At 53.6% G+C, this 461373-nt stretch carries 389 protein-coding genes, 6 tRNA genes, 1 other RNA gene, 5 pseudogenes and 5 riboswitches (2 of these 406 running past the window's edge); of the genes and pseudogenes, 204 read left to right on the top strand and 197 right to left on the bottom strand.

Translation table 11 applies throughout. The features are described 5' to 3' along the window. Both groL and ACWAU4_RS18845 read left to right on the top strand, forming a co-directional pair. On the top strand, positions 1-503 hold the final stretch of the coding sequence (groL, locus tag ACWAU4_RS18850) for a chaperonin GroEL (RefSeq protein ID WP_028780602.1). The gene continues 1138 nt to the left of window position 1, outside the view; the window shows 503 of its 1641 coding nt (coding positions 1139-1641); its start codon lies beyond the left edge, outside the window; its stop codon occupies positions 501-503. 691 nt (positions 504-1194) lie between these two features. Then, a complete protein-coding gene (locus ACWAU4_RS18845) occupies positions 1195-3528 on the top strand; it encodes a glycoside hydrolase family 3 protein (RefSeq protein ID WP_208125127.1) in 2334 nt (777 codons plus the stop codon). A gap of 442 nt (positions 3529-3970) precedes the next feature. Here the strand turns inward: ACWAU4_RS18845 and ACWAU4_RS18840 are convergent. Then, positions 3971-4264 (bottom strand): annotated as a pseudogene (locus ACWAU4_RS18840) (transposase); the annotation flags it as partial. A gap of 202 nt (positions 4265-4466) precedes the next feature. Between ACWAU4_RS18840 and ACWAU4_RS18835 the strand changes: the two are divergent. Continuing rightward, positions 4467-5630, top strand: coding sequence for a RelA/SpoT domain-containing protein (locus ACWAU4_RS18835; RefSeq protein ID WP_208125126.1), 1164 nt, complete (start codon positions 4467-4469; stop codon positions 5628-5630). 404 nt (positions 5631-6034) lie between these two features. On the opposite strand, the gene ACWAU4_RS18830 is transcribed toward ACWAU4_RS18835, so the two are convergent. Continuing rightward, positions 6035-6934, bottom strand: coding sequence for a hypothetical protein (locus tag ACWAU4_RS18830; RefSeq protein ID WP_208125125.1), 900 nt, complete (start codon positions 6932-6934; stop codon positions 6035-6037). A 553-nt stretch (positions 6935-7487) separates the two neighbouring features. Next, entirely contained in the window at positions 7488-7853 is a 366-nt protein-coding gene (locus ACWAU4_RS18825) for a hypothetical protein (protein WP_208125124.1), read from the bottom strand. Here ACWAU4_RS18825 and ACWAU4_RS18820 point away from each other — a divergent pair. Beyond that, on the top strand, positions 7823-8509 hold the full coding sequence (locus ACWAU4_RS18820) for a cold-shock protein (protein ID WP_208125123.1): 687 nt from the start codon (positions 7823-7825) through the stop codon (positions 8507-8509). The two genes, ACWAU4_RS18825 and ACWAU4_RS18820, sit on opposite strands and share 31 nt — an antisense overlap. A 110-nt stretch (positions 8510-8619) precedes the next feature. On the opposite strand, the gene ACWAU4_RS18815 is transcribed toward ACWAU4_RS18820, so the two are convergent. Further along, positions 8620-9645, bottom strand: coding sequence for a nuclease-related domain-containing protein (locus ACWAU4_RS18815; protein ID WP_208125122.1), 1026 nt, complete (start codon positions 9643-9645; stop codon positions 8620-8622). Positions 9646-10042: 397 nt separating this feature from the next. Between ACWAU4_RS18815 and ACWAU4_RS18810 the strand changes: the two genes are divergently transcribed. Both ACWAU4_RS18810 and ACWAU4_RS18805 read left to right on the top strand, forming a co-directional pair. Beyond that, complete coding sequence (locus ACWAU4_RS18810) at positions 10043-11074, top strand: IS630-like element ISSen5 family transposase (RefSeq protein ID WP_208124907.1); 1032 nt, start codon at positions 10043-10045, stop codon at positions 11072-11074. Continuing rightward, on the top strand, positions 11055-11993 hold the full coding sequence (locus ACWAU4_RS18805) for a tetratricopeptide repeat protein (protein WP_208125121.1): 939 nt from the start codon (positions 11055-11057) through the stop codon (positions 11991-11993). Before ACWAU4_RS18810 ends, ACWAU4_RS18805 begins: the two co-directional genes overlap by 20 nt. A gap of 144 nt (positions 11994-12137) precedes the next feature. On the opposite strand, the gene prfH is transcribed toward ACWAU4_RS18805, so the two are convergent. The 6 genes from prfH to ACWAU4_RS18775 all read right to left on the bottom strand — a co-directional run bounded on the left by prfH (position 12138) and on the right by ACWAU4_RS18775 (position 16606). Then, a complete protein-coding gene (prfH, locus tag ACWAU4_RS18800; protein WP_025888020.1) occupies positions 12138-12773 on the bottom strand; it encodes a peptide chain release factor H in 636 nt (211 codons plus the stop codon). Continuing rightward, positions 12773-13936 carry an RNA ligase RtcB family protein gene (locus ACWAU4_RS18795; protein WP_208125120.1) on the bottom strand — a complete coding sequence of 388 codons (1164 nt, stop codon included), beginning with the start codon at positions 13934-13936 and terminating at the stop codon, positions 12773-12775. Before ACWAU4_RS18795 ends, prfH begins: the two co-directional genes overlap by 1 nt. Before the next feature lie 415 nt (positions 13937-14351). Continuing rightward, complete coding sequence (locus tag ACWAU4_RS18790; protein WP_025011793.1) at positions 14352-14699, bottom strand: hypothetical protein; 348 nt, start codon at positions 14697-14699, stop codon at positions 14352-14354. Positions 14700-15037: 338 nt separating this feature from the next. Beyond that, entirely contained in the window at positions 15038-15472 is a 435-nt protein-coding gene (locus tag ACWAU4_RS18785) for an HNH endonuclease (protein WP_020442396.1), read from the bottom strand. A 50-nt stretch (positions 15473-15522) separates the two neighbouring features. Then, positions 15523-15798, bottom strand: coding sequence for a hypothetical protein (locus tag ACWAU4_RS18780; protein ID WP_045283442.1), 276 nt, complete (start codon positions 15796-15798; stop codon positions 15523-15525). 151 nt (positions 15799-15949) lie between these two features. Beyond that, the gene (locus ACWAU4_RS18775) at positions 15950-16606 is read right to left on the bottom strand and encodes a quinolone resistance pentapeptide repeat protein QnrA3 (protein ID WP_024266192.1); all 657 of its coding nucleotides are present in this window, start codon (positions 16604-16606) and stop codon (positions 15950-15952) included. A gap of 422 nt (positions 16607-17028) precedes the next feature. On the opposite strand from ACWAU4_RS18775, the gene ACWAU4_RS18770 reads away from it, so the two are divergent. The 11 genes from ACWAU4_RS18770 (at position 17029) to ACWAU4_RS18720 (ending at position 35272) form a co-directional block, all read left to right on the top strand. Continuing rightward, positions 17029-17787: a substrate-binding periplasmic protein gene (locus ACWAU4_RS18770; RefSeq protein ID WP_208125119.1), complete on the top strand. Its 759-nt coding sequence runs from the start codon at positions 17029-17031 to the stop codon at positions 17785-17787. A 181-nt stretch (positions 17788-17968) separates the two neighbouring features. Continuing rightward, positions 17969-18448: a tRNA (N6-threonylcarbamoyladenosine(37)-N6)-methyltransferase TrmO gene (tsaA, locus tag ACWAU4_RS18765; RefSeq protein ID WP_020442393.1), complete on the top strand. Its 480-nt coding sequence runs from the start codon at positions 17969-17971 to the stop codon at positions 18446-18448. A 189-nt stretch (positions 18449-18637) separates the two neighbouring features. Next, positions 18638-21565 (top strand): putative periplasmic lipoprotein, encoded by a 2928-nt coding sequence (locus ACWAU4_RS18760; RefSeq protein ID WP_208125118.1) that lies wholly within the window; start codon positions 18638-18640, stop codon positions 21563-21565. 652 nt (positions 21566-22217) lie between these two features. After that, entirely contained in the window at positions 22218-23963 is a 1746-nt protein-coding gene (locus ACWAU4_RS18755; protein ID WP_208125117.1) for a hypothetical protein, read from the top strand. A gap of 23 nt (positions 23964-23986) precedes the next feature. Continuing rightward, positions 23987-25891: an NHL repeat-containing protein gene (locus ACWAU4_RS18750; RefSeq protein WP_208125116.1), complete on the top strand. Its 1905-nt coding sequence runs from the start codon at positions 23987-23989 to the stop codon at positions 25889-25891. Positions 25892-25921: 30 nt separating this feature from the next. After that, positions 25922-27769 carry a hypothetical protein gene (locus ACWAU4_RS18745; RefSeq protein ID WP_208125115.1) on the top strand — a complete coding sequence of 616 codons (1848 nt, stop codon included), beginning with the start codon at positions 25922-25924 and terminating at the stop codon, positions 27767-27769. 92 nt (positions 27770-27861) lie between these two features. Next, on the top strand, positions 27862-29736 hold the full coding sequence (locus tag ACWAU4_RS18740; protein ID WP_208125114.1) for a hypothetical protein: 1875 nt from the start codon (positions 27862-27864) through the stop codon (positions 29734-29736). 49 nt (positions 29737-29785) lie between these two features. After that, complete coding sequence (locus ACWAU4_RS18735) at positions 29786-31450, top strand: hypothetical protein (RefSeq protein WP_208125113.1); 1665 nt, start codon at positions 29786-29788, stop codon at positions 31448-31450. Next, positions 31441-32472: a hypothetical protein gene (locus ACWAU4_RS18730; RefSeq protein WP_025888040.1), complete on the top strand. Its 1032-nt coding sequence runs from the start codon at positions 31441-31443 to the stop codon at positions 32470-32472. Before ACWAU4_RS18735 ends, ACWAU4_RS18730 begins: the two co-directional genes overlap by 10 nt. 361 nt (positions 32473-32833) lie before the next feature. After that, positions 32834-34789, top strand: a complete 1956-nt coding sequence (locus ACWAU4_RS18725; protein WP_117199975.1) for a BCCT family transporter — start codon at positions 32834-32836, stop codon at positions 34787-34789. Between the two features lie 81 nt (positions 34790-34870). Then, complete coding sequence (locus tag ACWAU4_RS18720) at positions 34871-35272, top strand: hypothetical protein (RefSeq protein ID WP_208125112.1); 402 nt, start codon at positions 34871-34873, stop codon at positions 35270-35272. A gap of 50 nt (positions 35273-35322) precedes the next feature. On the opposite strand, the gene ACWAU4_RS18715 is transcribed toward ACWAU4_RS18720, so the two are convergent. Further along, a complete protein-coding gene (locus ACWAU4_RS18715) occupies positions 35323-38034 on the bottom strand; it encodes a hypothetical protein (protein ID WP_208125111.1) in 2712 nt (903 codons plus the stop codon). A gap of 160 nt (positions 38035-38194) precedes the next feature. After that, positions 38195-40915 carry a hypothetical protein gene (locus tag ACWAU4_RS18710; RefSeq protein WP_208125110.1) on the bottom strand — a complete coding sequence of 907 codons (2721 nt, stop codon included), beginning with the start codon at positions 40913-40915 and terminating at the stop codon, positions 38195-38197. Positions 40916-41193: 278 nt separating this feature from the next. On the opposite strand from ACWAU4_RS18710, the gene ACWAU4_RS18705 reads away from it, so the two are divergent. From ACWAU4_RS18705 to ACWAU4_RS18675, 7 genes are all read left to right on the top strand, one after another. Then, positions 41194-42480: an acetyl-CoA hydrolase/transferase family protein gene (locus ACWAU4_RS18705; RefSeq protein ID WP_208125109.1), complete on the top strand. Its 1287-nt coding sequence runs from the start codon at positions 41194-41196 to the stop codon at positions 42478-42480. Positions 42481-42575: 95 nt separating this feature from the next. Next, positions 42576-45830, top strand: a complete 3255-nt coding sequence (locus ACWAU4_RS18700) for an nSTAND1 domain-containing NTPase (protein ID WP_432497872.1) — start codon at positions 42576-42578, stop codon at positions 45828-45830. Between the two features lie 20 nt (positions 45831-45850). After that, complete coding sequence (locus ACWAU4_RS18695) at positions 45851-46204, top strand: DP-EP family protein (protein ID WP_071476765.1); 354 nt, start codon at positions 45851-45853, stop codon at positions 46202-46204. A gap of 134 nt (positions 46205-46338) precedes the next feature. After that, positions 46339-47079, top strand: coding sequence for a DP-EP family protein (locus ACWAU4_RS18690; protein WP_208194533.1), 741 nt, complete (start codon positions 46339-46341; stop codon positions 47077-47079). A 134-nt stretch (positions 47080-47213) separates the two neighbouring features. Further along, positions 47214-47954: a DP-EP family protein gene (locus ACWAU4_RS18685; protein WP_208193494.1), complete on the top strand. Its 741-nt coding sequence runs from the start codon at positions 47214-47216 to the stop codon at positions 47952-47954. Positions 47955-48320: 366 nt separating this feature from the next. Further along, positions 48321-49253, top strand: a complete 933-nt coding sequence (locus tag ACWAU4_RS18680; protein ID WP_025011740.1) for a sensor domain-containing diguanylate cyclase — start codon at positions 48321-48323, stop codon at positions 49251-49253. A gap of 10 nt (positions 49254-49263) precedes the next feature. Beyond that, positions 49264-49548, top strand: a complete 285-nt coding sequence (locus tag ACWAU4_RS18675) for a hypothetical protein (protein WP_101095660.1) — start codon at positions 49264-49266, stop codon at positions 49546-49548. Here ACWAU4_RS18675 and ACWAU4_RS18670 read toward each other — a convergent pair. Further along, entirely contained in the window at positions 49518-50126 is a 609-nt protein-coding gene (locus tag ACWAU4_RS18670; protein ID WP_208194532.1) for a histidine phosphatase family protein, read from the bottom strand. The two genes, ACWAU4_RS18675 and ACWAU4_RS18670, sit on opposite strands and share 31 nt — an antisense overlap. Before the next feature lie 2176 nt (positions 50127-52302). Further along, positions 52303-53862, bottom strand: coding sequence for a POT-type proton-dependent oligopeptide transporter (locus tag ACWAU4_RS18665; protein ID WP_144131588.1), 1560 nt, complete (start codon positions 53860-53862; stop codon positions 52303-52305). A 225-nt stretch (positions 53863-54087) separates the two neighbouring features. Between ACWAU4_RS18665 and ACWAU4_RS18660 the strand changes: the two are divergent. After that, a pseudogene (locus ACWAU4_RS18660) lies at positions 54088-55272 on the top strand (winged helix-turn-helix domain-containing protein). Positions 55273-55279: 7 nt separating this feature from the next. Here the strand turns inward: ACWAU4_RS18660 and ACWAU4_RS18655 are convergent. After that, a complete protein-coding gene (locus ACWAU4_RS18655) occupies positions 55280-56386 on the bottom strand; it encodes a GGDEF domain-containing protein (RefSeq protein WP_208193491.1) in 1107 nt (368 codons plus the stop codon). 333 nt (positions 56387-56719) lie between these two features. Between ACWAU4_RS18655 and deoD the strand changes: the two genes are divergently transcribed. Beyond that, positions 56720-57418 carry a purine-nucleoside phosphorylase gene (gene deoD, locus ACWAU4_RS18650; RefSeq protein WP_025011745.1) on the top strand — a complete coding sequence of 233 codons (699 nt, stop codon included), beginning with the start codon at positions 56720-56722 and terminating at the stop codon, positions 57416-57418. 303 nt (positions 57419-57721) lie between these two features. Beyond that, positions 57722-58894: an MFS transporter TsgA gene (gene tsgA, locus ACWAU4_RS18645; protein WP_144438127.1), complete on the top strand. Its 1173-nt coding sequence runs from the start codon at positions 57722-57724 to the stop codon at positions 58892-58894. Between the two features lie 28 nt (positions 58895-58922). Here the strand turns inward: tsgA and ACWAU4_RS18640 are convergent, their stop codons facing one another. Beyond that, positions 58923-59606 (bottom strand): Crp/Fnr family transcriptional regulator, encoded by a 684-nt coding sequence (locus ACWAU4_RS18640; RefSeq protein WP_144221504.1) that lies wholly within the window; start codon positions 59604-59606, stop codon positions 58923-58925. A gap of 157 nt (positions 59607-59763) precedes the next feature. On the opposite strand from ACWAU4_RS18640, the gene ACWAU4_RS18635 reads away from it, so the two are divergent. The 5 genes from ACWAU4_RS18635 (at position 59764) to mnmD (ending at position 64394) form a co-directional block, all read left to right on the top strand. Further along, positions 59764-60168: a hypothetical protein gene (locus ACWAU4_RS18635; protein ID WP_107005128.1), complete on the top strand. Its 405-nt coding sequence runs from the start codon at positions 59764-59766 to the stop codon at positions 60166-60168. Positions 60169-60230: 62 nt separating this feature from the next. Beyond that, a complete protein-coding gene (locus tag ACWAU4_RS18630) occupies positions 60231-62318 on the top strand; it encodes a protein-disulfide reductase DsbD family protein (protein WP_208125101.1) in 2088 nt (695 codons plus the stop codon). Then, the gene (locus tag ACWAU4_RS18625; RefSeq protein WP_208125100.1) at positions 62315-62842 is read left to right on the top strand and encodes a protein disulfide oxidoreductase; all 528 of its coding nucleotides are present in this window, start codon (positions 62315-62317) and stop codon (positions 62840-62842) included. The genes ACWAU4_RS18630 and ACWAU4_RS18625 overlap by 4 nt, the downstream gene beginning before the upstream one ends. An 11-nt stretch (positions 62843-62853) precedes the next feature. Further along, entirely contained in the window at positions 62854-63591 is a 738-nt protein-coding gene (locus tag ACWAU4_RS18620; RefSeq protein ID WP_051547180.1) for a DsbA family protein, read from the top strand. A 92-nt stretch (positions 63592-63683) separates the two neighbouring features. Further along, positions 63684-64394, top strand: a complete 711-nt coding sequence (mnmD, locus tag ACWAU4_RS18615) for a tRNA (5-methylaminomethyl-2-thiouridine)(34)-methyltransferase MnmD (protein ID WP_208125099.1) — start codon at positions 63684-63686, stop codon at positions 64392-64394. On the opposite strand, the gene rarD is transcribed toward mnmD, so the two are convergent. The 4 genes from rarD to fumC all read right to left on the bottom strand — a co-directional run bounded on the left by rarD (position 64380) and on the right by fumC (position 69259). Continuing rightward, positions 64380-65273 carry an EamA family transporter RarD gene (gene rarD, locus ACWAU4_RS18610; protein WP_101058516.1) on the bottom strand — a complete coding sequence of 298 codons (894 nt, stop codon included), beginning with the start codon at positions 65271-65273 and terminating at the stop codon, positions 64380-64382. The two genes, mnmD and rarD, sit on opposite strands and share 15 nt — an antisense overlap. 85 nt (positions 65274-65358) lie before the next feature. Further along, a complete protein-coding gene (locus ACWAU4_RS18605) occupies positions 65359-65919 on the bottom strand; it encodes a GNAT family N-acetyltransferase (RefSeq protein WP_208125098.1) in 561 nt (186 codons plus the stop codon). A gap of 1299 nt (positions 65920-67218) precedes the next feature. Further along, positions 67219-67767: a DUF2799 domain-containing protein gene (locus tag ACWAU4_RS18600; protein WP_025011753.1), complete on the bottom strand. Its 549-nt coding sequence runs from the start codon at positions 67765-67767 to the stop codon at positions 67219-67221. 100 nt (positions 67768-67867) lie between these two features. Beyond that, the gene (gene fumC / locus ACWAU4_RS18595; protein WP_208125097.1) at positions 67868-69259 is read right to left on the bottom strand and encodes a class II fumarate hydratase; all 1392 of its coding nucleotides are present in this window, start codon (positions 69257-69259) and stop codon (positions 67868-67870) included. 139 nt (positions 69260-69398) lie between these two features. Here fumC and ACWAU4_RS18590 point away from each other — a divergent pair, with 139 nt between their 5' ends. Then, positions 69399-70379 carry a catalase family peroxidase gene (locus ACWAU4_RS18590; RefSeq protein WP_208125096.1) on the top strand — a complete coding sequence of 327 codons (981 nt, stop codon included), beginning with the start codon at positions 69399-69401 and terminating at the stop codon, positions 70377-70379. A gap of 115 nt (positions 70380-70494) precedes the next feature. On the opposite strand, the gene ACWAU4_RS18585 is transcribed toward ACWAU4_RS18590, so the two are convergent. Beyond that, positions 70495-70728, bottom strand: coding sequence for a transposase (locus ACWAU4_RS18585; RefSeq protein WP_144131566.1), 234 nt, complete (start codon positions 70726-70728; stop codon positions 70495-70497). 508 nt (positions 70729-71236) lie between these two features. Between ACWAU4_RS18585 and ACWAU4_RS18580 the strand changes: the two genes are divergently transcribed. The 3 genes from ACWAU4_RS18580 (at position 71237) to ACWAU4_RS18570 (ending at position 73432) form a co-directional block, all read left to right on the top strand. After that, complete coding sequence (locus ACWAU4_RS18580) at positions 71237-71899, top strand: OmpA family protein (protein WP_025011756.1); 663 nt, start codon at positions 71237-71239, stop codon at positions 71897-71899. Between the two features lie 189 nt (positions 71900-72088). Next, entirely contained in the window at positions 72089-72880 is a 792-nt protein-coding gene (locus tag ACWAU4_RS18575) for a molybdate ABC transporter substrate-binding protein (protein WP_107353094.1), read from the top strand. Positions 72881-73048: 168 nt separating this feature from the next. Continuing rightward, the gene (locus ACWAU4_RS18570) at positions 73049-73432 is read left to right on the top strand and encodes a hypothetical protein (protein ID WP_054743631.1); all 384 of its coding nucleotides are present in this window, start codon (positions 73049-73051) and stop codon (positions 73430-73432) included. A 141-nt stretch (positions 73433-73573) separates the two neighbouring features. On the opposite strand, the gene mgtE is transcribed toward ACWAU4_RS18570, so the two are convergent. The 12 genes from mgtE to ACWAU4_RS18510 form a co-directional block, all read right to left on the bottom strand. After that, positions 73574-74938 (bottom strand): magnesium transporter, encoded by a 1365-nt coding sequence (gene mgtE, locus ACWAU4_RS18565; protein ID WP_109248345.1) that lies wholly within the window; start codon positions 74936-74938, stop codon positions 73574-73576. Positions 74939-75021: 83 nt separating this feature from the next. Continuing rightward, entirely contained in the window at positions 75022-75297 is a 276-nt protein-coding gene (locus ACWAU4_RS18560; RefSeq protein ID WP_025011760.1) for an HPr family phosphocarrier protein, read from the bottom strand. Beyond that, positions 75284-76138, bottom strand: a complete 855-nt coding sequence (gene rapZ, locus ACWAU4_RS18555; protein WP_208165914.1) for an RNase adapter RapZ — start codon at positions 76136-76138, stop codon at positions 75284-75286. The genes ACWAU4_RS18560 and rapZ overlap by 14 nt, the downstream gene beginning before the upstream one ends. Beyond that, positions 76135-76578 carry a PTS IIA-like nitrogen regulatory protein PtsN gene (gene ptsN, locus ACWAU4_RS18550; RefSeq protein WP_025011762.1) on the bottom strand — a complete coding sequence of 148 codons (444 nt, stop codon included), beginning with the start codon at positions 76576-76578 and terminating at the stop codon, positions 76135-76137. The genes rapZ and ptsN overlap by 4 nt, the downstream gene beginning before the upstream one ends. 2 nt (positions 76579-76580) lie before the next feature. Next, entirely contained in the window at positions 76581-76868 is a 288-nt protein-coding gene (hpf, locus tag ACWAU4_RS18545; protein ID WP_025011763.1) for a ribosome hibernation promoting factor, read from the bottom strand. A gap of 31 nt (positions 76869-76899) precedes the next feature. Further along, a complete protein-coding gene (locus tag ACWAU4_RS18540; RefSeq protein ID WP_062793919.1) occupies positions 76900-78363 on the bottom strand; it encodes an RNA polymerase factor sigma-54 in 1464 nt (487 codons plus the stop codon). 95 nt (positions 78364-78458) lie between these two features. Continuing rightward, a complete protein-coding gene (lptB, locus tag ACWAU4_RS18535; protein ID WP_025011764.1) occupies positions 78459-79187 on the bottom strand; it encodes an LPS export ABC transporter ATP-binding protein in 729 nt (242 codons plus the stop codon). Then, positions 79184-79717 carry a lipopolysaccharide transport periplasmic protein LptA gene (gene lptA / locus ACWAU4_RS18530; protein WP_028779518.1) on the bottom strand — a complete coding sequence of 178 codons (534 nt, stop codon included), beginning with the start codon at positions 79715-79717 and terminating at the stop codon, positions 79184-79186. Before lptA ends, lptB begins: the two co-directional genes overlap by 4 nt. Further along, the gene (lptC, locus tag ACWAU4_RS18525) at positions 79704-80264 is read right to left on the bottom strand and encodes an LPS export ABC transporter periplasmic protein LptC (protein ID WP_025011766.1); all 561 of its coding nucleotides are present in this window, start codon (positions 80262-80264) and stop codon (positions 79704-79706) included. Before lptC ends, lptA begins: the two co-directional genes overlap by 14 nt. Then, a complete protein-coding gene (kdsC, locus tag ACWAU4_RS18520; protein WP_025011767.1) occupies positions 80261-80812 on the bottom strand; it encodes a 3-deoxy-manno-octulosonate-8-phosphatase KdsC in 552 nt (183 codons plus the stop codon). The genes lptC and kdsC overlap by 4 nt, the downstream gene beginning before the upstream one ends. Further along, entirely contained in the window at positions 80812-81789 is a 978-nt protein-coding gene (locus tag ACWAU4_RS18515) for a KpsF/GutQ family sugar-phosphate isomerase (RefSeq protein WP_345872289.1), read from the bottom strand. Before ACWAU4_RS18515 ends, kdsC begins: the two co-directional genes overlap by 1 nt. Positions 81790-81819: 30 nt before the next feature. Next, positions 81820-82782 (bottom strand): calcium/sodium antiporter, encoded by a 963-nt coding sequence (locus ACWAU4_RS18510; RefSeq protein WP_025011769.1) that lies wholly within the window; start codon positions 82780-82782, stop codon positions 81820-81822. 285 nt (positions 82783-83067) lie between these two features. On the opposite strand from ACWAU4_RS18510, the gene mlaF reads away from it, so the two are divergent. Genes mlaF through murA form a run of 7 tightly spaced genes read left to right on the top strand, consistent with a single transcriptional unit; the run spans position 83068 to position 87669 of the window. Beyond that, a complete protein-coding gene (mlaF, locus tag ACWAU4_RS18505; RefSeq protein ID WP_413734417.1) occupies positions 83068-83895 on the top strand; it encodes a phospholipid ABC transporter ATP-binding protein MlaF in 828 nt (275 codons plus the stop codon). Next, positions 83882-84667 (top strand): lipid asymmetry maintenance ABC transporter permease subunit MlaE, encoded by a 786-nt coding sequence (mlaE, locus tag ACWAU4_RS18500; RefSeq protein WP_345855924.1) that lies wholly within the window; start codon positions 83882-83884, stop codon positions 84665-84667. The genes mlaF and mlaE overlap by 14 nt, the downstream gene beginning before the upstream one ends. A gap of 43 nt (positions 84668-84710) precedes the next feature. After that, positions 84711-85184 carry an outer membrane lipid asymmetry maintenance protein MlaD gene (gene mlaD / locus ACWAU4_RS18495; RefSeq protein ID WP_025888614.1) on the top strand — a complete coding sequence of 158 codons (474 nt, stop codon included), beginning with the start codon at positions 84711-84713 and terminating at the stop codon, positions 85182-85184. A gap of 10 nt (positions 85185-85194) precedes the next feature. Continuing rightward, positions 85195-85851: an MlaC/ttg2D family ABC transporter substrate-binding protein gene (locus tag ACWAU4_RS18490; RefSeq protein WP_025011771.1), complete on the top strand. Its 657-nt coding sequence runs from the start codon at positions 85195-85197 to the stop codon at positions 85849-85851. After that, a complete protein-coding gene (locus ACWAU4_RS18485) occupies positions 85848-86135 on the top strand; it encodes an STAS domain-containing protein (RefSeq protein WP_028779512.1) in 288 nt (95 codons plus the stop codon). Before ACWAU4_RS18490 ends, ACWAU4_RS18485 begins: the two co-directional genes overlap by 4 nt. A gap of 7 nt (positions 86136-86142) precedes the next feature. After that, positions 86143-86400 (top strand): BolA family protein, encoded by a 258-nt coding sequence (locus tag ACWAU4_RS18480; RefSeq protein WP_025012084.1) that lies wholly within the window; start codon positions 86143-86145, stop codon positions 86398-86400. Between the two features lie 9 nt (positions 86401-86409). Continuing rightward, complete coding sequence (gene murA, locus ACWAU4_RS18475) at positions 86410-87669, top strand: UDP-N-acetylglucosamine 1-carboxyvinyltransferase (protein WP_028779511.1); 1260 nt, start codon at positions 86410-86412, stop codon at positions 87667-87669. A 365-nt stretch (positions 87670-88034) separates the two neighbouring features. Here the strand turns inward: murA and ACWAU4_RS18470 are convergent, their stop codons facing one another. From ACWAU4_RS18470 to ACWAU4_RS18455, 4 genes are all read right to left on the bottom strand, one after another. Continuing rightward, the gene (locus ACWAU4_RS18470; RefSeq protein ID WP_144215950.1) at positions 88035-88598 is read right to left on the bottom strand and encodes an imm11 family protein; all 564 of its coding nucleotides are present in this window, start codon (positions 88596-88598) and stop codon (positions 88035-88037) included. A gap of 69 nt (positions 88599-88667) precedes the next feature. Further along, positions 88668-90341 carry a hypothetical protein gene (locus ACWAU4_RS18465; protein WP_144191512.1) on the bottom strand — a complete coding sequence of 558 codons (1674 nt, stop codon included), beginning with the start codon at positions 90339-90341 and terminating at the stop codon, positions 88668-88670. Between the two features lie 12 nt (positions 90342-90353). Further along, entirely contained in the window at positions 90354-92705 is a 2352-nt protein-coding gene (locus ACWAU4_RS18460) for a PEGA domain-containing protein (RefSeq protein WP_208125092.1), read from the bottom strand. A 10-nt stretch (positions 92706-92715) separates the two neighbouring features. Then, positions 92716-94122, bottom strand: a complete 1407-nt coding sequence (locus tag ACWAU4_RS18455; protein ID WP_232785977.1) for a glycerophosphodiester phosphodiesterase — start codon at positions 94120-94122, stop codon at positions 92716-92718. 357 nt (positions 94123-94479) lie between these two features. On the opposite strand from ACWAU4_RS18455, the gene ACWAU4_RS18450 reads away from it, so the two are divergent. From ACWAU4_RS18450 to ACWAU4_RS18400, 11 genes are all read left to right on the top strand, one after another. Beyond that, a complete protein-coding gene (locus ACWAU4_RS18450) occupies positions 94480-95244 on the top strand; it encodes a cobalamin-binding protein (RefSeq protein ID WP_101096216.1) in 765 nt (254 codons plus the stop codon). A gap of 262 nt (positions 95245-95506) precedes the next feature. Next, a complete protein-coding gene (locus ACWAU4_RS18445) occupies positions 95507-96769 on the top strand; it encodes an efflux RND transporter periplasmic adaptor subunit (protein WP_025008866.1) in 1263 nt (420 codons plus the stop codon). Between the two features lie 10 nt (positions 96770-96779). After that, complete coding sequence (locus ACWAU4_RS18440) at positions 96780-97028, top strand: hypothetical protein (protein WP_045283054.1); 249 nt, start codon at positions 96780-96782, stop codon at positions 97026-97028. A 35-nt stretch (positions 97029-97063) separates the two neighbouring features. After that, positions 97064-97786, top strand: coding sequence for an ABC transporter ATP-binding protein (locus ACWAU4_RS18435; protein ID WP_028779504.1), 723 nt, complete (start codon positions 97064-97066; stop codon positions 97784-97786). 11 nt (positions 97787-97797) lie between these two features. After that, positions 97798-99108 carry an ABC transporter permease gene (locus tag ACWAU4_RS18430; RefSeq protein ID WP_045283053.1) on the top strand — a complete coding sequence of 437 codons (1311 nt, stop codon included), beginning with the start codon at positions 97798-97800 and terminating at the stop codon, positions 99106-99108. A 10-nt stretch (positions 99109-99118) separates the two neighbouring features. Beyond that, on the top strand, positions 99119-100318 hold the full coding sequence (locus tag ACWAU4_RS18425; protein ID WP_208125091.1) for an ABC transporter permease: 1200 nt from the start codon (positions 99119-99121) through the stop codon (positions 100316-100318). A gap of 126 nt (positions 100319-100444) precedes the next feature. Beyond that, positions 100445-101875 (top strand): sigma-54-dependent transcriptional regulator, encoded by a 1431-nt coding sequence (locus ACWAU4_RS18420; protein ID WP_096141015.1) that lies wholly within the window; start codon positions 100445-100447, stop codon positions 101873-101875. Beyond that, positions 101872-103206, top strand: coding sequence for a sensor histidine kinase (locus ACWAU4_RS18415; protein ID WP_096141014.1), 1335 nt, complete (start codon positions 101872-101874; stop codon positions 103204-103206). Before ACWAU4_RS18420 ends, ACWAU4_RS18415 begins: the two co-directional genes overlap by 4 nt. A gap of 164 nt (positions 103207-103370) precedes the next feature. Next, on the top strand, positions 103371-103793 hold the full coding sequence (locus ACWAU4_RS18410) for a curli production assembly/transport protein CsgE (protein ID WP_037436138.1): 423 nt from the start codon (positions 103371-103373) through the stop codon (positions 103791-103793). Between the two features lie 12 nt (positions 103794-103805). After that, entirely contained in the window at positions 103806-104198 is a 393-nt protein-coding gene (locus ACWAU4_RS18405) for a curli assembly protein CsgF (protein WP_045283050.1), read from the top strand. Next, positions 104195-104980, top strand: coding sequence for a CsgG/HfaB family protein (locus ACWAU4_RS18400; RefSeq protein ID WP_025008874.1), 786 nt, complete (start codon positions 104195-104197; stop codon positions 104978-104980). The genes ACWAU4_RS18405 and ACWAU4_RS18400 overlap by 4 nt, the downstream gene beginning before the upstream one ends. Positions 104981-105151: 171 nt before the next feature. Here ACWAU4_RS18400 and ACWAU4_RS18395 read toward each other — a convergent pair whose 3' ends face one another. Next, complete coding sequence (locus tag ACWAU4_RS18395) at positions 105152-105766, bottom strand: TetR/AcrR family transcriptional regulator (protein WP_159352829.1); 615 nt, start codon at positions 105764-105766, stop codon at positions 105152-105154. Then, on the bottom strand, positions 105763-107211 hold the full coding sequence (locus tag ACWAU4_RS18390; protein ID WP_054743794.1) for a coniferyl aldehyde dehydrogenase: 1449 nt from the start codon (positions 107209-107211) through the stop codon (positions 105763-105765). Before ACWAU4_RS18390 ends, ACWAU4_RS18395 begins: the two co-directional genes overlap by 4 nt. 199 nt (positions 107212-107410) lie before the next feature. On the opposite strand from ACWAU4_RS18390, the gene ACWAU4_RS18385 reads away from it, so the two are divergent. Further along, entirely contained in the window at positions 107411-107794 is a 384-nt protein-coding gene (locus ACWAU4_RS18385; RefSeq protein WP_028779496.1) for a SpoIIAA family protein, read from the top strand. A gap of 51 nt (positions 107795-107845) precedes the next feature. On the opposite strand, the gene ACWAU4_RS18380 is transcribed toward ACWAU4_RS18385, so the two are convergent. Continuing rightward, positions 107846-109090, bottom strand: coding sequence for a lysozyme inhibitor LprI family protein (locus ACWAU4_RS18380; protein ID WP_167716454.1), 1245 nt, complete (start codon positions 109088-109090; stop codon positions 107846-107848). Between the two features lie 89 nt (positions 109091-109179). On the opposite strand from ACWAU4_RS18380, the gene ACWAU4_RS18375 reads away from it, so the two are divergent. After that, on the top strand, positions 109180-109611 hold the full coding sequence (locus tag ACWAU4_RS18375; protein ID WP_025008878.1) for a universal stress protein: 432 nt from the start codon (positions 109180-109182) through the stop codon (positions 109609-109611). A 25-nt stretch (positions 109612-109636) separates the two neighbouring features. Here ACWAU4_RS18375 and ACWAU4_RS18370 read toward each other — a convergent pair whose 3' ends face one another. From ACWAU4_RS18370 to ACWAU4_RS18360, 3 genes are read right to left on the bottom strand one after another with little or no spacing between them, the layout of a single operon-like run. After that, positions 109637-110200, bottom strand: coding sequence for a DUF924 family protein (locus ACWAU4_RS18370; protein ID WP_208125090.1), 564 nt, complete (start codon positions 110198-110200; stop codon positions 109637-109639). Between the two features lie 25 nt (positions 110201-110225). After that, positions 110226-111704 (bottom strand): PH domain-containing protein, encoded by a 1479-nt coding sequence (locus tag ACWAU4_RS18365; RefSeq protein WP_243756889.1) that lies wholly within the window; start codon positions 111702-111704, stop codon positions 110226-110228. Between the two features lie 5 nt (positions 111705-111709). Beyond that, positions 111710-112258 (bottom strand): PH domain-containing protein, encoded by a 549-nt coding sequence (locus ACWAU4_RS18360; protein WP_454290342.1) that lies wholly within the window; start codon positions 112256-112258, stop codon positions 111710-111712. 225 nt (positions 112259-112483) lie between these two features. On the opposite strand from ACWAU4_RS18360, the gene ACWAU4_RS18355 reads away from it, so the two are divergent. Continuing rightward, entirely contained in the window at positions 112484-112789 is a 306-nt protein-coding gene (locus ACWAU4_RS18355; protein ID WP_025008880.1) for a winged helix-turn-helix domain-containing protein, read from the top strand. Here the strand turns inward: ACWAU4_RS18355 and ACWAU4_RS18350 are convergent. The 8 genes from ACWAU4_RS18350 to ACWAU4_RS18315 form a co-directional block, all read right to left on the bottom strand. Then, the gene (locus tag ACWAU4_RS18350) at positions 112691-113749 is read right to left on the bottom strand and encodes a phospholipase C/P1 nuclease family protein (protein ID WP_208125087.1); all 1059 of its coding nucleotides are present in this window, start codon (positions 113747-113749) and stop codon (positions 112691-112693) included. The two genes, ACWAU4_RS18355 and ACWAU4_RS18350, sit on opposite strands and share 99 nt — an antisense overlap. 206 nt (positions 113750-113955) lie before the next feature. After that, positions 113956-114297 carry a DUF2956 domain-containing protein gene (locus ACWAU4_RS18345; protein WP_025888641.1) on the bottom strand — a complete coding sequence of 114 codons (342 nt, stop codon included), beginning with the start codon at positions 114295-114297 and terminating at the stop codon, positions 113956-113958. Between the two features lie 169 nt (positions 114298-114466). Next, complete coding sequence (locus ACWAU4_RS18340; protein ID WP_144227899.1) at positions 114467-115312, bottom strand: heme ABC transporter ATP-binding protein; 846 nt, start codon at positions 115310-115312, stop codon at positions 114467-114469. A gap of 8 nt (positions 115313-115320) precedes the next feature. Continuing rightward, a complete protein-coding gene (locus tag ACWAU4_RS18335) occupies positions 115321-116340 on the bottom strand; it encodes a FecCD family ABC transporter permease (protein ID WP_071238416.1) in 1020 nt (339 codons plus the stop codon). Between the two features lie 2 nt (positions 116341-116342). Continuing rightward, entirely contained in the window at positions 116343-117182 is an 840-nt protein-coding gene (locus ACWAU4_RS18330; protein ID WP_208125086.1) for a heme/hemin ABC transporter substrate-binding protein, read from the bottom strand. 64 nt (positions 117183-117246) lie between these two features. After that, positions 117247-117654, bottom strand: coding sequence for an ExbD/TolR family protein (locus tag ACWAU4_RS18325; RefSeq protein WP_025008886.1), 408 nt, complete (start codon positions 117652-117654; stop codon positions 117247-117249). Continuing rightward, positions 117651-118367: a MotA/TolQ/ExbB proton channel family protein gene (locus ACWAU4_RS18320; protein WP_028779489.1), complete on the bottom strand. Its 717-nt coding sequence runs from the start codon at positions 118365-118367 to the stop codon at positions 117651-117653. Before ACWAU4_RS18320 ends, ACWAU4_RS18325 begins: the two co-directional genes overlap by 4 nt. A gap of 14 nt (positions 118368-118381) precedes the next feature. Then, positions 118382-119188 (bottom strand): energy transducer TonB, encoded by an 807-nt coding sequence (locus ACWAU4_RS18315; protein ID WP_208125085.1) that lies wholly within the window; start codon positions 119186-119188, stop codon positions 118382-118384. 427 nt (positions 119189-119615) lie between these two features. Here ACWAU4_RS18315 and ACWAU4_RS18310 point away from each other — a divergent pair, with 427 nt between their 5' ends. From ACWAU4_RS18310 to ACWAU4_RS18295, 4 genes are all read left to right on the top strand, one after another. Further along, positions 119616-121667, top strand: coding sequence for a TonB-dependent hemoglobin/transferrin/lactoferrin family receptor (locus ACWAU4_RS18310; RefSeq protein WP_208126223.1), 2052 nt, complete (start codon positions 119616-119618; stop codon positions 121665-121667). 11 nt (positions 121668-121678) lie between these two features. Next, a complete protein-coding gene (hutX, locus tag ACWAU4_RS18305) occupies positions 121679-122227 on the top strand; it encodes a heme utilization cystosolic carrier protein HutX (protein WP_394805936.1) in 549 nt (182 codons plus the stop codon). Beyond that, entirely contained in the window at positions 122224-122757 is a 534-nt protein-coding gene (gene hutZ / locus ACWAU4_RS18300; RefSeq protein WP_025008892.1) for a heme utilization protein HutZ, read from the top strand. Before hutX ends, hutZ begins: the two co-directional genes overlap by 4 nt. A gap of 62 nt (positions 122758-122819) precedes the next feature. Next, entirely contained in the window at positions 122820-124622 is a 1803-nt protein-coding gene (locus ACWAU4_RS18295; protein WP_391564057.1) for an ABC transporter transmembrane domain-containing protein, read from the top strand. Between the two features lie 2 nt (positions 124623-124624). Here the strand turns inward: ACWAU4_RS18295 and ACWAU4_RS18290 are convergent, their stop codons facing one another. From ACWAU4_RS18290 to ACWAU4_RS18280, 3 genes are read right to left on the bottom strand one after another with little or no spacing between them, the layout of a single operon-like run. Next, positions 124625-125374, bottom strand: coding sequence for a PepSY-associated TM helix domain-containing protein (locus tag ACWAU4_RS18290; protein WP_208125083.1), 750 nt, complete (start codon positions 125372-125374; stop codon positions 124625-124627). Further along, entirely contained in the window at positions 125371-125928 is a 558-nt protein-coding gene (locus tag ACWAU4_RS18285) for an FMN-binding protein (RefSeq protein WP_099049530.1), read from the bottom strand. The genes ACWAU4_RS18290 and ACWAU4_RS18285 overlap by 4 nt, the downstream gene beginning before the upstream one ends. A 42-nt stretch (positions 125929-125970) precedes the next feature. Further along, positions 125971-127191: a porin gene (locus ACWAU4_RS18280; RefSeq protein WP_025008896.1), complete on the bottom strand. Its 1221-nt coding sequence runs from the start codon at positions 127189-127191 to the stop codon at positions 125971-125973. Positions 127192-127592: 401 nt separating this feature from the next. Here ACWAU4_RS18280 and ACWAU4_RS18275 point away from each other — a divergent pair, with 401 nt between their 5' ends. Beyond that, positions 127593-128321 carry a DUF3581 domain-containing protein gene (locus tag ACWAU4_RS18275; RefSeq protein ID WP_123116914.1) on the top strand — a complete coding sequence of 243 codons (729 nt, stop codon included), beginning with the start codon at positions 127593-127595 and terminating at the stop codon, positions 128319-128321. A gap of 2 nt (positions 128322-128323) precedes the next feature. Here ACWAU4_RS18275 and ACWAU4_RS18270 read toward each other — a convergent pair whose 3' ends face one another. Further along, positions 128324-130303, bottom strand: coding sequence for a GGDEF domain-containing protein (locus ACWAU4_RS18270; protein ID WP_208125081.1), 1980 nt, complete (start codon positions 130301-130303; stop codon positions 128324-128326). 370 nt (positions 130304-130673) lie between these two features. Further along, a complete protein-coding gene (locus ACWAU4_RS18265; protein WP_107005093.1) occupies positions 130674-132272 on the bottom strand; it encodes a TerC family protein in 1599 nt (532 codons plus the stop codon). 247 nt (positions 132273-132519) lie between these two features. Between ACWAU4_RS18265 and ACWAU4_RS18260 the strand changes: the two genes are divergently transcribed. The 10 genes from ACWAU4_RS18260 (at position 132520) to ACWAU4_RS18215 (ending at position 148048) form a co-directional block, all read left to right on the top strand. Then, positions 132520-135531: an ImpA family metalloprotease gene (locus ACWAU4_RS18260; protein WP_243756886.1), complete on the top strand. Its 3012-nt coding sequence runs from the start codon at positions 132520-132522 to the stop codon at positions 135529-135531. 195 nt (positions 135532-135726) lie between these two features. Further along, positions 135727-136341, top strand: coding sequence for a CDP-alcohol phosphatidyltransferase family protein (locus ACWAU4_RS18255; RefSeq protein ID WP_187575012.1), 615 nt, complete (start codon positions 135727-135729; stop codon positions 136339-136341). Between the two features lie 25 nt (positions 136342-136366). Continuing rightward, entirely contained in the window at positions 136367-138136 is a 1770-nt protein-coding gene (locus ACWAU4_RS18250; RefSeq protein ID WP_145839215.1) for a bifunctional alpha/beta hydrolase/class I SAM-dependent methyltransferase, read from the top strand. Then, entirely contained in the window at positions 138136-139521 is a 1386-nt protein-coding gene (locus ACWAU4_RS18245; protein ID WP_167716479.1) for a phosphatase PAP2/dual specificity phosphatase family protein, read from the top strand. Before ACWAU4_RS18250 ends, ACWAU4_RS18245 begins: the two co-directional genes overlap by 1 nt. Beyond that, complete coding sequence (locus ACWAU4_RS18240; RefSeq protein ID WP_025008902.1) at positions 139514-139942, top strand: hypothetical protein; 429 nt, start codon at positions 139514-139516, stop codon at positions 139940-139942. Before ACWAU4_RS18245 ends, ACWAU4_RS18240 begins: the two co-directional genes overlap by 8 nt. Before the next feature lie 19 nt (positions 139943-139961). Then, entirely contained in the window at positions 139962-140600 is a 639-nt protein-coding gene (locus ACWAU4_RS18235) for a lysophospholipid acyltransferase family protein (RefSeq protein ID WP_025889733.1), read from the top strand. Continuing rightward, entirely contained in the window at positions 140597-141520 is a 924-nt protein-coding gene (locus ACWAU4_RS18230; protein ID WP_025008904.1) for a phosphatidate cytidylyltransferase, read from the top strand. The genes ACWAU4_RS18235 and ACWAU4_RS18230 overlap by 4 nt, the downstream gene beginning before the upstream one ends. 99 nt (positions 141521-141619) lie before the next feature. Next, positions 141620-142477 carry a pirin family protein gene (locus tag ACWAU4_RS18225; protein ID WP_045283031.1) on the top strand — a complete coding sequence of 286 codons (858 nt, stop codon included), beginning with the start codon at positions 141620-141622 and terminating at the stop codon, positions 142475-142477. A gap of 352 nt (positions 142478-142829) precedes the next feature. After that, positions 142830-145190 carry a TonB-dependent receptor plug domain-containing protein gene (locus tag ACWAU4_RS18220; protein ID WP_208125079.1) on the top strand — a complete coding sequence of 787 codons (2361 nt, stop codon included), beginning with the start codon at positions 142830-142832 and terminating at the stop codon, positions 145188-145190. 68 nt (positions 145191-145258) lie between these two features. After that, positions 145259-148048, top strand: coding sequence for a M16 family metallopeptidase (locus ACWAU4_RS18215; RefSeq protein ID WP_208125078.1), 2790 nt, complete (start codon positions 145259-145261; stop codon positions 148046-148048). A 91-nt stretch (positions 148049-148139) separates the two neighbouring features. On the opposite strand, the gene ACWAU4_RS18210 is transcribed toward ACWAU4_RS18215, so the two are convergent. The 12 genes from ACWAU4_RS18210 to ACWAU4_RS18155 all read right to left on the bottom strand — a co-directional run bounded on the left by ACWAU4_RS18210 (position 148140) and on the right by ACWAU4_RS18155 (position 163025). Continuing rightward, positions 148140-151214 carry an efflux RND transporter permease subunit gene (locus ACWAU4_RS18210; RefSeq protein ID WP_208125077.1) on the bottom strand — a complete coding sequence of 1025 codons (3075 nt, stop codon included), beginning with the start codon at positions 151212-151214 and terminating at the stop codon, positions 148140-148142. After that, entirely contained in the window at positions 151214-152275 is a 1062-nt protein-coding gene (locus ACWAU4_RS18205; RefSeq protein ID WP_208125076.1) for an efflux RND transporter periplasmic adaptor subunit, read from the bottom strand. Before ACWAU4_RS18205 ends, ACWAU4_RS18210 begins: the two co-directional genes overlap by 1 nt. Positions 152276-152471: 196 nt before the next feature. After that, positions 152472-153599, bottom strand: a complete 1128-nt coding sequence (locus ACWAU4_RS18200) for a site-2 protease family protein (protein ID WP_186295213.1) — start codon at positions 153597-153599, stop codon at positions 152472-152474. Positions 153600-153718: 119 nt separating this feature from the next. Further along, a complete protein-coding gene (locus ACWAU4_RS18195; RefSeq protein WP_025008910.1) occupies positions 153719-154081 on the bottom strand; it encodes a DUF4144 family protein in 363 nt (120 codons plus the stop codon). Positions 154082-154175: 94 nt separating this feature from the next. Next, positions 154176-155846, bottom strand: coding sequence for a DUF342 domain-containing protein (locus ACWAU4_RS18190; protein ID WP_208125075.1), 1671 nt, complete (start codon positions 155844-155846; stop codon positions 154176-154178). Positions 155847-156147: 301 nt separating this feature from the next. Beyond that, positions 156148-157182, bottom strand: coding sequence for a class I SAM-dependent methyltransferase (locus ACWAU4_RS18185; protein WP_208126221.1), 1035 nt, complete (start codon positions 157180-157182; stop codon positions 156148-156150). Between the two features lie 124 nt (positions 157183-157306). Continuing rightward, positions 157307-158623, bottom strand: a complete 1317-nt coding sequence (locus tag ACWAU4_RS18180) for an alkaline phosphatase (RefSeq protein ID WP_208125074.1) — start codon at positions 158621-158623, stop codon at positions 157307-157309. A gap of 7 nt (positions 158624-158630) precedes the next feature. Continuing rightward, a complete protein-coding gene (gene gshB / locus ACWAU4_RS18175; protein ID WP_096140986.1) occupies positions 158631-159590 on the bottom strand; it encodes a glutathione synthase in 960 nt (319 codons plus the stop codon). A gap of 43 nt (positions 159591-159633) precedes the next feature. Then, positions 159634-160365, bottom strand: a complete 732-nt coding sequence (gene rsmE, locus ACWAU4_RS18170; RefSeq protein ID WP_044735161.1) for a 16S rRNA (uracil(1498)-N(3))-methyltransferase — start codon at positions 160363-160365, stop codon at positions 159634-159636. A gap of 18 nt (positions 160366-160383) precedes the next feature. Beyond that, a complete protein-coding gene (locus tag ACWAU4_RS18165) occupies positions 160384-161139 on the bottom strand; it encodes an endonuclease (protein WP_370629046.1) in 756 nt (251 codons plus the stop codon). Positions 161140-161234: 95 nt separating this feature from the next. Further along, entirely contained in the window at positions 161235-161804 is a 570-nt protein-coding gene (locus ACWAU4_RS18160; protein ID WP_208125073.1) for a SprT family zinc-dependent metalloprotease, read from the bottom strand. A gap of 72 nt (positions 161805-161876) precedes the next feature. Further along, entirely contained in the window at positions 161877-163025 is a 1149-nt protein-coding gene (locus ACWAU4_RS18155) for a pyroglutamyl-peptidase I (RefSeq protein WP_208125072.1), read from the bottom strand. 447 nt (positions 163026-163472) lie between these two features. Here ACWAU4_RS18155 and blaOXA point away from each other — a divergent pair, with 447 nt between their 5' ends. Beyond that, the gene (blaOXA, locus tag ACWAU4_RS18150; protein WP_144128642.1) at positions 163473-164342 is read left to right on the top strand and encodes an OXA-55 family carbapenem-hydrolyzing class D beta-lactamase; all 870 of its coding nucleotides are present in this window, start codon (positions 163473-163475) and stop codon (positions 164340-164342) included. 131 nt (positions 164343-164473) lie between these two features. On the opposite strand, the gene ACWAU4_RS18145 is transcribed toward blaOXA, so the two are convergent. Further along, positions 164474-165385 carry a LysR family transcriptional regulator gene (locus ACWAU4_RS18145; RefSeq protein ID WP_025008920.1) on the bottom strand — a complete coding sequence of 304 codons (912 nt, stop codon included), beginning with the start codon at positions 165383-165385 and terminating at the stop codon, positions 164474-164476. A 121-nt stretch (positions 165386-165506) separates the two neighbouring features. Between ACWAU4_RS18145 and ACWAU4_RS18140 the strand changes: the two genes are divergently transcribed. Continuing rightward, the gene (locus tag ACWAU4_RS18140; protein WP_144379650.1) at positions 165507-170060 is read left to right on the top strand and encodes an ATP-binding protein; all 4554 of its coding nucleotides are present in this window, start codon (positions 165507-165509) and stop codon (positions 170058-170060) included. A 51-nt stretch (positions 170061-170111) separates the two neighbouring features. On the opposite strand, the pseudogene ACWAU4_RS18135 reads toward ACWAU4_RS18140, so the two are convergent. Then, positions 170112-170393 (bottom strand): annotated as a pseudogene (locus ACWAU4_RS18135) (IS4 family transposase); the annotation flags it as partial. Positions 170394-170629: 236 nt separating this feature from the next. On the opposite strand from ACWAU4_RS18135, the gene ACWAU4_RS18130 reads away from it, so the two are divergent. Both ACWAU4_RS18130 and fusA read left to right on the top strand, forming a co-directional pair. After that, the gene (locus ACWAU4_RS18130) at positions 170630-172063 is read left to right on the top strand and encodes a diguanylate cyclase (RefSeq protein WP_096140982.1); all 1434 of its coding nucleotides are present in this window, start codon (positions 170630-170632) and stop codon (positions 172061-172063) included. A gap of 261 nt (positions 172064-172324) precedes the next feature. Then, positions 172325-174415, top strand: coding sequence for an elongation factor G (fusA, locus tag ACWAU4_RS18125; RefSeq protein ID WP_096140981.1), 2091 nt, complete (start codon positions 172325-172327; stop codon positions 174413-174415). A gap of 324 nt (positions 174416-174739) precedes the next feature. Here the strand turns inward: fusA and arcA are convergent, their stop codons facing one another. After that, positions 174740-175456 carry a two-component system response regulator ArcA gene (gene arcA / locus ACWAU4_RS18120; protein ID WP_025008928.1) on the bottom strand — a complete coding sequence of 239 codons (717 nt, stop codon included), beginning with the start codon at positions 175454-175456 and terminating at the stop codon, positions 174740-174742. A 560-nt stretch (positions 175457-176016) separates the two neighbouring features. Between arcA and ACWAU4_RS18115 the strand changes: the two genes are divergently transcribed. The 4 genes from ACWAU4_RS18115 (at position 176017) to ACWAU4_RS18100 (ending at position 183372) form a co-directional block, all read left to right on the top strand. Further along, a complete protein-coding gene (locus tag ACWAU4_RS18115) occupies positions 176017-176451 on the top strand; it encodes a DUF3293 domain-containing protein (RefSeq protein WP_025008929.1) in 435 nt (144 codons plus the stop codon). A gap of 82 nt (positions 176452-176533) precedes the next feature. After that, positions 176534-176710, top strand: a riboswitch (Lysine riboswitch). 136 nt (positions 176711-176846) lie between these two features. Next, a complete protein-coding gene (gene lysC, locus ACWAU4_RS18110) occupies positions 176847-178214 on the top strand; it encodes a lysine-sensitive aspartokinase 3 (protein WP_071238445.1) in 1368 nt (455 codons plus the stop codon). Next, positions 178204-179310: a succinylglutamate desuccinylase/aspartoacylase family protein gene (locus ACWAU4_RS18105; RefSeq protein WP_071238446.1), complete on the top strand. Its 1107-nt coding sequence runs from the start codon at positions 178204-178206 to the stop codon at positions 179308-179310. The genes lysC and ACWAU4_RS18105 overlap by 11 nt, the downstream gene beginning before the upstream one ends. A gap of 192 nt (positions 179311-179502) precedes the next feature. Then, a complete protein-coding gene (locus ACWAU4_RS18100) occupies positions 179503-183372 on the top strand; it encodes a S8 family serine peptidase (protein WP_144221426.1) in 3870 nt (1289 codons plus the stop codon). A 152-nt stretch (positions 183373-183524) separates the two neighbouring features. Here the strand turns inward: ACWAU4_RS18100 and asnC are convergent, their stop codons facing one another. Next, on the bottom strand, positions 183525-183986 hold the full coding sequence (asnC, locus tag ACWAU4_RS18095; RefSeq protein WP_025888669.1) for a transcriptional regulator AsnC: 462 nt from the start codon (positions 183984-183986) through the stop codon (positions 183525-183527). A 108-nt stretch (positions 183987-184094) separates the two neighbouring features. Further along, complete coding sequence (rluA, locus tag ACWAU4_RS18090; RefSeq protein WP_071238448.1) at positions 184095-184772, bottom strand: bifunctional tRNA pseudouridine(32) synthase/23S rRNA pseudouridine(746) synthase RluA; 678 nt, start codon at positions 184770-184772, stop codon at positions 184095-184097. A 197-nt stretch (positions 184773-184969) separates the two neighbouring features. Here rluA and ACWAU4_RS18085 point away from each other — a divergent pair, with 197 nt between their 5' ends. Both ACWAU4_RS18085 and ACWAU4_RS18080 read left to right on the top strand, forming a co-directional pair. After that, positions 184970-187078, top strand: a complete 2109-nt coding sequence (locus ACWAU4_RS18085; RefSeq protein ID WP_454290341.1) for a winged helix-turn-helix domain-containing protein — start codon at positions 184970-184972, stop codon at positions 187076-187078. Positions 187079-187266: 188 nt separating this feature from the next. Next, positions 187267-187455 carry a hypothetical protein gene (locus ACWAU4_RS18080; RefSeq protein ID WP_025008933.1) on the top strand — a complete coding sequence of 63 codons (189 nt, stop codon included), beginning with the start codon at positions 187267-187269 and terminating at the stop codon, positions 187453-187455. 204 nt (positions 187456-187659) lie between these two features. Here the strand turns inward: ACWAU4_RS18080 and ACWAU4_RS18075 are convergent, their stop codons facing one another. The 3 genes from ACWAU4_RS18075 to ACWAU4_RS18065 are packed head-to-tail and all read right to left on the bottom strand — an operon-like array spanning position 187660 to position 188909. Continuing rightward, positions 187660-187950, bottom strand: a complete 291-nt coding sequence (locus ACWAU4_RS18075; protein ID WP_028779462.1) for a hypothetical protein — start codon at positions 187948-187950, stop codon at positions 187660-187662. 33 nt (positions 187951-187983) lie between these two features. Beyond that, positions 187984-188502, bottom strand: coding sequence for a class I SAM-dependent methyltransferase (locus ACWAU4_RS18070; protein ID WP_144377592.1), 519 nt, complete (start codon positions 188500-188502; stop codon positions 187984-187986). Then, positions 188499-188909 (bottom strand): hypothetical protein, encoded by a 411-nt coding sequence (locus ACWAU4_RS18065; protein ID WP_100142643.1) that lies wholly within the window; start codon positions 188907-188909, stop codon positions 188499-188501. The genes ACWAU4_RS18070 and ACWAU4_RS18065 overlap by 4 nt, the downstream gene beginning before the upstream one ends. Positions 188910-189299: 390 nt before the next feature. Here ACWAU4_RS18065 and fccA point away from each other — a divergent pair, with 390 nt between their 5' ends. The 3 genes from fccA to ACWAU4_RS18050 all read left to right on the top strand — a co-directional run bounded on the left by fccA (position 189300) and on the right by ACWAU4_RS18050 (position 193192). Further along, positions 189300-191084: a fumarate reductase flavoprotein subunit FccA gene (gene fccA, locus ACWAU4_RS18060; RefSeq protein WP_025888678.1), complete on the top strand. Its 1785-nt coding sequence runs from the start codon at positions 189300-189302 to the stop codon at positions 191082-191084. A 198-nt stretch (positions 191085-191282) separates the two neighbouring features. Next, complete coding sequence (locus tag ACWAU4_RS18055) at positions 191283-192272, top strand: 2-hydroxyacid dehydrogenase (protein WP_208125071.1); 990 nt, start codon at positions 191283-191285, stop codon at positions 192270-192272. Positions 192273-192454: 182 nt separating this feature from the next. Beyond that, positions 192455-193192, top strand: a complete 738-nt coding sequence (locus tag ACWAU4_RS18050; RefSeq protein WP_045283019.1) for a dienelactone hydrolase family protein — start codon at positions 192455-192457, stop codon at positions 193190-193192. On the opposite strand, the gene ACWAU4_RS18045 is transcribed toward ACWAU4_RS18050, so the two are convergent. After that, positions 193189-193734 (bottom strand): mechanosensitive ion channel family protein, encoded by a 546-nt coding sequence (locus ACWAU4_RS18045; RefSeq protein ID WP_025008938.1) that lies wholly within the window; start codon positions 193732-193734, stop codon positions 193189-193191. The genes ACWAU4_RS18050 and ACWAU4_RS18045 overlap by 4 nt on opposite strands. 93 nt (positions 193735-193827) lie before the next feature. Between ACWAU4_RS18045 and ACWAU4_RS18040 the strand changes: the two genes are divergently transcribed. From ACWAU4_RS18040 to ACWAU4_RS18020, 5 genes are all read left to right on the top strand, one after another. Continuing rightward, complete coding sequence (locus ACWAU4_RS18040; protein ID WP_028779458.1) at positions 193828-194571, top strand: spermidine synthase; 744 nt, start codon at positions 193828-193830, stop codon at positions 194569-194571. A gap of 89 nt (positions 194572-194660) precedes the next feature. Next, entirely contained in the window at positions 194661-196199 is a 1539-nt protein-coding gene (locus ACWAU4_RS18035; protein WP_025888684.1) for a leucyl aminopeptidase, read from the top strand. A 189-nt stretch (positions 196200-196388) separates the two neighbouring features. Next, positions 196389-196958, top strand: coding sequence for an alkyl hydroperoxide reductase subunit C (ahpC, locus tag ACWAU4_RS18030; RefSeq protein WP_028779456.1), 570 nt, complete (start codon positions 196389-196391; stop codon positions 196956-196958). Between the two features lie 104 nt (positions 196959-197062). Next, a complete protein-coding gene (ahpF, locus tag ACWAU4_RS18025; RefSeq protein ID WP_028779455.1) occupies positions 197063-198622 on the top strand; it encodes an alkyl hydroperoxide reductase subunit F in 1560 nt (519 codons plus the stop codon). Positions 198623-198819: 197 nt separating this feature from the next. Then, on the top strand, positions 198820-199068 hold the full coding sequence (locus ACWAU4_RS18020) for a hypothetical protein (protein ID WP_101058618.1): 249 nt from the start codon (positions 198820-198822) through the stop codon (positions 199066-199068). 78 nt (positions 199069-199146) lie between these two features. On the opposite strand, the gene ACWAU4_RS18015 is transcribed toward ACWAU4_RS18020, so the two are convergent. Then, positions 199147-199347, bottom strand: a complete 201-nt coding sequence (locus ACWAU4_RS18015) for a hypothetical protein (protein WP_025008941.1) — start codon at positions 199345-199347, stop codon at positions 199147-199149. Between the two features lie 165 nt (positions 199348-199512). Next, positions 199513-200913: a cytochrome c biosynthesis protein gene (locus ACWAU4_RS18010; RefSeq protein ID WP_025008942.1), complete on the bottom strand. Its 1401-nt coding sequence runs from the start codon at positions 200911-200913 to the stop codon at positions 199513-199515. A gap of 288 nt (positions 200914-201201) precedes the next feature. Here ACWAU4_RS18010 and ACWAU4_RS18005 point away from each other — a divergent pair, with 288 nt between their 5' ends. Beyond that, positions 201202-203094, top strand: a complete 1893-nt coding sequence (locus ACWAU4_RS18005; protein WP_071238455.1) for a methyl-accepting chemotaxis protein — start codon at positions 201202-201204, stop codon at positions 203092-203094. 119 nt (positions 203095-203213) lie between these two features. Here ACWAU4_RS18005 and ACWAU4_RS18000 read toward each other — a convergent pair whose 3' ends face one another. Next, positions 203214-203633 (bottom strand): OmpA family protein, encoded by a 420-nt coding sequence (locus tag ACWAU4_RS18000; RefSeq protein ID WP_044735148.1) that lies wholly within the window; start codon positions 203631-203633, stop codon positions 203214-203216. A 509-nt stretch (positions 203634-204142) separates the two neighbouring features. After that, a complete protein-coding gene (locus tag ACWAU4_RS17995) occupies positions 204143-204559 on the bottom strand; it encodes an organic hydroperoxide resistance protein (protein ID WP_025008945.1) in 417 nt (138 codons plus the stop codon). A gap of 113 nt (positions 204560-204672) precedes the next feature. On the opposite strand from ACWAU4_RS17995, the gene ohrR reads away from it, so the two are divergent. From ohrR to rlmC, 3 genes are all read left to right on the top strand, one after another. Further along, on the top strand, positions 204673-205104 hold the full coding sequence (ohrR, locus tag ACWAU4_RS17990; protein ID WP_025888690.1) for a transcriptional regulator OhrR: 432 nt from the start codon (positions 204673-204675) through the stop codon (positions 205102-205104). Positions 205105-205117: 13 nt separating this feature from the next. After that, a complete protein-coding gene (locus tag ACWAU4_RS17985; protein WP_129979301.1) occupies positions 205118-206305 on the top strand; it encodes an FAD-dependent oxidoreductase in 1188 nt (395 codons plus the stop codon). A gap of 73 nt (positions 206306-206378) precedes the next feature. Beyond that, positions 206379-207512, top strand: a complete 1134-nt coding sequence (gene rlmC, locus ACWAU4_RS17980; RefSeq protein WP_301560854.1) for a 23S rRNA (uracil(747)-C(5))-methyltransferase RlmC — start codon at positions 206379-206381, stop codon at positions 207510-207512. 11 nt (positions 207513-207523) lie between these two features. Here the strand turns inward: rlmC and ACWAU4_RS17975 are convergent, their stop codons facing one another. Genes ACWAU4_RS17975 through ACWAU4_RS17960 form a run of 4 tightly spaced genes read right to left on the bottom strand, consistent with a single transcriptional unit; the run spans position 207524 to position 210654 of the window. Then, on the bottom strand, positions 207524-208717 hold the full coding sequence (locus ACWAU4_RS17975; RefSeq protein WP_208125066.1) for an ATP-binding protein: 1194 nt from the start codon (positions 208715-208717) through the stop codon (positions 207524-207526). Continuing rightward, a complete protein-coding gene (locus ACWAU4_RS17970; RefSeq protein WP_096140971.1) occupies positions 208714-209424 on the bottom strand; it encodes a winged helix-turn-helix domain-containing protein in 711 nt (236 codons plus the stop codon). The genes ACWAU4_RS17975 and ACWAU4_RS17970 overlap by 4 nt, the downstream gene beginning before the upstream one ends. Then, complete coding sequence (locus ACWAU4_RS17965) at positions 209421-209795, bottom strand: DUF3019 domain-containing protein (RefSeq protein WP_037436155.1); 375 nt, start codon at positions 209793-209795, stop codon at positions 209421-209423. The genes ACWAU4_RS17970 and ACWAU4_RS17965 overlap by 4 nt, the downstream gene beginning before the upstream one ends. A gap of 7 nt (positions 209796-209802) precedes the next feature. Then, positions 209803-210654 (bottom strand): MipA/OmpV family protein, encoded by an 852-nt coding sequence (locus ACWAU4_RS17960; RefSeq protein WP_025008951.1) that lies wholly within the window; start codon positions 210652-210654, stop codon positions 209803-209805. 675 nt (positions 210655-211329) lie between these two features. Here ACWAU4_RS17960 and chrA point away from each other — a divergent pair. The 3 genes from chrA to ACWAU4_RS17945 all read left to right on the top strand — a co-directional run bounded on the left by chrA (position 211330) and on the right by ACWAU4_RS17945 (position 216185). Further along, the gene (gene chrA, locus ACWAU4_RS17955) at positions 211330-212478 is read left to right on the top strand and encodes a chromate efflux transporter (RefSeq protein WP_115389802.1); all 1149 of its coding nucleotides are present in this window, start codon (positions 211330-211332) and stop codon (positions 212476-212478) included. Between the two features lie 100 nt (positions 212479-212578). Beyond that, the gene (locus ACWAU4_RS17950) at positions 212579-214237 is read left to right on the top strand and encodes a methyl-accepting chemotaxis protein (protein WP_028779443.1); all 1659 of its coding nucleotides are present in this window, start codon (positions 212579-212581) and stop codon (positions 214235-214237) included. 283 nt (positions 214238-214520) lie between these two features. After that, positions 214521-216185 carry a methyl-accepting chemotaxis protein gene (locus tag ACWAU4_RS17945; protein ID WP_044735949.1) on the top strand — a complete coding sequence of 555 codons (1665 nt, stop codon included), beginning with the start codon at positions 214521-214523 and terminating at the stop codon, positions 216183-216185. Between the two features lie 87 nt (positions 216186-216272). Here ACWAU4_RS17945 and fdhF read toward each other — a convergent pair whose 3' ends face one another. Together fdhF and ACWAU4_RS17935 are read right to left on the bottom strand one after the other, a co-directional pair. Then, on the bottom strand, positions 216273-220526 hold the full coding sequence (fdhF, locus tag ACWAU4_RS17940; protein WP_208125065.1) for a formate dehydrogenase subunit alpha: 4254 nt from the start codon (positions 220524-220526) through the stop codon (positions 216273-216275). Between the two features lie 187 nt (positions 220527-220713). Further along, positions 220714-221691: an ion channel gene (locus tag ACWAU4_RS17935; RefSeq protein ID WP_025888700.1), complete on the bottom strand. Its 978-nt coding sequence runs from the start codon at positions 221689-221691 to the stop codon at positions 220714-220716. A gap of 272 nt (positions 221692-221963) precedes the next feature. Here ACWAU4_RS17935 and prfB point away from each other — a divergent pair. Further along, positions 221964-223062, top strand: a protein-coding gene (gene prfB, locus ACWAU4_RS17930) for a peptide chain release factor 2 (RefSeq protein WP_162173410.1) whose coding sequence is annotated in 2 segments (ribosomal slippage) — positions 221964-222038 and positions 222040-223062 — 1098 coding nt in all. Because the reading frame shifts where the segments join, the coding sequence is not laid out codon by codon here. 17 nt (positions 223063-223079) lie between these two features. After that, entirely contained in the window at positions 223080-224582 is a 1503-nt protein-coding gene (gene lysS / locus ACWAU4_RS17925; RefSeq protein ID WP_025008954.1) for a lysine--tRNA ligase, read from the top strand. A 77-nt stretch (positions 224583-224659) separates the two neighbouring features. Here the strand turns inward: lysS and ACWAU4_RS17920 are convergent, their stop codons facing one another. After that, positions 224660-225589, bottom strand: coding sequence for a GGDEF domain-containing protein (locus ACWAU4_RS17920; protein ID WP_025888702.1), 930 nt, complete (start codon positions 225587-225589; stop codon positions 224660-224662). Between the two features lie 136 nt (positions 225590-225725). Here ACWAU4_RS17920 and ACWAU4_RS17915 point away from each other — a divergent pair, with 136 nt between their 5' ends. Together ACWAU4_RS17915 and ACWAU4_RS17910 are read left to right on the top strand one after the other, a co-directional pair. Then, the gene (locus tag ACWAU4_RS17915) at positions 225726-225998 is read left to right on the top strand and encodes a hypothetical protein (protein ID WP_243756796.1); all 273 of its coding nucleotides are present in this window, start codon (positions 225726-225728) and stop codon (positions 225996-225998) included. Further along, positions 225999-226265, top strand: a complete 267-nt coding sequence (locus ACWAU4_RS17910; protein ID WP_243756795.1) for a hypothetical protein — start codon at positions 225999-226001, stop codon at positions 226263-226265. Positions 226266-226301: 36 nt separating this feature from the next. Here the strand turns inward: ACWAU4_RS17910 and ACWAU4_RS17905 are convergent, their stop codons facing one another. Then, positions 226302-227468: an AAA family ATPase gene (locus ACWAU4_RS17905; protein ID WP_096140965.1), complete on the bottom strand. Its 1167-nt coding sequence runs from the start codon at positions 227466-227468 to the stop codon at positions 226302-226304. A 31-nt stretch (positions 227469-227499) separates the two neighbouring features. Next, complete coding sequence (locus ACWAU4_RS17900; RefSeq protein WP_096141191.1) at positions 227500-228357, bottom strand: DUF72 domain-containing protein; 858 nt, start codon at positions 228355-228357, stop codon at positions 227500-227502. 333 nt (positions 228358-228690) lie between these two features. Between ACWAU4_RS17900 and ACWAU4_RS17895 the strand changes: the two genes are divergently transcribed. Beyond that, the gene (locus ACWAU4_RS17895; protein WP_025008957.1) at positions 228691-229128 is read left to right on the top strand and encodes a hypothetical protein; all 438 of its coding nucleotides are present in this window, start codon (positions 228691-228693) and stop codon (positions 229126-229128) included. 90 nt (positions 229129-229218) lie between these two features. Here ACWAU4_RS17895 and ACWAU4_RS17890 read toward each other — a convergent pair whose 3' ends face one another. Next, positions 229219-230424 (bottom strand): aromatic amino acid transport family protein, encoded by a 1206-nt coding sequence (locus ACWAU4_RS17890; RefSeq protein WP_028779434.1) that lies wholly within the window; start codon positions 230422-230424, stop codon positions 229219-229221. A 369-nt stretch (positions 230425-230793) separates the two neighbouring features. Further along, positions 230794-231684: a LysR family transcriptional regulator gene (locus ACWAU4_RS17885; RefSeq protein ID WP_044735137.1), complete on the bottom strand. Its 891-nt coding sequence runs from the start codon at positions 231682-231684 to the stop codon at positions 230794-230796. Between the two features lie 99 nt (positions 231685-231783). Here ACWAU4_RS17885 and ACWAU4_RS17880 point away from each other — a divergent pair, with 99 nt between their 5' ends. Both ACWAU4_RS17880 and ACWAU4_RS17875 read left to right on the top strand, forming a co-directional pair. Beyond that, positions 231784-232251, top strand: a complete 468-nt coding sequence (locus tag ACWAU4_RS17880; RefSeq protein WP_025008958.1) for a CidA/LrgA family protein — start codon at positions 231784-231786, stop codon at positions 232249-232251. Between the two features lie 4 nt (positions 232252-232255). Next, positions 232256-232945: an LrgB family protein gene (locus tag ACWAU4_RS17875; protein ID WP_025008959.1), complete on the top strand. Its 690-nt coding sequence runs from the start codon at positions 232256-232258 to the stop codon at positions 232943-232945. Between the two features lie 264 nt (positions 232946-233209). Here the strand turns inward: ACWAU4_RS17875 and ACWAU4_RS17870 are convergent, their stop codons facing one another. Then, positions 233210-233407 (bottom strand): hypothetical protein, encoded by a 198-nt coding sequence (locus tag ACWAU4_RS17870; RefSeq protein WP_141250868.1) that lies wholly within the window; start codon positions 233405-233407, stop codon positions 233210-233212. A gap of 271 nt (positions 233408-233678) precedes the next feature. Between ACWAU4_RS17870 and ACWAU4_RS17865 the strand changes: the two genes are divergently transcribed. Further along, entirely contained in the window at positions 233679-234923 is a 1245-nt protein-coding gene (locus ACWAU4_RS17865) for a dicarboxylate/amino acid:cation symporter (RefSeq protein ID WP_167716556.1), read from the top strand. 30 nt (positions 234924-234953) lie between these two features. Here ACWAU4_RS17865 and ACWAU4_RS17860 read toward each other — a convergent pair whose 3' ends face one another. The 3 genes from ACWAU4_RS17860 to ACWAU4_RS17850 form a co-directional block, all read right to left on the bottom strand. Continuing rightward, on the bottom strand, positions 234954-235400 hold the full coding sequence (locus ACWAU4_RS17860; protein WP_045283010.1) for a hypothetical protein: 447 nt from the start codon (positions 235398-235400) through the stop codon (positions 234954-234956). A gap of 435 nt (positions 235401-235835) precedes the next feature. Further along, positions 235836-236363 carry an inorganic diphosphatase gene (gene ppa, locus ACWAU4_RS17855; protein ID WP_044735135.1) on the bottom strand — a complete coding sequence of 176 codons (528 nt, stop codon included), beginning with the start codon at positions 236361-236363 and terminating at the stop codon, positions 235836-235838. Positions 236364-236570: 207 nt separating this feature from the next. Continuing rightward, entirely contained in the window at positions 236571-237560 is a 990-nt protein-coding gene (locus ACWAU4_RS17850) for a class 1 fructose-bisphosphatase (RefSeq protein ID WP_096140963.1), read from the bottom strand. Positions 237561-237744: 184 nt separating this feature from the next. Between ACWAU4_RS17850 and ACWAU4_RS17845 the strand changes: the two genes are divergently transcribed. Next, positions 237745-239982 (top strand): S9 family peptidase, encoded by a 2238-nt coding sequence (locus tag ACWAU4_RS17845; protein WP_096140962.1) that lies wholly within the window; start codon positions 237745-237747, stop codon positions 239980-239982. A 63-nt stretch (positions 239983-240045) separates the two neighbouring features. On the opposite strand, the gene ACWAU4_RS17840 is transcribed toward ACWAU4_RS17845, so the two are convergent. After that, positions 240046-241242: a cation:proton antiporter gene (locus tag ACWAU4_RS17840; RefSeq protein ID WP_044735132.1), complete on the bottom strand. Its 1197-nt coding sequence runs from the start codon at positions 241240-241242 to the stop codon at positions 240046-240048. Positions 241243-241350: 108 nt separating this feature from the next. Between ACWAU4_RS17840 and ACWAU4_RS17835 the strand changes: the two genes are divergently transcribed. After that, positions 241351-242220, top strand: a complete 870-nt coding sequence (locus tag ACWAU4_RS17835; protein ID WP_025008964.1) for a universal stress protein — start codon at positions 241351-241353, stop codon at positions 242218-242220. Between the two features lie 12 nt (positions 242221-242232). On the opposite strand, the gene ACWAU4_RS17830 is transcribed toward ACWAU4_RS17835, so the two are convergent. Beyond that, entirely contained in the window at positions 242233-243114 is an 882-nt protein-coding gene (locus ACWAU4_RS17830) for a LysR family transcriptional regulator (protein ID WP_025890103.1), read from the bottom strand. A 95-nt stretch (positions 243115-243209) separates the two neighbouring features. On the opposite strand from ACWAU4_RS17830, the gene ACWAU4_RS17825 reads away from it, so the two are divergent. Together ACWAU4_RS17825 and ACWAU4_RS17820 are read left to right on the top strand one after the other, a co-directional pair. Further along, the gene (locus ACWAU4_RS17825; protein ID WP_156018842.1) at positions 243210-243350 is read left to right on the top strand and encodes a hypothetical protein; all 141 of its coding nucleotides are present in this window, start codon (positions 243210-243212) and stop codon (positions 243348-243350) included. 110 nt (positions 243351-243460) lie between these two features. Continuing rightward, positions 243461-244489, top strand: a complete 1029-nt coding sequence (locus ACWAU4_RS17820; RefSeq protein WP_093982325.1) for a GGDEF domain-containing protein — start codon at positions 243461-243463, stop codon at positions 244487-244489. 9 nt (positions 244490-244498) lie between these two features. Here ACWAU4_RS17820 and ACWAU4_RS17815 read toward each other — a convergent pair whose 3' ends face one another. Continuing rightward, entirely contained in the window at positions 244499-244759 is a 261-nt protein-coding gene (locus tag ACWAU4_RS17815) for a DUF5062 family protein (RefSeq protein ID WP_025008966.1), read from the bottom strand. A gap of 339 nt (positions 244760-245098) precedes the next feature. Between ACWAU4_RS17815 and acnA the strand changes: the two genes are divergently transcribed. Continuing rightward, the gene (gene acnA / locus ACWAU4_RS17810) at positions 245099-247771 is read left to right on the top strand and encodes an aconitate hydratase AcnA (protein WP_071238472.1); all 2673 of its coding nucleotides are present in this window, start codon (positions 245099-245101) and stop codon (positions 247769-247771) included. Between the two features lie 120 nt (positions 247772-247891). Then, positions 247892-248365: an SPFH domain-containing protein gene (locus tag ACWAU4_RS17805; RefSeq protein ID WP_025889971.1), complete on the top strand. Its 474-nt coding sequence runs from the start codon at positions 247892-247894 to the stop codon at positions 248363-248365. Between the two features lie 63 nt (positions 248366-248428). Here ACWAU4_RS17805 and ACWAU4_RS17800 read toward each other — a convergent pair whose 3' ends face one another. Further along, positions 248429-249361 (bottom strand): LysR family transcriptional regulator, encoded by a 933-nt coding sequence (locus ACWAU4_RS17800; protein ID WP_028779422.1) that lies wholly within the window; start codon positions 249359-249361, stop codon positions 248429-248431. A 96-nt stretch (positions 249362-249457) separates the two neighbouring features. On the opposite strand from ACWAU4_RS17800, the gene ACWAU4_RS17795 reads away from it, so the two are divergent. Together ACWAU4_RS17795 and ACWAU4_RS17790 are read left to right on the top strand one after the other, a co-directional pair. After that, positions 249458-250450, top strand: a complete 993-nt coding sequence (locus tag ACWAU4_RS17795) for an aldo/keto reductase (RefSeq protein WP_025889972.1) — start codon at positions 249458-249460, stop codon at positions 250448-250450. 968 nt (positions 250451-251418) lie between these two features. Beyond that, positions 251419-252054, top strand: coding sequence for a class I SAM-dependent methyltransferase (locus tag ACWAU4_RS17790; RefSeq protein ID WP_454290340.1), 636 nt, complete (start codon positions 251419-251421; stop codon positions 252052-252054). A 107-nt stretch (positions 252055-252161) separates the two neighbouring features. Here the strand turns inward: ACWAU4_RS17790 and ACWAU4_RS17785 are convergent, their stop codons facing one another. From ACWAU4_RS17785 to ACWAU4_RS17750, 8 genes are all read right to left on the bottom strand, one after another. Beyond that, positions 252162-252602 carry a nitrate reductase cytochrome c-type subunit gene (locus ACWAU4_RS17785; protein WP_025889974.1) on the bottom strand — a complete coding sequence of 147 codons (441 nt, stop codon included), beginning with the start codon at positions 252600-252602 and terminating at the stop codon, positions 252162-252164. Then, complete coding sequence (gene napH / locus ACWAU4_RS17780; RefSeq protein ID WP_208156645.1) at positions 252599-253531, bottom strand: quinol dehydrogenase ferredoxin subunit NapH; 933 nt, start codon at positions 253529-253531, stop codon at positions 252599-252601. Before napH ends, ACWAU4_RS17785 begins: the two co-directional genes overlap by 4 nt. Further along, positions 253528-254271 carry a ferredoxin-type protein NapG gene (gene napG, locus ACWAU4_RS17775; protein WP_044735124.1) on the bottom strand — a complete coding sequence of 248 codons (744 nt, stop codon included), beginning with the start codon at positions 254269-254271 and terminating at the stop codon, positions 253528-253530. Before napG ends, napH begins: the two co-directional genes overlap by 4 nt. 10 nt (positions 254272-254281) lie before the next feature. Continuing rightward, positions 254282-256765, bottom strand: a complete 2484-nt coding sequence (gene napA / locus ACWAU4_RS17770) for a nitrate reductase catalytic subunit NapA (protein WP_454290339.1) — start codon at positions 256763-256765, stop codon at positions 254282-254284. Next, entirely contained in the window at positions 256762-257061 is a 300-nt protein-coding gene (locus tag ACWAU4_RS17765) for a chaperone NapD (RefSeq protein WP_025889977.1), read from the bottom strand. Before ACWAU4_RS17765 ends, napA begins: the two co-directional genes overlap by 4 nt. 257 nt (positions 257062-257318) lie before the next feature. After that, positions 257319-258509, bottom strand: a complete 1191-nt coding sequence (locus ACWAU4_RS17760; protein ID WP_208125062.1) for a lipocalin-like domain-containing protein — start codon at positions 258507-258509, stop codon at positions 257319-257321. Further along, complete coding sequence (locus tag ACWAU4_RS17755) at positions 258509-261130, bottom strand: FtsX-like permease family protein (RefSeq protein ID WP_167716530.1); 2622 nt, start codon at positions 261128-261130, stop codon at positions 258509-258511. Before ACWAU4_RS17755 ends, ACWAU4_RS17760 begins: the two co-directional genes overlap by 1 nt. Continuing rightward, positions 261123-261788, bottom strand: coding sequence for an ABC transporter ATP-binding protein (locus ACWAU4_RS17750; RefSeq protein WP_144134184.1), 666 nt, complete (start codon positions 261786-261788; stop codon positions 261123-261125). Before ACWAU4_RS17750 ends, ACWAU4_RS17755 begins: the two co-directional genes overlap by 8 nt. A 355-nt stretch (positions 261789-262143) precedes the next feature. Beyond that, positions 262144-262244, top strand: a riboswitch (glycine riboswitch). A gap of 117 nt (positions 262245-262361) precedes the next feature. Here ACWAU4_RS17750 and ACWAU4_RS17745 point away from each other — a divergent pair. After that, the gene (locus ACWAU4_RS17745) at positions 262362-263729 is read left to right on the top strand and encodes an alanine/glycine:cation symporter family protein (RefSeq protein WP_167716532.1); all 1368 of its coding nucleotides are present in this window, start codon (positions 262362-262364) and stop codon (positions 263727-263729) included. Here ACWAU4_RS17745 and ACWAU4_RS17740 read toward each other — a convergent pair. After that, positions 263714-264622: a LysR substrate-binding domain-containing protein gene (locus tag ACWAU4_RS17740; protein WP_167716534.1), complete on the bottom strand. Its 909-nt coding sequence runs from the start codon at positions 264620-264622 to the stop codon at positions 263714-263716. The two genes, ACWAU4_RS17745 and ACWAU4_RS17740, sit on opposite strands and share 16 nt — an antisense overlap. Positions 264623-264712: 90 nt before the next feature. Between ACWAU4_RS17740 and ACWAU4_RS17735 the strand changes: the two genes are divergently transcribed. The 3 genes from ACWAU4_RS17735 (at position 264713) to ACWAU4_RS17725 (ending at position 271535) form a co-directional block, all read left to right on the top strand. After that, complete coding sequence (locus ACWAU4_RS17735) at positions 264713-264862, top strand: hypothetical protein (protein ID WP_157823005.1); 150 nt, start codon at positions 264713-264715, stop codon at positions 264860-264862. A gap of 249 nt (positions 264863-265111) precedes the next feature. Beyond that, on the top strand, positions 265112-270415 hold the full coding sequence (locus ACWAU4_RS17730) for a PAS domain S-box protein (protein ID WP_208125061.1): 5304 nt from the start codon (positions 265112-265114) through the stop codon (positions 270413-270415). Positions 270416-270503: 88 nt separating this feature from the next. After that, on the top strand, positions 270504-271535 hold the full coding sequence (locus ACWAU4_RS17725; protein WP_208125060.1) for a response regulator: 1032 nt from the start codon (positions 270504-270506) through the stop codon (positions 271533-271535). A gap of 58 nt (positions 271536-271593) precedes the next feature. On the opposite strand, the gene ygfZ is transcribed toward ACWAU4_RS17725, so the two are convergent. Both ygfZ and serA read right to left on the bottom strand, forming a co-directional pair. Further along, positions 271594-272556, bottom strand: a complete 963-nt coding sequence (gene ygfZ, locus ACWAU4_RS17720) for a tRNA-modifying protein YgfZ (RefSeq protein WP_107353119.1) — start codon at positions 272554-272556, stop codon at positions 271594-271596. Positions 272557-272664: 108 nt separating this feature from the next. After that, the gene (gene serA / locus ACWAU4_RS17715; RefSeq protein ID WP_028779409.1) at positions 272665-273894 is read right to left on the bottom strand and encodes a phosphoglycerate dehydrogenase; all 1230 of its coding nucleotides are present in this window, start codon (positions 273892-273894) and stop codon (positions 272665-272667) included. 158 nt (positions 273895-274052) lie between these two features. On the opposite strand from serA, the gene ACWAU4_RS17710 reads away from it, so the two are divergent. Together ACWAU4_RS17710 and ACWAU4_RS17705 are read left to right on the top strand one after the other, a co-directional pair. After that, entirely contained in the window at positions 274053-274658 is a 606-nt protein-coding gene (locus tag ACWAU4_RS17710; protein WP_025890161.1) for a DUF2238 domain-containing protein, read from the top strand. A gap of 211 nt (positions 274659-274869) precedes the next feature. Next, positions 274870-275535: a helix-turn-helix transcriptional regulator gene (locus ACWAU4_RS17705; RefSeq protein WP_025008979.1), complete on the top strand. Its 666-nt coding sequence runs from the start codon at positions 274870-274872 to the stop codon at positions 275533-275535. 2174 nt (positions 275536-277709) lie between these two features. Here ACWAU4_RS17705 and ACWAU4_RS17700 read toward each other — a convergent pair. Together ACWAU4_RS17700 and ACWAU4_RS17695 are read right to left on the bottom strand one after the other, a co-directional pair. Continuing rightward, positions 277710-279146: a curlin gene (locus tag ACWAU4_RS17700; RefSeq protein WP_028779407.1), complete on the bottom strand. Its 1437-nt coding sequence runs from the start codon at positions 279144-279146 to the stop codon at positions 277710-277712. Positions 279147-279164: 18 nt separating this feature from the next. Continuing rightward, complete coding sequence (locus ACWAU4_RS17695; RefSeq protein ID WP_144167788.1) at positions 279165-279593, bottom strand: curlin; 429 nt, start codon at positions 279591-279593, stop codon at positions 279165-279167. Between the two features lie 411 nt (positions 279594-280004). Here ACWAU4_RS17695 and ACWAU4_RS17690 point away from each other — a divergent pair, with 411 nt between their 5' ends. The 6 genes from ACWAU4_RS17690 to katB all read left to right on the top strand — a co-directional run bounded on the left by ACWAU4_RS17690 (position 280005) and on the right by katB (position 288676). Further along, positions 280005-282506 carry a S8 family serine peptidase gene (locus ACWAU4_RS17690; RefSeq protein ID WP_208125059.1) on the top strand — a complete coding sequence of 834 codons (2502 nt, stop codon included), beginning with the start codon at positions 280005-280007 and terminating at the stop codon, positions 282504-282506. Between the two features lie 420 nt (positions 282507-282926). Then, complete coding sequence (gene exeM, locus ACWAU4_RS17685) at positions 282927-285518, top strand: extracellular exonuclease ExeM (RefSeq protein ID WP_208125058.1); 2592 nt, start codon at positions 282927-282929, stop codon at positions 285516-285518. A gap of 118 nt (positions 285519-285636) precedes the next feature. Then, on the top strand, positions 285637-286074 hold the full coding sequence (locus ACWAU4_RS17680) for a PaaI family thioesterase (protein ID WP_025008982.1): 438 nt from the start codon (positions 285637-285639) through the stop codon (positions 286072-286074). A gap of 38 nt (positions 286075-286112) precedes the next feature. Beyond that, positions 286113-286583, top strand: a complete 471-nt coding sequence (locus ACWAU4_RS17675) for a cupin domain-containing protein (protein WP_025889350.1) — start codon at positions 286113-286115, stop codon at positions 286581-286583. Between the two features lie 10 nt (positions 286584-286593). Further along, positions 286594-286881: a YgjV family protein gene (locus ACWAU4_RS17670; protein ID WP_025008984.1), complete on the top strand. Its 288-nt coding sequence runs from the start codon at positions 286594-286596 to the stop codon at positions 286879-286881. Between the two features lie 331 nt (positions 286882-287212). Further along, complete coding sequence (gene katB, locus ACWAU4_RS17665; protein WP_208125057.1) at positions 287213-288676, top strand: catalase KatB; 1464 nt, start codon at positions 287213-287215, stop codon at positions 288674-288676. A gap of 64 nt (positions 288677-288740) precedes the next feature. Here katB and ACWAU4_RS17660 read toward each other — a convergent pair whose 3' ends face one another. Continuing rightward, on the bottom strand, positions 288741-289298 hold the full coding sequence (locus tag ACWAU4_RS17660) for a TMEM165/GDT1 family protein (protein WP_044735108.1): 558 nt from the start codon (positions 289296-289298) through the stop codon (positions 288741-288743). 92 nt (positions 289299-289390) lie between these two features. Beyond that, positions 289391-289493, bottom strand: a riboswitch (yybP-ykoY riboswitch). 232 nt (positions 289494-289725) lie between these two features. After that, a riboswitch (cyclic di-GMP riboswitch) is annotated at positions 289726-289810 on the top strand. A gap of 83 nt (positions 289811-289893) precedes the next feature. Here ACWAU4_RS17660 and gbpA point away from each other — a divergent pair. From gbpA to ACWAU4_RS17640, 4 genes are all read left to right on the top strand, one after another. Next, the gene (gene gbpA / locus ACWAU4_RS17655; protein WP_208125056.1) at positions 289894-291336 is read left to right on the top strand and encodes an N-acetylglucosamine-binding protein GbpA; all 1443 of its coding nucleotides are present in this window, start codon (positions 289894-289896) and stop codon (positions 291334-291336) included. Positions 291337-291909: 573 nt separating this feature from the next. Continuing rightward, positions 291910-293178, top strand: a complete 1269-nt coding sequence (locus ACWAU4_RS17650) for a dicarboxylate/amino acid:cation symporter (RefSeq protein ID WP_198556982.1) — start codon at positions 291910-291912, stop codon at positions 293176-293178. A 570-nt stretch (positions 293179-293748) separates the two neighbouring features. Beyond that, positions 293749-294942 (top strand): aromatic amino acid transport family protein, encoded by a 1194-nt coding sequence (locus ACWAU4_RS17645; RefSeq protein ID WP_208125055.1) that lies wholly within the window; start codon positions 293749-293751, stop codon positions 294940-294942. Between the two features lie 136 nt (positions 294943-295078). After that, the gene (locus ACWAU4_RS17640) at positions 295079-297235 is read left to right on the top strand and encodes a S46 family peptidase (RefSeq protein ID WP_219014025.1); all 2157 of its coding nucleotides are present in this window, start codon (positions 295079-295081) and stop codon (positions 297233-297235) included. Positions 297236-297283: 48 nt separating this feature from the next. On the opposite strand, the gene ACWAU4_RS17635 is transcribed toward ACWAU4_RS17640, so the two are convergent. From ACWAU4_RS17635 to ACWAU4_RS17605, 7 genes are all read right to left on the bottom strand, one after another. Then, a complete protein-coding gene (locus ACWAU4_RS17635; RefSeq protein ID WP_144225254.1) occupies positions 297284-297601 on the bottom strand; it encodes a hypothetical protein in 318 nt (105 codons plus the stop codon). A 141-nt stretch (positions 297602-297742) separates the two neighbouring features. Next, entirely contained in the window at positions 297743-299962 is a 2220-nt protein-coding gene (locus ACWAU4_RS17630; protein WP_025008993.1) for a PAS domain-containing protein, read from the bottom strand. A 179-nt stretch (positions 299963-300141) separates the two neighbouring features. After that, complete coding sequence (locus ACWAU4_RS17625) at positions 300142-300759, bottom strand: TatD family nuclease-associated radical SAM protein (RefSeq protein ID WP_045282991.1); 618 nt, start codon at positions 300757-300759, stop codon at positions 300142-300144. A 170-nt stretch (positions 300760-300929) separates the two neighbouring features. Further along, the gene (locus ACWAU4_RS17620) at positions 300930-304079 is read right to left on the bottom strand and encodes an efflux RND transporter permease subunit (protein ID WP_208194484.1); all 3150 of its coding nucleotides are present in this window, start codon (positions 304077-304079) and stop codon (positions 300930-300932) included. After that, positions 304079-305290: an efflux RND transporter periplasmic adaptor subunit gene (locus ACWAU4_RS17615; protein WP_025008995.1), complete on the bottom strand. Its 1212-nt coding sequence runs from the start codon at positions 305288-305290 to the stop codon at positions 304079-304081. Before ACWAU4_RS17615 ends, ACWAU4_RS17620 begins: the two co-directional genes overlap by 1 nt. Before the next feature lie 181 nt (positions 305291-305471). Next, a complete protein-coding gene (gene srmB / locus ACWAU4_RS17610) occupies positions 305472-306698 on the bottom strand; it encodes an ATP-dependent RNA helicase SrmB (RefSeq protein ID WP_144227191.1) in 1227 nt (408 codons plus the stop codon). Positions 306699-306805: 107 nt separating this feature from the next. Beyond that, on the bottom strand, positions 306806-307537 hold the full coding sequence (locus tag ACWAU4_RS17605) for a tRNA1(Val) (adenine(37)-N6)-methyltransferase (protein ID WP_144225256.1): 732 nt from the start codon (positions 307535-307537) through the stop codon (positions 306806-306808). 576 nt (positions 307538-308113) lie between these two features. Here ACWAU4_RS17605 and brnQ point away from each other — a divergent pair. The 5 genes from brnQ (at position 308114) to ACWAU4_RS17580 (ending at position 313558) form a co-directional block, all read left to right on the top strand. Then, on the top strand, positions 308114-309523 hold the full coding sequence (gene brnQ, locus ACWAU4_RS17600; protein WP_044735101.1) for a branched-chain amino acid transport system II carrier protein: 1410 nt from the start codon (positions 308114-308116) through the stop codon (positions 309521-309523). Between the two features lie 36 nt (positions 309524-309559). After that, positions 309560-310504: a site-specific tyrosine recombinase XerD gene (xerD, locus tag ACWAU4_RS17595; RefSeq protein ID WP_107111169.1), complete on the top strand. Its 945-nt coding sequence runs from the start codon at positions 309560-309562 to the stop codon at positions 310502-310504. 124 nt (positions 310505-310628) lie between these two features. Next, positions 310629-311357 (top strand): bifunctional protein-disulfide isomerase/oxidoreductase DsbC, encoded by a 729-nt coding sequence (dsbC, locus tag ACWAU4_RS17590; protein WP_028779388.1) that lies wholly within the window; start codon positions 310629-310631, stop codon positions 311355-311357. A 108-nt stretch (positions 311358-311465) separates the two neighbouring features. Next, positions 311466-313190 carry a single-stranded-DNA-specific exonuclease RecJ gene (gene recJ, locus ACWAU4_RS17585; RefSeq protein WP_096140943.1) on the top strand — a complete coding sequence of 575 codons (1725 nt, stop codon included), beginning with the start codon at positions 311466-311468 and terminating at the stop codon, positions 313188-313190. A gap of 53 nt (positions 313191-313243) precedes the next feature. Continuing rightward, a complete protein-coding gene (locus ACWAU4_RS17580; RefSeq protein ID WP_025008998.1) occupies positions 313244-313558 on the top strand; it encodes a cupin domain-containing protein in 315 nt (104 codons plus the stop codon). Positions 313559-313641: 83 nt separating this feature from the next. Here the strand turns inward: ACWAU4_RS17580 and rpiA are convergent, their stop codons facing one another. Then, positions 313642-314298 carry a ribose-5-phosphate isomerase RpiA gene (gene rpiA, locus ACWAU4_RS17575; protein WP_025008999.1) on the bottom strand — a complete coding sequence of 219 codons (657 nt, stop codon included), beginning with the start codon at positions 314296-314298 and terminating at the stop codon, positions 313642-313644. A 290-nt stretch (positions 314299-314588) separates the two neighbouring features. Here rpiA and ACWAU4_RS17570 point away from each other — a divergent pair, with 290 nt between their 5' ends. Beyond that, positions 314589-315542, top strand: a complete 954-nt coding sequence (locus ACWAU4_RS17570; RefSeq protein WP_109248931.1) for a DUF808 domain-containing protein — start codon at positions 314589-314591, stop codon at positions 315540-315542. A 99-nt stretch (positions 315543-315641) separates the two neighbouring features. Here ACWAU4_RS17570 and sodC read toward each other — a convergent pair whose 3' ends face one another. From sodC to zapA, 5 genes are all read right to left on the bottom strand, one after another. Beyond that, positions 315642-316163, bottom strand: coding sequence for a superoxide dismutase family protein (sodC, locus tag ACWAU4_RS17565; protein ID WP_025009001.1), 522 nt, complete (start codon positions 316161-316163; stop codon positions 315642-315644). A 226-nt stretch (positions 316164-316389) separates the two neighbouring features. Next, positions 316390-316848: a hypothetical protein gene (locus ACWAU4_RS17560; RefSeq protein ID WP_117199907.1), complete on the bottom strand. Its 459-nt coding sequence runs from the start codon at positions 316846-316848 to the stop codon at positions 316390-316392. Between the two features lie 50 nt (positions 316849-316898). After that, positions 316899-317555, bottom strand: coding sequence for a 5-formyltetrahydrofolate cyclo-ligase (locus ACWAU4_RS17555; RefSeq protein WP_208125050.1), 657 nt, complete (start codon positions 317553-317555; stop codon positions 316899-316901). Between the two features lie 8 nt (positions 317556-317563). Continuing rightward, positions 317564-317744, bottom strand: a non-coding RNA gene (gene ssrS, locus ACWAU4_RS17550) — 6S RNA. Positions 317745-317784: 40 nt separating this feature from the next. Continuing rightward, the gene (zapA, locus tag ACWAU4_RS17545; protein WP_025009004.1) at positions 317785-318093 is read right to left on the bottom strand and encodes a cell division protein ZapA; all 309 of its coding nucleotides are present in this window, start codon (positions 318091-318093) and stop codon (positions 317785-317787) included. A gap of 263 nt (positions 318094-318356) precedes the next feature. On the opposite strand from zapA, the gene ACWAU4_RS17540 reads away from it, so the two are divergent. The 9 genes from ACWAU4_RS17540 to ACWAU4_RS17500 all read left to right on the top strand — a co-directional run bounded on the left by ACWAU4_RS17540 (position 318357) and on the right by ACWAU4_RS17500 (position 328685). Next, the gene (locus ACWAU4_RS17540) at positions 318357-318938 is read left to right on the top strand and encodes a UPF0149 family protein (protein ID WP_208125049.1); all 582 of its coding nucleotides are present in this window, start codon (positions 318357-318359) and stop codon (positions 318936-318938) included. Between the two features lie 67 nt (positions 318939-319005). Further along, positions 319006-320277, top strand: a complete 1272-nt coding sequence (ubiH, locus tag ACWAU4_RS17535) for a 2-octaprenyl-6-methoxyphenyl hydroxylase (protein ID WP_208125048.1) — start codon at positions 319006-319008, stop codon at positions 320275-320277. Between the two features lie 2 nt (positions 320278-320279). Continuing rightward, positions 320280-321491 (top strand): FAD-dependent monooxygenase, encoded by a 1212-nt coding sequence (locus ACWAU4_RS17530; protein WP_037474072.1) that lies wholly within the window; start codon positions 320280-320282, stop codon positions 321489-321491. A 250-nt stretch (positions 321492-321741) separates the two neighbouring features. Next, entirely contained in the window at positions 321742-322836 is a 1095-nt protein-coding gene (gene gcvT, locus ACWAU4_RS17525; protein ID WP_025009007.1) for a glycine cleavage system aminomethyltransferase GcvT, read from the top strand. Positions 322837-322859: 23 nt separating this feature from the next. After that, positions 322860-323249 (top strand): glycine cleavage system protein GcvH, encoded by a 390-nt coding sequence (gene gcvH / locus ACWAU4_RS17520; protein ID WP_025009008.1) that lies wholly within the window; start codon positions 322860-322862, stop codon positions 323247-323249. Positions 323250-323363: 114 nt separating this feature from the next. Next, a complete protein-coding gene (gene gcvP / locus ACWAU4_RS17515; protein WP_144379899.1) occupies positions 323364-326252 on the top strand; it encodes an aminomethyl-transferring glycine dehydrogenase in 2889 nt (962 codons plus the stop codon). 416 nt (positions 326253-326668) lie between these two features. After that, complete coding sequence (locus tag ACWAU4_RS17510; RefSeq protein WP_208125047.1) at positions 326669-327010, top strand: SH3 domain-containing protein; 342 nt, start codon at positions 326669-326671, stop codon at positions 327008-327010. 92 nt (positions 327011-327102) lie between these two features. Beyond that, positions 327103-327486, top strand: coding sequence for a VOC family protein (locus ACWAU4_RS17505; protein WP_144132862.1), 384 nt, complete (start codon positions 327103-327105; stop codon positions 327484-327486). 123 nt (positions 327487-327609) lie between these two features. Then, a protein-coding gene (locus ACWAU4_RS17500) for an IS3 family transposase (protein WP_208124939.1) occupies positions 327610-328685 on the top strand; the annotation gives its coding sequence in 2 pieces (ribosomal slippage) (positions 327610-327859 and positions 327859-328685; 1077 coding nt in all). A 520-nt stretch (positions 328686-329205) separates the two neighbouring features. Here the strand turns inward: ACWAU4_RS17500 and ACWAU4_RS17495 are convergent. Both ACWAU4_RS17495 and ACWAU4_RS17490 read right to left on the bottom strand, forming a co-directional pair. After that, the gene (locus ACWAU4_RS17495; protein ID WP_144134207.1) at positions 329206-329814 is read right to left on the bottom strand and encodes an imm11 family protein; all 609 of its coding nucleotides are present in this window, start codon (positions 329812-329814) and stop codon (positions 329206-329208) included. Between the two features lie 75 nt (positions 329815-329889). Further along, complete coding sequence (locus ACWAU4_RS17490; RefSeq protein ID WP_071237632.1) at positions 329890-330495, bottom strand: imm11 family protein; 606 nt, start codon at positions 330493-330495, stop codon at positions 329890-329892. Between the two features lie 751 nt (positions 330496-331246). On the opposite strand from ACWAU4_RS17490, the gene ACWAU4_RS17485 reads away from it, so the two are divergent. Beyond that, a complete protein-coding gene (locus ACWAU4_RS17485) occupies positions 331247-332938 on the top strand; it encodes a hypothetical protein (RefSeq protein WP_208125046.1) in 1692 nt (563 codons plus the stop codon). A gap of 399 nt (positions 332939-333337) precedes the next feature. Here the strand turns inward: ACWAU4_RS17485 and ACWAU4_RS17480 are convergent, their stop codons facing one another. The 3 genes from ACWAU4_RS17480 to rtcR form a co-directional block, all read right to left on the bottom strand. Further along, positions 333338-333751, bottom strand: a complete 414-nt coding sequence (locus ACWAU4_RS17480; RefSeq protein ID WP_167717102.1) for a hypothetical protein — start codon at positions 333749-333751, stop codon at positions 333338-333340. 12 nt (positions 333752-333763) lie between these two features. Continuing rightward, positions 333764-334315 carry a hypothetical protein gene (locus ACWAU4_RS17475; protein ID WP_167717100.1) on the bottom strand — a complete coding sequence of 184 codons (552 nt, stop codon included), beginning with the start codon at positions 334313-334315 and terminating at the stop codon, positions 333764-333766. A gap of 683 nt (positions 334316-334998) precedes the next feature. After that, positions 334999-336612, bottom strand: a complete 1614-nt coding sequence (gene rtcR / locus ACWAU4_RS17470; RefSeq protein WP_208125045.1) for an RNA repair transcriptional activator RtcR — start codon at positions 336610-336612, stop codon at positions 334999-335001. A 260-nt stretch (positions 336613-336872) separates the two neighbouring features. Between rtcR and ACWAU4_RS17465 the strand changes: the two genes are divergently transcribed. From ACWAU4_RS17465 to ACWAU4_RS17430, 8 genes are all read left to right on the top strand, one after another. Continuing rightward, a tRNA-Pro gene (locus ACWAU4_RS17465) sits at positions 336873-336943 on the top strand. Position 336944: 1 nt separating this feature from the next. After that, positions 336945-337014 (top strand) — tRNA-Leu (locus ACWAU4_RS17460). A gap of 258 nt (positions 337015-337272) precedes the next feature. Further along, positions 337273-338442: a slipin family protein gene (locus ACWAU4_RS17455; RefSeq protein WP_025009018.1), complete on the top strand. Its 1170-nt coding sequence runs from the start codon at positions 337273-337275 to the stop codon at positions 338440-338442. Positions 338443-338511: 69 nt separating this feature from the next. After that, positions 338512-339738 (top strand): RtcB family protein, encoded by a 1227-nt coding sequence (locus tag ACWAU4_RS17450; RefSeq protein WP_144379904.1) that lies wholly within the window; start codon positions 338512-338514, stop codon positions 339736-339738. 3 nt (positions 339739-339741) lie between these two features. Next, a complete protein-coding gene (gene rtcA, locus ACWAU4_RS17445) occupies positions 339742-340779 on the top strand; it encodes an RNA 3'-terminal phosphate cyclase (protein ID WP_107110579.1) in 1038 nt (345 codons plus the stop codon). Positions 340780-340833: 54 nt separating this feature from the next. Further along, a complete protein-coding gene (locus tag ACWAU4_RS17440) occupies positions 340834-341046 on the top strand; it encodes a hypothetical protein (RefSeq protein WP_096140933.1) in 213 nt (70 codons plus the stop codon). Positions 341047-341228: 182 nt separating this feature from the next. Continuing rightward, entirely contained in the window at positions 341229-342503 is a 1275-nt protein-coding gene (locus ACWAU4_RS17435; protein WP_208125044.1) for a serine hydrolase domain-containing protein, read from the top strand. Between the two features lie 225 nt (positions 342504-342728). Next, positions 342729-343004 carry a hypothetical protein gene (locus ACWAU4_RS17430; protein ID WP_208125043.1) on the top strand — a complete coding sequence of 92 codons (276 nt, stop codon included), beginning with the start codon at positions 342729-342731 and terminating at the stop codon, positions 343002-343004. A 309-nt stretch (positions 343005-343313) separates the two neighbouring features. Here ACWAU4_RS17430 and ACWAU4_RS17425 read toward each other — a convergent pair whose 3' ends face one another. Next, positions 343314-343712 carry a (R)-mandelonitrile lyase gene (locus tag ACWAU4_RS17425; protein ID WP_025009023.1) on the bottom strand — a complete coding sequence of 133 codons (399 nt, stop codon included), beginning with the start codon at positions 343710-343712 and terminating at the stop codon, positions 343314-343316. A 102-nt stretch (positions 343713-343814) separates the two neighbouring features. On the opposite strand from ACWAU4_RS17425, the gene ACWAU4_RS17420 reads away from it, so the two are divergent. Next, entirely contained in the window at positions 343815-344711 is an 897-nt protein-coding gene (locus ACWAU4_RS17420; protein WP_208125042.1) for a LysR family transcriptional regulator, read from the top strand. A 66-nt stretch (positions 344712-344777) separates the two neighbouring features. Here ACWAU4_RS17420 and ACWAU4_RS17415 read toward each other — a convergent pair whose 3' ends face one another. Then, positions 344778-345713 (bottom strand): LysR family transcriptional regulator, encoded by a 936-nt coding sequence (locus tag ACWAU4_RS17415; protein ID WP_071237072.1) that lies wholly within the window; start codon positions 345711-345713, stop codon positions 344778-344780. A gap of 172 nt (positions 345714-345885) precedes the next feature. Between ACWAU4_RS17415 and ACWAU4_RS17410 the strand changes: the two genes are divergently transcribed. Together ACWAU4_RS17410 and ACWAU4_RS17405 are read left to right on the top strand one after the other, a co-directional pair. Continuing rightward, a complete protein-coding gene (locus tag ACWAU4_RS17410; RefSeq protein ID WP_045282973.1) occupies positions 345886-347175 on the top strand; it encodes a DUF2254 domain-containing protein in 1290 nt (429 codons plus the stop codon). A 61-nt stretch (positions 347176-347236) separates the two neighbouring features. Beyond that, positions 347237-347812: a hypothetical protein gene (locus ACWAU4_RS17405; RefSeq protein WP_025888839.1), complete on the top strand. Its 576-nt coding sequence runs from the start codon at positions 347237-347239 to the stop codon at positions 347810-347812. Positions 347813-347895: 83 nt separating this feature from the next. Here the strand turns inward: ACWAU4_RS17405 and ACWAU4_RS17400 are convergent, their stop codons facing one another. Beyond that, positions 347896-348132, bottom strand: a complete 237-nt coding sequence (locus tag ACWAU4_RS17400; RefSeq protein WP_025009029.1) for a YdcH family protein — start codon at positions 348130-348132, stop codon at positions 347896-347898. A 1060-nt stretch (positions 348133-349192) separates the two neighbouring features. After that, the gene (azu, locus tag ACWAU4_RS17395; RefSeq protein WP_101059385.1) at positions 349193-349660 is read right to left on the bottom strand and encodes an azurin; all 468 of its coding nucleotides are present in this window, start codon (positions 349658-349660) and stop codon (positions 349193-349195) included. A 208-nt stretch (positions 349661-349868) separates the two neighbouring features. On the opposite strand from azu, the gene ACWAU4_RS17390 reads away from it, so the two are divergent. Beyond that, positions 349869-350390: a DUF2059 domain-containing protein gene (locus ACWAU4_RS17390; RefSeq protein ID WP_208125040.1), complete on the top strand. Its 522-nt coding sequence runs from the start codon at positions 349869-349871 to the stop codon at positions 350388-350390. Positions 350391-350457: 67 nt separating this feature from the next. On the opposite strand, the gene rbsK is transcribed toward ACWAU4_RS17390, so the two are convergent. Further along, positions 350458-351363: a ribokinase gene (gene rbsK, locus ACWAU4_RS17385; RefSeq protein WP_044735077.1), complete on the bottom strand. Its 906-nt coding sequence runs from the start codon at positions 351361-351363 to the stop codon at positions 350458-350460. Positions 351364-351366: 3 nt separating this feature from the next. Beyond that, on the bottom strand, positions 351367-352305 hold the full coding sequence (gene rihA / locus ACWAU4_RS17380) for a pyrimidine-specific ribonucleoside hydrolase RihA (protein WP_025009032.1): 939 nt from the start codon (positions 352303-352305) through the stop codon (positions 351367-351369). A 147-nt stretch (positions 352306-352452) separates the two neighbouring features. On the opposite strand from rihA, the gene ACWAU4_RS17375 reads away from it, so the two are divergent. From ACWAU4_RS17375 to ACWAU4_RS17355, 5 genes are all read left to right on the top strand, one after another. Continuing rightward, entirely contained in the window at positions 352453-353709 is a 1257-nt protein-coding gene (locus ACWAU4_RS17375; RefSeq protein WP_208125039.1) for a DUF3592 domain-containing protein, read from the top strand. Between the two features lie 273 nt (positions 353710-353982). Beyond that, entirely contained in the window at positions 353983-354330 is a 348-nt protein-coding gene (locus tag ACWAU4_RS17370; protein ID WP_025009034.1) for a DUF805 domain-containing protein, read from the top strand. A 140-nt stretch (positions 354331-354470) separates the two neighbouring features. Next, a riboswitch (cobalamin riboswitch) is annotated at positions 354471-354663 on the top strand. A 92-nt stretch (positions 354664-354755) separates the two neighbouring features. Beyond that, positions 354756-356705, top strand: coding sequence for a TonB-dependent receptor (locus tag ACWAU4_RS17365; RefSeq protein ID WP_028780897.1), 1950 nt, complete (start codon positions 354756-354758; stop codon positions 356703-356705). A 97-nt stretch (positions 356706-356802) separates the two neighbouring features. Beyond that, positions 356803-357423 carry a GDSL-type esterase/lipase family protein gene (locus ACWAU4_RS17360; RefSeq protein ID WP_037475231.1) on the top strand — a complete coding sequence of 207 codons (621 nt, stop codon included), beginning with the start codon at positions 356803-356805 and terminating at the stop codon, positions 357421-357423. Positions 357424-357567: 144 nt separating this feature from the next. Then, positions 357568-358290, top strand: coding sequence for an HDOD domain-containing protein (locus tag ACWAU4_RS17355; protein ID WP_025009036.1), 723 nt, complete (start codon positions 357568-357570; stop codon positions 358288-358290). Between the two features lie 48 nt (positions 358291-358338). Here the strand turns inward: ACWAU4_RS17355 and ACWAU4_RS17350 are convergent, their stop codons facing one another. Next, positions 358339-359241 carry a LysR family transcriptional regulator gene (locus ACWAU4_RS17350; protein ID WP_025009037.1) on the bottom strand — a complete coding sequence of 301 codons (903 nt, stop codon included), beginning with the start codon at positions 359239-359241 and terminating at the stop codon, positions 358339-358341. Positions 359242-359406: 165 nt separating this feature from the next. Between ACWAU4_RS17350 and metE the strand changes: the two genes are divergently transcribed. Next, positions 359407-361677: a 5-methyltetrahydropteroyltriglutamate--homocysteine S-methyltransferase gene (metE, locus tag ACWAU4_RS17345; RefSeq protein WP_208125038.1), complete on the top strand. Its 2271-nt coding sequence runs from the start codon at positions 359407-359409 to the stop codon at positions 361675-361677. A 74-nt stretch (positions 361678-361751) separates the two neighbouring features. Here metE and ACWAU4_RS17340 read toward each other — a convergent pair whose 3' ends face one another. Continuing rightward, on the bottom strand, positions 361752-362078 hold the full coding sequence (locus ACWAU4_RS17340) for a hypothetical protein (RefSeq protein WP_115389855.1): 327 nt from the start codon (positions 362076-362078) through the stop codon (positions 361752-361754). Positions 362079-362216: 138 nt separating this feature from the next. On the opposite strand from ACWAU4_RS17340, the gene ACWAU4_RS17335 reads away from it, so the two are divergent. Then, entirely contained in the window at positions 362217-362420 is a 204-nt protein-coding gene (locus tag ACWAU4_RS17335) for a dodecin (protein ID WP_025009040.1), read from the top strand. Between the two features lie 8 nt (positions 362421-362428). Here ACWAU4_RS17335 and queG read toward each other — a convergent pair whose 3' ends face one another. After that, positions 362429-363610 (bottom strand): tRNA epoxyqueuosine(34) reductase QueG, encoded by a 1182-nt coding sequence (gene queG, locus ACWAU4_RS17330; protein WP_208125037.1) that lies wholly within the window; start codon positions 363608-363610, stop codon positions 362429-362431. 125 nt (positions 363611-363735) lie between these two features. Between queG and ACWAU4_RS17325 the strand changes: the two genes are divergently transcribed. After that, positions 363736-364557, top strand: coding sequence for a substrate-binding periplasmic protein (locus tag ACWAU4_RS17325; RefSeq protein ID WP_208125036.1), 822 nt, complete (start codon positions 363736-363738; stop codon positions 364555-364557). Positions 364558-364580: 23 nt separating this feature from the next. Here the strand turns inward: ACWAU4_RS17325 and ACWAU4_RS17320 are convergent, their stop codons facing one another. After that, the gene (locus tag ACWAU4_RS17320; RefSeq protein ID WP_167717079.1) at positions 364581-366452 is read right to left on the bottom strand and encodes a tetratricopeptide repeat-containing diguanylate cyclase; all 1872 of its coding nucleotides are present in this window, start codon (positions 366450-366452) and stop codon (positions 364581-364583) included. Positions 366453-366702: 250 nt separating this feature from the next. On the opposite strand from ACWAU4_RS17320, the gene ACWAU4_RS17315 reads away from it, so the two are divergent. Continuing rightward, positions 366703-367140, top strand: coding sequence for a DUF3069 domain-containing protein (locus ACWAU4_RS17315; RefSeq protein ID WP_025009044.1), 438 nt, complete (start codon positions 366703-366705; stop codon positions 367138-367140). Positions 367141-367185: 45 nt separating this feature from the next. On the opposite strand, the gene ACWAU4_RS17310 is transcribed toward ACWAU4_RS17315, so the two are convergent. From ACWAU4_RS17310 to ACWAU4_RS17290, 5 genes are all read right to left on the bottom strand, one after another. After that, the gene (locus ACWAU4_RS17310) at positions 367186-368874 is read right to left on the bottom strand and encodes an NAD-dependent malic enzyme (protein ID WP_044735067.1); all 1689 of its coding nucleotides are present in this window, start codon (positions 368872-368874) and stop codon (positions 367186-367188) included. Between the two features lie 225 nt (positions 368875-369099). Next, positions 369100-369564, bottom strand: a complete 465-nt coding sequence (locus ACWAU4_RS17305) for a YehS family protein (protein ID WP_025009045.1) — start codon at positions 369562-369564, stop codon at positions 369100-369102. 104 nt (positions 369565-369668) lie between these two features. Beyond that, complete coding sequence (locus ACWAU4_RS17300) at positions 369669-370832, bottom strand: serine hydrolase domain-containing protein (RefSeq protein WP_109248879.1); 1164 nt, start codon at positions 370830-370832, stop codon at positions 369669-369671. 9 nt (positions 370833-370841) lie between these two features. After that, complete coding sequence (locus ACWAU4_RS17295; protein WP_167717077.1) at positions 370842-372122, bottom strand: Nramp family divalent metal transporter; 1281 nt, start codon at positions 372120-372122, stop codon at positions 370842-370844. Next, a complete protein-coding gene (locus tag ACWAU4_RS17290; protein WP_054744554.1) occupies positions 372119-372664 on the bottom strand; it encodes a PH domain-containing protein in 546 nt (181 codons plus the stop codon). The genes ACWAU4_RS17295 and ACWAU4_RS17290 overlap by 4 nt, the downstream gene beginning before the upstream one ends. Before the next feature lie 166 nt (positions 372665-372830). Here ACWAU4_RS17290 and ACWAU4_RS17285 point away from each other — a divergent pair, with 166 nt between their 5' ends. Together ACWAU4_RS17285 and ACWAU4_RS17280 are read left to right on the top strand one after the other, a co-directional pair. Next, positions 372831-375413: a TonB-dependent receptor gene (locus ACWAU4_RS17285; RefSeq protein WP_145839674.1), complete on the top strand. Its 2583-nt coding sequence runs from the start codon at positions 372831-372833 to the stop codon at positions 375411-375413. A gap of 228 nt (positions 375414-375641) precedes the next feature. Next, a complete protein-coding gene (locus ACWAU4_RS17280) occupies positions 375642-376268 on the top strand; it encodes a glutathione S-transferase family protein (protein ID WP_208125035.1) in 627 nt (208 codons plus the stop codon). Between the two features lie 46 nt (positions 376269-376314). On the opposite strand, the gene ACWAU4_RS17275 is transcribed toward ACWAU4_RS17280, so the two are convergent. The 5 genes from ACWAU4_RS17275 to ACWAU4_RS17255 form a co-directional block, all read right to left on the bottom strand. Next, on the bottom strand, positions 376315-376818 hold the full coding sequence (locus tag ACWAU4_RS17275) for a DUF4447 family protein (RefSeq protein ID WP_025888809.1): 504 nt from the start codon (positions 376816-376818) through the stop codon (positions 376315-376317). 60 nt (positions 376819-376878) lie between these two features. Further along, positions 376879-377283 carry an SMI1/KNR4 family protein gene (locus tag ACWAU4_RS17270; RefSeq protein WP_025888807.1) on the bottom strand — a complete coding sequence of 135 codons (405 nt, stop codon included), beginning with the start codon at positions 377281-377283 and terminating at the stop codon, positions 376879-376881. Positions 377284-377351: 68 nt separating this feature from the next. Continuing rightward, positions 377352-378134, bottom strand: a complete 783-nt coding sequence (locus tag ACWAU4_RS17265; protein ID WP_144221131.1) for a RelA/SpoT domain-containing protein — start codon at positions 378132-378134, stop codon at positions 377352-377354. A gap of 142 nt (positions 378135-378276) precedes the next feature. After that, complete coding sequence (locus tag ACWAU4_RS17260) at positions 378277-380376, bottom strand: M13 family metallopeptidase (protein ID WP_071237054.1); 2100 nt, start codon at positions 380374-380376, stop codon at positions 378277-378279. A gap of 190 nt (positions 380377-380566) precedes the next feature. Beyond that, positions 380567-381085 (bottom strand): sugar O-acetyltransferase, encoded by a 519-nt coding sequence (locus tag ACWAU4_RS17255; protein ID WP_454290577.1) that lies wholly within the window; start codon positions 381083-381085, stop codon positions 380567-380569. A gap of 236 nt (positions 381086-381321) precedes the next feature. Between ACWAU4_RS17255 and rsuA the strand changes: the two genes are divergently transcribed. Continuing rightward, positions 381322-382014, top strand: coding sequence for a 16S rRNA pseudouridine(516) synthase RsuA (rsuA, locus tag ACWAU4_RS17250; protein WP_208125033.1), 693 nt, complete (start codon positions 381322-381324; stop codon positions 382012-382014). A 47-nt stretch (positions 382015-382061) separates the two neighbouring features. Here rsuA and ACWAU4_RS17245 read toward each other — a convergent pair whose 3' ends face one another. The 4 genes from ACWAU4_RS17245 to lhpI form a co-directional block, all read right to left on the bottom strand. Then, complete coding sequence (locus ACWAU4_RS17245) at positions 382062-383000, bottom strand: DUF4097 family beta strand repeat-containing protein (RefSeq protein ID WP_028780881.1); 939 nt, start codon at positions 382998-383000, stop codon at positions 382062-382064. Beyond that, positions 382997-383518 carry a hypothetical protein gene (locus ACWAU4_RS17240; protein ID WP_025009055.1) on the bottom strand — a complete coding sequence of 174 codons (522 nt, stop codon included), beginning with the start codon at positions 383516-383518 and terminating at the stop codon, positions 382997-382999. The genes ACWAU4_RS17245 and ACWAU4_RS17240 overlap by 4 nt, the downstream gene beginning before the upstream one ends. Next, positions 383515-384072, bottom strand: coding sequence for an RNA polymerase sigma factor (locus tag ACWAU4_RS17235; protein ID WP_371873330.1), 558 nt, complete (start codon positions 384070-384072; stop codon positions 383515-383517). The genes ACWAU4_RS17240 and ACWAU4_RS17235 overlap by 4 nt, the downstream gene beginning before the upstream one ends. A 237-nt stretch (positions 384073-384309) precedes the next feature. Further along, complete coding sequence (gene lhpI / locus ACWAU4_RS17230; protein ID WP_454290338.1) at positions 384310-385266, bottom strand: bifunctional Delta(1)-pyrroline-2-carboxylate/Delta(1)-piperideine-2-carboxylate reductase; 957 nt, start codon at positions 385264-385266, stop codon at positions 384310-384312. Positions 385267-385559: 293 nt separating this feature from the next. Here lhpI and ACWAU4_RS17225 point away from each other — a divergent pair, with 293 nt between their 5' ends. Beyond that, complete coding sequence (locus ACWAU4_RS17225; RefSeq protein WP_045282963.1) at positions 385560-387422, top strand: methyl-accepting chemotaxis protein; 1863 nt, start codon at positions 385560-385562, stop codon at positions 387420-387422. 210 nt (positions 387423-387632) lie between these two features. Here the strand turns inward: ACWAU4_RS17225 and ACWAU4_RS17220 are convergent, their stop codons facing one another. The 6 genes from ACWAU4_RS17220 to ACWAU4_RS17195 all read right to left on the bottom strand — a co-directional run bounded on the left by ACWAU4_RS17220 (position 387633) and on the right by ACWAU4_RS17195 (position 390909). Continuing rightward, complete coding sequence (locus tag ACWAU4_RS17220) at positions 387633-389255, bottom strand: methyl-accepting chemotaxis protein (RefSeq protein ID WP_208125031.1); 1623 nt, start codon at positions 389253-389255, stop codon at positions 387633-387635. 165 nt (positions 389256-389420) lie between these two features. Beyond that, a tRNA-Leu gene (locus ACWAU4_RS17215) sits at positions 389421-389507 on the bottom strand. A gap of 32 nt (positions 389508-389539) precedes the next feature. Then, a tRNA-Leu gene (locus ACWAU4_RS17210) sits at positions 389540-389626 on the bottom strand. Positions 389627-389666: 40 nt separating this feature from the next. Continuing rightward, positions 389667-389753: transfer RNA gene (locus ACWAU4_RS17205), tRNA-Leu, on the bottom strand. A 52-nt stretch (positions 389754-389805) separates the two neighbouring features. Then, positions 389806-389881, bottom strand: a tRNA-Phe gene (locus tag ACWAU4_RS17200). 266 nt (positions 389882-390147) lie between these two features. Beyond that, positions 390148-390909: an outer membrane protein assembly factor BamD gene (locus tag ACWAU4_RS17195; protein ID WP_025012059.1), complete on the bottom strand. Its 762-nt coding sequence runs from the start codon at positions 390907-390909 to the stop codon at positions 390148-390150. Positions 390910-391031: 122 nt separating this feature from the next. Between ACWAU4_RS17195 and rluD the strand changes: the two genes are divergently transcribed. The 3 genes from rluD to clpB all read left to right on the top strand — a co-directional run bounded on the left by rluD (position 391032) and on the right by clpB (position 395391). Then, positions 391032-392006: a 23S rRNA pseudouridine(1911/1915/1917) synthase RluD gene (gene rluD, locus ACWAU4_RS17190; protein WP_025012060.1), complete on the top strand. Its 975-nt coding sequence runs from the start codon at positions 391032-391034 to the stop codon at positions 392004-392006. A 1-nt stretch (position 392007) separates the two neighbouring features. Beyond that, positions 392008-392721, top strand: coding sequence for a peptidoglycan editing factor PgeF (gene pgeF, locus ACWAU4_RS17185; RefSeq protein ID WP_208125030.1), 714 nt, complete (start codon positions 392008-392010; stop codon positions 392719-392721). A 96-nt stretch (positions 392722-392817) separates the two neighbouring features. Further along, a complete protein-coding gene (gene clpB, locus ACWAU4_RS17180) occupies positions 392818-395391 on the top strand; it encodes an ATP-dependent chaperone ClpB (protein WP_025012062.1) in 2574 nt (857 codons plus the stop codon). Between the two features lie 115 nt (positions 395392-395506). Here the strand turns inward: clpB and ispB are convergent, their stop codons facing one another. Then, positions 395507-396478, bottom strand: coding sequence for an octaprenyl diphosphate synthase (gene ispB, locus ACWAU4_RS17175; RefSeq protein WP_025890099.1), 972 nt, complete (start codon positions 396476-396478; stop codon positions 395507-395509). Between the two features lie 273 nt (positions 396479-396751). On the opposite strand from ispB, the gene rplU reads away from it, so the two are divergent. From rplU to ACWAU4_RS17125, 10 genes are all read left to right on the top strand, one after another. After that, positions 396752-397063 carry a 50S ribosomal protein L21 gene (rplU, locus tag ACWAU4_RS17170; RefSeq protein WP_025012063.1) on the top strand — a complete coding sequence of 104 codons (312 nt, stop codon included), beginning with the start codon at positions 396752-396754 and terminating at the stop codon, positions 397061-397063. Positions 397064-397077: 14 nt separating this feature from the next. Next, entirely contained in the window at positions 397078-397332 is a 255-nt protein-coding gene (rpmA, locus tag ACWAU4_RS17165) for a 50S ribosomal protein L27 (protein WP_011760936.1), read from the top strand. A gap of 134 nt (positions 397333-397466) precedes the next feature. After that, the gene (cgtA, locus tag ACWAU4_RS17160) at positions 397467-398633 is read left to right on the top strand and encodes an Obg family GTPase CgtA (RefSeq protein WP_025012064.1); all 1167 of its coding nucleotides are present in this window, start codon (positions 397467-397469) and stop codon (positions 398631-398633) included. A gap of 23 nt (positions 398634-398656) precedes the next feature. After that, positions 398657-399418, top strand: a complete 762-nt coding sequence (locus ACWAU4_RS17155; protein ID WP_025012065.1) for a threonine/serine exporter family protein — start codon at positions 398657-398659, stop codon at positions 399416-399418. Continuing rightward, positions 399418-399885, top strand: a complete 468-nt coding sequence (locus ACWAU4_RS17150) for a threonine/serine exporter family protein (RefSeq protein ID WP_174840187.1) — start codon at positions 399418-399420, stop codon at positions 399883-399885. The genes ACWAU4_RS17155 and ACWAU4_RS17150 overlap by 1 nt, the downstream gene beginning before the upstream one ends. Positions 399886-399908: 23 nt before the next feature. Further along, on the top strand, positions 399909-400391 hold the full coding sequence (gene folA, locus ACWAU4_RS17145; protein ID WP_025890098.1) for a type 3 dihydrofolate reductase: 483 nt from the start codon (positions 399909-399911) through the stop codon (positions 400389-400391). 132 nt (positions 400392-400523) lie between these two features. Next, positions 400524-400913 carry a DUF3718 domain-containing protein gene (locus tag ACWAU4_RS17140; RefSeq protein ID WP_025012068.1) on the top strand — a complete coding sequence of 130 codons (390 nt, stop codon included), beginning with the start codon at positions 400524-400526 and terminating at the stop codon, positions 400911-400913. A gap of 1899 nt (positions 400914-402812) precedes the next feature. Next, on the top strand, positions 402813-403568 hold the full coding sequence (locus ACWAU4_RS17135; RefSeq protein ID WP_208139136.1) for a restriction endonuclease: 756 nt from the start codon (positions 402813-402815) through the stop codon (positions 403566-403568). Between the two features lie 94 nt (positions 403569-403662). Then, positions 403663-404016 (top strand): hypothetical protein, encoded by a 354-nt coding sequence (locus ACWAU4_RS17130; protein WP_025011367.1) that lies wholly within the window; start codon positions 403663-403665, stop codon positions 404014-404016. Positions 404017-404101: 85 nt separating this feature from the next. After that, positions 404102-404536, top strand: coding sequence for an energy transducer TonB (locus ACWAU4_RS17125; RefSeq protein ID WP_301560807.1), 435 nt, complete (start codon positions 404102-404104; stop codon positions 404534-404536). Positions 404537-404784: 248 nt separating this feature from the next. Here the strand turns inward: ACWAU4_RS17125 and ACWAU4_RS17120 are convergent, their stop codons facing one another. From ACWAU4_RS17120 to lptD, 7 genes are all read right to left on the bottom strand, one after another. Continuing rightward, on the bottom strand, positions 404785-406806 hold the full coding sequence (locus ACWAU4_RS17120; RefSeq protein ID WP_071237046.1) for a methyl-accepting chemotaxis protein: 2022 nt from the start codon (positions 406804-406806) through the stop codon (positions 404785-404787). Between the two features lie 98 nt (positions 406807-406904). Then, a complete protein-coding gene (locus tag ACWAU4_RS17115) occupies positions 406905-407726 on the bottom strand; it encodes a symmetrical bis(5'-nucleosyl)-tetraphosphatase (protein ID WP_054745679.1) in 822 nt (273 codons plus the stop codon). A 13-nt stretch (positions 407727-407739) separates the two neighbouring features. Then, positions 407740-408120, bottom strand: coding sequence for a Co2+/Mg2+ efflux protein ApaG (gene apaG, locus ACWAU4_RS17110; RefSeq protein WP_025011370.1), 381 nt, complete (start codon positions 408118-408120; stop codon positions 407740-407742). 59 nt (positions 408121-408179) lie between these two features. Then, entirely contained in the window at positions 408180-408986 is an 807-nt protein-coding gene (gene rsmA, locus ACWAU4_RS17105; RefSeq protein ID WP_025889249.1) for a 16S rRNA (adenine(1518)-N(6)/adenine(1519)-N(6))-dimethyltransferase RsmA, read from the bottom strand. 15 nt (positions 408987-409001) lie between these two features. Then, positions 409002-409988 carry a 4-hydroxythreonine-4-phosphate dehydrogenase PdxA gene (gene pdxA / locus ACWAU4_RS17100; protein WP_025889251.1) on the bottom strand — a complete coding sequence of 329 codons (987 nt, stop codon included), beginning with the start codon at positions 409986-409988 and terminating at the stop codon, positions 409002-409004. Positions 409989-409993: 5 nt separating this feature from the next. Beyond that, positions 409994-411298, bottom strand: a complete 1305-nt coding sequence (surA, locus tag ACWAU4_RS17095) for a peptidylprolyl isomerase SurA (RefSeq protein WP_028781628.1) — start codon at positions 411296-411298, stop codon at positions 409994-409996. A 114-nt stretch (positions 411299-411412) separates the two neighbouring features. After that, the gene (gene lptD, locus ACWAU4_RS17090; protein ID WP_145840086.1) at positions 411413-413725 is read right to left on the bottom strand and encodes an LPS assembly protein LptD; all 2313 of its coding nucleotides are present in this window, start codon (positions 413723-413725) and stop codon (positions 411413-411415) included. Positions 413726-413884: 159 nt separating this feature from the next. Here lptD and ACWAU4_RS17085 point away from each other — a divergent pair, with 159 nt between their 5' ends. From ACWAU4_RS17085 to ACWAU4_RS17065, 5 genes are all read left to right on the top strand, one after another. Beyond that, positions 413885-414943: an aminoglycoside phosphotransferase family protein gene (locus ACWAU4_RS17085; RefSeq protein ID WP_454290337.1), complete on the top strand. Its 1059-nt coding sequence runs from the start codon at positions 413885-413887 to the stop codon at positions 414941-414943. After that, the gene (gene murU / locus ACWAU4_RS17080) at positions 414940-415623 is read left to right on the top strand and encodes an N-acetylmuramate alpha-1-phosphate uridylyltransferase MurU (protein WP_454290336.1); all 684 of its coding nucleotides are present in this window, start codon (positions 414940-414942) and stop codon (positions 415621-415623) included. Before ACWAU4_RS17085 ends, murU begins: the two co-directional genes overlap by 4 nt. A gap of 84 nt (positions 415624-415707) precedes the next feature. Then, positions 415708-416481, top strand: coding sequence for a co-chaperone DjlA (djlA, locus tag ACWAU4_RS17075; RefSeq protein ID WP_028781624.1), 774 nt, complete (start codon positions 415708-415710; stop codon positions 416479-416481). Between the two features lie 58 nt (positions 416482-416539). Continuing rightward, complete coding sequence (locus tag ACWAU4_RS17070; protein ID WP_208166227.1) at positions 416540-417154, top strand: outer membrane beta-barrel protein; 615 nt, start codon at positions 416540-416542, stop codon at positions 417152-417154. Positions 417155-417176: 22 nt separating this feature from the next. Next, positions 417177-418130 (top strand): D-2-hydroxyacid dehydrogenase, encoded by a 954-nt coding sequence (locus ACWAU4_RS17065; protein ID WP_071237040.1) that lies wholly within the window; start codon positions 417177-417179, stop codon positions 418128-418130. 16 nt (positions 418131-418146) lie between these two features. On the opposite strand, the gene cyaB is transcribed toward ACWAU4_RS17065, so the two are convergent. Both cyaB and purT read right to left on the bottom strand, forming a co-directional pair. After that, positions 418147-418695, bottom strand: coding sequence for a class IV adenylate cyclase (cyaB, locus tag ACWAU4_RS17060; RefSeq protein WP_025011377.1), 549 nt, complete (start codon positions 418693-418695; stop codon positions 418147-418149). An 11-nt stretch (positions 418696-418706) separates the two neighbouring features. Continuing rightward, positions 418707-419882 carry a formate-dependent phosphoribosylglycinamide formyltransferase gene (gene purT, locus ACWAU4_RS17055; protein WP_025011378.1) on the bottom strand — a complete coding sequence of 392 codons (1176 nt, stop codon included), beginning with the start codon at positions 419880-419882 and terminating at the stop codon, positions 418707-418709. Positions 419883-420066: 184 nt separating this feature from the next. On the opposite strand from purT, the gene ACWAU4_RS17050 reads away from it, so the two are divergent. Continuing rightward, entirely contained in the window at positions 420067-421533 is a 1467-nt protein-coding gene (locus ACWAU4_RS17050) for an AAA family ATPase (protein WP_062793815.1), read from the top strand. On the opposite strand, the gene ACWAU4_RS17045 is transcribed toward ACWAU4_RS17050, so the two are convergent. Further along, complete coding sequence (locus tag ACWAU4_RS17045; RefSeq protein ID WP_025011379.1) at positions 421524-422051, bottom strand: DUF4136 domain-containing protein; 528 nt, start codon at positions 422049-422051, stop codon at positions 421524-421526. The genes ACWAU4_RS17050 and ACWAU4_RS17045 overlap by 10 nt on opposite strands. A gap of 148 nt (positions 422052-422199) precedes the next feature. Between ACWAU4_RS17045 and ACWAU4_RS17040 the strand changes: the two genes are divergently transcribed. Next, positions 422200-422511, top strand: a complete 312-nt coding sequence (locus ACWAU4_RS17040; protein WP_025011380.1) for a DUF1289 domain-containing protein — start codon at positions 422200-422202, stop codon at positions 422509-422511. Here the strand turns inward: ACWAU4_RS17040 and ACWAU4_RS17035 are convergent. The 4 genes from ACWAU4_RS17035 to ACWAU4_RS17020 are packed head-to-tail and all read right to left on the bottom strand — an operon-like array spanning position 422498 to position 425809. Further along, entirely contained in the window at positions 422498-423775 is a 1278-nt protein-coding gene (locus tag ACWAU4_RS17035; RefSeq protein WP_025889262.1) for an ATP-binding protein, read from the bottom strand. The genes ACWAU4_RS17040 and ACWAU4_RS17035 overlap by 14 nt on opposite strands. 19 nt (positions 423776-423794) lie before the next feature. Continuing rightward, positions 423795-424508: a response regulator gene (locus ACWAU4_RS17030; RefSeq protein ID WP_025889263.1), complete on the bottom strand. Its 714-nt coding sequence runs from the start codon at positions 424506-424508 to the stop codon at positions 423795-423797. After that, the gene (locus tag ACWAU4_RS17025) at positions 424508-424930 is read right to left on the bottom strand and encodes a DUF3019 domain-containing protein (RefSeq protein WP_234504309.1); all 423 of its coding nucleotides are present in this window, start codon (positions 424928-424930) and stop codon (positions 424508-424510) included. The genes ACWAU4_RS17030 and ACWAU4_RS17025 overlap by 1 nt, the downstream gene beginning before the upstream one ends. Positions 424931-424936: 6 nt before the next feature. After that, positions 424937-425809 carry a MipA/OmpV family protein gene (locus tag ACWAU4_RS17020; RefSeq protein ID WP_208194463.1) on the bottom strand — a complete coding sequence of 291 codons (873 nt, stop codon included), beginning with the start codon at positions 425807-425809 and terminating at the stop codon, positions 424937-424939. A 201-nt stretch (positions 425810-426010) separates the two neighbouring features. Here ACWAU4_RS17020 and ACWAU4_RS17015 point away from each other — a divergent pair, with 201 nt between their 5' ends. Continuing rightward, complete coding sequence (locus ACWAU4_RS17015) at positions 426011-427186, top strand: acyl-CoA dehydrogenase (RefSeq protein ID WP_144161653.1); 1176 nt, start codon at positions 426011-426013, stop codon at positions 427184-427186. A gap of 13 nt (positions 427187-427199) precedes the next feature. Continuing rightward, positions 427200-427733, top strand: a complete 534-nt coding sequence (locus ACWAU4_RS17010) for a GNAT family N-acetyltransferase (protein WP_223828856.1) — start codon at positions 427200-427202, stop codon at positions 427731-427733. Here the strand turns inward: ACWAU4_RS17010 and ACWAU4_RS17005 are convergent, their stop codons facing one another. The 7 genes from ACWAU4_RS17005 to ACWAU4_RS16975 all read right to left on the bottom strand — a co-directional run bounded on the left by ACWAU4_RS17005 (position 427734) and on the right by ACWAU4_RS16975 (position 435361). Continuing rightward, positions 427734-428828, bottom strand: coding sequence for a calcium:cation antiporter (locus tag ACWAU4_RS17005; RefSeq protein WP_144161656.1), 1095 nt, complete (start codon positions 428826-428828; stop codon positions 427734-427736). It abuts the gene before it with no gap. Between the two features lie 169 nt (positions 428829-428997). Continuing rightward, the gene (locus tag ACWAU4_RS17000; protein WP_025889269.1) at positions 428998-429258 is read right to left on the bottom strand and encodes a hypothetical protein; all 261 of its coding nucleotides are present in this window, start codon (positions 429256-429258) and stop codon (positions 428998-429000) included. Then, positions 429255-430067, bottom strand: coding sequence for an SAM-dependent methyltransferase (locus ACWAU4_RS16995; protein ID WP_025889271.1), 813 nt, complete (start codon positions 430065-430067; stop codon positions 429255-429257). Before ACWAU4_RS16995 ends, ACWAU4_RS17000 begins: the two co-directional genes overlap by 4 nt. 34 nt (positions 430068-430101) lie before the next feature. Next, positions 430102-430692, bottom strand: coding sequence for a GNAT family N-acetyltransferase (locus ACWAU4_RS16990; RefSeq protein WP_208162466.1), 591 nt, complete (start codon positions 430690-430692; stop codon positions 430102-430104). A gap of 10 nt (positions 430693-430702) precedes the next feature. Next, a complete protein-coding gene (locus ACWAU4_RS16985) occupies positions 430703-431662 on the bottom strand; it encodes a TerC family protein (protein ID WP_208142042.1) in 960 nt (319 codons plus the stop codon). A gap of 339 nt (positions 431663-432001) precedes the next feature. Further along, positions 432002-434881 carry a valine--tRNA ligase gene (locus ACWAU4_RS16980; RefSeq protein ID WP_117199862.1) on the bottom strand — a complete coding sequence of 960 codons (2880 nt, stop codon included), beginning with the start codon at positions 434879-434881 and terminating at the stop codon, positions 432002-432004. A 15-nt stretch (positions 434882-434896) separates the two neighbouring features. Beyond that, the gene (locus ACWAU4_RS16975) at positions 434897-435361 is read right to left on the bottom strand and encodes a DNA polymerase III subunit chi (protein ID WP_208125022.1); all 465 of its coding nucleotides are present in this window, start codon (positions 435359-435361) and stop codon (positions 434897-434899) included. Between the two features lie 199 nt (positions 435362-435560). Between ACWAU4_RS16975 and ACWAU4_RS16970 the strand changes: the two genes are divergently transcribed. Then, entirely contained in the window at positions 435561-436466 is a 906-nt protein-coding gene (locus tag ACWAU4_RS16970; RefSeq protein ID WP_037437371.1) for a PhzF family isomerase, read from the top strand. Positions 436467-436617: 151 nt separating this feature from the next. Here ACWAU4_RS16970 and ACWAU4_RS16965 read toward each other — a convergent pair whose 3' ends face one another. The 3 genes from ACWAU4_RS16965 to pepA all read right to left on the bottom strand — a co-directional run bounded on the left by ACWAU4_RS16965 (position 436618) and on the right by pepA (position 440308). Further along, complete coding sequence (locus ACWAU4_RS16965) at positions 436618-437655, bottom strand: NADP-dependent oxidoreductase (RefSeq protein WP_071237081.1); 1038 nt, start codon at positions 437653-437655, stop codon at positions 436618-436620. A 92-nt stretch (positions 437656-437747) separates the two neighbouring features. Continuing rightward, on the bottom strand, positions 437748-438353 hold the full coding sequence (locus ACWAU4_RS16960; RefSeq protein WP_071237080.1) for a TetR/AcrR family transcriptional regulator: 606 nt from the start codon (positions 438351-438353) through the stop codon (positions 437748-437750). Between the two features lie 446 nt (positions 438354-438799). Beyond that, the gene (gene pepA, locus ACWAU4_RS16955) at positions 438800-440308 is read right to left on the bottom strand and encodes a leucyl aminopeptidase (RefSeq protein WP_028781604.1); all 1509 of its coding nucleotides are present in this window, start codon (positions 440306-440308) and stop codon (positions 438800-438802) included. Positions 440309-440546: 238 nt separating this feature from the next. Between pepA and lptF the strand changes: the two genes are divergently transcribed. Continuing rightward, the gene (gene lptF, locus ACWAU4_RS16950) at positions 440547-441659 is read left to right on the top strand and encodes an LPS export ABC transporter permease LptF (RefSeq protein WP_025011394.1); all 1113 of its coding nucleotides are present in this window, start codon (positions 440547-440549) and stop codon (positions 441657-441659) included. After that, on the top strand, positions 441656-442714 hold the full coding sequence (lptG, locus tag ACWAU4_RS16945) for an LPS export ABC transporter permease LptG (protein WP_025889279.1): 1059 nt from the start codon (positions 441656-441658) through the stop codon (positions 442712-442714). Before lptF ends, lptG begins: the two co-directional genes overlap by 4 nt. 211 nt (positions 442715-442925) lie before the next feature. On the opposite strand, the gene ACWAU4_RS16940 is transcribed toward lptG, so the two are convergent. The 5 genes from ACWAU4_RS16940 to ACWAU4_RS16920 all read right to left on the bottom strand — a co-directional run bounded on the left by ACWAU4_RS16940 (position 442926) and on the right by ACWAU4_RS16920 (position 446135). Next, complete coding sequence (locus tag ACWAU4_RS16940) at positions 442926-443435, bottom strand: RDD family protein (protein WP_028781602.1); 510 nt, start codon at positions 443433-443435, stop codon at positions 442926-442928. Positions 443436-443460: 25 nt separating this feature from the next. Continuing rightward, positions 443461-443712: a DUF2960 domain-containing protein gene (locus ACWAU4_RS16935; RefSeq protein ID WP_025011397.1), complete on the bottom strand. Its 252-nt coding sequence runs from the start codon at positions 443710-443712 to the stop codon at positions 443461-443463. Positions 443713-443738: 26 nt separating this feature from the next. Further along, complete coding sequence (locus ACWAU4_RS16930) at positions 443739-444089, bottom strand: DMT family protein (protein WP_107006303.1); 351 nt, start codon at positions 444087-444089, stop codon at positions 443739-443741. A gap of 3 nt (positions 444090-444092) precedes the next feature. Then, positions 444093-444578, bottom strand: coding sequence for a GNAT family N-acetyltransferase (locus ACWAU4_RS16925; protein WP_025011398.1), 486 nt, complete (start codon positions 444576-444578; stop codon positions 444093-444095). Positions 444579-444644: 66 nt separating this feature from the next. Continuing rightward, entirely contained in the window at positions 444645-446135 is a 1491-nt protein-coding gene (locus ACWAU4_RS16920; protein ID WP_145840097.1) for a carboxypeptidase M32, read from the bottom strand. Positions 446136-446572: 437 nt separating this feature from the next. Between ACWAU4_RS16920 and ACWAU4_RS16915 the strand changes: the two genes are divergently transcribed. Together ACWAU4_RS16915 and ACWAU4_RS16910 are read left to right on the top strand one after the other, a co-directional pair. Then, positions 446573-447205 carry a YqiJ family protein gene (locus ACWAU4_RS16915; protein ID WP_039033177.1) on the top strand — a complete coding sequence of 211 codons (633 nt, stop codon included), beginning with the start codon at positions 446573-446575 and terminating at the stop codon, positions 447203-447205. A 26-nt stretch (positions 447206-447231) separates the two neighbouring features. Further along, positions 447232-449064 carry a flotillin family protein gene (locus ACWAU4_RS16910; RefSeq protein WP_083390188.1) on the top strand — a complete coding sequence of 611 codons (1833 nt, stop codon included), beginning with the start codon at positions 447232-447234 and terminating at the stop codon, positions 449062-449064. A 574-nt stretch (positions 449065-449638) separates the two neighbouring features. On the opposite strand, the gene ACWAU4_RS16905 is transcribed toward ACWAU4_RS16910, so the two are convergent. After that, positions 449639-450670 carry an IS630-like element ISSen5 family transposase gene (locus ACWAU4_RS16905; protein WP_208124907.1) on the bottom strand — a complete coding sequence of 344 codons (1032 nt, stop codon included), beginning with the start codon at positions 450668-450670 and terminating at the stop codon, positions 449639-449641. 1717 nt (positions 450671-452387) lie between these two features. On the opposite strand from ACWAU4_RS16905, the gene ACWAU4_RS16900 reads away from it, so the two are divergent. Continuing rightward, entirely contained in the window at positions 452388-453269 is an 882-nt protein-coding gene (locus tag ACWAU4_RS16900; protein ID WP_208125020.1) for a hypothetical protein, read from the top strand. A 35-nt stretch (positions 453270-453304) separates the two neighbouring features. Here the strand turns inward: ACWAU4_RS16900 and ACWAU4_RS16895 are convergent, their stop codons facing one another. Further along, entirely contained in the window at positions 453305-454276 is a 972-nt protein-coding gene (locus ACWAU4_RS16895) for an IS110 family RNA-guided transposase (RefSeq protein ID WP_208125019.1), read from the bottom strand. Between the two features lie 343 nt (positions 454277-454619). Here ACWAU4_RS16895 and ACWAU4_RS16890 point away from each other — a divergent pair, with 343 nt between their 5' ends. Then, positions 454620-455543, top strand: coding sequence for a hypothetical protein (locus tag ACWAU4_RS16890; protein WP_140324657.1), 924 nt, complete (start codon positions 454620-454622; stop codon positions 455541-455543). A gap of 15 nt (positions 455544-455558) precedes the next feature. Here the strand turns inward: ACWAU4_RS16890 and ACWAU4_RS16885 are convergent, their stop codons facing one another. Further along, the gene (locus ACWAU4_RS16885; protein ID WP_454290335.1) at positions 455559-456530 is read right to left on the bottom strand and encodes an IS110 family RNA-guided transposase; all 972 of its coding nucleotides are present in this window, start codon (positions 456528-456530) and stop codon (positions 455559-455561) included. 344 nt (positions 456531-456874) lie between these two features. Here ACWAU4_RS16885 and ACWAU4_RS16880 point away from each other — a divergent pair, with 344 nt between their 5' ends. Further along, entirely contained in the window at positions 456875-457447 is a 573-nt protein-coding gene (locus ACWAU4_RS16880) for a hypothetical protein (RefSeq protein ID WP_208125018.1), read from the top strand. Between the two features lie 47 nt (positions 457448-457494). On the opposite strand, the pseudogene ACWAU4_RS16875 reads toward ACWAU4_RS16880, so the two are convergent. Continuing rightward, positions 457495-457617: pseudogene (locus ACWAU4_RS16875) on the bottom strand (IS110 family transposase); the annotation flags it as partial. A gap of 84 nt (positions 457618-457701) precedes the next feature. On the opposite strand from ACWAU4_RS16875, the pseudogene ACWAU4_RS16870 reads away from it, so the two are divergent. The 3 genes and pseudogenes from ACWAU4_RS16870 to ACWAU4_RS16860 form a co-directional block, all read left to right on the top strand. After that, positions 457702-457842 (top strand): annotated as a pseudogene (locus ACWAU4_RS16870) (transposase); the annotation flags it as partial. A gap of 630 nt (positions 457843-458472) precedes the next feature. Further along, positions 458473-459548 (top strand): IS3 family transposase gene (locus tag ACWAU4_RS16865; RefSeq protein ID WP_208124939.1). Its coding sequence is split into 2 segments (ribosomal slippage): positions 458473-458722 and positions 458722-459548, totalling 1077 coding nucleotides; the frame shifts between segments, so codons are not numbered across the junction. A 143-nt stretch (positions 459549-459691) separates the two neighbouring features. Continuing rightward, positions 459692-460096, top strand: coding sequence for an energy transducer TonB (locus ACWAU4_RS16860; protein WP_052678940.1), 405 nt, complete (start codon positions 459692-459694; stop codon positions 460094-460096). 260 nt (positions 460097-460356) lie between these two features. Here the strand turns inward: ACWAU4_RS16860 and ACWAU4_RS16855 are convergent, their stop codons facing one another. Continuing rightward, positions 460357-460989, bottom strand: a complete 633-nt coding sequence (locus ACWAU4_RS16855) for a DUF2913 family protein (protein ID WP_454290334.1) — start codon at positions 460987-460989, stop codon at positions 460357-460359. A 295-nt stretch (positions 460990-461284) separates the two neighbouring features. Here ACWAU4_RS16855 and ACWAU4_RS16850 point away from each other — a divergent pair, with 295 nt between their 5' ends. Next, positions 461285-461373, top strand: the 5' end (the start) of a protein-coding gene (locus tag ACWAU4_RS16850; RefSeq protein WP_028781593.1) for a DJ-1/PfpI family protein. It continues 469 nt past the right edge of the window; 89 of the gene's 558 nt are visible here — the first part of the coding sequence; its start codon is at positions 461285-461287; its stop codon lies off the right edge, out of view.

Below are 461373 nucleotides of genomic sequence, written 5' to 3'. Positions count from 1 at the left end.
AAGTCGGTGCCGCTACCGAAGTAGAAATGAAAGAGAAGAAAGCCCGCGTTGAAGATGCGCTGCACGCTACCCGCGCCGCTGTTGAAGAAGGTGTGGTTCCTGGGGGCGGTGTTGCCCTGGTTCGCGTTGCCTCCAAGATTGGTGAGCTGGACGTGAGCAACGAAGATCAGAAGCACGGTGTGGTTATCGCCCTGCGCGCCATGGAAGCCCCACTGCGCCAGATCGCCACCAACGCAGGTGAAGAAGCCTCTGTTGTTGCCAACAACGTTAAGAACGGCAGCGGTAACTATGGTTACAACGCCGGCAACGACACTTACGGCGACATGCTGGAAATGGGTATCCTGGACCCAACCAAGGTTACTCGTTCTGCGCTGCAGTTCGCGGCCTCTGTAGCCGGTCTAATGATCACCACCGAAGCCATGGTAGCCGAGCTGCCAAAGGAAGAGGCTGCGCCTGATATGGGCGGTATGGGTGGTATGGGCGGAATGGGCGGCATGATGTAAATTTTACGGGCCTAAATCTGTGATAGCTGTGTTGCTTCACCACTCGTTTAGTTCACTAAACGTCGCGGTAAAGCGCCTTGCTCTAACAAGATTTATCCCACGTAAAATACTCTGCTGGTCTTAAGCCTAACAGCCTGAACCAAAAGAATAAAAGCCCCGATACTTAACCGTATCGGGGCTTTTGTTTAAGGTGAGTGAGCAGAGTTATTTCGCCGCATGCTTGTAAGGTGTCAGTAGACAGCTAAACGTCGTGGCAAGATGCCTTGCTCTAAAATGCTTTTTCCTGCGTAAGATACATCGCTGGTCTAAAAGCTCAAAAGCTTAGAACTAAAAAGAAAGCCCCGATGCCAAAAGGTATCGGGCTTTAATTGTGGATATCACTATTTAGTTGATGATTATTGCCATTGCAAACTTTTGTATATGGATCACGGTGACGAGTACAAGTAGTCCCTGTTAGTTTGATGGTTGTCATCATTCTGTCAGGGGCGATACACATATATCTTGTATTTGGCCTATAAGAATTAGTTTAATTCAAAATAATGGAGAGTCGATTTGTAGTTAATTGTTTATTTAAGTACTAATAAATAATTTTATGGAATAACCTGTTTTTTTTGTTGCGGGTAGTTTAAGTCTTCGTGGAATATTGGTAGTATTTGAATTACATTGTAAATTTATCTACGTGATGCCTAAGATGCTAGTTCGACTTTTTTTCTGCTTTCTTCTTATTGTTAGTTCTTTCAGCGCATCGTCTGAGGATATAGTCACTAATGATTTAGTTCAAGAGTATATTAATAAGGTTGGGTTAGAAAAAGCCATTGCTCAACTATTTGTTGTTGGGATCCCAACTGATTATAAAAATTCAGCTGCTGCTAATGATTTTGATGAGTTAATCTCTGATATCAATGTTGGAGGGATAATGTTGAATGGCTATAATTTACCCTACACAGAATTGAAAAAGGAAGAAAGAAATACAGCATTTGAATTAGCTTCATCACTAATTAGATTGATTAAGCAATATGACGTTGGGGATGAAAATTATCCACTTTTAATGTATGCAGACTTTGAGAGTTATGCATTCTCTTCTATTAAATACCCCATTATTCCTCCTCCCAGTCCACTGGTATTGGCTAGCACAGGAGATACAAAGTACTCATACTATGCAGGAAAGGTTGCTGGAGACCAGTTGAGGCAATTGGGGGTAAACGTTATTTTAGGTCCTGTACTTGATTTAGATAAAAGCAATCAAGGAAATCCCAATTTTGCTATTGCGACTAGAGCTTTTTCTGATAATAACAAGTTGATAGTTTCTTATGCTGCTGCATTTTTAGAAGGAGTGAATGACACCGGGATTTCTCCATTTGCTAAGCATTTTCCTACTTATGGTGCAGTATTTACGAATGCACATAAGGAATCGTCTGTTTATACTGGTGCAATAGGGCAGTTGGAGCAAGATTTATATAACTTTAGAGCTTTATCTAGTTATTTTGATGGTGTTATGACATCTCACCTTGTGGTGAAGGCTATAAATGAATCAAAACCATCAACGTTTAACAGGGAACTTATAGATAAGTATTTGTCAGGTAATGAAGATTTTAATGAGAAGATAATTATTACTGATGATTTGTCCAATATGGAGTCATCAAAAGAGTATATAAAAAAGAGATATAGGAAATTTAGTTACAGTAAGTCGGCATTAAATGCATTTAAATCAGGCCATGATATCCTTCTGTTCTCACATATTACCAGCGGTAAAGGTCGAAAACATAGTGACTTTGATTTGTCCCAACTTAAATTGAGTATATCTGATATTAAGCGTTTGATCGAAGATGATGCTATTTATATGAACCAATTTAAAAATAGTCTTAGGAAAATTTTTAAGTTGAAATCTAAACATGTAAACTCTCGCGTTTCTAATAAATTAGACTTTGATTCTGTTCAATTGTTTGAAAATGAAAGTGATTTTAAAAGTTTGAATGAATTTTATATGAAGACTTTTGACTCGGCTATTATAAGGCTAAGTAAAGGTGATGTGGTAAATTTAACGAATATTAATCAAGACTCAAGGGTAGTATTTGTGGGTAGTGAGGATGCAATAAGTCATTACAAGAAGTACTTAGATGGTGAGTATCAGGGGCATTATATAGAAGTTCAGAGCAATTACAAAAGCTCTAAGTCGTTTGCATCTGCAAAAAAAGAAATTTTAAAGATTACTAATAGTGCTGACGTGGTTGTATTTATTGCTGAGACTACTGATCATATTAACTTGATAGATAATGTAAGGTTGAATATCGCAAATGGTTTAGATAAATTTATAGTATTTTTACATGCATCTCCCCATTTGATTAATTATGATCTGCTGAATTCGGTTATGATATATGGTAACTTTTCAAAAAATCCAGTTTCATACCTTTCTGATGTTAAGACTCTTCGAGGTGATATAGTTCCAAAGGAAATAAATTATTTACCTCTTAGTATTGCAAGTGGTTCTATACATGATTCCAATAACACTAAAGAACCAATTGTAGGTGGTTATATTTCTGAAGAGGTTATTGTATTCAATACTCGATATGAACGGGAGTTGTATGATAAAATTGGAAAGATTTTGAATGAAAATTCTCAATTGAAAATCCAGAACGAGTCGCTGCAGAAAGGTAATGAGATATATACAAAAATAAATAAAAGTTCAATGACGTTTTCTGTTGTTTGGTTAATCTTGGCTAGTTTTATTGTTACTATTGTGATTGTTTGTAAAATAGGTCAAGATGATTGTTGGAAATCAATAAAGAAGTTTTTTTCCTTGTTAAAGGATGACCGGTGTATCAAAGGAGTTTTTATTCATAAGATTTTAGTTGTTTTTGTTTTATTTGCTTTGATATATCCATCAGTTGGTTTTTTTAAGGTTGTTATTGCTTCAGTTAGTGAGCTTTTCCCTCCAATAAAACCATTTTTGCAGTATGTGTTGCCACCTTCAGAGGGTAATCCCAATAGCAAACTTACTCACGATAACTCTGTATCTAACAAGTGATTAATAAAGTATGAGGGTGGTATATGATTTATTATCAGACCTGTTTTAATAAGCAAAAAACTTAAATTGAAATTAGAGAGAATGATGAATAAATTTTGCGACAGTATGTGCTTTTTGTCGAAATCTGATGTAGTAAGAATATCCATGTTAATATTTATCCATAAAGCTGTCCATGTATCTGAGTATTTGTATAACTGCCAGTTGCCCAGTAGTCCCAGTTTTAAATTCTATTTATATGAGCGTTTCAGTTAAGTCTCTGGCTAACAGGAAAATCGAGCCACAATGTAGAACAATCACTTAATCCTCTTTCTTTCTTCGTTCAAACACTCTTGGCTGATTTGAGAACACTGAAGTTAAAAGATATCTTTGAGTTGTAGATGTTTGATGAATTTCACAAAATGAGATATTAAAGCCGTACTAGCCCTACTCAGGGTTCAAATTATTTCAACAACTTATGCCATATTACCCAAGCACTTCTCTGTTTGTCCATCGATTTGCAGTCTCTATATCAATATGCAACATCACATGCAGATGATTACTCACTTTGGAAAGCGCAGTCACATCAATTACAAAAGCCTCTATTTCAAGCAATAATGATTCAACCCAACGACGGCGACGGTCATAATTTTTTGCCCGATCAAGCATTATCACAAAAAGGTTCGTCGTACTAATCGGTAACAACAATGATAGTAAGACGTGTCTTCAAAGCTGGTTTTGTCAGGCGAGGGCGCGGCATAATCACCTCCTTGTTAAATGCTTAAAAAAAGAGTAGAAGGGCGCTAACTACTTAATAGTTAAAGTTGGCTGGTTCATTTTTTTATTATATTTGTTGCGCTATTTGTTGTTGATTTGTTATTATTTGTTTTGCTATCAATTCTTGATATGTGACTTTGATATAGCATCATTGCTTTAATGATAATGTGTTTGGAGCTTCAAAATTGGATAAAGTACCTTCTGGAAAAAAAGTACTTAGGGCTGGAGAGCACCTAATTGATGATAGTACATATCTTCCTGGCGGAGAGAGTAAACTGGATGAGGCTTTTAAAGTTTTATCTTACTGGCGATTTAGCTATGAAAAACCGTTAGAGAATGCTCTCGTAAAGATAAAGTCAGAGGTCAATAAGATAGATCCTAGTGCAATATTTGCCAAAAGATTAAAAAGATTCCCGTCTATAGTTTTAAAGCTAAGACGTTTTCCTAAGATGAACTTAAAAAACATGCAAGATATAGGAGGATGTAGAGTTATTCTTGCAAATGAAAAAAGAGTAAATCAAGTGTCAAGAAGCCTGAGGAAAATGCCAGAGTTTAGATGGGATGATGGATTTAAAATTAAAAATTATATTGAGTACCCTAAACCAGATGGTTATAGAAGCTTTCATATTGTAGGTAAGTTTAAAGATCAAGATGGTAATGACAAAAGAATAGAAGTTCAATTAAGGACAAGGATTCAACATTATTGGGCAACAGCTCTTGAGATAATTGATCTATTTACAAAACAGTCACTTAAAACAAATCAAGGCGAAGAACTTTGGAAAGAGTTTTTTTTCAATGTAAGCCAACAGTTTCAAATAATGGATAATATTCCTATATTTGATAAGTTATCAGAGAAGGATAAAAAAATACAATATTTGTCTAGGTTGTTGAAAGATAATGATTCAGCTAGTTCTGTTTTGACTGTATGCGATACTGCGAGGGAACTAGGTGTTATTAGCAAGCTCAAAGCTTTTGCTAGGTCATTAAAAGTAATAGGTGATGAACTTGAAACAATTGGAAATGATCGGTATGTCTTACTTGAGATAGATGTTGTAAAAAGCTCCGTAGCTTATACTTTGTTTGATAATAGTGAGTCAGAGGATGCTCAGAATAAATATACAGAGTTAGAAAAAAAGTTTTCAGATAGAAGAACAAATATAGTTGTTGCACTTGTTTATGCAAATGCTGTTGGTGGTATTAAGGAGGCATATCCAAACTTTTTTGCTGATTCGACAAGATTTAGTGAACATTTGTCTTTAATAACAGAAGCTGAGAGTCTGTTTAGGCGAAATTTCTTGAGAAAAGTTTTAGATAAAGCTAACTTGGCCGGTCTATACTCGACAGAATAGCAAGGTCAAACAGAGTTTGGACGGTCATTAATTTGTACTAATTAGCTATTCCAAATAGATAACTACCCAACGATATGGGTTATAATCGATAAGTTGATTCCGTTAGAGGGCTAATTATGTGTACGCTGGGCATCTAGAGCACATGTGCGAGAAAACATACGGCCACAAGATTTTGGCAAGGTATAGTATAATTAATGGCAGTTATTTAAATTATTTTACCCGTCTGTGATCTACATTTAATAACAGCTATTTTTAGTCTGACGCTTAGATTTTAAAATATTAAAAAGGTTTCAGGGATTTTTATGGCTTGGATTTGTGGCGTTGTTGAATACAGGTAAGCGAAACAGAGTGAGGACATCCACAACTTTTGTGAGGTTTGGCTGTCCTCGAAATCTATTTTTTACTTACTTCAATAGGTGTTCATATTTTTCAGGAAGCAGGGCGAACTCTCCCCATCCAGCCTTCTCGATGGATAGTCCAATCCCACTTTCTTTAATAGTTCCATAAACTAGAAGCACTCTACCTTTCGAATTATCGTCGATTCCTTTCTCTTGCTGCTTCTCATCAGTAAGTTTGAAGTAAAGGTCTTTGTATTCTTGGTTGCTGTACTTTAGCTGTGTCATTCTAATATTTTGAGGTGTGGGTCCTGCATTGAATGATCTAACAATTTCTCCATAATAAAACCTAGGTTTGTCAGTTGGTCCTTCTACAGTTTTGATATCTCTAATTATATCCTGCAATTGAACAGCGTGCTTAGCCCCATTGAAGTAAAAGTAGCGGTGCAGATTTTCGTCAAAATTCTTTGTGATACTTCTAACTGTGGTAAATTTGCTTGGTAGTTTAAAGTTCTCACCTTTATGGCGGCCAATCGGTACATTTACCATAGGGCCATCAATATCCTCGTTTTTATCATGATCGAAAATCTTCCTTTTTAACTCTGGAGCTTCTGGCCTATCCTTTATGAAGCTTTCAACAATCACAAGCTCTTCGTCTTGAATAGCCTTTTTGGCTTCTTCTTCATTTAGATACTTCTTGCCTTCTGCTCTTTTCGTTCGTAATCCGCAATCAGTTTGATGTTTTCTAGAATGGGCAAAGTAAGCTGATCTTCCATCATCAGCGCGATCTCTATCTTTGGGTGACTTGAAGAGAGGGGCATAGCATTCAGGACAGAAGATATGGCCGTGCATACGCAATTCGTATTCAGTAATGAGTATTTTTAGGGCATTAACTTTAAGGACTGCTTTGTCACCATCTACAAAGCTCCATCCATTCATGTAAAGGGCGTATTTTATCCTGTTATCCATTGCGCTAGGCTCTCTTTGTTTTAAGTTTTAGTGTTTATTATGTTTTTTGCTTTGGTCAACTTATACCGTCGCTACTAGAAAAGTGCGGGCACCCACAACTCTCCAGTAACTGCAATCTGGGTGTTAATCCTTACATACATAGCTACCGCTGGGCGAACTTATGATTTAAACGCTCACCTTCATCAAAAAACATTTTAAAACAACATTAAAGCTAACAGTTTGGTGGCAGCTAAACCTTGGGGAAGGTCAAAAAATACATCCATATTCTGCAATAGCGTCAAATTGGAGGGGTAAATGAGAAGGGGTTACTTAAGTGAAAGCCTGCCTTACTGCATACTGTGCTGCGCATCTTTCCTGATTTACATTGTTATCTTGATTACTGTTTGTTAATTACATTGTTCTTGTTATAGCGCCTTTTACCTGCTCCGGGTGAGAGCGGTTGCCATCCCTGATTGTTATTCGCACTTTAGCTTGCGCTTAAGTATTGCTTTTAGTTGATTTTTTGTTAAAAGCCTAGCCAATCCTACAGTATTGCTGCGGTGAAAAACAAGCTTTACCGCATGGGGTTTTGTTGTGCGGTTTGGCTTAAGTAACTTGTTTGAGTTGCTTGCTTGAGTTGCCCGTTTAGGTTGGTCGCTTGAGCTAGCGGCCTCAATGAATGGTTTTGCTGACCTGTTAACTGGCAAAAAAGTGGCTGGCGGGGAGCGGCAATGATTTTTAGTGAAAAGTGAACGGTTTTAACCGGATTCTGAGGATGTTGCAGCAGTTGCTGCTGGATTGAGATGTTAGTATCGGTTGCTTGAATCTGTTCTGTTGCTGCGGCGGTTTTTTGTGGCTGTTGCTGTATAGGGCTTTGGAAGTCGTAGAGAAAGTTATCGGGATTGTGTAGTGAAAGGAAAAGTCGTTTCGTATGTCTCATCTAAAAAATTTGGCTTTATCAATGGGGATGATGGTGAAAGCTATTTTCTGCATATTTCGGCCCTGGTGAACAGGAGTGATGAGGCTAAGCTGGTTAAGAATGTGCTGGTCGAGTTTGACCCTACGCCAACCCCCAAGGGATTGTCTGCCAAGCAGATCCGTATTCCTGAGGTCTATATAAGCGAGCGACTGCTGAATTTCTTCACCTCCAAGGGCAGCAATCCCAAGCATGGTGACGCCGCGTTGCGCTTGCCTATTTCGACCCGTTTTTTCAAGGACCCGGCCAAGGGGCGCCAATATATAGAGCAACTGGCTAAGCAGTGTGGCTGTAATGCCGTGCTCGGGCTCGAGTTTGAAAAGAAGACCTTCTCCGAAGGCAACTATCGCTTTACCGGCCATGCTTTCAAGGGGGAGTTGGCCTTGGTCACTGAAAAGCAGCCCTGTGACACCAAAGAGATGGCCCTTGCTGCCGAGCGGCAGTTGCAGCAAAGAATACAGGCGGCTGAGCAGGCCTTTGGGCCGATACAAGAGGCTGAGCTTAAGGCCAGACAGAGCCAGCTTTCCGGTTGCCTCGGCAGCGCCGTTGCCGTGCTTGCTGTGGTGGCAATCCTGCCCGCGGCGATTATCGCCGGTATCGCCGGTCTGTTCCCGCAGTAACAGACAAGGTGATTTCAGCGCCTTGAAAGTGTAACAAACTACACTTTTAAGGCATTTTCGGCTGGAATGGATGAAAAAGTGTATTTAACTACACTTTTTCATTGGACTCGCTAAATCAGCCTTTCAGTGAACTGGCACTCTTGGCAATTGAGAGTGTAAGTCTCGGCCCGCTTTTGTACTCGGGTGTTTTTACTTTGGCACTGAGGGCAGCTTTGTTTCATCGGGGTATTCTTGCTGCACTGGTGGCATTTGATGTAGTAGCCAAACTTGCCGTACATAGGAATGTAGTTGCTCGGTTCACCACAATGTTTGCAACTTAACCTTGTTGTTAATGCTGCAGCATGGGGCTGGGCTTGGTAGTCTGCAGCGCGGCTTTCCTGTATCTGTGTATGCCTTTCTTCTACTTCTGCTTGGACTTGCGTCGTAATTGTACTGGTTGATGTTTCAACGTTGGCTAGGGGAGTGCCGGTTTCTTGCTGAGAGGGGCTACTGATATCCTGCGCTATCAAGAAGTCGCAAATTGATTTGAGTTCATCTTGGCTGAAATCGGGCCGGGTATCGCTGAAGTTTACCAAGCGCATAAAACTGCTTTTGAGGTTCATCACCTCATTGAGTTTGTCGACCAAAAACTCCGTTTTGACCAGCTTTTGTGAGATCTCGCTGGGCATAGTGTCACGGTTGATAATGGCGTCGCTCGAGACGGCGCAGAGATGATCCCAGACGCGTAGCTTAAAGCCCTGCTGTTTGATACCCAGTAATTTCCCGAGAATTTCTCGTTTGTGATGGGTCAGGAGTTGCAGCAACAGCGCCTGTTGCAGTTCCACCTGCTTCAGTGGCGAGGCTATGCCAAACCACTGGTTTTGGTGGCTACGGGTCCATTCGCCCTGTTGGTTGACGTTGACGCGGCCCTTAATACTCTTGGATTCAATTAACACGAAGCCGTAGGTATAGATGATCAGGTGATCTATCTGGGCGGTTTCGCCGTTAAAGTTGAACTTAAAGTCGTTGATGACCATGACCTGTGGATGGTCTTTGAAGGCACGACGCAAAAAGAAGGCGACGTCCTGTTCCTGCTTTTGCCCGGCATAGGCTTGGGGAGACTGCGTAACTTGGAGTGATTTACTTTTTAGAATCATTTATCAACTGCATCCATTCACTGCTCAATAATGAGCAACTTGATAATGGCCCAGTGTATCTTATTTGGCCTGAGTGCCAAAGTGTCTGTAATTGAAGTTGAGTGCAGCACTGGTGATTGAGCGTGCTTGGTTTTTCATCGACTTCAATCAATAATGCGGCCTTTCGTTTTCCCGCAGGGGTGCGGTTATTTGGCCGGCGTTTGAGTTGCCGGGATAAAACTATTTGTAGGGATACAAAATATGAATCAAGAGCTTGGCCCGATTTTGTTTATTGTGGTGCTGCTGACGCTGACTCTAAATAGCTGTTCCAAATAGTAGATCACAGGAAGGGAACTCAGTCCTGTTTGAGCGATCAGATCTATCGCCAAACAAACCCACCACTCGCCGAGGACTGAGAATGGCTATCTTAGCACCACTATGCCGCGCTGAGCGCAAGCGCATGCAAAAATTGATTCAAAAAACCAACGATAAGCACTTTGCCAGGCGTCTTATTGCGATGTTGATGTTGCATCAAGGGCTGCCGGTTACCCAAGTTCAGCACATCACCGGCGCAGCCCGCTCCAGCATAGGCCGATGGTTGGGCTGGTACACCCAATGTGGCATCGATGGACTGAAATCAGAGAAGCCGGGGCGGCCAACCATCTTGCCTATTAACCCGATATTGCTCTGTCTGTCACTGCTTATCCAGCTTTGTCCGGAAGACTTTGGTTACCAGCGTAGCCGCTGGAGCAGTGAGCTGCTTGCCAAGGTGATTAATGCACAGCTTAAGCTATGCGTAGCTGCATCAACCATTCGCCGCCTGTTACCCGAAGCAGGCATAGTCTGGCGCCGCTCAGCCCCGACGTTGCGCATTAAAGACCCATACAAAGCTGAGAAAATTGCCGCTATAAATCAGGCACTTGAACAGTGCAGTGCTGAGCACCCGGTATTCTATGAAGATGAAGTAGACATCGACCTCAACCCCAAAATCGGGGCGGACTGGATGCCCAAAGGGCAGCAAAAACGTGTTGTCACCCCGGGTAACAACCGCAAGCACTACTTGGCAGGAGCGCTACATACCAAGACAGGAAAAGTGCTTTATGTGAGCAGCGCCAGCAAGGCATCGGAGCTGTTTATTGCGGTGCTGGAAAAGCTCAAACGACATTACCGCAAAGCCAAAACTATCACGCTAATTCTGGATAATTACATCATTCACAAGAGCCGTAAAACACTGGCTTGGCTCAAGAGCAACCCCAAGTTCAGGTTGTTGTTTCAACCGGTATACTCACCTTGGGTCAACAAGATAGAGCGCTTATGGTTGGCACTACATGAAACGGTAACCCGTAATCACAGTTGCCGAAACATGCGGGAACTTCTTGGTAAGGTATGGCATTTTATGGAAACCGTTTCGCCTTTTCCCGGCAACGGACATGGCATCGCGAAAATGTAGCAGTATTCGGATCAGCTATTTAGGGGTTATGTGGCTGGTTGAGACGCGGCGTAAGCCGACCATGATGCAGGGCTGGTTGGATAAGCAGGGCAGCGAGCGCTTGTTTACCTACTGGGATGCGCCCAGCGCGGCAATTTATGCAGAAGGCGAACCACGGCACTATCGGCGTTTGCTTGAGGCTTGGCAAGGGTTGACACCGCTTGAGGCCTGGTTTCAACATAACCTCAGCCGTATCGGGGTAACGCCTGTGGGATCCACTGTGGGCAGTGCCAAGCGTTGGTGTCTTAGGGCCTGGCAGAAACAGCAGGACCCGGCGGCGGCCTATTATCTGGGGATGATGCAACTGATGGGGCTGGGAGGCAAACCCGAATACCGCTCGGCGCTTGAGCTGTTGACCGCGGCGGAGCAGGGCGGCATTGCCAACGCCATTACCGCCCGCGGGCTGATGTTGCTGCGAGAACCCGCCAATGGCGAAGATTGGCCGATTGAGCCTCCCGAGCAGCAGCGCTTTGCCGAGGCAGTCGCCTGTTTCCGGCAGGGGCTTGAACATGGAGATAAGCTGGCGGCCTTGAATCTGGGCTACTGTTTGGAGCATGGCATAGGCATAGCGGCCGATACCGAGGCTGCCATCGACAGTTATCTGATAGCGGCAAGACAAGGTGAGCCCGGTGCCCAGTATCGTTTGTCCATGCTGTTTGCAGCCAGAGGTGATTTGGCCGAGGCCTATGTTGGGGCCCGTGTTGCCAGCCAGTGCTCCGAATCTGATATTGCCGTGGCGCGCAGCCGCAATATTGAGGCCATGCTGGAGCAGAGCCAGCGCCATCCGGCCCGTCAGAAGGCGGCGTTGTTTACCCTTGAAATCGTGGCGCCGCGAATGCAGGCATTGGCCAAGAATATGGATTTGCTCAAGGTGGCGTAACTGATAGCCAACTAAGCGGACTCAACTGACTGGTCTAAATGAGAGGGGCTAGGTGAGAGGGGCTAGATGAGTGAGTCGCAGTGACAGATAGGAAGCAGGCCCGAGCGCCAATCCCGGCTCCCGGCCTGTTCCTTTACCTAAGCTTTAGTCGAGCGGAATAAACTTTTCGCCTTTAAAGCTTCTTCGCGGATTGCCCCGCTGCAGTTCCCAGTGTTGTTGCCAACGCTGTTGCTCTTCCCGGTTCATCTGCTCTTGCTTCAGCGCCTCCAGCTTTTGAAACAGCAAGGCCGTTGCCAGGCGTTTGTTGGCATGTTGGCTGCGCTCGGTTTCAACCCGCACCGACAGGCCGCTGGCGATATGGGTCGCGCGGATGGCCGAGTCTGTGGTGTTCACGTGCTGCCCTCCGGCGCCCGAGGCTCGGCAGGCCTGAAAGTGGATTTGCTTATCCAGAGCCTTGTCATTGACCTCAAACATCTGGCCGCTGAAGAACCAGTTTTTGCGTTTGTGCCCGGGCCTGAAGCGGCTTTGGCAGCTCCAGAGCATGGCTCCCTGCCAAGCCAGCGCCAAGTGCTTGGCCCGGGCTTCATCATTGGCACTGAGTTGCAGCAAGACCGACTTGAAGCAGGCGACGCCGGTTTTAGCGTTTGCCTGAGTCACCTCCAACAACTCGCAGCCTATGCCTTGCGCCTGACACTCCCGCTCTATGGTTTGCACCGCCAGGGCCACAGCGCGGCAGCATTCAATCGGGCCGGTTCCGGCCGACAGTTGCAGCAGTATCATCAGCAGCACTCCCCGTTGGTTTTGAAGGTCAGCACAGGGCGCAGCCTGGCAACAACCTCAATCAAACCGGCATCGACCATATCGCCAACCACAGTCGCACATTTTTTGTAGGCCTGGGGCGCTTCGTCATACAGCAGTGTCTTGTTACCGCAGATCACCCGGCTTCCCAGGGCGGTGAGGTAGAGATCTTCACGGCTGAACTTGTGCGCCAGGCGGCCCTGACACTCGCCGCGCTGCCATTTCCTCCCGGCACCATGAGCCAGGGAAAACAGGCTGATGTCGGCGGCATCGCCCGCAGCGGCGCAGGGTTTCACCAGATAGCTGTAGTCGCCGCGGGATCCCGGGATCACCACATAACCCTTATCGCTCGGGGTGGCGCCTTTTCGGTGCAGCCAGCCTTGGGTTCCGTTTATGCACTTGGGGGATACCAGATTGTGGTTCACATCCAACACCAAGCTGCCAGAGCTGTTGATCGCTTCCAGGAAGCGACAGGCTATCAGCTCGCGGTTCAACTCGGCCCAGCGTAGCGCCTCATCGTGTTTGGCCAGATAGTCGCTGAACTCGCTATCTTCCGGACTCAGGCCTTGGTGGCTGTGGCGGCGGATATGTTCCTGCAAAATTGCCTGCCCCAGGCCTCTGGAACCTGAATGCACCAGCAGTTGCAGATAGCGGCTGTCCAGCCCCAGCTCTTGCAGCGCCGCCTGGTCATAGACAGTTTCTATCGCCTGAAACTCGGCAAAATGGTTACCGGCACCTATGGTGCCCAGCGCCTGGTCAAAGCCTGTGATGGCTATGCCTTTTTCCCGCTTGCGCTCGGCAATTGTTTGCGCCCAGGTTTCATCCAGAGGCTGTTCTATCTGTTTGAACTTGTTCGCCATCTTATCCAGCTTCACCTTGGATAGCTTCAGCGAGCTCTGCCACAGTGACATGCCGCAGCCAATGTCGTTGCCGACCAAGGCAGGATAGATTCTGTTGACGGCAAAAAACGCCGCACCAATGGGATAGCCTCTGCCGGGATGCAGATCCGGCATTCCTGCCACGTGCTGCATACAGGTCAATTCAGAGGTTTTTATCAGTTGTTGTATTGCCAGCCCTTCTACCCAGGTTTCTTTGGATGCAATCAGGCTGACGCTTTCAGTAAGTTTTTGGACGGATCTGCCCATAGACCAATTCCTTTAAACAGGATTTAAACGATAAACGTATTGGCAGGCCAGTTGACCGAAGCGATAGCTTTACTTGAAAGCTATGAAATCAGTGGATAGCTTTCTGCTATTTAGCGGACAAGACCTGCAAAGGAGGTTGATGTGTTTTGCATGATGTTTTCTCCTCTACAGTGAATGAATGGTGAGCGATGCGGGCGCATGGTAATCAGTTTGCCACCATAAGGCAAATATAAATTCAATCACTTAACTTTATTTGCCGCCGAGCACCCATGGCAAGTGCGCCAGGTTGGGATTGCGGCCGGGGCAGCCGACCGCAGAAAGAGGCTACTGTTTCAGGCCATGATTTAAAGTCATGATTTAACGCCATGATTTGAAACCACACCAAGAAGCCGAGATAGAACTTTCACTTGCCGGGTTAAGGCAGCGGTTGGCGGGGCTTGGCTTTATCGCTTTTGCTGTGTGCCAGTTCAAGCACTTGTTCAAAGTCCAGACCATTAATCTTTTGCCCTATCAGGCCGAAGTCCATCTGGCCGTTGCGATCCGAGTGGTTCAGCGCTGCCAATGGGGTGTCGAACTCGGCCAGTTGGATTGCCAACAAGGCCATGACAAATTCCTGCTTGTCATGGGAGTTCAGCTGCGCCATGAGTCTGATGACATCCTGTTGGGTCGACTCTGCACTGCTGCCGTCGAAGACTATGGTGTTGGGGGTAGTGCTGCAGGCCATCAGGCCGGTCAAAACGATAGCAATTATTATATTCTTCATGAGCTAACTTCCGTTTTTTCGGTGTTCTACTTCCGTGCTGGCTTGTGATCGCCCTGTGGCATTCTCTCGAAGCGCCGCTGGTCTGGGGTACAGTTCCGGCCAACAACAGTGTCAAGGGCACAGGCTCGGCAGAAGCGAATAATAAATTAAACCGCGACTCTAACAGTTTGAGATCAAAATTTTTTGAGTCGAGTCAAACAATTGACATATAAGGAAAAGGTTTGATTTTTGTGAGGTGTCCCTGTTGCAACAGCCCTGGCCGCCCCTCTTCCTTGAGTCAATCTTTACAAACAGGTTACAGAATACCTCACCCTAAATAGGGCGACAAGTCATAGTGATCATTTATCCAACTTACCCAGATTGCAATCTTCACAAAGTATTTGCATGTTATTAATGTCCAGCGCTTTGTGCGGGTACTTGCTGCGGGGCAAAATATGGTCAACATGCAGCACTATATTGTGTTCGGCTTTAGTGCGATTGCACTCTACACATTTGTGCTCGTGAGTTTGCAGCACTTGATATCTGAGTGCCAGCCAGGCTCTGGATTGATAAAAGTTATCTATGGTTTTGGGCTCGAACTCGCTGAGCTGCTCCGGATGCTCAAAGGCGCGGTGGCCGAGTTCGGGGGAAAAGAAGCTGGCCTGAATATCGGCCTTGTCCTGATGCTTGCTGAGCCATTTCCAAATGCCGCGCAGGGCACCTTGCTCACTCTTGTAACGCCGGGTTCTTATGCTGTCTCCAGTGCGAAAAGTGACTTGGATTTCCAGTTCCATGGGCTTTTCTCTCCTGAGGGCAGGCTCTTGGTGCCTGCCGGTATTGAGGCTTAGTTGAGTTCGTCCAACTGTTTGAGGATCTGCGTTTGTTTTTTGGAGAGCTTGATGACCTTCAACGCCTCCCAGAGGGCGATGGCCGAGCCTATGGCGATCAGCAGATAGCAGTTGATGGGGTTATTGAGCGCCGGGGCGAAGGCATCACCTTCGGCGACAACCAGGCCATAGAGTGCCAGGCCTATAAGCAACATACCGGGGGCCCCAAGCAGTTGAGTGATTACCAAAGAGCGCTTGACCTGGGCCAGTTCAGCTTGCAGTTGAGTCTTCATAATGCCTCCTTTGAAGGGAAGGTATAACGCCGGCTGCGACAGCAGAGAAACGGCATTTCGGCGGTTATGCTCTGCTATAGCTGAATCTGCCCTGTTGCAAGCGGGAACTCAAGTGATATTTACCCGCTTGTCGTTTGAGTCTGCCTTTGAACTAATCCGGCAGCACTATGACTCCCAAGGGTTCCAGCAGTTGCTCCTGCTGCCAGGCACAGATCTTGACCCCTTCGAGGTTGACCCGTCTGGGATCGAGCCCATCCAGATCGGCAAAAGTCAGGTCACAGCCCCGCAGGTTTACCTGTTGCCAGCAGTCGCGGGAGAAGGTGCCGCGGCTGAGGTCGGAGCCCATCAAGGAAGCGCCGCTGAGGTTGGCATTGCTCCAGTTGTTTTCAAACAGCTCGCACTTTTCCAGGCATTGGCCGCTCAAATTGGCATAGGCCAGGTTACAGCCTGAGATATAAGCCGAGCAGAAGTACATCTTATGGCTGATTTGATTGTAAAAACGGGCCCGGGAAAAATTGGCGCCTTTGAGATCGCACTCCCTGAACTCTATGCCAAAGCAGTTGGCACCGCTGAAATTGGCCAAAGACAGGCGGCAGGCCTTGAAACTGGCATCGCGCAGATCGGCATAGCTGAAGTGGCACCCTTCGACGGCGCCGCTTTCAATGAAACTGCAATCCTCGAAACTGGCATCCCTTAGCTGGCAATGGCTGAAGTCACACTGATAAAAGCGGCAGCGGCGAAAACGGCTGTCACTCAAATCCTGGCGTGAGAAATCCTCTTGCTGAAAAACTTTATCAATAATATCCATACGGCTTCCTTTAACCAGGGAGGGCGCTAACTCTCTTTGCTAGCTCTGCCTATGCAGACAAGCAGGGGTTTTGTTGGCGCCTTCCCAAAAACCTTTGCAGGCTAACATCGGCACTCTGGAATATCACTAAAAATAAAACCTTTAAAATCATGGTTTTGAGAAGTGCTTAAATCGCGATTTTAAGGGGGTAAATCGACATTTTGAGAGCCTTTAAGTGTGTTCCATGCCCAAGGCGTCGTGAAAAATAATTTAAGCCCTTTACGGGCTGCTGACATGGCTTGCTGAATGCCAGGACTCTCGTTTCGAACAGTTTTGTTAAAAAGCATATTAATACAATAGCTTACCAAGCATTGAAACCCGGGTTTGTATATTGAGCCGCCTTTGACAACACTTAATAGATACTGTTGTCTCGGGGGATAGTTATGCGCTTGCTGCTTCCGCTATTGCTCTATTGTTGCAGCGTTCAGGCTGCCGTGGGGCTTGGTCAACTCAGATATCTCACGGAAGAGTATCCACCCTATAACTTCAGCCTGGATAATGGGGAAGTATCCGGATTTGCCACCGATGTGCTGCGGGCCGTTTGGCGGCGGACAGGTACAGAGCCCCAGACCATAGAACTTCTGCCCTGGGCCCGTGGTTACTATATGTTGGGGAGTCGCGATAACGTGGTGCTGTTTTCCACAACCCGTACTCAGGTGAGGGAACCGCTGTTTCAATGGGCCTGCAGCCTTGGCACCCTGGAGCTGAATCTCTATGCGCTCAAGCGCTCAGCGCCTGCGCTGACCGAGTTGGAGGATGCCAAGCATTTGCTGGTGGCAACCGTCAGGGAAGATGTCGGCGAGCAGTTGCTGCTGAGCCAGGGTTTCGATCCGGCTTTTTTGGTACGTACCAGTAGCCTGGAGCAGGCAGTCAAGGTGCTCAACAGCGGCCGGGCCAGCTTGCTGTCCAGCAATAGGTTAACTTTACTCAGCACTCTGAGACGCGGGGGCTACGACCCCGAGATAATGCAACCCTTGGTCAAGGTGAGTCACAGGCCCTTGTGCTTTGCCTTCAGTGCCAAGGTGCCGCCTGAACTGGTAATGCGCTTTCAAGCTAATTTGGAGCAGGTGTTGAACTCTGAAGAGGGCAAAAGTCTCAGAAAACAGTACTTTCACGGCGAGACCTTACTGAGCCTGCCCTAAGGAAGGTGCAAACAAATACCATGTGTGCTCTGCATCGGCTTATAAGTCTGGATGCAAGGCTGTAAGCCGCAAATGGCCTTAGTCCTTTGCAAGAAGCACTTCCCTAAGAATGTGAGTTGCTTTGAAGACCCCTTTGCCAAGCTGAGGTAGACTGCAATTCTGTATTTGCAACGGAGTTGTTATGCAAGTTGTCAGCTTTACCGCCATAGGCCACGCCGAAACCCAGTACACAGAACTGGCCAACATGCCGATTCAGGGCAGCAAGGTCGCCGATAATCAAGGGGTTTTGGTGATCCATCCCGACTATGCCGAAGGGCTGGCGGACCTTGATGGTTTTTCCCATGTTTATGTGCTGTTTCATCTGCATCAATGCAAGCAGGGAGCGCTCAAGGTTAAACCTTTTCTCGATAACCAACTGCGCGGTGTATTTGCTACCCGTTCGCCCAAGCGCCCCAACCCCATAGGCCTGTCGATACTGGAAATCGACCGGCTGGAGGGCAATCGCATTCATGTTAAGGGAATCGATATGCTCAACGGCACCCCCATCATAGATATCAAGCCTTATATTCAGGCATTTGACTGTGTGCAGAATACCCGTGATGGTTGGTACGAGCAGGGCAAAGATCCGCTGCAAACCCTCTCTGACGACAGATTTGCCTGAAGTTATTAGAGCGCACGCTTTTATCGTTCGGCATACTTAATAATGGCTGTGGTTAACATAAAAAATACTTAATTGTCTCGATTTCATTCCATTTGTAACCAAATGATTTCAATTGTGGCAAAAATTGTTGTTTTTATTGAAGTGGTAGTTTGTTGACTATATATTGCCCCCGCTTTTTATGGGGGTTATATGAAACAAACAATGGTAATTTTGCTGCTTACGGCAGCTTTGTCCGCCTGTGGTGGCGGTGGCGGCGATGATTCGCCTGCTCAGAAGACCAACGACAAGACAATTCACCAAGGGCTCAAGGTGCAGGATCTGCAGCTGAGCTACAGTGCCAATCAAAGGTTGCAAGTCAGTGTGCAGGGTAAGGTGGGGCAGCTCAGCTATCAGTTGAACGAGCCGAATACTGATATCCTGCTGTTGCAGGACAACCAACTCTATATACAAAACGCCGGTGAAACCGGTGTCACAGTCAAAGACAGTGGCAACGCCACCACGCTGGGAACCGAAAGCCAATTTATGGTGAAAGTACTGCCGGCTGCCCGCGGCCCTTTGCTGGTCAACGATCTGCTGCTGAAACCCGGAGAGGCAGGCAAGCTGAGCATCAGTGGCGTCAAAGGAACCTTGAACTACCAACTGCCTGAATCCCAGTCCAATGTTTCCTTGAATGCCGGTAACGGTGAAGTGAAAGCCTTTGTGCCGGGTGAAGTGACTCTGCAGGTCAGTGATGATGGTGGTCGTAATTATCAGGCCGCCGAGGCGCAACTGAAGATTATTGTTTCCCAGCCCGATGGCGAATTTGCCAAGGTATTACCGCTGGCGCCCAAGCCCTTCGTTGAGGGAGCGCAGCTACAACCTATGCTGCAAGGCGAGCCCTTACCCGAAAGCTGGTTCCGCGTTGCCGATGGTGCGGCGCAGGATGTGGTGCAGTTGAACCCCCGCACCGGGGCCATGGCTATTATGCATGCCGGCAAGACACGTATCGAACTGATACAGCCGGGTCGTTATAGCGGAGAGGCCGCCAATGTGCAGGGCTTTGATGTGACCATCAACCAGGCACAAAATACGGAATTGGCGCTGGAGCAGCAAGAGTGGGCTTATGCGCCTTATGCCGAAGTGTCTTTGCTGGCGCGCGGTAACAAGGGCCAGGTCAGTTACCAGCTGTTGGCCGGTGATGATGTTGTCACACTGGAGTCGGCCAATGGTGATTTGAAACTCTTGGGTGCCGGTAGCGCCAGTATCCGCGTGCAAGACAGTGGCGATCGTGACTACGGTGCAGCAGAGATCACTTTGCCTTTGACCATACTCAAGGGGACTAGTCAGCAGTTGTCTGTGGCCGATATCTATCACAGCTTTTCCAACGACAGACTGTGCCTACAAGTTCAGCAGGCCAGAGGCAAGCTCGAATATGCCCTGTCTCCTGGGGCTGCCACCGATGTCATCAGTCTGCAGCAAGATGGTTGCTTCGATATGCTCAAGGCCGGTGAGGTGAGTGTAACCGTGACTGACTCGGGCGATGATAATTATCATCCTGCCAAAGCGCAGGCTAATATTCAGATAAGCAAGGCATTGAATACCGAGTTGAAGGCGCAGGCGCTGAATTTTGCCAAGGCTGAGGATCAGTTGTTGGCTCCATTGGTTACAGGTGCCAAAGGCCCGTTGAGCTACAGTTTTGACGCTGGGGTTACTGCATTGAAGCAGGAGGCCGATGGCAGTATCCGCGTGGTGGGTTCCGGTTATGCCGTGGTTAAGGTACATGATGCCGGGAATGACCAATACCAGGCTGCAGAAACCAGTTTCACCGTCAATGTCGGTGCTATGGATGGCACTCTCAGAGTTGAGCCGGTCACGACTGTGTTTGCGCCAGGTAAGTTGGTACCAGTCAATTTCAGTGGCGTGCTGGGGCAGCTTAGCGGTGGTTTGAGCGCTGGTTCCGCCAATGATGTGGCCGAGTTGAATCTCGCCACCGGGCAGATAAAGGTGCTCAATGCGGGGATTACCTATTTCACTGTGACCGACAGCGGCGATGCAACACATAGAGATCGCAGTGTCAGTCTGCGGGTCACTGTCACTAAGGCTCCGGCGAAAATGCTCAGCTTCAGCCAGTCGCAGTTGCTGACCGAATATGGTCAGGCACAGCTCTTGCCTCCGACTCTTGATGGTGTCGTGTCTGGCAGTAGCATCAAGTATTTGCCGGAGCCCTACGGCCAGGATGTGGTTGATCTGAATTCGGTATCGGGCAGTATGCAGGTGAAAAACGCCGGTTCACTCAAGGTCACGGCCACCGCTTCACATCGCAACTATGAAGATGCCATCGCCAGTTTTGATGTGAAGGTGAGTCCTGCCCCCTATCCCGGTGATTATCCCCAAGTGGAGAAGGATGAACAGCCGGCCTTCTTCCCGGGTATTAGTGTTGAAAGTGGTCGGGTTAAAGCGCCCTATGGCAAGGTGACCCATGAGATCACTCAGGTCTACAATCCCAAAGAGATGGCTATAACGGCAGATGATAAGTTGCTCTTGGTGGCCCTGCCTGAGTCACATCCTATCTCTATGTCGGTGACAGATGATGGTGGCCGTAACTATCTGCCGGGAACCCTGACTTACAGTGTATTTTTGCAAAATCCACAACCGGGTTCAGGTGAGGAGCAGCAACTGAGTTTCAATGGCGCCGAATTGAGTGTCAGCTCTCCGGCAACAGTTGCCAATGGTGATGAAGACAAGAGTTATTTCCTGCTGCAGGAATTCAATAAACGCGCCAAAGCCGTGGAAGGCAAAGACTATAGCCTGTTGTCAGTTCGGGTGAAAAACGACAAAGGTCAGGTAGGTTTGGCTACTCTGAGAGCCAGTCGCAGTGGCAAGTGTGCCGATGGTTCGTTGGCTGGCGGCGCTATCGAAAAACCTTTGCTGAAGTTTGCCAGTTGTCCGGCTCAGGTGACTTTGAGTCTGCACCCGGAAGATGGCTATAACGGCAGTCTGCCGGCGGGCCATTATAGCGCGGCTGAACCTTTGATTTTGGTTCACTATGCACCGGCCTATGAGCCAGGTGCCGTGGTAGCCGCAAACAACAACAGTCCTCGCGCATGGTGGTTAATCCAAGTGGATCTGACGCTCTGATAGTGTCTCATCTGAAGTAAAGAGCAGCGCCCCGGCGCTGCTCTTTGTTTTTATTGAGATAAGTTCCGAAGGGAAAACCTCAAAGCCGTAGGTTACAAGTTTGTATCAGTGCTGAGAACCAAGGTCGCCCTACCCAGAGAAACCTGTCATTGTCGGCTTCGCTTTGCCTGTTGGTTTTTTGGCGAATCATCCATCTTTTGTGTTGATTGATAATTGTATAAATTTTGTTTCTTCCCTATTGACTCGCATCACTTTATTGGCATTCAAGCTTGTCATGGGGCGGCATAATCGTCAGAATTCACCTCTCCACCAAGGAAGCCATATGTGCGGCGCCGGTTGTATCCTGTGTGCCAATAGTCACTATGCTTCCTGCCGAATTTATATCAGCGAGCCCTGGATGGGCCCAGGCCTTAAGGCCATCGAAAAGGATTGTTTTGAAAACTGCTATTGTCGTTCAGTTTCCCATTAGGCTTCTGGTTAATCTAGGCCAAGCGTTACCTTCCCCTTTATTTGCTTTGCATACGCACCTGGCAAGCCCCATTAGCCATGCCAAGTTGGTTTTATGTTTGATGGGTGCCTTTGGGCTATCTCATTATGCCGTTTCGATTTACGGGCTCGGCTATCTCTTTACTGTTAACAACAGGAGTCTCAAATGACAGCTGCCAAATTGATTTTACATTCCCCGAAGCAGGTCGGTGCCCCGCAGTTGCAGCTGTTGACGCCGCTGGCTGACGGCCGTCAGCAATTGCTTTGGCAGTATGAGTTGCCCCAGGCCGAGAATAAAGTGGTGCTGAGCGCCTTCTACAGCGACAGTGAATTTGTGGTCGCCACCCGCTCCGGGCAGATCTATGCCGGTGATATCGAAACCGGGCCTCGGCTGATGGTCAATCTGCCAAATGTCGGCATCTATGGTCATGGTTGGCTGGATAAAGACAGAGGCGAGTTCTGGTATGTGGCCGAGCAGCCAAGAGGGGATGATGAATATCCCTGTCTTCTGGGCTGGTCGCTGGCCGACTGGCGACCGATTAAGGATATCTGGTTGCCTGAATATCTGGATGATCGCCGCCTTGGCAGCACCATGGTGCGGCGCCGAGACGGTTGTTTTTTATTCTATGAGCGTGAATGCGACTCTCTGGCGCAGCGGGAGCATGGCTTCTGGTGCACCAATGTGGTCGATGGCCAGAGCCGATTTCACCGGATTGAGGGCAAACCGCAGCTTGAAGCTAGCCGTTATTCGAGCATACACCTTTGCCCTGAGCGGCAGTTGGCCTTATTGCCGGTTTCTGAGTGTCTGTTGGATGAGAGCGGTGACAGTCCACGCATTGGGTTGCAGTTGCAACTGGTGGCACTCGAATCCCTTGACGTGCTTTGGCAACAGCCGGTGTTTTGGTTTGACAGCCATGATGGCTTGTTGGATCCGGATGAGTTTTCCACTTTGCTTGAGTCGCTCAGGAGCGGTGAAGATGCCTGTGATGAAGAAGAGCTGACTGACGCGCTCGAAAGCCTGTCTGACGGGCTGAGCGGTATCCGCCTTTGCCGGGATGAAGCCGCTTTTTGGCTGAGGTTGCGTAGTGGCGAGCTGATTAAGGGCTATCTGGCGCCAGAGGAACACTTCCGCCTCAAGGCGTTGTCGCCTCGCTATCGCGCCAACGAATGCCCACTCCCCGGCGACGAAGCCAATCCCTTTGCCCTGGTTGCCTTTGACCACTATGACTATCAATTGACCTCACCCACGGCTAATCGTTTGTTGCTGGTGGGGTTCGAGATATATGCACTGGATACCAGTACTGTCACGCCCATGCTGCCAGGGGACGCCGATTGCCAGAGTTTGCCCTGTTACTTCTGGCCTAAACCTGAATTAGTGATGAGTGAGCAGCAGAGCCTGGCCCATGGTGAGGCGGGGCTCAATATTATTGAGGCCGATTATCTGGAACTGGGGGAGTGTTTGCTGGCCAGCGCCAAAGAGATGGTCGGCCGTCTGGCCGACTTACCAAACAGCGCCAAGGGTGAGCGCCTGGAGTGGCGCTTTAATGACAGAAATGGCAGTGAATGGACCGAGGCGCAGTTTGTGGCCGCGCTGATAGTTGTGCCGGGCGGCGCCGAGCTGTTGGCCGAAGCCGTTGAGAAGCTGCTGGCCTATCCTGATGCGGCAAGTCTGCGCAGCGGCGCCGATAAGCCGGCCTTGTCGGATACAGTGCTGGCGCTGGCCGGTGATGACATAGCTTATCTGCCTTTGTTGGCCCGTTACTTCAATATGCTGGCTGATGGTCCAGGCGCCGCCTTCCATCAACAGCACTCAGTGCCGCTTATTCAACGGCGCCACGGCCAGGGGCTGCTCAAGAGCCGCCAATATCGCCGTTTTGTCCAGGATTTGCCCTGGCCGATTTCCCCCGCCTGATTGCAAATCACAGGAATAACTCAATGAATGCCAATGTAAGAACCAATATCCGCCTGCAACAGGCCAAGCTGTTTTTTATCGGCCCAGAGCTTATTCAGGTTATCCAGAGCGCTGATGAGGCCGACACCCTGTTGTGGCAATGTGAGTTGCCGGGAACCGAGGATGGCGAGCTGGCCTTGTTGCAATGGCTGGATGACACTCGCTTCCTGGCCTTGGGCCAAAATGGACTGCTTTTTGTCTGCGATTATCAGGCGCGCAGTCGTGAGCTGGTGCTGGATTTGCAAATCACCGGAACCCCCGGGGCCTGGCTAGATAGCCACAAACAGACCCTGTGGGTGGTCGGGCGGGTGGGCGTCGCTGCGCGCCGCGGCCACAGCTTGCTCAAGGTCGATCTCGCGGCCATGGAGCCGGTGCAGCATTGGCCTGTGAGTGCCGAAATCGAGCCTGAGTCACTGATTCTGACCCGGGATGGACGCGTGGCTTTTTATGGTCGCAATGAGCATGGCGGTTATCGCTTCCGCTTTCAGCAACTGGTGTATTTTGACCCGTCAAACGAAACCTGGTCCGAACAGCCTCTTCCGGGGAAACCGGCTCCAGTGCAGGTTTCAACGCAGGATTATTGGTTCCAGAACCGTGCCAACGGCCTTATCTCTACCCTGGCCGCCGATGGCGTGAGCCGTCATCAGGCCGAGGGCGAGCCTGTGCGTTACGAAGCCAGGTTGCAGCTGATAGATATGAATCTCGGCCGTCAAATCGATGCCGGGGTGCGCTTGCCGGCCATGGCCGATATTTGTGATGAATATGATGCCGAAGCGGTTCAGGAAGCGCTGGAGCGGATTGCCGCCGGTGAGATATCCCATCAGGATAACGACGAATGGCAGCAACTGCTCAACAGCCTGACTTCCAGCTATTTTTGTGAGCAGGATCAAGTCTTCTGGCTGGGCTGGAAAGGGGGGGGGATGCAAAAGGTGTCGCCGAAGGGCGAGAGGCTTTCCCCTCTGTACCAACTGGGTAGCCAAGATGCGGCGGGGCAGTGGCGGCCCTTGAGCCACTATGGTGGTGATCTGGTCATGATTAAGGGGGTTAACCAAGGGCGGCTCTGGTTGGCATTCGGTGATCTCGATGAGCCCAGTCACTACTCGGTCGACATCGATTCCCAAGCTGCTGTGCCCCAGAGCCTGCTGGCTGCCGAACAGCAAAAGTGCCCGCTCAATTGCTGCAGCTATCAACCCAAGCCGCTGCAAATTCCCAGCCAACTACAGGCCGAGCCTTGCCCCAGTGGCAGGGTGACTCTCTATTGTGACGATCTGACATCAAATCAAGGCAGGTTGCAACTCTTGCAGCAGCTACTGGCGGTGCTCCCCAAATTGGAGCAGAGCCTGGGGGAGGTGTGCGGAGCGCCCTTAGCCTCAGTAACAACCAGAGCCGGCTGGCTTGACCGCTTGAAGCAGAAAATAACCCATAGTGCAGTTACTGAGCCTGGCAGGCTCTGGTTTGCCTTTGTCGATGGTTTGGGGAACCGGCACAGTGAATACGACTTCTTCCACTATGCCGTGCGTCTGGAGCAGGGGCCTGAGTTGATTGCGGCCATCCTGGCGGCATACTGCCGTCTGCCCCAGGCCAGGTGTTTGCTGGGAGCCGAGGGGCAGCCAGTGCTGGCCGAGGCTGCCTTGGCGCTCAGCCAGCACAGGCAGGCTTTGCCGCAACTCGCGGACTATTTCAATGTTCTCAGCGCCTTGCCTGTGCATCCATTTCATATCAATCGCACCTTGAAAGTGATCTTTGCCGAACATCAGGGCTCGCAAGAGCTGGCGGCTTTCCTGGCGGCGGTCCCAAGCCCCTATAACGACCCGGAGTTTAAGCAGGGCGAGAAAGGCGACTATGACGACGATGACGAATTTGACGACGAAGATGATGACTATAAGTAACTGTCATTTATGAGAAAAGGATAAGGAAGTATGTCATTCACAAGTTCGCCGGTTGGCGACGGTAAACTCATCTATATTGACCCGGACAATGGCTGCCCTTGCCTGTATCTCTATGAAGCGGCAGACAGTGGCTCTGGCTATCGACTCATTTGGAGCACAGACTTTCCCAAGGCCGAGGGCATTATGCAGGTCAGTGGCTGTTTTCATGGAGTACCCGGGCGTGAGCAGAGTTGCGTTATCTGGGATCAGCAAGGCTGCCTCTACTTGGTGGATCTGGCGCAACGGCAGCAGCAACTACTCGCCGAAACTGGGATAGCAAACCTCAAAGTCGTAGTATTGAGTGATGGCCGAACACTGGCATTATTGGGTGAAAATAAGTCTAGCTATTGCTACGAAGTCTGTCTCTGGCACTGGCGGGATGGCAATGCTCCCGTGCCCTCAGCCGTTCAGTGTATCAACCATGAGGTGGATAATCAGGGCGGCCCTTGGGCCGAGGTCGACGAGACCGGACTGCCGGACAGAGTGGGGCTGAGTTTTACCGATCGCCTCTTTGCCGGGCCGGATAACAGTTTGATCTTGCACTGTCACCGCAGTGAGCGCGATGAGGTGGAGGCTTGGCAATTCCTGCTGCGGTTGGACCCCATGGCTGTTGTGGGCAGTGATCTTAGCCAAGTTCAATGGCAGGGAAGTTATCCCGAACTCTTGCAATTATCGGCCATGCCTCTGCCCACTCCGCCAGGAAACGAGGCACTCTGGGAGTGTGCCCTGGCGCTGGATAGTGAGCGCGGCGAGCTTATCCTGCCGGCAATGACTTTAAGCCGGGCGCAGGATACTGAAACCGAGGCGCTGGCGTATCAGTTGCAGCGTATCGACTTGCGCCTTGGCCGCGAGATAGGGCGTTTTTGTGTGCGTCATTATACCGACGAGCAACTGGCCGGCGATGCCAACATGCTGTTGGGCCCGGCAGATTTAGACAATTTGGCCTGGCAAAAGGCGCAGGGGCGTTTCTGGCTACAGCTGGATGATATCGCCTACTGCAATGACGAAGCAGCGCTTTGGCTTTGCTGGCATGGTGGCGCGACCCGCAAGGTTTCTCTGGACGGGCAATGGCGCTCACCCCTGTATCTCCCGGATGGCAAGCGTGATTTATACCATGCCGATGAAATGAATCTGCTCGGCAGTGGCGCTTTGCTGACCGACTGGGAGTATCTGTGGAGTTTCAACCCCAATCCAGCCTTGGATGCGGCCAGCCGGCTAGATACTGAACCGGCTGCCATGGAAGCGAGCTGCGACATTGCTACAAGCAGCGAATACTGGCGCAGCTTAAATAGTGCAACTGCAGAACCGCAGGAGATCCCCCCTCTACTTGGATATAAACGGATTGAGGTCAACAATCTGCAATCCGAGAGTGCCAGACTCGAGGCTCTGACGACCTTGATGAGCGAGGCCTTGCGTGGTTATGAATCTCTCAAATCAGGCCAAGACCTGCGCTTTGGATTTTATGATGCCGATGAGAGCTGGGATGAAGCGCAATTTTTTAAAGCCGTCATGACTCAGGAGCCGGCCTGGAATCTGATGTTGCAGTTGCTGCTCTCATTCATACGCGACAAATCATGCCACAACTGCTTTAGTGACCCGGCACTGGGTAAGCCGGCGCTGGCAGATTGTGCGTTGCAACTGGGTTTGAGTCACAGTCGATTTTTGCCTATGGTGGCGCGCTACCTTAAGTGTATCGATCTGGATCATGAGTTGTTTTTCCAGCAGGACGGCCATTTGCAGGACTTGCTGGAGAAGTATGCCGATACCCTGGAGGGTAAGCAGTTTTACGACCTCTTACCTGCCGAGCTTCGCCCCGAGGATGGGGCTTATCTGGACTGAGTTCAATGCAACAACACGCTTTGTGTGGCTCTGTCTCAAGTGTGTCGCCCCAGCTTAAAGCCAGAGCCCTATGATCTGAAGAACGAGGAAATATGTCATTCACATGCTCGCCGGTTGGCGACGGGAAACTCATCTACATCGATGCGGACAATGGCTGCCCTTGCCTGTATCTCTATGAAGCGGCAGATACGGGCTCGGGTTATCGGCTCGTCTGGAGCACAGACTTTCCCATGGCCGAGGGCACTATGCAGGTCAGTGGCTGTTTCCATGGGGTGCCGGGGCGTGAGCAGAGCTGTGTTATCTGGGATCAGCAGGGCTGTATCTACTTGGTGGATCTGGCGCGTCGGCAGCAGGAGTTTTTGGCTCATACCGGGATGGAATATCTCAAAGTCGCGGTATTGAGTGATGGCCTAACCCTGGCATCACTGGGCGAAAATGACCGGCGCTGCTGTTACGATTTAACGCTCTGGTACTGGTTGGAGGACAGGGACCTCTCGCCCTCGGCTGCCATGCAGCTGAATGATGAGGTGGATAATCAGGGCAGCCCTTGGGCCGAGGTCGATGAGACCGGACTGCCGGATAGCATGGGGCTGAGTTTTACCGATCGCCTCTATGCCGGGCCGGATAACTGCTTGATCCTGCATTGTCACCGCAGTAAGCGTCGTCGGCCCCAGGCCTGGCAGTTTTTGCTGCGGCTGGACCCTATGGCTGTCGTGGGCAGTGACCCCGTAGGTAGTAGCATTAACCAAGTTCAATGGCAGGGCCGTTATTCCGAGCCCTTGCAGGTGGCGGCCATGCCTCTGCCCAATCCGCCGGGGAATGAAGCGCTCTGGGAGTGTGCCCTGGCGCTGGACAGTGAGCGTGGTGAGCTTACCCTGCCGGCCATGGAGTTGAGCCGGGTAGCTGATGCTGAAACCGAGGCGCTGGCGTATCAGTTGCAGCGCATCGACTTGCGCCTTGGCCGCGAGATAGGCCGTTTTTGCGTGCGTCAATTTACCCGTGAGCAACTGGCCGATGACGCCGACATGCTGTTGGCTCCGGCCGATGTCGACAATCTCGAATGGCAAGAGGCCCAGGGGCGTTTCTGGCTACAGCTGGATGATATTGCCTACTGCAATGACGAAGCGGCGCTTTGGCTTGGCTGGCATGGCGGCGCGACCCGCAAGGTTTCTCTGGACGGGCAGTGGCGCTCACCCCTGTATCTCCCGGATGGCGAAGATGACTTATACGACGAGGAGGGCATGAAGCTCCTCAGCAAGGGAGCTTTGCTGACCGACTGGCATTATCTGTGGCGTGTCAATTCCAACGTCAATCCCAACCCCACTTTGGATCTGACCAGCCAGATGAACCAAGCGCCCGCCGCCATGGACGCGAGCTTTGCTGTGCAATTACAGCAGACAGAATGGAGCAGCTTCCATGCCCAGGCCCAGGTGCAGGATACAGTTCCCCCTTTGCTCGGTTTTTCGCGAATCGAAGTCAGGGATCTGCAGTCAGCGAGTGCGAGGCTTGAGGCCTTGGACAAGCTGGTGCTGCGGGCATTGACAGATTTTGAATCGCTCAGGTCGGGTAAAGACTTGCGCCTCGGTTTTCATGATGCCGACGAAAGCTGGGATGAGGCGCGCTTCTTTGAGGCTGTGGCCCTCCAATTGGAAGGCCGGAACTATATGGCGCGTCTGCTGGGGCTATTCATTGCCAATGAGCGGCTCCATTACTGTTACAGCGATCCACACATCAGCAAGCCGGCGCTGGCCGACTGTGCGTTGCAATTGGGATTGGCCGGCAGCCAATATCTGCCGCTGGTGGCCCAATACCTCAACTGTATCGATGTCGATCATGAGCTGTTTTTCCAACAGGATGGCAATCTGGATACCTTGCTCGGCAAGTATGCCGATACCCCTGGCGGCGAGGACTTTAACCGCCGCTTGCCATATGAAATGAGCCGTCAGGATGAAGACGATTATCAATGAAATGATGATTAACCAAAGGTAATTATCATAAATAACAAAGGGTTGTTTTGTGATTGAGATTTTGGATTTTGCCCCGTATCCAGAGAGATACGCCCGGGCCAGCGAATTGGGCCCCAGGTTGCTGAAAGTAAAGTCTGATATAGGTGGCCCGGTTCTCCATCTATTGCAGATGCGTCCGTTCGATGAAGGTGGCACCGAACTGCTTTGGGCTGCCGAGTTGAGTTCATCCAAGGGATTGGTGACCCTGAAAGGGCAAACCCGGGATGGCGCCTGTGTTTTTGGCAACCAATTTGGCGCTTTCTATCTGTACGATCCCGCGCAGCAGCAATGCCGTTTACTGCATGATTATCAAAGCAAATTTGGTAGTGTCCAGGGTGTTGTCAACAGTGATGGTGATGCCTTGCTGGTGTTGTTTTATGAGATGGACAAGGATACGGACTTAACCTTGCAACGCCTGCCTCTTATTCCTGAAGTTGGCACTGTCAGCGAGATTTCAGCCCAGCTGTATGATGAAGATTGTTTTGGCGGTGGTTATGACTATCTGGATGAGGATGGGCCTTACTTTTGTTTGAATAACACCAATCTCAATCAACGTCTTTATGCCGGGCCGGACAACAGCCTGCTTATGCATGTCATAGATGAAGACGAAGAACTGCACTACATGGTTCGCATTGATATCCAGGGAGAAGGGGTGAAGTTCAAGGTATTTCTCCTGGACGATTCGGTGCTTGAATGGGACCCTGAACCTGGGGCGATTGCTGTTTGTCCGCAACGAGCCCTGGCGGCCATCCCAGTGATTCGAGAGACAGATGCGGGTGTTGTCATTGGAGTTGAATGGCTCAATCTCGACAATGGTGAGCGCTCGGAGGCCGGAGTTGTGCGGCTTTGTGAAGACGAAGAGGATGCGCTTTTCCATCTCGAACAGTTGGATACTTCTATCTGGCAGGCCGATGGGCTGTGGCTGAGTTGGTCTGATGGTTTGGTGGTCAGATTGGCATTGGATCCGCAAACGCCGCCTTTGACCCTCTTGGCAAAGGGGCAACTGCTGCATGTAGGTACAGAGTTGATCTTCTCGGATCGCGAAGAACTGCTGCGCTGCCCTTTCCCTGAGCCTGCACAGTGGCAAGGCAGCCCTATCCCGTTATCCCTGGAGTCCTGTCACTGGCAGCACAACTGGAGGCTGAGTGAGGCGCAGCGCCAGGCGCTGCAATGCTTTGGACATACGCTGATAAAGGTTGCCGATCTCGAAAGTACCGAAGGCCAACTCGACGCGCTGCGCCAACTGCAGTCACTGACTCAGGATTGCAGCAAGCTGTTGCACGGCAAGACCTTGGCCTTTAGGTTTACCGATGGTAAACAGCAATGGGATGAGGCCCGTTTTTTCCAACGTTCAGCCTGTCATGCCGAAGCCTTGCCGCTGATGGCGCAAATTCTGCAGCAGTTTTGCCGCGGTTTTGACGGCAGTGATCAATGTGATGGCGCCAACTGGGGGACGCCGCTGGCCAGTTGTGCCTTGCAGTTGGGATTACAGGATGTGCAGTACCTGCCTCTTATTACCGAATACGGCAATGCACTGGATGTTGACCATGAAAACTTCTTTGGTGGTGAAGGCGATGCCTTGTATCAATTGAGTCTGCGCCATGGCAACAGCCCTGAATGGCAAGCATTTTTGAGCTTGCACTCTGATACCGAGGAGGATGAGGAATGGGATTGAGACAATCGGCCAACAGCATGGCGAGGGTGATTAGCGATCTCTTTGTTCAGCCAGAGTTTGGCGGGGCGGAAAAAGCCCGCGACCGGAGTCGCTATTTTATTGCGCTGCTGCCCATACTGGCTATCCATTATCAGTGGCAACTGGTGTACATGTTCTCACCTTCACTGCTGCTGGCAATCCAAGAGGTCGACTTCTTTATTTCACTGTTGGCTATCTTGGCAACTGGGCTACAACTCAGCATAGGTGCTGGGTTGCTGGCAGCGCATATTGCTATTGGTCGACGGGCGTTCGGGTATTTGGGCGGTGTGCCTCTGGCATTGGTGAACATCCTGTTCGGCTTCTCTTATCCAACGCTACTGAGCATGATCCAGTTTGACAAGACTATGCCTTGGCTTGGCTTGATGTTTGCCTTGGGCTGCGCTGTTGTTTGGCTGGTGGCGCAGTTATTGATTTACCTGTTTCGTCCTCCCTTGGTAAAAGTTGAACCGGAACACCCTTTACTGGCTCATCGTAAGGGGTGCGATCCCGATCGTCAGACGCCGGCGTTGGCTTTCTTTCGCAGCAGCATGATACTGGGGATCTGCAACGGATTGTTTCTCGGATGTCTAATCTTTATGGTGCAAACTTCCGGTTCCCCTTCTTTTGCGTTGCGCTCTCTGCTGCGGCTTGAAGGGCAGGGGACAGGGACGCTCATCATGTTTTGGTTACTGCCCAGCCTCTATTTCGGCTACAGGATTATCAGTCGCAGGGCTCGTAATCTGGGGTGGTCAGTCGCCAAGACGGTATGTTTGATGCTGTTTATTACTCTGCTGTTATTACCCGGGAGTGGTGTGGTGATCAGTCTGGCCCTGTCCTTTATGGACTCCTACGCCAGTTACATCCTTATCACACTCTCTCTCATGCTGCTTTGGGGAGCTATGCTCTCGACTTCACTGCTGAATATGATGCTGCTTTGGCTGGTGCCAAAGGACCCAAGAAGCAGTCGTGAAACCCAGGCCGCCTGGATGAAGCTGAAGCAGTAGCGAAGCGGCAGACTGACAGCCAGATTCTGCCGGTTGTTGGTACTTTGTCTGTATGGGGCCCCTGTGACTGTGGGCCCCTTGGCTTTTATGAATGACACCTCCCAGACTGGGCAAACTTGCAATCAAGAGCATAAATCCTTATGGTCTTAGGCGCTTTAATCAGCAACGACTGAGCGATTCAGCAATTCATACAAGCTGGACACAAACATCTCATCATGTAACATCCTATTGATTTACGTCACTTTTCGTACGTTTTCCGGATAAAGATAATCGACTGAATGGCCACTTGCGCCTATTTTATCCGGCATGGGTCCAGCAGCGGCCCCAGCTCCCGAACGGGGACGAACAGAAGAGCAAAAATATGAAAAAACACTTCGAACTCATAGATAAAACCACTTTCTTTGGCGCCCTGGGCTTGCTGCTTGCGGTGGTGATCCCGCTGGCTCTATTTCCTGCAGAAGGCGCCGAATGGATAGCCGTGGCCAAGGCGTTTATGACGGATAAGTTGGGTTTTGCTTACCTGTCGCTCGGCTTGGCGGCATTCTTCTTCATGATTTATATCATCTTCTCGGATATCGGTCAGATTAAGCTCGGCGATGCCGATGAAAAACCCGAGTTTGCCACAGGTTCCTGGGCGGCAATGCTGTTTTGCGGTGGTATAGGCGCCAGCATCCTCTATTGGGGGACTATTGAGTGGGCCTATTACTATCAACACCCGCCGTTCCAGCTTCAAGCCGGCAGTGAAGAAGCCGTGCGCTGGGCCGCCACTTACGGCATATTCCACTGGGGGCCCATCGCCTGGAGCATCTATTTGATCCCGGCCATCCCCATCGCTTACTTCTTTTATGTTCGCAGGCAACCAGTGCTCAAGGTGTCGGCGGCCTTGATGCCTGTCATAGGTGAAGGCCGCAGTCACGGTAAGCTCGGCAAGTTTATCGATGTATTGTTTATCTTCGGTCTGCTCGGTGGGGCGGCTACCACTCTGGGGTTGGCGGCGCCACTGATCAACGAAGGCCTGAGTTACCTGTTTGATCTGCCATCGACCACAGGCAGTCAGATAGCCGTATTACTTTTGTGTACAGCGCTGTTTGCCTATTCCTCCTACAAGGGGATGGATGAAGGCATTAAGGTGCTGAGTAATATCAACTTCTGGGGTGCGCTGGCGCTGCTGGCATTTATTCTGTTTGCCGGTCCAACCATCTTTATGCTGGAAACCGGCCTGGACTCTCTGGGGCGGATGCTGAGCAACTTCTTTATCATGGCGACCTGGGCCGAGCCTTTCGGTGGTTTGGGCACCTTTGAGAACACCCACTTCCCTCAGGACTGGACCATCTTCTATTGGGCCTGGTGGTTGGTGTTTGCCCCCAGCATGGGACTGTTTGTGGCGCGGATCTCCCGTGGCCGAACCATCAAACAGATGGTGGCCGGCTCGATTTTCTTCGGCTCTCTGGGCTGTGCCATGTACTTTATGATCTTGGGTAACTTCGGCTTGTCGTTGCAATTATCCGGTGAGCTGGATGTGGTGGCGATCCTCAATGATCAAGGGGCGACCAGGGCGATATTCGCCGTATTGGAGCAGTTGCCGTTCAGCTATCTGGTGATCGCTGTTTTCACCCTCCTGTGTATCATCTTTACCGCTACTACCTTTGATTCCATCTCTTATATTCTGGCGTCTGTGGTGCAAAACAATGTCACCGAGGAACCACTGCGCTGGAACCGCTTGTTCTGGGCCTTTACTCTGTCTTTTATGCCTTCGGTACTGATGTTTATGGGTGGGCTCGCTACCTTGCAGACAGCGGCTATCGTTGGTGGTTTGCCACTCTTGGTGATAGCCGTGATGCTGATGATGTCCGGGGTCAAGGCGGCCATGTTGGACCTGAGTCATCAGGATGGTTACGAGGATCCCGTGATTAATATTTCGGATCTGCCTGAGGTCGATCCCTGGAGCCGTGAAGGCCAGGCGCTGGCCAAGTTTGAGCAATTGCGGGACAGCGCCATTGAAGCCGCCGACGCCGAGCGTGAAGCCCTGGATGCCATCTGGGAGCTGAAAAAGCAGCTGCGCCGTGAAGCCTTGAGCCGCAGTGAGTCGCACCTGGAGTTGGGGGATGCGCCCGATGAGTCACTTGCCGAGTTGCAGCGCCTCACAGATGAAGCCATGGCGGCGAAGGAACGTAAGCTGCAAGCCTCGGAGCAAGCTCAGGCTGCCCGTATTACCTTCAACGAACTGATGCGGCAGAAACAGGAAGAGGAAGCGCAGCAGGCGCAGGAAGAAGCCAAGGCGCAGATTATTGAACGCCTCAACGGCCGCGACTCGTAACCTTATGGCCCGGTTTGCCGCCCGGGCCTAAAACGGCTAGAATTTTCGCCGCATAAATCAATTGAATATAGGATGTTTTACATGAATGGAGCGGGAGGGAGTTCCGGCGGTGTCGGTCAATTTTTTATTGGCCTTACCATGATGTGTGGTGGTGGTTACATGCTGCTCAACGCCATTAGGGTATCCAGCAGTTTTGGTCTGGGCACCCGCTTGTATGGTGTCCCCGCGTTTGGCAGCCAGTGGGGGATCACAGGTGGTATGATCCTGGTGCCCTTTATTCTGGGGGTTGGGATGATTTTCTATAACGGCAAGAATATTCTTGGCTGGTTATTGGCGATTGGCTCTATCACAGCGATGATCTTTGGGGTGATCTCTACCATTCACTTTAGCCTGCGTAGCATGAGCAGTTTTGATCTCTTGGTGATCCTGGTATTGCTGACAGGTGGCATAGGTTTGTTCCTGCGCTCACTCAAAGGCAGCTGAAACTATCTTAAAGAGGCGTTGCCGCGCTAATCGGCAACGCCTCTTTAGCCTTAAAACAACTTGCCCAGCATACGCTTGACGACGCTCGACTCGTCTTGCTTGAATGGCTCTGTATTTTCTTCGGTCAGACAATCAAACTTGGCGATGATTTCCAGCAGGCGTTTGCGCTCATCAGCGGTCAACAGCCTGGACATATCCGGCAGCCGCTGTTGGCTGGCCAAGTGAATAATGAAAGACTCAGGTTGCCGCCCTTCGTGCATGGCAAAATACACAGTGGCCTGTGGCGTCACACCTATCCTATCCAACCAGAGTAGCGCCCAGAACTCCTTGTCGGCTTCAAGCTGCAGGCTCACATCGACATCGCCGATGCTTGAGTGCCCAAGCGCTTCATCCTGCCAACGCTCGGCCATATTCAGATGGCCTTCGGCAACCAAATGGTTGACATAGGCTTCCCTGACACTGGGACAGCCCAACCAGTGCAGCCCTCGTTTCCCAAGACCGCTGAGAAACAGTGCCAGTCGCTCTCCCATCTCGGTAGGCAACAGCCAGACAAAGTCTGCCACGCCAACCTTGCCGCGATAATCGCTGTAGGGATCCCAACCTTGTAGAACCGGCAGTTTCAAGGCTTGTGGTGTCAGGTTTTCCAAGCCTTCGCCGCTTTGCAAATAGGCCTGTAACTTGTCATAGACAGACTTCGCCGCTGCCGGTTTGAGTCTTTGCTCCAGACCGCGTTGCAGGCTGAGGTTAAATAGCTCAAAGGCTTGCTGCGGTAATGGGCGCTCCGGGAAACAGGCCTTGAGATCGGCAATAAACCCCAGCATGGCCGTTTCATCGCAATAGCCGAGGGCATCCAACAGCTTTTGTTGAGCCAGCCAATGGCTGCGGCCTATCATGCTGTTATCTTCGGGATCGCCTTCGGCAAAGCTTGCCAATCGCTCGAGGTAACGTTGCCAGAAGCGCTCGTTGGCCGGCGCATAGCGCGCGATACGCCTGTCTTGCAGCAAAGTATGGGCATCCAGCTGCGCCTCGCTGACTCCCAGTGCCAGCAGCTTTTGATGCAGGCTCTGTTCTGTCTGCGGATCATCTATGGCGGCATATCCTTCATAGTTTGCGTAAAACTGACTGATGCGGCTGATGAGCACCATAGGCGCCAGTTTCAAAAGCAGTTGCCAGTGGCGCTTAGCCAGGATCTGCAGTTCGGTGTGAGCCTGTGGCATTTGGCTATTTAATAGGAAAAACAGGCTGAGCAGGCCGCACTGGAAACCATCGTCCGGGAAAAACAACCAGTAGGCCGCTTGATGCTGGCTTATCTGGCTTCCGCGGGTTCCGCCATCCTTGTCGAGTAGCGAATCGGCAACGGCGGCCATAGTGCCTGCATCCTGCTGCTCCTTGGCCTCAGTGAGCCAGGCCTTGAGTGTCAAATGCTGCGGATTATCGTTATTGAAGCGGCCACCATGCCGATTGAAGACACGCATATAGGCAGTGAGGAAATGCTGCTCCAGCCAACCAAGCAGAGCCTGGGTTTCTGCCGCTGTGCACTCGGGGCGGACGAGCCGATAGGCGGCATAGGCGACGCCTCCCAAGTGGGTCGGCAACTTGTCCAGTGCCGCCTGTAGACGATCGGCAATGGCTGCATCCAACTGTGCGAAGTCACTTTGCTTGCAGGTATGGCTAAGCAGGAAAAAAGGCAGCTCATCCAAGCTGGGTAGTTGGCAGTCGCCTTGAGTTTGTCCGGAGCTCTTGCCACTTTCCGGCTCTGCCTGGGCGCTGCCAGTATCGGTTTTATCCTGCTGCCAGGGGGCGAACCTGTCGTCCATCAACCAGGCTTCGGCAACCTGTGCCTTGGGCTCAACGCCGAGCGCATCCTGCAGCGCCAGCGCCTCATCTTCCACCCTGAGCCCCAAGATCAATTGCTTTTTGACCTGATCCCGCCACAGCTCAGTGTCTTCAAGTTCCGCTTCTACCGGCCAGTCGTCCAGGCTGTAGAAGAATTCCAGTATTGGTTGGGTTTCTTCCAGCGTTTGTTCATCGGCATAGGCCAGCAGTGGGGTTTGCTTTAGACGTTTGAGCAGCTGCGCCTTAAACCAGGCGTAATCGTCAGCATGCTCGCTAAAGTGTTCCAGCAGGCTGGGGTTGACTGGATCACCCTCGGCGGTTTGGAAAAAGCAGCGGCGGCTCTGTTCGCCATCACAGTGCAGATAGGCGTGGATCAGTTCGCGGCGCCAGCCGAACTCCTCTACCAGTTTGCCCAGCAGTTCCACGGGTGTGTAGCCGCTGTCCAAATCCCAGTAAGGCACCAGAAAGGCGGCCAGATAATGACTCAGTTCGGGATTTTGCCTGGCCAGCATGTAGAGGGCTTCCACCCCGAAGACGTTGTAGTCATCGATAAAGAGATCGCTAAAGTCGTTACGACAGCGGGAGAAGGCCACCATGGCCTCGGCTGTCGCCTTGATCTCGTCCAATAGCTCGGGGAAGTTCAGCGCTGCGGCAAACAGCACGGCTTCAGTGCAATATTTAAAGGTGTGGTGCACTCGAGCGGCGCTGAGTGCATGCACCAGCAAGTTGCGGTTGCCGCCGGCATCGTCATTGCTGAGTGGCTGCTGTTGCTCGTTGACAAACTCGATATTGAACAGCAGGGAGCCTTCAAGACGAAAGGCGCTGCCATCGTGCAGGTGTTGCCGGTATTGCTGCAGCGCCTGGGCGATGCTGGCGGGATCTTGTGGCTTGAGGCTAATGCTGAGGGTTTTGTCGAACTGGGACATATTGCTTCCTTGATATTAAATTAATGCTTTTGCCGGTCGTTGCCTGTAAGGCACTTCCTGTTAAACAACCGGCGACCGCGCCATGAGTCAGGGCGCGGCAGTTATCCTGTTATTACTCGTTTATTGGGGTGTTCCCAACTGCTTTTTATCAATGCCTTCCTTAAGAGCCTTGCGCCAAATCTTTGGCCAGTTGCCGGACCGCGGCTGACTCGTCCAGCAGGAAGGAGCTGAAAAGCTCGGCGTCAACCCTGGCTTGTGCCAGCAACTTCAGCAGGCGTACACGTTCGTCTATGGTCAAGAGCTGCGAGGTCTCCGGCAGTCGCCCCTCATCGGCCAAATGTTTGAGGAAGGGGGCCGGGGCGCGGCCTTGGCTTACGGCGAAATAGACAGTGCTTTGCGGTGCTACGCCTATGCTGTCCAGCCAGGAGAGGGCCCAGTTTTCCTTGGCACTCTGAAAGGCTAACCCTGTGTCATAGTCGCTGTGACGCTTGTGTCCCACGCTTTGATCTTCCCAGCGCTGCGCCATCGAGAGACCACCCTCGGCAATGAGGTGGTTGACATAGGCCATCTCCACACTCGGCCGGTGAAGCCAATACAGGCTTTGGGTTCCAAGGCCTGCGAGAAATAGGGCCAAACCTCGCCCCTGCGCTTCAGGCAGCAGCCAGACAAAGTCGCTGAGCTCCGCCGCATCGGTGGGGTCGTCCGAGCGGCAAGGCGCCCAGTCCTGCAACTCGGCCGTGGCTTGGGGCGTCAAGGGCTCAAGCCCTTCGCCCGACGCCAGATAAGCCTTGAGTTGGCGGCAGAGGTTTTGCGCCTGCTGTTCGGTAAATGATTTGCTGAAGCTTTGCCGCAGGCAAAGATCAAACAGTTCGAAAAACGCCTGCGGCAAGGGAGTCTCGGGGAAGTTGGCCTTGAGATGACCAAAAAAGCTCAGCCTCGGCAGCTCGCGGCCAGAGTCAAGCGCTTGCAATAACTGCTGTTGTTGCTGCCAGAGGCGGCGGCCTATCATGCCGTCATCCTCTGGGTCGGCTTCGGCAAACCGGCTAAGCCTGGTGATATAACCTTGCCAGAAGCGTTTATCGGCCGGGCGATAGGCAGCCACTTGTTGTCCTGTCAGCAGGCAATGAGCATCGAGCTGCGCCTCGCTGACACCCAGCTTGAGCAGGTTTTGCCGCAATTCGGCCTCGATATGCTCATCGTCAATGGCCGGATAGAAGGCGTAGTCAGCCCAGCAATAATAAATTTTTTCAATCAGTTGTAGCGGATCCAACGTCAGCCATAGCTGCCAGTGCCTTTGTGCCAGGGTTTTTAAGGCCTGCCACTGCGGCGCTTCGAGCTCCGGGGCGCAGAGCAGGAAATACAGCGCCAACAAGCCGTTTTGGAATCCTTTATTACCATTGGACCACAAGAGTGCAATACGCTTTCCGTCCTTACTGGTATAGAGTATCTCAGAGGCAATTTGAGCCATCTTGGTAACATCGCCCTCGGTGTCTATATCCGTGAGCCAGCTCTTGAGAAGGCGATGTTCACGCCTTTTCTTTTGGTACTCCCCGCCCTCATAGAAGATATGGTGCTGAAACTGTAATGGCAGCTGCTGCGCCAGCCAGCGAAGCAGCGCCGCGGCCTCGTTGGCCTTGTCGGCTTCCGGGCTTAAGCTTTGGGGCGAGTTCAGGCGGCTCAGGCGATAGGCGGCATAGGCGCAGGCGCCAAGGCTCTTGGGCAGTTCGGCCAGCGCGCTTAGCATAGCCTCTCCTACTTCGGCATCCAGCTCTTCCAGCTCACCAATCCTGAGATAGTCTTCCGGCTCTTCCAGGTCATAAAATAGCTCGGCATAGTCAGAGTCCGGCTCGTTATCATACTGATCCCAGTCATAGTCCTCTGCCAGAGCCTGCTCTTCCCCGGTTTGCCATAGAGTATGGCGGTCGTCTTCCCGCCAGGCCTCTGCCACTATTACCAGAGGTTGGCTCTGCTCGCTCAGCTGCGCCAGCAAGGAAAGTGCTTCATCCTCTACCCGGCGACCCATGATCAATTGCTGCTTGACCCGATCCCGCCACAGTTCAGTGTCGTCAATGTCAGCCTCTACCGGCCAGTCGCCCAGACTGTAGAAGAACTCCAGTACCGGCTGGGTTTGTTCAAGCGGTTGTTCATTGGCATAGGCCAGCAGTGGCGTTTGTTCGAGACGTTTGAGCAGCTGCGCCTTAAACCAGGGGTAATCGTCCGGATGCCCGGCAAAATGTTCCAGTAGGCTGAGGTTGACTGAATCACCCTCAGTGGTCTGGAAAAAGCAGCGGCGATTCTGTTCGCCGTCGCAGTGCAGATAGGCGTGGATCAGTTCGCGGCGCCAGCCGAACTCCTCCACCAGTTTGCCCAGCAGTAACACAGGTTGGTAGAAGCTTTCCAAGTTCCAGTACGGCACCAGAAAGGCGGCCAGATAATGGCTCAGCTCGGGATATTGTCTGGCCAGCATGTAGAGGGCTTCCACCCCGAAGACGTTGTAGTCATCGATAAAGAGATCGCTGGAGTCATTGCGGTGGCGGGAGAAGGCCACCATGGCCTCGGCTGTGGCCTTGAGCTCGTCCAATAACTCAGGAAAGTTCAGCGCTGCGGCAAAGAGTACCGGCTCGGTGTAAAAGCTGAGTCTGTGATCCCGGCGGGCAGCATCTAGGGCGTGTTCCAACAAGGGGCGGTTGGCACCGGCATCGTCACGGTTAAGCGGCCTTTGCTGCTGATTGACGAACTCGATATTGAACAGCAAGGAGCCATTGAGCCGAAAGGCGCTGCCGTCGTTCAGGTGTTGCCGGTATTGCTGCAATGCCAGGGCGATGCTGGCGGGATCCTCTGGATTGAGGCTGACGCTGAGGGTCTTGTCGAACTGAGACATACTACTTCCTTGAAACTTGAGTCCTGCCCGGGCACAGCTACTCAGTGGAACTTGCAGCTGCAGCCTGGGGCCCGGCTAGTCTAACGACTGAGACCTTGAGGGTAAACGCCTTATCCGCCGCAGCGGCATTTTTGTGAAATTGGACGTGGCTTGAGGCCCAGTGTGGCGTAGCGCCCACTTTCCACCGGCAAGGGGCCTTGGCTGGCCGCAAGGGATTGCCCTTCCCAGAGCAACTGGCTAGGGTTAGGAGCAAATCACCGAGCTAATAAGGAAGCAGCATGGCGCCAAGAGTTTGTTCCAGTGCATTGGAAGCGGTATCCCTGATAGGGAATGATGAATATATCTGGACCCACTCTATGGGAGCCACCCCCAGAGTCTTGCTGGAGGTGCTGGCACAGCATGCCATGACGCGGCAGAACCTGACCTTGCTGCAACTGCATACCGAGGAAGCCGAGGCGTTGAGTGTGCCCGAGCTCAAGGGCCATCTGCGCCATCGCTGTTTCTTTGGCGGCGCCCCGACCCGCGCCCTGTTGGCCAGTGGTGAGGCGGATTATGTGCCTGTCTTTTTATCCGAGGTGCCCAAGCTGTTTCGCTCCGGCGAGCAACCCATAGATACGGCGCTGGTACAGGTGTCGCCGCCGGACAGCCATGGCAACTGTTCGCTGGGGATCAGTGTCGAAGCCAGCCGCGCCGCTTGCGATGTGGCCGGCCGCATCATAGCCCATATCAACCCGCAAATGCCGCGCACCCATGGCGACAGCTTTGTACCCTATGACCGCTTTGCCGCCGTGTATGAACAGAGTTCGCCTCTGCCTGAACACCCCATGGCCGGAGCCGATGCCATCAGCCAGGCTATCGGCAAGCATGTGGCCTCTCTGGTTGAAGACGGCGATTGCCTGCAGATGGGCATAGGTGCCATTCCGGATGCCGTATTGGGGCAGTTGGCAGACAGACGAAACTTAGGGATCCACACCGAGCTGTTTTCCGACGGCATTCTGGCGCTTTATCGCTCCGGGGCGATTAACAACAGCCGCAAGAAGGTGCATCCGGGGAAGTTGGTCACCGGCTTTGCGCTTGGCAGCCGCGCCCTCTATGACTTTGTCGATGACAACCCCGAAGTACTGTTTCTGGATATAGAGCAGGTTAATGACACCTCGGTTATCCGCCGCAACCCGCAGGTAATGGCCATCAACTCGGCGCTGCAAGTGGATATTTCCGGCCAGGTGTGCGCCGACTCCATAGGTACCCGAATCTATTCCGGGGTAGGCGGGCAGATGGACTTTATTCGCGGCGCCGGTCTCTCTCCCGGCGGGCGCTCGGTTATCGCCCTGCCGAGCACGGCCGCCAATGGCGCGGTTTCCCGTATCGCGCCTGTGCTGAGCCCAGGTGCCGGGGTGGTGACTACCCGGGCCCATGTGCACTATATTGCCACCGAATATGGTTGTGCCAACCTCAGGGGCCGCAGTATCCGCGAGCGGGCCAGAGCCTTAATCGACATAGCGCATCCGGATTTTCGCGAATCCCTGTGCCGGGAGACATTCGAGCTCTGGGGTTTGAGTATTTGAGTTAACGCTCATTACGTAAAATTTAACGCTGTTATCATGGTGTTAACTTTGTATACCGGGTAAGATGCGGTCAATCTCTTATCGCGGTAGGTTCCATGAGCGACAGCAGCTTCTTTTTGGGTGATTGGCAGGTCGATCCCGGCAGCAATAGTTTGCGGCTGGGAAAGCGCTTGCGACAGTTGGAACCCAAAGCCATGGATGTGCTGCTGTACCTGTGTCGTCGCAGCGGTGAGGTAGTTAGCAGCGATGAGCTGCTGGATGCCTGTTGGCCCGGCAGCGACACGGGCGATAACCCGCTGCACAAGACCATCAATCAGCTGCGCCGGGCGCTGGACGACAAGGCCGGCGATCCTTCTTTCATCGAAACTATCCGCAAACGCGGCTATCGAATTGTAGCCGATGTCCGTTTCCCCATCGGCCACGAAGCCAGTTTGCCGTCGCTGGCCTGGAGCCTGGGCTCACCATTTCCCGGGTTAAAACCCTTTAGCGCCGATTATGCCGGGGTGTTTTTCGGCCGCAGCGAACAGATCAACGCCTTACTGGAACGCATAGCCCGGCAGATTAAACATGGCCGCGGGTTTTGCTTGCTGCTTGGCCCCAGCGGCAGCGGTAAGTCGTCGCTGATCAACGCAGGTATTTTGCCAAATCTGGCTTCGCCTCAGGGCTTTCACGGCATAGGCCTGGCCTGCTATTCGATACTGGATCTGGCCGATGTCGCCGAAGATCAACTGCTGCTGGAATTGGCCGCCGCCATGCTTGACTGGGAGCTGGACGATGCGCCGGTATTGGCCGGCTATAGCGCCGAAACGCTGGCTCATGCACTGGAACAGGATATCGACAGCCTCTGCGCCCAACTCTGCCAGGCGCTGCCGTCCCAAAGTTGGGAGAAGCCCAGGTTCGGCCTGTTTGTCGACCGTCTGGAAGTGCTGCTGTCTTCGCCGCGCTTCTCGGCCGCCGCCCGTGAGCAGGGGCTGGCGCTGCTCGACACCCTGGCGCGTTCCGGAGCCGTATTGCTGCTCAGCGCCTGTCGCAATGAGTTCTACCCTCAGGTGGTTGCCAGCCCCAGCTTGATGGCGGGCAAGGGCAATGGCGCCCATTTCGACCTCTTGCCGCCCAGCCGTCAGGAACTGTTGCAGATGATACGCTTGCCGGCCGCAGCCGCAGGCTTGAGTTGGGAATTTGACCCTGAATCGGCACTGGGCTTGGATGAGCTGCTGTGCCGTGAGGCCGCCAGTAACCCGGATGCCCTGCCCATGTTGCAGTATATGCTGCAGGCCCTGTATCTGCAGCGTAGTGACGACAACCAGTTGCAACTGGCGGTTTATCACCGCCTGGGTGGGCTGGCCGGAGCCATAGGCCAGGCCGCCGAAGATGCCATCGCTTCCTTGGCGAGCTCGCAAAGGGCGGCCCTGCCGCGGGTGCTGTCGCTGCTGGTGACCCTCAGGGAAGATGAGCAGTCGGTCACCAGTCGCAGTGCCAGATATTCCGAATTGGCCACGGATGCCGAGCGCGCCTTGGTTCAGGCCTTGGTCGACAGTCGGCTGTTTGTCTCCCATCTGGAGGACAGCGAACCCGGTTTCAGCATAGCCCATGAAGCCTTGCTCAGACGCTGGTCCAGGGCCAGAGACTGGATAGATAGCCACAGGGAAGGGCTGGCGGCCAAGGCCAGGTTGTTCCATCAGGCCAGGCGCTGGCAGCAACAGCAGTGCAGCCGCGATTTTCTGCTGCCCCAGGGAAAGCCGCTGACCGAAGCGCTGGCGCTGAAAAACGATCCCCTGCTTGAGCTGGATCCTGTCAGCGAAAGCTATGTTGCCGCCTCCAGCGCCAGAGGGCAGCGCCAGCGGCGCCTCAAGGGCGCGACCTTCATGCTTTTATGCCTCTTGACCCTCATCTCGGTATTCATGAGTTATCGCAGCGTTGAAGCCGAGCAGCAGGCGCAGGCCAAGCGCCTGGCGGCAGAAGACTTGCTGGGCTTTATGGTGGGCGACTTTGCCGACAAGCTGCGCAGCATAGGCCGGATGGATCTGCTTGATGGTGTCAGCAACAAGGCGCTGGATTATTTTCGCGAGGCCGACAGCAGCCTGAGTGAGGCGGCGCTGTTTCGCCATGGCCAGACACTGGAAGCCATGGGTGAGGTGGCCTATTCCCGTGGCCGGGTGGATGAAGCGGAAAAGGCGCTGCTGGCCGCCAGAGACAAACTCTTGCCACTGCTGTCCGGCAGTACAGATCAGCTGGAGCTGTTAAAGACCCTTGGCGCCAATGCCTTTTGGCTTGGGCAACTCAAGTATGACCAGAGCGATTGGCAGGGCACCCGCCCCTGGTTCGAGGCTTATCTGCAACACAGTCTGGCCATGTACCGACTGGCGCCGGACAACAGCGAAGCGCTGATGGAGCTCTCCTACGCCCATAACTCTCTGGGGTCCTTATCGATGAAGCTGCAGGATTTCAGCAAGGCGCGCCAGGGCTTTGAAGAATCGCTGCGGCTCAAGCTGATCGCACTGGCCGAGTCGCCGGATGACCCTCAGCGTCTGGCAGATGTCGCCAATGCTCGCTCCTGGCTAGCCAGGTCTTCGAGTGCAGAAGGGGATATTCAAGCAGCCATCGCCATTCATAGGCAGATAGCCGAAGAGTTAAAGCGGCAGGCTCAGGGAGAACCCTATCAACTATATAGATTATCCGGAAATCTGGAGATCTTGGCTCAGTTGTACAGAGCGGTGCAGCAAACCGAATTGGCCAAAGAGAGCGCAATGGAAGCCAGTCGGGCTATTGCTGCCGCGCTTGAGGCCGATCCGGAAAATGAGCGCTGGCGAATGCAGCAATCTTTTGTTGAGGTGTTACTGGTTAGCTTGCTACCGGCATCAACAGAAAAAACAGCCATGCTTAATGCCCTCAGAGGGCATCTGGCCAGTAAGCCGTCAAGCGAAACCTCGACTAAGCAGCTTAAATTGGAGGCTCGTTTTTGGTTGGTCGCTGCCAATGAGCGGCTCGAACAAGGTGATTATCAGCAAGCTCATAAGCTTGCTCTGTTGGCAGAAGCGTTTTTTACAGCATTAGGACAGAAAACGGTTTTGGGCACTGTCGATATGGGAGCCCTGGCCGAGGCTGGGCTTGTAACCGCCTATAGTGTGTCCATGTTAAATAACGATATAAGCTTTGCCTATACTCACTGCCAGAAAGTCGGCCGAATGCTGCAACCATGGGTCACTGTGAATCGTGATGCCCGTATACTCGCGCCTTATGCTATGGCTTTGGATTGCATGGATGACCAACAGGAACTGTTGAAAATGAAGGCTAAATATGAGCCTCTTGGTTATCGTTTTAGTCAATTTAAATACCCCCTCAAAAACTAACCAGAAACAAGGATGAAGCTATGTCTGTACCCGTAAAAAATATCATTGTAACCATTACTCTGGATGATAACCGCGTGCCTCAGTTTGCCTATGAGCCGGACGGCCCAGTAGTGGTAGATAAGCCCAATACTCATATTATCTATAAGCTGCAGGACAAGACTGATATGGATCTGGCCTTTGTCGGCGCCTCCTTCGATACCCCCTTCGACGGCATTATCGATGCGGTCAAGACCGAGGCCCCGGATATGTTGATACTAATGGATACCAACTCTGTGGTGGGCAAGACAGGCTTTAGACTGATCCTCAGTAACAGCAGCAACACTCTGCTGGTTTCAAGCCAAGATCCCGAAGTCGTGAATACCGGAAACGACTGAGTAAGCTTATGTTGCTGAAAGGGTGTTTAATCCAAGCTTAATTACATTAACCTGGGTGGCTTCAGTCCTGAAACCACCCAATCAGTTTTTCATCTCCACATAAGGCATGTGGAGCGAATTGACATGGAGTCGTTATGCGTATTGCTTTGATGGTCAGCGTGCTGCTGGCAAGCTTTCCCCTGGCACTGAGTGCCGCTACTCAGGCCGAGATCGATCTGGCGATGGCACCGGTAAAGAGTGACGCCGAGTTGCAACTCTTGCTGGCCGAGCCTTCGCCGTTGGAGCCCTTGGGGCAGTCTTTACCCGCCTTTATCAATAGTTTGGTGTTTGATAAGCAGGGCCTGGTAAAGCTGGATCGCCGGCTGTTGCAACAACCACTGAGTGCTTCGGAAGTCTATCGGATCCTGGCGCTGTTTGGCTGGCAGTCACGGATGGCCGAGTTTGACCAGGCGGCGCAGCTGAGCCAAACCGACAACCTATTGTTGAGGCCGCGTTTACCTTACTGTGATGTCAGTGAGCCCGTGGTGCTGAGTGTCACTCTGGATAGCGCCCGGCAGGCGAGCTTTCACTATTCACAGCAGGGCGTGGAGTGCAGTGGTGATGTGGTGGTCAGTGAACCAGCGGTGATCACCTACCAACTGTTGAACCTGGATAATTCTCCGGCCGGGCTGAAATTTGTCGGTGCCGCCTTCACCAATCCCTTCGATGGTCATATCGATCGGGTCGAGGTCAGCGCCGATGGCCTGACGCTGCAGCTGCATGATCCTATGCGCAATACAGGCACAGGCAAGTATCAATTCCTGTTCAGCAGTGAGGAATCGCCGCTCCTGTTGGCCAGCCCGGATCCTCAAGTCGTGAATACCGGAAACGACTGAGTAATTTTATGTTGCTGAAAGGGTGTTTAATCCAAGCTTGATTACATTAACCTGGGTGGCTTCTGTCCTGAAACCACCCAATCAGTTTTTCATCTCCACATAAGGCATGTGGAGCGAATTGACATGGAGTCGTTATGCGTATTGCTTTGATGGTCAGCGTGCTGCTGGCAAGCTTTCCCCTGGCACTGAGTGCCGCTACTCAGGCCGAGATCGATCTGGCGATGGCACCGGTAAAGAGTGATGCCGAGTTGCAACTCTTGCTGGCCGAGCCTTCACCGTTGGAGCCCTTGGGGCAGTCTTTACCCGCCTTTATCAATAGCTTGGTGTTTGACGAGCAGGGCCTGGTAAAGCTGGATCGCCGGCTGTTGCAACAACCACTGAGTGCTTCGGAAGTCTATCGGATCCTGGCGCTGTTTGGCTGGCAGTCACGGATGACCGAGTTTGACCAGGCGGCGCAGCTGAGCCAAACCGACAACCTATTGTTGAGGCCGCGTTTACCTTACTGTGATGTCAGTGAGCCCGTGGTGCTGAGTGTTACTCTGGATAGCGCCCGGCAGGCGAGCTTTCACTATTCACAGCGGGGCGTGGAGTGCAGTGGTGATGTGGTGGTCAGTGAACCAGCGGTGATCACCTACCAACTGTTGAACCTGGAAGATTCTCCGGCCGGGCTGAAATTTGTCGGTGCCGCCTTCACCAATCCCTTCGATGGTCATATCGATCGGGTCGAGGTCAGCGCCGATGGCCTGATGCTGCAGCTGCATGATCCTATGCGCAATACAGGCACAGGCAAGTATCAATTCCTGTTCAGCAGTGAGGAATCGCCACTCTTGCTGGCCAGCCCGGATCCGGAGGTTATTAATCGACCAGAACTTTAAATCCGGCTTGATTGCATTAGTCGGAGTGGTGTCTGTCTCAGATACCACTCATTAGAGATATTCTGCTTGTTCTCGTTTCAGTGTGGGGGCTCTAATCTTAAAGCTGTCACTAAGGATATAAAGTAATTATTCCCTCCGATCCGTGCCGATCGGGGGATTCTTTCCCGCCTGAAAAGCTCCTATGGTTGCCAATCATTGCCGCATTTCTGTGATTGAACGCCTTTCCTGCCTACAGAAGGTTTGAATTATTAACGATATTTTTCAATAAATTACATCGTAAGCTTATCAGAAGGTTTGCCTTGTACGTACGCGCTAGAGTTATCCCTGTCGAAATTGAACAACCCGCAGGTCGGGAGGGAGAACAGCATGGCAAGCCCCTACAGCAATGAAGCTGGTTTTAGTCAGTGTGAGTGTGACAGCGAGGCTCTGGCGACCCTGATTGAGTGCATGCAGCAACCTATGGTGCTGGCCGATGGTGAGGGCAAAGTGCTGGCGGTGAACTCTCCGGCGGCCGAGCTGCTGGGTGACCAGAGCGAAACCTTTGCCGGTGAATTTTGGCATACCTGGTTGGCGGCGCCTTATCGTAGCCGCTACGCCAGCATGTTCAGCAGCCAATACGGTCGCCAGGTACCGCTGCAACATGGCCCCTGGGAGGTATTGCTCAGACGTGTCGATGGGGTGGAGCTGCCGGTGAATCTGTCGCTTTCCTTTATTCAGGGCTTGCTGCCGCTGTTTGTGATTGGTTTGCATGATCTCAGCGGCCACAGGGATGAGATTAAACGCCTGTCCACCCTGGCTGCGACCGACTATTTGACCGGACTGGCCAATCGCCGCACCTTTACCGAGACACTGGAACGCCAGTGGCAGCAGTGCGTCGATAAGCACAAGCCCATCAGCACCTTGATCATAGACGCCGACCATTTCAAACAGTTCAACGATCAGCATGGTCACCTGATGGGGGACGAATGCCTAAAATTGATGGCTAAGACCATAGCCGCGGCGTTGCCATCGCCCCAGTGTCTGGCGGCGCGTTTTGGCGGTGAGGAGTTCGCCCTGGTGTTGCCCGGATTCAACAGCGCCATGGCCTGGGTGGTGGCCGAGCAGATAGCCGAGGCCATTCGTAGCCTGGACTTTGTCAAATTGGGGCTGAGCCGTGAGGTATGTGTCAGTGTCAGCCAGGGGATTGCCACTGAGATCAATGGCCAGTACCGCACGGCCGAGGCCATGCTCAGCGCGGCGGACACAGCCCTGTACCGGGCCAAGAGCGATGGCCGCGACAGGATCAAGTTATCCGCCTGAGGAGGAGAGGATGAACTGGTATGTGATGACGCTGATGCCCAGCGCCCGGGAGCGGGCCGACTGGTTTGTCAATATTCAGCTGCGGCGCTACTGCCATTCGCCGAAAAAAGCCGCCCTGAGACTGTGGAAGGGCTACTGCACCGAGCCTTTGGTAAGGCAACTGCTGAGCGACTTACAACAGATAGCCGCGGCTGAGGGGCAACTCCCGGCGGAAGAGCAACGCTATTTGCAGGCCTTGTTGGCCCACTTCGACTGGTTGGCGAGTCAGCAACAGATGCGTTTGAGCCTCTCCTGAGCCTCACTGTGAAAGTGATAGAGGGCATCCTGAGGTTTGTCCTGACGCCAAAGTGCCTTGTCATCCAGGCCCAGCAACAGGGCGCGCAGGACAATCCCTGTCAGGCCGTGCGACACAAGGATCACCCGCTCCGGGGTTGCCGGATCGGTCAGCCAATGTGCCAGCCGCTGTTGCACCTGGAGTAGTGTTTCTGCGCCCGGGCCCTGCAGATACCAGTCATTGCGCCCGGCAAGCTCGGGTCTGGCGGCGTGGATATCGGCGACCCGGGTCTGCTCCCATTCACCTAAACCGCATTCAATCACCCTGGGCTCGGCAATAATGGCGCCGGGCTCCCGGCAAAGCACCTCTGCCACCAGAGTCGCCGTTTCCATGGCCCTTCCCAGCGGGCTGGAAACCAACTGAAATTCGTGTTCAGGATTTCCTGCCGATTGCCGCAGCTGTTGTTGCAGGACAACACCATAAGCTCTTGCCTGCGCCCTGCCGAGTTCGGTCAGCGGCGAGTTACAGTGTCCCTGCAGCTTACCGGCGGCATTAAACTCAGTCTGGCCGTGGCGTAGTATAAATATTTCCTTTGGCATGGCGGTCAATTCCCGATACTGCTTAAACGGTTGGCTGCGAAAGAGGGTACTCCCCAGCTGCGGAAGGAGCAAGCTGGGGCTGAATACTAGTGGCCCACTTGCCATGGGCTTCCTGTCCATCTGCACCACAGGTGATGGGCAGCAGCTTAGCCAGCAGCTAAACCAGCAGATAAACCCAAGGTCATTGGTTAGTTTTTGCCTGAAGCTATGATAGCCGCTGTACCAGCGGCCTAAGGTCGTGGAGCAAGTGCATCCATGCACAAGGGCCAGTTCGCCATCCCTGGCTCTCGCTCATAGCCACGTTATTTGCACCAACGACTTTCGGCGACACCGAGGGGGAGAGGAGGTGTAATTCTTTCCACACAGAGTCGTTTTAAGCTGCAGACAGACGCCTATTTTCCAAGCACAGGCGGGACTGTGACCTTCCGAGCCAGGGATGGCGAGGCAGAGCTTACACGGACGTACTCGCAGCGAGTCACAGGATCGCCTGTGCATAAGCCTGCGGCAGGCAATGAGCAACATCCGTCGCCGGAAGCTCGGGCAATATTAGCTTAGATACTTTTAGCTGGAAGCCATGATCGCCGCTGTGCCAGCGGCCTAAGGCCGTGGAGCTTCGCCCCACACCCGAGGAAAGGGGGCTGTATCGACTCGCCCCCTTTCCAAACCCCCAGCGACCCGCGACGCAGCGGAAAACCCCTTGTGCTTATGATGCCAATTCGCTATCGCACCAGACGCTCATCCCTGATTCGACTGGCGCTGCTTCGGCATCCATGCCTCGCTACGCGATTGTCATCAACGCCCTGCGGCCGCTTCGAGCGGGAGCCGGTGCAATTCTGTAATAATAGCGTTGCTTGAAATTGCTTATATACCCACAGACATACGCCTAATTCTAGGCACAGGTGGAACTGTGACAGTCGAAAACAGGGACGTTTTCGTCGAGGCTACAGGGACGTATTCACGCCGTGTCACAGGATTGCCTGTGCGAGAGCGCACCGCAGGTGATGGGCTGCAACTTAGTTGGCAGCTAAGACCAAGTTCATTGGTGAGTTTTGGCTTAAAGCCATGATAGCCGCTGTGCCAGCGGCCTAAAGTCGTGGTGTTCCACACCGGGCAAGGGGCTTTGCTTGTCCAAAGCCCCTTGCATCCCCAAGGACACCCCGACGTAGCCGAAATCCCCGCTGGCTTATGAAGCAAATTGGCTACACTCAGGACTCGCCAAATGCATCCATGCATAAGGGCCAGCTCGCCATCCCAGGCTCTCGCTCATAAGCTTGTTGCTTCGCAACATTCGCCTTGCTCGACCTTCGAGCCTCGACATCCCTGTCTCGGCTACGCCAATTTGCAACAACCCCAGCAGCGGCTCCGAAGGGGAATTGGTGCAATTCTATTAGCACTGAGTAGCTGGAAGCATTTCAGAGTTCTGCAGATATACACCTAATTCCAGGCACAGGTGGAACTGTGACCGTCGAAAACAAGGATGTTTTCGTCGAGGCTACAGGGACGTATTCACGCCGTGTCACAGGATCGCCTGTGCGAGAGGCGCACCGCAGGTGATGGGCTGCAGTTTTGTGAGCAACTAAGACCAAGTTTATTGGTGAGTTTTGGCTTAAAGCCATGATAGCCGCTGTACCAGCGGCCTAAAGTCGTGGTGTTCCACACCACACCGGGCAAGGGGCTTTGCTTGTCCAAAGCCCCTTGCATCCCCAAGGACACCCCGACGTAGCCGAAATCCCTGCTGGCTTATGAAGCAAATTGGCTACACTCAGGACTCGCCAAATGCATCCATGCATAACGGCCAGCTCGCCTTCCTTGGCTCGCGCTCATAAGCTTGTTGCTTCGCAACATTCGCCCTGCTCGACCTTCGAGCCTCAACATCCCTGTCTCGGCTACGCCAATTTGCAACAACACCCGCAGCGGCTCCGAAGGGGGAATTGGTGCAATTCTGCAATTATAGCGTTGCTTGAAATTGCTTATATACCTACAGACATACGCCTATTTCCCAGGCACAGGATTGTCTGTGTAAAAAGTTGTTCTTGGCAGCGCCGCTATCGGAGGAGGGAATAACTTGGTTTCCGGCGGTTTTTTTCATCAGCAATGAAAAAGACCCAACTCACGTTGGGTCTTTGGGGACTTTAAAATTAACGAGATTTTGTCGCTCAGGTTGGCGGCAAACGCCTTAAGCCTGTTGCGGTTCCACTTCCCGATAATGATCTTGCATGGTGTAAGAGCGGGCGTAGAGCGCAAACACCAAGGCGGCCAGCAGGGCGAAGCCGGCGAAGAAGAACATCTGGAAGGCGGTGACACTCAGGCCGGTTTCGGCAATCTGATTGGTCACGGCATCGCTCTTGACGCTAGCGTTGGCCAATAGCACCCAGAGGTTGCCCACAGTGACCGACAGTGTCCAGAAGCTCATGATGCTGCCTTTCATCGACTTGGGTGCCTGGCTGTAGGCAAATTCCAATCCTGTGGCAGAAACCAGTACTTCACCGAAAGTCAGCAGTGCATAAGGCAGTACTTGCCAGGTGATGGACATGGGGGTGCCGCCATCCATCATCAGCTGAATGCTGCCTATCACTATCCAGGAAAGGCCGGAGAAGGCGATACCGGCGCCCATTTTACGCAGGGCATTGAGGCGCACGCCGCTGCGCTCCAGCATGGGGTAGAGCACAAAGTTATTGAAGGGGATCAGCAGCATAACCAGCAGTGGGTTAAGCGCCTGCATCATGGCCGGCTCAAACCAGTCCGGCTTGACCATGTCGTTGGCCTGTAAAATCCAGGTAGAAGCCTTTTGATCGAACAGCGACCAGAAGGGGGTGACCAAGGCAAACAGGATTAAGATGCGGAATACGGCGCGCACACCGTCCACTGCCTCGAGCGGGTGTTGATTGCGGGCCCGCTCAAGCTGCATGGAGGCGCCTATGCCGACAAAACCCATCAAGAGCACCATTGCCAGACACAAGGCGGTCACCACTCCCAGGCTGTTGTATTGGGTGAGGGAAAACAGCGCCAGCAGTATGCCTATGGCACTCAGCAGTAAACCTGTATTGGCCTTGCCGGGTACCGGAGTGAAGATGGCGCTCTTGAGCACTGGCAGGAAGCCGTGTGGATCTTTAGGTTCGGGTTGCTGGTGGACATAACGTTTACGGCCGCCCCAGAAGAATACCGTGGCGATAAACATCAATACCCCAGGGATACCGAAGGCCACTGAAGGGCCGAAGAATTTCAGCAGCAGCGGCATCGACAGCGAGGCGAAGAAGGAGCCGAAGTTGATGGTGAAATAGAACATGTCGAAGGCTTTTTGCGCCAACGACTTATTGCTCTGATCGAACTGATCGCCCATGAAAGAGGATACCAGCGGTTTGATGCCGCCCGACCCCAGGGCTATCAGAAACAGGCCCGAGTAGAAGCCGGTTTTGCTGGTTTCGAAAATCGCCAGGAAGGCATGGCCAATCACATAGACTATGCTGAGCCACAAAATGGTGTGGTATTTACCGAAGAAACGGTCGGCCAGCCAGCCCCCCAGGAGAGGGAAGAAATACACCCCGATCACAAAGGAGTGGAACACATCTTTGGCTTCGCCCTGACGCAGTTCTTCCGGCACAGACAGCAGCAGAGCCGTCATCAGGAAGGGAGTCAGAATATTGCGCATGCCGTAAAAACTGAAGCGCTCGCAGGCTTCACTGGCAATGATAAAGGGGATCTGCCGCGGCCAGCGTGCAGAGGAAGGTGAGCTCATAATGTACCTTGGTTATTGTCGATTCTAATAAAGGTTGCAGCTATATGCGCATAATCCGGCTTTCCATTCAACTCCGGCCATGAACAAAACCGTTTTTTTTGTGAACTGAAGTGCAAATTTGCGTCGAAAGCCATGAAAAGGGCAAACTGATTACTCGCATTGGCAGTGGCATTGAGCTGTCATCATAGCGCCACGCTAAACCAAGGCTATCGGGAGCCAGGCACCATGGATACACCCTTGTATGGACCATTGACCATCGATGAATGGCTCAGGCTCAACCTGCAGCGCCAGGGCTTGTTGCAATCGGCGGCATCGGCGGCGGCCGTGATCCGTCAGCTGGGCTATGTGCAGATAGATTCCATCAATGTGGTCGAGCGGGCCCATCACCATGTGCTGCACAGCCGGTTGCCAGGTTATCACCCCGAGCATCTGCAACAGGCTATTGCCGCTAAAGAGGTGTTCGAGTACTGGGCTCACGCCGCGGCCTATCTGCCTATGAGTGACTACCGGTACAGCCTGCAACGCAAACGGCAACTGAGCTAAGGGGATAAACACTGGTTTGAACCGGACGAGCCCTTGATGCGGGAAGTGCTTGCCAGAGTGCGCGCCGAGGGGCCGCTCAAGGCGAGTGATTTTGAACACCCAAGTGATCAACGTGGCAGTTGGTGGGACTGGAAACCGGCCAAGAAGGCGCTGGAACAGCTGTTTATGCGCGGCGAGTTAATGGTGGTGCGGCGCGAGCGGTTTCAAAAGGTTTATGATTTGGCCGAGCGGGTGCTGCCGCCGGGCATAGATACCCGGGTGCCCGACGATAATGAGTTTGGCCGGTATCTGGTGAACCGCTTTCTCAATGCCAACGGTTTTGGCTCAGAGGCCCAGTTTGCCTATCTGCGTAAAGGCATGCGGCCGGTTATCAAGCGGGTGTTGGCCCAAGGGCTGGAGGCCGGCGAGCTGCAGCGGTTCAAGGTCGATGGTCAGCAGTATTTCTGCCCGGCAGAGCTGAGTGCGGCGCCCATGATCCAGGAGCGGGTCTGGCTGCTCAATCCCTTCGATAACCTGGTTATTCAACGTAGCCGCTTAAAGCAATGGTTTGGCTTTGACTATCAACTGGAAGTGTACCTGCCGCAGGAAAAGCGAATCTACGGCTACTACAGCCTGGCCATCCTCTGGTGCCAGCAGTTTATCGGCCGGGTCGATGTCAAGGCCGACCGGCCGCGCCAATGCCTGCTGTTGCAAAACCTGGTGTTGGAGCCTGAGTATGCCAATCGGCCTTTGGATGATGTGTTACTGGCCGAACTCGTCAGGGCCATTGCCGACTATACCCGTTTCAATGCCTGTGAACGTTGGAAGTTGGTGCGCAGCAATCACAAGGGGCTGAAGCAGCTCTGGCGTCGCCAGCAATGGCTGTGAATTGGGCTTAAGCCGGCTCGAAAATCTTTTCGGCCAGCACCACCCGGTTCCGGCCGGCACGTTTTGCGTGGTAAAGCTGCATATCGGCCTGTTTATAAAGGCTTTCGATACTCCTGCCGTGGCGCCTTGGCATATGGACTATGCCTATGCTGACCGTAATGGGTAGATGGGGCACCTGTTCGTTACCGAAGTTGTGCTCGGCAACTTTGGCACGTATCTCCTCGGCCTTACGCTCGGCATCGGCGGCCGAAACTCCCCGCAGCAGCAAACCAAACTCCTCGCCGCCCAAGCGGCCAAGCAGATCATAGGGCCTGAGCCTGTCTTCCAGCAACTGCACCAGTTGTTGCAGTACGGCATCACCACAGTCGTGGCCGTAGCTGTCATTGGTGGCCTTGAAGTAGTCAATATCGAGCAGCAAAAAGGCAAATTCGCTCAATCCTCTATTGGCTTCGGCCTTGGCGCGGCGCCAGTTTTCGAAGAAGCGGCGACGGTTCATGGCTCCGGTGAGCGGGTCGGTATTGGCCAGTTTTTCCAGCCGCTTGAAGCTGCGGTGACGGATCCGCTCGCCGGTATAACCTATACCAACGGCCATGGTATAGGCAGCAAAGAAGTTCACTACACCAAGACCCGCCAAGCTATCGGCCCCTTGCCACAGATTTTGGTTCAGCGTCAGCATCAGCCAGATACAAGAGGCCAATCCCAGGCTTAACAGCAATCCTCGGCTGCGACCCAATAGTAGAAATGCCAATATGGGCGATAGCAGCAGATAGAGGGTGATTTGATGTTGAGTGCCGAGCAGTAGGCTCATCGCCAGGGCAATGCAGGTGGGCACCAGCACTGTCAGCCACTGGCTGCGGCGCAAATTACCGTAAAACCAGAGATCGGCCACAATCGCGACATGGGCCGCCAGCCCCAACAGATTGATGACGACAGCGGCATCACTCTTGAACAGCCACAGGTAAAGCAACATGAAAAACAGCGAAGTAGCCGCTGTGGCCAGTAAGCAGGAGAGCAACTGGCCAGCCTGGCATTCCTGGGAGATCTGCCACATGGGATCGGTATCTTGCAGTCGGGTGGCAAACAGTCGGCTAACAGCCGGAGCGTGGATAATCATGATGCGGGTCCAAATGAAGAGGCCCTGAATGGGCCCTGAGATACACAGAACCCAAAAATATGTGGCGCTGTGCCTGTTACATCTGTTGTTAATGGTGCGATTTTCAAAGGTTTTCAGCAAATGACATCGTTGTCTTTTTGAGCCGGAGCAGGTTAAGCAAACAACTGGAACCGAGATCACGCGTCTCGCTTTGAAACAAATTGGCGCTAATGTGTTGTGAGTGAGAGGAATGTGGCATTTTGGTAAACAAATCCCCGCAAGCGGACTTTTGTCCTCAAGGCTTTTTTGGCGCCGCCGGTAGACTCGGGTCAGTTTTTATCCGAGGAACAGCTTATGACAGCACATATCAACGCCGCCAAAGGCGATTTTGCCAAGACAGTTATCATGCCCGGCGATCCTTTGCGGGCCAAATACATTGCCGAGCACTTTCTCGAGGATGCCCGCGAGGTGACTTCGGTGCGCAATATGCTGGGTTATACCGGCAGCTGGCAGGGTAAGCCGGTTTCCGTAATGGGCCACGGCATGGGGATCCCCTCCATGGTGCTCTATGGTCATGAGCTGATCAACGACTTCGGGGTTGAGCGCATCATTCGGGTGGGCAGCTTGGGGGCGACCCAGCGTCAGGTGCAGATGCGTGATGTGATCCTGGCTCAGGCGGCAGGGACAGATTCAGTCACCAACGCCAAGCGCAGCGCAGGTTATCATATGCCGACTTCGGCCAGCTTCCCGCTGCTGCTCAAGGCCTGGGAACAGGCCAAGGCCCAGGGGCTGAGTGTCAGAGTGGGCAATGTGTTCAGCGGCGATCTCTACTACGACCCGGATGAAGATCTGATCCCGGCGCTGGAGCGCTTCGGCATTCTGGGGATAGATATGGAAGTGGCCGGCCTCTACGGCCTGGCGCAGCAGTTCGGCATCGAGGCCTTGGCGATTCTGACCGTATCGGATCACTGCCTCACAGGTGAAGAAACCAGTGCCGAAGAGCGCCAGCTGTCATTTAACCAGATGATCTCGCTGGCGCTGGCCGTGGCCTAAGGAAGGTGCAAACAAGTCCCATGTGTGCTCTGCGTCGGCTTACGGGCCTGGATGTAAGGCGTGGTTCGCAGCAAATGGCCCTAGTCCTTTGCAAGAAACACAACACAGCAGGCAGGCTTGTAAGCCACGCCCTTCGGGGCTTTCACAGCAACCGGCTCTCTGCGTTATCTGACTTCGACATGCCCCGGCATGCCTTCAGTCAGATGCCTTGAACGCCAATTGCTGTGCAAGCCACTCTCTACAAAAGAGAAGGCCACGAGGACTTATTCGCACCTTCCCTAATACGTTGATGGATGATAAAAAATGAATAATAAAATCACACTGACGGCCATCAGTTTTCTGGCCAACTTTATCATGGCGGGTTTCGCCTCTCAGTTCGGTATGTTGATAGAGCCGATTGCCACCCGCTTCGGGGCCGATGTCAACGATGTGGCTTCTATCTTCTCACTGCTGAACGGCGGCGCCCTGGCGGGGACTGTTGTGGCCTTTTTGTTGATTGAAAAGGTCGGTATCAAGCCGATGACACTGCTGAGCTATGCCGTCATCTTCCTGTCGGCGCTGGCACTGCATTTTGGCTCTTCGCTGACAGTGGTCATGGTGGCCATGACGCTGGTGGGCCTGTGCGGCGGCATCGGCCTGTGTATCGCCGGTACTCTGGTGGTGTCCCTGTGGCAAGAGCGAATCCAGTCCACCATGCTGGTGGTGCAGGATGCCACCTTTAACGTGGCCGGGGTGGTGTTTCCGCTGATCACCACTTATGCGCTGACACACTCACTGGCCTGGAGTTACAGCTATCTGGCGGTAGGCCTGGTGGCCTTGCTGACCCTGGCACTGGCGGCCTTCACCTCATTCAGCCGGGTGCAGGACCAGGGTGAACAGGCGCAGTCCGCTCAGCATTCCGAGTGGAACTTCGGCATTATCAGCGGCGGTCTGGGGCTGTTTCTGGGCATGCTGGCGCTCTATACCTTCCTCACCTGGGCGCCTATGTTTGTGAAACAGAAGTTTGAGATCCCGTTTGAAGAAGCGGGCAATATCATCACCCAGTACTGGTCGGCGGCGTTGGTGGGCGCCTTGATCTCAACCCTGATAGTGACCCGGATGCAGATCCGTCACTTCCTGTTGATGATCATCTCGTTGGCACTGCTGCTCACCAGCTGGATTGTCAGCTGTGGCGATCTGGAAACCCTGGGATACCTGACCTATGGCTACGGCTTTGTCTGCGCCGCGCTCTATAACGCCTTTATCGCATATGGGGTTTCCTTTGTGAAACAAGCCAGTAGCCGCAATGTGTCCTTCATTTTGATCAGCGGCAGTGCCGGTGCCATGTTCAGCCCGGCGATCAGCTCGATGGCGGAAAAGATAGTGGGCTTGCTGACCGTCATGTACGCCATTCCTGTGCTCTACGGGGTGATCTTGCTGATGCTGCTGGTGTCCAATTTTGGCTTTAAGCGTCAGGCCGAGGTGGCGGTGGCCTGAGCCACTTCTCAATCAATAGATAGGGGAGCTAAAGCTCCCCTTGCTCGACAAAAGCCTGCAGCGCCTTGAGATCCATTATCTCCAGCTTGCCCTTGCTGCGCCGAACCAACCCGGCTTCTTCCAGCGATTGTATCGCCCGGCGGTAGACTCTGGCGGTAGTGCCGAAACGCTCAGCCTCCAGATAGCCCTTGTTGAACCCAGATACCGGCAGATCGTCCAGCTGCTGGTGGTAGAGGTCGTAGGCAATGTTGTAGCTGATGGGGTAGAGCATACGCCGGGTGAAGATGTCCACTGTGTCCTGATAATCTATGGCGATGGCACTGGCGAAAAACAGCGCCAGCCTGGGGTGCTCACCCAAGGCCTGCTGCAGCTTGTCGGCGGGAATAATGCCGCAGGTCAGGGTGGTTTCTGCCAGAATATCCAACTGGCAGGGATACTGGGTGAAAAACTCCATTTCACCGAATAGCTGCGAGTCGCATTTCAGGGTGCCGAGTTGAAAGTTGCGGCCGTTGCGGGCGCTGTAGCTCATGGCTATTTTGCCACTGGGCACCAGTACCAGTTGATTCAGCTTCTGCCCCTGTTGCATCAAGGCCTCTCCCGGCGCAAAGCGGCGCTGCTCGCTGACGCAGCTGAGCAATACCCGCTCCACCAGAGGGTAGTCTGATTGCCACTCCTGGGAGTATCTGCCTTGGGTAAGAGGTTTGAGCTGCATCTTGGGGTCGCAAACTTTGGCTTGGTGGGTTTGATTATCCTGCCAATAGTGTAGATGGCAAGCAAGGATTGGTTGCAGCAGCGGTTTCAGGATTGACCTTTGTCACCAATCATGGAACCCTATCGGCATTCTTGGGCCATACAGAGCAAAGTGCAGCATGGGGTTTTCACTCGGTGTTAACCGCTTCTCCCTCAAAGACAGGGCGCTGGTGTCATTGATCATCAGTCTGCTGGTGATCCTGCTCTGTTTTGGTCAGCAGCTTTCGCTGTTTGGTTCCTGCCCACTCAAGGCCCAGCATCAGCTGACGCAGTTTGGCGTTGATACTGCGCCGACTCACGCCAATGATGCGGGTAAGGCGCAGCTCAATGAAGAGCCCTGTCATCTGTCTTCCCATATGCTAAATCTGCAACCTGTGGTACTGCAACTGGGACTCACGGCTCTGTTGCTGTTTCTGCTGTTGCTCAACTGGCTCGGCAGTACCCGACCTTTCAGTGTTTATCTCTCCCATCCCATAGTCTCCAAACGAAGGCGACACTCAGTGTTGTGCGTGTATCTGGAATGAAAACATCCTGAACTCTTGCCGGTTAACACCGGGTTCTGATGTTTTGTTTTGGAGCTAATTTCATGTATTTAAAAAGAATATGGCATGCCTTCGCGGTATGTCTGATGCTGCTCAGCCAAGTTGCATTGGCAGAGCCGCTGAGCAGTGGCTGGCTCAAGCACCCGGATCATCCTCCGGTGAAGGTGCAACTGACGCTGGCCGATGTTGATGCCGGCCAAGCAGGTGAGCTCAACGCCCTGTTGGATGTGGCCCTGAGCGGCGACTGGAAAACCTACTGGCGCGCGCCGGGGGAAGGTGGGATCCCGCCGACCCTGGACTGGTCTGCCTCGGAGAATATTGCCGCGGTTGACTGGCACTGGCCCTTGCCGCAGCGCTATGTGTTGCAGGGCATAGAAACTCTGGGTTACAAGGGCGATACCTTGTTTCCACTGACTATTCGCCTCAAGGACCCCGGGCAGCCGTTTCGGCTCAAGGGCACCCTGACCCTGTCTTCCTGCACCAATGTCTGTGTGTTGACCGATTACCCTGTGGAGCTGAGCGGTCAGGCCGCCGGGCTTAAGGCCGATGATGGCTTTTTGCACCAGTGGGGCGAGGCGATGGCCAGGGTGCCACAGGGCGATGGCGGCACGGTATTGCAGTCGATTGTCTGGGATGAAAAACAGCAGTTGCTGCAACTGGCTATAGAAGCCGCAAGCCCCTGGCAACAGGCAGATCTGTTTCTGTTCGGCGAGGATGAGACAGTCAGTGAGCTGATCTTCTCCCGGCCGCAGATCCAGATAGATGGCAAACGGCTGACCGCCACTTTCGGGGTCAAACATTGGCTGGGAACGCCAGAGCTGGAGGGCAAGCCGCTGCTGATCCATCTGGCCGACACACACCTTTCGGCAGAACTGAGCGGTGCCATCGCCACAGGCCATGTTGCCAAGCCGCAGCCAAGCCTGCCGCTGTGGAGCCTGTTTTTGATGGCGCTGGCCGGTGGCCTTATTCTCAACATCATGCCTTGCGTATTGCCTGTGCTGGGCATGAAGGTGCACGGGGTCATGATGAGCAGCCAGGGCAGTCGCAGTCAGGTTCGCGGCCATTTTATGGCTTCGGCACTGGGTATTTTGCTGTCTTTCTGGTTGATTGCCGCCGGTCTTAGCTTGCTGAAGTTGTCCGGTCAGTCGCTGGGCTGGGGGATACAGTTCCAGCAGCCCTGGTTTATCGGCTTTATGGTGCTGCTGACCTGGGGCTTCGGCCTCAACCTGCTGGGGGTGTTTGAAATCAACCTGCCTTCCAAGTGGCAAACCCGTCTGGCCGGTGCCGGTGATGATTCGCGCCTCGGTCATATGCTGCAGGGGATGCTGGCCACACTGCTGGCCACGCCATGTACCGCGCCGTTTCTGGGTACTGCGGTGGCCTTCGCCCTCGGCGCCGACTACCCCATGCTGTTTGCCCTCTTCAGCGCCATGGGGCTGGGAATGGCCTTGCCCTGGTTGATGTTGGCGTTGTGGCCGGCGTTGGCGCAGCGTTTACCCAAGCCCGGGCGCTGGATGAATTGGGTCAAGCCTGTGTTCGCGCTGATGATGCTGGCAACCTGTCTCTGGCTGCTGAGCCTGCTGCAAAGCTTCTTCTCCGTTGCGGCTATCTTGGGGCTGGGCGCCTTGATGTTGCTGCTGACACTGGGACTGCTGGGCAAGCGTTACGGCACTCAGGTAATGGTGTATGCCATTGGCGGCAGTTTTCTGTTTGCCAGCCTGGCGCTCGGGGTAGGTTATCTGACCCGGGATGCCTGGGTCAGCCCGCTGCCTTCGGATCACCACTGGCAACCGCTGAATTTGGTGCAGCTCAAACAGGCTGTCGATGAGGGCAAGACAGTGTTTGTCGATGTCACGGCCGACTGGTGTATTACTTGTCAGGCCAACAAGGTGGGGGTGCTGCTGCAAAACCCTGTCTATGATGCCCTCGGCGATGACCGAGTGCTGCTGATGCGCGGTGACTGGACCAAGCCCAGCGAAGAAATTACCGCCTATCTTAAGGCCAATGGCCGCTTTGGGGTGCCTTTCAATCAGGTCTATGGCCCGGGAACCCCCGCCGGTAAGCCATTACCGGTAATCCTCAGCAGTGATGGAGTATTGGCGGCCTTGGCCGAAGCGGAGAGCAGACAATGACCCAGGAAAATAAACCAGCCCACAAGGGGCTTAAATGGCTCAAGACCCTGCTCGGCTATGGGCTATTCATTCTGGTGGTGAGTGTTGCCCTCGATGCCTTTCGCAGCCACGAGATGCCGGAAACCCTGCCGCTGCAAACGGTTCAGAGCCTGGCCGGCAGTCAGTTGGATATTGCCGCCATGAGCATGGAGCGCCCGGTCATCCTGTACTACTGGGCCAGTTGGTGTGGCGTCTGCCCCTTGGTGTCCGGCACTGTCGATGGTTTCAGTGACAGTGAGCAGGTGGTGACCGTGGCGCTGCAGTCGGGCAATAACACCCAGGTCAAGCAGTACCTGCAAAACAAGGGTTACGGCTTTGAGGTAGTCAATGATCCCAGCGGCGCCTTGGCGCGCTCCCTTGGAGTGTCGGCGACACCGACGCTCTTGTTTATCTATCAGGGCGAAATCCGCAGCAGCACCACAGGAGTCACAAGTTGGCCGGGGATCTGGCTGCGACTCTGGCTGACAAAAATGAATTTAATTTGAGGAATAACAAGATGAAGTATTGGATAGTATTGAGTGCCTGGCTGCTGGCGGCCAGCGGCAGTTTACAGGCGGCCGAGCAGAAGCTGAGCCAAGAAGAGGAACAGCAACTGGGGCAGATCCGCAGCATTTTGGTCAAGCATCCGGAGATCATTCCCGGCGTGCTTGGCAGCATAGAGTCTTATGTGGAGCAGCGACAGTTGCAGCAGCAAGCGCTGGCCAAGCACAAGGACTGGCTGTTCAACAACCCGCAGATGCCGACCATGGGCAGCAGCAAGCCTGAGTTGCAACTGGTGGTGTTTACCGACTACAACTGCCCCTACTGTAAGCGGATGGAACTGGAATTTGCCAAGCTTTTAAAGGAGTTCCCAAACTTACAGGTGGTCAATGTGTTTGTGCCATTGAGGCAGATAAAGGCCCAGGGCACTGAGCTTTCTTCCGGCGCCTTTGCCCTCGAGGTTTGGCGGCAGGATCGCAAGGATTTCCCCCGGGTACATGAACTCTTGATGGCCAAGAATGGCATGCACACAGGGAACTCACTGCAGCAGGTCGCCAAGGCCACGGGCACGGAACAATACCTCAAGCCCAGCTCGAGCGCCGACGAGTTGATGCATACCAATGTGAGAGTCTTCTCTGAACTGGGCTTTGGCGGCACGCCGACACTGCTCATAGGTGATGAAGTGATCCCCGGCTATATCGACTATGCCACCCTCAAGGCCGTGGTGCAGCAGGTGCTGGAGCGCCAAGGGTAATTGGCTTGCGGCAGTTATCGCCTTTCTGGGATAATTGGCCGTCGCCGGGGCGCTCGCCCCGGCTTTCCCCGCACAGATGATTAAGAGTCGAGATGAAACACGTAAGCCTGCAGTTGACCGAAGACGGGTCACACACTCTATTTAATGCCGAGCTCAATGAGACCTATCACTCCCACAAGGGGGCGTTGGCCGAATCCCGTTATGTGTTTATCCACGCCGGGCTCGAGCAGGTGTTGCAGGACTTTGACCATCTGGCGATTCTGGAAGTGGGCTTTGGTACCGGGCTCAATGCCCTCATGACCCTGGGTAAGGTGCTGGAACTGACAAAGGCGCGTCAGCAGAGTGGCTTGGCGCCGCTGCCGGTGCGCTATGTCACCATAGAGCCTTATCCCTTGTCCGCCGAGCTGATTGAAGGGCTGAACTACAAGGGCATGCTGCCCGACTGGTATGCGCCGCTGTTCGATGCCTTGCACGCCGCCCCCTGGGATCAGGATGTGGAAGTCATGCCGGATTTTGTGTTGCGTAAGGTCAAGGGCAAGTTGGAGCAGCTCGAGTGGCAGGGCGAACCCTTCAACTTGGTGTATTACGATGCCTTCGCCCCCAGCAAGCAGCCGGATGTATGGGCGCTGGATAACTTCAAAAAGTGTTATGGGTTGCTGGAGCTGGGCGGCTTATTGGTGTCTTACTGCGCCAATGGCCAGTTCAAGCGAGATCTCAAGGCCGCCGGTTTTCAGGTAAAAGCTTACCCCGGCGCCCTTGGCAAGCGCGAGATGACCCGCGCCTGGAAGTTAGACTCGCTTTAAGCTGCGACGCAGGCCGGGCAAGGCCTCCAGCGAGCACAGCAGCAGCCCGGCCCAGATGAGGGAGAAACTCACCAGTTTCACCTCATCAAACACCTCTCCAAAGATGACCACCGCCAGCAAAAATTGCAGGCTGGGCTCAATGTATTGCAGCAAACCCACCATGGACAGACTCGTGTATCTCAGCGCCAGGCTGAATAGGATCAGCGGTGCCAGCGTCACGGGCGCCGAACCGATATAGAGCATAATGCCTTCGCTGCCGCCAGGTAGCGCGGCGCTTTGCTCTGTGGCCAGCAGATAACAGAGGTAGCCCAAAGCAAAGGGAGTCAGCAGCAGTGCCTCCAGGGTGACCGAAGTGAAGGAGTCAAAGCGGATAAACTTTTTCAGCAGCCCGTAAAGGGCAAAAAAGCTGCCCATCACCAGAGACAACCAGGGCAGGCTGCCATATTGATATACCTGCCAGCCAATACCGGCAATGGCCAGCACCACGGCGGCCAGTTGCGCCTTGCTCAGCTTGTCGCCGAGGAACAGCACCCCTAGAGCGATGGCAAACAGAGGATTGATAAAGAATCCCAGGCTGGCCGCCAGTACCTGACCATGGGTCAGGGCCCAGGTGAAGCTGACCCAGGAGATACACATGATAAGCCCGGCGGCAAAGCACAGCAGCAATGAGCGTTTATCGCGCCACAGCGCGCCAAAGGCTGGTAATGGTCGTCTCAGCAGGACAAAGATCAGCAGCATAAAGGGCACAGACCAGATGACCCTGAAGGCCAGCAACTCGAAGATGGCCGCATCCGGCAGCAATTGATAGTAGAGGGGTAATATTCCCCAAAGCACGAAAGAGAAGGCCGCCAGAGCGTTTCCCTTGAGAGAGCTGGACATGATTGTCACCGAAACAACACAATACTCGGATATGGCGGCTATTCTGGCATGGCCCTTATAAAAGGGAAGTGAATTAACTCACTGTTTAAAAAATCTTTTCATTCTGTTTAAACCAGTGACGGCGCTGGAGCTGCATTTCCAGTAACTCAGCATCAGAAGCGGGAAAATCATTCGTTTCCGTTGTCGCCAGCTGGCCTCGGGCCACTATCTCAAACCCCAGAGCCTGATAGCAGCGGCGGGCCGCGAGATTGTCATGGAACACAGCTAGGCTTAGATGCGTAACCTTGGGATCGGCAAAGGCGCGCTCTATACCCTGACGCATTAACTCCCGCCCCAGCCCCTTGCCTCTATGCTTGGGGGAGCAGATCACCCGGCATAGCCGGATCTCATCGGGTTTTCTGGCCAGCAGTTCCAGATAGCCCAGCAGTGAGTCGCTATCCAGGCTAGCTTGGTCACTGTCTTCGACTCTTGTCAGCGCCAAAGGGGTGAGGTTTGCCTGAGCTTGATGCTGCCGCAGCTTTGATGGTGACAGTGGCCAACCCAGCCCTGGGCCTGCCCAGCGCAGACAAGCCTCTGCCGACTCTATCCAGGAGAGTAACAAACCGGCCCATTGCGGCTGAAAGGGTTGCAATATGCAGTCGGACATTGCGCGTTTCCTCCTTTGAGTTCAACTTGCCAAGTTAACCCAGGGATAGGGGAAGTGCCAGAGCTGTTGGCACCAGAAAGGGGTTGTGCAGCTGGCGCTGCGGTTATCAGGGCTTTGAGCTAAAAGTATCTAAGCCAGTATTGCCCGAGCTTCCGGCGACGGATGTTGCTCATTGCCTGCCGCAGGCTTATGCACAGGCGATCCTGTGACACGCTGCGAGTACGTCCGTGTAAGCTCTGCCTCGCCATCCCTGGCTCGGAAGGTCACAGTTTCGCCTGTGCCTGGAATTAGGTGTATATCTGCAGAACTCTGAAATGCTTCCAGCTACTCAGTGCTAATAGAATTGCACCAATTCCCCTTCGGAGCCGCTGCGGGTGTTGTTGCAAATCGGCGTAGCCGAGACAGGGATGTCGAGGCTCGAAGGTCGAGCAAGGATGCGAGTCCTGAGTGTAGCCAATTTGCTTCATAAGCCAGTGGGGATTTCGGCTACGTCGGGGTGTCCTTGGGGATGCAAGGGGCTTTGGACAAGCAAAGCCCCTTGCCCGGTGTGGTGTGGAACACCACGACTTTAGGCCGCTGGTACAGCGGCTAGCATTGCTTTGAACCATATCTCACCAATAAACCTGGTCTTAGCTGCCAACTAAGTTGCAGCCCATCACCTGCGGTGCGCTTTCGCACAGGCGATCCTGTGACTCGGCGTGAATACCTCCCTGTAGCCTCGACGAAAACATCCTTGTTTTCGACGGTCACAGTTCCACCTGTGCCTAGAATTAGGCGTATGTCTGTGGGTATATAAGCAATTTCAAGCAACGCTATTATTACAGAATTGCACCGGCTCCCGCTCGAAGCGGCCGCAGGGCGTTGATGACAATCGCGTAGCGAGGCATGGATGCCGAAGCAGCGCCAGTCGAATCAAGGATGAGCGTCTGGCGCGATAGCGAATTGGCATCATAAGCACAAGGGATTTTCCGCTGCGTCGCGGGTCGCTGGGGGTTTGGAAAGGGGGCGAGTCGATACAGCCCCCTTTCCTCGGGTGTGGGGCGAAGCTCCACGACTTTAGGCCGCTGGTACTGCGGCTATCATGGCTTTGAGCCCAAACCACCAATAAACTTGGTTTTAGCTGCTAGCTAAGCTGCAGCCTATCACCTGCGGTGCAGATAGGCAGGAAGCCCACCGCAGGTGCCGGAACGAAATTAGGACCTATTTCGACGGTCACAATTTTATCTGGGGCTGAAAACAGGCGCACAGATTAAACTCATGAGTTTTCGGCGCTGGATAGCTTGATATCGAAGGCAAGCCTCAGAATTGCCATCTGAACTGCACATCCGGTACATGAAGATACCTGAGCTCATTCACCAGGTTATCTTTTTCATTCAGCAGCTGTTTTTTCTTCTCCAGAGTGCTGGCCTTGTCTGTCATGGACACCAGCTTCTTATCCAGATCGCGGATCTCATAGTCGATCTGACGCAGGCGGTTGCGGATCTCATCGGCGCGTTTATTGAGCTGGTATTGGCGGTAGCCGGCATTGTACTGTTCGACAAAGGCGTTGCTGGAGCAGACCCCGGCATAGCCTTCACCCGCCAGACCGACACGGTAACCATTTTCCGGCTGACAGTAATTTTGCAGCCCCTTTAGATAGCCTTCGCGCCAATCGCTATGATTGACCCGGATACCGAACTCGGCACAATCCTCGGCATAATCATTGATTCTGCTGGCATGAGCTCCATTGTTGCCATCCTGAAGCCCCAGGGAAAACCAATCTGAGTTTTGGCATTGATTGAGGTCGAGTGAACTGCATTGGGTCAGCATGAGCGCGCTCAGTGCCAACAAGATATTTTGGTATTTCATTCTGTAAATTACTGCGTATCAGTTGAAAATGCCGACCATATGGCGGTGAATCGGCATAATACAGCGATTAGCTCTAATACTGATACGTTTTAATACAAATTTACAATTTAACCTCGAAAGGGCCCAACATGTTTGCCGGATTGACCCAAGTATCAAACTCGGCCTCTGTCACCAGTCCTGACTCCAACGCAGCTTGCCTCAGACTAATGCCTCTTTGGTGGGCTTCCTTGGCGATTTGGGCAGCCTTGGCATAGCCTATGTGAGGATTGAGGCTGGTGACCAGCATCAAGGAGCGCTGCAACTGCTTGGCGATCATCTGGCGGTTGGGTTCCAGCCCCGAAGCGCAGCGTTCATCGAAGCTCAGACAGGCATCACCCAGCAATTCGGCACTTTGCAGCAGATTGGCGGCGATGAGCGGCCGAAAGACATTGAGCTGAAATTGGCCGTTGCTGGCACCTATGCTGACGGCAAGATCGTTGCCCATCACCTGAGCCGCCACCATGGTCAGCGCCTCGCACTGAGTCGGGTTAACCTTGCCGGGCATTATGCTGGAGCCGGGTTCGTTGGCAGGCAACTGCAGTTCCCCTATACCGCAACGGGGGCCGCTGGCGAGCATGCGAACATCATTGCCTATCTTCATCAGGCTGACCGCCAGGCGCTTGAAGGCGCCGCTGAGTTCCACCATGGCATCGCTGGCACTCAGTGCCTCGAACTTGTTGGCCGCGCTGACAAACTGCTCACCACTGAATGACGATATCAGTTCGGCGGCGCGCTCGGCATAACCTGCGGGAGAATTGAGCCCAGTCCCCACGGCTGTGCCGCCAAGAGCCAATTCACGGCAGTTTGCCAAAGCCTGCTCTATGGCGCCTATGCCTTTATCCAACTGAGTCACCCAGGCACTGATCTCCTGTCCCAGTGTCAGTGGGGTGGCATCCATAAAGTGGGTGCGGCCGGTCTTGGTAATATCGGCGAACTGTTGTGACTTGCGTTTGAGGGTATCGCGCAGTGCACTTATGGCCGGCAGTGTTTGTCTGCAGGTCTTGAGCACTACAGCGATATGCATGGCGCTGGGGAAGGTATCATTGCTGCTCTGGCTGCGATTGACATCATCGTTCGGGCTCAGGCTGATGGCCTTATTTGCCAGAGCCATGCCTCGATTGGCTATCACCTCATTGAGGTTCATATTGGTTTGGGTGCCGCTGCCGGTCTGCCAAATGACCAGTGGAAAGTGCTGCTCCAGTTGGCCCGCCAAGATTTCATCGCAAACTCTGGCGATGAGCGCCGCCTTGTCCTTGGGCAGTTGCCCAAGCTCGGCATTGGTCTGGGCTGCGGCTTTCTTCAACAGGGCGAAGGCGTGGATGATGGCCTTTGGCATACTCGCTTGCGGGCCTATGGGGAAGTTTTCCAGACTGCGCTGGGTCTGGGCGCCCCAGTATTTGTCTGCCTCTACCTTGACCTCGCCCAGAGTGTCTTGCTCAATCCGATATTGCATTGCCGCCTCCTGTCGTCTGTTGCCGTCCTCAGCATAGCATGGCCTTTGGGTCTCTCCTGAAATAATCCGCCGGGTTTCCCGGTCTGGATTGAGCGGCCTGTTTCAGGCCTGGATTCTGATTTTTACAAAAGGAGTAAGCATGAGAGTATCGGTTTGGTCTGCGTTATTGCTCTTGGGGACTCAGTTGGGGGCTTTGGGCTCCAGTTCGGTAATGGCGGCTCAGGCAAATGATTTTATTCAAGTATTTGAAGCACTTTCCGGTAAACATCCGGGAGAACGTAAGGGGCATGCCAAGGGAATTTGTACCATTGGCAGTTTCCAGCCAAGTGCAGAGGAGCCCTGGCTTAAGGAGTTACCTCTGTTTGCCACAGAGCAAGCTCTGCCCGCTCAGGTACGTTTTTCCATGGCGGGCGGCGATCCTTTTGTGGCCGATACCAGTCGCAGCCCAAGGGGGATAGGTGTACGCATCGAACTGCCGGATGGGCAGGTGCATCAGTTGGCCGGGCTGACCACGCCAGTGTTTCCGGGTAAAAATCCCGACAGTTTTCTTGGTTTGCTGCGCGCGTCATTGGCTCAGCGTGAGGGGGAAACCGGCGCGGTTGCACGCTATCTGCAGCAGCATCCGGATGCCGCCCGCCAGGGGCAGTGGCTCAAGCAGCACAATCCGCCGGCGGCCTATACATCGGTCAACTACTTTGGCATTCACAGCTTTATCTTTGGTAATGAAGACCAGCAAAAGCGCTTTGGTCGCTGGGAGCTTTGGCCTGTGGACGGAGAGCAGCCTCTGACGGATGCCGAGCTGGCACAATTGCCGGATGATTTTCTGCAGGAGAGGTTGATGCAGAGGCTGAAAACCGGACCGGCTCAGTTTGAGCTTAAGCTGACCCTGGCCGAGGATGGGGATCCCTTGCTGGACCCTTCACAGCAGTGGCCGGATAACCGGCCCAGAGTCGCCCTCGGGCGCCTGACCATAGACTCGGTTGCGGCTTCGGCCTGTGACAAGCTGAATTTTGATCCCAATGTGCTCAGTAAAGGGATTGCCGCCAGTGATGACCCTGTGCTGCGGCTGAGATCCGCGGCTTATGCTATCTCTTTCGGCAAGCGTCTAAGCGGCCAGTAACGGCAATAAAATGACAGGAACGAACCTTAAAAATGTAGCGCTTTATAGTTGTTATATGTACATTTTTTATCGTTGGGGGCGATAACAGTGTGTCAGGTTCGCTCCTGTCGAAACTTTAACGGATTAGGGTGAACTCCTGGCTCAACTGACGAATGCGCTGCTGCAGTTGCAGCAGTTCTCCCATCAGCCGGGATTGCTTGGGCCTGCTTGTTGTTTCATTCTGTGCCAGCCATTGATAAACCTGTTTGGTGGAGATCCCATGCTGACGGGCAACGTCAAACATGAGCCTGCCGTTTTGGGTCACTTCCTTAATGGCTTGCTGTCGCAGCTTCTGCTCGTTAATTTCCATGCTGCCTCCTTGATGGTTCAAGAATGGTTTTCCAGAGCTGTGATTCCACATCCGCTATTCCACATCCCATTGGCTGTAGCCCAAGTGTTTGAGGCAATGCCAGAGTGAATGCCAACTGCTGCGCATTTTCATCAATGTTTTCATAATGACTCCTGAACAGTGGAATACTGCTTTATAGGTATGTAAGAAACATGCCAGTTTTTAATCTTCTTTTAACTTGTTGATATAAAAGAAAATTGATTCATTTCATTATTAGGTGTACCTGCCTGGCGCCACCCAATAGAGTGCAGTCTGCTCTATTTTGGGGTTTTACTTGATGTCAGCGCCGTGACACTTGGCTGACAATCCGGGTCAGGAAATGTCGGATTTGACTGAATCTATGCTGAACGCCGTGCGGATTTGCCGCCTCTATGGCCTCCGGGGGATTGTCTGCTTGAGGTGCTGCTATATACTTTGGCGCCAGGTAGGTTCCGCTTAGCTTGGAACAAGCAGACGAAGGAAAAATAACATGAAAAAGCGCGCTTTTCTGACAGCCCCTCTGTTGCTGGCAATGCTGGCAACTGGCTGTACCACTGTGAATCCTTATACCAATGAGCAACAGACTGCCAAGGCGACCAACGGAGCATTGATAGGTGCCGTAGCCGGCGCGGCCATAGGTGTGGCCTCCTCCAGCAAGAGCGACAGGGGCAAGGGTGCCCTGATCGGGGCAGCATCCGGCGCTGCCGTAGGCGGTGGTATCGGCTATTACATGGATGTGCAGGAAACCAAGCTGCGTCAGCAACTGGCTTCTACCGGTGTCAGTGTGACCCGGGTGGGCGATACCATAGTGCTCAACATGCCCAATGAAGTGACTTTCCAGGTCGATAAGACAGATCTCAGTAGCGGCGCCATGCGGGTATTGGACAGCGTAGTGCTGGTGGCCAAGGAATATGACAAGACTCAACTGAATGTAGTGGGTTATACCGACAGCAGTGGCTCTGAGTCCTACAACCTGAGATTGTCACAGGTTCGCGCCAGTGAGGTTGGTAATTACTTGATCCGTAAAGGTGTATCCGGACAGCGAGTATTGACCCAAGGCCGAGGTGAGGCCAGCCCAATCGCTTCCAATGCCACCCCTCAGGGACGGGCACAGAACCGTCGGGTAGAGATTATTCTTAGTCCTCTCGGCTAAGATTTTAAGTTTAAGGGTCGCTTAGGCGGCCCTTTTTATTGGGTCAAATTGTCCCTTTATCCGGTTCTCCTTGTCAGATGGCGTGATCTTGGGGGGAATTTATGACAAGTTTTGCCGTGGTGCGTTGATTTGTGATGCGGTTTGGTTGAGTTTAGCGGCATCTGTATCTTATACACCGGAGAAAAATAAATGAAAAAGAGCGTCTGCTTACTCGCCCTGTTACTGCCCGCCTTCTCTCAGGCGGCGGATCTGGAGTTCAGGGCCGCGGGAAGTTTGAAGACCGCCATGACGGATGTTATCGCCAGTTATCAGGCCGATGGCGGCGTTAAGGTCAATGCCCAGTTTGCCCCTTCAGGCTTGCTCAGAGGCCGAATTGAACAGGGCGAAAAGGTCGACCTGTTTGCTTCGGCCAATATGAAACACCCACAGAAATTGATGCAGGAAGGCAAGGGCGCGCCTGTGGTGATGTTTGCCCGTAACCGCCTGTGCGCCCTGGCGCAAGATAATGTTCCTCTGACGACAGAGAATATGCTGGATACTTTGCTGGACAGCAAGATCAAGCTGGGCACCTCCACTCCCAAGGCCGACCCTGCCGGTGACTATGCTTTCAAGGTGTTTGACCGCGCCGAAGCTATCAAGCCCGGTAGTCAGGCCAAACTGGCGGCCAAGGCGCTCAAGCTGACCGGTGGCGCCGACAGTGCCAAGGCGCCGAAAGGCAAAAATCCCTATGGCTGGGTGATGGCCAACAAACAGGCGGATGTATTTTTAACCTACTGCACCAATGCCGTATTGGCCAAGAAAGAAGTGCCTGATCTCAAGATAGTGGCGTTGCCCGAGTCGCTGGCAGTGGGTGCCAACTATGGCATGCTGGTGCTGGATAAGGCCGACTCTGCCGCCTGGCCACTGGCCATGTATATTCTGTCTCCCAAGGGACAATCCATTCTGGCCTCTTACGGCTTTGAAGCACCGCTTAAGCCCTAAATCTCTATCCGGCGGAAGCGGGTTTTACTCTGGAGATGTGCGAATCAGTTGCGTTGAACTGACTCGCACTCTCTTTATGGGTATTTCACGGTTTTTTGGCCAAATCAGCTTGCACAGGCAATTATTATCCTTCTAAAGTAGGGCATTATGTCCTTGCCAGGGGGGAGCATGCTCGAAACCAAAGGCTTACCGATAGCGACAGATTATCTCGGCGACGAGGTGAGATTTATCCGCCTTTGTTATGACAGTCAGGGCTTGGATATCGAACTGAGTGTTGAGGGCAGCCGGGCATTGGTGCACTTTGACTCTGTGGTTGGCTTTCGGATGCTGGATGAAGGCGATCTGATGGAGTTCTGGACCGAGTGCAGCCTCTCCAATGGCTGGTTGTTTCGTATCTCCAGCGGTGGTTGGTATCGCCAGGAGGCCGAACGCAGCGGCTTTATGGCCAGCGCCAATCTCAAGTTGCAGGAATATCTGCTGGTGAGCCGCAATGAGTGTGTATCTGTCTTCTGTGAACAGGATGAGCCCAAGGTGCACTGGCTTAAAGACTGACCCGCTATTTTCCACCGTCAGAGGACGAACCTGGTCGCCCCCTGCTATTTCTGCAATGCGTCAAGGCCAGAGCTTCAGGCTATCAACACCAAGCCTTCAGCCCATTAGAACCTGAGCCTTCAGCCCACTAGAACCAGAGCCTCAGCTCATTAAAACGAGAGTCGCCAACCCCAGGAAGGCGAACAGGCCTATTACATCCGTCACAGTCGTCAGCACCATGCCGCCGGCCAGCGCAGGGTCTACATTGAGCTTTTTCAGGATCAGCGGAATACTGGCCCCTGCGAGACCGGCTACCGTCATATTGATCAACATGGCGCCGCCAATAAGGGCGCCGAGTGCCAGATCGCCTTTCCAGATCCACACGGCAGTGAATACCAGTGCCGACCACAACAGGCCATTGAGAAAGCCGATGGCCAATTCCTTGCCGATAAGCCAGCGGGAGTTGCTCTGGCCTATGTGGCCGAGGGCGATACCGCGGATCACCAGCGCCAGCGTCTGGTTGCCGGCAACGCCGCCCATGCTGGGCACTATGGTCATCAGAATTGCTATAGTGGCAAATTTTTCCAGCGTGCCTTCAAACATATTGCTGACCGAGGCGGCCAGCAGGGCGGCAAACAGGTTGAAGGTCAGCCATAGGGAGCGGCGAAAGGCACTCTTGAATACGGGGCCGAAGGTGTCTTCATCATCGTCCATCCCCGCCATACCCATCATGGAGTGTTCGGCATCTTCACGGATAACGTCCACCACGTCATCAATGGTGATCCGCCCAAGCAGATGGCCTTCGCTGTCGACCACTGGCGCCGAGACCCAGTCGTGGCGTTCAAACAGTTGGGCCACTTCATTGTCCGGCATGGTGACGGGAATGCTCTCAAGTTCGGGATCCATTATGCTGCGGATCCCGGCGGTGGGATTACAGGTTAGCAGGCTGGAGAGCTTGACGCCGCCGAGTAATATATCGCGCCTGTCCACCACATAGAGGGTATCAGTGGCTTCAGGCAATTCGCCTCTTTGGCGCAGATAACGCAGCACCACATCGACATTGACGTCAGGCCTCAGGGTCACAGTATCTGTGTTCATCAGACTACCGGCGCTGTCTTCCGGATAAGAGAGCGCCTGTTCGACCCTGGCCCTGTCCTGGGCACTCATGGAGTGCAGTACCTGCTTGTAGAGGGTATCGGGAAGGCTCCGCAGCACATAGGCCAAGTCATCGGTATCCATACCCGCGGTCGCTCGCGCCAAACGCTCAGGACTCATCAGACTGATCAGCTGGTCTTTCATATCCTCACCCAGCTCTTCGAGGATCTCGCCGCTCTGCTCCTGATCCACCAGTTGCCAGAGTACCTGACGGGTACGCGGCGGTGAAGATTCGAGAATAAAGGCGATATCCGAAGCCGTCATTCGCTGCAGCATATCGCGCACATGCACGAACATACCACTGCCAAGAGCTTGGTTTAGTTGAGTAAGACGTTGTTCTGTCAGCTCTTGGTCGAGCGCTTCTATTGGCATGCAGTTCCCCCTGTGATGCAAAGCGAGGATATGTTACCTCAATACAGGGGGGTTATAGAAACAAAGAGTGCAGCGCTAAGGCTTTAGCTGGCTTCGTCGAAACGGGCGTTGATCAGGGCGCAGATAGCGTCCATCGCGGGTTCGGCATCCGGGCCTTCGGCGATGAGGCGAATACTCTTGCCTTGACCGGTTTCCAGCATCAAGAGCCCAAGCACACTGGCGGCCGAGGCTTTTTTCTCGCCTTGGATCAGGGTGATATCGGCTTCGAACTCGCTGGCCAGCACCGCCAGCTTAGTGGCGGCGCGGGCATGCAGGCCCAGCTTATTGACTATGGTGACTTCCCGCTCAACCTTTGCCATTATTCAGCTCCCGGTGACGGGCCTGTACCTTGTGTTTGCTGTTGCCAAAACGCTTGGCGAGCTGCTCAGCGACATAGACAGATCTATGCTGGCCGCCGGTGCAGCCTATGGCTATGGTGAGGTAACTGCGGTTGTTGCGTTCCAGGTGCGGCAGCCAGGTTTCCAACAGATTTTCTATCTGCCAGATAAACTTGTTCACCAGTGGCTGGCGGCTGAGAAACTCCTGCACAGCTTCATCCAGCCCGGTCAGTGGCCTGAGCGCCGGCTCCCAGTGAGGGTTGGGCAGAAAGCGCACATCAAACATGAAGTCGGCTTCCTGAGGCATACCATGCTTAAAGCCGAACGACTCGAAGTTGATCACCAGCTCTTTATCGACACTGCCAAGCAGAATTTCCCGCACTGTGTCACTGAGTTCATAGATGTTCAGCGCCGAGGTGTCTATGTAGTGATCCACCAGTTTCGACATGGGTTCCAGCAGCTTGCCTTCGAGCTTGATGGCATCCTGTAGTGAGACTTTGCTCTTGGACAGGGGGTGCAGTCTGCGGGTTTCGCTGTAGCGCTTCAGAAGCACTTTATCAGAGGCGTTGAGGAAGAAGCTGGTCAGTTGGGTGTTTTCCGGCAAGGCCGCCAACTGTTGTTCCAGCACCTTTTCCTGATCCGGCATATTGCGCACATCTATGCTGATGGCGACCAGATCATTGCTGCCACGGAGGTTTTCCAACAGGCTGCCAATCATGGGCAGGGGGAGATTATCCACACAGTAGTAACCCAGGTCTTCGAGTACCCTGAGGGCAACGGATTTTCCGGAACCGGAGCGGCCTGAGACTATGGCGAGTTTCATCCTGTGATCACCTGATAGAGTTCTGTTTCGTCGCTGGATTTTCGCAACTGCTTGAGTATCGCCTTATCGCTGAGCTTTTCAGCCATGGCGGATAGGGTACTCAGGTGTTGCTGACATTGATCTGCGGGCACCAGGAGGGCGAACAGTATGTCCACCGGCTGGTTGTCTATGGCATCGAAGGCGATAGGCTCTTCGCATTTGACCAGCACGGCAATCGGCTCTGTAATGTCCGGTAGTCTGCCATGCGGAATCGCAATACCATTACCTATACCTGTGCTCCCCATCTTTTCGCGGGCCAAAAGGCTTTCAAAAATCGCTTGAGAGGAAAGGGTGGGGTACTGGGCGCTAGCGAGATCGCTAATCAGCTCCAGTACCTTTTTCTTACTGCCCGGAGTGGCACAGGTAGTGCACTCCGGCCGCAGGATGGTACTCAGTTCCATCGTTAGTGTTTTGTCAGCTTTTCTTTGTGTTTAATGACCTGACGATCCAATTTATCAATCAGAACGTCGATGGCGGCATACATGTCGGCATGTTCAGAAGTTGCATAGACTTCGCCGCCTGTGAGGTGGATCTTGGCTTCGGCTATCTGTTGCAGTTTTTGTACATTGAGCACAACGTGCACATTATTGATCTGTTCGAAATGGCGTTCAAGTTTAGAAAACTTACTTTCCACGTAGTCACGCAGTGAGTCGGTGATCTCGATATGATGTCCTGTCAGGTTGATTTGCATAGAAAGATTCCTCCAATTTCCAACTGTGGATTTATAAACTCTTACGCTGGTTCGACGGTGGTATCATCATAGCCTCGCGATACTTGGCTATGGTGCGTCTTGCAACGTTGATTCCCTGTTCTGCCAGAAGTTGCGCCATCTTGCTGTCGCTCAAAGGCTTCTTCTGGTTTTCCGCTGCCACGAGCTTCTTGATAAAAGCCCTGATCGCCGTGGAAGAGCATTCTCCGCCATCTTCGGTGCCGACATGGCTGGAGAAGAAGTACTTCAATTCAAATATTCCCCTGGGGGTATGCATATACTTTTGAGTGGTGACCCTGGAGATGGTCGATTCATGCATCTCGACCGCTTCGGCAATATCGTTGAGCACCATGGGTTTCATGGCCTCTTCACCATATTCAAAAAATCCCTGCTGGAACTGCACTATACAGTTGGCCACCTTGAGCAGGGTGTCGTTGCGGCTCTCCAGGCTCTTGATAAACCATTTGGCTTCCTGAAGATGACCTCGAATAAACTGGCTGTCTGATTGACTGCGGGCGCTACGAGCCATAGCCGCATACTGCTGATTGATCCCGAGTTTGGGCATACAGTCCGGGTTGAGTTCTACTACCCAGCGGCCGTTTTTCTTCCAGACACTGACATCAGGGATCACATATTCCTCGTCCATCGGCTGCACCAGCAAGCCGGGGCGGGGATTGAGGCTCTGAATCAGGTTGATGGCGTCACGCAGCTGATCTTCCTTGAGCTTGGTCTTGCGCATCAGGGTGCGGAAATCACGGGCGGCAATGAGATCCAGATGTTCGTCAATCAACAAGCGGGCGTCGGCCAGATGCGGGGTGTCTGCGTTGAACTGTTGCAACTGGATCAGCAGGCATTCGCGCAGATCTCTGGAGGCGATGCCGACAGGATCGAAGTGCTGGATCCGCTTGAGTACTGCCTCGACTTCATCGAGCTCAATCTCAGGGTTGCCCATGGCTTCGAGGATCTCCTCTGTGCTCTGGGTCAGATAGCCCTGCTCGTCGATGGCATCAATAATGGCGGTGGCAATGGCGTCGTCGGTATCGGAAAACGGGGTCAGGTTCTTCTGCCATTCCAGATGTTCATAGAGACCTTCGCTGGTTTCACCCTGGAAGGGCATATCATCTTCACGGCCCATGGCCGGCCCGGAGGCGCTGGCGGCGGTAAAGACTTCGTCCCAGGTGGTATCCATAGGTAATTCATCCGGCATAGACTCATTGTTCAATGCCTCTGAGGTTTCTACCGTGGAACCATCTTCCTGCTTGGCGCTCAACTCGCCGGCGTCGTTTTCCTTGTGGTTGTCGTCGATAGCGTCATCCTGGTTGTCCTCGGCCATTTCCAACAGAGGGTTGGCTTCCAAGGCTTCCTGGATTTCCTGCTGCAGCTCAAGGGACGACAGTTGCAGCAGGCGAATAGCCTGTTGCAACTGAGGTGTCATGGTCAACTGTTGACCCAGTTTGAGCTGGAGTGACGCTTTCATTATACCGCTAATCCCTACTCGTTATTTTTCAAGGAAAAAATTCAATAATAACAAACTATAATACCCGGAATTGCCACCGGATGACATGATCCTAACTATAGCCTGAATTGTTCGCCTAAGTACACAGCGCGCACTTGCTGGTTGTCCAAGATTTCAGCGGGTGTGCCCTCGGCGATCAACTGCCCATGGCTGACTATGTAGGCTCGCTCACAAACGTCGAGTGTTTCGCGAACATTGTGGTCTGTGATCAGCACCCCCAAACCGCGGGACTTAAGCTGTTCGATGATTTTCTTGATATCGATAACTGAGATGGGATCCACACCGGCGAACGGCTCATCCAGCAGAATGAACTGTGGATTGGCGGCCAATGCCCGGGCGATTTCCACTCGGCGGCGTTCTCCGCCGGAGAGGGACATCCCCAGGCTGTCACGTATGTGGGTAATATGGAATTCTTCCAGCAACTGTTCGAGTTGTTCCTCGCGCTCGTCGCTGTTGAGTTCTTTGCGGGTTTGCAGCACGGCCATGATGTTGTCATGCACCGACAGCTTGCGGAAAATACTGGCTTCCTGTGGCAGGTAGCCTATGCCTTTACGGGCACGCAGGTGCATGGGATCCAGGGTCAGCTCGTCGTCGTCAATGAAGATACGGCCCTTGTCACTCTGTACCAACCCAACCACCATATAGAAGGTGGTGGTCTTGCCTGCCCCGTTGGGGCCCAGCAGCCCCACGATTTGGCCGGTATTGACCGACAGGCTGACGTCTTTGACGACGTTGCGTTTCTTGTAACTCTTTGCCAGATTCTGTGCCGTCAGGGTGCTGGTCATTGCGGCTCCTGCTGCTGTTCTTTCTTATTGAGATCCTGATAGTTTTCCGGCTGGATAACAGTGGTTACCCTGTCTTGGCCTTTGCCGCTGCTTTCCGCTTCCAGCTGCTGCTTGTTGATGTCGTAGACTATCTTCTCTGCGGTCACTTCGCTGCCGTCTTGTTCTACTTTGGCCTGGCCCAGCAGGGTCATGATACGACTGTCTATGTTGTAGTGGATCTCTTTGGCCTTGGCACTGGCCAGACGGCCGTCTTCCAGTTTCTGGGTATAGGTAGCGGGTGAGCCCTTGGCCACCAGGATCCGCTCGCCACTCTTGTCTTCTGTGTAAGCCGTGAGTTCATCGGCCAGCAGTTTTAAACTGCCCTGGGTGACTGTGACAGGCCCGCCGTATACCACACGCTTGTTTTTGATATCGGCAAACTGATTAGCGGCGCTGATCTCTACTTTTTGCAGCAGATCTTCTTCAATGGCCACTGCCGACAGGCTTGTGATGCACAAGAGGGCACCGATAAAAAGCTTACTTGGTTTCATAGGTTCCTTTCACCTGACTGGTCAGCTTCACTTGCTGAGCATTGAGATCGGCGTACAGGCCGGATCCCTTGATATTAAAGTCTTTGCCTTCGATCAGGATCTCGCGATCTGAGGTCATGATCATGGTGTCCAGATCCAGCTCCACATAACTGGTTTTCAGGCTCTGGATCGGTTCATTGGGGCTAATGGCGTCGATGATAACATTATTTTCAAGTACCACTCGGTTACTCTTGCGATTGAGCCTGCCCTCGTTGGCAGACAGGCGCCACTGTGCCTCGCCCTTGTCCGGATAGACCAGATAAACCGGTTGGTTGAAGAAGGTCTTTTCACTGGCTTCATAATGTTCCATGTGCGCCGCGGCGACCCTACTGGCGACATTGCCCTGCTCATCAAAGTTGACCGAGCGCAGGTCATCGGCGACAAAGTCAGGCCTAACCACATCCACAGGCGCCTCACTCTGTTGAGCGTTGCGCTTGTTCTGCACCTGCCAGTAAAGGATAAGTGCAGTGGAGAAAAACAAAATAATGGCCAGGGTGACCCTATTCATATACTCATTCCGTGGGCATTTTCAAATTTGTCCTGACTGAGCAGGATAAGATCCGCCAGCTCCCGGAGCGCCCCATGGCCGCCGGCAATCTGAGTGACCATGTGGCAGTGTTGCCTTACCCAAGGATGGCCATCGGCCACGCAAACCGCCAGCCCAACTTGCTTCATCACCGGCAAGTCGACAATGTCGTCACCTATATAGGCCACTTGTTCAGGCTCGAGGTCATAATGCTTAAGCAGCGCCTCATAGGGCTCCAGCTTGTTGTCTATGCCTTGATAAATCTTGTCTACCCCCAGGGCTGTCATGCGGTTTTCGACTATCTGGGACTTGCGGCCGGTGATCACCGCCACCTGAATGCCGCAGGACAGCAGCGAGCGCACCCCATAGCCATCGCGGGTATGGAAGGCCTTCAGCTCTTCGCCGCTGTTGCTCATATAGATGCGGCCATCGGAGAAGACACCGTCGACATCACAGATAAGCAGTTTGATTTTGGCGGCTCTTTGCCAGTTATCTTCGCTTATGGGCCCGTAGAAACCTTGATGACTCATCAGATAACCCCCGCCTTGACCATATCCAGCATATTGAGTGCTCCAATCGGCTCATTGGCGCCATTGATGACAATAAGACCATTGATGTCATTCTCGTCCATCACCTTCAGCGCCTGCGCCGCGAGGATATTGTCACCACTGGTGATGCAATCACGGGTCATGACGTCGCTGATTTTTGTGGTACGCAGGTTGACTCCGGCGTCTATGACACGTCTCAAATCACCATCGGTGAAGATACCCACGAGTTGTTTCTGTTGATTGACCACGGCGGTCATGCCCAGGCCCTTCTTGGAGATCTCATACAGGGCGTCGGTGATACAGATATCTTCTGTGACCAGCGGCAGCTCTTCGCCTTTGTGCATCACATCGCTGACCTTGAGCAGCAGCTTGCGCCCTAAAGCGCCGCCGGGATGCGACAGGGCAAAGTCATCTTTGGTAAAGCCCTTGGCCTGCAACAGGGCGACCGCCAGGGCGTCTCCCATCACCAGAGTGGCCGTGGTGCTGGAGGTGGGCGCCAGACCCAGCGGGCAGGCTTCTTCCGGCACCTTGATGCACAGATGCAGCTGCGCCAGCTTGGCCATGGTGGATTCGGGCTTACCTGTCATGGAGATCATAGGGATCCCCTGGCGCTTGATGACGGGCATCAGGGTCAGAATTTCGCTGGACTCGCCCGAGTTGGAGATAGCCAATACGATATCGTTTTCACTCAACACCCCCAGGTCGCCGTGGCTGGCTTCGCCCGGGTGAACGAAGAATGCCGGGGTGCCCGTGCTGGCGAGGGTGGCAGAAATCTTGTTGCCTATATGGCCCGATTTCCCCATCCCCATCACTATCACCTTGCCGCTGCAGTCGAGGATCAGTTCGCAGGCTTGGGCGAACTCGGGGGAATCAACAAACTGGTACAGGTTATCCAGTGCTTGTTTCTCGATATCTATTACTCTGCGGCCCCATTGGCGCAGTTGCTTAGCTTCTGCCATAGTTGTCTCTCGTCTTTTTGCCCTTCATCGCTAGTGGGATTGAAACAGGCTGTATTGATAGCCGATGAAGCTTATCAGTAGTAAGGCACCGTGCCAGCGTTTGAGTTCACGTTGTTTGCCTGTGCTCAGCACCAGGAGTGCCAGGGCACAACTGGTGCCCAGAACCATATAAAAGTCGCGTCCGGCCGCCGCGGCATCGATTACGCCCGGGGCGATAAGGCCGGGTATTGCCAGTACCGCCAGTATGTTGAACAGGTTGGAGCCGACAATATTGCCTATGGCCAGGTCGTCCTCTTTCTTGAGCACACCGGCCACACAGGCCGCCAGTTCCGGCAGGCTGGTGCCTACGGCAATGATGGTTAGACCGATAACCAGATCAGACAGTCCAAAAGACTTGGCGATGCCTACGGCACCGTCCACCATCCAATCCGCCGACAGCGGCAAGAGTACCAAGCCTATTATCAACCATAGTACCGCCTTGGCGGTGGGCACATCTTTGGGGATCTCGGCATCGGCTTCGTCGGCGAGTGGGTCCTTGTTCTTATTGGTCAGCGCATGCCAGATAAGATAGCCCATCAGGCCGAAGAACAGCGCCAATAAAATAACCCCTTCGCTGCGGCTAAGATACTCATCGTGCAGGAAGTAGCCCGCCAGCACTGTGGCACCCAGCATCATGGGGATCTCCCGCTTCAGGGTCTTGGAGCTGACGGCAATAGCCCCGAGCAGGGCGGTCAACCCCAGGATCAAGCTGACATTGGCGACATTGGAGCCCAGCACATTACCCACGGCCGTATCCGGCATGCCGGCCATGGAGGCGCTGGCGGCGACGAACATCTCTGGGGCCGAACTGCCCATGGCCACTATGGTCAGTCCTATCAACATGGGGGGTAACCCCAGGTTACGGGCAAAAGCCCCGGCGCCATAAACGAATTTATCGGCACTCCAGACCAGGACGGACAAGCCGGCGAGCAGCAAGAAAATATTGAATAACATGCAGTAAACAAAGCTACGGATTCTGGCGTGCATTTTCGCCGTATTTGCTACAAATTGAAAGTATCACGGCGCGATACTATTGATTCAGTTGTGCGCTTATCCTCAATTGCGTACAATTTATCGCTTATCTTTGGCTTGGCCATACGGGTTACCGGGCGCCATTCAGCGTCAATTCAGTAAGCCTGCGGCAGTATCAAGCCTTATAACGGCGGGCCTTATGTGCCATGGCAGCTACAGCTGCGCCGTAACTTGAATTCCACTAGACAAGGTCTCCATTTCATTTTGATGCCGGAATCCAGCAAGCAGCAAAATCCTTCTCCCCTGGTCGAGGTCAACAATCTCGGCTTCAGTCGTGGTTCGAGGGTGATTTATGAGCAGATAAGCCTCACGATTCCCAGGGGTAAAGTTACTGCCATCATGGGGCCCAGCGGCATAGGCAAGACCACGCTGCTGAAGCTCATTGGTGGGCAGTTGACTCCGGATCACGGCCAGGTGCTGTTCGATGGTCAGGACATTCATAAGCTGAGCCGCCACGAGCTGTTTGAAGCTCGTAAGCGGATGAGCATGTTGTTCCAGAGCGGCGCCCTGTTCACCGACATGAATGTGTTCGATAACGTGGCCTTTGCACTCAGGGAGCACTCAGGGCTGCCGGAAGCTATTATCCGCCGCATAGTGTTAATGAAGCTTGAAGCCGTAGGACTTCGCGGCGCGGCGCAGTTGATGCCAAGCGAACTTTCCGGCGGAATGCAGCGCCGGGCTGCCTTGGCCCGCGCCATAGCACTCGAGCCGGAAATGGTGCTGTATGACGAGCCCTTTGCCGGTCAGGATCCCATCTCCATGGGGGTGCTGGTGAAGCTGATTAAAGAGTTGTCCGATGCTTTGAACCTCACCTCTGTGGTGGTTTCCCACGATGTCAGTGAAGTGCTGAGTATTGCCGACTATGTGTATGTGATCGCCGATAAGCGCATCATAGCCCAAGGTTCACCGGCCGAGCTTAAGCAGGCCGACAATCCACAGCTAAGGCAGTTTATCGACGGTATGCCGGACGGCCCTGTGCCTTTCCACTATCCGGCGCAGGATTATCAGAAGGAGTTGCTCGGTGAGCTTGACTGATTCGATAGCCAATCTTGGCCGCAATGCGCTGAGTCTGGTGACAGGGCTCGGCAAGGCGGGGGTGATGCTTTGGGGCGCCCTGATACAGCTGCCACGGCCACGCAAAGGCTTGCCACTGCTGATAAAACAGGTTTACGTCGTCGGCGTGCAGTCCATGGTGATCATTTTGGTTTCCGGACTGTTTATCGGCATGGTGCTGGCGCTGCAGGGCTACAACATTCTGGTGGACTTTGGCACCGAAGAGAGCCTGGGCCCCATGGTAGCGTTGAGCTTGCTCAGGGAGCTTGGCCCCGTGGTCACAGCCCTGCTGTTTGCCGGCCGCGCCGGTTCGGCCCTGACCGCTGAACTGGGGTTGATGAAATCCACAGAGCAGCTCTCCAGTTTGGAGATGATGGCGATAGATCCGCTGCGGCAGGTGATTGCGCCGCGCTTCTGGGCCGGGGTGATCAGCATGCCGTTGTTGGCCTTGATGTTTACCACTGTGGGTATCTATGGCGGTTATCTGGTCGGGGTCGAATGGAAAGGCATAGACAATGGCGCCTTCTGGTCGATTCTGCAGGCCGCGGTGGAGTGGCGGCAGGACATAGTCAACTGCCTGATTAAAAGTTTTGTTTTTGCCATAGTGGTGACCTGGATAGCTCTCTATCGTGGTTATCAGGTGGTGCCTAATCCGGAAGGGATTAGCCGCGCGACCACCCAGACTGTGGTGCAGTCCAGCCTGGCAGTATTGGCGCTGGACTTCTTATTGACGGCGCTGATGTTTGCCCGCTGATTTTGGCGCCGGCGCATAATGGATGATTAACTCTGGTGACTCTATGTTGACACGAAAAATTGAATTTATGGTGGGACTCTTCCTATTGGCGGGTCTGGCAGCTTTTCTGCTGCTGGTATACAAGGTGGCCAATGTGGAGGTGCAGTCCTCTAACAATACTTATACTCTGACGGCCAAGTTCAGTAATATTGGCGGCCTTAAAGTACGCTCACCGGTAAAGGTTGGCGGCGTGGTTGTCGGCCGGGTCAGTAAGATCACCCTGGATCCCAAGCAGATGGTGCCAGTGGTGACTCTGACCATGGACAAGCGTTACGACCAGTTTCCCGAAACCAGCAGCCTGGCTATCTTGACCTCTGGCTTGCTGGGTGAGCAGTTCCTCGGCCTGACACCAGGGTTTATGGATGACGATATCGCGATTTTGCAAGATGGTGATCGCATCGATGATACCCGTTCGGCGCTGGTGCTGGAGGATCTGATCGGACAGTTTTTATATAGCATGGGTTCAAAGGACAACTAGGAGCACTGAGATGTTTAAAGGGATAATCCGTAATCTGTTGGCCGTCGCCTGTCTGGCGTCTGCAACTGTGGCACAGGCGGCCGATATCGATACCAGCAACCCTTATATCATGGTGGAGCAGGTTGCCGACAAGACATTCGATCGTTTCCATCAGGACAAGAGCATCATCGACAGCAATCCGGATCACCTCAAGGTGATTGTTCAAGAGGAGCTGATGCCTTATGTGGATTACAAGTACGCGGCTTACAAGGTGATGGGCCAATATCTGCAGCAAACCACCAAAGAGCAGCGTGATGCCTTTGTTGATGCTTTTGAGGGCTACCTGGTTTCCACCTATGCCCAGGCTTTTACCGAGTACACCAATCAGAAAGTGGAATTTGGCCGCGCCATCGACTTCAGCCAGGAAAAGATAGTCGAGGTGAATGTACAGATCATTGAAGCGGGTCGTCCGCCCATCAAGTTACAGTTCAAGGCGCGTCGTTTGAAGGACGATACCTGGAAGGCCTTCGACCTGGTTGCTGAAGGTGTCAGCCTGCTGGCCTCCAAGCAATCGGAAGTCACTACACTCATTCGTCAAAAGGGTATAGATGCCGTGATTGAGATGCTTAAAGAGCGCACTCAGGCTCACGTGGATCCCAATGGCCCTAAAGGCAAGGATGCGCTATGAAGCTGGAGCCACAGGGCGATAGCTGCAAATTGAGCGGGCGTTTGACTCAAGAAGAGGTCGCCCGCTTGTGGAAGACACGCAAGACACTGCTGCCGGACGATGTGCGCCGGTTAGAACTCAGCGAGCTGACATACTCGGACAGTGCCGGCATGGCGTTTCTAATGGAGCTTGTCAGTCTCAGAAAGGGGGAGCTGACCCTGGCTTCTCCCTCGCCACAGGTGCGTAAGTTGATCGCCCTGTATGATTTGGATGCCTTCTTTACCACAGAGGGCCAAACTAGGTAAGTTTCCAATGGATACCAAAGAGATAGAACAAATATTAAAGGATTCACTCTCGTTGACGGAAGTCTATGTCAGCGCCGAAGGCAGCCATTTCAAGATAGTGGCCGTGGGTGAATGTTTCGATGGCATGAGCCGTATCAAGCAGCAGCAGGCCATCTATGCGCCCCTGATGGACAAGATCACCAGTGGTGAGATGCATGCGCTCAGTATCAAGACTTTTACGCCTACCCAGTGGCAGCGTGAAAAAATCTTCAACATGCCAGCCTAGAGTATCAATGTGGATAAACTGAAAATTCAGGCAAGCGGTGCGCTTGCCGGTAACGTGGTGATCTCCGGCGCCAAGAATGCTGCCCTGCCTATCCTGATGGCCGGGGTGCTGGCCGAGTCGGAGTTTCTGGTTTCCAATGTGCCCAACCTGAGGGACGTCAGTACCAGCTGTAAGCTGCTGCGCTGTCTCGGCGCAGACGTCACCGAACTGGGGCAGGGCCAGATACGTATCGATGCCAGCGGTATCAATGAGTTTTGCGCCCCTTATGATCTGGTGAAAACCATGCGCGCCTCAATTCTGATCCTGGGGCCCTTGCTGGCACGTTTCGGTAAGGCGGATGTGTCTTTGCCGGGTGGCTGCGCCATAGGTGCCCGGCCGGTGAACCTGCACCTGCATGGCCTCGAACTGATGGGCGCCAAGATAGAAGTCGATGAAGGCTATATCAAGGCACGGGTCGATGGTCGCCTCAAGGGCGCGCATATCTTTATGGATATGGTCAGTGTTGGTGCCACAGAGAATCTGCTGATGGCCGCGGCCTTGGCCGACGGTGAAACCGTGATTGAAAACGCCGCCCGCGAACCCGAAGTGGTGGACCTGGCCAAGTGTCTTATCGCCATGGGGGCCAAGATTGAGGGCGCCGGAACGGCCACCATACGGATTCAGGGGGTGGAGAAGCTCAATGGTTGCCGTTATCGGGTGATGCCGGACAGAATTGAGACTGGCTCGTTTCTGGTGGCTGCAGCCGTGACCCGTGGCCGGATCCGTTGTCTGGATGCCGATCCCGGCTCGCTGGAGGCTGTGTTGGCCAAGCTGGAAGATGCCGGCGCCGAAATCCTTACCGGCAGCGACTGGATAGCCCTGGATATGAAGGGCAAGCGTCCCAAGTCAGTCAATATCAAGACTCTGCCTTACCCCGGTTTCCCGACTGATATGCAGGCGCAGTTCTGTGTGCTCAATGCACTGGCAGAAGGCACAGGCACTATCACGGAAACCATCTTTGAGAACCGCTTTATGCATGTGCCCGAGTTGAATCGTATGGGCGCCAATATGGAGCTGGAAGGCAATACCTGTATCATTCACGGTATTGAGCAGCTCAATGGTGCTCAGGTGATGGCGACCGATCTGCGGGCGTCGGCCAGTTTGGTGATTGCCGGACTGATGGCCGAAGGCACCACGGTGGTGGACCGTATCTATCATCTGGATCGGGGCTATGAGCATATCGAAGATAAGTTCAAGGGCCTAGGCGGTTCGGTAGAGCGTATCTCCTAACCCGATTGCTCGGTGAGTAAAAACCACCATGAGGGTAATGCCGATCAGTTAAGACAGATAGCTTGAGGATCTAACTGAAAGGATCAAAATCCGATGACTCCATGTCATCGGATTTTTTTATGCAACTTTCAGAAACTTTGGCGCGTACTCATATCAATCGTCTTACCTAGCGCTGTCACGCAAGCGGCTGGGCTCTGATGCTGTTCAATATGTTTGTAAGTGAAGTGGCAGGATCTGGCATGAGAGAGCAGAACACCTACATTGGCGTGGACTCAACTTCTATGGGGCGATGGTATCGTGTGACGATAGAGCTGATCGCTCAAACGGGACTGAGTTCCCTTCCCGTGATCTATTATTTGGAACAGTTATTTAGGTGCTTCTTCAGATGTATCAAATGAGAATGCCACAATGCTGGTGTTTATCCTCCCTTCCTCGTCCAGGCGTATGAGGGCTTCAAGTAATTCAATAGAGAAGAATGTTTTCGTCATTCCTATCGGTTTGAATACATGTCTTTTACTTTCGGGAAGTTTGTTGATTTTTTCAGCCGATAAGAAAAACCGGGTGGTAGCGTTGGTTATTTTGATGCTGTTTTCGGTATCGACGGCATCCACCAAGTTGTCTACTGCCAGTATATAACGATCGGTTAAAACACCTGTGCCGGCGCAGGTTAACTTGGAGGGATAGACTTCGATCCCGTAAGGGTCAAAGCTCATTATTAATTCGGCTATCTCCTTGGTAACATTAAAAGCGCCCCCTCTGATTAAGTCCAACGCTTCAATATCGAGGATGTCAGTGTCCTGCCATACAATCTCATTCAGACAACTTGTTGGGATAAAATCATTGTCATCATAAAGTGACGACCGAATATCGACCGCACTAAATAGTGATTCCCCTTCATTAATGTCTTCGTTTATATAGGCTACTTGCATTCTCAATTCTCTATATTTCTGGGGCAAAAAAGCCACCTCGTGAGGTGGCTTGGGGAGTATAAACCGGCGTTAGCCCATACGTTTAAGCTTTTCCTTCAACTCTGGGATGGCGCGAGTAAAACCGTCGATATGGTCGGTCAGGCGTGACAGCAGTTTACGCTTACGCTCTTGGTTACGCCGCCCGTAGAGCAGGGTCCAAACTAGCAGTACTGCACTGACCATGATAAACACCACCAGGGTCAGGTTGTGTCTAAAGAAGGAGGTGCTGTAGATGGGATCCAGCAGCGGGAAGTAGAGCATATCGAACAGCGGATACCAGATATGATCCGGGCCCCAGAAGTTGAAGACCAAGGCGGCAATCGCCAACAAGATCCAGGTGCCTGCGCCGTTGAGCTTGCCGTATTGCTGGAAAGATGTGTTGTTATAACGTTTGCTCTTGGTCAGGTTATAGGCGTACTCACGGTTATAGTCATCAACGCCCAATTTGGCCCTTGAACTGGCGTAAATCATCCAATCGCCCACATCCAGATCCCCCAACAGATCTTCGCCGAAGCGCATCTCCCGCACTTCACCATCGGCCAGTTGCAGCAAGACTTCGCCATCAACGTTGGAGCTGCGGCTGCGATGGCTGCTGGTTTCAGTGTCTGTGGTGCTGTGGGAGAATCTGTTACCCACATAATGGTCTGTGGTGGTGGTTTTAGTGGTGGTGACCGTGAAGTCATCGACACTGGCGCTGGCACTTCTGTCGAGCACTTTGCCCATGATACAGGAGACGCTGACTTCACCCTTTTCATCGCCGGCCAAGACATGCTTGTGCAGATAGGGCTCACGGTAACTCAGGCTGTATTGCCGCATCATGGCCTCTTCCTCATCGCGGACGCTGAGGCTGTTGGCGGCCGTTGCCGGTGCTTGCTGCTGCGAGCTGCCACACTGAACACAGTAGCCGTGCTCGCCGTCGATGCGACTCTGGCATTTGAAGCAGAAAATATCCGAATCTTTTCTCGGCCGCTGGGCGATATGGTAGCCCAGCGCTTCTTGGGTGACAGACAACAGGCGTTTCATCGCCAGTTGCAGCGCCTCGTAGCGGCGCAGTTCCCTGGTGTGTTTCTTCTGGTTGCGTTGACGCTCCAGAATGAAACACACCACAGACAGAACCACGGCCACCCCGATAGCGATTTCTGTGGGTTGTTTGGCACCAAAGTACAGCAACAAGGCACTGGCAATCCCCAGCAGCAGCCACCAGAAGGCGCTGGATTGGCTACCCGGCTCATAGTCGGGCACTATGGTGGAGCGTTGACCGTCGGCTTCATGACTGATAGCGGCCGGAGCCATATGGTTATGGCTGACCAGGCGTTTGGCGTCTTTACCTTCGATGCGGTAATTCAGGGTGTAGTCTGTCGGATAAAACAAGGTCAGCACATCGCCGCGGCGAAGCTGGTCGTAGAACTTGTTCTCGGCATTGACACTGACCCGCTCTATGTTGCCGTCCTTGTCTTCCAGCTCAAGCCACCAGTAGCTGTAGGTGAGGTTATTGCCACTGTCTACCCGGCGCCGCTTGTAGAGGAAACTGGAGTTGACCCGGCCGGTGAACGTCCTGGCGCCGGAATAGTGGGGTTTAAGATCTTTTAGGATCTCAGGGGCGACATCCTCAATATTCTTCAGTTTGGGCTGCTCAGGCAGGGACTCTCCGCAGTGACCGCAGAAGTTTTCCTTGGCATAAATGGGTTGATTGCAATGGTGCATTCAGTTTCCTTGTCAATTGGGTAAAAGACGGATTGTCAGTGTTTGTTCGCCGCCATTCAGGCTGTGCCATTTGCGGTAGGTCTGATAACCGGGGGCGCTTACCTGCACATCGTAGTTGCCCGGTTTAAGCCGGATCCCCGAGTGATACTTGGGGCCGATGTTCATGATCCTGATATTTGCATTGTTCACATTGGTTTCGACCTTGAGGCGTGTCTCGGTCGGTGCCAGCTCGCTGGCCTTGAGTGGCGCTGGAGTGCTCTTGTGCAGCAAGTCTATCTTGGCCAGTGAATGCGCCAGCGGCGAGAAGGCCTGATAGATACCCGTGTGTTGCTCAAAGCTCAGCCCCAAAGGATGCAGCAGCGGCTGGGCGTGCAGTGTCCAGCGCAGGGCGTAGGCAAAGCCGATATTGCCGGACTGTTCCACCTTGGTGAGGAAGTAGTTCACCGGGCTGGTATCATCCTGGGTGTAGCGGTTTTGCACCAAAAGCACCGGCAAGGTCAGCAGTAACAGGGGCGGCAACAGCTTGGCGGTCAATGCCAGCCAGCGGCGTTTGCCGGACTTGGCACTTTCAGTGGCATTCTCATTTATGCCGGTACTGTCTTCGCTGGCACTTGCTTGACTCGCGCCGGGGCGGAACAGCTGCAGCGTCTTCAGCGGCAGCTTGATAAAGGTCATACAGATCAAAAACAGGCTGAGTGACATGGAGATGGGCGGAATAATCACAGATCGCAGCGCCTGCTTGCCTTGCTCGGCATAGCGTCCGCCATCGGCAAATTCACGTTCGGATTCGGCCAACATCTGCAGGTAACTCTGGGTACGCTTCTGGATGTTGGGATCCAGCACATGGCGTTTGAAGTTGGCCTGGTTCCAGTCGGCGCGGACGTTCGGCACATAGAGATCGCCCATGCGAGCGGCTATCTTGCGTTGGATCTGCGGATGCAACTGGAAGGCGTTCCAACTTAAGTTGATGGGCAAGTCCAAACCGCGTTTACGCATCTCGCTCTGCCAGCGGGCATCGGCTTCGGCCTTAACCGTCTTGGCCACGCTTTGACTAAACAGCGGACGATTGCTGATATGCCAGCTGTCCGGCAGTTTCAGCCCCTTGGCCTTGAGGGCCCGGCGCAGTTTCACCTGAGTCACAGGATGCACCCTGAAGTCGGCCAGTGACGCTATGTTGAACGGATAGCCGGTTTCCTTTTCAAACATTGCCTGGAATTTGGGATGGGCCAAGAACAGACGCTGGTAATGATCCGGATCGTCTGTGTACTTATAGCGTTTGTCCTTAAGACCGCCATCGCCACCTGTAGCCAGGCTCAGCGCCTGCATGGCGGTGCCGACACCGGCGGTCATCACCCCGAAAAGGGCGCTGGACAGCAGGTTTTCACCTGTGCTGATGTCTTCGACTATCAACCAGTAGTTGGGATCTATGTAGCCGAGCCCCGCCTTGGAGATCATTGTCTTGTAGCGGGCGTTTTCCCGCTCTATACATTGATAGCGACGTTCTTTTTGGGACGACTTCTTGTAGCGTTCCTGGCAGCGGTTGGTGTCTTCATGGTAGGCGAAGATCTTGGGGCCGTATTCCTGGGCCCTGGCACCGGCCTTGGCCACATGGGCCTTTTGCGCCTGTTGATACTTGCCCCATCCCTGATTGACCTCCTGCTCTATGTTTTGCCAGTAACCCATCTCCCGCTCCGGGATCCCGGCCAGGGTCTGGTTGTAGCGGTTGGAGCCTTCGGCATAACTGCGATAGCTGGCCGACAGCTCATCATAGAGTTGACCAAAGTCGTGATAGTGCTGGTCAAAGTCGCGATAGGCCCGCTTTTGCACGAAGTTGTGAATGATCTTCTGCTTGTAATCATCCAGGTTGTCGGTGAGGTTGTGGTCGGCATAGGCCAGGCCGCCGAACAGGGCCAGAAAGGTCAGGTTTTCAGAGCTGTGCAGCTCTTTGGGGTCGTAGTTGAGACCTTCGACTTCGACCGCATTAACCGCCAGGGCATCACGCAGCGCCGCGCTGTAGGCCGCGTATTGACGCTGTTCCGGGGTAGAGGGTTCAATCAGCCATTGCTCTATCAGGTATTTTTGGCCGAAAAACACGCTGGGCCAGACACACAAGGTGAGCAGCAACAGGGTCAGGCTGCCTCTCAGGCCGGTTTTGAACAGCCGCGCTGGCAAGAGATCGGCCAGCAGCAGGGTCACACCTATCCCGGAAATGGTGCGGCCGTATATCTCCAGGTGTTCGAGTTGCTCAGGCTTGGGGGTGCCCAAGCCCACCAAAGAAACCAGTTGGGCGTTGAAGATGGCCTCTGGGATCAGATAGGCAGCGCTCAGCAGCAGGAAAAATACTCGCCAGGACAGTTTTTTCATCCTTGGTTCCTCACTGCTGCTCGCTGCGGCGCAGCTCTATTTTCACTGCATCATCGGCGGTGAGATCTACTTGGGTCTGGTTTTCTCTGGGGCCGGCCTGGGTTTTCATGATCACAGGGACAAAGCCGCCGCCAGACTCGGACGCCTTGCCTTTATTGGCCACAGCGCCTGTCTTGAAGGACTTCAGTTTGCCATCCACCGCCGGATACAGGCCGTTGGGCCAGTAGGTTTCCAGCAAAGAGAGCTTGGAGAGATCCAGGTCCTTGGGCAGCGTGGCCAGCTTGCGGGTCAGCTCAGTGCTGCCATGATAGGGCAGCATGGGCGGCAGGGCGAAGCGGCTGCAAAAGCCATAGAGACTGTCGTCGATAATCACAGAGTCGGGCAGTTGACTGCGCTTGAGTCCCAGCAGGCTCTGTTCGTGGTAATCATGACCATTGATGGTATAGCTGGCCACAGGAATGCCGCGGTTATGGGCCACTGATTTGAACCCAGAGGCGTTTTGCCGATAGTGGCGTATGTCCAGGGCGATACCGAAGTTGGACTTGAGCGCCTTTTTCAGCTTATTGAGTCCGGCCGAGGAGTCGTAGCGCTTTTCCCGGTAGCGGCGGTTGGCGTAACCCTGAATATCTTCCAGCATGGATTGATTACGCAAAAAGATGGGGTCTTGACCTGCGCCGCGTTTCATATCGGCCGCCAGTTTGTTCATCGAGGCCTTGGCCGGGCTCTGGATAAAGGACAGGAATACAGCGTCGTTTATCTGCCTAATTTTTTTGAGGTTTTCCAGCTCCAGACTGCTGTAGAAGTAGCGCCCCTGGCCTATGATACTGAAGGCCAGATAGTCGAGCATTTCCAGATCCTGGCTGCCGGCGCGACTCTTGATCTCAATATTCAGCTTCTGTCCGCTATGGGCATAGCGACTGAACACCTGCGCCAGTTGGCGAAAGTTGGGCGGTACCGTATCTGTGAGGGCGCCGGTTTGCATGTCCCGCTGGCGCAGATAGCCCCACTCTTTCTCATAGCGAATCGACTCTATCTTGCGGCGCTTATTGTCTATGGTGCCGGTTTCACGTCCGGTGCGGCCATCGTGATGAATGACCCAGACATCATCCCGGGTCAGTCGCACGTCGATTTCAATCACATCAAACTGGTTATCCAGGGCATCAATGACGGCTTCCAGCGAGTTTTCCGGAAAACGTATCGAGCCTCTGTGGGCCTGAAGCTCCAGGTTGCTGCACTGCCTGGCCCCCAGATAATTGATGTTATCCAGTGGTGACAAAGTAAAGCCTCTGGCGTTGAAGGCTTGTTCCAATGCCAGTTTCTGCGGATCTACGGGTTGAGGTTCTGGGGCGGATGGGGTGCTTTTACAGCCGCCAAGCAGGCCGAAACAGCAAAATATCAGGACGAAAAAGAGACGCACAGGGGTTCCTTGGTGCTCTATAAGTATTTATAAATTAAGGGTATTAAAATTAATTATTTACCGTCGGTCAACCTGTAATGCCAATGTTTAACAAGTTTTACTTGTGCTGTCTCAAAACTGAACATTGGCTGACTTTTAATTGGTCAAATCGTCCGCTTTTTTGCGGACGCAGAACCTGGGATGCGCGTTTTACTCACAACTTGCTTGAGGTATGCTTGAAGCACAATTGTGAATAACCAAGGAAACCAGGTGAACCGACTGATACTCTGCCTGCTTTGCAGTTTGGCTCTGAGCCCTGCTGCCCAGGCCAAGTCGCCCGACAAAGCGGTCAATAAAAGCGTTAGCGCCAGGCCGGCCATGCGTATAGTGGCGCTCTCTCCCCATGCGGTGGAGATGCTGTTTGCCATTGGCGCGGGTGAACAGATAGTGGCCACCACAGACTATGCCGATTTCCCCGAGGCCGCCAAGGCCATTCCCCGCATAGGCGGCTACTACGGCATACAGATAGAAAGAGTGATAGAGCTGAATCCGGATCTGGTGGTGGTCTGGGATACGGGCAACCGCAGCGAAGATATCGAACAGTTGACCAAGCTTGGGTATCGCATTTACGGCAGTGACCCCAAGACCCTGGAAGGCATTGCCGAAGAGCTGGAACAGCTAGGGCGCCTCACCGGCCACAGACAGCAGGCCGGGGAAGTGGCTGCCGACTACCGGCAACAATTGGCAACTTTGCGCCGGGACAATGCCGCCAAGCCGGAGATCAAGGTGTTCTATCAACTCTGGTCCGAGCCTTTGATGACAGTGGCCCAGGACAGTTGGATCCAGCAGTTGTTGGAAGTCTGCCATGGCAACAATGTCTTTAAGGACAGCAGTTCACCCTATCCTCAGGTAAGTATGGAAAATGTGCTTCTCAGTCAACCCGAGGTGATCATCAAGACGGATGAAAAGGGCGATGGCAAGCGGTTGGACTGGAGCCAATGGCAGGAGATCCCTGCAGTGAAAATGGAACAAATCTACACACTTAACGCCGATCTCCTGCACCGGGCGACCCCAAGGGCGCTGGAAGGTGTTGAGGCCATCTGCAAGGTGCTCGACAAGGCCCGCGAAGGGCAGCGGCTATGACAATCATCATCCCGGCTTCGGCGCCAGTCTGGTAATCCTGCTGCAAGCGTTTTAAGCCCCCCTCTATTTATTCTTCTGTTACTAAGTGTCCGCCAGGCGGACACTTTTGCAAAAAGCGGACAGTATCCGCTTGTCCGCGGACACAAATAAAATCTCCACTGCTTTCCAACCAATTGATAACTATGACTATCTAAACTTGGCACAAGCTTTGTAAACCTAGTAGCAACAAGATGGTCACAAGCTCAATTGAGGAACAAACTGGATGATTAAGGATACCAGCGGACAAGACAAACAAGTGGCGCCGAGTTTAGCGCGTCGCCTCAAGTGGCCGGCTACCCTGGGTGCGGCAGTATTGTTGCTGTCTGGCCTGGTGTGGGCCAGTGTCAGTGGCAGCGGTGTCAGTGAATCCATAGATCGCAGTGAGCTGCGCTTCGCCACTCTGGAGCGCGGCACTCTAACCCGGGATATCGCCACTACAGGCAAGATAGTCGCCGCCAACGCGCCAATCCTCTACAGCCCGGAAGGCGGCACTGTGACTCTGATAGCCAATCCGGGGGACAGGGTCGAGCAGGGTCAGGTGGTCGCGACCATAGAAAGCCACAGCCTGACCAACAGCCTCAAGCAGCAGCAGGCCCTGCTCGACGGGATGAAGAGTGCCCTGGAACGGGCCAAGTTGGACGCCAGACGTAATCAACTCAAGGCGAATCAGACACTGGATATGGCCAAGGTGGATCTGGAGGCCGCAGACAGAGAGAGCCGTCGCGGCGATCAACTGATCGAAACCAGCCTGATCTCCAAGATAGATTACGAGAAGAGCAAGGATGAGCTGCACAAGGCCAAGCTGCAGTATGCCCATGCCCAGCAGGAAGCCGCACTGATGAAAGACACCCTGACCTTTGAGCTGCAAAACAAGGCGGCCGAGGTCAATCGTCAGGCACTGGTGGTCGCCGAGTTGGAACGTCAGGTGGCAGCACTGAACATCACAGCCCCTGTTGGCGGCATCATAGGTAACTGGCTGACGGAACAAAAAGCCCGTATCGCCCAGAGCCAGCCGATCCTGACCGTAGTGGACTTGAGTGCCTTCGAGGCTGAGTTGGCAGTGCCGGAAACCTACGCCGATGAACTGGGGCTGGGGATGGATGTGGAACTCAACTTCGGCGGCGTGATGGTGATGGGCAAGTTGGCCTCCATCTCCCCCGAAGTACGTAACCGCGAAGTCTCTACCCGGGTCAGGTTCCAGCAGGATACCGCTTTGCACCTGAGGCAGAATCAGCGCCTGTCGGCCAGGGTCTTGTTGGAAAACCGTGCCGATGTGCTGATGGTCAAGCGCGGCGCCTTCGTGAACAGTGGCGGTGGCCGCCTGGTGTACCGTCTCCAGGGGGATATTGCCGAGCGCACCGAGATCAAACTCGGTGCCCGCAGCATGAGCCATATCGAGGTGCTGGAAGGCGGCGAGGTGGGCGACCAATGGGTGATTTCCAATATCGATCTGTTCAATGACGCCGAGCAAGTGCTGGTTCGCTGAGGAGAGAAGAATGAAAACCGAAAGCTTCAACACCGAACGTCTGGTGGCGGCCCTAGCTCTTATGCTGTTGCTGGTGGCGACTCTGATCTATACCCGAGATACCTCGGACTGGTTCCTGCTGGGACTCAATCTTATCGAAGCCACCACAGTCAACTCTGTGTCGGCCGAGCCAGGGCAAGTTACCGATGTCAGCCATACCGCGATGGCGCCGGGCCAGTGGCTTGGGCAATGCCTGTCTGCCCTGACGAAACTAAAATAACTCACCGAATAACGCAAAAATAAGGAACTAAAACCATGTTAACCATGAAAAATATCAACAAGGTGTTCAAAACGGATTTAGTGGAAACCCATGCGTTACGGGATTTCAATCTGTCGGTGCAAGAGGGGGAATTTGTTGCCGTGACCGGACCGTCGGGCTCGGGTAAAACCACCTTTCTCAATATCGCCGGTCTGCTCGAAGGTTTTACCCATGGCGAGTATTTTCTCGATGATGTCAATATCTCCAACCTGAGTGACAACAAGGCTGCGGCCATCCGCAATGAGAAAATTGGCTTTATCTTTCAAGGTTTTAACCTTATTCCTGACTTGAATCTGGCGGAGAATGTTGAAGTACCACTGCGTTATCGCGGCTTTGGCGCCAAGGAGCGCCAGAAGCGGGTGAAGCAGGCACTGGAGCAGGTAGGCTTGGGGGCGAGGATGAAGCATCTGCCCTCACAACTCTCGGGTGGTCAGCAGCAGCGGGTGGCCATCGCCCGCGCCTTGGCCGGGGAGCCGAGATTTCTGCTCGCCGACGAACCTACGGGTAACCTGGACAGCCTGATGGCCCGCCAGGTGATGGAACTGCTGGAGGAGATCAACAAGGCCGGCACTACCATCATCATGGTGACCCATGACCCGGAGCTGGCCCGCCGCGCCCAGCGCAATATCCAGATAGTGGATGGTCAGGTGTGTGACTTCAGCCGTTATCAAACCGAACAGGCGCCGCAGCTGGATGTGGCCGAACAAGTGGCCAGCTAAGGAGCGCGAACATGTTTATTTACTATGTTGACCTGGCCTGGCGCAGCATCAAAAAGACGCCGATATTGTCGCTGTTGATGGTGTTGGCCATCTCTGTGGGGATAGGGATCACCATCACCACGCTGAACGTGTACAGCATGATGTCCTTCAACCCGGCCGGGGATCGCGCCGAGCAACTCAACACAGTGCAGCTGTGGAGCCAGGGACCCGATTCCTGGGATGAGTTTAACTCGCTGATCACCTTTCAGGATGCCATGAATCTGCGTAAGGGGGATCTTCCCAAATCGCAGGCCGCCATGTTCCGCAGTGGTATGGCGGTGCAAACGGATGACCCTGAAGTTCTGCCCATGTTGCAGGGCGTCAGGGTGACAGACCGCGGCTTCTTCCCGCTGTTCGAAGTGCCTTTTCTCTATGGCAACGTTTGGGACAAATCAGTGGACGAGCAAGCGGCCTATCAAGTGGTTATCGGCAGAAAGCTGAACCAGAAGCTGTTTGGTGGCGAGAACAGCGTTGGCAAGACGGTCTATCTCAACCGCAAACCCTTTCAGGTGGTGGGCGTGATAGCCGACTGGAACCCTCAGCCCAAGTATTACGATCCTACCAGCGGCGCCTTTGCCAGTGCCGAGCAAGTGTATATTCCGTTTTCGCTGGCCGCCCATGAAGAGTTTCCGATTTGGGGGAATGTCTCAGGTTGGAAGTATGAGCGTCTGGACAACTATCAGGACAGACTGGTTTCAGAGAAAGTCTGGCTCGAGTACTGGGTCGATCTGCCAAGCGCAGAAGACAGAGCTGCCTATAAGAACTTCCTCGCTCAGTATGTCGAGCAGCAAAAAGAGCTGGGGCGCTTTACCGATGGCAAGTCTCCCTCTGAGTCGGCGCAGCTGTCCGATGTAGATGCCTGGCTGGAGAAAAATCACGTAGTGCCCGAGGACAATAAGATTCTGGTGGGGCTGAGCATACTGTTTCTCAGTGTTTGCCTGGTCAATATTCTGGGGTTGATGCTGACCAAGTTCCTTAAGCGAGCCCCCGAGGTTGGCGTGCGCCGCGCCATTGGGGCCAGCCGCGGGCAGATTTTCTCTCAATACATGGTAGAGGTGGGCGTGATCGGGCTGTTGGGTGGCTTTCTCGGCCTCGCCTGGGCTTGGGGAGCACTCTATAGCCTGTCGGCGCGCTTCGGGGTTGCCGAAGGGCTGACGCACCTGTCTTTGAGTATGTGGTTTATCACCCCCGGGATAGCGGTAGGTACCGCCATGTTGGCGGGTCTTTATCCGGCTTGGGTTGTGTGCCGCACTAAACCAAGCGTTTACCTCAAGAGCCAGTAAGGGATTGACTATGCTAAATATTAAACCGGTTTTCAGCAGCCTGATGCGCAGCAAGAGCGGCCCGATACTACTGCTGATGCAGATCATCTTATCGGTGGCCATAGTCGCCAATGCCAGCTTTATTATCCATGAACGTTTGACCATGATGCAGCGTGATTCCGGGATTGCCGAGCAGGAGATCCTGGTCTTTACCGTCTACAACTTCGACCCCAATATAGATACCAAGCTGCAGAACAAGGTCGACCAGCAGATCCTCCGCCGCCTGCCCAATGTCGTCACGGCGACGTCCACCAATATGTTGCCACTCAGCGGCAGTGGCTGGTCCACCACGCTGAATCTGGGGCCGGATCCGGAAACCTCCAAGACGACGCCTCAGCTTGCCATGTACCTGGGGACAGAGCACACCCTGGAAACCTTGGGGGTCAAGTTGGTGGATGGGCGTAACTTCTACGCCAACGAGATCAATGATGATGTTAACGGCAGCAATAAGCTGGTGATCATCAGCAAGGAGCTGGCCGATGAGGTTTGGCCCAGTGAGTCCGCCGTGGGCAAGACCCTCTGGGCCGACAGGGACGAGAATGTCACAGTGATAGGTGTGGTCGATAAACTGCAGGGTGCCTGGGTGGACAGCAAAGATCTCGAGTACAGCCTGATCCAGAACGTCGATTACACCGGGCATTTCTACATGGTGCGGGCGCCGAGCGAGCATCACAAGGCGTTGAAAGAGCAGATCCTCGAGGCCTTGATGAAGGAAAACCCCAATCGGGTGATCGATGATTTCCAATCTATCCAGGAAGTAAAGCAAAGCTCCTATCGTGACCACGAGCTCATGGTCAGCGTGCTGTCCATGATGGTGATTTTGCTGCTGCTGATCACCAGTTTGGGCCTGACAGGTATGGTGATGTTCAACATTCAGCGCCGCACCAAACAGATTGGCACCCGGCGGGCCTTGGGGGCCACCAAGGCCGATATCCTGAGTCTGTTTCTGACGGAAAACTACCTTATCTGTATCGCCGGAGGGCTGTTGGGGGCTTGTCTTGCCGTGGTGTTGGGGCAACAACTGATGCAGCACTATGACCTGCCACAGCTCGACCTCATCTATCCGCTGATGACAGTGGTGGGCATGTTGCTGGTGACGACAGTGGCTGTGGTCTTGCCAGCCCGCAGGGCGGCGAATATCTCACCGGCAATGGCGACCCGCAGCGTCTGAACCGCCTGCCGCCCATTCGAGTCGACGGCATGGCTCATGCAGTTTGGCTCGCGTTGGCGGCAGCTTTAGGGTAGTTTTACTCATAATTTTTACAATAGATATAACAGGATGTAACAAGCAGGCATGATGGATACTGTACTCGTTGTCGATGACAATCAGGCCGTATGTCAGGCGTTGTCGCTGATGTTGGAAATTGCCGGTTACCGGCCGCTCAGTTGTCAGAGCCCTCAAGAGGCGCTGTACTTTATCGAGCAAGAAGAGGTCAGCCTGGTGATCCAGGACATGAATTTCAGCCGCGACACCACCTCGGGGGAGGAAGGGCGGGAGCTGTTTCACGCCTTGCGCAGTCGTCAGCCGCAACTGCCAATCATCTTGCTCACCGCCTGGACCGAGCTGGAAATGGCAGTGGAATTGATGAAGGCCGGGGCCGCCGATTATCTGGCCAAGCCCTGGGATGACAACAAGTTGCTCAACAGTGTCGCCAACCTGATTTCCCTCTACAAGCTGCAACAGGATAACCAGCAGTTGCAGCAGCGTGAGCAGCAACGGCAGGCGGCATTCGACGGCGCCGATCTCTGTGGCTTGGTATTTGCCAGTGCTGCCATGGAGCGCTGTATTGATCTGGCGTTGCAACTGGCACGCTCGGATGTCTCTGTGCTGATCACAGGTCCCAACGGCGCTGGCAAGGATAAGCTGGCGGATATACTGCACGCCAATTCGCCACTGAAACACAAGCCGCTTATCAAGGTCAATGTCGGCGCTTTGCCGATGGAGCTGATGGAGGCCGAGCTGTTTGGCGCCGAGGCCGGTGCATTTACCGGTGCCACCAAGGCCCGTATCGGCCGTTTCGAGGCGGCCGATGGCGGTACCCTGTTTCTGGATGAGATAGGCAACCTGCCGCTGTCCGGGCAGATAAAACTGCTGCGGGTATTGCAGACCGGCGAGTTTGAACGCCTGGGCAGCCACCAGACCCGTAAGGTCAAGGTCAGGCTGCTGAGTGCCACCAACGCCGATCTGCGCCAGGACATTATCGAAGGCCGTTTTCGCGAGGATCTTTTCTATCGCCTCAATGTGGTGGAACTGGCATTGCCGCCATTGGCGCAGCGCAAAGACGACATCTTGCCGCTGGTGGAGCACTTTTGTGCCGGCGCGGCCGCGGCCTTGAATAAGAGCTCGGCACTGAGCAAGAGCCTTACGTTGGACAAGAGTGCCAAAGAGGCGCTGCTGGCCCACGACTGGCCCGGTAATGTACGCGAGTTGGAAAACGCCTGTAAACGCGCGGTTTTGCTGAGTCGCAGCGAGTCCTTGAGCTGCAGTGATTTCGGTTTGGCAGCGGGAACCGCCTCGAAAACTATCTTGGATTCAAGTGTCGGCCAAGCTCCACAGAGCCATGGCCAACAAGCCGGGGCAGAGGAGCCGGGCAAGGCGGAAATAGAAGCGGCGCTGGCCGAGCACGGCGGCGTTATCGCCAGGGTTGCCAAGTCATTTGGCATCAGCCGTCAGGCGCTCTATCGGCGGATGGAGAAGTTTGGTATCGACGGCAAGAGGCAGGCATGACAGGAGGACTCAGTCTAAGACACAGGCTGCTGCTGGGCACGCTGCTGAGCACCTTGCTGGGTTTGCTGCTCGGGTGGCTTTGTCTGTTGTGGTTGGGGCCTGAATGGTTATGGCTGGCGGCGGTGGCAGGATTGCTGGCAGCGCTGGGCATAGGGCTCAGGTTGACCCGAACCCTGGGTGACAGCCTGGCGGGGCTGGAAATCGGCATGCTTAACCTGATTGATCGAGATTTTAGTGTCTCGTTGCCGGACAGCGGCATCAGCGAGCTGGATAGACTGGCTCAACTGTTCAACGAGGCGTCGGCCCGGCTCAGGCAGGAGCGGCAGCATATCTATCAGCGGGAATTGCTGCTGGATAAGGTCATTCAAAACTCGCCCAATATCATGCTGTTGTGCGATAGCGTGGGTCATATCATTTATGCCAACGACGCCGCCAAACATCTGTTCAATGCCAGGAAAGGCCTGGAAGGAAGCAGCCTCTCTGAGCTCAAAGCCAAGGTGAGCGAAGAGATGCGCCAAATGCTGGAGAGTGAGCGCGATGGCCTGTTCAATCTCGGCTTGCCGGAAGGCGAAAACCAGAGCTGGCACCTGAGTCGCGGCCAGTTCAACCTCAATGGTCAGCAGCATCAGTTGCTGCTGCTCAAGCAGATGACCCGTGAGCTCAACCGCCAGGAGGTGGCGGTGTGGAAGAAGGTGATCCGGGTAATCAGTCATGAACTCAATAACTCGCTGGCGCCTATTGCCTCCATGGTCAACTCGGGTCGGCGCTTGACCACAGAGAACCGCGATCCCAAGCTGAGCCTGATCTTCGATACCATAGAAAATCGCACCAATCATCTGGGGCAATTTATCGAGGGTTATGCCCGTTTTGCCAAGCTGCCCAGTCCCAGAAAACACGTTATTCCATGGGCCCGCTTGCTGCCTGAGTTGGCTGAGCATTACGCCTTTGTCTGCCGGGAGACCCCTACGCTGACTTTGCTGGCCGATGAGGTGCAGCTGGAGCAGGTGTTGCTGAATCTGCTCAAAAACGCCCATGAGTCCGGCTCGGCACCTGAGGAGATTGAGCTGCAGATAGCCAGCCGCTCCGGTTGGCGCAGCGATGCTGCCGACCCGGTTGCCGGTGTCAGTATCTGCGTGATGGATCGCGGCAGTGGCATGTCAGCGGAGGTGTTGTCGCAGGCGCTGTTACCCTTCTATTCCACCAAGCCTCAGGGCAGTGGCCTGGGACTGGCGCTTTGCCGGGAGATTGCCGAGGCTCACGACGGTCGTCTCAGTCTGCAAAACCGTCAGGATGGTGGCTTGCTGGTTCAGCTGTGGTTACCGCAACAGTGAGTCATACTTTCGGGTGATTTTCAACGGATCTCGACTCAGCCGAAATAGCTATTTTTCAGGTAAATATGTCGCTGGCGGGTGACTCGGTTCCGGCGCTGCTGTTAATGTAATGCTCTTGTTAAAGGAATGGCCTTTTCAGGCAACAAAGGGAATTTTCGGGGACAATGCCGCACTCTGTCTTGTTATCCATGCGCTGTATCTTGTGCTTACTGATGCTGACACTTGCGTCTGCTCCGGCGTTGGCCGCAGCCGAGGCGGATGACATAGAGATCAGTGGCCTGGTCATAGACAGAACCCTGACCCGCTTTGGCAAGGATTTTGGTTTTTACTACTCGGGGTATTGGCGGGATCTGCCCTTTACCCAGGGATTCAATGTCACCCTTTACGAGACGGTTTTCCCTCAGGCCGGCACCTTGCTGACACTGGAGGTTAACGGTACCCGTATTTACCAAACCCATTTTGGCCGCAGAGCCAGTCCCATCAAGGAACGGGCCGAACAGGCGATTCTCTTGACCATAGATTATATCGCCTCGGTCAGAGCCCAATCCATGACAGGGGAATTGGGATCCAATTGGGATGGAATTTAGGAAGCAAGCACAATGACACTCAGGATGTTAATCGTAGCCGGCGCCTTGCTGGCTTTTTCGGGGCAGGCCACCGAACTGGTCTATACCCCAATCAACCCCAGTTTTGGCGGTAACCCTCTCAACGGTTCGTTTCTGCTGAGCAAGGCCCAGGCCCAAAATGACAATCAGGCCGCCGGCAATGAAAAGGACTTTGTTACCCGCTTCAAGGAGTCGCTGGAGCGTAACATTATTAACTCAATCACCCGCGGTGTGGCCGACGGTGAGATAACCGACGGTGTGTATGACACGGGTGACTACCGCGTCGAAGTCGCCTCCACAGGTAACGGCGTGATGTTGACCATTACCAACCTGCTTTCCGGCGAAGTCACTGTGATAGAGATGCCTATCTATGGAGGTAATCCATGAGGTGGCTGGCACTGGTTCCACTGTTACTGCTGGGGGGCTGCAGCCTGGTTCCCAAGCCTGATTTGAATATCAATGAGGCCCAGGTAAATCCCTTGAGTGAAACCATGAAGGCGCTGCAGTCGCGTCCGGGGCCGCGTTTCCCTATCCCGGTTGCGGTTTACTCTTTCCGGGATCAGACCGGGCAATATAAGCCCCAGGCCAATGTCAGTTCCTTCTCGACCGCAGTGACCCAGGGGGCCACTTCCATGCTGGTGCAGACTCTGCTGGATTCCAGGTGGTTTACCCCTGTGGAGCGGGAAGGGTTGCAGAACCTGCTGACCGAGCGCAAGATCTCAGGTAAGCAGCAGGGGCGCAATAATGAAGTGCCGACCCTGACCAATGCCAGGCTGCTTCTGGAAGGCGGGATCATCAGCTATGAAACCAACGTGGAAACCGGCGGCAGTGGCGTGGAATACTACGGCATAGGCGCCTCTGAGCTGTACCGGGAAGATCAGGTGACCATTTATCTCAGGGCGGTGGATGTACACACAGGTAAGGTGCTAATGTCGGTCAATACCACCAAGCGGGTGTTCTCTCAGGAGATGCGTGCCGGCCTGTTCCGTTACACCAGTTTGAACCGCCTGGCCGAGGCCGAAGTGGGCTTTACCACCAATGAGCCGGTACAGTTTTGTGTGTTGCAGGCGATAGAACTGGCGGTCTCCGAGCTTATCGATAAGGGGAGCCGCATGGGTTACTGGAGCGCCGAGGCTTCGGGCGACGACAACAGCCTGAGTCAGGGATAAACAGCTTGAGCGATAGGTAAACCGCAGTTTGTTGATTTTTAAAAAGAAGGGCCCGCAATTGCGGGCCCTTTGTTTGACTAACTCCAGGGCGTTCATTTCAGCTGGTTCATTTCAGAAGGCCGATTTCAAGCGGCAGGTTTCCGGCTGCCATTAGGTTTTGACTCCAAATGGCTAGGCTGCCACACCGCGCCAGAACAGGCGAAAGCTGGCGTCTCTGGCCTCCCGGGTGGCCTTCTGAGGCTGGTTGCAGAAGAAGCGCGCCGCCGCCAGGAACTGGCTGTGGCAAGTCTCCAGCAACAGCTCTCTGGGTAGGTCAGCCAATACCCCTTGGTTGATGCCCTGCTCCAACAGTTCAGCGATAAAGCCGAGAATGCCATGCATTGCCTGCTGCCTGACCGCTTCACTGACACTGGGTGACATGGCGTATTGCACGAAGAAGCTCAGCTTCAGAGGCTGTGCCAGCGCCCAATCTAGCCCGGCCTGCCACAGCATTTCTGCCTGCCGCGGCAATTCAGTGGTGGTAGCCGGCGCCTTTGGCAAGCTTGCTGAAATGGCGTCGGCAAACTCTGTCTTTATGGCCAGAAACAGCTGGTCCATCAGGATTTCTTTACTGCTAAAGTGATGGAACAAGGTGCCTGTGGCCACGCCGGCGTGGCGGGCTATGCTGGCGGTCGAGGTGGCATAGAAACCTTGCTCGACAAACAGTTGCAATGCGCTGCCCAGGATCTGCTGCTTCTTGTCCTGTTTGCCGCTCAATGCCCGGGTTGCTTCGTTGCTGCGCTTCATCTGAGAAACACCTTCAGCAGCAGCTTCTGGATCCCCTTGCCGTAGGGCGGATGCACCAGTTTGCCGGTATTGAGTCGCCCCCGGGACAGCACAGTGCGGGCGTGGCTGAAGGTGCGAAACCCTTCCTGGCCGTGGTAGTGCCCCATGCCGGACGGACCTATGCCACCGAAGGGGGCATCGTCGGCGGCCACATGAAACACGGTTTCATTGATACAGACACCGCCAGAGTGGGTTTGGGACAATACCTTTTGCTGCACCTCTTTATCGAAACTCATCAGATACAGGGCCAAAGGTCTGGGGCGCGCCTTGATATAGTCGAGCGCCTGCCCCAGCTCTTGATAACTGACCAAGGGCAGCAAAGGGCCGAAGATCTCTTCCTGCATTAGTTTCATATCGTCGCTGACCTTGGTCAGCAGCAAGGTGGGCCATTTGCGCTGTTCGGCGCTGGGCAATTTGCTGAGTGGTTGCTCGCGGTCGGCGGCAAATACCTGTGCCCCTTTGGCGGTGGCATCTTCCAGGAGGGCGACCAGTCTGGCGGCCTGACGCTCGTTGAGTATCTGGCCATAGTCCGGGGTGTTGGCAAAGTCGGGGTAGAACTGCTGGAAGCGGCGCCGATAGGCGCTAATAAACTCGGCCTCTTTACCACTGGGGCAGAGAATATAGTCGGGGGCGACACAAATTTGCCCGGCGTTGAGGCACTTGCCGTAGATGAGGCGCTCTACCGCTGTCTCCATGGGCATGTCCCGAGCGATTAACACAGGAGACTTGCCTCCCAGCTCCAGGGTGACAGGAGTGAGATTATCGGCCGCCGCGCGCATCACATGGCGTCCTACCTGAGTCGAGCCGGTAAACAGCAGATGATCGAAGGGCAGGGCGGAGAAACTGGCGGCAATCTCGGCTTCCCCTTCAATCACACAGACCTCGGAGCCATTGAAGACTTCGGCCAGCAGGGTACGCAGGGCGGCATTGGTGTGGGGAGTAAATTCAGACAGCTTCAACATGGCGCGGTTACCGGCGGCAATCACTGTGGCCAGCGGACTCAAGGACAACATGATAGGGAAGTTCCACGGCACTATGATGCCCACCACGCCTTTGGGCTGATACTCCACCCTGACACTGGCCGGGGCCAGCAATAATCCGGCATGGCGGCGACTGGGTTTCATCCAGCGTTTGAGATGCCTGAGGCTGTAGTTGATCTGGGTAACGACCGGCAGTATATCGGAGATCAGGCTATCGTCGGTCGACCTGTGGCCATAGTCGCGACTGAGTGCATCCGTGAGGGCCTGTTGGTGTTTCAGCAAGGCTTGTTTCAGCGCCTTGAGCTTGGCCTTGCGCTCGCCAAGGCTTGGCATGGGGGCGGCACTGAAAGCCTGGCGCTGCACGGTGAATTTTTGCAGCAGCTGCTGATTCTCCACTGTGAGCGGCTCTGGGTTAACAAGCGACATTTTGCCTCCTTCGGCAGTCATTAAGCTGCTTTTAAAGTAACCGACTGATTAGTCGGTCTGATGTTAGTTCAGTCTGCGCCGGTTGGCAATAGCAGAGCTATATTTGATATGGATCACAGAATGCATCACGGCCGCCAACTAGACTGAAATCGAATAGATGGGGCCTTGTTTTTGAAATCGTTGACATAAGGAATTGATGATGAGCTTGAACATGCATGGTATTTCAATCGGAATTGAGCGTTATGGTGATGACGATTTCTTTGTCACCATGAAAGCCGTGGGAAAACTGACCCACGAAGACTATGAATACATGGTGCCTATGCTGGAGTCGGCGATAGCCGGTGTGAAGGATCCGGATATTTACGCTCTGCTGGATGTCACCGAAATGGATGGTTGGGAAGCCAGAGCCATGTGGGACGATCTCAAGTTGGGGATCAAGCATGGGCGCCATTTCGAGAAGATTGCCATCATAGGCAATACCAGTTTGCAGGAATGGATGACCAAGATGGCCGACTGGTTTACGCCAGGGGACATGAAGTTCTTTGTTGATCGCCTCGATGCCATCGACTGGCTGAAAGACTAAATCGCCTTGCCATGAAACGCCCGCGACCTGTGAGGAGGTGCGGGCGTTTTTTTATTGCCATTCCAACAGGGTTTTGAGCTGCTCGCTACGCTCCTGAGTCAAGAGTGCCTGCCACTCCTGCTCAGTGGTGGACTCCTGGAGCGCGGCAAATAGGCGTGCATTGCTGTCGCGGTATTTAAGCCACAACCTCTGCACCGCGCGAAGGTCTTCTTTGGTGACTTCAAACATATAAAGCTCGGGGTCATCCGCAGGGCGCAGTTTCTTCATCAAGGCGCGGTACAGCTGGTTGAGCTCTTTGTCGGCGCCGGCAAAGTCAGGGAAAGTGCTCACCACTTGCTCTCCCTTACTGAGCATTTCCAAACGTGCCAGATAGTCTTGCCGCTGCTCGCTCTGGGAGCCGATAATAAAGGCGCTGCGCCCACTGCCGCCATGGCCTTCCTCCCTTGAGGTTTTCGCTTGCAGCCATAGCTCGAATGCGCTGTTGGCCGGCTCGAGTAATTTAAGCGGCGCTTGCCCCAGGCGTTGCTTGATGCTTTGGTTGATCCCTTCTTGTTTGGCGAGGCGCTGTTGCTCCAGTCGCTTTTCTTCCCGGGAGGCGCAAAAGCCCATTCCCATACCACTGGTAATAGCGTTGCAGAGATCAAATTCAGTGGTCTGTTTGGCACCAGGGTCGAGTTTGAGCCTGTCTTTGACGGCGATATCCAGCTCGGCCGGTACCTCGGCGCCATAACAGATGAGCTGCAGCACCTGGCGATCATAATTGTTGCCATCTTGCAGTTTGGAGAGATTCTCGGCCTGTTGCCACAAACGATAGCTGTAGCCTTCCTCTAAGGGCGCGCTCAGAGCATTGAGCCGGTTGAAATCGGGCTTGCCGGCATAGATGCAGGCATCCAGCGTGGTTTGATAGTCGAAGCTAAAGTCCGGATGGTGACTTTGATACTGTTTTAACACCTCGCCCAGCCTGAGCGGGTCGGCACTATTTGCTGAGCCGCCGCGGGTCAACAGGCGATCTGTCAGGTAATAGAATGCCTTGGGGTGACCGGCCCTTGCTGCCTGGCTTAAATGCGCTATGTCTTCAGCCAAAGGTAAGGAATAACTGTAGCTCAGCATGAAGTGGGCTTCGCTGCTGCCAAGGGCCGCAGCCTGCTCATAGAGCGGCTTGGCCTGCTGGCTCTGTCCGGCTTGTTGCAGCGCCTTGGCACGCTCTACCAGGCTGGCGGCATCCTCGGCGTAAACTGGAGTAAAAATAATCACCAATAGGCTTACTGCTGCGGGTAAATGGAGTAAAGTATTCATAGGGTGCTTCAAAATATTGCAATATAACTTGTTGATATTATTCGACAGGTATCTCATCAGTCGATGCCTGTCGTGTCAAGGAGGTCACTATGCGTAACAAAGATATCCTCTGGCCCACTGATTTCAGTGATACAGCTGCCAATGCATTGAGATATGCCATTGAAATGGCCAACCTTTATCATGTTGGGCTGCGTATTTTGCACGTAGTGGATCAGCCCATAGGTGATGAAAACTATCAGTTGTTGATCATCACTCCGGAAGAGTTGGCGCAAACCATGGAGAAGGCCGCCGCCGAGAAGATGCATGAGTTGCTGGCCAAGCTGAACAGTCCACTGAAAATTGAAACTGTCATTCGCCGCGGTGACGCAGTTGAGGAGATCCTGGCCGAAGCCGAGTCTGCCGATGTCGGTATGATAGTGATTGCCAGCCACGGTCGCAGTGGCCTGGCCCATTTTCTCAGTACCAATGTGGCCGAGGCCGTGGCCAACAAGGCTCGCTGCCCCGTGTTGGTGGTGAAGTAACAAGTCGATGCGGCTTGAATGAGTACTAGAACGAGGAGCCGGGCTGCTCGAGAAAGGCCAGCTCCTCGGCGGTCGACTGCCGTCCCAATATGGCATTGCGATGGGGATAACGGCCAAACCTGTCAATAATCGCCTTGTGCCTCAACTCAAAGTCATAGTTGTCCCTGGTTTGTTCCGAGGCGAACAGTTTCTGTGCCTGCTGATGAATAACTGCCGACTCGCTGTGCATAAAGGGCATATAAAGAAATGCCAGCATAGGGGCTTGCAGCTGTTTGTCGGCGCCTATGCTGATCGCCTCCTGCGCCAGAGCCAATGCCATGGGATCGGCACTGAAGGCATCGGGAGTGTCGCGGTGAATGTTGCGTGAGAACTGATCCAGCAGCAAAATTTCCGCCAGGCGCCCTTGTGGCGTTTGTCGCCAATGCCATAACTCGCCCTGACGGGCCGCATGTAGCAAGGCACCGAAACGACGCTCAATTGTGTTGTCAAACTCAGGATCTTTGACCCACCAGGCCTTGGGGCTTATCTCTTCAAACCAAAAATGGATTATCTGTTGTGGCTTGTACTCGGAAGCGGTTTGAACTGACATGGCAATTCCTTCTATTTGAATGGGATTAAATCCAGTTGCTGTGATCATGGGCAATAAGCCCAAGGGTTTGCGCCGCGATATCCTGCGCCTTGGTCAGCGGAATGGCAGGCAGTGTCAGTTCGCCGCTGGCCAGCCCAAGTTTGAGGCTCGCGAGGCCTCGGCGTTTTTGCCCCCGGCTTTGGATTAGCTGCAGATGTTGCACCTTGCTCAGCGACACCAACTGCCAACTGTGGCCTAGGAGCCCCTTGTGGATCCAGAGATCGTTTTCAACCCGCCAAAAACCCCATTGACGATAGCGCAGATAAAGCGCCAGGACAGCCAACACTCCGGCCAGCAACAGCAACCAGGTCTCTGCTGTAGGGCCGGTAAATGCCCATGTCAGCGGCGCCGGCGTTAAGCACCACAGCGCCCTATAGTAAAACCAGCTCGGGTGAATGGGGTGCCAACGATTCGGAATACGGTCGGCCTTGCTGCTTCTTTGGTTGAGCCTTTTTAGCAGGCGATGCACTTCGCCTCTACCGAGCGATGGCACCAACATGTGATTGTTGCTACCACCTTCCACCTCATTGCCTTTTACCTGCTTGAAGCTCAGAGTCCAGCGTTTCAGCCAGCGGGCCAGCAACGGCTGCTGCAAACTGATGAGTTGAATTCTGTGCTGCTTGAGTATGTCTTGCTGGTGGGACAGCAGGCCGCCGCTACGCTGTAATGTTTCCAGTTCCTGGGTCAGGCGGTAGGGGGCATATTTCAGCAGCGCCGCGACTATTGAGATCAAGGAAAACAGCAGATAGCCAAGGAGCAGAAGGCCAACAAGGAACCCCAGCTCCAGCAGCAGGTTGCCACTCACCTGCTGCTGATGCCAGTCGAAGACTTGTATCAGCCCCAGCTCCATCAGTTGACTGCCTTCGAGCTGGCTGAGTACCGGACCTGCAATGACGGCAAACCAAACAAAATTATTCTGATACAGGCCAAAGAGTGCCAGCTCTGCCAGGGACTTCTTCACCAGTAAGCGGGAGTTTGGCGGTGCTGAGGTGGGGGCGCTTTCGTCTGTGTCGGCCCGTTTCATCAATTGCCGCCTCAGTGACTCGGCCTGAGCTTGGGTGACTGCGCTTAAGCAGGCTTCATCCTTGGCCGAACCCGCAGTTTCCACTATCAAGTTACCCAGTCGCAACGGCTTGAAGTAAAAAGGCTGTTCCAGACGCACATTCTGAATTCTGTCTATCGGCAGCTCGACTTTGCGCTTGAACAGGGCGCCGCTGTGGACCTCGAGTTGTCCTCGAGTCAAGCGATAACGGAATTTGCGCCAGCTCAACAGTCCATGGGCAAAAATCACTACCAAGGTCAATGCCAGCGCCAGTGGCAGCCAGACGGAGTCAAATCCCTGCTGCCAGCCGGTATAGAGGATAGGCACCAGGGCATAGCCGTTGCTGAGGAAGTGTTTCAGGCTGGTGAGGCTGAAACTGATGATCGCCCAGGGTGAGAGCGAGTGCCAGTTGGCTTGCTGCACCTGGCTCAATTCGGCGTCTCCATCGAGGTTTCACCGCCATCCTTCCCCGCCAGAGACAACAGATGTTGGCGCAGCGCTTCGGCTACTTCAATATCCAGCCCGGGCAGGCTGACCTCGGCCGCCGAACTGCCGGCACTGTAGCAGCGCAAACTTGTCAGCCCGAAATGGCGCTGCAATGGCCCCTGAGACAGGCTCACATGTTGCAGCCTGCTGGCCGGCATGGCGGTATGGCTCTGCCACCAAAGCCCTTCACGCAGCAAAATGCCATATTCACAAACGCCATAAGCCATGGCTTCGGCTTGTTTTTGATTGAGCCAGGTCTTGAATCCCAAAAGCAGCAGTGCCAGCGTGACCGAGATGATGACTCCAAGACCACTCAGCTTGGCACTGAGTAGCAAAGCAGGCACTAGCAGCAGTATGACCAGCGCCATCAGCAGCAGGTTTTGCCACAGCAATTGTTGGCGGTAGCGGGAAGACAAACGGGTCAAGGGTTGGCTGTCAAAGCCCAACCACTGCTGCTGAGGCAGGGGCGAGTGGGGCGAGTGGGTATCCATGTGCTTTGAGTCCTTGAGGCATTGACCTGACTATAGCAATAGAGAGTTTGTCGCTTCAAGCAGCTAGCTTGGATGGCAGAGACTTGATGCAGTTCCGGATCCTGAGCGATTGCACTTGTGTTAACAACTGGATATCAAGTAGTTTGGTAGCAAGACTTTGTTGCCCGTGTGGCGCTTGCCTCCCAAACGCGCCGTTACTGGCTGTAAACCATCAGGACGATGAGTATGTTCCAAGCCGATAAGGTATCCAAACAGCAAACCGCCTTTCTGCGTAAGCTCTATCTGGCCCATCTGATAGACGATACCCAACATAACCTGTTGTCCTTACAGAAGGAAACCGGTATGCCGCGCCGCACCTTACAGGACGCCATTGCCGCCTTCGGCGATATAGGTATTCAGGTGGACTTTATTCAGGATGGCCGCCGGAATAACTCAGGGCACTACCATATCCGCACCTGGGGCCCGATTAACAGCGCCTGGGTCGGCACTCACCTGGAGCAGATCCGTGCCCTGCTGTTCGCCGACAGTTGAATCCGCCTGTTGTAACAGCAGCATACCGGCCAGAACCGCCTGGATATGGCGCTGCTGGATAAATTCATAGTAACGCTGATCCTGCAGTTGATTGCCTTTAGCCTTAAACTCGCACTGCGTCTGCATTCCCACTACTAGATCACCATTGCTGCCAAATGGCGGTAACTCCAGGTTATAGCCTTTGAAATAGTTGTGTGGTAGTTCTTTGTTCCAAAACAGTTGCCAATGATTGTTCCCGCAGTTGGGAATGGGCTCGGCCATGGCCGCTAGGGTTTGCCGTGCCAGTAGCTCACGAATGGCATCATAATTCAGCTTTGAGTCGGTTGTCGGGCATGGTAAATCCTCCAGCTCTATAGTAACCGGCGATGAATCTATCGGATCCTTGATGCCATAGAACTTGGCTCTGCGCTCCCCCTTGAGATAGTGGGTAAGCTTGGTTGTGAACAGCGGAAACAGGCCAACAAGGGATGGCCCGTGATAGACGGGGGTGACATGGGCGGGCACGCTGACATCCTGCAACAGATGCAGCAGGGCACCGACAAAGTAATCCCGCTGGGCCGAGTCATTGGCCATGGTTAACCCAAGTTGGGCCCTGGCCCACAGGCGTTGCTGTGACATATTGACAAGTCCGGGCTGCACTGTCTCTTTGTCGATTTTATCCGGATGATAAAAGTGCCAGTTGCCAACGCGGCGATAGGCCGGAAACAGTTGATCACTCCAGGGATTATCATACAGGGAAGAGGGCAGTTTGGCGGCGCCTTCATCCATGGCCAGGTTGCCGTCCTGCAGTCGCTGTAATCTGGCGGAGTTGACTACTTCACCGCGGCATTGCGCCAGTTTCTGATAGCTGAGTTCGGTGAGGCGCAGGTGTCCGGGTTTGGGATCATAGGCCATTGCTGAGTTGCAAAGCAGTAAGCTACACAACAAAGCCATGCCGGCCGAGAGAGTAGTGGTTTTCATCGAGTCTTCCTGACAGGCTTCCTAAAGGGTGAGTCGCAAAATCGCGGGTGCTGCGAAGGCTTATTTAATACCTTTCGCCACTCATTTTCGCTAAATAAATCCGCTTCTATGCGCGGCGACAGAGTAGCCCTGTCGCGAGTTGGCACTGTTTACATTTTTATGGCCAAGCCCGGCTTTTTCAAGTCTGGTTTCTAAGACCAGGTTTTTCAAGCCAGGTAGAGAGCAAACCCAAGCCAGCTAAGGCCAAGCAGTATCCAGGGAAACCACAGCAGCCACTTGGGGGCATGGGATGGCGTTATTTCTGCCGCATCTGCGCTGTCATCCGAGTCGTGCTGGAGCCTGTTTTTCTGTCTCAGCTCTTGCTTGCGCGCCTTGTCTCTTGCTCTGGCCTTGGCCTTTTGTTGCTTCTTGTATTCGGCAATGCCTTTCTCTATGCCCTGGGCAATGAGGCGGGTTTGCTCCTTGGTCTGCCCCGCCTTTTGAGTGGCTTTGGCCATGCGCATGGCTTCGGTTTGGGTTTCGTTGGAAATCGCTGGCTTCTTGTTCATCTCTGATGGGGTTGATGACTGACCCTAGGATTATACCTGCCTGCTTGGAGTTCTGACCACAGACGGCTTCACATCAAAGGCGCCTGTCGGTGCTGAACTTGTTCGGGGTCAAATGCTCTTATGGCAGGGCCATAATGCAAGGGCCTTTATTGGCAAGATTTTGATAGCTTTAAAAATAGAGTCTCTGCCCCTGCTCGTCGGCGAAGGTGCCCGGTTCATAGTGCCAGACCCTGGAAATCAGTTCAGGCGTCAAAGCCTGTTGGGGCTCGCCCTGAACCAGGAGTTTTCCTTTGTCCATAACCAGCAACTGATCGGCATAGTGACTGGCCTGGTTGAGGTCGTGCAGCACGGCCAATACAGTGTAGCCCTGCTCATGAGCCAGCTCTCTGGCGAGTCGCAGTACTCTGTGTTGCTGGGCCAAATCCAGCGCCGAAGTGGGTTCATCCAGCAAGAGTACAGACGAGTGCTCGGCCTGGGCCAATTGAGTCAAAACCCTGGCCAACTGAACCCGCTGGCGTTCACCGCCGGACAGTGCCGGATAGCTGCGCTCACTCAGGTGAGCCAGATCCAGACGCCACAGTTGCTGCTCAACCAGTTGGGCGGCATCTCTCGCACTGAGACTGAGAGGATACAGGCCCATGGCTACCACTTCACGAACGCTGAAGGGAAAGCTGAGACTCGAGTGTTGCGGCAACATGGCCAGATGCCTGGCCAAGGCTTGCTTCGGCCACTGCCCAAGAGGCGAGCCGTGAAGGCTTATCCGCCCGGCATCGGCCTTGAGCTCCTGAGTCAACAACCGCAGCAGACTGGACTTGCCGGCGCCATTGGGCCCCAGTAGAGCGTAAAATTGGCCGCTTTGCAGTCGGCAACTGACATCGGTCAGCAAGGGCTTGTTGTCGACTCTGGCATGTAGATGTTTGAGCTCCAGTACTTGCTCAGTAACTGCGGTGGACTCAAATGATATAGCCGGTGTTTGTGCGGCAGTTGTCGTGGTCACGGATTCGAGTGAAGGCATGGAGTACCTCAATAAAGCTTACGTCGCTGACTCAGCAGCAGATAGAGGAAGAAGGGAGCGCCGAGCAGAGCCGTCATCAGGCCGACAGGGATCTCGGCCGGTGACATCAAGGTGCGGGCCCCTGAGTCGGCCAAGGCCAGCAGCACGGCGCCGAGAATGGCACTCAGCGGCAGCAGTTGCCGATGATCCGGCCCCTTGAGCAGCCGCACCAGATGTGGTACCACCAGTCCGATAAAACCTATGATGCCGGTGGCCGCCACGGCAACACCGACACCCAAAGAGCAGAGTAAGATCAACTTCAGCTTGAGCCTGTCTACCTCTATGCCCAGATGACGCGCCTCGGATTCGCCCAGCAACAGGGCGTTGAGCGCCAATGCCTGTTTGTTGAACTGCCAACTCACCAAGGCCAGTACCGGCAGACAGATAAATACAGATTGCCAACTGGCACCGGCGATGGCCCCCAACTGCCACAGGCTGAGATCCCGCAGTGCCATGTCGTTGGCAAGGAAAGTCAGCATGCCAATTCCGGCACCGGCCAGGGCGGTAATAGCCACCCCGGCCAGCAGGAGTAACACCACTGAGGTGCTGCCACCTGAAGTGGCGAGCCGGTAAACCAGTAAACTGGTTGCCAGACCGCAGAGAAAAGCACCAAGGGGGACGGCATAGCTGCCAAGATGTGGCAGCAGCACTATGCAGATGGCGGCTCCCAGCGCCGCGCCCGAGGACACACCTATGATGCCGGGATCCGCCAGAGGGTTACGAAACAGGCCTTGCATTACGGCGCCGCACTGTGCCAACAGGGCGCCGACAATCAGTGCCAGCAAGGTTCTCGGCAGACGGACATTTTGCACTATCAGGGCATTGGCTTCCTGCCCGGCGGCGATTGAGCCAAGCAGGGAGTCGATTATATCGCTCAAGCCTATGGTCACAGGTCCGGTTGCTATCGAGAGCAATGCGGAAAACAGCAGCAGGCTGGCGAGTCCTGGCCAGAGCCAGGGATGGCGGTGGGGGGGCAGCACGGCAGCCATGATTATTGCTCCAGCAGTTCCTGATTCAGGGATTCGGCCGCTTCAATGGCGGAGATACCCAATCCCCCGAGCAATGCCTGAGGTTGAAGATCCCGGATCAAACCGGCTTTTCCGGCCGGAGTATGGGCCAGTAGCGGCATGCTCTTAAGTAGCTTATCGGCTTGAGGTTCTGGTTGCTCGCTGGCGCTTGAGAGTAAAATCAGCTCTGGCTTGAGCGCCAGAATGCCTTCCTGAGACAGGCTGCGGTAGCCGCTGAAGTCGGCGGCGTTGGTGGCACCGGCCAGCTGGATAATGATATCGGCGGCCGTATCGGCGCCGCCGACCCTGGCGGGACGCTCTGACTGCAACAACATAAACATGATTCTGGGCGGATGTTCGAATTTGGCCGCTGATTGCGCCAATTGCTGTAACCTGTCACCCAGGGTATTGGCCAGTTCGGTGGCGGCTTTTTCCTTATTCAGAGCCTTTCCCAGAGTGAGAATATTTTGCTGTAGTTGCTCGGCGGTATCGGCCGCATTCAGGGTGATAACCGGCACACCGGCCTGTTTTACCAGCTCTATACTGCTGGCCGGTCCCATCACAGAGGTGCCAATCAGGAGATCCGGTTTTTGCGCCAATATGCCCTCGGCTGAAAGCATTCTGTGGTAGCCGAGTCTTGGCAGTTTCAGCGTTCCTGGCAGGGCGCTGCTGGCGTCAACAGCCACCAGTTGTGGGGCGGCATCCAATGCCAGTACCAATTCAGTGACGCCGGCACCGGCACTGATCACTCGCTTGGGAGGTTCTTCTGCGGCAAAAAGCGGCATGGCGAGCAGGCCACAGAGGAAGATAAGAGAGTTTTTCATTCTAGCTCCAAAATAATTCAGGGACTCATCGCCACAGACTTGTGTCTGAGGTTTCATCAGTTGTTTAGGGTTCCATCAGGACCCGGGTCTGGCTTATTTCCAGCCGCTGCAGCAGACTCAGCAGCTGCATCAGCGGCTGGACTCTTGCCTCCTTGTCGGCGGCTACCACCAAAGTCAGTTCGGGATTGTCGGCCAGCGCCTGAGTCAGTGCCTGCTCGAACGCGTCGAACCGGGCAAATTTTTGTTCGTTGAGCGCCCAGAACGGCGCCTGGGGTAACACGCTTACCGTCAATTGAGTCTGTGCTTGTGGGCTCAAAGTTGTGGCACTGTTATCCGGCACTTCAATCGGCAGGCTCAATAACTTGGGATTGGCTGTGAGCAGCAAAAACACCAGCACAATGAAGATGATGTCTATCAATGGGGTTAGATCCAGGCCGCTATCCAGGCCATGCTCTTCCTTAATTTCAATCATGACAGCGGCTCCGGATGGCGACGCTTGCCATTGATTTGACTGAGTTTGGTCAGGTTAAAAGCAGCGTAATCATTGTCTTCGCCCTGCAGTGGAACTCCTTCCAGCCAAAGGTTGAGTTGATTCAGTACATGGGCGCAGGAGGCCACTGAGCGCTCGGCCCAGAGTCCGAACAGCTGTGCTCCCAACAGCGCGGGTACGGCGATCAACAAGCCGGCGGCTGTGGTGTACATGGCCAATCCCAAGCCCGAGGCCAACAAGGCCGGAGTGATACTGTCACTCTGATTGGCGCCAATATCGTTGAACATCTCCAGTAGCCCCAGCACAGTGCCGAGCAAACCCAGAAGCGGGCTGATGGCACCTATGTATTGCAGCAACTTGAGCCCGGCGTGGAGTTTGCGTTTCTCCTTTGCCAGCCAAAGTGACAACAACTCTTCCCGCAGCGCCTTGGGTTGTGCGGCCTGTCTCAGCAAATGGCGGGCACCGCAGGAAATCAGTCCCCGGTTATCTTTCAGGCGTTCAAGCAGGCTGTCACAGCTTTCATCCAGTGTGCCGCTGCGCAATTCGCCGAGCCAGGATTGGCGCCTGAACAGGCTCGGCAACAAGATGGCAAAGCGCTCCAGCAATATCATCAGGGTCAGAAAGGCGCAGATGAGCAAAGGCCAGGTGAGATCGCCAAGTTGCTGGTGCAGGCTTTGGTACAAACTTAATTCCATCGTGTCTCCAACTGTTAATTAAGGGCGAAGCGAACCGGCACCCTGACTTTGAAACGGGCGGCTGAGGCTTGGGAAGGAATGCTGAACTGCCAGTGGCGTACAGCGGCCAATGCCGCTTCATCCAGAATGGAATAGCCTGAGCTGCTGACGAGCAGGGCGTTTTGGGTTTTGCCTTGATGATCAAAGAAGATGTCCACCAGAGCCGTGCCCTCAAAGCCCCGCTTGCGGGCGAGTCTGGGGTAGCTCGGCGGCGTCGGCGGGCTGGCAAATACAGGCTCAGCCAGCTCTATGGTGTGATTCAGCCCTGGGGTGCCGGCTGTTTGAACCGGCGACGAAGGAATGCCCGGCTTCTCCTCACGGTGCACAGGTTCTGCTCGCGGAGTCGTTGAGGCGTGTTTCGGTTCAGATTTCTCTGTTATCTCTCGCGGCTTTTCCTGAGTCGGTTGTGGCTTGCTCATCTTTGAAGTTTGTTTCTGACTCGCTTTGGCAGGCTTGGCTTTGAGCTGCTCTGACTTTGGCGGCTCAGGTTTCGCCACATTCTGTTTCAGCGGTTCTTGATGTTGAGGGGCTTTATGTTCAGCTTCTTTATGCTTAGCGGATGGGGCTTTTGTCGCAGGGTGGCTTTCGGCGGTAGCAGTCTGGTTTTGAGTCTGGGCAGAGGCAGTTTGGGACGCTGCAGCAGGGGCTGCGCTGAAACTCAATTGCAAACCGCCCTTGGTGGGCATTACCAAAGGATCTGGGGTGGCAGTCTGAGAGGCCAATACGGCACTCTGAAGTGACAATGCCATGAGCGCAAAACCACAATAACGCTTGGGGGTCACGCCGTTACTCCTGTTTACAACCGCTTGTTGCGGCGGGTGAATGTTTAAATTCAACTAAGCAATGACCCGTAAGGCTCAATGCTGTTCTGTCTTGGGTCGGCTCTGTCCCTGAGCCGCCACCATTCCATGGTTCCTGCCTTTACTGCCCGGTCAGCCTTTACCGTTTGGATAGCGCCGCTATTCTGCTGCTACAGACGGTACCACTCCCGGAACTTACCCTTCCTTTGGGTTAAGATATACGAGTAGAAATAAGATCGCAAATGATAATAATTATTATTTGATCCTTTTCTAAAGCTAAGCTAGAGTGCCAGCTTAAGTGGTGTTATCCCGGGCCTGCGGCCCTCTGTCTCAACTTGTTTTTCAGAAACACCACTCCCATGAGAAAGGCTGGAGATACAGCCTGATAATCTGTTTGAGGATCAAGATGATGAATAGAAAGCCGCTGGTTATGGCTATTACTCTGGCACTGGGAACCCCCTTCCTGAGTCTGGCCGCTGTTGCCGAGCAGGTGAAAACAGCAGAATTTGATGAGATGCTGGTAAGTGCTACCCGCATTCAGGAGAAAGTCTCTGAGTCCAGCCGCAGTGCTGCGGTTGTCGGCGAAGAGCAGTTGGCCGAGAAGCAGGGCGACTCGGTGGCCGAAGTGCTCAAGACTGAAGCCAACATCAATATCGCCAATGGCCCCAGGGCGTCTGCCCAGCAGGTGGAAATTCGTGGTCTCAGTGGTCAGAGGGTATTGCAGACCATAGATGGCGCCAGGCAAAACACCAGCGCCGGCCACAGAGGTACCTTCTTTATGGACCCTGAGCTGCTCAGTTCTGTTGAGGTGGTACGCGGCCCGGCTTCCAGCCTTTGGGGCAGTGGCGCCATAGGCGGTGTGGTATCACAAAACACCAAGTCGGCCAGGGAGATGCTCGACGAAGGCCAGAGCTTTGGTGGCTATCTAAAGCAGGGCTATGAAACCAATGGCCAGCGCAGCAAGAGCAGTGGTGCCATTTATGGTGCCAAGGGCAGTATCGACTGGTTGTTGAACGGCAGCTACAGCGATGGCGACAACATCAAGGCAGGTAATGACAATACCCTGGGAAACAGCGCCAGCCGCAGCCGCAGTGGCTTGGCCAAGTTTGGTTGGCAGTTGGATGAAGCGCAAAGGCTGCAACTTTCCGGCAGGATCAACGAGATCTCCGAAGCCGTGCCCAGCAACCCGGCCACAGATGTCAGCAACAGTGTGCCTCTGGTGCGCCGTGACAGCAAAGATTCCAACCTGACCCTGGACTACAGCCTGGCACCAAGTAGCAACGCCCTGCTGGATCTGGATGCCAAGTTCTACTGGAACAAGACAGATTATGATGAGAATCGCCTGACCAAGGGCCAGTTCGACACCACAGAATATGAAACCCTGGGGTTCAGTATTGCCAATCGCAGTCAATGGCAGGGGCTCAAATTAACCTATGGTCTGGACGGCTACCGCGACCAGATAGAAACCTTCCGTGATGACAGCGGCCAGAGCGGTCAGCGTCCCGGCAACATAGATGGTGAGTCTCGGGTGTGGGGCGCTTTCGTGGCCGCCAATATCGCTCTGGGGGAAAACTGGTCATTGGATCCGGCGCTGCGTTACGACAGCTTTGAAAACGAAAGCAATAACCTGGGCCATTCCAGTGATGACGATGCCTTGTCTCCCTCGTTGGCACTGGTGTGGAAGACAGCGCCATGGCTGACACTCAGCGCCCGTTACGATGAAGCCTTCCGCGCGCCATCAGTGGAGGAGATGTACTCCAGTGGCACTCACTACTGTATTCCTCCCATCCCCAATTTCTTGCCCAACGGCCTGTGCAATACCTTTGAGGTCAATGAAAACCTCAAGGCTGAAAAGGCCAAGAACAAGGAACTGAAGGCCGATATGCGCTTTGCCGAGCTGGCGGGCAACGATGAACTGGCGCTGAGCCTGAGTGTATTCAGAAACGATGTCGACGACTTTATCGAGCAGCGGGTGACCAATCCACTGCACGGCATCCCCGGGCTCGAGCAGAACACCCGCTGGGATAACGTCGACAAGGCCAGACTGACCGGCTTCGAGCTGACAGGAAAATATCGCATCAACCAGACCCGCTTATCGCTCAGCTACGGCCAGACTGAAGGCAAAGACAGACATGATGGGGGCTATCTGGCCAATATTCCGGCCAACAAGTTGGTGCTCGACTTGTCGCAGGGGATCATGGCGGGTGATATGAAGCTGGGAACCCGGGTTAGCTATAACGCCAGTCAAGACAGGGTGCCCGAAGATAACCCGGTTAACCGCTACCAGGACTACACCCTATGGGATGTGTATCTGGCTTGGGAGCCAGCCATGGGGACCTTCGAAGGGCTGCGGGTCGACTTTGCCATTGAAAACATTGGCGATGAAGAATACATCCAAGCCTGGCAAACCCTGATGGATCAAGGGCGCAACTTCAAGCTCTCGGCCCGTTACCGTTTCTGATGGAGCAACAGATGCAGATAAGCGATACAACAAGGGCGGCCGCTGGCCGCCTGCAGATAGCCGCCGCCATGCTGGAACACCCCGAGTGGTTGCCGGCCGATGCCGCCGCCAATCTTGGGATTTCTGAGCTTGAGGTGGTGCAGGCATTACCGGCCGAGCAGCAGCAATTCTTGCCGCTGGAATGGCTGGAAGCCCTGCTGCAGGCACTGCCTGAGTGGGGCAAGTTGACCACCATAGTCACAGTTGCCGGGCAGATATTTGAATTTAAAGGCGATTTCCCCAAGGGAAAGACGGCTCATGGCTACTTTAACCTCTACAGCAAGGGAGATGGCTTGCATGGCCATCTGAAATTGGAGAATTTCAGTGCCATCGCCTTGATAAGTCGTCCATTTCGGGGCACTGAAAGCCATTCGATTAACTTCTTTGGCCCTGATGGCGCCATCGTTTTTAAGGCCTATCTGGGCCGGGATCAACAACGCAAGCTGCTGCCGCCACAGTTGGCACTGTTTGCCGACTGGCGTCACCGTGGTGAAGTGGCTGCCAAAAAGGGGGAAATATGACCAGTGAGAACCAACGCCTGCAGGAAAAACTGCTGCCGGAAATCGAAGACTTCAAACAGGGGCGTACCACCTTGCAGTTGGCGACCCAGGATGCCAACGGGATCCCCAACGCCAGTTATGCGCCGTTCGCGCTGGCCGATGATGGCTTCTATATTCTGGTAAGCGATCTGGCGCGTCACGGTATTAACCTCAAACAGTCACCGCGGGTATCTGTGATGCTGGTGGAAGACGAAGCCGAGGCGCGCAGCGTGTTTGCCCGCCGCCGCCTGACCTTTGATGCCGCCGCCGAACTGATAGCAAGAGACAGCCAGGGCTTTGCCAAAGGGGTACAGGTGCTGTCCGGGCGCTTCGGTGAGATGATAGATAACCTGGCGGCATTGACCGATTTCAACCTGTTTAAGCTGGTGCCCGAGCGCGGTCTCTATGTCAAAGGCTTTGGCCAGGCGTTCAGTCTCAGCGGTGCCGAGTTGTTGGATGTCAACTGGATGCGTGATGGCCACCATGGAACGCCCAAGGCTGTGCCTGCCTGAGCTGGACTCACCGGCGCTTTGGCGCCACAATCCTGATTAACAGTCACTGTCTGGATTTTCGCTTGTCTGCTCCTCAAATCGCTTCGGCTCGGATCCTGCCCTGGATCCTGAGCTTTCTTAAGCCTTATCGTTTGCGGGTCGCCCTGGCGCTGCTGTTTCTGCTGCTGGGGTCTCTGGCCTGGCTGGCCCTGGGGCAAGGGGTTCGCTTGATAGTGGATGAGGGCTTTATGGCCGACAACTCGGGCCGCCTCAACGAAATTGTGTTGTTTATTCTGGGGATCACCCTGGTCAGTGCCGTGGCCGTGTTCTGCCGCTTTTATCTGATGACCTGGCTCGGTGAGAAAGTCAGCAACGATATTCGCCGCTTGGTGTATCACAGGTTACTGGAACAAAGCCCGGTGTTTTTCGCCCGCTTGCGCACCGGGGAAATCATCTCCCGTTTTACCGCCGACAGCACTCTGTTGCAGACAGTTATCGGTTCTAGCCTGTCGATGGCACTGAGATCTTCAGTGACCACTATAGGTGGCTTGGTGATGATGGCTTTTACCAGCATCAAGCTCACGGCCTTGGTGCTGCTGGCCGTACCGCTGGTGTTGGTGCCTGTAGGTTTGCTCGGGCGGCGGGTACGCAAGCTTGCGCGCACCAGTCAGGACAGTGTCGCCGATCTCGGTGCCTATGTGGATGAAACCTTGCATGAGATCCACACGGTACAATCCTATGGTCACGAGGCTCGCGATCGCGACAATTTTGACGGCTACCTGGCGGCGGTGATGCGTGCTGCCAGTGGCCGCATCCGCTATCGCTCGGCGTTGATCTCCTCTGTCATGTTGCTGACTATCGGTGCCATAGTGGCTGTGACCTGGGTGGGGGCCAGAGACGTAATGGCCGGTGTAGTCAGCGCCGGTGAGCTGTCGGCATTCATGTTTTACGCCATGATGGTGGCCGGCGCCGTGGCCACCATAAGCGAAGTGATAGGGGATATTCAGCGGGCTGCCGGTGCCAGTGAACGCTTGATGGAGCTGGCCGAGTCCAAGGCAAATATTGCCGAGCCGGCCAAGCCGCTGGCGCTGCCCAGTCCGCTCAAGGGAGAACTCAGGATAGAGCAGCTGAGTTTTGCCTATGATGAGGGCGCAGCAGTGCTTGAGGATCTCAATATCCATATTCAACCCGGTGAACGGGTGGCTCTGGTTGGGCCCAGCGGCGCCGGCAAGAGTACGTTGTTTCAGCTGCTGCAGCGTTTCTATCAGCCGAGTTTCGGCCGCATTCTGCTCGACGGCGTCGATATCGCTTCTGTATCATTGGCGAGCCTGAGGGCACAGTTTGCCCTGGTGCCCCAGGAGTCGGTGATCTTTGCCACCAGTGTGTTGGAAAATGTGCGTTATGGCCGCCCTGAGGCAAGCCTGGAAGAGGTGGTTGCCGCCTGCAAGGGCGCCAGAGCTCATGAATTTATCAGTGAGTTTGCCCAGGGGTATGATACCTATTTGGGTGAGCGTGGCGTGCGCCTTTCCGGCGGTCAAAAGCAGCGAATTGCCATTGCCCGCGCCATCTTGGCCCGCAGGCCTTTACTGCTGCTCGATGAAGCCACCAGTGCCCTGGATGCGGTCAGTGAAGTCAAGGTCAAGCAGGCTTTGGATGAGTTGATGGCGGGACGAACCACGCTCATCATAGCCCACAGGTTGGCGACAGTGCTCAATGCCGACCGTATTCTGGTGCTGGAGCGGGGGCGATTATTGGCCAGTGGCAGCCACAGCGAGTTGATGCAAACCAGCCCGCTGTACCGTGAGTTTGCCAGTCTGCAGTTGCTCGCGCCCGATAGTTTGGTCGGGAGCTCAAACGAGCCCGGGCAGGCATCATCGCTGGCTTGATCTTAGCGCTTCTGTTTTAAATATATAATCAGTCCAGTCACGGCCAGTAATAATAAGGCGATCGCCGCCAGATCCATCAGATAACTGCCGGCAGCGCTGAAGATTCGGCCGCTGTGCAGATCCTGAAGAACCCTGTGCCAGGACAGGCGACTGGCGCGAATATCTCCGAGCAACTGCTGCGTTTGTATCTTTGCCCCTTCGAGTGGTTTTATCCAGGGGAGGGCTACCAGACTGGTGGTCGCTTGCCAATCCAGCAGTTCGCTGTCGCTGCGATACTGGCCCCGGGACGTTTTCAGCCAGACACTGCCGGGCTCGACCGCCATGGCGTTTATCTGCGGCGGCAAACCTGTCAGCTCGGTTTGGGTTTCCAGCACAGCAAGATCCTGGCTCAAAATCGTCAAACTGTTTCGGGTCAGCAGTAGCCACTTGTCTTCAAAGGGAGCTATGGCCAGTATTTCATCTGTTTGCTCGGCTAGCGGCGTGCCGCCTATCCAGGCCTGACCCTCACTGCTGCCCGCCAGCGGCTGGGCTTGCCAGACTTTGACATCTTCCGGGGCGCCAATGCCGTAATAGTCTTGCAGCCATTGCCAGTGCACGCCTTGGGATAGGTTCAGCTCACGGCTGTGATTCAAGGCCAGGCCGGTCAGTGTCAGCAGCAACACAAGCACACTGCTGATGATGCCAATACGTCTGTGCCAAGGGCGCAGGGTACGCAGGAGACGGACTCGAAAGTCCGGATGTTTACGTGTCATCTGGGCTCGCTGTGTTGTTGCTGACCGTGTTGCAGGCTGAGTTGCCGGTCAAGATAGAGGGCGATGCGGGCCAGTTTGGTCAGGGCTCTGACGGAAAGCGTTGCTCCGGTAATACCATCTATATGTTTGTCCAGCTGTTTATCTTTTGTGAGTGTCGCCGATTTAAATTGGTCGGTAAAGAAGTCGTGCCTGACCTCATCGCCGCGGCTCTCGCGGTAGATAAGCACCTTGGTGCGATAAATCTGTCCATGGCGCACCTGAATGCCCACAGTGATTGGCGCTTCTTTGCCTATCTCCTCCAGGATCCAGACTGTGTCGTCTCCCTGCTGCCAATAGCGGGTACGCAGCGGCCGAAAATCGTGGGCCAGTATCTCTTCTATGACCTGGCGTTGCTCGGCGTTGAACCAAAAGACTTTGGCTTTTGCTTGACCTTTACTTTGGTCTCCCAAGGCCTGGGTGACAAAGTCCGCCGGGCTTTGATAAACGCTTTGCGCCGCCTGGGTTTGAGTGAATGGCAGCAAAAACAGTGAGAGTAGTGCAATAAGGGTCTTCATAAGTGCCTCAATGAGGGCGCCCCAGAGGGCACCCAAAGATCATCAGAACTGATAACCTACACCCAGATTGAAACCATCTGAGTCAGACTTGCCGCCACGTTTTTCGTAGTCGGCCTTGAACACCACATTCTCGTGCAACCAGTAGTTGATACCCACATTGGTTTGAGTTTCTTTGGTGTCTTGATTGTCACCGGCATTGTTGTCCCATTCGTTGTAGCGGGCGAAGATACCGAACTGCTCGTTAAAGCGGTAGGACGGCTCTATATACCAGCCATTTTGCTTGTCGCGGCCCAGGGCTTCGGCTTCAAATCCATCTATGTCCCACTCGGCATAGAGGGCTCTGATGCTGAAGTTTTCTATGTGGTAGATGGCGTGCGCCGACCACATCAGAGCCGAGGCTGTGTCTACAGTGGCTTCGCCTTGAGTCAGATCCGATTGGTACTGCACCGTGGCGGCCAGCTCCAGACCGGGAACGGCTGTGTATTTCACCCGGCCGGTATAGGCCAGATCGTCAGCCTTGGCCTCGGAAACCTTTTGGCGACCGCTTCTTGGCTTATAGGCATTTTTACCTGTGGTAGGGACATTCAGGCCCGAGGTCACGGCCGCATCGAAGGCCAGTCCGGGAGCCGCCTGGATATTCATTGCCAGACCCGCTTCCCACCAGGTAGCCGGGAGTATGTCTTTCTCAACCGGGTTGCGCTCGACACCATAAAATGCCGGTGGCTCGTGGGTTTCATTGATGATGCCAACCGGCATCAGGAACAGACCCGCCTTGGCAGTCAGTGCTTGGTTGAAGTCGTGCTCTATGTAGGCCTGCTCCAGCTCGACTTCGCCATTTTGACCATCGCCTGAGATGGAGTGCTCCACTTCCAGCTCGGAGAAGAAACGGGTGTTTTCGGTAAACTCATGGCCGAAGAAGAGCACGAAACGGTGGAAGTCGAACTCTTTCTTATCCTCGCCCAGCTTGTTGTCTATGTTGTTGTAGTGCAGTTCACCATAGCCGCCGATAGTGGTGGCGGTTTTTTGCGGGGTGGAATCTACCACCTCGGCGGTCTGTTCAACCCGCTCAGCAGTTTGCTCGACACGCTCGGCAGTTTGTTGCTGGCGCTTTTCGGTTTCTGCCAGACGGCGCTCCAGATCCTTGAGAACCTTTTGCTGCTGTTCGATGATTTTGCGCAGCTCCTGAGTCTCGTCCGAGGCGAATGCCTGCGGGCCGCACAGGGCTGTCAGTAGCGCACTGGCAATGAGAGTTTTCTTGATCATCTTGCTTCCCGTTGTGATGTTACTGTTGTTGAAATCGGGCGAATTCTAGCAATTGATTTAATAAATGCAAACGATTTGCATTTATTAATGTGATAAAAATTAACAAATGTCAGCATCTGTAAACTTGCTTGTTATTGTTATGGTTTTGTCTGAAAACGGATGCTTACAATGTAAGTTTTTGATCTTTTTATTAAAGTATTAAGACTATGTTTTAGTCGCAAGGGGAGAGCCTGACGTCATTCCCGGATAAATCCGCTGAAGTGCGATTGCTGAATTTTTGAACTTTCAACCTTGGTCGGAAGCCTGGGGCAACAGATCGGGTGAGTTATTTGTCAAAAGGCGGTTAAACTGATCGGCCTTTTTATTCCGGTTAGCCTTGGCTTTGTGAGTGTTCAAACAAGATGTTTCTAGTTGATTATTTTAAAAGAGAAAATAACCAAATAACCATAGGCCGCAAACAGGCCAGTGATTTTGCCAAGGGTGTAGCAGGGGATTTCAATCCCATCCATGATGAGGATGCCAAACGTTTTTGTGTTCCCGGCGATCTCCTTTTTGCCCTGGTGTTGAACGATTATGGCCTCAGCCGCCGGATGCAGTTCAAGTTTGAAGGCATGGTAGGAGACGGCGTATGTCTGCATTTTCCCAGTGACCAGGGGGCCGAGCTGGCGATAGAAGATGAGCGCGGCAAACGCTACCTGAATGTCCATCGCGATGGTGAAATGCGCCACTGCGAACGGCAGTTGGAGTCCTTTATCCGTAGTTATGTGGCTTTTTCCGGCCTCAACTTTATCCATGTTTTGGTGCCTTTGATGCGTGAGCATCAGGTAACCATCAATCCGGCGCGGCCATTGGTTATCTATGAAAGTATGGGCTTTGAGCTGGACACCCTGGAGTTTGAGCAGGTTAAACTGGAACTGGTTAACAGCAGTCTCAAAGTCGATGGCAAGCGCGGTGATGTGACGCTGGATTTTGCACTTATCAGCGATGACAAGCAGGTGGGGACCGGGCGCAAGACCTTGGTACTCAGCGGCTTGCGCCCCTTCGATGAGGCGGCTGTCGAGGCTATGGTCAGCGAGTATCAGGCGCGCCGCGATGGCAGCTGGAATAGCGGCTCACAGACAAACGCCTGAATTCAAACTGCGGCGGCTTCTGAGCCCGGCGCCAGTCTGCTTTCGACCCGGTTACGCCCCAGCTGCTTAGCCTGATACAGGAGTTTATCTGCAGTATCAGTGAGTTGGCTGAAGCTCTGGCTGCCGTCGGCGTCCAAAGCCACCCCCTGACTGACGGTGAGCCTAAGCGGCTCACCACTTTCCAGGGTGAATATGTGTTCGGCCACACTCTGCCTCAGGGTTTCGGCGACAGCCACAGCGTCATTCAAGCCGGTATTGGGCAGCAATAACATAAACTCTTCACCGCCAACCCGAGCCAGCAGATCATCTTCCCGTAGCGAGGTTTTCATGACCTTGGCCAGTTCGGTCAGCACTCTGTCGCCGTTATTGTGACCATGGGTGTCATTGACCTTTTTAAAATGGTCAATGTCGAGAGTAATCAGTGCCAACGGGCCATGGCTGCTCTGGGCCTTGGTCGGCAGTAACACTTCTTTCAGCCGGTCAAGCCACATGCGCCACTTGGGCTGCGCTTCCAGGTTTTGCTCCTCTGTGGCTTGATGGTACAGCAACCAGCCAGCCAGATAGCGACGGTTATAGAGGCCAGTGAGGCTGTCAGTCTTGGCCAGCAGGCCCCACTTCAAGCGTGAGCGATTGAGCCAGAGAATGACGGCGGTGGCCAGCAACAGCAGCAACAGGATTATGCTGCTGATGATATTGAGCTGATTCAGGGTAGTGCGGTTGGTTTCCAACTCCAGCTTTTGCAGTACGTTGTTCCAGTTGAGATCCTGGTTCTCAAACTCGAGGCGCTCTAAGTTAAACAGCAGCTGTTGGCGATCCAGGTTACTGACCAACTCTTTGGAGCTGTATGCGGCGAAGCGCTGCTGATACTGCTCCAGCACCTCGTAGGCGCGCTTGAAATTGCCTAACCCGGCAAAGCCTTCGGCGCTGACCTTTAACAGCTCTATCTGAGAGCGCAACAAGGTTTTTTCCTTGGCAAAGCCGATAAGCAGAGGGTCGACATAGACAGCCATCTCGGCATACTGATGCTTATTGAGCAAGTCCTGGGCCTTGAGCAGTTGAAAGCGACTGGTGTAGAGGGTTGAAGTCTCACGATATTGCAGCTTGTCGGCCAGTTGCAGGTGCCTGGACATGGATGACACATCTTCCAGCTCCCGGTACTTCAGCGCCAATTCCACATTGATGCGAAAGCGATACAGGCCGTAACCCAGCACTCTGGCCAGCTCCAGTGCCGCTTGATACCTGTCAATGGCGACTTCAGCCTTGCCTTGACGTTCAGCCAACTGCGCCAGATCCAATTGCACCAGCATCTGGTTGTAGGACATCCTTCTGTCCTTGAAGAAATTAAACGCCTTCTTGAGCAGTTTTTCAGAGCGCTCAAAGCCGTTGAGGCGCACCAGGAGGTGGCCCATACCAAAGGAGATCCGCTCAAGCAACTCCTTGTCCTGGCTCTGATCGGCAGCGTCCAGTGACAGCATCAGGCTGGCGTAGGATGCATCCAGCTTGCCTTGCTGTTCAAATGCTTTGCTCTTCAGTAGCAGGGCTTCGGCCTGAACCGCCTTATCGGCAGAGTTCTGGTTGCGATCTATTATTTTTTGCAGTTCGCTGATGGCCTGTTTGACCTTGCCGGTTTGCAGCATTACCTGTACCAGTCTCAGCTCCAGCAGGGTATGTTCGCTGGTTCCGGCATCCGCCAGTTTAAGGCCCTCTTTGGCGGCTTGCTCGGCGGCGGGGACCTCATGCAGCAGCAGAGACACTGTCGCCTTGGTCAGATAAAAACGGGTCACTAAGGGCTTGGGCAGGTCCTTGAGCTGATCGCCTTCCATCTCGTAGAGCTGCGCCTGTGCCCGTTGCGGCAGGGAATAGAGTTGGCTTTCGGCCCCTTTAAGCAAGCGGGAGAATTGCTCTGCATTGGCCGCCAACAAGGTCGGGCTCGCCAGAACCATAAAGATTGCGATCAAGGGGTGGCAGAAGCGTTTCTTCATACTCTTAGTGCTCTTTGAACCGAAAATGTCTGATAAAAGTCATATTTTGGAGAGATTATCGCGTTCGCTGCCGGGGTTTGTCTAATTATTCGCTACTAACTACCCGGATTTGGGAATTGTCTGATAGAGGTGGGGTGGTCAAAAAAGGTACATCATGGCCGAGTCTGAAGCTAACCCTGGTTGAAATCCAAGGTGAGGAGTTCACCGTGAGTTGCCTTGAAAGTGCTTCGAAAAAGAAGTGAGTAAAGAAAGATATTAATCAATAGAAAGAAGCTGAAACTTCAGTAGGATGATGGTTGAAATGAAATCCGGGTAAAGCAAAAGCTGCGCCGATAGCCAAGCAATACTGGCTGCTATCGGCGCTTGTTGATCAGTTTTCTGCCAGCGTTTGATAGGGGACGTCGCTGGCTGGGCTGTTGTCAGTTTGCTGATCAAGACGGCTTATTCTGACTTCGGCTATCTGATGCTGATTCATCGCCGTTACCTCAAAGCGCCAGGGCATCAGAGTCAGTACGCTACCTGCTTCCGGGATCCGGCCAAAGCGTGCCAGCAGCATGCCCGCCAGGGTGACGTACTCGTGATTATGGCTCTCGAGTTCATCGCAGCCCAGTAGCTTCTCCAACTGATGCAGATTTATGCTGCCGCGAGCGCGCCAACCATCCCCATCGATGCGGATCTCTTCGGCCTCGTCTTCCTGGGGCAGTTCGCCGACTATGGCTTCGAGAATGTCGTGGCCGGTGACCAGTCCCAATAGGGCACCGAATTCGTCTGTCACCAGTGCCATGTCGGCCTTGGCGCGTTTCAGCTCTTCCAACAAACGGAACACGCTAATGCTTTTCGGCACTATCACCGGCTTGTGGCCGGGGCGCAGACTCTGCAGCGGCTGTTGTTGTTCTATGGCTGCCAGCAACTCCTTGGCACTGACCAGTGCCACGACCTTGTCTATGTCGCCGTCACACAGGGGATACTGGCTGAAACTGTCGCCATGCAATTGCTGTTTTATCTGCTCGGGGCTGTGGCTGAGGTTAATCCAGCTTATTTCGGCCCGCGGCGTCATAATGCTCTTGATGCTGCGCTCGGCCAGAGTCAGCACCTCGCCGACCATGTTGCGTTCATCTTCGGCAAAGCACTTGCTCAAGGCGCGCTCAGTTTCGGGCACCTCTTCATCTTCTTCAATTTCCTCAAACTGTTTCTTGCCGCCCATCAGCTTGAAGATGGCGTTGGCCGTCCTGTCCCTCAAGGGTTTACGGGCCTCACGTTGTTCGAACCTGCGTTGCCCCAACTGGTTGAAGAACTCGATCATGATGGAGAAACCTATGGCGGCATATAGATAACCTTTGGGAATATGGAAACCAAAGCCTTCGGCTACCAGGCTGAAACCTATCATCAGCAGGAAACTGAGACAGAGCACCACCACGGTTGGATGGGCGTTGACAAAGCGGGTCAGCGGTTTGGAGGCCAGTAACATCACTGTCATGGCCACCACTACGGCTGTCATCATCACCCAGAGTTCATCCACCATGCCGACCGCGGTAATAATGGAGTCGATGGAGAATACCGCATCCAGCACCAGTATTTGGGTAACAACTATGCCAAAACTTGCGTAGGCGACTTTCTGGCCAATTTCCGGCTCTTTGGACTCCAGCCGTTCATGCAGTTCACTGGTGGCCTTGAACAGCAGGAACAGACCACCGGATATCAGGATCAGATCCCGTCCGGAAAAACTGAAGTCTGCAAGGCTGAACAGAGGTTGGTTGAGGGTGACCAGCCAGGACACCACGGCCAACAGGCCAAGGCGCATCAACAGGGCCAGCGACAGACCTATGACCCGGGCCTTGTCTCTTTGATGTTGAGGGAGTTTTTTAACCAGAATGGCAATAAATACCAGGTTGTCTATGCCGAGAACTATCTCGAGGATGATAAGAGTAAAGAGTCCGATCCATATGTGTGGGTCGAGCAAAAGTTCCATAGTGGTGAACCAAGGGCCTCAAAGTGGGTTTAACTTGGGCCTATTGCAGCACAAATTGGGCGGAATGCTGAATTAATTATGGTTAATCCTTTGCTGGCGCAGCAGTGCTTGAACGAGTGTCAAAAAACTGCCTTGGAGTCATAAAATTTACGTATTGTGTATTATTTAAAAACTTGATTATAAAGGTTTTATCTTTCCTGGCCAGACTTTAGAATTAACCCAAAATAACAAATGGGAAACATCTGTGATGGCAAGAAAAAAGCCCCTGTTGCTGCACTCGATATTACTGGGTAGTTTACTGCTTGGCGCTTGCGGCGGTGGTGATGATGAAAGTGGTGCCGGGTCAAGCGACGATAATCTGCAGCCGCCTGCCGGCGTCAACCAAGCGCCTAAGGGTGACGATATTCAGCTGGCTTATGACAGCTCGCTGCAGAGTATTGCGGTCAACTGGCAAGGTTATGTGTCAGATCCCGATGGCGATCCCTTGCAGGCCAGCATTGCCGAGCAGGGCAAGCTGGGGCAGTTCAGTCTCGATGGCGATATGCTGAGCTACAAAGCAGATAAAGATGCCAAGGGCAGCGATCAAGGGCTATTGCAGGTTAGTGATGGCCGTGGTGGCAGCGTCAGCCTCAAGTTGGCAGTTTTTGGTGTGGACGGTCAAAGCCCTCTGGAGCGGGCGCTGGCAAGTGGTGATGCAAGCGGGCTGGACCCGGATACTCTGCTTGAGGCGATTGCCGCACAGATAACGCAGCTGCGCTCGAATGAGCAAGCCCTGCGGCAAAGGGTATTTGCCGATACGGCGCTGGCCTATGCACCAGGCAACCGAACTCAATTGTTCAATATCATCGAGCCGGAAATGGCCACACCTCTGCTGCGTGCCAACACGGGTCAGGTCTTGGCCGTCGCCGGCGAGCAGCATACCGGGCGCTTTGCGGCCTTTGGTACCCATCTGTTTGCCCGTTTCCATGCCGGTGAACTCACCGCCATGGAGCCAGCCAATGACAATCTGCTGGCTTGGTTGCTGAACAGAGCGCAAGCGGCAGAACTGCAGCAACCATTGACCGTGTCCTTGAGCTTTCTTGGTGGTCAGGAGAGTGCCAGTCGCAGTTGGTTGCAAGGGCGGTTTCCCAATTGGACCATCAAAAGTTGTAATCAGGTCGCTACTTTGGAAGCCTGTATCGCCGATGCCCAGTTGTTAATCAGTGGCTGGCGCGCGGCCGATATCGATGCCGGGCAGATAGCCGGCGTCTATTCCCGGGCGCTGGCATCGGGCAAGGCACTCTATTATCAGCACAACTGGTATGAAGCGACCAATGCGGTGGCCGACGCCATTGCCGGAACCATGGGGGTCAGTTTGCCCTATGGCGGTAACTTCTGGGCCAGCGCCGCTGCCGATTGGTCTTCGGCCACGGCCATGGCGGCCGCTTTCCCACTGCTTGGCGGTGAGCAGCGCCTGACACAGCACTTTATTGATGATGACTTCAACTTTGACTGGTCCGGCTGTGAAACCTATGTGGGTAAAGTGAGCTGTGACAAGGTCAACGGCTTTGAATCTGAGTTCCTTGCCGGTGCCAGAGCGCTTAAAAACTCACTCAATCAACTGGATAGTCGTGGTCAGGTGTTGTTCGGCAACGAGGGGCGCAGGCTGCTGAAACTCTTTGTGTTGCTGGGCGATCTTTACCGTGCCGACATAGCTTATCCCATGGATAAGGAAACCACGCCGCAAGGGCGTTTTCTGGCGGCCTACCTGGCCGACCACTTGGCGCTGTATTTGAGGGGGAATAATCCAGCGCAGCCGGATTTGGGCAATTTCAGCGATCCTTTGCCGCAAACGCTGACTCTTGAAAACGTCAGCCTGGAAATGGCACTGGGCAAAGAGAGTGGTTATCGCGGCAGCGGTTTTTACTTGTTGCCCGGCCAGAGTGTGCGTCTCGAGCGTAAAGACACACTGCCGCTGACGGTCAAGGCCTTTATCAATACCCAGAGAACCGGCTCAACCCGGGAATTCAATAACCAGGGATACCAGCGCCCAAAATTTTTGCGCTCGGTCGAGCTGACCCTGAAACCCGGGCAACCTCTGACCCTGAGTAGCCCTTATGGCGGGACTTTGATGCTGCAACTGCCAGCCGGTGAGGGCGTGGTGAGTGTTGAAGCGCAAAATGTACTGGCCTATCCCTACCTCAAGGATTTCAACCAAGCGAGTGGCTATTTGACGGCGCTTGAAACCAGCCCGCTGAGCTGGGCCGGGCTGCGTACCGACTTTGTCGAAATTAACTCCCGCAAGCATATGATGAAACAGTTCATCTATGCCGAGCCTTACCGCGGCGATGTGGAGCAGGCCCTGAATGATGTTTGGCGCTACATGATCAAGGGGACCTATGATCTGGCCGGCTTCAGTGGCGAAGGGCTGACGTTGGCACCCAGCGTGGCCGCCCGCTGCGCCCTGCTGGGGTGGGATTGCCAAAATGAACAGATCCATGCCAAACCCAAGGTACAGCACATCAATGTCGATGAGGCGGCACACTGCGGTGGCGGTTGCTCGGGTAACCCCTATGATCAAGCCTGGGTGTTGAGCCCCTTCGGCTGGGGCGAGAGTCACGAGATAGGCCACAATCTGCAGCGTAACCGGCTGAAAATCTATGGTGGCCGCTCCGGTGAAGTCTCCAATAATATTTTCCCTCTGTACAAGGGCTGGCAACGCTTTAAAGATAGTGGTGAGCGGATCGCCAGCTGCGATCGCCAGTCGCCTCAAACCACTTTCGAGTGGCTGAAACAGGCGCAAAACAGCAGCGATCCTGTGACCTCTGTCTACGACAAGCTCTGGAGTCAGACCGGCACCTATGACAACGCCGGGCCCAGACTGGATTTCTATCTGCAGCTGGCGGCATTGGCCGAAGAGCATGCAGGTTTGGACAACGGCTGGCAGATTTTCACCTTGCTCTATCTGCATGAGCGTCTGTTCAGCCATGCGATTGCCGACGCTGCTCGCTGGGGCGAGATGAGGGATGCATTGGGCATGAGCAGTTATATCGATGCCCCGAACCTGGATGGCAACGACTTCATGCTGCTCAGCCTGTCGAAGTTGCTGCAACTGGATATGCGTCCCTGGTTCGATCTCTGGGGTGTGCGCTATCAGGCCCAGGCCGCCAACCAGGTAGCTGCCTATGGTTACCCGGCCGCCGAAGCAGTGTTCTATCGTCTTTCGAGCCAATGTGCTGAGCTGGCGGTGCCCAAGCTCACTCTGGATGCCAACTGGTAACTGAGAGGAAAGGGCGCTTCGGCGCTCTTTCCCCATTGCCGACAGCACTGTAATTGAGGCGTGATTCAGCCGCGGCTTTTTCCCTCAAGCACTTTGAAGCACACTAAAAATCAGGCATAGTGCACTCTGGTCATTTGCTCGATACTCAAGGATGACTGTGAGAACTTTCCTTTCTCGATTAGGATGTTGTAGCCAATGAGTTTGTCTGTTTATCAGTTGAAATCCCGCTTTCAGGGCCTACTGAGGCCACTGGTTACCCGTCTGTATCGGCGCGGCGTCAGCGCCAATCAAGTCACGGTATTGGCGGCGCTGGGTTCTATACTGCTGGGAACCCTGTTGCTTATCTGGCCTCATCCTTGGCTCTTTGCCCTCATCCCGGTGTGGATGCTGAAAAGAATGGCGCTCAATGCCATAGATGGCATGTTGGCCCGCGAGTTTGGGCAGCAATCCCGTCTCGGCGCCTATCTCAATGAGCTCGCCGATATTGTTTCGGATGCGATACTCTATCTGCCTTTTGCCTTGCTAGGTGGTGTGGAACCTGCACTGGTGATCGCCCTGACCTTGCTGGCCGTTGCCAGTGAATACGCCGGGGTGCTAGGCCTGATGGTGGGGGCAGAGCGCCGCTATGATGGCCCCATGGGCAAGAGCGATCGCGCGTTTGTCTTCGGTATTCTGGGGCTGGCCGTCGCCTTGGGTTGGTTGACGCCATTCTGGCTCAATTTGATCCTGTCATTGGTTCTCCTGTTACTCTGCCTGACCATATTCAACCGGGTAAAATCCGGTTTGAAGCAGGGCGAGAGCGCAAGTTAAGTTGTTTATCAAAGGAATGAAATATATGGATAATGCCGCAAGGGTACCCGAGGAACACTTTTTTACTACCCATGATGGATTCCAGCTGTTTTATCGTTTCTGGCCGGCGCTGGAAACCAATGAGCAAGAGGATCCCGGGGCCGTGTTGTTGTTTCACCGTGGCCATGAACACGGTGGCAGGATGGCGCACCTGGTGGATGAACTGGCGCTGCCTGAGCAGGCTTTTTTCGCCTGGGATGCCCGTGGTCATGGGCAATCACCGGGCGCCAGAGGCGACAGTCCCTCCTTCGGTACCAGTGTCCGCGACATTCAGACCTTTGTGGAACACATAGAGCGCAAACATGGTTTCAGCCAAGAGCAGCTGTGTGTGGTGGCCCAAAGTGTCGGCGCCGTGCTGGCCAGCACCTGGGTGCATGACTATGCGCCTTCTATTCGTGCGCTGGTGCTGGCGTCGCCGGCCTTCAGCGTCAAACTCTATGTGCCCTTTGCTATCCCTGGGCTCAAGTTGATGAGGAGCCTCAAGGGCAACTTTTTCGTCAACAGCTATGTTAAGGCCAAGCTGTTGACCCATGACCCAGCCAGACAATACAGCTTTGAGACAGACCCACTGATCGCCAGGCCGATCTCGGTCAATGTGTTGTTGGGACTCTATGATGCCGCCGAAAGGGTGGTGGCCAATGCCCAGGCGATTACTGTACCGACTCAGGTACTGATCTCGGGCGCCGATTATGTGGTTCGGCGCAAGCCGCAGCAGCAGTTTTTTGAGCGTTTGGGTTCCCAGCGTAAAGAATTGCACCTGCTGCCCGGGTTTTACCATGACACCCTGGGAGAGCTGGACCGGGCTGACCCGATAGCCAGGATTAGACGCTTCCTGCGGGCCAATATCGCCTCGCCGCAGGTGGCAGTGAATTTGTTGCAGCAAGATAAATTCGGCCCGAGCTGCGCCGAAAGTGAATCGCTCGCCGCCCCTCTGCCCGAGGCTTCCTGGCAGGCCAAATACTGGCAAGCCACCCGCGCAGTGATGAAGCTGGGGGAGAAATACTCAGAGGGCATCGCTCTGGGGTTCGAGCGCGGCTTCGATTCGGGCAGTACCCTGGACTATGTCTATCGCAACACACCCTCCGGCAAGGGGGAGTTTGGCCGCTTTGTCGACAAACAATATCTCAATGCCATTGGCTGGCGCGGCATACGCCAGCGTAAACGCCATATCGAAGAGTTGCTGGCGCAGGCGCTGTCGACGCTGAGAAAGGAAGAAAAGCCGCTGCATTTGATGGATGTGGCCGCCGGACATGGCCGCTATCTGCTGGAGAGCCTGGCAAATAGCGATATCAAGCCCGATTCTGTGCTGCTGCGTGATTACAGTGATATCAATATCCGCGACGGCCGCGCCCTCATCGATGAGCTTGGCCTCAGTGACATAGTGCGCTTTGAAAAGGGCGATGCCTTCGACTTTGATTCGCTGGCGGCGGTCGAGCCCAAGCCAACCCTGGCGGTAGTCTCCGGCCTTTACGAGCTGTTTGGTGACAATGAGATGGTGTCCCGCTCCCTGGCGGGTATCGCCGCGGCGCTGGCGCCCGGAGGCCTGCTTATCTACACGGGCCAGCCCTGGCATCCGCAGCTGGAATTCATCGGCCGGGCCCTGACCAGCCACAGAGATGGTCAGCCTTGGGTGATGCGTCGCCGCAGTCAGCAGGAGATGGATCAACTGACCAAAGCCAACGGCTTTCACAAGTTGACTCAAAGAGTGGATGAGTGGGGCATATTTACCGTGTCCATGGCGCGTAAGGCCGACTGATGCCTGAGTTGCCCGCCCGTCGACGCGAGGTCGGCACCATTCGCCGGGGCCTGCTTTGGCTGGCCTTGTTGGCACCGTTTTTCTTTGCCAGCTATGGTTTTGCCAATTGGTATGCCTCGCAGCAAAGTGAGGTTCCCAGTCTGGTGTTTTCCTGGGAGCACGCCATTCCGCTTTGGCCCTGGACCATAGTGCCTTACTGGTCGATAGATCTTCTCTACGGCCTGGCGTTTCTGCTCCCCCTCAGCCGCAAGGGGATAGACAGACTGGGGCTCAGGCTGCTGAGCGTACAGCTTCTGTGTATCGGCTGTTTTCTCATCTGGCCACTTAAATTCAGTTTTGAGCGCCCGCCGCTCGACGGCGTTTTTGGTGGTTTGTTTGATCTCCTGATGGGGTTTGATAAGCCTTTTAATCAGGCGCCCTCTTTGCACATCGCCCTCTTGGTGGTGCTCTGGAGTGAATACAGTCAGCGGGCCAAGGGCGCCTGGCGTTATCTGCTCCACGGCTGGTTTGCCTTGATTGGCCTGTCTGTGCTGACTACCTGGCAACATCATTTTATCGACCTACCCACAGGGCTGGCGGCCGGTCTGTTCTGCCTCTGGCTGTGGCCGCGACATTCGTTCAGCCGCTTGAGTTTGGCGAAGGAACCCCGCAGGCTCAAGCTGGCAGCGGCTTATGGCGTGGGCGCCGTCTTGCTGCTGCTCGCGGCCTTGCTCTGGCCCATGAGTCTCCTTGGCATGCTGCTGTTTTGGCTGGCCTTGGCGCTGGTCATGGTGGCGCTCAATTATCTCCTGTTTGCCGCCGCGGGTTTTCAAAAGAGTGAGCTGGGCCATCCCAGCTTCGCCAGTCGCTGGCTGTTGTTACCTTATCGTTTGTTTGCCTGGCTCAATATTCGTTTCTGGACCGGTGGCCAGGTGGCGGCGCAAGAGGTGCTGCCCGGGGTTTGGCTCGGGCGCATGCCCACCATGAGTGAAGCGCAGCAATATGATGCGATATTGGATCTCTGCGCCGAGTTGCCCTTTCCCTATTCGGGCAAGGCCTTGCTGACACCCGCTCGGGGGATGACCGAAGGCAAGCTCAAATGGTATCAGCCCATGCCCATGCTGGATTTATGCTTGCCGGATGAACAGGACTGCCTGGAAGCGGTCAGGCGGCTCGAGTGTTTGCGCACCTCAGGTACTCTACTGGTATGTTGCGCCTTGGGTTATGGCCGTAGCGCCTTGGTATTGGCAGCCTGGTTGCTGCTGAGCGGTCGGGCCGGCAGTGCCCTGGATGCCGCAAAGATGATTGCCGCCGTTAGGCCCAAGGTGGTTTTCAAGCCAGAAACTCTGGCTTACCTAGAGCGGCTCAAGTCCGGTTTTTGCCCACCCGAGGTGCAACATGCCTGAGTCGCAGCAGCGGGATCTGGCAAAATTGGTGGCCACTTTATTGGGCAATGCCGCGCCGCTGCGCTGGTTCAGTGCGGTTTTGATGTTGGCACCTTTGCTGCTTCTCTGGGGCGGCAAGCTTCAGGGATGGCCGGAACTGCTCAGCGCCCTGTTGATGGTGCTTTTCGGACTGGCCGGACAGTATTTTGGCCTCAGAGTGGCGCTGGATGCCAAGCTGTTTGCCGCCCTGGCAGGGGAGCATTCCTGCGAACGTCTGGATCACAGCATGCAGCAGCTCGGCTGGCTTAAAGAAGAACAGGCCGGTCGCAGTATGCTGCAGCGCGCCCAAGGGGCGCAGGCGCTGCTAAAGCGTCTGTTCCTCTGCTTTGCCGGGCAGGCCGCGGCGCTGGTGTTGTTACTCGTCTGGCGCTTTTTCCTGTAAGAGGAGTTTACCCTTATCTATGGATACCCTAATCGGCTGGCTCGCGGGATTGACTGCCTTTGGGATCACCTCGGCGGCCAGGTTGGTCACCGGTGCCCGCGCCCTGTGGCTTGGTTGCCGCGCCAATCACAATCAGCGGCTCTACTTTGCCAATCACAGCAGTCACGGTGACTTTGTGTTGCTGTGGGCATCACTGCCTGCCTTGCTGAGACGCAAGACACGTCCGGTTGCCGGCGCCGAGTATTGGCAGAAGACGGCGCTGAGGCGCTTTATTATTCAGCGGGTATTCAATGCCGTGCTTATTCCAAGAGAGAGCCATGGTGAGGGCAATCCCTTGGCGCCGGTGGAAAAGGCGCTGGCCGAGGGCGACTCGCTGATCTTCTTCCCGGAAGGAACCCGTAATCTGAGCGAGGCGCCATTGTTGCCGTTCAAGAGTGGAATCTATCATCTGGCACACTCGCGCCCGGATCTGGAGCTGATCCCCGTGTGGATTGCCAACCTCAATCGCGCCATGCCCAAGGGGCGTTATCTGCCGTTGCCGCTGCTCTGCACTTTGAGTTTTGGTACGCCTATCAAGCTGCAGCCGCAGGAAACCAAGGTGGCCTTTCTCGAGCGTTTGCGTTTGGCACTATTGGCAATGTCACGGGAGGAAGTATGAACCAGACACTGTGGTTGTTTGCCGGTATTGGCCTACTGCTGGTGGTAGCGACCCTGATAGGTCGTTTGCTGGCCTGGCGTAAGGGCAACAACGCCGTTATTGCCAATCTCAATGCCAGAATCGATGCCTGGTGGATGATGGTGTTGGCCATAGGTATCGCTTTCCTGTTCGGGCTCTATGGGGTGATATTGCTGTTTGCCCTGGTATCTTTCTATGCGCTCAGGGAGTTTTTAACCCTGACACCGACCCGGGCCAGCGATTATCCGGCCCTGGTCGCCGCCTTCTATTTTGCCTTGCCGGTGCAGTATCTGCTTATTGCCATCCATTGGTACGGCATGTTCAGTATCTTTATTCCCGTGTATCTGTTCCTGCTGATGCCGATTCTGGCAGCACTTGGCGGCGATACTACACGTTACCTTGAGCGTACCGCCAAGGTGCAGTGGGGGCTGATGATAGCCGTTTATTGTGTCTCGTCGGTGCCGGCGCTGATGACCTTGAAGATAGAGGGCTATGAAGGGCGTAACTTGCTGCTGATTGCCTGGCTCATTCTGGTAGTGCAACTCTCCGACGTGCTGCAGTATTGCTGTGGCAAGCTGTTTGGCAAACGCAAGGTGGCACCCAAGCTGTCGCCCTCCAAGACCCTGGAAGGCCTGGTCGGTGGGGTATTGCTGGCGACGCTGGTGGGTACCTCGCTGTTCTGGATCACCCCATTCACCCCCTGGCAGGCGGCAATCATAGCTTTACTGGTGAACCTGCTCGGCTTTGCCGGGGGACTGGTGATGTCGGCCATCAAGCGTGACCGCGGCGTCAAGGATTGGGGCCATATGATAGAGGGCCACGGCGGCATGCTGGATCGCATGGATTCTGTCTGTTTTGCCGCGCCGGTTTTCTTCCATGTGGTGCGCTATTGGTGGGTGTGACCTTTCTATAAAGTCGAAGACTCATAGCGGATAAATGCGCTTTTTGTTGTTATTTGTCGGCAGTAAGCTGGGGCTATTCCAAAGTGAAGGAGCCCAATGATGAAAATATTGCAAATACTGCCGGCGCAACCCACCTCTGACGGCGATGGGGTCAATATCAGCCGGGTCGCCGATTTTCAGGCTCTGGCGTTGGATCCCTATCTGATGCTGGATGAGATCCGCTCCGACGATGAACGCGATTATCTCGGCGGTTTTCCGCCGCATCCCCACCGCGGTATGGAAACTTTTACTTATATCCGCAAGGGCGGCTTTGAGCACAGGGATCAACTGGGCAATGTCCGCGCCATCCGCGAAGGCAAGGTGCAGTGGATGAGTACCGGCCGCGGTGTGGTCCACTCCGAAATGCCGCTGGCCGATGCCAAAGAGGGGCTGCATGGCTTTCAGATCTGGCTCAATATGCCGGCCAAGGACAAGATGCGGCCGCCCAGGTATCAGGACAGCGCAGCCGATGAACACCAACAGCTTGAAACTGACGGCGCCAGCCTGAGACTGCTGGCCGGTGACTGGCGTTTCGCCGGTACTGAAGCCAGTGCTCCCTTGACCGGGTTGGCCGGCGATGCGGCGATTGCCGATTTGACGCTGGCGCCTGATGCCCAAGCCGAGTTGGATCTCAGTCATCTGGGGCGACTGGCGCTCTATCTGCACAGTGGTGAATTGCAACTGCCGGATGGCAAACAACTGGCCGCCGGTAATATGTTGCTGCTCGACAGTCGTTATCCTCTCGAGCTGCAAGCCGGTTTCAAGGGCGCGGGGCTGCTCATTCTGGCCGGTAACCCCATTGGTGAGGCCGTGGTGCAGATGGGGCCTTTTGTGATGAATACCCAGGCGGAGATCCTGCAGGCCATTCGTGACTACCAAAACGGTGATTTCGGTGAGATCCCATCCGGTTCCGTTTAACTGACATAGGCAACAGACGGCTGCTTTGCTGTGGCCGCCTCTTGCTTTTTTCCGCCTAAACAGCACATCAGTGCTGACACAAATGTAAATTTTTAAGATTTTTTCGTTAAAAAGTCATTTGGAATACGGTGCGGTTAACCTGTGATAGGTTTTGCCCAACCCCACCTTTGATTGATTTTAAAGGTTAGCCTGGGCCTTATTGTTTGCTCCTTTCTCAAAAAGTTACCAAAAGTTAAACCTGTGACGCTTTTTACAAAACATTCTTATTACCTTGGCTGAATTTTGGCTATCTTGTCGGGAAATATTTTGCCTGTAACAATTATGAGAATCATTCTCATTAGTCAGGTTTTATATGCAATACCCCGCACCTTCTGCTGTGGCTTTGGCTGTGGCAGCCGTACTCTTTTGCGCCGCATCCGGCGCCGAAACGCTAAATAAGCAAGCGCCCTCTTCGAATGAGTCGCCCGAAACCAGCGCGGTTGTGACAGTCAAAGACAGAGCCGATAACGGTTTGGATGGCAAAAGCACTCTGGATGAGCAGATGATCCGCCGTACCCCTTCGGCCGATGGCAACTTGAGCGACTTGGTCAAATCCAACCCTGCGGTGCGCCTGGAGGGGCTGGATGAAGGGTTTAGTGGCGGTGAAATCAAACCGTCGAAGATCTCCATCTATGGCGCCGAGTCTGAACAGACGGCGTTTCTTATTGATGGCATCAATATCAACAACGATCTGGATCCCAGCTCAGGCCTGTTTGACGGCAGTGTCGGGGTCTTGCCGGGGATGAGCTCAGAGCAGGCCTATTTTTTCGATGCCGCCATGCTGGCCGGGATCACCGTTTATGACAACAATGTGCCGGCCAGCCTGGGGGGCTTTACCGGCGGGGCCGTAGTGGCCGATACCCTGAGCTATAACGGCGTCAACGGCGGCCAGCTGCTTTACCGTACCAGCCGCAGCAGTTGGACCAGCCAGAAGGTTGATCCCAACATTAATGAGTTTTTGCAGCAGGCCAGGCCCGAAGGGGGTAAGGCCATCTATCAGCCCGATTTTGTTAAACACAGTTATTCGGGGCAGTGGCAGCAGGGGATTAACGACGAGCTGGGCATGGTGCTGGCCTTTGGTCAACGCCGCTCCAGCATTCGCCAGAGCCGGATCATGGATGCAGAAGGTACGGTTGATTCTCAGGATCAGAGCCGCAGATCGGACAACCTGTTGTTGAATCTGGCCTGGACGCCGGATCCCCTGACCCGAATCGACTGGGACTGGCGTTATTCGGCCTACCGTGAAGGCCTGTTTATGGGCGAGAACATAGACAATGACTTTGAAGACAGCCACTCGGCACTGGGGTCGACCCTGAGTCTGGAGCGGGAGTTCAGCCTGGGAAGTCTGTCCCTCAAGGCGGCCTACGACAGCTTTGAGGATGAGCGTCACTCCCAGAGTGATACCGTGCTGGTGATCAGTGATGCCGATAGCGGGCTGGATTACCAGAAGGGGGGCTATGGCGACAGTCGTCTCAAGCAGCGAAATCTGCAACTGCTGGCCGATGTCAGCTTCAAACGCCTCTATTGGGGCGATGTCAATCACAGCCTGGAAACCGGCTTGAGTTTCCAGCAGACCGACTATGATTTTTACCGCCCAAGGGAGGTCAATCAGGAGATCCGCTTGATAATGTCGGGCATGGAGATGCCGCTCGATGAACAAACCGTATTGGCCGGCAGCATAGACACCCGCCACCGCAACTCGGCGGCTTATCTGCAGGACACCATCAAATTCGGCGCCTGGCAATTCCGCCCCGGGTTGAGGCTTGAGCATGATGACTACCTGAATAATCTCAACCTGGCGCCGCGGCTGGCACTCAACTGGGATGTCGTCGAGGGCACCCGGGTGGATATCGGGCTTAACCGTTACTATGGCCGCTCTTTCGCTTCGATGAAGCTGGCGGATGAAATACTTAAACTCAGCCAGGATCACACCCGCAGATACGAAAGCATCAAGGATCTGAAAACCCCCTTCTCCGATGAGTTGACCCTGGCGCTGCACCAGAATCTGGGCAATTTAAGCCTGAGTGGTCGCTATACCCTGAGGGACTATCGCGATCGGCTGGTGACCCATAGAAGCCAGGTAGGCAGCGTCAAGGTGGACGACTATCGCAATGGCGAAGACTACAAGGTTCATGTCTACACCCTGCAACTGAATAACATAGCGCCGCTGACCTTAGGTGCCAGTCAATGGGAGTGGTCGCTGGCGGCCGATTGGCTGGAGACAGATCGCAACGATCTGGATAAGGCGATGAACCCGGATGAGGCGGTGATGCTTGATGGCGCCATGATGAGCCGTCGCCAGATGGAGCAGAAGGTCAACTCATCCCAGGAAGAGTGGATGGTGCGTCTTGGGTTGGATATGGAGTTACCGGCCTGGAATATCACCTGGGGCAACAAGCTTTATGTCAAGGCGCCGGTACGGGGATATGAGTCGGTAAACAGCCAGGCGGCGCTGGAGATGTACCGCAGCTATGACTTCGGCAGTCACACCCAGTGGGATAGCCGTATTCGCTGGGAGCCGCAGGCGCTGGGCGGTGAGGTCTATCTGCAGCTGGATATCAACAATGTGCTCAACCAGGTACGCCAGTATAGCCTCAAGGCCAACCAGAACGGCGAATACGGCCTCTATACCCCAGGGCGTCAGTTCTGGCTGGAAGTGGGTTATCGCTTCTAAACCCTGAGTGGTGGTGACGGGCAGCTTCACCGGAAGCTGCTTTTTTGTTGAGTTCTGGAAATCCTGAGATGATTGTTAAAACACGATTCGGCCGCCTGATGATGGCGGCGATGGCTTGCCTGCTGGCGGCCTGTCAAACCAGCGATATGCTGCCTCTGAACAGTGATCCTGACTTGGTTCAGGGCCGGCTGGAAAATGGCTTTCGCTATTATCTGGCCCCCAACGATGCCCCGGCCAAACGCGTGTATCTGCGTTTGGTGGTCAACGCCGGTTCCATGCATGAAGATGACGACCAAAGGGGAGTGGCCCATATGGTCGAGCATATGGCCTTTAACGGCAGCAAGCACTTTAAGGGCAACAGCGTCATCAGCGCGCTGGAGGATGCCGGGCTGAAGTTTGGCATAGATGTCAATGCCTTCACTGACTTTGAAAATACCGTCTATCTGCTCAATCTGCCGGATAACCGGCCGCAGACTCTGGAGCTGGCGCTTAGAATTATTGCCGACTGGGCGGCAGAGGTGAGCATTGCCCGCGACGATCTCGATGCCGAGCGTGGCATAGTGCTGGAGGAGTGGCGGGCAAGGCTTGGGCCTATGCTGCGCTTGGGGGATAAAAAGTCTGCCATCGAAATGGCCGGTTCCCGTTATGCGGCGCGCGATCCAATCGGCGATCCCGAAACCATACGCCAGGTATCCGGTAAGCGGGTGGCCGACTTTTATCGCCGCTGGTATCGGCCGGATAATATGGCGCTGGTGGCGAGCGGTGATATAGATGTCGCCAAGTTCAAGGCCATGGTCGAGCAATATCTGGGAGCCATGCCTGCGGCCACTACACCGCTGGAAACCGTGGACTTTGGCATACCGCTGCAAGATGGCCTGAGGGCCGCCAAGGTGCATGAAGTCGGCGCCGAAGAGCCGGCGCTGGAGCTGAGCTTTTTCTCGCCGCTTGAGCCGGATTATTCGCGGGCCGGTTATCGCCGCGAGCTGGCCGAGCAGATAGCCGGGCGTATGCTGAATCTGCGTCTGCAGCAGTGGGAGAAGCAACATCAAGACTGGCTGCTGTCGGGCGCTTTCTTCTCCTCGGCCATCGGCCGTGAGACCAGGCAGAGCATTTTCACCTTGCAGCTCAAGAAGGGTGAGTACCATAGCGCCGCCAGTGCACTGTTTGATCTTCTGGCCACCCTCAAGCAGCATGGTTTCAGCGATAAGGCCGTGGCTTCCCAGCTGAAACGCCAACTGAAATTGGAACAGCGCCGCGCCGATAAGGCGGTTTACAGCATAGATATTGCCGGCGACCTGGTCACTACCGCTGCCAATCTCGACCCCTGGTTGAGCTATAAAGACAGAGCCCGGCTCAACCTGGAGCTGATTGGCTCGCTGACGACCGAGGATATCAATCAGGCGCTGGCGCGTTTAACGGCGCCAAGTTCCCGCTTATTGCTGCAGACTCTTGGGGCCGGGGAGATATCGGCACTGACGAGTGCTGAAGCCAATGCATTATGGCAGCAGAGTATGAGCAGGCAGCACAGCGACTTTGAAGCCGGGCAACAGACCGCTGAGATGCCCGAGTTCAAGGCCGAGGCCGGCAGCAGTCGCTTTATCGGTGAAGCCGCCGATGGACGCCTGAAGGAGTATCGACTCAGCAACGGGTTGCGTCTGGTATTCAGCCAATCTGATCTCAACCCGGGTGAAGTGCACTTCAAGGCCTTGACTGTCGGGGGGATGGGCAGTCTGGCGCCTTCGGAGGCGCAAAAGCTGCGTCTGGCGGTGAACCTGGCAGATGAGTTCGGCGCCGGTGAGGTGCCGCAGCAGGCGATCGACCACTATGACAGCGACTATCCTCTGGTGCTTTCCAGTTTGCTGGACGGCCAGACGCAAGGCTTTTCCGGCTGGGCCCACAGGGATGATCTGGCGGCGTTGTTGCAGCTGTTTCGCTTCAAGTTGCAACAGGTACAGTTTGCATCGAATGCCTTGAAGCACTGGCGCGAAGAGTATCAGGCGACCCGGGCACAATATGCCAATGACCCTGGGGAACAGTTTGCCCGCACCATAGATGCCAGGCGCTACCCCGGAGTGCCGACGGTTTACAACCCGGATCCCGAGTTGCTGACGACCCTGACCGAGGATGAGCTGCTGGCCGATTATCGCCGTCACATGCTGGGTAATACCGACTTTATTCTGTTCTTTGTCGGCGATATCGACGAGGCACGCCTCATTCACTTAGCCGAGCAGTATCTGGCGGGGATTGAGGTAAAAAGGGAGGCGCGCAAGCAATACCAAATTCGGCCGGCGACCCCAAAGGAACGTCTGCAGATGCCTGTCTCCGGTGAGCCCAGAGCCGAAACAGAAGTCTATCTAACTTCCTATCCGCAGCCTTGGTCAGCAAAGCAAGCTTATCAGTTGTCGTTCATGGGGGAGCTTATTCAGGAGCAGCTCAGGCTCAAACTCAGGGAGGAGGCCAGCGGCGTTTATGGGGTAACCGCTTGGTTCTGGCAGGAGCCGGGGGAAGATTTCAGCTCGGGCCGTATCAGCTTCAGCAGCGATCCGGAGCGGGTCGATGAACTGATCCAGCAACTGCATCTGGTGCTCAAGCGGATGACTGATGAGGGCGTATCGCCCCATTCGCTGGAAAATAAGCGCCGTCAACGTCAGGACAGGCTGCAGCGGGAGCTTAAATCCAATCTCGGTTGGCTGGAGGCGGTCGGCCAAAGCTATATGGCAGTGGGTGGGCCGCAGCAGATAGGGCAAAAAGCTCGCTTCAATGAGGAGGTCACAGCCGCTGAGCTGAATAGCCTGCTTAAGCAGTTTATCCGGCAAAGCCGGGTCTTTGAGGCCGTGATGCTGCCGGCAAGCGAGTAAAACTCAGGCAAAAAAGTGCCACCCCCGGGGTGGCGCTTTTTTGAGAGTTGGAAAGTGGGTGAGTAAGAAGTGATAGAGCGTTGGCGAAACTTTAGATCTTGCCTCTGAGCTTGGCCAGCACATCTTTTTGTTTTAACTGGCTCATGGCCAAGTAGGCCACAGGCACCACAAACAGCGAGAAGAAGGTGCCCATCAACAAGCCACCCACCAAGACCAGGCCTATGTTTATCCGTCCAAGAGAGCCGGGGCCAGAGGCTATGGCCAATGGGATGGCGCTGAGGATCATCGCCAGCGAGGTCATCAAAATAGGACGCAGCCTTGAGCGGGCGCTGGCCATGGCGGCATCGAGGGCGCTTTTGCCGGCCTGGCGCTGCTTATTGGCGAACTCGACCAGCAAGATCCCGTGTTTGGTCACCAGGCCTACCAGAGTCAACAAACCTATCTGGGAATAGATATTCATACTCTGGCCAAAGAGGTTGAGAGTCAGCAAGGCTCCCACCAGACACAGGGGCACAGTGAGGAGAATGATCAAGGGATCGACAAAGCTCTCAAACTGCGCCGCCAGGATCAGATAGATAAACACCAAAGCCAGCAAAAACAGTGACTGAGTGCCTGCCTGGGAGTCCATCAGTTCTTTGATTATGCCGTTGTAGGCATAGCCCTGTGATGGAGCCAGCAGCGACGGCAGTTGCTCATCCAGCCAGAGTTTGATCTCTCCCGGGGAGTAACCCGGCATAAGATCGGCGCTGATTAGGGCGGCGTCGCGACCCATAAAGGTCTTGATATTCGACTCAGCGGTTGCCTGCTTTATGGTGACAAATTGCGACAGCGGCAGCGCCTCACCCGATTCAGAGGTGACATACAGCTTACTGAGCACATTGAAGTCGCCCAGCATCTCCAGGTTAACCTGAACCTGGATAGGGTAGGTGAAGCCGTCGTCCGAGTGCAGATCGGCGGCTTTGACCGAGCCTAAAAAGGTCGACAGCGCATTGGTTACATCGCTGTAGCTGGCACCGGAAAGGATCACCGCATTGCGATCTATGCTGAGATCGAAGCGTGGCAAGTCCCTGAGGGTCGAGTTGTTGATATTGGTCAGACCGGGATAGCCCTCCAGCAGCTTAACCACCTTCTCGGCGGTGTGGGCCAAGGCATCTTTGTCTCTGTCCAGCGTCATCAACTGCAGTTGCAGATTGGTGGGGATATTCAAGCCGTCGGCGGAGCGAACACTGAACGACATGTTGTAGGCCGACACCTGCTGTTTGGCTTTGGCTATCAGTTGATCTATCACTTCGGCGGCGGTGTCGCTGCGTTCTCCCCAAGGTTTCAGCAACACATGGTTGACCGGGCCGCCTTCGATATAAGCCAGATTGGCGGCTACATTGGGGTTGTCATCCATAACGCTGTTAAGCTCGGCGTTGTGATTCAGGTGATATTGGCGGCCAACGCCGGTGGGGCCCTTGGCGCTGGCGTCAATAAAGCCGCTGTCTTCTGTGGGCAGCAGTACCTTGGGCATGTACCAATAGAGTACGCCACCCGAAACGACCAGCAGCAAGGCGATTCCGGCCAACAGACGCTTACGGTTGAACCAGAGCTCCAGTTCCTGGCTGTAGCGCTCAATCAAACGCTCCAGCCCCAACTCGACCCGCTGAAACCAGGCCGGATGTTTGTGGCTTTGCTGAATCAAATAGGCACTCATCATGGGCGAGAGGGTCAAGGCCACCACCCCTGAGATGATCACCGCCGCCGCCAGAGTGAAGGAAAACTGGCGGAACAGATCGGCCGTCAGTCCGGACATCAAACCTATCGGCAGATAAACGGCAGCCAGTGTCAATGTCATGGCTATGATGGGAAAGATGATCTCCTGGCTGCCCTTGATTGCAGCGTTAAAAGGCGTTTCACCTTTTTCTATATGGCGGTAGCAGTTTTCCACCACTACGATGGCGTCGTCCACCACCAGACCTATGGCGAGGATGATTGCCAATATGGTCAGTACATTGATACTGAACCCCAGCCAGGCCATAACGGCAAATACCCCTATGACACAGACGGGAATGGTGATAATCGGAATCGAAGCGGCTCTGAGTGAGCCGAGAAACAGCACCACAATCAGGGACACCAGCACTATGGCTTCCAGTAAGGTAGAGAAACCCTCTTCGATAGAGGCTTGAATGAAGTCGGCTTGGTTATAGACCAACTGCATCTTGAGACCGGCCGGCAACTGGTGTTGCATCCTGTCGATTTCGGCACGTATGGTTTGTGCCACTGTCACAGGGTTGGCGTTGGCCAGCGGCAGTATTTGCAGCGACATCGCCTGATGTCCGCCAATGCTCAAAAGGCTGGGCCGCAGGTTCTCTTCGCCCATCACGACATTGGCGATATCCTTCACCCGGATAATTTTGTCGTTATCGACCCGGATCACCAGATCGCGAATATCTTCTATGTTTTCAACCTGGCTGAGTGGGTTGATGGAGAAGTCGCGGGACTTGCCCACTATGGTGCCCGAGGTAAAAGTGGCGTTGTAGGTGCTCAGGGTGGCCACCACATCGGCGGCCTTGATATTGAGCGCCTTCATCTGATCCGGGTTTAGCCAAACCCTGGCGGCGCGCTGTGAGCCGCCATAGGGACCCCATACGGCGCCCACACCGGACAGATGTTTGAATTGAGGTACAAGTTGCTGGCTGATGTAATCATACATCTGCTGCTTGGTCATACCGCCCTCGTTGACAAAGCTGATGATATTGCTGGCGGAATGGGTCGCCGACACGTCATCTGTCACTCTGGGCTTGTCTATCATGCTTTGGGGAAAGTCGTTGATGGCTTCAACGCTGGAGCGCAGCTTGTTCATCAAATTGGTGTATTCGATGTCATCTATCTCTTTGCTGAAGTTGATGGACAGAGTGCAACTGCCTTCCTGACAGTCGGTGGTCATGGTATCGACCTTATCCAGCCCGGAGGCGGCGTCGATAAGCTTATCAGCGACATTCTCGGACATGAATTCGGCGCTGGCGCCATTGATGGATGCGCTGACCGAAGCCGAGTGAGTGTTGTAGTCAGGGAAGTATTGAATCGGCAATTTGCCGAAAGACACCAGGCCGATCAGCACTATCATTATGCTGATCACCGAGGCGAAAATTGGGTGGCGAATACAGATTTCCGGCAGGCGCATCAGAGTTGGTCCTCTTCGGTGGCCAATAAGGCATTGGTCAGGACTCTGACTTCACCTCCCTCTTGCAGGTTCTGCATGCCTGTTCGCACCACAGTATCTGAGTTTTGCAGCCCCGACTTGATGATGACATAACCGTCATTGGTGTTGCGCCCAAGTGACACAGGGCGCTTGCTGACTTTGTCGCCTTGCAGTACCCAGACAAAGCGTTCTTCATTATTGGCAATGATGGAATTTTGTGGCACCAACAAGTGCTTGATCCCCTTGCTGAATATCTGCTTTACGTTGGCAAACATTCCGGGAGCCAAGGCCTGATCCGGGTTGCTCAGTTGCGCATGAACCTCCACCCGGCCCGAACTCTCATCGACTGCCGGCGCCACATAGCTGACCAGCCCTTTGAACTCGCGTCCCTTGTAGGCCTCCACTGTGAGATGCACCTCCTGACCGCGCTGCGCCTTGCCGAACTCGACTTGGCTGATGGCAAAATGCACTTCAACCGGATCCAAGCGGTACAGGGTTACCAGAGGTGTCTCTGCGGTTATTTGGGCACCGATAGAGGGAGTAAAGGAAGTTAATTGGCCATCGAAGGGGGCGATGAGGCTGTAATCGGCGAGGGTGGCCTGTTTCTGTTTGAAATCGGCGGCGGCCAGTTGCACATTTTCTTCCAGCTCATCCACATCTTGTTTTGACAGTGAATCCGGCTCTTTGGCTAGCAGGCCTCTGACTCGTTCCAGTTTGGTTTTCGCCAGAGCCAGCGTGCTGCGGGCCTTGTCGACATCGGCTTGCGCCTTGACACTGTCGAGCTCGGCAATCAAGTCACCCTGTTTGACCATGTCTCCGTTTTTGAAGTGGATCGCCGTGAGTTTGGCGCTGGCGTTGAAACTGAGGGCCACAGAGTCGATAGCCCGAATTTTACCGACTTCGTTGGCGACATCTCTAAAGGATGCCTGTTTCACCGCTTCTACGGTTACCGGAGGGGGTTGAACCTCCTGCGCCGAGAGTGATAGGGAAATTGGCAGACAAAAGATCAGTAACCAAAGACTGGAGCCTGAAAGTGTTTTCATAAACGCCCTGTATCATGGATTAAGCGGTAAGCAATTCAGTTTACCTTAATCAGGATCCAGGGCATTCCGACAATTTAAGGCATTGGTGATCTATCTTTGTGATTTTTGATCCCAATAGAGATTTTCAGGCACTAATTTGCCTGAATGTAGCACCCAGGACGCGCAGCTGTGGCAGCCTTGCAACCTGAGTGTTAAATCAGCTTTGCAATATCTTGAGTGGCAGTCCCAGCATGTCATCACCGCTGCCGGCCAGATGCCAGATAACCGCCACCAGCGCCGCCACTGTCAGTAGATACCAGACAATGGAAAACACTTGCCCATACCTGTCCAGCGGTAACAGATGACTGTGATGACGCTGTTTCCACTCAAACAGAATCTCGACGCTGCCTATCAACAACAGGAACCCCAGCAGTGCCAGCCCCAGACTGTAGCTGATAAATACCCCTATGGCAGCACCCAGAATACAGACGATAAGGCCGATGGCGCTGTTCATCGAAAAGCTGATGCTCTTGAGAATATGCCCGCCATCTAGCGGCAAAATAGGCAACAGGTTGAACAGGTTGAGCAAGGCGTTGAAGGCCGCCAGACCGGCAAAGAAGGGATTGCCTGTGATCCAGTAGACAACGAGTGCCGCCAGGGACATCAACAGGCCAAAGGTTGGCCCCATGATGGAGATCACCACGTCTTGCCAACGGGTGTTGATCTTCTCATCGGACAAGGCCAGGCCGCCCATGAAGGGGATGAGGTAGATACCCTTGGTCTTCATGCCAAAATATTTCATCGCTCGGATATGGCCGTACTCGTGAAACACCAGGCAGGCAATCAGAGCCAGGGCAAACTGCAGGGAAAACAGCCAGGAGTAGGCGGCAATACTGGCTCCTGCCAGGACGACCTTGATCACCTTGGCGCTCTTGAGCAGTTTGAAGCCCAGAGACACCAGCCCCACCAGACTCAGTTTCTGCTGTTTTACCGGCGCTATGTCCGGTGTTTGCCGCTCAATATCTTTGCTATTGCGGCTGCCTTCAATAGTGACTTGCTCATCGATGAGCAAGCGATAGCTCAGCTCAAAGGGTTGCCAGTTGAGCTGGGTTTCCAGGCATACCTTGATGCTGCTGCCATCGGCGCGACTGAGGCTGAACTCATGGCTGCCAATGCCTTGGTCATCGGCGCTGGCGGCTTGTTGTGAGACTAATTGGTTATCCCAAAAAAGTTGCTGCCAACCCGCCATGGAACCTTCCAGCCTCAGGGGCTTCCCTAAGCAATCTATTTTCAGAAGTTGCAAATCTATGACTCCGGTGAGAGAAAACGCGCCGATTATACCCATGGGCACCGGGCTTTGTCAGGGAAGGTGCGAACATGTCCGTGGGGGCTTTGCATCGGCTTACAGGTTTGGATACAAGGCGCAGTTTGCAGTAAATGGCCCAAGTCCTTTGCCAGAACGCCTTAGAGACTGTCTAGATAACGCACCATCTCCAGTCCTTGGGGAAAAGTGATAAAGGCTAACTTGGCAACGCAGCAACTGCCGAGCGCGGCGGCGTGCTTTTGCACCAACAGCTTGAGATCTGTGAGTTCGAGCTGCGTATGGCTCGGGCCTATTTGTGGCAATGAGGCCAGTACAGGTTCGTCACAGCGAATGGCCGGAAGTATGGGATAACATAAGCCGCCGGAATCTATCAGTTGATCGCCCTGGCAACTCAGGTGTTGATTCAGGCAGATATATTCCAGCCAGTCTCTTTCATTCTCGAGATACACCAGTTCGTCCGAATCTGCCGGTTTCAGAATGGCGGGCCAGGCTGGCTGTGTCATAGGGGCTCCAGGAATAAGCTGTCCCCAACACCATATCACAACGGCCTGGCGTTGCGATTAATTATCCCGCGTAGAACCGAGGCCCGGTTTAATATCAGCCGCGGCTGCTGTAGTCGAAATGGATTTCTCCATTTTGGTTTTGAACTACACAGGGGCCATGTTCCCTCTGGGTGCGGTGCTGCGCCGGGCCTATGTGAATTTCCACATTGGAGTAGATATGCTTCAGGGCTTCGACAAAGTAATGGCGATAGTAGCCTTCGGTTTCCGCCTTCAGCAGCTCGAGTTCGGTTTCTTCCCGCACTCGCTCATCATCGACACGGTGTTTCTCTTCCAGCATCATTTTGACCTGCTCGACCATGGCTGGATCTGCCTGCCATTCGCTCTTGGGTGGCAGTTTTCTCAGTCTGGCTTCCATATCCAAACCGGCTACCACCAAAACCCGGACACTTTCTTCCAGATCTTTGAGGTTTTGGCGGTACTCTCCCAAACGCATGGCGCAGAAGAGATCTGTCTTGGTATCCGCTGTAGCGCCTATGGCGACGGCCTTGATGCCTTTTTCCGCCTTGGCAATTCCTCCCACCAGATCTCCGCGGCGGCCGTTGGCGTCGCTGACTGTGAGTTTACTGTCGGTACGGCTATTGCTGTGCAGCAGCTGCTTGGTCACCAGGATATCGCCCTGGCATTGGAGATCGGAATATTGCACAAACTGGGCCGATATCTGCCCCTTGGCTCTGATTTGGGTCGACAACTCATTGGCGCGGATCTGCCTGCCTATGATGCCCTTGCTGACGGTTACATCCCCTTCGGCCATCAAGGATGCCGAGTCGACAAAACCCATTACAGTGATATCGCCACTGCTCTTGACCTGCATCCCCTCGTGGACGTCGCCACTGATAAGGATACTGCCCTTGAAGTCGACATTGCCGTAGCCCACGTCCACATCTTTTATCTGCAATACATCATCTACCTGCATGCCGTTGCGGACTTCCACCGGCTGACCGGCAACCGTGGCGATAAGCTTGTTGCTGTCTTTGGCGCTGAACTCTGTACCTTTGCCGGCCACCATCTCCAGATCTTTCCCCGGCTTGGCCGGCAATACTTCGCCGAAGACATTGTATCCTGGGGTTCCTTGAGTGGCGGGGATCCTTTCCATCAAGAGATCGCCGGCATTGACCATGATGACTGCGCCCAGGTTACGCATGTCCACTGTGCCATCCTCCCGCTCCTGTGGGTGCAGCAGACGCTCACGGGCCAGGGGCACTTTGCGATCCAATCTGGCATGGTTGCCGTTCACCGCCGCCTTGCCACAGGCAATAGTGCCTTCTATGGTTTCGCCCGGTTTACTCTGCTTCAGGCGTTTGAGCATGGTTTCTATCTTGATTTTCGACAGTCCCATGCAGATCTTCTCTTCTTTCAGGCGGCGAAGAATGTCCGGCAGGGTGATCTCTTTACCGCCCCAGGCGGCAGTGAGGGTCATACCGGCTTGCATCTTATCTTTACTGGGCTGGAGTGATATCTGGCCGTCACGGCGCTCGGCTATCTGAAAGAACTGCTCGAACTGACCATCTTCTTCGGCGTAAAGCTTATTGACGTCCTTGACGGCTTTGGCGATTTGACTGTCCAGCGGACAGAGATTGGCGAAGTCTGGTAGGGCCAACAGATGACGTATGGCTTCCTCGGTCACGGGGCCATGGGTTTTGGGGATGAGCCTCAGCTCGGCAAATTGCTTATTGCTGCTGAGTTCAACGAGATCCGGCGCCAGCATATTAAAGTTATCCAGGTTAGTTATACCCTTCCTTTTCGAAGTTTAAACATCGAGTACCAAGCTGTTTGTTGACGCCATAACTATGCTATGGCGAGACAACAGGCGCGTATCGACTGAATCAACTCCTGTACGGAATGGTACTATTATTATTTTCCCGACTGCTGTTGAGTATAGCAACATAAGCTCGCCAAAATGAAGCCTGTTGTTAACATATTATTAGCAGTTGCTCAAAAGATAATAGCCCTGAATACTTATAAAAATCTTTGATCTCTTAGCGAAAAGTTACCAAAATTGCCCGGCGTTACTTTTTGTTACTGATATTCCGGTAAAGCTTGTATTTGTTGTTTTCGGCAATCACGTTCACGTTACCGAAATGGGCCGCGATTGTGTCGCTGTAGGGCAGGTGACGATTGGCCACTATCTGCCATACTCCTCTGTCCCTTAGCCTGTTGGCGCTGTCGGCGATAAAGCTTTCGGCAATATGGGTGGTGGCTGCCAAGCCATCGTGAAACGGCGGGTTGGAGATGATGGCGTCGAACTCGCCCTGAGTGGCGCTCAAGCCATCGGATGGATAGACTTTGGCGCTCAGGCCGTTGGCCTTCAGTGTCAGCTCACAGGACAGCAGTGCCATGGCGTTGATGTCGACACAATCCAGATTAAGCTCCGGCTGGACCTTGAGCAGGGCGGCGGCAATCACTCCGGCGCCGCAGCCAAAGTCCAGTACCCGGCCCTCGAGCTTGGGCAGATGAGACAGCAACAGCTCAGTGCCCAGATCCAGGCGTTTTTCACTGAATACCCCGGCCATATTGCAGATTTGTATGTCCCCTTGGGGAGTGGGCAAGTTGTAATGGCTGACAAAGGCTTCAATATCCAGCGCAGTTGGGCTGGCGATGGCCTCGGCGGCAAACAGCAGGCAATGACGGGCGTTGTCCAGTTTGGCCGCATTGCTGAACCAGCGGATTTGCTGTTTGGCAAACGACTTTATCCCGCCTTTGTTTTCCCCTATGACTAGTAGTTGACCTCCCGGTTGCAGGTGCAGCGCCGCCAGTTCCAGCAGATAAGCGAGCAGCGGCTTGGCCTTGGGGTAGTAGACCACAACCGTCTCGAACCTGTCAGTATGGGGCAACTGGTGGCCAAAGTAACAATGAAGCTCGGCCTTGGCTTGCGACTTAAGCTGTTGGAAGTGATTGAAATCCAGCGCCAGGGCATCGACTCTCGGGCACAGGTTCAAAAGCTCTCTGGCGCAGTTGTCGCTCTCATGGTTGAGCAGCAGCAGGCTTTGGCCTTCAAATAGCGCACTGTTGCGCAGCAGTAATTGCGATGGCGGTGTCAGCAACATTGGGGACTTCCAAGGATAAAATCTGCCGCGCATTATAGCCAATCAGTGGTGGCAGCGGGCAAGAGTTATGGCCGGCAAACATAAAAAAAGCGGCCAAGGCCGCTTTTTGCAAGGTTAAGCATTACTGAGCAGACCTTTGCCCCTTGGGCAGCAAGCTTATCAGTTTGGAGGCGATATCTGTGTTGTCCTGGTTGCCGATAAATAACTCGGCGCCCGGGCCTGTGGCAAACACCTGCACATCTGTGCCTGTATGGCCGCCGGTGGTCCAGCCTGTGTTGGAGCGGCGATCCACTTCCTGTTTGATAGCGCTGGCCAGCGTATCTTTGCCTTGCATTCTGGCCTTGGTCAACTGCTCCAGCAACGCGGGTTCCAGCTCAAAACCCAGGCCTTGAGCCAGCGGCGCTTGCCAGTCTTCTGCGGTCAACGCCGCGGCGGCCAGAGTATCGATACTGGCAGACAGCCCCTTGAGCACCTCTGGGTTCCAGGCATATTTACCCTTGCTGCCGATGGATAGGCCGCCGGTATTGTGATCTGCGGTGGCCACCATCAGGGTATTGGGGTTTTGGCGCACGAACTGCTCAACCACTTCCATGGTACGGGCAAATTCATCCATCTCCGCCATGGCAGCGGCGATGTCGTTATTGTGACCGGCCCAGTCGATCAGACTGCCTTCGACCAGTAATACAAAGCCGTTGTTGTTTTGTGACAAGAGCTCCAGCGCCTTGCCCGTCATGGCGCTGAGGCGATGGCCGTTCTTGTCATCCAGCACCCAGGGCAGTTGCACTTCGGCAAACAGGCCCATTACCTTGGGCTGTTTGATGCTTTCAAGCGCGCTGAACTCCTGTAAAATTTGATAGCCCTTGGCATCAAACTTGGCCAGCAGCTCCTGATCGAAGTATTTCTGGCCGCCCCCCAGCATCACATCGGCATCCGTCTCCAGATACTTGTTGGCCAGCTCGACATAGTGTTTGCGACTTTCGCTGTGAGACAGAAAGGCCGCCGGCGTGGCGTGATTTATCTGGGAAGTGACCGCCACTCCCGTGCTCATGCCCCGCTGCTTGGCCTTTTCCATTATGGTCGGGATCGGTTGCTTCTGGGTGTCGACCGAGATAGCACCGTTATAGCTTTTTACCCCGGTTGCCAGCGCAGTTGCCGCGGCGGCGGAGTCGGTGACATAGCCGCTGACTCTGGCGGGGTAGGTACTGGCCATACCGACCAACAGGCGATCGAATACCGTCTGTTCTATCTCTTCGGTATCCGGGTTGTCGTTGAAATACCGGTAGGCGCTGGTATAAGCCGGCCCCATGCCATCACCGACCATGATCACGATATTTTGGGGTCTGGAAGGGGCGGGGTTGGGCAACTGATTGGCATCGGCTGCCAGTGGCAGCAACAATGACAGTCCCAGTAATGCGCCCGTGAGTTGGCTCAGTTTCATCAGAGTCTCATCCTTGTTGTTTTTGTTGCAGTCTTTGCTCAATGGCATTCATCAGCATGCCGGTGATATTGACATCGAAAGCCGCTTCAATCTCTTTGATGCAAGTGGGGCTGGTGACATTGATTTCGGTGAGCTTATCCCCGATCACATCCAGACCGACGAAGATCAGGCCGCGCTTTTTAAGCTCTGGGCCCAGGGCTCTGGCAATGGCCCAGTCACTTTCTGACAGAGGCTGGGCAACACCGCTGCCACCGGCCGCCAGGTTACCGCGGGTTTCGCCCTTCTTGGGGATCCGCGCCAAACAGTAGGGCACAGGCTCGCCGTCGATGACCAGAATCCGCTTATCGCCCTTGGTGATCTCGGGAATAAACACCTGCGCCATGGCATAGTTTTGGCCGTAATCTGTCAGGGTTTCTATGATAACCCCTAGGTTGGGATCGTCCTGCTTAACCCTGAATATGGATGTGCCGCCCATGCCGTCAAGCGGCTTGAGGATCACATCGCCATGCTGGGCATGGAAAGCGCGTAACCGCTGCGGGTCGCTACTGACCAGTGTGGTGGGGGTAAATTGGCTGAACCAGGCGGTAAACAGCTTTTCATTGGCATCACGCAGGCTCTGTGGCTTGTTGACTATCAATACCCCGGCTTCTTCTGCGCGCTCCAGCATGTAAGTGGCGTAGATATATTCGGTATCGAACGGTGGGTCCTTACGCATCAGAATCACATCCAGCTCCTTAAGCGGCGTGTCGGTCGCTTCACCCAACTGATACCAATCAGTGGGATCTTCCTGAACCTTGAGTGGCCGCATCTTGGCCCAGGCTTCACCCTGCAGCAGCGCCAGATCCTGCATCTCCATATAGAAGAGCTCATAGCCGCGAGACTGCGCCGCCAACAACATGGCGAAGCTGGAGTCTTTCTTGATGTTGATATCCTTGATGGGGTCCATCACTATGCCGAGCTTGATCATGATGCCTTTCCTTTATTCGTTACGCCCACCGGGCGGAAAATGGTTAACCCAGATCGCCGAATCTGAGTTGCAATGCGGTAATGGCGGTTAGTGCCGCGGTTTCGGTGCGCAGTACTCTGGGGCCGAGCAGAACTTCGGTAAATGCCTGGGTTTCTGTCATGGCAATTTCCTGCTCCGACAGGCCGCCTTCCGGACCTATCAAGAGTCGCACCTTGTTGTTTGGCAGCTCAAGGCCATTGATGCCGTGAGCGGCTCTGGGATGCAGATTGAGTTTCAATGCTGTTGTTGGCTCGGCGCACCAAGCGGCCAGCTCCATTACCGGTCTCACTTCAGGAACCCGGCTACGGCCGGATTGCTCACAGGCGCTGATAACAATTTTTTGCCACTGCTGCAGTTTCTTTTCTAACCTATCGCCGCTGAGTTTAACGCCGCAACGCTCTGAAAACAGTGGCGTGATGGTGTTAACCCCCAACTCTACCGATTTTTGCAAGGTGAAGTCCATGCGATCGCCGCGGGAGATCACTTGCCCAAGGTGCAGATCCAGGGGGGACTCAGAGGGATTGTCCATGGCAGACAGCACGTGTACATCCACGGCTTTCTTTCCGGCGCTGACGATAGTGGCCGGATAGTCTTTGCCGTCACCATTGAACAGGCTTATCTGCTCGCCGCTGCTCATGCGCAGCACTCGGCCGACATGGGCGCTGGCGTCATCATCCAATGACAGAACTTGGCCTGGGGTTATCGGGCCTGTGTGATAAATTCTCGGCACTCTCATGCTCTGTATTCCTTAGGCTTATTCTGCGCTGCCGCTGAGGCCGCTTTGGTTGCAGGCTTTCTGCACCAATGGGTTGTGATTGCCCTGAGAGGCGGCTATTACCTGATCTCGCCGGCACTCAATAGTATCAACTGGATAGCTTTTGTCCCACGCCTTGAACAACTTTAATTGGCTGGAGGCTATCTTGAGCCCATAGGTCTGCTGCATATAAAGGTAGGTACGGGCGATGCGTCCTCTTGCCTGCGCTGGCGGTTCTGCCTTACGGCCCTTGAAGTCGACTGTCATCTGACACTGGCCATATTGGCTTGGCTTGGCGTTCCACTGACTGAACCTGAAGTTGGATCTGTCGCCATTGACCTCTCCCACGGCCGGCACCAGATTGTGCAGGTCGGCCTCCATGCGCTTAAAGGTCTTATCTTTGCTGCTGCAGTTCTTACGGCCGCCGTTTTGCCAGCACTGCAACTGATGGCCAAACTCCCAGGCAGGTACTATATGCTCCCATTCTATGCGGTTGGCACGGGTCTCTTGTTTGCGAATCTGATAACCGCAACTTGCCAAATCCGGCTGCCATTTCTTGCCTTCCATTTTGATGGCACAGCCACAGTAGAAACTGACTGCCGGCAGCGTTTGACTGTAAATCACCTTGGCGCGTTTCTTGGCTTCGGAAAAACTGCTTGGATGGCTGGGCGATGCCAGCACAGAAGAGGCCGCCAAAAGCAGCGGCAGGGCCACGAGTGGCCGCAGGTGCAATGAAATCACGCTATTCCCTAAAATCATAACTTCGGGTGCCGACAGCCGATACCTCAGGTGCCAGACTTGGAATTGTTGCAGCAGATAGTAAAAGAAGCCGCCAGGCTTGGCAACTTGGCTCAGGATGGCTGAGGGCTAAGCAGTTGGCCGCAGCGGCGGCATTGATATTTAGCCTGGCCCCGCACGACCTTGTTATGACGGCGAATGCTCAGCTCTACTACACCGCAGCCACATTGATAGAGCAGGGTTCTGGGTTTGACCGAGCTGATATCCATCGAGTGAGTGGTACGCGGCGCCAGGCCATAAATCCGCCGCATCAGGCTTTGCCACTCCTTGCCATGAGGTCGGGTCTTGCCATGCAGTTGGAAACAGAGCAGGTGGCAAATCTCGTGTGGAACCACCTCATGGGTGAAGGTGTGCAGGTTTTGCTCCAGTAGCACCGGATTGAAGCGCAAGCGGTTCTCGGTTGGATGAGCGGTACCGGCGCTGCGGCCTCGCAGGGCAAAGCTGACCGAAGGGCGCTTTAGCGCTCGGCCCAGGGCGGCCTCAGCCTTGAGATAGCAAAGTTCTATTGCATCGAGCACTGCCTGCTGCGCCTCACTAGCGGCAGCTTGAGGCTGTGGCTCAGGTGCTTGGTTGTATTCAGAAGTGCCGGCGTTTTTAAGGGATCTGAACAACTGACTCAGCATGAGAAAACTCGAATTGGCATTAATTGGTGGCAAATAAGCAGAGGCGCAACTGCGCCTCTGTTGAATCAGGGATTATAAACTTTTGGTCGCCGCTGTCAGCATGGCTTTGACCTGCTCGACTATCGCTTCTTCGGTAGCGGGCTCGAAACCGGCAATTCTCGGGGTATGAATATGCCCGGTGGGAATACGGCTACCGAGTTGGTTTTGCAGCAGGATAGCCCGGTAGGAGATCTCATTGGACAGGTAACCGCCGCCAGACCCCTCCACCGAAGTGCTGTTTTGCAGTTCGCTCAGGCTGCTTGCCTGAAACTCGCCACGGGAAAGGGTGCTGACAATATGGTTGTCGTTGGCTTTCCAGCGGCCGTTTACGCTCTGCATGGCTGCTACCGGCAGGGAGAACTCGACAAACTCAGGGCCATTGAGGGTGTCGTTTTCCAGCTTGGGTGGCAGAGGTCGCTGTTTACTGGCGCCGGTAAAAACATTGCGGTTGTCCGGGGCTTCGGCGCTGCGGTTGCGGCCCGGAAAGCGTTCCAGATCGAAGTCGCTGCGCCCCATACTGACAGTGACCACCATGTCGACACTCTTGTCGCGATAAACCGGGGTCAACAGCGACTCTATGATGCCCTCATCAAAGTCAGCGAAACGTACCGGGATCATCACTGTCTCTATCTGTGCCTGGCGGCCGTTAACCGAGAAGCGGTAACCATCCAATGCCAGGGCGACCAGACCTGAAGGGTTGCTCTGCTCTATATTGCGATCGAGAAAGAAGGGGTCGAATCCGGTTAGCAGTATCTTGATGCTGGCATCATCCTTAAAGTCGATATCGCTGAAACCTCGGGATGACTTTTCCACCGCCTTGGTCAGTATTTCTCTTTGCCAGGAGGCGATATTGAACTTGGGCGACTGTTTGCCCAGCTCTGCTCGCATCTGCAACCGGCTCCAGTAAAGGGAGCGGTCGTCGCTGTGACCTGACTGCACATCTCTGACCGCCTGTTGCCACAGGCGTTGCCCCTGGTGCGCCACCATCTGGGTAACCTTGAGCTCATCGGTATGTTGGCGGTATTTCGTTACCAGATCATCTGTCAATGCCTGATAGCGCTGGACGACTTGAGGCATTTTTTCGTTGGCGGCAGGCAGGCGATCCTCTTCGACACCGGCCTGAGCCGACAGAGAAACCAGAGTACCCGACAGCAGGGCTATGGCCAGGCTGGGCTTAAACATGGCAGTTCCTTTCGCTTATAGAGTTGTAAAGTTAGGGAAGGTGCGAATAAGTCCTCGTGGCACTCTGGCTTGCACAGCAATTGGCGTTCAAGGCATCTGACGGAAGGCATGCCGGGGCCTGTCGAAGTCAGATAACGCAGAGAGCCGGTTGCTGTGAAAGCCCCGAAGGGCGTGGTTTACAGGTCTGCCTGCTGTGTTGTGCTTCTTGCAAAGGACTAAGGCCATTTGCTGCGAACCACGCCTTGCATCCAGGCCTGTAAGCCGACGCAGAGCACACATGGGACTTGTTTGCACCTTCCTCAAGTATGCAACACTCGTCAGCAACTGGAAAGCTATCTGTTACCTTGCCAGATTGTTGCCACAATTGAGCAGGGCTTTGCCAGACCATTATTCACCCCAGGGCTGTATGCTTGTTGCTTTGACCGCCGGGAATAATAGGGGAATGAGATGAATAAAGGTTTGCACAGAAAGCGCCTGAGTAAGCGTTTGCTGCTGCCCATGTTGCTGTGTTTATTGGCTCAACAAACGCAGGCTGTGGCAGCTGAGCAGACCAAGGTCAGTGACGTCGGCTCTGAGGTCACGGCCGAGGGTTGGCAAGAGGTACGCCGCTGGGACAAGCTGTTCGAGTCCGCAGGTGTTAAAGGCAGTTTACTGCTTTGGGATCAAAAGCGTTCTTTGGGGCTCTCCAACAATCTAAGTCGCGCCGCCGAAGGCTTTATTCCGGCTTCCACCTTCAAGATCCCCTCCAGCCTTATTGCGTTGGAAACCGGGGCGGTGCGCGATGAAACCAGTCGTTTTAGCTGGGACGGAAAGGTTCGTGAAATTGCCGCCTGGAACAGGGACCAGAGTTTTCGCACCGCAATGAAGTACTCTGTGGTGCCTGTGTATCAGCAGTTGGCCAGGGAGATAGGCCCCAAAGTGATGGCGGCTATGGTGCGGCAGCTGGAATATGGCAATCAGGATATCGGTGGCCAAGCGGACAGCTTCTGGCTCGACGGCCAACTGAGAATTACAGCATTTCAACAAGTGGATTTTCTAAGGCAACTGCATGACAACAAGTTACCTGTGTCCGAGCGCAGCCAGCGAATTGTCAAACAGATGATGCTGACCGAAGCGAGTACTGACTATATTATTCGCGCCAAGACAGGCTATGGTGTGCGGCGTACGCCGGCCATAGGTTGGTGGGTCGGTTGGTTGGAGTTGGACGACAACACTGTCTATTTCGCCATTAACCTGGATCTGGCCTCGGCCAGCCAGTTACCGTTACGCCAACAACTGGTGAAACAGGTGCTCAAGCAGGAACAGCTGCTGCCTTGAGTCTGGCTGGCACGGAATAGAGAACCAAGACATAAGTCAGAGAAGGCCAACTTGTGTGCTGTGTTATTGATTCATATATAAGACCCCGGCCAAGGCTGGGGTCTTTAGCCTTCTTCATCAGCAAAGATTGGCTACATCATCAAAGATTGCAGCGACTCCTGACTGTTGAAGCGCTTGGTAAAGAAGTCCAGAAACACACTGATATTGGTCGCCAGTTGTCGACGGGAGGAATAGACGCCATAGACCTTGAAGGGTTCTATGGGCCACTCCTGCAGCAGCGGCACCAGGGCGCCGCTGGCCAGCTCGTTCTTGCATACCGAATGGGACAACATGGCGATGCCAAAGTCATCCAGTGCCAGCTGCTTGACCATGATGGCACTGTTCACTCGAGTGCGGCGCCTGAAGCTGGCCATGGTTTTGCGGCTCCCCTTGCCCAGCGGCCAGATGGGGGCCGAGCGTGAGGTACCCAGCAAGATACCATCGTGACGGGCCAGATCTCTCGGGGTTGCCGGCGTTCCTTTGGACTTGAGATAGCCGGGGCCAGCCACCAGAATCGGCTGACGTTCAAACAGGAGCCGGGCGACAAGATCCGAAGGCTGCAGTGGGCCATACTTGATGGCGATATCATAGCCTTCGCCTACCAAGCCCACATCGGCATCGGTAAACTGTACATCCAGTTCGACGCCGGGGTAGAGACGCATAAAGCCGCTGCAGAGATTGGCGATTAACTCTTGGCTGAATGAAACCGGGATCGCAATCCGCAATGAACCGGAAACATCGTTATGGGTATTCTCGATTGTGGCCTTTGCCGCTTCCACTTCGTTGCAGATGCTGTCACAGTGTTGATAAAAGAGCGCGCCCACCTGAGTGAGGCTTATTGAGCGGGTATTTCGTTGCAGCAGACGGACCCCAAGCTGTTGTTCCAGTTGGGCGATTTTTCGGCTAATGGTAGACTTTGGCAGGCCGGTTTCACGGGCCGCCTGAGAGAAGCCTTCTGCTCTGACCACTGCTGCAAATAGGAGCATCCCATTCAAATCTGGCATGTTTTTATTACTGTCTCAAAAATGGAACATAGCGTCTAAGGCAGTTTAATGGCATTTGACGGGATAACAAAGGTATATTTATTGGCTAAAAAATTTCAGAGGCTTAGCAGAGGATCGATAGATGACCAGCAAGAAGCAGCCCGCAAACACGACTCAAGCCCAGACTCCGGATCCCCTGTTTCTGCAGGCGGAGCATTTGGCTAAGGATTTTTCGCTGTTCCCAGAGCACAGCAAACAGAGCCTTTCTGAAGAGATAAAGGGTCTGTTGGATGACGATGCCATCCAGAGTAACTTAAAGTCATTGGCGCAGTTGGATGTGGATGGCTATGTTGCCAAAGTTATCCAGCCTACCCAGGACAAGAACCGCCCAGGTGCCAAGCGAATCATTGCCGATCTGAAAGGCAAGATGATCGCCGAGAGCCACAACGGCCCATTCTACAGCGCCGAAATAGAGCTGAACTTTGGTGGTCGTAACCGCCGCATCGGCTTTATCGCCCAGGAGCGCACCACGGCCAACGGTGCCTGGATGCCCGAGCACCACCTGCAGGCCTGTGAGGCGATTCGCCATTTTGCCGAATTGTCCATGCCCATAGTTTACCTGATAGATACCCCCGGAGCCGATGCCGGTGAGGTGGCCAACAGTCACAACCAGGCGCATTCTATTTCCAAGGCGATTGCCGAGAGTGCCAACGTCGATGTGCCGACTCTGGGTATAGTGATTGGCGCCGGCTACTCAGGTGGTGCTATCCCACTGGCGGCGGCCAATATACTGTTGTCGCTGCGTGATGGTATTTTCAACACCATTCAGCCTCAGGGCCTGCAGAGCATCGCCCGCAAGTACAACCTTTCATGGCAGGAGTGTGCCAAGTCTGTGGGTGTGTCCCCGGAAGAGCTCTATACCTCAGGTTGTATCGACGGCATTGTGGATTTCTCTCCTTATGATCGCGACGAGCGTCAGCACAACCTGCGCCGCGCCATCATCAGCGCCATCGAAGCCATTGAATGTGCCGCAGTGCAGTTTGTAAAAGAATCCGATGACCTGCGCGAACACTATGATCGCAGCCTCAAGCGTTTCCTCGAACCTTCCAAGAGCCTCAAGGCATTGGAGTCCAACGCGGAAATGTCGGTTGCCATCAGCCCGACCATGCACCTTAACCTGTTCGGCAGCGCCTACCGTTATCTGCGTTATTTGACTCTGCGTAGCCGTATTCACTCCATCTCCATGGATCAGTATGGTCGCTTGTCCAAGGTGAGTGTGCCCGAAGGGGATCTGTTGGCCCGGATCCAGAAGGAGCAGGAGAAGGTGTTCCAGGCTTGGCTGTCCAGCCCGGATAAGCTGGTTTACGACGAAGAACTCAACAAGCTGTGGAGTAACTTCATCTCCAAGCGTGATGATGTTTCCACCGAGCGTAACATGCTGACCCGTCTGATCCTGGGTGAGCCGAAAGAGAACTACAAGAAGGCCCGTAAGGCGCTGCTGTTCAACATAGGTTGGTCTTTGTATCACCGCTGGAAGAGTAATGCCGCCAACAACTTCAAGGGGCTTATCCACTATCTGGAAACTCTGCCGGCAGAAGTGACTCAGGCGCCTTGGCCTGAACTGAACCAGCTGACAGTACTGGATGTAGTGGTCAATGAAGAGCTGCGTGAAGACTTCATTTGGCAGTGTTACAACATCCTGATCTTTAACGCGCTGTACGACAATGTCGTGGGTAACCTGGCCTCTATCGCCAAGGAAGCCATGATGGCCAAGAGCCTGTCGCGTCAGTCTGTTGATGGCCTGCTGCACAAGTCTATCGACCGGGCGATTTCCACTCAGGATACCGCCAACGACAAGAGCAAGTTCTACAAGTGGCTGAAGTACTTCATGTCACAGTCCAACCGTGCCGAACTGCTGACCAAGACGGAGCAGTGGAAGAGTGTGGGTTTCCCACAACTGAACGATTCGCTGTTCGTTATCCTGACTTACTTCTTCGAGCGTCTGCTGCCGGAATACTTCGACAGCGAAGAGGACAAGGGCAAGTACACAGGTGCCATCAACCCGGTGCGTATCGGTCGTCGTAAGGACTTCTGGAACCGTTTGACCATGGGGTATCAGGATCTGTTGATCCAGAAGGTGCTGCGTGACGAGAAGAAAGCCGGCAATATGACCTGGGAGAATATCATCGCCAAGTTCTTCAAGAACTTCGATGAGATCAATGGCGACAAGATGTCGGCCAACCTGCTCAACTTCCCGGGCTTCCGTCTCTCTATTGAAGATGCACTCGACAAGGGCATTCGCCCCTGTGGATTGATCACGGGTCTGGCGGACTTTGAACATGGCGGCAAGGCGTTGCGTGTCGGGGTTGCTGTATCCAACACCGCCTTCCAGGCCGGTGCCTTCGATATGGCCAGTGCCGAGAAGTTCTCTGCGCTGCTTATTGAGTGTGCCAAGCGCAGGCTGCCGGTGATCTGCTTTATCAGCTCCGGCGGTATGCAGACCAAAGAAGGGGCTGCTGCGCTGTTCTCCATGGCCGTGGTAAACGACCGTATTACCCGTTTCGTGCGTGACAACGAACTGCCTGTGCTGATGTTCGGTTTCGGTGACTGTACCGGTGGAGCCCAGGCATCCTTCGTGACTCACCCTCTGGTGCAGACTTATTATCTGTCCGGTACCAATATGCCGTTTGCCGGTCAGATGGTGGTACCAGCTTACCTGCCATCCACTTCGACTCTGTCCAACTACCTGTCCAAGGTGCCCGGAGCGATGAATGGCCTGGTCAACAACCCATTCAGCACTCAGCTCGATGAACAGCTCAAGAGCATAGATCCTCTGATGCCTATGCCTAACGCCGAGATAAGTGATGTGTTGACCAATGCACTGTCGACTCTGGTGGTTGAAGTTGAAGAGGTCAGTGAGGAGATAGTTCAGGACGATCCTCGTGCCCTGATGAAGCCTATCGATAAGGTGCTGGTACACGCCCGAGGCTGTACTGCGGTGAAACTGATCCGCAAGGCCCACGACAATGGCATTAATGTGGTACTGGTGGCGTCCGATCCTGACATGACTTCGGTTCCTGCTGACATGCTCAAGGAAAACGACAAGCTGGTTTGTCTCGGCGGTAACACTTCAGACGAGTCCTACCTGAACGCTTATTCAGTGTTGAAAGTGGCCGAGTATGAGCAGGTAGACGCGTTGCACCCAGGTATCGGCTTCCTGTCGGAAAGCCCACAGTTCGCCGCCCTGTGTGTGAACAACGGCGTGAACTTTGTTGGTCCAAGTGTGCACTCGATGACAACCATGGGTAACAAGTCCAACGCCATCAAGACCTCTCAGGCGCAGAATGTGCCCGTGGTACCAGGCTCTCACGGTATTTTGACCAACGCCGAGCAAGCGGTTAACGTGGCCAACGAAATCGGCTACCCAGTGCTGCTCAAAGCGGTACAAGGTGGTGGCGGTAAGGGTATCCAAGTGGTTAAGCGCCCCGAGGATATGATTGGCCTGTTCCAGAAAACCTCCACAGAAGCGGCTGCCGCCTTTGGTAATGGTGACCTGTACCTGGAAAAATATGTGACTTCACTGCGTCATATCGAAGTTCAGCTGCTGCGTGACAAGTTCGGCAACACCAAGGTACTGGGTCTGCGTGACTGCTCGGTGCAGCGTAACAACCAGAAGGTGATTGAAGAGTCCGGTTCCACCATGCTGCCTGAAGAACTCAAGCAGAGAGTGATGGAATACACCCGTGCTCTGGGTGATGCCACCGACTATATGGGCGCAGGTACCGTTGAGTTCATCTATAACCTGGATGCCAACGAAGTCTACTTCATGGAGATGAATACCCGTCTGCAGGTAGAGCACCCGGTAACCGAAGCGACTTCAGGTATTGATATCGTCAGCGCGCAATTTGATGTGGCAGCCGGTCGCTCCATTGAAGATCTGCAGCCGCAGGAAATCGGCTATGCGATGGAAGTGCGGGTGACAGCCGAGAAGGCTGCTCTGGACAGCCAGGGCATACTGCAGTTGGTGCCAAACCCGGGTCTTATCACTGAGTGCGTGATGCCAGAGCGCGATGATGTGGAAATCATCTCTATCGCGGCCGATGGCAAAGAAGTGTCGCCATACTACGACAGCCTGATTGCCCAGATCATCATCCGCGGTGAAAGCCGGGACGATGTGATTGCCAAGATGTATGACTATCTGGATCAGGTGGTCATCAAGGGTATCGCCACCAACATCCCGCTGCTGAAGCGGATCCTGGCCGACGAGACCTTCCGTGAAGGCGTGTATGACACCAACTATCTGCCGCGCCTGATGGCCGAGCTGGATATCCCAGCCCTGATCGCCGAAATGGAAGCCGCCGCCGAAACTCAAGGTGTGGATACCGAATCGCTGCGTGTGGGTGAGTCCAACGAGCTCAAGGTGTTGGCTCAGGGCGCGGGTATCTTCTATACCTCTCCGGCACCGGGCGAAGCCGACTTCGTCAAGGAAGGCGACATAGTGACTGTCGATCAAACGCTGGCACTGACCGAAGCGATGAAGATGTTCTCTCAGGTGACACTGGCAGGCTTCAACCGCAAGGGCGCCGAGCTGTATCCAGAGGATAAGAAATACCGCATTGAGCGGATCCTCAACAGCAATGGCCAACAGGTCTCTCAAGGCGATCTGCTGTTTGTGGTCTCCCCTGTGGAAGACTGAGGCTGCTGATTGTAGGTAACCCGAAAAGGCCCGCCATGAGCGCAACGTAGTTCACTTAAGCGGAGCTGCCTTGTGATTCACAGGATATCGGGTCTTTGATATTTTTACCGCCCTAGGCCGATTTGGCTTAGGGCGTTTGTCTATAAAAAGGATGGACAAGTCTCCTCGCAGACTGTTTAGACGCTTCGGCGTATTACCTGGTGACACCGTTTTGCTCATGACTTTGAGCTGACTTGCGATGAACTGACAAGCGTACTTAAAGCTGATTTCATTGGGCATTCGACCATGCTCTACTGCCGCCTGACTCGCTTCTCGTCTCACCAAGTTATAACCAAAGTCGGCAAAGCAGTTTTGAATAGACATAAAAAATCGGAAACCTACAAACAGGTTTCCGATTGTCTCTCATCAGAAGGATCGGTCAACCGATCCTTATCTGATCGACGTTGCGCCATGAGCGGGTCTTTTGTTTCTTAACGGTTGGATTCAATTTCAGCCGGCGCAGCATATGACCAGAAGCTGATGTTTTTGAACTAATATTGAATGTATCCTGAATCGCCGGAGCATAAAGATTGCTGAGATATTTGCGGCCCATATTGTTTGGCAGCCTTTTACTGGCAACGGCCGCAGTCAATGCTGTCACGATTCCCTATTGTGTCGACCCCGACTGGATGCCCTATGAAGGCATAGACCAAGGCAAGCATGTGGGGATCTCTTCCGGCTTTCTTGAACTTATCGATCAGCAGACAGATTGGCTGTTTCAACTGGTGCCCACCGAAAGCTGGCAACAGACATTAGCCTACTTGAAGCAGCAACGCTGTGTATTCACCCCCATGCTCAACTACACTTCCAGGCGCGCTGAGTTCTTATATTTCAGCGATATCTATAGCCGTTCTCCCAATGTGTTGGTTTCCCGCCACGAGCAACCCTTTCTGCAAAGTATGGAACAGGTCGGTGATAGAAGCTTGGCGATCCCCAGAGGCTACCGCTTGCTGGATTATGTGCGCCAGAACTATCCCAAAATCCGCATTATTCTGGCCGAGACAGAGCAGCAGGGATTGGAGATGGTCTCCAGCGGTGAGGCGGATCTATTTATCGGCTCTATGTATTCCATCAATGCCCGCATTCAGCAGAGTGGGTTGTTCAATCTCAAAATCGCTGGTTGGGCCGGGCCAGAGGATCAGTTCCGGATGGCGGTAACAGAGAATGCCAAATGGATGTTACCCGAGCTCAATCATTTACTGGCGCAGATTTCCGATGAACACAGGGCCAGGCTGTACCGGCAGTGGAGCAATATGGCGGTGCTGGAACAGACAGATTACCGAATGTTCTGGCAGTTGTTGGCGGTGGCAACATTGATCTTCGGTGCCTTGCTGGCACGTAACCGCTGGATCAGTAAATACAACCGCGAGTTGACAGCCAAGAATCAACAACTGGAACAATTGCGCAATCAGTTGCTGGAAACCAACAGAGAACTGGAGTTCATTTCGACCCACGACCCTTTGACCAAGTTATATAACCGTCACTATTTCCACCGACACTTCGCCGCCGAACACCGCAGTAACTCGGCGCAAGGGCACACGTCGCTGATAGTAATAGACATAGATTTTTTTAAAGAGATCAATGATCGTCATGGCCACAGTGTGGGAGATTCGATTCTCCGCGAACTGGCGGCTCTGCTCAAAGATGGTGCCCGTGAACAGGATCTGGTGGCACGCTGGGGTGGTGAGGAGTTTATGATCATCTGCCCGGATACCGACTGTGTGCAGGCGGGGCGTTTATGTGAGCGTCTGGCACTGGCGATGAAGGTTTATCCCTTTTCAGCCGGTGTTAGCCTGAGTTGCAGTTTTGGACTGACAGAACTTAAAGCCGGTGAATCGATCTGGAGTGCATTTGATCGGGCAGATTTGGCCTTGTACCGGGCCAAGTCGGAAGGTCGCAATAGGATCTGCTGCGATCCCGAATCCGATCGAGCCGATAAAATCAGCTCAAATTCGTCAGCTTAGCGCTGTAGCGGCGCTTTTATACAATCAATTTCTGCATTAATCGCTCGAATATAGAAAATATTGAATTTCAAGATGTTGAATTTAATGAATTTTATTTTTGTTGCCCGTCTGTGATGACAAACTGGTGAAAATTGAAACTGCTGATTGCAGCCTATAGGGGTTTCGGTGTTATAATACGCGCCTTATTTATGGGGTTCCGTCTGTCGCAGCTTTGAAGTGGCATACTCCGTCTCCTATTAACTAATCATTTGAAGTTGAATCATGACTGACTTATCAAAATACAGAAACATTGGTATTTTTGCTCACGTTGACGCGGGTAAAACCACTACCACAGAACGTATCCTGAAACTGACCGGCAAAATCCACAAGATGGGTGACAGCCATGACGGTACCACCACTACTGACTTCATGGAGCAGGAAGCTGAGCGCGGTATTACCATTCAGTCTGCTGCGGTAAGTTGCTTCTGGAAAGATCACCGCTTCAACATCATCGATACCCCCGGACACGTTGACTTCACCGTTGAAGTATATCGTTCTCTGAAAGTTCTGGACGGCGGTGTTGGTGTATTCTGTGGTTCCGGCGGTGTTGAGCCTCAGTCCGAAACCAACTGGCGCTATGCTAACGAATCTGAAGTTGCCCGTATCATCTTCGTAAACAAGCTGGACCGTATGGGTGCCGACTTCCTGCGTGTTGTTGGTCAAATCAAGCGCGTTCTGGCTGCGACACCACTGGTTATGACTCTGCCTATCGGTATCGAAGACGAGTTCAAGGGTGTTGTTGACGTACTGAACCGCAAAGCCTATGTATGGGATGAGTCTGGTCTGCCAGAAAACTACTCTGTAGAAGAAGTTCCAGAAGACATGGTTGATCTGGTTGAAGAATACCGTGAGCAACTGATCGAGACTGCCGTTGAGCAGGACGACGACCTGATGGAAGCCTACATGGAAGGTGAAGAGCCTTCTATCGAAGACCTGAAGCGTTGTATCCGTAAAGGTACCATCAACCTGTCATTCTTCCCCACATACTGTGGTTCTGCTTACCGTAACAAGGGTATGCAGCTGGTTCTGGATGCAGTTGTTGACTACCTGCCATCTCCAACAGAAGTTGAGCCTCAGCCTCTGACTGACCCAGAAACTGGTGAAGAAACCGGTGAAGTAGCTACTGTATCTGCCGATGAGCCACTGCGCGCACTGGCGTTCAAGATCATGGATGACCGTTTCGGCGCCCTGACCTTTATCCGTATCTACTCTGGTAAGCTGAAGAAAGGTGACACTATCCTGAACTCTGCTACCGGTAAGACCGAGCGTATTGGCCGTATGGTTGAGATGCACGCTAACGATCGTAAAGAGATCGATTCTGCTCAAGCCGGTGACATCATCGCTGTTGTAGGTATGAAGAACGTTCAGACTGGTCACACTCTGTGTGATCCTAAGCACGAATGTACTCTGGAGCCTATGATCTTCCCTGAGCCAGTGATCTCTATCGCTGTAACTCCTAAGGACAAAGGCGCTTCTGAGAAGCTGGGTGTTGCTCTGGGTAAGATGGTTGCAGAAGATCCATCATTCCAGGTTGAAACCGACCAAGAAACTGGTGAAACCATCCTTAAGGGTATGGGTGAATTGCACCTGGACATCAAAGTAGACATCCTGAAGCGTACTCACGGTGTTGAACTGACTGTTGGTGCTCCACAGGTAGCTTACCGTGAAACCATCACTCAAGCCGTTGAAGACAGCTACACTCACAAGAAGCAGTCTGGTGGTTCTGGCCAGTTCGGTAAGATCGACTACCGCATCCGTCCAGGCGAAGCTGGTAGTGGCTTCAAGTTCACCTCCAGCGTTGTTGGTGGTAACGTACCTCGTGAATTCTGGCCAGCAGTTGAAAGCGGCTTCGAAGACATGATGAACGAAGGTCCTCTGGCTGGCTTCCCAGTACTGGACGTTGAAGTTGAACTGTTCGACGGTGGTTACCACGCAGTTGACTCCTCAGCAATCGCGTTTGAAATCGCTGCCAAGGGTGCATTCCGTCAGTCTATGCCTAAGGCCAAGCCTCAGCTGCTGGAGCCTGTGATGAAGGTTGACGTGTTCACTCCAGACGATCACGTTGGTGACGTTATCGGTGACCTGAACCGTCGTCGCGGTATGATCAAGGATCAGGAAGCTGGTTTGACTGGCGTACGTGTTAAGGCTGACGTGCCACTGGCAGAAATGTTCGGTTACATCGGTCACCTGCGTACCATGACTTCTGGTCGTGGTCAGTTCTCTATGGAGTTCTCTCACTATGCTCCATGTCCTGCCAACGTGGCTGAGACTGTTATCGCAGAAACCAAGGCTCGTAACGCAGCCAAGAAATAAGGATTAATTATCCTGATAAAAACCCGCCTTGATGGCGGGTTTTTTTATGGGCGAATATCTAGTGCCGCGAAGCCAGCAGAATCAAACTTGCATTCAGCTCGGCGGATGCCGATGAATATCAATGGGCAATCGTATGGCAACTGTTTCCGAAAGTGGCATATGTGGCAAAGGAGCTACCTAAGATAAAGGAGCTGGGATTGGCAGAGAATTGCCGTGAGGAAGCCACTGCGAATATCAGTAGCTGGGGGAACCGAAATAGGTGAGCAGATAAACAAAAGCCAGCTCGATAAGCTGGCTTTGTGCAGGGCCGATAACGCGTGTTTATCAGTCTTCCAGGTTACCGCAGAAACGGTAGCCCTCGCCGTGGATGGTGGCGATGATTTCCGGTGTATCAGGCACACTTTCGAAGTGCTTACGAATACGACGGATAGTCACGTCAACAGTACGGTCGTGTGGCTTGAGCTCACGGCCGGTCATTTTCATCAGCAGCTCAGCGCGGCTGAGAATCTTGCCTGGGTTTTCCACAAAGTGCAGCATAGCGCGGAATTCGCTACGTGGCAGCTTGTAAGATTCACCCTGTGGGCTCACCAGAGAACGGCTGTTGATTTCCAGGCTCCAACCATTGAAACGATAGTATTCAACGGCAGCCTTTTCTTCAATTTCAGCGCCAGAGCTGTTGACTCGAGTCAGCAGGTTACGGGCACGAATGGTCAGTTCACGAGGGTTGAACGGCTTGGTGATGTAATCATCGGCACCGATCTCCAATCCAAGGATCTTGTCCACTTCGTTGTCACGGCCAGTAAGGAAGATGAGACCGATATTGTTGATTTCGCGCAATTCCCGCGCCAACAGCAAACCATTCTTACCTGGCAGGTTGATATCCATAACCACCAGGTTCACCTTGTTTTCCTGCAAGGCTTTGTGCATCTCTGCGCCATCATTGGCTTCGGTTACCACATAACCTTCTGCCTCGAAAATACTTCTCAGCGTGTTACGGGTAACGGCTTCATCTTCAACGATCAGAATGTGCGGGTTTTGCATGTTATTTACCTAATTAAATCAGTTTATCTAACCATGAGCGCGGGTGACGCTCCGCTATACTCTCTAAAACGCCAACATTCACAGGGTTCACGTAAGTGCTGTTCAAAACTGAAATGAAACGGCAACACACTTCATGATTAGCAAAAAGTATGCTCTCCACCCGGAGAGGCGCGAACTGTACTGTCTAGGATTCCCAGTGGCGGGATTTAGTTCCTGAAAGACATGGAAAATCCAGAAAATGTCATCTTAAAACCAGATTACATTTGGTACAGAGTCGTTATCGATAGAGACTTATGCTGTAGCGTAATGGCGCTAGCCGGGTCACACACTTAACTCTAAGCCTCTGTCGATACAATCCATTGTACTAGGATTGGGCATTTGTTAACAAATGAAATGTTAACAAATTAATGTTTAACTATGATCTACATCACAAGTTTTTGCGTTACCTATTGAAAGATAAGCATTTTGTATTTTGTCTTACTGTGAGCTTGCTCACGGGGCTAGGGGAATGCAAAAGCCTTTGCTAGAATAAATCCGGTTCATTAGAGACAGATACTACAATGGATGCTGCATTTGAAAGTCTCTGGCAGTACTACCAGAGCGCATGCTTTTTATTGACTCAGTCGTTTTCTTCCGCTGTTCCTTTCGCTATTGTCACCGCCCATAATCCCCTTGGGCAAAAACTCACTTCTTGCCAAAACCGCCTTCTCGATCGGCAGCTACAACACGATATTGATAAGCTGGGCATTCCTTACCGGGCGATCATAGGCGCTGCTGATGATCTCAGTCATATGGAAAAAAGCTGGGCTCTGTTTCTGGATAAGGCCGCGGCAATAGAACTGGCATCAAAGTATCGCCAAAATGCCCTTTACTACGTTGATAGTGGGCTCTTGACCTTGGTGCCTTGCCTGAAAGGGGAGCGAGAGGTGGCGCTTGGACAGTTTGCTGCCAGGGCGCGCCTGGTCAGCGAGTTACCCGAGCTCAGTGACGGATGAGTTGAGGAAATTTCATCCTGCGCAAATTAGCATTGACTTCATAAGGACTTTATTGCTAATTTTTTCATCCCTTTCGCGAGAAAGGAACAGAAGAGGTGCGTTAACTAGGTAGTGAGTCAGAGGAGGCCAATTCTCCAATGACGGCTCATGAGGGAGATTAACGCCGAGGTCGGGATGCGTATTGGCTACGCTTCCGGTCGGTTGGCCAGGCTGAATCCTGGCGACTGTCACCTGGTTTTGGTGGAGAGCTTCTGGTGACGATCGCTGTTTCCCTGCTATGGGGTGCGTTATCTCTGCACCAGGCTCTTCGAACGTTATCTGTTCGGAGCTTAACTCATGAAATCTATTCTCGTTATCGACCTTTCCCTGTTACCTGCCTGTGGGGGAATGCGCTGATGTCTCTTGTTGTTGCCAAGTTTGGTGGTACCTCAGTTGCCGATTATCAGGCGATGAATCGCTGTGCCGATATAGTGCTTGGAAACCCGGCCACCCGTCTGGTTGTGGTCAGTGCATCCAGTGGCGTAACCAATCTGTTGGTGGAGCTGTCCCAGGCCGACATGGGGGATGAGCGCCGTCTCAAGCTATTGAAAGAGATAGCCACCATTCAATACGCAATTCTGGATAAACTTGGCAGACCGGCAGATGTTGCCGCGGCGCTGGATGCTTTGCTCAGCCGCATGGCAACGCTCAGTGCCAAGTTATTGCAGGCGCCGAGTCATGCTATGGTCGATGAGATCCTATCTTTGGGCGAACAGTGTTCTTCAGCGCTGTTTGCCGCGGTATTGAGAGAACGTGGTGCCAAGGCCAGCGCCTTTGATGTGCGCCAGGTGATGCGTACCGATAGCCATTTCGGTAAGGCCGAGCCACAAATCGCCGAGTTGAAGCGACTGGCGACAGAGAAATTGCAACCCTTGCTTGAGCAGCAACTGCTGGTGACCCAGGGCTTTATCGGCGCCGATGCCGATGGCCGAACCACTACGCTTGGGCGTGGTGGCAGCGATTATTCTGCGGCCCTGTTGGCGGAGGCTTTGGAAGCCGATGCGGTGGAGATCTGGACCGATGTAGAAGGAATTTACACCACAGATCCCAGACTGGCTCCCAACGCCAGGCCTATCGCAGAAATCAGTTTTAATGAGGCGGCTGAGATGGCCACTTTCGGTGCCAAGGTGTTGCACCCTGCCACTATCTTGCCGGCGGTGCGTCAACAGATCCAGGTGTTTGTCGGCTCCAGTCGGGCACCGGAAAAAGGTGGCACCTGGATCCGTCACCAAGTGGAAGATGAGCCGGTATTCAGGGCCGTTGCCGTGAGACGAGATCAGACCCTACTTAACTTGCACAGTTTGCAGATGTTGCATGCCCAGGGCTTTTTGGCAGAGACCTTTGCCGTGTTGGCGCGGCACAAGATCAGTGTCGATCTCATTACCACCTCAGAGGTGAATGTGTCGCTGACGCTGGACAAAACGGGCTCAGATTCGGCCGGCAAGGGGCTTCTGACCGAAGCCCTGCTGCAGGAATTGTCGCAAAACTGCCGTGTGCGGGTGGAAGATAAGCTGGCTCTGGTGGCCATCATAGGCAACAAGATAGCCACTACTGCCGGGATCTGTCGCCGGGTATTTGAAGTGCTTGAACCCCATAACGTCCGAATGATCTGTCAGGGCGCCAGTCCGCACAATCTTTGTGTCTTGGTGTCTGAAGCCGAAGCCGGTGATGTTGTTGCCGCTTTGCATCGTAACCTGTTTGAAGGGGCTCAGGATGCAGCTTGAACATCTGCCGGTTGGGGAGCTGGCCGCCGGCCAGCCCTTGACCATACCTGTTTATCGCTTCAAAGGTACCAGCGATGCGGCGCCCAGCGTCTATATTCAGGCCAATGTGCATGGCGCCGAGGTGCAGGGCAATGCGGTGATTTTGCAGTTGCTGCAGTACTTCAAGGCTCATCCGCCGTTGGGGGATATCACCCTGGTGCCTCTGGCCAACCCCTTGGGGATTAACCAGAAAAGCGGTGAGTTTACCTTGGGCCGTTTCGATCCCATCACAGGTATCAACTGGAACCGAGCCTATCTGGATCAGGCTGTCCACCTGGATGACTGGTATCTGCTGCACGGTGAGCTGCCGGAGCCAGCACTGTTTGACGCTTTTCGTCGTCTTCTTATTGCCAACTGTGAGCAGGCATTGGCCAATCCCTGGGGAGTGACGACCGGGCAGAGATTGGCGCTCAATCTGCAGAAACTGGCGCACGGTGCTGACATAGTGCTGGATCTGCACACCGGCCCCAAGTCCTGTAAACATCTCTATTGCCCCGAGTATGAGCTGTCTGCTGCCGGCTACTTTCATATTCCCTATACCCTGGTGATGCCTAAAGGTTTTGGCGGCGCGATGGATGAAGCGGCCTTCAATCCCTGGTGGCAGCTCAGCGACTATGCCAATAGCCGGGGCAGAGAGCTGAAAGTCGCAGTGTCGGCCTTTACTTTGGAGCTTGGCAGCCAGGAGCGTATCGATCTTGCTGATGCCAGCCGGGATGCGGAAGGCATATTAAGTTATCTGAGCTATAGAGAGGTGATAGCCCAGAGCATACAGCCCGAGGTGATGTCGCGTTTTGCTTGTATGCTGAAAGACTATCGAAAGTTTCACGCACCTATGGCAGGTATGGTGGAGTATCTGGCCGAGCCGGGAGTACCTTTGGCTGCGGGCGCGCCTCTGGTCAATATGCTCAGGCTCGACCGAGTCGATGCCGGCACTGAAGTCACCAGGCTCTCACTCAATGAGGATGTGATCCCCGTGCTGCATTTTGCCTCGGCGTCTGTGCATCAAGGTACTGAGCTCTACAAGGTGATGACCAACTACTTCACTCTTTCTGGTTAAGTCAAAGCCGGATATGAAATCCTTTTTAGCGTCTACCATTCTGTAACTGGCTGATAATTTGTAATATTTTGTGTCTTTTGTTTCTTGTTTGTATCAATTAGTGTTACAAGAATTAATCCCTTTGTATTAAGGGAGTGTTTTTGAGCATGGAAACATAAAACAACAATAAGCAGTCTTATAGGGAGTAGACAAGTGAAGAGTCAAGTTGCAATAGCCGTTTCAGCAGCGCTGTTATCTATGGCATTCCATTCAGAAGCCGCGCCAGTGAGCGTATCGGATCCATTTATTTCGTCGGATCTGCTTAGTGCGTCCAGCGGCCTCAAAGGACAACAGCAAGGGGTGGGGCAACATAAGTTTGTCAAAGAGCCTGGACTTGCAGAGGGTAAATACACTTATATAGTGCGCCTTAAAGATCCCTCTGTGGCGAATTATGCCGGTGGTATTGTCGGGCTTGAAGCCACCAGTCCACAACGAAGCCAAGGGCTGGCGCCCCAAAAGGCTCCCAAGCTGAATACCGCCAGTGTGGCGGTGAAGTCCTACGTGAAGTATTTGAATGCCAAACAACAGAACTTTTTAATGAGTGCCGCGGCCCAAGGGGTTCAGTTGCAGGCCAAGGCCAGATATCACTATGCCTTTAATGGCCTGGCTGTCACCATGGATCAGCAGCAGGCTGAAGCCCTGTCCAAGTTACCCGAAGTGGCGTTCATTGAGCGGGAAAGCCTCTATTCAATGGATACCGACAGTAGCCAGAGCATGATAGGTTCTCCCAAAGTGTGGGACGGCAGTGCAACAGGGACCCGGGCTATGGGTGAAGGGGTCATAGTCGGGGTGATCGATTCGGGGATCAACAGTGATCATCCATCCTTTGCCGACATTGGGGGAGATGGTTACGACCATACTAACCCCTGGGGGCAGGGGGTCTACGTCGGTGATTGTGCGGCAGAGTTTTCTGACATGTGCAACGACAAGTTAATCGGGGTCAGAAGTTATCCTGAGATTACCGACAGTTATGATGATGAAGAGGTCTTTGGCCCAACACCTCCTGCCAAGAATGGTGAGGATTATGGGGGCCATGGTTCTCATACTGCCAGTACTGCTGCGGGCAATATCCTTAAGAATGTTCCCTATGTTGCCGGTGAAGTCGGTGAGGCTCAGGGGGATGGCATTGAGACCGGGCTCGAATTTACACAGATCTCCGGGGTCGCCCCCCATGCCAACATTGTTGCCTATCAGATCTGCCGTCCGGGCAACAATGGCGATAGATATTCAGGTTGTCCCACATCGGCGATTCTCAAAGCGTTGGATGATGCCATTGCCGACGGTGTGGATGTGATCAACTATTCCATCAGCGGCGGTGGTTTCCCTTGGTCAAGCGCGACAGAGATGAGCTTCCTGGCTGCCCGTAATGCCGGCATCTTCTCTGCCGTATCGGCCGGAAATACCTCTGCTTCGGTTAGCCAAGTTCCCTTTTCTTCACCCAAAAATGCGCCCTGGTATACCTCAGTCGCGGCATCTACCCACAACCGGGAAGTGCGTTCCATTCTGGAGTTCAACGGTGACCAACTGGACTACACTCAGGGAACCGGGCCGGTAATGACTACAGATATCAGTGCACCTTTGGTGTATGCCGGTGACTTGGCAGCTGATAATTTCGAAGGTTGTAACGCCTTTGCCGCCGATGCGTTCAAGGAACAGTTGGCGCTGATTAAGCGCGGTGGTTGTAACTTTGCCGATAAGGTCAATAATGCCAAAGATGCGGGGGCAGTAGGGGTTATCGTCTTTAACAAAGACGGTGAAGGCAACGTCAGAACCAAGATGTCCGGACTGGGCAACACCAGTATCCCTTCTGTTTTCATCGGTAATATTGATGGCTTGGCTGTTGTGGATGCGCTGGCGGCCACGCCAGGGCTGGTGGCCAAAATCAATGCCACTCCATCGGCCGTTGAGCGTCAGGCAGATGTGTTGGGCGACTTCTCTCTACTCGGGCCAAATCGTTACTTCGATGTGATTGCGCCTTCGATTTCAGCACCGGGTGTGGACATCTATGCCGCTTATGCCGATGAGCAGTATGGCCATGAAGTAACAGGGACAGATCCTGCCGATTATACCTTGATGTCCGGTACTTCCATGTCCAGCCCTCATGTGGCGGGCGCCGGGGCGCTGCTGAAGTCGGCTCATCCTGAGTGGACACCGGATAATATCCGTTCAGCCTTGATGCTGACGGCAACTACGGCCAGTGCTATGACCAAGGCCGATGGCAAGACTACCGCGGATCCGTTTGATGTGGGTGCCGGCCGGATCCGGGTCGATTTGGCCGCCAAGACAGGGCTCATCATGGATGAGTTGGCGGACAATTATGAGTTTGCCAATCCAGAACTCGGTGGTGATCCCAGACGTTTGAATCTTCCCAGCATGTCCACTAGCCAATGTGTTAACAGTTGCAGTTGGACTCGAAAAGTCACGGCGACCAAAGACGGCGTATGGAGCGCTGCCGGGGTGGCGACGACTGAAGGGCTGAAAATAACGGTTTCGCCTGAAAACTTCACTCTGACCAAGGGGCAGTCACAGGTGGTGACTGTCACTGCCGATATCACAGGGGTGAGCTCCAGTGATTGGGCGTTTGGTAACCTGCTGTTGACCTCGAGCAACCACCCTGATGCGGCTATGCCGGTGGCGGTCAAGGCTTCCCGTGACAACCTGCCGGACAGCTTTACCATCCGGGCAGGACGAGATGCCGATGAGCTGACTTTCAGCCAGCTCAAATCGCTGGATATGACGGGACTGGATGCAGAGGTATCTGCCTTGGCACTGGCCGACAGCTTTGAAGGCGTGCTGAAGCAAGATTCGGATGTTGGTAGCTTCCTGGACGACATTACCGACGGCGTTGCCTACGTTGTTTACAGTGTTGAAGATGGTGCCAAGCTGTTCAATACGGCCATTACTGCCACCAACTCTCCGGATTTGGATCTCTATGTGGCAATAGACAGGGACGGTGACGGGGCGCTGGATGCCCTTGTTGGCCAATCGGCCAGAGCCGGTTCTGATGAATCTGTCAGCATCAGTAATCCAGAAGCCGGTGATTACTATATCTTTGTGCAAAACTATGAGGCCTCAGCCGCCAATGCCGAAGATCCCTTCACCCTGAAAACTTCAGTGGTAGAGGCAGGTCCGGCTCAGGACAACTTTACTCTGACCAAGACGGGTGATAACGAGGACTTCTCACTGAAGTTTGCCTGGAAGGATAATTTTGCCGCCAGCGACCTGGGTTATGCCGTAGTAACTCTGACGTCCAGCGATACCAGCATCGCGGCCAAGAACTTGCCGGTTGCTTTCAGCCGAGTCGTTGATGATGTGCAAATGCCTGCGGCCAGTGTGCTCAGTGGAGAGATGGCCCCCGGACAGCCAGTAACCATGGCTGTAACTATTGCTGCCAATGCTTCCCCGGAGGCTCGGGAATATCAAATCAAGGCCATGGTGCCGGAAGGACATGAAGTCACGGCTATCAGCGACCAAGGAGAACTGGCTCAAGGAGTATTGAGTTGGACTCATGTGATGCAAACCGGCGATCCGGCCAAAACGCTGAGCTTCAAGTTTATCCCGCGTAAACAGGGGCAGGGTAATAAGCTGATATTGAGCAATACCGTAGTCAATGATACCGCCGAGGTGCTGACTCAGGAGTATCTGTTCGATGTTAAAGAAGGGGCCCCTGTTATCAAAGTTGATGCACCGGACCGAGTGGCAGAGCGCAAGAGCTTTGTTATCGATGCGTCTGCCTCGGCCGATCCCAATGGCGATGCTGTCAGCTATCAATGGACTCAGATTGCCGGTGCACCACTGAAGTTTGACAGCTCGGCGGCCAAGCTGGAGCTGACGGCACCTGAAGTGGGAGGCTCTGGCGATTTGCTGACTTTCAATCTGAAGGTGAGTGACTCCAAGGGTAACAGCACCACAGAAACTGTCAGCATAGTGGTCTTTGACTTCGAGCGTGACGGTGGTGGTTCGCTGGGTTGGTTGTCGCTGCTATTGCTGCCTTTGGGGTGGCTGCGCAGGAAATCGAGCTAAGGAAGGTGCGAGCAAGTCCTGTGTGCTCTGCGTTGGCTTACAGGCCTGGATGCAAGGCGTGGTTTGCAGCAAATGGCCATAGTCCTTTGCACCTTCCCTAAGCCTTAAACTGAAAAAGGCTGCCAATTTGGCAGCCTTTTCTTTATCTGTTGTTAAGGTTTTACCGCCCTGACAATTGGATTCTGCAGACTTATCAGGGTTTCGGTAGATTGAATTTCGTCTATCGACTGGATACGGTTAATCAGCACGTGCTGCAGGGCATCTATAGATTGACACATCACTTTGACAAATACGCTGTAGTTGCCTGTGGTGTAGTAGGCCTCTACCACTTCTTCCAACTCATTGAGCTTGGAGATGGCGGCGGGATAGTCACCGGCACTCTTGAGATTGATGCCGATAAAGCAGCAGACATCATAGCCCAGAGCTTTGGGGTTAACCGTTATTTGGGCACCGGTGATAATACCTGCCTGTTTCATCTTTTCGACCCTGACATGAATCGTGCCTGCGCTGACGCTGAAGCGTTTGGCCAGCTCGGCAAAAGGAGTTCGTGCATCCTGCATCAGGGCTTCCAGGATCTGATTGTCCAGTTGATCTCTTTGAAATGATGTATCCACAGCATCACGCCTAAATTGCTTGTAATCAGGCATGAATCTACGTGTTTTATTGTAAAATTGCCAGTCTTATGGCGACTTTTGGCTCAACATCTATGGTGACGTTAGCCGTTATTGCTCACCTTCGGGCGCGAGAAAAGGCACAGGTGCACTGAAGCTCATGGGTTCGCCCGAGTAAGGATGCTTGATGCTGAGGCTGGCGGCATGCAGCAGCAATCTGGGAGCCAATCTTTTTGCCCAGGAGTCGGCGTAGAAACCATCGCCCAGAATGGGATGACCCAATGCCATCATATGCACCCTGAGTTGGTGTGAGCGCCCTGTGATGGGGATCAGCTTGACCAGAGTTGAATAGCGCCCCTTGCTGATCACTTCATAGTGGGTCAATGACGGCTTACCCACTTGATGATCGACTTTCTGTCTGGGTCTGTTGGGCCAGTCGCAGATGAGTGGCAGTTCTATACTGCCTTGAGTGGCCTTGATATGGCCGGCGACTCTGGCGTAGTAACTCTTTTGGGTTTCCCTGTCTCGAAACTGACGTTTCAGCTCCCGTTCGGCACTGCGCCTCAGTGCCAGCAAGAGCACGCCCGAGGTGGCCATATCCAGGCGGTGAACCACTTGTGCCTGTGGATGTTCGGCCAGGACTCTGGCATAGGCGCTGTCGTGATGGGCCGGATCCCGTCCGGGAACCGAGAGGAGTCCTGAAGGTTTATTGATGACTATGATGTCCTTGTCTTGATAGAGAATATCCAGCCAAGGTTCGGTTGGCGGATTGTAGACAAAATCTGGCATGTCATGGCCTCAATGAAAATGGACGGCAAAGATAACCGCGGCTGCAGGTAGATGCAAGCTCTTGGGCGTTGTTGCATCCAGGCTTCAGAGCAGGCTGGGAATTATTCGCACCTGCCTTTGGTTAATTTGAGCGCTTTACTTCTCTTTTACAACATGGGCAATTAGTATCTTAGTGTTTGAATTGAAAATGGATTGATATGGGAAGGCGCTCAGGTTACCTGTTGGAAGATTGGTTGGTTGACCCTCAGATGAGTACGCTGAGCCGCGAAGAGGCTCAAGTGCGGCTCGAGCTCAGGGTGATGCAGGTATTGCTGTGTCTTATCCATCATGCCAACACCCTGGTGAGCCGTGAAATGTTGATCCAGGAGGTTTGGCACGGCGGCATAATTACCGATAACGCCATTAACCGCATTATCGGCTTGCTGCGTCAGCATCTGCAGGATAATCCCAGAGAGCCACGTTTTATCAAGACAGTGCCCAAGCAGGGCTATGTGTTGATAGCGAAAGTACGCGAGACGACACTCGATGACGATTCGCCGGATGAACCTTTACCGGCAAAACTGGCAGACGCCGAGACTGAGCAAAAGATAGCAGCAGGCGGCAGCAAGTGGGGCTATTTGGGCGGCGCCTTCGGAGTGCTGGCGGCGGGTATTGCCAGTTGGCTCTATCTGGCTCCTGTCCAGGAAAACCCCCAGCTTGAGTTGACAGATGTGGCCATCCGGCGTTTGACTCCACTGACTTCGCTCAATGGTCAGGAGGTGGACCCCAGCCTGTCCCCCGATGGCAGCATGCTGGCATTTTCCTATCGGGAACTGAACGCCGATAAGTGGCATATTGAGCTGATGGCACTCGGAGACAGAGTCATCAAAACCATTCCTGTAGTGGATGATTACAGTCTTCGCTACCCGGCTTGGCGACACGATGGCAAGGCCTTGGCTTATTTGGCATTCAGTGAGACTCAGGGCTGTCGCATTATGGTGACAGAGCTGACCGAAGAGGGGATGCGAAGCCGCATAGTCAGCCAGTGCCATCAGACGACACAGTCGACCAGCATCGCCTGGAGTCCCTCTAACCGCTCGCTGTTTTATGTCGATGCCGAAGGGGTTGAAGGTTTCAAGCGCGTTTTTCTGCTCAGCCTCAGCGATGGTCGGCGTCAGCAGTTGAGTCAACCTCATGTGGTGGGACGCGGTGACTATGCCTTGGCCTTGTCTCCCGACGGTCACAGTCTGGCCGTGCTGCGCAGTATCAACTGGTTCGACACCCAGATCTTACTGTTCGATATCGAATCCGGTGATTGGCAAAACCTGCAGCGGGTGGGGTATCCACTGCGCAGTATCGCCTGGGATAAAGGCGGTAACGCCTTGGTATACCGAGGTGAAGAGGGACAACTTCACCGCTTGCAACTCAAACCCCGTAAGTTAACCCGGCTGACGAGCGTGTTGCAGGAAATCAATTCTCCCTCGGCCAATAGTGCCGGACGCATGGCGGCGGTTGTCGGTGAACTGTTTGAAGAGGAGATCTGGTTTTGGTCATCGCCCTTTGATGAGACTTCCAAACCGCAGCGCTTTGTGGCGTCCAGTCGCCGTGATACCGCCGGTACCTTGCGCCACGATGGCAAGGAGCTGATCTTTGTTTCCAATCGCAGCGGCTTGCCACAACTATGGCGTCGGGACGAACAGGGCACGGAGAAACAACTGAGTCGCCTGAGCACTTTTTCCCATATAGATGAACTCAGTTATTCAGCCGATGACAAGCTGGTGGCCGGCAGCCTCAACCAACAGGTGTTTGTCCTCAACCCTGAAAACGGTGAACTCAAGTTTTTCCCTCAGCTGGGCAATGTTCGTAATGTCAGTTGGGGGCGCAGCAGCAATGAGCTGCTGGCAGCGGTCAGCATCGATGGTCGCTGGCAGATAAACAGTCTGCTGTTGGACAGTGGCGAGCAGCAGTCTTTGCTGACGGATGGCTTTTCTGCCAAGTACGCCGCCGACGGTACTCTTTATTTTACCCGCCTGTACAAGAAAGGGATTTGGCGCCTGAAACAGGGCGTCGAAGAACTCTTTTATGACCAATACACCCCCCACTTCGGCAGCAGTTGGCAACTGGCTTCCGAGGCACTCTGGTTGCTGCGGCCCAACGACAATGCCATGGGCATTCTCAAGATAGATCTCCACACGGGCAAGAGAGAGGGGCGCGACATTCCGATGGAGAAAGTTTCCCCAAGATTGCTGTCAGTGACAGATGATGGCCAGATTTCGCTGGCATTATTGGGGCCTGCCAATACAGATATAGTTGAAGTAATTAACTGATTTATAAGACATCACCTTTCCGTCACCTTTTCATTATGGTGCTTTTCCCTGCCTGAGATAGCTTTAGGGACAAGGTTGATTGCCTGACCGCCAAAGCGCTTGGTTTTTACCCTGAGTACCGGGCCAAAAGGTCAAAGCAATCTCGGGCGCAGTTTGCGCCCACCCATTTCCCAGCAGGAGAAAAGACGATGAAAAGTTTGAATCAGTTTGTGAAAAATGCGATTGGATTTGCGTTACTTTCTACTCTGTTTGCTTTACCGTTACTGCTGGCGTCGACACCCACCAAGGGCAAGGATGAAGTCAATACGCCATCTCTGTGTGAGCCGTATCCAGAGTGTGTGATTTACAAGATCCCCGATGAGTCCATCAATCTATAACCGTCAGTGGAGGCCATCATGTTGCAGGTAACTCTCTATTTGGTTGGTTCACTGAGCGCTTTTGTATTGGTGTACTACCTGTTTTTAAACTTGGTTCTTGCGTCCGAAGAATCAAGGTTGCTCGACCCTAAGGACAAATAACTCTCCCTTTCCAAGCCAAAGGGGCACGGTGTAAACCGCGCCCCTTTTTATTTATCCGGAAGCTTAGGAGAAGCTGTGACCGCCCACATGCATGATGCAAAAGGTCCAGACCACGAAAGCCAGAATACCGTGTACCAGAGCATAGAAGGCCTGATCCAGGCGACGTAGGCCGGCTGCTTGCCAGATAAGGTGCAGGTGCAGTCCAAGCACCAGAGGGAACAGCAACAACAAGGGATAGAGGGCGAATGGACTGGCATCTCCCAGCAGAGGCCGGGTCAACAACGACCAGAGCACCATAAAGGCGGTGATCAGCGGAGGCAGGGCAAGCCGATACTGCTCGGGATAGGGAAACATTACAGGTCCTTGATACAGCTAAATAAAGGCGGATCAGCGAACGGCTCTGGCTATCAATTGAGCCTTGGCTTGCAGCATTCCCGTTTCTCCGCCGGGCATATGGCCTTCAAAGTAATGTAAAGTCTCGAATTTGGCAAATCTGTGTTGTAGCTCACTCTGATTCAGCAAGAAGTCCGGGTTACTGGGGCGGCCAAACTTGGCCTGTTCCTGAGTAAAGGTCTCGTAAAACAACAAACCACCGGGTTTGAGCTGTTTGGCTATCCAAGGCAACGAGGGGCGGTGCAGGTAGTTGAACACCAATACCACGTCGAAAGGGCGCAGATCGGGCTTGTCGCCCTGCTCAAGGTCCCATTCAATGAATTGGCAGTGAGGAAACTGGCGCCATAGGTCTTCAAAGCTCTCGGGATTGCGATCGATGAAGGTAACCTCGGCGCCTTGTTTGGCAAACCAATGGCCATTGCGCCCGGAGCCGCAGGCCAGGTCCAGCACTCTGAGCTCAGGTGTTATCTCAGTGTGCCGGTCAAAGGCTGTGATCAATTCTGCTGTGTTCATCCCTTGATCTCCTTGCGGCTGTCGATTCTGCGTCTATGAACTATAGAGTAATGCCGCAAGCCCGCGGGCCCGTGTGACACTATGACCGACAGTAAAACCACAGTCACAAGCAATTCGCTCTTGTAGCTTGCCAGAGGAATAAACAGCAGGATCAGCAGCAGCTTCACCAGAGTCAATACCCCTTTCAGTTGGATAAGCCAGCGCCAATCACGGACTATCTCCCACAGCATCAGGCAACTACCACTGGCCATGGCCATGATCCAATAGAGCTGCCAGCTTTCTTTGGGGACCGACAGCAAAATACCGCCACCGGCCCCGACAATTCCCAAAATGTGCAGGGCTCTGAGGCTGGTCTTACAAAGGCGCTGCAGCCAAAACTGCTTTTCAGACATCTGTGCTTTAGCCATGGCGATTATATCTGTGATCCAGAATACAAATTTTCCGTTAGCTTAGCAGCATTCGCCAATTGGCGACTATGCTTGATCCTGTATTTGTCGAGTCTTCTCACATGGAAATGCAGATCCCCAAAACGTTAACTTCGTCAGCTATACAGTACGTTAGCTGTGATTTGTATCAATATGTGACCGACTAATCTGCAAGAGTGCACAGAAATGCGGATAGGTGGCGTCGAGAGAAATCTTTTTGTGACTCAGTTAAATATATGCCTAAAGGGGTAGTGATATCTTCTGCCATGGGAGATATGTCGTGCTACAGCCTTGGTATAAATAACTAAAAAGCAATGTGGTACGAAATAGCTATATATGAGTATGTGAAATAATATGGTGGAGGAACACTCTATGTTCACGGGAGCACTTAAGAAAACAGCACTGGCTGCTCTGATTTCCGGCATGATGGCCGGTACAGCTTATGCCGGCGCAGATGTATTGGCGGATTTTCATGGTGAAATGGGCGGTTGCGATACTTGCCACGTTTCCAAGAAAGGCCCGACCGATGACAACCTGACCCATGAGAACGCCCAGTGCGTTAGCTGCCACGGTGATCTGAAAGAGATTGCTGCCGGTGAAAAAGATCTGAAGATTTCTCCACACAAGTCTCACCTGATCGGTGAAATCGCTTGTACTTCTTGCCACAAAGGCCATGAAAAATCAGTTGCTTACTGTGACGCTTGCCACAGCTTCGGCTTCGATATGCCATTCGGCGGCAAGTGGGAGCGTAAGTTCGTCCCTATCGATGTGCAGAAAGATGCTCAAGACAAAGCTATTGCAGCCGGTCCTCGTGAAACCACTGACGTGGTTATCATAGGTTCTGGTGGTGCCGGTCTGGCCGCCGCAGTATCTGCTCGCGACAACGGTGCCAAAGTCATTCTGCTGGAAAAAGAGCCTATCCCAGGTGGTAACACCAAGCTGGCTGCCGGCGGTATGAACGCTGCTGAAACCAAGCCTCAAGCGGCTCTGGGTATTAAAGACAAGAAAGAGATCATGATTGAGGACACCATGAAAGGTGGCCGTAACATCAACGATCCTGAGCTGGTTAAAGTTCTGGCCAACAACTCTTCCGATTCTATCGACTGGTTGACTTCTATGGGCGCCGATATGACTGACGTAGGTCGTATGGGTGGTGCCAGTGTTAACCGTAGTCACCGTCCAACCGGTGGTGCCGGTGTCGGTGCTCACGTTGCCCAAGTATTGTGGGACAATGCTGTTAAGCGCGGTACCGATATCCGTCTGAACAGCCGCGTTGTACGCGTACTGAAAGATGATTCAGGCAAAGTGACCGGCGTTCTGGTTGAAGGTAAGTACACTGGTTACTACGTGATCAAGGCTGATGCCGTGGTTATGGCTACCGGTGGTTTCGCCAAGAACAACGACCGCGTTGCCAAGTACGATCCTAAGCTGAAAGGTTTTGCTGCTACCAACCACCCAGGTGCAACCGGTGACGGTCTGGATGTTGCCATGCAAGCCGGTGCCGATACCCGCGATCTGGAATGGGTACAGGCTCACCCAACTCTGTCTCCACGTGGTGGTGTGATGGTAACTGAAGCCGTACGCGGTAACGGTGCTATCCTGGTTAACCGTGAAGGTGACCGTTTCGTCAACGAAATCACTACTCGTGACAAGGCTTCTGCGGCCATCCTGAAACAGAAAGGTGCCAGCGCCTTCCTGGTGTTCGATGACTCAGTTCGCAAGAGCTTGAAGAAGATTGAAAACTATGTCCACCTGGGCATTGTTGATGAAGGTAAGACCCCTGAAGAACTGGCCAAGAAAATTGGTGTTCCAGGTGCCGAACTGGCCAAGACTATCGCCAGCTACAACGGTTTCGTGAAGTCTGGTAAAGACACTCAATTCGAGCGTCCTAACCTGCCTCGTGAACTGGGTACTGCCCCTTACTACGCTATCGAAGTTAAGCCAGCTGTACACCACAGCATGGGTGGCGTGAAGATCGATACCAAGGCTGAAGTGAAAGCCAAAGATGGTCATCTGATCCAAGGTATGTATGCTGCCGGTGAAGCCACTGGTGGTGTTCACGGTGCCAACCGTCTGGGTGGTAACGCTATCTCTGATATCGTAACCTTCGGTCGTATCGCCGGTGCTGAAGCTGCCAAGTACGCTAAAGAGCACTAGGCCAAGCTAATTCTCCGATAGCACGGAGTCGGGGCGCTTGAGCCCCCATCAAAAAAAGCGGACTGTCAGGAGTCCGCTTTTTTATTTTTGGTGCGCTGCATCATGTTTCCGGTGAGATTGCCCGAGCCAGGCAAAGACAAGTTTAAGTAATTCACTTACACTTTTAGCTATCAGTCCAACTACCGGGTCATAAACAGCATGAAGATAGGTTTTTTTAGCGCCAAGCGTTACGACATGCAGCATTTCAACCGTACCAACGAGGCCTTCGGAGCGCAAATTGAGTACTTCGACGTGCGCCTATGCATGCAAACAGTGAAACTGGCTTACGGATTCGAAGTGATCTGCGCCTTCGTCAACGATGAGCTCAATGATGAGGTGTTGACAGAACTGGCCACCAATGGCACCCGGATCATCGCCATGCGTTGCGCCGGCTTTAATAATGTCGACCTGGATGCGGCCAAACGGCTGGGAATGAGTGTCGTCAATGTCCCGGCTTACTCTCCAGAATCTGTAGCCGAGCATACGGTCGCCCTGATGTTGACCCTGAACCGCAAGATCCATAAGGCGTATCAACGCACCCGGGATGCCAACTTCTCTCTCGAAGGGTTAGTGGGTTTCAACATGTTCGGTAAGACTGTGGGTGTAGTCGGCACAGGGAAAATCGGTATCGCCACCATCAAGGTCTTGCTGGGCTTTGGCTGTAAAGTACTGGCGTTTGACCCTTATCCCAACCCGCAAGTAGAGGCGCTGGGGGCTCGCTATGTCACTCTGGATGAGATGTACCAACAGAGCGATATCATCAGTCTTCACTGCCCGCTGACGGCTGAAAACCGCCATCTGCTCAACGCAGACAGCTTTGCCAAGATGAAGCCGGGCATGATGGTGATTAACACCAGTCGTGGCGGCTTGCTCAACGCCATAGATGCCATGGAAGCGCTCAAGCTCGGACAGATAGGTTCGTTGGGGTTGGACGTGTATGAGAACGAGAAAGAGTTGTTCTTTGAAGACAAGTCCAACGAAGTGATCCAGGACGATGTATTCCGGCGTTTATCGGCTTGCCACAATGTGATCTTTACCGGTCATCAGGCGTTTTTGACCGAAGAGGCCTTGGGCGCCATCGCCCACACCACACTGTCCAATGTACAGAAACTCCTCAGCGGTGAGCGTTCGGGTAACGAGCTTTTCTAAGGAAGGTGCGAACAAGTCCCATGTGTGCTCTGCGTCGGCTTACAGGCCTGGATGCAAGGCGTGGTTCGCAGCAAATGGCCCTAGTCCTTTGCAAGAATTCCCTAAAGATAAATACTGACACCCGACTCCCCGATTGCTAGATTGAGGTTACCGCATCGGGGAGATGCTCATAGGGAGGTGTCATGCTGGTTACACAGAGTCTTCATCAACTGCCGACGGCAAGCGGCAGCATGCAAACCCGGGTCTATCGTCCCGATAGCGAGGGTTGTTTTCCCGCCATCATTTTTTACTCGGAAATCTTTCAGGAAACCGCACCCATAAGCCGCATGGCTTGTATGCTGGCCGGTCATGGCTTTGTGGTATTGGTGCCGGAGATTTTTCACGAGCTCAATCCGCCGGGCACTGTGCTTGGTTATGATGACAGTGGCAAGGACAAAGGCAACAGCGATAAGCTGAGCAAGCCATTGGAAGCCCACGATGATGATACTCAGGCGTTGGTGGATTTTATCCGGGCTCAGCCCTGGAGCCGCGGCCGGATTGGTGCCATGGGCGTCTGCATTGGCGGTCACCTGGCATTTCGCGCCGCCCTTAACCCCGACATAGCAGCGGCATTTTGTCTCTATGCCACAGATATTCACAGCGGCGCTATCCCGAGTGCGCCGGGGAATGACTCTCTGAGCCGCTGCCGGGATATTCGCGCCGAGTTGATGATGATCTGGGGCAAGCAGGACCCCCATGTGCCGAGTGAAGGGCGCCGTCTCATCCAGCAAAGGCTGGAGCAATGCCAGACCTTATACAGCTGGCAGGAGCTCAATGCCCAGCACGCCTTTATGAGGGATGGCGATCCCCGTTATGACCCGGCATTGGCGTTGCAGATGTATCAGCAGGCGCTGGCGCTGTTTCAGCGCAGGCTCAATTAATCCTGCTTGGTCAGTTGCTCCGGCTCTGTCTCTTGTGCCTGCGGCGCCGAGGCATTGCTGGGTGCCAGCTTCAGCACGGCTTTTTGCAGTATCAGGTTGTTGGGGTAGGTAACAGTATCGCCGTTGTCGCGGCGGATAAGCACGTGGAACAGCCCCACTTCCAACAATACCCCGGTAATATCTTCATCCTTGTCGACGACTTTGATCCGCTCACCGACTTTGTAGGGAAACACAAAAAAGATCAGCACCCCGGCGGTGAGGTTACTCAGTATCGACCACTGGGCCACCAAAGCCACCCCCAGCACGGCAAATGCCGAAGACACGAACAGTGAAACCTCCTGATAGCCGAGTCCCAGAGAAACGGCCATCAACGACAGAGTGACAAAGAACAACAGATAGCTGATAAAGCGGGTCACCAGGCTGGTACGGGCGGCGCTGACCTGTTTCTTGTCCGCCAGGGTTTGCACCGCATTTTTCAGCGCCCGCTGCAGAAAGAAAAACACCCCGAGATAGAGGCAGGCAATCAGAATATTGTGAGTCATATGGCGTATGCTTCTGTGAGAAATAAGGCATTTGCTGGCATACTAGCGACTTTGTCACAGGGGATAAACTCCCCAACCGAGAATTATTCAAGCATGGCAGATTATCGCACCTTAGTGCAGCAACAGGATGAATGGGGCAGCGTCGCTGTCCTCGATGATGGCGACTGTCGGATTTTGGCCTTCGGCGAACACGACGAGCAGAGCAAACTGTTGAAAAAGGCCCCCCATGTACCGCAGCACACCTATGTGCAGGCCATGCTGCTGGCGCTTTTGTACCTCAAACCCAAGAGTGCCATCATTTTGGGGTTGGGCGGCGGCGCCTTGGTGCATGCTCTGAGACATTTTGATGCCGCTATCAAGCTGACCGCGGTTGAGTTGCGCCCCCTGGTGCTTGAGTTGGCCAAGAGCCATTTTCAACTGCCACTGTCGAAAAAGCTGAACCTTATCAATCAGGATGCCAATCAGTTTCTGGCCAGTGCCGAGCACAAGAAGGTAGATATTATCTTCGCCGATCTCTACGGCTCTGAAGGGGTGGATGCCGGTCAGCTGAGCCAAGCCTTTATCGAGCAGAGCCTGGCACTGCTCAAGAGTGAAGGTTTGCTGGTGCTCAACTGCTGGAAAGAGCACAGTCAGGACAGAGGCCTGCTGGCTCGCCTGCAGCAACATTTCCCCGATGTGCGGGCCTGCCTCACGGGGGGCGGCAACTGGGTAGTGTTTGCCTCAAGGACACCGAAAAACTTTACCAGTGCCGGGCTCAAACAGGGCGCCGCCGGCTTGTCTGCTGTGCTGGACTGCGATCTCGGCCGCTCTCTCAGTCGCTTCGAACTCTGGCAGTAGGCTAATTTGTAAGGGATTGTTAAGGGCACTAGTCCGTAAAAGCCCTGATGTTATATTTGTCTGCCCCTCAATAATGATAAGCAGTACAAATGAATAAAAACAAAAGATTAGCAGTAAAACTTCTGACCCTATCCTGCCTTATGGGCGCTGGGACGACACAGGCCGAACAGTATGAGTTTGCCACTCAAGTCGCCCCGGCCAACACCTTGGTGATGTTCCAGCATCAGGATGGCACCCTATACTCGGCCGCCGGATTGCAGGCGGATACCCGCAAACAACTGCAGCGCGCCATTGCGGCCGCCAACTTCAAAGGCCAGGAGGGCGAGCTGCTCGAATTGCTGGCCCCCATTGGTACCCAAGCAGAGCGCCTGCTGCTGCTCGGGCTTGGGGATGCTGAACTGACGCCGGGGAAGACAGCCTTGCTGGGGGGCAAGCTGTCAAATCACCTGGAAGCCGTCAAACAACCCAAGGTGGCGGTATGGGCCGCTGATATCCCAAATAGCCAGGGATTTATCGCCGAATTGACCCAGGGGATTTCCCTGGCCAGCTACCGCTATCGTGACTTCACGGCCAAGCCGCGTACCGAAAAACAGTACCATTTTGCGGTCGCCGAGCCCAAGGTTGCCGAGACCAATCACCTCAAGTCGGCAGCGATTGCCGATGGGGTGGCGCTGGCGCGGGATCTGACCAACAAACCGGCCGCCGAACTCTATCCCGAGTCCTTTGCCGATGCGGCCAAGGAACTCAAGCGTCTTGGCGTCAAGATCAAGGTGTTGGAACCCAAAGAACTGGCCAAACTCAATATGGGTGCGTTGCTGGCCGTGGGCAAAGGCAGCGAGCGAGGCCCAAGGCTGGTAGTCGCGCACTGGCAGGGCAGTGATGATGCTCCGGTGGCGCTGGTGGGGAAGGGGATTACCTTTGACTCAGGCGGCTATAACATCAAGGCGACCGGCACTTCGATTGCGCGGATGAAGTCAGATATGGCCGGCGCCGCCACAGTGTTGGGAACGGTCAAGGCGATGGCCGCCTCCAAGGCGCCGGTTAATCTGGTGGGTATCATGCCGCTGGCGGAAAACATGGTCTCGGGTCGTGCAATGATCCCGGGGGATGTGATCAAGACTGCCCAGGGGCTGACGGTTGAAGTCCTCAATACCGACGCTGAAGGACGCCTGGTGCTGGCCGACGGTCTTTGGTATGCCCGCGAGAAATACCAACCACAAGTGATAGTGGATGTGGCGACCCTCACAGGGTCCAAGGTGCGTGCCCTAGGGGTGGAGTATGCCGGCCTGTTCAGTGACTCGGAACCTTTGGTGCAGCAACTGACATACGCGGGACAGCAGGTGGGGGAAAAGCTGTGGCGTCTGCCGCTGGATCCGGCCTACGGCGAAGAGCTGCATTCCAGCATCGCGGATTTAACCAACACAGGCCGTGAAGGCAGCGCCGGGGCTTCTTCGGCGGCGATGTTTCTCAAGCGTTTTGCCGGTGATCAACCCTGGGCTCATCTGGACATTGCCGGTAATGCCCTGGTCAGGAGCGACACTCAACTGGCTCCGGCCGGTGCTACCGGTTATGGTGTACGCCTGCTGAGCCATTGGTTGGAACAGCATAAGTTCAGCGAGAACCAATAGATCAATAACTTGCCCGGGAGCGAAGGGTAATCGCTTTTTTCGCTCCCGACACAAGTTCCTCTGAAAAACCGATTAAGGCAACAGCTTTTATCCGTTATCTTATTTTAAACCCTTTGGTTAATATGACTTCCATCGACGGGCAGCAATGAAGTGGACCCGGACAATTCAAACTGAAAATGGGAGCATACAATGACTCAGTCAATCATCAACTCTGTAATCAAACCCTTTAAAGCTACCGCCTTCCACAAAGGTGAATTCGTTGAGCTGACCGAACAGGATCTGCTGGGCAAGTGGTCTGTAGTTTTCTTCTATCCAGCCGACTTTACCTTCGTTTGCCCAACTGAACTGGGTGATATGGCTGACCACTACGAAAAACTGCAGGCCATGGGCGTTGAAGTTTACTCTGTGTCTACCGACAAGCACTTCACTCACAAGGCATGGCACGATACTTCCGACACCATCAACAAGATCCAATTCCCAATGATAGGTGACCCAACCGGTGAAATCAGCCGTAACTTCGGCGTGCTGGTTGAGGAAGACGGTGTTGCCCTGCGCGGTACTTTCGTCAGCAACCCTGAAGGTGAAATCAAAGTCGCTGAAATCCATGACCTGGGTATCGGACGTAGCGCCAGCGAGCTGGTTCGTAAGATCCAGGCTGCTCAATATGTTGCCACTCACGACGGCGAAGTTTGCCCAGCCAAGTGGCAGCCAGGCGACGAAACTCTGGCTCCTTCTCTGGACCTGGTTGGCAAAATCTAAACTGCCAGTCTGATCCGGAAGGCTCCGAACCTCCCCCTGCAAGGGTTCGGAGCCTCTTTCCCCGCACTATTTCTGTTTTCCTTTAGTCTGATTCTGGAGTCATCATGTTGGATGCGAATCTGAAAAATCAACTGCAAACCTATCTGCAGAACCTCAAGCAACCAGTTGAACTTGTCGTATCTGCAGATGAAAGCCCAAAGTCCAAAGAGCTGTTGGCTCTGGCACAGGATATTGCCTCGCTGTCTTCCTTGGTCAGTGTGACCGAGCAGTCACTGTCCCGTACCCCGGCGATGCAGGTTACCTCAATCAAGGGCTCTGACATACGTTTTGCCGGTTTGCCCATGGGGCACGAATTTACCTCACTTGTGTTGGCTCTGCTGCACACAGGTGGGCATCCCATCAAGCTGGAGGCCGAGCTGATCGAGCAGATCCGCAGCCTGCCAGGGGAATATCATTTTGAAACTTTTGTCTCTCTGAGCTGCCAGAACTGCCCGGATGTGGTGCAGGCGCTCAATATGATGGCGGCGATCAACCCGCGGATCAGCAATACCATGATAGATGGTGCCCTGTTCCAGGATGAGGTTGAGCAGCGCAACATCATGGCCGTGCCTTCGGTTTATCTGAACGGCGAGCCTTTCTCTGCCGGCCGCATCAGCCTGAAAGAGATACTCAATAAACTGGATACCAATGCCTCTGCCCGCCAAGCCGAGAGCCTCAACCAGCGTAAGCCCTACGAAGTACTGGTGGTTGGCGCCGGGCCTGCCGGTGCATCAGCCGCCATCTATGCCGCCCGTAAGGGACTGCGCACTGGGTTGTTGGCCGACAAGTTCGGTGGCCAAGTCAGCGAAACCGTAGGCATTGAAAACTTTATTTCGGTCAAGGCGACTGAAGGCCCCAAGTTGGTGGCAAATCTGGAAGAGCATGTTCGCGACTATGAAGTGGATGTGATGGATAACCAGAAGGCGGTTCGTCTTGGCAGCAATGGCCTCTATGAAGTGGAACTGGAAAATGGTGCCGTACTCAAGAGCCGTACTGTCCTGTTGGCCACCGGGGCTCGTTGGCGGGAAATGAATGTCCCCGGTGAGCAGGAATATCGTGGCCGCGGTGTGGCTTACTGCCCTCACTGTGATGGCCCGCTGTTCAAGGGTAAACGGGTTGCGGTGATCGGCGGTGGTAACTCGGGTATTGAGGCGGCTATCGATCTGGCCAACATAGTCGAGCATGTGACTGTACTCGAGTTTGACAGCAAATTGCGCGCCGATGACGTGCTGCAGCGCAAGGCTAAATCTATGGGTAACATCACCATCATCACCCAGGCGCAAACGACAGAAGTCCTTGGTGATGGCAGTCGGGTTATCGGGCTCAACTACACAGACAGAGCCAGTGGCGAGCAGCATAATATTGCGCTGGCAGGTATCTTTGTGCAGATAGGTCTGGTGCCCAACACTGAATGGCTGCGCGGCACTGTGGAATTGACTCCGCGCGGTGAGATCATTGTCGATGAACGCGGTCAGACTTCACTGCCAGGGGTGTTTGCCGCCGGTGACGTGACCAACTCGGCCTACAAGCAGATCATCATCGCCATGGGTAGCGGTGCAACCGCCTCTCTGGGAGCCTTTGACTACCTGATCCGCCATTCAGAGGATGAATCGGCAGCGGCTTGATGGGTTAACCACTCAACAGCCTTTAGCAACACAGCAGCCGGCCAAGTGCCGGCTTCTTTTGTTCTAAGGCAAACCTTTGGTTCAGCTGAGCGTCAGTCTCTTTGGGTTAATTTGAACCGTTTAGGGTCAATGCCGGTTGGTGGAAAATGACCTTGCCACTCGATTGCCTTGGCATTCCAGGTTTGGAGTACATAACAATGTTTGCATCTTATTTGGCAAAGAGCGCCCTGTTGCCTTTGCTGCTGGGTTTGGGGAGTCTCGGTGGCTGCGCCGATATTCTCTGCTCTGCCCGTACCGACGAAGCGGTAGCCGATGGTTGGCAGGATCACAATCAGTGTGTGCGTCAGGCGGAAGACAACTTACGTCGTCATCAGCAAGAACAGCAAAGGCAGCAGGATACTGCGACGCGTCAGGCATTGCAGGAGGCATTGGCGCAGCATAAGTGAGTATTAGGTTCGCCCATGTATCCACAATAAAAAACCGGCTTTGCCGGTTTTTTTGCTATCGCCAGAGCCTTGGGAATATCAGGCTGTGGTATTGATATTGTGGCCTATGTTACCAACCGGGCCGGCAGGTTCTTGTGTCGGAGTGGCGGCCTGAATAAGTTGCAGCGCGATTTCGCCTTCGGCTTCTTGTTGCTGCTTGGCCAGCTGCGCGACTTTAACACCGACAGCGCCGGTATCCATATTAACCGACAGCGGCTGGGAGTTGAGAGAAACTGTCATGGCTTTCCTCTGGGTTGGAGAGTCGCTTCGGGACTCGGGCATGATACTGTTATCGGCATCAATAGCTATTACTTTAGCCTAAATCCCGCTTGTCCGGCAAAAAGCCAAGCCACCAATGGGCGACTTGGCTTCTTGCTGCTGCTCTGCACTTCAAGTCGTGAGCCATCAAGCGGCCTTACGGCGGCGCTCCAGCAGTTTTCTACCGCTGACTATCAGGATAGTGACGACTATGGCGCCGATAATCAGCCCCAATGCCAGGGTAACGCTCTGTAGCGCCGCCGGGTTGACCGCCAGGGTGCCGCCCAAGCCAAGCATCATGATGCCGGACATCAGCTTCAGAGTCTGGCCCTCTTTCTCGGTTAGCTTACGTTTACCAAGCGTCATGCTGAAAGCAATCACTATGATGGCCAGTGGGATCACATAGACAATGTTGTACAGCACCAGGTACATATAGCGCTCAAAGCTCGGCAGGTTATGCATGGAGAGCACGCTGGTGTAGATCATAGGGAAACCCGCAGTACACAAGAGTTCATAGGCGTTGGCCAGAATCGCCAGCACTGTGGTGCCGGCTATCATGGTCGCCAGGCTGGATGCGCTGGACAGCTTACCCATGCGCTTTATAAGCCCGGTGCGGTTTTCCGCCGACATGGAGAGGGTCACTTCTCCTTTGGTAACGAAGTAGTCCTTCACGTTGATACTGCCGGCGATCAGCGCCAGTATTCCCGCTGCCAGAATAATCATCCCGCCATCACTGCCGGCCCCCAACAGCTGGAAGATGTTGAGCCAGGCGGTCATAAACAGGAAGTAAATAAAGCCCGAGAAAAACACGAAGATACCACCAACCAACAGCATACGGCTGCGGCTCTTGGCGTTGACCATGATGGACAGCAGGAACAAGAGCACGAAGAAGGCGCAGGGGTTAAAGGCATCGACACCGGCCAGTACCAGCGTCAGAATTGGCAGCGACATGGTTTCAGGTGTCACCACCCCAACCAGAGGCAATTCCACCGGCTGCACTTCGGGCTCTGCCGCCAGAGCCGTGGCATCACAGGTGCCATCGCCACCATCATTGGCGCAGGTGCCAAACAGCGGCGCCTGAGTTGAACCTGTGTTTGCCTGAGTGCTTGTTTGTCCCGGCATATCTTCCGGGCTCAACTGGCCGCCAGCCTGCAGGTAGCAGTTCTTGAGGCGGTTGAGCAGGAACTGACCTGTCACCTCTTCACTGGAATAACCGACTATCGCCTTGCCACAGGTAGCCATATAGGGCACTGAGCGGGCTTCTGTTCCTGTCTCTGTGGCCAACTGCTGCCACAGCTCCTGAGTACCCGTGGCGCCCACCATCACAGAGTGCAGCTCTATCCAGGGGTAGCGCTCCGGCAGAGAGTCGATGAATGGATGCGCTTCAGCGCAGTGGGGACAGGTCTTGGACCAGACAAAATATAAAGGAATTTTGATCTGCCCTTGCTGATCCACCTGTTGCCACTGGATCTGCGACGCCGAATTTTCGGTTGCGGCAAGGCCTGCGCTGAAACTCAGTAACAGGCAGAGAAAGAGGGTTCTTAACATAAGCTTACCTGTGTAAGAGGGATTAAACTGTATCTGAATGACCCATAGCCCGGTTCAGGCTACAAGTACCCTACAAATACTTTACTCCAAGCCCTTGGTATCCATGATAAAGCAGCATCAAAACTGTTAGCAGACTCGAAAAAGTCCCTAAAGTGAGACACATGGACATTTGTTAAGCTTTGAGTAATAAAACCGCATTCGAATAGTGCCATTGTGGTAAGCGACTTCAGTAATTTACTTTTTTGCCGCTAAACTTTTACTCCACCCTAAAAATTTATAGGACTTCTTATGCAGTTCACGCTTAAAACCCGCTTACTGCTGGTCAGTCTGGGCGCCGTTTTGCTTACGGTTGCCGCCCTGGTTGGCCTTTCCTCCTCTTCCATTCGTGATAATGCCATGCAGCGAACCCAGCGCGAGGTCGATCAATTGGCGAACACCTTTGCCGGCGGCATAGGGCAGTGGATGTATGACAGACAAAAGGCGATCAGTAGCATCAAGGGCACGCTGCAGCGGAACCCTGAGGTCAATATCACCCCTTTTCTGATGCAGGCCCATGAGGCCAGCGGTTTTGCGCTGACCTACTACGGCGATGAGCAGGGCAACATGTACCGTCAGGATCCCAGCCTGAATACGGCTGGCTATGATCCCCGGGTTCGCCCTTGGTATCAGGATGCCAAGCGGGAAGGAGCCATGATAATGACGGCACCTTATGTCAGTGCCACATTGCAAAAGCTGGTGGTCACCATAGCTGAGCCGGTAATGAACAGCGGTCGCCTGCAGGGCGTGGCAGCGGCTAATCTCACCATAGATCAACTGACAGATGCGGTGCGAACCCTCAAGGTGCCGGGTGACGGCTATGCCGTGATGCTTGAACGCTCAGGCTTGATTATCAGTCATCCGGACAAGGACCTGAACGGCCAGCAGTTCAGCCGTCTTGGCAGTGCCTTCAACCCTCAGTGGCTCAGCGCCAGGATCAGCGCCAATACCCTGGATGAGATGGCATTCGACGGTAGCAGCAAGCTGTTTTACGTGGCGGCGGTGCCTCATACAGATTGGGCACTGATGTTTGTGATGGACAAGGCAAGCATCATGGCCGAGGCTACCGAGCTGGCATGGTGGATGTCTGCGGTGGGCGTGTTGTTTTTGGTGGGCTTTGGTCTGGTGCTGGTATTGGTGTTCAAGAGCCAGTTTCGCGATCTGGAACGTCTGGCCAAGGCGCTCAACGATATTGCCGAAGGGGAGGGGGACCTCACAGTTCGCATCGAGACCCGTAATCAGCACGATGAGATAGGCATGCTCGCCGCCGGCTTTAATCGTTTTGTTGAACGCCTGCACGGCATGATTTCCCGTATGAGTGACATAGCCCAGCAGTTGGGAGGCCAGGCACAGGAGACCCGCCATTCGGCCGAGAGTAACAGCCAGAGCATCGAAGTGCAGCAGGACGAAGTCACTATGGTGGCAACCGCTGTGACCGAAATGGCCAGTGCCACCGAGGAGATCGCCAGCAATGCTGAACTGACGGCACAGACGGCGCAGTCGGCGGTCGGCCTGGCTGGCAGTGGACAACAGCAAGTGCTGCAGAGCCAGGAGTCGATTCGTAGCCTGGCGCAGGAAGTGGATACCGCCAGTCAGATCATCGGCGAGCTCAACGAGCACTCACAGAAGATCAACAGCATTTTGCTGACCATCAGCGGTATTGCCGAGCAGACCAATTTGTTGGCTTTGAACGCCGCCATCGAAGCCGCCAGAGCCGGTGAGCAGGGGCGCGGATTTGCCGTGGTAGCCGATGAAGTCAGGGTGCTGTCGCAGCGCACTCATGCGTCGACACAAGAGATCCAGACCATGATTGAGACCTTGCAAAAAACCGCTTCCAAGGCAGTGAATTCCATGGCTCAGAGTCATCAGATGGCCGAAACCAGTGTGATGGATGCCGAATCGGCCAGTGCCAGTCTGGAGCAGATAAGCCAAGCGATCACCCAGATATCCGATATGGCCAGCCAGATAGCTACAGCGGCCGAAGAGCAAACCTCTGTCACCAGCGAAATCAATCGTAATACCGAGTCGATTCGTGAGGTTTCTCAAACCCTGTCACAGGAGGCCAACAGCGCCACTGTCAAAGCGCAGGAGTTGGCGGAGTTGTCAGATTCGCTGCGCCGTGAAGTCGGCCGTTTTAAACTCTAGCGCAATGTCTAAGGAAGGTGCGAACAAGTCCCATGTGTGCCTGCATCGGCTTACGGGCCTGTAAGCCACTTCGCTCCTTCCCTAAGGGGCATTCATTTGTGGATCTTGAAAGTACTTAGTTATTCGGCGGCGCTTGGCTTTTCAATCGTCGCCATCATCTGTTGGTTATTACACCAATGCAGACTCACTTCGCGATTGTCTTTATGGGTTGCCGTGCGGATACGAGTGACTATGGGGTGAGAGAAGTGTGCTGCGGTTAAATATTCTTTAACCCTTTCAATTCGTCTATTGGCAAGCCACATATTATATTTTTGTAAATCTTCATCGCCGATAGACTTATCCATATTGAATTCCAATAACAGATAGCCGCTTGAATTATCGCTATTATCAGCAACAATTTTATCCAGTTGCAAAGAATCCTGGGTACTGAAATAAGAGCTGTTCTTGGCATAATCGACATTGCCAAGCAAAACGCTTTTCTCACAGGTGGCTTGGGTCGCGCCGGTAAACAGCAGTAACCCCAGAATCAGGGCGCGCATATCATTCTCCTTTGACTATGACTTTATTATTGATCACGTCCACTTTTGAGGCGCAAATTTAATCGATTGTCCAGGAAAAATCAATTTTATATGAATATCAACCTTTGCTGAATGACAGCGTCATAATACAGAATGAATGACGGAAAAATGTCGCAACAAATATAATTTCAATTGTTGCGACATTTATTTATATTCTTGCCAATAAATTGACTGAATATTAGGGAAGGTGCGAATAAGTCCTCGTGGCACTCTGGCTTACACAGCAATTGGCGTTCAAGGCATCTGACTGAAGGCATGCCGGGGCCTGTCGAAGTCGGATAACGCAGAGAGCCGGTTGCTGTGAAAGCCCCGAAGGGCGTGGCTTACGGGCCAGCCTGCTGTGTTGTGCTTCTTGCAAAGGACTAGAGCCATTTGCTGCGAATCACGCCTTGCATCCAGGCCTGTAAGCCGACGCAGAGCACACATGGGACTTGTTCGCACCTTCCTTAGCTCTAAATAATATCAGAGCTTCAGTTGATCTTAATATCATTCACAGTGAGCCCCACATCAAGGTTGTTGCGGGTAGCATTGGAGTAGGGGCAAACACTGTGGGCCTTGAGTACCAAGGCTTCTGCCTCGGCCTGCGCGAGCGGCAGAGTGACAGCCAGAGATACCTGCAGCGCAAACCCACCATCTTGACTGACCAAGCCGACATCGGCGGTGACAGGAGCACTGGCAAGCTTAATTTTGCCCAGGCGCGCCACATGTAAAATGGCGTTGGAGAAACAGGCGGCGTAACCGGCGGCAAACAACTGTTCCGGATTGGCCCCGGCTCCTGTCCCGCCCATCTCCTTGGGATAGCTTAGGGTCAATGACAGGGCACCGTCATGAGTGGCTACTTCGCCGTTGCGGCCGGCTTTGGCTGTGGCTTGAGTGTGATAGAGCATAGTAGTTTCCTCAATTTAAGTTGCGTGCAATCTAATTGCTGGCAATGATAGATCGATATTTGTTCTAAAAGCAAGTATATTGTGCACAATTAAATTGTGTTTAGGGTTTGCATATGTCAAACGAGCCCCTGTGCCTGGAAAACCAGGTTTGCTTTTCGCTATACAGCGCCGCCAATGCTATGGTGCGGGCCTACCGGCCTGTGCTGGATGCCCTGGATCTTACCTATCCGCAATATCTGGCCATGCTGGTGCTTTGGCAACACAAGGGCATCAGTGTCAAGGCGCTGGGTGAGCGTTTGCATCTGGACTCAGGCACCTTGACCCCCTTGCTCAAACGCCTGGAAACTAAAGGCTTGCTGTTAAGAGGCCGCAGTGAACAGGACGAGCGGGTGCGGGTATTGACGCTCACTGATGCCGGGCTGGCTTTGCAAGCGCGCGCCGCCGATGTGCCCGAGCAGATGCTGTGTCGCAGCGCCATGCCGCAGGCTGAGCTGCAACAACTGAAAAGCTTGTGTGACACCCTGTGGCTGCAATTGGAACGCTAACGGAAAGAGGCTGATGGAACAGGTCGATCTGGCAATCATAGGTGGCGGCATATCCGGGGTGGCGGTGGCGCAGTGCGCGGCGGCAGCCGGTTATTCCGTGGTGCTATTGGAAAAGTCCACTCTGGCGGCAGGCACCTCCTCCCAGTCCAGCAAACTGATCCATGGCGGTTTACGTTATCTCGAATCCGGGCAACTGGATCTGGTGCGCGAATCGCTGCGGGCCCGGCGCGAGTTATTGCGTCTGGCGCCGACACTGGTCAAAGCCGTCCCTTTCTTTATCCCGGTTTATCGTGACAGTCGCCGCGGCGCCTTGACCCTCAGGGCCGGCCTCAGCCTCTACGGCTTGCTGAGCGAGTTTGACCGCCTGGGCCGTTTTCGTAGCCTGCCAGCCAGGGCTTGGGGGAGCTTTCCCGGACTCAAACTGGCGGGAATGACCCATATGTTCCAATACTGGGATGCCCAGACGGATGATGCCTTGCTGACCAAGGCGGTGGCCGACAGCGCCAGGTTGCTCGGTGCCGATATCCGCGAGGGCGCCGAGTGTTTGACAATAGAGCATGACCCTCAGGGATGTAAGCTGAGTTACCGGGATGCGGATGGCGACAAAATGCTGCACTGCCGCTTTCTGGTCAACGCCGCCGGCGCCTTTGTCAACGAGCTGCTGGCGCGGGTGACACCGCCCATAGCCCAGACGGCAATAGACTGGGTGCAGGGGAGTCATTTGCTTCTGGACATTCCAGCGCCGCCCGGGGTGCTCTATCTGGAATCCTGCTTCGATGAACGGGTGGTATTCGTGATGCCTTGGTACGGCAAGACGCTGATAGGCACTACGGAAACTCTCTGCCAGGGGCCGGTTCCGCAGATCACCCGAGAGGAGATAGCTTATCTGCTGGGGATCTATCGGCATTATTTTGGAGGCTCTGGCAGTTTTACGGGTGCTGTCACTATAGAGGCACTTGAAGCCAAAGTATTGGCGCATTTCAGTGGTATGCGAGTGCTGCCCAAGGGCGATGGCGATGCCTTTGGTCGGCCGCGGGAGGTACAGTTGTACCAGCGCTATTCCCATCCCAGGTTGCTGACGCTCTACGGCGGCAAGTTAACCACCTTTCGTGCCACTGCCAAGGCGGTGACGGAAGAGATAAGCAAGGTGCTTGGCAAACGCAGTCCCAAAGCGGATGTCGACAAGCTGATGCTGGGATGATTTTTAGGGTGAAACAGGCTAAAGTGTGCCGCTTTTGCCGCCGGGCTGAATTGGAAACTTGGGATATATCAGAGTGAGATGTGACTTTTTTGCGCAGGGCAAGTGCCGCTCCTGTACTCACATAGAAACGCCAATGGCGCAACAACTGGCCGCCAAGAGTGAGCAGTTGGCGCGGTTGCTCAGCCCCTTTACGCCCTTTGAACTCTTGGCCCCGGTCAGTGGGCCGTCCCTGGGTTTCCGCAACAAGGCCAAGATGGTGGCACTCGGGGCCGCCCATCAACCCATTTTGGGGATAGTTTCCCCGAGTGGTGAGGCCGTGAGTCTGTGTGATTGTCCTCTCTATCCTGCCGATATGCAGGCCTTGCTGCATCGGCTTGAGCTGTTTGTGCGTCAGGCAGGGATCCCACCCTATCGGATAGATAAGGCCAAGGGCGAACTCAAGTTTGTGTTGTTGACCCGCGCCGAAATCAGCGGCGACTTTATGCTCAGGTTTGTGTTGCGCTCCAGGCAATCCATCGAACGGATTGAGCGTGAGCTGCCAAAGCTGCTGGCCGAGTTTCCTGCCATCAAGCTGGTATCTGTGAATCTGCAGCCGGTTCATATGGCCAGGCTCGAAGGTGAGCAGGAGATTTTTCTCACCGAGGCGCAGCGTCTGGAGGAGTCCTTCAATGGCGTGCCTCTCTATATCCGCCCCAAGAGCTTCTTTCAAACCAACCCACAAGTGGCGGCGGCCCTTTATCAGAGCGCCAAAGACTGGGTCAGTGAGCTGAAGCCTGAGTCGATTTGGGATCTCTTCTGTGGTGTCGGCGGTTTTGGGCTGCACTGTGCCAATAAAGACACAGAGCTTACAGGGATCGAAATCGAGGCTGAAGCCATCGCCTGCGCCAAGTTATCCGCCGAAAAGCTGGGGCTTGAGCGGGTGAACTTCAAGGCGCTGGATTCGGGCAGTTTTGCCGCGGCGCAGTCGGCAGGCCAGGTACCGGATCTTATGATAGTCAATCCGCCGAGACGCGGCATAGGCGCCGAGCTTTGCCAGGCCATTTCGACCTTTGCGCCGCCGCATCTGCTCTATTCCAGCTGTAACCCTGAATCTTTGGCCAAAGATCTGGCGGCTATCAGTGGTTATCGTGTGCGCAAGGTGCAGCTGTTCGATATGTTTCCGCACACGGATCACTATGAGGTATTGGTGCTGCTGAGTCGCGGCTAAGACAGTGGCGTCTATGCTCTTGGCCAACACAGGCTGATGGCGGCGCCGCCCAGCGATTGCGAGTGGCTCAGCTCCAGCCTGCCGCCGTGCCAGATGGCAATCTTGCGCACTATATAAAGCCCCAGGCCAAAGCCGCTGCCATCACTCTGTTTGGCATCTCTGGCAAAGGCCGCCAGTAGTTTTTTGCCTTTATCTTCAAAGCCTGGGCCATCATCCTCGACTCTGAGGCAGTTATGGTTTTCACTTTGCTCGAAACTCACCTGTATCTCTTTTTCGGCAAAACGCATGGCATTTTGGATCAGGTTCTGGCAGGCCACATTCATTGCCGTCTTATCGAATTGTGCCTGGCCCGGCACAGAGTGAAATCCTATCTGGAAGTCACGGCTATAAAGGCTGTATTTCTGCTCAAGCGCCTGAATAAAGTCAGCGATGGATTGAGGCGAATGGCATAGTTCTCCCTGTTTATGTTCCAGGCGGGCAAAAGAGAGATAGTTGGCCGCCAACTGTTCTATCTCATCTATGTCCTGGGCCAGGCGCGTTGCGTATTGAGGCTCCATCTGCTGCTTGCTCAGCTCAAGGGCAAAGCGCATCCGCGCGAGCGGAGTGCGTACTTCGTGGGAGATGGTATGGGATAACTCTTTATGCATTTGGACAAAACTCACTATCTGGTGGCTCATGCTATAAAGCGCCTGAGCCAAGGGAAAGATAGCCGAGCTTTTACGTATGGTTAGCGGTTGCAGCGAAGGCTGACGGCCAAAGCGAATGGCGCTCTGTTGCAGGGTATGGAGATCGCGAAACACAGGCCAGATAAGCAAGATGGCGACCAGGGCCAGGCTGGAATAGAAACCGAGCAAGATCAAACTGGTGACATCCTCCCTGTCTTGCTTCTCTGTTACCGGGCCAAATCTGAGTAACTCACTGCCTGAGCCTTGTTTGTAGTAATAGAGCTCGCCGCTGGAGTGACGCAGCGCCAAGGTCTGCCCCTCATTGAGTAGCTGTCTCAGGCTAGTGGGCAGTGCCAGACTGCCGGCGGCAAGAGTTGAGAGATGCGCGCCCTGGCCCCGGGTCTGCAATAAGTCGTCCACCGAGATCAAATAGCTGGCCTCTTCGCTGCGATATTGATCTGTCAGTTGGCCAAAGCTCCATAGCAGCAGGGAGCAGGACAGCAGCAGAAACCCAAACAGTCGGTAAAACTGAAACTTCATGCCTGAATCCTGATCATGGCTTGATTGGGCTGGTAGTTGAACAGATAGCCCTTGCCGTGCACTGTGGTGATCTGCAGGCCGCTTATCTCCAGCTCATCCAGGCGTTTGCGCAGCCTGCTGACCTTGAGATCTATGGCTCTGTCCAGGCCATCATAGGCGCGGCCGATAAACTGCTCGAACAGATACTCCCGTGACAATACCCGACCGGCGTTGATCACAAACACCCACAGGAGTTCAAACTCCTTGGTGGTAAAGGCCAATGCCGAGCCCGCCAGAAGCACCTGCTGCTGATTGGGATCAAGCTGCAGATCGTGCAGACACAAGGTTTTGCGTCCGGGCCGCTGTTGCCTGTTACGAAGTTGAGTACGTATTCGTGCCAGCAGCAAGGGGGGAACCACAGGCTTGAGCAGGTAATCACAGGCGCCCAGCTCCAACCCCAGGATCTGATCGCCTTCACTGTCGCGGGCGGTGAGGAAGATAAGCGGGCAGGGATAACAGGCCGCCAAACGGGGATAGATACCAAAGCCATCTTCACCGGGAAGCATCACATCGCAGAGGATCAGGCTGAAACTGTCACTGTCCTGACGGGCAAGCGCAGCTTCGGCATTGTCCAGATGAACCAGCTCGAAGTCTTCATTGGCCAGATAAGTGCAAATAAGTTCCGCCAGCGGCAGATCATCCTCAATCAGGAGTATTTTTTCTTTCATAGCAGATCCCAACTCAGGCCCCGCCGTCTGCGACTGACGGGCTCGTAGATAGCCACTCTGAGCAAGCGGCTGGCAACTGTGCGGTTTTGCTGATCCCTGAGCTCGATAAGCGTATCCCTGACCAGGCTTAGTTGCAGCTTGTAACTGAAGTCACGGCGTTGATGAAAACAGGTCAAAGGCGCTGCGCTGTTGGCCAGCCAAAGGCACAGAGAGCGAGGCTGTTGGCTGTGAAACTCGAGTTGCAGTTGCAGCTTGCATTCCGATTCTTGATTGGTCATGGCGCAGGTATCCGGCGCCAGCCAAAGCTCTTCTCCCAAGGCGCTTGCCCAGGGACTTATCAGCATGAGTAACCACAGTAGCCATCGATTCATAGAGCCCTCAAAACCGATAACTCAAACCGATGAAACCTGAGAGATAGCCATCCTTGTCTATCATGGGACTGTTGGTGATCCCCGAGTCAAGCCAGGTGTATTCGGTTACCATCACCAGGTTGATATCCTGCCACAGTGGCAGATTAACCAGCAGGCGGGCGTGATAATTGATACTGGCCGAGGGGGTGTAACTCAGTCTCAGCGGTCCGCTTTCTTCCGGCGTAAGCTGATAGTAGTAACGCACCAGGGATTCACTCTTGCGAATCGCGCCTAGCTCAAGCCCAAGGGCTCCCCAGGAGTAGAGCAGGCTCTTTTTCAATCTGAGCTGCAGCTCATTGCCGTCATGTACCCCGGAAATGTCCTGAAATAAGCCCAGATTGATATCCGTGTAGGGCGTGACCCAAGTGACGGAAACTCCGCCCAGATAGGAGATGTGACGCTGGATTTCATCAAGGATAGGTTCGCTGTTACCGTTGGGGCGTACGACCTGTCCCTTGTAGGGGGAGAAGCCTATGATGTCGCTCAAAAACAATTTGTTGAGGCCATCAAACTCGAAAAAGAATCCATCTTCATTGAGCTTGGTTTGCAGATCGAATAACCAGTTGTCCGACTCATAGAGGCTGTAGCCCAGAGTAAAGTTTTCCAGATAGAAGCGTTCTGAGTAGTAGCTCCAGGATGGCAGCAGGAAGGTTTCTATCGGCTTGGCATGCACTCTGGGATTATCCAGGCGGCCATATCCCAGGGCGAGGGCAAGCCTGAACTCATCCACAGGGACAGTTTCCGTCGCATTTTCTTCAGCTGCCGCAGTCTGGGGCAACTGAAGGCCAAGCATCAATATCGCGTACCACCATAGCTTCATAGCTTACTTCTTACTTCCTGCGAACTCTCAGTGAATCTAAACAAACGCTTGTTAAAAGTCTGTAAAAATTTAACCAAGTTACAAAATGCTACATAAGTATTATGTTTTTGGTTCTTTTTTGGTGATTGTATTTGATGCTTGTGTGAATATCTATGCATTAAAATTGACGGGTGTCAAAAGTGGTACTGCTTTGCTATATGGTGGGTTATGGTTTTTTGATGTTATTTTTGCTGGGTTTGTGTTTAGGGTTAAACGATGGCTGAGGTTTTTTTAACTGCATTGGTTATTAATTGTTTTGAATAAATATTAAATGTTTGAATTATGTTTCATTGAGAGGGTGGAACCTGGCATAGAGAAAGCCGCCTGGAAACCGTGGCTGATTTCGAGCGAATACACTTGCCGGTTAGTGGGTGCAGATCTGGGTTGTAGTGAGATGATTTCCCGTCAACTTGACTCTCTTTTCCGTCTCGGAGTTCACTCTTGGGAAGCGACGGACTTTGGCGGCTGTTCTTGCCTCAATAGCGGCTGTTTGACAGGCGAAGATGGACTTTCAGTCGTCTGTTCATGGGTTTTTCTTATTGTGCTCCCACAGACTAAAAGCTGTTGATAATAAGATAAGTGTCACACTTATGTCATACAATGGAGCCGAACTGAACAAGGGTAGAGTGAACACAGATGTGGCAGATTTTTGTACGTTTTTTTTCCTTGGGGTTGGTGAGTTTTGGCGGCCCGGCGGCGCACATAGGTTACTTTCGCAAGACTTTCGTCGAGGAGTTGGGCTGGCTCGATGACAAAGATTACGCCTCTTTGGTGGCGTTGAGTCAGTTTCTGCCCGGCCCGGGATCCAGCCAGGTCGGCTTTGCCATAGGTTACCGCCGCGGCGCCTTGCCCGGGGCAATACTGGCCTTTATCGGCTTTACCTTGCCTTCGTTTCTACTGATGTTTCTGCTGGCGGTCAGCAGCTATCAATACCTCTCCAGTGATTTATTTCAGGGGGTTATCGCCGGACTCAAGTTATTGGCTGTAGTGGTGGTCGCCGATGCTGCCTGGGGTATGTTCAAACAGTTTTGCCGCAGCCATATCCCCCAGATGTTGGCCTTGCTGAGTACTGTGATTCTGCTTTTGTGGCCGGGGAATTTGACCCAATTGCTGCTGTTGCTTGCCGGTGCCATTGTCGGTCTTTATTGGCTCAATCGTGAGGCACCAGCGCCGGCCAAGTCGGGAAGTATGCAGCTCAACTGGAGTGCTTTACTGATATTTCTGTTTTTATTGCTGCTCACCGGCCCCTTGCTTGCTCACCCTCTGGCTGAACTCTTCAAACAGTTTTATCAGACCGGCGCCATGGTATTCGGCGGCGGCCATGTGGTGCTGCCCTTGCTGGAGAGCCAACTGGCAAACAGCATAGATCATGACAGATTCCTCACCGGCTACGCCCTGGCGCAAGCCGTTCCCGGCCCCATGTTCAGTCTGGCCGCCTATCTGGGCGCCGAACTGTGGCCGCAAAATGCCCTAGTTGGCGCCTTGGTGGCAACGTTAGCCATCTTTCTGCCCGGTTTCCTGTTGTTGCTGGCGGTGATCCGAGGCTGGCAGGGAATCGCCGAACGCCCGAAAATGGCTGCCATGGTGATGGGGATTAATGCCACTGTCGTTGGTTTGTTGGCGAGTGCTCTCTATCAGCCGGTATTTACCAGTGCTGTGACCCGCCCGGTTGATATGGCCATGGTGCTGGCGGGCTTTATGTTGCTCAAGCTGTGGCGTTTGCCCCTGGTGTTTTTGGTGCTCGGATTTGCAGCAATGGGTGCTATTTCCACTCTCTTCATGTAAAACAAATGGTTAAACTTTGATCTCAGGCATTTTTTATACGAACTTAAAGTGAACAAAGTTACTATAATTTGCAGATATTCCATTCCCGGGGGAAACCTAAGTGTCCAGTCTGAGTTTACGAAATAAGTTACTGCTGCTTGCCCTGTTGCCATTGTTGACTGTTTCCATTGTCTTGATGCTGGCGTCCTGGACAGTAGAGTCGGATGCGCTTGAAAGCGAAATTACCAATTTCAGAGAAAAGCTGCTCAACGAGCGTCGTCAGGAGTTGGTGCATGTGACCGAAGTCGCCAAAGAGATTGTCAGCTTTCAGCGCAGTCAGGGCGGAGACTATAAGGCGGCCTTGCGGGATGTTCGCTTTGGCAGCGCAGGTTATTTCTTTGTCTATGATGGCAAAGGTAAAAACCTGTTTCATGCCCTGTTGCCCAAGCTTGAAGGTACAGATCAGATAGGGATGACAGATCCCAAGGGAACCAAGATCATAGTAGGCTTGTTGAATGCTGCCCGCAGTGGTGACGGTATTCTCACCTATTACTACCAAAAACCCGGCACCAACGAGCTGGTGGAAAAGATAGGTTATGCCGCCATGGTTCCAGGCACCGACTGGATCATAGGCACCGGCGCCTATGTGGATGATATCGAAGCCTCAGTGGCCGAATATCGGCAGACCGCATTGGAAGACATGGAAGGCAAGCTGTGGCTGACGTTGATGATAGTCATAGTCATCACCCTGGTCACTGCAACGCTCATATTGTTTGCTGCTCAGCGCACTGTGACTCCTATCCGCAACATGCTGGATAACCTCAACGATATCGCTCAGGGGGAAGGGGATTTAACCAAGCGTTTGCAGGTGCACGGTGAAGATGAGATTGCCCAGCTAGGGCAGGCATTCAACCGCTTTGTCGACAAGTTGCAACACATCATCCGCGATGTGACTACCGCTACCCACGAGGTGCAGGATGCCTCTGGTTCTATTCATGCCCAGACTCAGGCGATAGCGGCGCAGTTGGCCAACCACAACAATGAAACCGATCAGGTGGTGACTGCGATCACAGAGATGTCTTCCACTGCCCAGGAAGTGGCGATGAACACCACCCAGGTGGCGGAGGCGACGCATGTGGCGAGCGATGAAGTGGCCAAGGCCCAGGAGTGCGTCGATACTTCGTTGACCGAGATCTCCACTCTGATGGCGGAAATCAACAGCGCCGCCGACCATATTCAGTCGCTCAACGAGCAGTCGCAGAAGATTAACAGCGTGCTGTCTGTCATCGGCGGCATTGCCGAGCAGACCAATCTGTTGGCACTCAATGCGGCCATTGAGGCGGCTCGTGCCGGTGAGCAGGGGCGCGGTTTTGCCGTGGTGGCCGATGAAGTACGCAGCCTGGCGAGCCGCACTCAGGCCAGCACGTTGGAGATCAACGAGATGCTCAGCGAGCTGCATCGTCTGGTGAGCCAGGCGGTGAGTGCCATGGAAGAGAGCCAGCAAAGCTGCCATCGCAGTGTCGAATCTTCCAGGCTGATTTCCGAGAGTCTGGGAGCCGTCACCAGCTCTGTCACCTCCATCAATGATATGAGTACCCAAATCGCCACCGCCGCCACAGAGCAGAGTTCGGTGACCGAAGAGATCAACCGTAATATCTACGCCATTCAGGAGATAGTCGCCGAGCTGTTGCACTCCAGCGAAGAAGCGGCCAGAGTCAGTCAAACCGTGTCTCATAGTGGTGATAATCTGGGGCAACTGGTCAATCAGTTCCGGGTTTAATCATTCAATATGAAGAAGAAAGAAACAGCGCCATTTGGCGCTGTTTCTTTATCTCGACCGTCCAGCACAAGATGCCGTACCGCTTATGATGTTTCCCAGCAACCATTCCCCGCCAATCGTGGAACCTTTCGGTTGGTCGTAAGGTAAAAAAGTAATTTGTGTAACATTTTGAATTATTTGTTTGTCAATTGTTTTATTTGTAATCATATTGATATTACATGTTGGGGCGCGGGACTATACTCAGTAAAGAGTGTCTGACAGCTACTGGGGGGAAGTTATGTCCTTGTCTGCTCTGAGCTTGAGAAGCAAATTCTTGCTGCTGGCTTTACTACCTTTAATTCTGACTTTGATATTGGTGATGGGGTATTCCTATCGTGCCGAACATCAATCACTGGAAAATTCGATCGCTTTATTCAAACAAAAGTTGGTCGATGAACGAAAACAGCAACTCAAGGATGCGACAGGGCTGGCTTTGGAAAACATCAACTATCAACTCGGTCTGGGAGACAGAGGTGATGTCAACGCGGCGTTGCGGCAACAGAGGTTTGGCAGTGCCGGATACTTCTTCATTTATGATTTCAATGGGATCAGTGTATTTCATGCTGTTAAGCCTGAGCAGGAAGGCACAGATCAAAGCGGCATGACAGACCCCAATGGCACACAAATTGTGCGCGGTCTTATCGATGCCGCCAGAAGTGGTAAAGGCTTTATCAACTACTTCCATGCCAAACCCGGAGTGACGGGCCTGGTGGAAAAGATAGCCTATGCCATCCGGGTCCCGGGGAAAGACTGGCTGGTAGGCACAGGTGTTTATGTGGATGACATAGAGGCGGCCGTTGCCGCTTATCGACAAACCGCCACCGAGGAGATGCAGGCCAAGACCATAGGGGTGCTGTTGATGTCGCTGGTGCTGACTCTGGTTACCGTGTTTGCCATTCTCTTTACTGCTCAGCGGATGATAATCCCTATCCGCAATATGTTGGATAACCTCAACGATATCGCTCAGGGGGAAGGGGACCTGACCAAGCGCCTGCAGGTGCGCGGTGAAGATGAAATTGCCCAGTTGGGGCTGGCGTTCAATCGCTTTGTCGAAAAACTGCAGCACATCATCCGCGATGTCACCACGGCCACACATGAAGTGCAGGATGCCGCCGGTTCCATCCATTCCCAGACCCAGGCGATAGCATCCCAGTTGGTGAACCACAACAATGAAACCGATCAGGTGGTGACCGCCATTACCGAGATGTCTTCCACCGCCCAGGAAGTGGCGATGAACACTACCCAGGTGGCGGAAGCCACTCATGTGGCTACCGACGAAGTGGCCAAGGCCCAGGAGTGCGTCGATACCTCGCTGACTGAGATCTCGACCCTGATGGCGGAAATCAACAGCGCCGCCAACCATATTCAGTCGCTCAGCGAGCAATCACAGCGGATCAACAGCGTGCTGTCTGTCATCGGCGGCATCGCCGAGCAGACCAACCTGCTGGCATTGAATGCTGCCATTGAAGCGGCTCGCGCCGGTGAGCAGGGAAGAGGTTTTGCCGTGGTGGCTGATGAAGTGCGCAGTCTGGCGAGTCGTACTCAGGCCAGCACTTTGGAGATCAACGAGATGCTCAGTGAGCTGCATCGTCTGGTGAGTCAGGCGGTGAGTGCCATGGAAGAGAGTCAGCAGAGTTGCCACCGCAGTGTCGAGTCGTCAAAGCTTATCTCCGAAAGCCTGGGAGCTGTGACCAGCTCTGTCACCTCCATCAATGATATGAGTACCCAAATCGCCACCGCCGCCACAGAGCAGAGTTCGGTGACTGAGGAGATTAACCGGAATATTTACGCCATTCAGGAGATAGTCGCCGAGCTGCTGCATTCCAGCGAAGATGCGGCCAGGGTCAGTCAGACTGTGTCCCACAGTGGTGATAACCTCGGCAAGTTGGTCAATCAGTTCAGAGTCTAATCTTGCTTGAGAGCTCAGTTGCAGGAATGAGCAACTAAAGAAAAATAAAACGGCGCCAATCAGGCGCCGTTTTTTATGGAACTCAGTTTAGGTTTCGGAAGCCAAAGGCGCCTCGGCGCGCTCCGCCTTGACGGCACACACCTTGAACTCAGGAATATGGGCCACGGGATCCAGCGCATTGATAGTTAGTTTGTTGGCCGCCGCCTCCACGAAATGGAATGGCAGGAACAGCACCCCAGGCTGAGCCCGGCGGCTGACAAAGGCCTGAATGAATATCTCACCGCGGCGGCTTTCCAGTTTGAGCCAGTCGCCCTTGCCGACGCCCAAACGTTCGGCATCCTCAACCGAGATCATCACTCTGGGGGAGCCGAGTTCGTCCAGCCCGGCGGTTTTACGAGTCATGGTGCCGGTGTGGAACTGCTCCAGCAGGCGTCCGGTCGACAGCATCAAGGGATAGTCATCGTCCGGCAGCTCAGCCGGTAAACGATAATTGACCGGCTGCAGTCGCCCTTTGCCATGAGTGAAACTGTTGCGGTGCAATACCCGGGTACCCGGATGTTGCTCATCTGGGCAGGGCCACTGCAACCCGGCCGGATTATCCGTGGTTCTGTGCCAACTGATCCCGGCGTAGCTGGGGGTCAGGGCCGTGACTTCCTGCCAAATTGCCTGTTCATCGCTATAGTGCCAGTCGGCGCCCATGGCATTGGCCAGCAGCTGCAGTATCTGCCAGTCCGGACGGGCACTACCTGGCGATTGCAAGGCGACCTCCAGTCGTTGAACCCGGCGCTCGGTATTGGTGAAGTGGCCGCGCTTTTCGGCAAAGGCCGCTGCCGGCAATACCACATCGGCCATTTCGGCGGTTTCGGTGAGGAAGATATCCTGCACTACCAAAAATGGCAGCTTTTTCAGCGCCTTGAGCACATGTGCCTGGTCGGGGTCGCTCAGTACCGGGTTTTCGCCCATCACAAACAGGCTCTGAAGCCGGCCATCCAAAATCGCCTGCATCATATGAGAGGCCGGAATGCCTGTCTCAGGGCTCAGCTTGTCAGTGCCCCAGGCCCGCGCCAGTTTCAGCCGCGCAGCATCGTCATCCAGACGTTGATAGCCACTGAAATAGTTGGGCAGGGCGCCCATATCACAGGCACCCTGGACATTGCTCTGGCCGCGCAAAGGGTTGATCCCGGCGCCGTCGAGCCCGAGGTTACCCAGCAATAGCTGCAAGTTGGCAATGGCGGTGACATTGTCATGGCCTGTGGTGTGTTGGGTAATTCCCATGGCGTAGTAAAGGGCGGTCTTTTTGGCCGTCCCCAGCATCTCGGCCATGGCCGCGATTTCGCTGCTGCTGACGCCTGTCACCATGGCGGCCTGCTCCAGGCTGTAGTCCGGCCGCAACAGCTCTTCGCGCAAGGCCTCAAAGCCTGTGGTGCGGCTGCGGATATAGGCCTTGTCATGCCAATCGTTGAGTAGTATCTGCTGCATGATGGCGTTGAGCAGCATCACATCTGTGCCGGGGCGATGACGCACAAACAGCTCGGCACTGTCGGCTATGCTGACCCGCTTGGGGTCGGCGACCAGGAGTCTGGCTTTGCCGCGGCTGACGACCGACTTGATCCTCGAGGCAATGATGGGGTGGGCGCAGTCAGTATCCGAGCCCAGGATAAAGATGAGATCTGAATCCTCTATGCCGGGAATATCATTGGTCATGGCGCCGCTGCCGAGGGCATCGTAGAGCCCGGTCACTGTGGAGGCGTGGCACAGACGGGCGCAGTGATCCACACTGTTGCTGCCAATAACGGCCCTGAACAGCTTTTGCAGCAGGAAGTTCTCTTCATTGGTGGCCTTGGCGGATGCCAGGGCGCCGAATGAACTCGGGCCAAACTGTTCCAATTGTTCTTGCCAGTGGGCGGCAATATAGCTGATGGCCGTTTGCCAGCTACAGGGTTCCAATTTGCCGTTACGGCGAACCAGCGGCTGGGTAAGACGCTCTTCACTGTTGATAAAGTCAAAGCCGAAGCGGCCTTTGACGCAGAGCATGCCCTGGTTCACAGGTGAGCGCACATCGCCCTCGGCCGCAAGGATACGATTCTGGGTGGTGTCTACCTTGAAGCGGATGCGGCAACCCACGCCGCAATAGGTGCAGATGGTGCTGGTCACCTTGGTGTCTGGGGCTTGTCCTTGGGTCTTGTGGCGGGCATCGACCAGGGCGCCGGTTGGGCACACCTGCAGGCAGTTGCCGCACTGAACACAATCGCTGTCGGCCATGGAAACGCTGAAACCGGCTCTGGGGGCCCGGCGTTCGCTACTGCCTCCCGGCAGCGCCGAGAATTGGTTGGCTTCAAAGCTGATGGCCTTGTGGCCGCTGCGGCGGTGGCAGATGTCAACGCAGGCACCGCAGCTGATGCAGCGGTTGGCATCGAAACGGATAAAGGGGGTGCTCAAATCCTGGGCAAAGTGTCTGGCCTGCAGCGCCGATTCGCCACTGCTATCTTGCTCTAGCAAGCCCTGGCTGCTGACCTTGTATTCACTGGCGTAGTCTCGCAGGCGACAGTCCATATTGGCCTGACAGCCACATTCGAGGCAGCGTTTGGCCTCGGCTTCGGCCATTTGCGGTGTCAGTCCCAGCTCTACTTCGGCAAAGTTACTCAGGCGCTCGGCCACCGGCAGTTCCGGCATCTTGACTCTGGCACTTTTCACCTGTGAGGGGAAAAGATCTTTGGGTAAATCCTGTTGGGACTTGAGCCCTATCGCCTTGCTGGCATTGAACGCCACCGGCGTCAGTGGGCAACTGAGCCCCTGATTGAATAGGGCATCTATGGCCTCGGCGGCGCGGCGACCATCGGCGACCGCTTCCACCGCAGTGGCGGGTCCGCGGCGCACATCGCCGATAACAAACAGTTTTTCCAGCCCAGTGCTCATGCTGATGTCGCAGCCGTTGATCGTATTCCAGCGGCTGAGCGCCGGAGCGCCTTGCAGCAGACGGTTTTCGGCCTGTTGCAGAAAGGCCAGATCCGGTGATTGGGATACGGCGGCGATCAGGGTATCAAACTCGCAGTCGAAGGTTTCGCCGCTGGGCTGCGGTCGGCGGCGGCCGGAGGCATCCGGTTCGCCTAAAGACATTTTTTCCAGTGTGACTCGTGCAAGACGGCCGTCACTGCCGGCATGGTTGGCCACAGGATTGGTCAGTAGCAGGAAGTGGATCCCTTCCTGCTCAGCTTCATGAATTTCAAAGGCTTCGGCCGGCATCTCCTCTTTGGTGCGCCGGTAGATCAGGGTCACCTCGGCGCCGAGGCGTCTGGCGCTGCGGGCACAGTCGATAGCGGTATTGCCGCCGCCGACAACGGCCACTTTCTTACCCGTGACAAGTTGGTGGTCCATTGCCAGATCTTTAAGGTAGTCGACCCCGAGATAGCAGCCGGGCAGGTCGCTGCCGGGATACTCCAGTGGTACGGCCTTTTGCGCGCCCATCGCCAGACAGAGGGCATGATACTCTTCGGCCAGTTTCGGCAGCAGTATCTGCTCGCCTATTGCTGTGTTGGTGTGAATGCGGATGCCGCTGCGCTCCAGCAGCGCTATCTCTCTATCGAGTATTGCCTTGGGCAGGCGATACTCGGGAATGCCGTATCTTAGCCAGCCACCGGCCTTGGGAGCGGCCTCAAAGATGTCCACGTCATGGCCCTGATTGGCGAGGAAGAAACCGGCGCTGAGCCCGGCGGGCCCGGCGCCGATTATGGCCACCTTCTTGCCGCTGGGGTCGGCCTTGGGCGGCTGATAGGGCTCGGTATCGGCCAAGTCCAGATCGGCGGCATGGCGCTTGAGCTGACGTATCGCCAGTGGCTCATCGATCAGGGCGCGGCGACAGGCACTTTCACAAAATGCCGGGCAGACCCGACCGATAGACAGAGGCAGAGGCAGGGTCTGCTTGAGGATCCGCACTGCTTCTGTATGGTTGCCCTGACCTATGTGATATAGGTAAGACTGCACATCGACGCCCGCCGGGCAGGCTTGCTGGCAGGGGGCTTCGCAATCGGCGAAGTGATCTTTCAATATCCGTTTCAGCACCTGCTGCCGATGGCTGTGCACTGCCTGGGTATGATTCTTGAGCTGCATCCCGGCAATTGCCGGAGTCGAGCAGGCCAGCAGTGGCCTGTCTGTGTCGGCCATTATCTGGTCGAGCCTGGTCAGTTGGCACAGGTGTTCATCGGCGCCTTCTGTGGTAGCCGAACCGGGGTCTGTATGGTGACACAGACAAGGAATGTCGATGCCGGCCCGCTGGGCCGCCTGCAACAGGGTCTCGCCCTCAAAGGCGCTGACGGCCTGGCCGTCGATATAGATCTCAAACATGGGCAGCCTTGTTATTTGCTCACCTTGATGGCGGTGAAGTAGGGACTAATTAAGCTGATAACCATGCAGTATATCGATCGCGGGGTTTGCTTCATTGAGCTGGAGCAGGCTTTTGCCGGGGAATTCACAAAGCCTATCGACTCTGTGCACTCATCTGAAAAATGGATTTTAGCCAGTGTGATCTGGCTCAGCGAGTCATCTTCTTGACAAACACCACCACAAACAGGGCTATGGTGAAACTGCCGGTGAAGGCTTCAATGGCGGCCACGGCGCGGGAAAAACCCACAGGGGTGAAGTCGCCGTATCCCAGGGTTGTGAAGGTTACCACTGAGTAATACAGGCAGTTGCCGAACAGTGACAGATAGTCTGTGATGGCGCGGCCCGGGGCAAACTGATGGATTCGGCCATCATAACTGACGCCGGTAAAACAGTAGATGAAGGCACAAACAAACACCAAAGCCAGCGAGAAAATCACCACCCTGAGCGGGTCTTCGCCATAACCGCAGAAGAGATCGATCAACTTGGATAACATCCTTCTGCCGCTCCATTTGGGTAGCAGATGGCGCCGCATGGTGAGCTCGCGGCGAATGTAGAGGCCGGCCATGGCAAACAGGCCTTCACGCTCGGCCGCCTTGCGCAGATCCCGGTAGATCTCTTCGGCCTGTTCAAAGTAGTCGTGGGCGATTTCACGTTCACCGACTCTTTCTGCCTGCAGCGCCATGCGTTCCTGACGCAATAGCTTGCCAGTGTAGATATTCTCGATACGGGCACCATTCCATTTGGCTCCCAGCAGATTGCAGTTGTTGAGCTTGGCGCAGTGCAGGTTGGCGTCACGCAGGTCGGCCTTCATCAGGCTGGCGTTATCCAGAGTCAGATTGAACATGTGGGCGCCTTGAAGGTTGGCCCGATACAGCTCGGCATAGCTCATGTCATAGCCGGTTTTGGAGTGATGTTTTACCAGATCGATACCGGCCAGTTCAGCACCCTTGAGGCAGATGCCTCTGAGCATGCCGCCGCCGCGGGCGAAGGCTTCGAGCCTGGCCCTGTCTTCGGGGTGGTTTTTGACGATTCTCGGGTCGTGCCAGTAACAGAGGCCTGACTCACCGGCCGGTTCCTCACAGCAAAAGCCCTCGTCTTCCTGATAACAGCAATTTTTCTGCTCCATGGTTGCAAGTATAGCCTGTCATTGAAAGCTGCTGATCGGCATGCTCGTCTGGTTTATTTACTGATTGAGTTGGCATATTTGATTTTTTGTCACAGTTTTTTCACCGCGGAATTGGCTAGAGTGTGTCAGATGCTTTATCGGAACAGACGCGGAATACGGCGCCGACGAAAAAAAAACAAGCTTCTGCCCGCAGTGGCATAGGTTTCAGCGGCTGCTTGGGTTAAAATCCCTCGTTTGCATACGTCCTTAACACCAAAGAAAGTTGAAATCGCATGTTTGAAGTCAATCCGGTAAAAAACAAAATCAAGGAGCTTGCCGACCGCACAATGCTCCTTAGGGGGTATCTTTGACTATGACGCCAAGAAAGAGCGTCTGGAAGAAGTAAGCCGCGAGCTGGAAAGCTCCGAAGTATGGAATGAGCCAGAGCGTGCTCAGGCCCTGGGTAAAGAGCGCTCGGCGCTGGAAGTTGTGGTTAAGACCATAGACGATATGGATGCGGGCCTCGAAGATGTCGAGGGGCTGCTGGAGCTGGCCATTGAAGAGGAAGATGAAGAAACCTTCAATGATGCCAACAGTGAACTGGGCGATCTGGAAAAGCGCCTGGAAGAGCTGGAATTCCGCCGTATGTTCTCGGGTCCACAGGACGCTTCCGACTGCTATCTGGACATTCAGTCCGGTTCCGGCGGTACCGAAGCACAGGACTGGGCCAACATGGTGCTGCGCATGTATCTGCGCTGGGGTGAAGAACATGACTTCAACCCTGAACTTATCGAAGTCTCAGACGGCGATGTGGCCGGTATCAAGAGTGCCACCATCAAGTTCAGCGGTGAATATGCCTATGGCTGGCTGAGAACCGAAACCGGCGTGCATCGTCTGGTACGTAAGTCGCCCTTTGACTCGGGTGGCCGTCGCCATACTTCATTCTGTTCTGTGTTTGTTTACCCTGAGATTGACGACTCCATCGAGATCGACATCAATCCGGCCGATCTGCGTATCGACGTGTACCGCGCCTCGGGTGCCGGTGGTCAGCACGTTAACAGAACCGAATCTGCGGTGCGTATTACCCACCTTCCGACCAATACCGTGGTGCAGTGCCAGAACGACCGTTCACAGCACAAGAACAAAGACACGGCAATGAAACAGCTGAAAGCCAAGCTGTTTGAGTTGGAGATGCAAAAGCAGAACGCCGAGAAGCAGGCGGCGGAAGATGCCAAGTCGGATATCGGCTGGGGCAGTCAGATCCGCTCCTACGTGCTGGATGATTCCCGCATCAAGGATCTGCGCACCGGGGTGGAAACCCGTAATACCCAGGCCGTGTTGGACGGTGATCTGGACAGATTTATTGAAGCCAGCCTGAAGTCCGGGCTGTAACAGAGAAGAAGCGGAAAATGACTGAACAAGTATTGGATGAGAACAAGCTGATCGCGGAACGTCGCGCCAAGCTGGAACATGTACGCCAGGGCTGCCCGGCCAATGGTCACCCTAACACTTTCCGTCGCAGCCACAAGGCTGCCGAGCTGCAGGCGCAGTTCGCCGATAAGAGCAAAGAAGAGCTCGAGTCTCTGGGCTTCAAGACCGCCATTGCCGGTCGGATCATGGCCAAACGCGGCCCCTTCCTGGTTCTGCAGGACGTATCCGGCCGCATTCAGGCCTATGCCGGCAAAGAAGTACAGGCTGATCTGAAAGAACGCTATCAGGGCCTGGATATCGGCGACATAGTTGGTGTAAAAGGCACTCTGCACCTGTCCGGTAAGGGCGACCTGTACGTTAATATGGAAGAGTATCAGTTGCTGACCAAGGCGCTGCGCCCACTGCCTGAGAAGTTCCACGGTTTGACCGATCAGGAAACCCGTTACCGTCAGCGTTATGTTGACCTAATCGTCAACCAGGATTCCCGTGATGCCTTCGTCATGCGCTCCAAAGTGGTTGCCGCCATACGTAACTTCATGGTGAAAAAAGAGTTTATGGAAGTGGAAACCCCTATGATGCATGTCATCCCGGGTGGTGCTTCCGCGCGTCCGTTTATCACTCACCACAATGCGCTGGATATCGACATGTATCTGCGTATTGCGCCTGAGCTGTACCTCAAGCGTCTGGTTGTCGGTGGTTTTGAGCGAGTGTTCGAAATCAACCGTAACTTCCGTAACGAAGGTCTGTCGCCACGCCATAACCCTGAATTCACCATGATGGAATTCTATATGGCCTATGCAGATTACCGCGATCTGATGGATCTTACCGAAGAGATGCTGTCTTCCATCGCTCAGGATCTGCTGGGTGACACCAAGCTGCCTTACGGTGAGCACAGCATCGATTTCGGCGGCCCTTACGCCCGCATGAGCATGTTGGAAGCGATTCAGCACTACAACCCAGACAACGCCACTATTCAGGCCATGACCTATGAAGAGGTCAAGGATCTTGAGTTTATGCGTAAGCTGGCCAAGGATGTAGGGTTGGAAATCGAATCTTTCTGGACCTGTGGTCAACTGCTGGAAGAGATCTTCGGTGAAACCGCCGAGCCTAAACTGATGCAGCCTACCTTCATCACCGGCTACCCAGCGGACATCTCGCCACTGGCCCGTCGCAACGATGACAACGACTTCATCACCGACCGCTTCGAGTTCTTCATCGGTGGTCGTGAAGTGGCCAACGGCTTCAGCGAGCTCAATGACGCCGAAGATCAGGACAACCGCTTCAAGGCTCAGGTTGAAGCCAAGGATGCCGGTGACGATGAAGCCATGTTCTATGATGCCGACTATATTACGGCGCTGGAGCACGGCCTGCCACCGACAGCCGGTCAGGGCATAGGTATCGACCGTCTGGTGATGTTGTTTACCAACACTCACACCATTCGTGATGTGATCCTGTTCCCGGCCATGCGCCCACAGGCTTAAGTTCAGTCGCTCGAATTAGACGAGTCTATGCAATGAAGAAGTCGGCCAAGTGCCGGCTTTTTGTTTGTCCGTATTTTTTAGGGCGATTCAGTGCACTTTGGCCCCTTGGCCAGCACAATCCGGTTGCGGCCCTGTGCTTTGGCTTGGTAAAGGGCGCCATCGGCCCTGGAAACCACGGCATCTATACTGGTATCACTGCATTGAAACTCGCTGAGGCCGCCGCTGATACTGGCGCATTCAGCGGCAATCCCCAAGGCTCTGAGGCGCCGGGCACACTCGCTTCGTAGGCGCTCGGCTATGGGTAATGCCTGCTCGGCAGCAGTGTGGGGCATAAGAATGACAAATTCATCGCCGCCGTAACGGGAGGCGATATCCTGAGCTCTGAGGCTGGCCAGGCAGACCTCTCCCAGAGTAACTATCGCCTTGTCGCCCATCAGATGGCCAGAGCTGTCGTTGAGTTTCTTGAGATTATCGAGATCGAAGATCAATATGCTGGTCGGGGTTCGGTAACGCTGAAACAGGGTTAGGTTTTCTGTCAGCAGTTTGAGCAACTTACGGCGGTTGTAGAGCTGAGTGAGCGGATCGCGCTCGCATCTTTCCCTGAGCTCCTGCTCCAATTGATGGCGGCGGGTAATATTGCTGGCGACCCAGACCACGGCATCTTCACCCTCTATTTGAAAATCCAGCGCCTGTACCCGACCTTCAAACCAGATGGGCTCTGCGGGACCTTGCTCTGTGAGTCCCTTGACGTCGTTGCCGCCAAGACTGTATTCCACCACCCAGAGACGGCGGCTCAGCAAGGCTTGCGCAATCTGGCTCAGAAACCATTCGCACTTGGGCTGCTGGATGACCTGGGAGATGTATTGCCCTATCAAGGTTGTGCCGTCGTGATAGTAGCGACTGTCGGAACCTCCCAGTACCGCGGCATAGCGGCCACTGCGGGTCAGAATAAATACCGGATCCGGTAAAGCGGCGAAGATAGATAAGGTCTGGGACAGAGAAAACATTTTGTCTCCTCATGGGGTTTTGGTTTTATCTTAGTCCAATATATTGAATTTACGGGGCAAAATCGATTTTTTCTGCAGAAACTATACTGGAGATCTCGGTGTTGTTGTATCCGAGTTCAACCTGGAGGCTGATTTGATGAAAACTTCAGCTCTAATTTTGACTTTGACCCTGTCTTCCTTCGCCAGTGCCACCCATGCCGCACTCACTGAAGCACAGCAGATTATGTTGGATGACGCCCTGAATGCCGCTCCGCCCACCATACGTGCCAGTGTTACCGTTGTTGATTGGAACAAGAATGTGCTGCAACAAGGTGATGGCAGCTACACCTGCTTTCCAACTCCGCCACAGCTCAAGGGAACGGCTCCCATGTGTATGGATGGTCCCTGGATGGAATGGGCACACGCCTAGATGGAGAAAAAACCATTTCAAGCCAAAGCGATAGGTATTTCCTACATGCTGGCCGGTGATGGTGGGGCCAGCAATATCGACCCTTATGCCGAAATGGAAACCGCGGATAATCAATGGATAGTCGAAGGGCCGCACCTGATGATTCTGCTGCCGGATCCTGCCATGCTCGACAGTTTGCCGACTGACCCGGCTCAAGGTGGGCCCTATGTGATGTGGAAGGGCACGCCCTATGCCCACATAATGATCCCGGTCGGTGCCAGGAAGTAAGGATTCGAGTCACTCACCTTAGCCCGCAATCGCGGGCTAGTTATTGTGCCAGCGCCACGGCGGAGTCGAGAGCAAATCTTGCCCCTGGACACAAGTGGCCCCCAGCTGTTTATCCAGCTGCAATGTGTTGCAGTCTCCCTGGGTTTCCAGCGCATGGATTAATCTTGCGGCGTGTGACACTATCCAGAGCTGACACACAGAAGAGGCCTTGATGATTAAACGCGCCAGCGCGGGCAAGAGATCGGGATGCAGGCTGGTTTCGGGCTCGTTAAGCACCATTAACTCCGGCGGTCTGGGAGTCAGTAAAGCAGCCACCAACAGTAAGTACCTTAGAGTACCGTCGGACAATTCACTCAGCGACAGGGGTCTTAGCAGGCCTTGTTGGTGAAATGCCAGTTGCAGCATGCCGGCCCCCGTGGCCACTATGCTGATAGTGGCACCGGGAAAGGCATCTTTGATCGCATGATGGAAGGCGTCGGCATCACCTATCTCGAAAATAGTTTGAATCGCCGATACCAGATCGCGACCATCATGGTGCAGCACTGGGGTCAGGGTCGCCAGCTGCGCTCGACGGGCCGGTGCTTGTTGATCGCTGCGGAAATGATCGTAGAAACGCCAGGCTCGAATTCTATCCCTGAGGGTGAGGATCTCTGGGCTGCGTTCAGGATCGGCCAGTTGGCTGAGCATGCTGTCGCCGAGATGGAGATGGTTGTCCAGTAGTTGCCAGCCATGCTCCCCGCGTCTTTTCACCAGGGCACCGCGGCGCTCAACCAACACAGAGGCAGGCCGATAGAGGGAGCCGCACCAGATGGCTTCGCGTTTGATTTGGGGATCCAGGCCAAATAGCGTCGTAGAGTCAGGTTTGGGGAGTCCAAGTTCGATGAGATAGCTGAAGTCATCGGCGGCAAAACCCAATTTAAGGCGTTTGCTCTGGTGGCGCACGGTTCCTTCTATGTTGGCCGTACCTGCCAACATATCGCGACTGAACTTTTCCGGACCGGCCCAGAAACTGGACTCCAGGCCGCCTTCTTTTGCCAATGCCTTGACCACGCCCCCATCAGCCGTTTGCGCCAGCAGTCTCAACGCCTTGTAGAGATTGGACTTGCCACTCCCGTTGCTGCCTGTCACCAGGTTCAGGCGCTCCAGCGGCAACACCACTTCACGTAACGAGCGGTAATTTTCTATCGCCAGACAACTCAGCATAAGGACCTCGCGGATAAATAGCTTGTGCCGGTCACAGTGCCAGACCCAGCTGTTGGTTTTGGGAGTCAGCCTGTTCAGCTAGCAGAAACGCCTGAAGAGGTTGGCCGTGTTTGGCTTGCCAGCGAGCGCTCAGCAGACGCTGCAGGCTTATGGCCAGCTCAGGTGCCTGGGCATTATCCGGGGTGTGGATGAACAGATAGGGTTGGCGCTCCTCCTCCAGCCATTGGCATAGCTTGTCCAGCCAAGGCTTGAAGAAGCCCTGATTGGCCTCAAGCTCAGGGTGGCCGATAAAGCGCACTGTGGGATAGCGGCCGGTGGCTATGGCATGTACCGGTACTTTGGGTTTCTTTTCATGGGCATCGATGACGGCGGCACTGTTTGGCGGCGCGGCAAATACCGGTCGGGTGTCCATTATGATGCGGTTGACCGAGCGCTGCAGCAGCAAGCGGTTGAGTTGACGCTCGGCTTCCCCTTTGGCAAAGAAGGCCGGGTGGCGCACCTCAACCCCAAGAGGCAACTCGGTTGGCAGTTTGCCAAGAAAGGCGTCCAGTGACCCAAGGGCTTCTGGGCCAAAATAGCCGGGCAACTGAATCTTCCACAGACCTGTCTTGGCAAACAGTGGCGACATCACCTGCAGGAACTGCTTGAGCTCATCGTCACAGTGCCTCAGTTGCAACTTGTGAGTGATCTCCTGTGGCAGTTTAAAGGTAAAGCGAAAGTCCTCACCCACGGCATCGCGCCAGTTACTGACGCTGTTTGCTGACGGGGTGGCATAAAAGCTGGTGTTGCCCTCCACCGTATTGAAAACCTCGGCGTAGCGCGCCAGACGCTCGGCTTGAGGCGTCCCCTTTCCATAAAGGCTTTGCTGCCACTGGTTATGGGACCACATGGCCAGTCCCAATTTCAGCTCTGGTATCTGTTGCTGACCGCTCACCACGGGCTCCGTCAAATGAGTCTCCGGCGCTATTGTGTCTGCCGTCACTATTGGGGTCAAGTTTGCCAAGTGAGTACAGCAGGCGCTATTGCCGCCACAAAATGCACAGATTTCCAGCAGAGTTCAAATTGATAACACATTGAGTTTGCGACGCTTCTTGATGCTTGCGTATAATGAACCGGCCGTTGTGAACGGCAGTAACCACAGACATAAGGACAAGATGTCGTTAAATTGGGTTGAAGCCGACCCGCGTGTTTCAGCCCATTCCATTCAAATTAAGGATGATTTATGCCCGATCCCCAGAGTGCCTCAGCGCAGGACGAGCCGTTACCCCAGACAGTAACCCTTGCAGACTTACCCGCCGATATCCAATTGGTATTGCCGATAGACAATGCGCCGAGCGCGATAGCCAGGTTGGCCTTTGGGGTATTACTGCTGAGTGCCTCCATTCTCTGGTGGCTGCTGGATGACGCCAGTGCGCTGCAAATAGGCAATCCCATGGTGGCCAATCTGCTGGCGCTGGTTGGAGTCTTGCTTGGCGGCGCCAGTTTTATCAGTGGCAGGAGCGCAATGCAGCAAAGGCAGCAGCGGCGCCAACAGGCCCTGGAACAGCAGCTGGATCAGCGAGTCGTCATCAGTGAGCAAGAGATCCCGGAAGGGTTTGACCTGGTTTTTTCCCAGCTGTCAGCCAGTCGCTTCAGAGTATCGTTGGAACCGATAAACTGAAGGATGAACCAAAGTAAAACGCAGCCCGAGAGCTGCGTTTTACTTTAAGAATGGACGGCGGCCAGTTTGCCGACTCCATACAATCCCTTGTTAGCCTACCTTGGTCAGTATCCCGGCCATTTGCAGCAGTTGGCTGAGAATAATCACCACCCCGCACAGCGCAGCCAGCATGAGTGCCGCTTTGCCGCCGCCAACCCGGTAGCTGCCCTCGGACATTGGCTGGCTCCTTTGCTTCCAGACCATGGCGACGGGCAGGAATACTGCCAGTATCACCAAAGCTATCGAGGCATAGCCCAGGGCGGCCATAAATCCCTGAGGGTAGAAGAGGGCAAATCCCAGCGGAGGCAGGAAGGTGATGGCCGCCGTTTGCAGCCTGTGGCCGGCACTGTCGTTGCGTCGCAGAATATCGCCCATAAAATCAAATAGCCCCAGGCTGACTCCCAGGAAGGAGGTGGCCAGTGCCAGGTCGGCAAATATGGATACAGTCTGGCCTATCATGGGGTTATGCAGCAGTTGCCCCAAGCCATTGATGAATTTGGGGAGCTCCTTGGAGGCCATCAATTCACTCTGGCTCAAGGCGCCCTGACTGGCCAGTTGCCAAAGCAGGTAAACCAGCAGCGGCAGGGCCGAGCCGACAATCATGATCTTCTTCAGCGCCTTGATATCCAGCCCCACATAGCGCACCACTGAGGGGATAGAGCCGTGAAACCCAAAAGAGGTGAAGATTACCGGCAGGGCAGAGATGACCAAACCTTGCTGCAACGGCAGCTCCAGCAGGTATCCGCCTTGGGCGTGGGGCAACAGCAGCGCCAACATGATGACCAGGGCAATAATCTTCAAGGCAAATAACACCCGGTTAATCATATCGACCGAATGAGTGCCTATGGCGACCACCAGGGCTATCAGCAGGGCAAAGCCAATGGCACCCACCTGGGGGGGAAGTGTTAAATCCGCATAGCGAACCAATTTATCGTTGAGCTGGGCACCACCACCGGCAATATAGGCGGCGCACAGGGCGTACAGCAGGAACATCATCGCCAGGCTGGCCAGCAACTGCCCCTTACGGCCGAGCAACTTGTGCGCCAAGGTGTGCAGAGTGGCATGAGCCGGGGCATGTTGATGCACTTCCAGCATTAACAGCGCTGTGTAACTCATCAATCCCCAGAGTAGTAGCATCAGTATCGAGGCGACCCCGAAACCCAGGCCGGCAGAAGCCAGCGGCAGCGCCAGCATCCCGGCGCCTATCGTGGTGCCTGCAATGATCAGCATGCTACCGAAGGTTTTGTTGTTCTTCATTTTATTACATTCTCAACAAGCATTTTCGTACTGGGTCCCCAGGGTTTTGGTTTGAGGGATCCCCAAGAGAGCCGGATAACCGGTAACGAAACCTGACAACAAAGCCACAATGGCTCACAGGAGAGGGAAGTTCAGGTCATTATCCCCATCAAAGCCAATGTGGCTTGGGATAGAGATAAAGCTTGTGTATTGGCCGCATTGCGAACCTCGGGTTGTGTAAATGAACCCCGGGCCCATTGGGCCCGGAAAAGTGTGATTCACCTTAGCGGCGCGAAAAGAGGGTGTCAATGAGTTTGTACTGCTGTAACGGTACGCTGTGACTCGGTTGGCGAAAATTAACTCGGCTGCAGCACTTGAAGCGTCGGGATTTCAGCTCAGCGCCAGCCGTTGTCTGACCAGCTCGACCATGGCCTGGGCGGCAAAAGACAGTGGTTGCCCCCGGCGCCAAAACAGCGACAGCTCCCAGATCAGATCGGATGCGGCCAGAGGAATACTGATCACCCCGGCCACCGCGTGGCGCTCGGCAATAAAGCTGGGCAGTATCATGGCACCTGTGCCTGCTGCCACCAGGGCGATACCAAAGTCGGGATGACTGACCCGAGTCACATCTTTGGGGCTGAAGCCGGCTCTCTGACAGGCATTTATCACCAGCTCATGCAGGGCATATTCGGGTTCGAACAGTATCTGTGGAATATCTGCCAATGCCTTGAGGGTCAGCTCTTGGCTATTGGCCAAAGGATGTTGTCTTGGCAATACCACCACCATTGGGTCGCGGCGGATCCTGATGCCATCAAACTCATCCTCAAAGGAGATGATCCCGGTTGCCAGTTCGATTTCCCCCTTCTTGAGGGCCGCGGTTTGCTCTACGCCGCCGCGAACCAAGAGATGCATCTGCACCTTGGGATAGCGGCTGCGAAAGCGGGCGATGACAGGAGCAAAGAGTTCGGCACTGCCGAGGGGGGCCAGTCCCAGATGCAGTTCACCCGAGTTGAGACTGCGCTGCGCCGCCAGCTCTCTGAGCATGTTGCGACGTACATTCAATAGTTCCTGGCCGTGACGGTAGACGACCTCTCCGGCTGCTGTGGGACGTAACTGGCTGCCGCGTTTGCCCCTTTCCAAGAGCACAAGATCCAGATCCTGTTCCAACTGGCGAATAGACTTGGACAGCGCGGGTTGGGTCAGGTGGATCTTTTCCGCCGCTTTGGCAAATCCGCCGGCATCCACTATCTCAATAAAGTAGCGAACAACTTTCAGATCCAATTGAATAACTCTATGGAATGCAAACTATGCTTAATATTCATTTTTTTTATTGATATTGCAAGCCTAGAATAAACCCCAGTTAAGTTATTCGGTAAAGATATGCACTCCCTCAGCAAACGCCCGGCTTCTCCTCACAGAGTGGCCAAAGTCATTTGGCTCCAAGGCAAACACATAAGCGCGACCTTGCTGCAAATTGCGGCTATCTGTTTGCTTGCATGGGCCACTCATGCCTTGGCCGCCGCTTTGCATTCTCCCATTCCCGGCAGTGTGCTTGGGATGCTGGTAGTGTTGTTGGCGCTCGGGCTCAAGCTTATACCGGAAAAGGCGTTGCAACTGGGAGCGGCCTGGTTGATTGGCGATCTCTTGCTGTTTTTTATTCCACCCGTGATTTCAGTACTCAAGTATGAAACCCTGCTGGAGGAGTATGGTTTCAATATTATGCTGACCCTGGTGCTCGGCAGCGCTTCGGTATTGCTGGGAACCGGTTTCGTGGTGGATAGGGTGTTTCGCTTCGAGCGGCGCCTCAATTTGAAACGCCAACTGGCCAAACATGGAGTGCAAGGGTAACCCTATGTCTCATACCTTGCTTGCTCTCTTGAGTCTGCTGATCACTCTTATCTGTTATTACGGCGCCAAGGCTTTATATCGAAGGCATCGTAGCTGGTGGTTGGCACCGATATTTTTGGCGCCTTTGGCCGTGCTGGCCGTGGTGCTGCTGTTGGCGATCCCTCTGCCGACCTATTTTGAGTACACCCATTGGCTGATGGCATTACTGGCTCCGGCCACCATAGCTTTCGCTGTACCTATTTACCGCGAGCGCAAGTTAATCCGCCGTTATCCGATCACCATTAGCCTTGGGGTTATGGCCGGACTCATGCTGGGCCTGGTGTCATCCTGGCTGTTGGTCAAGTTGGTGCCTCTGCCCAGTGAACTGAGCCACAGCGTACTGGTACGCTCTGTGTCGACTCCATTTGCCATGGAGGCCACTGGTGCCTTCGGTGGCGTGCCGGAATTAACCGCCATGTTGGTGTTGCTCACCGGCGTGATAGGCATGCTGGTGTGTGAGCCGCTGTTTAAATTGGCGAGGATAAAAACATCTCTTGGGAAAGGGGTGGCACTCGGTGCTTCTGCCCATGGGGCCGGCGCCGCCAAAGCCAGTGAGTTTGGTCAGCAGGAAGGCGTGATTGCCAGCTTGACGATGATCTTTACCGGCATTGCCATGGTGCTCGGCGCGCCCTTATTTGCGTTGATTTTTGTTTGATTTAACCGAATTTGATTCAAGTAGGTGACCTGGCCACAAGGGTTACTGCCATTTTTGAGTCTATCCATCACCCGATGGCCTTTTCTTGTGGTGACCGCCTGCATCGTCAGGCGTTTTTCCTGAGCCTCTCAGGTAATATGTTGCTTGATTTGCCGGTGCGCCCCACCGGCTTTTTTTTGTCCATTTTTTAGCTAGATGACTATCTTTTCCGATAGCGCATTTATGCTTCCCCTGTCCCGTATTTGTGGTTTCCTCCTTCGCTGTTTATCTCGTATTTTTATGCGTGGTTTGCTCTGTGGCTGCTTTTGTGTCTGAAGCTGTGCAGGCAGGAAATTCCGGTTTGATGGCGAAATTAACAAGCAGGATCTGCAGTAAAATAGCGGCTTGGCTAATTGGCTCACTGCTAATTCCATATTTATTGGTTTTTAATGCTTCTTTATATGATTTTTTGGAGTTATTCACTGTCAAGTATTTTGTATTTGTTTGCTATTTGTTTCTGATTTGTGCTTTTGTAAACGCGCCATTCTTGAGTGAATTTATTTAATAAGTTTAAAAATTATTTAAAAACAATGTTTTCTGCATTTTATTTGACAGCTGTTGCATGTTGCCCAGGCGAGTTTTGATCATTTTGTCATTGAATTTTTGAGTAGCATGTTTCACTATCCCTTCCCAGAGCGAACAGGGAAGACAGTTGTGCATCAGGAACGATGCCGAATTGGAACGTACAATGGCGATACTCAAATCTCTTTCCGGACGGATCTTTATGGGTCTGTTCAGCGGCCTGTTGTTGGGCTCACTGGTGCAATATGGGCTGGGCCATATCGGCTTCTTTTCCGGTACCTTGGTCGAGGTAGCCACCGCGGCAGGCACCATGTTTGTCAATATGATCATGATGCTGGTGATGCCGCTGGTGTTTGTCAGCATAGTCTGTGGTGTCTGCGAATTGCAGGATCTCAAGAGCTTCGGCCGCTTGGGCGGCAAGACTTTCAGCTTCTATATCATCAATACTCTGGTCGCCATCCTGGCGGCGGTGTGTGTGTCACTATTGCTGCAGCCCGGTGTCGGGGTTGATATGAGTGGTGGCACGGATGTGGCCATTACCGCGACTGAACTGCCCAATTTGATGAGTCTGATTGTCGGCATAGTGCCAAGCAATCCTGTCGATGCCTTTATGTCGGGCAACATGTTGCAGGTGATCTTTATGGCGCTGCTGCTGGGCGGAGTTATCAAGTCGCTGGATGAAGCCGGCAGCTCAGCTGTCAGAGGCTTTCAGGTCGCCAATAGGATCATGATGAAGCTCATTATGACTGTGATGCAGTTGGCGCCATTTGGTGTGTTTGCGCTGATGTTCAAACTGGGTGCCACCCTGGAAGCCAAAGTCTTTCTCAGTGTGCTGGGTTATATGGCGATTATTCTAACCATGCTGCTGCTGTGGATTTTCATTGTTTATCCTCTGGCTGTGGCTGTGTTCACCCCGGTCAGTGCCAAGAGTTTTCGTGCCAAGACCCAAGAGCAGATCCTTTTCTCTCTGTCGACTGCCAGCTCCAATGCCACCATCCCGGTGACCATGCGAACCTTGACCGAAAAGCTCGGGGTTAACAAAGCAGTGGCAGGGTTTGGCGTGCCTCTGGGTGCCACCATGAATATGGGCGGCGTGTCGATTTATATCACTATCGCCATCTTCTTTGTCGCCAACGCCTTTGGTCAGCCTATCTCCAGTGAACAGCTGCCAACTCTGATATTCAGTATCTTTCTGCTGTCGGTGGGCGCCGGCGGGGTTCCCGGCGGCGGTATGGTGATGATAGGTGTATTAATCCATCAACTGGGCTTACCCGTGGAAGCTTTTGCGATAGTGGCGGCGCTGGACAGAATCATAGATATGGTGCTGACTTCCTGCAATGTGGTGGGCGACGCTGCAGTGCTTACCATAGTGGACCAAACAGAGAAGGTACATCAGACAGAGGCGGTTAACGCCTGATAAAGAATCCGGCCACTGGCCGGATTTCTTTTATGGCTGACAGCTGGATTTGAGCTGTGCCAGACTGGTTTGGAAATCACTCATCTGGATAGCCGATGAGAAAGAGCCACCGGAACGAAACGAGATAACTTCAAGCGAAATTGGCTCACTGTGGAGCGAGGTCAGTTCGGCCCAGAGATCTTCATCGGCGCGGGCCTGGGTGGTGAGTGTCGTCAACGAGCTCACGCTGGCCAGTTGCAGGATCTCACCATCGGCGGTTCTTAACACCAAGACACTGGGATCCTGACTATAGGCATAAGACTGAGGCACCCTCACTATCAATCTCGGCTGGGGTTGTTGCACTGAGCACTGTATCTGCAGTTGAGTCGCATCCTGATGGAAGGATATCTGGTGGAAATGTTCTACATCACCTCGGCAATGAAATGCCGTCAAAGCCAACGCGCTTAGCAGAGGTGCAGACAGCAGCAACTTATTCATAGTGTCTCTTGGAAAGGTTAACTAACGGCGTCAAATTAAGTACTTTTGTCAAAAGCTTGGCGATTTTATAGCAGAGGTTGTTTTTTGGGTAATTATTATTGTTTCGTTTGCTGGTAACTTCTCATTTGTATGACCTTAGGTTTACATGCCGTACTGTATATGGCTTTTGTCTATTTATCCTGTTTGAAACTCATTGCCTGTAGTCTGGAAGTTTGGCCCTGAGAGACTGTTTTAACTAATGGCTATCAATTGGACCAAAGCTGGATGGAATAGGGCTGATGACTCGGGAGCAGCGAGCCTTGATATGCGGGGGATTCTTCCTGGTAACCAACTTAAACCTATGCACTTAAACCCATGCACTTGAAGCTGTGAAATGCCAATAAAAAAGCCAGCTGTTGGCTGGCTTTTATGCTTATCCTCGGGTTACAGGGCCACTTAGCCTTTGTAACGCTCGGCGCTTGACAGGATTTCGGCGCGGGCGGCTTCGGCATTTTCCCAGCCATCAACTTTAACCCACTTGCCGGATTCCAGATCCTTGTAGTGTTCGAAGAACTGTTTGATCTGGGCTTTCAGCAGCTCAGGCAGATCGTTCACATCCTGGATATGACCGTATTCTTTGGAGATCTTCTCGTGTGGTACGGCAACAATCTTGGCATCTTCACCTGACTCGTCGGTCATTTTCAGTACGCCAACTGGACGACAACGGATAACGCTGCCTGGCTGCAGTGGATACTGAGTAGGAACCAGTACGTCTACCGGATCACCATCCAGGCTCAGAGTTTGGTTCACATAGCCGTAGTTGCAAGGATAGAACATAGGCGCAGTCATCATGCGATCCACAAACAAGGCACCTGTGTCCTTGTCCACTTCATACTTGATAGGGTCGTGGTTTTGTGGGATTTCGATGATCACGTAGATGTCATCTGGCAGGGATTTGCCCGCAGGCACTGCATTTAAGCTCATGGAAGTATCCTTAGACTGTGTATAAATCTATTTCAGGTCCGGCCTGAAGTTCAGTGTGGCGCGTATTATAGCGCGATTTGACGGCTTGCCAATGAAAGGCCGCAGTCTTAAGACTAATTGCCAACAGTTCATCCCAGGCTATCTGTCTCAGGCCTTGAATTGTACCGTCAATTCAGGGCTGCCGACCCCGGCAGCCCCAAGCGGCGTTTAGAGTTCAGGCTCGCCGCTGTAATCCTGCTGATGGTACTCGAGGCAGGCATCGACTTCATTGGCCGAGCCCAGGATGACAGCTACCCGCTGGTGAATTTGCTCCGGCTGGATGTCGAGAATGCGCTGATAACCTGTGCTGGCCTTGCCGCCGGCCTGTTCAACCAGCAGTGCCATAGGGTTGGCTTCGTACATCAGTCTCAGCTTGTAGGGCTTATCCGGGTTCTTGTTGTCAGTTGGGTAGGTAAAGATGCCGCCGCGGCTCAATACTCTGTGCACATCGCCCACCATGGCGGCAATCCAGCGCATGTTGAACGACTTCTCTCTCGGGCCTATTTTGCCGAGCAGCAGATCGGCAATATAGGTCTGCATCGGCGCTTCCCAGAATCTCTGGTTGGACATATTGATGGCGAACTCGGCGGTGTCTTTGGGAATGTTCACTGCTTCATTGGTCAACAGATACTCGCCGCTGTCCGGGTTCAGGGTAAAGAGTTGTACCCCTTGGCCTATGGTCAGGGCCAGCATGGTCGATGGGCCGTAGAGCACATAGGCCGCCGCCAGTTGCTCGCTGCCTTTTTGCAGGAAACTCTGCTCGCTGATCTCCCCCTCGGGTGCCGGCAGTACAGAAAAAATGGTGCCCACCAGCGAGTTGATGTCTATGTTGGAAGAGCCATCCAGTGGGTCGAAACACACCAGAAATTCACCGCTGTCACCGACCTCAACAATATGATCTTCCTCTTCCGATGCCAGGGCGCGCACTGTGCTTTCGGCCTTGAGGGCATCTTTGAGCATTTCGTTGGTGATCACATCCAGTTTCTTTTGGGTTTCACCCTGAACGTTTTCCTGGGTGGTGGCGCCCAGCACACCGGCCAGTGCACCGTGTCTTACCGCCTGACTGATGGCGACTGAGCTTTGGGCCAGAGTGAGGAGCAATTGGGACAAGGCTGGGCTGACAGCCTGCTGTTTGAGGGTTTGGGCCAGAGTCTGCATCTTGTTTCCTTAAAAGAGGTCTGAGCTTTTTCTGGGACAGGATCATAACCGAGAACCGGCGATATTTCAGCGGCCAATTGCACGGGTTTGCCGATCCCTTGTCAATTGGGGCAGAATGAGGGCTGTTTTTTTGGGCTGTGGCCGGATGCCAAAGCCCCTGTATCCTACAATTCCGGAAATAATAATGAAAAAAACTTGGATGGCTTCGGCGCTTATGGCAATACCTTTGACACTGGCCTCCGGCCAGTCTTTCGCTCTGGAGGGGGGCAAAACCCCTTTGACGGTTGAGCGCCTCTATTCTTCACCGGCACTGGCCGGTGCCAGCCCCCGAGGGCTGAAACTGTCTCCCGACGGCAAGCGGGTTACTTACCTGGCGGGCCGTAAAGACAATCAGTATTTCTACGATCTTTGGCAGATGGATGTCGCCACAGGCCAGGTCAGTCTGCTGCTGGACGCCTCCAGGCTTGAAGCCGGTGAACTTTCCGATGAAGAGAAGGCCCGCCGCGAGCGGCAGCGAGTGTATGGCCAGGGGATCATGGAATACTTCTGGGCCGACGACAGCCAGGCACTGCTGATCCCGGCGGCCGGTAAACTCTACTACTTCAGCCTGGCCGATGCCAAGGTGACTCTGCTGCCCACTGGGGACGCCTTTGCCACAGATGCCAAACTGTCGCCCAAGGGCAATTTTGTCTCCTTTGTAGCCGAACAAAACCTCTATGTTCTCAAGCTGAAAGACCATAAGCTCACGGCGCTGACCCAGGATGGTGGCGGGGCCATCAAGAACGCCATGGCCGAGTTTGTGGCTCAGGAAGAGATGGACCGTATGACAGGTTACTGGTGGGCACCGGATGAATCGGCCATCGCCTATACCCGCATCGATGAGTCGGGTGTAGAGCTGGTGACCCGCAATGAGATCTATGCCGATGGCATCAAGCTGACCGAGCAGCGTTATCCCTATGCCGGCAAGCCCAATGTTGAGATTGCCCTGGGGGTAGTGTCGCTGGCGTCCGGGAAGACTCAATGGATGGATCTCGGCAGTGAGAAAGATATCTATCTGCCGCGGGTGAAATGGCTGCCGGACAGCAAGCACTTGTCGTTCCAGTGGCAGAATCGCAGTCAGCAGCAGTTGGATCTGCGCCAGGTAGACAGCCGCGAGGGCAAAGGCGCCGTGACTCTGGTTTCCGAGCGCAGCGATGCCTGGGTTAACCTCAACCACGACCTCTATTTTCTCAAGCAGCAGCCCGGCTTTATCTGGGCATCCGAGCGTGATGGCTTCAACCATATCTACCTGTTTGATAACAAGGGCAAGGTCAAACGGCAACTGACTCAGGGGAAATGGGCGGTCGATGAGATAGAACACCTAGATGAAAAGCAGGGCTGGGTTTATTTCAGTGGTCGTAAAGACAGTGTGGTCGAGCGCCATCTGTATCGGGTCAGCCTCAATGGCGGTGAGATAGAACGGATCAGCCGGCGTGGCGGCATGCACAATGCCGTGTTTGCCGACAAGGAATCTGTTTACCTCGACTACTTCAACAGTCTGTCGCAGCCTCCCCAGGTGAGTCTGCACAACCAAAGCGGTGAGCATCTGGCTTGGGTGGAAGAGAACGCCGTCAAGGCCGGACACCCTCTGTATGACTATGCTGGGCTGTGGCAGTTGCCGGAGTTTGGCACCCTCAAGGCCAAAGATGGCAAGGCGCTGCAATACCGCCTGTTCAAGCCGGTGAATTTCGATAGTCAGGCTAAATACCCCGTGGTGGTGCGGGTTTACGGTGGGCCTCACGCCCAGTTGGTGGTCAATAGCTGGAGTGAGCAGGATTACTACACCCAATATCTGTTGCAGCAGGGCTTTGCCGTGTTCCAACTGGATAACCGGGGCTCGGCGCATAGAGGCTCGGCCTTCGAGCAGGTAATCTACCGCCATCTTGGTGAGGCCGAAGTGGAAGATCAGAAGACAGGTGTCGATTTCCTGCGCACCCTTCCCTGGGTCAAGGCCGACAGCATCGCTATCTATGGCCACAGCTATGGCGGCTATATGGCGCTGATGAGCCTGTTCAAGGCGCCCGACTACTTCAAGGCGGCCATCAGTGGCGCCCCTGTAACCGACTGGGCCCTGTACGACACCCACTACACCGAGCGCTACCTCGGCCATCCTGATGACAACGCCAAGGGCTACGAGGCCAGCAGTGTCTTCCCCTATGTGAGCAAGTATGGTTCAGGCTTGCTGATGTATCACGGCATGGCCGATGACAATGTATTGTTCGAGAACAGTACCCGGGTATACAAGGCGCTGCAGGATGAAGGCAAGTTGTTCCGCATGATAGATTACCCCGGCTCCAAGCACTCGATGCGGGGCGATAAGGTGCGCACCCATCTGTACCGTTCGCTGACCGACTTCCTCGAAACAGAGCTGAAAGGCAACTAACTGAGCCGGTAAGCTGAAGTTATCTGATAGCTGAAAATGCCGCGCCTCATATGGCGCGGCTTTTTATGCTTCGCCCTCCTTGGGCAACAGGCGTCTGAGCAGCAAGGGGCCGAGCAGGGTGGTGATGGCTATTACCAACACCAATTCGGTAAATACCTTGGCCGGAATGATATCCAACTGCCGCCCCACTTCTGCAAAGACCAAACCTACTTCACCTCTGGGCACCATGGCACTGCCGACTATCAGCTTTTGCCGCCAAGTGCCGCTAACCACCAAACCGGCGGCCAGCTTGCCGATAAATGCCAGCAGTATCATCGCCAGCAAGAGTAACAGGCTGTAGGGGCTGAGGTTCAACTGGCTCAAGTCGAGGCTGATCCCCACATAGACAAAGAACACAGGCGCGAACACATCGGTCAGTGGTTGCATCGATTTTTCCAGCTTGTGGGTAAAGGGAAAGGGGTTTTGCAGATACTTCTGCCAGGGCCAGATAAACTGCCTTGATAGCGCCAAACCGGCGGCAAAACCGCCGAGCAGTGCCGGAGCGCCGAAAAGGTGTGCCAGCCAGGCAAACAGGCAGATCAGTGTCAGCATAACCACGGCTTCATAGCCGGGTGTCTGGGACTGGTAGCTGAATACCCGCAGCAGATAGACCAGCATTCTGCCAAGAGGCGGCGCCAGCAGCAGAAACAGCAGCAGTAAGCCACAGAGTTTGATAATTGCCAGCGGTGCCAACTGGCCTTCGCTGGCAAAGTTGAACAGCAAACTGAGCAGTATTACCCCGGCAATATCGTCGAATACCGCCGCTCCCAGAATCAAATGACCGGCACTGGATTGTTGCTGGCCACTGTCGCTTAGCACCCTGAGGGAGATGCCTATGCTGGTAGCTGTTAGGGTACAGCCGTAGAAGAGGGCGGCAAACAGCGACAGCTCCAGCCAGTAAAAGGCGGCCAGGCCGGTGAGCAGCAGCGGCACCACTATGCCGATAATGGCCACCGCTGCCACCTGGCGCCCGGCGCTGTAGAGACGTTTTATCGAGGTTTCGGCGCCGATGGAAAACAGCAACAGTATCACCCCGAGTTCGGCGATATTAGCCAGTACCTGGGTCGGTTCGAGCCAGCCCAGCACTGAAGGGCCAAGCAACAAGCCTGCACCTATTTCCCCCACCACCGGCGGCCAACCAATACGGTTACAGCACTCTCCCAGCACCCGGGAGAACAGCAAGATCAGGAACAAGGCGATCAACAGGCTATCTATCGACATTGAGTATCCCCCATAGGTGCAATTGTTGATCGGGATCAGTATGGTTTATTCTGCATCAGATTAGAGTCTAAAAAATAGCCGATTACCAGAAAAATCCGGAGAAAACAAATGGGTAAGCTTTTTATCATCGAACAACATGAAGAGGCTAACACTGATGCGATTGCCAAGGGACTGGAAGTAGCGGAACTACTAGGTAAGCAACCACAGGTATTTGCTTATTGCTACGAATATTTTTCCGGTGATGATTATTATAGCCCACGGCTTGCCGGGGCCGCCCAGCAGCGGCTGATGAAGGAGAAGCAAGCCGAGGTGTCGGCTCATCTCAAGGAGTTGGATGCCGAAGATGTACCGCTGCATATCATCTGGAGCAAGTATCTCTACGAGCATGTCAGCAACCATGCCGGCCGCTATGGTTTTGATATGGTGGTCAAGACAGTTCACCAGAGCGAGCACTTTCTGCCGACCGACTGGCATCTTATTCGCAGTACCAAGGTGCCCTTGATGCTGCTCAGCGACAATCCGATCAAGAAGGCGTCAAGTATTCTGATGGCGGTGGATCTCGATGCCAGAAGCCAGCAAAAACAGCGCCTCAACCAACTGGTGTTGCAACATGGCCGCCAGTTGGCCGAGGCCAGCGGTGCCAAGTTGCATCTGGCGCATATCATCCGGGTACCCAAGGTGATCCGCGATCTTGAGGTGCTCAACCTGCATGAAATGGTCAAGTCGGCCTGGCGTAAGCATCAGGCCATGCTGGACCAGACCGGGCTTCCCAAAGAGCAGATCCATATCATTGCCGGCGATCCGGATCTTTGTCTGTATCAGTTGTCCTGCAGGCTCAAGAGCGACTATCTGGTGATAGGTGCTCGTCAGCGCCAGGGCTTGATGGGGCGGGTGATAGGCAATACCGCCGAGCAGATCTTGCGGCGCGTGCGCAGCAATGTGCTGGTGATCCCAACCGATGAGGAACAGACAAGCTGATAGCTTGCCTGCTCACAAGCCCTTTTGGCTGAGGGCAACCAAGGCCTCGGCGGCCGGGGTCAAGGGTAGGTTGTTACGCCAAATCAGCCCTAGCTGCCAGGTGATTTCACTCGCCATGGGCCGATAGCTGAGGGTTTGCTCGCCGAGCTTGTCGCAGATGGGCTCCGGCAGCAGCGCCAGCCCCATTCCGGCCTGTACCATTGCGCCGAGAAAGTCCCATTGACCACTGCGAAAAGCGATATTCAACGTGACCCCGGCTTCGCGGCTCAGGCGGGTCAATAATTTTGCCAGTGAAAAGTCCTCGTTGTAGAGAATGAAAGGATACTCGGCCAGATCCCGCCATTCTATCGCCTGCTTGCTGGTCAGTGGGTGACCTACCGGCAGGCAGACCTTCAGTGGATAACCCTGCAGCGGCGATGAAGATAGCTGCTCTCCATGGGTGGCCGGCAGCGCCGTGAAGGCGATGTCCAGAGTGTCGGCCAGCAGTGCCTGCTCGCAACCAAAACCACCGTATTCATGCATCTGCAACTCGACCGCCGGATAGGTGCGGCGAAACTCGGTCAACAGATCTATGGTCAGACTGCTCATCATAGGGCAGACCCCGAGGCGCAGGTGGCCGGATTTGAGGCCACTCAAGTTACTCAAGTCCTGCTCCATTCTGTGCCATTGACCTATTATCTGGCAGGCGCTGGCATGGAATATCTCTCCGGCCTGAGTGAGCTCTACCTTCTGATTGCTGCGGATCAAGAGCTGTTGATCCAGGGATTCCTCCAGACGTTGGATCATCTTGCTCAATGTCGGCTGAGTCAGGTACAACTGCTCGGCGGCGCGGGTAAAGTTGCCGGTTTCCACCAGGGTCAGAAAGCAGTGTAAGGTCTTGATAGGTACGTTCATGCTTATTTGGAATTCTCGCTATGGAATTAATTCATTTTACTAATAGTCATGGCGGCGTTAATTTGATCAGCGTCCCAAGTAAAGAGGAAAAATCGATGAAAGCCTATCAAGGTTTGTGGGTCAGCTCTCTGTGGCAAACCGCCACTGAAACTCAGGAACACAAGGCCAAGCCTGCCAAAGCCAAGTCCCAGAGTTTTTGGAAGCTGATGTTCCACAAAAAAGCCAAAGCAGTCTAAAGTTACCCGGCCCGTGCCGGGTTTCTTTTATCCCGCCAATACCCCTTCCTTTGTTTTGCCCTGTTGGCCCTTTGGGTTAGTATTTGCCTGATTAATTCAAGGGGAAGCTTGTGGATCTCAGCCAGATATGGACGGACGAATCCGAGTACCGTCGGGTTGCGCTCAAAGTCAGCGCATGGACTATTTTTTGCCTCGGGGTACTGTTCAGTGGCTTTAACTGGTATATGGGGTTGCCATTACTGTCTTTGATGGAACTGGCCATGGCCGGTTTCTGTCTGTTGTTGCTCTACCGTTTGCCCACAACCTCCAGGCTGAAAGAGTGGTCGTTATGCTTTCTATCTTTGCTCTTTTTCATCGTGCTGCTGGGAATTTGGCAGGCGCGCTTGAGCTCAATTCTCTATAGCTGGTTATTTATCTTTCCGCTGCTTTCTTATCTGCTGCTGGGTAAACGTTGGGGCGTGGGTTTCAACGCGGTATTTATCTTTGGTGGTATGAGTCTATTGCTGCTGCGGCTGGTTATGCTGGAGTCGGAGCTGCATTTTTCCCTATTCATCAATGTGGGTCTGTGTCTGTCTACTTTGTGGATCATGAGTCATGTGTTTGAGAGCAAGCGGGCCGAAATGGTTGAACGTTTGCAACTGATGGCGGCGCTGGATCCACTGACCTCTGTCTACAACCGTTTGCATCTTGAACCGGTATTCAATCTACTGCAGCAACAGATAACAGGGCGTTTGGCACTCTTGCTGGTGGATGTCGATCATTTCAAGCAGATTAACGACAATTTGGGCCACGATGCCGGCGACAGGGTGTTGCAGCAGTTGGCGCGGCTACTGCAGGAGTTTGTGCCGTCCCCTGAGCATGTTTTTCGCGTCGGCGGTGAAGAGTTTTGTCTCTTGCTGCCGGTGGCGGACATGGCCGAGGCGCAGAGGCTGGCGGAGTCTGTCAGAGCGGCGGCTGAGTCTCTGCCCCTGGACTTGGCCACAGCGCAGGGCCTAAGCGTCAGTATTGGCATAGCCTTGTCACCAGAGCCGAGCTCCAGGCCAAAACCTGAGCTGCGCCAGGTGTATCGTCAGGCCGATGAGCGCCTGTATCAGGCCAAGCTCAATGGCCGTAACCGAATCGAACCGCCGCAGTCCTGAGTATTGCGGCTACTGCAGCAGTGGATGCTCCTTGGGCAACTTGCCGCTGATCCACATTACCAACCTATGTTTCATATTGGGGCCATCTTCCTTGTCCGATGGCAATGGCCCTATCAGTTTATCCTGCACCAAGAGGCGATAGACGCACTCGACTTTCTCTTTCTCCGGCACCTTGTCCCCAAGCGGGGCAAAGCCACGCTTGAGCGAGTATCCCAAACCTATCTCCAACGCCAGTTTCAACAGAGCCGCTTCATTCTTGTGTTTCTTCATCTGTATCGCTCCCAGCTTGTGCCTGCTTCCTAAGCTAACGCAAAGTGACTGAGATTACACTTAAAAATCCTTCGACAGCCTCAGGTGCCCTTGTACCTTATTTGAGCATACTTTAAGCTGGTCGTTGGAACGACAAGGATTAATACCATTCCCGATAGAAGGTGGATTTTCCAACAAGCTTCCCTGAGGCGTGTTGAAAAGGTGCTTGTACGGTGCAGGCCAATGTCGATTTATCCCGATGAACTTTCCATTGTCCTACTTGCCTCCATACCTTTTCATTCTCGCTCGGTGAGCCAGCTTCTGCACGGAATGGCGTACCTCAACGTAGGGAGAGAAGTGATGTCCAAAGTCAAATATCAAGCCAAGGCGCAACGTACCTTGACCGTCAAAAACACCTCATTCCAATACTACAGCCTCAATGAAGGGCCCTTGGCGGAAATTGCCGAGGTTGCCGCATTACCCAAGAGTTGCAAGGTGCTGCTGGAAAACATTCTGCGGCATCTGGATACCGACCATTGTGATATCGACGATCTGCAGGCGCTTGCCAAGGGGCGCGGCCGCGGCAGCCAGCAGGAGATCGCCTATCATCCGGCGCGGGTATTAATGCAGGACTTTACCGGCGTCCCGGCGATAGTCGACCTGGCCGCCATGCGGGCGGCGCTGGTGGCCAAAGGGCGCGATCCGCAAAAGATCAATCCTCTCTCCAAGGTGGATCTGGTGATTGACCACTCGGTCAGCATCGACAAGTTCGCCAATCCGGATGCCTATCGGGACAATGTGGCGATTGAGATGCAGCGCAACTTCGAGCGTTATCAATTTCTTAAGTGGGGCCAGGGCGCCTTCGATAACTTCTCCGTGGTGCCACCGGGTACCGGCATTTGCCATCAGGTAAACCTCGAGTATCTGGCCAAAGGTGTCTGGCAGGGGCTTGGCGAAGAAGGAGCCACTTGGGTCTATCCAGATACACTGGTGGGCACTGACAGCCACACCACTATGATCAACGCCTTGGGGGTACTTGGCTGGGGTGTCGGGGGTATCGAAGCCGAAGCGGCCATGTTGGGGCAACCCATCTCAATGCAGATCCCGGATGTGGTGGGGTTCGAGCTCAAGGGGCAGCTCAGTGAGGGCATTACAGCCACCGACCTGGTGCTCAGAGTCGTGGAGATGCTGCGCCGCCAGGGGGTAGTGGGTAAATTTGTCGAATTCTATGGTGATGGCTTGGATCAGTTGCCGCTGGCCGACCGAGCCACCATTGCCAATATGGCACCGGAATATGGTGCGACCTGTGGCTTCTTCCCGGTGGATGCGCAGACACTGGAGTATCTGCGCCTCAGTGGCCGAGATGAACAGACGGTTGCCTTAGTGGAGGCTTACACCAAGGCGCAAGGGCTGTGGCGAGAGACTGGCGATAGCGCCCCCGAGTTTGCCGATACCCTGAGCCTGGATCTTGCCAGTGTTGAACCCAGCCTGGCCGGGCCCAAGCGGCCCCAGGACAGAGTCGCCGTCAGTCAGCTCAAGCAGGCGGCCGAAGATGCCATTCGTCTCTCGGGGCGCAGCGAGCTTGAGCAGGCGTTTGTACTCGAAGGCAGCGAGCTTGCCATGCACCATGGCGATTTGGTGATTGCCGCCATTACCAGTTGTACCAATACTTCCAACCCGGCGGTGATGCTGGCCGCCGGGTTGCTGGCACAAAAGGCGGTGGAGCTGGGGTTGGAGCGCAAGCCCTGGGTCAAGACTTCGTTGGCCCCAGGCTCCAAGGTGGTGACCCAGTATCTGCAACAGGCCGGACTGCAAACGGCACTCGATAGCCTGGGCTTTAACCTGGTGGGGTATGGTTGCACCACCTGTATAGGTAACTCTGGTCCCTTGCCGGAGGCGGTCACCAAGGCGGTCAGCGAACAGAAGATCCATGTGGGTTCAGTGCTTTCCGGTAACCGTAACTTCGAAGGGCGGATCCACCCCTTGGTGGAGTCCAACTGGCTTTGCTCGCCTCCTCTGGTGGTCGCCTATGCGTTGGCGGGAACCAGCCGTATCGATCTCAGTCGCGATCCCATAGGCCAAGGCCGCGATGGTAAAGCGGTTTTCCTCAAGGACATTTGGCCCAGCAACGCCGAGATAGCCGCCGTAATGGGCAAGGTGAGTCGCAGCCTGTTCCAGCAGCAGTATGCCGATGTGTTTCATGGCGATGATGCCTGGCGCGCCATCGACTCGGGCTCGGGCAAAACCTATGCCTTCGATCCCGCCTCCACCTATATTCAGTTACCGCCCTTCTTCGAAGCCGAATACGGCGGTAATGCGGACGACATTAAGGGGGCCGCGATTCTGGCGCTATTGGGAGACTCTGTCACCACAGATCATATCTCCCCGGCCGGGGTGATCCCCAAAAACAGTCCGGCAGCCGATTATCTGCGCGGTCATGGTGTAGCCGACAAGGACTTCAACTCCTACGGTTCACGCCGCGGGAATCACGAGGTGATGATGCGCGGTACCTTCGGTAATATCCGTATCCGCAATGAGATGGTGCCCGGGCATGAAGGTGGTGTTACCCGGATGCAGGGCGAATCTGAGGTGCGCTTTATCTATGACGCTGCCATGGCCTATCGCGCCAGAAAGCAGGCGAGTGTGGTTATTGCCGGTAAAGAATATGGTACAGGTTCCAGCCGTGACTGGGCCGCCAAGGGTACGCTGCTGCTCGGGGTCAAGGCGGTCATAGTGGAGAGCTTTGAGCGTATTCACCGCTCCAACTTGGTGGGTATGGGCGTGCTGCCATTGCAGTTTCTGCCCGGGGAAACCCGTCAGACTCTGGGCCTGACTGGTGATGAGACAGTGGATATTCTCGGCTTGGATGGCGAGCTTAAGCCAAACCAGAAGCTGCAGGCGCAGATCCATTATCCCAATGGAGAGTCCAAAACCATAGCGCTGCTCAGCCGCCTGGATACCGGCATGGAGGTTGCCTACTACCGTGCCGGCGGTGTGCTGACGTATGTGCTGGAGCGTTTGGCCGCCGAATAGCCCAGCTGCTTCAGGCAAAAACCGCGCCTTTGGGTGCGGTTTTTTATTGGGAAAAGCCAAGTGGTGCCACAGCGCTCCATGTTTTAAAATGCCGCATAATCTCAAGTGGCAGGAGCGCCCATGTACCAAAACAAACAAGCCGTAGCCCTCGGCAGCCTGGCTCTGATGACAGCCGTTGCCATACTGCTGATCTTACTGGCCTTTTGGGCCTGGCCTAAATACAAGGTCTATAAGCTGGAGCTGGACGGCATCGCCGCTTTGAAGGAAGCAGAGTGGAGCAAGCAGATCCTGATTGAGGAAGCCAAGGCTCGGGAACAGGCGGCCCTGATGCAGGCCAAGGCCAAAGTCACCCTGGCTGAAGCGGAAGGACGGGCAATGATCGCCAGAGCCAAGGCCGAAGGGCAGGCCGATATCGAGCGTGCCAAGGCGGCTGCCGAAGCCAACAAGATTATCGGCGAGTCACTCAAGGGCAATGAAGCCTATCTGCGTTACGTGTGGATCAAGGGGCTGCAGGAAGGCAAGGGCGAGCGCATCTATATTCCAACTGAGGCCGGCTTGCCTTTGCTGGAAGCGGGAAAAGCCCCCGGGAAATAGCCTGTTGCCCGGCAAGCCGCTCGTTACTTGAGTCTGAGTGCGGTTTAGCTGAACTGAGGCAAGTCAGTTGTCCCAGGTTAGCGGTACCGAGTCGGCCTCATGTGGTAACTTGTCGCCGAAGCGTTGCACCAGCCAGTCGATAAACAGCTTCAGTCTGTGGCTGGGGTGGCGTTTGCGTGGATAGATAAGCGACAGTGGCATGGCTTGCGGCGGATACTGCTGTAACACTGGCACCAGAGCGCCACTTTGCAAATGTGGCGCTATACCATAAGTGGGTACCTGGATAAGACCAAAGCCTGCCAATCCGGCGGCAATATAGGCATCTGTACCATTGGTTCTTATGCTTTGGGGCAAGGTGTATTGATGGTATTTCCCCTCTTGCCTGAACTCCAGCGGCTCGATACGACCACTTGCGGGTAACAGATAGCCCACCATCTTGTGGTTACTGAGTTGCGAAGGCGTTTGCGGAACTCCGAAGCGCGCCAGATAATCCGGGCTTGCCAGCGTGACTATCTCAAAGCATCCCAAACTTCTGGCAATAAGGTTGCTGTCCTCCAGTGTGCCGGCCCGCAGTGCCAGATCGACCCCTTCACCTATGATATCGATGCGCGGATCCGAAACGCCAAGCTCCAGCTCTATGTCCGGATAACATTGATGAAATTCCGGTAATGCCGGCAAGATAAGCAATCGGGCGAGTCTGGCGGGCATGTTGATCCTAAGCAGCCCCGCCGGGCAGCTTTCTTTGGCAAATAGGCCCTGAAGATCGTCCCAGTCTGCCAGCAGCGCCGAGGCCTTATCCAACACCTGTTCGCCCTGCTCGGTCAACCTGACCTGTCGTGTGGTGCGTACCAGCAACTGTACCTTGAGTTGCTGCTCCAACCGCTGCACCGCCTGGGTTACGGTCGAGCGTGGTAGATTGAGTAAAATGGCGGCCTTGGTGAAACTTCGCGTCTCGGCGACCCGGCGAAAGATATTCAGGGTTTGCAGTCTATCCATGATTGTTCGTGATTTTGGAATACACTGGCTGTTATAGCGTTATTTATCCCAAAGGTAAAAACAAAGATGCTGTTGGCAGTTCAATGGAGGTAACAGATGAAAACACGAAAACTGGGTAGCAAGGGACCGGAAGTATCGGCGCTGGCGCTGGGATGCATGGGCATGAGTGAGTTTTACGGTCCGGCCAGTGATGCAGAGTCCTTGGCAACGCTGGATCTGGCGCTGGAGCGCGGCGTCAACTTTTGGGATACCGCCGATGTTTACGGACCTTTTCGCAATGAAGAACTGTTGGCACAAGCGCTCAAAGGCCGTAGGCAGCAGATCTTTCTTGCCAGTAAATTTGGCATAGTCAGGGATGAAGCAGATGTGCACAAGCGCGGCGTCAACGGTCGCCCCGAGTATGTCCGCCGCTCTGTGGAAGCCAGCCTCAAGCGTTTGGGGACAGATTATATCGATCTCTATTACCAGCACAGAATGGATCCCGAGGTACCGATAGAGGAAACTGTCGGTGCCATGGCCGAGTTGGTGCAGCAGGGCAAGGTGCGCTATCTGGGTTTGAGTGAAGTGGACAGCGACAGGCTGCGCCGCGCCCACAAGGTGCATCCCATTACAGCGGTGCAGAGCGAATATTCTCTCTGGAGCCGGGATCCTGAAAGCAAGGTATTGCCGCTTTGCCAAGAGCTGGGAATAGGTTTTGTTGCCTACAGCCCTCTGGGGAGAGGTTTTCTCAGCGGTGCTATTCGCAGCATAGACGACTTTGCTGCCGATGATTTCAGGCGCTCTCATCCCAGATTTCAGGGGGAGAACTTTGAACGTAATCTGGCGCTGGTGGATGCCATCAAGGCACTGGCTGAAAGCCGAGGTTGCAGTTCGTCACAGCTGGCGCTGGCATGGCTGCTCAGCCGCAATGAGCATCTGATCCCTCTGTTTGGCACCAAACGGCGGCGTTATCTTGAGGATAATATTCAGGCTTGCACTTTGACTCTTGGCCGAGAGGAGTTGGCGGCCATTGAAGAGGCGTTTCCCATCACAGCAGTAGCTGGGAGCCGTTATGGCGCACAGATGATGCCGTTGTTACCCAATGAGTAGTGGTACTGGGGTTGGCTAATCCCCATTACTTGGGGGTGAGCTTTACACAAGTTCAATTGTGCCTAACCCCTAACCCTAACAATAGGCCATTGCAAATACCAAGGAATATGCTTTGGAGTAGTCGCAGGACGTTGATGATAATAGTGTAGCGAGGCATGGATGCCGGGGTTAGAAGGTCGAGCAAGGCGAATGTTACTAAGCAACAAGTCTATGAGTGTGACCCAAAGTGGCCGTTGTGCATGGAGGCATTTACACCTTAACTTTCTGCCGCAGGCACAGCGGCTATCATAGCTTTCAGCCCCAAATTGTATCTAACTGCCAACTAAGCGGCAGCCAATCACCTGCGGTGCGGATAGGCAGGAAGCCTGAATGCCGTGAAGGACAGGACGTCCGAGAACGGCCTCTCACACAGGCGATCCTGTGACACGCTGTAAACCCATTCCTGGGCGCTCGACGAAAACATCCCTGTTTTCGACGGTCACAGTTCCGCCTGTACCTGGATAAAGGTGTACATCTTAAACTGCGAAGTTGTATTGACGGTGATTTAGCCTACGACACCTGAATCCAGGTCCTGATGGATTTGAGGCCCACTCTGGCAGGGATGCCAGAGTGGCGCCATCAGGGATGATTTTATGGCATGCCGAAAAGTCGCCAGGACGAAAGCCCGCGGCAGCTGTGGGGTGAAACTCTACGACTTTTGCCTGAATCTTGGGAACAGTGGTTGTTGCGTCTTGCCGATTAAGCTCTAGGAGCCGGGGTTGGGGTTTGTTAGAGTAGGCGCAGTTTTTGGCGTCGGCTGATGCGGACAAGCGAGAAGGCTTCAGCATGATAGCCAACCGCCGAGTCAAAGTATTGAGCCAGGCCCCGAGTTAAAGCTCTGAGTTAAAGTCTTTAGGCCAAGGCTGTAAAACCAAAGCCGTTAAACCAAAGTCGTTAAACCAAAGCCGTTAAAGTGAACCGAGTCATAGATGAATCCATGCCCCTTGTGTGCCAACACCCAACCTAAACAGACAGTTCCCGCCAGGGTTGCCAGACGTTATTTTCTCTGCCCAGAGTGTCGGCTCATCTTTCTCGACCCTGCGCATTTTCTGCCCTTGAATGAGGAGCAGCAGTTTTACGATACCCACGAGAACAGCATTGACGACCCCGGCTATGTGGGCTTTTTGCAGCGCCTGTTGACGCCGGCGATGACCTTTCTGCGCCCGGGTATGCAGGGACTGGACTTTGGCTGTGGCCCTGGGCCGACACTATCAAAACTCCTTGCCAGGGAAGGGATAGCGTGTGACGATTTCGACCCGCTGTTTTTCCCCAATCCATTGCAGGCGCAGTATGGCTTTATTCTCTCCAGCGAGTGTTTCGAGCACTTGCACAGGCCTGCCGCCGAGATAAGCGCGCTGCTGGCACGTCTGGTTCCTGGGGGCTATTTAGGCATAATGACAGACCGCTGGCAGAGTGAAGCCCAGTTTTATGACTGGCACTATACCCGGGATCCTACCCATTGCAGTTTTTTCCATCGCGCAACATTGGACTGGCTCTGTGAGACGTTTGCTTTGAGCTTATGTTTTGTCGATGAGCGGCGGATTGCCATCTTTCAAAAAAATTGAGGCATCAAAGTGAAGGGCTGGGAAGGGCAGGCAAGCCCCAATCCCTTTGGGGCTGTACCTTGAAACCGGGGCGCCTCCAGGAAGCAGCGACCCGGTTTTTTTCGCTATCAGTTGGCAGCGCCAGTGCTGAAGTTATTTTCCACCAGCGGCTGCTTGTTATCGGCCTGAGGCACATGGCACTGGGTACAGAAATAGTTCTGTCCATTGAGGGTGCCCTTGTCGTCGATAACATGGGACTTGGCCACAGGCGTTGCCTTCATGCGCTTGGCCTTGCTCCAGTCATGGCAGTTCATGCAGCTGTTTTTCTTCAGGCTGATGGGGTAGTCGGCCTTGTGAGGAATGAGCGGCGGCTGCTCGGCGTAGTTGCGCTCTATGGCATTGCCACGCATTGGATAGGAAGGCATGGCATCGGCCGGGCGTACAGAGCTAATCTCTGCATCGCCACCGCCAAGAGAACTGACGTTAACCGGCTGAGCCGTTTCTGCCTGCTGTCCTGAGCAGGCGCTGAGTGCCAGCAGCATCGCGGCTGCGCTGAGTGTTTTTTTCATTGCTTGTTCTCCGCCTTGGTGGCAATTCGGTTGCAATCTATTTTGTTGGATTTGTCTTTGGCTTCACCCTTGGGCGAGAGCCGGGTTAATGGCGTATCAAACTCAAAGACCTTCTTGGCACAGACATCGATACAGCGGCCGCAGAGGGTGCAATCGGTACTGGTTATCGTAGGGTTGCTTCCCTTGAGGGCGGGTTTGAGCACCTGCCGTTCGGGACACACGGTAAAACAGTCCATGCAGTTGTTGCAGTCGTTGGCTCTTACCGCCTCGATATTGACCAGTCGCAGCTTGCCCATCAGGCTGTAGAGGGCGCCACTGGGGCACAGGTGGCTGCACCAGGCGCGTTCGCTGACGAACAGATCCAGCAGCAGTATCGCCAGCAGCAGCCACAGGCCACTGAAACCACCGAACAACAAGGCTCGGTAGGCCACGGGAACCGGGTTGAGCCACTCCCAGGCCAACAGGCCGGTCAGTGGGGGCAAGAGCAACACCAATATCAGCAGATAGTAGCGCAGCGACCTTGGCAGCTCGGGCAATCTGGGCAAGCCCAACTTGCGTCTGAGCCAGGCGGCCGTATCTGTCACCATGTTGACCGGGCAGACCCAGCTGCAGAACACCCGTCCACCCAGCAGGCCATAACCCAGGGCGACAATGGCAGCGCCGAGCAGCAGGCTCAGTTCCGGCAGATGGCCACTGGCCAGGCTCTGCAACGTCACCAGCGGATCGGCCAGCGGCACTGTGTCCAGTAACAGACTGGCCGACAGGTTGCCTTTCAGCAGCCAGAGGCCAAACAGTGGTCCTATGGCAAACAGCAGCAAAACGCTCAGCTGTGACAGGCGTCTGAGCAGCAGGAACCTGTGTGCCTTCCACCAGCCCAGGGTAGCGATGGCATCGGCGGCAAAGGCGTCTGAGCTTTTTTTCCGACTCATATTTCGCCTCCGTTACCCAGTCCGGGCAGCCCTTGATTGAGCATCTCCAGGGTGGTCTTTTCCGTGTCTATGTAAGTGTCGTGCTCGGCTGTCTTGCCGCTGGCGAGCTTCTGCGGCAGCACCTTGATCGCCGCTTCTTCCAAAACGCAGGCATGTTCACACTTGCCACAGCCGGTGCAGATATCGGCATGCACGGTAGGAATAAACATGGCGTGGTGGCCACTGCGCTCATTGCGGGCACGCTCAAGGGTGATGGCCTCATCGATGAGCGGGCAGACGCGGTAGCAGACATCACATCTCAGGCCTTTGAAGTTAAGGCAGTTTTTCTCATCGATCAGTACGGCTGTGCCCATTCTGGCATCCTCGATTTTCTCGAGGCCGGTATCCAGTGCCCCACTGGGACAGGCGCGAGTACAGGGAATGTCCTCGCACATCTCGCAGGGGATACTGCGGGCGCTGAAGAAAGGCGTGCCTGTGGCTGCCCCTTCAAACCAACGCGCCAGTTTCAGAGTGTCATAGGGACAGGCCTCGACACAGAGGCCACAGCGAACGCAGGCCGAGAGAAAGGCGTCCTCGGCGAGGGCGCCCGGGGGACGTATCGCCTGGGGCGCCAACGACTGGGACTTGGCCAGCGCTGAAATCCCCAGCCCGGCCAACCCCATCACACAGCCGGCTTTGGCCGTGGTCGCCAGAAACTGGCGACGATTGATGTTATTGACACTATTGCGTTTGTCACCCATTACTGCTGCCTCAGGCCTTCATCACTTTGACCGGACACTTCTTGAAGTCTGTCTCTTTGGACAGAGGGTCGGTGGCGTCCAGTACCAGCTTGTTGACCAATTGACGGGCATCGAAGAAGGGCATGAACACCACGCCTTTGGGCGGCTTGTTACGGCCCTTGGTTTCAACCCGGGTCTTCACTTCGCCACGAGGCGAGGCGACGATGACTTCATCACCACGCTTGAGGCCACGGCTCTTGGCGTCATCAGGATGCATGAAGATCTGCGCATCCGGATAGGCACGGTACAACTCGGGAACCCTGGCGGTCATTGAACCTGTGTGCCAGTGCTCCAGCACCCGACCTGTGCTCATCCACAGATCGTATTCGCTGTTGGGTTCTTCGGCGGCCGGTTCGTAGGGCAGGGCGAAGATCACCGCCTTGCCATCCGGCTTGCCGTAGAACTGATAGCCTGAACCCGGTTTAACGTAAGGGTCAGAACCTTCAACGAAGCGGCGCAGGGTTTCCTTGCCATCCACTACCGGCCAACGCAGACCACGGGTTTCGTGGTAGCGGTCGAACTGAGCCAGATCGTGACCATGGCCGCGACCGAAGGCGGCGTATTCTTCGAAGATCCCCTTCTGCACATAGAAGCCGAAGTGTTCGGATTCATCGTTGAGCTCGGCCTGACAGTCGCTGGCGGGGAACTTGTTGATCACGCCATTGGCGAACAGCACTTCATAGAGGTTCTTGCCGGCGTATTCAGGTTTCTTGGCAATCAGCTCGGCGGGCCAGACTTCCTCGACCTTGAAGCGCTTGGCGAACTCCATCAGCTGCCACAGATCCGACTTGGCACCTTCAGGGGCTTTCACCTGCTGGTGCCACATATGGGTGCGGCGCTCGGCGTTACCATAGGCACCTTCTTTCTCGACCCACATGGCGGTAGGCAGGATCAGGTCGGCCGCCATGGCGGTTACTGTTGGGTATGGATCTGACACCACGATAAAGTTTTCCGGGTTACGGAAACCGGGATAGATTTCATCGTTGATATTGGGGCCGGCCTGCATATTGTTGGTACACATGGTCCAGTAGCAGTTGAGCTTGCCGTCTTTCAGCATCCGGCTCTGCAACACGGCGTGGAAACCGGGCTTGGGCGGAATAGTGCCTTCAGGCAGCTGCCAGGCCTTTTCTGTGATGGCGCGGTGTTTGTCGTTGTTGACCACCATGTCGGCGGGCAGACGGTGGGCAAAGGTGCCGACTTCACGGGCGGTACCACAGGCAGAGGGCTGGCCTGTGAGAGAGAAGGGGCTGTTACCCGGAGTGGCAATCTTGCCGGTCAACAGGTGCAGGTTATAGAGCATGTTGTTGGCCCAAACCCCACGCACGTGTTGGTTGATACCCATGGTCCACAGGCTCATCACCTTGACCTTGGGATCGGCATAGGCCTTGGCCAGCTCCAGCAGGCGCTCTTTATCCACGCCGCTCATCTCGCTGGCGTATTCCAGTGTGTAGCGGCTGACAAACTTGGCGTACTCATCGAAGCTGATATCGCTGAACTTGCCGTTACCCGGATTCTTGGCTTTTTTCTCCAGCGGATGATCCGGACGCAGGCCATAACCTATGTCATCCACACCCAGAGCAAACTTGGTGTGCTTGTTGACGAAGTCCTTGTTGACCGCGCCGTTTTGGATGATGTAGTTGGCGATATAGTTGAGGATAACCAGATCGGACTGAGGCTTGAACACTATCGGGTTGTCGGCCAAATCGAACGAGCGGTTCTCGAAGGTAGACAGTACATGCACCTTACCGTCGAGGTGGCTCAGACGGCGATCCGACAGGCGGGCCCAAAGGATGGGGTGCATCTCGGCCATGTTGGCGCCCCAGAGCACAAAGTGATCGGCGGCTTCCAGGTCGTCATAACAACCCATGGGTTCATCGATACCAAAGGTACGCATAAAGCCGACCACGGCCGAGGCCATACAGTGGCGGGCATTAGGGTCGATATTGTTGGTACGGAAACCTGCCTTGTGCAGCTTGGAGGCGGCGTAGCCTTCCCAAATGGTCCACTGGCCTGAGCCGAACATGCCCACAGAAGTCGGGCCCTTGGTGTTGAGCGAGTGCTTCCACTTTTCTGCCATCACATCGAAGGCCTTGTCCCAGCTCACCGGGGTGAACTCACCGTCTTTGGCATACTGGCCGTCTTTCATCCGTAGCAGTGGAGTGGTCAGACGGTCTTTTCCGTACATGATTTTCGACAGGAAGTAGCCCTTGATGCAGTTCAGGCCCTTGTTGACCGGGCTCTCAGGATCGCCCTTGGTGGCGACGACCTTGCCCTCTTTTGTGCCTACCAGCACAGAGCAGCCGACACCGCAGAATCGGCAGGGGGCCTTATCCCATTTGATATTGTCTTTCTGCTCAGCGGCTTCGACGACTTTCACTGGCAGAGTGACTCCAACGGCCGTGGCGGCGGCAACGGCGGCGTTGGCTTTAAGAAACTCGCGGCGGCTTATGCTCATGGTGTTTCCTCACTCTTTATTTCTTTTGTTTGACTGACAGGCTCAGAATCGACCTGATGATAGATAAGACTGCTGGACAGTATCCCGGGCAGACGGTTGATTGCTTCGACGTTATCCAGGATCTCGCCCTGGCTTTCGCCTTCGAGGGTGACTACCAATTTGCCTTCTGGGCTGCTGGCGTGGACTTCTGCGCCTTCAAGGGCCTGGATGGCAGTGGTCACCGCCTCCAGGGTTCCCGGAGCGGCATGCACCACCAGACTGGTGACATGGTATTCCATCTCTGTTTGTTGCTTCATTGAGGCTCACCTCGACAGGTAAGGGCGACTGGCACGGCATGGGCCGAGTCACCGGAACTGAATCAAAGTCTAGACCTCATTAAAAATGTGGGTATACCTCTTGAGAGGTAATGAAAGCGATTGGCGATCCGGATCAACATTTTCAATGTGATCTGAATCCAAGTTTGAAATTTAAACAGATTAGCCGCTTGACTCCTGCAATATTAATGCAACGCCATTTTGAGAATAGTTCTTGTTTACTACCTAAAGTGGGTTATTCAATAGCCGGTCAGCTCCATATAACCCACGCCGGTTTGTGTGCCCTTGATGGTGATGGGCCCCTCCCAGTAGGGGATAGACAGGTTCATGGCGGCATTGGGATTGAGGGCTTCCAGAGTCAGTGACAGAGATTCTCCCGGCAGCTCCAGTTGCCAGGCTACAGGGTAGCGACCGCTTACCGTTTGTTGCCAGTCCTTGACGCTGAGGCTGATATCATCGAGCGCCAGCGGGTGGCCACTGCCGTCGGGATACATGCGCTTGCCGCTGAAAAAGGCTTTATTTTCCTGCTCTCTGAGCTGAAACAGCATCAGGGCCGAACCGTCATCGAGCCGCAAGGCGAACCAGTCCCAGCCCTGTTGGCCGTGACTGAGAAATTCTGAGCTCCACTCCCTATCGAGCCAGGCATTGCCGGATACCTGCAGCCATTGCTCCTTGTGGCGCACTCTGCCTTCGACCCGAATAAAAGGCTGGCTGTAGTAGTAAGAGGCTACAGTGCCGGCGGCATTTTTACGGCTGAAACCCTTTTCTCCCTGAATCTGCAGCTCGGCTTGGCTATCGAGTTGCAACTCGAAGGCAAAGTCCTCTTCGCTGACCTGTAAACTGGCGGGAAACAGCCCGCTATTGGGGCCGCTTGCCGCCTGGCTTTGCCAGCGCCAGTTATCGAGCCAGACCCTGAGCGGCAAGCCCATGGCTCCGGCTTGAGTTTTGTCTTGGGCTCCCTGGGGATGGGCAGCTTTGCCTTGGGGCGCGGCAAGCGCGCCCCTGGCCCAGCGCTCGGCGCTTTGGTGACTATGTTGAAAACTGAGTGCGCTGTGAGCCATATAAAGCTGATTTGTCGCCCAAGGAGAGCTGGATTCAGGTTCATCCGGGGAGAGGGCGATACGAAACTGAGTCCATTGCAGTCCGAGGGGCTCACCGCTTTGCGTGGTCAGATTGGCGGTCAGATACCACCACTCCTGACGAAACCTGGGGTGGGGCAGGTGATCTTCCGGAAACTGCAGCGCCGCACCGGGCTCGACTTTGGCATAGCCTTCGCTCGCAGTACCCATCACCCGGCTCATGGCCCGTGAGTCTTGCTGCTGAGCCTGATCTTGATGAGCCTTATCGCAGCCACTCAGCACAGCGCCGCCCAGCAGTAGACCCGCTAACAAGGGCGCTACGGCACGCCACCGCATTGTAATCAATCGCATTAGAGCACCTCCTGTTGCAGGCTGGAGACCAGAGAGCGGCGGCTCTGCCAATAGAGGGGAACTATCACCGCCAGGATGCAGCACAGCAGCGACAAAAGCACCACCCGGCCATAGGCCAGCCAGTCCCACTGCATGGCTATGGTCCAGCCGAAGGCCTGCAGCGTCACCTTATGGATAAGCAGGTAACCGAGAATCGCCCCCATGGGCAGGGCCAACAGACAGGTGAGCAGCACCACCAGCAGCATCTGCAATAGCAACATAGACAAAAGCCGGCCACGGGTAAGCCCAAGTGAGCGTAACATGGCGAGGCTCGCCTGGCGGGACTGGGTCAGCATCAGCACGGCACTGAAAAGCCCCACGGCGGCCACCAGTAAGGTCAGGGTGTTGAGTACCAGGGTAATGCTGAAGGTTTTGTTGAAGACCCGAATCGCCTCATCGCGAATTTTTTGCTGGCTGTAGACCTGTACCGGACTGAGTCCAAGCTCTTGAATGAGGGCGCGCTCGAGGGCGGCAATGCTTGTGAGTCCTGCCCCCTTGGCCCTTTCTGCACTTGTTGCTATGCCACTCACCGCCAGGCTGACGGCTTCAGTTGGCAGCTTAAGCTCTTGCCAGAGGGATTGCGCCAGCATGACCTCCCCCTTGGGATTGCCATAGTCGTAATAGATGGCGCTGATGGGCAGGGTCAGTGGTGTCTTACATTCCTTATCCGGACAGAGGCTGAGCTTGTCGCCCGGCGCCAGCCCCAGCGTCAGGGCCAAGGGCTCGCTGATAGCCAGAGCCTGGCCCTGGATCACAGTCTGCAGAGCTTGCTGTTGCTGGTTTTGGACTCCCTGCACCTGTTCCCTGGAAGCAACTTGTTCCTGGAAAGTAACTTGTTTCCGGGAAGCAACTAGGGCCGGGGTTTTCAGCGCCGTGGTGCGCGCGATAGAGTCGGCGTCCCGGCTGATAAGGTTTATCTCCAGCGTATTGCCGCTCCCCTTGGCATAGAAGGGCGCCTGCCATTGGTAGAAGTGAGCCAGTCCGGGGGCTTGCTGCTCAAGAAAATGCTCCAGATTCGCCATATTGCCGGCGCCCGGGCGGATATAAAGCTCGGCATGCAGGCGGGTGTCGAGCCAGCTTCTGAGGGTCTTGTCAAAGCTGCCTACCAGGGTATTCATAGCGATATTGGCACACAGGGCCAGTAGCAGCGCCATCATGGCCAGCGCCAGCGGTGCCACCAGCTCTCGGGTATCGGCGATGGCGTACTTGCTGAGTCCGGACGGAAACAGCCGCGCCAATAGCCCGAGCAAAGACTGCAACAGTTGCGGCAACAGCAGCGGGATAGCCAGGGTCAAGAGCCCCATCAAGCCCAGGCTGTGTTGGTGGGTTTGGCTCAAGGGATAAAGCAGCGCCGTCAGGGCAAGCAGCGCAACCCCAATGAGAAACAGGCGTTTGTGCATGCTTCTGTGTCTGTGTGCATGCCATTGGCTCTGGGTATTTTGTGCCAGGCTCTGATGACACAGCTCAAGATACAGGGGCACGCAGGCCAGCAGTGCGGCGATAAGTGTCAGACCGGCGCCTTCGGCCAACCATTGCCAGCGCCAATTCCCCGGCAGCAGAGTCGCACCATAGAGCTGCTCCAAGGTCAGCGCCACCATGGGCTGCAGCCACTGGCTGAGCTGCAGCGCCAGAATAAAGCCGCTGGCCGAGCCGATGAACACCAGCAACAACAACTCCAGCAGCAGCGCCAGCATCAGGGCGCGCCGTCCTAGGCCCTGCTTGAGCAACAAGAGCAACAAACGGCGGCGTTTCATCAGGCTGTAGCGTACGCCGTTGTAGGCGATAAACAGCCCCACCACGAAGGCCAACATCCCCATGGCGTTGAGGTTCAAATGAAAACTGCGGGTGAGCGCGGTCAGGGCGGCGCCCTTGTCCTGCTCGCTGATATTCAGCTTACCCAGCGGCACTCCGCTTTGCTTGAGTCGCTCTTTGAGTCTTTGCGGCTCGCCAAAGAGGGCGATATAGCTGAGGGTGCCTTCGCGCTTTAATAGCTGCTGGGCCAGCGAGATATCCAGATAGAGGCGGTTACCGAGCTGCTGTGAGTCGGCGAGCGCCAGCACTTCGAGCGTACGCCCACCGAGGGACAGGGTTGGCAGCGCCTTGAGTCCTTGATGCAGGCTGTCACTCATGACAATGATGGGCTCACCGGCGAGCAGTCTATTCAAGGGCAGATGGTTGCGGCCATTGCCCCTTTGCTCGAAGGTGCCGAGGGCGGCAATGATATCGCTGCCTTCCACTTGCCACTGGCGGCCCTGAGCGTCGTCAAGGACGCCGCTGATCACCGGCAGTGCCTGGATGCCGCTTTGGCGTAGCTGAAAATAGAGCGCTTCATCGAGGCTGGCCCCGCGGGCCTTGGGGGTGATAAAAAGGCTGGCCTGTTGTCCCAGGGCTTCGCCCGCCTCACGGTAGCTGTTGATGGCGTTGTCGTTGGTGGCCTTGACGCCAATCAGCAGAGTCACCGCCAACACCACTCCCAGCAGTATGGCGCCAGCCTGCAGCGGCGCCTTGCGATAGTGGGCCAGGGTGACTTTCAGGGCCTGCCAGGCCAACTTGATTGTGGTCAGCGCCCCTGTGTCATTCATGAATGCACCCTTGCTGCAGGTGCCAGCGGCGCTGCATATAGGCGGCGGCCGTTTCGCTGTGGGTGACCATCAGAATGGCACTGCCGGCATCGGCGGCGAGAGAGCACAAAAGCTGCATCACCTCATCACCGGCGGCGGCATCCAGGTTGCCTGTCGGTTCATCGGCCAGCAGTAATTCAGGCTTATGGGCCAGGGCGCGGGCAATGGCGACTCTCTGCTGTTGACCACCGCTGAGACTTTCGACTTCCCGGTTCAACAGTGGCGTCAGCCCCAGCGCCTGCACCAGGTGATCGCACCAGGCTTGCCAGCCTTCACCGAGCAGCGACAGGGGAAAAAGAATATTGTCGCGAACATTGAGCGGCGTCAGTAGGTTGAATTGCTGGAACACCACTCCCAGATGGCGGCGGCGAAAGGCGCTCCACTGTTTGTCCTGCCAGCGGCTGCTGTCTTGACCTGCCAGCAGAATGCGGCCCTGATCCGGGTGCTCAAAACCGGCTATCAGATTCAGCAGTGTGCTCTTGCCGCTGCCACTGGGGCCGGTCAATGCCACCGTCTCGCCGGGTTTGATCTCCAGGCTGAGATTTTCCAGCACCCTGTGGGGGCGATCGCCGTCCAAAAATCCTTTGCTTACCCCTTCCAGCAACACCTGGCTCTGCATTTGAACTCCTGTGAACCGCAGTAATCTGCTACAGCATAACAAGTTTTTTCAATCGGTGAACTCGACTTTCAGCTGTTGTTACCGCGTAAACCGAACCTGGTTCGGTCGCTCGGGGTGTAGGCCAAGGTCAAATTTTTTGCAGCAAACAGGGCGCGAGTCGGCTTTGCCCCTTGAGCCGGGGGCCATTTAGGCGCAAACTGTGCCACCTGCCACAAATAACGTGGCAATCCGTTCGGATGAAGGTAGCAGGAGAGTGGGGAATCGCCCCCACACCGACGAGGCAATTTCCACCGGTTAACCCGGTTGGAGGTACTCTTTCAGGTGCCGGTCAGCATTGACGGCGTGGACTGTTACTGGACGAGCCTCTGGAGAGACCGGGCATGCCCCGGCGCCGAAGGCGAAAGTGCCGGCTTAGGCCGGCGCGAAACGCTCAGGCAAAAGGACAGAGGAGAGGATGATTGCACCGCCTTGCCTCTGGTGATCTTTCGCTTTTGGCCTCTGCTGCCGCGGTTTCGCAGCCATTTCTTTTCCTCCTCCGTTTATTAATTTAGGTGTTTAATAACTGAGGAATCTATGGATTTTCATACACTTCTTACCCAGATAAACGCTATTGTCTGGGGACCTGCCACCTTGCTCTTGTTGGTGGGAACCGGTATTTATCTGAGCTTCAGGTTGGGATTCATTCAACTGTTGCGTCTGCCGCTGGCGCTGCAGTTGCTGTTCAAACCCGCCAATGGCAAGGGGGAACTCTCCTCTTTTGCCGCTCTTTGTACCGCGTTGTCGGCCACCATAGGCACGGGCAATATTGTCGGGGTGGCTACTGCCATCAAACTCGGTGGCCCCGGCGCCCTGTTCTGGATGTGGATTGCCGCCTTGTTTGGCATGGCCACCAAGTATGCCGAGTGTCTATTGGCACTTAAGTTTCGCACCACAGATCGCCACGGTAACATCGCCGGTGGCCCCATGTACTACATAGAAAAAGGCCTGGGGCTCGGCTGGCTGGCCAAGCTGTTTGCGGTTTTCGGTGTCGGTGTCGCTTTTTTCGGTATCGGGACTTTTGCCCAGGTCAATGCGATTTCCGAAGCCCTGACCATCGCCTTTGATGTGCCAGCCTGGATCACGGCCGTGGTGCTGACCTCGTTGGTGGCTGCCGTGACCTTAGGGGGTGTTAAACGGATTGCGGCTGTGGCGCAAAAGTTGGTGCCCACTATGGCCATAGGCTATGTGGTTGCCTGTCTTTGGGTGCTGCTGAGCGCCAGTGAGGCGATTCCGGATGCGATAGTGCTGGTGTTGCATTCCGCCTTCAATCCAGTGGCGGCTGGCGGTGGCTTTTTGGGGGCCGGTATCGCCCTAGCGATTCAAACCGGGATTGCTCGCGGAGTGTTCTCCAACGAGTCGGGTTTGGGCAGTGCCCCGATAGCGGCGGCGGCCGCCAAAACCAAGGAGCCGGTTGAGCAGGGACTGGTGAGCATGACGGGCACCTTCTTCGATACCATTATCATCTGCACCATGACGGGCTTGGTGCTTATTCTTACCGGTGTCTGGAATGGCGATACCGCCGGGGCCGGCATGACCAGTGCTGCTTTTTCCAGTGCCACCACGCCGCTGATTGGCCAGTATTTGGTGACTGTGGCGCTGGTGTGTTTCGCCTTTACCACCATTCTTGGCTGGAACTATTATGGCGATCGCTGCTGGAGCTATCTCACCAAGGGCCGCTGGATCCCGCTCTATCGCTGGTTGTTTCTTGGGCTTATTGCCTCGGGCGCCTTTATCACGCTGGATCTCATCTGGCTGCTCGCCGACATAGTCAATGGCTTGATGGCGATACCCAATCTGATTGCCATTATAGGTCTGCGCCACCTGGTGCTGGCAGAAACCCGCAGTTATTTTCAGCGTCTGCGCGGCTGCGGTGATGAGGCTCTGCCTCAGGCCGATGCCTGAGTCTTGAGCGAAGCAATCAAGGCCAGCAACCAGTCTTCAAACCGTCTTATCCTGGCCAGTTTGGGTGAGGCGGCGTGATACAAGAGGTGATAGCGGATCCCACCCGGTAGCACTTGCGGCAGAGGCGCCGTGAGCGTACCGGCGCGGATATATTGCTGGGCCATCAGGCGGGAGCCTAAAAACACCCCGTGGCCTGACAGCGCCGTGCTCAGTGCCATATCCAGATTGGCGACCCGCACCCAATTGAGTGCCTGGGTATCCGGCGTGATACCTGCCGCCGCAAACCAGGCCAGCCAATCCTGTCCCGGCTTGTCGTCGGCATCAATAAGCCAGCATTGGCTCAGTTGCGAGGCTTGGGTGAGTGCTTGCTCCTGTGCAAGTTGGCTGGAACACAGGGGCACAGTGTCATCGTCGAACAGGTGACGACAGTAAAGCTCACCCGCGTCAATGTCACCAAAACGTATCCCGATATCCATCTCTGTGTGTTGGAGATCTTCCAGCTGACTCGAGGCCCAGACCCTGACCTTGATTTCCGGATGCAGCCGATTGAACTGCCCAAGATTCGGCAGCAGGATCAAGGAGGCAAAGGACTGAGTTGTCGTGATGTTGAGCTCTCCTGGAACCCCCTGACATTGTATCTCTTGCCAGCAGGAGCCGATGGAGCCGAATGCCGCCGTCAGGGTATCGGCCAGCTGCTGAGCACGGCTGGTGGGCTGCATGCTGCGACCGCGGCGAATAAAGAGTTTGATCCCCAGGTGAGCCTCCAGCAAGCGTAGCTGTTGGCTGACCGCCGCTTGGGTGATATGCAACTCTTCTGCGGCTTGGGTGTAGCTCTTGTGCCGCGCCGCCGCTTCCAGGCAGCGCAGTCCCTTGAAGTGATCTAAGTGTTCCATAAGCTGTACTTATTTTAATGGTAAGAAATCATCGTTGGTTTTACGGTGGGCACCGCGGCAGAATGCATTTGGTCACCACAGGAGCTCGCCATGAATTCAGCCACTCAAAAACCTTGTTTAAACCCAGATAGTAGAGATTCTACTGCCAATAGCAAGCCGCATGGAAAGGGGCGCTTTCAGCGTTGGCTTGCAGCTATTGGCCGTTCTCTTTCCCTGCAACACAAGAGTTTATTTAAATAATTCCAGCTTATCTTTTTCTGTGTGTTTTATGTCAGTTGGCTGCAGCTGACTTTTTTGTGAAATTTGCTCCGCTTCACTTGTTTAACCGCATGGCTAATGCTTAAATAACAAGGTTAATTTTTGACCTTTAATCAGTTAGTTGACTTCAGTCGCCTGATGTACTTCGGCATTGATTGCCCAAGAGAGTGTGTCTGACAATAGGACTTTGCAGTTGCAGAGTCGCAAGGAAATCGTCAGAGAGGCAGAGCTATGCCGGATACCGCGACACTCAGAACTTTTCGCAGCCGTATTCTGTTGCAGATAGCCATTCCCTTAATCAGCATCATGACTGTGATTTCGGGGGTTACCGGCTGGTATAACTATCAGGAAGAAGAGAAAGCCTTCTTTGCCGACTTGGCTGAAAAGGCAGACTTCGCCGCTAAAAGGCTCGAGTTTGAGCTGTCTTTGGCACAAAGGGATAGCCAGACACTGGCATACAGCCTGGGGAATCTGGAGTCTTTTGAACGTCTGCAACAAGCGGACAATCTCTATCAGTTGCTCAGGGACAGATTGCAGCGCAACCCCAACTTTTACGGCAGCGCCATCGCCTTTCAGCCCGGGTTTCTGCCCGGGCAAAAACGCTTTGCTCCCTATGCCTTTCGTCAGGACCTGTCGATTGTCACCATGGACATAGGCCAGGAAGCCTATGACTACACCAGTGGCGAGTGGGACTGGTGGACCGAAGCACTCAAACATGCCGAAGGCTACTGGACGGCCCCCTATTTTGATGAAGGTGCCGGCAATGCACTGATGATCACCTTCTCGCAACCCTTTGGCAGCGAAGGGGCGCCGCTGGGCGTGGTTACCACAGATCTGGCACTTTCCAGCCTGCCGATACGTTTGGGGATAGATCCCAAAAAGCTGTTGGTATTGGACAACCAGGGTCGGCTCATCTATCACCCGGACAATAATCTTACCCGCAACGCCAAATTGGAAGACTGGCTGGCCAATACCGCCGCCGGCAAGGAAGCGGCGCAGCATATCTATGCCGCCGACACCCCCGAGGTGGCCCTGAGCGATCTCAACGGCGTGCAGTACCTTGCCAGTGTCGCCAGGGTTGCGCCACTGGAGTGGCGGGTGTTGGTGATCACGCCGCAAAAGCAGTTGCTGCGTTCTTTCCTGCAGGATTTCAGCTCCTTGACGCTCAACCTGTTGCTGCTGGCTATGATACTGCTGATCACCAGTTACTGGAGCGCCAAGCGTCTCACCCAGCCTCTGGAGCAGTTGGAAGCCGGGATAGTGGACTTCAGCAAGGGGTTGATCAAACGCTTGCAAAAACCCGAAGGCGTGGTGCGGGAGATTGCTACTCTCAGCAATAAATTCAATGAGATGGCTGAAATTCTCGAAGAGAGGGAACAGGCGCTGCTCGACTCCCGTGGCAACAGGTTTGCCAAGCTTATCGACGGCATGAGTGACAAGTCCTTCTACTGCTCCATGGATCCCAACGGCGCCATAGTACAGGCGAGCGAAGGGGTGAAGAAGGTCTTGGGTATCACTCCTGAAGTGCTCAGGCGTAAGTATCAGCGGCTGTTTTCCAGCAACAGTATCAACGAAGCCAACTGGCAGTATATGGAACAGGCGCTGGCCGGCGAGTCGGTGCCGCCGCATCAGGTGGAGTTGGCCGATGCCGAAGGTGGCTTGAGGCGTTTGGATCTGTTTATGCAGCCTCAGCTTGATGATGAAGGCAAGCTGATTTCGGTGGAGATGCTGTTTAATGATGTCACCGAGCAGTTTTCCGCCGCGGCCTGGTCCAACGCCGTGCTGGAGGCGGCGCCGGAGGCGATGCTTATCGTCGATGAAGGCGGCATGCTGGTGTTCTCCAACAGCCGTTGTCAGGAGCTGTTCGGTTATGCCGCCGAGGAGATGCTCAAACTCAATATCGACCAACTGTTGCCGGAAGTGGACCGGCTGGAACACGCAGCCAAGCGCCATGCCTTCGTGACCGACGGCAAGGATCGCATGATGGCCAAGGGCAAGGCGCTGCAGGCACTCAAGTGCGATGGTTCCCAGTTCCCGGTGCAGATAGGTTTGAGCCTGTTGCCGGCCGATCACAAGGGCAAACGTCAGGTGGCGGCATCGATTCGGGATCTGACCGAGCAACTGGCGGTAGAGCGTAAAATTCGCGAGAGCGAGAGCCGTTTTCGTGGGCTGGTATCCAACATCCCCGGCGCCGTTTATCGTACCCGGGTCGATGAACAGTGGACCATGGAATATGTCAGCGACAATATCACTGAGATAAGCGGCTATCCGGCCTGGCATTTCATCGACAGCAAGAAGCGCAGTTATGGTTCCCTGGTCATAGATGAAGACAAACAGCTGTGTATCGACACCATCAACTCGGCCCTGGCCGAGCAGCAAGCCTTCGATGTCGAGTACCGTATTCGCCATCGGGATGGCAGTGTGCGTTGGATCCATGAAAAGGGTAAGGCCAGCTATGATGAAGACGGTAACCCGCTGTGGTTCGATGGCAGCCTCAATGACATCACCGACAGCAAGCTGGCTCAAGAGAAGATGGAGCAGTCACGGGAGCAACTGGAAACCATCACAGAGTCTGTGCCCAGCACTGTGTATCAACTGTTTTGGCAAAGCCCGCAGCAACGCAGATTCACTTTCCTTTCCAGTGCAGCCATCGCCACTCTTGGCCACCACAAGAATGAGGTGATGGCCGATTTTGATCTGGTGGCCGAGCGGATCGTTGCCGAAGACAGGGGCAGCATTATTCGCCTGCTTTCAGGTGAGAGTGGACTGCAATGGATTAAAGAGTTCCGCTACCGGCATCCTTCCGGTGAGGTGCGTTGGCTAGAGGCCGGTGCCAAGGGCAGTAAACAGCAGGATGGCATGCTCTGGAACGGTTATCTTACCGATATCAGCGGCCGTAAGGAGATGGAAACCGAGCTGGCCCAGAGTGAGGCCCACTTCCGGGCCCTGTTTGATAACGCAGGTATAGGCATAGTCAACCTGGACGATCGCGGCACCATAATGGATTGCAATGGCCAGTTCTGCAGTGACATGGGCATGAGTGCCGAGCAGCTCAAACGTCGCTCGTTTGCCGACTTGATGGCGCCGGAAGACAGAAGCAATGCCAGCGAGCTGTACGAGCGCTTGAAGCGAAGTGACGATCACAGTGTCAGCGGCGAGTGGCGCCTGCTCAGTGCCTCCGGCGAGCCGATGTGGATGGCAATCAACGCCTCCGAGCTTGAAGAGGAAGAGGGCCGTGAACGTTCTGTGGTTATGAGTATCGCCAACATTACCCGCCTCAAGCTGTTGTCCAACGAACTGATGGCTGCCAAGGAAGATGCCGATGCCGCCAACAAGGCCAAGAGTGACTTCCTTGCCAATATGTCCCATGAGATCCGCACCCCGATGAACGCCATTATCGGCATGTCTCAGCTGTGCCTGCAGACACAGTTGGATCGCAAACAGCGTAACTATGTGGAAAAAATTGAACGGGCTTCGCAATCCTTGCTGGGGATCATCAATGACATTCTCGACTTCTCCAAGATTGAGGCCGGCAAACTGGATATCGAAGTAGTGCCGTTCCAGCTCGACAGTATTTTGGAAGATCTCGGGGATATGTTCTCTGAGCGAGCCGCCGACAAACAATTGGAGCTGCTGTTTGCCGTGGCCCCCAGCGTACCCAGCCACCTGGAAGGGGACCCACTGCGTCTCGGTCAGGTGCTTATTAACCTGATGAACAACGCCATCAAATTCACCGAACGGGGTGAAGTGATGCTGTCGATAAGTGAGCTCAGCCGCGAGCAGGATGAAGTGATCCTAAGATTTGCAGTGCGCGACAGTGGCATAGGTCTGACGGCCGAGCAGCAAGCCAGATTATTCAAGTCTTTCAGCCAGGCAGATACCTCGACCACACGTAAATACGGCGGTACCGGGCTTGGGCTGGCGATTTCCAAACAGCTGGTAGAACTGATGGGCGGTGAAATCGGCGTCGAGAGCCAGTTTGGCAACGGCAGTTGTTTCTTCTTCACTGTGCGGCTCAAGGTTGCGGAAAACGACAAGCTGAATGTAGAGCAGGAACTGGAGGGCATGCCCATTCTGGTGGTCGATGACAACGGTACCGCCAGAGATATATTGCGCACCACGCTCGAGAGCATGGGCTTTACCGTCGACTGTGCCCGCAGCGGCATGGAGGCACTGGATAAGGTGAAGCGCAAGTCCTACAAGATGGCCTTGATAGACTGGAAGATGCCTGAGATGGACGGCATGGAAACCGCGCGGCAGATACTACAGGTAAAAGAGCCGCCGCTGATCCTCATGGTGTCGGCCCACGCCAACAGTGACTTTATCGAACAGTTGGAGCAACTCGGGATCAACGGCTATATCACCAAGCCGGTCAGTGCCTCCAGGCTGCTAGACGGCATTATGCTGGCTCTTGGGCGTCAGGGCCATATTCCTGTCAGGCGCAAGGCGTTGGATCTCGAATCCCTGCAACTGGCAGCTCTTGCCGGCAAACGTGTGTTGCTGGTGGAAGACAACGAGATGAATCAGGAGGTGGCGACCGAGTTTCTCGAACAGGTGGGCATAGACTTGTCCATTGCCGAGAATGGCCAGATAGCGCTGGAGAAGTTGGCGCAGCAGCAGTTTGATCTTGTGCTGATGGACTGCCAGATGCCTGTGATGGATGGATATCAGGCCACAGAGGCACTGCGCAAGATACCAGGGCTTGAGCAGTTACCTGTGGTTGCCATGACGGCCAACGCCATGGCCGGTGACAAGGAGATGTGTCTGCGAGCGGGCATGAATGACCACATCGCCAAGCCGATAGAAGTCAGCCTCTTGTATCAGGTGTTGTTGCAGTATCTGGGAGGTGGACAAGTCCCGGCCGCTGCAGGGAGCAATGACGCTGGTATGGCCGATGGTGATGCTCCTGAGAATCTGGTGAGCTGGCCGGAACACGAGAGCCTGGATATAGATCGCGGACTGCAGCTGGTCCAGCATTCAGAGCGCCTCTATCGGCGCATCTTTGAGCGTTTCCTCGGTAGTCAGGGCAATGTCGGCAAACGGATTCGCAAGGCGCTCAAGGAACAACAGCAGGAAGAAGCGGTCAGGGCGGCGCATACCCTTAAGGGGCTGGCAGGTAACCTCTGCTCCGAGCCTTTGGTGGAAGAGGCCAGGCAATTGGAGGCCAAGTTGGCGGCCGGTGAAGAATGTGAGCAAGAGTTGTTGGCGGTGGAAACCCGGGTTGCAGCCATTGTCGAAGCCATTGCGGACTGGATGGGGGATAAACCACAAAGCGATCCTCTGGCGGAAGGTGATGCCGCCGAGGAGATTGACCCCGAGGCGCTTAAAACCGCCCTGGAGCAACTGCTGCAGAGTCTGGAAGACGCCGATGCCGAAGCCGTTGTTCAACTGGAAGCATTGAGCCGCAGGGTGAGCAAGCCTCTGTGGCAGCGCCTGAAACCTGTCAGCAGCATGGTCGGCAGCTATCAGTTTGATGATGCCGCCGATCTTATCCGCGAGCTGCAGCAGGAGCTGAACGAGACCGAGCAGGCCTGACTATACTCATTAGGGGATATTCGCGCCGCCGGTAAAGCGCTGTGGCGCTGAAATAGGATGTGGGGCTCGTAACAAGAGGGAGATTGAGATGGAAAAAGCCACTGTACTGGTGGTGGACGATACACCGGAGAACATAGATATTCTGGTGGGGATCCTCGGCGATAACTATAAGCTCAAGGTGGCGATAGATGGCCCAAGAGCGCTGGCATTGGCGCAGAAGAGCCCTCCGGATCTGATCCTCCTGGATGTGATGATGCCGGGCATGAATGGCTATGAAGTTTGTAAGCGTCTCAAGCAGGAACCCATGACCAGCCATATCCCGGTGATCTTTGTCACCGCTCTCTCTGAGGTGGCCGATGAGACCCAGGGCTTTGATTTGGGGGCTGTCGACTACATCACCAAGCCTGTCAGTGCCCCGATAGTCAGAGCCAGGGTACGTAACCACTTGGCCCTCTATGATCAGAAGCGTTTGCTGGAACAACAGGTGCGCGAACGTACCCGCGAGCTGGAACAGACCCGCTTCGAGATCATCCGTCGCCTGGGCCGTGCCGCTGAATACAAGGATAACGAGACCGGCTTACACGTTATTCGCATGAGCCACTATGCCAGGCTTCTGGCACAACAGGCCAAGCTGCCGGACAACTTCTGTGAGCTGCTTTACAATGCGGCGCCCATGCATGATATCGGCAAGATAGGTACTCCGGACGCTGTGCTGAAAAAACCGGGGAAACTGGACGCCGAAGAGTGGCGAATCATGCAGCAACACGCCGAAATCGGTGCCGAGATTATCGGTGAGCACCCGGATCCTCTGTTGCAGATGTCCCGGCGCATTGCGCTGACTCACCACGAGAAGTGGGATGGCTCAGGTTATCCCAATGGCTTGAAAGGCAATGATATTCCCATTGAGGGGCGAATCGTCGCCATTGCCGATGTTTTCGATGCCTTGACGTCGATTCGACCATACAAGAAGGCCTGGAGCATAGAAGATACCATGGCGTTACTGGAGTCTGAGGCGGGGAAACACTTCGACCCTGAACTGGTGGAACTGTTCAAACAGATACTGCCCCAGGTGATAGAGGTGCGTGATACTCACATGGAAACTGAGTCCGGCACTGAATAGCGACAAACTGCGGATAAAAATAAAGGCGCCGACGGCGCCTTTATTGGGTCATTCATTGTTACTCCTGCTCTTCCAGAGAGTAGGGCAGAGGCAGTACCGTCAGTTCGCTGTTTTCATCATCGGCGATGCGGAATTTGGCGCCGACTTCTGTGTCATTGGCCAGCACTGCGGTCAGCAACAACTCGCCATTTCGTTGTACGGCTTCAATAATGCTGCCGCCCTTACGAAAACCTTCATCCAGCGCCATCTCCAGCGAGGTTTCCGGGGTGACATCGACAGTGGCTTTACCCTTGAGAATATAGAGGGCTCGCTTGTTGCCGCCGCGATACTTCATTCTGGCCACGGTTTCCTGGCCCATGTAGCAGCCCTTGGTGAAGCTGATGCCGTTGATGGCCTGCAGGTTGCACATTTGCGGTACAAATTGGCCCATGTGTGATGCCGGCAGGTTAGGGTAGGCGGCAAGGATTTCCAGCTCTTGCCAGGCACTGGCATCGACTGGAGGCTGCTGGCACAAGGCATCGGCCCGGGCCTTGGGTAGAACCAGAATAAAGCGCTCGCCGTCCTGTAGTACCGCACCGTCATCGACAGCACTTACTTGCTGCTCTGGACTGAAGCCCGGGAACTGCTCTGCCAGCCAAGTGGCAGCCTTGGCGCCGGCTACACCCAAGAGACTGTAATCGTCGCTGACATCGACCAGTTCGGCCTTACTGAACACAGCGTACTTCTTCAGTTGCGGCAAGTCGGCAGCCAGGGTATCCCTTGGCATCATCAATATCAGGGCATCACCCAGGGCAAAGGTTCTGAAACTTGAAAGCATTTTGCCTTTGGGATCGCAGTGAGCGCCCCAACGCCACTGCTCGGCCGTGAGAGAGCTGATATCCGTGGTGACCTGACCATGGATAAAGCTGCGGCCCTGTTCACCGGTAACGGCAAGCAGACCCAAGTGAGAGAGGCGGGAAATAAGCAGATCCGGAATGCCGGCATCCAGTGGCCAATCGGGCTGAGAAACGCAAATGCTCATAACAAGATCCTGAGATTGAAGGCATTAAGAGATCTGCGATTGTAGCGGATTTGACAGAAATAAACAGGGCGCCGATAGCAATATGGCGCCCTGTGAAAGCCTCAAAAATCAGAACAGCAGTCTGGTACGGATAGTACCTTCGATAGACTTGAGTTCTGTCAGTGCTTCTTCAGCCTGGGTGGTATCTACCTCCATCACCACATAACCTATGGTGGCCGTGGTTTGCAGATACTGGGCTGAAATGTTGATGCCTTTTTCCGAGAACGCCTGGTTAATCTTGATCAGAATACCGGGGCGGTTATGGTGAATATGCAGCAGGCGGGAGGCATCTTTATGCTGCGGCAGCGATACTTCCGGGAAGTTGACTGCCGACAGGGTAGAGCCGTTGTCTGAGTATTTGGCCAGCTTGCCGGCAACCTCAATACCTATGTTTTCCTGGGCTTCTTCTGTGCTGCCGCCTATGTGGGGGGTCAGTAACACATTGTCCAGACCGCGCAGCGGGCTTTGGAATTCGTCAGTATTGGACTTGGGCTCAACCGGGAACACGTCGATGGCGGCACCAGCCAACTGTTGCTCCTTGAGGGCTACCGCCAGGGCGTCGATATCCACCACAGTGCCGCGGGAAGCATTGATCAGTATGCTGCCTTTGCGCATCATCGCCAGTTCGGCCTGGGCAATCATCTCTTTGGTTTGTGGTGTTTCAGGCACATGCAGGCTGACCACATCGGCTTGAGACAGTAACTGCTCCATGGAATGTACCTGCTGGGCGTTACCCAGCGGCAGCTTATCTTCGATATCGAAGAAGATCACTTTCATCCCCAAGGTTTCGGCGAGGATCCCCAGTTGGGTACCGATATGGCCATAACCTATGACCCCCAGGGTCTTGCCACGGGCTTCGAAGCTGCCATTGGCGCTCTTGAGCCAGCCACCACGATGGGCCAGGGCGTTGCGCTGCGGAATACCGCGCAGCAGCATGATGATTTCACCGAGTACCAGTTCGGCCACGCTGCGGGTATTGGAGAAGGGCGCATTGAACACAGGAATACCCAGTTGCTCGGCAGCCTTGAGGTCGACCTGGTTGGTGCCGATACAGAAACATCCTATGGCAACCAGCTTTTCCGCCTGTTGTAATACTTCTTGGGTCAGTTGGGTACGGGAGCGGATTCCGACGAAATGGGCATCTTTGATCGACTGCTGCAGCTCTGAGCCGGAGAGTGATGCCTTGTGATACTCGATATTGGTATAGCCAGCCCTTTCCAGCACATCGACGGCTGATTGGTGGACGCCTTCCAACAACAGGATTTTAATTTTATCCTTGTCCAGCGAGTGTTTCGCCATGATATAGGTACCCTCTTGATTATTAACTAATGTACGTATGCTATGATGCTTTCGCCCATGCCCAATCAAAGTAGCACTTTTTTCAGGTGAAGTGGAGGGCTAGATGGCTAAAGTATTTTTTCCTAATTGAGAACAATCACTGGCATAAGGAAAGTGGCTTGAAAAACACAATTATCTGGCTGGTCATTTATTTTGTGGTACTTATCTGGTCGGCGATAGCGCCTAAAGATGATTTCACTTGGTGGCTGGAGGCGCTGCCTGGGATGCTGGCGCTGCCGATACTGTTTTTTACCCGCAAACGTTTTCCGCTGACTCCGCTGCTTTATGGCCTGATCTTGGTGCATTGCCTGATACTGTTTGTCGGCGCCCACTACACCTATGCCGAGGTGCCACTGTTCGATACTTTAGCGCAGTGGATGGGCTCTGAGCGTAACAACTACGATAAACTGGGTCATTTGGCCCAAGGATTTATCCCGGCAATGATTGCCAGGGAGATACTGCTGCGTAATCAAGCAGTGAAACCTGGTGCCTGGTGTGCTTTTCTGGTCAGTTGTTTTGCCTTGGCCTTGTCGGCTTTCTATGAACTGATTGAATGGTGGGTTGCCGCGGCTACAGGTACAGGTGCCGAGGCCTTTCTCGGCACCCAGGGCTATGTCTGGGATACCCAGTCGGATATGCTGATGGCTCTTATCGGTGCCATCGCCGCCTTGCTGGTTTTATCCTCATTTCATGACCGCCAGTTGCAGCGTCTTGGTGCCGATTGACAGGTCGGGACAGAGAGAGCCATATACAGTCTTTACAATATTTCATCTGGCAATGCGACTAAAGATTGTTAGAATCATACTTTATGGTGATGAAAACCGGACACTATCTGGTCAGAATCATCTGATACTTTTTGTGTAAGCTCACGGAAAGTGATTAAGGAAGCTATCCCTTTAGGGATATGAGCGAGACTTTTCAGGGAGAAGAGTAAATATGAGTAGTATCAATGAGTTGGTTTTTATAAACCAGATAGCCGCCCCTTGTCATTTGGCCATACTGGCCGAGTCCATTGGTCTTAAGACCCGTATAGTACGCCACCCGGAACAGTTGGATCCGCAGAAGAGCGATAGTACTTTCTATCTAATTTCTCAGAAGGGGTCGGCGCTGGACAATAAGGGCATTCCTCTGCTGGCCAGCCGTCTGGTCTCTCATGTTCCTGTCGCCCTCTATCAAGTTGCCAGAGGTTCACTGGATCAGGAATCGGCTATGTTGCTGGGGATCCGCGGGGTACTTTATTCAGATCAGCGCATCGATCTTATGCTTACTGGCCTGCGCAAGATGGTGGCCGATGAGCTCTGGTACGACAGAACCCTTATCAGCAAGATGTTCCGTAAGCTGGTCAAGACCTTGGACACTGGCAATGAGATGTCGGCCGATACGGTTTCCATGCTGCAGATGTTGACCCGGCGTGAACGTACCATTATTCAGCTGGTTTCCAGTGGTGCCAGGAATAAAGAGATAGCCCAACGTCTGTGTATCAGTGAGCATACGGTCAAGGCGCATATTTCATCGATTTTCCGCAAGACTCAATCTCGTAATCGAGTCGAATTGTTGCGTTGGGCCCAGACCTATCAGAGTCACTTCGATCTCATCAGTTGATTTGTCGCTAGATCCAGCCTGAACTTGGCCCCGAATGGGGCTTGTTTATGCTTTGATGGCTTTTATGTAAGCCAAGTCAGTGGAAAATTCCTGTCAGAGTGCGGCAATCGCCGCTGCTTTGTGTTTTTTTGCGCGTCGGGAATGGCTTTCAGCCAAAGCCATGATAGCCGTTGTGCCAGCGACCTGAAGTCGCGGGGCAAATGAGTCGATGCACAAGGGCCAATTCACCATCCCTGGCTCGCGTTCGAAAGCATGTTGCTGCGCAACTCTCGCCGAGTCACAGGAGCGCCTGTGCATAAGCCTGCGGCAGGCAATGGGAGACCGTCCGTCGCTGGAAGCCCTGCCAATACTAATTAGTAACTTTTAGTTAGAAGCCATGATAGCCGCTGTGCCAGCGGCCTAAAGTCGTGGTGTAAATGCCTCCATGCACAAGGGCCAGTTCGCCATTCCTGGCTCTCGCTCGCAGCCAGTCGCTGCGCGACACTCGCCAAACCACACCGGACAAGGGGCTTTGCTTGTCCAAAGCCCCTTGCATCCCCAAGGACACCCCGACGTAGCCGAAATCCCCGCTGGCTTATGAAGCAAATTGGCTACACTCAGGACTCGCCAAATGCATCCATGCATAAGGGCCAGCTCGCCTTCCTTGGCTCGCGCTCATGAACTTGTCGCTTCGCAACATTCGCCTTGATCGACCTTCGAGCCTCGACCTCCCTGTCTCGGCTACGCCAATTTACAACAACGCCGGCGGCGGCTCCGAAGGGGGAATTGGTGCAATCATAGCTTTGCTAGAAATTGCTTATATACCTACAGACATACGCCTATTTTCCAGGCACAGGCGGAACTGTGACCGTCGAAAACAGGGCCGAATTTTGTTCCTGACAAATTCGGCATTTCCTACGTCCATGTAGGTCAGATGTTTTCGTCGAGGCTACAAGGACGTATTCACGCCGTGTCACAGGATCGCCTGTGCGAGAGGCCGTTTTCGGACGTCCTGTCCTTCACGGCATTCGGGCTTCCTGCCCATCCGCACCGCAGGTGATGGGCTGTAACTTAGCTGGCAGCTAAAACCAGGTTTATTAGTGAGATTTGGTTCAAAGCCATGATAGACGCTGTGCCAGCGGCCTAAAGTCGTGGTGTAAATGCCTCCATGCACAAGGGCCAGTTCGCCATTCCTGGCTCTCGCTCGCAGCCAGTCGCTGCGCGACACTCGCCAAACCACACCGGACAAGGGGCTTTGCTTGTCCAAAGCCCCTTGCATCCCCAAGGGCACCCCGACGTAGCCGAAATCCCCGCTGGCTTATGAAGCAAATTGGCTACACTCAGGACTCGCCAAATGCATCCATGCATAAGGGCCAGCTCGCCTTCCTTGGCTCGCGCTCATGAACTTGTCGCTTCGCAACATTCGCCCTGCTCGACCTTCGAGCCTCGACCTCCCTGTCTCGGCTACGCCAATTTACAACAACGCCAGCGGCGGCTCCGAAGGGGGAATTGGTGTAATTCTGTTAGCACTGAGTAGCTTGAAACATCTGAAGTGTCTGCAGACATACACCTCATTTTCAGGCACAGGCGGAACTGTGACCGTCGAAAACAAGGATGTTTTCGTCGAGGCTACAGGGACGTATTCACGCCGTGTCACAGGATCGCCTGTGCGAGAGGCCGTTTTCGGACGTCCTGTCCTTCACGGCATTCGGGCTTCCTGCCCATCCGCACCGCAGGTGATGGGCTGTAACTTAGCTGGCAGCTAAAACCAGGTTTATTAGTGATATTTGGTTCAAAGCCATGATAGCCGCTGTGCCAGCGGCCTAAAGTCGTGGTGTAAATGCCTCCATGCACAACGGCCAGTTCGCCATCCAAGGCTCGCGCTCGAAAGCATGTTGCTGGCGCAACTCTCGCCATGTCACAGAATCGCCTGTGCATAAGCCTGCGGCAGGCAATGGGAGACGTCCGTCGCTGGAAGCCCTATCAATGTTATTTGGCTATATTGAACTGAAAGCCATGTTAGCCGTTGTGCCAGCGGCGAATACTCGCCTTGCTATTCGATGCTTATGGTATGGGGTTCCCAGGAAACCGCTGGAACCATAAGTTTTCAAGCCATAATGACTCACGCTCAGTTGGCAATTGGACAAACAAAAAGGGAGCCAAGAGGCTCCCTTTCGCATAAAGTACCAGAGTGATTAGTTCTGGATAACAGTGGCAACGTTGTAGTCGCCGCTTTGGGTTACGCTGATAGCGTTGCTGGTACCGGCCTGAGAACCGACAACCAGGTTTTCGTTACCGCTTTGGGTGATCATCAGGCTGTTACCTGTACCAACTACGGCGAAGGCGCCACCGTCAACACCGCTCACCCAGTTGTTGTCGCCGCTTTGAACGATTTGAGCCAGGTTGTCATCACCCAGGATCAGCAGGTCTACCAGGTTGAGGTCACCGCTTTGAGTGGTTTCGATATCGGCATTGTCATAGCCAACAACAGTGACCAGAGCTTCGTTGGCGCTGCCATCTTGCTCCATATCAACTTCGTTGTTCTCACCTTCCAGCTCGGCATAGGCAAAGTTTTCAGTGCCTTCCTGATGGATTTCGATCTGGTTGTCTTCACCTGTGGCGAATGCAACCAGCTCGTTGTAATCGCCCTGTGAAGTCAGGTCCATGCTGTTGTCAGTGCCATAGGCGGCGGCAGTAGCGAAGTTGGTGCTGCCATCCTGCTCCAGGTCGATGTTGTTGTCGTCACCCCAGATTTGGAATTCAACGCCGTTGGTGTCGCCTTCCTGCTGGATATCGACTACGTTGTCGCTACCTTGAATATCGGCAACCAGCAGATCGCCTACCGCGTTGCCATCACCTTTCTGGTAGATTTCAACGTCGTTGTCATCACCTGTGGTGAATTCGAGTACTGCGGTGTTGGCAGTGCCGGTTTGCATCATTTCGATGTTGTTTTCAGAGCCGGACAGGGCGTAAACAAAACCAGTGTTCAGATCGCCTGCCTGATCGATTTCGATGCTGTTGTTATCACCGGCAACGCCACGCACGCCACCTATGTTGCTGTTGCCTTCCTGCAGCACGGTCACAGAGTTACCGTTACCTACGTTGGGGCTGAAATCAACGGCTATCATGCCGGCTTCGTTGTTGTTACCGTTTTGGCTGATATAGCCGGAGTTGTCGTTGCCGTTGACACGGAATACTGCGAAGTTGGTGTCACCGTTTTGGTTTACTTCGGCGCTGTTGTTGTCACCGATCAGCTCAACATTGGCTTCGTTGAAGAAACCGGATTGAGCGACAGTTGCAGTGTTGACGTTACCGTCTACATCGACGCTGGCCACGTGCCAGTCTTCATTCTGAGTCACTATAACTTTGTTTTCGTCGCCCTTGGAATCAACATAGGCTTCGTGCCAAACACCGTCTTGAACCACGGTGGCTTCCTGGGCAGAACCTTCCTGATTGATGACTGCCAGGTTCAGAATGCCGGTTTGCTCGGCATAGACTTCCTGACCTACAGTGCTGCGGCTCTGCTGGTTAACTGAGATTTCGTTGACACTGCCGGCGAAGGCTTGGGCACTCATACCCAGACCCGTTGTGATAGCCAGTGCAATCAGTGACTTTTTAGCTTGAGATTTCATTAAACGCTCCCTGTGTTTTTAATACTGCGTGATGCTGATAGTGGCAGCATCGGCAATTTGTTGTATCGAAAAATTGGCGCTGCCAAGCTGGTTGAGTTGCACCAGATTGTCATTGCCTATTTGAGTGATGTTTGCCTTATTGGCGTCACCCACCTGCATCATTTCAACCTGGTTATTGACCCCGAGTTGTACTACTTGTGCCTGATTCCCCAACCCGGCCTGGGTGAGGATGGCGCTGTTGTCAATTCCGGCTTGAACTATGATGGCTTGGTTGAAACTGCCTTGTTGCATCAGGTCGACCAAGTTGTCGCGACCCTGAGTTTCCAGCAGTGTCTGGAGGGTGACTGGCAACTCCTGTAGTGCATTTACCTGGCGCTCTGTCGCTGCTGTACCAAGACTGGTCAACAAAACGGCTGAACCAAACAGGATTTTTGCGAGTACCGACACCTAAGACTCCTTTTCGTACATATCCTTGATTGAACCAGAGTGGAACAAATCAGCAACAAAAGTTACGCGTATGGGACGGGTGCCGCAATCGGAGTTAAAGGCTATTTAGGCTTTAGTCGATATTGTCTGGGTTTGAAGGTTTGATTTTATTTAGTATATTGAAAAATAAGTTTTTATTTTTATTTTTCAGATGTTTTTAAGATTCAAAATACCTAACCCGTCTAGTATCAAAGTCGTATTTTTCAGTTTGCTACTTTCTCTCTTGTTTTCATTGCGGTAACAATCTATTTGCAATAAATAAACGCCGGATTTCACTCGCTGGCCATTGTTTGCCTGTCGTTTCAAGGAAGTGCCGCAGATGCAAGCCGTTCCGGATACCAAGGGATTATAAGGACTATAGGAAGCCCGAATATGTTGAAAAAATTCTCGCCATTGGCGGTGGCTGTCGCTGGTGTTATGGCGCTTGGCGCCGCTCCTGCAATGGCTAAAAACGAGATCCGTTACGCCAAGGACTCTATCCTGGTGGTTTACAAGGATAATGCCACCAAAGAGGAGCGCATCGCGGCTCAGCGTCTGGTTCGTGGCACTCTGCGTGATGCCAATGCCGATGGTATAGATGACAAATTTGCCCGCTTGCTCGATGGCCGTCTGGCCAAGCTGAATCTGCGTCAAGGCGCCGATATTGAACAGGCGATCAAGATGATCTCCAGCCACCCAGCGGTTAAATATGCTGAACCCAACTACATTCTGCGGGCCATAGGCATGCCGGATGATCCCCGTTTCCCTGAGCTCTGGGGCATGCACAACACTGGGCAAACCGGTGGTGTGGCTGACGCCGATATTGATGCTCCCGAAGCCTGGGATGTCACTACAGGCAGCTCGGATGTGATCATTGGGGTTATCGACACCGGGGTTGACTATAACCATCCGGACTTGCAGGCCAATATGTGGGTTAACCCGGGTGAAATTCCGGGTAACGGCATAGATGATGACGGCAACGGCGTGATTGATGATGTTCACGGTTTCAGCTCGGCCAACAATAATGGCGATCCCATGGACGGCAACGGCCATGGTACCCATGTATCCGGCACCATTGGTGCCAAGGGCAACAATGGTCTGGGTGTGGTCGGGGTTAACTGGGATGTGAAGATCATTGGTTGTCAGTTCCTGACCCCTGCCGGTACAGGTTCTACCGCGGATGCCATCGCCTGTATCGACTATATGACTGATCTCAAGGTGAATCACGGCGTTGATATCAAAGCAACGAACAACTCCTGGGGCGGCGGTGGTTTCAGCCAGGCGCTGAAGGACTCCATCGAAGCCGCCGGTGAAGCCGGTATTCTGTTCCTGGCTGCGGCCGGTAATGACACCAGTGACAATGATGTCAGCCCTCATTATCCGTCCAACTATGAATCGGACATAGTGATGTCTATCGCCAGTACCGATAGCTCGGATGGTATCTCCTGGTTCTCCAACTGGGGTGCTACCAGCGTAGACATGGCGGCGCCTGGCAGTGCCATTCTGTCAACGGTTCCAGGTGGTGGTTACGAGAGTTATTCGGGTACTTCCATGGCTACGCCTATGGTGACCGGGGTGGCGGCTCTGGTGTGGTCCATCAACCCGGATCTGACACCGCTTGAGATGAAAGAACTGTTGATGAATTCGGGTGATGCCAATGCGGCCATGACTGGCAAGAGTGTTGCCGGTACCCGTCTGAACGCGGCCAACGCGCTCGATCAAGCCAACCCAAGCCCAAGTTATCGCTTCAGCGTGACTCCGGCTGCCCGCACTATCGAAGCCGGTGAAAGCACCAGCTATGACTTCAGTGTCGGTAGTGTGGCCGGTTGGGATGGTAGTGTTGAGCTGAGTGTCAGTGTGGAGCCGGCTCTGGAAGGGGTATCTTTGTCTGCCGCCAGCGTGGGTGCCGGTGACAGCTTTACCCTGAACGTAGCCAGTACCGCCGAGACTCAGTGGGGCGATTACGCCATCACGGTATCGGGTAATGACGGCAGTATTGAAAAGAGCAGTGTGGTGAGCCTGGAAATCATCCCTCAAGGGCTGAATGACTTCCCATACAGCAATGATACCCCAGTGGCTATTGCCGATAACACCACAGTGACCAGCACCATTGAGATCGCCGATCCGCTGCAGATCTTTGGTGTCAATACCAACGTCAACATCAGCCACACCTGGATTGGTGATTTGACAGTGACCCTGACTTCGCCATCCGGCACCGAAGTGGTGCTGCATAATCGCGAAGGCAGCAGCAATGACGATATCGTCAAGAGCTGGGATCTGGGCGACTTCAACGGTGAAATTGCCCAAGGTACCTGGACTCTCAGCGTGACTGACCATGCCGGTGGTGATACAGGCACCCTGAACAACTGGGGTATGGTGATCACGGCGCTGGGTGAAGCCGGTCCTTCAGCACCTAATGCCGGCTTTGACTATCAAGCCGAAGGTTTGAGCGTCAGTTTCAGCAATAGCAGCTCTGATATCAATGATGATATCGCCGGCTACCACTGGGATTTCGGTGACGGCTCTGTCTCCAGCGAGGCAAACCCTCAACATGTGTATGCTGAGGCCGGTACCTACACAGTGACCCTGACAGCGACCGATGCCACCGAGCTCAGCGACAGTGTCAGCATGGAAGTGCAGGTATTTGCCCACAGCATCTCTGCCGATATCAGCCGCGCCCTCAAGTCCCGTCGTGGCAGCGCCATGGTCGATGTTAACTGGAATGGTGCCCTGGGTGATGAAGTGGCGATTTTCCGCGACGGTGAGCAGGTTGCGACCACCGCCAACGATGGCCAGTTCCGTGACCGCTTCAATACCGAAGCCAATAGCGTGACTTATCAGGTTTGTGAACTGGGAGCCGAGCTTTGCTCTGATCCTGTTGTTGCTCAATTCTGATAACCCAAATAGATGAAAGCGGCCATCCGGCCGCTTTTTTTATGGTCATATCGCGCAAAAATTAATTTTTGATGACGGGGAGAGATAATTAGTTTCGAGGTTTACTGATTATTTGATGTAAAAATATTTGTCTGTTTTATCGACCATATCATACGGCTTATTATATTTTATAGAAGACAGGCTTTATTTGTTGTCTAACTATTTATTTATTAAATAACAGCTTGGGTTGAAACAGGGTTTTCTGCTTTGTTCTCAGTTGAGAACATGGTGGTTAATTAATGATTTATATAGAATTTGCGTTCGGTATAACTGTTGCCTAAATGTGATTAAACCACTTCAATTGACCGTTCTTCTCTGGGACAATCCCGCGGCACGTTAATAGAAATTAACGGCATTATTACAATAAAAGGGGTTGATAATATGGATAATGTTAACAAGCTGACAGCCATTGCGATTGCCGTGGCTGCCACCATTCCAGTGATGGCCAATGCCGATGTTTTAATCAGCGAATACGTTGAGGGCAGCGCCAATAATAAAGCCATAGAGCTATATAACTCTGGTGATAGTCAAGTCGATTTAAACGGCTATAAATTGGTGCGGTATAAAGATGGCGCTACTGATGCCTCCGATATGCTGCTATTGGATGGCCAAAGCATGGCGGCCAAGGGGATTAAAGTGATTCTGCATCCCAATGCTGAAATAAGCTTGCCTGCTGGAGTCGACAGTCTCAAGGGCAATCTCTATTTCAATGGCGGTGATGCGGTAGCCCTGATGAAAGATGGCGTCGTCGTCGATATTGTCGGCGCCGTGCCTACCCCAGCCGACTGGGGCCTGAATATCACTTTGGCCCGCAGCAAGTCGGTGCTCACTGCCTCGACGCAATTCAATGCCGCCGATTGGCAACCTATGGGCACTGATAACTTCAAAGGACTCGGCAGCCTGGATGAGGCTGCAGCCCCTGAAGTTACGGCATTCAGCTGTGATGGCGCCACGCTGACACCCATCTATGAAGTGCAGGGGAGCGGAGATCGCAGTCCGTTGGTCCCTGAGGGCAAGTTCGAATCCGACAGCGAATACACCCTCAAGGGGGTGGTCAGTGCCCGTGGCGACAGCCTGTTCAAAGGCTTTTATCTGCAAGATCCCAAGGGAGACAACTCGCCTTTCACCTCCGACGGCATCTTTGTATTCCTAGGTGAAGCTGCGCCGGAAACAGTGCAGCCCGGTGTCGAGGTTTGCGTACAGGGTAAGGTCAAGGAGTACTATGGCCTGACTCAGTTGGATATCAAGGCCGACAAAAAATTTGCCGTGGGTGAGTTTACCCAACTGCCGGTGGCTGCGCCTTTTTATGTGGCAGACGGTGAAACCCTGCAGCAAGCGCTGGAGCGCTTTGAAGGCATGAAGGTAGTACTGGATGCCGGCAGTGATCTCAAGGTCAGCCGTAACTTCAGCTTTGACTACGATGCCCGTCGCAACAATCTTATGTTGTCTCACAAGGCGCCGCTGCTGAAGCCGACCCAGGTACACCTGCCGCTGTCGCCAGAGGCGATGGCACTGGAGCAAGCCAACCGTGCTAACCAATTGTTTGTTGAGTCAGACTTCAAGACCAAAGACGGCGAGCTGCCCTGGATGCCGGACTTCAACCCAGAGACAGGATATCTGCGGGTTGGCGACCAGTTAACCGGCCTTGAGGGGGTTATAGGATACAGCTATAACCAGTATCGTCTGGTGGCAACCAACAGTATTACTCCTGGGGATATATTACGCGGCGACGATCGCAGCCAAGCACCGGCTATTGCCGAGAAGGGGGATATCCGGGTCGCCAGCTTCAATGTGCTTAATTTCTTCAACGATGCCGTTGGTGGTGACGCCAATCCAACAGGTGATAACCGCGGCGCCCTCAGCGAAGAAGAGATGCTGTTGCAACGCACTAAAATAGTCAATGCCATTACTGCCATGAACGCCGACATAGTGGGTTTGATGGAGATTGCCAACAACGGCTTTGGCGAGAAAAGCGCCATCCGCAATCTGGTCGATGCGCTCAATGAGCAGCAAGCCGATGAGGATATCTATGCCTTTGTAGAGATAGCCGACGCCGACAAAAAAGATGGTAAGTATCTCGGCGGCGATGCCATTACCGTGGGCATGCTTTATCGCCCCGCCAGGGTGACTCCGGCAGCCGAGGCTTTTGTGATTGCGACTCCAGAGCAGCATGCCGCTGAAGCGGTTGCCAGCCGGGAAGTCGATGGCAAGCAGGAAGCCAGCCCTGCCTTTGATAAGTATCAGCGCTACAGTCTGGGACAGAAGTTCAACATAGCAGATCAGAGCCTGACTCTGGTGGTGAATCATCTCAAGTCCAAGGGCTCGGGTTGTCTTGAGGATTGGCTGAACTTTGATGAGAACCGGGATCCTCAGGATCTGCAGGGCAAGTGCAACGCCTTCAGGGTGTCAGCTGCCAAAGTTTTGGGAGAAGCCTTGCAAAAGATCGACGGCGATCTCCTGGTGATCGGCGATCTCAATGCCTATGGTCTGGAAGATCCTGTGCGGGTGCTGACCGACTATGATGCCACCCAATCAGAACGGGTTCTGCGTACCGCCTCCTGGACCACTCTGAACGGTAAGGTCTACGAGCATCAGGGAACTGAAATCAACAAGGGGTATGGGCTTATCAACCTCAACACCTTGGCCCATGGTGTCGATACTTTCTCCTACAGCTATAACGGTGAGTTGGGAAATCTCGACCATGCACTGGCCAACGCCAGTCTGGCGGAGCGTTTGGTTGCCATTGAAGACTGGCATATCAACTCGGTCGAATCCAACATGTTCGAGTATGGCAAGAAGTACACAGGTGAATTGCCCAAGTCTGACAATGCCTTCTCGGCTTCGGATCATGACCCTGTGATAGTGGCACTCAGCTATCCTGCCAAGGTTGAGCCTTCCAAACATGATGGTGGTGCCTTGGGGTATCTGTCACTGCTGTTTCTCGCAGCATTGGGGCTGCGCCGCCGCGGCTAAAGCTCTCAAGTCTTGATTGACACCCACCCGGTCAGAGGATTGCGCTGGCCGGGTTTACTTGGATACAGGCAGCCAAGTACACTGATTTTCCTATTGGAGTACTAAGGATAACAATAAGATGAGTATTTGGTTTCGACCCATCACCCTGGAAGATTGTGCCAAACTGGATGCCGGTATGGGGGGCAAAGGCACTTTGATGCAGACCCTGGGGATCCGCATCACTGAGATAGGTGATGACTATATGGTAGCCAGCATGCCTGCGTCTCCGGCTATCCACAACCCACTTGGGATAGTACATGGTGGTGCCAATGTGGCGCTGGCAGAGACGGTGGCCAGCTATGCCGCCAATTTTGCGGTGGACTTTGAAAACTACTATTGTGTAGGTCAGGAGATCAACGCCAATCACCTGCGGGCAGCCCGCAATGGTGAACTCAAGGCAACAGCCAGAGCCGTACATTTGGGCAAACGCAGCTCTGTCTGGGAAGTGCTTATTCATAACAGCGCCGGTGAGCTGACCTGTATTTCCCGTATGACCGCGGCCGTGGTCAAGCGCTGACAGCTTCACTCAAGGGCGCTCTGACTCAGGGGACAGAGATGAATGCAAGGGAGTTTCTGCTGAAAGCCAGTGAGATAGACGCCATGAAAGGGGAGGAGCGGACGCATTTCCTCAACCCCAATGCGGTGCGACTTAGAAAATCTCTCGGTGATGTCATCGGCCTTGCTCATCTTGGAGTGCATCTGATTGAGCTGGCGCCCGGGCGTGACAGCACCGAATACCACCTTCATTATTTTGAAGAAGAGTGTATTTATGTGCTCGAAGGTGAAGGCGAGGTGTGTATCGATCAACAAGTCTTCGCCATCGGGGTCGGGGACTTTATCGCTTTCCCGGCCGGCAGTGTGGCTCATGGCATGAACAACACTTCCGAGAGGCCGCTCAAATATTTAGTCATGGGACAACGCCTCAGCCATGATGTGGCCGACTATCCTTATAAGGGTAAACGCCTTTATCGTAATCAGGGGTGTTGGGATCTGGTGGATCTCGACACCATTAGCCATCCCAAATAGGGGAGCTTGAATGGATACAATCAATATATGGGAGTGGGTCGGTTATCTGGCATCGGTAGTGGTGGCCATCTCTCTGATGATGTCCAATATCAAACGACTGCGCTGGTGGAACCTGCTTGGAGCGGCGCTGTTTGTTGCCTATGGGATCGCCATTGCTGCATATCCTGTGGCTTTGGTGAACTTCTTCATAGTGCTTATCGATGCCTATTACCTGGTTAAACTCTATCGTAGCCCTGAGCCTGATTTGCCGGCCGCCCCTCAGGCAAGCCCGGAAAAATCTGAGGATCAGCAAGGCTGACAACCCGGTGTCAGGGGGCCCCAGACGCCAGTTTCTAGAAGGTTTGTTGCTTTTGTGGCAATGTACGTTTGCTCTGCTTCAGCCGTTTTTCATCTCGACTGGCAGTCACTGCTATCTCGGTTATGCATTTCTTTTCCCCGCTTCTCAATCCCAAACTCGACTTAATCTATAAATGGAATTGTGATAATCAGTTTTAATCGTTTTTAAAAATGTCGTCGCCTGACTAAGATGACCACATCGCCAATACGACTGCTCAAGGGAGCACCTATGGCCACCATATTCGATGTGATTGAAAACTGGTTAAACGAGACAAAGGATTAAGGAGCACGAGATGAGTCAGAAGCAATATATCACCAGCCAGAGCGGCGCCCCCATCGCAGACGATCAGAATTCCCTCTCCGCCGGAGAGCGTGGTCCCCTGTTGCTGCAGGACTGGCACCTGATTGAAAAGTTGGCCCACTTCAACCGCGAGCGGATCCCTGAGCGGGTAGTGCATGCCAAAGGCACGGGGGTTTATGGCACCTTCACAGTGACCAATGATATGAGCCAATACACCATAGCCGAACATTTCCAGGGGATTGGCACCCAGACCGAGGCCTTTGTTCGCTTCTCGACCGTAGGCGGTGAGATGGGCAGCGCCGATGCCGAGCGCGATCCCCGTGGCTTTGGGGTTCGTTTCTACACCAAGCGCGGTAATCACGACATTGTGGGCAACAACACCCCCACCTTCTTCCTGCGTGACGGCATCAAGTTTCCTGACTTTATCCACACTCAGAAGCGGAATCCGCACACCAATTTGAAAGATCCTCAGGCGATGTGGGACTTCTGGTCGCTCAACCCAGAGTCCTTGCATCAGGTGACTGTATTGATGTCTGACCGGGGCATTCCGGCCAACTATCGGCAGATGCATGGCTTTGGTTCGCACACCTTCTCATTTTGGAATGCCAAGGGTGAGCGCTTCTGGGTCAAATTCCACTTCAAGACAGAGCAGGGCATAGCCAACCTGACTGAAGAGCAGGCCGCCAAGGTGAAGGGAATCGATCCGGATCATGCCCAGCGTGACATGGTGGCGGCAATCCAAGATGGCAACTTCCCCAGTTGGAAGCTCAAGGTACAGATAATGCCGGAAGCCGATGCCAATACTTACCATATCAACCCGTTTGATTTGACCAAGGTATGGCCACATAAGGACTACCCGCTGATTGAGGTTGGGGTACTGGAGCTCAATCGTCTGCCTCAGAACTACTTCGCCGAAGTAGAGCAGGTGGCACTGGCGCCGAGTAACCTGGTTCCCGGTGTCGGCGCGTCACCGGACAAGATGTTGCAGGCTCGCCTGTTTGCCTACGCCGATGCCCAGCGCTATCGGATAGGAGCCAACTATAACCAGTTGCCGGTGAACTGCCCTCATGCGACTCAGGCCAATCATCATCAACGTGCCGGTGCCATGGCCGGGGCTCAATGCCCTTACCATGGTAGCCAGACAGGTGGCGATGCGTCGGCAAACTATGGCCCCAACTCGCAGCCTAGCAGCCTGCAGGATGCGACCGAGTTCAAAGAGCCGCCGCTGCGCCTGGATGGTGAAGCCGACAGATACAGCCGTTATGGCCAGGATGACTACACCCAGGCTGGCAACCTTTACCGCTTGTTGCCGGAAGAGGAAAAAGCCAGGCTTATCAGCAATATCTGCGGTACTCTGAGTCAAGCGACTCAGGATGTGCAGCAGCGAATGATTGGCCACTTTAGCCAGGCCGATGCCGACTACGGTCGCCGGGTGCAAGAGATGCTGGCCAGCTGATAGCGGCACGCCGGAAATAACAGGGGCAGCTTGAGCTGCCCCTTTTGCGCTGTCAGCGGTTTCCCTATTCCCACAGCAGGGTGGCTATCCCCAATAGGGCAAACAGCAGGGCGCAACCTCTGTGGATCCAGGTCATGGGCAGCTTGTCGGCACTGAAATGGCCAGCCAGCACCACAGGAACATTCGCCAGCAGCATGCCGACAGTGGTGCCTGTTACTACCATCAGCAGGCTATCGTATTTGGCCGACAGCACCACGGTTGCGACCTGGGTCTTGTCACCCATTTCGGCGATAAAGAACAGTAAACAGGTGGCCACAAAGGGGCCATAACGGTAGAAGCGGCTCTCTTCGGCATCGACCTTATCGGGCACCAGCACCCAGAGGGCGATGGCAAAGAAACTGCCGGCAACAAGGTAACGGCCGATATCGGCGCTGAGCCAACCCATGGCCCATTGGCCCAGCCAGGCGGCGGCAAAATGGTTGAGCAGGGTGGCGACAAGGATCCCTGAGATAATCGCGGTCTTGTTTTTGAAACGGGCGGCCAACAACAGGGCCAACAGCTGAGTCTTGTCACCGATTTCGGCTACGGCGACAGTGAGAGTTGAGGCGATGAGTGCTTCCAAAATGGGCGTTCCTTCGGGGTGGCAAAATTCCAAGCACAGTCCACCGCCCACCCCTTTATATTTGTGCGGTATACCGTGCTCAGGTCTTGCCTGGCAAGCCTAAACTTGCTGTAAGCACCATGGCATGAGGCCAAGTGTGTTGATGCTTACCCCTGGGCGGGACCCAGGTTAGCTACTCCCCTAAGACAGAGGCGGCCATTATAACCATAAAGCTCGTCATGGCAACACTGGTCGGCTCAGTGACAGGGGGATTTTACGGTATTTCGTTTATCCGATATGAATCAAGCAGATGTTGTGATGCTCAGTATGCTGTACGCATTGTCTGTTTTTAACTTTTTGGTTTTTAAAGAAATTCCTCTTTGACATCGTTGTCATTTTTGCCTTTACTCATAGAACTCTCAGCCGCAGGAAACTGAGGTGAGAGCTTCTGGGTATTTGGCAAACTGAGCGAAAGCTCAGGACGCAAAGCTTCCGGTCTAAGGCCCTCGGGTTAAGATAGCGGGGCTGCCACAGTCGCTGACTGTGTCTGCAACAGAGTCATTCTCTTGTGTGCCCAAATACCGCTTGTTCAAGGAACTGTCGTTAAGGCAGCAAAATGGAGTATTGCAAAGTGGTTAAATCATCATTTAAAACAACAGCTTTGTCCTTGGCATTGGCAGCCGCTGGGGTAGGGTTATCTACCCAGGCGTTGGCTCATGGCTATGTGAAAAGCCCAGAGTCCAGAGCCTACGCCTGTAATCAACACAACAACACTAGCTGTGGTGCGATTCAGTGGGAACCCCAAAGCGTCGAAGGGCCTTCAGGATTTCCGGCGTCCGGCCCGGCCGATGGTCAGATAGCCAGTGCCGGAAATGCCAGTTTCAGAGAGCTGGATCAGCAGTCATCCAGTCGCTGGACCAAACAACCTGTGAGTGCCGGCCCTATCAACTTTACCTGGCAGCTGACCGCCAATCATGTTACCCGAGATTGGCGTTACTATCTGACCAAGCAAAACTGGGACTCCAACGCACCTTTGAGCCGGGCGGCCTTTGAGTCCGAACCATTTTGCAGTGTCGATGGCGGCATGGTGCAGCCTCCCAAGACGCTGACACATCAGTGTCAGTTGCCACAGCGTAGCGGTTATCAGCTTGTGCTGGCGGTTTGGGAAGTGGGGGATACCAGCAACAGTTTCTACAATGTCATAGATGTGAACTTTGACGGCGCTGCCCCTACTCCTTCCGAATGGCAGGACGTGGGGAATATCAACCCGTCCCAGGATCTTAAGGCTGGCGATCAGGTGTTCACTCGGGTGTTTGGTGACAACGGAGAACAACCTTCGTTGTCGACCCGGCTCACCATAGCCGATGCCGGGCAGGGTAATCATAATACCTGGCCCAGTTTGTTGGCTGAGGCGATCAATGCCGGTGGCGCCGGCCTTAAGGCGGGGCAATTGAATGCCAATGGTGAGATAGTGCCCGTCTATGGCAAGAATGATGTCTTCGCCCAGAATGATTCCGGGATTACCCGGGTCGAAACTGGTTTTGAGTTGGCGCCTCTGCCCGGCGGCGATTTCAGTGTCAGCGGCCTGGGCGACAACTATGAGATAGTCGATGGCAAGGCCAGCGTTGGCTTTACTGTAACCACAGATGCCAGAATGCAGGTCAGTGCCTTTATCAGTACTCATGACGGCAAGGCATCCGGTTCTGCCGTGCAGCAGGTTGACAATAACAGCGCCGACTTCAACATCGAAGTGCTGGAGCCCGCTGCCGGACATTACCACATGCAGTTGAAGGCTCAGACCCAAGAGGGCAAGGAGCTGACCCAGGAGTTTGGTTTCTTCCTGCGTCAAGCCGGTGATACAGCGCCGGCGGATTTCCAGTTCCCTGATGGTTTGGGGTCATACACAGAGGGAACCAGGGTACTGCAGCCCAAAGATGGCAAGATATACCGTTGCAAGCCCTTCCCGGAAAGTGGTTATTGCCGCCAATGGTCGGCCAGTGCGACCCAGTTTGAACCCGGTGTCGGCAGTCATTGGCAACTGGCCTGGATAGCCGAGTGATAAGCGCCTTCCAAAGCTGACTCGATAGCCGCAGCGACTGCTGCGGCTACTGTTTCATGCCTGGTGGTCTTTTCAAGCGCAACAATGCCGTGAAGTAACTCACTAAATTAGTTGGATAAATAAAGTTTCATCTTCAGTTAATCTGGTTTTCTTTTTAAAAGTTTCCATCTTAATAGTTAGTGTCGAAACATTTTTAATAATTTGAAATTTATATAGAATTGGACACTGACTCGCCTTATCCCGCCAATCGAGCCTGTAGTGCAAGCGCCATTTTTAGCCGTCAGAGATGACGGTGACGACTTGCCCACCCAGTCTTAAGGCTTCCCTTCCGGGACGATACGTTTCAAGATGCTGACGCTCATCGGCTTACTCCAGTGGCAATCTCACCGTCTTCCAGGACTGCTTATGCCAGTTTTTGCCTCCATAGGATATGCATGTAAGTCATGAGCGTTATTGAAGACATTCTGTCTGGATCTGAGCTGGCTTTTTTATGCATTTCTCTGGCCTTATGGCCTTTTGCACCCCTGCGTTGGCGGCGGATCCATCTCCCAGGCATTCACTGGAGCACGACACATGATAATGAAAATGAACAAGTTGACCCTGTCGATTATTCTCGCCATGTTGCTGGGTATTGCGACAGGCCAGATTTTGCGCTGGTATTCCCCCGAACAAGCCCAGACCTTTGCAGACAGCATTACCATACTCACAGATATATTCCTTAATCTGATCAAGATGATCATCGCTCCCTTGGTGTTTACCACCCTGACCGTGGGTATCGCCAAGATGGGAGACAGCCGCACTGTTGGCCGGGTCGGCTTGAAGACACTTTCCTGGTTTATGATGGCCTCGGTTATCTCGCTGCTGTTGGGACTCTTGATGGTCAGCTTGCTGGAGCCGGGAGTGGGGCTCGACCTGGCGCTGCCGGACAGCCATGCCGTGACAGGCCTGGAGGCCGGTGGTTTGAGCCTGAGAGAGTTTGTCTCCCATGCGATCCCCAAGAGTGTTATCGGTGCCATGGCCGACAACGAAATTCTGCAGATAGTGGTGTTCTCACTCTTCTTTGGTTTGGCGGCTGCGGCTTGCGGTGAACATGCCAAGCCGGTGATTTCAGTGCTCAGCAGCGGCGCAGATATCATGCTCAAGGTGACAGCTTATGTGATGAACTTTGCTCCTTTTGCCGTATTTGCCGCTATAGGTGCCATGGTGGCCAAGGAGGGCAGTGGCATATTGCTCACCTATGGCAGCTTTATGGGACAGTTTTATCTTTCCATGGGGCTGTTGTGGTTGGTGTTGATTGCTGCGGGTTCCTTGTTCCTCGGCGGCCGTATCCGTCGTTTACTGAGCTTGATGCGTGAGCCCTTGCTGCTGGCATTTTCCACCGCCAGTTCTGAGTCGGCCTATCCGAAAATGTTGCAGCGGCTTGAAGAGTTCGGCTGCAGCAAACGTATCTCCAGCTTTGTGCTGCCAATGGGTTATTCCTTCAACCTGGATGGCTCCATGATGTACTGCACCTTTGCCACCATGTTTATTGCCCAGGCCTATGGCTTTGAGCTGAGTCTGGGGCAGCAGTTGACCATGTTACTGCTGTTGATGGTCACCTCCAAAGGGATGGCCGGTGTGCCCAGAGCTTCGTTAGTGGTGATTGCTGCAACCCTTGGGCAATTCAACATTCCCGAGGCGGGGATCCTGCTCTTGCTCGGGGTCGACCACTTCCTCGATATGGGCCGCTCGGCCACCAATGTGCTGGGTAACAGTATTGCCGCCAGCGTGGTGGCCAAGAGCGAGAATGCCCTCAGTGACACAGCTGACATAGTTCCACAGCCACAAGCTGAGGTCGCGTGAGTCGAACTCAATAAGTGAGTCATGAGCGACTGGGCTTAAATTCACTGCGATATTGTCCTGATAGGCTATCGCAGTGAATAGGCTCTGCCTGGATGCCTTGAACGCCAATTGCTGTGCAAGCCACTCTCTACAAAAGAGAACGCCACGAGGACTTGTTCGCACTTTCCCTAATATCAGCAGCGGCGCATTTACCGATAATGATATTCTGCCCTGTTTTTGATGGAATCGGCCCGCTTTTCGCCTCATGGCCGATAGTCGCGCTTCCCTGCTTGCCCAAGGGCTGTGGCTCTGTTAATGTCCCGGTTAAGTCAATTTTTTGAGAAAGAGCCTCCGTGTTGAGTTTGCATCTCTGCAGTCCCAAATTCCGCTGTCCACGATTTAGTTAGCCCCAGTGGCTTGGTGGCATACCTCTTCTGTTTGCTGAGCTGTTGGGGCCAATGAAACTCCGTAAGGCGGAATTTCATCTGCGGCCAAGACGTTACAGCTTGCCAGCTGCGCTGACAATTCGCCTTTCCCATGAGTTAAATCTGACCTTAAAGATAACAAGACAAAAGAACAGGACGAATTTTAGTGAACTTGAAAATATTGGGCTCTATAGCCATAGTCGCGGGTACTGCGATTGGTGCCGGTATGTTGGCCTTGCCACTGGCAACGGCTGCCATGGGCTTACTGCCGGCACTGTTATTGATGTTGGTCATTTGGGGCATTTCCGCCTACACCTCACTGTTGATGTTGGAAGTCAATCTGCGCTCCGGCGTGGGGGATAACCTACATGCCATCACAGGTAAAGCCTTGGGTAAGACGGGGCAACTGATTCAAAGCGCCGCTTTTCTCAGCCTGCTGTTTGCCCTGACCGCCGCCTATCTGACCGGCGGCGCCGATCTCCTGGTGCTCAAGGCCAAGGCCTGGTTCGATATGACCCTGGATGGCCAGGACGCGGTACTCTTGTTTACCTTGGCTCTGGGCAGTTTTGCCGCCTTGGGAGTCGGTTGGGTCGATAAGCTCTCCCGCGGGCTGTTTTCTGCCATGATAGTCATGCTGGTGCTGGTGGTACTGTTTCTGCTGCCTGAGGTGAATATGAATACCTTACTGGAGCAGGCGCCGACCGATTCCTATGCCAATGTGTGGCTGGCCGCCGTGCCTGTGGTGTTTACCTCTTTTGGTTTCCATGTCTGTATTGCCACTCTGGTGCGCTATCTCGATGGTGACACGGTTTCCCTGCGCAAGGTGCTGCTGATAGGCTCCGGTATTCCGCTGGCCTGCTATCTGCTTTGGCTGTTGGTAACCCTGGGTACCGTTGGCGGTGATACCATTCACGGCTTTGGCGGTTCACTGTCAAAACTCATCAGTGCCTTGCAGGCCATCAGCGAGCAGCCTTTGGTGAGCAAGTGCATTGGGCTGTTTGCCGACTTGGCGTTGATCACCTCGTTTCTTGGAGTGACCCTGAGCCTGTTTGACTTCAGCGCCGAGCTTATCCGCGCCAAGAGTAACTTTGTCGGCCGCTTGCAGACCTGGTTGCTGACCTTTATTCCGCCGCTGGCCTGCGCCCTGTATCTGCCGGAAGGTTTTTCAGCGCTGCTGGGTTTTGCCGCCGTGCCTTTAGTGGTGATCATCATCTTCCTGCCGATAGCCATAGCGCTGAAACAGCGGCGTGAGTTGCCGGAAGGCTATAAAGTTGCCGGTGGCAAGCCGGCGATGGCATTGATGGCCCTCTTGGGGATAGGCATTATAGCTGCCCAGCTGTATGCGACGCTGGGGGCCTAAGACAAGCCCTTTGTAAGGGAATTTTTCCGAGTCTGTAGCCGCTTGGTAGTCTGTGTTAAAGTCGGGACTTGTGCCCGGCTTTTTTGTTGCACAAAAACAACAAATTGAACTGATACCAGCGAATGGACTTACTAGAATGAAAAAATGGTTACTTGCAACGGCCATAGCCACCAGTTTTGGTGCTCAGGCCGATGAGGGCATGTGGCAGCCCTACCAATTGCCGGCCATGGCCGATGAGCTCAAGGCCAAAGGACTGGAAATAGACGCCAAGTCTATTTCCAAGCTGACCGAATTCCCGATGAACGCCGTGATAAGCCTGGGCGGCTGCACCGCGTCTTTCGTTTCTCCCAAGGGCCTGGTGGTAACCAACCATCACTGTGCCTACGGCTCCATCCAGTACAACTCCACCCCGGAGAATAATCTGCTGCGTGATGGCTTCCTGGCGAAAAACTTTGCCGAAGAATTGCCGGCAACTCCGGGCTCGCGGGTATATGTCACCGAAGAGGTCACCAATGTGACCGACAAGGTCAAGCAAGGCCTGGACAACAAGCAGGGCGACGCTTTCTACAAGGGCGTCGAGGCGGCCGAGAAGTCACTGGTGGCCCAGTGTGAAAAAGAAGATGGCTATCGCTGTCAGGTTTACAGCTTCCACGGTGGTCTCGAGTACTATCTGGTGAAGCAGCTGGAAATCCGTGATGTCCGCCTGGTGTATAACCCGGCGGCCAGCGTGGGTAAGTACGGCGGTGATGTCGACAACTGGATGTGGCCGCGCCACACAGGCGATTTCTCCTTCTACCGCGCCTATGTCAACAAAAATGGCAAGCCGGCCGATTTCTCCAAGGATAACGTACCTTACGAGCCCAAGAGCTTCCTCAAGGTGTCGGCCAAAGGGGTCAAGGAAGGGGACTTTGTGATGGTAGCCGGTTACCCGGGCCGCACCAACAGATACCGCACCGGCAATGAAGTGGAAAACCAGTTTGAGTGGTCTTACCCACAAGGCAAGGAGCTGCGTGAGCGCTTTATCGAGATCATTAAAGAGACGGCTCCGGAAGGCAGTGATGAACGCATCAAGTACGAGAGCCTGATCGCCGGTCTGGCTAACTATGCCAAGAACTTCACCTCGATGATTGAGTTCTACGGCAAGTCGACCATGCTGGAAGACAAGCGTGCCCTGGAAGCCAAGCTCAAGAGCTGGATCGATGCCGACAGCAGCCGCAAGGCCCAGTATGGCGAGGTGTTGGCACAGCTGGACAAGCTGGTCGCCCAAAGCCAGGCGGATCAGCAGCGTGACATTATCCTGGGCTATCTGGGGTATACCACTATGTTGCCAACGGCCCGCGAACTCTATCGTCTGGCCAATGAAAAGGCATTGCCGGATATGGAACGTGAGCCGGGTTTCCAGGAGCGTGACATGATCCGCTTCAAGGCCGGTATGGAGCGTATCGATCGCCGTTATGCCGCCATTGTCGACAAGGCGCTGGTGTTTGAGATGCTCAAGCGTTATGCGGCGCTGCCCAAGTCTGAGCGACTGCCAGCGCTGGACAAGTACTTCGGCATAGGCAACAAGCTCGATGAGGCCAAGCTGAAGAAGACTCTGGACAAGATGTACAAGAATACCAAGCTGGATAACAAAGATGTGCGTCTGGCCTGGATGGACAAGTCGGTTGCCGATTTCAAGGCCTCGAAAGATCCTATGATCCAGTTTGCCGTGGCCTTCTATGACACAGGTATGCAGCTGGAGCAGAAAAAGAAAGAGTTGGCCGGTGAGCTGATGAAGGTGCGTCCTCAGTACATGGAAGCCATCATTGCCTACAACCGTGAGCAGGGCAAACCTGTGTATGCCGATGCCAACTCCAGCCTGCGGGTGACGGTGGGCCATGTGAAGGGCTACTCACCCAAAGATGGTCTCTACGCCGTACCTTTCACTCGTCTGGAAGGCATAGTGCAGAAAGACACCGGGGTTGAGCCTTTCGATGCTCCCAAGAAAGAGCTGGAGCTTATCAAGGCCAAACAATATGGTGACTTCTACTTCAAGGATATTGACTCGGTACCGGTCAACTTCCTCTCAACTCTGGATACCACAGGCGGTAACTCAGGCTCGCCAACCCTCAACGGCCGCGCCGAGCTGGTGGGACTGCTGTTTGACGGTGTTTATGAGAGCATCATAGGTGACTGGAACTACGACGATAACATCAACCGCTCCATTCAGGTGGACAGCCGTTACATGCTGTGGGTGATGAAGTATCTGGATAATGCAGACAACCTGTTGCAAGAGATGGAAATCGTTAAGTAAGCTTCGCCATCAACAACAATCCCCGCCAAGTTGCGGGGATTTTTTTAGCTAGCACTGGGTTGTTGAGCGTTGCAGCGCCTGAAGGCGCGCCCGATCCAACAGCTCGCATACCTCGGCGGCCGGGCGTTCAAAGTTAGCGGGCAAAGATTGCAATACCCTGCGGGTTTTGGCCCTGAGCGGGCTGCGCTGTGCCAGCCTTGCCAGGTAACTATCTGAGTAGTAACCAATTAACTGGTTACGCTGAGTATTAAACAGATGAAATTCGCTGATATCCTGCCAGTTCAGCTCCAGTGTCCGCAGCAAGTAGAGGTAGCTGATGCCATGCTGATGGATGCTGAGGGAAATCGTTCCTGGCCATAGAGACACATCAAGGCCAGCAAGACAGAGCCCAAAGTCAGCGGCAGAGCCGACGTGGCCAGCCAGATCAACTGTCACTGAAGTAGAATGCGACGGCCCGCGCCATGAAAAACAGCGCCGATTGACTCCAGTATCAAAGGCTGCTGCATCTCAGAGCTGGCGGGTATAGGCCTGGCAGATATTCTGCTCACCCGTCTGCTTGGCTCGTTTCAGCGCCACTTCGGCATTGCCGAGGAACTGCTCCAGACTCTGGCCCGGCAGATAGGCGGCTATGCCTATGCTGATCCCTTCTGCCAAGCCGTTTTCGCCCAAGTTGGCCAGCGCCTTGACCGCATAGTGATGCGCCTGATTGGCATCGGTTTCCGGTAGTATGATAATCAGCTTACCCAACTGCCAATGGGACATCTGATAACTGTTGGGCAGATCCCTGAGCAGCTGCATCTCCACCTCGTGTTGGCGGTTCTCCAGTTGGCCGATATCACTCATATGGCTGAGCATGCCCTCGGGGCTGATGTCCATCAGGAGCAGACTGGCCTGCAGTTTTTCCTCTTCGGACATGGACTTGAAGTAGCGATCCAGATCCCTGAGGTTCACCAGGATGGTGCTGCGGTGTGGCACCAGATCGCCACTGGCCTCAATCTTGCCTCTTGGGGTTGCCTGCTCCAGGGTGCACACCAGATATTCAATCTCGCCGTCTTCATCCAGATAGCCCTTGAGCGTGGCTTGCAGGCAACTGCCGTGGCTGTGGGTGCAGAGTATTTGCCCTTGCCACTGGCCTTGCATGCTCACCAGCTGGCTAATTCTCTGCCACTGGTTGCCAAGATCGTTTTCCAGCAAAGCCGCCAGGCTGTGGCTGAGATCACCGTTGAGTTGCATCAGCTTATCAAAGGCTTCATTGACCTTGAGCAACTGCCCCGAGGGCGTGGTCAGGGCGGTGGCCACATTGCTGCCGGTCAATAGCTTGCTAAGGAAGGCTTCCTGCTGGGCTTGTTTCAGTTCGCCGATATCTTCAAAGGTTATCAGCAAATAGGTTTGACTGCTGGCGTTGTAGCGGCGGATATGCAATCTGAGCTGGGCGTTGTCCAGGGATTCGAGCTGCACTTCGCCGCGCCACTCGCCGGCATCCGCCAACTGTTGTTTCATCGAAGAATAAAGCTCGTCTTCCAGCTGCAGGATCCGTTGCAAACTGCGATCCGGCAGCTCATCCTGCTCGAGTTGCAGAGTGCGGGCGGCAGTGGCATTGGCGCTAACGATACGGCCGCTGGGGTTGACCAGCACACAACCCAGGTTGGAGCGGAACAGGCCGCGGGCCAACTCGATACTGTTTTGTCTGGCGCGCTGTTCGAGGCGGAACATATGGGTCAGCAGGATAACCGCGGTTGCCAGAATGGTCAGTATGGCGGCGCAGGCCAAAAGGATGTTGCGCCACTGAAAGAAACGGGAGGCGATGTCGTGATTGCGGATATAGGAAAGCAGCAGATATTCGCGCTTGGTATCGTTTTGCGAAGCCAGTTGTACCTTGAGATAGACGAAGGTGGCGTCTTCTCCGTGGAATTGACCAAAGTTACTTCTGGCCATCTTGCTCCACAGTGCCGGATAGCTCTGTCTTATGCTGCTGCCCATGGTTTCAGGCAGCCTGGCCAAAGGGTCCAGATCCGAAGCGCCGGCATAAAGCAGGCCCTGATTGTCAAACAGCAGCAGAGGTGAGGCATTACTGGAGAAGGCGGGCTTTATCGCTTGCAGCATCTGCAACATGGAGTTGTAGGTGACCAGATAACCGCGCACGCTCTGATCCTGATTTTCCAGCCAGGCCAACTGGTAAATGTAGGGCTCGAGGCGGCCGTCAATCGGGGCAAACTCCAATGCCGAGGTATAGATTTCCTGCCCCCCCAGATTGCGCTTGTTGCCCAGGAGTGCCGGCGGCATGGACATGCTGCCGAAGGTATTGCTGGTGGCGATACGGAACTTGCCGTCGGCATCAAACAGCGCCAGATCTAGCAGTTCTGGGGTGCTGCGCTTCAGGCTGTCCCAGCTCGTCATCAGCCGTTGATATTCTTTGTGTCCCGGATTATCCAGGTACTGGCGCAGATATTCTGACTTGGCAAACATCTGGGTGCGAAACTGCTGGAAGGAGATTTTATCGGCCAGCAGGGCACCAACGGTTTGCAGCTCGCTGTATCTTTGTACCGCCCACTCTTCCTGCAGACGTCGCTCGCCCAAGGTGATCAACACATTGGTAATGAGTATCACAGTGATCACCAGCATGCTCAGCTGACTGGCAACGGCCAGCAAGCGCTGCCGGGACCAGTGAATACCCTGAGCCGAGATAAGCAGAGGTGTGTCTTTGAGTCCGGTATTCTTTTTGAACATGGAACTGTGCTGGCTCCAGAGTGAAAATTGCGCTCATGTTAACACGAAATAACCCAGTGGGCATCGGCAGTTACCGACCGCTCACCGGGCAGTTAACACTGTGGCCCGTGAAGCAGCGAACACGTCCCTATGGGGCCTGCGCGGGTTTACAGGTCCATCTGCTTGGTGCCGTCTCTTTGCTAACCCAGCTGTCCCAGGATCCTGTGCTTGAATTGACAGCCGGCGTCTTCCACTATTTTGCGACAGGCGTCGATATCCACCCCTTCCAGGCCATCGAGTGCCGATACCTGCACCTGCTTGATGTATCGGGGAGCTTCGCGAATAAAGGCGTTGACCGCATCCCAGGAACCAGCCAGACGTGGGCGACAGTGTTTAATGTAGCCTGATTCAGTGTCGGCATTGAGTGAGACCGACAGGGCATCGACGCACTCGGCCAGCTCAGGCAATATGTTGCGCCTGTGAAACAGGTTACCCAAGCCATCGGTATTGACCCTGACCTTACCGCCGCGGCGTTTTATTTCGCGGGCCACTTCCAGCAAGGTTTCGAGATTGAGCGTCGGTTCACCATAGCCGCAGAACACATATTCATCGAAGTTAGTTACCTCGCCGAGCAGCGGAATGATATCGCTGCCGCGGGGGCGAACCTTGAGATCCAGCTGATACTCATGAATGCTCTTGCTGCCGTTATGCTTGGGACAGAAGCGGCATCTCAGGGTGCAGCGGCCGGTGATATTCAGATAGCGGCTGTTGCGTATGTCATAGACGAGTGTGGGTTGGCTTTGGGCTTTGCTGCTCATAACGACTCAATAAGGCATGCAGGAGATAACTTGGAGTCTAACCAAGAGCCGCAGTGAAAAATGCTAGCAGGATCAGAAAACACCCACTTAGGAGCCACACGAGATGCGGTAGAGTTGAATTTGTTGCCTGATAAGGGAAGGGAGCCTTTGGGCTCCCTTCAATCACTTACTCAGTGTTGCGACTCGTTTAACTGGGTCTCTGCCTCTTTCGGCCGCCACCACCAGTGATAAAACGCTCGGCTCTTGTGGCTCAGATCATCGAGAATGATATAGAGCATGGGCACCAGGATCAGGGTCACCAGGGTGGAGAACAGAATACCGAATGCCAGAGAGGTGGCCATGGGGATCACTATCTGTGCCTGCAGGCTGCGCTCCATTATGATGGGCACCAGGCCGACAAAAGTGGTCAGCGAGGTGAGGATAATCGCCCGGAAACGATAACACCCCGAATCTATGGCCGCCTTAACCACTGACTGGCCCTGCTCACGGGCGCGGTTGACGAAGTCCACCAAAATCAATGAATCATTCACCACTACCCCGGCCAGAGCAACTATGCCGCAGAGACTGAGAATGCTCATGGACAGCCCCAGAATAAAGTGACCGAACAGCGCACCTATCATACCGAAGGGGATCACCGACATGATGATCAACGGCTGGCTGTAGGACTTGAGCGGAATGGCCATCAAGGCATAAATGGTAAATATCGCGAAGAAGAAGCCTTGTAACAAGCCGACCATGGCGGCCTGTTCATCCTGGCTGGCACCATCGAGACTGGCGGAAATATGGGGATATTTACGCTCGAGTTCGGGCATAAACTTCTCCTGGATCTCCTGCACCACCTTGGAGGGCTCCACTTTATCCTTGTTGGCGTTGGCGGTCACGGTAATCGCCCTGCGACCATCCACCCGGGTAATGGAAGAGTAAGATTCCCCCAGCTCCAGTTCGGCCACGGTAGAGAAGGGCACCGCCATGCCGTTTGGCGTGCGGATCATCATGTTCTCCAAATGGCCTATGGTGCGGCGCTGCTCCAGCGGATAACGCACCATTACCTTGACCTCTTCTTTGTTGCGCAAAATTCGTTGCGCCTCATAGCCATAGAAGCCATAACGCACCTGGCGCGCCAGATCCGATAATGTCAGCCCCAACGCTTCGGCCTCGGGACGAATCTTGAGGCGAATTTCATGGCTGCCGGAGGAGAAGTTATCGGCAATATCATAAACGCCTTCATAGCTGGCAAGCTTCTGTTTCAGTTCTTTGGCGGCCGCAGACAATTGTTCCAGATCGGTGGAGGTAAAGCGGAAAGAGATATCGCCGCCGGCATCATTGGTGCTGGCATTGATATTGAGTTTCTTCACTGCCACCAAGTCCGGCAGCTGTTTGCGCCAGGCCTCGGCTATGGTCACACCGTCCACGTCCCTGTCTTCACCCTTGGTCAGCTCGGCAAAGATAAATGCTGAGGTGCGGCTGCTCATATTGATAAAGCTGTGCTTCACCACAGGGTAGCCGATTTCGGACTCCATCTGCTGGTTCATGGTGTAGAGGGCATTTTCAATTTTCTGCACTGCATCCAGGGTGTTGAGCTCTGAGCTGCCTTCATCCATTTCCAGATTGACCTGGATAAAGTCGGATGGAATATCCGGGAAGAGCACCCAGCGCACCTTGCCACTGGTGACCATGGCGACCGACAGAATAAGCACACCGATAAAGCCCGCCACCAGGGTATATCTGTGGGGGATCATCCGCTCCATAAAGTTGCGGTAACTGTGGTGGATAAAATGCTGCACTTTTTCGTTGAAGGCGCGCTTGAAGCGGCCAAATGGCCCTGGGTTGGGATTGGGTTTGCTGGGCTTCATGTGCGCCAGATGCGCCGGCAGAATGAACTTGGACTCCACCAGCGAGAAGGCCAGGCAGAGGATTACTACTATGCCGATGGATTTCCAGATGATCCCCATGGGACCTGGCACCATCAACATGGGGATAAAGGCCGCGATCGTGGTCAACACCCCGAAAGTGGCGGGCATGGCGACCTTCTTGGCACCGCGGATCACATTGTTGACCGAGTGGCCGTGACGCTCAACCTCTGTATGGGTACTCTCGCCTATGACTATCGCATCATCCACCACTATCCCCAGCACCAAAATAAAGGCGAACAGAGTCAACATGTTGATAGACATGCCTATAGGTTCCATCGGCATCAGTGCCATGGCACCGAGGAAGCACACAGGCAGCCCCAGCATGACCCAGAAGGCCAGTTTCAGATCCAGGAACAGCGCCAGGATAATGAACACCAGCAAGGCACCCATCAACATGTTGGACAGCATCATGTTGAGGCGGCCCTTGAGATAGTGGGTCAGGTCGCCCCAGTAGTCCAGCTTGGCGCCGCTGGGCAGAGTGGCCTGACGCTCGGCAATAAAACCTTTGACCTGATCGGCAATCGCCAGGGCGTTTTGATCGTCTATGCTGGTGATCTCTATGATGGCCGCCGGCATGCCGTCGAAGCGGGTGTACTCGAGCCGCTCCTCAAAGTCATCCTTGATCTCGGCCACCATGGGCAGCATCACCCGGCTGCCATCGGCGCGAGTGCTGACCACTATGTTGGCAAAGTCATCTCCCGTATAGGCCTGGCCCTTGGTACGCAGCAGTATGTCACCGTCCTGAGCCCGAATTGAGCCACCGGGCAGATCTATCGAAGTGTTTTGTACTGCCTGCGCCACCTGAGTGAAGGTGAGGCCGTACTCTCTGAGCTTATCTTCCGAGACTTCGATACCGATTTCATAGTCGCGCACCCCGGTCACTTCGGCACGGGTCACCGCCGGCAGGTTGGTGATCTCATCACGGATCTCCTTGGCCAGCTCTTTCATGTCGTGCAGTGTCATGTCGCCATAGACAGACACCCAAATAACGTTGTTTTCCGGCTTGATCCGGTAGATATCCGGCTTTTCGATATTGGCCGGGAAGGTGGCAATGGCATCGACCCTGAGTTTGGCCTCATCCAGCACCTCTTTGGCATCATAGCCGTCTTCCACCTCTATGGTGACAGAGCCCACTCCTTCGCTGGCAACCGAGGTAACCTTCTTGATGCCGCTGATGTCCTGAATCGCCTCTTCAATCTTGATGGTGATCCCTTCTTCAATCTCCTGCGGCGCCGCGCCTGGGTAGGCGACTGAGATCCGCAAATAGTTGAGTTCGAAGCTGGGAAAGACCTCTTTATTGATCAGAAAGGCGCTGAAGATCCCGCCGATAAGCAGGATCCACATCAAGAGGTTGGCGGCAACATTGTTGCGAGCGAACCAGGCAATGATTCCTTTTTCCTGCTCCATCAGAGTTCACCCGCCGCAGCCAGACGCTGTTCCTGAGTTTCATCCTCTTCGCTGTGGGAAGCGTCTTTATCTTTGCTGTTGGCAACCCGCACCAACTGACCATTGGTCATATTGTTGAGATTGGTCTTGGAGATTCGCTCGCCATCCTTGAGGCTGTCTTTGATGTAGACATACTCAAGATCTGTGCGTACCACGTTGACGTGACGCATTTCTATCTTGTTGTCCTTGTCTACCACGGCCACATGCTGATTACGCACCATATACCTTGGCAGTTTCACCAAGCCATCGACGGTGCGGCCCTTGATCACGGCGTTGACAAAGCTGCCATATTTCAGCGGCAGTTGGCCGGTCTGTTTCTGCTTTCGCAGATAAGGATCCTGCACTTCGGCCACCAGATAGACCATGCGGTTATCCGGATCTATCACCCCTTCACTGCGCACTACCTTGCCGGTCCAGGTCACGGTTTTACCCGCCAGGGCGGCGCTCAGGGTTACCTGAGTCTCAGGGTTGTCCACCGACTCCAGATAGGCCAGGTCTTTGTTGGCCAGCGGCAGGCGCACTTCGGCTACAGCCGTGTCGTACAGCTCACCCAGATTGGTGCCTATGGAAACGTACTGTCCCAAATCGACACTGCGGGCGCGCACTATGGCATCGAAAGGTGCCCGGATAACGGTGCGTTCCAGGTTGCGCTTGGCTCTGGCGAGTGCCGCTTCGGCATACTTGACGTTGGCTTGCTCTTTCTTCAACTGAGGAACCCGCAAGCCAAGCTCGGGTGGCATACCGTTGTCATAACCGCTGAATTCTATCTTGGCGACTTCGCCGCGAGCGATTTCTTCATCCAATGCTGCCTTGGCCTGGGCCAGAGTGGCCTGAGCCTGCATCAGGTCGGCCTCATAGTCAGAAGGTTCTATCACCGCCAGTTCATCGCCTTGATGCACCACGCCACCGGCCACAAAGGCCGGGGCTATGCTGAGGATACGGCCCTGAACTTCACTGACCAGCTGAGTCTTGTACTTGGGAGTCACAGTGCCGTAAGAGGGCAGGTTGAGTGACATTGTCTGTTGTTCGACCTGAGTCACGTCGACCACAGGCAGCGGGATCTCTTCCGCTTTTTGCTCCGGCTCCTGCTTGGTCATCATCAGGAGTTTGGCGCCGAGTACGGCGACCACTATGATGAGCAGCGGCGCTATTCTTCGGAAAAATGTCTTCATATTCTTCTGCATATCCATGCTGGAGGCTTAATCTGAGCTTAAATTACCAGACAAGCAGCGGCCAATAAATGTGTTTTTGTAAATAAAATGTGTCAAAAGCTGTCGGCGGCGGGAGGGCTGTGAGGCCGGTAACAAAAAAAGGACCCAAAGGTCCTTTTTAAACGAGAAATTAAGTCGAAGCTTATTTTTTCTTCTTCTTTTTCTTGCTGTTTTTGGCACTGGCATCCTTGGCTTTGACCTTTTTCTTGGTCGGTACCTTGGCTTCTTTGTGCTTGGGGCGCAACTCTTCGATGACTCGCCGTTTCAGCTTCTGCTCGATATAGCGCTCAACTTTGCTGAGGATCCGCATATCATGGGCTTCCACCAGAGAGATGGCTGTGCCCTTGGCGCCGGCGCGGCCGGTGCGGCCTATTCTGTGCACATAGGCATCGGCAGAGCGGGGCATATCATAGTTAATCACATGGGTGATGCCTTCGATATCTATGCCGCGGGCGGCGACATCGGTAGCCAACAGCACCTTGACTTCCCCCTTGGTGAAACGACCCAGAGCCTGGAAACGCTTCTTCTGCTCCATATCGCCGCGCATAAAGGCGGCCGGGATCCCGGCCTGCAGCAACAAACCTTCGAGGCTGCTGACCACTTCGCGGGTCTTGCAAAAGACGATGGCGCGCTTGGTTTCTTCCTGATTAAGCAGGTGACACAAGAGAGCGAACTTGTGCTCCTTGTTGTCGGCCAGGTGGATCCATTGATGGATCTTGGCTTTTTCGCTGCGTGGCGGTTCGGCCTCCACCAACACAGGATCGTTGAGCAACTCAGTGGCAAAACGGCGCACGCCGCCACCTTCCAGTGTGGCGGAGAACAGCATGTTCTGCTTACGTCCCTGCGCTTCTATGGCTATGGTCTGCACTACCTGAGAGAAGCCCATATCCAGCATGCGGTCGGCTTCATCTATGATAAGCAGTTCCACTTCGGTGGCTTCAAACTTGCGCTTCTCAAGATATTCGAGCAGGCGGCCCGGGGTAGCCACCAGAATATCCAGGTTACCGGCCAGGATTTCTTCCTGTGGGGCGTAAGGGACACCGCCTGTGATTATGCCAATCTCCAGCCCAAGACCAGTCGCCAGATGGCAGGCATATCTGTGAACCTGACTGGCCAGCTCGCGGGTCGGGGTCAACACCAGTACTCTGGCCTGGCCTGGACGACGGCGGGGGAAGTCAATCAGATGTTGCAGTGCCGGCAGCAGGAAACTGGCGGTCTTACCTGTGCCGGTTGGGGCATGGGCAAGAATATCCCGCTGCTCCAGCGCCAAAGGCAGAGCCAATTGCTGAATACTGGTCGGGGTCTTGTGGCCCATGGCTTTCAGTGAATCCAAAAGCCTGTGGTCCAGATCGAAATCTTCAAATAGCATGGGGAGCATCTCAAACAATAATGCGCGGGAGTATACCTTGTCTGGGGTGCCGTGCACAGCTTGTCGCTTGGGAAGCTGAGAATAAGTCCCTTGCAACCGGCAACGGCTTAGAGTTTCAGGTAAAAATCCCGGGTCAGTTGCGCCATGGCCTCCGAATAGCGGCCGTCTGCTTCTCTTATATAGAGGCAAGAATGGGCTTCCTGCGAGGCAACCGCTTCGCCTTCCTTGGCATGTTCAAGCAGCAGTAACTCTCGGTTACTGGGCTTTTGAGGCGTGCTGCTGACACTGACCCGAGCGGCCAGTCGCAAGCCTGCCTTTATTGCGGCGCACGCAAATCTGTCCAGGCTCTGAACCGGCAGAATAAGGCTCGCCTGTCCCTGTGGCTTGAGTAATTGCTTTATCGCCACACACAGCTCGTCAAAGCTCAGATGCTCTGTGTGTCTCGCTATGGCTCGTTTGGGGTCATCCGAGCGTGGGCCGGTTTCGAAATAGGGTGGGTTGCAAAGTATATGGTCGAACAGCGCTGAGTCTGCCAAGGCATGCTCATCGCAATAGGCCTGAATTGAGCCTTGATACAAAGCGAGTCGGCTCGCCCAGGGCGAAGCCTTGAAGTTGGCACGGCTTGCATGGGCCGCGCTGCTGTCGAGCTCAACCGCCAGTATCTCTGCCTCACTGCGCTGCGCCGCCATCAGACTCAGTAAGCCGCTGCCGGCCCCTATGTCCAGCACCCGCTTGGCCCCGGTCAATGGCGCCCAAGCGCCCAAGAGCACCCCATCTGTACTGACCGGCATACCGCAACCGTAATCTTCGATATGAAATGCCTTGAAACTGAATGCCATTGAGTGCTCAACCTCCCAAGCAGAATGCTTGGCGGGGATTTTATCCCGAAAGAGTCATCATTCGCCAAGGCTTTGGCGCCGTTTTGTTTCGGTCTGGTTCATACTTTGGCAGGGGATGCTGCTAACTTTAGGCTGGTGATGCTGGACAAGTGTTAAAGGTCGTACCAGCAAGGGCGTTGGGGAGTCGACAAATGTTTGCAAAATGCTATGCCTGTTGCCTCAATTGGGGCTGGGTGTGACCTTGAACAACTTTTTCTCATCCTGAGTTTTGCATCTGTTGTGTTTTTAGGCTGCTGTTTGGTTGGCTTATTGCGCACTTTAAGAGGGTCTGGTATTAGTGTTCCCCCTTAATTCGCGGCATTCTGCGAATTAGATCAAGGTAAAACAGTTTTAGGATAAGCAAAGCAGCGAAAACCCCCTGCCATTTGTTCATAAACTCGCCAAGAATAGGCCAAATTTACCACGGATATCTGTAATAAAGGCTTTACACTCGAGTAGGGCGAGCGCGACGGCTATTATTTCAGCTATAGCTAAAAATGTTGCAATCACTTAAGTTTATTAGAAAAACATAACAAGATGGGGCATACAGTGCACAAGACTCAATTGACACTTGGTGACACCCTGGGCCTGGGATTCATGACCTTTGCGTTTTTCCTGGGGGCGGGCAACCTGATTTTTCCTCCTTTTGCCGGGCAGTTGGCCGGCGAAAACATGCCAATGGCCATGATTGGCTTTTTGATTACCGCCGTGGGTTTGCCGCTGGCCGGTTTGATAGCTGTGGCCAAGGCGCAGGGCAAGGTGATGAAGCTGTTGCCGGCCTTTGCCGCGACCGCTCTGGCAGTCGCTATCTATATCATTATTGGCCCAGCCTTCGCGGCGCCTCGTACCGGTCTGGTAGCCTATGAGATTGGCGCGCTGCCTTTTATTCAAGACCCTGCATCGGTAGTGAACATTCTCGGGCTTGAGCTGAACAAGCCTCAGTTGCTCTACACTCTGGGATTCTTTTTGGTGACCATGCTGCTGGCACTGTTTCCCGGCAAACTGATGGATAGCATAGGCAAGGTATTGACCCCAGTGCTGATTCTGCTGCTGATGGGGCTGGCAGTGTCCGTTATCTTGCTGCCCGGCAGCGAAGTACCGGCAGCCAGTGGTGACTATATCAAGCACCCACTGACCAAAGGCATTATCGAAGGCTACAACACCATGGATACCCTGGCATCCTTGATGTTCGGTATGCTGATTATCGATATTTTGCGCAACAAGGGCGTGTCTGAGCCTGGCTTGCAGACCCGCTATCTGGTGCGCGCTGCGCTGGTAGCCGCCGCCGGTCTGGCATTTGTGTATGTGTCGCTGTTCTTCCTCGGTGCAACCGCAGGTGATATGGCCAAGGGCGCCGAGAGCGGTGGTCAAATCCTCACCAACTATGTGACTCACGAATTCGGTGATATGGGCATTATCCTGCTGTCCACTGTGGTGACTCTGGCCTGTTTGACCACGGCTGTGGGGCTGGTGAGTGCCTGCTCTGACTTCTTCCAGGAGTTGATCCCGGGCGCCACTTATCGCTTCCTGGTGGTGCTGTTCAGCGTGATCTGTGCCGTGGTGGCCAACGTAGGCCTGACCCAACTGCTGGCTATCAGTATTCCTGTGCTGATGACCATCTACCCTGTGGCTATCGCTTTGGTGTTGGTGACCTTCCTGACGCCTTATTTCCGCAATCCGAAATTTGCCCATAGATTGGCGCTGTCGGTGGCCTTGTTCTTCGGGATTTTTGATGCCCTTAAGGTGACAGTGGCTTCACTCAAGCCGCTGACCCAAGTGGCCGAGCCCAACAGTTTGCTGCTGGCATTTGTTTCCGGGGTTGAAAGCCTGGCCCCTGTGATGTCGGCGTTGCCACTCTACGAAGAGGGCATGGCCTGGCTGCCACCCACCCTGACAGTGATGATTATCTGTTTGTTTGTCAGCCCCAAGGCGGCACAGGCTGTCTGAGTAACTGGAGTCCATTTCGAGACGGCGTTATCCTTGATGACGCCGTTTTTTATTGGAGTATTGTTTGTGGCCGCGACTTCTTCATCCGCTTATGTTCAGGACCCCTTGATTGAAGGTTTTCTCGATGACCTTTGGTCCAGTAAGGGCCTGAGCGACAACACATTGGCGGCTTATCGCAATGATCTGCGCCATTTTGATCAGTATCTGCAGGGAAGAGGGCTGACGCTCAACTCTGCCGGGCGCGAAGCGGTGCAGGATTATCTCGGTTTTCGTGTCGATAAAGGGGGAGCCGAAAGCAGCAGCGCCAGGTTAAAGAGTAGCTTGCGGCGCTTTTATGGTTTTTTGCTGCGTCGGCAACTGATAGCGGAAGATCCCATGGCGCGTATCGCGTCCACCAAGCTCAAGCGCAAATTGCCCGGTAGTCTCAGCGAGGCCGAGGTGGATGCCTTGCTGGCTGAGCCCATACGGGAAGACCCGGTCGAAGCCAGAGACAAGGCGATGCTTGAGCTGTTATACGCCACCGGACTCAGGGTCAGTGAACTGGTGGGATTGACGCTGGAGCAGATGAGTCTGCGTCAGGGCCTGGTACGGATCACGGGTAAAGGTGGCAAGGAGCGCTTGGTGCCCATGGGCGAGGTCGCCGTCAGCGAAATCGAGTCTTTCCTCAAGCTGGCGCGCGCCGAGCTGCTCGGCGGTAAACAGAGTGATGTGGTGTTTCCTTCCAAGCGGGCCCAGATGATGACCCGGCAGACCTTCTGGCACAGGATCAAGCTTTATGCGTTGCGGGCCGGTATCAGCACAGAGCTGTCGCCCCATACTTTGAGACACGCCTTTGCCACTCATTTGCTCAACCATGGTGCTGACTTGCGGGTAGTGCAGTTACTGTTGGGCCACAGCTCGCTGTCCACCACCCAAATTTATACCCATGTGGCCAATGCCAGGTTGCAATCGCTGCATCAGCAGCATCATCCAAGAGGCTGAATTCGGTGATCTGGCACGCAATTAGTTGCTTTCACTGACAACAGCCTGTAACTTTTCAGCCTCTGGCCCGGTCTGATGAGAGACGATAAAAAACCAATCAGGCCCAAATAAGATAGGATTTCCAATGAAGTTAACCCGTGCATTCTCTCTGTGTCTGGCGCTGGCGGTTACACCCTTTGTCGGTGTTGCCTCTGCGGCTTCCGAACCGGGTGATCAGCTGAAGCAAAAGCTCAGTGACACCTTGGGTATTGAAGTGATCTCTATGGCAGATTCACCTATCCCAGGCCTGTATCAGGCAATCACCAATCGCGGCGTGCTCTATGTCAGTAAAGATGGTTCCAAGCTGCTGCATGGCAACCTCTATGATCTGAATCAAGGGATGAAAAACCTCACCGAGGCGGCGCTTGCTGGTCCAAGACTCGAGATGCTCAAGTCCTTCGAAGACAAGATGCTGGTCTACAAGGCCAAGAACGAAAAGCATGTGGTGACTGTTTTTACCGATATCACCTGTGGTTATTGCCGTAAGCTCCATAACCAGATGCAGGAATACAACGACCTTGGGATAACAGTGCGCTATCTGGCCTATCCACGTCAGGGCGTGCCTTCACCCAACGCCGAAGAGATGGAAGCAGTTTGGTGTGCCAAAGACCCTCACAAGGCCATGGATGACGCCAAGGCCGGCAAGAGTATCAAGATGGCCAAGTGTGATGCCAATATCCCGGGGCAGTATCAACTGGGGATGAGTTTTGGTATCAATGGCACTCCTGCGTTGATCCTCGAAGATGGCAGCCTGATCCCGGGTTATCAGCCACCGAAAGATCTGTTGAACAACCTTGAGAGTCGTAGCCTTTAATCTCAATAGCGGCAGCGCTCAATCGAAAAATCTCACTCAAAAAGGCGAGCAACCCACTCGCCTTTTTGTTATCTTGCCCGGCAAAGCCATTTTCAAGAATAGCCCATAGTGATCCACAAAATCGTCCGTCGTCCCAGGGTGGACGACAGCCATTTACCCGCTAATCTGCATCCGCTGTTAAAACAGATTTACGCCAGTCGCGGCGTTCAGGCTCCCGAGTGCGAACTGGTGCTCAAGCGTCTGCTCAGGCCGGATACCATGTTGGGCTTGCAGCAAGGTGCCGAGTTGGTGGCCGATGCCATCGCCGCCAATCGCCGCATTCTGATCATGGGTGATTTCGATGCCGATGGTGCCACTTCTACCAGTGTGTGTCTGTTGGCGCTCAGAATGATGGGAATGGAAAACTGTGATTATCTGATCCCCAATCGCTTCGATTATGGCTATGGCCTCAGCCCTGAAATAGTGGCGGTGGCGCACAGCAAGGGCGCCGAGCTACTGATCACTGTCGATAACGGTATCTCATCCATCGAAGGCGTCAGGGCCGCCAAGGCGCTGGGGATGACGGTTGTTATTACAGATCACCATTTGCCGGGCAATGAATTACCAGAGGCAGATGCCATCATTAACCCCAATCAACCCGGTTGCAGCTTTGCTTCCAAGTCGATTGCCGGGGTCGGGGTGGCTTTCTATCTGATGTTGGCGCTGCGGGCTGAGCTGAGAAAACGTCACTGGTTCGCCAAACACTCGCTGGCCGAGCCCAATCTGGGGGTATTACTGGACTTGGTGGCCCTGGGCACAGTGGCCGATGTGGTGTCGCTCGATGCCAACAACCGTATTTTGGTGGATGCCGGTATCAAGCGGGTGCGAAACGGCGCCTGTCGCCCGGGGATCACCGCCTTGCTGGAGGTGGCCCGCCGCAATCCGGCGCGTTTGGTGGCCGCCGATTTCGGCTTTGCGGTTGGCCCCAGACTCAACGCCGCCGGAAGGCTGGATGAAATGGCGCTCGGGGTTGAAACTCTCTTGTGTGATGACATGCTCAAGGCAAGAAGGATGGCGGCCGAGCTTGATGGCCTCAACGCCGAGCGCCGTGAGCTGGAAACCGGCATGCAGCAAGAAGCGATGAAGAGCCTGGAGGCGCTGCAGCTCAAAGAGAGTGAACAGCCCTGGGGCATAGCCCTGTATCAGCCGGACTGGCATCAGGGGGTGATAGGTATTCTGGCTTCCCGGATCAAAGACAGGTTCCACCGCCCGGTAATCGCCTTTGCCGAAGCCAGCGACACTGAAATCAAGGGCTCGGCCCGCTCCATCAAGGGGCTGCATATGCGCGATTTGCTGGAGCTTATCAATGCCCGTCATCCGGGGATGATCCTCAAGTTCGGTGGTCATGCCATGGCCGCCGGGCTCTCTTTGCGTAAGGATGCCTTCGAGCAGTTTGCCGAGGCCTTTGACACCTGTGTCCGTGAGCTGCTGACCCTGGAAGATCTCAATGGCGAGCTGTTCTCCGACGGTGAATTGCCGCTTGAATGCTTTAGCCTGGATACGGCGCAGCTGCTTAGAGATGCCGGTCCCTGGGGCCAGGCTTTCCCCGAGCCGTTATTTGATGGCCATTTCAGAATTCTGCAGCAGAGACTGGTAGCAGAGAAACACCTTAAACTGGTGCTGGAGACTGAGTGCGGCCGGATCATGGCCGATGCCATCGCCTTTAATGTGGATCTCAAGACCTGGCCTGATGCCAGCATCAATCATGTGCGTCTGCTGTATAAGCTGGATGTGAACGAGTTTCGCGGCAACAGTAACCTGCAATTGCTGGTCGAGCAGCTGGAGCCCTTGTAAAACTTAAGATAGGGATAGGTCGAGTAACGGGTCATATATCGCAGGAGAGCAAGATGAACAATCTGTTTGCCAACTTACCCAAGCAGCTTGATGCCGAGCAGTTTGACGCGCTTTTGGCTACGCCGGATCTTAAAATTGAGCGCATTCTGTCCCACGGTCAGGTGACACCCGAAGGGCAATGGTACGATCAAGCGCAGCATGAATGGGTATTGCTGCTGCAGGGCGCCGCCCGGCTGCAATATGAAGATGGTTCAGAAGTGAGCCTGAACCCGGGGGACTGGCTCAATATTCCCGCTCATGTACGCCACAGAGTCAGCTGGACCGCCGAGGATCAAACTAGCGTCTGGTTGGCCATTTTTTACTCTTGAGCCGACTGCTCTTGCTCTGCAATCCGCTCAATTTTCCACAAAAAAGCCGCCTGCTGGCGGCTTTTGGCATTTAAGATTAAGGCCTACTTGATGGTTTTAACCCCTTCAGGGGTGCCCACCAGGAGCACATCGGCACCACGGTTGGCGAACAGACCATTGGTCACTACGCCCACTATGGCATTAATCTGCACTTCCAGCTCTTTGGGGTTCAGTATCTTCAGGTTGTAGACATCCAGAATGACGTTGCCGTTATCTGTTACCACACCTTCACGATAGACAGGATCGCCACCCAGTTTCACCAGCTCACGGGCCACGTAGGAGCGGGCCATGGGGATCACTTCCACCGGTAGCGGGAAGTTGCCCAGCACATCGACTTGCTTGGTATTATCAACGATACAGATAAACTTGTCGGCCACGGCCGCAACTATCTTTTCCCGGGTCAGTGCGGCGCCGCCACCCTTGATCATGTCCATGTGGCCGTTGATTTCATCGGCGCCATCGACATACACAGACAGCTTGTCTACCGAATTGAGATCAAACACAGGGATCCCCAACTGTTTGAGTTTGGCGGTGGAGGCTTCAGAGCTGGAAACCGCGCCTTCAATATCGGCCTTTATCGTAGCCAGAGCATCGATAAAGTGGTTGACGGTAGAGCCGGTGCCCACGCCAACTATGCTGTCTTTCTCGACATATTCCAGCGCTGCCCAACCGGCCGCTTTCTTCATTTCATCTTGGGTCATAATGCCATCCTGTTGATTCTGACAAATTTACTTGAACTTGCCCTAGTATACTCCGAGTTGTAGTGAAAAGTGCCGCTCAATCTTGTCCGGAAGAATAGTTCTTGAAGTGCAACATAAGTTAAGAACTTTTTACTGCGCCCGCCTGCGCCCCTGCGCTACTATACGGCCAGGGGGGAACGGCCAGGCTGATGTGGCAGTACTGCGCTGAAAAAGTGCACAGTTGCCGCTTGAATATGTCGCATACCGAACCTATTTAGAGCGCAAAATTGACCTGGTTTAAGGAGATTTAAATGGCTGGAGCGAGTCTACTGACTCTATTGGATGATATTGCCACCATCCTGGATGATGTGGCGGTAATGAGTAAGGTTGCCGCCAAGAAAACCGCCGGGGTATTGGGGGACGATCTGGCGCTGAATGCGCAGCAGGTAACAGGGATCAGCGCCGAGCGGGAGCTGCCCGTGGTATGGGCCGTTGCCAAGGGCTCTTTTCGCAACAAACTTATTTTGGTGCCGGCAGCTCTGCTGATCAGCGCCTTTATTCCCTGGGCAGTTACACCTCTGTTGATGTTCGGTGGCTTGTTTCTCTGCTTTGAAGGCTTTGAAAAACTCTGGCACAAGGCCAGTCACAGCAAGGCTTCTGCCGAAACAGACGATGAAGCCGCCGCCGAGGCCGCCATGAAAGAGGTCGAGGATATTCGCGCCTGGGAAGCGCAGAAAGTCAAAGGCGCGATACGTACCGACTTCGTGTTATCGGCAGAGATCATCGCCATCACCTTGGGGATTGTGGCGGAAAAAGCCTTTATGACCCAGTTGGCCACTCTGTCTATCATTGCAGTGGTAATGACTATCGGGGTCTACGGCTTGGTGGCCGGTATCGTTAAGCTGGATGACGCCGGGCTGTATCTCTCAAGACGCAGAGGCGAGGGTTTTTGGGCCCACAACCTCAGGCGTATTGGGCTTATGCTGGTCAGCGCTGCCCCCAAGCTGATGAAGCTGCTTACCATAGTAGGCACCGCCGCCATGTTTATGGTAGGTGGCGGCATTCTCACCCATGGCCTGCATTGGGTCAGTGAGCAGATAACCCATGCCGCCAACTGGGTAAGCTCTCTGGCTGTGGCCGGCCCTGTGTTGGCAGCGCTGACACCTACCTTGCTCAACGCCCTGTTCGGCATTGTGGCCGGTGCCATCGCGGTGGCCTTGATGAGTATGGTGGAGCGTTTGAGAGGCAAGAGCGAAAGCCACTAAACGTGCCAAGCCAACAAAAGATCAAAGCTAAAAAGACATTGGCTTGAATTGAATTAAAAAACGCGGCACTTGAGCCGCGTTTTTTGTGTTTGGTGCGGCTCAGTTAATCACGCCACAGGCCATGCGGGCGCCACCGCCGCCCAGTGGCGCCGGGTGATCTGAATGGTTATCGCCTCCCATGTGGATCATCAGTGCCTTACCTTTGACGTCGGCCAGTTTCAACCTTGGTGCCAGCACAGGTGTGGAAGCCATGCCATCAGCATCGACATAGAGCGCCGGCAGATCACCCTTGTGATTGTCATTTGTCCAGGGGTAACCGTGCTTGCCGCTGCCATCAGGGTCGAAGTGACCTCCGGCCGCGCCGCCCAATACCGTCTTACCGTCTTTACTGCTGGTGTCACAACTGCCATTTTGATGCACATGGAAGCCGTGAACGCCGGGCGTGAGTTGCTTGAGGTTGGGGGTTAACACCAGGCCGTAGGCGGAATCACTGAGACTGATGCTGCCTATGGGGCTTGGGCCATCGGCCGACAGTAATGAGATACTGACTTCTTCGGCGGCCAGTTGTGATGCGGCAAACACCAGTGACAAACAACCCGGGATCAGGATGGACTTTTTCATCGCTTGTTCTCTCCTTTGAGTGGAATTCCAAAAACGACAAGGCCGACTCGGCGGCATGATAATGAGCTGCCTATATGGCTTTCAGCATAGAAGCCGCCAGGGCAGAGTGCCAGCCGGCCTAATGTCTGGTGCTAACCTGCCCTGAGATTCAAGCCTACGCCATAAGAGGATTCGCCAATTCACCAAGATATTTCAGCAATAGCAATAAAAAGCCTGGAGCCAGGTCTCAGTGTTGATCCAGCTTGGCCTGCCACAGGGCGCTTTGCTCCATGGGGCTCAGTGAACGGCGGGCGCAGTAAAGACTGATACCGCAGCAAAGCGGCACTATCAGGAGATCAGAGGCATGAAAGCGCAGCAACAACCAGAGTGCCAGGCTATAAAGCAGTAGTGTAATCAGCGGAACCGGCAGCAAAAGCTGCCACTCGAAACACTTCCCCAGCCATCTGGCACCCAGGCCCACAGCCACCGCCGGCAGCATATACAGCCAAACCAGAGTGCTGTTGCTGCCGGCCATAAATAGAAACAGCCACATAGCAAGAATGGCGCCCAGCAAGGCGCCGAGCAGCGCCTTGGGCTGTGACTGTTGCCGGCGCATATTGTGATAGGTTTCCCGCTGCATCTGCTGCTTAACCTTGGCCCGCTGGGCACTGTCTGGTCTATCAAGGCTGCGATACTGACGTGCCATACTTGCTTACTCCGCGACTTCTCAGGCTGATGTTATACCACTTTTTCGGGTCAAGATTCAGCCGTCAGAGTGTTGAAGCTATGCAGCTTGTCCGGGGTAACGATAAAGGGCAGCGGGATATCCCAAGGGGCGAGGGGCAGGGAGTCCACCAACTGCAGGGTATGGGCAAAACCGACTGCCAGCAATGGCACAGTTCGGGCGCTTTGCTGCGCCGCCGCCAGTGTTCTGTCGTAGAAGCCGCCGCCCATGCCCATGCGGTTGCCCTGGGCGTCGAAGGCCACCAATGGCGTGAGGATGAGATCCAGCTCAGCCAAAGGCACCAGACTGCGGATATCCAGTCTGGGCTCGGGGATACCAAAGCGGTTGGCGTGCAGTTGACTGGCGAGTTGATAGCGCAGAAACAGTAAACGCCCCGGGGCAAAGGGATGAATGATCGGCAGACAGGTGGTTACTCCCCGTTGCCATAGCGCTTCGATAAGGGGAGCCGTGTCCAGCTCGCCGTCACAGCTAAAGTAGAGGGCGACTGTCTTGATTTCTCTACCTTGGGCGCTCAGTTCATCGAGCAAGGTTAGAAACTGCTCACAACCCTTGAGGGCGGCAACATGCTGCTCGGCTTCGGGAATGGCCCTGCGGGCATGGCGAATGGCTTGCCTGAGCGTCTTGCAACGCGCATCACGGGTTTGGCTGCTTGAGTCTGTGTGAGTCATAAATGAGGATGCTCCCCAGAATGTCGATGCCGGTGTAGCCCTTGAACCGTAGGTTCAAGGCGGGTAAATGATTACATCCTAAGGCTTCTCGGTTCGCGCCGAGCATGCACAATGTCAGTAAAACATTCACCCTGAGATTAAAAATATCGGCACAGGGACATTACCAGCTGTCGCACACCCCAGGGAGCAAATTCTGGGTCGAACCTGTGAGGGTTCGTGCTATTTCAGTTTAATCCTCTCTTGCGCTTCGCTCAACCAATGCGTGCTCAAGAGTGGATTGCAGCAAACGGATTCTGTCATCCATTTGGCTCATATAATCTTGATTCTTCCGCTGCTCTTCATAGAGCTCATAGCCTATGTTGAGTGCGGCCATCAAAGCCATTTCCTCGCGGCTGATGGCGTTGGTGCGGGACTTTATCTTGCCCAGTTGCAGCTCCAATTTCTGCGCCACCGCTTGCAGAGCCTGTTCCTGACCCGGGGGACAGGCGATGGAGTAGGTGCGCCCCAACAGGGTGATATCTATGGCACTGTTACTCATCTTCCGCACGGGATCCTTTTCTTTGGCTCTGTGGCGGAATATATCTAGCTCAGCGTTAAAGTGCAAGACAAGCGCCGCTTTGTTGCGTTGGCTGCTGTTTCCCTGACCAGCTTGGTACAAATCCCGGCAGTAGATAACCGGCGAAGCCTGGATGCATTGCCAAATGCACGACCTGGCTCGCAGCTTGGGTAAGATTCCAGTCTTGGTCGCCTTCCCTAACTCTGCTAGCATGACGGGGGTAAATTCAATACTTGGACAGCTTTATGGCAACCCCACCCTCATTACGTATCGAAAGCCTGCGCAGTGCGCTCGACAACGCCGACATAGGTCAGCATCCGGTTGAAGTGCATGGCGCCTTGGTGGGCCTGATTTGTGGCGGCGTGACACAGCAGGAGCAGGCCTGGTATCAGCCACTGCTCGAGCTGATGAACGACGGCCAGCGCCTGCCCGACGAACTGACACAACTGATAACCGAACTTTTTGGCGATACCGTCAATCGACTGCAAGATCCAGACTTTGGCTTCACCCTGCTGCTGCCGGAAGAGGAAGAACCTCTGACAGTGCGGGTCGAGGCGCTCTCGCTCTGGACCCAGAGCTTCCTCACCGGCATCGCCATTATTCAACCGGGTTTGAATCAGGCATCGGAGGATGTTCGTGAAGTGATCAAAGATCTGGCGGAAATCGCCCAGGTAGAGTTCGATGTTGCCGACGATGACGAATCCGAAAGTGCATATCTCGAGCTGCTGGAGTTTGTTCGCATGGCCGCCATTCTCTGCTATTCAGAGTTCGGCCCAGAGTTGCCTGATCTCGACGCCGAAACACAAGACAATAATACGCTGCATTGACAGGGCACCTGTTTGCCCTGTCATTTTCTGTGACGGCACCCATTGAGCGTGCCTGAGTAGAGGAAAGATGAACCCGCAAGTTGACGCCCAAGCTGTGAGTCAGGAATGCACTGAGCTGGATATCGCCATTGTCGGCGGTGCCATGGCAGGTGCCACCCTGGCATTGGGGCTGGCCGACCTGGCCAGGAAACTCTCCCGTCCGCTGAAAATAGCCGTTATCGAGGCCTTCGATCCCGCCAAGCAACATCCTGGTTTCGATTCCCGCTCCATCGCCATAGCCAATGGCTCAGTGTTTGAACTCAAGCGCCTCGGCATCTGGCCTTTGCTTGCAGACCTAGGCACGGCGATAACCGATATTCATGTCTCGGATCGCGGCCATTTCGGCATGACAGAGCTCAACGCCGGGCAGTTTGCGCTGGACTCTCTCGGCCAGGTGGTGGAACTCGAGCGGGTCGGCCAGCGGCTGTTTGGCGCCATCGGCAACAGTGATATCCAGCTTTATTGCCCGGCGCGTCTCGAGAAGCTGCAAACTTCGGCTGCGGGCCATGGTTTGACCCTCAGTAATGGTCAGCGGCTTTCCTGCCGCTTATTGCTGGCGGCCGATGGGGTTAACTCCTCGGTGCGCGCCCAGCAGCAACAGGCGTTGCAGCAGTTTGAGTTTGGCCAGAGCGCGGTTATCGCCAATGTTGCTACCGACAAGCCCCATAATGGCATGGCCTGGGAGCGCTTCACCGAGCACGGCCCGTTGGCACTGCTGCCTATGGGGGACAGCGACGGCCAGGCCAGGCTCTCTCTGGTGTGGGCCTTGCCCCATGAAGAGGCCGAGCGGGTGCAGGCTCTGCCGCAGGCTGAGTTTTTGCAGCAGCTGCAGAAGGCCTTCGGCTATCGAGCCGGGCGTTTTGTGGCCGTGGGTGAGCGCAACCGCTACCCACTGAGTCTCTCTTACATGCCAAGACCCATCTATCACCGCACGCTTTATTTGGGCAATGCCGCCCAGACTCTGCACCCGATAGCCGGGCAGGGGTTTAATCTGGGGCTCAGGGATCTGGTCACTGTACTGGAAACGCTGGAGCCGGTATTGGCCGCAGGTGGCGACCCAGGCGCAGCCAAGGTGCTGCATGCCTATCATGCCGCCCGTGAGCAGGACAGACGCCAGACCATCAACAATATTGAGTTTCTGGTGCGTGGTTTTTCCAACAACTACTGGCCGCTGGTGGCCGGACGTAATCTGGGGCTCAGGATCCTCTCCTGGTGCCCACCTCTAAAGACCCCGGTGGCTCACAGAGCCATGGGGTGGCACAGGCAATCGGCTGCTTGTTTGTTTTCCAGGAGTCAGTGACGATGAATTTCCAAAGCTATGATGTGGCCGTGGTGGGCGGCGGTATGGTGGGACTGGCAACGGCCTGCGGCCTGGAGCAGGCCGGGCTCAAGGTGGTGGTGATAGATGCCGCCGGTGCCGCGCCGGTCGAGGGCGCGCCACGCCTGAGGGTCAGTGCCATCAACAAGGCCAGCCAGGCGCTGCTCGAACACTTGGGTGCCTGGGCCTATCTGGACAAGTCCCGTCTCGGGCCATACAGCAAGATGGATGTCTGGGAAAAAGACGGCATGGGGCGCATCCAGTTTGATGCCCAGAGCCAGTGCGAGACTTCCCTTGGCACCATAATCGAAAACGATGCCATTCACTACGCCCTGGCCCAGCGAGCCGCAGAGCTGGAACAGCTGACATTACTGGAACACACCCGGCTTGAGCGTATCGCCTTTGGTGAGCGTGAAGCCTGGCTGACGCTGGATAACGGCGATAACCTCAGTGCCGCCCTGGTGGTGGCTGCCGATGGCGCCAACTCCTGGGTTCGCCAACAGTGCCAGATCCCGCTGACCTTCTGGGACTACGGTCATCACGCCATAGTCGCCAGCATTCGTACTCAGTTACCCCATGGTGACTGTGCCCGCCAGGTGTTCAGTGCCGACGGCCCACTGGCGTTTCTGCCGCTTTATGAGAGCGACCTCTGCTCCATCGTCTGGTCGGTGCCGCCGCAAAAGGCCGAAGCCTTGCAGGCTTTGGATGATGAGGCCTTCTCCCGGGCGCTGACCGCCGCCTTCGATGGCCGCCTGGGCCTGTGTCAGTTGGAGAGTGAGCGCCAGAGCTTTCCGCTGCGGATGCGTTATGCGCGCCATTTCGCCCGCCATCGTTTGTTGCTGGCAGGCGATGCGGCACACACCATACATCCGTTGGCGGGGCAGGGGGTTAACCTGGGATTCCTCGATGCCGGCGCCATAGTGGAAACCGTGGCGGCATTGCACGGCGAAGGCAAGGATATCGGCGCTTATGGCGAGCTGCGCGCCCTTGAACGCTGGCGCAAAGCCGAGGCGATGGAGATGATAGCTGCCATGGAGGGGTTCAAGCGGCTGTTTGCCGGCAGTAATCCTCTGAAAAAGGCGATTCGCGATCTCGGTCTCAACCTGGTGGACAATGTCGCTGGGCTGAAAACTGTGTTCATGCAACAGGCCATGGGACACAAATTCAAGCTGCCGCGTTTGTGCCGTCCTGAATAATCTTCATCCCCGGTTAGCCGTATGTGAAGGAAAACGCCCAAAAACAGTCGCTTTTGGGCGTTTTTTATACACACGCTGTGATTTACTGTAAAAAAATTACAGGCAAACCATGAGAAAAATTAATCCATAATAGTTCGGATTAGAAAAATCACTTGTATACAAATTTGTGACGCAGGGTATAATTTCGCTGCATTTTAACTCAGTGTTGCCCCTGGGTGACACTGTAAAGCCCCGACTAGAAGGGATAACAATGGCTAATAAAACTGTACTCTTTAACAAGCACTTGGAAGCCAATGCCAAGATGGTTGATTTTCATGGTTGGGATATGCCACTCAACTATGGTTCGCAGATAGAAGAACATCACGCAGTGCGTCAGGACGCCGGTATGTTCGACGTCTCCCATATGACGGTTGTTGATGTCACCGGCAGCGACGCCAAAGCCTTCCTGCGTAAACTGCTGGCCAACGATATCGCCAAACTCAAGGTCTCCGGCAAGGCGCTGTACAGCGGCATGCTGAACCATGAAGCCGGGGTAATTGACGATCTGATCACTTATTATCTCGATGACACCCATTACCGGGTTGTCGTCAACTCAGCCACCCGCGAAAAAGATCTCGCCTGGATTGCCGAGCAGTCCAAGCCCTATGATGTCACAGTGACCGAGCGCCCTGAGCTGGCGATGATTGCCGTGCAGGGCCCCAATGCCAAGGCCAAAACCGCTACTGTGTTCACTGCCGAGCAAAACGCGGCCGTTGAAGGCATGAAGCCTTTCTTCGGTGTGCAGGCAGGCAGCCTGTTTGTGGCCACCACAGGTTACACAGGTGAAGCCGGTTATGAAATCATAGTGCCTGCCGAAGAAGCCGAAGCCCTGTGGCAAGCGCTGCTCGAGGCCGGTGTTAAGCCATGTGGTCTGGGTGCCCGCGATACGCTGCGCCTGGAAGCCGGGATGAACCTCTATGGTCAGGACATGGATGAAACCGTTAATCCATTGGCCGCCAACATGGGCTGGACCATTGCCTGGGAACCGAGCGATCGTGACTTTATCGGTCGCGAAGCCCTGACCGCCATCAAAGAGGCCGGAGCCGACAAGTTTATCGGCCTGGTGATGGAGCAAAAAGGTGTGCTGCGCCACGGCATGCCGGTATTCTTTACCGACGCCAACGGCCAAGAGCAGGAAGGCGTGATCACCAGCGGTACATTCTCACCGACATTGGGCTATTCTATTGCGATGGCCCGGGTACCGAACTCCATTGGGGATACGGCCGAAGTCGAAATGCGCAAGAAGCGCGTCGCTGTTAAAGTAGTGGCGCCAGGCTTTGTGCGTAACGGTAAACAAGCATTCTAAAACACGGGAAAGGAACAAGAATAATGAGCAATATTCCAAGCGAACTGAAGTACGCTTCTTCTCACGAATGGATCCGCAAGGAAGAAGACGGTAGCTACACAGTCGGTATCACTGAACATGCGCAGGAGCTGCTGGGTGATATGGTTTTCGTTGAATTGCCGGAAGTAGGCGACACTGTCAGCGCCTCTGAGGATTGCGCTGTGGCCGAGTCTGTTAAGGCCGCTTCAGATATCTATGCCCCTCTGTCCGGTGAAGTGATTGCCATCAACGAAGCGCTGGAAGACAGCCCTGAGCTGGTCAACAGCGATGCATTCGGTGATGGCTGGTTCTTCCGTATCATGCCTTCTGACCTGTCTGAGCTGGACAACCTGCTGGATGCCGAAGGATATCAGGCTGTCATCGACGAAGAATAAGCGTCGCTGAAAAACGAAGCCCTCCGGGGCTTCGTTTGTTTTACCACTAAATAAAGAGACTGGTACACCGCCTCCCTACGGCTGGATACCGGCGAACATGGAACAAGGTTAATCATGACCAAGCAAACCCTCACTCAGTTAGAGCAGCACGAACTCTTTATCCGTCGTCATATCGGCTCCGACGCCCTGCAGCAGCAAGAGATGCTGAACTATGTTGGCGCCGAGTCACTGGAAGATCTGACGGCGCAGATAGTACCGGAGTCGATTCGTCTGAACCGGGATCTGGCCGTGGGCGAAGCCTGTGGCGAAGCCGAAGGTCTGGCCTATATCAAGGGCCTGGCCAAGCAGAACAAGGTCTTCAAGAGCTACATAGGCATGGGCTACTACGGCACTGAAGTGCCTAACGTCATTTTGCGCAATGTGCTGGAAAACCCGGGTTGGTACACGGCTTATACCCCTTACCAGCCGGAAATCGCCCAGGGCCGCCTGGAAGCGGTACTGAACTTCCAGCAGATGTCCATGGACCTCTCAGGCCTGGATCTGGCCTCCGCCTCGCTGCTGGACGAAGCCACTGCCGCCGCCGAAGCCATGGCGCTGGCCAAGCGGGTATCCAAGGCCAAGAAAGCCAATATCTTCTTCGTTGCCGATGACGTGTTCCCGCAGACGCTGGATGTGGTCAAGACCCGCGCCGAATGCTTTGGTTTTGAAGTCGTCGTAGGCCCCGCCGAGGAAGCGCTCAATCATGAACTCTTTGGTGCCCTGTTCCAGTACAGCGGCAAGACAGGCGAGCTGAACGATCAGCGTGAACTCTTTGCCAAGCTGCGTGAGCAGAAGGCGATTGTGGCTGTTGCCGCCGATATCATGTCGCTGGTATTGCTCAAGTCTCCCGGTAGCCTGGGCGCCGACGTGGTCTTTGGCAGCGCGCAGCGTTTCGGCGTGCCTATGGGGTATGGTGGCCCGCACGCCGCTTTCTTCGTGACCCGTGACGAGCACAAGCGTTCCATGCCTGGCCGTATCATAGGCGTTTCCAAAGATAGCCGCGGCAACACAGCGCTGCGGATGGCGATGCAAACCCGTGAGCAGCATATCCGCCGCGAAAAGGCCAACTCCAATATCTGTACCGCGCAGATCCTGCTGGCCAACATGGCCTCTTTCTACGCTGTATACCATGGCCCACAAGGGCTGAAGACCATAGCCGAGCGTATCCACCGCCTGACCGACATTCTCGCCGCCGGCCTCAAGGCCAAGGGCGTTGAGCTGGTCAACGCTAGCTGGTTCGACACTCTGACCTTCAAAGTGGCCGACAAAGACGCCGTGCTGGCCCGCGCCGTTGCCGCCGAGAGCAACCTGCGTATCGATGCCGAAGGCACTCTGGGTGTCAGCCTGGATGAAACCACGACTGCTGACGATCTGGCTGCCCTGTTCGATATCATCCTGGGCGCCGGTCATGGCCTGGATGTGGCGGCACTGGACGCTGAAATCCTTGCCAAGGGCAGTGAGTCCATCCCTGCTGCGCTGCTGCGTGATGAGGCTATCCTGACGCATCCAACCTTCAACAGCTTCCACAGCGAAACCGAGATGCTGCGCTACATCAAGCGTCTTGAAAACAAAGACTTGGCGCTGAACCACTCGATGATCTCTCTGGGTTCATGCACCATGAAGCTGAACGCCACCGCCGAGATGCTGCCTATCAGCTGGCCGGAATTTGCCAACCTGCATCCTTTCTGCCCGCTGGATCAAGCCAAGGGTTATGAAAAGCTGCTCAATGAGCTGTCTGACTATCTGGTGGAAATCACCGGCTATGACGCCATGTGCCTGCAGCCCAACTCGGGTGCATCCGGCGAATACGCCGGTCTGTTGGCCATCAAGAAGTACCATGAATCCCGCGGCGAGGGGCACCGCAATGTCTGTCTGATCCCTCAGTCGGCTCACGGTACCAACCCGGCTTCGGCGCAGATGGCGGGTATGAAGATAGTGGTTGTGGCCTGTGACAAGCGCGGCAACGTGGACATGGAAGATCTGCGCGCCAAGGCGGCCGAAGTGGCCGACAACCTATCCTGCATTATGATCACTTATCCTTCCACCCACGGCGTGTATGAAGAAACCGTCTCGGAGATCTGTGAGGTGATCCATCAACACGGTGGTCAGGTGTATCTGGACGGTGCCAACATGAATGCCCAGGTGGGCGTGACCACTCCCGGCTTTATCGGCGCGGACGTTTCCCACCTCAACCTGCACAAGACCTTCGCCATCCCTCATGGAGGTGGTGGTCCAGGCATGGGTCCTATCGGCGTAAAAGCGCATTTGGCTCCTTTCGTTGCCGGTCATACCCTGGTTAAGCCTGGCCGCGAAAGCGACAACAACGGCGCCGTCTCTGCCGCGCCTTACGGCAGCGCCAGCATACTGCCAATCAGCTGGATGTACATCAAGCTGTTGGGCGCCAAGGGCCTGCGTGAATCAACCCAGAACGCCATGCTCAACGCCAACTATGTGATGAAGAAGCTGTCAGAGCACTATCCAGTGCTGTACCGCGGCCGTAATGACCGTGTGGCTCACGAGTGCATTATCGATCTGCGCCCGCTGAAAGAAGCCTCCGGCGTCACTGAAATGGATGTGGCCAAACGCCTCAACGACTACGGCTTCCACGCTCCGACCATGAGCTTCCCGGTTGCCGGAACCCTGATGATCGAGCCGACCGAGTCTGAGTCCAAGGCCGAACTGGACAGATTTATCGAAGCCATGGTGGCCATCCGCGGTGAAATCGCCCGGGTCGAAGCCGGTGAGTGGCCTGCGGACAATAACCCACTGCACAATGCACCACACACGCTAGCCGACATCATGGATCCCGCCTTCGACAGCCGTCCATACGATCGCGAACTGGCGGTATTCCCGAATGCCACAGTCAAGGCCAACAAGTTCTGGCCGACCGTGAATCGTATTGATGACGTGTATGGGGATAGGAATTTGTTCTGTGCCTGTGTGCCCATGTCTGAGTACGAGTAATTGCTGCTTGGACTCGCTACTGCGGCGTTAAATCATGGCGCCAGTGCTCATTGACATCAGTCAACTGCGCGCTGGCGCCATCGATTTGCCCCCGGCTTGGGCTTACACAAAGAGTGCTTCGTCAGCAACGCAATTATGGTTTAGTGGAGCACAGTTAGTTAGGGCTTCATCCAATCATTTTCGCTGCTCATTTACTCAAGTAAACTGCGCGGCGAAAATGATCGGCTTCATTGTCTTCTCTTCGGCAGTGACGCCATTATTGCTGCTTGGACTCGCTACTGCGGCGTTGAGCCGTATCTGAAATTTTCCCTCTAATCCTGCAAAAAATACGATGCATTGACCACACTGCAGCATCTCTAGTTACGGAATTATCTGGGGATTCCCTAGCCAAATGTGTTATGTACTTTGGAGAAAATATGGAAGTAGTTACTATTGAACAACATGTCTCAGAATATCCAAATCCGTTTTATTTGAAGCAAGGCGATAAAGTCGAACAGGGTGAAATAGATGACGAATTTCCCAATTGGATTTTTATAACCAATGATGCAGGTGAGCAGGGTTGGGCTCCAGTTCAATATATAGAAAAGGTTGAGGGCAGCTCCGTGGGTATCATGCTACAAGATTATGACAATGTTGAGCTCAATACTGCCATAGGTGAAAAACTGTCAGTGCTGTTTGAACTCAATTCGTGGTATCGAGTCTCGAGGTCAACGGGCGAAATAGGGTGGGTACCAGTACGCTCGGTACAACGTACGTAATAAGGTACCATACGTCACTTGGCCCTACGCTGGTACTGCCTCATTACACGGCGTTATGCCTTTCTAAGATATAAGTATATGGAGATAAAATTATGCCAAAGCTAGAGAAAATAGATCACATCCATATTTATGCGCCAGATCGTTTGAGTGCGGAGCAATGGTACAAAGAAGTATTAGGGTTCAATCGAGTTGAGTCACTTGAACGTTGGTTTTTAGAAGGTGGACCATTAACAATTGAAAATGGTGGTGTTCACATTGCACTCTTTGAATCAGACACTTTGGTAAATACAACCGTGGCGTTTTCTGTGGATTCTACAAACTACGAAGAATGGAAAGCGCAGCTTGGTAATCATGGTGTTGATTTCAAAGAAAGTGATCATGCTCTGTCATGGTCTATTTATTTTAGCGATCCTTATGGCAATCCGTATGAGATCACTAGTTATGACTACGAAGAAATCAAAAAACTAAAAAAATAAAGACATCCATCGTTAGCTGATTAAAGACTCTAGTTGCCTGTGTTGCTGTTGACCTTTCCCCCGAATTTAAGACCATGACATTGATGAGATTTCCAATACACTAGAGCCAATGGAGATCTCAACATGAAGAAACGTTACACCGAAGAACAAATCATCAAGGCCATCAAACAGCATGAGGCAGGAGCAAAAGTCGATGACATTTGCCGTGAAATGGGCATATCCACTGGCACTTTCTATAACTGGCGCAGCAAGTATGCCGGGCTGGAAGTGAACGAAGCGAAGCGGCTGAGGGAGTTGGAAGCGGAGAACAACAAGCTCAAAAAGATGTTGGCCGACAAGATGCTGGAAGTCGAAGCAATGAAGGATGTGCTGTCAAAAAAGTGGTAACGCCAGCGGCCAAAAAGCCTGTTGCTCAACACTTGATTGAGGGATTCAGCCTCAGTGAGCGAGTAGCCTGTAAGCTGGCTGGGCTTAGCCGGACTGCATTTCGCTATCAACCCAGGAAAAAGCCAGACAATGGGCTCAGACAGCGACTGAAGGCGCTGGCGACGCAATATCCTCGCTATGGGTATCTGATGCTACATGGTTTGCTCAGGGGGGAAGGCTGGGTCAAAAACCGCAAACGAACCTATCGGCTCTACACGGAGGAAGGCTTGCAGGTCAGGACGAAGAAGCGCAAGAAGTTAACCCGGCCAAGGCAGCCCATGGAGGTGCCAACAGCCCCCAATCAACGTTGGTCTATGGACTTTGTGTCAGACCAACTCAGCAATGGTCGCCGCTTTCGGGTACTGAATGTCGTGGATGATTATTCGCGGGAAATGGTCGGTCAATTAGTCTCTGTGGCCATTAGTGGTAGGCAGGTCGCCAGATTCTTGGACCAATTGATGGAAGAGCGAGGCAAACCCAAGAAGGTTACTTGCGACAATGGGACAGAATTTACCAGCAAGGCAATGTTCTTCTGGAGTAAGGAAACGGGCGTCACACTGGGCTTTATCCAACCAGGAAAGCCGACGCAAAATGCCTTTGTGGAAAGCCTGAATGGCAAATTCAGGAATGAATGTCTGAATCAGCATTGGTTCAGAACCTTAGACGAAGCCAGATACGAAATCGAGCTATGGCGTGAACACTACAACCATGTTCGCCCTCATAGTTCACTGAACTATATGCCGCCTGTTGCGTATGCCAAGCAAGCAGCATAAGCTGGAAAATCTCATCAAGAGATTGGTACTAATCTCGGGGAAAGATCACTGTCAGAATGATGTTTTCAGAAAGAACATCATTCTTTAACCTTTTGTGGACCATTCGGCTTAAAGTGAAGACAAAAGTCGAATTTAAGAGATTATTGAAATCGAACAAAGTTCGATGGAGAGAAATACTTGGGACCTCGGGGATTCAGCTAAACAACTGCTGGCCATGCAACCTTTGCTTTCGTTGTCGTTGCAGGTGAGTAGAGCCGTCCGTAAGTGCCTTCGGTATACCATCCGGCCCTTGAATAAACGGCTAAAGTCCCTGGTTAGCTTGAGCTAGTTGTCGATGGGTATTCTTAAGCAGATGGAGCGAGTTAAGTTCTTTATGGACCAGGCTTCACCATTCCCTGGTGGTGGGCATGGTCTAATGAAGGTGGAGCACAATTAGGATCACTTATTTAGGTGTCTTCAAAAGCTTTTCTGTATAGCTATGGTTTCAAAAAGCAGTCACCAACCTTTAAAAAATACAATGCTATACATATTTATCCCCTAATGTGTATTCACTCAATCTAAAGAACTTAAAGGCACTAGGGTCGACATACTTAATAAGTTGAGTCACAAGAGTTTCATGAATGAATAAACCGCCACCAGCAACTTTACTCGGGCGTATGATCAAACGGTTTTCTAATGGAATCGTATCTAGCACTTCGTTTTTTAATTTATACCGAATGACTTCGTGTATACTGTCTTCTGATGAATAATCATGTATGTCACTGCTGTTAAAGTCTATACAGTCGAGTTTGTCATAAGCATTAAAAAAGAAAAAATCTTCATGCTGCTTCTCATCGTCACCAATTAACACAGTAGGAAACAACTGAAAGCCATTAATGCTATAAGGCATGATCATGTCGGCAATTTTCTTAGAAACCACAGGAAAAAAACTATGGAGTAAAAAATCACTTACTATGAACGGCATTTCGCCTTTATCTGCATTCGTAAAAAATATTGGTCCATCAATAGCATCTAATTTAGTGAAACTGTAGCGACGGCGGCCAGTATCCAGTGATGCCTTCAAATGAAGGTAAGTTTCTCGAAATGGTACTTCAAAAACTTTGTAGTATTGTTCTTCGTAATTATTCATAAACACCTACTTTGGGGCCGCTATTTTTCCAACAGATGCTAGGGTATCTTGGCATCCCTCCGTTACACGTGCAACCTATTCAAATTCCATCCCTTTACGGTAATCGCTTAGCTTAAAGAACTGAAAAGCTTCAATATTGAACTTGGTTAGAGCTTTAACAATCTTCTCATGGAACAGTAATGCCCCACCTGTAACACCAGCTAACTTTATCATTAGCCTATTTTCTTCAGGGATCGCGTCGAGCACACTTGCATCAAGTTTGTATTGTAAAACGGTGTTGTTCTTTTTAGTTGGTGAGTAGTTCCTTACGGTACTCTTTTGAAAATCAACACAATCTATATCTCGATAAAAGTTGAAGAAATAAAAATCCTCATGCCAATGGTCATCATCATCAATAATCACAGCTGGGAATAGCTGAAACCCTTCAGTAGGGTAGCCCTTTACCGCCGATGCAACATCCTCTGATACTACTGGGTATATACTATCCATCTGAGCATTAGTAAGATGGAAAGGGATCTCACCTTTATAGCCGTTCTCAAATAAAACTGGTCCATCCCCATAATCAAGCTTTTCATAAGTATGATTGCGGGCTCCAGTGTTCTCTGTTGCTCTAAGAGATAAGAATATCTCCCGAAACTCAACACGCTTTAATATGTAATACTGTTCTTCGTATTGTCTCATATACCTCTCTCAGGCTTCCATATGCATGGGAATTTGATAACACTATCTAATTCATGCCTATATAGCTGTTCCTAAATGTAGATCACTGAGTTTCGAAAATAAAAGGGAACTCGGCTCGATGCGCTCTGCTCAATCGGCAAGCCAACCTAGTCTCACAATCCGATCAGCGACCGTGATTCTAACATTTCCAACCTGCTCTGAGAGACACCGGATACAAAAAGAATACATAAAACGAGAAATAAAGGCGAGTGCCGCCGTGGTCGTTCGACTATTGAAGTGAGTGCAAAATTCGAATTTCAGAGATCATTGAAATTGAATAAAGTTCGATTGGAGATGACCTTTCCCCGAGATTAGTACCAGGGAGCCTCGGGGATTCAGCTAAAAAGCTTCCGGCAATTAGCTGCTCCTTGCCTTCTCTGTCGTTGCAGATCCACAGCTCTGGCTTTACAAAGCGCTGTAAGTGGCTCCAGCGTACCATCTGGCCCTTTGAATACATGGCTAAAGTCGGTCGTCAGCTTGAGCCTGTTATCGATGGGTAAGCAGTTCAATATGGCTGCTGTTGTCATGGCAGACACCCGGTAGAACCTGTAGGACACAGAGGCAGGATTGATGATGTCGTTTGAGTTCATACTTTTGTTAAGAAAGCATTGCAGGGGGCTGCTTGCTGCACTTATCCTTGTTCTTACTCAAATTATATCAATACGTTACATAGCTATGTATTGAGCAAGGTTTTATACAAGGAACAGGATAAATGGAAACAGATGTGCTGGAGATTTTGCAGAACTTCCACTCTGATGGGCTTTTTGTTGCGCCCAACATACCCAGCAAGAAAGCTAAAAATGCAAGTGCATGTTATGGCATGCCTGCGTCAGTCGATATTTATGCCATAGTCGATTCTACGGTGTTTGGTTCTGCAAAAAATGGTCTGGCATTTACATCTGAAGGATTGTTTTGGAAAAATGACTGGACAACAACTTCTGCAAAAAACCACATGTCGTGGGAAGAGTTGATAAACACCAGTCAAGAGCATGCTGTTGACGGTTCAGATCTGTTGTTGGGGCAAGGCTGTGCTTTTGGTATGGCGGGTTCCGGTATGAAGCCCGCGGTTTTATTGAAACTATTGGAAAAACTGGCCCAAAAGATACAAGGCAATACAGGGGCGACAGAAACTGCTGAAGTTTCGAATGTGGCACAAGCCTGCGTGACTCCGGCAACTGTTGCAAATGATGAAGCTTCTGTCGGCAACACTGCTTCGACGAGCGTTACTGCTGAAAATCTTCCCCCTGAAGGCGTTACAACCGAGAGTGTTATTCCGGCAGCAGATGCAAATGGTGGCGTATCTATCACCAATACAGCTCCGGCCAGTAATACAGCACCGGCGAGCGACAAAGCTGAAAGCGCTGCCCCCGAAAGCCTTAAGCCTGAAAAGCCGGAGCAGGAATCCAGTCCCAAGCCCGCTTTTGAAGGTAGCTATCAGCGGGAATACTTGGATATAGTTAACGCCGTGGCCAAGAGGCATCGTCTATCTCAACAAATCCAAATCGCGCCGGCTATCAAAGTCCACAAAGTCAGAAAAGTCATCGAAATATCAGAGGGTAAAATCGAACCTTACGATATCCTGATGATTGTGGATAACACCTTTATGCAAACAACCAAAGATTTTTTGGTTGTGACTCCTCATGCTATTTGGGCTAAAGGTACGCTGAGAAAGGTAGAGAGTTTTTCCTTAAGTGAAATTCGTAGTATTCGCTGTGATAAAAAAACTCTCTTTATTAATGACTATGACTTCCAGTACTTGGATCAGTTCTCTGAAAATGAAGTTTTGATACTGACGAATATGCTCGAAGAGCTAGTGGTCGCATTGCGTAAGTCTGACTCCGTATCGGATACTGACGAGCAGCTTCAATTACCCGCTGCTTTGGATACTTTGTTATCCAACATATACGAAGTGGTATTGGATGATGTTGTTTCCGGCTTGAGGGATAAGGGATACCCTGAAAATAAGCAGTTGGTTACTTCGATGGCGGAATGTTGTTTTAGTATCTTTTTCATTGTTGACTCCCACTTAAAATATCGAAATCAGGATACAGCTGAATTGGTGGGGCAATATTTGCTTGCTCAAACTTTGTCTGGCTTATTTGCGTTAATGAGCATAGAACAGTTATGGAGCAATACAGAAGCGAAGTCCACCTATGTGATGATGCAATGCTCTGTGATCATTCGAACATGCCAGTACTTTGAAAGACAAGGAGTAGCGTTAAGGCCGAACCAAAACTGGTATTTGCAGCTTTTCCAAACCGTGATAGAAGCCAATACCCTGGAACAGGGGGCTGAACTCATTGACCAGGAGATGGGTAACCTCAGTGCCGATAGACAATTAGCCATTGATTGTGCCTTCAAGAGTGGTCAAGGTGTTAGGGAAATGTTTTGCGATACTCTTTGATTATTTGGCTCCAGCTATCTTAAATAGGTGTGATTAAAGTCTGGATGTGAAGCGGACAGGGCTGTTGAGATCGGCGTACAGCATTAGGTTTTTAGTGCTGTATGGCTTTTTCAGGAGAGAAGGGGTATGGGAGGTCGTTCGAGACTAAACATACCTCATTAATACTTTGGATAAACATATCGAGCTGAGAACTGAGCATGTTGTTTATCAGTCCAGGTGGTAGCCCATCAGAAAATTTGCCCGTCAAGCCGTGTTAAATGTGTGAGACAGGAATACTCAGTTGGTGCATAGCCAAATAATCTGGGGCTGGGAGATGATAGCGTCAGGGCGCTGATAAAACGGAAACTGGGCCAGATTCGTGTGGCAGACCCAGAGTTCCAGGGTTAGGAGGTGGGTGAGCTAGTACAGCTTATCAAACCAAATATCGACCGCCCCCGCCTGTTGCAGTCCAGCCAAGAAATTGGTGTTGATAACAAGTTCTTTTTTATCCCACGCCAGTGGCGTGCCTTTTGCCGTGTGCTCATCCAGTGACGCCAGCTCAGGTAACAGTGCAAAATCAATGAAGGTATACTCAGTGCACACTTTATCCAGGTCATGCTCGGTATTAGGCGCGTTAAAATCCAATTCCCCCCACCAATGGGTGAGTTGATCGAGCCATTTGTCATCGAGGTCTTCGATGATGTCGTCATAAAGATACAGCGTTTTGATTTCACCAAAATGCATATAAACATCCGGTTGTGTGAACACCAATTTCGCACGGTTTTCAGGTAGCACGGCCTCTACGGCGGCTTTTTCAAAAGGAATGAATGTCATACTGCATCCTTGTTAGGCAAACTGTTCGCAGGGTTTAAAGGTGGTGTTGATTGGATTGGTAGCCATGATACGTTCGACTATGGAGCGATGGAACAGAATGCGTGCGGATTCTGCCATCATAAAAATGAGTCGCTGATTGAGCGGGGTTTGTGCGAGCAGAGCTTCATCCAGTACCAGTTTCTCCAACCCCGTCAGCCCACCCATTGAATCTATGTATGAGTACTTGGATTTTTCAACATCGGCGCATTTAAGTTCTTGCAGATAGTTGATAAACAGATAATCGCGGCGTCCGTTGGCATTAGTTATGTGCGCAGGCACCCAGTTGATACCATAGATATATTGCAGACCCGCTTCAATCACTACGCGCTTGGACAGCGCGATCACTTTGGTGCGCACAAATTCAGGGGTTTGATATTCGTCTTCCGGTTTGTAGGTTTCATAGATACGAATGGGTTCAATCGGCGGGCGGGCGCACTCTTTATAATTGATATACCGCTTATCGTGATCACTCACCTCAGTCATCGCACAGGGACCGCTGCTGGTAATTAAATAATATTCACTCATTTCCTATTTCCAATGTCTTGCTAACCAAGGCCTTGGTCATCAATTGTCTTTTGGCATTTAATTGTGTTGGTCAGGTGGAAGTTTGTTCCAGTGTTTACATGGGGGTTTTTACTCTCGATTCACCATTGGCACACCTTCCCTAATAGCTGCGCGGCAGTTTTAGCAAAATCTGTGACAACCCAATTGAAATCATCAATATGATCTCCCCATCGTTTGCATAAGTCACGAATCTTTTGTAAAAAATTCATGATCTTGTTCGTTATGGCTACATCTGCCCGGGTTCTTAAAAGACAGATGCTTCCATTGAGGAAACATCACCTTCTAAAGTTGACCTGCTTAGGTATTGAAGTGATGGAAAAGTTGAGTTTCAGGCCGGATGAAAATCGCACTGGATTCGGCTGAGATAAGGGGTCAGCCTCTGGCTACAGGCAAAGAGCAGTACCTCACTTATGTTGTTGTGCAATTCAGGTTTTACAAGTAAGTGCTGACTGACTCAGGTACCAAGTGGCCCTTTGAATAGACGACTAAAGTCCCTGTTAAGCTTGAGCTCGTCATCGATGGGATGTTTTAGCGATTCAAAAATGGCGGTTGTGGCTGCGAGAGCCAACGGGGCGAAGCTTATCTATCTACTTATTCTATTGGCGTGTCGGTGAGTTTGTTCAAACCTCTTGCATCCTATGATATCAGGCTAATTCTTTCCCCTTGGATTGTATCTTCGACCAAGTTAAGCCGAATTTTTGGAGATACTTTTGCAATCTTGTCGAGTCGTTGGTTTGGGCTTTCTTGGTTCTACTGACATCGAATAACTCTCTGCCGGCCGATGCCATACTGCCGTGTTGCTTGCAGATATTTAAAACATAGTTGAGCTGATTGGCATCAAACTGGTCCAACTGGGCAATTTCTTCATCTGCAAGATACTGCTTCAGCGTTTCTACCTGAGTATCGTGTGGAGAAGATTGCCAGAACTGCTCTAGTCGCGCGATTTCTTCTTTCACATCATCCACAGAGATCCTTGATGAGTCTGCCAATGTACACAATCTTGTGATGGCTGAACTTAGATCGCGGAAATTACCCGACCAAATAGCCATGTTGGAAGTGGCAAAGTTTTCGAATGCAACCCTAGCCTCTTTATTGAATTGAATTCGCTGTCCGGTTTTTTGTTCGTAGAGTCTGACTTCGTAGTCAATATTGGCTGGAATGTCTTCTTTGCGATCTTTTAATGCGGGGAGTTCATAGGTCCACAAGTTGATCCTGGCCAGCAGATCTTCCCGAAAAAGGCCCTGATGGACTTGTGACTTCAGATTTCTATTTGTTCCGGCTATCAACTGAAAGTCGCTGGATACCGGTTGATCACTGCCCACAGGATGAAAAGTCTTGTTTTCAATTGCGTGCAGCAGCATGGCTTGTTCTTCCAGCCCGAGCTCACCTATTTCATCTAGAAATAACATGCCTTTATTTGCTGTCAGAAGGTATCCACGGCGTTCTTTTTGCGCCCCGGTAAAGGCTCCTTTGGTGTGACCAAACAATGCTGCCATGGCATTTTCGCCTCTCAGCGTTGCACAGTTTACCGATACCAGCTCTCCTTCCAACATTGAGCGCTTTTTCTTCAGCTGAAAAATACGGGTAGCAAGTTGACTCTTGCCGGCACCGGTTGGGCCTGTGAGCAACATAGGATCGCTGGAGCGGATCGCGACCTTTTCGATTTGCGTAATCAGCCGGTTAAATGCCGCATTTTTCGTCTCTATACCACTCTTAAGAAACTCTTTTCCTTCGAGGTGTTCCTTGTCGAAGCGTGTCGCCAGTTGGTCGTACTTGGAAAGGTCCAAATCAATGATCTGGGTTTTTCCTATAGCCTTATTTTTATTGCCTCTATCCGGTGAGGTTTGTATCAAGCGGCCGGGAAAGTGGCCGCTCTCTGTCAGCAGGAAAATACATATCTGCAGAACATGGGTACCTGTGGTGATATGGAATAGATAGTCGTTCCGGTCGGTATCGAATACCTGTTGGTGGCACCAATCATAGAGTTTTGAGTAAGCCTCTTCAAAATCCCAGGGATCATTGAAGTTCACATTGTGTAATTCGACTTCTGTTTCCGGTGAAATGCTGCCAATATCGGCCGCAACACTGCTGGCCAATCTTTTACTGTGGTTGTCATGAAGCATGTGCAGTTGGCTGACAATCAAATCTTCTTGGCTGCATAAGCTGACATTGGGGCGCCACTTGGCCCATCTATCACTTCCTTTCCCTGTGTAATCCAATTGAGTGCCAACCAAACTTACGACCACAGTGCGCTTCATTGATTGTGATATCCATATTGATATGTTTGTATCCATTTAATTACTTTTTTTGTTTTCGGTCAACCTGGTAGTAAATCAGGGTTTATGAGTTGCGAAAATTATTTATTTTTAATAATCATGGTGTTATGAATTTTGTTTTTAGTTGGTACCTAAGTTGGCACATTGATTGATATAGATAACTTGTCTGATTAAGTGGTTGTGATTCAAAGGTCACACCGGTGCGCTGAACACTGTGACTGCGTATGCCTAATCAAATGCACTATTAAGTAGCTCAGCTGGAAGAGCAGCGAAGTGGATTCGTCGGTCATGGGTTCGATTCCCATCTTAATAGGATTTAAGTAGCTCAGAGGGTAGAGCAGCGGCGTAATGTCGTAGTCGAAGGTTCGAATCCTTCCTTAAATACAGGTAGCTCAAATTGGTAGAGCATCGAAGTGTTAATTCGATTGTTGTGGGTTCAAATCCCGCCCTAAATTCAAATTGCAAGAATCAAGGTTAGCGAGTCGTTTTTGCCAATGACTGATAAACGCTAAAGATGGACCAATGGTAGCCAGCAGGATGCTCCCTGCCATTTAGAAATCAGGTGCCTTTCTCAGTTAAGCAATGAACTCTTGCTAACTCCACTTACTTCCGGGTAAGTGAAAGGATAAAAGGAAATTAACTATGTTTAAAAAACTCTCAATAAGAAAAACGGTTACAGTCGCTGAAAACCAAAGGGTATTGATGTTTAAAAATCAAATGCTGGCGGATGTACTTATGCCCGGGAAGCACAAAATTTGGGATATTAAAGATGATCTGGAATTCATTACCTTTGATATCAATACGCTCTACTTTGCTGAAAAAAATGCCGACAGACTTTACCGAAGCAGCGATGCTCTGCGTAAACACATCTCGCATTGGAAACTGTCGAGCAATGAAGTGGGATTGCTCTATGTGGACGATCTGCTGCAAGGCATTGTTGCACCGGGTGAGCACCTTTACCTGTGGAAAGACGCGGGGGAATTGAGGTTGGATACCCTCTCAATTGAGGAAAATCTGCAAGTTGATGAAAAGCTGCTCTTCTTGATCAATCGTGCGGGAGCCAATACCGCTACAAGATTGATCAGAAGCAACCGTACAGTGGCGATTAAGCCGATTGCGGATATCTCTGTCGCCAAAGACCATATCGGCTTGTTGTATGTAAATGGTCGATTCATACGCAGGTTAGAGCCGGGGCAGCACGCATTTTGGCAGTTCAATCACACGATTGAAGTGAAGCCCTTTGATTGCCGGACGCAGATGCTGGAGATTTCAGGCCAGGAAATCTTGAGTAAAGACAGGGTGAGCCTGCGGATTAATCTTAGCGCGAGCATTAGATTGCAGGATGCCGAACTTGCTGCCCGCAGCGTGGATAAGGTGGATGACTTTGTCTACAAAACATTGCAACTGGCGTTACGGGAAGCGGTTGGCACTAAGTCCCTGGACGATATTCTGTTGGATAAGTTGTATGTCAATGAAACAGTTAAGGAACTGGTTTCAGATCAGCTTACTGCTATAGGTATCTCACTGGTCAATGTGGGCGTGAAGGACATTATTCTGCCCGGAGAGATGAAGGCGATATTGAATCAGGTGGTGGAAGCACAAAAAGCGGCGGAAGCCAATGTGATCAAGCGCCGCGAAGAAACATCGGCCACCAGAAGTTTGCACAACACTGCCAAGGTGATGGAAAACAATCCTACCTTGATGCGGTTGAAGGAGCTTGAAGCACTCGAGAAAGTGTCGGACAAGATAGGCAACCTGACGGTTTACGGCGGCCTGGAAGGGCTTATGAATGGCATAGTGAAAATTGCCTGACGGGAAGGGCTGCGGCGAAGAGGATGCCGCAGCCCGCTGAGAAATGGATTGGAAGTAAAGGAATTAGTAATGTGTAGTAATTACAACGTTATAGAAAGCAAGGGACGGGCAACGATTAAAGCGTGGACCAAGGGAGTTCCTTTTGAAGACAAGGCTCTGGAGCAGTTGAACAACATTGCCGCTATGCCTTTGGTACATTCACACATAGCGGTTATGCCGGATGTCCATATGGGCAAGGGGGCAACCATTGGCAGCGTAATACCATCGGTGGATGCCGTTATTCCCGCTGCCGTTGGTGTCGATATTGGCTGCGGCATGGTAGCCGTCAAAACGACCTTATCCGCCAGTCAGCTTCCGGATAATTTGGCTGGAATAAGAAGTGCCTTTGAGGCCGCTATCCCCCATGGCCGAACCGGAAGAGCTAGAGGGGCAAGGGACAGAGGTGCCTGGCACAATGTTCCTGAGCTGGTGGCCGAGGAATGGAAAAAACTGGCAACCAGGTTCGAGCGAATTTGTGAAAAGCACCCGGCAATAAAGAAGAGTAATAACCTGAACCACTTAGGCACTATGGGTACAGGTAATCACTTTCTTGAGCTCTGTTTGGACGAAAATAATGCCGTGTGGATTCTGTTGCATTCAGGTAGTCGCGGTGTGGGCAACCGGATAGGTACCTATTTTATCGAACTGGCCAGGAAAGAGATGCAGCGCCATCAGATTAACCTGCCCGATATGGATTTGGCTTATCTGGAAGAGGGGAGTGAGTATTTTGATGACTATGTCGAGGCTGTGGAGTGGGCGCAGGATTATGCGGCGAAAAACCGTGAAATCATGATGTTCAATGCGATTGCAGCCTTAAGAAAGCAGATCCCGACAGGGTTTTCGACAGCGGAATTGGCGGTGAATTGCCATCACAACTATATCTCCCGGGAGCGGCATTTCGGTAAAGACTGCTATGTCACCCGTAAAGGTGCCGTTCGAGCCGAAAAGGGCGAAATGGGGATTATTCCAGGCAGTATGGGGGCTCGTTCCTTCATTGTCAGGGGTTTGGGAAACCCCGAGAGTTTCAATAGCTGCAGTCACGGTGCCGGGCGGGTAATGTCCAGAACCCAGGCGAAAAAGGTATATAAGGTCAAAGATCAAATTGAAGCCACTCAAGGGGTGGAGTGCCGTAAAGATGCGGCAGTCATTGATGAGATACCTCATGCCTACAAGGATATAGATAAGGTCATGGAAGCGCAGAAAGATTTGGTTGAAGTGGTTTACACCTTGAAGCAAGTTGTGTGCGTTAAGGGGTAAATCATGCCGTATTTAGTGATAGATGGGGCGCAGGGAGAAGGCGGTGGTCAGGTGTTAAGGACAGCATTGACCCTGTCTATTTTGACTCAGCGGCCAATCGAAATAGTCAATATTCGAGCCAAGCGTAAGAAACCCGGATTGCTGCGCCAACACCTGACCTCGGTATTGGCGGCACAAGCGATATGTGAGGCGAGCACAGAAGGGGTGGAACTGGGCTCCAGCCGGATACGGTTTTCGCCCGGTGAGGTTTTGCCCGGCGATTATCGTTTCGCCATTGGCACAGCAGGAAGTACAGTGTTGGTGTGCCAAACCATTTTGCCGGTTTTGGCGCTGGCGAAGGCAGGCTCCAAGGTCGAGTTTGAAGGTGGCACGCACAATGGAATGTCGCCCTCGCTGTGTTTTCTGGAGCAGTCCTATTTGCCGCTGTTAAAGCTGATGGGCATCGATTGCCAAATTGTGAAGTCTTCGCTTGGGTTTTATCCGGTAGGTGGTGGCAAGTGGCAGATAGAGATAAAGCCGGCAAAAGTCTTGAGCCCAATTAGGCTCATGGAGCCTGGAAGTGAGTTTGCAAAAAAACCGGAAAACTGCGGGCTTCATGCACTTGTCAGCCAGTTACCTGTGTCTATTGGGCAAAGAGAAGTGGCTGCAGCAAAAACGGTTCTGGGGTGGAGCGCATCGTCAGGCATAATCACGGATGTGGACTCCATAGGGCCAGGTAATAGCTTTCAGTTAACAATCCAGGGTAAGACACATACCAACCTGTTTGAAGTGGTTGGTGAGCAGGGCCTCTCGGCAGAGCGCGTGGCCAAGCGATGTGCGGGGCGGGTAAATAAGTTTGTTAGCGCCGAAGCAGCAGTGGAAGAGCAACTGGCGGATCAGTTACTCATTCCCATGGCCTTGGCTGGAAAGGGCAGTTACACGACCAGCAAACCGAGCCTGCACACAAGCACCAATATTGAGGTCATCAAGCAGTTTATGGATATCAATATTAGGGCTGAACAGCAAAATGAGCTGTGTTGGCAAATTAGCATAAGCAGCTGAACTACCGTGGAGGCTAGCAGCCAGGCGGGCGAAAAATAAAAAGGAGAATAGAGCATGTCAGGTGAACGTATCACCCATGATGGTGAAAGAGAGCGTTGCCCAGTGCATGGGCATACCAGGCGCTTATCCCGCAAGGAAATCAGCGAGATCAAGCATGCTGTCGAGGTGGCCAATTCAAAGGCCAAGCGCAGTGGCAAGAAGCCCAAGGAGCCGCAAATCGGCTTGTTCAGCTGTAAATGCAACTGCTTCTACGTCAAAGTTGATTAGTCGCTGTAGCTGAGTTTGTTAAACAGCCTGGCAGCGGGACCTTTTGCTCCCGGCAATACTCGCCATATTTCTCTCACAACAACTTGAACCCACTACCAAAGCCCACTAGGTTAGTGTGGTGCAATGGAAGGCGGGATAGTCTAGCTCGCCGGTATGCGATAACAGATAGGGAGAGGCTGTTTATGTTCAATCGAGTGTTGAGTCGGGAGTGCTTGGGAGCCAGGCCCTTTGGCAATAAGGTGGTCGTCAGCGCCAAGAGGTTTTGGGCTTATCTGCCTATCCATGCGTCTATCTTGGTCTCTGTGAGTTTGCTGAGCGCCTGCAATTCGGATTCACAAGAAGTGGTGCTCAATCCTGTCGACACGGCCAAGATGCAGAAGACGGTGGAACAACTGGCCAAGGAGATGCTGGTGCCCGGCGCCGTGGTGATTCTGCGAACGCCTAGGGGCGACTTTAAAACCGCCTATGGGGTAACCCGTTATGGCGGCAGTGAAGCGACCGACTTTGATCAGCATGTCAGGGTGGGCTCCAATACCAAGACCTGGGTCGGTACCGTGATTTTGCAGATGGCGCAGCAAGGGCGACTGCAACTGAGTGACACTGTCTCCATGTATCTCGACAATGTGCCAAACGGTGAGTCGATCACCATAGAGCATTTGCTTACTATGCGTAGCGGCCTGTTCAATTACAGCACCACGCTCGAGTTGAATCAGACACTTGATGAGCAGCCAACCAAGGTGTGGACTCAGGCTGAGCTGCTGGCAATGAGTTTTGCCCATAAGCCAGGTTTTGCCTCCGGCAGCGCATTTGAATACTCCAATACCAATACCGTCTTGCTGGGACTGATCGCCGAGCAAATCGATGGCAAGCCGCTGGCGGCTGTGATGCAGCAGAGGTTGTTTGCCCCCTTGGGTCTTGAGCGGACTCTGTTTCCCGATATCCATTCTAATACTCTTCCCGCGCCCTTGGCGCGGGGTTATATGTATGGCACCAATGTGTTGACTATGGATCCGCCTTATATGCTGCCCGAAAAGATGCAGCGAGAAGCCAGAGAGGGCATTCTGGCCCCCATAGATCAAACCGAGGCCAATCCTTCCTGGGGCTGGGCGGCCGGCGCCGGGATCTCCAGTGCCAATGAGTTGGCAACCTGGGTAGAAGCTTTGGTTGCCGGAGAACTGCTGGATGCCGATTGGCAGCGAAGGCGTCTGGATAGTGTCAGGCCGATAGATCCCGATAATCCCAACACTGCCTATTATGGGCTGGGGATCGCCAAGTTTGGCAGCCTCTATGGTCATACTGGTGAGCTGCCCGGCTATAACTCCTTTATGGGGCATGATCCTGTCAACAAGGTGACTCTGGTGGTTTGGACCAACCTGGCACCGGCGGTGGATGGCAAAGATCCGGCTACCACCATAGCAGCGGCCCTAATTAACATGCTCTATATTCCATCCCGTTAGCGTTAAACCCGCGCCGGGGAAGGAGAGCCTCCCCGGCAAACCTCCTGATTGGCCTCTTCCAATTTGCGCCATAAAGCCATCGCCTGGCATGGTTTTATGCCTTGCAGTTTTCTTGTGCTCCCTTGAGTTTCGGTGCTGCGCATTTTGGTAATGATTTGTTCTTAATGCAAAATATCTCTATCATTGCCGCTCGGCTGTTGGCTGGAAACGTTTAGAAGGGAATCCATGAAAGAACTTGTCAGGGAAAACAAACGGCCGGACTTCAGGCTGTTGCAAAGCTTTGTTGTTCGTACTTTGGTGGGCGCTATGTTCGCCTACTATCTGGTGTATCTCGCCAATGAGCCTTTTGAGCATCAGTTGGCCTATATCGCCGTGTGCGTCCTGTTGTCGCTGCTGATGGACTATTTAACAGCCAGAAGCAAAGGCGCGTTGGAGGTCAAACTGGTTGAAGGCAAGTTAGCCTTGCTTGGGGTCACCATAGAGATAGCCCAGATAGAATAGGTACTTTACTGCCAGAGCAAGCGCTTTGAACACCAACTGAGGTTTCGTTTCAAGGATCGCACCTATCAGGACTTTGAGCTATCCGAGCCGTCATTGATAGCCGATTTGCAACTCTACTATTTTTTGCTGGATAACCAATTGCCGGTGAAAATGCTGGACAATGCCGAGCGCCTCAACTGAAGCGCCGGCACCTGCCTTGGCTGCACCCTATATCAAGCCTATTACCCGTGTGAAGGGTATTATTCAGGTGAGCGCCATTGTCCGGATATCGCTTCAACCGGGTCGAAAACCGCTCCGGGCTGATCGGCATCAAGCCTGATATTCATCGTCAGTGACTTTTTCCATCCAGATGGCAGCCGGTGCTGTCTCCGATGCTTCGGCTACGGCCACATGGCTCATGGCCCTGTCTTGGCTGGCCCCGTGCCAGTGTTTTTCGTTGGCTGCAATCCATACGGTATCACCGGCTTCAATCATTTGTTTCGGCTCACCGGCTTTTTGGATCCAACCCCTTCCCTCCGTGACATACAAGAGTTGCCCGGCGCCGTGGGCATGCCAGGCGGTGCGGGCACCAGGCTCGAAGGTGACCAGTGCGGCACCGATACGCGATGGGCTGCCGGGTTCAAAGTGATTATCGATTCTTACCCGACCGGAGAAGGTGGCTTCCGGGCCCTGAAGGGATTGGCTGGCGGCATTTTTGATGATTTTCATGATCTGTTCCTGTGTAGATGAGGACTTGCATTCGATCTTAGTCGCGCAGATTATGTAATTTAAATGATATGTCAGTATTGGCTTTATATTTGAGATTCATATATGAGACGGGAAGAGCTGGGGGATTTATGGGTGTTTCAGGCGGTAGTTGAAGAGGGCAGCTTTACTCGCGCCGCGGCCAGGTTGGGGACATCACAATCCTCTGTCAGCCATACCATAAGGCGCCTGGAGCAGCGCCTCAATGTACAACTGTTGAATCGAACCACCCGCAGCGTGGCTGCCACTGAGGCTGGGCAGCAGTTGCTGCAGACCCTAAGGCCTGCCTTTGGTCAGATAGCCGAGCAGTTGGAGCGACTCAACAGTTTCAGGCAGGAGATCAGCGGCCACATTCGGCTTACCGCCACCAAGTTTGCCGCCGAGTCGATATTGCTGCCGGTGGTTAATCGCTTACTGGCGCAGCATCCACAGCTGCAAATCGAGGTTTCTGTGGATCAACAACTGCTTGATTTGGCCGCTCAAGGTTTTGATGCCGGGGTACGATTGGGCGAACAGGTAGCCAAAGACATGGTTGCCGTGCGTATCAGCCCGGATCTGCGTATGCTGGTGGCGGGCTCGCCGGATTACTTTTCCCGCCATGCAAAGCCGACCATCCCCCAGGACTTGACCGGGCATAATGGCATTAATCTGCGTCTTCCCACTTCGGGCGGCTTGTATGTGTGGGAGTTTGCCAAAGAGGGCCGCGAGCTGAATGTGCGGGTAAGCGGCCAGCTTATCTGCAATGAACCAGATTTGGTGACCAAGGCAGCCATTGCCGGTGCCGGGCTCTGTTTTCAACCTGAGGATGCGTTGGCACCGGCGATAACGGCCGGTGAACTGCTCCCGGTGTTGGAAGATTGGTGCCCGCGGTTTGCCGGTTATCACCTCTATTTTCCGAGTGGGCGTCAGCACTCGGCCGCCTTTAGATTACTGATTGATGCGCTCAAGTATTCAGGCGCTTAATTGAACCGTTACTGTATTGACCTGCAGACCAGGGCGTTGTTGTATAAGGCGAATTCTGGCGACGCTTCATTGCTGATTGGCCGGGATTACTGTGTCGGCAATCATCTGCCTCAGCCATTTGTGGGCAGGGTCTTGATTGAAGTGCTTGTGCCACAACAACACGTACGCACCGGGCACCAGATCTATCGGCACTTCCAGCGTCGCCAACTCAACATGTTGCAGCGCCTGGGCCGCATATTTGGCCGGCGCGCAGAGGATTAACTCGCTGTGGCGACACAGCTCCAGCGCAGTGGGAAAGTCGGTGATATTGGCGCGGATCCGCCGGGTCTTGTGCTTCAGCGCCAACACATCGTCCAACAACCAATGTTCGATTCCGCCAAAGGCTACCTGCAGATGCTCGAAGCTGAGAAAACGCTCCAGGTTCCAGTCGCCCTCGAGCGCAGGATGATCCGGCGGCAGCAGGCAGATGGGTTTGTCGCGAGTCAGCTCCAGATACTCGAGTTCATCCGGCAGGCTGTTGATATGCATCAGCGAGCGCGGATCCCACTCGCGGCAGCCTATGGCAAAGTCCAGCTCGCAGCGCAGCAGCTGCTCCATGGTGCCCGGGTACCAGGTCTTGCAGTTGATATCCAGCCCGGGAGCCTGGCGCAGCAAGGAAGGCATAAAATGCGGCAGAGTGAGGGAGTAGGCGGTTTCCACCAAGTGCATACGAAACTGACGTTCACTGGCGGTGGGGTCAAACTCGTCCGGTAGCGTCAGCCGCTCGGCCAACCTGAGCCATTGCTGCAGCTCTGGCCCCAGAGCCAGCGCTCTGGGAGTGGGTTTGAGGCCGAAGGCGCTGCGTTCAAACAGCGGGTCATTGAACAACTCCCGCAGGCGATTAAGCTGCTTGCTGACGGCCGATTGACTCAGGTGCAACCGCCTGGCCGCGCCGGTAACGCTTTGTTCTTCCAGCAGGACTTCCAATACCGGAAGCAGGTTGAGATCGACTTTCATTATTATCCTGGCCGCAGGGTAGAAGCTTAAGGGAAGGTGCTAATAGGTCCTGGTGACGCTCTGGCTTGCACTATAGGACTTGTTGGCGCCTTCCCAAGTCTAACAGCTTGATCTGCCTGTCCAAAGAACAAAAGGCTGCTATTCTGGCCAGGGAGAGAGTCATCAAAGGAGTGGGATTATGCTGAGTAAATGGGGCTGGCGGCTGTTGCAATTGAGCCGCAAACTCTGGATGCGCACTGTGCTGTTTGCGATTCTGGCGGTGGTTACCGCATTGCTGGCGATAGTGGTGCAGGGAGTTATTCCCCCTTCGCTGTCGGGCATGATAGGTGCAGATGCGGTGGACAAGCTGCTCAATATCCTCGCCTCCAGCATGTTGGCCGTGACCACCTTTTCCCTGAGTGTGATGATTTCCGCCTATGGCGCAGCCACCAGCAATATTTCCCCCAGAGCAACCAAGCTGTTGATGGAAGACTCCACTGCCCAGCAGGCGCTGGCTACCTTTGTCGGCTCCTTTGTTTTCAGCATAGTGGGCATTATCGCCCTCAGTACCGGTGTCTATGGCGAAGAGGGGCGGGTGGTACTGTTTCTGGTGACTGTGGCCGTGGTGGTATTGATAGTGGCCACCATTCTGGTGTGGATCAATCATTTGTCCAAGCTAGGCCGGGTAGGGGAAACCACAGACAGGATTGAAAAGGCGGCCGGAGCGGCTATCCAGCGGCGCTGTGAGCATCCCTGGCTGGACGGGCGGCGCCTGGCATCCGAGGAGGATATTCCCAAAGGGGCTTTAGCTCTCTATCCGGCCGACACAGGCTATGTGCAGCATGTGGATCTCGGCAGCATCAATCAATGGGCCGAAGATTACGGCGCCGAAGCCTATATCACGTCATTGCCAGGTGCCTTTGTCCATCAGGGACGGCCACTGCTGTGGCTGAGTTTTCAGGCTGAGGATGGCGGTGTCGATGATGCTCAGTTGCAGCCACTGCACAAGGCTTTTACCGTGGCCAATGAACGTTCTTTCGATCAAGACCCTCGCTTTGGGTTGTCGGTATTGGCCGAAGTGGCATCGAGGGCCTTGTCGGCGGCGGTGAATGATCCTGGCACAGCGATAGATGTGATTGGTCGCGGAGTCAGATTGATAGCCAAATGGCAGGTGACTGATGAGCAGAATCTGCCGACGCCTGAGGCTATTCCCTATCCCAGAGTTTGGATGCTGCCGATACGTCTTGAAGAGCTGTTCGATGACTTTTTTATGCCGATAGCCCGGGATGGTGCGGCGCTGGTGGAGATTCACATTCGGCTGCAAAAAGCCTTTCAAGCCTTGTCCAACCGGGCAGAGTTTAGCGAGGTGTGTCGCAAACACTCCGAGCTGGCGCTGGCCAGAGCCGAACAGGTACTGACGTTTGAGCCAGATGTTACACTGCTTCGGAAGCTTGCCGCCGAGCTACAGCAAGAGCCAGGTAACGGATAGCTGGCGTAGAACTCAGCTTGCGGCTATGCTATTCGCGGACTGTTTTTATCAGGGAAAGATAATGAAACCTTCAAATCTATTACTTGTTGCCTCATTGGCATTGGCGGCGCCGCTGCAGGCTGCCGAAGATCCTGCCGTAGCCGAAGCCATTGAGGCCGGGTTACAACATTACCGCAAGGGTGAATTGAGCCAGGCCAGTTCACAACTGGATTATGCCTCAACCCTTATCCGGCAGCAGCGGGCCGGAGAAGTCGTAGGGGTATTTCCCGAGCCATTGCCGGGTTGGCAAGCCGATGATCCTTCAAGCGATACAGGTGGCATGATGTTGGGCGGGGGCATAAATGCCAGCCGCCACTACTACAAAGAAGACAGTGCGCAACTGGAGATAGAGCTGGTGCTCGACTCCCCCCTATTGCAGTCTGTTATGGCCATGCTGACCAATCCATCTATGATAGCCATGAGCGGCGGCAAGCTGGTCAAGGTTCAGGGGCATAACGCCATGCTCAGTACTGAATCCGGTGAGGCAGAGCTGACTGTGATAGTCAATGGCAATGCCATGTTCACTCTCTCGGGGGAAGGGGTTAAAGCCAGTGAATTGCAGGAGTTTGCCAACGCCCTGCATCTGGATAGGCTTTAAGATCCGGCTCGGAATCGAGCTAATCAGGATTTGATCATGGGCCCCTGCGGTTTAAGCTGCAAGGGCCTCTGTATTTGGGGTTATCAGCGCAGTAACTGCTGATAGAGCCAGGACTTGAGTTCGGCGCGGCGCAGTTTCAACTGGTTGAAACGTTCTTCTGCCGTGGGGACACAGTTTTCTTCCAATCCACGGATCTCATGGTCGAGGTCGTGATACTCGGCTGCCAGCTCGCGAAAGTGAGGATCGTTTTCCTTGAGTTGATGGATTTTCTGTTTGTGCTCCGGAAACTCCAGGATCAGCGCATGGTTTTCGCCCAACATAAGCTCTCTCCTTCAAATAGTGCCTGGCCGAAACAGGCTCAAGCCTTGATTCCTACTCTACCCAGCGGCGCTTTGTCTGTCATCCGCAGAAAGTCGACAAGTAACCATAATCCTGTTTAGTGGCAAGTGACCGCAATTTGCAACAACGCCAGCGGCGGCTCCAAAGGGGGGGAATTGCTGCAATTCCGCAAGCATATCGTTGTTTGACATTGCTTCTATGTCCACAGAAATACGCCCATTTTCCGGGCACAGGCGGAACTGTGACCGTCGAAAACAAGGATGTTTTCGACCGCATTTGTTCCAGACAAATGTCGGCATACACTCCATCCATGGAGATAAGAGATGTACTCGCAGCGAGTCACAGAATCGCCTGTGCATAAGCCTGCGGCAGGCAATGGGAGGCCGTCCGTCGCTGGAAGCCCTGCCAATACTAATTAGTAACTTTTAGTTAGAAGCCATGATAGCCGCTGTGCCAGCGGCCTAAAGTCGTGGTGTTCCACACCACACCGGACAAGGGGCTTTGCTTGTCCAAAGCCCCTTGCATCCCCAAGGACACCCCGACGTAGCCGAAATCCCCGCTGGCTTATGAAGCAAATTGGCTACACTCAGGACTCGCATCCCTGCTCGACCTTCGAGCCTCGACATCCCTGTCTCGACTACGCCAATTTGCAACAACGCCAGCGGCGGCTCCGAAGGGGATTGGTGCAATTCTGCAATCATAGCTTTGCTAGAAATTGCTTATATACCTGCAGACATACGCCTCATTTTCAGGCACAGGCGGAACTGTGACCGTCGAAAACAAGGATGTTTTCGTCGAGGCTACAGGGACGTATTAACGCCGTGTCACAGGATCGCCTGTGCAAGAGCTCACCGCAGGTGATGGGTCAAAGCATGGCTGGCAACCAAGCCAATATTGATAGGTGATTTCATCCATAAGGCCAAGACAGGCAAGTCGTCACCGGGTTCCCTGACTCATTTGGCGAAAAGGCGGCTATTGGGTCTTGCGAAGGGGAAAGGAGATGTTTCTTTGGGCCCTCATTCGGGCCCAAAGCGCGCAGGCTTAGCCTTTGATGCTGAAGCTGCCTTGCATCACGGCCCAGTGGCCGGGGAAGGAGCAGAAGAAGTTGTAGCTTTCTTCCGGTGTCATGCCTTCGGTGCTGAAGCTGATGCTGACAGATTCGCCACCACCAACCAGAGGAGTGTGGGCAATCACCCGCTCGTCACCGTCTTTGACATAAGCGGCATCGGCGCCGGCTGCCATACCATCAGTAGCAATGCCCTGCATGTCGGCGCTCTTGCTCAGAACCCAGTTATGGCCCATGGCTGTCACTGGCAGGGTGCCGGAATGAGTCAATGTCAGTTCTACCGTCTTGCAACTGGCGGGAACGCTTAATTCCTTGGTATCAAATTGCATCGCATCGTTGGCTGTGATGGTCAGGCTGCATTCGTCGGCGCTGGCAGTGCTGCTGATAACGGCGCCGGCTCCCAACAGGGCAATACCCGCGAGTCTCTTGGTTAACTTATTCATTTTCAATTCCTTTTCTGGTTTTAGGGTCGATATTTCTCTCGACAGCACGAGAGCCCCGCAGGCTCCCGCCTGGGTCAATCATAACGGCATTTCCCTTAAATGAGAATTAATCTCAGAATTTTAACTGTCAGCTGAGGTTGGAGCAGCTGACAGTCGCTTGGGCTGTGATAGACTGACAGCCGAATCAATACTTGCCACGGAGGCACTCATGAAAGGTCCTGGTTTTTTGTCATCTCTTGTTCTGGGCGGCATATTGCTCAGCAGCCCTTTGGCGTTGGCCGATGACAGCGATCGCCGGGCTCAGGTGGAGCAGTTACTGCTGGAAATGCAGATGGACTCCATGATGGACACGGCTTATACCCAGATGGAAATGATGATTTTGGGCATGCAACAACAGTTCAATATCAAGGAGAGTGAAAAGCCTTTATTTGAAGAGTTTGCCCGCAAGAGTACGCAGATCTTCAAGCAGGAGCTGGGCTGGGACAAGCTGAAGCAGCCGTTGACCGATATTTATGTCAAGCATTACAGCGACAAGGAAATTGCCGATATGCTGGCGTTTTATGCCAGTGATACTGGGCGCTCCATGGTCGCCAAGATGCCAGCCGTGATGCAGGAGTCCATGATGGTGACTCAATCACTGAGCCAGGGGCTGCTGCCTAAGATGGAGCAGCTGCAGCAGGAGTTTGCCACCAAGCTTCAGGCCCACAGAGAGGCCAATCCAGGCGAATAATTTGACTGGCAGCCAGCATAAAAAACGGGAGTCTATGACTCCCGTTTTTGTGGCGGTAAAGGCGTGATTACAGCTCGCGGCGGTAGGGAATACCGCGTTGGGCGCCATGACGGGTCACGGCTATGGAAGCGGCCTTATTGGCAAAATCCACCGCTTGTTCCATCGCCAGCCCTTCACTTAAAGCCACCATCAGGGCACCGTTGAAGGTGTCTCCTGCGGCCACAGTATCAAGTACCTTGACCGGGTAGCTAGGCACCAGGCCCTCAAACTCTGGGTGACGCACATAGGCGCCGCGGCTGCCGAGGGTGATCACCACGGCGCCAACCCCTTTGGCTTGCAGAGCGGCTGCGGCTTTGGCTGCGCCGGCTTCATCTTCCACCTTGATACCGGTAAGGGCTTCTGCCTCGGTTTCGTTGGGAGTGATGATATCCACCAAGGCCAGCACATCGTCAGCCAGCGTGCTGGCGGGGGCCGGGTTGAGAATAGTCACTGTGTCTTGTTGCTTGGCCAGTTGCAGCGCGGCTTTGACCGATTCCAACGGCGTTTCCAGCTGTGCCAGCAGGTAACTGGCGCCTTCGAATAGCTCTTGATGACAGTGGACATCGGCTGGCTCCAGGCTGGCGTTGGCGCCGGCGGCCACCCCAATACAGTTTTCACCGCCATCGCCGATGAAAATCATTGCGCTGCCGGTTGCCATTTCCGGCACTTTCTTCAAGCCCTGAGGATGAATGCCATCGTCCAACCAACTCTTGATCATGGTATCGGCAATGGCGTCGTCCCCAAGATGGCAGATAAAGTCCACTCGGGTGCCAGGCTGCACCAGTCTGGCTACAGCAACTGCCTGATTGGCGCCTTTGCCACCATGTTCCAAACGGTAGCTGCGGCTCATCAATGTTTGCCCTGGCTCGGGCAGGTGACTGAATTCCATCACATGATCGGCATTGGCACTGCCGATTATCACTAGTCTACTCATGTATTAATCCTGATAGGCGTAGAGGCTTTCAACCAGCAGATCCACAAAGCCTTCACGATCCAGATGCATCAGCACCTTGGCGTTGGCGGGCTTGCCGGTTAAGTGATAGCGGTCGACAACCGTCATCCCTACAGTTAGCTCGCTCTGGGTTTCGATGGCAACATGGCAGTCCAAGCCGATGAACAACTCAGGCTTGAGCAGCCAGGCTATGGTGCAGGGGTCATGCAGCGGCGCGCCATCAAAGCCCCACTTGGGATCCTTGTGGTAGATAACAAAGAATTCCAGCAGATCGGCAACACACTTGGCAACCTTGTTGGGAATCGCGCGGAAACGGGCTACATCCTCTTCCATGATCTGCGCCTCATGGGTCACGTCCAGACCGGCCATGACGATGGGGATCCCTGACTTGAACACCATGTCGGCCGCTTCAGGATCAACAAAAATGTTGAATTCGGCGGCAGGGGTCCAGTTACCGACACCGGCGGCGCCGCCCATCAGCACTATTTGCTCGATACGGGACTTGAGTTCGGGATAGGCGCTCAGGAAAATAGCGATATTGGTCAAGGGGCCCGTGGGCACCAGAGTCACCGGCTGGCTGCTTTGGCGGATTTTCTCTGCCATCAGTTCCCAGGCCATCATCGGCTGAGGTTCAAAGGCGGGATCCGGCAGTTCTGGGCCATCTAGCCCGGATTCACCGTGAACACTGTCGGCAATGATCAGCTCTCTTGCCAATGGCTTGGGGGCGCCGCTGGCCACAGGAATATCGGTTCTGCCCAGCAGAGTAAGCACTCGCATGGCGTTGTTGAGTGTTTTTTCCTGGGTTTGGTTACCGGCGCTGGTGGTCACGGCCAGCAGATCCAGCTCGGGGTTGGCCAGGGCCAGGATCAAGGCGATGGCATCATCATGGCCGGGATCGCAGTCGAGAATGATAGGGCGTTTCATGCTGTTACTCCTTTAGCAATTTGCCCGAGCATAGCATGACTCTTTGGCGCGCGCAGAACCGGATGGCAAACTGTGAAGTGTTCCTCAACTGATTGCTGAAATCTGCTACAATCCGCGGCCTTAAAGGATTGAATCAAAGGAGGCCCGGTGGGAAAGATACGGGCAATCTGGGAAGATCTGATAATTATCGGCTTTTTTGCGCTTGCCGGCGGGCTGTTCTCGGCTCTAGGGCTCTATTTTGTCAAAGAGAGTGTCCAATCCTGGTATGAAGTGAATATCCTGATCGAGCGAGGCGTCGAGACCCAAGGCTATATTGCCCGGCGTGAGCAACACTATGTGTCCCCTGGGCGCTGGGGTTTTGGCCGTTATGAGTGGGATTGCCAGGTGCATTATCAGTTGCCGAACGGCAGTGAGTATCAGATCTGGGATCCCCCAGGCCTGCTTTGCGATTCGAGAAGCGTCGGTGAAGCCGTGATCCTTTGGCATTTGCCTGAGGAGCCCGGCATAGTGCGCACCGATATCCAGTACTATCGAGAACAGCAAAATACCTGGCTCGAGCTGTGGGGGATTCTAATCGCGCTATTGCCGCTGGCCATTGGCGGAAAGTTTGTGGGTAAAACGGTCCAGTGTTTGCGCTTTCTTCGGGCTCGGGAGCGGTTGTCGCCAATAGTTGAGCAGTTACTGGAGGCCGATAACCCCGCCGAGTTACTGGCACTGCTTGAAGCCAACCGGGCCAGCCCGGCCAGTAGCTATTTGGGGCAGCATGCTCTTGGCTATATCGCCGCCAGGCCTGAATGGCAGGCGCGTTTTCTTGCCTGGTTTGTCCCTGTGTGCCTCAAGTGGGAGCCGCCAAGTAAAGGCGAGGGCGTCTCTGGCCTCGGACTTTCACTGCAATTGGCGCTCGGCCGCCGCTACCCTGAGTTTACCCTGGCACTGCTCGATGGCATTCGCAGCCTGTTTGCTGAGCATGAGCTGGCGAAGATGGTCTTCTCCCAGCACCTGGCCAAGCTGCAACGCAAACCTTGGAGCACGGAAATTCAGGGGCAATTCCATGCCTTGTTATTGGGGCGGCAAATGCCTTTGGGTGACAACGGATTTATCCACACCGAATTGAGTCGCTTGGTATGTCTTGGCTGGCTTTTGAATAACCTGGAATCGCTGCCCGATGTTTGGCGCGGCGCTACTGCAACCTTGCTCAAGGCGCTCGCAGCGCAGCCGCCACTGAATCCTTTGAGCCGTAAACAGCGTAAAAAACAAGCGCTGCATTGGCGCTATATTCTTGGCAGCCTGGCATCCAAGTTTAACTCAGGGGCAATCGGTCGAAAGCGTCAGACACAGCTGGCACAGATTGAAACCGATATCCAGGTGCTGGCCGCCAGCCGTGGTTTTACGCTGAGCAGATAAGATGAAAAAGCGCCGGCTGGCTGTTCATGGCTATTTATGGCTATGAATATGGCGATATTTGTAAACCAATGACGACTGACTGGGTGAGATATCTCTGATTTTGTGGCGGATGGAAGGTAAATCTCTTTTCTGTCACTTTGCAGTTCATTCAGGTATGTTAAAATTGTTTGCTGTTTCAGGGAGTAAGAAACTCTGATGAAACTTTGGTCGCCTTAAGCCATTCAATAATTGGTGCGGCGTTATCGGATCTTGGATCTGTTATTGGGAGAAAACATGGAACATTTCATCGGAGCCATCAAAAAATACGCCGACTTTACCGGTCGGGCCCGTCGGACAGAATACTGGATGTTCACTCTGTTCTATATCATTTTCAGCCTGGTTGTCAGTGCTATTGACTATGCGCTGGGTACCACAGTGCTGGGGCTGATTTATTCTTTGGGCCTGTTGTTGCCCTCTATTGCGGTTGCCGCGCGTCGTCTGCACGACACTGACCGCAGTGGTTGGTGGCAGTTGTTGGCATTTATCCCTATCATAGGTTGGATAGTGTTGCTGGTCTTCTACTGCCAGGACAGCGAAGTGGGTGACAACCGCTTTGGCAGTAACCCCAAAGAGCTGGGTTAAGATAATGGAAAGGGAGCCTCGGCTCCCTTTTTGTTTTCAGGGTAAATCTGCGGCGGTCAGTCGTCGTCAAAATTAGACATTCATCCATATAGACGTCTATAATGCCCGCTCTCGGTCAGGCCGGGAATGACAGCACAGTATTTCAGTCAACCTCTCGTGGTGCCCCGGAATGAAAGACCGGGGATAATCGGGAAGCCGGTGAGAATCCGGCACTGCCCCCGCAACGGTAAATGGTGAGAGACAGGCGCGCCCAAGTGGCGTCATAAAAGCCGGGTCTTGCGCGGTCAACCGCATAGCCAAAGTCCGGAGACCGGCCCTGGAGGTATTTCGATGATTTCGGTGGGCAGATCTCGAAATGCGGCAGCCAAGGGGCTCTCCCTGCCGTGGCACTCTTGCCCCGTTTCCCTTTCAGGAGTCAAAGGAAAATGGGTTTCAAACTAAATCATCTCGCGCTGCTCTGCGGTGCATTTACCTCAGTTCCCGTCATGGCGAGTGCTACAACCCAGGCCGTGGATGAACAGCTGGTGGTCATTGGCCGTCAGGATGACACGCCGCTCAATATTGCCGCCAATGTGGTGGTCATAGATGCCGCCGATATTCAGCAAAGCGGTGCCAGTAATCTGAGCGAGTTGCTGCGTGGCCGCAGTGGCATTCAAATATCGGACAATAACTCAGGGCCTGTGCTGGCGATGCGCGGTTTCTCTTCCAGCCAAGCGGTGAATAACACCCTGATACTGATAGATGGTCGCCGACTCAACAATATCGATATTGCCGCCCCCAGCCTGAGTGCCATTGCGGTCAATCAGATTGAAAGGGTAGAGATCCTTTCCGGCAGCGCCGGGGTGCTCTATGGTGATCAGGCAGTCGGCGGAGTGATCAATATTATCACCAAGGCGCCCAGTGCCAGCGGTGGCAACCTGACCCTCTCCGGTGGCAGTTTTGACACCTACGAAGGCCGTGGGGATCTGTCCGGCGCCATCAATGACAACTGGCGTTACTATTTGGCTGCTGCTTACAACGAGAGCGACAACTACCGTAGAAACAATGCCAACGAAACCGGTTCTGTGCTGGGGCGTCTGCAATATGATTCAGAGTTGACCAACTTCTTTGTCGAAGGCAGTTACTACGATAACAAGCGCCAGACTCCAGGCTCACTGACCCTGGCTCAGTTTGAAGCCGACCCACGCCAGGCGACATCGACGCCGGGTGATTACAACCATGAGATGACTTCTGCCTGGCGTGCTCATCTCCAGCGCCAGGTGCACGCCAACTGGGCCCTGGCTGCGGACCTCAACTACAGTGATACTCTGGTGTCCAGTGTCAGCTATGGCAGCCCAGGTCGTAACGAGCGCTCGCTGTTGGAATTCAATCCCAAGGCGCTGGGGCGTTATCAGACCCGCAACGGTGAGCTGAGCATAGTCATAGGCGCCGATATTCAACGGGGTGAAACCGAGTTCGATCTCAGTTATATGCAGCGCAGTAATACCCAAACCATGACCAGCACCTATCTACAGGCCAATGTGCCGCTGACCAACAGCCTGAGCTATGTGGTGGGCGGGCGCTATGCCAAGGTCAAGGATGAACTCAAGGACGGTCAGATTTACCCCAATGGCATAGATTTGGATGAAGACGCTCACGCGCTCGAGTTGGGGCTCAACTATCGGCCGCTGGAAGGCCACAGATTCTATCTTCGCGGTGATGAGAGTTTCCGTTTCGCCAAGGTCGATGAGCAAGCTTATACGCCGCCAACAGTCGTCGGCCTCAAGCCGCAGACCGGCCGTTCCATTGAAGCCGGCTGGGATTGGACCTTGAGCAACCAGAGCCTGCGTCTGAACCTGTACCGACTGTCGCTGGAAGATGAAATTGTCTTTGACCCCAGTGCTGATATGCCTATCGGCGGTGCTTTCCCCGGCGCCAACGTCAACGCCGATGCTTCCCGCCGTTATGGCGCCAGCCTCGACTGGGACTGGCAGCTCAATGAAATGCTGCAGTTGGGACTTGAGTACAACTATATCGATGCCGAATTTACTGAAGGCGCCAACAAAGGCAAATCTCTCTCCTGGGTGGCCGAGCATTCCGGGCGTATCTACACCAGTGTGGACTTTGGTCAGCACTGGCAGCTGTTTGTCGAGGGTCAGTATCTGGGTGACAGATATATGGAGGGTGACAATGGCAACCAGCACGATAAACTGGACAGCTATTGGCTGGGGAATATCGCCCTCAACTACAGCCGAGATGCCTGGCTTGCCAGCCTGAGGGTCGACAACCTGTTTGACAAGCAATACGCCAGCTCAGGTTATTTCAGTACTTGGGGCGATGGTTATTACTCGGGTAGCGGCCGTGCGCTGAGATTCAGCGTCAGCTATCGCTTCTGATAGCATAGAAAGCCGGGGGTTCCCGGCTTTTTTCTGCCCGTATTTCTATCTGTTTTAGTTGGAAAGTACTCACCGACAAGGAGGCAAGAGTCGAAATATGAAAGCTGATTTTAGATATGGTTTGAGAGGCGTGGCCATAGCCCTGTTGTCGCTGCTTTTGCTGGCTTGCTCCGAGCCCAAGCTGGCATATATCGGCAGCAATGGCAAACTGCTGGCCTTCGGTGACAGCCTGACCCAAGGCGTTGGTGCCAAGGCCGGGCAGGATTATCCCAGCCGTCTGGCCGAGTTGTGCCGTTGTGAGGTGATCAACGCCGGGATTTCCGGTGAGCAATCTGCTGCCGGGCTTGAGCGTTTGCCGGCACTGCTGGATGAAACCAAGCCGGATCTGCTTATTTTGCTCGAAGGCGGTAACGATATTCTCCGCGGTCGTAGCCAGGTGCAATTGGCGCAAAACATTGAGGCCATGTTACTTGAGGCCAAAGCCCGGCAAATTCCGGTAGTGCTGCTGGCTGTGCCGCAAAAGAGCCTGCTGCTGTCCCCCCTGCCTTTGTATGCCGAACTGGCCGACAAGCACGGCGCCATCTTGCTGGAACAGACTCTGTCCGAGCTGCTGCGTTCAAACGAGCTCAAGTCCGATACTGTGCATCTCAATCAACAGGGGTATTCGCGTTTGGCACAAGTCATCTTTACCAGGCTGCAGGAGGCGGGCGCCTTTTGATGCTACTTTTTGATTCTGTTTGGCAAAAACCGGGCTAATTATCGATTCAACTTGACCCTGGTGGGCGTTTTATGGGTAAATTCTCTGCCATAATAAATGGCAATAGTGCCTCCATAATAAATAACAACAGGTTTAAAGAATCACATGACAGATCTTGAGCAGCAGGTTTTTACTCAAGTGCGTGCCATTATTGCCAACGAAGAGCAGGTGATAGGGCGCCGCGGCATCCTGATCCCGCTTAAGAAGGCCATTATTGCTGATGGCGATATTCGCAATGTGATCGATATTGTCGCGACCGATCCCGCTCTGGCAGCTCATCTGCTGTGGCGCAGCAATAACGCGCTCTCTCCTTCCGTTCAGCCAAACCGCAGCCTCAAGGATGCATTGGTGCGTCTGGGACAGGTCAATATCTACCGTTATGCCTTTAGCTTTTATCTCAAAGAGCGGCTCGATGAATTGCCGCAGCCATACCGTAAACTGGTACTTGGCTATTGGCGCCTGACTGAGTCTGTGGCGACCGAGTCGGTGGACAGCTTGCATCAGATGCAAGGGGTACAGATAGACGCGGATGAAGTGCAGACTCTGGCGCTGTTCAGCGTCTTTGGTCAGATTATTGCCCTGACGGCGTTTGCCTATCTCAACGCCGAAGCCGAGCAGTGCTTCCCGCTGGGCATTATCAAGACCCTGATAGAGACCCAGCAGCAGACGCTGACGGTGGAAGCTTTTGAATCTCTGGGGTTGGATGATGAGCTGCAAAGCGAGTTTATGGTCGCCCATAACCTGAGACAGACCCGGGATCCCAATTCACCCGGACTGGTACTGAGAAGGGTATTGTCACAGCGCGGTCTGCTGCTGAATCCTCTCTAGATGCTTTGTGACTGCCGCCGACTTTCAGGCGCGGTGGCAGCCGCTCAGTCAGTGTCTGTCTTGACGCTGTAATCCCTCTTTGGCAATCAATTCCAGCAGCCTTTGCAGCTGCACTCTATTGCTGCTGTCGCGGCGGTAGGCACCGAACAGCGGCCGTTTCAGGCCTTCCTGCCCCAGTTTCACCGAGGTCAGGCTCAAGCCCTGGGCTTCGGTCAGTGACCAGTTGGGCAAGGCAGCAACCCCTTCTTTACAGGCGATGCGTTGCAGCAACACATTGGTGAGATCACAGCGTTTTTGTGGGCCGGGCACCACTCCGGCCGGCTCGAGGAAGTGACGGAAAATATCCAGCCTTTCCAGCGGTACCGGATAACTGATAATAGGTTCCCTGGCCAGTTGTTGCGGCAAAATATAGCTGTTGCCTGCCAGAGGGTGATCTTTGGCCATCACCAGTCTCACTTCAAAATCAAACAGATGCTGATAGGCAAGGGCATGGCCGGGCACAGGATCTGAGGTCAGCACTATATCCAGCTCACCGGTTTCCAGCGCATTGAGAGAGTCGAACAGATGGCGGCTGGAGAGATCCAGATTGGCATCCGGATAAGACTGATGAAAGGCTTCCATTACAGGCATCAGCCAGCGAAAACAGCTGTGACACTCAATACCCACCTTCAAGGGACCGCTGCTTCCAGATAGACCGCGTTTGAGCACAAATTCGGTTTCCTGTACCCGGGGCAGTATCTCTTCTGCCAGGGTCAGCAGGCGACTGCCCTCAAGCGTGAAGGTCAGAGGTTTGCTTTTGCGAACAAATACCTGGGAGTTAATCCGGGTCTCCAACTCTTTAATCTGGTGCGACAGCGCCGATTGAGTGACAAAACGTTTCTTCGCCGCGCCGGCCAGACTGCCACTTTCTTTCAGTGCTATCAGAGTACGAAGGTGTCTCAGTTCTATCATTTCCTCTCCACATGAATGCCGCTCATGTTGCCCTTGAATTCAATTCGGTTGCCTGTGCTGAGACTAGCACAATAAACTTCTAGACGTCCAGACGCCCAGTTTGATTTGTTGTGTTTCGGCGTCGCCAGTCACTTGCTGCACAGTTTATAGAGGATGGTATACATTATGCAATTAAATAGTCTTGGCTTTCCCCGTATCGGACGTCGACGTGAACTCAAGTTTGCTTTGGAGAAATATTGGCGCGGTGAGTCCAGCGTGGCCGAATTAGAGAGTGTTGCCAGGGAGCTTAGGCGTACCCACTGGCAGTGGCAGGCCGATGCCGGGGTGGCGCAGCTGCCGGTCGGTGACTTTGCTTACTATGATCAGGTGCTGACCCTGAGTGCGACTCTGGGGGTAATCCCCGAGCGTCACCGTGACGGCGGCGCTGTCAATCTCGATACCCTGTTCCGGATTGCCCGTGGCCGAGCGCCCAGCGGCAAGCATGCGCCGGCGTCTGAAATGACCAAGTACTTCAACACCAACTACCATTATCTGGTGCCTGAGCTCAGCGAAGATCAACGCTTCGATATCGCCTGGGAACAGTTGTTTGAAGAGGTGACCGAGGCTCAGGCGCTGGGCCACACTGCCAAGCCGGTACTCTTGGGGCCGGTCACTTTCCTGTATCTGTCCAAGACAGTGGGCTCAGAGTTCGACCGTTTGACACTGCTGCCGGCGCTGCTGGAATGTTATCAAGCCATTCTGGCCCGATTTGCCGCCCAGGGTGTTGAATGGGTGCAATTGGATGAACCTGCGCTGGCACTTGAGCTGGATGACAACTGGCAACAGGCCTTCAATCAGGCCTACGGCGTACTCAAGTCGGCGCCGCTCAAGCTGTTGCTGGCAACCTATTACGGCACTGTAGCCCACCATCAAAGTCTGTTGTCGGCACTGCCGGTGGCGGGTATTCACCTGGATCTGGTCACCGCGCCCGAGCAGTTGCAGGCCTTTGTCGGTGCATTGGCGCCCGAACAGGTGTTGTCGGTTGGGGTGATCAACGGCCGTAACGTCTGGGCCGCCGATCTGGATCTTGTGGCCGAGCAGTTGGCGCCACTGGCGCGGGATCTGGGAGACAGGCTCTGGCTCGCCACTTCCTGCTCCCTGTTGCATACCCCGGTGGATCTCGAGGTGGAGACCGCGCTGGCGCCCGAGCTTAAAAGCCTGCTGGCTTTCGCCAGGCAAAAACTCACCGAGTTGCAGGAGCTCAAGGCGCTTTTGGAGGCGCCTGAGACTGAAAATGCCAAAGCCGTGGTCGCCCGTTGCCGGGATCGGCGCGCGGCCAGGGCGCAGGGGCGTAATCAACAGCTCAGTGCCAGAATCGATGCCCTGAGCGCAACCGATTACAACCGAAACCATGAGTTTGAGGTGCGCAGACAAGCCCAGCAGGCCAGGTTCAAGCTGCCTTTGTTGCCGACGACTACCATAGGTTCATTCCCGCAGACGGCAGCCATTCGTAACCTGCGTAGCCGCTGGCGCAAGGGTGAGTTGGACGATGCTGTGTACACAGAGCAGCTGCAACAGGTGACCCGGGATACCATAGAGCGTCAGCTCAAGCTGGGCATAGATGTGTTGGTACACGGTGAAGCCGAGCGCAACGACATGGTGGAATACTTTGGTGAACAGCTCGATGGCGTTGGTTTTACCAAACAGGGGTGGGTGCAGAGCTATGGTTCCCGCTGCGTCAAGCCGCCGCTGATCTACGCCGATGTGACCCGTCCCAAGGCGATGACAGTCGACTGGGCCGAATATGCCCAGAGTCTCACCGACAGACCGGTGAAAGGCATGCTGACCGGGCCTGTGACCATATTGCATTGGTCCTTTGCCCGCGAGGATATCAGCCGCGAGCAGATAGCGACTCAGTTGGCCCTGGCGATACGCGATGAAGTGGTGGCATTGGAGCGGGCGGGTATAGGTATTATTCAGATTGATGAGCCGGCTTTTAGGGAAGGCTTGCCGCTCAAATGCAGCGATTGGGCCCATTATCTCGATTGGGCGGTGGCCGCCTTCAAGCTCAGCGCCGCCGGTGTCAGAGACGAGACCCAAATTCATACCCATATGTGCTACAGCGAATTCAATGACACTATTGCCGCCATTGCTGCCATGGATGCCGATGTGATCACCATAGAAACATCACGCTCGCGGATGGAGTTGTTGAATGCCTTTGAGGACTTTGATTATCCCAATGAAATCGGCCCAGGGGTTTATGATATTCACTCCCCCAATATTCCAACAGTGGAAGCCATGGTGAGCCTGATTGAAAAGGCGGCGCAGAAAATTCCTGTGCGCCAGCTCTGGGTCAACCCGGATTGCGGCTTGAAGACCCGTAACTGGGAAGAAGTCGAGCCGGCTTTGAAGAACATGGTCGATGCGACCAGAGAGTTGAGACGTCGACTCGGGTGATAAAATTCTGTGGTTAATAACAGTCAGGGGCGCACTGCGCCCCTGATGTTGATTGACTTTAACTCGGGAAAGATTCAGCCCATGCTCATGCCCAGCGCTATCAGGCCAATCGTACCCAGAATGATCAAGCCTGAAAAAGTGGTGCCCAAAATGGCGAAGATTTTCTGGCGGTCTTTTTGTACCAGGCCGCCAATGCCCAATCCCAAAGATACCAGGCAGACCAGCATCATAAAGATGATCATCAGGCCCACAAGAATGGCTTCCATCGAATTTTCATCCAGGCCGCCCGGTGTTGTTGCCTCCAGGGCTCCTGCAACAATAAAAGTGATAAACAGGGCTATCCCACTAAATATGCTGGTGGCAAACGAGGCGATCCCCAGACCTGAATGTTTTAATTGCATAGCAATCCCTTGATTTCTTCCTATGGTTATCCAACTGAGAAATATACAGAAACCAAGGGAAATATGCCATCGGCCATTTCTGTCTATACTCAGGTCACGAACCTGTGCTGGACACAGATAACTATCAGGAGAAGCCTTATGAGCCATGTGTACAAGATAATAGAACTGACAGGTTCATCCCCCATCAGCTCGGACGAAGCGGTCAAGAATGCCATCGCGGCGGCCAGTCAGTCGCTGCATAATTTGCGTTGGTTTGAGGTGATAGATACCCGCGGACATCTGGAGGCCGGTGTTATTGCTCATTGGCAGGTCACCATCAAGGTGGGTTTTACCCTGGATTAGGCCTGAGTTCAGGCGTCCCTTGGCAGGCCTTTTTCCACTATCCGGATCAGGCGCCCCGTCTTGCGGGCGGGAATAGGCGCTGTGTCGTTGGCGCTGAGTTTTTCTGCCTGCTGCGCCAGTGCCCACTCTATGTGTTCTGCGACCAGTTCAGAGGCATCTGTCAGTCGCTCCTGCAAGGCGGCAACTATGGTTTCACTGCCGGGGGCATTGCCCAGTGCCACCGCAATATTGCGCAGCCAGCGTTCATGGCCTATGCGACGAATGGCGCTGCCTTCGGTGTTTTTCAAAAACTCGGTCTCGCTCCAGGCAAACAGCTCCAACAGTTTGGGTTGCTTCAGTTGTGGCCTTAGATGAAAGTCAGTCTCTGCGGTCAAAGGCGCGGCGCGGTTGATGGGGCATACCAGCTGGCAGTCATCACAGCCGTAGATGCGATTGCCGAGCAGTGGCCGAAACTCCAGTGGAATGCTGCCGGCTAGCTCTATGGTGAGGTAGGAGATACAGCGGCGCCCATCGACCACATAAGGCTCGACTATGGCGCCGGTTGGGCAACTTGTGATGCAGGCAACGCAGGTGTTGCAGCCTTCGGCTATGGCGACATCCATGGGCAGCGGCAGGTTCACCAGCAGCTCTCCGAGGAAAAACCAACTGCCGGCCTCATGGTTGAGGATCAGTGAGTGTTTACCTGTCCAGCCGATCCCGGCCTTTTCTGCCAGCGGCCGTTCCAGAATGGGAGCCGAGTCGACGAAGGGCCGAAAGCCACAGCCTTCAAGTTGCAGGGCTTTGAGCGCTTCATCTATGCGCTCGCCCAACTTTTTCAAGCGATTACGCATCAGCTTGTGATAGTCGCGGCCGCCGGCATAACGGGAGATATAGCCAAGGTTAGGGTCTTTGAGATTGAGGGCAAACCCGGCTTGTGGCGGTAAGTAGTCCATCCGTACTGAGATAACTCTCAAAGTGCCGGGATGCAGCTCGGCCGGGCGGGCCCGCATCATACCGTGGCTGGCCATATAGCCCATCTCACCGTGATAGCCCTTATCGAGCCAAGCCTGTAGCCTGGGCTCTTCGCGGCTGAGATCTGTATCCGTTATTCCCACTTGAGCAAAACCCAGCTCTTTGCCCCAGGCTTTTATGTCGCGGGCAAGCTTGCCAAGCATACCGGGATCAAATTGTGGTGGTTGAGGAGCTGACATGAACAGAGGCTGACCGGGGAAAAGCCATGATTATATCAGTAAAGCAGAATTGCTCACAGTTGCCGTAAACGGCGATTTCGACTGTTGTCGGTGCTATGCTTGAAGAAATTGAGGGGGGAGAGTATATGCCGGGAATCGAAACCTTGCTCAGGGGCTGCGTGATAGTGTTCTGTTGTAGCTTTGCCAACTTGGCTTTGGCCGGTAACGAGCTTACTGAGGCCGAGCCGCCCGCACTCAGGCTGCTGACCGAAACCTGGCCTCCCATGAGCTATGAGCGCCATGGTCGCGTTGATGGTTATGCGGTGGCCCTGGTGAGGGCCTTGCACCATCAGGTGGCTGCCTCTGACAAAGAGCCTGTGATAGAAGTATTGCCTTGGGCCAGGGCGATGAATATCGCAAACCAGGAGCCTAACGTCTTGCTGTTTGCCACTTCCATTAATGAACAGCGGCGGCAGGAATTTGATTTTGTTGGCCCTATTGCCGAAACCCGCATTCAGCTCTATGCCCGCATGGATGATGATTTTACCCCGGCAGATCTGTCACAGGCGGTAGCGGCGGGTAATATTGCCCTTTATCGCAACTCCCCGGCGCAGATCTTGTTGAAGTCCGTTTCGGATGAGCAGTTACTGATCTCAGGTTTTCCTCAGTATTCGGCCAGGCAGTTGTTGCATAAGCGGGTGCGTTATTGGTGTCAGGCGGATATCGCGGTTCAGGGCGTCTTGCGGCAATTGGGCCAAACACCGGCGGCGGTGCGCCCCGTATTGGAACTGGCGCACTTGCGCCTCTATTTGGCGTTCTCCGGCGGTACGGCTCCTGAACGGGTCGAAGCCTGGCACAAGGCGCTATTGGCATTGCAGAAAACGGGCGAATTTGACGCGCTCTATCATAAGTGGTTTGGTGCCGAGCCCTCTTTACGTCAGGCGGAAGTGCTCTGGCGCGTTCAGTGATTTGCAATAACCACTGTGCTCATTCAGGCGGTTTCGACCCGGTTGCGACCTCGATTCTTGGCGCAATAGAGGGCATCATCGGCCTGTTTCAACAGCTCGGAGAACTGCAGTTCCTCACCCAGAGTCGCGACCCCGGCACTTATCGTCACTCTGGGCTCACCGACTAGCCCTTCCGGGCGTGATTCGGCTATGGTTTGGCGCAGACGCTCGGCGATTTTCAGGCACTCTTCATGGGCTGTTTCCGGCAACAACAACAGAAACTCTTCACCGCCAATCCGCCCCAGCAGATCTTGTTCACGGATCAGGGTTTGGCTCAGGCTTGCCAGATGTTGCAAGACCTTATCTCCACCATCATGGCCAAACTGGTCATTGATATCCTTGAAGTTATCGGCATCAAACAACACAAGTGAAAAAGGCGTGCCGCTATCTCGCGCCTGATTGAACATAGCTTCACCCTTGTGATAGGTATAACGCCGGTTCGCCAATTGGGTGAGGTGATCCGTATGGGCTATCTTCTGGAATTTGCGTGATTTACTGGTCTGCTTAAAGGCCATCACCGCAGTGATTATGATAATGATGCTGGCCAGAACCAGCACAGCCAACTGCAACAGACGGTTTTGCTGCAGTATCTGCACCTCTTGCTCTTTCAGGCGTTCGCTTTCCAGCAGGCGTTGGTTTTCTTTTGCCATGCGATCGGCATTGAAGCGGGTACGCATCTCTGTGGTGCGGTAAGATTGCAGTTTGTTATCCAGCTCGTGATGCAGGGCGATATACAGCCTGAGCACTTTGAGCGATTCCTGCCATAGCCCCTGGGCGGCAAATACTTCGCTCTTGAGCAGGTAGAGTTCGGCCAAGCCGCGATCATTGTTGATATTCCTGAAACTTTTTTCGGCCTTGATCAAGGGCGCCATTGCCTGTTCAGGCTGGCCTTGGCGCAACAGCACATCGGCGCTGTAGAGTTGCATAAAGCTGTAGAAGCCACCCATCTGCTCAGTCACAAATGGCCTGGCGCGCTCCAGTGCCTGTTTGGCGTCTTCGACTCTGCCCAGCTTCAACAGGGAGCCGGCCATATTGACCGAGACTCCTGCGGCTTCCACCGTGACTCCTTGCTGCTTGAGATAGTCGTATGACTGTTGGAACTTGGCCACGGCGCCTTCAAAATCACCCAGTTCTTCGAGGGCGATGGCCATTTCGCCATTGATAATATAGGCCTGTTCTTCGTGACCACTTTGGCGATAGGCCTGCTCCAGTTGGCGGTAATAATTGAGCGCACTTTGTGGATCGCCGAAACGGCGGAAACTGGTGGCGAGGTCGGCCAGGTTATACAGACCCCAATAATCCAGCTTGAGTTTTTCATAAAGTTGTTGAGCGGTCAGCAGATCTTCCAGTGCCATGGCAAAATTGCCCTGAAAGGAATACATGGCTCCGCGCAGACTGCGGGCATCGGCGATCAGGCGATGATCTTCGAGTTGATAGGCTTGCTGCAGGGCTTGGTCATAGTCGGCTTTGGCCTGTTCCATATTGCCTTTGAGTTGAGAGTACCAGCCATGGCAAAGGCGAAAGTCGGTTAAGGCTTCTGGGTAGGCTTGGTTTTCAGTCGCTTGTGCCTGATTGACGGCATAGTCTATGGCTGCATCTATGTTGGCGTTGTCGTTGGCATCAAAGCTCCAGCAGCGGGCGCGCCTGAGCCTGGCCTGCCTGTCCAAATCGTCCTTTGCCAGCAATTGGGCTATCTGATCCAGAGTTTGTGCTACTTCGGCAACATTGTTGACCTGCCCATCTTCCAGCTGTTTGAACAGCTCATCAGCCTTGGGATTATCCAGTGCCAAGGCGTGGGGAACCATGCCGGACAGAAGCAGCACTGTGATGGCTGATTTCAGAAAGTATGACTTCACGCTGACCGATAGACAGATGTTTAGATAATGTTATTAAGCATACGCACCAGGGCTCAGGCTGACCAGTAATAAATCGTTAAATTTGCAGGTAAGTAGAGCTGCATCAATCGCTTGCCGGTAGGGGATGAATTCGGTTACCGACTTGTTTTCGCCGTATTTGCTCCCCGGTTCCTTGATACCAACTTCAGATGGATTGCCCTTTATGGCCGATGCTATACTCGCCGCCAATTGCTTTTAGACGGAATACACAATGACTCAAGTTGATGCTCAATACCGGCAACAGGCGCGAAGCGCCGCCATCAATATCTGCTCTCAGGTACTGCCTATGGATAAGTTGCCCACGGCGCTGAAAGAAGCCTATGACAATCTGTTTGAAGAATTGCTGGATGATAAGCAGTCCGAGTTCAAACAGGCTTGGGACAAGTTGCCGCCAAGTGCCGCCAAGTTACTGCCGAGAGCCGATTTTCACGGCTTTTTTATCGCGTCGGCCTGGTTGCAACTGAGTTTGATGGCCCAGGATATCGCCCAGTTGGCGGATACCGACGAGGCCATTGCCGAGAAGGAGTACGGTGGCATGTTTGAGCGTATTTCACAGTCGGCGCTCAAGGAGAGTGTACGCAAGTTGAAAAAGGCCCGTACAGACAGGCGCTTGCTCAACAGTATCCGAGATGTGATAGCCAATGGCTGAATAAAAAACCGGCATAAAGCCGGTTTTTTATGGGCACGGACGCTCTTAGAAGGAAGTACGTTTGTAGCGGCGATACTCAGGCTGCCAGAAATTGCTTTCTATGGCCTGCAACAGCAGCTCATCGGAAGTCGGCAATGCATGACCCTGTTCGATGGCGACCTTGCCAACGGCAAAGGCGATGTGCTTGCTGACCTTCTGGATCTCTTCCAGCTTAGGCAGCAGAGAACCACTGCCGTTGAGCGCCAGCGGCGAGCATTCCGCCAGGGCGCGGCTGGAGGCCATCAGCATCTCATCAGAGACCCGCTTGGCACCACTGGCCAATACCCCAAGGCCTATGCCGGGGAAGATATAGCTGTTGTTGCACTGGGCGATTTCATAGGTCTGATTGTCTATGACCACAGGCTCAAAGGGGCTGCCGGTGGCAACCAGTGCCTGGCCATTGGTCCAATGCAGAATATCCTTGGGCGTGGCTTCAACCCGACTGGTGGGGTTGGACAGCGGGAACACTATCGGTCTTGGGCAGTGGCTGTGCATGGCGCGGATGATCTCCTCGCTGAACAGCCCTGGGGCGCCGGAAACCCCGATAAGCACAGTCGGCTTGCCGTTGTTGACCACATCCAGCAATGAGATGTTGTCACCGAAATTGCTCCATTGCTGCAGCTCTTCGCTCTTTTGCGCCAGTTTCTGTTGGAATGGCAACAGGTTGGGCATATTGTCCTGCAACAGTCCCCAGCGATCGACCATAAACACCTGGCGTCTGGCCTGCTCATCACTGATCCCTTCGGAAACCATCTGAGCAATAATCGCTTCGGCGATGCCACAGCCTGCGCTGCCGGCGCCGAGGAAGGCAACTCTTTGCTGGCTCAACTGAGTGCCGGCGGCCTTACAGGCGGCGAGCAGTGAGCCAACTGTGATGGCGGCGGTTCCCTGAATGTCATCATTGAAACAGCAGTATTTATCCTTGTAACGCTCCAGCAGCGGCATGGCGTTTTTCTGGGCGAAGTCTTCAAACTGGATCAAGGCCTCGGGCCAGCGGCGATGAACCGCCTGCATAAAGGCTTCAATAAATTCCAGATATTCTTCACCACCTATGCGCTGGTGGCGCCAACCCATATACATGGGATCTTCCAGCAGATGCGGGTTATCTGTTCCCACATCCAGGGTAATGGGCAGAGTGTAAGCCGGGCTGATGCCGCCGCAACTGGTGTAGAGCGACAGCTTTCCAATCGGGATCCCCATGCCGCCGATCCCCTGATCGCCCAGCCCCAAAATGCGCTCACCGTCGGTAACCACTATCACCTTCACCTTGTGACGGGTGGAGTTGTTGAGGATGTCGTCGATGCGATCCTTGTTCGGATAGGAGATAAACAGGCCGCGGTTACGGCGGTAGTCTTTGGAGAAGCGTTCACAGGCCAACCCGACGGTTGGGGTGTAGATGATAGGCATCATCTCTGTGATGTGGTTCTGAACCAGACGATAGAAGAGGGTCTCGTTGGTGTCCTGGATGTTGCGCAGATAGATATGCTTGTCCAGATCATTGCTGAAGTTCTTGAACTGATCGTAGGCACGTGAGGCCTGCTCTTCGATCGTTTCAATCACGTAGGGCACCAGGCCTTCGAGGTTGAAGAAAATACGCTCTTCCTCGGTAAATGCACTACCTTTGTTGATCAACGGCGCTTCGAGAATAGCCGGACCGGCAAAAGGCAGATATAAGGGGCGTTTATTATCGTCCATGGCTAACCTTTTATGTTCTTTGCTTGTGGATGACGGGCTGTGATCTAAATCCGCATAGGTTACCACGAAATGTGATCTTTGTTGCCTGTAGGCGAGGGCTTGAGCAAAAATTTTGTTTAAAACGCGGCAAACCGGGTTGGCCTGAGCCTAAGAGGGTAACGACACAAAACAAAGAACCAGGCGGATGCCTGGTTCCAAAGGAGATATCAGCTGTTGCTTGTTGGCTTACTTACCGCGGTATTTAAGTGACAAGCCTTTGATAAAGTTACGCATCAACTGATCACCACAGTAGCGGTAATGCTTGTGCTCAGGATTGCGGAACAGGGCGCTCAGCTCAGCCTTGCCGATGCGGAAGTTGGCCAGTTCAAGAATGGCAATAATATCTTCTTCTTTCAGTTCCAAGGCGATTCTGAGTTTCTTGAAGATGATGTTGTTGTTCAGGCTGGGGAGCGGCTGCGGAATGCCACTGCCGGGACGCAGGCCGCGTTTGTCGATGATCACGGCATCGAGAAACTGGCACAGGGTACGATCGTCACAGGGACGGAACCCTTCTTCATCTTCTTTCTTGAGCAGGCCGGCCAGCTCAGCTTCACTCATTTCACGCTTCATTTTGGCGTAGAGACGTAATACCTTGGAGTCGTTGAAATTAAAGACAAAGCGCAAGCGGCGCAGAATATCGTTGTTGGTCATGAATGTCCCTGGGCCGGTTTGACTCCCGGCTTAGTTTTAACACTGTCTGGCGATTGACTTAGGTGCGTTGGGCGCGGAGGCTCCGCAATATTGCGGCATTATACCTAAAAGCCAGGCAGATTTGCCGCTTTTTCCAGTGGACAGTTCGCGGCCGTTTCGCGCACCGCCTGTCGCAGCTTGTCGTGAAGGGCGAACACCCGGCCTATATCTTTGAGTGACCAAGAGGTGTTTTCCAGCACCACCAGATTGAAGCCCGAGTCCGGATAATAAATCGCAGTGCTGATATAACCCGCTATGTAACCACTGTGGCTGAACTCCAGGGGCAACTCAGGGCTCAGTTGTATTCCGGCGGCATAATTCAGCTCGCCCCAACGATGGGGGCGTTTGCCTCTCGGCGCCAGCAACTGCAAATAGCCGCCACGGCTAAGCAGTTGCCCCTGATGCAGGGCCTGCTGAAAATCGGCAAAGGCGGAGGCGGAGCCAATAAGGGCGCCGCTGGCCAGTAGCTTATCTGTGAGAGTCAACTGCTCGGCCACACTTTCAAAGCCGCTGTCAGTCTCGGCTCTTCCTATCGCCAGATTGGGTAACTGTTCCTGAATACTTTCAATACTGCCGGTGCGGGCCTTGAGCTCAAGCCCCTCGGCATCAAAGAAGCGCTGCAGCAATTGGGTACTGCTGCTGCCTTCACGCTTGAGGATCTCGGCCAGCAGCCAATAATTGTCATTGCTGTATTTAAAATCGCTGCCCGGGGTGAACAGCAAGGCTTGTCCTTGGATGCTTATGCCGGATGTGTGGCTCAGCAGCATGGCGACAGTGATGGCCGGATCCAGTTCGGCCTCTTTGCCGAGCAGGGCAGCAGCGCTGTCATTGAGCTTGAAATCGCCTCTTTCTATCGCCCGCATCACCAAGACGGCAAACACTTGCTTTGACAGTGAACCCAGCACAAATTGGCTATCAGAGGTGATGGGTTTGCCCTGGCTTTCTCCGGCCGCATGGCTCAGCAGTATCTTTTTACCTTGCCTCAACTCGATTACGCCGCTGAAGGGCAGGGGGTTTTGCTTGATTATCAGCAGCAGCTGTCGTGTCAGCTCTTCGCTGTGGCAGACAGATGGCGCCGAATCCTTGCCTGGTGCAGGCTCTTGTTCGGATCTCGGCGCAGCGCTTAGGCTAAGAGTGAATCCCAGCAGGCAGGCCATGCTCATGCCTTTGACTGTTGATGAGAGTTTTAGTCCTAAAAAGCGCGGCTGCGCCAGCGGTGAGGAGTTCATGCAACTTCCTTATTTGATGTAGCAATACCAATAGATAAACAGCAACGCAAAGCCAAACAGGTAACCGAGTCCCAGCCAGCCCCAAAGTTGCATGCCCCTGCCGTAACGGGCCTCAGTCGGCAGGGTTTTGGAACTCATCAGCCGTAGATTCAACCAGGCAAAGATGCAGGTGGTCATAAAGGCCTGGATCATCACCAATTCCAACAGTGATAGCAAGGCACCCTTGAAGAACAGGATCAGCAGCAAGGCCAGCAGCGACATAACCAGCATGATCCCAGCCAGGCGTTTACCGCTGGGGCGGCGCTCAAGCAGCAGGCGCCAACCGGCATCCAGGGTGCGGCTGTAACCATCGAGCACAGTGACAGTGGTGGAGAAAATACACAGCAGCGCCACCAAGGCGATAAGCATACGGCTCCACTCCCCGAGCACGCTGGCGTAGAGGGAGATCAACTGCCCGGCAAACTGGGCTCCCGAGTCGGCAAAGGAGGCTCCCGAGCCATGCATGACACCGGCACCCAGGCTGAGAAACACCAGTGCCAGCAAGGCGGTGAGCCAATAGCCGATATCGAAATCCAACCTGGCCTGGGCAGCGCTCAGAGCGGCCTGCTGTTGATTGATGCGCTGTTTCTCCAGTAGCCACAGTGAGTTCCAGGCGCTGACTTCAATCGGTGCCGGCATCCAGCCCATCATGGCGATCAAAAAACCAAGATAGGCCCATTGCCAGGGAGAGGGGGAGACGAAGTCTTTATCCAGCACAGACTCCACCCCCAGCATCATGGCAGCGGCTGTCAGAGTGCCCAGGGTCAACAGCGCCATCACAACTTTGGTCATGCGATCAAGCAGGCTATAGCGCCCAAGCAACAACAGCAGCAAACTGGTGCAGAGCACGATAAAAGACAGAATATCTATGCCGAGCGGCACAAACTGAGTCAGCATGGCGGCACTCAGCATGCTGACCCCGGCGGTGCTGGCAATGGCGGCAACAAGATTGAGCAGACTGAACAGCCACAGATAGCCTTTTCCTTGCCTGAGATAGCCCTCAAGCAGACTCTCGCCGGTCGCCGCCGTGTATCTGGCTCCGGCGGCAAAGAAGGGATATTTGAGCAGATTGACCAGCACCACCAGCCAGGCCAACTGCCAGCCAAATTCGGCGCCTGCGCGGGTTGAAGCCACCAGATGCGAGGCGCCTATGGCCGCTGCAGCCACCAGAACGCCCGGGCCCATGGCGGCCATTAAGTGCCTAAGGTGAGTGAAGGAAAAACCTTTGTTATTCAACGTAGTGTCATTCATGGCGCGCTCTTTCCCCGGGCCAGTAAGGATTCGATATTGACCAGTGAGGAGCGGATCTCCCTGAGTAACATCAGCTGCTCATGGTTGCTGTCCTGTCCATTTGAGCTGGGCTCCTTGTGATCCAAACGCTCTTTTTGTGCCAGCACAGCGGCGCGAAATCCGTCGGCATCGACTATGCCAACCAGGCTTATCAGGGCGTCATTGCCGGATTGTCCGGCGGTTTCCACCTTGAGTTTCTTCAGACCGAACAGTCGCATCAATGGCCCCTGAATAAGCGCCATGTCGGTGATTTTATCCAAGGGCACAGTATTTTCGGTACGGGTCAGCAGGCCGCGGCGCACTACTAGCTTACGCTCGGTCAGCTCGGCGCTCATGTTGGCGATATAGCGGCGTGTGCCCCACAAGCCAATGGGCAGCCATAGCAGCAACAAGGGAATGCCGACAATACTGAGGCAAAGAGTGAACACACCAGACATCAACCAATAGAGTCCGAGATTATCGGCAAAGCGGGCCTGAAGCAGTGGCGCGGCGGCTGTGGGCATGGCGACTTCCTATATCAGTAAAATCAAATTTACCCCAGTTAGAGGCATTGACTTTAGATATTAAAGAGTTAAGTTGAATTGGTAAATGTTATAAAAATATGACAACACGGAAGTTTGTAGTCGTGGTTGTGTTTCCAAAAAACAACTGAAGAAATTAGGGATGATTATGAACAGACCTCACCTCACCTTGAGTGCCTGCGCCGTGGCACTTGCCTTGACCTCTGCCGGTGAATCCTTCGCGGCCGAGGAGTCTGTGGAGCGCATCGAAGTCACAGGCTCGCGGATCAAACGTACCGATATGGAAGGCCCATCGCCCATTCAATCCATAGGCAAAGAAGATATTGCCAACATGGGCTATGACAACCTGCAACAGTTGCTGGAAAGGATGCCGGCGGCCGGTGCCGGCACTTTCTCCACCCGCGGCAACAGCCAGGACTCTACCGCCAACGGTGCCGCCGCCATCAGCCTGCGTGGTATGGGGCCGGATGCGACCCTGGTGCTGATCAATGGTCGCCGGGTTTCCATCAGTGCCTTTGCCGAAGGGGTCAGCAATTCTTTTGTCGATATCAACAGCATTCCCGTATCGGCCATTGAGCGGATAGATATACTCAAGGACGGCGCCTCGGCCATCTATGGCTCGGATGCCATCGCCGGGGTGGTCAACATAGTGCTGAGGAAAAACATCGAAGGCATTGAAGTTAATCTCGGCTATGGCGCCACAGATGGCCCCAATTACAACGAAAAGACCGCCAGTCTGGTGTGGGGCACCATGAGTGACAAGGGCAGTGCGTCTGTGATCCTGGATTATTTCAGTAACTCGACCCTGAGCGCCGATGAGATGGGGCAGTTTGGTACCGCCAATCAGTCGCCCTGGGGCGGGGAGGATTTCCGTTCTTCCCGGGGTTTTCCGGGGTATTTCTATGTCAATGGCGTCAAGACCATAGATCCGGCTTGTCCGGCCGATTCCGCCACATCGAGCGGCAGCTGCCTGTTCGATTATGGCCCCTATAACTTGGTGATCCCCGAGGCCGAGCGCATAGGCGCCATAGGTCAGTTTGAGTATCACCTGAGTGATTCCCTGACCGCCTTTTTGGAGCTGGCGGCTCAGCACAATACCTCCAAGGCCGGTGGTGCCGCCACACCGCTGGATGAAACCGCCGGTTTGACGGTTCCCGGTTCACATCCCAACAATCCTTTTGGTCAGGAGATTGACATAGGCCGCTTCCGCACAGTGGATGCCGGTCCCCGCCGCTGGGATATCGAGTCCGACAGCTTGAGATTGGTGGCCGGTCTGCGCGGCAGCTTCAAGGAGTGGGACTGGGAAGTCTCGGCCCAAAAGGGGCGCAGTGAGTCGACCCAGACAGGGGATCGCAGCCAGGGCTGGGTGCGGGTGGACTATCTGCAGGAGCAAATCAATCTCGGCAACTACAACCCCTTTGGCGGCACCATCAACTCACCCGAAGTGATAGATGCCATTACCACCAGTCTGGTGCGTCAGGGCAAGTCACATATTACCGCTTATGATGCCAGCATTTCGGGGCATGCCTTTACCCTGGCAGACAGGGATATCATGCTGGCTGCCGGGATGGAATATCGAGAAGAGGATGTTAGCGATGTGCCCGATGAGCAGTTCCAGCGCGGGCTTATCTTCGGGACTGAAGCGGTTTCCGCCGCGGCCGAGCGCGATCAGTATGCCGCCTACCTGGAGTTTTCCATTCCGGTGACCGACAGCTTCGAGCTGCAACTGGCGGGGCGCTACGATCACTACAGCGACTTTGGCTCCACCACCAATCCCAAGGTGGCGTTCCACTGGGGCATGACGGAAGACTTGAGTATGCGCGCATCCTGGGCCCAGGGGTTCCGGGCACCATCGCTGGCCCAGATAGGCCTGGGCCCTTCGGAAAAGAGTAACTTCTTTAAAGATACCTATGCCTGCGCCGCTCAGGGTATCTCAGAGGCCGACTGTGAGGTGCTGGATTACAACACGGTATTTGCCGGTAACCCGGATCTGGATGCCGAGGAGTCGGAAACCTGGAACATAGGCATGATCTGGGCGCCGAGCCAGAAGTTCGATATCGGCTTCGATATCTGGAACATCACCCAGGACAACAAGATAGATGAGCAGCCTCTGGGCGATATCTATGCCGCCAACTGTAATGATCAAAACAGCGCTATCTGTGTACGTCTGCCCCCCGCCGGTGGTGAGCCGCTCGGGGTGCTTGATGTGATTCACTCAAGCTTTGTTAACTTAAGCTCCCAGGAGGCACAGGGCCTGGATATCTCGGCTCACTACGGTCTGGAACTGGACAGCTATGGCGATCTCAAGTTTGGTCTTGAGTGGAGCTATCTGGACAAGTTTGAAAAGGACGGCCTGGATTATACCGGCGAGTATGAGTATCCCCAGTACCGCTGGCTGGCCAGCACTAACTGGACCATGGGCGACTTTGCCGCCAACCTCAATGTCAGCTACATAGGCGAATTTGAAGATACGCCGGACATCAACTTCGACGGCGCCCTCGACTTTACCGAGAACAAGTCACGTATGGTGGATGCCCAGTTCCTGGTGGACTTGCAGGCTTCCTACCGTTTCAACGAGATGTTCAAGTGGACGCTCGGGGTCAACAACCTGTTGGATGAAGAGCCGCCGTTTGCCATAGGCGATGGCGATGCGGATCTCTATGGCTATGTGATGTCTGTGCATAACCCCAGAGGCCGTTTCATCTACACCAAGGTCAGTCTTAACTTCTGAGGCAGGCACCCGGCCCTTGATGGCAAACTGGCAAGGGCCGGATGCTAGAGAGTTGAGATAAGAGGTGAGAGATAAGAGCCGAGAAATAAGGACAGAGTGACAAGCTTGAGGCAGTGGGAGTATCTTGTTGCTGTTGACCTTATCATCATGGCGCCTGCGGGCGCCTTTTCTGCCACCATACCTGCGTTAGCCATTGCTTATGGCGACAGGGCAATTAAGGAAAGTAATATGATTCGACTCTATGGCACGCCGCGAAGCCGGGCGCTGCGGGTTTCCTGGTTGTTGGAAGAGCTGGAACTGCCCTGGGAGTTTCACTTTGTTGATATGGCCAAGCAGCAGAACCGCACTCCTGAGTTCCTGGCGCTTAATCCCTGCGGCAAAATCCCCGTGCTCGAGGATGACGGTCTGGTATTGACCGAATCGGCGGCCATTATGCTCTATCTGGCCGAGCGTTACGGTGAGGGGCGTCTGTTGCCCAAGCCAGGCACGGCAGCCTCCGGGCATCATCATCAATGGTTGAGCTTTGTGATAACCGAGTTGGAGCAGCCGTTGTGGACCATGGGCAAGCACAGGTTTGCCTTGCCGGAGGAGCAGCGGGTGGCGGCGATTCAAGCCACTGCCGTATGGGAGTTCAACAAGGCCGCGGCCATTGTCGAGCAGTGGCTGCCAGATAGCCCATTTTTGCTCGGTGATGAATTGACTGTGGCCGATATACTGCTGGCCCATACCCTGAACTGGGCCACCATTTTTGAGCAGCAGATCCCGCCAAAACTGGCGGCTTACCGAGACAGGCTTAACCTGCGTCCGGCAATGAAAAAGGCGCTGGACAAAGCCAGCGCCAATTTAACTGATTAATTCAAACTCTGGTTTCAAAGCCGCGGTATTTCAGGGCCGTGATATTTCAGAGCTGCGCGGCCGCCCACTTGGCGCGGCTTTCGCGGCTCTCACCCAACCCGCCTTGCTGCTCTCTGAAGGCCTTGTAGGATTCCACATCCAATGGCACCAGGCTGATATCCACTTCCAGCACCAGTTTGCACTCTTTCTTGATCCGCCAGGCAGCGGTGTTGTACAGCTCAGTGAGTGGCAACGAGCTTAAAAACTCAGGGTTGTACTGGGTGTAAATCGCCTGGGTGGGATAAACCACAAAGGCCAAACGGCGCTTGGGTTCTTTCTTGAACATGGCCTCGATACCGTCACAGGTGTTCAGCACCTGCATCTCGATAATATCATCGATTTCCAGCAGTTTTTTCTGGGCCAGTTCGCTTACCTGCGCCTCGCCCGTTTCCCAGGAGAGCAACTCGGCTTCATCGACTTTCAGCAACTCGGCGGCCTGGGCGGTACCCAAGCCAAGAGATTGGCGCAGGCACTGAAACTCGATGGCGTTGAGCGGATATTGTTTGGACATAATGCTTCCTGTTTTTTCTATGTGTCTGATGGCGGGGCGCCCTGGGCGTGCAGGCCTGTGTCAGCTTTGCAGCCAGACGTCTTCGACCCATTGCCAGAATGACTCCCAGCAATCTTCTTCATCCAGGCCGTCCTGGTTCCAGAAGTAGACCACACCTTCCTGATCTATGCAGTAAAAGTCATCACCGGTTTGGCAAATGGCAATCAGATCTCTGGGCATTCCCAGCGACCAGGCATAGGAGGTCACTTCCGGCAGATAGGTGTGGGAGTGGGGATCGGCAGCGGTCACCGGCTCCAGGCTGCCATAGATAACATCACTGGCATGCAGCAGATACTCTTTCAGCTCCGAAGGCAGAGGGATGAGTATCTGCTCTTCGATATCGACCAGATCGTCAAAGCCGGGCAGATCCAGTGGTACGGGAACCTGCTCTGACAGTTCCTGCAGTTGCTCTATGATTTCATGCATGATTTTACGCTTTGGCCGAGGGTCAATGCGCTGGAGTATAGCGGCTTGTTGGCCGCTGACAAGCTTTGTCAGGCGACTATGGTATTTTCTATGCCAAGAGTCTGGGTTTGTTGGCGTTTATAACCCAACCAGGCCTTGTGGTACAGCTTGTGTGATTCCTGGCGCAACTTCTGGATCCGGGCCAGTTCCAGCTCGCTCAAAGGCCTTTGCTCGCGGGCAGCCTTGCGTTCCATCGCCTGCACCTCTTCATAGACTTGGTGCTCGGCGCCGTTTTTGATGGCGGCAATCTCCCTTAAGTGCAACTGGACTTCGGCAATCAGGCCACTTTTCGGCAGCTGCAGCAGCAGGTTGATATCCCGATAACCGGAGGCCTTGGGCTGGGCAAACCTGTCTTTGACCTGCAGTACATTGGCCTGATGATTCAGGGTGTCAAAGGCCAGCTGCAGGTCATCAAGGTTGTCGGCTATCAGGGTGGCTCGCACCAGATCTGTCAGGGCGGCGGGGTTGTTATTCAGCTTGTGCGCCACCTTGGCTTCGGCCCGTTGACGCTCTTTCACCTTGGCCAGTTGCAGCTCGGTCTCGCTCTGATTGGCTACCTGTGACAGGAGACTGTGCAATTCATTTTGTGCCATAGGTGCCTGCTTATAGAGGGCATTGAGGCTGGAAACGGGCTGCCTTGGGGCGCTGAAGCTTTGTTTCTTGAGGGCATTGAATGGGATGGCCGAGTTTTGGCGCAGGCTGTAACTGCTGTCTTCTCTCAGTTCAGCTTCATATTCTGAAGGCTGAGCGTAGGCGGTGCGCGCCGAAAGCAATAACAGGAAAACCAGGAAAGTGCGGAATAATCGGGTCATGGGGCCTCGCATCCAGAATGACTTCTAAGTGGCTTTGACTCCAATGTAGCACTTGGCTCTGAACCCTTGCTGAACCTCAAATGAAACTTTATTCATCTAAAAAGAAAGGCGCCTTGAGGCGCCTTTCTGAGCAAGCGTAAAATTACCAGATTTTTACGCGCTGGGCCGGCTCAATATACATGCCGTCACCTGGCTTCACATCAAATGTGCTGTAAAACTGCGGCATATTGGACAGTGAACCTATGGCGCGGAACTTGGCCGGTGAATGAGGATCTGTGGCCACTCGGTTGCGCATGGCTTCCTCTTTGATCTTGGCGCGCCAGATTTGGGCGAATCCGAGGAAGAAGCGTTCATCACCGCTCAGACCGTCGATTACCGGAGCCTCTTTGCCCGCCAAGGATTTTTTGTAGGCCTTGTAGGCTATGGTGACACCAGAGAGATCGCCGATGTTTTCACCCAGGGTCAGACTGCCGTTAACGTGCAGGTCGTCAAACACATAGTAGCCGTCATACTGGGCGATTAGCGCCTTGCCACGGGCGGCAAACTCTTTCAGATCCTGCTCGGTCCACCAGTCGCGCATATTGCCTTCGCCGTCGAACTTGGCACCCTGATCGTCAAAGCCGTGACCCATCTCATGGCCGATAACCGCACCTATACCACCATAGTTGACGGCATCGTCGGCAGCCATATTAAAGAAAGGTGGCTGCAAGATGGCGGCCGGGAACACGATTTCGTTCATGGTCGGGTTGTAGTAAGCGTTGACGGTTTGTGGCGTCATGTGCCATTCGCCCTTGTCTATGGGGCTGCCCAACTTGGCCAGTTGCTTCTGATGTTCCACTTCACCGGCGCGGATCTCGTTACCGACCAGGTCGTCAGCCTTGATAGTCAGCTTGCTGTAGTCTTCCCACTTGTCGGGATAGCCGATTTTCGGGTTGAATTTGGCCAGTTTTTCCTTGGCGGCGACTTTGGTGTCTGCGCCCATCCACTCAAGTTCATCTATGCTGTCGGCGTAGGCTCCGCGCAGGTTTTCCACCAGATGCTCCATCCGCTCCTTGGCTTCAGGGGCGAAGTGGCGCTTGACGTATACTTTACCCACGACTTCACCCAGCAGGCTGTTGACCTTGGCTACACCGCGCTTCCAACGAGGTTCCTGTTCTTGCTGACCGTTGAGTGTCTTGGCGAAGAACTCGAAGTTTTCTTTATCCAGCGGCTCGCTAAGATCTGAGGCGAAGTGGGTCAACAGCTGCCAGCGCATATATGTCTTCCAGGTCGCCAGATCTGTGTCTTTGACTATCTGGTTCAGGCCTTCGATAAAGCTGGGCTGATTGATGATGATATCGGCTTGCTTGTCGGCGCCAAGCGCAGTCAGGTAGGCGTTCCAGTCGATGTCCGGCGCCAGTGTTGACAGTTCTTTGACCTCAAATTTGTTGTAGGTCTTGGTGCTGTCACGGCTTTCAACCACATCCCAATGCTTGGCGGCAATAGCGGTTTCCAGCTTCATGATGGCTTCGGCGCTTTGTTGTGGCTCGGCAAAACCGGCCAGGGTGAACATCTTGGCGATATGCTCTACAAAGGCCTTGCGGATGTTGACGAAACGCTCACCTTCGTTGAAGTAATAGTCTTTCTCCGGCAGGCTCAGGCCATATTGCCAGATATGGGTGGCATAGCGGCTGGAGTCCTTGGCATCGACATCGATATAGAAGGCCATGGGCGTGCCGCCACCGAGAATTTGGCTCTTGCCGAAGTAGGCCGCCAGTGCTTGCTTGTCTTTGATGGCATCTATGATTGCCAGCTCGCTCTCCAGTGGCTTGATCCCCAGCTGGTTGAGCGTATCGCTGTCCATAAAGGAGCGGTAAAGATCGGCCACTTTTTGCTCGTCGCTGCCGGGCTTGAGATCTTTGCTCTGCGCCACTTCTTCAATAATGGCTTTGACATCGTCACGGGATTTTTCCCTGAGGTCATAGAATGCGCCTGTGCTGGTGCGATCTGCCGGGATCTCTGTGTTCTTGATCCAGCCGCCGTTGACATAGGTATAGAAGTCATCCTGAGGACGAACAGACTTGTCAAAGTTGGCAAATTCAATCCCCGAGCCCAGGGCTTGGCTGACGGCGGCGGCAGTTGCGGTTTTGGCGACTTCCGGCTGTTTGGCTGTTTCAGCCTGGGTCTCAGCCGTTTTGTCATTACAGGCAGATAGGCCTGCGATGAGTGAGGCACACAATCCCCCAATGAGTACTTTTCTCATGCTGTTTCCTTTTCTTTGTTCTTTGGTGTCCCGCGAGGGGACATTTTTATCAGATTGGCTGCACACCCGTTTGTTCGGGAAAAACCGCAGTGATGCCTATGTTAAGGCCTGTGTGGGAATGTAAACAAGTCCCGCAGCGATGACAGCGAGCCTCGGCGCCGCGGGAGTTGTAAGCAAAGGTTACAGGCGCTTATTTGAGTGAGCGTTTGACCCGCGCTGGATTTCCGGCCACCAGGGTGCCGGCGGGTACATCCTTGGTGACCACGCTGCCGGCTGCGACGACAGCCTCGTCACCTATGTGCACGCCTGGCAATATGATGGCGCCACCCCCGATCCAGACCCGCTCACCTATATGTATGGCGCGGGCGGTTTCCAGCCCGGCAATGCGGGGAGCTGCCTCCAGCGGGTGGGTTGCCGTATAGCACTGCACATTGGGGCCCAGCATGCTGTTGGCGCCGATTGTGATGGGGGCATTGTCCTGCAAAGTGGCGTTGGCATTGATAAATACTCCGGATGCTAGTTGCAGATTGATGCCATAACTGACAAAGAATGGCGTGCAGATCGTGGCATTCGGTGCCAGATTGGGCAGTAGTCCTGGAGGAATATGGCCATCGGGATCCAGATTGGCTTTGCGGTTTAGCCCTTGTTGCTTGGCACGAAAACGCAGCAGTTCAGGATCCACACAGCAATATTCCTCGCCGCTGATCATCCTTTGATAAATTTTCGCCAAGGCCGGGTTGTCGGTTTCAGCCAAGGAGTTATTGGCGGCTTGAGAGTCTTGAATATCGGTCTGCATATTGGGCTAGATGGTCTTATCGTGAGGCGGATATACCGAGTCTGCCGCCGGTGTAACTGGTACGCAAGCAAGTCTTTGCCCTTTAGCCCGTCAGGCTCCATAATGGCGCGCAATTGACACGGCATAAACTCAAGAGGTTGGATAGCCAAGTGCGTTTAGATAAATTTATCTGTGAGTCTACAGAGCTGACCCGTTCCATGGCCAAGAAGGCGCTGCACCGCGGTGAAATCAGTGTCGATGATGAAATCGTCAAGGACTCCAGCTTCAAGGTGCGTGATGGCATGAGAGTGTGTTTCGATGGTGAACCTATCAGCTTGATAGGCAACAGATATCTGATGTTGCATAAGCCGGTCGATACCATATGCTCAACCGTGGATGAGGTCTATCCTTCGGTCATCAGTCTACTGGAGATAGAAAAGCCCGAGAGCCTGCACATTGCCGGGCGCCTGGATGCCGATACCACAGGTCTGGTGTTGATTACCGACGATGGCCAGTGGTCGCACAAGCTAACCTCTCCCAAGAAGGAATGCGGCAAACGCTACCGGGTGTGGCTGGCCAGCCCTGTTACTGAAGACTTGATCCCGCAATTTGCCGCCGGCCTGGCGCTGCACCGGGAAGAGGGGCTGACCCGGCCGGCGCAGCTGCAGCTGATTAGCCCGACCGAAGTCTTGTTGACCATTACCGAAGGCAAATATCATCAGGTGAAACGTATGTTTGCCGCTGTGGGCAACAAAGTGGAAGCCCTGCATCGTGAGTCAATCGGCGCCATAGAGCTGGATAGTGAACTGGAACCCGGTGAATGGCGTTATCTGACGGAAGCCGAGATAGCCTCGGTAGGCTGAAGAAAAGGCACCAAGGCCAGCCGGAGGCCTTGGTGCGATACAGCTGATTATTGCTGCAGTTTAATCCGGCCACTGATGGTGTTGATACTGACATCGGCCTGGCCGGAACCGCTTTGGAACTGCAGCGATTCAGCCTTGGTGTACTTGGCTTTTTTCGGTGAGTCCTGAGTCAGTTGGTTGTCAATCTTGCCACCTGGGCCACCGCTGATATCAAAGGCGGCATTCGGCAGTTTGGCAAACTTGAGTTCAATATCGCCACTGACGCTATCGACATTGGCATTGCCGGCCAGGCTTTGCATGGCAATACTCAAGTCGCCACTGACGGTTCTGGCCTTGAGCGACTCGGGAGCCTTCAGGGTCAACTGACTCTTGCCCGAGACCTGATCCAGCTCCACTTCAATGGCATCACTCTCGGCGTTCAGTTTGCCGCTCACCAGGCGATAACTCACCTTGCCCAGACTCTGTTTATCCTCAATGTCGCCGGAAACGGTTTCCAGATACAGTTCACCCTGGTTCCTCTGGGTGAGGATACTGCCGGAAACCGTTGTCAGTTGCAGATTGCCTTTGAGATCCTGGCCCTTGATATCACCACTGACATTGGCCGAGCTGATCTCACCCTCCAATCCTTGAAGGTCATAATCGGCGGAAACGCCTTTAAGTTTCATATTGACTGTGGCGGGCAGAAAGATCTCCAGCTTTGAGCCGTCTTTGTCCCGGCTGTTATAGCTCTTGGGCAGCTTGTCTTCGATAACAAAACTGCCGCCCTGCTGACCAAACACCAGGCCTTCACTGAGCTCATCCAGCTTGCCCTTGATGGCGACTTCAGCCTTGTCCCAACTGCGGATCTTCACCTCACCCCGTTGGATCTTGATATTCAATTTGGCTCCGGACTCCAGCGCCGCGCTTTGATCGACCTTCTCGGCCGCCTGCAATACCGGGCTCAGCAGCAGGGCTGAAGAGAGTAGGGTTAGTGATATCTTGTTCATATGCTGATTCCTTGTTGGTCGAGTTGAGTGGGCAGTTGTTCACCCCGGGTGAGCAGCTCTATCTCCCTTTGCTGTACCCAAAGCCAGAGTTGCCAAAGTTGTTGATCGGTCGGGTCTTGTTTTAGTGCCTGGAATATCTGCGTTGCGGCTTCCCTGAGTTCATCTATGCCGCGACTGAGCGGCGTGGTCATGCTGACTTTTTGCCATTGGCCGAAATTGACACTGGCTTCCAGTTGTTTCACCTGTTGTTGGTGTTGATACTGCAACTGCTCCAGCATGGCCAGCATCTGTGGGTCGACGCGGCTTTGGGTTTGCTGCAATCCCTGATAGCCGAGCAGGGACACCAACAGCAGGCTGCAGGCGATAGCCAGATTGCGCCAGCCGTTGCTGGATTTTGCGGCCTTGGGTGGCTGAGATTGTTCCAGCCTGGCGGCGATTTCAGGCCAGAGGTCGCGCTCGGGTGTTTTTTCCCGTGGCAGTTGTTCTATCAGTTGTTCCAATGTTGGCTGCTTGTTCATGACAACATCTCCTGAAGCAAGTTTCTTGCCCTGTGGTACTGCGCCTTGCTGGTGCCGGTACTTGTGCCCATCATGGCGGCTATCTCTTCATGGCTGTAGCCCTCAATGGCAAACAGCACAAACACGACTCTGGCCCGCTCGGGTAACTTGAGGATCTTGCGCTCCAACACAGAGGTTTCCTCCGTGTGGGTTGTGGTCGACTCTTCTGTGTCTGCCTCTGTGGTCACAGGCAGAAATCTGGCCCAGAAGCTGCGCTGCTTTTTCAAACTGCTCAATGCCTGATTGACGCTCAGGCTGTGCAGCCAGGTACTGAATTTGCTTTCACCGCGGAATTGGTCCAGCTTCTCCCAGGCACGGATAAAGCAGTCCTGGGTCATCTCTTCCGCCAGTGGCACCTGGCCGGCCAGATGCAAACACAGTGCATAGACTCTGCCATGGTGCAGACGGTAGAGCTCGGCGAAGGCAAGCTTGTCCCCCAAACGGGCACGCTGCACCAGCGGGAAGTCCACTTCTTGCTGGTATCTGGTTTCTGTCAGCTGCGGGCTGGCATTCACTGGGCTGTCCTTAATGGTTTGGGCGAGTCATGGTAATTGGATAGTTTGACCCGCTTAAAAGGTTTAAAAAAAGAATTAAAAAATCCTCCAGTATTTTGCTTACTGAAGGATTCTATTTAAAAGTCATTGTTAATCAATCTATTAGATTTTATTGTTAACTGTCAATTATCGGCTGTTTTCTACGCTTTATTCTGTTGCAGTTATTTGGCCGAACCCAATGGCCGGGAGCGGGCAGGTTCAAGTGTTATCGCCTGGATACAGGGTGCGATACACCAGATTGGCGGCCGATAAATCTCCCAAGGCGCTGCCAACACTCTTGAACAGGGTGATTTCCTCGCGGTTTTGTCTGCCGCTGTGTTCTGCGCGGCAAAGCTCGGCCAGCTCGGCGCTAACCTGCTCCAGTTGGAATACGCCTTCGGCCTTGGGGAGCAGCAGTTCTCCGGCCTCGGCAAACACATTGCTGCGGTTATCGACAAAGACCTGAGATCTAAGCACCAACTCGGTATCGCACTCCCGCGCATCCTGATGATGATTGCCTACCAGATCGACATGGGTGCCGGGTGTTACCCAGTTGCCATCAAACAGAGGCACGGGGCTGCCGGTGGCGCAGCTGATGATATCGGCGTTGGCAACATCCCGCTCTATCTCCTCGCAAAAACTGAGTCGGATATCCGGGCGTTTAGCGCCTATCAGTTCCATTACCCTGGCAGCCTTATCCCGGCTGCGGCCCCGGATAGCGATTTCGGTTATCGGTCTGACGGCGGCATGAGCCAGTGCCATATAGCTTGCCAGATTACCAGTGCCGAACAGCAACAGGTGATTGGCATCTTCCCGAGCCAGTGAGGCAGCGGCCAAGGCCGAGACGGCCGCTGTACGCCAGTAGGTAATGCTGGTGCCATCAAGTAAAGCCAAGGGTTCACCTGTTTCCCGGCTGAATAACAGTATCTGCGAGTAGAGGCTCTTGAGCTCGGCGTTGCGACTGGGGTTTTCCGGAAAGTAACTGAATGCCTTGACGGCAATTGCCGAATCATCCCAAGCCGGTAGTACGGCGAAGGCATCCTTGCTGCTGTTGTCCAGCGGGTAAAGATTTCGCTTGGGAAGATCGGGGGCGTTGGCAAAGCTATGTTTGAGGGCGGTTATCAGGGATGGGAAATCCAACACCTGTTGGATTTGCTCTGCTGGAATTATTTTCATGGTGTTGCGCTTCCTTGTGTGCATTTTAAATTTTCGAATACTGTATGCAATTGTTGTTTGAAAGGCAAAAACCCTCATGAAAGACAGATGCTTGGCGCTTTCGGTTTTTTTGACTCAGTTAATAGAATTTTTTTTAGTTTTTTTTGCACTGTGACAAGGCTAGTGACTGTTTTTCAATAGGTTAATCATTGACAATATAAGGTGACATTTTTGTTACCGGATTAACTCAGCTAACACGGCAACAGAATTGCGACTATTTTTTTAGAGTGACTGTTTTTTATTGAGGTAACACCATGCTTATTCGCCACAAGTTGTTACTGAGTGCCGCTGTTTCGATAGGCGCCTTGGTATTGATGTTTGCACTGCAGCAATATTCCAGCTCGGTGCAGACTGAACTGTCCATCGCCATCCAGAAAGTGGTTGAGCTGGACAAAGAAGTATTAAGCATGCGCAAGAATGAAAAGGATTTTTTTGGCCGCCAGGATCTCAAGTATGTCGAGATACATCAGCAGGAAGCACAGGCCACGGCGCAGTTGATGCAAGAGTTGGCGGTCATCTTCAAGGAGTATGATCTCCCCGAGGCACCGATAAACAGCTTTAACCGTGATTTGGCCAGCTACCGACAGTTGTTTGCCGGTGTGGTGAAATTGCAACAGGAGATAGGCCTGGATCCCAAGAGTGGCCTCTACGGTGAGTTACGCTCTGCGGTGCACAATGTCGAAAGTTTGGTGGCAGAACATAACGTGCCTGAGCTTATGGTGTTGATGCTGCAACTGAGGCGTAACGAGAAAGACTTTATGTTGCGGCGGGATCTCAGCTACCTCAATAAGTTTGATAGCAATATTGAACGCTTCAATGAAGCCTTGAGCGCCAGTTTGCTGGACTACAGTGTTCGTAGCAATATTGAGCAACTGATGAGCAAGTACCAGCAAAGCTTCAAGAGTTTGGTGGCCAAGGAACAGCAGCTGGGACTCGATGAGTCCAAGGGCATGATGGGACAGCTGCGAGAGGCTATCTTTGCCACGGAAAGTTCATCCACCAAGCTGAGAGAGTTGGCGATAGCCAAGGTGGAAAACGAGCAGCAGAACAGCTTCATGCTGGGGTTGGCGCTGTTTGGCCTGATCGCCTTGGTGCTGGTGATTAGCACTGTGGTGATTATCCGCAGCATCATGGGGCCGGTCGAGCGTATCACAGGCATTATTTCCCGCATTGAGCAGCAAAAAGATCTGTCACTACGCTGCGATGTGGGCTCCAACGATGAACTGGGCATGATAGGACGTCATTTCAACAGCATGGTGGAGAGTTTCCAGAAGCTGATCGAGCAGGTTATCGAATCTGTTGATGCCATGCGCCAGTCCTGTGAAGAGCTGTCCCGCAACGCCATCAGCGCCTCGGAAGGTGTGTCCAAGCAGCTGAATGAAACCGATATGGTTGCCACAGCGATCACCGAGATGGGCGCCACCATAGACGAGATTGCCAAGAATACTGAACTGGCCGCCGGGAAGGCGGAGCAGACCCACCACAATGCCCAGGAAGGCCAGATTGGCGTTGAGGATACCATCAGCAAGATCCAGTCTTTGGCACAGCAGTTGGATGACTCGGCCAATGTGGTGGCCGAGCTTGAAAAAGACAGTCAGACCATAGGCAGCGTACTGGATGTGATCCGCGGTATCGCCGAACAAACCAATCTGTTGGCACTGAACGCTGCCATTGAGGCGGCCAGGGCCGGTGAGCAAGGCAGAGGTTTTGCTGTGGTGGCCGATGAGGTGCGCAGTCTGGCGATGCGAACTCAGGAGTCGACCGAAGAGATTGCCAGCATCATTCAAACCCTGCAGAGCCGTACCCATTCGATTGTGGATATCATGGAGCAGAGTCAGAAGCAGGGCGGTGAGAGTGCCCAACAGGCGGCCAGTGCCGGCACCTTGCTTGCGCAGATCAATGCCGATGTCACCAATATCATGGACATGAGCACTCAGATAGCCGCCGCCATTGAAGAGCAGAGTATGGTGGCCGCTGAGGTGAACAAGAACGTGGTGGTGATCCGCGATATTGCCGAGGAATCGGCTCAGGCGGCAGAAGAGAATGCCACTGCATCCGATGAGGTTCGCCACCGCGCCGATTACCTGCATCAGGCGGTGAGCCAATTCAAAATCTAGCTTTCCAGGCACAGGCGAAAACCGCGGCATGTCCGCGGTTTTGTTTTAGTTGCTGCTGTAGTCTTTAGCGGTTGTGGCACTTTCTTGCTCTGCTGTGCAGACGGCTTTTTTCGAGGAATCTGTCAGGAATGGCGGCAAAGGTTTTTGGTTCACAAAAGGCTTGGGGGCTGGCAGGGAATAAAAAATAGGCCCCGAAGGGCCCTCAGAGAGTTAGAGACGGAAGCGGGCCACTTCGGCGCGCATGTTTTCCGCCAGATGGCTTAAGTTGCTGACCGACTCGGTCAACTCGTTGGCTGCCTGGGCCGATTGTTGGGTGATGTCGCTTATTGCCATAATGCTGCGATTGATATCCTCCGCCACACTGCTTTGCTCTTCGGCTGCGGTGGCGATATGGGTATTGAGCTGGGCGATGGAGTCGACCGACACCACTATCTCTTTCAAGGCCTCGCCGGCCATATTGGCCTTGCTGTTGGCCTGCTCGACCTGAGTGATGCCTTGCTCCATGGCTGTCACCGCCTCCTGCACACCTGTCTGCAGGGTGGCTATCATGGACTCAATCTCCTGGGTTGAGCTGTGGGTGCGACTGGCAAGGGTTCTTACCTCATCGGCCACCACGGCAAAACCCCGGCCCTGCTCGCCGGCCCTGGCCGCTTCAATGGCGGCGTTCAGTGCCAGCAGATTGGTCTGCTCGGCAATTCCCTTAATCACATCCAGTACCCTGCCTATGTTTTGGCTTTCATTGGCCAGATGGGTGATCACCTGCGCCGTACCCTGAATTTGCGCTGAGAGTGCCACCATGCTGGCAATCGACTCCTGCACTATTGAATCGCCATTGGCGGCACTGGCATCGGCGCTGTGGGCCGAGTCGGCAGCGGCCGTGGTACTTTGGGCTACTTCGGAGACTGTGGCGGTCATTTCATTCATGGCGGTAGCCGTCTGCTCTGTCTCGGCCTGTTGTCTGTGCATGCGCTCGTTGGTTTGTTGGGTGAAGCTTGAGAGCTCGGTCGCCGAGTCGCTGACCGTATTGGCGGCATTGGCAATGTTATTGAGTATCCCCCTGAGGTGAGATATCACATCTCTTAAGTTATCGGATATCTGCCCCAGCTCGTCGGCATTGAAGGTTTTGAACTGCACGGTTAAGTCTGAGTCGCTGCGAATTTTCTTCAGCTGGGTGAGAATATCGCCTATGGGTAACATGACGCTGCGATTGACCCAAACACTGAGCAGCAAGCTGGCGATAATTGCCACACTGACCAGAGAGATAAACAGCACAACGGAAGAGGAGTAAAGGTTCTGAGCCTGATCTCTTTCCTGCCTGGCGACATCCAATTGCAGGGTCACCAACTCGGCAATCTTGCCACTGATGGGGTCTATCACCTGATAGAGAGGAATAATTTCCTGGCTGAGCTGGCCCTGAATATTACCGCTCATGGTGGCCAATTTATTTTGCAGACGTTTTATTTGCTCATCGGCGGGAATAAACAGCCGCTTGGCCTCATTGACCAGTTGTGACTCTCTGGCGGTTAACTGAGTAGCTGTGTAGTCCTGCCATCTCTGTTTGATGCTCTTGTCTGCTTCATCCAGTGCGGTTCTGGCTTGTTCGGCACTGAAGTCTCCGGCATTGGCCTTATTGATGGCATCTATGACAAAGACGGCATAATCATCGCCAATGCTTTTGAGATCTTTGAGTGGTACAACCCGGTCGCTGTAGATATTTTCTACCCCTGAGTCGATTTCGTTCATGATTTTGATGGCGATACCACAGAGTAGCAGCATCAAGAGAAGAGGCACGGCCATACCGAGCAACATCTTGTGTTTCAGTTGTAACTTCATGCTTGAGAACCTTAGTCCAGAGGGTAATACATCCTTGGATCAGGCTCTGTCATTCCAATTTGTTGAGCCATACAAAAGGTATAGCAAAAAAGTATGAAGCGCGTGAGACGAGAGAGAGGCAAATTTTGGATACAAAAAAACCTCGCATCGCGAGGTTTAAATGATTGGTACAGGTGAGAAGACTTGAACTTCCACGCCCGTGAGGGCACCAGCACCTGAAGCTGGCGTGTCTACCAATTCCACCACACCTGCACTGTTTTCATTTCGACTCTTTATGTGTTAATTGGTACAGGTGAGAAGACTTGAACTTCCACGCCCGTGAGGGCACCAGCACCTGAAGCTGGCGTGTCTACCAATTCCACCACACCTGCACACTTAGAGTCTAACGTACAGCTGACTATTATTGCAAAGTGGTACAGGTGAGAAGACTTGAACTTCCACGCCCGTGAGGGCACCAGCACCTGAAGCTGGCGTGTCTACCAATTCCACCACACCTGCACTGTACTGCCTTGCAATTTCCCCAGTCGCCTGAGCACCTTAAAGTTGAAGGTGGTGCCCGAACCCGGAATCGAACCAGGGACACGCGGATTTTCAATCCGCTGCTCTACCAACTGAGCTATTCGGGCGACGGCGTGCATTAAAAGACTTTTACGGTTTTGAGTCAACTCTTTTCTGAGAAATATTTCAAAATATCGCGTGTTTGAGCAAGTTTTACTCGAAAAGGCGCATATTGCTTAGCTTTTGAGCGAAAGCCGCGCCATTACTGGGCTAGGGGTGAATTAGCCAAATCGAAAACTCGACCTGTAAAGCCGGGATCCTGAGGCTTAAGGGGGCTGGGCTTGGTCTTGCCCTGAAAACAAAACGCCCCACGTTAAAGTGGGGCGTTAAGGGATTAATCCTTGAGGAGGTCATTCCCCGGATAGTTGGCACGCATGACAGTGAGTACGTGCTGTTTTAACTGCTCCTGACCCAGCTCATCGTAGGCGGTGGCCATGATCTCAAGGGCGCGCTCTATCGATGGGGTGCCTGGATAGGTTTCCATTACAGACTGGGCCCTGATGGCGGCTGCGCTCCAGGCATTCATTTTCAGGTAGTATTCGGCCACTTTAACCGAATACAGCGCCAGACGATTCTTCAGGTGCTGCATTCTCTTCTGGGCGTCGGCCGCATACTTGCTGTTGGGATAAGTCTTGATCAGGCGCTCGAAGTCCTTGAAGGCATCGAGGGCAAACTGAGGATCCCTGTCGCTTCTGTCTATATTGAGCATGTCATGGAACAGATAGTTGTCGGCCTGCATATTCACCAGTCCACGCATATAGTAGACATAGTCTATATCCGGGTGGGTGGGGTTGAGGCGGATAAATCTGTCGATGTTGGCGACTGCCGACGGGGTATCATCCAACTTATAGTAGGCATAAATCAGATCCAACTGAACCTGAGTCTTGTGTGGGCCAAAGGGGAAGCGGGAATCCAATGCCTCCAGTGAACGCACAGCCTTGGTATAGTTACCCAGCTCCATAGAGGTGCGGGCCTGGGAGTAGAGAACGTCCGGAGACAGCTTGCTGGTAATTAAGTCGTCTTCCGGTTTGCTGCTACAGGCCACAATGGCCAGCGAAAAAAAGGCTATGGCAGCGCCTTTGGCAATATTATGCATACTTGAATTCGATTCTTGAGTAAGTTGTAGTTAAGAATTTTTCCATTTCACGATAAAATGGCCGATTCCGAGTGTACCAGAAAGTACACAGTTTTTGACCCCATTAACTGGGGACGGTTCCTATGACGCAAGAGATTAATCTAAAAAGCGAGATATCAGCAACCCAAACCGGTCTGAGATTGGATCAGGCTTTGGCCGAGTTGTTTCCCGATTACTCCCGTACCAGGATCAAGGAATGGATCCTCGATGGCAAAGTGTCCGTTGATGGTACTGTGGTAAACAAGCCCAGAGAGAAGGTGTTGGAATCTCAGGAGATAGAGGTTCAAGCCACTCTGGAAGAAGAGGTGCACGCCGAGGCTCAGGCTATCGATCTGAATATCGTCTATGAAGATGACCATATATTGGTGATCAACAAGCAGGCGGGTTTAGTGGTGCATCCCGGTGCCGGTAACAGTGATGGCACTTTGATGAACGCCCTGCTGCATCATTGCCCCGAGATAGAACATGTGCCCAGAGCCGGTATTGTCCATCGTCTCGATAAGGACACCACAGGCCTGATGGTGGTAGCCAAGACAGTTGAGGCCCAGACTCATCTGGTGGCGGCGCTGCAGGCGCGCGACATTACCCGTGAGTATGAAGCCATAGTGCTGGGCACCATGACAGCCGGTGGTACAGTGGATGAGCCTATCGGGCGTCACCCCACCAAGCGTACTCATATGGCGGTGCACCACAGTGGTAAGCCGGCTGTGACTCACTATCGTGTGGCGGAAAAATTCCGCGCCCATACCCGCTTGCGCTTGAGGCTGGAAAGTGGCCGGACTCACCAGATCCGGGTGCATATGGCTTATATAGGTCATGTGTTGGTGGGCGATCCCGTCTATGGTGGTCGTCCAAAACCCCCCAAGGCCGCCAGTGAAGCCTTCTTCGAAGTGCTGAAAAACTTCAAGCGCCAGGCGCTGCATGCAGTGCGACTGGAGTTGGTGCACCCCATCACCTGTGAGCTGATGAGCTGGCAAGCACCTATCCCCGAGGATATGGTCGAGCTGACCAAGGCGCTGCGTAAAGACACCGAAGAACATCCGCCGGAGTATCTGTAACATGTACGGCTGCCACTGGCCGCTGCCGGCCAATGTCAGAATCGCCATGACCCAGCGTCATGGCGGTGTCAGCCAGCCGCCGTTTGACAGCCTTAATCTGGGGCTGCATGTGGGTGATGATCCCGCATCTGTGCAGGCCAACCGTGCTTTATTGGCAAAGCGGCTGGCTCTGCCCTGCGAGCCGGCATGGCTGGAGCAGGTACATGGCACAGAAGTCATCGACCTGGCGCGTGACTCCCTAAGGATTGCCGATGGCAGCTATAGCGACAGCAAGGCGCATGTGGCCGTGGTGATGACCGCCGATTGCCTGCCCGTACTTCTGTGTGACAGTGCAGGCACCCAGGTGGCGGCGCTGCACGCCGGCTGGCGCGGCCTGTGCGATGGTGTTATCGAAGCGGGAATAGCCCGTTTTCGTCCTGGCTCCGAGCTTATCGCCTGCCTCGGACCGGCCATAGGCAAAACTGCCTTCGAAGTAGGCGGTGAAGTGCGCGCCGATTTCTGCGATAAAGACCCCAGGGCCGACGACTGCTTTGTGGCCAAGGGGGACAAGTTTCTCGGCGATCTGCAGGGGCTTGCCAGGCTCAGATTGCAGCAGGCGGGTGTTCGGCAGGTATATGCCTTGGATGTCTGCACCTATAGCAACAAAGACTATTTTTCCTACCGCCGAGACGGTCGTACCGGCCGTATGGCCTCGCTTATTTGGCTCACTGATTGAGTGGTTATTTCATTCGTCTGACTTGAAATTAGTTAAAGCATCCCCATCTTTAAGCTAACAAAGTAATACCTTATTTTGAGAGTTTCAGGAGGCTGTATGCGACTCGATCGTATGACCAATAAATTTCAGCTTGCTATCTCGGATGCCCAATCTCTGGCTCTTGGCCGTGACCATCAGTTCATAGAACCCGTCCATTTGATGATGGCTTTGTTGAATCAGGATGGCGGTTCAATTCATCCGCTGTTGACCCAAGCCGGTATCCAGGTCAGCACTCTGCGTTCCCTGGTAAGTCAGGAGCTGGAGCGCTTGCCTCAGGTGGAAGGCACAGGCGGTGATGTTCAGTTATCCCAGGCGCTGATACGTTTGCTGAATCTGTGCGACAAGCTGGCACAGAAGCGCAAAGACAAATATATCTCCAGTGAGCTGTTTATTCTGGCTGCACTGGAAGGTAACGACACCCTGGCACAGTGCCTCAAGCAGGCCGGTGCCACCAAAGAGCTGATGGAGAAAACCATCGAAGCCGTGCGTGGTGGCCAGAAGGTGGATGATCCCAATGCTGAGGATCAGCGCCAGGCGTTGAAGAAATACACCATAGATCTGACCGAGCGTGCCGAGCAGGGCAAGCTGGATCCTGTTATTGGCCGTGACGATGAAATTCGCCGCACAGTGCAGGTATTGCAGCGTCGCAGCAAGAACAACCCTGTGCTTATCGGTGAGCCCGGTGTGGGTAAGACCGCCATTGTCGAAGGGCTGGCGCAGCGTATCGTCAATGGCGAGGTGCCCGAAGGCATCAAGAATAAACGGGTATTGTCGCTGGATCTCGGTGCATTGGTGGCCGGTGCCAAATACCGTGGTGAGTTTGAAGAAAGACTCAAGGCTGTGCTCAACGAGCTGGCTCAGGAAGAGGGCCAGGTGATCCTCTTTATTGACGAGCTGCATACTATGGTGGGTGCGGGTAAATCCGATGGCGCCATGGATGCGGGTAATATGCTCAAGCCGGCACTGGCCCGCGGTGAGCTGCACTGTGTCGGTGCCACGACTCTGGATGAGTATCGTCAGTATATTGAGAAGGATGCGGCGCTGGAGCGGCGCTTCCAGAAAGTTCTGGTGGATGAGCCCAGTGTCGAGGATACCATCGCTATTCTGCGTGGTCTGAAAGAGCGCTACGAGCTGCATCACCATGTGGAAATTACCGATCCGGCGATTGTGGCGGCGGCGACCATGTCCCACCGTTATGTGTCAGATCGTAAGCTGCCTGACAAGGCCATCGACCTTATCGACGAAGCCGCTTCCAGCATTCGGATGCAGATAGACTCCAAGCCGGAGCCGCTGGATCGCCTCGAACGCCGAATCATTCAGCTCAAGCTGGAAGAGCAGGCGTTGGCGAAGGAAAACGATGAGGCCAGTCGTAAGCGTCTCGAACACCTGCGCAGCGAGCTGGTGGAAGTCGAGCAGAAGGCGGCCGAACTCAACGAGATTTGGCACACAGAAAAAGCCGCACTGGCGGGCACTCAGCATATCAAGGCGGATCTGGAGCAAGCCAGACTGGATCTCGATGTGGCGCGCCGCGCCGGTGATTTGACCCGGATGTCCGAGCTGCAATACGGCCGCATCCCAGAGCTGGAGAAACAGCTGGATCTGGCGTCTCAGGCCGAGATGCAGGATATGACTTTGCTGCGTAACAAGGTCACGGATGTTGAAATTGCCGAGGTACTTTCCAAGGCGACCGGGATCCCGGTTTCCAAGATGCTCGAAGGCGAGCGGGAAAAACTGCTGCATATGGAAGAGGCGCTACATGAGCGGGTGATAGGCCAGGATGAGGCGGTCGATGCCGTGGCCAACGCCATTCGTCGTAGCCGCGCGGGTCTGGCCGATCCTAACCGGCCCATAGGTTCCTTCCTGTTCCTCGGCCCCACCGGGGTAGGTAAGACAGAGCTGTGTAAGTCGCTGGCCAAGTTCCTGTTCGACACAGAGAGCGCCATGGTGCGGATAGATATGTCCGAATTTATGGAGAAACACTCAGTCTCCAGGTTAGTCGGGGCGCCTCCGGGCTATGTGGGTTATGAGGAAGGGGGTTACCTCACCGAAGCGGTGCGCCGTCGTCCCTACTCGGTGATCCTGCTCGATGAGGTGGAAAAGGCACACCCGGATGTGTTCAACATATTGCTGCAGGTACTGGATGATGGCCGCCTGACCGATGGTCAGGGTCGTACGGTTGACTTCCGTAACGCCGTGGTGATTATGACCTCTAACCTGGGTTCCGACATTATCCAGGAGCAGTTCAGTCACCAAAGTTACGATGAGATGAAGGCTCAGGTGATGAATGTGGTGCAGCACCACTTCCGCCCCGAGTTCCTCAACCGGATCGACGAAACCGTGGTGTTCCACCCGCTGGAGAGCGAGCATATCAAGAGTATTGCTGCGATTCAGGTCGAGTCGCTGCGCCAACGTCTGGCAGAAAAAGAGTTCGAGCTGGAGATCACAGATGCCGCGCTGAGCTTTATCGCCAGAGCCGGGTTCGACCCTGTGTATGGTGCAAGGCCGCTGAAGCGGGCACTGCAGCAAGAGGTGGAAAACCCACTGGCGCAAAAGCTGCTTAGAGGCGAGTTACTGCCAGGGCAGCCGATCAAGGTGGACTATCGCGACGACAACTTGGTGTTTGAGCAGTAATCACACCATAAACCACACAGCAAAAAACAAAAAGGAGCGCTTTGAGCGCTCCTTTTTTTGCTTGGGTTAAACGACAAATTCAACTGATGGGTTTTAATCCGTCGTCTTAAGCCTATCAGTGACTGCGGGCTACGGCGATTTTGGCCAGGCTTATCAGCGCCTGCTTGTAGTCGGACTCAGGCAGCACCGAAAGGGCTTCTATGGCCTTGTCAGACTCTTCATAGGCCCTTTGTTGGGTATATTCCAATGCGCCACAGGTGTTGAGCGCATCAATTATCGCCTCGATATGCTCGGTGCCGTCACCTTGTTCAATCGCCTGGCGGATCATCTGCCGCTGTGGCTCTGTCCCGTGGGCGATGGCGTAGATGAGTGGCAGTGTGGGTTTACCTTCGGCGAGGTCATCACCTATGTTCTTGCCCAGCTCTTCGGCGTCGGCAGTATAGTCCAGCAGGTCATCGGTTAACTGGAAGGCGGTGCCCAGGTATTTGCCATAGTCGGCCAGCGCCGTTTCCATTTCGCTGTCGCAGCCGGCCAGCACACCGGCAAGACGGGTTGCTGCTTCAAACAACTTGGCAGTCTTGCAGTAAATAACCCGCATATAGCTGGCTTCTGTGGTATCCGGATCGTTGCAGTTCATTAACTGCAGCACTTCACCCTCGGCCAATACGTTAGTGGTATTGGCCAGTACCTGCAGTACCTTCATCGACTCCAGCTCTGTCATCATCTGGAAAGAGCGGGTATAAAGGAAGTCGCCGACCAGCACGCTGGCACTGTTGCCAAACAGGGCGTTTGCGGTTTCCCGTCCACGGCGCAGAGTAGATTCATCCACCACATCGTCGTGAAGCAGAGAAGCCGTATGAATAAACTCTATAATAGCAGCCAGCTTCAGGTGTGCTTCACCACTATAGTCGAGTGATCTGGCCGCCAGAATCGACAGTAACGGCCGCATACGCTTGCCGCCACCGTTGATGATGTAGAACCCCAATTGATTGATCAGGGCAACATCAGATTCGAGTTGTTTGTAGATCAGTTGATTGACGGCTTGCATGTCGGCGTCAGCCAGCTGACGGATAGCAGTTAAATCCATAGTAGACTCTAGGTATGAAGGAACGCCGAATCGGCAGCTCCCGATAAGCTTAAATATTTTAATAGACCGAAGTTTACCTAAAATTAATGAACAAGACAGTAGCAGAGAGATCAATGTGCGAGTTAATCCGGTCTTTTTTTCTTCTTCGTCAATTAGGGCTTGCCAGTAAAGGATTCTTCGCGTAAACTCCGCGCCCATTGTCATTAAAGTTTTTGTAGCACCCAGCCTCATAGAGATGAGCCGGCGTGTTAAGAATTTCGGAGTAAAATAGCTATGTACGCTGTTTTTCAAAGTGGTGGTAAGCAACACCGTGTTGCTGAAGGCCATACTGTTCGTTTGGAAAAAATTGAAGTTGCCACTGGTGAGACTATCGAGTTCGATCAAGTTCTGCTGATCGCTGATGGTGAAAACGTCCAAGTGGGTACCCCTCTGGTAGCAGGCGGTAAAGTTGTGGCTACTGTTGTTAGCCATGGCCGTGGTGAAAAGGTAACTATCCAAAAGTTCAACCGTCGTAAGCACCACGAGAAGAAAATGGGCCACCGTCAGTGGTTCACTGAAGTTAAAATCACTGCTATCAACGCTTAATAGGAGTCTGACTCATGGCACACAAAAAAGCTGGCGGTTCTACTCGTAACGGCCGCGATTCAGAAAGCAAACGTCTTGGTGTAAAGCGCTTCGGCGGCGAATCAGTTCTGGCTGGTAACATCATTGTTCGTCAACGTGGTACTAAATTCCACGCAGGTGTTAACGTAGGTATCGGTCGTGACCATACTCTGTTTGCCCTGACTGACGGTAAAGTTAAGTTTGAAGTTAAAGGTCCTAACAACCGTAAGTTCGTTAGCATCGAAGACTAATCTTCAAACCAGAATTGCTTGAGCCCCGCCATTGGTGGGGCTTTTGTTTTGGGCGAAAGCCATAGTTTCTGTTTTTTGGCGCCTTGCAGGGTTAGGCAGTATAATTGCCTCATTCCGTGGTGCCAGGAGTATGTATGAAGTTTGTCGATGAGGCAGTGATCAGAGTTGAAGCTGGAGATGGTGGCAGTGGCTGCGTCAGCTTCAGACGTGAAAAGTACGTGCCGGATGGTGGTCCAGACGGTGGCGATGGTGGCGACGGTGGCAGTGTTTATCTGCAAGCCGACGAAAACCTCAACACCCTGATTGACTATCGTTTTGAGCGTTTCCATATGGCCGAGCGCGGTGAAAACGGCCGCGGCCGTGACTGTACCGGTAAAGGCGGCCAGGACTTGGTACTCAAGGTACCTGTGGGTACCCGGGCGGTTGATGAAGAAACCGACGAAGTACTCGGTGACCTGACCAAGCATGGTCAGAAGCTGTTGGTGGCCAAAGGTGGTTTCCACGGTCTTGGCAATACCCGCTTCAAGAGCAGTGTTAACCGTGCCCCCAGACAAAAAACGCTGGGCACCCCCGGTGAAGTGCGTAGCTTGCGTCTTGAGCTGATGCTGTTGGCCGATGTGGGCCTGCTTGGTATGCCAAATGCAGGTAAATCGACCTTTATTCGGGCGGTTTCCCGCGCGACACCAAAAGTGGCCGATTATCCCTTTACCACCTTGGTTCCTAACCTGGGGGTAGTAAACCCACGTCCAGGGCAGAGCTTTGTAGTGGCAGATATCCCAGGGTTGATCGAAGGTGCCGCCGAAGGTGCCGGTCTGGGTATTCGCTTCCTCAAGCACCTTGAGCGTTGCCGTGTATTGCTGCATATCCTGGATATCGAGCCTATCGATGGTACCAGCCCGGCCGAAGCGGCCAAGGCGATTGTCACTGAGCTTGAAAAATACTCGCCCAAGCTGGCTTCCAAGCCACGTTGGCTGGTGTTCAACAAGACAGATCTGCTGCTGGAAGAAGAGCTGCAGGAAAGAGTCGACAGCATAGTCAAGGAGATGGGCTGGGAAGGGGATGTTTATACCATTTCGGCTTATACCCGTGAAGGCACCAAGGAACTGGCAGAAAAGCTCTATGACTTTATCAGCAGTCTGCCGGCGGAAGAGCAACAGCAAGATCCTGACGCCGATGTTGAGTTCAAATGGGACAACTACCATCAGGATAGCCTGGAAGATCTCAACGAAGACTATGATGATGAGTTCGACGATGACTTCGACGACGATGATTATGATGTTGAGGTTATTTACCAAAGATAATATCTGAGCGAGCCTGAACACCTGTGTACGCTGATACCCAAAACGATATCACCCGGCAGGTCGTCCGGGTTGCTCAGCTATTGCTGGCCTACGGCGCTGAATCTGAACTGGTTGAAGAGATCAGTCAGCGTCTTGGCCGGGCACTTGGCTTGGCCAGTGTCGAGCTATCCATCTCCTCCAATTCGCTGGTGCTCACCAGCTTGGTTTCCGGTCGTTGTATTACCACTACCCGGCGCATTCGTGAGCACGGCATTAATATGACAGTGGTGTGCGAGTTGCAACGCATTTGCCTGCTGGCCGAAAAAGGCCTCTATGGCCCCAATGAAGTCCGCAAACGCCTCGCCAGACTGCAACCCAAAACCTACCCCAAGTGGCTGCTTATCCCCATGATAGGCCTCTCCTGCGGCAGTTTTTGTCACCTGTTCGGTGGTGACCTGGCCGCATGCCTTTTCACTTTCTTTGCTTCTGTCATCGGCATGTTTGTGCGCCTGGCAATGGCGCAACGTCACTTCAATGTGTTGGTGAATTTTGCCGTGACCGCCTTCGTCACCAGCTTGGCAGCCCAGTTGGGGTATCTCTATCCTGTGACCCAAACCCCTGAGCTGGCGATGGCGGCCTCTGTGCTGATGCTGGTTCCCGGTTTTCCGATGATCAACTCGATATCGGATATGGTTAAAGGCCATATGAATGTGGGGATCTCCCGCTGGGGGCAGGCGACATTGATGACAGTTTCCTCAGTGATAGGCATTACCATTGCCATGCAGCTTGGGGGGATTTTCCTGTGATGGACACTCTGTTGTTACTGCTGAATGATGCCTTTTTCTCGGCTATTCCCGCTATGGGCTTTGCCATGCTATTCAATGTTCCCAGGCGTTATCTGCTTTACTGTGCTCTGGCCGGGGCCATAGGCCACAGCTCACGGACCTTGATGTTGCAGTTTGGCTTGCCGATAGAGTGGGCCACCTTTGCCGCTGCCGGCATCATAGGCATGGTGACTATTGCCTTTGCCAAGCGTCATCTGGCACCGCCGCTGCTGTATGCCGTGGCGGCGATTATCCCTATGATCCCGGGTTCCTATGCCTACAACACTGTGATTGCCCTGGTGCAATTGACCGCCCAGTCACAGCTCAGTACCGAGCTGTGGGAACAGGTGGTCACCAATGGCCTGAAAACCGTGTTTATTCTCGGGGCTTTGTCTGTCGGTCTGGCCATGCCCAGTCTGTTGTATTTCCGTACCCGCCCGGTGATTTAATCCAATAATAACAAGGAGCGTATATGCGCATCGCCATGATTGCCGCCATGGCCCATGACAGAGTCATAGGTAAAGACAACCAAATGCCCTGGCATCTGCCGGAAGATCTGCGTCATTTTAAACAGATGACTCTGGGAAAGCCGGTGGTGATGGGACGTAAGACTTTCGAATCCATAGGTCGTCCTCTGCCCGGGCGCCACAACATAGTGATCAGCCGCCAGAGCGACTATGCCCCGGAAGGTGTTACCCGGGTTTCTTCCTTCAAAGAGGCTGTGGAAGCGGCCGGAAACTGCGAAGAACTGGTGGTGATAGGCGGCGGCCAGCTCTACCGGGAAATTCTGCCTCAAGCCGATACGCTGTATCTGACAGAGATAGACTTGCAAGTGGAAGGGGACACTCGCTTTCCCGAATGGGACGATGGCAGTTGGCAGCAAATTCACGAGGAAAGTGGTCATAGTGTAAATGGATTGGATTTTCGCTTTATCAATATGGTGAGAAAATGTTAAATTGTGACAGACTTTTGAACCCTGAAACGTGAGTGGCGCCAGCCACGAGCCGATCCTTATGCCAAGAGTCCTCAGCAGATGCGTTTACTGAGGACTCTTGGCATTAATAACAATTACAAAAAGGAGTGTCAGATGCGTCTGTTGCCCGTGGCCATTGCTGCGCTGATTGCTGTATCCTCAGTGTCAGTCCCCTCAACTGCTAAAGCCGAAGATCTGCTGGCTGCCAGTATCTGTGATTACGTCAAATCCAACGACAAAAACCGCCTGCGTAAGAAGCTGAAAGAGAACCGGATGAAGTTACGTAACATCTATTCCGGGATCTCCTGTGATGGCGAAAGCCTGCTGCGCACCGCCTATCACAGCAACGCCGAAGATACCGGCGAGTTTATTGCCAAGCGCTTGTCAAAAACCGAACTGGAAGTAGCGGAAGCCGATGGCAAGAGCATAGTCGACTGGGCCGAAGCCAATGGTTTTGGTGCCAGTATTATCACCCAAGCCATCAAAGAGCGCCTCGGTAGCTGAGGCTAGTATCTTTCTTCGCTCGATATAAAAGCCGGGTTTAATCCCGGCTTTTGCTATCTAACGCTATAACACTCGGGTTTTGGAAACCCATTGTTTTCTTGCTCCGAACAGCAGGTGTGCGAGAACCCTTGTTGAACGCCCTGAAGTCGTGGTGTAAATGCCTCCATGCACAATGGTCAGCTTTCCATCCTTGGTTCGCGCTCGAAAACATGTTGCTGCGCAACTCTCGCCGAGTCACAGGATCGCCTGCGCGAAAGGCAGTTCCCGGACGTCCTGTCCTTCACTGCATTCAGGCTTCCTGCCTATCCGCACCGCAGGTGATGGGCTACACCATGGCCGGAAGTTCGGCCAGTACTAACTTAGGAACTTTTAGCTGAACGCTATGATAGCCGCTGTGCCAGCGGCCTAAAGTCGTGGAGCTTCGCCCCACACCCGACCAAGAAGGGATCAACAGCAATCCCCTCTTGGATCTCCCTTGCCGCCCCACACGGTGTCGAAAGCCCCTCGGCCCAATAGCGCAAATAACTACCGCTTCAGACGCTCATCCCTGATTCGACTGTCGCTGCTTCGGCATCCATGCCTCAGCCACGTTATTTGCGCCAACGGCTTTCGGCGACACCGAGGGGGGACTGGTGCAATTCTGTGAGAACTAACTTGTTTGAAGCTACCTATATGCTCACAGAAATACGCCCATATTCCAGGCATAGGCGGAACTGTGACCTTCCGAGCCAGGGATGGCGAGGCAGAGCTTACAAGGAGGTATTCGCAGCGAGTTACAGGATCGCCTGTGCGAAAAGCGCACCGCAGGTGATGGGCTACACCGTGGCCGGAAGTTCAGCCAGTACTAACTTAAGAACTTTTAGTTGAACGCTATATTAGCCGCTGTGCCAGCGGCGTAAAGTCGTGGAGCTTCGCCCCACACCCCGAGGAAAGGGGGCTGTATCGACTCGCCCCCTTTCCAAACCCCCAGCGACCCCCGACGCAGCGGAAAACCCCTTGTGCTTATGATGCCAATTCGCTATCGCGCCAGACGCTCATCCCTGATTCGACTGGCGCTGCTTCGGCATCCATGCCTCGCTACGCGATTGTCATCAACGCCCTGCGGCCGCTTCAAGCGGGAAAAGTGTATACCTTTAGCATTTGAGGTTCCTGATGATTAGGCGAATTTGAAATCGTGCATAAGCCCAAAAGCATACACATATTTCCAGGCACTGGTGGGACTGTGACCGTCGAAAACGGGGAATAATGCAAACACCCAGCATTAGCTGGAGGAAGTCGCTTTGGTTTCAAACCCAGTCAATTCTGTTGCAAAAACAACCCAAATCAGGGTTTTGTTGCCTTTGTCAAAACTTGACCTTTGGCTAATTGTTTTCACATTCAATGCTGGCTATTGTATAACCAATTCAATACTTTGGATTTAGCACTTTCTTAAGCCTAAGGCCGAAAGCAACAACACTTTTCCGCATTAAGCGGAATTCAGGGACGAACAGAGTTTGGACCCGTGCGGTAGCCATGGCTTTACTTAACGTTTTTGTAGACCTGGGTTGTATGGCTCGGGTTGTAGCGTTTGAAGCGCTCATGGTAAGTGCCTAAGAACTGATTTTCTATACAGTATTATTGACGTTCTAGGAAAAATGCTGGAAATTTGCAGCTAAGTTTGCGCGTTATTTCTGTAACATTTTAGAAAATAACATTAAATTCATAAAGTTAAAAAATACAGCTGGTAGATAATAGGTTTGGAAACCGCGCATGCGCGTTTAGCTGCAAGGGATATTAGGACTAAATTGTATTATATCCAGCGAATACAAACAGATAGCGATGCGCGTTTACACTCCTCCGAGGACTAAAACGCGCATGCGCACTATACAGCTGTTAGCTTCTCCGAAGGAAAAGAGAATTATGTGGGAATTTTCTGGTTCAGTTGAATACGTATGCGATAGCTGCGGTGCTAGTGATGAGGTTCCCATAGCAGATTTTTCTGTCGAATGTGTGGGCGGAGGTGAGCGCCAAATGGGGGCGGAAAATTTATATGACGTAGTTTATGAGTTCGAGTGCACTGACTGTGGTGCAGATATCTCGCTTAACTTTCAGGTCTCTGAGTACCCAACGGAAGTACTAAATTTCACACTAAACAACTCAACAGGTGCTCAAACTGAGGGCGAACCGGAGTTTGAGTATGTTAGAGAAATTTACAGTGCGAGAGACTTATTTGATCTACATGAATCAATTTCAGAGCTGATCACGGCTTTAAAAGCTGATGATCAGCTTCTTAGTGAATTAACATCTCGTCAGTTTGAGGAAATTGTTGCTGAGGTTTTTAAGTCTAAAGGTTATGAAGTGGACTTAACTAAAAAAACAAGAGATGGAGGAAAGGACATAATTGCTGTCCACACTGATTCACTAGGGATAAAAAATAAATACTTTATTGAGTGCAAATGCTATTCGGAAAGTAACAAAATCAGTGTTGATGTTGTTCGCGCACTATATGGTGTTAAAAACACGAAAGATGGCCCGAATAAAGCGATCTTAGTAACAACTTCAACTTTTACTAGTGATGCGAGAAAGTTTGTAGAAAACGAGGCGCCTAGCAGCTGGGATTTATCTTTGGTAGACAGAGAACAGTTACTTAAGTGGTTAAATGAGTACAAAAGCTAACAAGGCGCTACTGTCGGACAAGTTTTCCGCTGCGCTCCTAATTTGCCGCAGAGCGCGGCGTTATGTTTAAAATCCATCGAAGGAACTCTAATTAATGCAGAAATTAATCGCGATTATTGTACTTGTTGGTTTCCTGAGCGGGTGTAACTTTGAAGTACCGGGGGCTGATGAAAAGTTTGGAACACAAAACTTCGTTTCCGCGGTGTCAATAATTGAGCTTCATAAACTTAGAAATGGTGTATACCCCAAAAGTCTTAGAGATTTAGAGTTCTTAGGCGATTGGGATGGAATATGGCTTTCAGCCGTTCGATACGAACAGAATGGTGACGGATACAATCTCTATTTAGAGCGTGGCTGGGTTGGCAAACCTAGCCTAGAGTTTCCTGTCAAATTCAAACAGGGTCTTGGTATTAAAGAAAGTAACGTTACATGGTCTGCAACCAAATAAACATAACAAAGCAAAGGTAGCATTGCCCTGAGGGTTGAGCGCACCGCTGTTTTTGCCTTTATGTGAACTCACTAAGGAAGGTTTTATGAACTACAAAAATTTACTTTTCACCATCTGTTTTTTGTCTACTGGAACACTCGCTGCCAGTAACTATGCCTCTGTAGAATTAACCTATTTGGAACCAACAAAAACGGAAAGCACTTGGCTTCGAGACAAGGAATTCATGCCTCGCTATCCCGTTGAGTTAGCAATGAAAGGTGTAGCTGGTTGCGGAGTATTTAAGGTCACAGTCGATAAAAACGGTTCAACCGAGAGTATCACTCTCATAAGCTCTGTGCCTAAAAAGACCATTTCAAAGCCAGCAACTGACGTAATTAAAGACTGGCATTGGAAGCTAGCAGAGGACAAAACGGCAGTAAGTGAAGAAAAGTTGTTAAGGTTGGATTTTTGTATGGGTGGTAGTTCAGAAGCAGAGTCACTCTCAAAATGTAAGCAACAGGCAACTATGGTATGTGAATAACGTTCACAGAATAAATCAAGTCAGCGGGACAATTAAATGCAGGATCCTGTCACTTCGTTCCGTATTTTAGCCTGACCCTTGCTTGCAGTGCTCATCCTGTTCTTCACGGCATTATCCCTACTGCAGGCAATGAAACATCCGTCACCGGAAGCCCAATCAATGTAATTTGGCTATTTTGAGCTGAAAGTTATGTCGGCCGTCGTCCCCGCGACAAAACCTTCCGGGGAAGACGGCCGATGGTTTTAAGATTAGACTTTGAACTCGCCAACCGAAGCCTGCAACTCTTCGGCGAGTTGCGCCACCTGGTGGCTGGATTGGGCGGTCTGATCGGCGCCTGAGGCGGTTTCTTCCGATATCAGTGCAATATGTTCCAGTTTCTCTGAAACCTGCTGGCTGACCAGGTTCTGTTCCTGAGCTGCGTTGGCGATTTGGGTTCCGGCATCGAAAGCCTGATGTACAGATTCGCTGATGGCTTCCAGAGCTTGATTGGCTTGCTCTGTCTTGGCGACGCAGGAGTTGGCCTGGGCGCGGCCTTGTTCCATAACGGCGACCGCCTCTTGGGTGCCTGTTTGCAGCACCTGGATCATCTGCTGGATCTCCTGGGTCGACTCCTGGGTGCGGGATGCGAGGTTGCGTACCTCATCGGCCACAACGGCAAAGCCGCGTCCCTGTTCACCGGCCCTGGCGGCCTCGATGGCGGCGTTGAGTGCCAGTAGATTGGTCTGCTCGGCAATGCCGCGAATAACATCCAGAATCGAGCCTATGGCATCGCTGTCGGAATGCACCTTGTTGATCACTTGCCCCGCCTTGGCGACTTCTTCGGCCAGCGCTTCTATAGTGCGGCGGTTTTCTTCGGCAATCATCCGCATATGCTGGGCTTCTTCATCGGCCTGTTTAATTTGGTTCAGGGCGTGGTCGGCGCTGTGGGATACCTGCTGGGCACTGGAGCTCAGCTCTGTGGTCGCCGTTGCTACTTGATCCACCTGGCTCTTCTGCTCCTGGATCCCGATAGTGGTTTGTGAGGTGACCGCCGAGGTTTGTTCGGCGGCGGCGGCCAATTGGTTGGATCTATCCAAAATGCCGCGAATAAGACCTCTGAGACTGTCGATAAGGCGGTTGCAGTTGCGGGAAAGCTCGGCAAACTCATCCTGACCAGAGTCATCCAGCTTATGGGTCAAGTCACCGGAAGCGAGGATATTCAATGCTTGATTGATACGGTTGAGTGAGGCGGTCAGTGGTTTCACCACAGCAATACTCACAGCTATGGCAACCACTATCGCCACCAGTACCACCAATAGGGTCTGCATACTGGCCGAGTCTATACTGGCCAAGGTTTTGGCGTTAATTTCGTTGGTCAGGGTTTCGATGGCACCGGAAAGAGCCCCCATTGCCTGATTGACGTTCTTCTTGTCGGTTTCCACTTGATTCAGCGCCACTTGAGTACTGGCTTTGAGCTCAAGTTGGGTCGCTTTCTGGGCCTGAATCGAGTTTTTGCCCTTAAGATGTTGGCTGAGTTTGCCAAGCTCGCTGTTCATTTCGTTGAGCACATCGGCATCGATGACACCGGCGCCATGGCGACTGATGTACTCCAGCTTGGCCTCGGCTTCATTGATGATATAGCTAAGTTCTTTGACTATGATTTCGTACTTGCTGCGCTCTTCGGTGGCGACCAGATCGTAGACAGTGCTGATCACATTGGTGACATTGCTGTCCAGAGCGGCGGCGGAAGCGGCAATCTCCCGCTCAGTTGTGTCCTGGCTCTGCTCCAGATCCATCAGATCCAGCAGCAGACTGGCAGCATCATCAGCGGTTGTTTCCAACTGATCCCGCTGTTTATTGAGGCTTTCCTGTTGCTCCAGGGCGCTGAGGTGGTCGGCCATCATGCGTTCGCTGGTGTTGATAAAGGCCTGATAATTACGCTCTACCTGGGGCAGGATCTCTTTGAGCCCGGGCTCGTGCTGTACCAGCTTTGACAGACTGGCAAATTGCGCCTTGAAGTTTTGCTTTTGACTGGCAAACTGCTGTTGGATAGGCGGGAGTTTATTGGCCTTGGTGACATGGTAACCCACCAGAACCAACCTTTGCTGCTCGCTGAGGGTTTCGCCCAGCTCGCCGGTTGATTTGAGTGCCGGGATACTCAGTTGCTGTAGAACTTCCGTGGTGTTTTTCAGCTCATTGTTGGTGAACCAGGAAACAGCACCAAGCAGGAGCAATAGCAGGGTGACTACGGCAAACCCTGCTATGACTCGGGTCGCTACATTCAACTTCATAGGCTACTCCGGAAAAGGTTATGGTTTTTCTCTTGGGAAAAATCTTTTAGTTTTCATGGGCACGTTACCAGATGGTTATCGGCCGACGTCTGCTAAGTTTAACCTTTTTTTAACCTAGGTTGGGTAATTTTTTGATCTGATTCCAGGTGCCAGAGTGTCAGGTATTCTCCCCAGCAACAGCCGGTGTCCAGCGCCTGCAGTCTTTCGCCTTCGACCTTGCCCATCAGCGCGGCCCAATGGCCGAAGACCCGGGTGTAGTCAGCGGTGCTGGATGGGAATAAAAACCAGGGTTTGAGATTGGGATCTTCACATTTGGCCGGCGGCACCTTGCAGCTGAAATCCAGCGTGCCGTCGAGATAGAGGTAACGCATCCGGGTCAGGGCGTTGATACAGTACCTGAGTCTGGGCAGGCCGCTGAGCTCACCGGACCAATCTTCCGGCTCTTCTGTGTACATCCTGGCGATGAGACTGTCTAAATAGTCGGTTCTTTGCAGTGCCAGGCTGACGGCGCCTGCTTCCTGGCGTAAGGTTTGGATGTCCCACTGGGGAGGCACGCCCGCATGGGTCATAATGAGTTTGTGCTCGGGCAGTTCGCGCATCAGGGGCTGGGTTCTAACCCAGTCTATGAGGCTGTCGATATCAGCGGCTTCCAACAGTGGTTGCAGCTTGTCGCTGGGTTTGGCCCGTTTGAGCCCGGCCTTGACCGCCAGCAGATGCAGATCATGGTTACCCAGTACCGACTTGGCCGAATCGCCGAGATCGCGGAAGAATCTCAAGGTCGAGAGAGAATCCGGACCGCGGGCGACCAGATCGCCGACCGCCCAAAGTTCGTCCTTGGAGGGATTGAAATCGACTTTCTCCAGCAGGCGTTGCAACTCGTTGAAACAGCCCTGAATATCGCCGACAAAATAGTGAGCCACTGTTATCTGCCCATCAATGTACCTGGCCGGGTACGGCCAGGCGGAAAGGAGGGATCTGGGCGTAGAAACTCTCGCCCGCGTCGGTTTCCATCAGGTAACGGCCTTCCATAAAGCCCAGCGGCGTTTCCAGCACTGTGCCGCTGCTGTATTGGTAGGCAGTATTGGGCTTGATCCTCGGGGTTTCACCGACGACACCGGCGCCCTGAACCTCGCTCTGTTGGCCATTGCCATCTGTGATCACCCAGTGGCGACTCTTGAGGGTCGCCGCCTCATCACCCAGATTGATAATGGTGATGGTGTAACTGAAAAGATACTTGTCTTCATCCGGCGCAGACTGGTGTTCTATGTACTGGGTCTGTACCTCGACTCTGATACGGCTTTTCTGGGGATTCATCTTAAGTTCCTGGCCAAAATCTCTGATGGAAAGGAAGGACGCCGCCCGGCGTCCGGATGTTACGCCTGGCGGTCGCTCAGCAAGTTGGCGATGGCAACATACTGCTCGACACTAATCTGCTCGGGTCTGAGGCCGGGATCGATTCCCAGGGTCTCATAATCGGCATCACCAAGCAGCCCCTTGAGGTTATTTCTCAGGGTCTTGCGGCGCATGTTGAAGGCGGTGCTGGTTACCTTGCCGAGCATGGCAACGTCTTTGGCCGGCCAGGGTTTGGTTTCATAGGGTACCAGACGCACCACGGCGGAATCGACCTTAGGTGGCGGCGTGAAGCTGCCCGGAGGCACTTCCAGTACCGGTACTACCTGGCAATAGTATTGGGCCATGACAGTGAGGCGGCCATAGGCCTTGCTGCCCGGGCTGGCTGAAAGCCGCAACACCACCTCTTTTTGCAGCATGAAGTGCATGTTGGTGATCTGCTCGGCATATTCGAACAGATGGAACATCAGTGGTGTGGAGATATTGTATGGCAGGTTACCAAAGACCTTGAGCTTCTTGCCCTCGACCATGAGTTTGTTGAAGTCAAACTGCAGGGCATCGCCCTGATGAATTTCCAGCTTGTCTTTCAGCACAGGATGCTGCTTCAGGCGTTCTACCAGATCTCTGTCCAGCTCGACCACGGTCAGCTTGTCTATGGCACTGGCCACAGGTTCGGTCAGGGCCGCCAGACCCGGGCCGATTTCGACCATGACATGCTCATTATCCGGGGCGATAGCCGCCACAATACGGTTGATCACATTGTCATCGGTCAGGAAGTTTTGTCCGAAACGTTTTCTGGCGGTATGGCCTAAGTGTACTTTATTGCTCATTGATACTCAGTTGGATCAGTTTTTGCCGGCCAGTTCTATGGCCTTGTTGAGTGCACAGACGAAGCTGCCGATATCGGCCTTGCCTGTGCCTGCGAGTTCCAGCGCCGTGCCGTGATCCACCGAAGTGCGGATATAGGGCAGGCCCAGAGTGATGTTTACCGACTTGCCAAAGCCCTGTGACTTGAGCACAGGCAGGCCCTGGTCGTGGTACATGGCCAGCACCACATCGGCGTCTTGCAGATACTTGGGTTGGAACAGGGTATCTGCAGGCAGAGGGCCTATGATACGCATCTGCTCCTGCTCTCTGAGCTCGTTCAGCGCCGGGATGATTACATCCAGCTCTTCCCGTCCCAGATGGCCATCTTCACCGGCATGGGGGTTGAGGCCACAGACATAAATCTTGGGGTTGTCCAGGGCAAACTTATTCACCAGATCCTGGTGCAGTATCCTGATGATCTGATGCAGGCGTTCACGGGTGATCGCCTTGGAGACGTAAGCCAGTGGAATGTGAGTGGTCACCAGGGCTACCTGCAGACCGGGGCAGGCGAGCATCATCACCACATCCTGGCAACCGGCCTGATGGGCAAAGAATTCGGTATGGCCGGAGAAGGGGATCCCGGCCTGATTGATAATGCCCTTGTGTACCGGACCTGTCACCACGGCATCAAACTCGCCGTTCATATTCTTCTCACCCGCATAACGCAGGGTGTCGACCACATAGGCGCTGTTTTGCTCATTGAGCACGCCGCAGCGAGGCTCACAGGCCATGGGGAAGGGCACTATGGTCAAACTACCGGCTTGCTGTGGCTTGGCCGCTTGGCTTGGCTGATAAGGCTTGAGCTGGAGACTGAGCCCCAGCATTTTGGCGCGCGCCTGCAACAAGGCAGGATCCGCGCACACAACCAGCTCGGCCGGCCAGTCGCGCTGCGCCAGCTGTACTACCAGATCCGGACCTATGCCGGCAGGCTCTCCGGGGGTAATGGCAATACGTTTAATGTCCAAGCGACTTAACCTCTGTCAGTTTCTGGGTCGAAGAGTTCAATGTATGCGTCGGCCCGCATTTCGTCCAGCCAGTTTTGTAACTCTTCGTTGAATTTGCGGCGGAAGATCAACTGATGCGCACGGTTGGTGTTGAACTGATCTGTGGCATCGGTTTTACGTCTCTCTTCCAGCTGAGTGATGTGCCAGCCATGAGTTGAACGGAACGGCTCACTGATTTCACCCTGCTTCAGGCTGTTGAGTGTCTGGGCGAACTCGGGCACATAAATGCCGGGATCGGCCCAACCCAGCTCACCGCCTTTGGTAGCACTACCGGGATCTTCCGAGTACTGACGCGCCAGATCTTCAAACTTGGCTTCGCCGCTGCGGATCTGTTTGAGGAACTGCTGCAGCATCGCCTTGGCTCTGTCTTCAGACAGAATCGGTGACGGCTTGAGCAGGATATGGCGGGCTCTGACTTCCTCGACTTCTTTGGTCTGCAGGCCGCGGGCATCCATGATCTTGATGATATGGAAACCGGCACCACTCTTGATAGGGCCTATGATGTCGCCTTTCTTGGCATCTGTGATGACTTCGGCAAACAGGGTAGGCATCTCATTGATGTTCATGTAATCCCAGATACCGCCTTCCAGTGCCTTGGGGCCGGCGGAAGAAGCGATGGCGGTTTCACGGAAGTCGGCACCGGATTTCAGGCGCTCCAGCACGGCATTGGCACGCTTGCTGGCTCCTTCCAGTTGCTCTGAAGTGGGGTTGGAAGGCACTTCAATCAGAATGTGGCCAACCTGGTACTCCACGTCTTTCAGGCCCTGTTCCTTGATCAGCTTCACCAGGTTATTGATCTCCTGGGGTGAAACCTGAATTCGGCGCTGTACTTGAATACGCTGGATCTCGCCTATGGTTACTTCTTCACGCAGTTGCTCGCGGTATTGGCTGAAGCTGCTGCCATCGGCTTCAATTTCGGCGCGCATCTGGGCGACAGTCATGTTCTGTTGCTTGGCAATGTTTTCTATGGTTTGGTCCAGCTGCAGATCCCCGATATGCAGGCCGATACGGTCAGCCATCTGCAGTTGCAGACGGGTCAGGATCAAACGCTCAATAACCTGGGTGCGCAGCGCCTGATCCGAAGGCAGACTCTGGCCGGCGGCCTTGGCGTTGGCCTTAACAGTGTCGACCATGTTCTGGACTTCGCTTTCCAGCACTATGCCGTCGTTGATCTGCACTGCAACGCGATCCAGCAGCTGTGGTGCTGCCAGGGCAGCCTGGCTCATGACTAGAGCAAAAAATCCAAAAATCAGTTTCTTACAGGGTTTCATCCACAAAATCCTTGCCACATTTTCGTTTCGTTGGCCGCCGATGGCAGCGGCCTGGGTTGTCCAGATTGGACTCTCTGTCCCGTCCGAGGTTCAGCAATCTACCACAAATCTTGATTAATTCCTCAGATAAAGTGGTTTGCGGTAGTTGAACAGACCTTCATCCAGCATGTCGCTGACCCCCAATGGACCTGAGCCGCCGAGGCCTTTGATCACAAAGTTGAGGTAGACGCCGGTTTCGAACATCTCACGCTCGTTGAGCACCGCATTCTTGAGATCGTCCTCGTAGTTGGTCTTGATACGGTAGTGGTAACTCAGACGCACTGCCCAGCAGCATGACTCGTACTGGAAGCCGGTATAGGTTTCCACCGAACGCTCCTCTTTGAGATCGTAATACCAGTTGCCGACAAAATAGAGGCTGTCGGTAATTGGCCAGGTGGTACGGACACCGGCCTGGGAGATATCCACTCTGTCGTTGGTATTGCTGTTGAGCAGATCCGGCACGTAACGATAGCTGAATTGCAACAGCTTGTTGGGGCCGGGGCGGTAGTCCAGGGTTGCTTCACTCTTCTTGTTGGAGCTGTAACGGGTGTCGTATTGAATAGCACCACTGACAAACCAGTCTTTGTAAATTCTGGCATCCAGCTCGGCGGCCAGTACTGAAGTCGATGGCTGCTCGGTGAGTTCATCCTCATAAAGGCTGACCTTACTGTCGTCGAAGTAGATGATCTGGCCCAGGCTGAATTTCAGCTGTTCCAGGTTACGCTCATCAAACAGTCGGGTGGTCAAACCCAGAGTCAATTGGTTGGCATCGGCGATGCGGTCCAGACCCGAGAAGCGGCGGTCGCGGAACAGGCCAAAATAGTCCTGCTGCAGTTCACCTGTGTCGTAGAGACCGATATTGGATTGATCTTCATAGCCGACATACAGGTATTGGAACTGGGGCTCCAGCGTCTGGCGGTAGTTCTGGTTGAAGTATTCGGTATAACGCTCGAAGTTTATCTGACCGTGAACCCTCACCTGAGGTAAGGTACGGCTGACACTGTCATCCAACTCGGGCTGCTGAATATTGTGCTGCCAGTAGTTGGTTTGCATCAGCTTGACTTCACTGGTCAGCGACCCCGCCGGGCCATGGATTGGCAGACGAATGCTGGGCTCCATATGTACCCGGCTGGCGGTGGTGTATATATCTTCTTTATGACGGAAGTTGGTTATCTCTGAGGCGAAGCTGAAATCCAGGCCTTCCCACACCCCGGGGGTACGGTAGTTAAAGTTCAGCTGTGGCATCACCTGATAAGGACGCTCTTCCTTGCCCAGTACCTTGATGTCCTGCACTCTGGCACTGAAGTCCCAGTTGTCGGTGAAGTAGGCGATTTCGCCAACCCGGGATAACTGGTTGTCCGTGGCGCGATTGACATCGGACTTGAGATCGTTGAAGTAGTTGTTGTCCGAGACATCGGTATAGTTGGCCAGCACCCGCCAGTTTTCATCCAGGGCATCGCTGTGCTCCCAGTGATACATATAGCGGTTGGGGCTGCCATCGAGCATGTTATCGCTGCCCAGATATTCGAGGTTGAACTGGCCGGTAGGCGTTTGCCGGTCGCCGGGATCGCCCAGCAGATAGCGGAATTCTGTCTTGGTAAACAAGCCCCGCGACGACATATAGTGCGGGGTAAAGGTCAGATCGTACTCAGGCGCTATGTTCCAATAAAACGGGGTGGCGATTTCGATCCCGTTGGTGGTGCTGGAACTGAAGCTGGGGAACAGGAAACCTGTCTTGCGTTTCTCCGAAACCGGCACTGTCATATAGGGAATATAGAATACCGGCACGCCACCTATTCTGAGTTTGGCATCCCAGATCTCCCCCCACTCTTCCTTGCTGTCGATTTTGATCTTCTCGGCTTCCAGTAGCCAGGAGACATTATCCGGTGGGCAAGTGGTGAAGTTGGTGTTGTTCAATACCAGGTTGTTGTTCTGGGTAATTTCCAGTTTCTGGGCGTCACCGTGAACTTGCTGGCCGTGGAGCCAGTACTGAGCGCCTTCCAGGGTGGCGTTGTTGGAACGCATCTGCGCCATCAGCGAGTCGGCGGTCACGGTAAACAGCGGGTCTTGAAACACCAGGTTGCCCTGAGCGGTTAGCTGCTGCTCCTGCTGGTTGACCGTGGCTCTTTCGGCGGAAATTTTGCGCCCGGCCTGAGAAAAGGTCACATTGCCTTCGAAGGTCGCCTCGCGTCCCAATTGCGCCGAAGAGGCGTCAGAATGGATCTGTATTTTTTGATCGGCCAAAGGGCCGCTGCTTTCCCCATCCTGATGATAGGGAACCGGAGGCAAGATAACACATTGAGCGTTGTTGCCGCCCTCCTGAGGAAGGGTTTCAGCCAGCGTCAGGGGAGGTAAAAGGCTCAATGCCAGAAAATATCGGATCTGCATCTTAGGTCAATTATTTAGATTTCTTTGTCTGGACAAGTTTCGGAGGGAAAAGTTGCATCCTGCCTCGGGCAACGCAGCCATAAAAAACTCTGTATTTATTGGCTGTTTCCTGTTTTTTACCTCGGTATAATAAAGCAATTTTTCGTCAAGAGCCATGAGATGACCTTGTCTGATCCCAGATTTCTTTCCATGTCGTGCTGGTTGCAGCAACTTTTCGGTAAGCCCTTGCAAGCCAAGCTGATTTCCGGTGATGCCAGCTTTAGGCGTTATTTTCGTCTCAATGTCGATGGTTGTGATTACATAGTCACGGACTCTCCTCCCAACTTATTGGATAACAAGCCCTTTATTGCCTTGGCGCGGGCGTATCACCAAGCGGGCATTCGGGTGCCCAAGGTGCTTGAGTTCAATGAGGAAGCGGGTTTTATTCTGCAGCAGGACCTTGGCGATAACTTGTTGTTGCCCGAGTTGACCGAAACCAATGTGAGTGACTGGTATCTCAAGGCGCTGGCGATTTTGCCGGATATCGCGGCGGTGCGGGAAAGTGAGCTTGGCCCCTTACCGGACTATGATGCGGCCTTTGTTGAACGCGAGCTGGCGATTTTCAGCGAGTGGCTGCTGGATAAACACTGGCAAGTCTCCCTGACAGCCGCTGAACATACTATGTTGGCTGAAAGCTTTGCTATATTGACGGCGAGCGCGCTTGCGCAACCCCAGGTCGGCATGCACAGGGACTTTCACAGCCGTAATCTGATGCTTAAAGAGGGTAAGCTTTGGGTAATAGATTTTCAGGATGCCGTGTTGGGACCTGTGACCTATGATGCAGTCTCGCTGCTGAGAGATTGCTATATACGTTGGCCGGATGCGATAGTCGAGCCGCTGCTCAAAGCCTTCTTTGAACAGTGTCGCGAGCTGGGGTTGGTTGGCAAAGATGTTGATTTTGCCACCTTCAGTCGCTGGTTCGATCTCATGGGAGTGCAGCGACACCTGAAGGCGGCGGGTATCTTTGCCCGTTTGCACCACAGAGATGGCAAGTCAGGTTATCTCAAGGATATACCGCTTACACTCGGCTATGTGGCCGATATCTGCGAGCGTTATCCTCAGTTGCAGGCGCTTTCCTCCTGGGTCAGGCAGAGGTTATTACCACTGACTCAGCAGCCGGCTCAACCAGAATCTCAACCACAGTCCCGACCACAAGCAGAGGCACAGGAGCACAAATGAAGGCGATGATTCTGGCAGCCGGCAGAGGGGAGCGTCTGCGCCCCTTGACCGACAAGCTGCCTAAACCTCTGGTGACAGTGGCCGGTAAGCCCTTGATTGAGTATCACATTGAACGTTTGGCCGCCATGGGCGTGACTGAGTTGGTGATCAACTGCGCCTGGCAGGCAGACAAACTGATTGAACGCCTGGGAGACGGCAGCCGTTTTGGCGTGACGATTCATTACAGCCGTGAGATTGAGGCGCTGGAAACCGGCGGCGGGATCAAAAAGGCTCTGCCGCTACTTGGCAACGCGCCTTTTTTAGTGATTAACGGCGATGTGTTTATCGATGCCATGCCTGAGCTGCCCAATTTGGCTGCAGATACGCTGGCGCACCTGTTTCTGGTGGATAACCCGGCGCAGCATCCCGAGGGAGACTTCGCCTTGCTGCCGCAAACATTCGGCTATTTGCGGGTCAGTGACAAGGGCGCGCCCAGGTACACTTTCTCCGGGGTGGGAATATATCGCCCCGAGCTATTCGATGGGGTAGCCCAAACACATTTTGCCTTGGCGCCGCTGCTGCGGCAAAAGATGGCGCAGGGGCTTATCAGTGGCAGTCATTTCACGGGTTACTGGTGTGATGTCGGCACACTGGACAGGTTGCAACAGTTGGAGCTTAGGCAGGCGAAAGGGACTGTTTAACCACGAGCCCGCAACCGGATAAGACAAGACTGTTCAAGATTGAGTATTGGCCCGGCCAAGCACGGGCGCACTATGGGATAACAGATGCGTATTTGGGGTAAATTTTTCGGCGGTGTCATTGGCTTTATGTTCGGGCGTTTCTTCGGCGCCTTGCTGGGGATCTGGCTTGGGCATCTATATGACAAGCGGATGGCGGCCTCTCAGGGGCTTCCGGGGGGCAGTCGGCAGGCACAGTTTTTCAACACCACTTTTGCCGTTATGGGGCATATCGCCAAGGCCTCGGGGAGGGTGACCGAAAACGATATCCGCATGGCCACCAGTCTGATGGATATGCTGCGCCTCAGCGGCACGGCACGAAAAGACGCCCAGCAGGCGTTTCGCGAGGGCAAGGAGCCGGACTTTGAACTGGAAGCCAGCCTGCGCCGCTTTCGACGCATCACCTTTGGTCGCCGGGAAGTGCAGCAGATGTTTCTGGAAATTCAAATCCAGACTGCCCTGTCTGACGGTGAGCTGCAGGACAAGGAATATGCAATACTGCAGGTGATTGCCAGAGAGCTGGGATTCAGCAGCTTTCAGCTCGATGAACTGCTCAAGCGTTGGCAAGCGGAGCTGCGTTTTCAACAAGCTCCCGGCGATCATAGACCATCGGTTGCCGATGCCTATGAAGTCTTGGGGCTGTCAGAATCCGCCAGCGATCAGGACATCAAACGCGCCTATCGCAAATTGATGAATGAACACCATCCGGATAAGTTGGTAGCCAAGGGCTTACCGGAAGAGATGATGGAGTTGGCCAAGCGTAAGGCTCAGGATATTCAGGCGGCTTACGACAGGGTCAAGAGCAGTAGAGGAATGCGCTGAGCCTCGCCCTTGGGTGTTGGCTCATGCTGTTAAAGAGGGTTCACCCAAGGAGAGCGCCATGAAACTTGCTTATTCAATTCCCTTGTTATTGGCCCTGAGCGGTCAGGCTCAGGCCGAAGTGTTTGTTGCGCCGTTCGGCGGCTACAGCTTTGGCGGCAATGATCTGGACTATAGGTCCAGCGAAAGCACGGTTAATAACAACAGTAGTGCGGATATTACCGAGGCCGGTCATTTTGGCTTTATGTTGGGGCTGACGACGTCAGAGCCGGGTGACATGTATCTGCTTTACTCCCATCAGGGCACAGAGCTCAGTGGCAGCGGTTTCCCGGGCACTGACAAGCTGATGGACCTCAGCGTCGATTATCTGCATCTGGGGGGCACCCTCTATTTTCCCAAAGACAAGCTGCGGCCCTATGTCACCGCCAGTGCCGGTTTGACGCAATTGCGTCCCGAGCATGGCAGCAACGAAACCCGTTTTTCCATGGGGCTAGGGCTGGGGTTGGATTATCAACTGCTGGAGCAGCTATCCCTGTTTGCCGATGTGCGCGGCTATGCGACCCTGATAAACAGCGACAGCAGCCTGTTTTGCGATGCCAATCAGTGCTTATGGCATATCAGGGGCGATACCCTGTGGCAGGGGCAGGCCAATCTGGGGTTAAGATACCGTTTCTGAGTGGGGTAACAAAGAGGTGAGTATGAGCTTAAAAATAGTGGTTCTGGATGGCTTTTGTCTCAATCCTGGTGATCTCGATTGGTCGCCACTCAAGGCACTTGGGGAGCTTAGCGTCTATGACAGAACCCCGGCGGAGCTTGTGCTGCAGCGCGCCCAAGGCGCCGATGTTTTGCTCACCAACAAGACAGTGCTCGGGGCGCAGCAACTGGCGGCGCTGCCTGGGCTCAAGTACGTAGGCATTCTTGCCACGGGCACCAATGTGGTTGACTTACAGGCCGCCGGCGACCTTGGCATCACAGTCACCAATGTGCCTGGCTATGGTCCGGATGCGGTGGCGCAGATGGTCTTTGCCCATCTCTTGTATCACACCCAACAAGTGGCGCAGCACCACCAGGCGGTGGTGGCGGGGGCCTGGAGCCAGTGCACCGACTTCTGTTTTACTCTGTCACCGCTGATGTCACTCTCGGGCAAGGTGATGGGAATTGTCGGTTATGGTGATATAGGCTCGCGAGTGGCGAATATAGCCAGGTCACTGGGGATGCGGGTGCTGCTGCATACCCGAACTGAGCGCCATGACCTGGCCGAAGGCATCAGCTGGGCGCCACTGGAGCAGCTGTATCGTGAAGCCGATGTGATCTCGCTGCACTGCCCGCTGACAGCGGCGACCGAGAAGATGATCAATCAAGACTCGCTGCAGCTGTTAAAGCCCGGGGTGATTTTGATCAATACCGCCCGTGGCGGGCTGGTGGATGAAACTGCGCTTGCCACAGCACTCAATCAGGGCAAGTTGCGGGCCGGAGTGGATGTGCTCTCCAGTGAACCCCCTATGCCGGATAACCCCTTACTCAATGCCAAAGGCGTCAGCATAAGTCCGCACAATGCCTGGGCGACGCTAGAGGCCAGGCAGAAGCTGTTGGATATTGCCGTGGACAATCTGCGCGCCTTTATTGGCGGAGACTCTGTTAACCAGGTTTAGACGCTATTAACCGAGTTTAACTGTTGCACAGTTGCCGATAGGAGCGGGACTCCAACATGGCTTGGGTCAGCCCGAACCGGGCCGCCAGTTGCCAAAGCTCGCTGCGAAGCTGCTCCAGCTTATCGCTATCGTCGGTCATGATCGCCAGCTCGGCAAAATCGCCGAGCCCCGCCAGGCTGTCCAGCGTCATATGCCACTTGCCGATAAAGTAGATGCTGCGGCGTTTTTGCAGCCGCTGCACCGGCACATAGCCCATGGCGCTGAGCATGCTGCGGGCCCTGGCAGCATCCGAGATATTGACCGCTTCACAGCAATCTGCTCCCGGGCCCTTGAGGATCCACAGCAGATTGTTGGATGGCTGCATCTCCCGGATGCACAGTGACTTGTCCGCCGCGGCCAGTTGACCATCCGGGGTATCGAAGTAGCAGTCGTCCTCCTGATTATCGGCAAACATGCACTCATGCTCCATGGCATTGATGCGCTCAAGCAGTTGTTGTTTGCTGCAAGACTCATTCAGACGGAACTTGAGTTCCACTTCATACTTACCCTGAAAATGCTGGCTCATGGCGGTCTCTTTTAAAAAATCACTTCTACTTTGGCGGCGCTGCGCAGCGCCTTGTCTATGGCGCTTTGAATATCCAGATCCCTTGCCAGGGCAACACCCAGACGGCGGCGACCATGGATCTCCGGCTTGCCGAACAGTCGTAGCTGGGTGTCGGCTTCGCTCAGCGCTGCTGCAAGGCCTGTGTAACGCAGGTTGTCTGAGTCGCCTTCTTTGAGCACCACAGCCGAAGCGCTGGGGCCGTGCTGGCGGATATTGGCGATCGGCAATCCGAGAATGGCACGCACGTGCAGGGCAAACTCGGACAGATCCTGGCTTATCAGGGTCACCATGCCGGTGTCGTGTGGGCGGGGCGAGACTTCAGAGAAGTAGACTTCATCGCCCTTGATAAAGAGCTCTACCCCAAACAAACCGTGGCCGCCGAGCGCCTCAACCACTTTGGCGCCTATCTGTTGTGCCTTTTCCAGGGCCGCTTGGCTCATGGCCTGTGGCTGCCAGGATTCGCGGTAGTCACCGTCTTCCTGTCTGTGGCCTATAGGCGCACAGAAATGAATGCCGTTGACTGCACTTATGGTGAGCAGGGTGATTTCGTAGTCGAAAGGCACAAAGCCTTCGACAATCACCCGGCCTTGACCGGCGCGGCCACCTTGCTGGGCATACTCCCAGGCCGCAGCTATCTGGGCTTGCTCGCGGATCACGCTCTGGCCCTTGCCCGATGAGCTCATCACAGGCTTGACCACGCAGGGCAAACCTATTTGGGCCACCGCCTGATTGAATTCTGTCTCAGTGTCGCAAAAGACGTAGGGCGACGTGGGGATCCCCAGCGTCTCTGCTGCCAGACGGCGAATGCCTTCTCTGTCCATGGTCAACTGGGTGGCTCTGGCAGTGGGTACTACCTTCAGGCCTTCGGCCTCCATCTTTGCCAGCGTTGCTGTGGCTATGGCTTCGATTTCCGGAATGACCAGATGGGGTTTCTCCAGCTCGATGACGGCGCGCAGCGCCTCGGGATCGAGCATGTTCACCACATGAAAACGATGACTGACCTGCATGGCAGGGGCATTGGGGTAGCGGTCGACGCCAATGACTTCGACGCCCAGGCGCTGCAGTTCAATCGCAACTTCTTTGCCCAGTTCGCCGCAGCCGAGCAGCATGGCGCGCACGGCGCCTTGGCTAAGGGGAGTGCCTAACATAGTGTGGGTACCTTTGGTTATTGTAGCTGCCTGTGGCAGCGGATTTTTTTGCTAGTTTACCCTTTGGCAATCGGCTTGGGCGGAAGGCTTGATAAATTGTGCGCTGGATCACTGCTTGCGCTGCTGTGGCGGATGTTGAAACTTTGTTATTCTTAAGTCCGCTATTATCGTGCGGGAAGCCAGAATGCAGGATGTCAAAGACTTAACCGGGGTGCTCAGGGGCGGTACGCCCTTGGTGATAATTGAAACGTATGAGGAGCCCAGGGTACTGGAGCTGCTCAAACGAGTGGCCGGTGTGCTGATGCGGCCCCTGTATGGCTGGAGTGTTACCCAGGGGCTCAAGCGGCTGGACAGGGAAGTCGGGGTGCAGAAATTCAATGCCGAACCGACCGATATTCTGGCGCACATCAAGGCCAGCCAGCAACAGGGGATCTATGTGCTCTGTGACTTTCACCCCTATGTGGTCGATGCGCCGCGTAACGTGAGAATGATCAAGGAGATTGCCCTTGAGCACGAAACCTTGCAGCACACCCTGGTGATGGTCAGCCACGCCTTTGATGTGCCCCCTGAACTGAGCCGATACTGCGCTCATTTCTCCCTCTCCATGCCAGGGCAGGCCCAGTTGGAAAACCTCATTATAGAGGAAGCGCGCCTGGCCCGAGCCAAAGGGGTATTGAATCGTCTCGATGAAGCCGTGATCCCACTGCTTGCCGGTAATCTTCGTGGTCTGAGCCATGCCGATGCACGACGTCTTGCCCGTAAGGCCATCTGGGATGATGGTGCCTTGTGTCACTCGGATATTCCCGTGGTCAACAAGGCCAAGTTTGAGCTTTTGGATATGGAAGGTGTGCTGCAATTTGAGTACGACACTTGTGACTTTGCCGATGTTGCCGGGCTTTCCAGACTCAAGGAGTGGCTGAACCACAGGCGCCTTGGCAGCGATGCGCAATCGTTCGATACGCCCAAGGGCGTGATGCTGCTCGGGGTGCAGGGTAGCGGCAAGAGCCTGGCGGCCAAGGCGGTGGCCGGGATCTGGCAGCGGCCTTTACTGCGCCTGGATATGGCCGGACTCTACAATAAGTACATAGGCGAGACGGAGCGCAACCTCAAGAAAGCGCTGGAGATGGCGGAATTGATGGCGCCCTGCGTACTCTGGATAGATGAAATTGAAAAGGGGCTGGGCAGCAGTAACAGCGATGAAGGCACCTCGAAGCGGATCCTCGGCACCCTGCTGACCTGGATGGCAGAGCGCAAGTCAGAAGTCTTTATGGTGGCAACCGCCAACGATATCAGCGCGCTGCCCCCCGAGCTGCTGCGTAAGGGACGCCTGGATGAGATATTTTTTGTCGACCTGCCGGACAGCTCCACCCGGGAGGAGATCTTCCGTATCCACTGCCGCAAGCGCAATATCGATCCGGCCGCGCTGGAATTGGCGAGTCTGGCAAGCGCCAGTGAAGGTTTCTCCGGCGCCGAGATAGAGCAGGCGGTTATTTCCGCCCGTTATGCCGCGAGGGCAGCTGGGCAGGAGGCCAACCAGGCCTGGCTGCTCGATGCCCTGAGTCGGACCCGCCCCTTATCTGTGGTGATGGCCGAAAAGCTCAATGCCCTGCGTCAATGGGCCAACGGCCGCACTGTGATGGCTCACGGTTGAGGCGGAAACTGGCTCAGGATCCGCATCACGGTTTCCCGGGTTGCCTGAGCCTTACCTTCGCCGCCATCGCTGAAGCTGAACTGATCGCTGCCGCGCCAGATGAGGCGGTTGCTGGTGGCCTCTATGATATCGATTTGTATGGTCTGGAGTTTGGCATCGGCTCCCAGAGGCACACCCACACTGGTGCCCACGCCTATGCCACCACCAGATCCCCAGGTGCCGCTGCCAAGGCCGATGGAGAGGCCCTTGTCTTTCGGCTTATCTGTTGTGCGAAAGGCAAAGGAAACCTTGAAGTCCGCTGACTCGGTGACTTCGATAAATTGTTTGCTTTTCAGCGTGTCGACAATCGCCTGATTGATCCGCTCGGCGCTCAGGGGATCATCACTGCTGGAAATCGGCAGGGGGGTGAACTTTTGTAGCTTGGCGAAGCTGTATCCTGGGTCGTAGTCTTGTTTCGGCTGCTGGGCGCAGGCCGTCAGCAGCAGGGGTAACAGCAGCAAGAGTGTCCTGAATTTCATCGCTTGTCCTCCGTGAAGGGATATACCTTACCCTGTGACTTTGTGCCAAAGCGGCCGCCAGTGCAAGAAGTGGATAAAAAATCGCCTTTTTAAGAATGAGATGATATACCTAAGGTTCAGCCGTCAGAGAGCCTGCATTTACGCCCCTATGGAACAACTGGTCTTTTTTGATATCCCCAGCCCCTGTATCGGTGTCTGCCAGACAGATGCCAAGGGCTATTGCAAAGGTTGTTTTCGGAACCGCGAAGAGAGGTTCGATTGGCTCAACTTTTCCGATGCCCGTAAATTGGATGTCATTCGCCTGTGCAAGGCGCGTAAACGGCGTTGGCAGCTGGCGCAGATAAAGGCGCGCAGGGAACAGCTCAAGGAGGAAGAGCTGCAGTTGAATCACAGCCTGGACTTTGATGCCAAAGGTGACGAAGACGAGCCTCTGGACTTCAGCGATTTCAGTCTCGATTGAATTCCCGCTTGGGCAGGCTGATGCAAAAACGAGTTTCCCCGGGGCGGCTGAACAGCAGGATTTCGCCGTGATGGCGTTCGACTATGCGCTTGATAATCGCCAGCCCCAACCCAAAGCCTTTATTGCTGTTGCGTGAGGTATCGCTGCGGACAAAGGGCTCGAAAATCTTGTGCTGTTCCTCTTCGGGGATCCCTTCACCATCGTCTTTAACCTCGATAGTTACCCTGTCTTTTTCTTCATTCAGTGTCACCAGAATTTGACTTTCGGCAAAGCGCTGGGCATTGGTGAGCAGGTTTTGCAGCGCTCTTTCAATCAAGGCCGGTTCACAGGTGAAGGGCAGTTTGGCGACTGAGCTATCCAGGGTTATCGGAATAGGGCTCAGGCTCTGCAGTCTGTCTATCACTTGGCGGCAGAGGGCGGTGAGATCGCAGCTCTCCTGTCTCAGCCCTGTTTGGGCCGACTCCAGGCTGGCGTAGGTGAGCATCTCCTGCAGCAAGGATTCCATCTCTTTGACATCTTCTGTCATGCCGGCAATAAAGTCGGCTCTGGCCGCTTCATCGGCGCCTTCACGGCAATAGTTGGGGATCAGCGCCAGGGCAAACTTGAGCCTGGCCAGCGGAGTGCGGATCTCGTGGGAGACAGCATTGGCCAGGTGGCGCTGGTTGTCGATAAGAGCACCGATATGCCGCGCCATCTCATTGAAGGTGTGCGCCAGGGGTTTTACCTGAGAACGGGGTGACAGCTTGATACGGGTATCCCATTTGGCCTGACCAAGTGCCTGGGTGGCTTGTTTCAGCACTTTGAGATCCCGTGATAGCGGCCAGACCCAAACCAGGGCAACCCCGGCCAGAGATAGATAGAAGAACAGGGTGAACAGGCCGCGCAGACTGGCTCTGGGGTCTGTATCTATTGGGCCTGTCATCAGCACCTGTTGATCCAGACGGATAAACTGCATCTGCTTGCCAGAGTTGGTCAGGGTGGTGAAGACTTCACCGGGAGCCAACTCGCCATCGTCTGCCAGGGTGATCTTGTCGGCACTGAACAGACGCAGCGGGTAAGTGGCATTGACATTGGCGGCGGCAATCGCCTGTTGCCGCTGCTCTGGGGGCATGGGCTTCAGCATGGCCGCCATCGCCATCAAAGGCGCATCGGCCAACAGTTCCGCCTCGTCATCGTGTTGCTGCCAGAGGGCGTCGAGGGTCCATCCCAGCCCGAGAAAACTCAGGCTGATCAGCAGGTACAAACTGATGAAGAGGCGTTTCACGCGGTAACCTAAAAGAGGATTAGCTGTTCCAGGCCTCGGGAGCAAATAGATATCCCTGGCCCCAGACCGTCTTGATCCTGAACGGTGTTTCTATGTTATCGCCCAGCTTCTTGCGCAGGCGGGAAATGCGCACGTCTATCTTGCGATCCTTACCGTCGAAATCGATATTCAGCAGGCATTGGTAGATATACTGGCGGCTCAGCACCTGGCCGGCCTGGGATGCCAGCAGCCACAGGAGTTCAAATTCGTGACTGGTGAGATCCACCTCTTTCTCGCCCAAACGAATCGCCTGAGTGTGAGGATCTATGCTCAGCTTGCCAAAGCTCAGGCAATGGGATTCTGCCATAGGTGGCTTGGTATGACGTCTCAGCAGATTGTTGATCCGCGCGACCAGGAGTGCCGGGTCAACCGGTTTAACCACATAGTCATCGGCGCCCAGTTCCAGGCCTTTGATCTGATCTTCGTTGGAGCCAAGTGCGCTCATCAGCAGGATAGGGCCGGCAAAGTAATCCGGCAGCTTTTCACATAATGTCAGTCCATCCATCCCCGGCAGCATGATGTCCAACAGGATAATGTCCGGTTTGTAGTTAAGCAGTCTGGTCAGTACTGTGTCACCGCGGCGCTCAACTTCTACATGCATGCCATGGGACTTGAGATAATCCACAATAAGGTTGGCAAGACGAATGTCGTCTTCCACCAATAAAACTCGGTGAGTCGATTGCGCTGAGGTCATCAGAATAAACTCCAAGGGTTACGATATCTTCGCCTGACGCTGGTGTCAGACACGGGCGTAGTTCTAAAGTAAACGCCGGCTAAGGTTTGCCATGTGTCTTTATCTACCATGACAAAGTGAATGTCCTCACTGGTTGTGAGTCGGAATGTGAGGCTGTGCACATCTTCAGTTTCACTGCACCAACGTTGTAACCCTTCGTAATCAGAAAGGATACAAACCGCACCGTTTGTATTACTCCAGCTTAAACTGACGTCAAGCGAACAGGTGTCCTCTTCACTCTTGAGAATACAGAGCTGTGGAGTGATAGCCAGCTTGGCTTCTTGATTATTATTATTATCTGGTTCGGCCTGTACCTTGGCTGCGAATATCATTGACAACATCAGCAGCGGGAACAGCCAACACCAGCCTTTTGCTAAGCGCACCTTGTTTTAAAACCTATAGGCAGCACCAATGAAAAAAGCTCTGACATCATCTTCATCCAGCAGAGGGCTCTTGGCTATTTCATCGGCAAGTTGGGTATAACGCAGTCCTAATACAAGATCCCAGTCCTCGTTGAGACTATAGCGACCGGTAAACTCCAGTCCGCGGTTAAAGCCTGAACTCCCCTGGTACGCCTGACTCCAATAGGCATTCTCGCTTGGTCTTACGCCAAAGTAATAGTCGACTATTTCTTTACTCTTCCATTCTATGTTCAGGGCAAACTCCAGTTTCCAGCGTTCCAATGTCAGATGATATAACCATCTGGCTTTGGCTTCAGTGCCCCGGTGAACATTGAACATATCATGTGTAAGCGAAAGTTTCAGTATACCGTATCGAGTGTAAATAAAAGCCTCGGCTCCGCCAAGAAATGTAAAGTGCCTGTCCTCCAATTCGTTAAAAACTTTTGGTGGTTCACTGCTTTGCATTAACATTACCGGCGCGGCGCGGCTCTCCGGGGTAATGGAGACTTGAGATCCGCCACTGAAGGTAAACACATTGCTGGGATCCCAGCGGTAGAAAAAAGCCCGCTCTCTGCTGTAAGCCGTCACCAGGTTGATGGTGTAGTTTTCCGACTCCGCCAGGGTCAGTCCCAGATTACCGTTGTCAAAAAACCAGTTCTCACCATAGTAGGCAATACTGGGGATCACATAGAGGGGAATATCGTCCTGATGGCGCAAGGGGTTGCTCTTTTGGCCGTAACCCAAAGCCAGTCCAAGATCCCATTCACCAACAGGTATGCACTCTCTCTCCTCGCAATAGGGATGGGCCCAGGCGCTGAGAGAAAAGAGGCTGATAATGAATAAACAGAGCCGTACAGACATGAATACCGGAAATATCAGTAATAACTATGACCAAGATTGTGCAGAAGATTAGCATTTGTCCGGCGCAAATTCAGAGATTTCTTTCGTAAAGGTTGCAATTTGATACAGACGTAATCTTTGTTTGGCAGAGGTTTCAGCTCTGGGCAGACATCCGGGACTGAGGTAGCATGATGAAAATCAGCTGAAAAAAAGGACAAAGCTATGGCCCGTAATCCCTTCGATTGGCAAGATCCCTTGCAGTTTGACAGTCTGTTGCAGCCGGAAGAAAGGATGATCCGTGACACTGTGCATGAATATGCCCAAAGCAAGTTGCAACCCAGGATCCTGCAGGCAAATCGCGAGCAATACTTTGATCCCGAGATCATGACAGAGCTCGGTGCTCTGGGGTTACTCGGGGCGACTTTGCCTACTGAATATGGCGGCGCCGGGGTCAACTATGTCAGCTATGGCCTGATTGCCCGGGAGATAGAGCGGGTCGACAGTGGTTATCGCTCGGCCATGAGTGTGCAGTCCTCTTTGGTGATGCATCCGATTTTTGCCTACGGCAGTGAAGAGCAGAAACAGAAATACCTGCCAAGGCTGGCACGGGGGGAGCTGATTGGCTGTTTCGGCCTTACCGAGCCGGATGTGGGGTCAGATCCCGGCGGCATGAAGACTCGCGCCGAAGCCATCCCCGGAGGGTATCGGCTCCATGGCAACAAGATGTGGATCACCAATTCACCGATTGCCGATCTCTTCCTGGTTTGGGCCAAGCTGGATGGGGTCATTCGTGGCTTTTTAGTGGAAAAGGGTACCCCTGGGCTGTCGGCGCCCAAGATAGAGGGCAAGTTCTCTCTCAGGGCCTCGATAACCGGCGAAATCGTGCTGGACGGGGTTGAAGTGGGTGTCGATGCTCTGCTGCCCAACGTCGAGGGGCTCAAGGGGCCCTTTGGCTGTCTCAACAAGGCCAGATACGGCATCGCCTGGGGCGCCTTGGGCGCGGCCGAGTTTTGCTGGCATGCCGCGCGGCAATACAGTCTGGACCGAGTCCAGTTTGGCAGGCCGCTGGCGGCCAATCAGCTGATCCAGAAAAAGCTGGTGGACATGCAGACAGAGATCACCACGGCGCTGTTTGCCTGCTTGCAGGCCGGTCGCTTGCTGGATCAGGACAGTTTGGCTATCGAGGCCATCTCGCTAATCAAGCGTAACTCCTGCGGCAAGGCGCTCGAAGTCGCTCGCCAGGCCAGGGACATTCACGGTGGTAATGGTATCAGTGACGAGTTTCATGTCATCCGGCATCTGATGAACCTGGAAGCGGTCAATACCTATGAGGGGACCCATGATATTCATGCCTTGATCCTGGGACGGGCCCAGACAGGCTTGGCGGCTTTTAGTTAAGGAGAACAACAGAGTGCAGGCAACAGAGTTTGAACCCAAGGTGAGTCAGTCACAACAAGAGGTAGTGGTGCGCCACAGCGAGCACACGGATATTCCGGCAATACGGGCGCTCTTTACTCAGCCCAGCTGTTATGCTGGCACCTTGCAGCAGCCCTTTCCGTCACTCGAAAAGTGGTATAAGCGTCTGGGCGAACTGCCGGATGGTTATTATTCACTGGTCGCAGAGTGGCAAGGGGAGGTGGCTGGTCAGCTCTCCTTACAGGTACAAACCAACCCCAGACGTAAGCATGTGGCCGATCTGGGGATGGCGGTGAGTGAAGAGTGCCGCGGTATCGGCGTGGGTTCTACGCTGTTGGCAGCCGCTGTGGATTTGGCCCATAACTGGTTGGCGGTGAGACGCCTTGAGCTGACGGTTTATACCGACAATCACGCCGCCATAGCGCTCTACAAACGCCATGGCTTTGTGATTGAGGGCGAGGCGAGGGACTATGCCTTCCGTGATGGCGAATATGTGGATGTGTTCTTCATGGCCAACATCCGCGAATGATTACTCAAACATCAAGAACAGATAGACCACAAACAACACCAAGTGAGTCGCCCCGTGCAGCGCATGGGTGCGGCCACTGCTGAAACTCACCTTACAAACCATCAGCGTGGTCACCAGCAGTACCATATCTGCGGGACTGAGCCCCAGCCTGACCTCTTCACCGGCAATACTGCCCACCAGAAGTACCGCAGGTACGGTCAGGGCTATGGTGGCCAGCACAGAACCAAAATAGAGATTCATCGCTCTTTGCAACTGATTATTGAGCGCGGCTTTTATGGCACCCACAGCTTCCGGCGCGAGAATAATACAGGCTACCAGGAAGCCACCCAGGCTCGCCGGCGCGCCCAGAGTGGTAATGCTGTAGTTGATGGGCATGGCCAGGGTCTTGGCCAGCAGCATTACGGTTACCAGGCAGATGAGCAACAGCACTCCGTGGTAGAGGTTGGAGTGGCTGGAGGCATGATGATGGTGCTCATCATCCAGGTGGTCGGCGTCGACAAAGAAATGGCTATGGCTCTTGGTTTGGATAATCAGGAAGATGCCGTAGAGCATTATCGACACCAAGCCAAGCATCCAGGACATGGAAACCGATAAGCCGCCTATGCTGCCGCCTTCGGTAAAATTGGGCAGCACCAGACACACCAGGGCCAGCGGGATAATGGCGACCAGGTAGGATTTTACCCCATCGAGATTGAATTGCTGGGTATGATAACGCCAACCGCCCAGCAGCAGTGTCAGCCCCACCAAGCCGGTAGAGATGATCATCACCACGGCAAACATGGTGTCCCGGGCCAGGGTTGGGTTGGAGTCACCTGTCAGCATCACAGAGGAGATCATCACCACTTCCAATGAGATCACCGACAGGGTGAGGATCAGGGTGCCATAGGGATCGCCCAGTCGAATAGCCAGAATATCTGAATGGCGCACGACCCCGAAAATGGTCCAGATCACTACCACAAGCAGCAATATCGACAGCGGGATATAAACGGCGAGCGGAGTTCCGTCCGCCAGATACTCAGCGCCACCTGTCTTAAAGAATAACAAGGTAATCAAGGCGATAAGCAGTGATATTTCTTCTTTGATAAAAGCCAGCATGGCAGGTTTCCATCGTCGCTATAAAGCCGCATTATACTTTGGCATTGGTGTCAAAAAAAACACCAATATGCTGTTTTCTCCCTCAAAAAATACAAACATAGTTATAAACAAACGGCATCAGTATTTTGAATGAAAACGGTGCAAGGGGGGGATTCCCCCCTATAAGAAATTATGCGCCTATGGCTAATAATGTGTTGCTCTCGTCATCCTCGTCGGTAGATTCCGATTCATCTTCGGTAAGAAAAAATATACAGAATACGTCCGGGCAAAGATCCAGCTCGGCCTTTAACTGCAGCAGATCTTTATCTTTGATGGCCATGGCTATTTCGGCGGATACCCCGGCTTCAGTCAGGGCTTTATCCAGCGCCTCGGGGGCGTGCAGGCTCGGGTCGGCGCCCAGTCGGGCCAGCAGGTTAATCACTTTACTCATACACTCTCCTCGGGTTGATGATACAAGGGCGCCTTGCTACCCAATGCCGCAAGGCGTGCTCGCATTTCTAAGTTAGGTTCGGGTTTTGCAGCCGGAGGGATCACCAAAGTGGTATGGAGCGCCAAAGTGGCCTCTACAAGGTCGCGCAGTTTAATGGCTTCTCTTCTGGGAGAGGCCAGCGCCGTGGTGGCGGCTTCATAAAGCCAGCAGGAGTGCTCTGGACTGTAGAGCCGATAGAGTTCTTCCAACAAGAGTTGCCGATTCTTGGCGTCTGTGATTGTCAGCCCCATGTCGAGATCGCCTGCCAGGCCTATCTGCCACAGGATCAGAGTAGCAGTCGGATCGACTCGCTTGTGGTAGAGCATGAATTGGGTTGCTTCAAAGTGCTGGCAACCATTTTGACCGGGATCTATGCCAAGGTCGGCATAGAGGCAATCGGCAGCGGATATGCCTGGCAGCATCTGCGCCTCAAAGCCTTCATTCCTGGCAATGGTCACTGCCTGGTGAGGCGCTTTGGCAAACACGCCTGGATGTCCATAGAAGGCACCGACCACTTTTTTACCCAAACGAACTTCACTTAGCATGGTATCGACCATCTCCCGATAGCTGAGATGGCGGGGTTTTCCGTGAGCATAGCAAGGCTGTAGCGAGCGGACATTGGCATTGAGTTCCTTAAGCCAGAGTTCGACCAGAGGGTCGGATACTCCACAAAACACTATATCGGCCTGCTCGATATGACTAAGGCTGACTGGACTCAGGTGAGCCCCCAGCATCATACCGACGCCGACACAGGTGATAGAGCCTTGCATTGATTTGGCCTCTTTAGTTGTTTTGCTAATGTTATCAATGTTTATTATTTTTTAAAGCGCTGTTGGTGGTCTGCCACAGAAATGACATCAAGCGGGAGTGCTCAGGCTCGGCCATGACTGGCTTAAACCCCATAGCCAAGGCGACTTTTTTCATCGGTTCGTTCTTTTTATGAGTACGAAGCAGCAGCTCATCGAGGGTCGCTTCATTTGAGAGTCGCTGCTGCATCAGGTGCAGTAGCTCCTTGGCATAACCTTGTCCCTGAGCCTGTGGGCGCAACAAAATGCCTATTTCGCCAGCTCGTCCGTAGCGGCTGAGGCCCAGTATGCCTATCGGGAGCTGCCTGCGGGTTTTGATACACCAACAATATGTTCGGGGCAGCAACTTGTTTTTGGCTGTCAGGGTATGGGTAAATCGCCTTTCGGCCTCTGTTTCACTGAGCTCAGCTGCGATAAAAGACATGACTTGAGGATCGCGATAAAGGCCGGTGAATAGGCCTCGATCTTCTTCCGCCAGTGGAGTCAATAATAGTCTGCTTGTCGATAAAGTGAATACCTTCATTCTGACATGTAGCTCTACAAGGTGTTGTAAAATTGTTAATTTATACGTTTGTCGAGCGACTGACAAGTGACAGATATTATGCCTGTGGTTGTTTACCCTTATCCCGGGTCAGCCACAAACTGCCCAATACACTGATCAGCAGGATAGCGGCGATGACCGCCAGTGCCAGCATGATAGGCAGATGATAGATATCCAGCAGAAGCATCTTGGTACCGATAAACATCAGGATCAGCGCCAGGCCATATTTGAGCAGCACAAAACGTTCGGCGGCGCCCGCCAGCAGAAAGTACATGGCCCTGAGTCCCATGATGGCAAAGATGTTGGAGGTTAGTACGATAAAGGGATCTGTCGTGACCGCGAAGATGGCCGGAATACTGTCCACCGCGAAGATGATGTCGCTGATCTCTACCAAAATCAGCGCCAGTAACAGGGGCGTGGCAAATAACATGCCGCGCCGACGCACCACAAAGCGCTCACCCTGAAGCTTTTTCACCACCTTCAGGTGTTTTCTGAGCCAGCCGAGCAGTTTGCTGTTGGAGAGATCGGTTTCATTCTCTTCCTTGGCAAACAGCATCTTGGCACCGGTAAACAGCAAAAAGGCCCCGAATAGATACAACACCCAGTGGAACTGATTAATCAGCCAGGTGCCGCCAAATACCATGGCGGCGCGCATGACTATGGCGCCCAGCACTCCGTAGAGCAGCACCCGCCTTTGCAGTTCGGCGGGGATGGCGAAATAGCTAAACAGCATCAACCAGACAAATACATTGTCCACGGCCAGGGCTTTTTCGATGAGATAGGCGGTGAGAAACTCCAGCCCTTGCTGATTGGCGACTTCGAGACCTGCGGTCTGTTTCAGATAGAACCAGATCCCTAAGTTGAACAGCATGGCGACACTTATCCACACCAGGGTCCAGATCCCCGCCTCTTTGACCGAGACTTTATGGCTGTGACCACCGCCGACAAACTTAAGATCTATCCAAAGGATCCCCAGTACTATTACCAGAAATCCGCTCCACAACCACCAGGTACCCATTTCGTTATCTCCAAATACAACAAAGCCTGCCACCGACGGCAGGCCAGCTGAAGGAGCACGGATCTTGCCTGTCGGCAAGGTCTCACTTACAAAGCACAGCTCAGTGGCTTTGCCCGGTTGCCGGGTGCGCAAACACCGTAATGACGACAAACCGGCGAGAAGTTACTCCCCTTGGAATATTCCCCAATCTAACAATATGTCATTCCGATAGCCAGCGCTGGCAGATGAAATTATCTTAATCTTGCCAACCCTCTGCCCTGGGCGCAAACGGAATGAAAAAAGGGCAGTCGATTGACTGCCCTTGATTGCCTATACTTGTTAGCCTATGCGGATTTACTGTCAGGCTTCCAGTTTGGCCAGCTCGGCTTGCTGCTCTTTGAGCTTGTCCATATCGCGCTTGAGATCAGCCATCTTGCTGCGCTCTTTGTCGATAACGGCTGCCGGGGCTTTGGCAACAAAGCCTTCATTGGACAGCTTGCCTTCAATGCGGGCGACTTCGCCACTCAGCTTGTCCAGCTGTTTGTCGATACGAGCCATCTCAGCCGCTACGTCGATAAGCCCTGCCATAGGGATCAACAGTTCCATCTCGCCCACCAGTTGGGTGGTGGACATGGGCGCGTTGTCGCCATCGGCCAGAATCGTCATGCTTTCCAGCTTGGCCAGGGTAGTGAAGAAGGTTTGGTTGGCTTCTACACGGGCCTTGTCGCGGGCACTGACACTGCGCAGCAAGGCGTTGAGCGGCTTGGATGGAGCTATGTTCAGCTCGGCGCGGATGTTACGCACGGCAACAATCACTTGCTTGACCCATTCCAAGTCGGCCATGGCCTCGGTATCGACTTTGTCGGCCTGATACTCGGGGAAGGCGGCCAGCATCAGGGTTTCCCCTTCCACACCGGCAAGTGGTTTGACACGGTGCCAGATGGTTTCAGTGATATATGGCATCAGTGGGTGCATCAGGCGCAACAGCTGCTCGAGTACAGTCACCAGAGTATGACGGGTGCCACGCTGCTCGGCTTCAGAGCCGTTTTGCAGCACAGGCTTGGTCAGCTCAAGATACCAGTCACAGAACTGGTTCCAGGTGAATTCGTACAGGGTATTGGCGGCCAGGTCGAAACGATAGGCGCCCATATGCTCTTCGAAGGTCTTGACCGTTTGGTTGAATAGACCTGTGATCCAGCGATCCGCCAGCGACAGCTGCATCTCACCGCCGGCCTTGCCGTTAGGTGAGTTGGGGCCGCAATCCTGATCTTCTGTATTCATCAGTACATAGCGGGAAGCATTCCACAGCTTGTTACAAAAACTGCGGTAACCGTCCAGGCGCTTCATGTCCCAGTTGATGTCACGGCCGGTGGACGCCATGGCAGCCAGGGTAAAGCGCAGCGCGTCGGTACCGTGGGCTTCGATGCCGTCGGCAAACTCCTTGCGGGTGCTCTTTTCTATCTTGGCGGCCAGCTGCGGTTGCATCATGTTACCGGTGCGCTTGCCAACCAGAGATTCGAGATCTATGCCATCGATCATATCCAGAGGATCCAGCACATTACCCTTGGACTTGGACATCTTGTTGCCTTGCTCATCACGGATAAGCCCGGTCACATAGACAGTCTTGAAAGGCACCTGAGGTGTGCCGTCTTCATCCTTGATGAAGTGCATGGTCATCATGATCATCCGGGCTACCCAGAAGAAGATGATGTCGAAACCTGTCACCAGCACGTCTGTGGGGTGGAAGGTTTTCAGCTCAGGAGTTTGCTGTGGCCAGCCCAGGGTTGAGAAGGTCCACAGGGCAGAGGAGAACCAGGTATCCAGTACATCATCGTCCTGACGCAGAGCAATATCGCTTGCCAAGTTGTGCTTGGCGCGTACTTCTGCTTCGTTACGGCCGACGTAGACCTTGCCGCTGTCGTCATACCAGGCCGGAATGCGATGACCCCACCACAGCTGACGTGAAATACACCAGTCCTGAATGTCACGCATCCAGGAGAAGTACATGTTCTCGTATTGCTGAGGCACAAACTTGATATCGCCGTTTTCCACCGCTTCTATGGCTGTCTTGGCCAGTGGTTTGACAGACACATACCATTGGTCTGTCAGCAGCGGCTCAATCACCACGCCGCTGCGGTCGCCATAAGGCACTTTCAGGCCGTGGGGCTCGATTTTTTCCAAAAGACCCAGGGTCTCGAATTCGGCGACAACTGCATCGCGGGCCTTGAATCTGTCCATACCGGCATAACGGCTTGGCAAAGAGGCGTCCAATTCGGTGTTGAGGCTACCGTCGACATTCACCACTTCGGCCACAGTGCGGATGGCGGCATCCTGGGTGAGTATGTTGAACATAGGCAGATTATGACGCTTGCCGACTTCATAGTCGTTGAAGTCGTGGGCCGGGGTGATCTTCACGCAACCGGTACCAAACTCCATATCCACATAGTCATCGGCCACCACAGGAATACGGCGGTTAACGATTGGCAGAATGATCTCTTTGCCTATCAGGGATTGATAACGTTCATCGTCAGGGTGCACGGCAACGGCGCTGTCACCCAGCATGGTTTCCGGACGTGTGGTGGCGACAATCAGATAGTCTTTACCGTCGGCGGTCAGGGCGCCATCGGCGAGTGGATAGCGGAAATGCCACATGTGGCCCTGCTTTTCCTTGTTTTCCACTTCCAGATCGGAAATTGCAGTGTGCAGCTTGGGATCCCAGTTAACCAGGCGTTTACCGCGATAGATGAGATCATCTTCATAGAGGCGAACAAACACTTCCTGCACTGCTTCCGACAGACCTTCGTCCATGGTGAAACGCTCGCGGTCCCAGTCTACTGAGGCGCCCAGGCGACGCATCTGGCGGGTAATGGTGCCACCGGACTGGTTCTTCCATTCCCATACCTTGTCCATAAAGGCTTCACGGCCCAGGTCGTGGCGGCTCTTGCCTTCTTCGGCGGCGACTTTGCGCTCCACCAACATCTGGGTGGCGATACCGGCATGGTCGGTACCCACTTGCCAGAGGGTGTTCTTGCCTTTCATCCGCTGGTAACGGATCAGGGTGTCCATAATGGTATCCTGGAAGGCGTGTCCCATATGCAGGCTGCCGGTGACATTCGGCGGCGGGATCATGATGCAATAGTTGCCCTGGGACTCGTCACCGTGGGGCTTGAAGTAACCTTTCTCTTCCCATACACGGTAGAGCGCTTGTTCAATAGACTGCGGATTGTATGTTTTTTCCATGGGAACTGTCGTTTCTCAAACAAAATTAAGTGGTTGTGTTGCCAAATCCTGGGTGCTGAGCGTGACTCCCAGATTACGATACTGGCGGTATCTGTCCCTGGCCAGGGCCTTGTGTTGCTCATCACCGGCAACAAAATCTATGATCCTGCCAAAGTTTACCGCAAACGCCGGGGCTTCATTGGCCAGATTGATCAGTATCGGACGGCGTTGATTGGGCCCCAGCCTGTCAAAGCCGATTTCAACCGGTGCACCGGCGGCAGGGCCTTCCCCTTTGAGGTTGTGGGGTACAAAAGCACTGGGCTCAAACTGCCACAGCAGCTCGTCAATCCCATGGGCCTGAGCCTGATCCTCACAGTGAATATAGAGCCATTCACCGTTTGCATAATGCTGCCCGGCCAACTGACAGGCAAGCAGTTGCAACCGCTCGGCGCTTGGTTGCTGTGCTGCATTCGGCAGCAGATAAAAAGTTGCCTTGCTCATCGCCTGCATCTCACCCCTGCACAGAACACTGGTAGCCATTTGACATAAGAGGAGGATTTTACACCTTTTGGCCAAAGGTTGAAATGGTCCGCGCCATCCCGATAAGGCTCTTGAGCTATCGGGTGACAAGCTACGCCTATATTGCCAAGGGTTGGGAAAGTGTCGATACTCGTTTGACGCTTTTGTTCCGGAGTCAATCATGGAGTTACAACTCTTTCAAGTGGATGCCTTTACCACTGAGCTGTTTGCCGGTAATCCCGCCGGTGTAGTGCTCAATGCCGATGGCTTGAATGAGCGGCAGATGCAAAATATCGCCAGAGAGCTAAATAATTCGGAAACGGCCTTTATTTTTAATACTTCAGGGGCCGATTACGATATCGAAGTCAGGTTTTTTACTCCCACTCAAGAGGTCCCTATTTGTGGCCATGCCACGGTGTCGGCCCACTATGTTTATGCCAAAAGTCGCAGTGTCACAGATGGAACCGTGATTCAAAAGACGGGAGCAGGAAAGCTACCGGTTACCATAGCACCGGAAGAGGGCGATATTTCAGTGCTGATGACTCAGGGAAAGGTAGAGTTTGGCGCCATCTTGAGTGCTGCCCAGGTTGAGTCATTGTTGCTGGGTACCGGCTTGCCTGAAGGGGCCCTGGTGACGGATTTGCCGGTACAGATAGTTTCTACCGGCCACTCCAAAGTGATGGTACCACTCAAGAGTAAAGCGCTGCTCGAGCAGGTCACCTTGGATGAGCCCAAGCTGGTGGCGTTGAGTCGGGAAATTGGTTGCAATGGTTTTTACCTGTTTACACTGGAGTCTGAAGAAGAGGGCGTGCTGGCTGCAGGGCGTATGTTTGCACCTGCCATAGGGATAACAGAGGATCCTGTGACGGGTAATGCCAATGGGCCTTTGGGCGCTTATTTGACTCACTACGGCAGCTTGCCTGCCAGCATGCAGGGCTCGGAGTTTTCCATCGCTCAGGGCGAACAGATGGGCCGCAAGGGATATATGCAGGTGCGGGTCTTTGCCGATAAAGAGACTGTTCACAAAGTTCAAATCAAAGGGCGTGCCCGGATTGTCTTTGAAACCAGGCTTAAGCTGGAGACCTGATCCAAAGCTTTGTTAAAGACGGCGTGAATAGCTTGAATTAAGCCATCAAAATTGGCGGCCCTCTTGGTTATGCTTATAGAGGACCGCAAGTCTTGCTTTGCTGGTTACCGAATGGCCGCAGGACTCAACTTGGTGCAGCCATCAGTTTTTATCACAGCGGCTCGGCAACCTTGATCACCAGCTTGCCGAAGTTTTTACCTTCAAGCAGGCCGATAAAGGCTTGTGGGGCCTGCTCCAGCCCTTCGACCAGTTGCTCCTTGTATTGAATTTTGCCTTGAGACAGCCAGTCACCCATATCCTTGGCAAACTCTTCATATCTGTGACCATAGTCGTCAAAAATGATAAATCCCTGCATCTTGATCCGCTTCACCAGAATGGTGCTCATCAGCAGTGACAGGCGATCCGGGCCGGCCGGCAACTCAGTGGCGTTATATTGAGACACCAAACCACATACAGGGACTCTGGCGCTGGTGTTAAGTAGGGGCAATACGGCATCAAACACCTTGCCGCCGACGTTTTCGAAATAGATGTCTATTCCCTGGTCGCAGACTCGGGCCAACTGCTCGGCGAAGTCCTCGGCCTTGTGATCCAGACACTCATCGAAACCCAGTACTTCTTTGGCGTGGCGACATTTCTCAGCGCCGCCGGCAATACCTATGACCCGGCAGCCCTTGAGTTTACCTATCTGGCCTACAGTAGCGCCAACCGGTCCGGTAGCGGCGGCAACCACCAGGGTTTCTCCCGCTTTGGGCTGGCCAATATCCAGCAGTCCCATATAGGCGGTGAAACCCGGCATGCCCATGACTCCGAGGGCGTATGAAGGGGCAGCCGGCGCTTTGCCGAGTTTCAACAACCCTTCACCGTCCGAAAGGGCATAGTTTTGCCAGCCAGTGTAAGCGAGCACCCACTCACCGACTTCAAAGTCCGGATGACGGGACTCTTCCACCTGGCAAACCGTACCGCCGACCATGATATCGTTCACGGCTACCGGCTCGGCATAGGATTTTGCATCACTCATGCGGCCGCGCATGTATGGATCCAGCGACAGATAGATGGTGCGCAGCAACACCTGGCCGTCACCTGCCACCGGCTTGCTGCTGCTTTCCAGACGGAAGTTGTCTGCATTGGGAGCGCCGCTCGGGCGAGAGGCCAGCACAATGCGCTGATGTGGGTTTTGATTGGCAGTCATAATAGGCTCCATTGGCTTTTATTGCTTAATTAGACCGGTCGTCTAGTTTTTGGTTAAAAAAATCCCGCCACATGTGTGGCGGGGAGTATCTGTTACTGGCCGCTGTTGTCCAGCCTGCCTGCGAGTATGTTGTCAGTGGTTTGCATTGCCAGATTAAGGGCGTTTTTATCCTGAGTCAGCTTGCTCATCAGGCTGGCCCCCAGCCAGAGGTTGTAAAGTAGCTGCGCCGTCTGGTCACTGTTGCCGACTTTGACAGAGCCATCCCGGTTACCGGCTTCGATACATTCGGCAATGGTGGCAATGATCCGCTTGGCACCTTGCAGCAGCGCCATACGCATCGGCTCAGAGAGATCGGCCACTTCGGCACTTAGCTTTACTACCAAGCACTTTTGCGCGCCACAGACATCGGCGTCGCAGTCCAGCCAGAGTTGCCAGTAGCTTTGCAGCCGTTGTAGCGCCGGAGTGCGCTCATGGCCCAGCAGTGCCTGCAGCTTATCCTGATAATCGTTGAAATAGTCCTTTATCAGGGCTTCACCGAACTGCTCCTTGGATTTGAAGTAGTGGTAGAAGGAGCCCTTGGGGACTTTGGCATGTTGCAGCAGTTGTGACAGGCCAACATTGGAAAAGCCTTTGGTTACGACGAGCTGGTAACCCGTGTCCAGTATGTGTTGGCGTGTGCTTTGTGTCTGTGTGTTCATGGCGGCCAGTATAATTACCATTAGACCAGTCGTCTAGTGGTTTATTTGAACAACGCTTATTTGGATTGGGGCCTAAGTGTCAGAACCAAGTGACTAAGGAAACACGATAGAAAGTAACTGGATTAAAAACAATGAATTAAAGCGTTCAGAGTTAAAGCAAACGGAGTCATGTTGGCTGGAACTTTATAGTTGGAAGGCGAGTTTTATGGGGCTGTATTGAGCCACGACCATTCAAAAGGTCGGTTTACTATGGCTTAGCTCTGTGGTTTGAGCCGTGGATGAATACCATTTTGCTCAAGCGCCGGCTCACTCGGCGATAATCAAAAGGCGGGGGCGATAATCAAAAGACGGGGAAGGAGCAGGACAAAGGGAAGATTGGCTTTATAAAATAGCCAATAAAAAGCGAAGCACTGGGCTTCGCTTTTTATTGGCAGGGAGTCAGGCGCTTATTCGCCTTGCTCGACCCCGGCGCGGTTCAGCAGGAACTGCGCCAGCATAGGAACCGGACGACCGGTTGAGCCCTTGTTGGCGCCGCTGTTCCAGGCTGTACCTGCTACATCCAAGTGAGCCCAGTGGTACTTCTTGGTAAAGCGCGACAGGAAACAGGCCGCCGTGATAGACCCGGCAGGGCGTCCGCCCAGGTTGGTCATATCGGCAAATGGGCTGTCCAGCATCTCCTGATACTCATCCCATATCGGCAGGCGCCAGGCGCGGTCACCACTCTGCTCACCGGCATTGAGCAGCTCACTCGCCAGTGGGTTATGGGCAGAGAACAGACCTGAGGCGTGTTTACCCAGCGCGATAACACAGGCACCTGTCAGAGTGGCGGTATCGACCACCAGTTCAGGGTCGAAGCGCTCCACATAGGTGAGTACATCACAAAGCACCAGACGGCCTTCGGCGTCTGTGTTGAGCACTTCCACGGTTTGACCGCTCATGGTGGTGAGAATATCACCTGGGCGATAGGCGTTGCCGGAAGGCATGTTTTCACAGCCGGCCAGTACCCCAACCACATTGATAGGCAGCTTCATTTCACAGATGGCCTTCATGGTACCCAGTACCCCGGCAGCGCCGCCCATGTCGTATTTCATTTCATCCATGGCTTCGCCCGGCTTGAGCGAGATACCACCTGAGTCAAAAGTCAGGCCCTTACCCACAAGCACTATCGGCTTGGCGGTCGTATCGACGGCGCCCTGATACTCCATCACTGTCATGATGGACTCGTTGGCACTGCCACGGCCCACGGCCAGGTAGGCGTTCATGCCAAGCTTGGCCATCTGCTCTTCACCGACAGTGCTGACCTTCAGGTTCTCGTGCACTTCGGCCAGTTGCCGGGCCTGGGAGGCCAGATAAGCCGGGTTACAGATGTTGGGTGGCATATTGGCCACGTCGCGGCACAACTGCATACCGGCAGAAACACCGACACCGTGCTCGATGGCGCGCTCGCCGACCGTCAGTTCACGACGGGTAGGGACATTGAATACCAGTTTGCGCAGCGGGCGGCGGGTCTCGCCCTTGCGGGTCTTGAGTCCATCGAAGCTGTAGAGGGTAGAGCTGGTGGTTTCCACGGCCTGGCGCACTTTCCAATAAGTGTCGCGGCCTTTAACGTGCAGTTCGGTCAGGAAGCAAACGGCTTCCATTGAGCCGGTATCGTTGAGGGTGTTGATCGTCTTGGTGATGATCTGCTTGTATTGGCGCTCGTCTAGTTCTCGTTCTTTTCCGCAACCTACCAGCAGAACCCGCTCACTCAGTACATTGGGTACATGATGCAGGAGCAACATCTGCCCGGGCTTACCTTCCAGATCGCCACGACGCAACAGGTTGCTGATGTAACCTTCACTGATTTTGTCCAGTTGTTCGGCGATGCCGGACAGGCGACGGGGTTCGTAAACGCCTACAACTATGCAGGCCGAGCGCTGTTTTTCGGGGCTGCCGCTCTTTACGCTAAACTCCATGAGCTCTCCTAGATTCTTTTAAAGACAAACTTTTTTATTTATTGGATAATGTCTGCTTGTGCCGCCCAAAGGCGGAAAATTTCCTGCAGCAGGGGGCTGGTTTGGCTGACAAGAATCATACGCCTGAAACAACCAAAATGCCGCCTGTTATGGTCAGAAAACTATCAAAAGTAGACAGTCTACATGAAAGTAACACTGACACCAGCAAAAAGATAAGTTTGGATACCGGATTCAGCCTGTGATTGTATTTAGATACTTGATCCGCGAAGTTTTGAAGGCACAAATAGCGGTGCTTTCAGTCTTGTTAGCTATTTTTATCAGCCAGCAATTTGTCCGCATCCTGGCCGATGCCTCCGATGGCGAATTTCCCGCTTCCCTGGTGATGACACTGATAGGCCTCAATCTGCCCGAACTGGCGGTGCTTATCCTGCCCCTGAGTCTGTTTCTGGGGATCTTGCTCGCCCATGGTCGCATGTATGCAGAAAATGAGATGGTGGTCTTTCACGGGGTCGGCATCAGCGAATGGTATGTCACCCGGGTAACCCTGATCCTGGCGTTGCTCAACAGCCTGTTTACCGGTTATCTGGCGCTTTATGTCGCGCCTTGGGCGCAGGACAAACAGCACACGGTTTTGGAAAAGGCTCAGTCAGAGGCCGGGCTTGCCGCCCTGGTTCAGGGACGTTTTCAAACCAGTGCCAATGGCCGGGCTGTGCTCTTTGTTGAAAAAATCAGTAAAGACAATGAACTGGAAAAAGTCTTTGTGGCCCAGCTTCCCGATGCGGAAGACGAGAGTGGCGTTACCAACCTGGTAGTAGCCCATGGTGGCCGGGTGGTGGAAGACGCAACAGGTGGTCAGCGGCTCAAGCTCGATGATGGCGTGCGTTATCAGGGAGCCCCGAACCGGGTGGATTACCAGGTGATTGAGTTCGGCGGTTATCAGATGCAGCTCAAAGAGCAGGAAGTGGATGAGAGGGATCGTAAGTTATCTGCCGTGCCTTTCAAGGAACTGCTCAATACGCCAGGGCCGGAAGCCGTGGCCGAATTCCACTGGCGACTGGCCATTCCGCTGGCGATCCCCTTGATGACTCTGATTGCTGTGCCGCTGGCGCGGGTCAATGTGCGCCAGGGCAAATTTGCCAAGGTGTTCCCGGCGGTATTGCTCTATCTTGGTTATTTCGGCTTGATGGTCGCCGGGCGCAAGGCGCTGCAGGATGAGGTGATCCCGGCCTGGCTGGGGATGTGGTGGATCCATGCCTCGGCACTGGTGATGGGCATCTTGCTGATAGGTAAGGGCAGACCTTTGGGCACTCGCCTGACCGGCTTGTTTAAACGCCGGGGGGCCGCAGCATGAAGATACTGGACTGGTATATTGCCAGAGTACTGCTCAGCACCTCTGCCTTGTGTTTGCTGATTTTGACCGGGCTTTCCGGGATCATCAAATGGGTCGATCAGCTGCGTCTGGTGGGCCGGGGCAGCTACACCATGATGGACGCCGCCGTCTATGTGCTGTTTTTGATCCCAAGAGATGTGGAGATGTTCTTCCCCATGGCCGTGCTGCTTGGGGCGCTCATCGGTATGGGCATGCTGGCCTCCAACTCTGAACTGATAGTGATGCAGGCCTCCGGCATGTCACGGCTGCAGATCACCCTGTCGGCGATGAAGACGGCGGTTCCTTTGATGCTGTTGGTGATGGTACTGGGGGAATGGGGCGCGCCGGTGGCGGAGCAGAAGGCTTATGAGCTTAAGACCAACAAGATCTCCGGCGGCAACCTGATTAAGTCCCACCGCGGGATTTGGGCTAGAGACGGAAACCTGTTCGTCAACATTGGCGAGATTGAGGATGTGACCCGTCTTGGCAATATTACCCTTTATGAGTTTGACTCAGAGCAGAAGTTGGCCAGTGTGGTGCACGCCGAGCAGGCGATCTACACCAAGGAATATTGGCGTTTATTGGAGGTTCGCCGCACTGTGTTCAAAAATGAGCAAGTGGTGCTGGATAACCTCAAGGAAGACAGATGGCCCTCCAGTTTGACACCGGACAAGCTGAGCGTGGTGTCGGTTAAACCCGATGCCCTGTCTATCCGTGGTTTGGTCGGTTATCTCGATTATCTGAAGAACAACAATCAGGACGCCAGTCGCTATGAGTTGGCATTGTGGCGTAAGGTGATGCAACCCATCACAGTGGCTGTGATGATGCTGGTGGCGCTCTCTTTTGTGTTCGGGCCGCTGCGAACCGTCACCATGGGGGCCAGGGTATTACTCGGGGTGATAGCCGGCTTTACCTTCTATATCTGTAATGAGATCTTCGGCCCCATGAGCATTGTCTATGAGCTGCCGGCCTTGATGGGCGCCATGATGCCGAGTGTGCTGTTTACCGGCGCGGCTATCTACTATATCCGCCGCTGAGGACGCTGAGGACGCTGAGGACGCTGAGGATTGAAGGCTTGAGAGTAAAGCCGCTGCAGTTTAAAGCCTCCCTTGTTGATTAACCCTATGAAAAATCCCTGTCAGTGACAGGGCTTTTTGCTGTGGTTTGCGTATTGTAGGCATCTAGAACGCTTTATTTTAATGCCATCGCTACCTGGGTATTTCAGGCTATTATCTCAGAATCCGTGTCTCAGGCTCCGTGCCAGTTACGCAGTGAGTTGGCTTCTTTACTGAGAAGCACCACTTCTGAGCGGGTCATGCTGTCCTGCAGAGCCAGTTTGTCACCGCTGAACAAGATCCACAGGTTGCCTATTCCCAACAAGGACCAAACCACCCGTGCCAGCGCGGTAATAAAACTCAGGTTTTGGCCGTTGGGATGCTGCACCTTGAGGCGCCAGGCGCGCATGCCCAGAGTCTGGCCGCCCTTGGACCAGAACAGGGCGTAGAAACCGGCCACACAGCAGGCCAGCCACAGCTGATAGAGGCCGTGATAGAGGCTGTTGCCATTGAGCAGATCCGAAACATGTTCATAGTTCCCCATGGGAATGAGGCCGGAGGCAGTCAGGCCGGTAAAGATCCCAAACCCTATGGCACCGGCAAACATGTAGACGGCTACCGCCAGCAGCAGATCATAAACGGCGGCACCGAGGCGCTTGAAAAAGCCGGCTCGGGGAAAATTGGCGTGCTCTGGATTTATCATGGCTTAACCCTCTTTTGGGCAGGTATTAACCCTGCTCTTCTTCTTTGACAAAGTGGATATGACGAAACCCCATACGGGCGAATTCACTGGTGCGATAGCTCTTCAGGGCGCCACCGCCTTTGGCTGTCATGGCGACTTGTTGCTCCATTGCCAGAAAACGGCTGAGATCTATTCCCTCGGCGGCGGCAACAGCCTCGTACATGTCGTGGTATTTGTCATAGGCAAAGTTGATCACTTTCGCGACCCCCTTGTATTCATAGGCGACCTGACGTGCCATCTTGTGTCCTCATTAAAGCAGTGGGCTCAACCGAACTTACTGCGAAATATAAAATAAACGGCGCCGAGCATACACAACCCGGCCCAAAGATAGTCCAGTTTCAGTGGTTCCTTTAGGTAATAGAATGAAAAAGGAACAAACAGACTCAGGGTGATGACTTCCTGAAGTATCTTGAGCTGGCCCACATTCATCACACTATAACCAATACGGTTGGCCGGTACCTGCAAAAGATATTCGAACAGGGCTATGCCCCAACTGACCAAAGCGGCAATGATCCAGGGTTTACCTGAAAGGGACTTGAGGTGGCCGTACCAGGCAAAGGTCATAAAGATATTGCTCAGGCACAACAAGCCTATGGTGATGAGTGTGGGTTGCATCTGTCAGCGGGCTACCGGATAGACCATATAACTGGCGTCATCTGTATAGGTGGCCAGCGATTTTTCGATACGCTTGTGGTTAAAGCCGAGCTTTTCCCAGTAACCACAGGCGCCCTGTACTGCAACCAGTGACAAGGAACCCAGGCGCAGTTTTTCCGCCTGAAGCTTGAGGGTGTCAAACAGTTTGCGTCCGGCGCCGAATCCCTGAGCCCTGTTGCTGATGGCAATATCATGCAGATAAAGGGTGTCGGCCTTGGGCAGTGTGGTAATCGCCTTGTACAGTGGCGGAGGGGTGTCTTCGGTCCAGGGATGAGCCAGACAATAGCCTACCACCTGGTCACTCTTTTCAAGGACATAGCAGGTTTGCGGTGATGCCTGCCACTTGCTCTTGAGCACATGTAAAGGTTCGGGGGCCAGAGCGTGGTAGCACTCTGCTTGAATTTCGCCTATGGCTTGCCAGTCATCCTGGCTAATGGCGCGTATCAACATCTGAATTCACTTTCTCTTTTCAGTTACTTCGTAGAAACGCGCCATTATACCATTTTTGCAGATAAATTAATCCAGATAGCGCTGCTGCAGATGGCGCTGCAGGAAGTTGGGATCCAGACTCTGCCCTGTGGCGCTGCGGATCAGTTCATCGGTTTCCAGCAGGCACCCCTTGGACCAGATCTTTTCATCCAGCCAGTCGCAAATCTGCCCCAGCTTATCCTGGCTCAGCAGGGCTTCAATGGGGCCCAACTCGGCTTCCATGGCAAATCTCAGCTGGGCGGCATACATGGCGCCCAAGGTATAGCTGGGGAAATATCCCAGTTCGCCCAAGGTCCAGTGAATATCCTGCATGCAGCCATCTTTATAATTCCCGGCAGTACTCAGCCCCAGATATTGCTGCATCTTTTGATCCCAGAAATCGGGTAGGTCTTTCACTTCCAGGCTGCCGTCGATAAAGGCCTGCTCGGCTTCAAATCGCAGCAGTATGTGCGCCGGATAGGTGACTTCATCGGCATCGACCCGGATAAGACCCGGCTTGACCCGGGTGATATTGTCGACCAGTTCATGGGCCGATACCGGGCAGTCGAGATGTCGGCGAATTCTCGGATAGAGCTTGCTGATAAAGGCGCGGCTGCCGCCGAGTTGCATCTCAAAAAACAGGCTCTGACTCTCGTGGATCCCCATGGAGCGAGACATTCCGGCGGGTTGTCCTCGCCAATCCTTTGGCAGCGCCTGCTCGTAACGGGCATGACCCGTTTCGTGAATAGTGGAGGTGAGGGCAGCGATAAAGTCATCTTCCGTGTAGCGACTGGTGAGGCGGATATCACCGGGCACGCCACCGCAAAATGGGTGCGAGCTGACATCCAAGCGCCCTTGATTGAAATCAAATCCCAGGTATTGCATTACCTCCCGTCCCAGCAGCTTTTGGTCTGCTATCGGGTAGTCGCCGGCGCTGCTCTTGTAACTCTGGTGCAGCTGCTTGTGCTTCACTTTTTGGATAAGCTCGGGCAACCAGTCCCGCACCGCTCCGAGAGTGGTCTCCAGCCGCTCACATGTCATGCCGGGTTCAAATCTGTCCAGCAGGGCATCGTAACCGGCCTTGCCAGTGTGCGCCGAGCGAGCCTGGGCTTCTTCTCGCACCAAGGCGATTACCGCCTCAAGATTGGGGCGAAACCCTTGCCAATCGTTGTTTTGTCGCTGTTCACGCCATTGGTTTTCACAGCGATAACCCGCCAGCGTCTTGGCCTGCACCAAGTCCCCCGGTACGGCTATAGCTTGGGCATAGTGCCAGCGCATCTCTCTGAGGTTGGCTTGCTGCTCGATACTGAGTTCGGCGGCCTTGGCTTCGGCGCTATCCAGCCATTCGGCAAGCCGGGGCGAGGTTTTTAAACTGTGAATGTGTAATGCCAACTCGGCCATCGCCTCGGAGCGGGCCTCGCTGCCTCCCATGGGCATCATGGTGGCTTGGTCCCAGTCCCCCAGGGCACTGAAATGCTCAAAGTGGCTGATGGTACGAAAGTGCTGGCAAAGTTGCTGATATTCGGTTTTGGCTGTCATGGTGTGCTCTGGAATGTCTGGCATTCATCAAAGAATAACTGCCCCTATGCTAACCAAGCCAAGGGACGATACTCAAGCAGTTTTCAGTAGGCTTTACTCATGCATAGATTTATTAAGATAATGTTTTGTAACAAAAAATAAAGGTGTGGAACTAATTGGGGTATTCCCTGTTGCCGATATTGAGCCGGCAGTTTGCGACTTAAGGTTAACTGAGCCTGGTTAAGCCTTAAGCGTTGCGATGGCAGCATAAAGCCTTCTGGATTGAGGTATAACCTGAGCCTTATTGTGAACTGCTTCCGATTTCTGACGTCAAATGCAGATAAAAGCTATTGGAGTCCAAGCTTGCCTGGAGGTAAACTCAGGAATTACCTGAATTTAACAGGCATATATGGAATGTTGGCGACCGGGAGCGGTCGTCGCCCACAAGGAGGAATCCTGTGCTGGACTTTTTTCTGGCCCAGTCCAATCTGCCCTATGCTGTAGCCTTGGCAATAGTGGCACTGCTTGGAGTGATAGAGGGACTCACATTAATCGCGGGTATCAGCCTGATGGCCGCCATGGATGACTGGCTTCCCGATGCCGATCTTGATACTGACCTGCCTCAGGGCGGACTGACAGCGCTGGCCGGTTGGCTCTGCCTGGATAGGCTGCCTGTGCTTATCTGGTTTGTACTGGCACTGGGATGTTTCAGTATTACGGGCTACCTGCTTAACTATTTTTCCTGGCTGCTGACCTCGGCCCTGTTGCCACAAGTGTTTTCTTTGCTGCTGGCCTTGCCGCTAGCGGCGGTTGCCTGCCATTTCCTCGGTGGGCAGTTGGCCCGAATCCTTCCCAAAAATGAATCCAGTGCCGTCTCAATCGAAGATCTCAGCGGCAGCGTCGGCACTGTGACACTCGGCTGTGCCATCAAGGGAAATCCCAGCGAGGCTGTGGTTCAGGATCAGTACCGTCAGAAACACTATGTCCTGGTCGAGCCCGAAGACGAAGACACCGAATTCCCGGCAGGGGTGCAAGTGGTGCTGCTGAGACGCAGCGGCCGCGTGTGGTCTGCCACCCGTTTTGAACAATAATCTAACCAAAGAAGGAAACAACAGGAATGGAAACCATCCCGGGTTTAAATACCAGCGGCACCAGTATGTTGCTGTTTACCGCAGGCGCAGTAGTGCTCTGCCTGTTGGTGATAGGGTTTATTTTTGCCAAGCTCTATTGCCGCGCCACCAAAGAGATGGCCTTTGTGCGCACGGGTTTCGGTGGTGAAAAGGTAGTCAAAGATGGCGGCGCCATTGTCCTGCCGGTACTGCATGAAATTATTCACGTCAATATGAACACCCTGCGCATCGAAGTGGGCAAGACCCAAAAAGATGCCCTGATCACCAAAGACAGAATGCGGGTGGACGTCAAGGCCGACTTTTACTTGAGGGTGGCTCCCAATGCCGAAGGTATCTCCATGGCGGCCCAGACATTGGGCGGTCGCACCAATAGGGTGGAAGAGCTCAAGAAGCTGATGGAGTCCAAGTTTGTTGACGTGCTGCGCGCAGTGGCTGCCGAAATGAACATGACAGAGATGCACGAACAGCGGGCCGACTTTGTACAGCGGGTGCAGAACAACGTTGCCAACGATCTCGAGAAAAACGGTCTGGAACTGGAGTCGGTTTCTCTGACAGGTTTTGACCAGACAGAGCTGGAGTTCTTCAATGAGAACAACGCCTTTGACGCCGAAGGTCGTGCCAGACTCGCCAAGATCATCGAAGAAAAACGTAAAGAAACCAACGATATTCAGCAGGACAACCGGATCCAGATTGAGTTGCGTAACCTGGAAGCCGAAAAAGAGTCGCTGAATATTGAAAAGGCTGAAGAGGAAGCACGTTTGATCCAGCAACAGGCGCTGGAGTTCAAGCGCGCCGAGCAAAAGGCCGAGATCATCAAGCAGAAAGAGCAAAAGCAGCGTGAGGAGCGGGAGGCGGAAATCGCCAAGGAACGCGCCATCGAGTCGGCGGAAATTGAAAAGACCAAAGACATAGAAACCCGCGAAATTGAAAAGCGTAAGCAAATTGAGCAGGCCAGAATTCAGCAGCTGCGAGATATCGAAGTCTCCGAACAGGAGAAACAGATTGCGGTTGCCGCCAAGTCGGAAGAAGAATCTGCTGCCAGAGCCCGCGCCGCCGAGGCCGAAAAGCTCAAGGTTGAAAAAGAGGAAGCGGTCATCACAGTGCGTCAGGTGGCTGAGGCCAATCGTCGCAAAGAGATTGAAGTTATTGACGCCCGTAAAGAGGCAGAGCGGGAAGCCGTTGGGGTTACAGTTCAGGCTGAAGCCGAGAAACGCGCCGCCGAAGACAGATCCATAGCGATACTGACTGAAGCCCGCGCCAGTGCCGATGCCAAGATGCTCAAGGCCGAGGCCGATGAGAAGGTGTATGCGGTGGAAGCGGCCGGTAAACAGGCACTGCACGAAGCCGAGAACGTGTTGCGTGACGAGCAAGTTGCCCTACAGCGCTCACTGGCGATCCTCAAAGTTCTGCCGGAAATCGTCGCCAATGCGGTTAAACCGCTGGAAAACATCGAAGGCATCAAGATCCTTCAAGGCTATGGCAGCGGCGTAACCGGCCAACTGGGGACTGCTTCTGATGGCACCGGTGTCAAGGGCGGCATTGCCGAGCAGGTTACCAGTGCGGCGCTCAACTACCGTGCCAACGCGCCTGTGGTCGATGCCATGCTCAGAGAGTTGGGGCTGGTAGATGCCGAAAAGGGCGGCCTGAATGATCTGCTGAGCGGCAACAACATGCTCACCCATGAAGCGTTGCAAATCGCCCGGGATACCAAGGCCAGTGCCGAGCCCAAAGTGGAGACGGTAAAGCCTGTCAGCCAAAACAATGTGGCCTATGAAGTGACTTTGGATATAGATAAGCCTGAGCAACCGAGAAACGCTTAAGCCCGGTTGTACTCATCAATGCCCTCCAATAGGAGGGCATTTTCTATCAGGCATAGCTTGTTCTTATCAGGTATAGCTTCTTCTTATCAGGCATTGCCTCGGAAAATTCGTTTTCAATTCGCCAAACCAGGTTCGGCTACGCCAATATGCAAATAACGCCTAATGGCGGTTTCGAGCGGGAGTTGGTGCAATTCTGTTAGCGCTGAGTAGCTTGGAACATCTGAAGTGTCTGCAGACATACGCCTATTCCCCAGGCACAGGTGGAACTGTGACCGTCGAAAACAGGGCCGAATTTTGTTCCAGACAAATTCGGCATTTCCTACGTCCCTGTAGGTCAGATGTTTTCGTCGAGGCTACATGGACGTATTCACAACAACTTTCCTGTTTAACGGCCAGCTCACCATCCCTGGTTCGCGGTCGAAAGCATGTTGCTGTGCAACTCTCGCCGAGTCACAGGATCGCCTGTGCATAAGCCTGCGGCAGGCAATGGGAGACGTCCGTTGCTGGAAGTTCAATCTATGTTATTTGGCTATTTTGAGCTGAAAGCCATGCTAAATAGCTGATCCGAATACTGCTACATTTTCGCGATGCCATGTCCGTTGCCGGGAAAAGGCGAAACGGTTTCCATAAAATGCCATACCTTACCAAGAAGTTCCCGCATGTTTCGGCAACTGTGATTACGGGTTACCGTTTCATGTAGTGCCAACCATAAGCGCTCTATCTTGTTGACCCAAGGTGAGTATACCGGTTGAAACAACAACCTGAACTTGGGGTTGCTCTTGAGCCAAGCCAGTGTTTTACGGCTCTTGTGAATGATGTAATTATCCAGAATTAGCGTGATAGTTTTGGCTTTGCGGTAATGTCGTTTGAGCTTTTCCAGCACCGCAATAAACAGCTCCGATGCCTTGCTGGCGCTGCTCACATAAAGCACTTTTCCTGTCTTGGTATGTAGCGCTCCTGCCAAGTAGTGCTTGCGGTTGTTACCCGGGGTGACAACACGTTTTTGCTGCCCTTTGGGCATCCAGTCCGCCCCGATTTTGGGGTTGAGGTCGATGTCTACTTCATCTTCATAGAATACCGGGTGCTCAGCACTGCACTGTTCAAGTGCCTGATTTATAGCGGCAATTTTCTCAGCTTTGTATGGGTCTTTAATGCGCAACGTCGGGGCTGAGCGGCGCCAGACTATGCCTGCTTCGGGTAACAGGCGGCGAATGGTTGATGCAGCTACGCATAGCTTAAGCTGTGCATTAATCACCTTGGCAAGCAGCTCACTGCTCCAGCGGCTACGCTGGTAACCAAAGTCTTCCGGACAAAGCTGGATAAGCAGTGACAGACAGAGCAATATCGGGTTAATAGGCAAGATGGTTGGCCGCCCCGGCTTCTCTGATTTCAGTCCATCGATGCCACATTGGGTGTACCAGCCCAACCATCGGCCTATGCTGGAGCGGGCTGCGCCGGTGATGTGCTGAACTTGGGTAACCGGCAGCCCTTGATGCAACATCAACATCGCAATAAGACGCCTGGCAAAGTGCTTATCGTTGGTTTTTTGAATCAATTTTTGCATGCGCTTGCGCTCAGCGCGGCATAGTGGTGCTAAGATAGCCATTCTCAGTCCTCGGCGAGTGGTGGGTTTGTTTGGCGATAGATCTGATCGCTCAAACAGGACTGAGTTCCCTTCCTGTGATCTACTATTTGGAACAGCTATTTAGCCGCTGTGGCAGCGGCGTAAAGTCGTGGAGCTTCGCCCCACACCCGACCAAGAAGGGATCAACAGCAATCCCCTCTTGGATCTCCCTTGCCGCCCCACACGGTGTCGAAAGCCCCTCGGCCTAATGGCGCAAATAACTATCGCTTCAGACGCTCCGAGTCACATCCATGTGACTCGGACCCAGCTCAACATCCTGTCTCGCGCTCGTTAGCTCGTCGCTAGGCGACACTCGCCCTTGATTCGACTGAGCTGCGTCAGTATCTGCCGGACAGGAGTCCCAATGCCGTGAAGGGCAGGACGCCCGTGAACGGCCATGCCTCAGCCACGTTATTTGCGCCAAAGGCTTTCGGCGACACCGAGGGGGAAGTCGGTGCAATTCTGCAATAATAATGTTGTTTGACATTGCTTATATATCCGCAGACATACGCCTATTTTCCAAGCATAGGCGGGACTGTGACCTTCCGAGCCAGGGATGGCGAGGCAGAGCTTACAGGGACGTACTCGCAGCGAGTCACAGGATCGCCTGTGCGAAAGGCGCACCGCAGGTGATGGGCTACACCGTGGCTGGAAGCTATTATAGCCGCTGTTCCAGTGGCTTAAAGTCGTGGAGTTTCACCCCACACCCGACCATGAAGGGATCAACAGCAATCCCCTCTTGGATCTCCCTTGCCGCCCCACACGGTGTCGAAAGCCCCTCGGCCTAATGGCGCAAATAACTAGCGCTTCAGACGCTCATCCCTGATTCGACTGTCGCTGCTTCGGCATCCATGCCTCAGCCACGTTATTTGCGCCAACGGCTGTCGGCGACACCGAGGGGGATTAGTGCAATTCTGTTAGTACCGAGTAGCTTGAAACACCTGAAGTGTCTGCAGACATACAGCTCATTTTCAGGCTCTGGCTCTAGTTCTGGTGGGACTGTGACCGTTGAAAACAGGGAAGAATGCAAACACCCAGTCAATTCTGCTTCAAAAACAAACCAAATCAGGTTTTTGTTGCCTTTGTCAAAACTTGACCTTTGGCTAATTGTTTTCAAATTCAGTACTGGGTATTGTATAACCAATTCAAACGCTTAGCTTTAGCACTTCCTTAAGCTTAAGGACGAAAGCAACAACACTTTTCCGTTTTCAGCGGAATGTAGGGACAAACAGAGTTTGGACCCGTGCGGTAGCCATGGCTTTACTCAACGCTTTTTGTAGGGTCCTTGGTTTTACTGCTTGGAACGCTTATGACAAGCGCCTCAGAACTGATTTTCTATACAGTATTATTGCCGTTCCAGGAAAAATCCCGGAAATTTGCAGCTAAGTTTGCGCGTTATTTTTGTAACATTTTATAAAATAACATTAAATTCATAAAGTTAAAAAATACAGCTGGTAGATAATAGGTTTGGAAACCGCGCATGCGCGTTTAGCTGCAAGGGATATTAAGACTAAACTCTATTATATCCAGCTAATACAAACAGATAGCGATGCGCGTTTACACTCCTCCGAGGACTAAAACGCGCATGCGCACTATACAGCTGTTAGTTTGCTCCACAATCCTCAGTCAAAACACAAGCATTGACAAAGTCTAATCTATGTGATTTTTTTGTGTGATTCGAACAAAGGGATTGTAAATTATGCAGTGTTACAAACTTTTACCACCTGTAGGTGTTTATAAGCAGTTATCAGTAAATTCATATGAAAGGGATACAAAAAAAGAGTTTCCTTATTATCAAACTATAAATAATGTTGAACGTTACCTTGCTTGCTGTCCTGGCTGCTCAAATCCAATACAAATCGTGAACCTTTATAACAATAAAAGGCTTGAGGCTGATCAAAGGGTTCAACGAATGCATGCAAGACATTGTACGACTCCACTGAAAGGTTTTCCTGCTTTTGATCAGACAGCTTATGATGAATGCCCGTTCTCAAATCCTATGTCGTTTTCAGGGCAGTCTAAAAAGTCAAAAGGGACAGATGATAGTGAATTGTTGTCAATTTTGTTTGAACACACCGAAACAGTATTAGCGTTTATGAGAAACGTCACAGGTATCAAAATATCAGAGAATCTCTTTGAAAGAATGTTAGGAAAGTTTATAGAGAGTGATGGCATCCACTTTCGTCATGTAAACAAATTTAACTTACCTTATTCATTTCTATATATGTCTGGGAATCAAAGTATTAACTTTCAGTATTTAAATAATGGTGATCCCCTTGGGCTTGAGTCCGAGATTAACAGAAAGAGTAAATACTTTTTAGTACAAAAAGGTCAAGTCAAGAAAAAAGAACACACTAGTGGCGCACAAATCAGAATGTACTTCACAGATCATAAGAGTGTAAAACGGCAAGATGAAGTCGTGCAAAAAATGACAATGGTATTGCATGAGGAGCTTTCAGGTTCAGAAAATACAATAACTGAGAAAACTATTGAGTTTGACAGTAGTTACTTCTTCAATACGATCTCTAAAAATCAGAGGCTTCGTACAAGTGCTAAGAAGTTTTATGGGAAAAATACTTGATTAGGTAAATACCAAATAAGCAAACTAACAAACGACTATGGCGTCAATCCTTTATTTTGGGCGATGTTTTGGTCCCACATGATGCCATCTCGAAGCATAGAGTTTAGGATGACCACCATCTTGCGAACGCAGGCAATAATCGCCACTTTCTTTGGTTTTCCAGCTTCGAGTAATCGAGCGTAAGTGTCCTTGAAAACAGGGTTACATTGCATGGCTGACATCATGGCCATGTACAAAACGGTTCTCACCTGTGCGCGGCCTCCTTGGATGACTCGTTTCCCTTTGTAGCGTCCGCTTTCACGTGTAATAGGGGCGACGCCGATGAGTGAAGCCGCTTGCTTGTTGGTAATGTAGCCTAACTCAGGCACATTGCTGATGATAGACGCAGCGGCGATACTGCCGATACCAGGTACGCTTTGTAAGAGGGTATTTTTAGTTTGGTATTCGGGGCAATCTTCGATGAGTTTGACAAGCTTATTTTCAATCTTTGAGACCTGATTTTTTATCGCAGTCAGGATGGGTGTCATTGTCGAATGTAGGTGCTTAGGCAAAATTTGAATACGATTTTTCTCCATGGTCTGCATCGCGAGCAGCTGATTGCGGCGAATTACTAAGTCACTCATTAAACGTATGTTCTTAGCCTTTATGACCGTCAAATCAGGTTTAATGGCTTCACCATAATGGGCGATAAGCTGTGCATCTAAGCGGTCATTTTTGGCTCTACGACCAATAGCACCGGCAAAGCGTTTGATATGAACAGGATTGGCACGAACAATAGGCAACTTGGCCTCGGTACACGCTAACACGAAGGGCATTTCTAGGCGCCCAGTCGCTTCGATAACGATACGCTGTGGGTTGTGTTTTTTGATAGTAGCTAAGGCTTGTTTGATACCATTTTCGTTGTTTGGCACGGTAAAAAAGACATCGAGTGGACGGATGTAAATGTCGAGCTGTGATTTGCCGGTATCAACACCAATATTAATGTTTTGAAGTGTGTTTGTATTCATAATAAGCTAACTCTTGCTTGCGAAATGCGGGTTCGAGACCCAGTCGACTATTCGAGGTTTATGCTTGGAGTCCTATGAGGCGTTCATGTTTGTTATCGGTCTCTCGACAGAGGAGCCAGCATTCAACCGAACTGCCACATAGAAAGCTTTAGTTGCCGCTAAAGCCTGGGTCTCACTTTACCCTTTTGGCTTGGTTATTATCCATACAAGCAATTTAAGAGGGATTCACAACGCTTGGCACTTTTGCTTCTACTTCAGTTTTAGTGTTTATGGCACAATGCTTTAGGTTTGGGGGTAGGCGTTGTTCACCCCTTAATTGGGCGTTAGCTTTTTTGGAGGTATAGTGAAAGTCTACTCATCTTTTTCAAATGTTATCAACTTCGAACGTTCCAGCGTCGATATATCTTCAATGTATAAACGTTATGCCATCATGTACGATCATGTTGTTTTCAATCGACACGGCTGTCCTATTGGTCGAGGCATATTCGAAAATTTGTCTCAGTACGTAGCTACATTAGCCATTGAACCGGAAAAACGGAGCATTGGTGATTTTCATAAGATAATGGAGCTGGGCAATAATCCTAAGTTTAAAGAGTTGTTTATTGACCTATGGGATCTAGTCGATGATCCCGAAAAGGCAGACAAAGAAGCGAGGCTTTGTTTGAAAGAAAGCCAATTAAATGAAATCCACGACTACGCTTGGAAGCGAAACATAATCGACAAGTCAATGGGCATTGATAATCATCATGCAGAATATAAAGCCGCAGGTATAGTAGCTGGAGATCTGTGTTCAGAACTTTATTACAACTTTTATCTTAAAAGTAAAATTCAGGACTTTAATATCAACTTTTCCCCAGTCGTAGGAGCCTTGGTTGAGCAAGTTCACAATGAAAACAACATTAATGATCTATTTACTTCAGAGCTAGTTATCCCCAATTTTTCTGAATTAAGTTGGGATCAGGTGCTTGAGTTGAGATCTGATAAATATATTAAAGACTTTCGCAAAAAAGTGTTCGAATGTGCTTCAATCGGTGAATGCATTGACACTACTATAGCAAAAGAACTTAGTTCATCACTTTGGGACTTAGCTGACTATTGTAAGCCAAATACCAAAAAATCAATGTTTGAGTTAGTGCTAAGCAATATACCCATGCCAACAGTACTCAATCCATTTAGTTTGTACTTTGGCGCAAGAGATTTAAAGAACGAAAATAAAGCAGCGGCTAACAATTCTTGGGTGTATTTTGTGCAGAACTTCAAGCAATAAAAAGCTAACAAACGACTATGGCGTCAATCCTTTATTTTGGGCGATGTTTTGGTCCCACATGATGCCATCTCGAAGCATAGAGTTTAGGATGACCACCATCTTGCGAACGCAGGCAATAATCGCCACTTTCTTTGGTTTTCCAGCTTCGAGTAATCGAGCGTAAGTGTCCTTGAAAACAGGATTACATTGTATGGCTGACATCATGGCCATGTACAAAACGGTTCTCACCTGTGCGCGGCCTCCTTGGATGACTCGTTTCCCTTTGTAGCGTCCGCTTTCACGTGTAATAGGGGCGACGCCGATGAGTGAAGCCGCTTGCTTGTTGGTAATGTAGCCTAACTCAGGCACATTGCTGATGATAGACGCAGCGGCGATATTGCCGATACCAGGTACACTTTGTAAGAGGGTATTTTTAGTTTGGTATTCGGGGCAATCTTCGATGAGTTTGACAAGCTTATTTTCAATCTTTGAGACCTGATTTTTTATCGCAGTCAGGATGGGTGTTATTGTCGAATGTAGGTGCTTAGGCAAAATTTGAATACGATTTTTCTCCATGGTCTGCATCGCGAGCAACTGATTGCGGCGAATTACTAAGTCACTCATTAAACGTATGTTCTTAGCCTTTATGACCGTCAAATCAGGTTTAATGGCTTCACCATAATGGGCGATAAGCTGTGCATCTAAGCGGTCATTTTTGGCTCTACGACCAATAGCACCGGCAAAGCGTTTGATATGAACAGGATTGGCACGAACAATAGGCAACTTGGCCTCGGTACACGCTAACACGAAGGGCATTTCTAGGCGCCCAGTCGCTTCGATAACGATACGCTGTGGGTTGTGTTTTTTGATAGTAGTTAAGGCTTGTTTGATACCCTTTTCGTTGTTTGGCACGGTAAAAAAGACATCGAGTGGACGGATGTAAATGTCGAGCTGTGATTTGCCGGTATCAACACCAATATTAATGTTTTGAAGTGTGTTTGTATTCATAATAAGCTAACTCTTGCTTGCGAAATGCGGGTTCGAGACCCAGTCGACTATTCGAGGTTTATGCTTGGAGTCCTATGAGGCGTTCATGTTTGTTATCGGTCTCTCGACAGAGGAGCCAGCGTTCAACCGAACTGCCACATAGAAAGCTTTAGTTGCCGCTAAAGCCTGGGTCTCACTTTACCCTTTTGGCTTGGTTATTATCCATACAAAGCGTTTAAGACGGATTCCCAACGCTTGGCATTTTTGGTTTGATTCAGCTTTTGTGTTTACGGCACAATGGTTTAGCTCAGGTGGTAGCGTTGCTCACCACTTAACGCGGCGTTATATATCTTATTGGAGTATCGGTGTTTAAATTTTTAGTTGGTTGCGTTGTTGGTTTCTTTGTTGGCTTTGTATCATTTGTAATGGTTCTGGTTAGCGATGCTAAATTTGACATGTCAGTGGTGACGAATCTTGTCATCGCTGCGGCTACTGTGATGGCAACTATCATCCATTTCAGTTCAATTAGACAACAAAGGAAAGATAGGCTTTGGGATATCAATAAACCAATCTTACTTGGGCTAAGTAAATCTTTATCGGCGGTAATAAAAGCTTCGGAGTTTTACCTTCAAGAAGAATACGCACGTCAATGTATTGATGATGCTCCAAGTCAAAAAGACAAGCCTGACCCTAACGTTTATAAGGATTTTGACCAACAACGAGAATATGCGCTTGAAGTGTACAAAGTTCTTATGGATAAAGAGTTAATTGAAGCATTGGAAGAAGCTAAGCGTCTTAACGACAACATAGATCATGGTGTCTATGAGTATGGAGTGGATCACATATCAGCATACGAAGCATCAATTTCGGTAAATGAAGACTTACAAAAGAAACTGAGTTTCTTTATTACAAAAACGTCGGGAGTTAATGATATATAACAAAGCGACTATGGCGTCAATCCTTTATTTTGGGCGATGTTTTGGTCCTACATGATGCCATCTCGAAGCATAGAGTTTAGGATGACCACCATCTTGCGAACACAGGCAGTAATCGCCACTTTCTTTGGTTTTCTAGCTTCGAGTAATCGAGCGTAAGTGTCCTTGAACAAAGAAAAAAATGGACACCCAGCGTTAATGGCGCGGAAGTTAGCCTCCGACTATGCTTTGTTTAAGCATTTAACAAGGAGGTTATTATGCCGCGCCCTCGCCGAACTCAAATCAGCCTTGAAGATACGCCTTACTACCATTGTTGCAGCCGCGTGGTACGGCGAGCCTTTCTGTGTGGTGATGATGCCTACTCGGGCAAGAATTATGACCACCGCCGTGGTTGGGTGTGACCTTTCCCCGAGATTAGTACCAAGCTGCTGACGCGGTTGAATATCCCTCATGAGAACTGGCTCAAGCTTACCACTGAATTTGGAAAACTATTTCGTGGACCGGTAGGCACCTTGCAAGAGCTCAGCTGTTACTGCGAACACTTGGAGATGCGACGACGGCATTTTGCAACCAGCTGTCAGTACTTTCAAACGGCCTGAACCCTACGCTATTTATCTCAACCACAGTTGTTGAAACCCCCTGAAGCATGGGTTGGGCTAGCACGGCTCAAATCTCGCATTTTTGCGTGAAATCGGTTCGATTTCATCAAACCTCTGCAACTCACGGATATCTTTCGGCCTCAGCGTACTCAAATCCCCTAGCGGTGCTTGAATACAGACAGAAAGATGATTAAGTTATTGTTTTATAATGGGTGGCTTGATTTTTCTTCATTAAACCTCTGCAACTCCCGGATCTCTTTCGACCTCAGTGTGCTCAAATCCCCTAGCGGTGCCTGAACGTAAGAAGATTAGGTTATTGTTTTATAATGGGTGGCTTGATTTTTTGTAAACTCACTGACCTTTCCCCCGAATTTAAGACCATGACATTGATGAGATTTCCAATACACTAGAGCCAATGGAGATCTCAACATGAAGAAACGTTACACCGAAGAACAAATCATCAAGGCCATCAAACAGCATGAGGCAGGAGCAAAAGTCGATGACATTTGCCGTGAAATGGGCATATCCACTGGCACTTTCTATAACTGGCGCAGCAAGTATGCCGGGCTGGAAGTGAACGAAGCGAAGCGGCTGAGGGAGTTGGAAGCGGAGAACAACAAGCTCAAAAAGATGTTGGCCGACAAGATGCTGGAAGTCGAAGCAATGAAGGATGTGCTGTCAAAAAAGTGGTAACGCCAGCGGCCAAAAAGCCTGTTGCTCAACACTTGATTGAGGGATTCAGCCTCAGTGAGCGAGTAGCCTGTAAGCTGGCTGGGCTTAGCCGGACTGCATTTCGCTATCAACCCAGGAAAAAGCCAGACAATGGGCTCAGACAGCGACTGAAGGCGCTGGCGACGCAATATCCTCGCTATGGGTATCTGATGCTACATGGTTTGCTCAGGGGGGAAGGCTGGGTCAAAAACCGCAAACGAACCTATCGGCTCTACACGGAGGAAGGCTTGCAGGTCAGGACGAAGAAGCGCAAGAAGTTAACCCGGCCAAGGCAGCCCATGGAGGTGCCAACAGCCCCCAATCAACGTTGGTCTATGGACTTTGTGTCAGACCAACTCAGCAATGGTCGCCGCTTTCGGGTACTGAATGTCGTGGATGATTATTCGCGGGAAATGGTCGGTCAATTAGTCTCTGTGGCCATTAGTGGTAGGCAGGTCGCCAGATTCTTGGACCAATTGATGGAAGAGCGAGGCAAACCCAAGAAGGTTACTTGCGACAATGGGACAGAATTTACCAGCAAGGCAATGTTCTTCTGGAGTAAGGAAACGGGCGTCACACTGGGCTTTATCCAACCAGGAAAGCCGACGCAAAATGCCTTTGTGGAAAGCCTGAATGGCAAATTCAGGAATGAATGTCTGAATCAGCATTGGTTCAGAACCTTAGACGAAGCCAGATACGAAATCGAGCTATGGCGTGAACACTACAACCATGTTCGCCCTCATAGTTCACTGAACTATATGCCGCCTGTTGCGTATGCCAAGCAAGCAGCATAAGCTGGAAAATCTCATCAAGAGATTGGTACTAATCTCGGGGAAAGATCATCACTGGGACAATTTACAGTTGGCTTGGCGCTTCGCGCAAGTTTAGTTAACAGTCAATTGCCCCTTAGCAAGGCGTTATATTTTAAGGATGATTCGTGCGTAAACTTCTAACTATTTTACTTTGCTCAACTTTAATCAGTTGTGCGTCCACTCAACAAGATCAAATTGCAGATCCGACTGTTTACCAACAAGATCAAATTACAGATCCGACTGTTTACCAACAAGATCAAGTTGACGCTCCGACTCACTGGATGATTCAGATCTTACCTATGTATCCTAAAAAAGCTGCAGAAGAAAAGGTTGAGGGCTGGGTTACAATGTCAGCTGTTATTACCGAAAATGGTAAAGTTACTGAAATACAGGTTTTAGGCTCTCAGCCCAAGGGAGTATTTGAAAAAGAGGCTAAGCGTGCATTTGGCAAGTGGCTTTATAAGCCTGCATTGTTAAATGGTAAAACTGTCAAAGTATATCAAGAAGAAACAGTAGAATTTAAAATATAACAAGTCAATCAACTTCGCGCCTGTGGCGCCGGACGCGCTAACGCGAACTAAAAATAACAAAGACACCCATTATTAGCCGTGTGATAGCCGCTGCGCCAGCGGCCGAAAGTCGCAATCCTTATTCTGTTGGCTAACAATCCCATGATTGAACACAAAGTGGATTCAGCGAACTTGGTCGGGGGACTGATAAACCGGGAAATAGCTCAGGCGGCGAAAGTGTTCGCCAGTGCCATTTCCAAGGTCATTTCCGATGCTGAAAGTTAAGCCTTGAGCAATGCCAATGCGGGCTGTTGGTTATCAGGATAGAGTCGATAAGCCTTATGGTGCTTGATGCAACTGGCTTTTTTATCACCCTTGCTGAATAGAAGCGCATGTTTGACAGCAAACTGGGCAATCAACTGCTCGTCGGCGCGGATGTAAAGGGTGATGGGTTTGATCAATTTGCCATCGAGCAGATGCTGCTGATGCTGCTCGGTGGAGATCACCAAGCTGTTTTGCCCCTGGCTGTCTAATTTGAGTTTACCGCTTACTTCACAGTCGAGGATGACGAGCCAGCCTTCGGCCTGGAGCTCGGCAATCAGGTTCTGGAGCGATTGCCCCACTGCGGCATTATTAATGGCAGGCAGATACTGTGCCTGGATACGTTGAAGCACCTCGGGTAACTTGGCACCGGCCCCCAGGCTTCGACCCTCTCTTATCCAGCGAGTGAGATCTTCTACCAGTAACTTTGAGAAACGTTTCTCTTTTAATGACTGCACCATCCAGTTGCAGAGGAAATGACTTTCCGCTGCCGGAGTCTTGATGTTGCCGGCGGCATGGTTACGTTCCGCCAAAGCAGCGAGGCCGGCCTGGGTTAATGCCAGCAAGGCCTGATTGTAGCTTTGTTCTGTCATTGTTTTTCCGCGTGTAAGAGATATGGATCGCGCGCTGAGTATACCCTATGCTGCAGTTATCAATATCAGGTAGACAAAGAAAAACCACCACAATGGTTATCAGTAAGACAGTTATCCGGTCTGTCTTCGCAGCTATCTTACTGTAAATTTTTCAATCTCAAGGATATCTCTTGTCTGCCGGGCAACTGGGTTGTTTAATGAACAGAGTGAGGTAGTAGCCGGTTGTTACCTCTGCCTCTATGGGCTTGGTTAAGATGAGTCTGATGGTGAGTCGATGGAATAACAGGAGAAGACAATGGCTAACGTATTGATCCTTGCCGGTGATTATGTGGAAGACTATGAAATCATGGTGCCGTTTCAGGCGCTGCAGATGGTGGGCCACAA

This window comes from Shewanella sp. FeAMO, from assembly GCF_053653955.1.
The sequence above is the reverse complement of the archived record's forward strand: the minus strand, read 5'-3'. Positions and strand labels throughout refer to the sequence as shown.

Excerpts from the sequence above, each read along its gene's own strand:
- ACWAU4_RS16910 (WP_083390188.1), top strand. The coding sequence starts at position 447,232 with ATGGAAACCATCCCGGGTTTAAATACCAGCGGCACCAGTATGTTGCTG.
- ACWAU4_RS17050 (WP_062793815.1), top strand. The coding sequence starts at position 420,067 with ATGCAGGATGTCAAAGACTTAACCGGGGTGCTCAGGGGCGGTACGCCC.
- ACWAU4_RS17140 (WP_025012068.1), top strand. The coding sequence starts at position 400,524 with ATGCGTCTGTTGCCCGTGGCCATTGCTGCGCTGATTGCTGTATCCTCA.
- xerD (WP_107111169.1), top strand. The coding sequence starts at position 309,560 with ATGACGCCGTTTTTTATTGGAGTATTGTTTGTGGCCGCGACTTCTTCA.
- ACWAU4_RS18585 (WP_144131566.1), bottom strand. The coding sequence starts at position 70,728 with ATGGAAATTAACGAGCAGAAGCTGCGACAGCAAGCCATTAAGGAAGTG.
- prfH (WP_025888020.1), bottom strand. The coding sequence starts at position 12,773 with ATGATACTGCTGCAACTGTCGGCCGGAACCGGCCCGATTGAATGCTGC.
- ACWAU4_RS17840 (WP_044735132.1), bottom strand. The coding sequence starts at position 241,242 with ATGTCGATAGATAGCCTGTTGATCGCCTTGTTCCTGATCTTGCTGTTC.
- hutX (WP_394805936.1), top strand. The coding sequence starts at position 121,679 with ATGCAGATAAGCGATACAACAAGGGCGGCCGCTGGCCGCCTGCAGATA.
- ACWAU4_RS18200 (WP_186295213.1), bottom strand. The coding sequence starts at position 153,599 with ATGGGTATAATCGGCGCGTTTTCTCTCACCGGAGTCATAGATTTGCAA.
- ACWAU4_RS17435 (WP_208125044.1), top strand. The coding sequence starts at position 341,229 with ATGTTCAATCGAGTGTTGAGTCGGGAGTGCTTGGGAGCCAGGCCCTTT.
- ACWAU4_RS17850 (WP_096140963.1), bottom strand. The coding sequence starts at position 237,560 with ATGCAGACTCTGGCCCAAACCCTCAAACAGCAGGCTGTCAGCCCAGCC.
- ACWAU4_RS18490 (WP_025011771.1), top strand. The coding sequence starts at position 85,195 with ATGTTTAAAGGGATAATCCGTAATCTGTTGGCCGTCGCCTGTCTGGCG.
- ACWAU4_RS17125 (WP_301560807.1), top strand. The coding sequence starts at position 404,102 with ATGAACTACAAAAATTTACTTTTCACCATCTGTTTTTTGTCTACTGGA.
- ACWAU4_RS18630 (WP_208125101.1), top strand. The coding sequence starts at position 60,231 with ATGTATTTAAAAAGAATATGGCATGCCTTCGCGGTATGTCTGATGCTG.
- ohrR (WP_025888690.1), top strand. The coding sequence starts at position 204,673 with ATGTCAAACGAGCCCCTGTGCCTGGAAAACCAGGTTTGCTTTTCGCTA.
- ACWAU4_RS18695 (WP_071476765.1), top strand. The coding sequence starts at position 45,851 with ATGTCTGTACCCGTAAAAAATATCATTGTAACCATTACTCTGGATGAT.
- ACWAU4_RS18325 (WP_025008886.1), bottom strand. The coding sequence starts at position 117,654 with ATGATTGAAATTAAGGAAGAGCATGGCCTGGATAGCGGCCTGGATCTA.
- ACWAU4_RS17555 (WP_208125050.1), bottom strand. The coding sequence starts at position 317,555 with ATGACTCACACAGACTCAAGCAGCCAAACCCGTGATGCGCGTTGCAAG.
- ACWAU4_RS18760 (WP_208125118.1), top strand. The coding sequence starts at position 18,638 with ATGAAACAAACAATGGTAATTTTGCTGCTTACGGCAGCTTTGTCCGCC.
- ACWAU4_RS17365 (WP_028780897.1), top strand. The coding sequence starts at position 354,756 with ATGGGTTTCAAACTAAATCATCTCGCGCTGCTCTGCGGTGCATTTACC.
- ACWAU4_RS18340 (WP_144227899.1), bottom strand. The coding sequence starts at position 115,312 with ATGCCTTCACTCGAATCCGTGACCACGACAACTGCCGCACAAACACCG.
- ACWAU4_RS17280 (WP_208125035.1), top strand. The coding sequence starts at position 375,642 with ATGATTCGACTCTATGGCACGCCGCGAAGCCGGGCGCTGCGGGTTTCC.
- ACWAU4_RS18620 (WP_051547180.1), top strand. The coding sequence starts at position 62,854 with ATGAAGTATTGGATAGTATTGAGTGCCTGGCTGCTGGCGGCCAGCGGC.
- ACWAU4_RS18075 (WP_028779462.1), bottom strand. The coding sequence starts at position 187,950 with ATGTTTCCCTATCCCGAGCAGTATCGGCTTGCCCTGCCTCCGCTGATC.
- ACWAU4_RS17675 (WP_025889350.1), top strand. The coding sequence starts at position 286,113 with ATGAATGCAAGGGAGTTTCTGCTGAAAGCCAGTGAGATAGACGCCATG.
- ACWAU4_RS17290 (WP_054744554.1), bottom strand. The coding sequence starts at position 372,664 with ATGCCCACAGCCGCCGCGCCACTGCTTCAGGCCCGCTTTGCCGATAAT.
- ACWAU4_RS18085 (WP_454290341.1), top strand. The coding sequence starts at position 184,970 with ATGGGAAGGCGCTCAGGTTACCTGTTGGAAGATTGGTTGGTTGACCCT.
- lptC (WP_025011766.1), bottom strand. The coding sequence starts at position 80,264 with ATGAATAGGGTCACCCTGGCCATTATTTTGTTTTTCTCCACTGCACTT.
- ACWAU4_RS17740 (WP_167716534.1), bottom strand. The coding sequence starts at position 264,622 with ATGGAACACTTAGATCACTTCAAGGGACTGCGCTGCCTGGAAGCGGCG.
- ACWAU4_RS17135 (WP_208139136.1), top strand. The coding sequence starts at position 402,813 with ATGTGGGAATTTTCTGGTTCAGTTGAATACGTATGCGATAGCTGCGGT.
- murU (WP_454290336.1), top strand. The coding sequence starts at position 414,940 with ATGAAGGCGATGATTCTGGCAGCCGGCAGAGGGGAGCGTCTGCGCCCC.
- sodC (WP_025009001.1), bottom strand. The coding sequence starts at position 316,163 with ATGAAAAAGTCCATCCTGATCCCGGGTTGTTTGTCACTGGTGTTTGCC.
- ACWAU4_RS18380 (WP_167716454.1), bottom strand. The coding sequence starts at position 109,090 with ATGAATACTTTACTCCATTTACCCGCAGCAGTAAGCCTATTGGTGATT.
- ACWAU4_RS16985 (WP_208142042.1), bottom strand. The coding sequence starts at position 431,662 with ATGGGTACCTGGTGGTTGTGGAGCGGATTTCTGGTAATAGTACTGGGG.
- ACWAU4_RS16975 (WP_208125022.1), bottom strand. The coding sequence starts at position 435,361 with ATGAGCAAGGCAACTTTTTATCTGCTGCCGAATGCAGCACAGCAACCA.
- ACWAU4_RS18810 (WP_208124907.1), top strand. The coding sequence starts at position 10,043 with ATGGCTATCTTAGCACCACTATGCCGCGCTGAGCGCAAGCGCATGCAA.
- ACWAU4_RS18045 (WP_025008938.1), bottom strand. The coding sequence starts at position 193,734 with ATGACTCACAATATTCTGATTGCCTGCCTCTATCTCGGGGTGTTTTTC.
- ACWAU4_RS18830 (WP_208125125.1), bottom strand. The coding sequence starts at position 6,934 with ATGGATAACAGGATAAAATACGCCCTTTACATGAATGGATGGAGCTTT.
- ACWAU4_RS17410 (WP_045282973.1), top strand. The coding sequence starts at position 345,886 with ATGCTGAGTAAATGGGGCTGGCGGCTGTTGCAATTGAGCCGCAAACTC.
- ACWAU4_RS17670 (WP_025008984.1), top strand. The coding sequence starts at position 286,594 with ATGGATACAATCAATATATGGGAGTGGGTCGGTTATCTGGCATCGGTA.
- ACWAU4_RS17150 (WP_174840187.1), top strand. The coding sequence starts at position 399,418 with ATGGACACTCTGTTGTTACTGCTGAATGATGCCTTTTTCTCGGCTATT.
- ACWAU4_RS17300 (WP_109248879.1), bottom strand. The coding sequence starts at position 370,832 with ATGAACTCCTCACCGCTGGCGCAGCCGCGCTTTTTAGGACTAAAACTC.
- ACWAU4_RS18655 (WP_208193491.1), bottom strand. The coding sequence starts at position 56,386 with ATGATTATCCACGCTCCGGCTGTTAGCCGACTGTTTGCCACCCGACTG.
- ACWAU4_RS17755 (WP_167716530.1), bottom strand. The coding sequence starts at position 261,130 with ATGAATGACACAGGGGCGCTGACCACAATCAAGTTGGCCTGGCAGGCC.
- ACWAU4_RS18235 (WP_025889733.1), top strand. The coding sequence starts at position 139,962 with ATGGATACCCTAATCGGCTGGCTCGCGGGATTGACTGCCTTTGGGATC.
- ACWAU4_RS18005 (WP_071238455.1), top strand. The coding sequence starts at position 201,202 with ATGCAGTTCACGCTTAAAACCCGCTTACTGCTGGTCAGTCTGGGCGCC.
- ACWAU4_RS17370 (WP_025009034.1), top strand. The coding sequence starts at position 353,983 with ATGGAACATTTCATCGGAGCCATCAAAAAATACGCCGACTTTACCGGT.
- ACWAU4_RS17505 (WP_144132862.1), top strand. The coding sequence starts at position 327,103 with ATGCCAAAGCTAGAGAAAATAGATCACATCCATATTTATGCGCCAGAT.
- deoD (WP_025011745.1), top strand. The coding sequence starts at position 56,720 with ATGACAGCACATATCAACGCCGCCAAAGGCGATTTTGCCAAGACAGTT.
- ACWAU4_RS18160 (WP_208125073.1), bottom strand. The coding sequence starts at position 161,804 with ATGCTGAGTCAGTTGTTCAGATCCCTTAAAAACGCCGGCACTTCTGAA.
- serA (WP_028779409.1), bottom strand. The coding sequence starts at position 273,894 with ATGGCGAAACACTCGCTGGACAAGGATAAAATTAAAATCCTGTTGTTG.
- ACWAU4_RS18730 (WP_025888040.1), top strand. The coding sequence starts at position 31,441 with ATGGGATTGAGACAATCGGCCAACAGCATGGCGAGGGTGATTAGCGAT.
- ACWAU4_RS17615 (WP_025008995.1), bottom strand. The coding sequence starts at position 305,290 with ATGAAGACATTTTTCCGAAGAATAGCGCCGCTGCTCATCATAGTGGTC.
- ACWAU4_RS18000 (WP_044735148.1), bottom strand. The coding sequence starts at position 203,633 with ATGCGCGCCCTGATTCTGGGGTTACTGCTGTTTACCGGCGCGACCCAA.
- rsmE (WP_044735161.1), bottom strand. The coding sequence starts at position 160,365 with ATGAGAGTGCCGAGAATTTATCACACAGGCCCGATAACCCCAGGCCAA.
- ACWAU4_RS17480 (WP_167717102.1), bottom strand. The coding sequence starts at position 333,751 with ATGACATTCATTCCTTTTGAAAAAGCCGCCGTAGAGGCCGTGCTACCT.
- ACWAU4_RS17965 (WP_037436155.1), bottom strand. The coding sequence starts at position 209,795 with ATGAATCGATGGCTACTGTGGTTACTCATGCTGATAAGTCCCTGGGCA.
- ACWAU4_RS18785 (WP_020442396.1), bottom strand. The coding sequence starts at position 15,472 with ATGGAACTGGAAATCCAAGTCACTTTTCGCACTGGAGACAGCATAAGA.
- napA (WP_454290339.1), bottom strand. The coding sequence starts at position 256,765 with ATGAGCATAAGCCGCCGCGAGTTTCTTAAAGCCAACGCCGCCGTTGCC.
- ACWAU4_RS18220 (WP_208125079.1), top strand. The coding sequence starts at position 142,830 with ATGCAATACCCCGCACCTTCTGCTGTGGCTTTGGCTGTGGCAGCCGTA.
- srmB (WP_144227191.1), bottom strand. The coding sequence starts at position 306,698 with ATGCTATTTGAAGATTTCGATCTGGACCACAGGCTTTTGGATTCACTG.
- ACWAU4_RS18755 (WP_208125117.1), top strand. The coding sequence starts at position 22,218 with ATGACAGCTGCCAAATTGATTTTACATTCCCCGAAGCAGGTCGGTGCC.
- ACWAU4_RS18485 (WP_028779512.1), top strand. The coding sequence starts at position 85,848 with ATGAAGCTGGAGCCACAGGGCGATAGCTGCAAATTGAGCGGGCGTTTG.
- chrA (WP_115389802.1), top strand. The coding sequence starts at position 211,330 with ATGTGGCAGATTTTTGTACGTTTTTTTTCCTTGGGGTTGGTGAGTTTT.
- ACWAU4_RS18015 (WP_025008941.1), bottom strand. The coding sequence starts at position 199,347 with ATGACAGTTTCTCTCAACTCCCAGCCGCTGTCGGTTAATATGGATACC.
- ACWAU4_RS18740 (WP_208125114.1), top strand. The coding sequence starts at position 27,862 with ATGTCATTCACATGCTCGCCGGTTGGCGACGGGAAACTCATCTACATC.
- ACWAU4_RS17765 (WP_025889977.1), bottom strand. The coding sequence starts at position 257,061 with ATGAAGCAACAAACAGAGATGGAATACCATGTCACCAGTCTGGTGGTG.
- ACWAU4_RS18665 (WP_144131588.1), bottom strand. The coding sequence starts at position 53,862 with ATGAGCTCACCTTCCTCTGCACGCTGGCCGCGGCAGATCCCCTTTATC.
- ACWAU4_RS18815 (WP_208125122.1), bottom strand. The coding sequence starts at position 9,645 with ATGATTCTAAAAAGTAAATCACTCCAAGTTACGCAGTCTCCCCAAGCC.
- ACWAU4_RS18690 (WP_208194533.1), top strand. The coding sequence starts at position 46,339 with ATGCGTATTGCTTTGATGGTCAGCGTGCTGCTGGCAAGCTTTCCCCTG.
- tsgA (WP_144438127.1), top strand. The coding sequence starts at position 57,722 with ATGAATAATAAAATCACACTGACGGCCATCAGTTTTCTGGCCAACTTT.
- ACWAU4_RS16940 (WP_028781602.1), bottom strand. The coding sequence starts at position 443,435 with ATGATAAATCCAGAGCACGCCAATTTTCCCCGAGCCGGCTTTTTCAAG.
- ACWAU4_RS17495 (WP_144134207.1), bottom strand. The coding sequence starts at position 329,814 with ATGAATAATTACGAAGAACAATACTACAAAGTTTTTGAAGTACCATTT.
- ACWAU4_RS18725 (WP_117199975.1), top strand. The coding sequence starts at position 32,834 with ATGAAAAAACACTTCGAACTCATAGATAAAACCACTTTCTTTGGCGCC.
- ACWAU4_RS17540 (WP_208125049.1), top strand. The coding sequence starts at position 318,357 with ATGGCAACCCCACCCTCATTACGTATCGAAAGCCTGCGCAGTGCGCTC.
- ACWAU4_RS17220 (WP_208125031.1), bottom strand. The coding sequence starts at position 389,255 with ATGAAGTTACAACTGAAACACAAGATGTTGCTCGGTATGGCCGTGCCT.
- hutZ (WP_025008892.1), top strand. The coding sequence starts at position 122,224 with ATGACCAGTGAGAACCAACGCCTGCAGGAAAAACTGCTGCCGGAAATC.
- ACWAU4_RS18745 (WP_208125115.1), top strand. The coding sequence starts at position 25,922 with ATGTCATTCACAAGTTCGCCGGTTGGCGACGGTAAACTCATCTATATT.
- ACWAU4_RS18360 (WP_454290342.1), bottom strand. The coding sequence starts at position 112,258 with ATGGATACCCACTCGCCCCACTCGCCCCTGCCTCAGCAGCAGTGGTTG.
- ACWAU4_RS17310 (WP_044735067.1), bottom strand. The coding sequence starts at position 368,874 with ATGGACGATAATAAACGCCCCTTATATCTGCCTTTTGCCGGTCCGGCT.
- ygfZ (WP_107353119.1), bottom strand. The coding sequence starts at position 272,556 with ATGAGCATTTGCGTTTCTCAGCCCGATTGGCCACTGGATGCCGGCATT.
- rluA (WP_071238448.1), bottom strand. The coding sequence starts at position 184,772 with ATGCCAGATTTTGTCTACAATCCGCCAACCGAACCTTGGCTGGATATT.
- ACWAU4_RS18345 (WP_025888641.1), bottom strand. The coding sequence starts at position 114,297 with ATGAACAAGAAGCCAGCGATTTCCAACGAAACCCAAACCGAAGCCATG.
- kdsC (WP_025011767.1), bottom strand. The coding sequence starts at position 80,812 with ATGAGTCATCAAGGTTTCTACGGGCCCATAAGCGAAGATAACTGGCAA.
- tsaA (WP_020442393.1), top strand. The coding sequence starts at position 17,969 with ATGCAAGTTGTCAGCTTTACCGCCATAGGCCACGCCGAAACCCAGTAC.
- ACWAU4_RS16980 (WP_117199862.1), bottom strand. The coding sequence starts at position 434,881 with ATGGAAAAAACATACAATCCGCAGTCTATTGAACAAGCGCTCTACCGT.
- ACWAU4_RS17120 (WP_071237046.1), bottom strand. The coding sequence starts at position 406,806 with ATGAAGTTGAATGTAGCGACCCGAGTCATAGCAGGGTTTGCCGTAGTC.
- ACWAU4_RS17805 (WP_025889971.1), top strand. The coding sequence starts at position 247,892 with ATGTACCAAAACAAACAAGCCGTAGCCCTCGGCAGCCTGGCTCTGATG.
- lhpI (WP_454290338.1), bottom strand. The coding sequence starts at position 385,266 with ATGAAAATAATTCCAGCAGAGCAAATCCAACAGGTGTTGGATTTCCCA.
- azu (WP_101059385.1), bottom strand. The coding sequence starts at position 349,660 with ATGAATAAGTTAACCAAGAGACTCGCGGGTATTGCCCTGTTGGGAGCC.
- ACWAU4_RS17860 (WP_045283010.1), bottom strand. The coding sequence starts at position 235,400 with ATGAATAAGTTGCTGCTGTCTGCACCTCTGCTAAGCGCGTTGGCTTTG.
- ACWAU4_RS17795 (WP_025889972.1), top strand. The coding sequence starts at position 249,458 with ATGAAAACACGAAAACTGGGTAGCAAGGGACCGGAAGTATCGGCGCTG.
- ACWAU4_RS17680 (WP_025008982.1), top strand. The coding sequence starts at position 285,637 with ATGAGTATTTGGTTTCGACCCATCACCCTGGAAGATTGTGCCAAACTG.
- ACWAU4_RS17240 (WP_025009055.1), bottom strand. The coding sequence starts at position 383,518 with ATGAACAAGCAGCCAACATTGGAACAACTGATAGAACAACTGCCACGG.
- ACWAU4_RS17735 (WP_157823005.1), top strand. The coding sequence starts at position 264,713 with ATGAATTCAGCCACTCAAAAACCTTGTTTAAACCCAGATAGTAGAGAT.
- ACWAU4_RS17400 (WP_025009029.1), bottom strand. The coding sequence starts at position 348,132 with ATGTTGGGCGAAAACCATGCGCTGATCCTGGAGTTTCCGGAGCACAAA.
- ACWAU4_RS16925 (WP_025011398.1), bottom strand. The coding sequence starts at position 444,578 with ATGTTGATACGCGCCATTAGCCAGGATGACTGGCAAGCCATAGGCGAA.
- apaG (WP_025011370.1), bottom strand. The coding sequence starts at position 408,120 with ATGAATCCCCAGAAAAGCCGTATCAGAGTCGAGGTACAGACCCAGTAC.
- rluD (WP_025012060.1), top strand. The coding sequence starts at position 391,032 with ATGACGCAAGAGATTAATCTAAAAAGCGAGATATCAGCAACCCAAACC.
- ACWAU4_RS18625 (WP_208125100.1), top strand. The coding sequence starts at position 62,315 with ATGACCCAGGAAAATAAACCAGCCCACAAGGGGCTTAAATGGCTCAAG.
- ACWAU4_RS18285 (WP_099049530.1), bottom strand. The coding sequence starts at position 125,928 with ATGAAGACCCTTATTGCACTACTCTCACTGTTTTTGCTGCCATTCACT.
- ACWAU4_RS18290 (WP_208125083.1), bottom strand. The coding sequence starts at position 125,374 with ATGACACGTAAACATCCGGACTTTCGAGTCCGTCTCCTGCGTACCCTG.
- fusA (WP_096140981.1), top strand. The coding sequence starts at position 172,325 with ATGACTGACTTATCAAAATACAGAAACATTGGTATTTTTGCTCACGTT.
- ACWAU4_RS18050 (WP_045283019.1), top strand. The coding sequence starts at position 192,455 with ATGCTGGTTACACAGAGTCTTCATCAACTGCCGACGGCAAGCGGCAGC.
- ACWAU4_RS17245 (WP_028780881.1), bottom strand. The coding sequence starts at position 383,000 with ATGAACAAGATATCACTAACCCTACTCTCTTCAGCCCTGCTGCTGAGC.
- ACWAU4_RS17845 (WP_096140962.1), top strand. The coding sequence starts at position 237,745 with ATGAAAAAAACTTGGATGGCTTCGGCGCTTATGGCAATACCTTTGACA.
- ACWAU4_RS18255 (WP_187575012.1), top strand. The coding sequence starts at position 135,727 with ATGAGTTTGTCTGTTTATCAGTTGAAATCCCGCTTTCAGGGCCTACTG.
- gbpA (WP_208125056.1), top strand. The coding sequence starts at position 289,894 with ATGGAGTATTGCAAAGTGGTTAAATCATCATTTAAAACAACAGCTTTG.
- ACWAU4_RS17580 (WP_025008998.1), top strand. The coding sequence starts at position 313,244 with ATGAACAATCTGTTTGCCAACTTACCCAAGCAGCTTGATGCCGAGCAG.
- rapZ (WP_208165914.1), bottom strand. The coding sequence starts at position 76,138 with ATGAAACTCGCCATAGTCTCAGGCCGCTCCGGTTCCGGAAAATCCGTT.
- rtcR (WP_208125045.1), bottom strand. The coding sequence starts at position 336,612 with ATGAAGCGCACTGTGGTCGTAAGTTTGGTTGGCACTCAATTGGATTAC.
- ACWAU4_RS18260 (WP_243756886.1), top strand. The coding sequence starts at position 132,520 with ATGGCAAGAAAAAAGCCCCTGTTGCTGCACTCGATATTACTGGGTAGT.
- exeM (WP_208125058.1), top strand. The coding sequence starts at position 282,927 with ATGGATAATGTTAACAAGCTGACAGCCATTGCGATTGCCGTGGCTGCC.
- gcvH (WP_025009008.1), top strand. The coding sequence starts at position 322,860 with ATGAGCAATATTCCAAGCGAACTGAAGTACGCTTCTTCTCACGAATGG.
- ACWAU4_RS17355 (WP_025009036.1), top strand. The coding sequence starts at position 357,568 with ATGACAGATCTTGAGCAGCAGGTTTTTACTCAAGTGCGTGCCATTATT.
- ACWAU4_RS18710 (WP_208125110.1), bottom strand. The coding sequence starts at position 40,915 with ATGTCTCAGTTCGACAAGACCCTCAGCGTCAGCCTCAATCCAGAGGAT.
- rihA (WP_025009032.1), bottom strand. The coding sequence starts at position 352,305 with ATGAAACGCCCTATCATTCTCGACTGCGATCCCGGCCATGATGATGCC.
- ACWAU4_RS18635 (WP_107005128.1), top strand. The coding sequence starts at position 59,764 with ATGGGGTTTTCACTCGGTGTTAACCGCTTCTCCCTCAAAGACAGGGCG.
- ACWAU4_RS17360 (WP_037475231.1), top strand. The coding sequence starts at position 356,803 with ATGAAAGCTGATTTTAGATATGGTTTGAGAGGCGTGGCCATAGCCCTG.
- ppa (WP_044735135.1), bottom strand. The coding sequence starts at position 236,363 with ATGAGCTTAAATGCAGTGCCTGCGGGCAAATCCCTGCCAGATGACATC.
- ACWAU4_RS17340 (WP_115389855.1), bottom strand. The coding sequence starts at position 362,078 with ATGCAATTAAAACATTCAGGTCTGGGGATCGCCTCGTTTGCCACCAGC.
- metE (WP_208125038.1), top strand. The coding sequence starts at position 359,407 with ATGCAATTAAATAGTCTTGGCTTTCCCCGTATCGGACGTCGACGTGAA.
- ACWAU4_RS17790 (WP_454290340.1), top strand. The coding sequence starts at position 251,419 with ATGAATCCATGCCCCTTGTGTGCCAACACCCAACCTAAACAGACAGTT.
- ACWAU4_RS18400 (WP_025008874.1), top strand. The coding sequence starts at position 104,195 with ATGAGGTGGCTGGCACTGGTTCCACTGTTACTGCTGGGGGGCTGCAGC.
- ACWAU4_RS18605 (WP_208125098.1), bottom strand. The coding sequence starts at position 65,919 with ATGTCCGACTGCATATTGCAACCCTTTCAGCCGCAATGGGCCGGTTTG.
- ACWAU4_RS17335 (WP_025009040.1), top strand. The coding sequence starts at position 362,217 with ATGAGCCATGTGTACAAGATAATAGAACTGACAGGTTCATCCCCCATC.
- ACWAU4_RS18205 (WP_208125076.1), bottom strand. The coding sequence starts at position 152,275 with ATGAAAACACTTTCAGGCTCCAGTCTTTGGTTACTGATCTTTTGTCTG.
- ACWAU4_RS17530 (WP_037474072.1), top strand. The coding sequence starts at position 320,280 with ATGAATTTCCAAAGCTATGATGTGGCCGTGGTGGGCGGCGGTATGGTG.
- ACWAU4_RS18280 (WP_025008896.1), bottom strand. The coding sequence starts at position 127,191 with ATGATCAAGAAAACTCTCATTGCCAGTGCGCTACTGACAGCCCTGTGC.
- ACWAU4_RS17800 (WP_028779422.1), bottom strand. The coding sequence starts at position 249,361 with ATGGATAGACTGCAAACCCTGAATATCTTTCGCCGGGTCGCCGAGACG.
- ACWAU4_RS17640 (WP_219014025.1), top strand. The coding sequence starts at position 295,079 with ATGAAAAAATGGTTACTTGCAACGGCCATAGCCACCAGTTTTGGTGCT.
- rarD (WP_101058516.1), bottom strand. The coding sequence starts at position 65,273 with ATGTCCAGCTCTCTCAAGGGAAACGCTCTGGCGGCCTTCTCTTTCGTG.
- ACWAU4_RS18215 (WP_208125078.1), top strand. The coding sequence starts at position 145,259 with ATGATTGTTAAAACACGATTCGGCCGCCTGATGATGGCGGCGATGGCT.
- rpiA (WP_025008999.1), bottom strand. The coding sequence starts at position 314,298 with ATGACCCAAGATGAAATGAAGAAAGCGGCCGGTTGGGCAGCGCTGGAA.
- ACWAU4_RS18720 (WP_208125112.1), top strand. The coding sequence starts at position 34,871 with ATGAATGGAGCGGGAGGGAGTTCCGGCGGTGTCGGTCAATTTTTTATT.
- dsbC (WP_028779388.1), top strand. The coding sequence starts at position 310,629 with ATGAAGTTAACCCGTGCATTCTCTCTGTGTCTGGCGCTGGCGGTTACA.
- ptsN (WP_025011762.1), bottom strand. The coding sequence starts at position 76,578 with ATGGAACTGAGTACCATCCTGCGGCCGGAGTGCACTACCTGTGCCACT.
- ACWAU4_RS17970 (WP_096140971.1), bottom strand. The coding sequence starts at position 209,424 with ATGAAAGAAAAAATACTCCTGATTGAGGATGATCTGCCGCTGGCGGAA.
- ACWAU4_RS17510 (WP_208125047.1), top strand. The coding sequence starts at position 326,669 with ATGGAAGTAGTTACTATTGAACAACATGTCTCAGAATATCCAAATCCG.
- ACWAU4_RS17030 (WP_025889263.1), bottom strand. The coding sequence starts at position 424,508 with ATGACCTCAGCGCAATCGACTCACCGAGTTTTATTGGTGGAAGACGAC.
- ACWAU4_RS18415 (WP_096141014.1), top strand. The coding sequence starts at position 101,872 with ATGACAGGAGGACTCAGTCTAAGACACAGGCTGCTGCTGGGCACGCTG.
- ACWAU4_RS18540 (WP_062793919.1), bottom strand. The coding sequence starts at position 78,363 with ATGAAAGCGTCACTCCAGCTCAAACTGGGTCAACAGTTGACCATGACA.
- ACWAU4_RS17905 (WP_096140965.1), bottom strand. The coding sequence starts at position 227,468 with ATGCTGAGTTGTCTGGCGATAGAAAATTACCGCTCGTTACGTGAAGTG.
- ACWAU4_RS17895 (WP_025008957.1), top strand. The coding sequence starts at position 228,691 with ATGCCCGATCCCCAGAGTGCCTCAGCGCAGGACGAGCCGTTACCCCAG.
- ACWAU4_RS17890 (WP_028779434.1), bottom strand. The coding sequence starts at position 230,424 with ATGAAGAACAACAAAACCTTCGGTAGCATGCTGATCATTGCAGGCACC.
- fccA (WP_025888678.1), top strand. The coding sequence starts at position 189,300 with ATGTTCACGGGAGCACTTAAGAAAACAGCACTGGCTGCTCTGATTTCC.
- ACWAU4_RS18275 (WP_123116914.1), top strand. The coding sequence starts at position 127,593 with ATGTTTCTAGTTGATTATTTTAAAAGAGAAAATAACCAAATAACCATA.
- ACWAU4_RS17455 (WP_025009018.1), top strand. The coding sequence starts at position 337,273 with ATGTTTAAAAAACTCTCAATAAGAAAAACGGTTACAGTCGCTGAAAAC.
- ACWAU4_RS18270 (WP_208125081.1), bottom strand. The coding sequence starts at position 130,303 with ATGAAGAAACGCTTCTGCCACCCCTTGATCGCAATCTTTATGGTTCTG.
- ACWAU4_RS17350 (WP_025009037.1), bottom strand. The coding sequence starts at position 359,241 with ATGATAGAACTGAGACACCTTCGTACTCTGATAGCACTGAAAGAAAGT.
- ahpF (WP_028779455.1), top strand. The coding sequence starts at position 197,063 with ATGTTGGATGCGAATCTGAAAAATCAACTGCAAACCTATCTGCAGAAC.
- ACWAU4_RS17915 (WP_243756796.1), top strand. The coding sequence starts at position 225,726 with ATGAAAACTTCAGCTCTAATTTTGACTTTGACCCTGTCTTCCTTCGCC.
- ACWAU4_RS18445 (WP_025008866.1), top strand. The coding sequence starts at position 95,507 with ATGATTAAGGATACCAGCGGACAAGACAAACAAGTGGCGCCGAGTTTA.
- ACWAU4_RS18390 (WP_054743794.1), bottom strand. The coding sequence starts at position 107,211 with ATGTCGCTTGTTAACCCAGAGCCGCTCACAGTGGAGAATCAGCAGCTG.
- ACWAU4_RS16855 (WP_454290334.1), bottom strand. The coding sequence starts at position 460,989 with ATGACAGAACAAAGCTACAATCAGGCCTTGCTGGCATTAACCCAGGCC.
- ACWAU4_RS18155 (WP_208125072.1), bottom strand. The coding sequence starts at position 163,025 with ATGTTTAAGCCCAGCCTGGCCATAGCCCTGCTGTCGGGTACTCTGGTT.
- ACWAU4_RS17620 (WP_208194484.1), bottom strand. The coding sequence starts at position 304,079 with ATGGAGCAGGAAAAAGGAATCATTGCCTGGTTCGCTCGCAACAATGTT.
- mlaD (WP_025888614.1), top strand. The coding sequence starts at position 84,711 with ATGTTGACACGAAAAATTGAATTTATGGTGGGACTCTTCCTATTGGCG.
- ACWAU4_RS16960 (WP_071237080.1), bottom strand. The coding sequence starts at position 438,353 with ATGAACACACAGACACAAAGCACACGCCAACACATACTGGACACGGGT.
- ACWAU4_RS17490 (WP_071237632.1), bottom strand. The coding sequence starts at position 330,495 with ATGAGACAATACGAAGAACAGTATTACATATTAAAGCGTGTTGAGTTT.
- ACWAU4_RS17130 (WP_025011367.1), top strand. The coding sequence starts at position 403,663 with ATGCAGAAATTAATCGCGATTATTGTACTTGTTGGTTTCCTGAGCGGG.
- ACWAU4_RS16920 (WP_145840097.1), bottom strand. The coding sequence starts at position 446,135 with ATGACAGCCAAAACCGAATATCAGCAACTTTGCCAGCACTTTCGTACC.
- ACWAU4_RS18845 (WP_208125127.1), top strand. The coding sequence starts at position 1,195 with ATGCTAGTTCGACTTTTTTTCTGCTTTCTTCTTATTGTTAGTTCTTTC.
- ACWAU4_RS18240 (WP_025008902.1), top strand. The coding sequence starts at position 139,514 with ATGCCTGAGTCGCAGCAGCGGGATCTGGCAAAATTGGTGGCCACTTTA.
- ACWAU4_RS17015 (WP_144161653.1), top strand. The coding sequence starts at position 426,011 with ATGGCCCGTAATCCCTTCGATTGGCAAGATCCCTTGCAGTTTGACAGT.
- ACWAU4_RS17760 (WP_208125062.1), bottom strand. The coding sequence starts at position 258,509 with ATGCGATTGATTACAATGCGGTGGCGTGCCGTAGCGCCCTTGTTAGCG.
- ACWAU4_RS17910 (WP_243756795.1), top strand. The coding sequence starts at position 225,999 with ATGGAGAAAAAACCATTTCAAGCCAAAGCGATAGGTATTTCCTACATG.
- fumC (WP_208125097.1), bottom strand. The coding sequence starts at position 69,259 with ATGCAATATCGGATTGAGCAAGACACTCTGGGCGAGGTCAAGGTAGAG.
- ACWAU4_RS17935 (WP_025888700.1), bottom strand. The coding sequence starts at position 221,691 with ATGGAGCAGAAAAATTGCTGTTATCAGGAAGACGAGGGCTTTTGCTGT.
- ACWAU4_RS18105 (WP_071238446.1), top strand. The coding sequence starts at position 178,204 with ATGCAGCTTGAACATCTGCCGGTTGGGGAGCTGGCCGCCGGCCAGCCC.
- lysC (WP_071238445.1), top strand. The coding sequence starts at position 176,847 with ATGTCTCTTGTTGTTGCCAAGTTTGGTGGTACCTCAGTTGCCGATTAT.
- ACWAU4_RS18775 (WP_024266192.1), bottom strand. The coding sequence starts at position 16,606 with ATGGATATTATTGATAAAGTTTTTCAGCAAGAGGATTTCTCACGCCAG.
- ACWAU4_RS16995 (WP_025889271.1), bottom strand. The coding sequence starts at position 430,067 with ATGCAAGGCTCTATCACCTGTGTCGGCGTCGGTATGATGCTGGGGGCT.
- ACWAU4_RS18430 (WP_045283053.1), top strand. The coding sequence starts at position 97,798 with ATGTTTATTTACTATGTTGACCTGGCCTGGCGCAGCATCAAAAAGACG.
- ACWAU4_RS18450 (WP_101096216.1), top strand. The coding sequence starts at position 94,480 with ATGCGTATAGTGGCGCTCTCTCCCCATGCGGTGGAGATGCTGTTTGCC.
- ACWAU4_RS18010 (WP_025008942.1), bottom strand. The coding sequence starts at position 200,913 with ATGTTAAGAACCCTCTTTCTCTGCCTGTTACTGAGTTTCAGCGCAGGC.
- cyaB (WP_025011377.1), bottom strand. The coding sequence starts at position 418,695 with ATGAGCCAGCATTTTCAGGGTAAGTATGAAGTGGAACTCAAGTTCCGT.
- ACWAU4_RS18080 (WP_025008933.1), top strand. The coding sequence starts at position 187,267 with ATGAAAAGTTTGAATCAGTTTGTGAAAAATGCGATTGGATTTGCGTTA.
- ACWAU4_RS18575 (WP_107353094.1), top strand. The coding sequence starts at position 72,089 with ATGAAAAAGAGCGTCTGCTTACTCGCCCTGTTACTGCCCGCCTTCTCT.
- gcvT (WP_025009007.1), top strand. The coding sequence starts at position 321,742 with ATGGCTAATAAAACTGTACTCTTTAACAAGCACTTGGAAGCCAATGCC.
- gcvP (WP_144379899.1), top strand. The coding sequence starts at position 323,364 with ATGACCAAGCAAACCCTCACTCAGTTAGAGCAGCACGAACTCTTTATC.
- mnmD (WP_208125099.1), top strand. The coding sequence starts at position 63,684 with ATGAAACACGTAAGCCTGCAGTTGACCGAAGACGGGTCACACACTCTA.
- ACWAU4_RS17835 (WP_025008964.1), top strand. The coding sequence starts at position 241,351 with ATGGGTAAGCTTTTTATCATCGAACAACATGAAGAGGCTAACACTGAT.
- djlA (WP_028781624.1), top strand. The coding sequence starts at position 415,708 with ATGCGTATTTGGGGTAAATTTTTCGGCGGTGTCATTGGCTTTATGTTC.
- ACWAU4_RS18425 (WP_208125091.1), top strand. The coding sequence starts at position 99,119 with ATGCTAAATATTAAACCGGTTTTCAGCAGCCTGATGCGCAGCAAGAGC.
- ACWAU4_RS18070 (WP_144377592.1), bottom strand. The coding sequence starts at position 188,502 with ATGAACACAGCAGAATTGATCACAGCCTTTGACCGGCACACTGAGATA.
- ACWAU4_RS17005 (WP_144161656.1), bottom strand. The coding sequence starts at position 428,828 with ATGCTGGCTTTTATCAAAGAAGAAATATCACTGCTTATCGCCTTGATT.
- ACWAU4_RS16965 (WP_071237081.1), bottom strand. The coding sequence starts at position 437,655 with ATGACTGCCAATCAAAACCCACATCAGCGCATTGTGCTGGCCTCTCGC.
- ACWAU4_RS16885 (WP_454290335.1), bottom strand. The coding sequence starts at position 456,530 with ATGAATACAAACACACTTCAAAACATTAATATTGGTGTTGATACCGGC.
- ACWAU4_RS18570 (WP_054743631.1), top strand. The coding sequence starts at position 73,049 with ATGCTCGAAACCAAAGGCTTACCGATAGCGACAGATTATCTCGGCGAC.
- lptD (WP_145840086.1), bottom strand. The coding sequence starts at position 413,725 with ATGCAGATCCGATATTTTCTGGCATTGAGCCTTTTACCTCCCCTGACG.
- ACWAU4_RS18510 (WP_025011769.1), bottom strand. The coding sequence starts at position 82,782 with ATGTTATTCAATATTTTCTTGCTGCTCGCCGGCTTGTCCGTCCTGGTC.
- ACWAU4_RS18580 (WP_025011756.1), top strand. The coding sequence starts at position 71,237 with ATGAAAAAGCGCGCTTTTCTGACAGCCCCTCTGTTGCTGGCAATGCTG.
- ACWAU4_RS18320 (WP_028779489.1), bottom strand. The coding sequence starts at position 118,367 with ATGGAATTAAGTTTGTACCAAAGCCTGCACCAGCAACTTGGCGATCTC.
- hpf (WP_025011763.1), bottom strand. The coding sequence starts at position 76,868 with ATGCAAATCAACCTGACAGGACATCATATCGAGATCACCGACTCACTG.
- ACWAU4_RS17750 (WP_144134184.1), bottom strand. The coding sequence starts at position 261,788 with ATGCAGAGCCAGGTGTTGCTGGAAGGGGTAAGCAAAGGATTTTTGGAC.
- ACWAU4_RS17880 (WP_025008958.1), top strand. The coding sequence starts at position 231,784 with ATGCACTCCCTCAGCAAACGCCCGGCTTCTCCTCACAGAGTGGCCAAA.
- ACWAU4_RS18180 (WP_208125074.1), bottom strand. The coding sequence starts at position 158,623 with ATGAAACTGAGCCAACTCACGGGCGCATTACTGGGACTGTCATTGTTG.
- ACWAU4_RS18230 (WP_025008904.1), top strand. The coding sequence starts at position 140,597 with ATGAACCAGACACTGTGGTTGTTTGCCGGTATTGGCCTACTGCTGGTG.
- ACWAU4_RS17630 (WP_025008993.1), bottom strand. The coding sequence starts at position 299,962 with ATGTTCAAAAAGAATACCGGACTCAAAGACACACCTCTGCTTATCTCG.
- ACWAU4_RS18250 (WP_145839215.1), top strand. The coding sequence starts at position 136,367 with ATGGATAATGCCGCAAGGGTACCCGAGGAACACTTTTTTACTACCCAT.
- ubiH (WP_208125048.1), top strand. The coding sequence starts at position 319,006 with ATGAACCCGCAAGTTGACGCCCAAGCTGTGAGTCAGGAATGCACTGAG.
- ACWAU4_RS18795 (WP_208125120.1), bottom strand. The coding sequence starts at position 13,936 with ATGGGCAGATCCGTCCAAAAACTTACTGAAAGCGTCAGCCTGATTGCA.
- ACWAU4_RS17475 (WP_167717100.1), bottom strand. The coding sequence starts at position 334,315 with ATGAGTGAATATTATTTAATTACCAGCAGCGGTCCCTGTGCGATGACT.
- ACWAU4_RS17255 (WP_454290577.1), bottom strand. The coding sequence starts at position 381,085 with ATGATCAGCGGCGAGGAATATTGCTGTGTGGATCCTGAACTGCTGCGT.
- ACWAU4_RS18370 (WP_208125090.1), bottom strand. The coding sequence starts at position 110,200 with ATGTCAGTTCAAACCGCTTCCGAGTACAAGCCACAACAGATAATCCAT.
- ACWAU4_RS17020 (WP_208194463.1), bottom strand. The coding sequence starts at position 425,809 with ATGTCTGTACGGCTCTGTTTATTCATTATCAGCCTCTTTTCTCTCAGC.
- ACWAU4_RS18685 (WP_208193494.1), top strand. The coding sequence starts at position 47,214 with ATGCGTATTGCTTTGATGGTCAGCGTGCTGCTGGCAAGCTTTCCCCTG.
- ACWAU4_RS18600 (WP_025011753.1), bottom strand. The coding sequence starts at position 67,767 with ATGAAATACCAAAATATCTTGTTGGCACTGAGCGCGCTCATGCTGACC.
- ACWAU4_RS18465 (WP_144191512.1), bottom strand. The coding sequence starts at position 90,341 with ATGCACCATTGCAATCAACCCATTTATGCCAAGGAAAACTTCTGCGGT.
- ACWAU4_RS18715 (WP_208125111.1), bottom strand. The coding sequence starts at position 38,034 with ATGTCCCAGTTCGACAAAACCCTCAGCATTAGCCTCAAGCCACAAGAT.
- ACWAU4_RS16930 (WP_107006303.1), bottom strand. The coding sequence starts at position 444,089 with ATGCAACCCACACTCATCACCATAGGCTTGTTGTGCCTGAGCAATATC.
- lptA (WP_028779518.1), bottom strand. The coding sequence starts at position 79,717 with ATGAAACCAAGTAAGCTTTTTATCGGTGCCCTCTTGTGCATCACAAGC.
- ACWAU4_RS17040 (WP_025011380.1), top strand. The coding sequence starts at position 422,200 with ATGGAACAACTGGTCTTTTTTGATATCCCCAGCCCCTGTATCGGTGTC.
- rtcA (WP_107110579.1), top strand. The coding sequence starts at position 339,742 with ATGCCGTATTTAGTGATAGATGGGGCGCAGGGAGAAGGCGGTGGTCAG.
- ACWAU4_RS18190 (WP_208125075.1), bottom strand. The coding sequence starts at position 155,846 with ATGCTGGCGCCGGATCTCGTTGAACTCAGCAGCAATAAGCAATTTGCC.
- clpB (WP_025012062.1), top strand. The coding sequence starts at position 392,818 with ATGCGACTCGATCGTATGACCAATAAATTTCAGCTTGCTATCTCGGAT.
- ACWAU4_RS17195 (WP_025012059.1), bottom strand. The coding sequence starts at position 390,909 with ATGCATAATATTGCCAAAGGCGCTGCCATAGCCTTTTTTTCGCTGGCC.
- ACWAU4_RS18805 (WP_208125121.1), top strand. The coding sequence starts at position 11,055 with ATGGCATCGCGAAAATGTAGCAGTATTCGGATCAGCTATTTAGGGGTT.
- ACWAU4_RS17825 (WP_156018842.1), top strand. The coding sequence starts at position 243,210 with ATGAAAGCCTATCAAGGTTTGTGGGTCAGCTCTCTGTGGCAAACCGCC.
- ACWAU4_RS18210 (WP_208125077.1), bottom strand. The coding sequence starts at position 151,214 with ATGCGCCTGCCGGAAATCTGTATTCGCCACCCAATTTTCGCCTCGGTG.
- surA (WP_028781628.1), bottom strand. The coding sequence starts at position 411,298 with ATGAAACCCTGTAAGAAACTGATTTTTGGATTTTTTGCTCTAGTCATG.
- ACWAU4_RS17605 (WP_144225256.1), bottom strand. The coding sequence starts at position 307,537 with ATGGCATTCAGTTTCAAGGCATTTCATATCGAAGATTACGGTTGCGGT.
- ACWAU4_RS17570 (WP_109248931.1), top strand. The coding sequence starts at position 314,589 with ATGGCTGGAGCGAGTCTACTGACTCTATTGGATGATATTGCCACCATC.
- ACWAU4_RS17270 (WP_025888807.1), bottom strand. The coding sequence starts at position 377,283 with ATGCATGAAATCATAGAGCAACTGCAGGAACTGTCAGAGCAGGTTCCC.
- ACWAU4_RS17420 (WP_208125042.1), top strand. The coding sequence starts at position 343,815 with ATGAGACGGGAAGAGCTGGGGGATTTATGGGTGTTTCAGGCGGTAGTT.
- ACWAU4_RS17830 (WP_025890103.1), bottom strand. The coding sequence starts at position 243,114 with ATGAACGTACCTATCAAGACCTTACACTGCTTTCTGACCCTGGTGGAA.
- ACWAU4_RS17875 (WP_025008959.1), top strand. The coding sequence starts at position 232,256 with ATGTCTCATACCTTGCTTGCTCTCTTGAGTCTGCTGATCACTCTTATC.
- ACWAU4_RS17995 (WP_025008945.1), bottom strand. The coding sequence starts at position 204,559 with ATGCTCTATCACACTCAAGCCACAGCCAAAGCCGGCCGCAACGGCGAA.
- ACWAU4_RS17285 (WP_145839674.1), top strand. The coding sequence starts at position 372,831 with ATGAACAGACCTCACCTCACCTTGAGTGCCTGCGCCGTGGCACTTGCC.
- ACWAU4_RS18680 (WP_025011740.1), top strand. The coding sequence starts at position 48,321 with ATGGCAAGCCCCTACAGCAATGAAGCTGGTTTTAGTCAGTGTGAGTGT.
- ACWAU4_RS18780 (WP_045283442.1), bottom strand. The coding sequence starts at position 15,798 with ATGAAGACTCAACTGCAAGCTGAACTGGCCCAGGTCAAGCGCTCTTTG.
- ACWAU4_RS17700 (WP_028779407.1), bottom strand. The coding sequence starts at position 279,146 with ATGAAATCTCAAGCTAAAAAGTCACTGATTGCACTGGCTATCACAACG.
- ACWAU4_RS18770 (WP_208125119.1), top strand. The coding sequence starts at position 17,029 with ATGCGCTTGCTGCTTCCGCTATTGCTCTATTGTTGCAGCGTTCAGGCT.
- mlaF (WP_413734417.1), top strand. The coding sequence starts at position 83,068 with ATGCCGGAATCCAGCAAGCAGCAAAATCCTTCTCCCCTGGTCGAGGTC.
- ACWAU4_RS17450 (WP_144379904.1), top strand. The coding sequence starts at position 338,512 with ATGTGTAGTAATTACAACGTTATAGAAAGCAAGGGACGGGCAACGATT.
- ACWAU4_RS18750 (WP_208125116.1), top strand. The coding sequence starts at position 23,987 with ATGAATGCCAATGTAAGAACCAATATCCGCCTGCAACAGGCCAAGCTG.
- ACWAU4_RS17390 (WP_208125040.1), top strand. The coding sequence starts at position 349,869 with ATGAAAGGTCCTGGTTTTTTGTCATCTCTTGTTCTGGGCGGCATATTG.
- folA (WP_025890098.1), top strand. The coding sequence starts at position 399,909 with ATGCGCATCGCCATGATTGCCGCCATGGCCCATGACAGAGTCATAGGT.
- ACWAU4_RS17295 (WP_167717077.1), bottom strand. The coding sequence starts at position 372,122 with ATGAATGACACTACGTTGAATAACAAAGGTTTTTCCTTCACTCACCTT.
- ACWAU4_RS18470 (WP_144215950.1), bottom strand. The coding sequence starts at position 88,598 with ATGCAAGTAGCCTATATAAACGAAGACATTAATGAAGGGGAATCACTA.
- ACWAU4_RS17000 (WP_025889269.1), bottom strand. The coding sequence starts at position 429,258 with ATGAGTAAAGTGATTAACCTGCTGGCCCGACTGGGCGCCGACCCGAGC.
- ACWAU4_RS18515 (WP_345872289.1), bottom strand. The coding sequence starts at position 81,789 with ATGGCAGAAGCTAAGCAACTGCGCCAATGGGGCCGCAGAGTAATAGAT.
- purT (WP_025011378.1), bottom strand. The coding sequence starts at position 419,882 with ATGTTAGGCACTCCCCTTAGCCAAGGCGCCGTGCGCGCCATGCTGCTC.
- napH (WP_208156645.1), bottom strand. The coding sequence starts at position 253,531 with ATGAGTCGGAAAAAAAGCTCAGACGCCTTTGCCGCCGATGCCATCGCT.
- ACWAU4_RS17485 (WP_208125046.1), top strand. The coding sequence starts at position 331,247 with ATGGAAACAGATGTGCTGGAGATTTTGCAGAACTTCCACTCTGATGGG.
- ACWAU4_RS18145 (WP_025008920.1), bottom strand. The coding sequence starts at position 165,385 with ATGCCAGATTTGAATGGGATGCTCCTATTTGCAGCAGTGGTCAGAGCA.
- ACWAU4_RS18385 (WP_028779496.1), top strand. The coding sequence starts at position 107,411 with ATGAGCTTGAACATGCATGGTATTTCAATCGGAATTGAGCGTTATGGT.
- katB (WP_208125057.1), top strand. The coding sequence starts at position 287,213 with ATGAGTCAGAAGCAATATATCACCAGCCAGAGCGGCGCCCCCATCGCA.
- mgtE (WP_109248345.1), bottom strand. The coding sequence starts at position 74,938 with ATGCCAATAGAAGCGCTCGACCAAGAGCTGACAGAACAACGTCTTACT.
- ACWAU4_RS18330 (WP_208125086.1), bottom strand. The coding sequence starts at position 117,182 with ATGAAAAACTCTCTTATCTTCCTCTGTGGCCTGCTCGCCATGCCGCTT.
- lptB (WP_025011764.1), bottom strand. The coding sequence starts at position 79,187 with ATGACCAGCACCCTGACGGCACAGAATCTGGCAAAGAGTTACAAGAAA.
- brnQ (WP_044735101.1), top strand. The coding sequence starts at position 308,114 with ATGGGGCATACAGTGCACAAGACTCAATTGACACTTGGTGACACCCTG.
- ACWAU4_RS18825 (WP_208125124.1), bottom strand. The coding sequence starts at position 7,853 with ATGAGACATACGAAACGACTTTTCCTTTCACTACACAATCCCGATAAC.
- ACWAU4_RS18225 (WP_045283031.1), top strand. The coding sequence starts at position 141,620 with ATGAAAATATTGCAAATACTGCCGGCGCAACCCACCTCTGACGGCGAT.
- ACWAU4_RS16895 (WP_208125019.1), bottom strand. The coding sequence starts at position 454,276 with ATGAATACAAACACACTTCAAAACATTAATATTGGTGTTGATACCGGC.
- ACWAU4_RS18435 (WP_028779504.1), top strand. The coding sequence starts at position 97,064 with ATGTTAACCATGAAAAATATCAACAAGGTGTTCAAAACGGATTTAGTG.
- lysS (WP_025008954.1), top strand. The coding sequence starts at position 223,080 with ATGACTGAACAAGTATTGGATGAGAACAAGCTGATCGCGGAACGTCGC.
- acnA (WP_071238472.1), top strand. The coding sequence starts at position 245,099 with ATGTCCAAAGTCAAATATCAAGCCAAGGCGCAACGTACCTTGACCGTC.
- ACWAU4_RS17650 (WP_198556982.1), top strand. The coding sequence starts at position 291,910 with ATGATAATGAAAATGAACAAGTTGACCCTGTCGATTATTCTCGCCATG.
- ACWAU4_RS18375 (WP_025008878.1), top strand. The coding sequence starts at position 109,180 with ATGCGTAACAAAGATATCCTCTGGCCCACTGATTTCAGTGATACAGCT.
- ACWAU4_RS17730 (WP_208125061.1), top strand. The coding sequence starts at position 265,112 with ATGCCGGATACCGCGACACTCAGAACTTTTCGCAGCCGTATTCTGTTG.
- lptG (WP_025889279.1), top strand. The coding sequence starts at position 441,656 with ATGAAGATACTGGACTGGTATATTGCCAGAGTACTGCTCAGCACCTCT.
- ACWAU4_RS16900 (WP_208125020.1), top strand. The coding sequence starts at position 452,388 with ATGCAGTGTTACAAACTTTTACCACCTGTAGGTGTTTATAAGCAGTTA.
- ACWAU4_RS18590 (WP_208125096.1), top strand. The coding sequence starts at position 69,399 with ATGAGAGTATCGGTTTGGTCTGCGTTATTGCTCTTGGGGACTCAGTTG.
- ACWAU4_RS18245 (WP_167716479.1), top strand. The coding sequence starts at position 138,136 with ATGCCTGAGTTGCCCGCCCGTCGACGCGAGGTCGGCACCATTCGCCGG.
- ACWAU4_RS17725 (WP_208125060.1), top strand. The coding sequence starts at position 270,504 with ATGGAAAAAGCCACTGTACTGGTGGTGGACGATACACCGGAGAACATA.
- ACWAU4_RS17920 (WP_025888702.1), bottom strand. The coding sequence starts at position 225,589 with ATGTTTTCTCTGTCCCAGACCTTATCTATCTTCGCCGCTTTACCGGAT.
- ACWAU4_RS17260 (WP_071237054.1), bottom strand. The coding sequence starts at position 380,376 with ATGAGAAAAGTACTCATTGGGGGATTGTGTGCCTCACTCATCGCAGGC.
- ACWAU4_RS17425 (WP_025009023.1), bottom strand. The coding sequence starts at position 343,712 with ATGAAAATCATCAAAAATGCCGCCAGCCAATCCCTTCAGGGCCCGGAA.
- ACWAU4_RS18670 (WP_208194532.1), bottom strand. The coding sequence starts at position 50,126 with ATGCCAAAGGAAATATTTATACTACGCCACGGCCAGACTGAGTTTAAT.
- ACWAU4_RS18675 (WP_101095660.1), top strand. The coding sequence starts at position 49,264 with ATGAACTGGTATGTGATGACGCTGATGCCCAGCGCCCGGGAGCGGGCC.
- blaOXA (WP_144128642.1), top strand. The coding sequence starts at position 163,473 with ATGAATAAAGGTTTGCACAGAAAGCGCCTGAGTAAGCGTTTGCTGCTG.
- ACWAU4_RS17900 (WP_096141191.1), bottom strand. The coding sequence starts at position 228,357 with ATGTGGTCCCATAACCAGTGGCAGCAAAGCCTTTATGGAAAGGGGACG.
- rplU (WP_025012063.1), top strand. The coding sequence starts at position 396,752 with ATGTACGCTGTTTTTCAAAGTGGTGGTAAGCAACACCGTGTTGCTGAA.
- cgtA (WP_025012064.1), top strand. The coding sequence starts at position 397,467 with ATGAAGTTTGTCGATGAGGCAGTGATCAGAGTTGAAGCTGGAGATGGT.
- ACWAU4_RS18065 (WP_100142643.1), bottom strand. The coding sequence starts at position 188,909 with ATGGCTAAAGCACAGATGTCTGAAAAGCAGTTTTGGCTGCAGCGCCTT.
- ACWAU4_RS18265 (WP_107005093.1), bottom strand. The coding sequence starts at position 132,272 with ATGGAACTTTTGCTCGACCCACACATATGGATCGGACTCTTTACTCTT.
- ACWAU4_RS17085 (WP_454290337.1), top strand. The coding sequence starts at position 413,885 with ATGACCTTGTCTGATCCCAGATTTCTTTCCATGTCGTGCTGGTTGCAG.
- ACWAU4_RS18460 (WP_208125092.1), bottom strand. The coding sequence starts at position 92,705 with ATGAAAAAACTGTCCTGGCGAGTATTTTTCCTGCTGCTGAGCGCTGCC.
- ACWAU4_RS18395 (WP_159352829.1), bottom strand. The coding sequence starts at position 105,766 with ATGAAGCGCAGCAACGAAGCAACCCGGGCATTGAGCGGCAAACAGGAC.
- fdhF (WP_208125065.1), bottom strand. The coding sequence starts at position 220,526 with ATGTTTGAGATCTATATCGACGGCCAGGCCGTCAGCGCCTTTGAGGGC.
- ACWAU4_RS18480 (WP_025012084.1), top strand. The coding sequence starts at position 86,143 with ATGGATACCAAAGAGATAGAACAAATATTAAAGGATTCACTCTCGTTG.
- ACWAU4_RS18640 (WP_144221504.1), bottom strand. The coding sequence starts at position 59,606 with ATGCAGCTCAAACCTCTTACCCAAGGCAGATACTCCCAGGAGTGGCAA.
- ACWAU4_RS18055 (WP_208125071.1), top strand. The coding sequence starts at position 191,283 with ATGAAGATAGGTTTTTTTAGCGCCAAGCGTTACGACATGCAGCATTTC.
- ACWAU4_RS18700 (WP_432497872.1), top strand. The coding sequence starts at position 42,576 with ATGAGCGACAGCAGCTTCTTTTTGGGTGATTGGCAGGTCGATCCCGGC.
- ACWAU4_RS18040 (WP_028779458.1), top strand. The coding sequence starts at position 193,828 with ATGGCAGATTATCGCACCTTAGTGCAGCAACAGGATGAATGGGGCAGC.
- ACWAU4_RS18115 (WP_025008929.1), top strand. The coding sequence starts at position 176,017 with ATGGATGCTGCATTTGAAAGTCTCTGGCAGTACTACCAGAGCGCATGC.
- ACWAU4_RS18705 (WP_208125109.1), top strand. The coding sequence starts at position 41,194 with ATGGCGCCAAGAGTTTGTTCCAGTGCATTGGAAGCGGTATCCCTGATA.
- ACWAU4_RS17405 (WP_025888839.1), top strand. The coding sequence starts at position 347,237 with ATGAAACCTTCAAATCTATTACTTGTTGCCTCATTGGCATTGGCGGCG.
- ACWAU4_RS17625 (WP_045282991.1), bottom strand. The coding sequence starts at position 300,759 with ATGAGCAGCAAAGCCCAAAGCCAACCCACACTCGTCTATGACATACGC.
- ACWAU4_RS17430 (WP_208125043.1), top strand. The coding sequence starts at position 342,729 with ATGAAAGAACTTGTCAGGGAAAACAAACGGCCGGACTTCAGGCTGTTG.
- ACWAU4_RS17985 (WP_129979301.1), top strand. The coding sequence starts at position 205,118 with ATGGAACAGGTCGATCTGGCAATCATAGGTGGCGGCATATCCGGGGTG.
- arcA (WP_025008928.1), bottom strand. The coding sequence starts at position 175,456 with ATGCAAAACCCGCACATTCTGATCGTTGAAGATGAAGCCGTTACCCGT.
- ACWAU4_RS17045 (WP_025011379.1), bottom strand. The coding sequence starts at position 422,051 with ATGAAATTCAGGACACTCTTGCTGCTGTTACCCCTGCTGCTGACGGCC.
- ACWAU4_RS17785 (WP_025889974.1), bottom strand. The coding sequence starts at position 252,602 with ATGAAAAAAACACTCAGCGCAGCCGCGATGCTGCTGGCACTCAGCGCC.
- ACWAU4_RS18310 (WP_208126223.1), top strand. The coding sequence starts at position 119,616 with ATGAATAGAAAGCCGCTGGTTATGGCTATTACTCTGGCACTGGGAACC.
- ispB (WP_025890099.1), bottom strand. The coding sequence starts at position 396,478 with ATGGATTTAACTGCTATCCGTCAGCTGGCTGACGCCGACATGCAAGCC.
- ahpC (WP_028779456.1), top strand. The coding sequence starts at position 196,389 with ATGACTCAGTCAATCATCAACTCTGTAATCAAACCCTTTAAAGCTACC.
- ACWAU4_RS17265 (WP_144221131.1), bottom strand. The coding sequence starts at position 378,134 with ATGACCCGATTATTCCGCACTTTCCTGGTTTTCCTGTTATTGCTTTCG.
- ACWAU4_RS17315 (WP_025009044.1), top strand. The coding sequence starts at position 366,703 with ATGACTCAAGTTGATGCTCAATACCGGCAACAGGCGCGAAGCGCCGCC.
- zapA (WP_025009004.1), bottom strand. The coding sequence starts at position 318,093 with ATGAGTAACAGTGCCATAGATATCACCCTGTTGGGGCGCACCTACTCC.
- ACWAU4_RS17705 (WP_025008979.1), top strand. The coding sequence starts at position 274,870 with ATGAGTAGTATCAATGAGTTGGTTTTTATAAACCAGATAGCCGCCCCT.
- pepA (WP_028781604.1), bottom strand. The coding sequence starts at position 440,308 with ATGGAGTTTAGCGTAAAGAGCGGCAGCCCCGAAAAACAGCGCTCGGCC.
- ACWAU4_RS17975 (WP_208125066.1), bottom strand. The coding sequence starts at position 208,717 with ATGAAGTTTCAGTTTTACCGACTGTTTGGGTTTCTGCTGCTGTCCTGC.
- queG (WP_208125037.1), bottom strand. The coding sequence starts at position 363,610 with ATGTCAGCTCCTCAACCACCACAATTTGATCCCGGTATGCTTGGCAAG.
- gshB (WP_096140986.1), bottom strand. The coding sequence starts at position 159,590 with ATGATCAAGCTCGGCATAGTGATGGACCCCATCAAGGATATCAACATC.
- ACWAU4_RS18355 (WP_025008880.1), top strand. The coding sequence starts at position 112,484 with ATGTTCCAAGCCGATAAGGTATCCAAACAGCAAACCGCCTTTCTGCGT.
- rsmA (WP_025889249.1), bottom strand. The coding sequence starts at position 408,986 with ATGAGCAATAAAGTACACTTAGGCCATACCGCCAGAAAACGTTTCGGA.
- ACWAU4_RS17325 (WP_208125036.1), top strand. The coding sequence starts at position 363,736 with ATGCCGGGAATCGAAACCTTGCTCAGGGGCTGCGTGATAGTGTTCTGT.
- ACWAU4_RS17305 (WP_025009045.1), bottom strand. The coding sequence starts at position 369,564 with ATGACCAACAACGATATTCTGCGCCGCTTGCGCTTTGTCTTTAATTTC.
- ACWAU4_RS17745 (WP_167716532.1), top strand. The coding sequence starts at position 262,362 with ATGGATTTTCATACACTTCTTACCCAGATAAACGCTATTGTCTGGGGA.
- ACWAU4_RS18410 (WP_037436138.1), top strand. The coding sequence starts at position 103,371 with ATGCCGCACTCTGTCTTGTTATCCATGCGCTGTATCTTGTGCTTACTG.
- ACWAU4_RS17275 (WP_025888809.1), bottom strand. The coding sequence starts at position 376,818 with ATGTCCAAACAATATCCGCTCAACGCCATCGAGTTTCAGTGCCTGCGC.
- ACWAU4_RS18195 (WP_025008910.1), bottom strand. The coding sequence starts at position 154,081 with ATGACACAGCCAGCCTGGCCCGCCATTCTGAAACCGGCAGATTCGGAC.
- ACWAU4_RS18440 (WP_045283054.1), top strand. The coding sequence starts at position 96,780 with ATGAAAACCGAAAGCTTCAACACCGAACGTCTGGTGGCGGCCCTAGCT.
- ACWAU4_RS18790 (WP_025011793.1), bottom strand. The coding sequence starts at position 14,699 with ATGAAGAATATAATAATTGCTATCGTTTTGACCGGCCTGATGGCCTGC.
- ACWAU4_RS18335 (WP_071238416.1), bottom strand. The coding sequence starts at position 116,340 with ATGGCTGCCGTGCTGCCCCCCCACCGCCATCCCTGGCTCTGGCCAGGA.
- napG (WP_044735124.1), bottom strand. The coding sequence starts at position 254,271 with ATGGGTGACAAACGCAATAGTGTCAATAACATCAATCGTCGCCAGTTT.
- ACWAU4_RS17560 (WP_117199907.1), bottom strand. The coding sequence starts at position 316,848 with ATGGCACGTCAGTATCGCAGCCTTGATAGACCAGACAGTGCCCAGCGG.
- ACWAU4_RS16970 (WP_037437371.1), top strand. The coding sequence starts at position 435,561 with ATGGAGTTACAACTCTTTCAAGTGGATGCCTTTACCACTGAGCTGTTT.
- ACWAU4_RS16905 (WP_208124907.1), bottom strand. The coding sequence starts at position 450,670 with ATGGCTATCTTAGCACCACTATGCCGCGCTGAGCGCAAGCGCATGCAA.
- ACWAU4_RS18350 (WP_208125087.1), bottom strand. The coding sequence starts at position 113,749 with ATGAAAACCACTACTCTCTCGGCCGGCATGGCTTTGTTGTGTAGCTTA.
- ACWAU4_RS18035 (WP_025888684.1), top strand. The coding sequence starts at position 194,661 with ATGAATAAAAACAAAAGATTAGCAGTAAAACTTCTGACCCTATCCTGC.
- pgeF (WP_208125030.1), top strand. The coding sequence starts at position 392,008 with ATGTACGGCTGCCACTGGCCGCTGCCGGCCAATGTCAGAATCGCCATG.
- ACWAU4_RS18420 (WP_096141015.1), top strand. The coding sequence starts at position 100,445 with ATGGATACTGTACTCGTTGTCGATGACAATCAGGCCGTATGTCAGGCG.
- ACWAU4_RS17960 (WP_025008951.1), bottom strand. The coding sequence starts at position 210,654 with ATGAAGCTATGGTGGTACGCGATATTGATGCTTGGCCTTCAGTTGCCC.
- ACWAU4_RS18020 (WP_101058618.1), top strand. The coding sequence starts at position 198,820 with ATGTTTGCATCTTATTTGGCAAAGAGCGCCCTGTTGCCTTTGCTGCTG.
- ACWAU4_RS17070 (WP_208166227.1), top strand. The coding sequence starts at position 416,540 with ATGAAACTTGCTTATTCAATTCCCTTGTTATTGGCCCTGAGCGGTCAG.
- ACWAU4_RS17225 (WP_045282963.1), top strand. The coding sequence starts at position 385,560 with ATGCTTATTCGCCACAAGTTGTTACTGAGTGCCGCTGTTTCGATAGGC.
- rbsK (WP_044735077.1), bottom strand. The coding sequence starts at position 351,363 with ATGAGTAGACTAGTGATAATCGGCAGTGCCAATGCCGATCATGTGATG.
- ACWAU4_RS17690 (WP_208125059.1), top strand. The coding sequence starts at position 280,005 with ATGTTGAAAAAATTCTCGCCATTGGCGGTGGCTGTCGCTGGTGTTATG.
- ACWAU4_RS18405 (WP_045283050.1), top strand. The coding sequence starts at position 103,806 with ATGACACTCAGGATGTTAATCGTAGCCGGCGCCTTGCTGGCTTTTTCG.
- ACWAU4_RS17440 (WP_096140933.1), top strand. The coding sequence starts at position 340,834 with ATGTCAGGTGAACGTATCACCCATGATGGTGAAAGAGAGCGTTGCCCA.
- ACWAU4_RS16935 (WP_025011397.1), bottom strand. The coding sequence starts at position 443,712 with ATGGCACGTCAGGTCGCCTATGAATACAAGGGGGTCGCGAAAGTGATC.
- rpmA (WP_011760936.1), top strand. The coding sequence starts at position 397,078 with ATGGCACACAAAAAAGCTGGCGGTTCTACTCGTAACGGCCGCGATTCA.
- ACWAU4_RS17815 (WP_025008966.1), bottom strand. The coding sequence starts at position 244,759 with ATGAAGAAACACAAGAATGAAGCGGCTCTGTTGAAACTGGCGTTGGAG.
- ACWAU4_RS17065 (WP_071237040.1), top strand. The coding sequence starts at position 417,177 with ATGAGCTTAAAAATAGTGGTTCTGGATGGCTTTTGTCTCAATCCTGGT.
- ACWAU4_RS18140 (WP_144379650.1), top strand. The coding sequence starts at position 165,507 with ATGACCAGCAAGAAGCAGCCCGCAAACACGACTCAAGCCCAGACTCCG.
- ACWAU4_RS18560 (WP_025011760.1), bottom strand. The coding sequence starts at position 75,297 with ATGGCAAAGGTTGAGCGGGAAGTCACCATAGTCAATAAGCTGGGCCTG.